This is a genomic window from Pseudomonas sp. MPB03, from assembly GCF_046605385.1.
GTDB lineage: Bacteria > Pseudomonadota > Gammaproteobacteria > Pseudomonadales > Pseudomonadaceae > Aquipseudomonas > Aquipseudomonas zanjanensis.
In genome coordinates this window covers 4,237,887-4,689,001 of record NZ_CP176770.1, presented here as the reverse complement: position 1 = coordinate 4,689,001, position 451,115 = coordinate 4,237,887, and the positions used below count along the sequence as shown (strand labels likewise).

The 451,115-nt window shown below is 61.5% G+C and carries 409 protein-coding genes, 10 tRNA genes, 5 pseudogenes and 2 riboswitches (2 of these 426 cut by a window edge); of the genes and pseudogenes, 241 read left to right on the top strand and 183 right to left on the bottom strand.

Annotated features, from left to right (window positions below; all coding sequences use genetic code 11):
- On the top strand, positions 1–1,506 hold the 3' portion of the coding sequence (locus ACLH0I_RS20175) for a TonB-dependent siderophore receptor (RefSeq protein ID WP_411385208.1). Its footprint begins 768 nt before the window's first position; only the last 1,506 of its 2,274 coding nucleotides appear in the window; its start codon lies beyond the left edge, outside the window; its stop codon occupies positions 1,504–1,506.
- 392 nt (positions 1,507–1,898) lie between these two features.
- Here the strand turns inward: ACLH0I_RS20175 and ACLH0I_RS20170 are convergent, their stop codons facing one another.
- The 3 genes from ACLH0I_RS20170 to pvdM are packed head-to-tail and all read right to left on the bottom strand — an operon-like array spanning position 1,899 to position 5,445.
- Positions 1,899–2,774: a formylglycine-generating enzyme family protein gene (locus ACLH0I_RS20170; RefSeq protein WP_411385207.1), complete on the bottom strand. Its 876-nt coding sequence runs from the start codon at positions 2,772–2,774 to the stop codon at positions 1,899–1,901.
- Between the two features lie 23 nt (positions 2,775–2,797).
- Complete coding sequence (locus ACLH0I_RS20165) at positions 2,798–4,078, bottom strand: aminotransferase class V-fold PLP-dependent enzyme (RefSeq protein WP_411385206.1); 1,281 nt, start codon at positions 4,076–4,078, stop codon at positions 2,798–2,800.
- Positions 4,075–5,445, bottom strand: coding sequence for a pyoverdine-tailoring dipeptidase-like protein PvdM (pvdM, locus tag ACLH0I_RS20160; protein ID WP_411385205.1), 1,371 nt, complete (start codon positions 5,443–5,445; stop codon positions 4,075–4,077). Before pvdM ends, ACLH0I_RS20165 begins: the two co-directional genes overlap by 4 nt.
- A 323-nt stretch (positions 5,446–5,768) precedes the next feature.
- Between pvdM and ACLH0I_RS20155 the strand changes: the two genes are divergently transcribed.
- Positions 5,769–7,385, top strand: a complete 1,617-nt coding sequence (locus tag ACLH0I_RS20155) for a PvdJ/PvdD/PvdP-like protein (RefSeq protein ID WP_411385204.1) — start codon at positions 5,769–5,771, stop codon at positions 7,383–7,385.
- A 215-nt stretch (positions 7,386–7,600) separates the two neighbouring features.
- Here the strand turns inward: ACLH0I_RS20155 and ACLH0I_RS20150 are convergent, their stop codons facing one another.
- The 4 genes from ACLH0I_RS20150 to ACLH0I_RS20135 form a co-directional block, all read right to left on the bottom strand.
- The gene (locus tag ACLH0I_RS20150; protein ID WP_250963142.1) at positions 7,601–7,927 is read right to left on the bottom strand and encodes a DUF6124 family protein; all 327 of its coding nucleotides are present in this window, start codon (positions 7,925–7,927) and stop codon (positions 7,601–7,603) included.
- Between the two features lie 445 nt (positions 7,928–8,372).
- Entirely contained in the window at positions 8,373–9,767 is a 1,395-nt protein-coding gene (locus tag ACLH0I_RS20145) for an efflux transporter outer membrane subunit (RefSeq protein ID WP_411385203.1), read from the bottom strand.
- Positions 9,768–9,777: 10 nt separating this feature from the next.
- The gene (locus ACLH0I_RS20140) at positions 9,778–11,748 is read right to left on the bottom strand and encodes a MacB family efflux pump subunit (protein WP_411385202.1); all 1,971 of its coding nucleotides are present in this window, start codon (positions 11,746–11,748) and stop codon (positions 9,778–9,780) included.
- A complete protein-coding gene (locus ACLH0I_RS20135; protein WP_411385201.1) occupies positions 11,749–12,897 on the bottom strand; it encodes an efflux RND transporter periplasmic adaptor subunit in 1,149 nt (382 codons plus the stop codon). It abuts the gene before it with no gap.
- 460 nt (positions 12,898–13,357) lie between these two features.
- On the opposite strand from ACLH0I_RS20135, the gene ACLH0I_RS20130 reads away from it, so the two are divergent.
- The 7 genes from ACLH0I_RS20130 to ACLH0I_RS20100 all read left to right on the top strand — a co-directional run bounded on the left by ACLH0I_RS20130 (position 13,358) and on the right by ACLH0I_RS20100 (position 22,997).
- On the top strand, positions 13,358–13,840 hold the full coding sequence (locus ACLH0I_RS20130) for a sigma-70 family RNA polymerase sigma factor (protein WP_186708687.1): 483 nt from the start codon (positions 13,358–13,360) through the stop codon (positions 13,838–13,840).
- A gap of 146 nt (positions 13,841–13,986) precedes the next feature.
- On the top strand, positions 13,987–15,321 hold the full coding sequence (locus tag ACLH0I_RS20125; protein ID WP_411385200.1) for a lysine N(6)-hydroxylase/L-ornithine N(5)-oxygenase family protein: 1,335 nt from the start codon (positions 13,987–13,989) through the stop codon (positions 15,319–15,321).
- Between the two features lie 340 nt (positions 15,322–15,661).
- The gene (locus ACLH0I_RS20120; protein ID WP_411385199.1) at positions 15,662–18,883 is read left to right on the top strand and encodes an ATP-binding protein; all 3,222 of its coding nucleotides are present in this window, start codon (positions 15,662–15,664) and stop codon (positions 18,881–18,883) included.
- Positions 18,884–19,162: 279 nt separating this feature from the next.
- Positions 19,163–19,597 (top strand): response regulator, encoded by a 435-nt coding sequence (locus tag ACLH0I_RS20115; protein ID WP_250963148.1) that lies wholly within the window; start codon positions 19,163–19,165, stop codon positions 19,595–19,597.
- A gap of 117 nt (positions 19,598–19,714) precedes the next feature.
- Positions 19,715–20,329: a response regulator gene (locus tag ACLH0I_RS20110; protein ID WP_411385198.1), complete on the top strand. Its 615-nt coding sequence runs from the start codon at positions 19,715–19,717 to the stop codon at positions 20,327–20,329.
- Between the two features lie 230 nt (positions 20,330–20,559).
- The gene (locus tag ACLH0I_RS20105; protein ID WP_250963150.1) at positions 20,560–21,426 is read left to right on the top strand and encodes a pirin family protein; all 867 of its coding nucleotides are present in this window, start codon (positions 20,560–20,562) and stop codon (positions 21,424–21,426) included.
- A 128-nt stretch (positions 21,427–21,554) separates the two neighbouring features.
- Positions 21,555–22,997, top strand: a complete 1,443-nt coding sequence (locus ACLH0I_RS20100; protein WP_411385197.1) for a mechanosensitive ion channel domain-containing protein — start codon at positions 21,555–21,557, stop codon at positions 22,995–22,997.
- A gap of 21 nt (positions 22,998–23,018) precedes the next feature.
- On the opposite strand, the gene ACLH0I_RS20095 is transcribed toward ACLH0I_RS20100, so the two are convergent.
- Positions 23,019–23,744, bottom strand: coding sequence for a glycosyltransferase (locus ACLH0I_RS20095; protein ID WP_250963152.1), 726 nt, complete (start codon positions 23,742–23,744; stop codon positions 23,019–23,021).
- A gap of 709 nt (positions 23,745–24,453) precedes the next feature.
- Between ACLH0I_RS20095 and ACLH0I_RS20090 the strand changes: the two genes are divergently transcribed.
- From ACLH0I_RS20090 to ACLH0I_RS20065, 6 genes are all read left to right on the top strand, one after another.
- On the top strand, positions 24,454–24,894 hold the full coding sequence (locus ACLH0I_RS20090) for a carboxymuconolactone decarboxylase family protein (RefSeq protein ID WP_053123536.1): 441 nt from the start codon (positions 24,454–24,456) through the stop codon (positions 24,892–24,894).
- A 254-nt stretch (positions 24,895–25,148) separates the two neighbouring features.
- Positions 25,149–25,571, top strand: coding sequence for an HPF/RaiA family ribosome-associated protein (locus tag ACLH0I_RS20085; protein ID WP_250963153.1), 423 nt, complete (start codon positions 25,149–25,151; stop codon positions 25,569–25,571).
- A gap of 10 nt (positions 25,572–25,581) precedes the next feature.
- A complete protein-coding gene (locus ACLH0I_RS20080) occupies positions 25,582–26,757 on the top strand; it encodes a hypothetical protein (protein ID WP_411385196.1) in 1,176 nt (391 codons plus the stop codon).
- A gap of 207 nt (positions 26,758–26,964) precedes the next feature.
- The gene (locus tag ACLH0I_RS20075) at positions 26,965–27,465 is read left to right on the top strand and encodes a sigma-70 family RNA polymerase sigma factor (RefSeq protein WP_411385195.1); all 501 of its coding nucleotides are present in this window, start codon (positions 26,965–26,967) and stop codon (positions 27,463–27,465) included.
- A gap of 37 nt (positions 27,466–27,502) precedes the next feature.
- Positions 27,503–28,486, top strand: coding sequence for a FecR family protein (locus ACLH0I_RS20070; protein ID WP_411385194.1), 984 nt, complete (start codon positions 27,503–27,505; stop codon positions 28,484–28,486).
- Between the two features lie 97 nt (positions 28,487–28,583).
- The gene (locus ACLH0I_RS20065; RefSeq protein ID WP_411385193.1) at positions 28,584–31,022 is read left to right on the top strand and encodes a TonB-dependent siderophore receptor; all 2,439 of its coding nucleotides are present in this window, start codon (positions 28,584–28,586) and stop codon (positions 31,020–31,022) included.
- Positions 31,023–31,246: 224 nt separating this feature from the next.
- Here ACLH0I_RS20065 and ACLH0I_RS20060 read toward each other — a convergent pair whose 3' ends face one another.
- Together ACLH0I_RS20060 and ACLH0I_RS20055 are read right to left on the bottom strand one after the other, a co-directional pair.
- Entirely contained in the window at positions 31,247–32,398 is a 1,152-nt protein-coding gene (locus ACLH0I_RS20060) for an MFS transporter (protein WP_411385192.1), read from the bottom strand.
- 124 nt (positions 32,399–32,522) lie between these two features.
- A complete protein-coding gene (locus ACLH0I_RS20055; protein ID WP_411385191.1) occupies positions 32,523–33,176 on the bottom strand; it encodes a carboxymuconolactone decarboxylase family protein in 654 nt (217 codons plus the stop codon).
- 166 nt (positions 33,177–33,342) lie between these two features.
- Between ACLH0I_RS20055 and ACLH0I_RS20050 the strand changes: the two genes are divergently transcribed.
- Together ACLH0I_RS20050 and ACLH0I_RS20045 are read left to right on the top strand one after the other, a co-directional pair.
- Positions 33,343–34,506 carry an aromatic ring-hydroxylating oxygenase subunit alpha gene (locus ACLH0I_RS20050; RefSeq protein WP_411385190.1) on the top strand — a complete coding sequence of 388 codons (1,164 nt, stop codon included), beginning with the start codon at positions 33,343–33,345 and terminating at the stop codon, positions 34,504–34,506.
- 91 nt (positions 34,507–34,597) lie between these two features.
- Complete coding sequence (locus ACLH0I_RS20045; RefSeq protein ID WP_411385189.1) at positions 34,598–35,617, top strand: diaminopimelate epimerase; 1,020 nt, start codon at positions 34,598–34,600, stop codon at positions 35,615–35,617.
- Positions 35,618–35,791: 174 nt separating this feature from the next.
- Here the strand turns inward: ACLH0I_RS20045 and codA are convergent, their stop codons facing one another.
- The 5 genes from codA to ACLH0I_RS20020 form a co-directional block, all read right to left on the bottom strand.
- Positions 35,792–37,039 carry a cytosine deaminase gene (codA, locus tag ACLH0I_RS20040; RefSeq protein WP_411385188.1) on the bottom strand — a complete coding sequence of 416 codons (1,248 nt, stop codon included), beginning with the start codon at positions 37,037–37,039 and terminating at the stop codon, positions 35,792–35,794.
- A gap of 12 nt (positions 37,040–37,051) precedes the next feature.
- Complete coding sequence (gene codB, locus ACLH0I_RS20035) at positions 37,052–38,323, bottom strand: cytosine permease (RefSeq protein ID WP_411385187.1); 1,272 nt, start codon at positions 38,321–38,323, stop codon at positions 37,052–37,054.
- A 277-nt stretch (positions 38,324–38,600) separates the two neighbouring features.
- Entirely contained in the window at positions 38,601–39,428 is an 828-nt protein-coding gene (locus ACLH0I_RS20030; RefSeq protein WP_411385186.1) for an alpha/beta fold hydrolase, read from the bottom strand.
- Positions 39,429–39,700: 272 nt separating this feature from the next.
- A complete protein-coding gene (queD, locus tag ACLH0I_RS20025) occupies positions 39,701–40,057 on the bottom strand; it encodes a 6-carboxytetrahydropterin synthase QueD (protein ID WP_003203918.1) in 357 nt (118 codons plus the stop codon).
- An 82-nt stretch (positions 40,058–40,139) separates the two neighbouring features.
- Positions 40,140–41,219, bottom strand: a complete 1,080-nt coding sequence (locus ACLH0I_RS20020) for a patatin-like phospholipase family protein (protein ID WP_411385185.1) — start codon at positions 41,217–41,219, stop codon at positions 40,140–40,142.
- A 230-nt stretch (positions 41,220–41,449) separates the two neighbouring features.
- Here ACLH0I_RS20020 and ACLH0I_RS20015 point away from each other — a divergent pair, with 230 nt between their 5' ends.
- The 7 genes and pseudogenes from ACLH0I_RS20015 to ACLH0I_RS19985 all read left to right on the top strand — a co-directional run bounded on the left by ACLH0I_RS20015 (position 41,450) and on the right by ACLH0I_RS19985 (position 47,538).
- Positions 41,450–41,758 carry a PepSY domain-containing protein gene (locus tag ACLH0I_RS20015; RefSeq protein WP_411385184.1) on the top strand — a complete coding sequence of 103 codons (309 nt, stop codon included), beginning with the start codon at positions 41,450–41,452 and terminating at the stop codon, positions 41,756–41,758.
- The gene (locus ACLH0I_RS20010) at positions 41,758–42,069 is read left to right on the top strand and encodes a PepSY domain-containing protein (protein WP_411385183.1); all 312 of its coding nucleotides are present in this window, start codon (positions 41,758–41,760) and stop codon (positions 42,067–42,069) included. The genes ACLH0I_RS20015 and ACLH0I_RS20010 overlap by 1 nt, the downstream gene beginning before the upstream one ends.
- Positions 42,069–42,737, top strand: coding sequence for a response regulator transcription factor (locus ACLH0I_RS20005; protein WP_053123507.1), 669 nt, complete (start codon positions 42,069–42,071; stop codon positions 42,735–42,737). Before ACLH0I_RS20010 ends, ACLH0I_RS20005 begins: the two co-directional genes overlap by 1 nt.
- The gene (locus tag ACLH0I_RS20000) at positions 42,734–44,047 is read left to right on the top strand and encodes a sensor histidine kinase (protein WP_411385182.1); all 1,314 of its coding nucleotides are present in this window, start codon (positions 42,734–42,736) and stop codon (positions 44,045–44,047) included. The genes ACLH0I_RS20005 and ACLH0I_RS20000 overlap by 4 nt, the downstream gene beginning before the upstream one ends.
- A gap of 283 nt (positions 44,048–44,330) precedes the next feature.
- Positions 44,331–45,647 (top strand): Na+/H+ antiporter family protein, encoded by a 1,317-nt coding sequence (locus ACLH0I_RS19995; RefSeq protein WP_411387537.1) that lies wholly within the window; start codon positions 44,331–44,333, stop codon positions 45,645–45,647.
- A gap of 211 nt (positions 45,648–45,858) precedes the next feature.
- Positions 45,859–46,680 (top strand): annotated as a pseudogene (locus tag ACLH0I_RS19990) (cache domain-containing protein); the annotation flags it as partial.
- A gap of 36 nt (positions 46,681–46,716) precedes the next feature.
- The gene (locus tag ACLH0I_RS19985) at positions 46,717–47,538 is read left to right on the top strand and encodes a methyl-accepting chemotaxis protein (protein WP_370873826.1); all 822 of its coding nucleotides are present in this window, start codon (positions 46,717–46,719) and stop codon (positions 47,536–47,538) included.
- A 289-nt stretch (positions 47,539–47,827) separates the two neighbouring features.
- Here ACLH0I_RS19985 and yegQ read toward each other — a convergent pair whose 3' ends face one another.
- Entirely contained in the window at positions 47,828–49,159 is a 1,332-nt protein-coding gene (gene yegQ, locus ACLH0I_RS19980) for a tRNA 5-hydroxyuridine modification protein YegQ (RefSeq protein ID WP_411385181.1), read from the bottom strand.
- A 148-nt stretch (positions 49,160–49,307) separates the two neighbouring features.
- Here yegQ and ACLH0I_RS19975 point away from each other — a divergent pair, with 148 nt between their 5' ends.
- A complete protein-coding gene (locus tag ACLH0I_RS19975; protein ID WP_411385180.1) occupies positions 49,308–50,369 on the top strand; it encodes an AI-2E family transporter in 1,062 nt (353 codons plus the stop codon).
- Here the strand turns inward: ACLH0I_RS19975 and ACLH0I_RS19970 are convergent.
- The 3 genes from ACLH0I_RS19970 to ACLH0I_RS19960 form a co-directional block, all read right to left on the bottom strand.
- Positions 50,366–50,548 carry a hypothetical protein gene (locus ACLH0I_RS19970; protein WP_003203898.1) on the bottom strand — a complete coding sequence of 61 codons (183 nt, stop codon included), beginning with the start codon at positions 50,546–50,548 and terminating at the stop codon, positions 50,366–50,368. The genes ACLH0I_RS19975 and ACLH0I_RS19970 overlap by 4 nt on opposite strands.
- An 89-nt stretch (positions 50,549–50,637) precedes the next feature.
- A complete protein-coding gene (locus tag ACLH0I_RS19965; protein ID WP_003203896.1) occupies positions 50,638–50,832 on the bottom strand; it encodes a hypothetical protein in 195 nt (64 codons plus the stop codon).
- 248 nt (positions 50,833–51,080) lie between these two features.
- Positions 51,081–51,156 (bottom strand) — tRNA-Asn (locus ACLH0I_RS19960).
- Positions 51,157–51,391: 235 nt separating this feature from the next.
- On the opposite strand from ACLH0I_RS19960, the gene ACLH0I_RS19955 reads away from it, so the two are divergent.
- Positions 51,392–51,619, top strand: coding sequence for a hypothetical protein (locus ACLH0I_RS19955; protein WP_014337443.1), 228 nt, complete (start codon positions 51,392–51,394; stop codon positions 51,617–51,619).
- 291 nt (positions 51,620–51,910) lie between these two features.
- On the opposite strand, the gene ACLH0I_RS19950 is transcribed toward ACLH0I_RS19955, so the two are convergent.
- On the bottom strand, positions 51,911–53,107 hold the full coding sequence (locus ACLH0I_RS19950) for an amino acid aminotransferase (RefSeq protein WP_186708724.1): 1,197 nt from the start codon (positions 53,105–53,107) through the stop codon (positions 51,911–51,913).
- Positions 53,108–53,439: 332 nt separating this feature from the next.
- Here ACLH0I_RS19950 and uvrB point away from each other — a divergent pair, with 332 nt between their 5' ends.
- From uvrB to ACLH0I_RS19895, 11 genes are all read left to right on the top strand, one after another.
- Positions 53,440–55,455 carry an excinuclease ABC subunit UvrB gene (gene uvrB / locus ACLH0I_RS19945; RefSeq protein ID WP_411385179.1) on the top strand — a complete coding sequence of 672 codons (2,016 nt, stop codon included), beginning with the start codon at positions 53,440–53,442 and terminating at the stop codon, positions 55,453–55,455.
- Between the two features lie 245 nt (positions 55,456–55,700).
- A complete protein-coding gene (gltX, locus tag ACLH0I_RS19940) occupies positions 55,701–57,182 on the top strand; it encodes a glutamate--tRNA ligase (protein ID WP_411385178.1) in 1,482 nt (493 codons plus the stop codon).
- Between the two features lie 146 nt (positions 57,183–57,328).
- Positions 57,329–57,404 (top strand) — tRNA-Ala (locus tag ACLH0I_RS19935).
- A gap of 79 nt (positions 57,405–57,483) precedes the next feature.
- Positions 57,484–57,559 (top strand) — tRNA-Glu (locus ACLH0I_RS19930).
- A 53-nt stretch (positions 57,560–57,612) separates the two neighbouring features.
- A tRNA-Ala gene (locus ACLH0I_RS19925) sits at positions 57,613–57,688 on the top strand.
- Positions 57,689–57,763: 75 nt separating this feature from the next.
- Positions 57,764–57,839: transfer RNA gene (locus ACLH0I_RS19920), tRNA-Glu, on the top strand.
- A 181-nt stretch (positions 57,840–58,020) separates the two neighbouring features.
- Positions 58,021–58,560, top strand: a complete 540-nt coding sequence (locus ACLH0I_RS19915; RefSeq protein ID WP_058546579.1) for a TetR/AcrR family transcriptional regulator — start codon at positions 58,021–58,023, stop codon at positions 58,558–58,560.
- Between the two features lie 28 nt (positions 58,561–58,588).
- Positions 58,589–59,422 (top strand): alpha/beta fold hydrolase, encoded by an 834-nt coding sequence (locus ACLH0I_RS19910; RefSeq protein ID WP_250965487.1) that lies wholly within the window; start codon positions 58,589–58,591, stop codon positions 59,420–59,422.
- A gap of 45 nt (positions 59,423–59,467) precedes the next feature.
- Positions 59,468–59,917, top strand: a complete 450-nt coding sequence (locus ACLH0I_RS19905; RefSeq protein WP_250965486.1) for an acyl-CoA thioesterase — start codon at positions 59,468–59,470, stop codon at positions 59,915–59,917.
- Positions 59,918–60,164: 247 nt separating this feature from the next.
- Positions 60,165–61,124, top strand: coding sequence for a tRNA dihydrouridine synthase (locus ACLH0I_RS19900; protein ID WP_250965485.1), 960 nt, complete (start codon positions 60,165–60,167; stop codon positions 61,122–61,124).
- A gap of 120 nt (positions 61,125–61,244) precedes the next feature.
- A complete protein-coding gene (locus ACLH0I_RS19895; protein WP_053123476.1) occupies positions 61,245–61,697 on the top strand; it encodes an Hsp20 family protein in 453 nt (150 codons plus the stop codon).
- Between the two features lie 233 nt (positions 61,698–61,930).
- On the opposite strand, the gene ACLH0I_RS19890 is transcribed toward ACLH0I_RS19895, so the two are convergent.
- Together ACLH0I_RS19890 and ACLH0I_RS19885 are read right to left on the bottom strand one after the other, a co-directional pair.
- Positions 61,931–65,209, bottom strand: coding sequence for an EAL domain-containing protein (locus tag ACLH0I_RS19890; protein ID WP_411385177.1), 3,279 nt, complete (start codon positions 65,207–65,209; stop codon positions 61,931–61,933).
- A gap of 71 nt (positions 65,210–65,280) precedes the next feature.
- Positions 65,281–66,171, bottom strand: coding sequence for a LysR family transcriptional regulator (locus tag ACLH0I_RS19885; protein ID WP_186707435.1), 891 nt, complete (start codon positions 66,169–66,171; stop codon positions 65,281–65,283).
- A gap of 157 nt (positions 66,172–66,328) precedes the next feature.
- Between ACLH0I_RS19885 and leuC the strand changes: the two genes are divergently transcribed.
- From leuC to ACLH0I_RS19790, 19 genes are all read left to right on the top strand, one after another.
- Entirely contained in the window at positions 66,329–67,747 is a 1,419-nt protein-coding gene (gene leuC, locus ACLH0I_RS19880) for a 3-isopropylmalate dehydratase large subunit (RefSeq protein ID WP_003203866.1), read from the top strand.
- Positions 67,748–67,758: 11 nt separating this feature from the next.
- On the top strand, positions 67,759–68,403 hold the full coding sequence (gene leuD, locus ACLH0I_RS19875; protein ID WP_250965481.1) for a 3-isopropylmalate dehydratase small subunit: 645 nt from the start codon (positions 67,759–67,761) through the stop codon (positions 68,401–68,403).
- Between the two features lie 145 nt (positions 68,404–68,548).
- On the top strand, positions 68,549–69,313 hold the full coding sequence (locus tag ACLH0I_RS19870) for a class I SAM-dependent methyltransferase (protein WP_250965480.1): 765 nt from the start codon (positions 68,549–68,551) through the stop codon (positions 69,311–69,313).
- A gap of 66 nt (positions 69,314–69,379) precedes the next feature.
- Positions 69,380–70,462: a 3-isopropylmalate dehydrogenase gene (gene leuB, locus ACLH0I_RS19865; RefSeq protein WP_207966796.1), complete on the top strand. Its 1,083-nt coding sequence runs from the start codon at positions 69,380–69,382 to the stop codon at positions 70,460–70,462.
- Between the two features lie 54 nt (positions 70,463–70,516).
- Positions 70,517–71,629, top strand: coding sequence for an aspartate-semialdehyde dehydrogenase (asd, locus tag ACLH0I_RS19860; RefSeq protein ID WP_053185893.1), 1,113 nt, complete (start codon positions 70,517–70,519; stop codon positions 71,627–71,629).
- A 264-nt stretch (positions 71,630–71,893) separates the two neighbouring features.
- Positions 71,894–72,904 (top strand): aspartate-semialdehyde dehydrogenase, encoded by a 1,011-nt coding sequence (locus ACLH0I_RS19855; RefSeq protein WP_411385176.1) that lies wholly within the window; start codon positions 71,894–71,896, stop codon positions 72,902–72,904.
- A gap of 209 nt (positions 72,905–73,113) precedes the next feature.
- Positions 73,114–75,711, top strand: coding sequence for a FimV/HubP family polar landmark protein (locus ACLH0I_RS19850; RefSeq protein ID WP_411385175.1), 2,598 nt, complete (start codon positions 73,114–73,116; stop codon positions 75,709–75,711).
- Positions 75,712–76,027: 316 nt separating this feature from the next.
- Entirely contained in the window at positions 76,028–76,852 is an 825-nt protein-coding gene (gene truA, locus ACLH0I_RS19845; RefSeq protein ID WP_003203852.1) for a tRNA pseudouridine(38-40) synthase TruA, read from the top strand.
- 63 nt (positions 76,853–76,915) lie between these two features.
- The gene (locus ACLH0I_RS19840; protein WP_186707441.1) at positions 76,916–77,539 is read left to right on the top strand and encodes a phosphoribosylanthranilate isomerase; all 624 of its coding nucleotides are present in this window, start codon (positions 76,916–76,918) and stop codon (positions 77,537–77,539) included.
- A 265-nt stretch (positions 77,540–77,804) separates the two neighbouring features.
- A complete protein-coding gene (accD, locus tag ACLH0I_RS19835) occupies positions 77,805–78,725 on the top strand; it encodes an acetyl-CoA carboxylase, carboxyltransferase subunit beta (RefSeq protein ID WP_003179765.1) in 921 nt (306 codons plus the stop codon).
- Complete coding sequence (gene folC, locus ACLH0I_RS19830) at positions 78,722–80,029, top strand: bifunctional tetrahydrofolate synthase/dihydrofolate synthase (RefSeq protein WP_411385174.1); 1,308 nt, start codon at positions 78,722–78,724, stop codon at positions 80,027–80,029. Before accD ends, folC begins: the two co-directional genes overlap by 4 nt.
- Positions 80,013–80,684 carry an SPOR domain-containing protein gene (locus tag ACLH0I_RS19825; protein ID WP_411385173.1) on the top strand — a complete coding sequence of 224 codons (672 nt, stop codon included), beginning with the start codon at positions 80,013–80,015 and terminating at the stop codon, positions 80,682–80,684. Before folC ends, ACLH0I_RS19825 begins: the two co-directional genes overlap by 17 nt.
- 89 nt (positions 80,685–80,773) lie before the next feature.
- On the top strand, positions 80,774–81,334 hold the full coding sequence (locus tag ACLH0I_RS19820) for a CvpA family protein (RefSeq protein ID WP_030142022.1): 561 nt from the start codon (positions 80,774–80,776) through the stop codon (positions 81,332–81,334).
- Positions 81,335–81,374: 40 nt separating this feature from the next.
- The gene (purF, locus tag ACLH0I_RS19815) at positions 81,375–82,880 is read left to right on the top strand and encodes an amidophosphoribosyltransferase (RefSeq protein ID WP_186707444.1); all 1,506 of its coding nucleotides are present in this window, start codon (positions 81,375–81,377) and stop codon (positions 82,878–82,880) included.
- Between the two features lie 57 nt (positions 82,881–82,937).
- The gene (locus ACLH0I_RS19810) at positions 82,938–84,149 is read left to right on the top strand and encodes an O-succinylhomoserine sulfhydrylase (protein ID WP_186730747.1); all 1,212 of its coding nucleotides are present in this window, start codon (positions 82,938–82,940) and stop codon (positions 84,147–84,149) included.
- The gene (locus tag ACLH0I_RS19805) at positions 84,146–84,919 is read left to right on the top strand and encodes an SDR family oxidoreductase (RefSeq protein WP_186707446.1); all 774 of its coding nucleotides are present in this window, start codon (positions 84,146–84,148) and stop codon (positions 84,917–84,919) included. The genes ACLH0I_RS19810 and ACLH0I_RS19805 overlap by 4 nt, the downstream gene beginning before the upstream one ends.
- A 103-nt stretch (positions 84,920–85,022) precedes the next feature.
- Positions 85,023–85,098, top strand: a tRNA-Val gene (locus tag ACLH0I_RS19800).
- A gap of 58 nt (positions 85,099–85,156) precedes the next feature.
- A tRNA-Asp gene (locus ACLH0I_RS19795) sits at positions 85,157–85,233 on the top strand.
- An 89-nt stretch (positions 85,234–85,322) separates the two neighbouring features.
- Positions 85,323–85,399 (top strand) — tRNA-Asp (locus tag ACLH0I_RS19790).
- A gap of 193 nt (positions 85,400–85,592) precedes the next feature.
- Here ACLH0I_RS19790 and ACLH0I_RS19785 read toward each other — a convergent pair.
- Positions 85,593–86,876 carry an NAD(P)/FAD-dependent oxidoreductase gene (locus ACLH0I_RS19785; protein ID WP_411385172.1) on the bottom strand — a complete coding sequence of 428 codons (1,284 nt, stop codon included), beginning with the start codon at positions 86,874–86,876 and terminating at the stop codon, positions 85,593–85,595.
- 183 nt (positions 86,877–87,059) lie between these two features.
- On the opposite strand from ACLH0I_RS19785, the gene ACLH0I_RS19780 reads away from it, so the two are divergent.
- The 3 genes from ACLH0I_RS19780 (at position 87,060) to ACLH0I_RS19770 (ending at position 89,535) form a co-directional block, all read left to right on the top strand.
- Positions 87,060–87,136 (top strand) — tRNA-Val (locus ACLH0I_RS19780).
- An 85-nt stretch (positions 87,137–87,221) separates the two neighbouring features.
- The gene (locus ACLH0I_RS19775) at positions 87,222–87,866 is read left to right on the top strand and encodes a hypothetical protein (RefSeq protein WP_250963085.1); all 645 of its coding nucleotides are present in this window, start codon (positions 87,222–87,224) and stop codon (positions 87,864–87,866) included.
- Positions 87,867–88,299: 433 nt separating this feature from the next.
- Positions 88,300–89,535, top strand: a complete 1,236-nt coding sequence (locus ACLH0I_RS19770; RefSeq protein ID WP_250963086.1) for an FYVE zinc finger domain-containing protein — start codon at positions 88,300–88,302, stop codon at positions 89,533–89,535.
- Positions 89,536–89,679: 144 nt separating this feature from the next.
- On the opposite strand, the gene ACLH0I_RS19765 is transcribed toward ACLH0I_RS19770, so the two are convergent.
- Entirely contained in the window at positions 89,680–89,967 is a 288-nt protein-coding gene (locus ACLH0I_RS19765) for a type II toxin-antitoxin system Phd/YefM family antitoxin (protein ID WP_250963087.1), read from the bottom strand.
- 485 nt (positions 89,968–90,452) lie between these two features.
- On the opposite strand from ACLH0I_RS19765, the gene ACLH0I_RS19760 reads away from it, so the two are divergent.
- The 3 genes from ACLH0I_RS19760 (at position 90,453) to ACLH0I_RS19750 (ending at position 91,966) form a co-directional block, all read left to right on the top strand.
- Positions 90,453–90,905, top strand: a complete 453-nt coding sequence (locus tag ACLH0I_RS19760) for a hypothetical protein (protein ID WP_411385171.1) — start codon at positions 90,453–90,455, stop codon at positions 90,903–90,905.
- A complete protein-coding gene (locus ACLH0I_RS19755; protein WP_411385170.1) occupies positions 90,905–91,342 on the top strand; it encodes a type II toxin-antitoxin system YafO family toxin in 438 nt (145 codons plus the stop codon). Before ACLH0I_RS19760 ends, ACLH0I_RS19755 begins: the two co-directional genes overlap by 1 nt.
- 108 nt (positions 91,343–91,450) lie before the next feature.
- Positions 91,451–91,966, top strand: a complete 516-nt coding sequence (locus ACLH0I_RS19750; protein ID WP_411385169.1) for a hypothetical protein — start codon at positions 91,451–91,453, stop codon at positions 91,964–91,966.
- 444 nt (positions 91,967–92,410) lie between these two features.
- On the opposite strand, the gene ACLH0I_RS19745 is transcribed toward ACLH0I_RS19750, so the two are convergent.
- Positions 92,411–92,698, bottom strand: coding sequence for a type II toxin-antitoxin system RelE family toxin (locus ACLH0I_RS19745; protein ID WP_053123438.1), 288 nt, complete (start codon positions 92,696–92,698; stop codon positions 92,411–92,413).
- Positions 92,688–92,975, bottom strand: a complete 288-nt coding sequence (locus tag ACLH0I_RS19740) for a type II toxin-antitoxin system Phd/YefM family antitoxin (RefSeq protein ID WP_411385168.1) — start codon at positions 92,973–92,975, stop codon at positions 92,688–92,690. Before ACLH0I_RS19740 ends, ACLH0I_RS19745 begins: the two co-directional genes overlap by 11 nt.
- Before the next feature lie 374 nt (positions 92,976–93,349).
- On the opposite strand from ACLH0I_RS19740, the gene ACLH0I_RS19735 reads away from it, so the two are divergent.
- A complete protein-coding gene (locus tag ACLH0I_RS19735) occupies positions 93,350–93,622 on the top strand; it encodes a hypothetical protein (RefSeq protein WP_018610855.1) in 273 nt (90 codons plus the stop codon).
- Positions 93,623–93,755: 133 nt separating this feature from the next.
- On the opposite strand, the pseudogene ACLH0I_RS19730 reads toward ACLH0I_RS19735, so the two are convergent.
- The 3 genes and pseudogenes from ACLH0I_RS19730 to ACLH0I_RS19720 all read right to left on the bottom strand — a co-directional run bounded on the left by ACLH0I_RS19730 (position 93,756) and on the right by ACLH0I_RS19720 (position 95,392).
- A pseudogene (locus ACLH0I_RS19730) lies at positions 93,756–94,064 on the bottom strand (addiction module antidote protein).
- Between the two features lie 134 nt (positions 94,065–94,198).
- Positions 94,199–94,723, bottom strand: a complete 525-nt coding sequence (locus tag ACLH0I_RS19725) for a DUF2867 domain-containing protein (RefSeq protein ID WP_186707503.1) — start codon at positions 94,721–94,723, stop codon at positions 94,199–94,201.
- 24 nt (positions 94,724–94,747) lie between these two features.
- Entirely contained in the window at positions 94,748–95,392 is a 645-nt protein-coding gene (locus ACLH0I_RS19720) for a DJ-1/PfpI family protein (protein ID WP_411385167.1), read from the bottom strand.
- A gap of 126 nt (positions 95,393–95,518) precedes the next feature.
- Between ACLH0I_RS19720 and ACLH0I_RS19715 the strand changes: the two genes are divergently transcribed.
- The 6 genes from ACLH0I_RS19715 (at position 95,519) to ACLH0I_RS19690 (ending at position 99,769) form a co-directional block, all read left to right on the top strand.
- Positions 95,519–96,079 carry a TetR/AcrR family transcriptional regulator gene (locus tag ACLH0I_RS19715; RefSeq protein ID WP_411385166.1) on the top strand — a complete coding sequence of 187 codons (561 nt, stop codon included), beginning with the start codon at positions 95,519–95,521 and terminating at the stop codon, positions 96,077–96,079.
- Positions 96,080–96,192: 113 nt separating this feature from the next.
- A complete protein-coding gene (locus ACLH0I_RS19710; RefSeq protein ID WP_250963097.1) occupies positions 96,193–96,954 on the top strand; it encodes a hypothetical protein in 762 nt (253 codons plus the stop codon).
- Positions 96,955–97,434: 480 nt separating this feature from the next.
- Positions 97,435–97,980: a hypothetical protein gene (locus tag ACLH0I_RS19705; protein WP_250963098.1), complete on the top strand. Its 546-nt coding sequence runs from the start codon at positions 97,435–97,437 to the stop codon at positions 97,978–97,980.
- A gap of 400 nt (positions 97,981–98,380) precedes the next feature.
- On the top strand, positions 98,381–98,689 hold the full coding sequence (locus ACLH0I_RS19700) for a hypothetical protein (protein WP_411385165.1): 309 nt from the start codon (positions 98,381–98,383) through the stop codon (positions 98,687–98,689).
- 347 nt (positions 98,690–99,036) lie between these two features.
- Entirely contained in the window at positions 99,037–99,462 is a 426-nt protein-coding gene (locus ACLH0I_RS19695; protein WP_250963101.1) for a hypothetical protein, read from the top strand.
- A gap of 106 nt (positions 99,463–99,568) precedes the next feature.
- Positions 99,569–99,769 carry a hypothetical protein gene (locus ACLH0I_RS19690; RefSeq protein ID WP_250963102.1) on the top strand — a complete coding sequence of 67 codons (201 nt, stop codon included), beginning with the start codon at positions 99,569–99,571 and terminating at the stop codon, positions 99,767–99,769.
- Positions 99,770–99,873: 104 nt separating this feature from the next.
- On the opposite strand, the gene ACLH0I_RS19685 is transcribed toward ACLH0I_RS19690, so the two are convergent.
- Both ACLH0I_RS19685 and ACLH0I_RS19680 read right to left on the bottom strand, forming a co-directional pair.
- On the bottom strand, positions 99,874–100,089 hold the full coding sequence (locus ACLH0I_RS19685) for a DUF6434 domain-containing protein (protein WP_250963103.1): 216 nt from the start codon (positions 100,087–100,089) through the stop codon (positions 99,874–99,876).
- Between the two features lie 29 nt (positions 100,090–100,118).
- Positions 100,119–100,976 (bottom strand): GyrI-like domain-containing protein, encoded by an 858-nt coding sequence (locus tag ACLH0I_RS19680; protein ID WP_411385164.1) that lies wholly within the window; start codon positions 100,974–100,976, stop codon positions 100,119–100,121.
- Positions 100,977–101,116: 140 nt separating this feature from the next.
- Here ACLH0I_RS19680 and ACLH0I_RS19675 point away from each other — a divergent pair, with 140 nt between their 5' ends.
- Both ACLH0I_RS19675 and ACLH0I_RS19670 read left to right on the top strand, forming a co-directional pair.
- Positions 101,117–101,623 (top strand): AAA family ATPase, encoded by a 507-nt coding sequence (locus ACLH0I_RS19675; RefSeq protein ID WP_411387536.1) that lies wholly within the window; start codon positions 101,117–101,119, stop codon positions 101,621–101,623.
- A gap of 140 nt (positions 101,624–101,763) precedes the next feature.
- Positions 101,764–101,976: a hypothetical protein gene (locus ACLH0I_RS19670; RefSeq protein WP_411385163.1), complete on the top strand. Its 213-nt coding sequence runs from the start codon at positions 101,764–101,766 to the stop codon at positions 101,974–101,976.
- A 276-nt stretch (positions 101,977–102,252) separates the two neighbouring features.
- On the opposite strand, the gene ACLH0I_RS19665 is transcribed toward ACLH0I_RS19670, so the two are convergent.
- On the bottom strand, positions 102,253–103,137 hold the full coding sequence (locus ACLH0I_RS19665; RefSeq protein ID WP_411385162.1) for a LysR substrate-binding domain-containing protein: 885 nt from the start codon (positions 103,135–103,137) through the stop codon (positions 102,253–102,255).
- A gap of 104 nt (positions 103,138–103,241) precedes the next feature.
- Between ACLH0I_RS19665 and ACLH0I_RS19660 the strand changes: the two genes are divergently transcribed.
- From ACLH0I_RS19660 to ACLH0I_RS19650, 3 genes are all read left to right on the top strand, one after another.
- Complete coding sequence (locus ACLH0I_RS19660) at positions 103,242–103,691, top strand: PACE efflux transporter (protein WP_411385161.1); 450 nt, start codon at positions 103,242–103,244, stop codon at positions 103,689–103,691.
- Positions 103,692–103,772: 81 nt separating this feature from the next.
- Entirely contained in the window at positions 103,773–104,438 is a 666-nt protein-coding gene (locus ACLH0I_RS19655; RefSeq protein ID WP_250963108.1) for a PDZ domain-containing protein, read from the top strand.
- Between the two features lie 92 nt (positions 104,439–104,530).
- Entirely contained in the window at positions 104,531–104,800 is a 270-nt protein-coding gene (locus ACLH0I_RS19650; RefSeq protein ID WP_250963109.1) for a YceK/YidQ family lipoprotein, read from the top strand.
- A 128-nt stretch (positions 104,801–104,928) separates the two neighbouring features.
- Here the strand turns inward: ACLH0I_RS19650 and ACLH0I_RS19645 are convergent, their stop codons facing one another.
- Entirely contained in the window at positions 104,929–105,357 is a 429-nt protein-coding gene (locus tag ACLH0I_RS19645) for a DUF2628 domain-containing protein (RefSeq protein ID WP_250963110.1), read from the bottom strand.
- Positions 105,358–105,660: 303 nt separating this feature from the next.
- On the opposite strand from ACLH0I_RS19645, the gene ACLH0I_RS19640 reads away from it, so the two are divergent.
- Together ACLH0I_RS19640 and ACLH0I_RS19635 are read left to right on the top strand one after the other, a co-directional pair.
- Positions 105,661–106,371: an AzlC family ABC transporter permease gene (locus ACLH0I_RS19640; RefSeq protein WP_411385160.1), complete on the top strand. Its 711-nt coding sequence runs from the start codon at positions 105,661–105,663 to the stop codon at positions 106,369–106,371.
- Positions 106,368–106,676 (top strand): AzlD family protein, encoded by a 309-nt coding sequence (locus ACLH0I_RS19635; RefSeq protein ID WP_250963113.1) that lies wholly within the window; start codon positions 106,368–106,370, stop codon positions 106,674–106,676. Before ACLH0I_RS19640 ends, ACLH0I_RS19635 begins: the two co-directional genes overlap by 4 nt.
- A gap of 53 nt (positions 106,677–106,729) precedes the next feature.
- Here ACLH0I_RS19635 and ACLH0I_RS19630 read toward each other — a convergent pair whose 3' ends face one another.
- Both ACLH0I_RS19630 and ACLH0I_RS19625 read right to left on the bottom strand, forming a co-directional pair.
- A complete protein-coding gene (locus tag ACLH0I_RS19630) occupies positions 106,730–106,936 on the bottom strand; it encodes a hypothetical protein (protein WP_027912993.1) in 207 nt (68 codons plus the stop codon).
- A 222-nt stretch (positions 106,937–107,158) separates the two neighbouring features.
- Entirely contained in the window at positions 107,159–108,370 is a 1,212-nt protein-coding gene (locus ACLH0I_RS19625; protein WP_411385159.1) for an MFS transporter, read from the bottom strand.
- 129 nt (positions 108,371–108,499) lie between these two features.
- Here ACLH0I_RS19625 and ACLH0I_RS19620 point away from each other — a divergent pair, with 129 nt between their 5' ends.
- Entirely contained in the window at positions 108,500–109,027 is a 528-nt protein-coding gene (locus ACLH0I_RS19620) for an anti-virulence regulator CigR family protein (protein WP_411385158.1), read from the top strand.
- Positions 109,028–109,119: 92 nt separating this feature from the next.
- Here ACLH0I_RS19620 and ACLH0I_RS19615 read toward each other — a convergent pair.
- Positions 109,120–109,225: pseudogene (locus ACLH0I_RS19615) on the bottom strand (metal ABC transporter ATP-binding protein); the annotation flags it as partial.
- Positions 109,226–109,284: 59 nt separating this feature from the next.
- Entirely contained in the window at positions 109,285–111,129 is a 1,845-nt protein-coding gene (locus ACLH0I_RS19610; RefSeq protein WP_411385157.1) for a sigma-54-dependent Fis family transcriptional regulator, read from the bottom strand.
- A 420-nt stretch (positions 111,130–111,549) separates the two neighbouring features.
- Here ACLH0I_RS19610 and ACLH0I_RS19605 point away from each other — a divergent pair, with 420 nt between their 5' ends.
- Genes ACLH0I_RS19605 through ACLH0I_RS19580 form a run of 6 tightly spaced genes read left to right on the top strand, consistent with a single transcriptional unit; the run spans position 111,550 to position 117,503 of the window.
- The gene (locus ACLH0I_RS19605) at positions 111,550–112,644 is read left to right on the top strand and encodes an ABC transporter ATP-binding protein (RefSeq protein ID WP_186730993.1); all 1,095 of its coding nucleotides are present in this window, start codon (positions 111,550–111,552) and stop codon (positions 112,642–112,644) included.
- Entirely contained in the window at positions 112,644–113,753 is a 1,110-nt protein-coding gene (locus ACLH0I_RS19600) for an ABC transporter ATP-binding protein (RefSeq protein ID WP_250964246.1), read from the top strand. Before ACLH0I_RS19605 ends, ACLH0I_RS19600 begins: the two co-directional genes overlap by 1 nt.
- Positions 113,750–114,616: a carbohydrate ABC transporter permease gene (locus tag ACLH0I_RS19595; RefSeq protein WP_030142069.1), complete on the top strand. Its 867-nt coding sequence runs from the start codon at positions 113,750–113,752 to the stop codon at positions 114,614–114,616. Before ACLH0I_RS19600 ends, ACLH0I_RS19595 begins: the two co-directional genes overlap by 4 nt.
- A gap of 10 nt (positions 114,617–114,626) precedes the next feature.
- A complete protein-coding gene (locus ACLH0I_RS19590) occupies positions 114,627–115,427 on the top strand; it encodes a carbohydrate ABC transporter permease (RefSeq protein ID WP_014337490.1) in 801 nt (266 codons plus the stop codon).
- A gap of 10 nt (positions 115,428–115,437) precedes the next feature.
- A complete protein-coding gene (locus ACLH0I_RS19585; protein WP_186707524.1) occupies positions 115,438–115,710 on the top strand; it encodes a DUF2160 domain-containing protein in 273 nt (90 codons plus the stop codon).
- A 50-nt stretch (positions 115,711–115,760) separates the two neighbouring features.
- The gene (locus tag ACLH0I_RS19580; RefSeq protein ID WP_186707525.1) at positions 115,761–117,503 is read left to right on the top strand and encodes an extracellular solute-binding protein; all 1,743 of its coding nucleotides are present in this window, start codon (positions 115,761–115,763) and stop codon (positions 117,501–117,503) included.
- Between the two features lie 568 nt (positions 117,504–118,071).
- Here the strand turns inward: ACLH0I_RS19580 and ACLH0I_RS19575 are convergent.
- From ACLH0I_RS19575 to ACLH0I_RS19565, 3 genes are read right to left on the bottom strand one after another with little or no spacing between them, the layout of a single operon-like run.
- On the bottom strand, positions 118,072–119,253 hold the full coding sequence (locus ACLH0I_RS19575) for an acetyl-CoA C-acetyltransferase (RefSeq protein ID WP_411385156.1): 1,182 nt from the start codon (positions 119,251–119,253) through the stop codon (positions 118,072–118,074).
- 11 nt (positions 119,254–119,264) lie between these two features.
- The gene (locus ACLH0I_RS19570) at positions 119,265–119,930 is read right to left on the bottom strand and encodes a CoA transferase subunit B (RefSeq protein WP_003180355.1); all 666 of its coding nucleotides are present in this window, start codon (positions 119,928–119,930) and stop codon (positions 119,265–119,267) included.
- 33 nt (positions 119,931–119,963) lie between these two features.
- Complete coding sequence (locus ACLH0I_RS19565) at positions 119,964–120,662, bottom strand: CoA transferase subunit A (RefSeq protein ID WP_003200117.1); 699 nt, start codon at positions 120,660–120,662, stop codon at positions 119,964–119,966.
- Between the two features lie 241 nt (positions 120,663–120,903).
- Here ACLH0I_RS19565 and ACLH0I_RS19560 point away from each other — a divergent pair, with 241 nt between their 5' ends.
- Complete coding sequence (locus tag ACLH0I_RS19560) at positions 120,904–121,794, top strand: LysR family transcriptional regulator (RefSeq protein WP_207966690.1); 891 nt, start codon at positions 120,904–120,906, stop codon at positions 121,792–121,794.
- A 31-nt stretch (positions 121,795–121,825) separates the two neighbouring features.
- Here the strand turns inward: ACLH0I_RS19560 and ACLH0I_RS19555 are convergent, their stop codons facing one another.
- Positions 121,826–122,653, bottom strand: a complete 828-nt coding sequence (locus ACLH0I_RS19555; RefSeq protein WP_411385155.1) for an NAD-dependent protein deacetylase — start codon at positions 122,651–122,653, stop codon at positions 121,826–121,828.
- Positions 122,654–122,830: 177 nt separating this feature from the next.
- On the opposite strand from ACLH0I_RS19555, the gene ACLH0I_RS19550 reads away from it, so the two are divergent.
- From ACLH0I_RS19550 to ACLH0I_RS19495, 12 genes are all read left to right on the top strand, one after another.
- A complete protein-coding gene (locus ACLH0I_RS19550) occupies positions 122,831–123,340 on the top strand; it encodes a ferritin-like domain-containing protein (protein WP_186710509.1) in 510 nt (169 codons plus the stop codon).
- 62 nt (positions 123,341–123,402) lie between these two features.
- Complete coding sequence (locus ACLH0I_RS19545) at positions 123,403–123,669, top strand: hypothetical protein (protein WP_411385154.1); 267 nt, start codon at positions 123,403–123,405, stop codon at positions 123,667–123,669.
- A gap of 26 nt (positions 123,670–123,695) precedes the next feature.
- On the top strand, positions 123,696–123,944 hold the full coding sequence (locus ACLH0I_RS19540) for a metallothionein (RefSeq protein ID WP_411385153.1): 249 nt from the start codon (positions 123,696–123,698) through the stop codon (positions 123,942–123,944).
- 527 nt (positions 123,945–124,471) lie between these two features.
- Positions 124,472–124,849, top strand: coding sequence for a general stress protein (locus tag ACLH0I_RS19535; protein ID WP_186710506.1), 378 nt, complete (start codon positions 124,472–124,474; stop codon positions 124,847–124,849).
- A 258-nt stretch (positions 124,850–125,107) separates the two neighbouring features.
- On the top strand, positions 125,108–125,989 hold the full coding sequence (locus tag ACLH0I_RS19530) for a manganese catalase family protein (protein ID WP_411385152.1): 882 nt from the start codon (positions 125,108–125,110) through the stop codon (positions 125,987–125,989).
- A gap of 64 nt (positions 125,990–126,053) precedes the next feature.
- Positions 126,054–126,983 (top strand): ZIP family metal transporter, encoded by a 930-nt coding sequence (locus tag ACLH0I_RS19525; protein ID WP_411385151.1) that lies wholly within the window; start codon positions 126,054–126,056, stop codon positions 126,981–126,983.
- 153 nt (positions 126,984–127,136) lie between these two features.
- Positions 127,137–127,637: a ferritin-like domain-containing protein gene (locus ACLH0I_RS19520; RefSeq protein ID WP_250964258.1), complete on the top strand. Its 501-nt coding sequence runs from the start codon at positions 127,137–127,139 to the stop codon at positions 127,635–127,637.
- 343 nt (positions 127,638–127,980) lie between these two features.
- The gene (locus tag ACLH0I_RS19515) at positions 127,981–128,634 is read left to right on the top strand and encodes a hypothetical protein (RefSeq protein ID WP_186710501.1); all 654 of its coding nucleotides are present in this window, start codon (positions 127,981–127,983) and stop codon (positions 128,632–128,634) included.
- Complete coding sequence (locus ACLH0I_RS19510) at positions 128,634–129,065, top strand: phage holin family protein (RefSeq protein WP_411385150.1); 432 nt, start codon at positions 128,634–128,636, stop codon at positions 129,063–129,065. The genes ACLH0I_RS19515 and ACLH0I_RS19510 overlap by 1 nt, the downstream gene beginning before the upstream one ends.
- Entirely contained in the window at positions 129,062–129,871 is an 810-nt protein-coding gene (locus ACLH0I_RS19505; RefSeq protein WP_411385149.1) for a DUF3618 domain-containing protein, read from the top strand. Before ACLH0I_RS19510 ends, ACLH0I_RS19505 begins: the two co-directional genes overlap by 4 nt.
- Positions 129,872–129,986: 115 nt before the next feature.
- Positions 129,987–131,393, top strand: a complete 1,407-nt coding sequence (locus ACLH0I_RS19500; protein WP_411385148.1) for a saccharopine dehydrogenase C-terminal domain-containing protein — start codon at positions 129,987–129,989, stop codon at positions 131,391–131,393.
- Positions 131,394–131,593: 200 nt separating this feature from the next.
- Positions 131,594–132,613: a hypothetical protein gene (locus ACLH0I_RS19495; protein ID WP_411385147.1), complete on the top strand. Its 1,020-nt coding sequence runs from the start codon at positions 131,594–131,596 to the stop codon at positions 132,611–132,613.
- A 9-nt stretch (positions 132,614–132,622) separates the two neighbouring features.
- Here ACLH0I_RS19495 and ACLH0I_RS19490 read toward each other — a convergent pair whose 3' ends face one another.
- Positions 132,623–132,817 carry a hypothetical protein gene (locus ACLH0I_RS19490; RefSeq protein ID WP_053123348.1) on the bottom strand — a complete coding sequence of 65 codons (195 nt, stop codon included), beginning with the start codon at positions 132,815–132,817 and terminating at the stop codon, positions 132,623–132,625.
- 393 nt (positions 132,818–133,210) lie between these two features.
- Here ACLH0I_RS19490 and glsB point away from each other — a divergent pair, with 393 nt between their 5' ends.
- Positions 133,211–134,119, top strand: coding sequence for a glutaminase B (glsB, locus tag ACLH0I_RS19485; RefSeq protein ID WP_186710491.1), 909 nt, complete (start codon positions 133,211–133,213; stop codon positions 134,117–134,119).
- Positions 134,120–134,336: 217 nt separating this feature from the next.
- Here glsB and ACLH0I_RS19480 read toward each other — a convergent pair whose 3' ends face one another.
- Both ACLH0I_RS19480 and ACLH0I_RS19475 read right to left on the bottom strand, forming a co-directional pair.
- Positions 134,337–134,666, bottom strand: a complete 330-nt coding sequence (locus tag ACLH0I_RS19480) for a hypothetical protein (RefSeq protein WP_186710489.1) — start codon at positions 134,664–134,666, stop codon at positions 134,337–134,339.
- Between the two features lie 634 nt (positions 134,667–135,300).
- Positions 135,301–137,247: a DNA topoisomerase III gene (locus tag ACLH0I_RS19475; RefSeq protein WP_411385146.1), complete on the bottom strand. Its 1,947-nt coding sequence runs from the start codon at positions 137,245–137,247 to the stop codon at positions 135,301–135,303.
- 240 nt (positions 137,248–137,487) lie between these two features.
- Here ACLH0I_RS19475 and ACLH0I_RS19470 point away from each other — a divergent pair, with 240 nt between their 5' ends.
- From ACLH0I_RS19470 to ACLH0I_RS19455, 4 genes are all read left to right on the top strand, one after another.
- Complete coding sequence (locus tag ACLH0I_RS19470) at positions 137,488–137,895, top strand: response regulator (RefSeq protein ID WP_411385145.1); 408 nt, start codon at positions 137,488–137,490, stop codon at positions 137,893–137,895.
- A gap of 102 nt (positions 137,896–137,997) precedes the next feature.
- Positions 137,998–138,519 carry a sigma-70 family RNA polymerase sigma factor gene (locus tag ACLH0I_RS19465; protein WP_053184044.1) on the top strand — a complete coding sequence of 174 codons (522 nt, stop codon included), beginning with the start codon at positions 137,998–138,000 and terminating at the stop codon, positions 138,517–138,519.
- A complete protein-coding gene (locus ACLH0I_RS19460; RefSeq protein ID WP_411385144.1) occupies positions 138,516–139,475 on the top strand; it encodes a FecR domain-containing protein in 960 nt (319 codons plus the stop codon). The genes ACLH0I_RS19465 and ACLH0I_RS19460 overlap by 4 nt, the downstream gene beginning before the upstream one ends.
- Before the next feature lie 96 nt (positions 139,476–139,571).
- Positions 139,572–142,049: a TonB-dependent siderophore receptor gene (locus tag ACLH0I_RS19455; protein ID WP_411385143.1), complete on the top strand. Its 2,478-nt coding sequence runs from the start codon at positions 139,572–139,574 to the stop codon at positions 142,047–142,049.
- Positions 142,050–142,092: 43 nt separating this feature from the next.
- On the opposite strand, the gene ACLH0I_RS19450 is transcribed toward ACLH0I_RS19455, so the two are convergent.
- Positions 142,093–143,715 carry an MFS transporter gene (locus ACLH0I_RS19450; protein WP_186730828.1) on the bottom strand — a complete coding sequence of 541 codons (1,623 nt, stop codon included), beginning with the start codon at positions 143,713–143,715 and terminating at the stop codon, positions 142,093–142,095.
- A gap of 204 nt (positions 143,716–143,919) precedes the next feature.
- Positions 143,920–145,563: a GMC family oxidoreductase gene (locus ACLH0I_RS19445; RefSeq protein ID WP_411385142.1), complete on the bottom strand. Its 1,644-nt coding sequence runs from the start codon at positions 145,561–145,563 to the stop codon at positions 143,920–143,922.
- 130 nt (positions 145,564–145,693) lie between these two features.
- Between ACLH0I_RS19445 and ACLH0I_RS19440 the strand changes: the two genes are divergently transcribed.
- From ACLH0I_RS19440 to ACLH0I_RS19430, 3 genes are all read left to right on the top strand, one after another.
- Positions 145,694–146,578: a LysR family transcriptional regulator gene (locus tag ACLH0I_RS19440; RefSeq protein ID WP_186710588.1), complete on the top strand. Its 885-nt coding sequence runs from the start codon at positions 145,694–145,696 to the stop codon at positions 146,576–146,578.
- 338 nt (positions 146,579–146,916) lie between these two features.
- Complete coding sequence (locus ACLH0I_RS19435; RefSeq protein ID WP_411385141.1) at positions 146,917–147,291, top strand: c-type cytochrome; 375 nt, start codon at positions 146,917–146,919, stop codon at positions 147,289–147,291.
- Positions 147,292–147,404: 113 nt separating this feature from the next.
- Positions 147,405–148,703: a D-arabinono-1,4-lactone oxidase gene (locus ACLH0I_RS19430; RefSeq protein WP_411387535.1), complete on the top strand. Its 1,299-nt coding sequence runs from the start codon at positions 147,405–147,407 to the stop codon at positions 148,701–148,703.
- A gap of 196 nt (positions 148,704–148,899) precedes the next feature.
- Here ACLH0I_RS19430 and ACLH0I_RS19425 read toward each other — a convergent pair whose 3' ends face one another.
- The gene (locus tag ACLH0I_RS19425) at positions 148,900–149,844 is read right to left on the bottom strand and encodes a transporter (protein WP_250964273.1); all 945 of its coding nucleotides are present in this window, start codon (positions 149,842–149,844) and stop codon (positions 148,900–148,902) included.
- 207 nt (positions 149,845–150,051) lie between these two features.
- Here ACLH0I_RS19425 and ACLH0I_RS19420 point away from each other — a divergent pair, with 207 nt between their 5' ends.
- The 11 genes and pseudogenes from ACLH0I_RS19420 (at position 150,052) to ACLH0I_RS19370 (ending at position 159,934) form a co-directional block, all read left to right on the top strand.
- Positions 150,052–151,095 (top strand): AraC family transcriptional regulator, encoded by a 1,044-nt coding sequence (locus tag ACLH0I_RS19420; protein WP_411385140.1) that lies wholly within the window; start codon positions 150,052–150,054, stop codon positions 151,093–151,095.
- A gap of 83 nt (positions 151,096–151,178) precedes the next feature.
- Positions 151,179–151,931, top strand: a complete 753-nt coding sequence (locus tag ACLH0I_RS19415) for a GntR family transcriptional regulator (RefSeq protein WP_411385139.1) — start codon at positions 151,179–151,181, stop codon at positions 151,929–151,931.
- Positions 151,928–153,659, top strand: a pseudogene (locus ACLH0I_RS19410) (fumarate reductase/succinate dehydrogenase flavoprotein subunit). The gene ACLH0I_RS19415 and the pseudogene ACLH0I_RS19410 overlap by 4 nt, the downstream one beginning before the upstream one ends.
- A gap of 24 nt (positions 153,660–153,683) precedes the next feature.
- The gene (locus ACLH0I_RS19405; RefSeq protein WP_003180418.1) at positions 153,684–153,929 is read left to right on the top strand and encodes a ferredoxin family protein; all 246 of its coding nucleotides are present in this window, start codon (positions 153,684–153,686) and stop codon (positions 153,927–153,929) included.
- A gap of 238 nt (positions 153,930–154,167) precedes the next feature.
- Positions 154,168–155,574, top strand: coding sequence for an ABC transporter substrate-binding protein (locus ACLH0I_RS19400; RefSeq protein ID WP_411385138.1), 1,407 nt, complete (start codon positions 154,168–154,170; stop codon positions 155,572–155,574).
- Positions 155,575–155,701: 127 nt separating this feature from the next.
- Complete coding sequence (locus tag ACLH0I_RS19395) at positions 155,702–156,484, top strand: ABC transporter permease (RefSeq protein ID WP_250964279.1); 783 nt, start codon at positions 155,702–155,704, stop codon at positions 156,482–156,484.
- On the top strand, positions 156,484–157,332 hold the full coding sequence (locus ACLH0I_RS19390) for an ABC transporter ATP-binding protein (protein ID WP_411385137.1): 849 nt from the start codon (positions 156,484–156,486) through the stop codon (positions 157,330–157,332). The genes ACLH0I_RS19395 and ACLH0I_RS19390 overlap by 1 nt, the downstream gene beginning before the upstream one ends.
- Positions 157,329–158,291, top strand: coding sequence for a HEAT repeat domain-containing protein (locus ACLH0I_RS19385; RefSeq protein ID WP_411385136.1), 963 nt, complete (start codon positions 157,329–157,331; stop codon positions 158,289–158,291). Before ACLH0I_RS19390 ends, ACLH0I_RS19385 begins: the two co-directional genes overlap by 4 nt.
- Positions 158,288–158,560 carry a DUF971 domain-containing protein gene (locus ACLH0I_RS19380; RefSeq protein WP_250964282.1) on the top strand — a complete coding sequence of 91 codons (273 nt, stop codon included), beginning with the start codon at positions 158,288–158,290 and terminating at the stop codon, positions 158,558–158,560. Before ACLH0I_RS19385 ends, ACLH0I_RS19380 begins: the two co-directional genes overlap by 4 nt.
- A 229-nt stretch (positions 158,561–158,789) precedes the next feature.
- Positions 158,790–159,680, top strand: a complete 891-nt coding sequence (locus tag ACLH0I_RS19375) for a DUF2242 domain-containing protein (RefSeq protein ID WP_411385135.1) — start codon at positions 158,790–158,792, stop codon at positions 159,678–159,680.
- 119 nt (positions 159,681–159,799) lie between these two features.
- A complete protein-coding gene (locus tag ACLH0I_RS19370) occupies positions 159,800–159,934 on the top strand; it encodes a hypothetical protein (RefSeq protein WP_264083855.1) in 135 nt (44 codons plus the stop codon).
- A gap of 48 nt (positions 159,935–159,982) precedes the next feature.
- Here ACLH0I_RS19370 and ACLH0I_RS19365 read toward each other — a convergent pair whose 3' ends face one another.
- The 3 genes from ACLH0I_RS19365 to ACLH0I_RS19355 form a co-directional block, all read right to left on the bottom strand.
- The gene (locus ACLH0I_RS19365; protein WP_250964284.1) at positions 159,983–161,020 is read right to left on the bottom strand and encodes an AraC family transcriptional regulator; all 1,038 of its coding nucleotides are present in this window, start codon (positions 161,018–161,020) and stop codon (positions 159,983–159,985) included.
- Positions 161,021–161,022: 2 nt separating this feature from the next.
- Positions 161,023–162,153, bottom strand: a complete 1,131-nt coding sequence (locus ACLH0I_RS19360) for a carbon-nitrogen hydrolase family protein (protein WP_411385134.1) — start codon at positions 162,151–162,153, stop codon at positions 161,023–161,025.
- 172 nt (positions 162,154–162,325) lie between these two features.
- Complete coding sequence (locus ACLH0I_RS19355) at positions 162,326–163,543, bottom strand: DUF3422 domain-containing protein (protein ID WP_411385133.1); 1,218 nt, start codon at positions 163,541–163,543, stop codon at positions 162,326–162,328.
- 240 nt (positions 163,544–163,783) lie between these two features.
- Here ACLH0I_RS19355 and ACLH0I_RS19350 point away from each other — a divergent pair, with 240 nt between their 5' ends.
- Both ACLH0I_RS19350 and ACLH0I_RS19345 read left to right on the top strand, forming a co-directional pair.
- Positions 163,784–165,823 (top strand): FAD-dependent oxidoreductase, encoded by a 2,040-nt coding sequence (locus ACLH0I_RS19350; protein WP_411385132.1) that lies wholly within the window; start codon positions 163,784–163,786, stop codon positions 165,821–165,823.
- Positions 165,824–166,048: 225 nt separating this feature from the next.
- Positions 166,049–166,957, top strand: a complete 909-nt coding sequence (locus ACLH0I_RS19345) for a 1-aminocyclopropane-1-carboxylate deaminase/D-cysteine desulfhydrase (protein WP_411385131.1) — start codon at positions 166,049–166,051, stop codon at positions 166,955–166,957.
- 6 nt (positions 166,958–166,963) lie between these two features.
- On the opposite strand, the gene ACLH0I_RS19340 is transcribed toward ACLH0I_RS19345, so the two are convergent.
- The gene (locus tag ACLH0I_RS19340; RefSeq protein WP_186710601.1) at positions 166,964–167,512 is read right to left on the bottom strand and encodes a cytochrome b; all 549 of its coding nucleotides are present in this window, start codon (positions 167,510–167,512) and stop codon (positions 166,964–166,966) included.
- 123 nt (positions 167,513–167,635) lie between these two features.
- The gene (locus ACLH0I_RS19335; RefSeq protein ID WP_411385130.1) at positions 167,636–169,042 is read right to left on the bottom strand and encodes a type VI secretion system Vgr family protein; all 1,407 of its coding nucleotides are present in this window, start codon (positions 169,040–169,042) and stop codon (positions 167,636–167,638) included.
- A 218-nt stretch (positions 169,043–169,260) separates the two neighbouring features.
- On the opposite strand from ACLH0I_RS19335, the gene ACLH0I_RS19330 reads away from it, so the two are divergent.
- Positions 169,261–169,965: a YebC/PmpR family DNA-binding transcriptional regulator gene (locus tag ACLH0I_RS19330; RefSeq protein ID WP_058544045.1), complete on the top strand. Its 705-nt coding sequence runs from the start codon at positions 169,261–169,263 to the stop codon at positions 169,963–169,965.
- A gap of 103 nt (positions 169,966–170,068) precedes the next feature.
- Here ACLH0I_RS19330 and ACLH0I_RS19325 read toward each other — a convergent pair whose 3' ends face one another.
- From ACLH0I_RS19325 to ACLH0I_RS19290, 8 genes are all read right to left on the bottom strand, one after another.
- Positions 170,069–171,421, bottom strand: coding sequence for a leucine-rich repeat-containing protein kinase family protein (locus ACLH0I_RS19325; protein ID WP_411385129.1), 1,353 nt, complete (start codon positions 171,419–171,421; stop codon positions 170,069–170,071).
- Between the two features lie 243 nt (positions 171,422–171,664).
- Positions 171,665–172,726 (bottom strand): ABC transporter substrate-binding protein, encoded by a 1,062-nt coding sequence (locus ACLH0I_RS19320; protein ID WP_411385128.1) that lies wholly within the window; start codon positions 172,724–172,726, stop codon positions 171,665–171,667.
- Positions 172,727–172,744: 18 nt separating this feature from the next.
- Positions 172,745–173,860, bottom strand: a complete 1,116-nt coding sequence (locus ACLH0I_RS19315; protein ID WP_411385127.1) for an NAD(P)/FAD-dependent oxidoreductase — start codon at positions 173,858–173,860, stop codon at positions 172,745–172,747.
- Positions 173,857–175,212 (bottom strand): FAD-dependent oxidoreductase, encoded by a 1,356-nt coding sequence (locus tag ACLH0I_RS19310; RefSeq protein ID WP_411385126.1) that lies wholly within the window; start codon positions 175,210–175,212, stop codon positions 173,857–173,859. The genes ACLH0I_RS19315 and ACLH0I_RS19310 overlap by 4 nt, the downstream gene beginning before the upstream one ends.
- A 166-nt stretch (positions 175,213–175,378) precedes the next feature.
- Positions 175,379–175,669 carry a (2Fe-2S)-binding protein gene (locus ACLH0I_RS19305; RefSeq protein WP_003199964.1) on the bottom strand — a complete coding sequence of 97 codons (291 nt, stop codon included), beginning with the start codon at positions 175,667–175,669 and terminating at the stop codon, positions 175,379–175,381.
- 7 nt (positions 175,670–175,676) lie between these two features.
- Positions 175,677–176,471 (bottom strand): ABC transporter permease, encoded by a 795-nt coding sequence (locus ACLH0I_RS19300; protein WP_186710008.1) that lies wholly within the window; start codon positions 176,469–176,471, stop codon positions 175,677–175,679.
- Between the two features lie 6 nt (positions 176,472–176,477).
- A complete protein-coding gene (locus ACLH0I_RS19295; RefSeq protein ID WP_250965202.1) occupies positions 176,478–177,347 on the bottom strand; it encodes an ABC transporter permease in 870 nt (289 codons plus the stop codon).
- Positions 177,344–178,369 carry an ABC transporter ATP-binding protein gene (locus ACLH0I_RS19290; RefSeq protein ID WP_411385125.1) on the bottom strand — a complete coding sequence of 342 codons (1,026 nt, stop codon included), beginning with the start codon at positions 178,367–178,369 and terminating at the stop codon, positions 177,344–177,346. Before ACLH0I_RS19290 ends, ACLH0I_RS19295 begins: the two co-directional genes overlap by 4 nt.
- 246 nt (positions 178,370–178,615) lie before the next feature.
- Between ACLH0I_RS19290 and ACLH0I_RS19285 the strand changes: the two genes are divergently transcribed.
- Positions 178,616–179,452 carry an IclR family transcriptional regulator gene (locus tag ACLH0I_RS19285; protein WP_411385124.1) on the top strand — a complete coding sequence of 279 codons (837 nt, stop codon included), beginning with the start codon at positions 178,616–178,618 and terminating at the stop codon, positions 179,450–179,452.
- A gap of 142 nt (positions 179,453–179,594) precedes the next feature.
- Here the strand turns inward: ACLH0I_RS19285 and ACLH0I_RS19280 are convergent, their stop codons facing one another.
- Positions 179,595–180,347 (bottom strand): anti-sigma factor family protein, encoded by a 753-nt coding sequence (locus ACLH0I_RS19280; RefSeq protein ID WP_250965205.1) that lies wholly within the window; start codon positions 180,345–180,347, stop codon positions 179,595–179,597.
- On the bottom strand, positions 180,344–180,850 hold the full coding sequence (locus tag ACLH0I_RS19275; RefSeq protein WP_250965206.1) for a sigma-70 family RNA polymerase sigma factor: 507 nt from the start codon (positions 180,848–180,850) through the stop codon (positions 180,344–180,346). Before ACLH0I_RS19275 ends, ACLH0I_RS19280 begins: the two co-directional genes overlap by 4 nt.
- Positions 180,851–181,018: 168 nt before the next feature.
- On the opposite strand from ACLH0I_RS19275, the gene ACLH0I_RS19270 reads away from it, so the two are divergent.
- Positions 181,019–182,101, top strand: coding sequence for a catalase family peroxidase (locus tag ACLH0I_RS19270; RefSeq protein WP_250965207.1), 1,083 nt, complete (start codon positions 181,019–181,021; stop codon positions 182,099–182,101).
- Positions 182,098–182,634 carry a cytochrome b gene (locus ACLH0I_RS19265; protein ID WP_250965208.1) on the top strand — a complete coding sequence of 179 codons (537 nt, stop codon included), beginning with the start codon at positions 182,098–182,100 and terminating at the stop codon, positions 182,632–182,634. Before ACLH0I_RS19270 ends, ACLH0I_RS19265 begins: the two co-directional genes overlap by 4 nt.
- Positions 182,635–182,812: 178 nt before the next feature.
- Here the strand turns inward: ACLH0I_RS19265 and ACLH0I_RS19260 are convergent, their stop codons facing one another.
- The gene (locus ACLH0I_RS19260) at positions 182,813–183,964 is read right to left on the bottom strand and encodes a M14-type cytosolic carboxypeptidase (RefSeq protein ID WP_411385123.1); all 1,152 of its coding nucleotides are present in this window, start codon (positions 183,962–183,964) and stop codon (positions 182,813–182,815) included.
- A 493-nt stretch (positions 183,965–184,457) separates the two neighbouring features.
- Positions 184,458–184,799, bottom strand: a complete 342-nt coding sequence (locus tag ACLH0I_RS19255; RefSeq protein ID WP_250965210.1) for a DUF6124 family protein — start codon at positions 184,797–184,799, stop codon at positions 184,458–184,460.
- Between the two features lie 130 nt (positions 184,800–184,929).
- On the opposite strand from ACLH0I_RS19255, the gene ACLH0I_RS19250 reads away from it, so the two are divergent.
- Positions 184,930–185,577, top strand: a complete 648-nt coding sequence (locus ACLH0I_RS19250) for a LexA family protein (protein WP_250965211.1) — start codon at positions 184,930–184,932, stop codon at positions 185,575–185,577.
- 29 nt (positions 185,578–185,606) lie between these two features.
- Here ACLH0I_RS19250 and ACLH0I_RS19245 read toward each other — a convergent pair whose 3' ends face one another.
- From ACLH0I_RS19245 to ACLH0I_RS19230, 4 genes are read right to left on the bottom strand one after another with little or no spacing between them, the layout of a single operon-like run.
- Positions 185,607–187,556, bottom strand: a complete 1,950-nt coding sequence (locus tag ACLH0I_RS19245; RefSeq protein WP_411385122.1) for an acetyl/propionyl/methylcrotonyl-CoA carboxylase subunit alpha — start codon at positions 187,554–187,556, stop codon at positions 185,607–185,609.
- Positions 187,553–188,371, bottom strand: coding sequence for a gamma-carboxygeranoyl-CoA hydratase (locus ACLH0I_RS19240; protein WP_411385121.1), 819 nt, complete (start codon positions 188,369–188,371; stop codon positions 187,553–187,555). Before ACLH0I_RS19240 ends, ACLH0I_RS19245 begins: the two co-directional genes overlap by 4 nt.
- Before the next feature lie 13 nt (positions 188,372–188,384).
- The gene (locus ACLH0I_RS19235) at positions 188,385–189,992 is read right to left on the bottom strand and encodes a carboxyl transferase domain-containing protein (protein ID WP_411385120.1); all 1,608 of its coding nucleotides are present in this window, start codon (positions 189,990–189,992) and stop codon (positions 188,385–188,387) included.
- An 11-nt stretch (positions 189,993–190,003) separates the two neighbouring features.
- The gene (locus ACLH0I_RS19230) at positions 190,004–191,167 is read right to left on the bottom strand and encodes an isovaleryl-CoA dehydrogenase (protein WP_411385119.1); all 1,164 of its coding nucleotides are present in this window, start codon (positions 191,165–191,167) and stop codon (positions 190,004–190,006) included.
- Positions 191,168–191,522: 355 nt separating this feature from the next.
- Between ACLH0I_RS19230 and ACLH0I_RS19225 the strand changes: the two genes are divergently transcribed.
- Positions 191,523–193,220: an AMP-binding protein gene (locus ACLH0I_RS19225; protein ID WP_411385118.1), complete on the top strand. Its 1,698-nt coding sequence runs from the start codon at positions 191,523–191,525 to the stop codon at positions 193,218–193,220.
- Between the two features lie 653 nt (positions 193,221–193,873).
- On the opposite strand, the gene ACLH0I_RS19220 is transcribed toward ACLH0I_RS19225, so the two are convergent.
- The 3 genes from ACLH0I_RS19220 to ACLH0I_RS19210 all read right to left on the bottom strand — a co-directional run bounded on the left by ACLH0I_RS19220 (position 193,874) and on the right by ACLH0I_RS19210 (position 196,448).
- Positions 193,874–194,773 carry a hydroxymethylglutaryl-CoA lyase gene (locus ACLH0I_RS19220; RefSeq protein ID WP_411385117.1) on the bottom strand — a complete coding sequence of 300 codons (900 nt, stop codon included), beginning with the start codon at positions 194,771–194,773 and terminating at the stop codon, positions 193,874–193,876.
- 156 nt (positions 194,774–194,929) lie between these two features.
- Positions 194,930–195,331: a MerR family transcriptional regulator gene (locus tag ACLH0I_RS19215; protein WP_186730703.1), complete on the bottom strand. Its 402-nt coding sequence runs from the start codon at positions 195,329–195,331 to the stop codon at positions 194,930–194,932.
- Positions 195,332–195,518: 187 nt separating this feature from the next.
- Positions 195,519–196,448: a LysR family transcriptional regulator gene (locus ACLH0I_RS19210; protein ID WP_250964607.1), complete on the bottom strand. Its 930-nt coding sequence runs from the start codon at positions 196,446–196,448 to the stop codon at positions 195,519–195,521.
- 177 nt (positions 196,449–196,625) lie between these two features.
- Between ACLH0I_RS19210 and ACLH0I_RS19205 the strand changes: the two genes are divergently transcribed.
- The gene (locus tag ACLH0I_RS19205) at positions 196,626–197,855 is read left to right on the top strand and encodes an acyl-CoA dehydrogenase (RefSeq protein ID WP_053120907.1); all 1,230 of its coding nucleotides are present in this window, start codon (positions 196,626–196,628) and stop codon (positions 197,853–197,855) included.
- Between the two features lie 142 nt (positions 197,856–197,997).
- Here ACLH0I_RS19205 and ACLH0I_RS19200 read toward each other — a convergent pair whose 3' ends face one another.
- The 8 genes from ACLH0I_RS19200 to ACLH0I_RS19165 all read right to left on the bottom strand — a co-directional run bounded on the left by ACLH0I_RS19200 (position 197,998) and on the right by ACLH0I_RS19165 (position 206,265).
- A complete protein-coding gene (locus ACLH0I_RS19200; protein ID WP_250964608.1) occupies positions 197,998–198,867 on the bottom strand; it encodes an oxaloacetate decarboxylase in 870 nt (289 codons plus the stop codon).
- A gap of 173 nt (positions 198,868–199,040) precedes the next feature.
- Positions 199,041–200,075, bottom strand: coding sequence for an arginine N-succinyltransferase (astA, locus tag ACLH0I_RS19195; protein WP_411385116.1), 1,035 nt, complete (start codon positions 200,073–200,075; stop codon positions 199,041–199,043).
- Positions 200,076–200,136: 61 nt separating this feature from the next.
- On the bottom strand, positions 200,137–201,153 hold the full coding sequence (locus ACLH0I_RS19190; protein WP_411385115.1) for an arginine N-succinyltransferase: 1,017 nt from the start codon (positions 201,151–201,153) through the stop codon (positions 200,137–200,139).
- 110 nt (positions 201,154–201,263) lie between these two features.
- Positions 201,264–202,613 (bottom strand): APC family permease, encoded by a 1,350-nt coding sequence (locus ACLH0I_RS19185; protein ID WP_250964611.1) that lies wholly within the window; start codon positions 202,611–202,613, stop codon positions 201,264–201,266.
- Positions 202,614–202,678: 65 nt separating this feature from the next.
- Positions 202,679–203,431 (bottom strand): N-formylglutamate amidohydrolase, encoded by a 753-nt coding sequence (locus ACLH0I_RS19180; protein ID WP_411385114.1) that lies wholly within the window; start codon positions 203,429–203,431, stop codon positions 202,679–202,681.
- Entirely contained in the window at positions 203,415–204,767 is a 1,353-nt protein-coding gene (locus ACLH0I_RS19175; RefSeq protein WP_411385113.1) for a glutamine synthetase, read from the bottom strand. The genes ACLH0I_RS19180 and ACLH0I_RS19175 overlap by 17 nt, the downstream gene beginning before the upstream one ends.
- Positions 204,764–205,408: an isochorismatase family cysteine hydrolase gene (locus ACLH0I_RS19170; RefSeq protein ID WP_250964614.1), complete on the bottom strand. Its 645-nt coding sequence runs from the start codon at positions 205,406–205,408 to the stop codon at positions 204,764–204,766. Before ACLH0I_RS19170 ends, ACLH0I_RS19175 begins: the two co-directional genes overlap by 4 nt.
- 2 nt (positions 205,409–205,410) lie before the next feature.
- Positions 205,411–206,265, bottom strand: a complete 855-nt coding sequence (locus ACLH0I_RS19165) for a MurR/RpiR family transcriptional regulator (protein ID WP_411385112.1) — start codon at positions 206,263–206,265, stop codon at positions 205,411–205,413.
- A 299-nt stretch (positions 206,266–206,564) separates the two neighbouring features.
- On the opposite strand from ACLH0I_RS19165, the gene ACLH0I_RS19160 reads away from it, so the two are divergent.
- Both ACLH0I_RS19160 and cobF read left to right on the top strand, forming a co-directional pair.
- Entirely contained in the window at positions 206,565–207,143 is a 579-nt protein-coding gene (locus ACLH0I_RS19160; protein ID WP_250964616.1) for a histidine phosphatase family protein, read from the top strand.
- Complete coding sequence (gene cobF / locus ACLH0I_RS19155; protein WP_411385111.1) at positions 207,140–207,898, top strand: precorrin-6A synthase (deacetylating); 759 nt, start codon at positions 207,140–207,142, stop codon at positions 207,896–207,898. Before ACLH0I_RS19160 ends, cobF begins: the two co-directional genes overlap by 4 nt.
- Before the next feature lie 210 nt (positions 207,899–208,108).
- Here the strand turns inward: cobF and ftrA are convergent, their stop codons facing one another.
- Entirely contained in the window at positions 208,109–209,068 is a 960-nt protein-coding gene (ftrA, locus tag ACLH0I_RS19150; protein WP_411385110.1) for a transcriptional regulator FtrA, read from the bottom strand.
- Between the two features lie 103 nt (positions 209,069–209,171).
- Here ftrA and ACLH0I_RS19145 point away from each other — a divergent pair, with 103 nt between their 5' ends.
- The 4 genes from ACLH0I_RS19145 (at position 209,172) to ACLH0I_RS19130 (ending at position 212,747) form a co-directional block, all read left to right on the top strand.
- Positions 209,172–209,606, top strand: coding sequence for a rhodanese-like domain-containing protein (locus ACLH0I_RS19145; RefSeq protein WP_411385109.1), 435 nt, complete (start codon positions 209,172–209,174; stop codon positions 209,604–209,606).
- 363 nt (positions 209,607–209,969) lie between these two features.
- The gene (locus ACLH0I_RS19140; RefSeq protein ID WP_411385108.1) at positions 209,970–210,749 is read left to right on the top strand and encodes an ABC transporter substrate-binding protein; all 780 of its coding nucleotides are present in this window, start codon (positions 209,970–209,972) and stop codon (positions 210,747–210,749) included.
- 103 nt (positions 210,750–210,852) lie between these two features.
- Positions 210,853–211,965 (top strand): succinylglutamate desuccinylase/aspartoacylase family protein, encoded by a 1,113-nt coding sequence (locus tag ACLH0I_RS19135; RefSeq protein WP_411385107.1) that lies wholly within the window; start codon positions 210,853–210,855, stop codon positions 211,963–211,965.
- Positions 211,966–212,030: 65 nt separating this feature from the next.
- Complete coding sequence (locus ACLH0I_RS19130) at positions 212,031–212,747, top strand: alpha/beta hydrolase (RefSeq protein ID WP_411385106.1); 717 nt, start codon at positions 212,031–212,033, stop codon at positions 212,745–212,747.
- A 387-nt stretch (positions 212,748–213,134) separates the two neighbouring features.
- On the opposite strand, the gene ACLH0I_RS19125 is transcribed toward ACLH0I_RS19130, so the two are convergent.
- The 3 genes from ACLH0I_RS19125 to ACLH0I_RS19115 all read right to left on the bottom strand — a co-directional run bounded on the left by ACLH0I_RS19125 (position 213,135) and on the right by ACLH0I_RS19115 (position 215,106).
- Positions 213,135–213,722: a hypothetical protein gene (locus ACLH0I_RS19125; protein WP_250964622.1), complete on the bottom strand. Its 588-nt coding sequence runs from the start codon at positions 213,720–213,722 to the stop codon at positions 213,135–213,137.
- A gap of 85 nt (positions 213,723–213,807) precedes the next feature.
- The gene (locus ACLH0I_RS19120) at positions 213,808–214,593 is read right to left on the bottom strand and encodes a hypothetical protein (RefSeq protein WP_250964623.1); all 786 of its coding nucleotides are present in this window, start codon (positions 214,591–214,593) and stop codon (positions 213,808–213,810) included.
- A gap of 228 nt (positions 214,594–214,821) precedes the next feature.
- Positions 214,822–215,106 carry a hypothetical protein gene (locus tag ACLH0I_RS19115; protein ID WP_250964624.1) on the bottom strand — a complete coding sequence of 95 codons (285 nt, stop codon included), beginning with the start codon at positions 215,104–215,106 and terminating at the stop codon, positions 214,822–214,824.
- 184 nt (positions 215,107–215,290) lie between these two features.
- Between ACLH0I_RS19115 and selD the strand changes: the two genes are divergently transcribed.
- Positions 215,291–216,325 (top strand): selenide, water dikinase SelD, encoded by a 1,035-nt coding sequence (selD, locus tag ACLH0I_RS19110; protein ID WP_411385105.1) that lies wholly within the window; start codon positions 215,291–215,293, stop codon positions 216,323–216,325.
- Positions 216,325–217,428 (top strand): tRNA 2-selenouridine(34) synthase MnmH, encoded by a 1,104-nt coding sequence (gene mnmH, locus ACLH0I_RS19105; RefSeq protein WP_411385104.1) that lies wholly within the window; start codon positions 216,325–216,327, stop codon positions 217,426–217,428. Before selD ends, mnmH begins: the two co-directional genes overlap by 1 nt.
- A gap of 182 nt (positions 217,429–217,610) precedes the next feature.
- Here mnmH and ACLH0I_RS19100 read toward each other — a convergent pair whose 3' ends face one another.
- On the bottom strand, positions 217,611–218,285 hold the full coding sequence (locus tag ACLH0I_RS19100) for a histidine phosphatase family protein (protein WP_411387534.1): 675 nt from the start codon (positions 218,283–218,285) through the stop codon (positions 217,611–217,613).
- A gap of 901 nt (positions 218,286–219,186) precedes the next feature.
- On the opposite strand from ACLH0I_RS19100, the gene ACLH0I_RS19095 reads away from it, so the two are divergent.
- From ACLH0I_RS19095 to ACLH0I_RS19060, 8 genes are all read left to right on the top strand, one after another.
- Entirely contained in the window at positions 219,187–219,885 is a 699-nt protein-coding gene (locus ACLH0I_RS19095; RefSeq protein ID WP_411385103.1) for an AMP-binding protein, read from the top strand.
- Complete coding sequence (locus ACLH0I_RS19090) at positions 219,774–220,796, top strand: AMP-binding protein (RefSeq protein ID WP_411385102.1); 1,023 nt, start codon at positions 219,774–219,776, stop codon at positions 220,794–220,796. The genes ACLH0I_RS19095 and ACLH0I_RS19090 overlap by 112 nt, the downstream gene beginning before the upstream one ends.
- The gene (locus ACLH0I_RS19085) at positions 220,793–222,232 is read left to right on the top strand and encodes an FAD/NAD(P)-binding protein (RefSeq protein WP_411385101.1); all 1,440 of its coding nucleotides are present in this window, start codon (positions 220,793–220,795) and stop codon (positions 222,230–222,232) included. The genes ACLH0I_RS19090 and ACLH0I_RS19085 overlap by 4 nt, the downstream gene beginning before the upstream one ends.
- A gap of 10 nt (positions 222,233–222,242) precedes the next feature.
- The gene (locus tag ACLH0I_RS19080) at positions 222,243–223,409 is read left to right on the top strand and encodes an alkaline phosphatase family protein (RefSeq protein WP_250964629.1); all 1,167 of its coding nucleotides are present in this window, start codon (positions 222,243–222,245) and stop codon (positions 223,407–223,409) included.
- 129 nt (positions 223,410–223,538) lie between these two features.
- Positions 223,539–224,237, top strand: coding sequence for a glutathione binding-like protein (locus tag ACLH0I_RS19075; protein ID WP_411385100.1), 699 nt, complete (start codon positions 223,539–223,541; stop codon positions 224,235–224,237).
- Entirely contained in the window at positions 224,234–225,091 is an 858-nt protein-coding gene (locus ACLH0I_RS19070) for a PhzF family phenazine biosynthesis protein (RefSeq protein ID WP_411385099.1), read from the top strand. Before ACLH0I_RS19075 ends, ACLH0I_RS19070 begins: the two co-directional genes overlap by 4 nt.
- Positions 225,092–225,207: 116 nt before the next feature.
- On the top strand, positions 225,208–226,182 hold the full coding sequence (gene hemB / locus ACLH0I_RS19065; protein ID WP_186710862.1) for a porphobilinogen synthase: 975 nt from the start codon (positions 225,208–225,210) through the stop codon (positions 226,180–226,182).
- Positions 226,183–226,442: 260 nt separating this feature from the next.
- The gene (locus ACLH0I_RS19060; RefSeq protein WP_411385098.1) at positions 226,443–227,537 is read left to right on the top strand and encodes a DUF1615 domain-containing protein; all 1,095 of its coding nucleotides are present in this window, start codon (positions 226,443–226,445) and stop codon (positions 227,535–227,537) included.
- Positions 227,538–227,736: 199 nt separating this feature from the next.
- Here ACLH0I_RS19060 and ACLH0I_RS19055 read toward each other — a convergent pair whose 3' ends face one another.
- Complete coding sequence (locus ACLH0I_RS19055; RefSeq protein ID WP_411385097.1) at positions 227,737–228,210, bottom strand: phage infection protein; 474 nt, start codon at positions 228,208–228,210, stop codon at positions 227,737–227,739.
- 221 nt (positions 228,211–228,431) lie between these two features.
- Between ACLH0I_RS19055 and ACLH0I_RS19050 the strand changes: the two genes are divergently transcribed.
- Positions 228,432–229,061 (top strand): glutathione S-transferase family protein, encoded by a 630-nt coding sequence (locus tag ACLH0I_RS19050; RefSeq protein ID WP_250964634.1) that lies wholly within the window; start codon positions 228,432–228,434, stop codon positions 229,059–229,061.
- 103 nt (positions 229,062–229,164) lie between these two features.
- Here ACLH0I_RS19050 and ACLH0I_RS19045 read toward each other — a convergent pair whose 3' ends face one another.
- From ACLH0I_RS19045 to ACLH0I_RS19025, 5 genes are all read right to left on the bottom strand, one after another.
- Positions 229,165–229,701 (bottom strand): membrane integrity-associated transporter subunit PqiC, encoded by a 537-nt coding sequence (locus ACLH0I_RS19045; protein ID WP_411385096.1) that lies wholly within the window; start codon positions 229,699–229,701, stop codon positions 229,165–229,167.
- A gap of 17 nt (positions 229,702–229,718) precedes the next feature.
- Entirely contained in the window at positions 229,719–231,377 is a 1,659-nt protein-coding gene (locus tag ACLH0I_RS19040; protein WP_411385095.1) for an intermembrane transport protein PqiB, read from the bottom strand.
- Positions 231,358–232,017, bottom strand: a complete 660-nt coding sequence (locus tag ACLH0I_RS19035; RefSeq protein ID WP_411385094.1) for a paraquat-inducible protein A — start codon at positions 232,015–232,017, stop codon at positions 231,358–231,360. Before ACLH0I_RS19035 ends, ACLH0I_RS19040 begins: the two co-directional genes overlap by 20 nt.
- The gene (locus ACLH0I_RS19030) at positions 232,014–232,610 is read right to left on the bottom strand and encodes a paraquat-inducible protein A (RefSeq protein WP_186708496.1); all 597 of its coding nucleotides are present in this window, start codon (positions 232,608–232,610) and stop codon (positions 232,014–232,016) included. Before ACLH0I_RS19030 ends, ACLH0I_RS19035 begins: the two co-directional genes overlap by 4 nt.
- A 69-nt stretch (positions 232,611–232,679) precedes the next feature.
- Positions 232,680–233,120, bottom strand: coding sequence for a CBS domain-containing protein (locus ACLH0I_RS19025; RefSeq protein ID WP_030138503.1), 441 nt, complete (start codon positions 233,118–233,120; stop codon positions 232,680–232,682).
- Between the two features lie 375 nt (positions 233,121–233,495).
- Between ACLH0I_RS19025 and ACLH0I_RS19020 the strand changes: the two genes are divergently transcribed.
- Positions 233,496–235,859 (top strand): DNA polymerase II, encoded by a 2,364-nt coding sequence (locus ACLH0I_RS19020; RefSeq protein ID WP_411385093.1) that lies wholly within the window; start codon positions 233,496–233,498, stop codon positions 235,857–235,859.
- Between the two features lie 148 nt (positions 235,860–236,007).
- On the opposite strand, the gene ACLH0I_RS19015 is transcribed toward ACLH0I_RS19020, so the two are convergent.
- Together ACLH0I_RS19015 and ACLH0I_RS19010 are read right to left on the bottom strand one after the other, a co-directional pair.
- Complete coding sequence (locus ACLH0I_RS19015) at positions 236,008–236,829, bottom strand: aldo/keto reductase (protein WP_411385092.1); 822 nt, start codon at positions 236,827–236,829, stop codon at positions 236,008–236,010.
- A gap of 161 nt (positions 236,830–236,990) precedes the next feature.
- Positions 236,991–238,139, bottom strand: coding sequence for an aldose epimerase family protein (locus ACLH0I_RS19010; RefSeq protein WP_186708518.1), 1,149 nt, complete (start codon positions 238,137–238,139; stop codon positions 236,991–236,993).
- Between the two features lie 341 nt (positions 238,140–238,480).
- Here ACLH0I_RS19010 and ACLH0I_RS19005 point away from each other — a divergent pair, with 341 nt between their 5' ends.
- The 4 genes from ACLH0I_RS19005 (at position 238,481) to ACLH0I_RS18990 (ending at position 242,190) form a co-directional block, all read left to right on the top strand.
- Positions 238,481–239,185, top strand: coding sequence for a hypothetical protein (locus ACLH0I_RS19005; protein WP_250964640.1), 705 nt, complete (start codon positions 238,481–238,483; stop codon positions 239,183–239,185).
- Between the two features lie 106 nt (positions 239,186–239,291).
- A complete protein-coding gene (locus ACLH0I_RS19000; protein WP_186708523.1) occupies positions 239,292–240,077 on the top strand; it encodes a sulfite exporter TauE/SafE family protein in 786 nt (261 codons plus the stop codon).
- 69 nt (positions 240,078–240,146) lie between these two features.
- Complete coding sequence (locus ACLH0I_RS18995; protein ID WP_411385091.1) at positions 240,147–241,505, top strand: erythromycin esterase family protein; 1,359 nt, start codon at positions 240,147–240,149, stop codon at positions 241,503–241,505.
- 136 nt (positions 241,506–241,641) lie between these two features.
- Positions 241,642–242,190, top strand: a complete 549-nt coding sequence (locus tag ACLH0I_RS18990) for a DUF4174 domain-containing protein (RefSeq protein WP_250965325.1) — start codon at positions 241,642–241,644, stop codon at positions 242,188–242,190.
- A gap of 176 nt (positions 242,191–242,366) precedes the next feature.
- Here ACLH0I_RS18990 and ampC read toward each other — a convergent pair whose 3' ends face one another.
- Positions 242,367–243,515, bottom strand: coding sequence for a class C beta-lactamase (gene ampC / locus ACLH0I_RS18985; protein ID WP_250965326.1), 1,149 nt, complete (start codon positions 243,513–243,515; stop codon positions 242,367–242,369).
- A 223-nt stretch (positions 243,516–243,738) separates the two neighbouring features.
- Here ampC and ACLH0I_RS18980 point away from each other — a divergent pair, with 223 nt between their 5' ends.
- A complete protein-coding gene (locus ACLH0I_RS18980) occupies positions 243,739–244,617 on the top strand; it encodes a Dyp-type peroxidase (protein ID WP_250965327.1) in 879 nt (292 codons plus the stop codon).
- Between the two features lie 77 nt (positions 244,618–244,694).
- Positions 244,695–245,441: an SDR family oxidoreductase gene (locus ACLH0I_RS18975; RefSeq protein ID WP_186708540.1), complete on the top strand. Its 747-nt coding sequence runs from the start codon at positions 244,695–244,697 to the stop codon at positions 245,439–245,441.
- Positions 245,442–245,583: 142 nt separating this feature from the next.
- On the opposite strand, the gene mapR is transcribed toward ACLH0I_RS18975, so the two are convergent.
- From mapR to ACLH0I_RS18960, 3 genes are all read right to left on the bottom strand, one after another.
- Positions 245,584–246,993: a GntR family transcriptional regulator MpaR gene (gene mapR / locus ACLH0I_RS18970; RefSeq protein WP_250965328.1), complete on the bottom strand. Its 1,410-nt coding sequence runs from the start codon at positions 246,991–246,993 to the stop codon at positions 245,584–245,586.
- A 155-nt stretch (positions 246,994–247,148) separates the two neighbouring features.
- Positions 247,149–248,561, bottom strand: coding sequence for a cytochrome c oxidase accessory protein CcoG (gene ccoG / locus ACLH0I_RS18965; protein ID WP_250965329.1), 1,413 nt, complete (start codon positions 248,559–248,561; stop codon positions 247,149–247,151).
- A gap of 401 nt (positions 248,562–248,962) precedes the next feature.
- Positions 248,963–249,199, bottom strand: a complete 237-nt coding sequence (locus ACLH0I_RS18960) for a DUF3203 family protein (protein WP_411385090.1) — start codon at positions 249,197–249,199, stop codon at positions 248,963–248,965.
- Between the two features lie 135 nt (positions 249,200–249,334).
- Here ACLH0I_RS18960 and ACLH0I_RS18955 point away from each other — a divergent pair, with 135 nt between their 5' ends.
- Positions 249,335–249,835 (top strand): MgtC/SapB family protein, encoded by a 501-nt coding sequence (locus ACLH0I_RS18955; protein WP_186708554.1) that lies wholly within the window; start codon positions 249,335–249,337, stop codon positions 249,833–249,835.
- 136 nt (positions 249,836–249,971) lie between these two features.
- Here the strand turns inward: ACLH0I_RS18955 and ACLH0I_RS18950 are convergent, their stop codons facing one another.
- A complete protein-coding gene (locus ACLH0I_RS18950; protein ID WP_411385089.1) occupies positions 249,972–250,136 on the bottom strand; it encodes a hypothetical protein in 165 nt (54 codons plus the stop codon).
- A 211-nt stretch (positions 250,137–250,347) separates the two neighbouring features.
- Here ACLH0I_RS18950 and ACLH0I_RS18945 point away from each other — a divergent pair, with 211 nt between their 5' ends.
- From ACLH0I_RS18945 to glgB, 3 genes are all read left to right on the top strand, one after another.
- Positions 250,348–252,345 carry an alpha-1,4-glucan--maltose-1-phosphate maltosyltransferase gene (locus tag ACLH0I_RS18945; protein WP_411385088.1) on the top strand — a complete coding sequence of 666 codons (1,998 nt, stop codon included), beginning with the start codon at positions 250,348–250,350 and terminating at the stop codon, positions 252,343–252,345.
- A gap of 210 nt (positions 252,346–252,555) precedes the next feature.
- Complete coding sequence (treS, locus tag ACLH0I_RS18940) at positions 252,556–255,900, top strand: maltose alpha-D-glucosyltransferase (RefSeq protein ID WP_411385087.1); 3,345 nt, start codon at positions 252,556–252,558, stop codon at positions 255,898–255,900.
- Positions 255,901–255,911: 11 nt separating this feature from the next.
- A complete protein-coding gene (gene glgB, locus ACLH0I_RS18935) occupies positions 255,912–258,146 on the top strand; it encodes a 1,4-alpha-glucan branching protein GlgB (RefSeq protein ID WP_411385086.1) in 2,235 nt (744 codons plus the stop codon).
- A gap of 247 nt (positions 258,147–258,393) precedes the next feature.
- Here glgB and gudD read toward each other — a convergent pair whose 3' ends face one another.
- Both gudD and ACLH0I_RS18925 read right to left on the bottom strand, forming a co-directional pair.
- The gene (gene gudD / locus ACLH0I_RS18930) at positions 258,394–259,737 is read right to left on the bottom strand and encodes a glucarate dehydratase (RefSeq protein ID WP_411385085.1); all 1,344 of its coding nucleotides are present in this window, start codon (positions 259,735–259,737) and stop codon (positions 258,394–258,396) included.
- 29 nt (positions 259,738–259,766) lie between these two features.
- Positions 259,767–261,113: an MFS transporter gene (locus tag ACLH0I_RS18925; RefSeq protein ID WP_411385084.1), complete on the bottom strand. Its 1,347-nt coding sequence runs from the start codon at positions 261,111–261,113 to the stop codon at positions 259,767–259,769.
- A 336-nt stretch (positions 261,114–261,449) separates the two neighbouring features.
- Here ACLH0I_RS18925 and ACLH0I_RS18920 point away from each other — a divergent pair, with 336 nt between their 5' ends.
- A complete protein-coding gene (locus tag ACLH0I_RS18920) occupies positions 261,450–262,163 on the top strand; it encodes a FadR/GntR family transcriptional regulator (RefSeq protein ID WP_411385083.1) in 714 nt (237 codons plus the stop codon).
- 326 nt (positions 262,164–262,489) lie between these two features.
- Here the strand turns inward: ACLH0I_RS18920 and ACLH0I_RS18915 are convergent, their stop codons facing one another.
- Positions 262,490–263,428: an alpha/beta hydrolase gene (locus ACLH0I_RS18915; RefSeq protein ID WP_411385082.1), complete on the bottom strand. Its 939-nt coding sequence runs from the start codon at positions 263,426–263,428 to the stop codon at positions 262,490–262,492.
- A 161-nt stretch (positions 263,429–263,589) separates the two neighbouring features.
- Between ACLH0I_RS18915 and ACLH0I_RS18910 the strand changes: the two genes are divergently transcribed.
- A complete protein-coding gene (locus ACLH0I_RS18910; RefSeq protein ID WP_250965340.1) occupies positions 263,590–264,132 on the top strand; it encodes a hypothetical protein in 543 nt (180 codons plus the stop codon).
- A gap of 65 nt (positions 264,133–264,197) precedes the next feature.
- Here ACLH0I_RS18910 and ACLH0I_RS18905 read toward each other — a convergent pair whose 3' ends face one another.
- The 16 genes from ACLH0I_RS18905 to ACLH0I_RS18830 form a co-directional block, all read right to left on the bottom strand.
- Positions 264,198–264,992, bottom strand: a complete 795-nt coding sequence (locus ACLH0I_RS18905; RefSeq protein WP_411385081.1) for a carbohydrate deacetylase — start codon at positions 264,990–264,992, stop codon at positions 264,198–264,200.
- Positions 264,964–266,139: a GNAT family N-acetyltransferase gene (locus ACLH0I_RS18900; protein WP_411385080.1), complete on the bottom strand. Its 1,176-nt coding sequence runs from the start codon at positions 266,137–266,139 to the stop codon at positions 264,964–264,966. The genes ACLH0I_RS18905 and ACLH0I_RS18900 overlap by 29 nt, the downstream gene beginning before the upstream one ends.
- Before the next feature lie 5 nt (positions 266,140–266,144).
- Positions 266,145–266,834: an N-acetyltransferase gene (locus ACLH0I_RS18895; RefSeq protein WP_186708603.1), complete on the bottom strand. Its 690-nt coding sequence runs from the start codon at positions 266,832–266,834 to the stop codon at positions 266,145–266,147.
- Positions 266,831–268,780 (bottom strand): hypothetical protein, encoded by a 1,950-nt coding sequence (locus tag ACLH0I_RS18890; protein ID WP_411387533.1) that lies wholly within the window; start codon positions 268,778–268,780, stop codon positions 266,831–266,833. The genes ACLH0I_RS18895 and ACLH0I_RS18890 overlap by 4 nt, the downstream gene beginning before the upstream one ends.
- A gap of 263 nt (positions 268,781–269,043) precedes the next feature.
- Positions 269,044–270,348 carry an oligosaccharide flippase family protein gene (locus ACLH0I_RS18885; protein ID WP_186708605.1) on the bottom strand — a complete coding sequence of 435 codons (1,305 nt, stop codon included), beginning with the start codon at positions 270,346–270,348 and terminating at the stop codon, positions 269,044–269,046.
- Complete coding sequence (locus ACLH0I_RS18880; RefSeq protein ID WP_411385079.1) at positions 270,345–271,349, bottom strand: polysaccharide deacetylase family protein; 1,005 nt, start codon at positions 271,347–271,349, stop codon at positions 270,345–270,347. Before ACLH0I_RS18880 ends, ACLH0I_RS18885 begins: the two co-directional genes overlap by 4 nt.
- Before the next feature lie 12 nt (positions 271,350–271,361).
- On the bottom strand, positions 271,362–272,498 hold the full coding sequence (locus ACLH0I_RS18875) for a glycosyltransferase family 2 protein (RefSeq protein WP_411385078.1): 1,137 nt from the start codon (positions 272,496–272,498) through the stop codon (positions 271,362–271,364).
- Complete coding sequence (locus ACLH0I_RS18870; protein WP_250965595.1) at positions 272,491–273,450, bottom strand: glycosyltransferase; 960 nt, start codon at positions 273,448–273,450, stop codon at positions 272,491–272,493. The genes ACLH0I_RS18875 and ACLH0I_RS18870 overlap by 8 nt, the downstream gene beginning before the upstream one ends.
- On the bottom strand, positions 273,447–274,817 hold the full coding sequence (locus ACLH0I_RS18865; RefSeq protein WP_411385077.1) for an O-antigen ligase family protein: 1,371 nt from the start codon (positions 274,815–274,817) through the stop codon (positions 273,447–273,449). Before ACLH0I_RS18865 ends, ACLH0I_RS18870 begins: the two co-directional genes overlap by 4 nt.
- Entirely contained in the window at positions 274,814–275,917 is a 1,104-nt protein-coding gene (locus ACLH0I_RS18860; RefSeq protein ID WP_250965597.1) for a glycosyltransferase family 4 protein, read from the bottom strand. Before ACLH0I_RS18860 ends, ACLH0I_RS18865 begins: the two co-directional genes overlap by 4 nt.
- Positions 275,914–277,506: a GumC family protein gene (locus ACLH0I_RS18855; RefSeq protein ID WP_411385076.1), complete on the bottom strand. Its 1,593-nt coding sequence runs from the start codon at positions 277,504–277,506 to the stop codon at positions 275,914–275,916. The genes ACLH0I_RS18860 and ACLH0I_RS18855 overlap by 4 nt, the downstream gene beginning before the upstream one ends.
- Positions 277,507–277,521: 15 nt before the next feature.
- Entirely contained in the window at positions 277,522–278,544 is a 1,023-nt protein-coding gene (locus ACLH0I_RS18850) for a polysaccharide biosynthesis/export family protein (protein WP_186708624.1), read from the bottom strand.
- A gap of 20 nt (positions 278,545–278,564) precedes the next feature.
- A complete protein-coding gene (locus ACLH0I_RS18845; protein WP_411385075.1) occupies positions 278,565–279,209 on the bottom strand; it encodes a CpsD/CapB family tyrosine-protein kinase in 645 nt (214 codons plus the stop codon).
- Entirely contained in the window at positions 279,210–279,956 is a 747-nt protein-coding gene (locus ACLH0I_RS18840) for a sugar transferase (protein ID WP_411385074.1), read from the bottom strand. It abuts the gene before it with no gap.
- Complete coding sequence (locus ACLH0I_RS18835; protein WP_411385073.1) at positions 279,953–281,008, bottom strand: NAD-dependent epimerase; 1,056 nt, start codon at positions 281,006–281,008, stop codon at positions 279,953–279,955. The genes ACLH0I_RS18840 and ACLH0I_RS18835 overlap by 4 nt, the downstream gene beginning before the upstream one ends.
- Positions 281,005–282,369, bottom strand: coding sequence for a UDP-glucose dehydrogenase family protein (locus tag ACLH0I_RS18830; RefSeq protein ID WP_411385072.1), 1,365 nt, complete (start codon positions 282,367–282,369; stop codon positions 281,005–281,007). The genes ACLH0I_RS18835 and ACLH0I_RS18830 overlap by 4 nt, the downstream gene beginning before the upstream one ends.
- Before the next feature lie 375 nt (positions 282,370–282,744).
- Between ACLH0I_RS18830 and ACLH0I_RS18825 the strand changes: the two genes are divergently transcribed.
- The 6 genes from ACLH0I_RS18825 (at position 282,745) to ACLH0I_RS18800 (ending at position 289,499) form a co-directional block, all read left to right on the top strand.
- Positions 282,745–284,442, top strand: a complete 1,698-nt coding sequence (locus tag ACLH0I_RS18825) for a sulfatase-like hydrolase/transferase (RefSeq protein WP_411385071.1) — start codon at positions 282,745–282,747, stop codon at positions 284,440–284,442.
- Positions 284,443–284,794: 352 nt separating this feature from the next.
- Entirely contained in the window at positions 284,795–285,463 is a 669-nt protein-coding gene (locus ACLH0I_RS18820; RefSeq protein ID WP_250962239.1) for an ABC transporter ATP-binding protein, read from the top strand.
- Positions 285,463–287,931 (top strand): FtsX-like permease family protein, encoded by a 2,469-nt coding sequence (locus ACLH0I_RS18815; protein WP_411387532.1) that lies wholly within the window; start codon positions 285,463–285,465, stop codon positions 287,929–287,931. The genes ACLH0I_RS18820 and ACLH0I_RS18815 overlap by 1 nt, the downstream gene beginning before the upstream one ends.
- Positions 287,921–288,991: a lipocalin-like domain-containing protein gene (locus ACLH0I_RS18810; protein WP_411385070.1), complete on the top strand. Its 1,071-nt coding sequence runs from the start codon at positions 287,921–287,923 to the stop codon at positions 288,989–288,991. Before ACLH0I_RS18815 ends, ACLH0I_RS18810 begins: the two co-directional genes overlap by 11 nt.
- Positions 288,992–289,056: 65 nt before the next feature.
- A complete protein-coding gene (locus tag ACLH0I_RS18805) occupies positions 289,057–289,299 on the top strand; it encodes a hypothetical protein (protein ID WP_250962236.1) in 243 nt (80 codons plus the stop codon).
- 26 nt (positions 289,300–289,325) lie between these two features.
- A complete protein-coding gene (locus ACLH0I_RS18800) occupies positions 289,326–289,499 on the top strand; it encodes a hypothetical protein (RefSeq protein WP_186708648.1) in 174 nt (57 codons plus the stop codon).
- Positions 289,500–290,009: 510 nt separating this feature from the next.
- Here the strand turns inward: ACLH0I_RS18800 and ACLH0I_RS18795 are convergent.
- From ACLH0I_RS18795 to ACLH0I_RS18785, 3 genes are all read right to left on the bottom strand, one after another.
- Positions 290,010–290,528 carry an Hcp family type VI secretion system effector gene (locus ACLH0I_RS18795; RefSeq protein WP_411385069.1) on the bottom strand — a complete coding sequence of 173 codons (519 nt, stop codon included), beginning with the start codon at positions 290,526–290,528 and terminating at the stop codon, positions 290,010–290,012.
- A gap of 299 nt (positions 290,529–290,827) precedes the next feature.
- Positions 290,828–292,216, bottom strand: a complete 1,389-nt coding sequence (locus ACLH0I_RS18790) for a VOC family protein (protein WP_411385068.1) — start codon at positions 292,214–292,216, stop codon at positions 290,828–290,830.
- Positions 292,217–292,360: 144 nt separating this feature from the next.
- On the bottom strand, positions 292,361–293,290 hold the full coding sequence (locus ACLH0I_RS18785) for an alpha/beta fold hydrolase (RefSeq protein ID WP_411385067.1): 930 nt from the start codon (positions 293,288–293,290) through the stop codon (positions 292,361–292,363).
- 271 nt (positions 293,291–293,561) lie between these two features.
- On the opposite strand from ACLH0I_RS18785, the gene ACLH0I_RS18780 reads away from it, so the two are divergent.
- A complete protein-coding gene (locus tag ACLH0I_RS18780) occupies positions 293,562–294,647 on the top strand; it encodes a diguanylate cyclase (RefSeq protein WP_411385066.1) in 1,086 nt (361 codons plus the stop codon).
- An 85-nt stretch (positions 294,648–294,732) separates the two neighbouring features.
- Complete coding sequence (locus ACLH0I_RS18775; RefSeq protein ID WP_186708662.1) at positions 294,733–295,971, top strand: M20/M25/M40 family metallo-hydrolase; 1,239 nt, start codon at positions 294,733–294,735, stop codon at positions 295,969–295,971.
- 157 nt (positions 295,972–296,128) lie between these two features.
- Here ACLH0I_RS18775 and ACLH0I_RS18770 read toward each other — a convergent pair whose 3' ends face one another.
- The 3 genes from ACLH0I_RS18770 to xthA all read right to left on the bottom strand — a co-directional run bounded on the left by ACLH0I_RS18770 (position 296,129) and on the right by xthA (position 299,303).
- Positions 296,129–296,476 carry a DUF6124 family protein gene (locus ACLH0I_RS18770; RefSeq protein WP_411385065.1) on the bottom strand — a complete coding sequence of 116 codons (348 nt, stop codon included), beginning with the start codon at positions 296,474–296,476 and terminating at the stop codon, positions 296,129–296,131.
- A gap of 474 nt (positions 296,477–296,950) precedes the next feature.
- Positions 296,951–298,285, bottom strand: coding sequence for a substrate-binding domain-containing protein (locus ACLH0I_RS18765; protein WP_411385064.1), 1,335 nt, complete (start codon positions 298,283–298,285; stop codon positions 296,951–296,953).
- Between the two features lie 205 nt (positions 298,286–298,490).
- On the bottom strand, positions 298,491–299,303 hold the full coding sequence (gene xthA, locus ACLH0I_RS18760) for an exodeoxyribonuclease III (RefSeq protein ID WP_186706614.1): 813 nt from the start codon (positions 299,301–299,303) through the stop codon (positions 298,491–298,493).
- 177 nt (positions 299,304–299,480) lie between these two features.
- Between xthA and ACLH0I_RS18755 the strand changes: the two genes are divergently transcribed.
- From ACLH0I_RS18755 to ACLH0I_RS18725, 7 genes are all read left to right on the top strand, one after another.
- Entirely contained in the window at positions 299,481–300,125 is a 645-nt protein-coding gene (locus ACLH0I_RS18755) for a GNAT family N-acetyltransferase (RefSeq protein WP_411385063.1), read from the top strand.
- 65 nt (positions 300,126–300,190) lie between these two features.
- Entirely contained in the window at positions 300,191–301,918 is a 1,728-nt protein-coding gene (locus tag ACLH0I_RS18750; RefSeq protein ID WP_411385062.1) for an autotransporter assembly complex protein TamA, read from the top strand.
- On the top strand, positions 301,915–305,601 hold the full coding sequence (locus tag ACLH0I_RS18745) for a translocation/assembly module TamB domain-containing protein (protein ID WP_411385061.1): 3,687 nt from the start codon (positions 301,915–301,917) through the stop codon (positions 305,599–305,601). The genes ACLH0I_RS18750 and ACLH0I_RS18745 overlap by 4 nt, the downstream gene beginning before the upstream one ends.
- 240 nt (positions 305,602–305,841) lie before the next feature.
- Positions 305,842–306,315, top strand: a complete 474-nt coding sequence (locus tag ACLH0I_RS18740) for a MarR family winged helix-turn-helix transcriptional regulator (RefSeq protein WP_186706617.1) — start codon at positions 305,842–305,844, stop codon at positions 306,313–306,315.
- Positions 306,312–307,781 carry an efflux transporter outer membrane subunit gene (locus tag ACLH0I_RS18735; protein ID WP_411385060.1) on the top strand — a complete coding sequence of 490 codons (1,470 nt, stop codon included), beginning with the start codon at positions 306,312–306,314 and terminating at the stop codon, positions 307,779–307,781. The genes ACLH0I_RS18740 and ACLH0I_RS18735 overlap by 4 nt, the downstream gene beginning before the upstream one ends.
- 15 nt (positions 307,782–307,796) lie before the next feature.
- Positions 307,797–308,996 (top strand): efflux RND transporter periplasmic adaptor subunit, encoded by a 1,200-nt coding sequence (locus ACLH0I_RS18730; protein WP_186730384.1) that lies wholly within the window; start codon positions 307,797–307,799, stop codon positions 308,994–308,996.
- Between the two features lie 217 nt (positions 308,997–309,213).
- Entirely contained in the window at positions 309,214–310,743 is a 1,530-nt protein-coding gene (locus ACLH0I_RS18725; protein WP_411385059.1) for a DHA2 family efflux MFS transporter permease subunit, read from the top strand.
- Positions 310,744–310,884: 141 nt separating this feature from the next.
- On the opposite strand, the gene ACLH0I_RS18720 is transcribed toward ACLH0I_RS18725, so the two are convergent.
- Complete coding sequence (locus ACLH0I_RS18720) at positions 310,885–311,652, bottom strand: UDP-2,3-diacylglucosamine diphosphatase (RefSeq protein ID WP_411385058.1); 768 nt, start codon at positions 311,650–311,652, stop codon at positions 310,885–310,887.
- Entirely contained in the window at positions 311,649–312,152 is a 504-nt protein-coding gene (locus tag ACLH0I_RS18715; protein WP_411385057.1) for a peptidylprolyl isomerase, read from the bottom strand. The genes ACLH0I_RS18720 and ACLH0I_RS18715 overlap by 4 nt, the downstream gene beginning before the upstream one ends.
- A 248-nt stretch (positions 312,153–312,400) precedes the next feature.
- Between ACLH0I_RS18715 and ACLH0I_RS18710 the strand changes: the two genes are divergently transcribed.
- From ACLH0I_RS18710 to ACLH0I_RS18700, 3 genes are all read left to right on the top strand, one after another.
- Complete coding sequence (locus tag ACLH0I_RS18710; RefSeq protein WP_411385056.1) at positions 312,401–314,098, top strand: glutamine--tRNA ligase/YqeY domain fusion protein; 1,698 nt, start codon at positions 312,401–312,403, stop codon at positions 314,096–314,098.
- A gap of 21 nt (positions 314,099–314,119) precedes the next feature.
- Positions 314,120–315,502: a cysteine--tRNA ligase gene (gene cysS / locus ACLH0I_RS18705; RefSeq protein WP_411385055.1), complete on the top strand. Its 1,383-nt coding sequence runs from the start codon at positions 314,120–314,122 to the stop codon at positions 315,500–315,502.
- 313 nt (positions 315,503–315,815) lie between these two features.
- Positions 315,816–316,271, top strand: a complete 456-nt coding sequence (locus ACLH0I_RS18700; RefSeq protein ID WP_186706624.1) for a DUF2214 family protein — start codon at positions 315,816–315,818, stop codon at positions 316,269–316,271.
- 193 nt (positions 316,272–316,464) lie between these two features.
- Here ACLH0I_RS18700 and csrA read toward each other — a convergent pair whose 3' ends face one another.
- The gene (csrA, locus tag ACLH0I_RS18695) at positions 316,465–316,659 is read right to left on the bottom strand and encodes a carbon storage regulator CsrA (protein WP_003179932.1); all 195 of its coding nucleotides are present in this window, start codon (positions 316,657–316,659) and stop codon (positions 316,465–316,467) included.
- Between the two features lie 247 nt (positions 316,660–316,906).
- Here csrA and ACLH0I_RS18690 point away from each other — a divergent pair, with 247 nt between their 5' ends.
- On the top strand, positions 316,907–317,272 hold the full coding sequence (locus tag ACLH0I_RS18690; protein ID WP_411385054.1) for an SPOR domain-containing protein: 366 nt from the start codon (positions 316,907–316,909) through the stop codon (positions 317,270–317,272).
- A 155-nt stretch (positions 317,273–317,427) separates the two neighbouring features.
- Here ACLH0I_RS18690 and ACLH0I_RS18685 read toward each other — a convergent pair whose 3' ends face one another.
- Both ACLH0I_RS18685 and ACLH0I_RS18680 read right to left on the bottom strand, forming a co-directional pair.
- Positions 317,428–318,117 (bottom strand): endonuclease, encoded by a 690-nt coding sequence (locus ACLH0I_RS18685; protein ID WP_186706626.1) that lies wholly within the window; start codon positions 318,115–318,117, stop codon positions 317,428–317,430.
- A gap of 5 nt (positions 318,118–318,122) precedes the next feature.
- Positions 318,123–318,422 (bottom strand): DUF1654 domain-containing protein, encoded by a 300-nt coding sequence (locus ACLH0I_RS18680; protein WP_411385053.1) that lies wholly within the window; start codon positions 318,420–318,422, stop codon positions 318,123–318,125.
- Positions 318,423–318,626: 204 nt separating this feature from the next.
- Here ACLH0I_RS18680 and ACLH0I_RS18675 point away from each other — a divergent pair, with 204 nt between their 5' ends.
- The 8 genes from ACLH0I_RS18675 to ACLH0I_RS18640 all read left to right on the top strand — a co-directional run bounded on the left by ACLH0I_RS18675 (position 318,627) and on the right by ACLH0I_RS18640 (position 326,189).
- Positions 318,627–319,079 carry a hypothetical protein gene (locus ACLH0I_RS18675; RefSeq protein ID WP_250962216.1) on the top strand — a complete coding sequence of 151 codons (453 nt, stop codon included), beginning with the start codon at positions 318,627–318,629 and terminating at the stop codon, positions 319,077–319,079.
- A 146-nt stretch (positions 319,080–319,225) separates the two neighbouring features.
- Complete coding sequence (locus ACLH0I_RS18670; protein ID WP_411385052.1) at positions 319,226–320,185, top strand: sugar ABC transporter substrate-binding protein; 960 nt, start codon at positions 319,226–319,228, stop codon at positions 320,183–320,185.
- A gap of 55 nt (positions 320,186–320,240) precedes the next feature.
- On the top strand, positions 320,241–321,794 hold the full coding sequence (locus ACLH0I_RS18665; RefSeq protein ID WP_186706630.1) for a sugar ABC transporter ATP-binding protein: 1,554 nt from the start codon (positions 320,241–320,243) through the stop codon (positions 321,792–321,794).
- A complete protein-coding gene (locus ACLH0I_RS18660) occupies positions 321,791–322,768 on the top strand; it encodes an ABC transporter permease (RefSeq protein WP_411385051.1) in 978 nt (325 codons plus the stop codon). The genes ACLH0I_RS18665 and ACLH0I_RS18660 overlap by 4 nt, the downstream gene beginning before the upstream one ends.
- 3 nt (positions 322,769–322,771) lie before the next feature.
- Complete coding sequence (locus ACLH0I_RS18655; protein ID WP_411385050.1) at positions 322,772–323,791, top strand: LacI family DNA-binding transcriptional regulator; 1,020 nt, start codon at positions 322,772–322,774, stop codon at positions 323,789–323,791.
- A gap of 23 nt (positions 323,792–323,814) precedes the next feature.
- Positions 323,815–324,729 (top strand): ribokinase, encoded by a 915-nt coding sequence (gene rbsK / locus ACLH0I_RS18650; protein WP_411385049.1) that lies wholly within the window; start codon positions 323,815–323,817, stop codon positions 324,727–324,729.
- The gene (rbsD, locus tag ACLH0I_RS18645; RefSeq protein ID WP_411385048.1) at positions 324,726–325,130 is read left to right on the top strand and encodes a D-ribose pyranase; all 405 of its coding nucleotides are present in this window, start codon (positions 324,726–324,728) and stop codon (positions 325,128–325,130) included. Before rbsK ends, rbsD begins: the two co-directional genes overlap by 4 nt.
- A 30-nt stretch (positions 325,131–325,160) precedes the next feature.
- Positions 325,161–326,189 carry a nucleoside hydrolase gene (locus ACLH0I_RS18640; RefSeq protein WP_003203636.1) on the top strand — a complete coding sequence of 343 codons (1,029 nt, stop codon included), beginning with the start codon at positions 325,161–325,163 and terminating at the stop codon, positions 326,187–326,189.
- 46 nt (positions 326,190–326,235) lie between these two features.
- Here the strand turns inward: ACLH0I_RS18640 and ACLH0I_RS18635 are convergent, their stop codons facing one another.
- Entirely contained in the window at positions 326,236–326,433 is a 198-nt protein-coding gene (locus tag ACLH0I_RS18635; protein WP_250962209.1) for a hypothetical protein, read from the bottom strand.
- A 127-nt stretch (positions 326,434–326,560) separates the two neighbouring features.
- On the opposite strand from ACLH0I_RS18635, the gene ACLH0I_RS18630 reads away from it, so the two are divergent.
- Both ACLH0I_RS18630 and ACLH0I_RS18625 read left to right on the top strand, forming a co-directional pair.
- Positions 326,561–326,866: a hypothetical protein gene (locus ACLH0I_RS18630; RefSeq protein ID WP_186706636.1), complete on the top strand. Its 306-nt coding sequence runs from the start codon at positions 326,561–326,563 to the stop codon at positions 326,864–326,866.
- Between the two features lie 155 nt (positions 326,867–327,021).
- Positions 327,022–327,336, top strand: coding sequence for an I78 family peptidase inhibitor (locus ACLH0I_RS18625; RefSeq protein WP_250962207.1), 315 nt, complete (start codon positions 327,022–327,024; stop codon positions 327,334–327,336).
- A 68-nt stretch (positions 327,337–327,404) separates the two neighbouring features.
- On the opposite strand, the gene ACLH0I_RS18620 is transcribed toward ACLH0I_RS18625, so the two are convergent.
- Both ACLH0I_RS18620 and ACLH0I_RS18615 read right to left on the bottom strand, forming a co-directional pair.
- Positions 327,405–327,617 carry a cold-shock protein gene (locus ACLH0I_RS18620; protein WP_003179963.1) on the bottom strand — a complete coding sequence of 71 codons (213 nt, stop codon included), beginning with the start codon at positions 327,615–327,617 and terminating at the stop codon, positions 327,405–327,407.
- Between the two features lie 289 nt (positions 327,618–327,906).
- Positions 327,907–328,209, bottom strand: a complete 303-nt coding sequence (locus tag ACLH0I_RS18615; RefSeq protein WP_095962812.1) for a hypothetical protein — start codon at positions 328,207–328,209, stop codon at positions 327,907–327,909.
- A gap of 370 nt (positions 328,210–328,579) precedes the next feature.
- Here ACLH0I_RS18615 and thrS point away from each other — a divergent pair, with 370 nt between their 5' ends.
- The 11 genes from thrS (at position 328,580) to ACLH0I_RS18560 (ending at position 337,589) form a co-directional block, all read left to right on the top strand.
- Positions 328,580–330,502, top strand: coding sequence for a threonine--tRNA ligase (gene thrS, locus ACLH0I_RS18610; RefSeq protein ID WP_014337550.1), 1,923 nt, complete (start codon positions 328,580–328,582; stop codon positions 330,500–330,502).
- Positions 330,502–331,053 carry a translation initiation factor IF-3 gene (gene infC / locus ACLH0I_RS18605; protein WP_169432615.1) on the top strand — a complete coding sequence of 184 codons (552 nt, stop codon included), beginning with the start codon at positions 330,502–330,504 and terminating at the stop codon, positions 331,051–331,053. Before thrS ends, infC begins: the two co-directional genes overlap by 1 nt.
- 60 nt (positions 331,054–331,113) lie before the next feature.
- On the top strand, positions 331,114–331,308 hold the full coding sequence (gene rpmI, locus ACLH0I_RS18600; protein WP_002553160.1) for a 50S ribosomal protein L35: 195 nt from the start codon (positions 331,114–331,116) through the stop codon (positions 331,306–331,308).
- A 30-nt stretch (positions 331,309–331,338) separates the two neighbouring features.
- Positions 331,339–331,695: a 50S ribosomal protein L20 gene (gene rplT / locus ACLH0I_RS18595; RefSeq protein WP_002553161.1), complete on the top strand. Its 357-nt coding sequence runs from the start codon at positions 331,339–331,341 to the stop codon at positions 331,693–331,695.
- 109 nt (positions 331,696–331,804) lie between these two features.
- On the top strand, positions 331,805–332,821 hold the full coding sequence (gene pheS, locus ACLH0I_RS18590; protein WP_186706639.1) for a phenylalanine--tRNA ligase subunit alpha: 1,017 nt from the start codon (positions 331,805–331,807) through the stop codon (positions 332,819–332,821).
- 26 nt (positions 332,822–332,847) lie between these two features.
- Positions 332,848–335,226, top strand: a complete 2,379-nt coding sequence (gene pheT / locus ACLH0I_RS18585) for a phenylalanine--tRNA ligase subunit beta (protein WP_411385047.1) — start codon at positions 332,848–332,850, stop codon at positions 335,224–335,226.
- A 3-nt stretch (positions 335,227–335,229) separates the two neighbouring features.
- A complete protein-coding gene (ihfA, locus tag ACLH0I_RS18580; RefSeq protein WP_002553164.1) occupies positions 335,230–335,532 on the top strand; it encodes an integration host factor subunit alpha in 303 nt (100 codons plus the stop codon).
- Positions 335,513–335,869 carry a MerR family transcriptional regulator gene (locus tag ACLH0I_RS18575; RefSeq protein ID WP_003179985.1) on the top strand — a complete coding sequence of 119 codons (357 nt, stop codon included), beginning with the start codon at positions 335,513–335,515 and terminating at the stop codon, positions 335,867–335,869. Before ihfA ends, ACLH0I_RS18575 begins: the two co-directional genes overlap by 20 nt.
- Before the next feature lie 89 nt (positions 335,870–335,958).
- Positions 335,959–336,035: transfer RNA gene (locus ACLH0I_RS18570), tRNA-Pro, on the top strand.
- Between the two features lie 154 nt (positions 336,036–336,189).
- Positions 336,190–336,429, top strand: coding sequence for a YceK/YidQ family lipoprotein (locus ACLH0I_RS18565; protein WP_186706641.1), 240 nt, complete (start codon positions 336,190–336,192; stop codon positions 336,427–336,429).
- 119 nt (positions 336,430–336,548) lie between these two features.
- Positions 336,549–337,589 carry a zinc-dependent alcohol dehydrogenase family protein gene (locus ACLH0I_RS18560; RefSeq protein ID WP_411385046.1) on the top strand — a complete coding sequence of 347 codons (1,041 nt, stop codon included), beginning with the start codon at positions 336,549–336,551 and terminating at the stop codon, positions 337,587–337,589.
- On the opposite strand, the gene ACLH0I_RS18555 is transcribed toward ACLH0I_RS18560, so the two are convergent.
- Complete coding sequence (locus ACLH0I_RS18555; protein WP_411385045.1) at positions 337,586–339,607, bottom strand: DKNYY domain-containing protein; 2,022 nt, start codon at positions 339,605–339,607, stop codon at positions 337,586–337,588. The genes ACLH0I_RS18560 and ACLH0I_RS18555 overlap by 4 nt on opposite strands.
- 109 nt (positions 339,608–339,716) lie before the next feature.
- Between ACLH0I_RS18555 and ACLH0I_RS18550 the strand changes: the two genes are divergently transcribed.
- A complete protein-coding gene (locus ACLH0I_RS18550) occupies positions 339,717–339,947 on the top strand; it encodes a type II toxin-antitoxin system ParD family antitoxin (protein ID WP_250962202.1) in 231 nt (76 codons plus the stop codon).
- 2 nt (positions 339,948–339,949) lie between these two features.
- Positions 339,950–340,267, top strand: a complete 318-nt coding sequence (locus tag ACLH0I_RS18545) for a type II toxin-antitoxin system RelE/ParE family toxin (RefSeq protein WP_411385044.1) — start codon at positions 339,950–339,952, stop codon at positions 340,265–340,267.
- A 271-nt stretch (positions 340,268–340,538) separates the two neighbouring features.
- Here the strand turns inward: ACLH0I_RS18545 and ACLH0I_RS18540 are convergent, their stop codons facing one another.
- The 11 genes from ACLH0I_RS18540 to ACLH0I_RS18490 all read right to left on the bottom strand — a co-directional run bounded on the left by ACLH0I_RS18540 (position 340,539) and on the right by ACLH0I_RS18490 (position 354,216).
- On the bottom strand, positions 340,539–340,802 hold the full coding sequence (locus tag ACLH0I_RS18540; protein WP_411385043.1) for a hypothetical protein: 264 nt from the start codon (positions 340,800–340,802) through the stop codon (positions 340,539–340,541).
- A 60-nt stretch (positions 340,803–340,862) separates the two neighbouring features.
- Positions 340,863–341,969 carry a glycosyl transferase gene (locus ACLH0I_RS18535; protein ID WP_411385042.1) on the bottom strand — a complete coding sequence of 369 codons (1,107 nt, stop codon included), beginning with the start codon at positions 341,967–341,969 and terminating at the stop codon, positions 340,863–340,865.
- A complete protein-coding gene (gene wecB / locus ACLH0I_RS18530) occupies positions 341,960–343,069 on the bottom strand; it encodes a non-hydrolyzing UDP-N-acetylglucosamine 2-epimerase (protein WP_411385041.1) in 1,110 nt (369 codons plus the stop codon). The genes ACLH0I_RS18535 and wecB overlap by 10 nt, the downstream gene beginning before the upstream one ends.
- Positions 343,066–344,652 carry an FAD-dependent oxidoreductase gene (locus ACLH0I_RS18525; protein ID WP_411385040.1) on the bottom strand — a complete coding sequence of 529 codons (1,587 nt, stop codon included), beginning with the start codon at positions 344,650–344,652 and terminating at the stop codon, positions 343,066–343,068. Before ACLH0I_RS18525 ends, wecB begins: the two co-directional genes overlap by 4 nt.
- Positions 344,642–345,925, bottom strand: coding sequence for an NAD-dependent epimerase/dehydratase family protein (locus tag ACLH0I_RS18520; RefSeq protein WP_411385039.1), 1,284 nt, complete (start codon positions 345,923–345,925; stop codon positions 344,642–344,644). The genes ACLH0I_RS18525 and ACLH0I_RS18520 overlap by 11 nt, the downstream gene beginning before the upstream one ends.
- Positions 345,926–345,927: 2 nt before the next feature.
- Positions 345,928–346,335 carry a GtrA family protein gene (locus ACLH0I_RS18515; RefSeq protein WP_250962195.1) on the bottom strand — a complete coding sequence of 136 codons (408 nt, stop codon included), beginning with the start codon at positions 346,333–346,335 and terminating at the stop codon, positions 345,928–345,930.
- Positions 346,332–347,018, bottom strand: a complete 687-nt coding sequence (locus tag ACLH0I_RS18510) for a class I SAM-dependent methyltransferase (protein ID WP_411385038.1) — start codon at positions 347,016–347,018, stop codon at positions 346,332–346,334. Before ACLH0I_RS18510 ends, ACLH0I_RS18515 begins: the two co-directional genes overlap by 4 nt.
- Before the next feature lie 92 nt (positions 347,019–347,110).
- Complete coding sequence (locus tag ACLH0I_RS18505) at positions 347,111–348,133, bottom strand: glycosyltransferase family 2 protein (protein ID WP_411385037.1); 1,023 nt, start codon at positions 348,131–348,133, stop codon at positions 347,111–347,113.
- Positions 348,134–348,145: 12 nt separating this feature from the next.
- The gene (locus ACLH0I_RS18500; RefSeq protein WP_411385036.1) at positions 348,146–350,422 is read right to left on the bottom strand and encodes a phospholipid carrier-dependent glycosyltransferase; all 2,277 of its coding nucleotides are present in this window, start codon (positions 350,420–350,422) and stop codon (positions 348,146–348,148) included.
- 390 nt (positions 350,423–350,812) lie between these two features.
- Positions 350,813–353,260: a glycosyltransferase gene (locus ACLH0I_RS18495; RefSeq protein ID WP_411385035.1), complete on the bottom strand. Its 2,448-nt coding sequence runs from the start codon at positions 353,258–353,260 to the stop codon at positions 350,813–350,815.
- Positions 353,261–353,397: 137 nt separating this feature from the next.
- The gene (locus ACLH0I_RS18490; RefSeq protein ID WP_411385034.1) at positions 353,398–354,216 is read right to left on the bottom strand and encodes an ABC transporter permease; all 819 of its coding nucleotides are present in this window, start codon (positions 354,214–354,216) and stop codon (positions 353,398–353,400) included.
- Positions 354,217–354,402: 186 nt separating this feature from the next.
- Here ACLH0I_RS18490 and ACLH0I_RS18485 point away from each other — a divergent pair.
- The 4 genes and pseudogenes from ACLH0I_RS18485 to ACLH0I_RS18470 all read left to right on the top strand — a co-directional run.
- Positions 354,403–355,626 (top strand): annotated as a pseudogene (locus tag ACLH0I_RS18485) (ABC transporter ATP-binding protein); the annotation flags it as partial.
- Positions 355,606–357,126: a polysaccharide pyruvyl transferase family protein gene (locus tag ACLH0I_RS18480; RefSeq protein WP_411387531.1), complete on the top strand. Its 1,521-nt coding sequence runs from the start codon at positions 355,606–355,608 to the stop codon at positions 357,124–357,126. The pseudogene ACLH0I_RS18485 and the gene ACLH0I_RS18480, both read left to right, overlap by 21 nt.
- Positions 357,120–357,806 carry a 2OG-Fe(II) oxygenase gene (locus ACLH0I_RS18475; RefSeq protein WP_250962189.1) on the top strand — a complete coding sequence of 229 codons (687 nt, stop codon included), beginning with the start codon at positions 357,120–357,122 and terminating at the stop codon, positions 357,804–357,806. Before ACLH0I_RS18480 ends, ACLH0I_RS18475 begins: the two co-directional genes overlap by 7 nt.
- Entirely contained in the window at positions 357,799–359,952 is a 2,154-nt protein-coding gene (locus ACLH0I_RS18470) for a glycosyltransferase (protein WP_411385033.1), read from the top strand. Before ACLH0I_RS18475 ends, ACLH0I_RS18470 begins: the two co-directional genes overlap by 8 nt.
- 420 nt (positions 359,953–360,372) lie before the next feature.
- On the opposite strand, the gene ACLH0I_RS18465 is transcribed toward ACLH0I_RS18470, so the two are convergent.
- The 3 genes from ACLH0I_RS18465 to ACLH0I_RS18455 all read right to left on the bottom strand — a co-directional run bounded on the left by ACLH0I_RS18465 (position 360,373) and on the right by ACLH0I_RS18455 (position 363,026).
- Positions 360,373–361,224 carry an NAD-dependent epimerase/dehydratase family protein gene (locus ACLH0I_RS18465; protein ID WP_250962187.1) on the bottom strand — a complete coding sequence of 284 codons (852 nt, stop codon included), beginning with the start codon at positions 361,222–361,224 and terminating at the stop codon, positions 360,373–360,375.
- Positions 361,225–362,103, bottom strand: a complete 879-nt coding sequence (locus tag ACLH0I_RS18460) for a glycosyltransferase family 2 protein (protein ID WP_411385032.1) — start codon at positions 362,101–362,103, stop codon at positions 361,225–361,227. It lies immediately after the preceding gene.
- Between the two features lie 290 nt (positions 362,104–362,393).
- The gene (locus ACLH0I_RS18455) at positions 362,394–363,026 is read right to left on the bottom strand and encodes a TetR/AcrR family transcriptional regulator (RefSeq protein WP_250962185.1); all 633 of its coding nucleotides are present in this window, start codon (positions 363,024–363,026) and stop codon (positions 362,394–362,396) included.
- A 163-nt stretch (positions 363,027–363,189) separates the two neighbouring features.
- On the opposite strand from ACLH0I_RS18455, the gene ACLH0I_RS18450 reads away from it, so the two are divergent.
- Complete coding sequence (locus tag ACLH0I_RS18450; RefSeq protein WP_053121459.1) at positions 363,190–363,630, top strand: hotdog fold domain-containing protein; 441 nt, start codon at positions 363,190–363,192, stop codon at positions 363,628–363,630.
- 13 nt (positions 363,631–363,643) lie between these two features.
- On the opposite strand, the gene ACLH0I_RS18445 is transcribed toward ACLH0I_RS18450, so the two are convergent.
- From ACLH0I_RS18445 to choW, 6 genes are all read right to left on the bottom strand, one after another.
- Entirely contained in the window at positions 363,644–364,558 is a 915-nt protein-coding gene (locus ACLH0I_RS18445) for a LysR substrate-binding domain-containing protein (RefSeq protein ID WP_186731011.1), read from the bottom strand.
- 83 nt (positions 364,559–364,641) lie between these two features.
- Positions 364,642–365,778 (bottom strand): FAD-binding oxidoreductase, encoded by a 1,137-nt coding sequence (locus tag ACLH0I_RS18440; RefSeq protein WP_411385031.1) that lies wholly within the window; start codon positions 365,776–365,778, stop codon positions 364,642–364,644.
- A 9-nt stretch (positions 365,779–365,787) separates the two neighbouring features.
- Positions 365,788–367,044, bottom strand: a complete 1,257-nt coding sequence (locus ACLH0I_RS18435) for an aromatic ring-hydroxylating oxygenase subunit alpha (protein WP_411385030.1) — start codon at positions 367,042–367,044, stop codon at positions 365,788–365,790.
- A 139-nt stretch (positions 367,045–367,183) separates the two neighbouring features.
- The gene (locus ACLH0I_RS18430; protein ID WP_411385029.1) at positions 367,184–368,122 is read right to left on the bottom strand and encodes a LysR substrate-binding domain-containing protein; all 939 of its coding nucleotides are present in this window, start codon (positions 368,120–368,122) and stop codon (positions 367,184–367,186) included.
- Positions 368,123–368,149: 27 nt separating this feature from the next.
- Complete coding sequence (gene choV / locus ACLH0I_RS18425; RefSeq protein ID WP_411385028.1) at positions 368,150–369,373, bottom strand: choline ABC transporter ATP-binding protein; 1,224 nt, start codon at positions 369,371–369,373, stop codon at positions 368,150–368,152.
- Entirely contained in the window at positions 369,370–370,218 is an 849-nt protein-coding gene (choW, locus tag ACLH0I_RS18420) for a choline ABC transporter permease subunit (RefSeq protein ID WP_186706665.1), read from the bottom strand. The genes choV and choW overlap by 4 nt, the downstream gene beginning before the upstream one ends.
- Positions 370,219–370,672: 454 nt before the next feature.
- Between choW and ACLH0I_RS18415 the strand changes: the two genes are divergently transcribed.
- Together ACLH0I_RS18415 and ACLH0I_RS18410 are read left to right on the top strand one after the other, a co-directional pair.
- Positions 370,673–371,377: a TetR/AcrR family transcriptional regulator gene (locus tag ACLH0I_RS18415; RefSeq protein WP_250965922.1), complete on the top strand. Its 705-nt coding sequence runs from the start codon at positions 370,673–370,675 to the stop codon at positions 371,375–371,377.
- On the top strand, positions 371,367–372,152 hold the full coding sequence (locus tag ACLH0I_RS18410; protein ID WP_411385027.1) for a pyrroline-5-carboxylate reductase family protein: 786 nt from the start codon (positions 371,367–371,369) through the stop codon (positions 372,150–372,152). The genes ACLH0I_RS18415 and ACLH0I_RS18410 overlap by 11 nt, the downstream gene beginning before the upstream one ends.
- 98 nt (positions 372,153–372,250) lie before the next feature.
- Here the strand turns inward: ACLH0I_RS18410 and ACLH0I_RS18405 are convergent, their stop codons facing one another.
- Positions 372,251–372,772: a DUF4142 domain-containing protein gene (locus tag ACLH0I_RS18405; protein ID WP_250965924.1), complete on the bottom strand. Its 522-nt coding sequence runs from the start codon at positions 372,770–372,772 to the stop codon at positions 372,251–372,253.
- Positions 372,773–372,989: 217 nt separating this feature from the next.
- Here ACLH0I_RS18405 and ACLH0I_RS18400 point away from each other — a divergent pair, with 217 nt between their 5' ends.
- Positions 372,990–373,223 carry a YdcH family protein gene (locus tag ACLH0I_RS18400; RefSeq protein WP_186706669.1) on the top strand — a complete coding sequence of 78 codons (234 nt, stop codon included), beginning with the start codon at positions 372,990–372,992 and terminating at the stop codon, positions 373,221–373,223.
- Positions 373,224–373,461: 238 nt separating this feature from the next.
- Here ACLH0I_RS18400 and ACLH0I_RS18395 read toward each other — a convergent pair whose 3' ends face one another.
- From ACLH0I_RS18395 to ACLH0I_RS18380, 4 genes are all read right to left on the bottom strand, one after another.
- A complete protein-coding gene (locus ACLH0I_RS18395) occupies positions 373,462–374,325 on the bottom strand; it encodes a LysR family transcriptional regulator (RefSeq protein WP_411385026.1) in 864 nt (287 codons plus the stop codon).
- Between the two features lie 153 nt (positions 374,326–374,478).
- Positions 374,479–376,197, bottom strand: a complete 1,719-nt coding sequence (locus tag ACLH0I_RS18390) for a hydrogenase maturation protein (RefSeq protein ID WP_411385025.1) — start codon at positions 376,195–376,197, stop codon at positions 374,479–374,481.
- Between the two features lie 214 nt (positions 376,198–376,411).
- A complete protein-coding gene (locus tag ACLH0I_RS18385) occupies positions 376,412–376,726 on the bottom strand; it encodes an SCP2 sterol-binding domain-containing protein (RefSeq protein WP_207961865.1) in 315 nt (104 codons plus the stop codon).
- A 51-nt stretch (positions 376,727–376,777) separates the two neighbouring features.
- Positions 376,778–377,488, bottom strand: coding sequence for a histidine phosphatase family protein (locus ACLH0I_RS18380; protein ID WP_411385024.1), 711 nt, complete (start codon positions 377,486–377,488; stop codon positions 376,778–376,780).
- Between the two features lie 226 nt (positions 377,489–377,714).
- Between ACLH0I_RS18380 and sohB the strand changes: the two genes are divergently transcribed.
- Positions 377,715–378,758 carry a protease SohB gene (gene sohB, locus ACLH0I_RS18375; protein ID WP_411385023.1) on the top strand — a complete coding sequence of 348 codons (1,044 nt, stop codon included), beginning with the start codon at positions 377,715–377,717 and terminating at the stop codon, positions 378,756–378,758.
- 222 nt (positions 378,759–378,980) lie between these two features.
- Here the strand turns inward: sohB and ACLH0I_RS18370 are convergent, their stop codons facing one another.
- From ACLH0I_RS18370 to metH, 4 genes are all read right to left on the bottom strand, one after another.
- Complete coding sequence (locus ACLH0I_RS18370) at positions 378,981–379,475, bottom strand: DUF934 domain-containing protein (RefSeq protein ID WP_123413203.1); 495 nt, start codon at positions 379,473–379,475, stop codon at positions 378,981–378,983.
- Positions 379,459–381,117: a nitrite/sulfite reductase gene (locus tag ACLH0I_RS18365; RefSeq protein WP_186706674.1), complete on the bottom strand. Its 1,659-nt coding sequence runs from the start codon at positions 381,115–381,117 to the stop codon at positions 379,459–379,461. Before ACLH0I_RS18365 ends, ACLH0I_RS18370 begins: the two co-directional genes overlap by 17 nt.
- Positions 381,118–381,657: 540 nt before the next feature.
- Positions 381,658–381,876 (bottom strand): DUF2970 domain-containing protein, encoded by a 219-nt coding sequence (locus ACLH0I_RS18360; RefSeq protein ID WP_250965358.1) that lies wholly within the window; start codon positions 381,874–381,876, stop codon positions 381,658–381,660.
- Between the two features lie 129 nt (positions 381,877–382,005).
- Positions 382,006–385,716, bottom strand: coding sequence for a methionine synthase (gene metH, locus ACLH0I_RS18355; RefSeq protein WP_411385022.1), 3,711 nt, complete (start codon positions 385,714–385,716; stop codon positions 382,006–382,008).
- Between the two features lie 154 nt (positions 385,717–385,870).
- Between metH and ACLH0I_RS18350 the strand changes: the two genes are divergently transcribed.
- A complete protein-coding gene (locus ACLH0I_RS18350; protein ID WP_411385021.1) occupies positions 385,871–388,159 on the top strand; it encodes a fatty acid cis/trans isomerase in 2,289 nt (762 codons plus the stop codon).
- A 115-nt stretch (positions 388,160–388,274) separates the two neighbouring features.
- A complete protein-coding gene (gene nfuA, locus ACLH0I_RS18345; RefSeq protein ID WP_003182850.1) occupies positions 388,275–388,859 on the top strand; it encodes a Fe-S biogenesis protein NfuA in 585 nt (194 codons plus the stop codon).
- Between the two features lie 319 nt (positions 388,860–389,178).
- On the opposite strand, the gene cobM is transcribed toward nfuA, so the two are convergent.
- The 4 genes from cobM to ACLH0I_RS18325 form a co-directional block, all read right to left on the bottom strand.
- Entirely contained in the window at positions 389,179–389,925 is a 747-nt protein-coding gene (cobM, locus tag ACLH0I_RS18340) for a precorrin-4 C(11)-methyltransferase (protein ID WP_250965354.1), read from the bottom strand.
- A 78-nt stretch (positions 389,926–390,003) separates the two neighbouring features.
- Complete coding sequence (locus tag ACLH0I_RS18335; RefSeq protein WP_250965353.1) at positions 390,004–390,411, bottom strand: cobalamin biosynthesis protein; 408 nt, start codon at positions 390,409–390,411, stop codon at positions 390,004–390,006.
- Positions 390,408–391,103, bottom strand: coding sequence for a CbtA family protein (locus ACLH0I_RS18330; protein WP_411385020.1), 696 nt, complete (start codon positions 391,101–391,103; stop codon positions 390,408–390,410). The genes ACLH0I_RS18335 and ACLH0I_RS18330 overlap by 4 nt, the downstream gene beginning before the upstream one ends.
- A gap of 11 nt (positions 391,104–391,114) precedes the next feature.
- A complete protein-coding gene (locus ACLH0I_RS18325; protein ID WP_053121497.1) occupies positions 391,115–391,303 on the bottom strand; it encodes a CbtB domain-containing protein in 189 nt (62 codons plus the stop codon).
- 100 nt (positions 391,304–391,403) lie between these two features.
- A riboswitch (cobalamin riboswitch) is annotated at positions 391,404–391,628 on the bottom strand.
- Positions 391,629–391,826: 198 nt separating this feature from the next.
- Positions 391,827–392,042, top strand: a riboswitch (cobalamin riboswitch).
- 95 nt (positions 392,043–392,137) lie between these two features.
- Here ACLH0I_RS18325 and cobW point away from each other — a divergent pair.
- From cobW to ACLH0I_RS18255, 14 genes are all read left to right on the top strand, one after another.
- Positions 392,138–393,202, top strand: coding sequence for a cobalamin biosynthesis protein CobW (gene cobW / locus ACLH0I_RS18320; RefSeq protein WP_411385019.1), 1,065 nt, complete (start codon positions 392,138–392,140; stop codon positions 393,200–393,202).
- Positions 393,203–393,205: 3 nt separating this feature from the next.
- The gene (cobN, locus tag ACLH0I_RS18315; RefSeq protein WP_411385018.1) at positions 393,206–396,979 is read left to right on the top strand and encodes a cobaltochelatase subunit CobN; all 3,774 of its coding nucleotides are present in this window, start codon (positions 393,206–393,208) and stop codon (positions 396,977–396,979) included.
- Between the two features lie 173 nt (positions 396,980–397,152).
- Positions 397,153–398,151 carry an ATP-binding protein gene (locus tag ACLH0I_RS18310; protein ID WP_411387530.1) on the top strand — a complete coding sequence of 333 codons (999 nt, stop codon included), beginning with the start codon at positions 397,153–397,155 and terminating at the stop codon, positions 398,149–398,151.
- On the top strand, positions 398,076–398,810 hold the full coding sequence (locus ACLH0I_RS18305; RefSeq protein ID WP_411385017.1) for a vWA domain-containing protein: 735 nt from the start codon (positions 398,076–398,078) through the stop codon (positions 398,808–398,810). Before ACLH0I_RS18310 ends, ACLH0I_RS18305 begins: the two co-directional genes overlap by 76 nt.
- A gap of 199 nt (positions 398,811–399,009) precedes the next feature.
- Positions 399,010–400,656, top strand: a complete 1,647-nt coding sequence (locus ACLH0I_RS18300) for a phospholipase D-like domain-containing protein (protein ID WP_411385016.1) — start codon at positions 399,010–399,012, stop codon at positions 400,654–400,656.
- 55 nt (positions 400,657–400,711) lie between these two features.
- Positions 400,712–401,053 (top strand): hypothetical protein, encoded by a 342-nt coding sequence (locus ACLH0I_RS18295; RefSeq protein WP_250965349.1) that lies wholly within the window; start codon positions 400,712–400,714, stop codon positions 401,051–401,053.
- 397 nt (positions 401,054–401,450) lie between these two features.
- Positions 401,451–402,299 (top strand): transporter substrate-binding domain-containing protein, encoded by an 849-nt coding sequence (locus ACLH0I_RS18290; RefSeq protein ID WP_207961909.1) that lies wholly within the window; start codon positions 401,451–401,453, stop codon positions 402,297–402,299.
- Positions 402,300–402,353: 54 nt separating this feature from the next.
- Entirely contained in the window at positions 402,354–403,016 is a 663-nt protein-coding gene (locus ACLH0I_RS18285; RefSeq protein WP_014338685.1) for an amino acid ABC transporter permease, read from the top strand.
- Positions 403,017–403,025: 9 nt separating this feature from the next.
- Positions 403,026–403,688 carry an amino acid ABC transporter permease gene (locus tag ACLH0I_RS18280; RefSeq protein WP_053121514.1) on the top strand — a complete coding sequence of 221 codons (663 nt, stop codon included), beginning with the start codon at positions 403,026–403,028 and terminating at the stop codon, positions 403,686–403,688.
- A complete protein-coding gene (locus tag ACLH0I_RS18275) occupies positions 403,685–404,491 on the top strand; it encodes an amino acid ABC transporter ATP-binding protein (protein WP_250965345.1) in 807 nt (268 codons plus the stop codon). The genes ACLH0I_RS18280 and ACLH0I_RS18275 overlap by 4 nt, the downstream gene beginning before the upstream one ends.
- Before the next feature lie 38 nt (positions 404,492–404,529).
- Complete coding sequence (locus tag ACLH0I_RS18270; RefSeq protein WP_250965344.1) at positions 404,530–404,919, top strand: RidA family protein; 390 nt, start codon at positions 404,530–404,532, stop codon at positions 404,917–404,919.
- 165 nt (positions 404,920–405,084) lie between these two features.
- The gene (locus ACLH0I_RS18265) at positions 405,085–405,849 is read left to right on the top strand and encodes an IclR family transcriptional regulator (protein WP_058543922.1); all 765 of its coding nucleotides are present in this window, start codon (positions 405,085–405,087) and stop codon (positions 405,847–405,849) included.
- Positions 405,850–405,889: 40 nt separating this feature from the next.
- Positions 405,890–407,107, top strand: a complete 1,218-nt coding sequence (locus tag ACLH0I_RS18260; RefSeq protein ID WP_411385015.1) for an amino acid deaminase — start codon at positions 405,890–405,892, stop codon at positions 407,105–407,107.
- A gap of 154 nt (positions 407,108–407,261) precedes the next feature.
- On the top strand, positions 407,262–408,179 hold the full coding sequence (locus ACLH0I_RS18255) for a sugar kinase (RefSeq protein ID WP_411385014.1): 918 nt from the start codon (positions 407,262–407,264) through the stop codon (positions 408,177–408,179).
- Between the two features lie 147 nt (positions 408,180–408,326).
- On the opposite strand, the gene ACLH0I_RS18250 is transcribed toward ACLH0I_RS18255, so the two are convergent.
- Positions 408,327–408,602, bottom strand: a complete 276-nt coding sequence (locus ACLH0I_RS18250) for a peptidylprolyl isomerase (protein WP_003182808.1) — start codon at positions 408,600–408,602, stop codon at positions 408,327–408,329.
- A gap of 48 nt (positions 408,603–408,650) precedes the next feature.
- On the bottom strand, positions 408,651–411,188 hold the full coding sequence (locus ACLH0I_RS18245) for a PAS domain-containing protein (RefSeq protein WP_411385013.1): 2,538 nt from the start codon (positions 411,186–411,188) through the stop codon (positions 408,651–408,653).
- Between the two features lie 132 nt (positions 411,189–411,320).
- On the opposite strand from ACLH0I_RS18245, the gene ACLH0I_RS18240 reads away from it, so the two are divergent.
- Complete coding sequence (locus ACLH0I_RS18240) at positions 411,321–412,439, top strand: PilT/PilU family type 4a pilus ATPase (RefSeq protein WP_411385012.1); 1,119 nt, start codon at positions 411,321–411,323, stop codon at positions 412,437–412,439.
- A gap of 135 nt (positions 412,440–412,574) precedes the next feature.
- Here the strand turns inward: ACLH0I_RS18240 and ACLH0I_RS18235 are convergent, their stop codons facing one another.
- The 10 genes from ACLH0I_RS18235 to ACLH0I_RS18190 all read right to left on the bottom strand — a co-directional run bounded on the left by ACLH0I_RS18235 (position 412,575) and on the right by ACLH0I_RS18190 (position 425,806).
- Entirely contained in the window at positions 412,575–414,530 is a 1,956-nt protein-coding gene (locus ACLH0I_RS18235) for an acetoacetate--CoA ligase (RefSeq protein ID WP_411385011.1), read from the bottom strand.
- A 227-nt stretch (positions 414,531–414,757) separates the two neighbouring features.
- Positions 414,758–415,534, bottom strand: a complete 777-nt coding sequence (locus ACLH0I_RS18230) for a 3-hydroxybutyrate dehydrogenase (protein WP_250965432.1) — start codon at positions 415,532–415,534, stop codon at positions 414,758–414,760.
- 8 nt (positions 415,535–415,542) lie between these two features.
- Complete coding sequence (locus ACLH0I_RS18225; protein ID WP_186706698.1) at positions 415,543–416,934, bottom strand: GntP family permease; 1,392 nt, start codon at positions 416,932–416,934, stop codon at positions 415,543–415,545.
- Positions 416,935–417,237: 303 nt separating this feature from the next.
- Positions 417,238–418,653 (bottom strand): sigma-54 interaction domain-containing protein, encoded by a 1,416-nt coding sequence (locus tag ACLH0I_RS18220; protein WP_411385010.1) that lies wholly within the window; start codon positions 418,651–418,653, stop codon positions 417,238–417,240.
- A 144-nt stretch (positions 418,654–418,797) separates the two neighbouring features.
- Entirely contained in the window at positions 418,798–420,378 is a 1,581-nt protein-coding gene (locus ACLH0I_RS18215) for an ABC transporter ATP-binding protein (protein WP_411387529.1), read from the bottom strand.
- A 26-nt stretch (positions 420,379–420,404) separates the two neighbouring features.
- Positions 420,405–421,427: an ABC transporter permease gene (locus tag ACLH0I_RS18210; RefSeq protein WP_411385009.1), complete on the bottom strand. Its 1,023-nt coding sequence runs from the start codon at positions 421,425–421,427 to the stop codon at positions 420,405–420,407.
- The gene (locus tag ACLH0I_RS18205) at positions 421,427–422,485 is read right to left on the bottom strand and encodes a microcin C ABC transporter permease YejB (RefSeq protein WP_411385008.1); all 1,059 of its coding nucleotides are present in this window, start codon (positions 422,483–422,485) and stop codon (positions 421,427–421,429) included. The genes ACLH0I_RS18210 and ACLH0I_RS18205 overlap by 1 nt, the downstream gene beginning before the upstream one ends.
- A complete protein-coding gene (locus tag ACLH0I_RS18200) occupies positions 422,485–424,353 on the bottom strand; it encodes an extracellular solute-binding protein (protein WP_411385007.1) in 1,869 nt (622 codons plus the stop codon). Before ACLH0I_RS18200 ends, ACLH0I_RS18205 begins: the two co-directional genes overlap by 1 nt.
- A 204-nt stretch (positions 424,354–424,557) precedes the next feature.
- On the bottom strand, positions 424,558–424,839 hold the full coding sequence (locus ACLH0I_RS18195; RefSeq protein ID WP_090370581.1) for a peptidylprolyl isomerase: 282 nt from the start codon (positions 424,837–424,839) through the stop codon (positions 424,558–424,560).
- Between the two features lie 97 nt (positions 424,840–424,936).
- Positions 424,937–425,806, bottom strand: a complete 870-nt coding sequence (locus ACLH0I_RS18190; protein ID WP_411385006.1) for an esterase/lipase family protein — start codon at positions 425,804–425,806, stop codon at positions 424,937–424,939.
- A 360-nt stretch (positions 425,807–426,166) separates the two neighbouring features.
- Between ACLH0I_RS18190 and ACLH0I_RS18185 the strand changes: the two genes are divergently transcribed.
- Positions 426,167–427,192 carry a hypothetical protein gene (locus tag ACLH0I_RS18185; RefSeq protein ID WP_411385005.1) on the top strand — a complete coding sequence of 342 codons (1,026 nt, stop codon included), beginning with the start codon at positions 426,167–426,169 and terminating at the stop codon, positions 427,190–427,192.
- Between the two features lie 147 nt (positions 427,193–427,339).
- Here the strand turns inward: ACLH0I_RS18185 and ACLH0I_RS18180 are convergent, their stop codons facing one another.
- Entirely contained in the window at positions 427,340–427,951 is a 612-nt protein-coding gene (locus tag ACLH0I_RS18180) for a glutathione S-transferase (RefSeq protein WP_411385004.1), read from the bottom strand.
- Between the two features lie 30 nt (positions 427,952–427,981).
- Positions 427,982–428,905, bottom strand: a complete 924-nt coding sequence (locus ACLH0I_RS18175) for a MurR/RpiR family transcriptional regulator (protein ID WP_411385003.1) — start codon at positions 428,903–428,905, stop codon at positions 427,982–427,984.
- 312 nt (positions 428,906–429,217) lie between these two features.
- Between ACLH0I_RS18175 and ACLH0I_RS18170 the strand changes: the two genes are divergently transcribed.
- The 14 genes from ACLH0I_RS18170 to ACLH0I_RS18105 all read left to right on the top strand — a co-directional run bounded on the left by ACLH0I_RS18170 (position 429,218) and on the right by ACLH0I_RS18105 (position 446,395).
- Positions 429,218–431,155: a bifunctional 5-dehydro-2-deoxygluconokinase/5-dehydro-2-deoxyphosphogluconate aldolase gene (locus tag ACLH0I_RS18170; RefSeq protein ID WP_411385002.1), complete on the top strand. Its 1,938-nt coding sequence runs from the start codon at positions 429,218–429,220 to the stop codon at positions 431,153–431,155.
- Positions 431,156–431,323: 168 nt separating this feature from the next.
- Complete coding sequence (gene iolE, locus ACLH0I_RS18165) at positions 431,324–432,217, top strand: myo-inosose-2 dehydratase (RefSeq protein ID WP_411385001.1); 894 nt, start codon at positions 431,324–431,326, stop codon at positions 432,215–432,217.
- Positions 432,214–433,023, top strand: coding sequence for a 5-deoxy-glucuronate isomerase (gene iolB / locus ACLH0I_RS18160; RefSeq protein ID WP_411385000.1), 810 nt, complete (start codon positions 432,214–432,216; stop codon positions 433,021–433,023). Before iolE ends, iolB begins: the two co-directional genes overlap by 4 nt.
- A gap of 30 nt (positions 433,024–433,053) precedes the next feature.
- A complete protein-coding gene (locus ACLH0I_RS18155; protein WP_411384999.1) occupies positions 433,054–434,556 on the top strand; it encodes a CoA-acylating methylmalonate-semialdehyde dehydrogenase in 1,503 nt (500 codons plus the stop codon).
- 36 nt (positions 434,557–434,592) lie between these two features.
- Positions 434,593–435,414 carry a TIM barrel protein gene (locus ACLH0I_RS18150; protein ID WP_411384998.1) on the top strand — a complete coding sequence of 274 codons (822 nt, stop codon included), beginning with the start codon at positions 434,593–434,595 and terminating at the stop codon, positions 435,412–435,414.
- A 152-nt stretch (positions 435,415–435,566) separates the two neighbouring features.
- A complete protein-coding gene (gene iolD / locus ACLH0I_RS18145; RefSeq protein WP_411384997.1) occupies positions 435,567–437,498 on the top strand; it encodes a 3D-(3,5/4)-trihydroxycyclohexane-1,2-dione acylhydrolase (decyclizing) in 1,932 nt (643 codons plus the stop codon).
- A gap of 29 nt (positions 437,499–437,527) precedes the next feature.
- Positions 437,528–438,538 carry a Gfo/Idh/MocA family protein gene (locus ACLH0I_RS18140; RefSeq protein ID WP_411384996.1) on the top strand — a complete coding sequence of 337 codons (1,011 nt, stop codon included), beginning with the start codon at positions 437,528–437,530 and terminating at the stop codon, positions 438,536–438,538.
- 225 nt (positions 438,539–438,763) lie between these two features.
- Entirely contained in the window at positions 438,764–439,816 is a 1,053-nt protein-coding gene (locus ACLH0I_RS18135; RefSeq protein ID WP_411384995.1) for a Gfo/Idh/MocA family oxidoreductase, read from the top strand.
- A 142-nt stretch (positions 439,817–439,958) separates the two neighbouring features.
- The gene (locus ACLH0I_RS18130; RefSeq protein WP_250965574.1) at positions 439,959–440,111 is read left to right on the top strand and encodes a hypothetical protein; all 153 of its coding nucleotides are present in this window, start codon (positions 439,959–439,961) and stop codon (positions 440,109–440,111) included.
- Between the two features lie 51 nt (positions 440,112–440,162).
- The gene (locus tag ACLH0I_RS18125; protein WP_411384994.1) at positions 440,163–441,086 is read left to right on the top strand and encodes a sugar ABC transporter substrate-binding protein; all 924 of its coding nucleotides are present in this window, start codon (positions 440,163–440,165) and stop codon (positions 441,084–441,086) included.
- A gap of 73 nt (positions 441,087–441,159) precedes the next feature.
- On the top strand, positions 441,160–442,713 hold the full coding sequence (locus ACLH0I_RS18120) for a sugar ABC transporter ATP-binding protein (RefSeq protein ID WP_186729056.1): 1,554 nt from the start codon (positions 441,160–441,162) through the stop codon (positions 442,711–442,713).
- 144 nt (positions 442,714–442,857) lie between these two features.
- Complete coding sequence (locus ACLH0I_RS18115) at positions 442,858–443,880, top strand: ABC transporter permease (RefSeq protein WP_411384993.1); 1,023 nt, start codon at positions 442,858–442,860, stop codon at positions 443,878–443,880.
- 327 nt (positions 443,881–444,207) lie between these two features.
- Positions 444,208–444,612 carry a TraR/DksA family transcriptional regulator gene (locus tag ACLH0I_RS18110; protein WP_003202859.1) on the top strand — a complete coding sequence of 135 codons (405 nt, stop codon included), beginning with the start codon at positions 444,208–444,210 and terminating at the stop codon, positions 444,610–444,612.
- 178 nt (positions 444,613–444,790) lie between these two features.
- Positions 444,791–446,395 carry a methyl-accepting chemotaxis protein gene (locus ACLH0I_RS18105; protein ID WP_411384992.1) on the top strand — a complete coding sequence of 535 codons (1,605 nt, stop codon included), beginning with the start codon at positions 444,791–444,793 and terminating at the stop codon, positions 446,393–446,395.
- Between the two features lie 199 nt (positions 446,396–446,594).
- On the opposite strand, the gene ACLH0I_RS18100 is transcribed toward ACLH0I_RS18105, so the two are convergent.
- A complete protein-coding gene (locus ACLH0I_RS18100) occupies positions 446,595–446,831 on the bottom strand; it encodes a DUF2789 family protein (RefSeq protein ID WP_411384991.1) in 237 nt (78 codons plus the stop codon).
- Between the two features lie 84 nt (positions 446,832–446,915).
- Positions 446,916–447,146 (bottom strand): hypothetical protein, encoded by a 231-nt coding sequence (locus ACLH0I_RS18095; protein ID WP_250965570.1) that lies wholly within the window; start codon positions 447,144–447,146, stop codon positions 446,916–446,918.
- A gap of 169 nt (positions 447,147–447,315) precedes the next feature.
- On the opposite strand from ACLH0I_RS18095, the gene ACLH0I_RS18090 reads away from it, so the two are divergent.
- The 4 genes from ACLH0I_RS18090 to ACLH0I_RS18075 all read left to right on the top strand — a co-directional run bounded on the left by ACLH0I_RS18090 (position 447,316) and on the right by ACLH0I_RS18075 (position 450,121).
- The gene (locus ACLH0I_RS18090) at positions 447,316–447,558 is read left to right on the top strand and encodes a hypothetical protein (RefSeq protein ID WP_411387576.1); all 243 of its coding nucleotides are present in this window, start codon (positions 447,316–447,318) and stop codon (positions 447,556–447,558) included.
- A 376-nt stretch (positions 447,559–447,934) separates the two neighbouring features.
- Positions 447,935–448,384 carry a hypothetical protein gene (locus tag ACLH0I_RS18085; RefSeq protein WP_053122788.1) on the top strand — a complete coding sequence of 150 codons (450 nt, stop codon included), beginning with the start codon at positions 447,935–447,937 and terminating at the stop codon, positions 448,382–448,384.
- Between the two features lie 154 nt (positions 448,385–448,538).
- On the top strand, positions 448,539–449,549 hold the full coding sequence (locus ACLH0I_RS18080) for an ABC transporter substrate-binding protein (protein WP_411384990.1): 1,011 nt from the start codon (positions 448,539–448,541) through the stop codon (positions 449,547–449,549).
- 134 nt (positions 449,550–449,683) lie between these two features.
- The gene (locus tag ACLH0I_RS18075) at positions 449,684–450,121 is read left to right on the top strand and encodes a DUF3995 domain-containing protein (RefSeq protein ID WP_411384989.1); all 438 of its coding nucleotides are present in this window, start codon (positions 449,684–449,686) and stop codon (positions 450,119–450,121) included.
- A gap of 180 nt (positions 450,122–450,301) precedes the next feature.
- Here the strand turns inward: ACLH0I_RS18075 and ACLH0I_RS18070 are convergent, their stop codons facing one another.
- The 3 genes in view from ACLH0I_RS18070 to ACLH0I_RS18060 are tightly spaced (each overlapping or abutting the next) and all read right to left on the bottom strand, a layout consistent with a single transcriptional unit that may run on beyond the window.
- Positions 450,302–450,655 (bottom strand): Na+/H+ antiporter subunit G, encoded by a 354-nt coding sequence (locus ACLH0I_RS18070; protein WP_186707344.1) that lies wholly within the window; start codon positions 450,653–450,655, stop codon positions 450,302–450,304.
- Complete coding sequence (locus ACLH0I_RS18065) at positions 450,652–450,930, bottom strand: K+/H+ antiporter subunit F (RefSeq protein ID WP_018612749.1); 279 nt, start codon at positions 450,928–450,930, stop codon at positions 450,652–450,654. The genes ACLH0I_RS18070 and ACLH0I_RS18065 overlap by 4 nt, the downstream gene beginning before the upstream one ends.
- Positions 450,927–451,115, bottom strand: partial view of a Na+/H+ antiporter subunit E gene (locus ACLH0I_RS18060; protein ID WP_411384988.1) — the final stretch only. Its footprint extends 300 nt past the window's final position; the window shows 189 of its 489 coding nt (coding positions 301–489); its start codon lies beyond the right edge, outside the window — the gene reads right to left on this strand; it ends in the stop codon at positions 450,927–450,929. The genes ACLH0I_RS18065 and ACLH0I_RS18060 overlap by 4 nt, the downstream gene beginning before the upstream one ends.

Here is a 451,115-nt window from a genome sequence, read left to right as displayed (position 1 = left end):
AAGACCCATTCGCTGTACGGTGCGTTGGATGTCGACCTGAGCGAAGACACCACCCTGGGCCTTGCAGTCAGCCAATCCAACGGCGAATCGCGCGGCAACATCCGTGGCCTGCCACGCTACGCCGACGGGTCGATGCCGGACGTGTCGCGTTCGACCTATACGGGGGCGCGGTGGAACCGTTCGGAAATCGATGTCACCACCTACTACACCGACCTGGAGCATCGGTTTAACGATGACTGGGCGTTCAAGGTGGGTGCCGTGTACATGACTGAAGACAACCAGGCGAAAAACCAGCGAGTGCAAAGGGGCGGTGGTCTATTGCCTGATGGCAGTGGCGTGCAATATGCCGATTTCGTGACTGATTTCCAGTCCACGAAGTCTGGTCTGGACATGAACCTGATCGGCAAGTTCGAAGCCTTGTCGATGGAGCAGGAAGTCATGCTCGGCGGCAACTTCTCGCAGTTGGAGACGGATGATCGCTACGCCCGTACATTCAACAGCACCAGCGACTCTATCTTCGACCTGAACAATAACCGTCCGGACATCAGCTATGAGAGTCTGATCAACAGCCCGGGCGGGCGGGGCGTCCTCAGTAAGTACGATATCCGCCAGAAGGGTGTGTATGGCACTTGGCGCGTCAAGCCGATCGATGATCTGACGCTGGTGCTGGGTTCCCGGGTCAGCTGGTATGACTTCAGCTACAAGTCGAGAACCGAAGACTCAGCCGGTATTACCCCCTACACGACAAACACCGGAACTGAAACCGGGGTGGTCACGCCCTACGGCGGTATCATCTATGACCTGAGCCGTGAGTGGGCGGTGTACGCCAGCTACACCGATGTATTCCAGCCCCAGACCGAGGTCGATAGCAGCGGTTCGGTGCTCAAGCCCATCGTTGGCACCAACTACGAAGTCGGCCTCAAGGGTGAACTGATGGACGGTCGGGTCAATACCTCCCTGGCTGTCTTCCGTTACGATCACGAGAACCGCGCCATCCAAGACATCGCCGGCGGGATGGTATGTGAGGGCGGGTATTGCTCGGCAGCCTCGGGGAAAGTGCGCAGCCAGGGTTTCGATGCGGAAATCAGTGGTGAAGTGGTAGACAATCTGCAGTTGTTCGCGGGCTACACCTACAACACCACCAAGTACCTGGAGGAGCCGGGGAAGGACGGTGTTGTCTTCAGTAGCTGGACGCCGAAACACATGCTGCGCGTATGGGGCAACTACCAACTGACCGGCGACTGGAGTCGTGTCAGCACTGGCCTGGGCTTCACCACCCAAAGCCACACACTGGTTTACCAGGAAAAGACCGACGTACCGGGTTATACCGTGTGGAATGCCCGTGTCGGCTACCAGCTGACGCCGGAAATCGCTTTGGCGCTCAATGCCAACAACCTGTTCGACAAGACGTACATAACGCCCGCTTACAACCAGCTTGATGGCAACAACAACTTCGGTGATCCGCGCAACCTGATGTTCAGCGTGAAGTACACCCCGGAGTTCTGATTCTTGCGGGAATGAAATAGACCTGCCTTGTGCGTGATGCTGTTCACTTAGACAAAACGGCGCTTCTTCAGAAATGGGAAGCGTCGTTTTTTTTGTCTTCGTTTTTTTGGGGTTACAGTCGATGAAGAGGGTGGATGTGCCGGCCTCATCGCGAGCAAGCTCGCTCCCACAGAAGGCCTGCCGGGTGCACACGGATAGTGTGGCTGCTGAAGATCCAATGTGGGAGCGAGCTTGCTCGCGAAGGCGGGGTTACAGCCAATGAAGTTGTTGAATGTGCTGGCCTCTTCGCGAGCAAGCTCGCTCCCACAAGGGACTTTTGATGCTCACCGGTCTTGTGTTCACCGCAGGCATATTGTGGGAGCAAGCTTGCTCCCACAGGGGTTGAGCCCGGCCTACATATCCCGCGCCACCCGAAAACCGATCCAGTCGCCGCGGTCGCCTGGCACCAGTGCGTTGCGGTTGCCGGAGCGGGAGAACACCGGCGCCTCGCCCCAGTCGTTGCCGCGGATGCGTTTGAATTCGCATTTGCCGGTCAGCCAGGCGCTGCCGTCGCTCGGGGCGCCCACGTAGTTTTCGTTGTAGCAATCGGCGGTCCATTCGTAGATGTTGCCGTGCATGTCATACACGCCGAAGGCATTGGGTGCGAAGCTGCCGGCCGGGGCGGTGAAGTTGTAGCCGTCGGCCGCGCCGTAGGTGTTGGCATGCTGGGCGATGCTGTAGTCCTTGCCCTCGTCGAACGGGAAGGGGAACGGCCCGGTGCTGCCGCCACGAGCCGCATACTCGCGCAGGGATTCGCTGACCAGCCGGTATTGCTTGCCGGTCTTTTTCGACAACCAGGCCACGTAGGCATTGGCCTCGGCGAAGTCCATGCACACCGCTGGGTGCCGGTCGGTGTACTGCTTGCGCGGGTCGCTGCCCTGGTAGTCCGGGATGCCGGCCTTGCATGCCCGGCCGGGGCGCTCGTCGCCGTCGGGCATCGTGTAGCCGGTGTCGCGCAGGTAGGCGAACCATTCGCCCTTGAGCACCTGGAAGCGACTGATCGCCAGCGGTTTGGCGAACGTCACCGGGTGCATCGGGCCTTCGTCGGGCTCGCGGCCCACTTCGTCTTCCGGGGTGCCCATCTGGAAAGTGCCGGTGGGCAGCACGACCATTTCCGGGCAGTCCTTGCAATCACGAAAGACCTGGCCCGCTTGAGACGCCTGGGCGCCGGAGGGCAGCAGGGACGCGAGGGCCAGTACCGGGAATAACTTCAACGAAAAACTGTTCATCCATCTCTCTCGATAAGTCAGGTTCAGAGTGTCTTGCCCAGCAACCCCATGAAGCGATCGATCTCGACTTCGGTGTTGAGCAGCCCCGGTGCGGTGCGGACCACCGGCCCCGCGTCGCGATGCACGGCGTCGGCGATCACGCGGTTTTTCATCAGGTAGGAGGCGACCTCGTCGCTGTCGCGGCCCTTGACCCGGAAGAAGGTGAAGCCGGCGGACAGCTCCGGGCTCAGCGGGGTGACCAGTTCGATCTGCGGCTGTGCCAGCAGCTGTTTTTTCAGGTAGCTGTTGAGGGAGTGGATGCGCGCCTGCACTTCGGCCTTGCCCAGTTGCAGGTGCAACTTGAACGCTTCGTCGGCCGCCCAGCGATGCTCGAAGGCGTGGTAGCCGCCCGGGGTCATGGTGGTGGAAAACGCCGTGGCTTCAGAGAACGTTGGGATGATCGGCGTGACGTACTTGAGCTCTTCGCTGCGGCTGCACACCAGGCCCGTACCGCGCGGGCCGAACATCCACTTGTGGGTGCCGGCGATGAAAAAGTCGCAATTCATGGCAGGGAAACTGAGGTCTTCGACGCCGAAACCGTGCACGCCGTCCACTACATAAATGATCCGCTGCTCGTCGCTGCGGCCTTGGTTGTGCTTGTCCACCAGGGCGCCGATCTTGTCGATCGGCAGCTTCACGCCGCTGCCCGAGTGCACCCAGGTCATGCCCAATACCCGGGTCTCGGGGCGGATGTTGCGGTCGATGGCCGTGAGAATCTGTTCGTGGCTGGCGTCGCGGGCGTTGTCGAACAGCTTGATCTTGCGCACCTGTGTGCCCGTCCGTTGGGTGCGCAGGTCGAGAATGGTGTGGGTGGCGTAATGCTCATGCGCGGTGGTGAGGATTTCCTGGTCGGCCGCCACCTGGACACCGCCGTAGATGATCGACAGGCCTTCGGTGGTGCTGCCGGTGAGGGCGATCTGCGCAGGATTCGCTTGCAGGTAGCGGCCGGCCCAGGTGCGGACGTTTTCCTCGCGTTCTTCGGTGACGCCCAGGTCCCAATCCATCAACAGCCCAGGGTTGTTATCCAGGGCCGCGCGGTGTTTTTCGATGGCCTCGCGCACGGGGCGCGGGTGGGTGGTGACCAGGAAGTTGGAGAAGTGCAGGTAGTCCGGGTCCTGGTTGAACAGCGAGCGCAACTGCGCCCATTTGTCCTTGGGCAGCGGTGGCAGTGGAGCGGCGCTGGCTGTGGCGGGCAGGCCGGCGGCAAGGGGCAGGCCGGCGGCGAGAATCCCGGCCTGCTTCAGGAAGGTGCGACGCTCGTTCATGGCTGGGCCGCCTTCTGGGTCGAGGCGATGGCGGGGCGGGCGGCTTTCTGGACCTGATCCCAGACCCGCAGGAAATTGCCGCCCCACAGTTTGGCGATGTCGGCTTCCGAGTAACCGCGGGTCAGCAGTTCGGCGGTGACATTGCGAATGTCGCCGACGTTCTCCCAGCCTTCCACACCGCCGCCTTCGTTGAAGTCCGAGCTGATGCCGACGTGGTCTATGCCGATCTTGCGCACGGTGTAGTCGATGGCGTCCCCCAGGTCCTTGAGGCTGGCCTTGGGTTCTTCTTCGAGAATGCCGTAGAGCTGGCCGGCGTATTCGCCGAACTTTTGTTCCGGCCACGCGGCGATGATCGGGTCGCCGGGCATCAGCGCCATCGCCAGGTTGGGCAGTGGCGGCAGGTCGAAGCGTTCGCGCAGGGCGTTGAGTTTGGCCTGGGTCTTTTGCGTCAGCGGCCGCAGGTACTGGGAGAAACCGACGACCTGCACCACGCCGCCGCTGGCCTTGATCAATTGCATTTCCTTGTCGCTGAGGTTGCGTGGGATGTCCACCATCGCCCGCGGCGCCGAATGGGAGGCCACCAGCGGCGTGCGGCTCAGTTGCGCGACTTGCTCCAGGGCCTGGGTCGACATCTGTGACACGTCGATGATCACGCCCAGGTCGTTCAAGCGCGTCACCGCCTGCTTGCCGATGTCCGACAGGCCGCCGAGGGCGTCGGGCGAGTCGTTGAAGAACGGCAGCGGACGGGAGGAGTCGGCCCAGTCGTTGTTGCCGATGTAGCTGAAGCCGAACATGCGCATGCCCCGCGCGGTCCACAGGTCCAGCAGGCTCAGGTCGTGGCCGAGGGGATAGGCGTTGAGCATGCTGATGAAGATCGCGAACTTGCCTTCGCCGTGCAGGCGACGGAAATCATCCGGGGTGTAGGCAATGGCGACCTGGTTGGGGAAGTCGCGGACCAGGCCGGTGATGATCTTGTAGCGCACTTCCTGCTGGTTGCGCGCTTCCTCGACGAAGCCGGCGGTGGGCTTGTGTGGCGCGTTGGGCCCGTTCCACATTTCGGGCCAGCCGAACACCGTCAGGGCCGCACCGGACAGTTGCCCGCGGTTGGCTTTCACCAAGTCGAACTGGCCGCTGCCGTCCTTGTCCGCTTCATTGCCGGCGGTGCCGAAATCCAGCGGCACGGTGATATGGCTGTCGAAGGAAAGCAGGCGTTCGTGTAGCTCCCTGGCCTCTTTCATCACTTTGACCGGATAGCCGGGATTGTCCCGCCACCAATGGTCCCAAGCCGCGACGCCAGCACCGACGGCCAACGCCAGGGCCAGGGGCAGGCCGATGAAAAGAGCCTTTTTCGAACGAGGTGTTGTCATTGCCGATCTCAGTCAGGTTCGCCTTGGAAGGACAGGCGCGGGGGCCTTTGCTATCTGGGGAGAACGAGTGGTCGGGCGGGAAATTTAGGTGTTCTCGGGGCTGCCATCGCGAGCAAGCTCGCTCCCACAGGTGACCGCATTCCAATTTCATTGTGGGAGCAAAGCTTGCCCGCGAGGCGACCTGTTTCTGCTGGATGTACTCAGATCCCCTGTGGGAGCGAGCTTGCTCGCGAAGGCGGCCTCACACCTCCCTATAAATTTGTCAGCCCACCCAACGTTCTAGCTTGGATAAAGCCCACCCCAGGGCGAACACAGGTAAGGCAATGACGATTTCTCGACGATGGTTCATGGCAGGCCTGGCGCTGACCGGTGCCGCCGTGCCTGCGGTGTATTACGGGCATCGCGAACTGACCCGGCCGGACCCGACCATCACCCCCGGCGAGGCCTCGTTCGACGTGGCCGACGTGGCGGGCCAGCGCCGTGCCGATACGTTGCGGGGCATCTGGACGATCCGTTTCACCGGCCGTGACGCCGGCCTCGAAGGCTTGCCCCAGGACGATCTGCAGGTCTTCCTCGACATCGGCCAGAGGGGCCGTGGCCTGGTGGGTTACCTCGACAGCGCCGTTCGCTTGCGTGGCGCCGATGAACCGCGTTACCGGGTGTTGGGCGATTTGGCCGGCGCCGACCCGAAGCAACTGAGCTGGCGGCTGACAGGGGCTCAGCACGACGCGCCGGACTATGAATTCATCATGACCCTGGACGAAGTCTGGGCCGGTTTCGGCAATGCCGGCAGCGCCACCCTCAGCGGCCGCGTGTTGCGCCTGGACCGTCCCCTGGCGCTGCCTGAACAGGACAATCATTTCATCGCCATCAAGCAACGCTTCCCCGAGGCCCGGGAGCGCACGCCGCTGAGCCCGGCGCTGCTGGCCTGGCTGGTGTCGCCCGAGCATCGGCTGTTCCACCAACTCTGGCACGCCTCGCGGGACAAATGGCACACCCTGGACGAGGACAAGCGCAATGCCCTGCGCGGCATCGGCTGGCAGCCCGGCCCACGGGACCAGGAGCGTGATGCCCGTGGCCCGCGCAAGGATCGCAACGGTTCCGGCGTGGATTTCTTTTTCATGCACCGGCACATGCTTGGCACGGCCCGTTCGTTCCAGCCGCTGCCGTCGTGGCCGCGCTTCCCCTTGCCGCAACCGGAGCTTGCGCGCGATCGCCTTGGGTTCGCCCGCTACCTCGACAACCACGATGGCACGGCCTTGCCGCCGACCTGGCTGGCCGATGGCGACGAGCAGTACGCCCAGTGGGTCAGCGACATCAAGACCGCCGAGACCTATCACAGCAATTTCCAGGTCTGGGAATCGCGCTACCGCGACCCGCGCTACTTGTCGAAACTGACCCTCGGCCAGTTTGGCTCGGAAGTGGAGCTGGGCCTGCACGACTGGCTGCACATGCGCTGGGCCTCGGTGCCCCGTGACCCTTCCAACGGCCACCCGGTGCCGTTCGCTCGCGCCCCGGACGACTTCGCCGCGCGCTGGTACGCCCCGGAAAACGACTTTCTCGGGGACCCGTTTTCCTCCCACGTGAGCCCGGTGTTCTGGGCCTTCCACGGCTGGATCGACGACCGCCTCGAAGACTGGTTCCGTGCCCACGAACGTTTTCATCCGGGGGAAGTGAGCCGACTCGACGTCAACGGCGTGCCCTGGTTCGCCCCGGGCCGCTGGGTCGAAATCGCCGACCCCTGGCTCGGCCCGGACACCCACGGTTGCAGCACCACGCCGGGGTTGCAGGTTGGACGTTCGGTGGAGATGGACCCGGAAACCATGAAGCTGGCCCTGCGCATCACCTTCGGCAGCGATGACAAAAAGCTCTCTGAACTGTTCCGCCGCGTGCCGCAGCGGCCTTGGTATGCGCGTAATCTCAAGTCCAAGCCGGTGTGAACCCTGGCCCGAACTGACCGAACACGGCTGTGTGAATGGCTGCTTTTGTGGCGAGGGAGCTTGCTCCCGCTGGGCTGCGAAGCGGCCCCAAAACCAGCCACCTCAAAAACATCTGACCCACCGAGGTGCTTGCCATTGGGGGCTGCTGCGCAGCCCAGCGGGAGCAAGCTCCCTCGCCACAGGTGTCACTTGGCTTGAGATTTGTTGTGAAGGTTTTATCGCGGCGCGGCGATGTCCAGGGCACGGTTCGCCAGCAGCTCACTCAGCTCGACCATCTGCTGGATCGCCAAGGCAAAACTTCGCCGTGCGCCTTCCAGATCAAACGCCAGTTCGTTGGCCATGACGTTGACCGAGGCGAGGGTTTCGCTGAGGTTGGCCAGCAGGCATTCCAGGTCTGCACTCTCTGCAACGGTGAACAATTGGCCCGGTGGTGGCTTGGGTGTTTCAGGTTTGGGGTCGAGGTAGTAGGCGAGGGCGCGGTCGGCGGCTTCGTCGAGTTTTTTGGAATCGTCTGCGGGAGGGTTGGGGGTGGTCTTGAACATGGTGCAGCTCCTGGTTATTTACAAGGCGTTGCCAGACATCACTTGCAGATGATGGGTGGCAGCTATGCGCGGGTCTGCAAGACCGGGAAACCAGGAACCCGGCAGACCCGAAGGTCTCCCGCACACAGCCGCCATTGAGCGACACGGATGTGTCGATTGGCTTGTGGCTATGCGCCTGGTATTTCGTCGGGCTTGCAGACCCGATCACTGATGGGCAGTGACAGGGAACAAGTTATCGATGGGAGGTTAGGCGCACAAGCCGGCGGATTCTGGCGTAGTTGTAGGCAATGACGCAAGGCAGCGTAGCCTCGCTCGGGAGTCCTACATGGCCCGATAAACAGAACCAAAGCCGAACACCGTTTATGAGAAGTGGAGAGTTATCTGTGGCGAGGGAGCAAGCTCCCTCGCCACAGGTGTCACTTGGCTTCGAGGGGAGGCGCAAGGCCTACATCACCCGCCAACCCCCACCCAACGCCCTGTACAACGCCACGCTCGCCTGCACCCGCGCCAATCGCAATTGCACGTTCATGTCCTGGGCGGCGTACAGCGTGCGTTGGGTCTCCAGTACCGTGAGCAAATCTTCGGCGCCGGCCTGGTAGCGGCGTTGGGCGATGTCGAAGGCGGTCTGGGCCTGGTGCAGTTCTTCGCTTTGCCATTGCCGTTGGCGGTCGAGGCCGTTGATGCCGTTCAGGGCTTTTTCGACGTCGGCGAAGCCGTTGATGATGGCGGCGCGATAGAGCTCCAGCAGTTCCTCCTGGCGGGCGCTGGCTTTGTCCCGTTCGGCCTTCAGGCGGCCGTTGTTGAAGATCGGCGCGGCCAGGCCTGCGCTGAGGTTGTAGACGTTGTTGCGCAGCAACTGGTCGGCGATGTCGGCGCCGGTGGCGAAGCTCAGGCCCAGGGTCAGGGTGGGCAGCATGGCGGCGCGGGCGACGGCAATGTCGGCCTGGGCGGCGGCGAGGCGGGCTTCGGCGGCGGCGATGTCGGGGCGGCGGCGCAGCAGTTCGCTGGGCACGCCGGCGTCGATGGCGGGCCAATGCAGGCGGTCGAAACTGTCGTCGTCGAGCCTGACCGACTGCACCGATTGCCCCAGCAGCGTCGCCAGGGTGATCAACGCTTCGCGGGCTTGTTGTTGCACTTGCGGCACGCGGCGTTGTTGGGCCGCTACCAGGCTTTTTTGCTGGGACAGTTCCAGGGCCGTGGCGCTGCCGGCGTCGTAGCGGGTCTGGACCAGATCGAGTACACGCTGGGCGTTGTCCAGGTTCTGTTCGGCGATGCGCTGTTGCTCGCGCAGGGACAACGCCTGGGTGTAGCTGTTGGCGACGCCGCTGAGCAGGGTCAACTCAACGGTCGCGCGGTCGAACTGGCTGGCCGACAACGTCTTTAATGCACTGTCCCGGGCCGCCCGTTTGCCGCCCCAGAAGTCCAGCTCATAGGTGGCGCTGAGATTGGCGTCGTAGTAATCGATGGTCCGGTTGTCTCGATCCACATCCAGTTGGCTATAGCCCTTGCCGCGCATCAATTCCTGGCGATTGCCGTTGAGCCCCGCCGTGACCGCTGGCAGCAATGGCGCGCCGGCGATCACGGCGCTGGCCTCGGCCTGGCGCACCCGGGCCATGGCGGCGGCCAGGTCGTGGCTATCCAGGCGCGCCTGCTCGATCAAGCGATTCAATTGCGGGCTGCCGAAGTGCGTCCACCATTGCAGGTTTACCGCTTGGGCGCTGGGTGTATCGAGGCTCTGCCAAGCCTGGGGCGGTTGAATGCCGCTGTCGGGCGTCGACAATGGAGTGGCGCAGGCCGCCAGCAACAGGCTGGCGGCCAGGAGGGTCAGGTGCGCTTTCATAAAGTGGGGTTCATTCACTGGTGAGGGCCGCCACCGGGTCGAGGCGGGCGGCCTTGCGGGCAGGCATGAAGCCGAAGACGACGCCGGTGACCAGGGCGCAGCCAAAGGCGCCGAACACCGCCAGCCATTCGAAGGCCACGGCGATCTTGCCCAGCAACAGGGCGCCACCCACCAGCAGGGCCAGGCCGATGCCGGCGAGCCCGCCGACCACCGAGAGCATCACCGCTTCGGTGAGGAATTGGCGCAGGATGTCCCGTTGGCGGGCACCGGTGGCCATGCGGATACCGATCTCGCGAGTGCGTTCGCGCACGGTCATGAGCATGATGTTCATCACGCCGATGCCGCCCACCAACAGCGAAATAGCCGCGATAGCGCCGAGCATCAGCGACAGCGTGCCTTGGGTGCGGGCTTCGGCCTGGATCATCGCGGCGTTGTTGGTCAGCTCGAAATCCTGCTTGCCGTCGTGCAGGCGCAACAGCGTTCGGGAGACCGCCTGCTCGGCCTCCTGGACCTTGCCGGCGTCCCGGGCGGCGATCACCACGTATTCGGGATGGCGGGTGCCGAACAGCCGCACGCTGGCGGCGGAGTATGGGATGGCGACGCGATTGTCGGCGTCCGAATCCCCGGAGCTGGCGCCTTTTTCCGCCAGTACGCCGACTACCTGGAATGGCATGTTCTCGATCAGGATGTAACGGCCGATGGGGTCGGCGACGTCCTTGAGCAGTTTCTCCCGGACCTTGTGGCCGATCACCGCCACCGCCGCGGCGCCGCGTTCGTCGGCATCGGTAAAGTAGCTGCCCTCGGCCACTGGCCAATTGAAGATGATCGGGAAGTTGGTGTCGTTGCCGCCGACGTAGCTGGTGTGGTCGAGGTTGCCGAAACGCACGCTGGCTTCGGCGCCGTTGACCGGCATGATGCGCTGCACCTCGGGCAGGGCGGCGAGGGCGGCCAGGTCGTATTCGCTGATGATGCCCTTGGTGGCGCGCGGCGAGGGCGCGCTACCGTTGAGGTAGATGATGTTCGAGCCGAAGGCGCCCATCTGCGCCATGACCTGGCGCTTGCTGCCTTCGCCCACGGCCAGCATCACCACCACCGAGGCCACGCCGATGACAATGCCAAGCAAGGTCAGGGCGGTGCGAAAGCGGTTGATCCACATCACCCGCCACGCCGCTTGCACCGCGTCCACCAATTCGCCTTTCCAGGCGCCGTTGTGTTCGCTGCCGGCACTCAGGCGCTGGCGCAGGTCCACGGCTTGCAATGCCTTTGGGTTGGCGTGCACCTCGTGCGGCAAAGCGGTGGCGCTGTCGCTGATGATCAGCCCATCGCGGATTTCGATGATGCGCTTGGCCCGGGCCGCCACTTCGCGGTCGTGGGTGATCAGGATCACCACGTGGCCCTGGCTCGCCAGTTCGTCGAGCAAGGCCATGACCTCGATGCCGCTCTGGCTGTCGAGGGCGCCGGTGGGCTCGTCGGCGAGGATGATGTGGCCACCGTTCATCAAGGCCCGGGCAATCGACACCCGTTGCTGCTGCCCGCCGGAGAGTTGATGGGGACGGTTGCCGGTGCGGCTGGCCAGGCCGAGGCGGTCAAGCAGGGCGCTGGCCCGGGCGTGGCGCTCGGCGGCGGAAGTGCCGGCATAGATCGCCGGCATCTCGACATTTTCCTGGGCGGTGCCGGAGGGAATCAGGTGATAGCCCTGGAACACGAAACCGAACGCTTCGCGCCGCAGCCAGGCCAGTTCATCGCTGCCCAGATTGGCGACGTCTTCGCCCGCGAAACGGTACTCGCCGCGGGTGGGGCGGTCGAGGCAGCCAAGGATGTTCATCAAGGTGGATTTACCGGAGCCGGACGCCCCGACAATCGCCAGGAACTCCCCGGCGTGAATGGCCAAGTCGATGCCGCGCAGCACCTCCACCCGAGGGCTGTCGCCGCCGCCGTAGGCCTTGCGAATGTCCCGCAGTTCGATCAGGGGCGTGTTCATTCAGCCTCCGCTGCCGCTGGCCGAGCCGATCAGCACCCGGTCGCCTTCGCTCAGGCCGTCGAGTATCTGCGTGCGCAGGCGATCGCTGACGCCCGTGCGAACGGTGCGCGCCTGGACATCGCCATTGTCGGCCAGCACCTGCACCTGATTGGCGTCTTGCAGGGCAGCGATGGGCACGGTCAGCACGTCCTTGGCTTGGGCAGCAACGAAAAATACCTGGGCGGTCATGTCGGTCATCAAGGCGCGGTCGGCGTTGTCCACGTCCAGCAACACGGTGTAGAGCACCACCCGTTCGCTGCCACTGCGGCCACCGGCGGGGCTGCCGCCCTGGCTGGCTTCCAGCGGGCGCGGCGGCACCGGGAGGATCTGGCGAACGGTGCTGCTCCAGCGCCGGTTGCCGCCGGCAAGGGTGGTGAAGTAGGCGGTCATGCCCGGCTTGACGTGGCCGATATCGGCTTCCGACACTTCGGCCCAGACCGTCATCGGCGACAGCCGGGCGATGCGCAGGATCAGCGGGGTTTGCTGCTGGGCGTTGAGGGTCTGGCCTTCCCGGGCGCCGACGGCGACCACGGTGCCGCTCATCGGCGCATAGATGCGTGTGTAGCCCAACTCGGCCTCGTCGCTGCGCAGGCTGGCCTGGGCCTGGCGGATCTGGGCCTGGAACATGTCGATTCGCGCCTGGGTCGCGCGCACTTCGGCCTGGGCGGTCTGCACGTCCTCCTCGCGGGTGGCGCCGCCGGCCTTGAGTTGCTGCTGGCGACGGAATTTCTGCTGCGCCAGGTCGTGCTGGGCGCGTTGCTCCTGAAGCTGGGCCTTGAGGTTTTCGATGGAAAAGCGCCCGGCATCGAGCTTGGCTTTTTGCGTGGACGGGTCGATTTCCACCAGCAACTGGCCTTCACGGACCTCGTCGCCGGCTTCCACGTGAATCTTCTGGATCTGCCCGGACGCCTGGGCGCCGACGTCGACATAACGCCGCGGTTGCAAGGTGCCCAGGGCGGTGACGCTGTTTTCGATATCGCCCCGGGTGACGGGGGCAGTGACCAGGGGCGCACGACTTGGCGCGACCGCTTGCCACGCGGCGAAGGCCACGGCCGGGAGCAGGGCGAAGGTGAGAAGCCAGGCGCGTCGGGTAGGGCGGGGACGTTTCATGCAGGGTTCCGGCCGGTGATATCGGGCCCGTCGCGCGGAGGGCCGGGACGGGAGGCTGTTCTGGTAGACGAGCGTTCCGGGCGGGAATTTACTGGTGTGAAACACTTGGTAGCAGGTTGGAAAAAGTCAATTGCAGCGCCACAGCCCCTGTGGCGAGGGAGCTTGCTCCCGCTGGGGCGCGAAGCGGCCCTAAAACCTGAATCCCGGTTATGTCAGATTCAAGGGTGTTACCTGCCTTGGGCCTGCTGCGCAGGCCAGCGGGAGCAAGCTCCCTCGCCACAAAAGCAATACCTGGCGGCAGTTGAGGTAAACGAATCAGCCTTGATACAAACCAACGCTTTAAATCTATATGAGAATTACTATAAATTACGCGATTGAATCTGCCACTATCGTGCCATGCCCTTTTCAGGCATGCCGGGTGGCCCAGGGATAGCTGTCGCAGTCATTGCGCACGGGAGTCATGTTGGAAAACTACTATCGCGAGCTGGTGTGTTTCCTGAACGCCAGGCTAGGCAACCGCCAGGCGGCCGAGGATGTGGTGCATGACGCTTATGTGCGGGTGCTGGAGCGTGCCAGCGACACGCCCATCGAACAGCCGCGGGCGTTCCTCTACCGCACGGCGTTGAACCTGGTGATCGACGGGCATCGGCGCAATACCCTGCGTCAGGTTGAATCCCTGGATGTGCTGGACAGCGAAGAACGCTTCTTCACCCCATCGCCCCATATCAGCTTCGACCATGGCCAGCGCCTGGACATGCTGCAACGTGCCCTGGCCGAGCTGCCGCCGCTGTGCCGCGAGAGTTTCCTGCTGCGCAAGCTCGAAGGCCTGTCCCACCCGCAGATCGCCGAGCGCCTGGGCATTTCCCGGGCGCTGGTGGAAAAACACATCGTCAACGCCATGAAGCACTGCCGCGTTCGCGTGCGACAGTGGGACGCGCCCTGATTCGATCGTCACCGGTCACCCGGCGGTAAATTTTTTTTCATTGTCCTCGTTCCTCTCAACAGACGACTTGCCGGCGCCTCGAACGCCGGTCAGGTTCCCCAGGCTTTTCGTGCCCTGTTGAGGGGCTTTTCCAGAGGACACTGGACATGACACAGGCAATTGCATCGCCCACCGTTCACGACTTGATCGGCATCGGCTTCGGCCCTTCGAACCTGGCGCTGGCCATCGCGCTGCAGGAGCGGGGGCCGGCCCAGGGTGAACTGGACGTGTTGTTCCTCGACAAGCAGACCGACTACCGCTGGCACGGCAACACCCTGGTGACCCAGAGCGAGTTGCAGATTTCCTTCCTCAAGGACCTGGTGACCCTGCGCAACCCCACCAGCCCGTATTCGTTCGTCAATTACCTCAAGCACCACGGCCGCCTGGTGGATTTCATCAACCTCGGCACGTTCTACCCGTGCCGCATGGAGTTCAATGACTACCTGCGCTGGGTGGCCGGACACTTCACCGAGCAGAGCCGTTATGGCGAGGAAGTGCTGCGCATCGAACCGGTGCTGCATAACCAGCAGGTCGAAGCACTGCGGGTGATTTCCCGCGATGCCCAGGGCGAAGAGTTGATCCGCACCACCCGCTCTTTGGTGGTCAGTGCCGGCGGTACCGCGCGCATCCCCGAGGCGTTCAAGGCGTTCAGGGATGATGCGCGGGTGTTCCACCACTCCCAGTACCTGGAGCGCATGGCGAGCCAGCCGTGCGTGAAGGGCCAGTCGATGAACATCGCCATTATCGGCGGCGGGCAGAGCGCGGCGGAGGCCTTTATCGACCTTAACGACAGCTTCCCTTCGGTACAGGTCGACATGATCCTGCGCGGCTCGGCCCTCAAACCGGCGGATGACAGCCCGTTCGTCAACGAAGTGTTCTCTCCGGAATTCACCGACCTGGTGTTCCAACAACCCCACAGCGAGCGCGAGCGGTTGGTCAACGAGTACCACAACACCAACTATTCGGTGGTGGACATCGACCTGATCGAACGCATCTACGGGATTTTTTACCGCCAGAAAGTCTCCGGCATCGCCCGTCATGCGTTCCGCACCCTCACCACGATTGAGAAAGCCACGGCCACCGACGCGGGCGTGGAACTGGCGGTGCGCAACAACGCCACTGGCGAGCTGACGGTGCGCCGTTATGACGCCGTGGTCTTGGCCACCGGTTACGAGCGGCAGATGCACCGCACCCTGCTGGAGCCGCTGGCGCAGTACCTGGGGGATTTCGAGGTGGATCGCAACTACAAGCTGATCACCGACGAGCGCTGCAAGGCGGCGATCTACATGCAGGGCTTCTGCCAGGCCAGCCATGGCCTGAGCGACACCCTGTTATCGATCCTGCCGGTGCGTGCCGATGAAATTGCCGGCTCGCTGTATGAACATGGGAACAATCGTGGGCAGGCGCGTCCGGTGCGCGATCGATTGCTCGCCGCTGTGTAGGCCCACAGGTATCAAGTCATTGCAGTAAATCTACAGCCAACCCCACCCTTTTGTGGGAGCGAGCTTGCTCGCGATGGCGTCGGTTCAGTCAGTATTGATGTGACTGACACGACGCCATCGCGAGCAAGCTCGCTCCCACAGGTCTGGGTCTTGGTAATTGCCTCAAGGCACTCGCAGGAAATTCTTCAGAAACTTCCTACACTCATGTCATGCGTCTGTTCGACAGGCGCATCGACGGTTCGCTGTTCCCTCGTATTGGCAGTCTGAACCCCCAACCGGTCACCCTGACTGAAGTCGGTGGTTTCCGGGCCGACTACGCCACGCGAAACACCTCGAACAGATGAAGCTCCTTCTACGCACGGGCCTGGTGGCGCTGCTGCTGGGCTCATTGGGTATGGCGCCACAGGTGGGCGCGGCGCCTGAGTCGTTGCAGGTGCTCGGGCGCTCCCATGTGGATGATTATTCGGTGTCCCTCGACGCCGCCGACTGGGGCTGGTTGCGCCAGAAGGGCACGTTGCTGCTGGGCGCCTCGGCGCCGGACTATGCGCCTTTCAGCATCACCGGCAATGGCCTCGACTACGAAGGCCTGACCGCGGACTACGCACAATTGCTGGGGCAGCTCCTGCACATCAAGGTGCAGGTCCAGCGCTACCCGTCCCGTGCCGAATCGCTCCAGGCCCTGCGTGGCGGTGAGATCGACCTGCTCGGCACCGCCAATGGCTTCGAAGCCGCCGATCCGGACCTGGCAATGTCCCAGGCCTATGCCGATGACTTGCCCACCCTCGTGGCCCGCATCGACGACAGCCAGGATTTGCCCACGGACCTGGCCGGCAAGCGCGTGGCGATGCTCTATCACTACTTGCCGCCGGAGACGGTCGAGGCGTTTTATCCCGACGCTGCCTTTCAATTGTTTCCCTCGACCTTGAGCGCCATCGGTGCCGTGGCGTTCGGTCAGGCCGACGTCTACCTGGGAGACTCGATCAGTTCCAACTACCTCATCAGCAAGAATTACCTGAACAACGTCCAACTGGCCGATTTCTCGCGCCTGGAGGTGCAGCCGTTCGCCTTTGCGGTCAGCCGCGACAACGCGCGGATGCTGCGCATCGTCAACGCCGCGCTGCAAGCCATTCCTGCCAGCGAACGCATGATCATCCTGCGGCGCTGGAGCGCCGGCGGGGCGAGCATGCCGGGGCAGCAGGCCTTGCATTTCAGCGTCAAGGAACAGCGTTGGCTGGACGCCCATCCGCGGATCAAGGTGGCGGTCAACGAAAACTTCCTGCCGCTGACGTTCTTCGACGAGCAAGGCCATTTGCGCGGCATCGGCGCTGATGTGCTGGCCCGGATCAGCTTGCGCACCGGTTTGAAATTCGATGTGCAGCGGGGCGATTCGGTTGACGATTTGATCGGCCAGATCAAGAGCGGCAAGGCCGACGTCTTGGCCACCGCCATCCCCAGCGCCGAACTCGAAGACGAGCTGCGTTTTACCCGACCCTACCTGGCGAACCCGTTCGTACTGGTGGTGCCGCTCAGGGCCAAGGTGCTGACCCTGGACCACATGGCCGGCAAGCGCCTGGCGCTGGTGCGTGGCAACGTGCTGCGCGAATTCCTGCTGGAGCAGTTCCCCCGGGTGCAGTTGGTGGCGGCGCAGAACGCGGCCGACGCCATGGCCATGGTCGCCGCCGGCACGGCGGACGCGGCGATCAATCCGCTGATCAGCGCCCGCTACATGATTTCCCGCCAGTACCGCGACACCCTGCAAGTCACCAGCACCGTGGGCACTTTGCCCGCGTACGTTGCCCTGGCGACGAACCCGGACGCCTTGGCGCTTCATTCGATCCTGGACAAGGCGTTGTTGAGCATTTCTCCCGAGGAAATGGACGAGCTGACCAACCGCTGGCGCAGTGAGGTGGTGATCGACAACAGTTATTGGCTGCGCAACCGCACCACGATTCTCCGAGGGTTTACCGTTGCTGCGCTGCTGTTGCTGGTGGCCTTTGGCTGGGGCGTTTATCTGCGGCGGCTGCTGGAACAGTTGCGCGTGGCCAAGGAAAGCGCCGACGAGGCCAATCGGGCCAAGACCACCTTCGTGGCGACCATGAGCCATGAGATCCGCACGCCGATGAATGCGGTGATCGGGCTGCTGGAGCTGGCCCTGAAAAAAGCCGACCAGGGCGTCGTGGACCGCTTCGCCATCGAAGTCGCGTCGGGCGCCGCCCATGGCATGCTGGACTTGATCGGCGACATCCTCGACATCGCCCGCATCGAGTCGGGCAAGCTGTCGCTGGCGCCGCAACGGGCCAATTTACGCGGGTTGATCGAGTCGGTGGCGCGGATCTTCGAGGGCCTGGCCTGGCAGAAACACCTGCGCTTGCATTGGGTACTGGATGCTACGGTCGATTGCGACGTGTTGGTCGATCCGTTGCGTTTCAAGCAGGTCGTCTCGAACCTGCTGAGCAACGCCATCAAGTTCACCGACCAGGGCGAAGTGCGCCTGAGTGTGCGCGGCGAGTTGAACCCTGAGCACAAACACTTGGGCATTTGCCTGCGGGTCGAGGACACCGGTTGCGGTATTTCCCCCGAGGACCAGCGCCGCCTGTTCAGCCCCTTTACCCAGGCCGGCCATCACCCCCAGTCGGCCCGCAGCGGCTCCGGGTTGGGGTTGGTCATCAGCCGCACGTTATGCGAAATGATGGGCGGCACCCTGGCATTACACAGCGTGCCAGGGGAGGGCACGCAGGTCGAAGTCTTGCTGGACTTGCCCATACTCGACACGCTGTCGACGCTGGCGCCCAGCCAGGACGAGGCGCCGCTGCCGGTCCGGGCGCTGAGTATCCTGGTGGTCGACGACTACCCGGCCAACCGCTTGCTGCTGTCTCAGCAACTGGGCTACCTGGGCCATCGTGTCCAGGAGGCACAGAACGGTATCGACGGCCTGCAAGCCTGGCGCAGCGAACATTTCGATGTAGTCATCACCGACTGCAACATGCCCTTGATGAGCGGCTACGAACTGGCCCGGGCCATTCGCGACGAAGAGCGCGAGCGCAACCTGTCGCCGGTGGTGATCCTGGGGTTCACGGCCAACGCCCAGCCTGAGGAAAAGCAGCGCTGCGCCGAAGCCGGGATGGACGATTGCCTGTTCAAGCCCATCGGCCTCAAGGCACTCAATGCGCACCTGGCCTCGGTCACGCCGGATGTGCGGGCGCCCCAGTCCAGCGATGGCATCGACTTGGCCGGCCTGGAACAACTGACCGGCAGCGACGCGGCGGCCATCAAGGCATTGCTGGAAGAACTGGTCAGCAGCAATGCCGAAGATCAAGTCCGACTGCTGCACTTGGCCACCCGACAAGACTTGCCGGGCCTGGCGGACCTGGCGCACCGGATCAAGGGCGGGGCGCGGATCATCCAGGCGCAACGCCTGATTGCTGCCTGCGAGGCGCTGGAAGAGGCTTGCCGAGAAGGCAACGTGTCGCTACTCACCGAAGCCGTGGAAGACCTACGCCAAGCCATCGACCACCTGGCGGAACAACTGAAAACCTGCATGGAAGGGGTAAAAACTGAGTAGGAACTGTAGGAGCCGTAGGAGCCGTAGGAGCTGACGAGTGCAACGAGGCTGCGATCTTCCCCCTGACACCCGAATCCCAAGCGAAAGATCAAAAGATCGCAGGCTTCGCCAGCTCCTACAGAATCCGAGTAAAGGATCGGTTTCCTCACCGCAGGGGCTGTGTCTGGCTTCATTTTAGGAATAGTCCTACATCGCCCTTCAAACACTTCCTCTAGCCTGAGCGCTCTTAATGTTCTTGAGCCGGTGCCTACCTGGCGCGTTGCTATTGGAAAGCTTGCCATGCCGAACAAAGCACTTCGTATCCTGCTTGCCGACACTCAACATACCCATCGAATCGTGCTGGAGCGTCTGTTCAATCAACAAGGCTACTTCCGGATTGTCCCCGTGAGCCATTTGCAAGAGTTGCTGACGCTGGTGGAGTACGGCAGCGAGCCGTTCGACCTGATTGTCGTCAACGCGCAGTTGGCAGGCGAGGCGCTGGATTTGCACGATTTTGTTGTCTATAACCCACAGGTTCGCCACGGGATGCTTTACAACGCGCAACCGGCCAGTCAGTCGCCGGTGCCTGTCGCACGTCGATCGAACCTGCATTTGAGCCCGGCGCCCCTGCCGGACCTCGCTTCGCTGCGGCGTTTGATGGAGCGGGTTGATCCTCAGGTCCCTGAGCCGTTGCAGGCGTGGGCGCGTCCCCTCAGGCAGGGTCATGGACACTGAACCGGACCGTTGGTCCGCACTGTCAGGTCTGACAGGTGGCAAGGCCAGGTACTTGTGCAAAAAGAGTCCTGTGCGGTCATGGCGCCGGTGCCGTTTGTATTGTTTTGGGGAGTTGCCTTGAAAGACGTGTTGATCGTGGATGACCACCCTGTCATACGAGGGGCGCTGCGGCTCATATGCCAGAATGAGGCGTTCACCCACATCCGGGACGCCAGCAGCGCGGCCGATGCCAGGGGCCTCATCAAGGAACGCGCGCCAGACCTGGTGATCCTGGACCTGGTGATGAACGGTTTCGATGGCCTGGACCTACTGGGCTGGATCATGGCCCAGTTTCCTGAATGCAGCGTGTTGGTGTTCACCTCCCAGGATGCACAGCACTTCTGCAACCGCTGCATCTCGGCCGGGGCCCGGGGTTTTGTGACCAAGAAAAGCGACCTGAAGGAGCTGGCCAAGGCCATCCAGGCGCTGAAATCCGGGTATGCCTATTTCCCGCAGATGCCCGTCCGGCTGGATTTCCTGCAACGCAGCGAGCAGCAGGCCTTGGAAAGCCTCTCCACCCGCGAGCTGTCGATCTTGCGCATGCTGTCCATGGGCATGCGTGGCAAGGACATCGCGCAAAGCCTGTTCCTGAGCCCGAAAACCGTCAGCACCTACAAGAGCCGCCTGTTGGAAAAACTCGGCTTGCAATCCCTGGTGGGGCTGTCGGAGTTTGCCAAGCGCAATCACCTCTAAATGGACTGACCCCAAACCTTGTGGGAGCGAGCTTGCTCGCGATAGCGTCCTATCCGTCAATGCATCATTGACTGACAGACCGCTATCGCGAGCAAGCTCGCTCCCACAGGGTTTTTTATTGGTCGTTCTCTAGATGGAACGCTAAAGCCGGTTTTTGCCGTCTAGTGCTTCAAGGGTGTCGGTTTTAAGCTATCTCCATCGAGTTGCAACACCTGATTTGGAGACACGGCATGAAAAACATCATCGGCCTCTACACCAGCCCGCGGCCCCATTGGGTCGGCGATGGCTTCCAGGTGCGCACGCTGTTTTCCTATGACAACCTGGGCAAGCACATCAGCCCGTTCCTGCTGCTGGACCACGCCGCCCCCACCGAATTCATGCCCACCACCGAGCGGCGTGGTGTCGGCCAGCACCCGCATCGTGGATTCGAAACCGTGACCATCGTCTACCAGGGCGAACTGGAGCACCGAGATTCCACCGGCAGCGGTGGCAAGATCGGCCCCGGCGACGTGCAATGGATGACTGCCGCTTCCGGCATCATCCACGAAGAGTTCCACTCCGAAGCCTTTGCGCGGCAGGGCGGCTTCATGGAAATGGTCCAGCTATGGGTCAACCTGCCCGCCAAGGACAAGATGGCCCCCGCCGGCTACCAGACGATCCTCAAGGGCGACATTCCGAACATTGCCCTGAAGGACAACGCCGGCAGCCTGCGCCTGATCGCTGGGCGCTTCGAAGGGCATCACGGCCCGGCGCGGACCTTCACGCCCATCGACGTTTGGGACATTCGCTTGAATGCCGATAAAAACCTCACCCTTGACCTGCACGAAGGGCACAACACCGCCCTGGTGGTGCTGCGGGGCTCGGTCCAGGCCAATGGCCGTGAACGGATCGAGGCCGGGCAGATGGCCCTGTTCGACCGGGCCGGCGACCAATTAAGCCTGCAAGCCAATAACGACGCGGTGGTGCTGCTGCTCAGTGGCGAGCCGATCGACGAGCCCATCGTCGGCCATGGTCCGTTCGTGATGAACAGTGAACAGGAGATTCACCAGGCCTTCGAGGATTTCCATTCCGGACGCTTTGGCCGGATGCAAGACTGAACGCAAAAACCACAGCCACCCTGACTCCATTGTGAGAGCGAGCTCGCTCCCACAGGACTTGAGTGTGATCTCTACAGCGTCTTCAATCTGTGCCAATCTTCGCCAATCGCCCTCCTGGAGCTGTTCCGATGCTGTTTCTGATCTCTGAGCACCCGTTGCTCTGTGCCCTGGCGCTGTTGGTGTTCGACCTGTTGATGTGGCACTTGGTCAGTGCGGATCGGATCTATTGGAAAGTCGGCGCAAGGCTGGTGATTTTTTCGCTGTTCAGCGTGCTGCTGTTCAACGAAGGCCTCAACCCCATGGTACCGGCGCAGTGGGTCGACGATGTGCCTCGGCACCTGGCGGCGACCGGTTTGCAGATCACCTGGTGGCTGTTCGCCGCGCGAACCCTGACGGTGCTGATCGTGGCGGCGTTGATGCAACGGGTCGGCCACACCGGGCGCTTGTTGCAGGATTTGCTCGGCGCGGTGATTTTCCTCATCGCCGTCATCGCGGCACTTGCCTATGTGCTGGATCTGCCGGTCAAGGGCGTGCTGGCGACGTCGGGCGCAATGGCGATCATCGTTGGCCTGGCCTTGCAGAGCACACTCAGCGACGTGTTTTCCGGGATAGTGCTCAATACCACCAAGCCCTACCAAGTCGATGACTGGATTTCCATCGATGGCACCGAAGGCCGGGTCACCGACATCGACTGGCGTGCCACGCGATTGCAGACCTCCCAGGGCAGCATGGCGGTGATCCCCAATTCGCTGGCGGCGAAAGCCAAGATCGTCAATTTCAGCCGACCCAGCGACATGCATGGCTTGGCCATCAGTCTCCAGGTCAGCCCCCATGCGCGTCCGCAAAAGGTGATCGACGCGTTGGAGCGGGCAATGATCGGTTGCCGTGCGCTGCTCGCGACTCCGGCGCCCTGTGTCACGCTCAAAAGCACCGGTAGCGGCGGGGCGGAATACGAGATCAGCGGATTCGTGGCGTCGATGGGGCAGAAGCGGGAGGTGCGCAATCAACTGTTCGACCTGGCGTTCCGGCATTTGCAAGCGTCGGGCGTGAGTCTGTTGTCCTCCAGCGAAAGCACTGCCTCCATCGGCGTGTCGCGCCCTCGGGCGCTGCTGGAAAGCTCGAGCATTTTTTCGACGCTACGCCCGGACGAAAAAGATGTTTTCAGCCAGAACATGACATTACAAAGCTTCCGTGCCGGCGATGTGATCCTGGCGGCGGGAGAGGTCAGCGATCATCTGTTCATCATTGAGTCCGGGGTGGTCAGCGTGACCCTCATGCGCAACGGCCAGCCACTCGAGGGCGGGCGCATGGGGCCGGGGGAAGTGATCGGTGAAGCCGGGATCGTCGCCGAGCAGGCGGCGCTGGCTAATTTTAACGCCAAGACCTTCTGCACCCTTTACCGCATCGAGAACAGCTACCTCAAGCCGTGCCTCGAAGCCCGTCGCGACATCAACGACGCGATGAAAAACCTGCTGGACGTACGCATGCACCTGGCCCAGAACCTGACCCGCGAAGCCCCCAAGCCGATCGCCAAGAAGCGCTTTTTGCAATGGTTGCGCAGCCGGGCCTAGCAATATTCGGAATGCTCATAACTAAGGCAGCAGAAGATTGTATTCTGTTGCTATTGATTTTATCCTTTTCGTGTGTTTTTCCGGTGTTTCGCCTAAAGAAATATTCCCCGGGTGTACCCGGTGAAGATGAGAAATGAAGTTGGCGAATTTTGGCATGGAGTTCTGTAGTAAAAATCTAATATATAAATCCAAGTCTTCAGCCATTCTTAAGTTTTCGTTGAAACCTCCGACTTTTTCGAAAAGCGCTTTCCTAAACAAGACGTTCCCTTGAAGGAAGTGTTTGCCTTTGACGATGGCATCAAGCATTTCATTTGGCGTATTAAAGTTCCATCCGTAGTAGTCTTCACCGCTTCGATATTTTCCATTTTCTTCGATGCGAAGAAAATCCGCAATGAACCAGTCGGTCTGTAAGTGGCTGTTTGTCATTACGAGGAAATTGTATATTGTTCTCTGGAGCGCTATGTCATCACTGTCCAAGATGAATATATATTCGCCTTTTGCTTTGGTGATGGCTTGGTTTTTTGAAAATGACTGCCCTTTGTTTTTTTTGCCGTAGACATAGCTAAGGTTATCCCATTTCGAATTTTCAAATATTGTCTCTGTTTTGTCGGTTGAATGGTCGTCATAAATGATATGTTCGAAGCTTGCGTTGGAGAGGGGCGTTGTAATATTTTTTTGAATGCTTTCTATAGCCTCCTTAAGGTATTCTTTTCGATTATAGGTCGCTGTTATGACGGATATGTTCATCGGTGTGGTCCGTTTCCAGATGTAATTGCATACGTTGCCTTTCTTGCTTTTTACTTTTTTTGGTTGAATGTCCGAGCTTATTTGAGAGTCTGAAACTCGGAAAGCATCATTTCGTCGTGGCCCCTATCAAATCTCGCGTGCTCTCATCGATAATTAAAGATGATACCTTGGGGTGGTAGTCGTGCTGAGTTAAAATTTTTCTGGTTTTGTCGTGTAAGCATTTTTATCGTGGTGTTTCATTTTGAGATGAGGATAGTTTTTGTTGTTCAGTATCGGCTACTGTAATAACTGACAGTTTCGATGAGCGGCAGGGGGGTGGGTTCGCAACGTTGCCTAAGCCTTAAAAACTGCCCCCTCGATCATGGATCGTGTTTGACTGAAGCCTGAAGCGTAATCCACCTCGACCTGTTCGAAAAAAGTCTGGCAAGGTGAAAGCTACGTCACGATGTGTCTCGCTCGCTTGTCTCGTGAGATGGGTGGGCGCAGCTGTCATGAAAAAACACCATCTTCGGCCGAACACTCGTTTGCTGAGCGACAACGCAGCGTCGAAGACGCCGCGGGCACTTCCTCGCCACAAAGGCTTGCGTCCATTTCCAGGTTGAGCCTCGGTCTTCATTGGCCACCCGAACTTCCCAACAATTGGCTATTTGTACCGCGCCCCTGCACCGCTAACGTAGCGCTACACCCAATTGCTGTCCTGGAGTTCACCATGCAACCGCGCATCGATTTCTACACCGCTTCCCCCGACGCTTTCAAAGCCATGCTGGCCCTGGAAAACGCCGCCTCGAACCTGGGCCTGGAGAAGTCCCTGCTGGAGCTGGTCAAGCTGCGTTCCTCACAGATCAACGGCTGCGCCTTCTGCATCGACATGCACACCGCCGATGCCCGCAAGGACGGCGAGACCGAACGTCGCCTGTACGCCGTGACCGCCTGGCGTGAAGCGCCATTCTTCACCGGCCGCGAGCGCGCCGCACTGGCCTGGACCGAAGCCTTGACGCGCCTGAGCGACACCCACGCGCCGGACGCCGACTATGCCTTGCTGAGCGAACATTTCAGCCCCAAGGAAATGGTCGACCTGACCGTGGCGATCAACGCCATCAATGGTTGGAACCGCTTGGCGGTGGGCTTTCGCAAGATGCCTGAGGCCTGAGACGCCTCGATCCAGAAAGAATAAGCTGTGGGAGCCTCTGTGGGAGCGAGCTTGCTCGCGATAGCGGTCTGACAGTTCATGCGCCATTGATTGATACACCGCCATCGCGAGCAAGCTCGCTCCCACAGTTGATCATCGAAACGCTTCCTCCCAGCCGCTCAGGCTCCAGTCATCCCGCGCTGGGAACTTCGCCCGTTTGATCTTCTTCTACCTACAACAGGCGGCGTCAGCCGTCTTTTGCAAAGGAGTCGATCATGCAAGTTCAAGTCAATAGCAACGATATCGAAGGCAGCGCCCGCCTGCAGGAGTGGGTGGGCGGTACGGTGGTGGACACGCTGCAGCGTTTCGAGGGTCAACTGGCCCGGATTGAAGTTCATGTCAGCGATGAGAATGCCCAAAAGGGCGGCGCTGCCGACAAGCGCTGCCAGATCGAGGCACGCTTGCAAGGCCTATCGCCGATGTCGGTCTCCCACAAGGCCGCAAGCCTTGAACTGGCCGTGGAGGGCGCCGCCGAAAAAATGCTGCACGCGCTCGATCATCAGATCGGCAAACTCAACCCCGCCGTCGAACCGATGGGACGCGTGACTGCGCCCACTGATGAAGCGCCACCCGAGGTGGTGGACGCGATGCTGGAGGAAGATTTCCTCGAAAACCAAGAGGCGCGTGGCAAAGAATAAGGAGGCGATCATGACCGCTCATCAACCTTTCAGCCGGCAGGTATTGGCCGAACTCCTGGCGTTCGACGAACAGCCGAGCCTTTCGTTGTACATGCCCACGCACCGTACATTCCCTGAACGCAGCCAGGACCCGATCCGCTACAAGAACCTGGTGCGTGATCTGCAGACGCAACTGGAGCAACAGCACCCGGACCTTGACGGTGCGCCGTTGCTCCAGTCTTTTCACGCGTTGGTGGACGACCAGGACTTCTGGAATTCCAATCGGGACGGCATTGCGGTGTTCGGCGCCCGCGACTACTTCAAAGTCATTGCGGTGAATCAGCGCTTGCCGCAACGCGCCGTCGCCAACAGTCACCCTTATCTCAAGCCGTTGTTGCGGCTGGTCCAATCCACCGACCGTTATCAAGCGCTGTGCCTGACCCGCAACGAAGTCTGGCTGTATGAAGGCTCCTCGGAGCAGTTGGAGAAAATCGAGCTGGCCGAACAGGTGCCGCGCAACCAGAACGAGGCCCTGGGCGACGAGCTGACACCGGGCAACCAACAGGGTTTTCCTAACGGTTTCAGCCGCAGTGGCGAGCGTGGCGATGGGATGATGCATGAGGCCGCTGGCGGCGGTAAGCAGGACGAAATCAACCTCGACCGCGAGCGCTTTTTCCGCGTCGTGGATAAAACGATCCTGCAATACCATTCGCAACCTTCAGGGTTGCCGATGATCCTGGTGGCCCTGCCGGAAAACCAGGCCGTGTTCCGTGCCGTCAGCCACAACTCGCAACTGCTGGCCCAGGGGATCGAGATTGACCCGTCCAGGCTTGGCGTCGAGGCGTTGCGTGTCCACTGCTCGAAGCTCATGGCCCACAACTATGCCGATCACGTTGTCGACAGCTTGAATCGCTACGGCATCGCGGTGGGGCAGGGACGGGCACTGGATAACCTGGCCGACATCGCCAAGGCCGCCTGGGAAGGCCGCGTCGCGCTGCTGCTGGTGGAGGCCGAGCGCCAGGTTCCTGGCCAGCTCGACTTGGACAAGGGGCGGTTGCTGATTGACGAGAGTGGTGACGAACTGGCTCCGGATGTACTGGATGAGCTGATCCTGGCCGTGACCCGGCAGGGGGGCGAAGTGGTGGTGATTCCACCCGAGCATGTGATGCCGACCGACACGGGCGCGGCGGCGGTGTGCCGGTTCTGACCGAGCCCCACTTGTGGGAGCGAGCTTGCTCGCGATAGCGGTGTGTCAGTCAATGCTGCACGAACTGTCGGACCGCCATCGCGAGCAAGCTCGCTCCCACAGGATCTATGTTCGACTTCAAGCTTCGGACGACAGGCACCGGAATAGGTTTGCGTTACTTGAATAGTAACAATTACTATTCACGCCCCGTTTCCACAGCGCGCCGTGATGATCCCCAAGCTGCCCCGCAGACCCGGCTTTTTCGAGCATTACGAAGAGTTGATCGGCACCTGGACCCGTCGCCTGCGCAATCGCCAGCAGGCCGAGGATCTGGCCCACGACACCTTCGTACGGGTGCTTGAGGCCGATTCGAGCGAGGTCGAGCAGCCGCGGGCCTATTTGCATCAGACGGCGCGCAACATTGCAGTGGATGGCTATCGGCGCGAAGATCGACGGGGGGCCATGGAAGAGGCAGTCATCGACCCTGGTCTGTCGTTTTCGGGCGACCCGGAGCATTTCATGCACGCGATCCAACTGGCGGACTCCATCGAGCGGGCGCTTGCCGAGTTGCCTGCCAACTGCCGCACGGTGTTCGTCTGGCAGAAGATCGAAGGCCTGACCCAGGCGGAAATCGCCGAGCGCCTGGGCCTGTCAAAAAACATGGTGGAAAAGTATATGATCCGCACCCTGCGGCATCTGCGCGATCGCCTGGACGGGCCAGGCCAATGATCCGTCGCCCTCTTTCACCTGAGCCACAGGACCTTCCATGATGGATAGCCGTGAATGCCCGTGCGGGCAGGACAGGGTTCGCGACGCGGCGGCGCATTGGTTCGTGCGTTTGCAAGCGCCCGCCATGAGTATCGAGGAGCGCCAGGCTTTCAACGCCTGGCTGGACGAACATCCCAATCACCGCGACGAAATCCAGTTGCTCCAGGGCATCTGGAGCGCCACCGACCTGCTGCCCAAGGAACGCCTGCAAGCGTTGTGCGAACCACCTGCCGAACGTCCCAAGCGTCGGCCGCTGTTGCGCTACGCCGTCGCCGCCGGGGTGTTCGCGGTGGCGCTGGGGTTGGGGCTGTTCAGCGGCCTGAGTTCTTCCACCGACTACAGCGGCGAATACGCCACCGCCTTCGGCGAGCGTCGGCATATTGCCCTGCCGGACGGCTCGGTGATCGACCTCAACAGCCGCAGCCGCGTGCGGATTGAATTCGCACACCGTCAACGCCGGGTGGAACTGGCCGAAGGCGAGGCCTTGTTCACGGTCGAGCATGATGCGGGCCGACCCTTCACCGTCGAGACGGGCAACGGCCAGGTGACGGTGACCGGAACGCGCTTCGATGTGCGCCGTGACGTCGATAAGACTCGGATTGCGGTGGCCCAGGGCCGCGTCAAGGTCCAGGGACGCGCCGCGCCGCCGGCTCAGTTCGTCAGCCTGACGGCGGGTCTCGGCACCCAGATCGATGCCCAGGGCCAAGTCACCGCGCCTTACGCGGTCAACGCCGAGACGCTCACCGCCTGGCGCAGCGGCAAGCTGGTGTTCGACAACGCGCCGCTCAAGGATGTGGTTGAAGAAGTCTCCCGCTATCGCACCCAGCCCCTGCGGGTCGGCAGCGCGATGGTGGGTAACCTGCGCCTGACCAGCGTGTTCCGTGCCGACGATCCCGAGGCACTGCTCAAGGCGCTGCCGAACATCCTGCCGGTGGCCGTGCGCACCCTGGATGACGGCAGCCAGGAAATAATTGCGAAATAGATTCAGGTTTTTTCCGAGTTCATCGTCTTCTTGTCCAACTGCAACTGGTTTGCATTAACAGACGCGTATTCTTGCGATCAACAGGACAAGGTTCGACGTGAACAAAACCGCCAAACACCACAACCGTACCCCGGCACGCTGGCTGCCGCTGGCCCTGACCCTGGCGGTCAGCGCCGCAGTGCCCCAGGCGTTCGCCGACCAGGCCGCCACCGCCATTCACATCCAGGCGCAGCCGTTGGGCCAAGCCTTGAGCCAGCTCGGCCAGCAAACCGCGTTGCAGGTGTTCTTCAACCCCGAGCTGGTAGCGGGCAAGCAAGCGCCGGCGGTGGACGGCAACCTGTCCCCGGAAGCGGCCTTGCGCCAATTGCTCCAGGGCAGCGGCCTGCAATACCAGATCGATAAGGGTTCGGCGACCGTGTTGCCGGCGCCCTCAGCCTCCAGCGCTGGCCCGCTGGAGCTGGGCGCCACTGAGATCCAGGTGGTCGGTGACTGGCTCGGCGACGCCAATGCCGAGGTGGTGCAGAACCACCCCGGTGCGCGTACGGTGATCCGCCGCGAAGCGATGGTGGAGCAGGGCGCCATGAACCTCGGCGATGTGCTGCGGCGCGTACCCGGTGTGCAGGTCCAGGACGCCAACGGCACCGGCGGCAGCGATATTTCCCTGAACGTCGGCGTGCGCGGCCTGACCTCGCGCTTGTCGCCACGCTCCACGGTGTTGATCGACGGCGTACCGGCGGCATTCGCGCCCTACGGCCAGCCGCAACTGTCCATGGCGCCGATTTCCTTGGGCAACCTGGAGAGCATCGACGTGGTGCGCGGTGCCGGGTCCGTGCGCTATGGGCCGCAGAACGTCGGCGGGGTGATCAACTTCGTGACCCGTGCCATTCCGGAAAAAGCCACTGGTGAAATCGGCACCACCCTGGAAACCTCCCAGCGCGGCGGTTGGAAGCACATCGACACGGCCTTCCTCGGTGGCACCGCCGACAACGGCCTGGGCGTGGCGCTGTTGTATTCGGGCGTCAACGGTAACGGCTATCGCCAGAGCAACAACGGCAACGACATCGACGACGTGATCCTCAAGACCCATTGGGCACCGACCGACGTCGACGATTTTTCGCTGAATTTCCACTACTACGACGCCAAGGCCGACATGCCCGGTGGCCTGACCCAGGCCCAATATGACGCCGACCCGTACCAGTCCGACCGCGACTGGGACAACTTCAGCGGCCGGCGCAAGGACGTGTCGTTCAAGTGGATCCGCGAGATCAACGAGCGCACCCAGGCCGAGGTGCTGACCTATTACTCCGACAGCTACCGTGGCAGCACCATTGCCTCCCGGGACCAGCGCAACCTGGTGTCCTACCCGCGCACCTATTACACCTTCGGCATCGAGCCTCGGGTCTCCCACGTGTTCGACATGGGGCCCACCACCCAGGAAGCGAGCGTCGGTTATCGCTACTTGAAGGAAGGCATGCACGAAGAAGCCAGCCGCCTGGCGTTGCGTAATAACGAACCGGTGGTGCGCCCGGGTTCCGACGGCCACGTCTACCAGGACCGTACCGGCGGCACTGAAGCCCACGCGGTGTATATCGATGACAAGATCGATGTCGGCAACTGGACCATCACCCCGGGCATCCGCTTCGAAAGCATCAGCACCGAATGGCACGACCGTCCGGTGCTCGACACCGCCGGCCGTCCCGTGCAGGAAAAACGCCGCAGCATCGACAGCAACGAGCCGCTGCCGGCCCTGAGCGTGATGTATCACTTGTCGGACGCCTGGAAGCTGTTCGCCAACTACGAAACCTCGTTCGGCAGCCTGCAATACTTCCAGCTCGGCCAGGGCGGCGACGGCAACAACACTGCCAACGGCTTGAGCCCGGAAAAGGCCAAGACCTACGAGATCGGAACGCGTTACAACGATGACGTGTGGGGCGGGGAAGTGACGCTGTTCTACATCGATTTCGACGACGAACTGCAATACATCAGCAACGACGTGGGCTGGACCAACATGGGCGCGACCAAGCACCAGGGCCTGGAAGCTTCCGTGCACTACGACATGGCCGCGCTCGACCCGCGCCTTGAAGGCCTCACCGCCACCGCCGGTTTCACCTACACCCGGGCGACGTACGAAGGTGAGATCCCCAGCTTCAAGGGCCGTGACCTGCCGTTCTATTCCCGCCAGGTGGCCAACATGGGCCTGCGGTACGAGGTCAATCGCTGGACCTATAATCTCGACGCCTTCGCCCAGTCCAAGCAACGCTCACCCGGCAACAGCGTGAACGCCGATGGCAGCTTCAGCGGCGACTACATCACCGATGGCACCGCCGATGGGCAATACGGCGACATGCCGGGCTATGTGCTCTGGAACGTGCGCGCCGGCTATGACTTCGGCGAGCAACTGTCGAACCTGAAAGTCGGCGCCGGGGTGAAAAACCTGTTCGACCACCAGTACTACACCCGCTCCAGCGACAACAACTCGGGCATCTACGTCGGCGCACCGCGCACGTTCTTTGTGCAGGCGAGTGTGGGGTTCTGATCGAGGATCAGGCTCCTCTGGACTCAATTTCCAGGGGCTGAAATACAGTTCTTGGGGCTGAGTACCATCCTGTGGCGAGGGAGCTTGCTCCCGCTGGGCCGCGAAGCGGCCCCAAAACCTACTGAACACCGCATCCACAGGTTTACGACTGCTTCGCAGCCGAGCGGGAGCAAGCTCCCTCGCCACAGGGAATGGGATGAGGCCTCGACAAGCGGTGCCAGGCCTCAGACCTTCAACACTTTCCCACTGGCCGCCACCGCCACCAGCGATAGCGCAATCAGCCCGAAGGCAATGCTCAAGCTGCTGCCATGGGCGACGAAGCCGATCAGCGCCGGGCCGGCGAGGATGCCGGCGTAGCCGATGGTGGTGATGGCCGGCACGGCGATCGCTTCCGGCATCAGGGTCTGTTTGCCGACAGCGGTGTACAACACCGGCACGATGTTCGAACAGCCCGCGCCCACCAACGCATACCCCAGCAACGCTGCTTGCCACATGGGTGCGAGGGTTGCCAGCAGGAACCCCGCCGCAGCGATCGACCCGCCATAGATGATCACGCGCTTGGCGCCCAGGCGATGCACCACCGCGTCGCCGGTCAGGCGGCCGACGGTCATGGTCAGGGCGAACGCGGCATAACCCAACCCGGCATAGGCGGTATCCACCGCTCGCTCGGTGGTCAGGAACACCGCGCTCCAGTCCAGCACCGCGCCTTCAGCCAGGAACACGATGAAACACAGGATGCCGATAAACAGCACCACGCCATGGGGAATGGCAAACGCCGGTCCCGAGCTTTCACTGCCATACGGCAACAGGTGCGGCGCCGCCTTGAACAACGCCACCAACAGCACCCCATTGACCACCAACGTCGCCCCCAGCGGCGAAAGTCCCAGGCCGAGCAGGGCGCTCACCCCGGCTGCGCCAATGATCCCGCCCAGGCTGAACATGCCGTGGAAACCCGACATCATGGTCTTGCCGCTGGCTCGCTCGACGATCACCGCTTGCAGGTTCACGGTCGAGTCCACGGTGCCGAGCCCGGCGCCAAACAGGAACAGCGCAGCCACCAGCCAGGGCAGGGAGGTCATCGTCGCCAACAACGGCAACGCCAGGCAGATCAGGATCGTGCCGCCGCTGAGCACCCGACGGCAGCCGAACCGCGTCGCCAGCGCACCGGAAATCGGCATTGCCAGGATCGACCCGACCCCAAGGCAAAGCAGCAGCAAGCCGAGGGTGCCTTCATCCAGGTTCGCCCGGACCTTGGCGTAAGGCACCAGCGGCGCCCAGGCGGCGATGCCGATGCCGGCGATGAGATAGGCGATGCGGGTGGACATCTGTTCCAGGCGTCCGGGAATAAAGGTGGGCGGGGGCGTAATGGCAGTCATGAAACGTCCTTGGCTTTCGTGCGGTGCGGTGATGCAGGCAGGGGGCCTATGCTTGCATATCCACTGACCGCACCGCGACCCCAAGGTGCCGACGGCCTGACGTACTCTCCTTGAACACAGTGGGTCACTGCTCCTTGAACAGCCTGATGCTCACCACGTGTTCCGCCTCCACCTCAAAGTAAATAAGCGCGATGGGGATTGCCTGCTGGTCATCGAAACATTCAACAATTACGTTTCGGGCCGACGTTGCCTGGGCCGACAAGCGTTCGGCCTGGCGCAACAATCGCTTGATCTGGAGGGAGACCCGGATGGGGGGCCGGCCCTTGCGCACGCTTTCGCAAAACGCCAGCGTCACTTCTCGCGGCGTTGGCGGCGGTGGCGAGACAAGACCGGCTTCTTCGAATAACCGATTGAGTTGATCGGCCGTTGCGACCGCCCTGGGGAACCCGGTGAACGCCGAAGCCTGCGTCACCAGTTCGACCATTTCTCCCGAAGCCAGACCCGAGGCCATGCCGGTCTTGAAGTGCACGCTCAAGGGCGGGCCTGTCATGCCGGCCGCGACGATGGCGGCCAGTGTCGCGGCCTCTCGTAGGCGCGGGTCCAGGCCTGGGCGACTCTGCAAGTGACCGTACACAACGCCGACCGCCAACTCGCCGAGCCCCGGCGCGGTATGGAACAACGCGTCGAGTCGTGCGGCGCCGTCCGGCACCCGCTCGATGAAATGTTTTCGGCCTTCGCGGTAGAGCTCGGCCATGGGACGGGAAGGGATGTTGTTCATGGCGCCTCCTTGTACCGGTAGCTTGCGTATCTAAAGTACGGGTTCACCCGGCAGGTCCGCACCTGTCAACCCTGACAGGTTACGACGCGATAGTTTGCGAGTATGAAGAAGGCTTCTGGAACAAAGGCCCGGACGAATTCGGTTCAGGGGCGTGCTGGAGGTGATGATGGATCATCCAACTCAACTCAGACTGGCGAACCAGCTTCTGGACTTGATCGACCGTAACGGCACCAGCCTGGCGGCGTCGTGCTCTGTCAACCCGGTATCGAGTTACACCTGTCCAGAGCATCTCGGCCGTGAGCAGGCCCGGCTCTTTCGTTCCGGCCCACTGATGGTGGGCTTGTCCTGTGAACTGTCCGGTCCGGGTGATTACCTGACCGACGACCTGAGCGGCGTGCCCATTGCCATCATCCGCCTGCCAGATGGGGGGCTCAACGCGTTCATCAATGTCTGCCGTCATCGCGGCGCACGGTTACTGGAAGGTAACGGTACGCTGGCAAGGTCGATGACGTGTCCTTACCACGGTTGGCGCTATGACCTGCACGGTCGGCTGAAGAAGCTGGTGCCCGCCGACGGTTTCCAGGGGGTGGGTTGTGCCGAACGCGACCTGATGCGCCTGGCGGTGTTTGAGCAGCATGGGTTGATCTGGGTCAGCCCAAGCCCCGGTCACGCCATAGAACCACTGGCGTTGGCAGGAGGCTTGAACCAGGAAATAGCCGCCTATCGTTTCGAGACGTTCGTGCTTTATCGACGCCTTCAGCTCCACAAGTCGTTCAACTGGAAGATGGTCATAGAGACCTTTCTGGAGAACTGGCATTTCCCGTTCGTGCACCGCAGGACAGTCCTCCCGATCTTCCTACCCTCCGTCAGCCTGTTCGAAGCCTTCGACCGCCATGGGCGCCTGGTCATGCCACGCCGTTCGATCCTGCAGATGCGCGACCAGCCCATCGAGCAATGGAGCCTGCTCAAACACTCACTGATCATGTATTGGCTGTTTCCCAATACCCTCCTGCTCTGGCAGGCCGACCACCTGGAGACTTGGCAGGTTTACCCCAGCCAGGGGCGTCCCGACCGATGCACGGCCCAGGTGTCGCTCTATACACCGCATGCCGCCACGTCCGTTCGCGAGCGTGAGTACTGGGACAAGAACCTGGCGTTATTGATCGAGACCGTGGACGGGGAGGACTTTGCAATCAGTGAGCGTATCCAGCCAGGCCTGCGTTCCGGCGCCCAAGAATGCCTGACGTTCGGCCGTCACGAACCGGCGTTGCAGCATTTTCATCGACAGATTCAGCTCGCGCTGGAGGAGGCGCCGGTGTCCGTGGATTGAGATGAAGCGTGTGAGCGCTTGTTCCTCTGTGTTATTCGCTGGCCAGGCCTATAAAGTAGCGGCTCTTGCTGGTTGATATTGGGTCTGGTCCATGACTAAGTTTTATGACGCGCGCGGCAATATCTATGGAGTCGCTTCACCGCAGCAGGTCCGAGACCTCGGCATCGAGCTGCCCCAGTCAGCCGCCCACGCCGCGAAAGCTCGCGAAAAATGGGCGGTCGCGGCGGTGCATGCCGTTTGCAGTTGGGCGCCGGGCGAAGCGCCGCCGGATGCCAAGGCCCATCGCAGTGATGGTTTGCTGATTGGCCCGTTCCAGAATGAGCCACCCTTTGATCTGTTGATCGTCAATACCGACGGGACATTGGCCGAGCGCAGTGGCAATGGCTTGACGATTTTCTCCCAGGCCCTGCAAGAACAAGGCTTGATGGCGGCGCCTGGTGATTGCGTGCTGCAGGTTCATCACGATAAACCCGACGGCTTGTCACCGTTGCAAACCTCGGTTCGCGCCGCTGGATTCGAAGGGGTGCAAGGTTTCTGGCTGGACCTGGGCAAACCGCTGTTCGGGCCTCAGGCCGTTGCTGCCCAAGAGGTCGAGGGGGTGATGTTCAACCAGCGTGATGTCAGCCGTGTGGCGGCGCTTGAACGGTTGGACCCGGCGTGGGGCAACAGTCAGTTCGTGAGCATGGGCAATCCGCATTGCGTGACGCTGGTGGAGAAGGGCGAGGCGTTGCCAAGCAATGCGCAGATGCGTGCTGCGGCGCTGTCACGGGGCTTGACCCGCATCGCTTATGCGGCGCCCGGTGGGGCTGGTGTTCCATGCCTCAGGGGGGTGAATCTGCAATGGGCTCGGCTCGAAGCCGAAGGGCAAATCGCCGCCCGGGTGTTTGAGCGGGGCGAAGGCCCTACCGCGTCCTCGGGCACCAGCGCCAGCGCCGTGGCCAGTGCCGCGTGGCGGGTGGGTTGGGTGAAGGCGGGGGCGGTGAGGGTGGTGATGCCCGGCGGTACTGCGCCGATCTTGTTGGAGGAAGAGGCGGGGGAGCTGGTGCGGGTCAGGTTGTTTGGTGCGGCGCGGCCAACGACGTCATCGCGAGCAAGCTCGCTCCCACAGTAGATGTTCGGCGGGCACGAAATGAATGTACGACACAGATCCCCTGTGGGAGCGAGCTTGCTCGCGATAGCGGCAGTACATCGAACATCAATGCAGCTGACCCACCGCCATCGCGAGCAGGCTCGCTCCCACAGTAGATATTCGGCGGGCACAAAATGAATGTATCCCTTGTGGCAGTCAGCCAGGCTGCTGGGCAAACTCCACCACCGGCATTTGCCGCTTCATCAGCACTTCGCCATTGCGAATCGAGTAGAGCGGCAACCCTTGGCTGCGAATCACTTCGTAATCGCTATCCGCTGAAAGGATCAGCAAGTTCGCCGGGCGGCCCGGTTCCAGTCCGTAGCGCTCGCCCAGGTTCATGGCCTTGGCGCTGTTGTCGGTGACCAGGTCGAGGGCGCTTTGCAGGTTGCGATAGCCGAGCATGTGGCAGATATGCAGCCCCGCTTCCAGCACCCGCAGGATGTTGCCGTTGCCCAATGGATACCACGGGTCGACGATGGAGTCCTGGCCGAAACACACATTCATCCCGGCTTCGAGCAGCTCATTGACCCGGGTGACGCCGCGGCGTTTTGGGAAGGTGTCGAAGCGGCCTTGCAGGTGGATGCTTTCGGTCGGGCAAGAGACAAAACTGATGCCCGAGTGCCCGAGCAGGCGGAACAGCTTGGCGCAATAGGCGTTGTCGTAGGAGCCCATCGCCGTGGTATGGCTGGCGGTGACGCGGGCGCCCATGTCGCGGCTGCGGGCTTCTTCGGCGAGCACTTCGAGAAAACGCGAATGCGGGTCGTCGGTTTCGTCGCAATGCACATCCACCAGGCACCCGGTACGTTCGGCCAGGTCCATCAGGAACTTCACCGAGCTGACGCCCTGGTCGCGGGTGTATTCGAAGTGGGGAATGCCGCCCACCACGTCGGCACCCATGCGGATCGCTTCTTCCATCAGCTCGCGGCCGTTGCGGTAGGACTCGATGCCTTCCTGGGGGAACGCGACGATCTGCATGTCGATCAGGTGACGGCTTTGCTCGCGCACCTCCAGCATTGCCTTGAGGGCGGTGAGTTCGGGGTCGGTCACATCGACGTGGGTGCGCACATGCTGGATGCCATGGGCGGCGAGGGCCTGGATGGTTTTCTTGGCGCGGGTGCTGGTGTCTTCCTGGGTGATGGTGGCCTTGCGTTCGCCCCAGCACTCGATGCCTTCGAACAGCGTGCCGCTCATGTTCCAGCGCGGCTCGCCGGCGGTTAGGGTGGCGTCCAGGTGGATGTGCGGTTCGACGAAGGGCGGGACCACCAGGTTGCCGCCGGCATCGAGGTCTTCCGGGCCGAGGCTGGGGGCCTCGGTCTGGCGGGCGATGCTGGCGATCAGGCCGTTTTCCAGGTGCAGTTCATGCAAGCCTTCGCGGTTGCGCAGGCGGGCGTTGATGATGTGCATCGGGCGAATCCTTTATAGGTCTTGTAGGGGCGCGTCAGCGGTGCGGGCACCCATTACGCCGATCAATAGCACATACGTTAGCGCGCCGGTGGCGATTCCTACCAGTGGCGCGACCCACGGCGAATTGAACGCGGCGAGCGTGCCGAGCCCATAGGCCGCCAGCCCCGGCCAGTTGAACGCCGGCAACCGGGCTTCGGCCAGGCGCGGATAACGGCCGCGCCAACGGAAGAAGAAATCGGCCATGATCACCCCGCCAATGGGCGGGATCACGGTGCCCAGCAGAATCAGGTACGGCACCAGCAGGTCATACATGCCCAGCAGCGCCAGCAACGTGCCGATCACCGCGCCGCCGAGGGTCACGGCTCTGCGCCGGCGGGTGCGCAACAGGTTGCAGCCGGCCACGGCGAAGTTGTAGATGGTGTTGTCCTGGGTGCTCCAGATGTTGAGCAGCAGCATCGCCATCGCCGCCATGGCGAAGCCCTGCAGCAGCAACACTTCGACCACGTCCGGTTGTTGATAGACGATGGCCCCGTAGGCGCCGATCAGCACCATCAAACCGTTGCCCAGGAAAAAACCGATCAGGCTCGCCAGCACCGCGACCTTCGCCGAGCGGGAGAACCGCGTCCAGTTGGTGGCCTGGGTCGCGCCGCTGACGAAGGTGCCGAACACCAGGGTGATGGCCGTGGACCAATCGAGGCTGCCGGTGGGCACCACCGCCAACAAGCCCTCGAAGCCACCGACCTTCACCGTGGCGACCCACATCGACAGCATCAGCAGCAACATCATGGCCGGCACGGCGAGGTACGAGAGAATTTCCAGGCCACGATAACCGACATAGGCCGTGGCACAGAACCCCAGGCCGAACAGCACCATCAGCCACAACACCGTGCCCTGGCCCAATTCGAAATACTTGCCCAGCACCACCGCGGCCGTCGCCGTGCCCCAGGCGTACCAGCCGATCTGGGTGAACCCGAGGATCAAGTCACTGAGCTTGCTGCCCACCTCGCCGAAACAGAAACGGCCCATCAATACCGAATTGAGCCCGCTCTTGAAGGCGATGTAACCCAGGCCGGCGGCATAGAGGCCCAGCAGCAGATTACCGATGACGATGACCGTGAGCATCTCGGCAAAACCGAACGCCACGCCGAGCTTGCCACCGGCAAACATCGTGGCGGTGAAAAAGGTGAAACCCAGCAGCACCATGGCCGTGGAGGCTAGGCCCTTGCGCGCGTGCAGCGGTACTTCGCTCAGGGGATAGTCATTGCCCGGATCGTTCTGAGTCATGTGGCGGTCCTTGCGGATGAGGGGATGTCGCAAGCGTGCAGCGGCCGTGCCAAACGGGTGAGCGTGAGATTATTTATAGACAATCCTGGGGATTGGGTGGGCGAAGGGGGCGAAAGCGGTGCGGTGGTGATTCAAGTTGGAACACAATTCGCATTACCCATGAAGACCCCCTGTGGGAGCGAGCTTGCTCGCGATGGCGTCAGGTCAGCCACATAACTATCAACTGACACACCGCCATCGCGAGCAAGCTCGCTCCCACAGTGGAATGCCGGGGGCTTCAGGTTGGGGGCAACGCCAGGAACCGCAACACCGCCGCGACGACGGCTTCCGGCGCGTCTTCCTGGACCAGATGCCCGGCATTCGGCACCGGGTGCAGTTGCGCCCCTGGAATCAGCCGGTGCAGGGCCCGGCCGCGCTCGATGGGGATCCACTGGTCCTCCTCGCCCCAGAGGATCTGGGTCGGGCAGCGCACGGTCGGGTACAGGCCTTCGACCTCGCGGGTATAGCGCTCGTCCATCTGGGCGATCTGCCGGTAGAGCGCCGCCTGGCCCGGTTCGCCAAGCCATGGTTGCACGTAGGGCGCCAGTTCGGCGTCCGGGATGTCCCGTTTGATCGCGCCGCGAATATAGGTCGGCACGATGGCCCGCTGGATGTAGTCGGGCAGGCCGCTGAAGGCCGCTTCGTGCTGGCGGACATGCTGCACGAAGGGCGAACCCCAGGGCGACAACGCCACAGGATCGATCAGGGTCAGGCTGCGATAGTCCTTGCCGTTGAGCAAGTGCGTACGCAGGACTGTGGCGCCGCCGAAGTCATGGGCCACCACGTCGGGGCAATCCAGGCGCCAATGTTCCAGCAATTGTGCGAGCAGATGGTTTTGCACACCGAGGGACACGTCGGCATCGGGCTGTGCGGACTGGCCATACCCCAGCAGGTCGAAGTAATGCACCCGGTGGGTGGCGAAGAACAGCGGGGCGATGCGGTGCCACACGTAGGAAGAGAAGGGCGTGCCGTGGACGAACACCAGCGGCGGGCCGTCGCCGTGGATGGCGTAGCGGATGGGGTGTCCGTTGAAGTCGTAGGTTTGATCCAGCGGCCAGTGGGTCATGCTCGATACTCCCCGGAAAATGGCTCAGGGGGTAGAGCATAGGCCAATGCGATTCAGCAGGGGAGACACCTTTGTGGCGAGGGAGCTTGCTCCCGCTGGGGCGCGAAGCGGCCCTCAAGCCTGAGATTGCGGCGTATCAGGTTGATTGAGGTCGCTGTTTTTGGGACTGCTGCGCAGCCCAGCGGGAGCAAGCTCCCTCGCCACAGAAGCATCCATGCTACAGAAGCTTCTGTGTTCTAGGAGATGTCCAGGCCAGGTAGCTGAGCCGGTTTTTATTCGCCGTGGTAGATGCAACCGCTGGTGCAGGTCTCGTGGATGCGGATGGCGCTGAGTTCCGGCAGCAACGGCTTCAACTCATTCCAGATCCACTTGGCCAAGACTTCGCTGGTGGGGTTTTCCAGGCCAGGAATGTCGTTGAGGTAGTTGTGGTCCAGGCGCTCGTAGAGCGGTTTGAAGATCGCCTTGATCTCCGAGAAGTCGCGAATCCAGCCGGTGTGCGGATCAATATCGCCGCTCAGGTGGATCGCCACCTTGAACGAGTGACCGTGAAGGCGGCCGCACTTGTGGCCGTCCGGCACGTGGGGCAGGCGGTGGGCGGATTCGAAGGTAAACTCTTTGAAGATTTCCACAGGTTCGGGCTCTTTAGATATCGGTCGCGAGGCAGGCGGCGGAGTTTATCAGTTTGATCACGGCGTTGCGCGACCGTGCTGACTAAAGGGTCAGCAAACGCTCGCCCAAGCCACCGTTGGCCGTCAGCTCCAAAAACTCATCACCGAGCCGCCGGCTCTCATCCATCGCCGTGCGCCAATACTTGCGACGGCTCGGGTCATCGCCCATGAAACGCTTGAAATCGTTACGGTCCGGCAGCTTGCCGTAGGGCAGGCGCGCCAGGTATTCCCGGGATGGAGCCAGCAGCAACACGTCCTGCAGGCGCTCGACGTTGCCCCGGCGCCACGGCAGGCCCTTGTCGAACCAGCCGGGAATGACCCGGTCGGTGAAGTGCGGGTACAGTACGATATCCTCGCCGCTGTACGGCAAGTCCAGGTGATAGTCCAGCAAACCGCCGTCGCGGAAGGTGCCGGCACCGGCACCCGGCAGGTCGCGCACGCCTTCCATGACCATCGGGATCGAGCCCGAAGCCAGCAGGGCCTGGCGCAGGTTGCCGGCCGCAAGGGGCACGAAGCGCGACGGAAAGTCATTCAGCGGATGCAGGGGCGGGGCCAGGCGCGGGTCATGGATGATCAACCGTTCGAAATGCCGCGACAACCGCCCACGGCCCCGCAGGTTGTCGGCGATCACCGACGACAATCCCAGGCCCAGCCGGCCGCGATGATCCTGGGCGAGCAGACCGTGGCTCTTGACGACCATGATGTTGAGCCGGTATCGCGGGTTGTCGAGGATCGAAGTGTCGCGGCCGTCGAGCAAGTCATCGAGCATGCGCTGCGAACTCTGGCTGACCCCGGCCATGGTCACGCCTTTGGCGAAGCTTTGTTCGTTGTACAAAGTGCCCAGGCGTCGGATCCCTTCGGCGGCATCCGGCAGGCAGGCGCTGGCGAAGCGCCACGCCCCCACCGAGGCCCCGATCAGCGAGCGCTCCCGGGGCGCGGCGGGCAGCCATTCGCCGAACAGCGCAAGATCGAGCCCCTGGATGCCCAGGGCCTTGGGGCCACCGGCGGCGCCCGGCAGGATGCCGACGTCGACGGCGTTCAAGCCGGCCTGGCGAATCCGTCCGAACGCACGGGGGCCGGCCTTGAGGGTGAGGGCGGGAAACTTGATATGGATAGCGGTCATACCGGTCTCGAATACGGGTAGGCGGCTGATTATAACGACACAAAACCCTGTGGGAGCGAGCTTGCTAGCGAAGGCGATGGGTCAGTCTGTAAAGATGTTGGATGTGCTGCCGCTATCGCGAGCAAGCTCGCTCCCACACTGTTGATGTGGGTTCCATGATGGCCATTCAGTTTCAGTTAAGTTCACCCCGATACAGTCCCCCGGCAAAGATTATAAAAAGGAGACAACCCATGAACCGCCTGACTGCCTTTTTCATCGCGATCCTCATGGCCCTTGGTACGAGCCTGGCTCATGCACGAGACCTGGGCGTGGACGAAGCCCGTGAGCTGCAAGACGCTGGTACCATCCTGTCCGTCGAAGAACTCAACGCCGCCGCCCTGGTCAAGCACCCTGGCGCCACCTTCACCGAGACCGAGTTGGAGGAAGCGTACGGCAAGTACATTTACCAGGTGGACCTGCGCGATACGAAGGGCATCGAGTGGGACCTGGAATTGGACGCCACCAACGGCACGGTACTCAAGAATCATCAGGATCTGTAATGAAGCTTAATTTATGCGCCCGCAGCCGATGGGCGCTGGCGTTGCTGGCGTTTTGTTCGCTGGCCGTGGCCCGTGACCTGGACCAGGACGAGGCCCTGCAACTGCGCCAGCAGGGCGTTATCCTGCCGCTGGAGCATCTGTTGCAACAGGCGCTGGACCGCCACCCGGGCGCCAAACTGCTGGAAGCCGAGTTGGAGGAGAAACACGGCGTCTATATTTACGAAGTCGAGCTGCTGGACACCGACGGCGTCGTGCGCGAACTGGACCTGGAGGCCAAGACCGGCCGTTTACTCAAAGATAAGGAAGACTGATGCGCCTGCTTCTGGTGGAAGATCACGTGCCCCTGGCGGACGAATTGATGGCCGGGCTGGCACGGCAAGGGTACGCCGTCGATTGGCTCGCCGACGGTCGCGACGCGGTGTACCAAGGCAGCAGCGAGCCCTACGACTTGATCATTCTCGACCTCGGCCTGCCGGGTGTGCCGGGGCTCGACGTGTTGGCCCAGTGGCGCGCTGGTGGCCTGGCGACGCCGGTGTTGATCCTCACCGCCCGTGGGTCCTGGGCCGAGCGCATCGAAGGCCTCAAGGCCGGTGCCGACGACTACCTGACCAAGCCGTTTCATCCTGAAGAACTGCACTTGCGGATCCAGGCACTGTTGCGACGCTCCCATGGCCAAGTCAACCAACCGACGCTCAAGGCCGCCGGGTTGCACCTGGATGAGAGTCGCCAGTGCGTGGTCCGCGACGGCACCGACATCCAGCTCACGGCGGCCGAGTTTCGCCTGTTGCGCTATTTCATGCTGCATCCCGAACAGATCCTTTCCAAAAGCCATCTCGCTGAACACCTGTACGACGGTGAGACCGAGCGCGATTCCAACGTGCTGGAAGTTCATGTCAATCACCTGCGGCGCAAGCTGGGACGCAGCGTGATCGAAACCCGTCGCGGCCAGGGTTACCTGTTCGGCGGGCAGGCGCAGTGAGATCCATCCAGCGGCGCCTGAGCCTGGGCCTGATCGGTGTGATGGTGGTGGTCGGCCTGATCCTGGCGCAAACCAGCCTGTGGCTGTTCGAGCTGGGCTTGCAGCGTTACCTGGAAGCCGGACTGCGCAACGACAGTGAAAATCTGCTGGTGGCCCTGGTGCGCGGCCCGCGGGGCTTGCAACTGGATGAACGGCGCCTGTCACCGGCCTATCAGCGACCGTTCTCCGGGCATTATTTCCGCATCGATTTTGCCGATGTGCACTGGCGTTCCCGCTCGCTGTGGGACCAGGAGTTGCCCCGGCTCGACCACCCGGGCTTGCACAGCAATCTGCAACTGGGCCCGGAGGGCCAGAAGCTGCTGGTGCTGCGTACCGACTATCGGCGGCTGGGCCAGGCGATTTCCATCAGCGTGGCCCAGGACTATACGCCGGTGCGTGACAGCTTTCGCCGGATGCAACAGGTCGGCCTCGGGCTCGGGTTGGCGGGGCTGTTGCTGATCCTGTTGCTGCAACGCATCACCGTGCGCCGGGCCTTGCGTCCGCTGGACCGGGCTCGGGAGCAGATCGCCCAATTGCAGCGCGGGCAGCGCACGCAACTGGACGAACAGGTGCCACGGGAGCTTGAACCGTTGGTCGCGCAGATCAACCATCTGCTGGCCCACACCGAAGACAGTCTCAAGCGTTCGCGCAACGCCCTGGGCAACCTCGGCCATGCCTTGAAAACCCCATTGGCGGTGCTGCAAAGCCTGGCATCGAACGAGAAGCTTGACCCCTATCCCGAGCTGCGCAAACTGTTGCTCGACCAATTGGAGCAGGTCCGCCAGCGCCTGAACCGCGAGCTCAACCGTGCCCGGCTGTCCGGCGATGCCTTGCCCGGCGCGCACCTGGACTGCGACGCCGAACTGCCAGGGCTGCTGGCCACGCTGAACATGATCCATGGCGAGCACCTGCACCTGAGCTACGTCGCCCCACCGGGCCTGCACCTGCCCTGGGACCGTGAAGACTTGCTGGAACTGCTGGGCAACCTGCTGGACAACGCCTGCAAATGGGCCGATGCCGAGGTGCGCCTGACCCTGACCGAAACCGCCGAAGGGTTCAGCCTGGCGGTGGAGGACGATGGGCCGGGCATTCCCGCGGACCGCCGCGAGCAGGTGTTCAGCCGCGGCACGCGACTGGACGAACAGACCGATGGCCACGGCCTGGGCCTGGGCATCGTGCGGGACATCGTCGACACCTGGGGCGGGCTGTTGGCGTTGGATGACAGCGAGTGGGGTGGGTTGAAGGTTGTGATCGAGTTGCCTAAGCGTTGAGGTCTGCACAGACCCCCTGTGGCTGCAGGCTCAAGGTATCGGATGAACCCCAATCCCCTGTGGGAGCGAGCTTGCTCGCGATGGCGCCGTGCCAGGCAATGATGCATGGACTGTCAGACCGCCATCGCGAGCAAGCTCGCTCCCACAGAGGGCCGTGGTGGATTCAAACAGGGTAAGTCATTGAAAACCCGCCCCACGGCCCTTGCAGCTTGCCGCTGCTTGCTGCAAAGTCGCGACCTTTTTGTCCGGTGGCTTTCCATCGCTGTGCTTTGAGGTAACGATGATAAATGCAGTAATTGCCGCGGTTGGCGTCATGCTCGTGCTCAGCCTGTCCCGTGTGCATGTGGTGATCGCGCTGATTATCGGCGCGTTGGTGGGCGGCCTGACGGGCGGCCTGGGGATCGAGGCGACGCTCAAGGCGTTCAATGCCGGCCTGGGTGGCGGTGCGACGGTGGCATTGTCCTATGCCTTGCTCGGCGCCTTCGCCGTGGCGATTGCCAAGTCCGGCATGGCTCACGCCCTGGCGGACAAAGCCCTGGCCCTGGTGGATCGCCAGGACGTCGCCGGTGGCTCGGGCGTCAAATGGGTGCTGATCGGTCTGCTGGGCACGGTCGCGGTCGCTTCCCAGAACATCCTGCCGATCCACATCGCTTTCATCCCGCTGCTGGTGCCGCCGCTGCTCTACGTGCTGACCAAGCTGCAGCTGGACCGTCGCTTGATCGCCTGCGTCATGACCTTCGGCCTGATCACCCCCTATATGTTCCTGCCGGTGGGCTTCGGCAACATCTTCCTCAATGAAATCCTGCTGGCCAATGTCGCCCGCAGCGGCGTCGATATCAGTGGCATCAATATCACCCACGCCATGGGCATCCCGGCGCTGGGCATGGTGTTTGGCCTGGCGCTGTCGTTCATCACGTACCGCAAGAAACGCGTCTATGACCTGAAGAAGATCGCCAAGGCCGAGCAAGTGGCCGTGCGCTACAACCCGCTGAGCCTGATCGTGGCCGGGGTTGCGGTGGCGGCGGCGTTCGCGATCCAGCTGCTGGTGGACTCGATGATCATCGGCGCCCTGGCCGGGTTCCTGATTTTCTCGCTGTCGGGGGTGGTGCGTTGGCGTGAGACGGACGACCTGTTCACCGAAGGCATGAAGATGATGGCGATGATCGGCTTCATCATGATCGCCGCCTCAGGGTTCGCCGAAGTGATGAAGGCTACCGGTGAAGTCCAAAGCCTGGTGGAAACCTCGGCGGCCTGGATCGGCCACAACAAGGGCATCGGCGCGCTGATGATGTTGCTGGTGGGGCTGCTGGTGACCATGGGCATCGGCTCGTCGTTTTCCACGGTGCCGATCCTGGCGACGATTTTCGTGCCGCTGTGCCTGCAGCTGGGCTTCAGCCCGCTGGCAATCGTCTGCATCGTCGGCACCGCCGGCGCCCTGGGCGATGCCGGCTCGCCTGCCTCGGACTCGACCCTGGGCCCGACCTCCGGCCTGAACATCGACGGCCAGCACCATCACATCTGGGACACCGTGGTCCCGACCTTCATCCACTACAACCTGCCACTGCTGGCGTTTGGTTGGGTGGCGGCGATGGTCCTGTAACTCGGGACCGAGTCGCCTTCATCGCGAGCAAGCTCGCTCTCACAGTGGATCGGTGTGAACACCACCGGGCCCTGTGGGAGCGAGCTTGCTCGCGATAGGGCCCTTAAATTCAATCCTTCCCTTATGCCCTGTTCACCTTGTCCTACAGTTTTGCCGTGCGCTGCCGTTAATACAGCTAACCACGCCAATAACACCAACAAGAGTGAACAGCATGCGCCTGAGCCTGAAGGCTAAAGTCCTGTCCCTTGCGATACTGCCGGTATTGCTGTCCGCCGTGATCATCAGCCTGACCACGGCTTTCATCTTGAAGGAACAAGCGGGTAAAGAAGTCCAGCAAACCCGCGAGCGCCTGCTCAGCGAGGCCAAGGCCACGCTGCAGAACTACGTGGCGGTGGGCCTGACCGCGATCAAGCCGCTCTACGATGCCGCCGCGCCGGGTGATAACGAGGCGCGAGCCCAGGCTATCAAGCTGCTGTCCAATATCAGCTACGGCAAGGACGGCTATTTCTTCGGCTACGACTCCGAGACCATTCGTCTGTTCAAGGCCAACAGCCCCGATGGCGTGGGCAAGAGCTTCAAGGACAACCGCGACCCGAACGGTGTCTACGTCAACCGTGACCTGGTGAAAGTCGCCAAGGACGGCACGCATTACCTGGAATACAGCTCGCCGCTGCCCGGCAGCAAGGACCTGGTGCCCAAGCTCGGCTACACCGAATACCTGCCCAAGTGGGACCTGGCGGTCGGTAGTTCAGTCAACCTGGACGGTATCGAAGCCCAGGTGGCGCTGGTGGAAGCCAAGGTCCACGATCGCCTGCAAGGCGTGGTACTGAGCATTGTCGGGATCGCCGCCGTGGTGTTGCTGGTGATTGCGGTGGTGGGCCTGGTGCTCGCCAACACGATCCTGCGCCCCCTGCACCTGATGAAAGACAACCTCGATGACATCGCGGCGGGCGAGGGTGACCTGACCCGGCGCCTGGCGATTACCAGCCAGGATGAACTGGGCCAACTGGCCGGTTCGTTCAACCGCTTCGTCGACAAGATCCACGGCCTGGTGCGACAGATCACCGACATGACCTCGCAACTGACCGGCCTGGTGACCCAAGTCTCCGAGCAGGCCCAGCGCTCCGAGCAGGCGATGGAGCGTCAACGCCACGAAACCGATCAGGTTGCCACGGCGATCAACGAGATGTCCTCGGCGGCCCAGGAAGTTGCTCGCAGTGCCCAGGGCGCTGCCGTCGCGGCCCAGCAGACCGACGAAGAAGGCCAATCGGCCAAGCGCGTGGTGGCCGGCAGCATCCAGCAGATTCATGCGCTGGTGAACGATATCCGCAGCAGCGGCGTGTCCTTGGACAGCCTGCAGCAAGACGTGGCCTCGATTGTCAGTGTTCTCGGGGTGATTCGTTCGATCGCCGAGCAGACCAACCTGCTGGCCCTCAACGCCGCCATCGAGGCCGCGCGTGCCGGCGAGGCGGGGCGTGGGTTCGCGGTGGTGGCCGATGAAGTGCGGGCCCTGGCCAGCCGGACCCAGCAAAGTACCCAGGAAATCCAGGGCATGATCGACCGGCTGCAATCGGGCACCCACGCGGCAGTGGAAGCGATGCGTCGTTCCAGCGAGGCCGGCGATGGCACCTCGGAACGGGCCAACGAGGCGGGCGCCTCCCTGGACACCATGGCGCAGCTGATCGGCACCATCAACTCGATGAACGCCCAGATCGCCAGCGCCGCCGAAGAACAGACCGCCGTGGCCGAAGAAATCAACCGCAGCGTGCATCAGATCGCCGTGGCCGTGGACAGCGTCGCCGACGAAACCCAACTCGGCGCCCAGACGTCCCGCAGCCTGGCCGACCTGGGGCAGCGCCTGGGTCAACTGGTGGGGCAGTTCCGGATCTGACCCGGAGCAGCAGGAGCTGCCGAAGGCTGCGATCTTTCGCTCTCGATCCAGATGTTTTCGCCTGGGCTACCAGGCCCTATCGGAAGCGGAGGATCGCAGCCTTCGGCAGTTTCTTCCGGGCAAGTCGTTCCGCTAATTCAAGTCATACACCATTGTGGCGAGGGAGCTTGCTCCCGCTGGGCCGCGCAGCGGCCCCATTCAACAGGCAGCTCAGTGGTCCTGCTTACCTGGGGTTATAGGGGCTGCTGCGCAGCCCAGCGGGAGCAAGCTCCCTCGCCACGAATCGATCTCATGTGGGCACCGATCTGACATCCCGCATCAACAACCCAAACCGCAGATCCACCGCATCCGGGATCGGCACGTACACCACATGCCCGTCCCCCGGTGCCACATCGATGGCCTGGCCCTTGATGTCCTGCAATTGATGCAGGTCGAAGTGGAAGTTGCCCTTGGGGGTCATCAGTTCCATGTGATCACCCAGGCCAAAACGGTTCTTCACCCGCACTTCGGCCAGGCGCTCGCGCCGTTCGCCGGTCAGTTCGCCGACGAACTGCTGGCGCTCCGACACTGAGCTGCCGTTCTGGTAGTTCTGGTATTCGTCGTGCACGTGGCGTCTCAGGAAGCCTTCGGTGTAGCCACGCTGGGCCAGGGACTCCAGGTCGGTCATCAGGCCGCGATCGAATTCCCGGCCGGCCACCGCATCATCGATGGCCCGGCGATACACCTGGGTGGTGCGCGCGCAATAGAAGTGCGACTTGGTGCGGCCTTCGATTTTCAAGGAATGCACGCCCATGCGCGCCAGGCGCTCGACGTGTTGCACGGCCCGCAGGTCCTTGGCGTTCATGATGTAGGTGCCGTGCTCGTCCTCGAAGGCCGGCATGGACTCGTCCGGGCGATTGGCTTCCTGGAGCAGAAACACCTGGTCGGTGGGCGCGCCGAGGCCCAGGGTCGGTTCGGGCTGATAGCTCTGCACAATGTCGCCCACGGCGTTTTCCACCGCCGGCTGCGCCGAATACTTCCAGCGGCAGGCGTTGGTGCAGCTGCCCTGGTTGGCGTCGCGCTTGTTCAAGTAACCGGACAGCAGGCAGCGCCCCGAATAGGCCATGCACAGCGCCCCATGGACGAACACTTCCAGCTCCATGGCCGGGACTTGCTCGCGAATCTCGGCGATTTCCTCCAGGGACAGTTCCCGGGACAGGATGATCCGCCTCAAGCCTTGCTGCTGCCAGAACTCGACGCTCGCCCAGTTCACCGTGTTGGCTTGCACCGACAGGTGAATTGGCATCTGCGGAAAATGCCGGCGAACCAGCATGATCAATCCCGGGTCGGACATGATCAGCGCGTCCGGCGCCATGGCAATCACCGGTTCGAGGTCTTTGAGGAAGGTCCGCAACTTGGCGTTGTGCGGGGCAATGTTCACCACCACGTAGAAACGCTTGCCCATGGCCTGGGCCTCGGCAATGCCCAAGGCCAGGTTCCCGTGGTCGAATTCATTGTTGCGCACCCGCAGGCTGTAGCGCGGCTGGCCGGCGTACACCGCGTCGGCACCGTAGGCGAAGGCATAACGCATGTTTTTCAGGGTGCCGGCGGGTGCCAGCAGTTCGGGGGCGGCGAGGGTCATGGTGGGGTCGGATCGCAAAAAGCGCGGAGGGTACGCCAGGGTCGGCCAGGCCTTATTGACTTGGATCAAGGGCACAGTGCAAGTGTGACGGCACTCCGGCGAGTCCTGGCTGACTAATGTGTATCTCGCCTTTGGACATGGAAAGCTGATGAATCGAAAGATGCTGCAAAACAAAGCCCAGATGTTGCTGCTGGTGCTGGTCACGGTCGCCTTTATCTGGATTCTGCTGCCGTTCTACGGGGCGGTATTCTGGGCGGTGATCCTGGGTATCGTCTTTGCGCCGATGCAGCGCCGCCTGCAGTTCAAGTTCGGTTGGCACCGCAATTTCACGTCGTTGTTCACCTTGAGCATCTGTGTGGTCATCGCGATCCTGCCGGTGATCGTCATCAGCATGTTGCTGGTCCAGGAGGGAGCCGCGCTTTACAAAAGCCTGGAAAGCGGAGAGCTGGACATTGCCGATTACCTGGCCCGCTTCAAGGATGCCTTGCCGCCGTACTTCCAGCACCTGCTGGACCGCTTTGGCCTGGGCAACCTGAACGGCTTGCGTGACAAGATCGTCAAGAGCGCGATGCAGGGCAGCGAATTCTTCGCCACCCAGGCCTTCAGTTTCGGCCAGGGTACCTTTCAGTTCCTGGTCAGCTTCTTCGTGATGCTCTATCTGCTGTTCTTCTTTCTGCGCGACGGTGCGGAGCTGGTGCGCAAGGTGCGCACGGCCATTCCCTTGGCGGAACATCAAAAACGCCGCTTGCAGTTGAAATTCAATCGGGTGGTGCGGGCTACCGTGAAAGGCAACCTGTTGGTCGCCATTACCCAAGGTGCGCTGGGTGGGCTGATCTTCTGGGTCCTGGGGATCCCGACGGTATTGCCCTGGGCGGTGCTGATGGCGTTCCTGTCATTGTTGCCTGCGGTGGGGGCAGGTCTTGTCTGGGCGCCGGTGGCGGTGTATTTCCTGCTCTCGGGAGCGATTTGGCAGGGTGTGGTGCTGACGTTGTTCGGGGTGTTCGTGATTGGCCTGGTGGACAATTTCCTGCGGCCGATCTTGGTGGGCAAGGACACCAAGATGCCCGACTACCTGGTGCTGGTCTCGACACTGGGTGGGCTGGCGGTGTTCGGACTGAACGGCTTCGTGATCGGGCCGCTGATCGCCGCGCTGTTCATGTCGTGCTGGGCCTTGTTTGTCGAAGGCTCGCCGCGGGTGCAACTGCCCTAGGCGCTCAACAAATAGGGCCCGATACGTTGCGACAGCGCCTGTGCGGCGGGCAGTGAAGTCAGCGGGCCGCTGATGGTCACGCCGTCCTGCACCAGATACCAGCAGGCCAGCAACCCGAGCTCCCGGAGTGGGGCGGGGACGGCGCTGCCAATGACAGACATGATTTGAACCTTGGGCATGGGAAACCTCCATCAATCGATGGGGTTACCTTACGGCTCAGGGGGAAGGACGGAAAATCAACTGGCTCAATAGTAGGAATCGATGCCGCTCAATCGACGACCAGATCGAGCATGTGCACCACTTCCTGCTCATTGAGCAGGCCCTTGCGCACCAGGTTTTCCGCCAGCAGGGAAAGGAATTTGGCGCTGCGGTGGCCTTCCAGTTGCTTGAGTTCGGTCAGTACGTTGTACACCTTGCTGGAGGTGCACAGGCCGACAATGCGATGGGGGTTTTGTGTGGGCATACCTTCGTCCTTGTTTTTATGAAGCTGTTGTTGGCGGACAGAGCCAGTTTGCGGCCCTGTCATGACGCTCACGTGACAGCTTGGGTTGTCGGAAAAAGAAAGCAGGATCCGGACCATATTGCCTTTTTGGTGCCGGATTGTTGTTCCGGCAGCGACCTCGGCCAGGCTTATATGGCCATCCACCTGTTTTTTGCCCACAAAAAAGCCCCTGGATCTTTCGATCCAGGGGCTTTTTGTGTGTTGCTGTCTGGCTCCACGACCTGGACTCGAACCAGGGACCCAGTGATTAACAGTCACTTGCTCTACCAACTGAGCTATCGCGGAATGGCGCGTATGTTACTGATTGGAAAAGAGAAGTCAAGCGTCTATTGCCGGGCGGCGCATTCCTGCTGCCCATTGAGGGACAATCAACGATTGGCAGTTACCGCAACGGCGGGAGAGGGCTACCATGGTTGCCCGGAAGTGGCAGGACGCGCTGCCGGCCATTCGCCGACATTGAGGTACGCGCCATGAACCATCTGTTACCCCTTCACACAGCCCGTTGCGCCGAGGTGTGCCTGTGAGTACCGCCCAGATCAGTTTGCCCAAGGGCGTGGGGCCTCATGCCGAGAAACTGTACGACGCCATTACCCAGGCCAGCACCGCCGAGGCGCTGAATCGCGCCGGTGGCAAGGCCGAGGGGTTTGTCCTGGGGCTGGAAAGCACCAAGGCGATCAAGAGCCAAGTGGCTGAGTCGTTGTATGTCATCTATGACGATGCGGCGAGCCAGCGGGCGACGGAGCTGTAGCTTCAGCGAGAGTGCCGTGCCCGGTGCTTTTGTGGCCTTGTTTTTGTGGTTTGCTTTTGTGGCGAGGGAGCTTGCTCCCGCTGGGCTGCGAAGCAGCCCCAAAATGCTTGGTTAAATCAGTCTGAAATACCGAGGTGGTTGGTTTTAGGGCTGCTGCGCAGCCCAGCGGGAGCAAGCTCCCTCGCCACAGAAACAAAACCACAGAAACAGACCACAGAAGCAAGCCACAAAACATCAGGTCAAAAAAAGGGAAGCCAATGGCTTCCCGTTTTTTCATCCAGCGTCGAGGCGTCAGATCACCTGGACGATGGCCTTGGTCACGGCATCGATGTTGTTCTGGTTCAGCGCGGCCACGCAGATGCGGCCGGTGTCCAGGGCATAGATACCAAACTCGTTGCGCAGGCGCGTCACTTGTTCAACGGTCAGGCCGGAGTAGGAGAACATCCCGCTCTGGCGGGCGACGAAGCTGAAGTCGTGGTGCGGCGCGGCCTTGGCCAGCATGTCGACCATCTGGTCGCGCATGCCGCGAATCCGCAGGCGCATTTCGGCCAGTTCGGCTTCCCACTGCGCGCGCAGCTCGGGGCTGTTGAGCACGGCAGCAACGATGCTGGCGCCATGGGTTGGCGGGTTGGAGTAGTTGGTGCGGATCACGCGCTTGACCTGGGACAGCACGCGGGCACTTTCTTCCTTCGATTCGCTGACGATCGACAGGGCGCCAACGCGCTCGCCGTACAACGAGAACGATTTGGAGAACGAGCTGGAGGCAAAGAAGGTCAGCCCCGACTCGGCGAACAGGCGCACGGCCGCCGCGTCTTCGTCGATGCCTTCGCCAAAGCCCTGGTAGGCCATGTCCAGGAACGGTACGTGGTTCTTGGCCTTGACCACGGCCAGCACGTTTTTCCAGTCTTCCGGGCTCAGGTCCACGCCGGTCGGGTTATGGCAGCAAGCGTGCAGCACAACGATCGAACGGTCGGGCAGGGCGTTGAGGTCTTCCAGCAGGCCGCTGCGGTTCACGTCGTGGGTGGCGGCGTCGTAGTAGCGGTAGTTCTGCACCGGGAAGCCGGCGGTTTCGAACAGGGCGCGGTGGTTTTCCCAGCTCGGGTCGCTGATGGCGACGACGGCGTCAGGCAGCAGTTGCTTGAGGAAGTCGGCACCGATCTTCAGTGCGCCGGTGCCGCCGACGGCCTGGGTGGTGATGACGCGGCCGGAAGCGATCAGCGCCGAGTCCTTGCCAAACAGCAAGGTCTGCACGGCCTGGTCGTAGGCGGCAATGCCGTCGATCGGCAGGTAACCACGGGAAACGTGCTGAGCCACGCGAATCGTCTCGGCTTCGACAACGGCGCGCAGCAATGGAATGCGCCCTTCCTCGTTGCAGTAAACACCCACCCCCAGGTTCACCTTATTGGTACGGGTGTCGGCGTTGAAAGCTTCGTTGAGGCCCAGGATGGGGTCGCGGGGTGCCAATTCGACAGCGGAAAACAGGCTCATTAGTGCGCGGCTCTGAATGGAGAGTGAGGGGACGTGTGGCGCTCCAGCCGAATGCACTAGAGCGGTGCACAAACGGGGAGCTAGTATAGAGGCCATCACCCGGCACGGCGACAGGCGATTCGGCTTTTACGGTAAGTTTTTTCGATTTTTTTCGACCGTTAGTCCTCTCGCCGCGTCAAAGTCTTCAAGGCGTGTAGGACGTTCGTCTTGAAAGCGAAGGCATTCACCTCCACATTGTGTGCATCCCAGCTTTTTCCTCGGACGACATCAGTCGTTTCGGTCTTTCTCGTTCCTGTCGGCTGGCCGACAGGGGTGAATCCAGAGGTTATGTCATGTCTGAATTCCAGCTAGTCACCCGCTTCCAGCCCGCCGGCGATCAGCCGGAAGCCATCCGCCTGATGGTCGAGGGTATCGAGGCCGGGCTGGCGCACCAGACGTTGCTCGGTGTGACCGGTTCGGGCAAGACCTTCAGCATCGCCAATGTGATCGCCCAGGTGCAGCGCCCGACCCTGGTGCTGGCGCCGAACAAGACCCTGGCGGCGCAGCTCTATGGAGAGTTCAAGGCGTTTTTCCCGAACAACGCCGTGGAGTACTTCGTTTCCTACTACGACTACTACCAGCCCGAGGCCTACGTGCCGTCCTCGGACACCTTCATCGAGAAGGATGCCTCGATCAACGATCACATCGAACAGATGCGACTGTCGGCGACCAAGGCGTTGCTCGAGCGCAAGGACGCGATCATCGTCACCACGGTGTCGTGCATCTACGGTCTGGGCAGCCCGGAAACCTACCTGAAGATGGTGCTGCACGTGGACCGTGGCGACAAACTCGACCAGCGTGCCTTGCTGCGGCGCCTGGCGGACTTGCAGTACACCCGCAACGACATGGATTTCGCCCGGGCGACGTTCCGGGTGCGCGGCGATGTGATCGACATCTACCCGGCGGAATCGGACCTGGAAGCGATCCGCATCGAGTTGTTCGACGACGAAGTGGAGAGCATCTCGGCGTTCGACCCGCTGACCGGCGAAGTGATCCGCAAGTTGCCCCGCTTCACCTTCTACCCCAAGAGCCACTACGTGACGCCCCGGGAAACCCTGCTGGACGCCATCGAAGGGATCAAGGTCGAGTTGCAGGAGCGCCTGGAGTACCTGCGTTCGAACAACAAGTTGGTAGAAGCCCAGCGCCTGGAGCAACGCACCCGCTTCGACCTGGAGATGATCCTGGAGCTTGGCTACTGCAACGGCATCGAAAACTACTCGCGCTACTTGTCGGGTCGCCCGGCGGGTGCGCCGCCGCCGACGTTGTATGACTACTTGCCCGCCGATGCCTTGCTGGTGATCGACGAGTCCCACGTCAGCGTGCCCCAAGTCGGCGCCATGTACAAAGGCGACCGTTCGCGCAAGGAAACACTGGTGGAGTACGGTTTCCGCCTGCCCTCGGCCCTGGACAACCGCCCGATGCGTTTTGACGAATGGGAGAGCGTGAGCCCGCAGACGATTTTCGTCTCGGCCACCCCCGGCAACTACGAAGCCGAGCATGCCGGCCGCGTCATCGAGCAATTGGTCCGGCCGACCGGGCTGGTCGACCCGCAGATTGAAGTGCGCCCGGCGCTGACCCAGGTCGACGACCTGCTCTCGGAAATTACCAAGCGCGTGGCACTGGAAGAGCGAGTGCTTGTTACTACGCTGACCAAGCGCATGTCCGAGGATCTCACCGACTACCTGGCCGACCATGGCGTGCGGGTGCGTTACCTGCACTCGGACATCGACACCGTGGAACGGGTCGAAATCATCCGCGACCTGCGCCTGGGCACCTTCGATGTACTGGTGGGCATCAACCTGCTGCGCGAAGGCCTGGACATGCCGGAAGTGTCGCTGGTGGCGATTCTCGATGCGGACAAGGAAGGTTTCCTGCGTTCCGAGCGTTCGTTGATCCAGACCATTGGTCGCGCGGCACGTAACCTCAATGGCCGGGCGATCCTGTATGCCGACCGCATCACCGGTTCCATGGAGCGGGCCATCGGCGAGACCGAGCGCCGCCGCGACAAGCAGATCGCCTTCAACCTGGCCAACGGCATCACCCCCAAGGGTGTGTTCAAGGACGTCGCCGACATCATGGAAGGCGCCACCGTGCCCGGCTCGCGCAGCAAGAAGCGCAAGGGCATGGCCAAGGCCGCCGAAGAGAGCGCCCGCTACGAGGCCGAACTGCGCTCGCCGAGCGAAATCACCAAGCGGATCCGGCAGCTGGAAGAGAAAATGTACCAACTGGCCCGGGACCTGGAGTTCGAGGCGGCGGCGCAATTGCGCGATGAGATTGGCAAGTTGCGGGAGCGGTTGCTGACTGTCTGAGGTTTTGTGGCGCACTTAAGGGCCTCATCGTCGGAACGCCGCCCGGAGCAAGCTCGCTCCCACAGGAAACCAAGTCATCTGGACTGGATGCGGTCCAGTGTGGGAGCGAGCTTGCTCGCGATGGGCGCGACTCGGTCTAACGACTGGCCACACAAATCCCGCTCTCACTGGAGCCCGCCCGCCATCGCCTGTTACCATTCGCCCCCTGTTCGATCTTCGCTTTTATCTTCTTTCCGAGACATGCCATGACCACCGTCCGCACCCGCATCGCGCCTTCGCCTACTGGCGATCCCCATGTCGGCACCGCCTATATCGCTTTGTTCAACTATTGCTTTGCCAAGCAGCATGGCGGCGAGTTCATCCTGCGGATCGAGGACACCGACCAGTTGCGTTCGACCCGCGAGTCCGAACAGCAGATCTTCGATGCCCTGCGCTGGTTGGGGATCGACTGGAGCGAAGGCCCGGACGTCGGCGGCCCGCACGGCCCGTATCGCCAGAGCGAGCGCGGCGAGATCTACAAGCAGTACTGCCAGCAGCTGGTGGACATGGGGCATGCGTTCCCTTGCTTCTGCACCGCCGAAGAACTGGACCAAATGCGCGCCGAGCAAATGGCCCGTGGCGAAACCCCGCGCTACGACGGCCGGGCGCTGCTGCTGTCCAAGGAAGAAGTCGCCCGTCGCCTGGCCGCTGGCGAGCCCCATGTGATTCGCATGAAAGTACCGACCGAAGGCGTCTGCGTCGTGCCGGACATGCTGCGTGGCGATGTCGAGATCCCGTGGGATCGCATGGACATGCAAGTGCTGATGAAGACCGATGGCCTGCCGACGTACTTCCTGGCCAACGTAGTCGACGATCACCTGATGGGCATCACTCACGTACTGCGCGGTGAAGAATGGCTGCCGTCCGCGCCGAAACTGATCCTGCTCTACGAATACTTCGGCTGGGAACAGCCGCAGCTGTGCTACATGCCGCTGCTGCGTAACCCGGACAAGAGCAAGCTGTCCAAGCGCAAGAACCCGACCTCGGTGACCTTCTACGAGCGCATGGGCTTCATGCCCGAGGCCATGCTCAACTACCTGGGCCGCATGGGCTGGTCGATGCCGGACGAACGCGAGAAGTTCTCGCTGCAGGAAATGGTCGAGCACTTCGACCTGTCGCGCGTCTCCCTGGGCGGGCCGATCTTCGACGTCGAGAAGCTGTCGTGGCTCAACGGCCAGTGGCTGCGGGACCTGCCGGTGGAAGAGTTTGCCGCTCGCGTGCAGAAGTGGGCATTGAACCCCGAGTACATGATGAAGATCGCTCCCCATGTGCAGGGCAGGGTAGAGACCTTCAGCCAGATCGCCCCGCTGGCCGGCTTCTTCTTCGCCGGTGGCGTGACGCCGGACGCGAAGTTGTTCGAATCCAAGAAGCTCTCCGGCGACCAGGTGCGCCAGTTGATGCAACTGATCCTGTGGAAGCTGGAAAGCCTGCGTCAGTGGGAGAAGGACAGCATCACCGCGACCATCCAGGCCGTGGTTGAGTCGCTGGAGTTGAAATTGCGCGATGCCATGCCGTTGATGTTCGCCGCCATTACCGGCCAGGCCAGCTCGGTGTCGGTGCTCGATGCGATGGAAATTCTCGGGCCGGACCTGACCCGTTTCCGTCTGCGCCAGGCCATCGATCTGCTCGGCGGCGTGTCGAAGAAGGAAAACAAGGAGTGGGAAAAACTGCTGGGCGCGATCGCCTAAGCGCTCCATGAGGCAGGACATACCCCGGTTTTCCGGGGTTTGTCGGTAAGTGATTGTTATCCCGGCAAAAAATTTTCAAATTTGTTGAAAATAAATTTGACAGCCCTCCGATACGCCCTTAAGATTCGCCCCGTCCTCAGCGATGAGGGGCTATAGCTCAGCTGGGAGAGCGCTTGCATGGCATGCAAGAGGTCGACGGTTCGATCCCGTCTAGCTCCACCAATTTACACTTCAAGGCCTGGCCACACCGGCCTTGAAGCGATCAACACTCAGCGTTGATCAGTTGTATAGAAGGGTTTGCGTCCCCTTCGTCTAGTGGCCTAGGACACCGCCCTTTCACGGCGGTAACAGGGGTTCGAGTCCCCTAGGGGACGCCAGTTTTACAGAAGCGATGTTGCAAGATGTCGCTCCGCCGCGAGGCGAAAAATCCGGGGCTATAGCTCAGCTGGGAGAGCGCTTGCATGGCATGCAAGAGGTCGACGGTTCGATCCCGTCTAGCTCCACCAATTTACACTTCGAGGTCTGGCCACATCGGCCTTGAAGCGATCAGTTCTCAGCACTGATCACGTTAGAAGGTTTGTGTCCCCTTCGTCTAGTGGCCTAGGACACCGCCCTTTCACGGCGGTAACAGGGGTTCGAGTCCCCTAGGGGACGCCACGATTACCCGCTCTGCGGGATTTTATAAGGGTCATTCAATTCTTGAATGGCCCTTTTGTTTGTCTGGCGTTTGGCCAATTTCCTATCCTTGAAAAACACTTCTCTGACCGGCGGTCAAAATTTCCGCTTGCGGAAAATTATTACATGGATAATATTTCAATCGTAATATTCGGAGGCGACGATGAGCGATAAAAAGGCACAAACCCGTGAACGCATTCTCAAGGCCGCCAGCGATGCGCTGATCCAGCGTGGGCCGGCAGAGCCGAGCGTGGGCGAGGTGATGGGCGCAGCCGGACTGACGGTGGGCGGTTTTTACGCCCATTTCGAAAGCAAGGATGCCTTGATGCTGGAGGCTTTCAAGCAACTGCTCAATCGCCGCCGCGGCTTGATCGCCGATATGGACGGCGAGCTGACAGGCGAAGAGCGGCGCGCCCTGGTCGCCGCGTTCTATCTGTCACGCAAGCACCGCGATTCCACCGAGCAAGCCTGCCCGATCCCGGCGTCGGTCGGTGAGCTCGGGCGGCTGCCGGATGCGTTTCGTGAGGTGCTCAATGAGCACATCGAGTTGATGGTCGCGCAATTGGCGGCCAGCCCGGAGGACGCCGACAAGGCTTTGGCCGATATCGCGTTGATGGTCGGTGGCCTGGCCCTGGCACGGGCGTTGGGCCCGGGAGAGTTATCGGATCGTTTGCTGCGCGCCGCCAAGTCGGCGGTGCGTTGAACTGAGGCGCAAGCCCTGGAGATGAGCGATGGACAGGTTGAGCTGGATTCGTGGCGTCAATGGCACGCTGGGTTGGGTAGCTCCGGGCTTGGTGGCAAAACAGATGCGCTCGCTGTTCATGCGCCCTCGAAACTTGCCGCCACGGGATTGGGAGCTGCCGTTGCTGGCGACGTCCCAGCGAGTCACCTTGCGCTTCGGTCTCTCGGCCTTGCGCTGGGGCAAAGGTCCGGCAGTCCTGCTGATGCATGGCTGGGAAGGGCGGCCCACCCAGTTCGCGGCGCTGATCACGGCCCTGGTGGATGCCGGTTACACGGTCGTGGCGCTGGACGGTCCGGCCCATGGTCGCTCACCGGGTCGCGAGGCGAATGTCCTGTTGTTCGCCCGGGCCATGCTCGAAGCCGCCGCCGAGCTGCCGCCGTTGCAGGCGGTGATCGGGCATTCCATGGGCGGCGCCAGTGCCATGTTGGCCGTCCAGCTGGGGTTGCGTACCGAGACGCTGGTCAGCATCGCCGCGCCTGCGCGCATTCTTGGGGTGCTGCGCGGTTTCTCCCGGATGATGGGCCTGCCGCCCAAGGCGCGTTCGGCCTTCATTCGCCAGGTGGAAAACGATGTGGGCATGTCGGCCTCGAAGATGGATGTAGCGCATTATCAGCTGGACGTGCCGGGGTTGATCGTCCATGCCGAGGACGACACGTCGGTTTCGGTCAAGGAGTCGCAGTTGATTCATGAGGCCTGGTTCGACAGTCGCTTGCTGCGACTGCCGCAGGGCGGGCATCAGCGGGTGCTGGCCGATCCACGTGTCATTGATGGCGTGTTATCACTGCTGGCCGGTCGCAGCCTGCAAGCGCGGCAATCGGCTTGAGCATCCGGTACACTGCCCCGATCCAAATTCGACCGGGAGAGGGGCATGGGCTGGGATCGGGCAACGCCATTCATCATTGATCTTCAGGTCAATGCCGAAGACATCGACGGGCTGGGCCACGCCAACAACGCGGTGTACGTCACCTGGCTCGAGCGCTGCGCCTGGCGCCATTCCCAGCGCCTGGGCCTGGATCTGGTGGAGTACCGGCGCCTGGATCGGGCCATGGCCGTGGTGCGGCATGAAATCGATTACCTGGCGGCCGCCTATGAGGGCGACGAGCTGCAATTGGCGACCTGGATCGTCGACTGGGACCAGCGCCTGAAAATGACCCGGCATTTCCAACTGGTCCGTCCCAGCGACAACACCACGCTGCTGCGGGCCCAGACCACTTTTGTCTGCATCGAATTGTCCAGCGGCCGGCCCAAGCGCATGCCACCGGAATTCATCGAAGGTTATGGCGTGGCGCTGAATTCAACTGGCCTCTTCATAGACTGACCCACCGCCATCGCGAGCAAGCCCGGCTCCCACAGGGATTGGTGGTGGATTTCGATTTTGTGGGCGTCTTGGAACCGGTGTGGGAGCGAGCTTGCTCGCGATGACGGCGGTACATCCAGCATCTTCGCAAGCTGACCCACCGCCATCGCGAGCAAGCTCGCTCCCACAGGGTTTGGTGGTGAATTCCGATGTCTGGGGCAAAATCCGGTAAACTGCCGCACGTTTTTTCGTTCGAGTATGTGTTTCCATGCAAATTGCCCTGGCGCCCATGGAAGGGTTGGTCGACAACATCCTGCGGGACGTCCTGACCCGTGTTGGCGGTATCGACTGGTGTGTCACCGAGTTCATCCGTGTCAACGACCGTCTGCTCACGCCGGCCTATTTCCATAAGCTTGCTCCTGAGCTGCTGACCGGTGCCCAGACCGCTGCCGGCGTGCCGTTGCGGGTGCAGTTGCTCGGCTCCGATCCGGTATGCCTGGCGGAAAACGCTGCGTTGGCGTGTGAGTTGGGCTCGGAGGTGATCGACCTGAACTTCGGTTGCCCGGCCAAGACCGTGAACAAATCCCGGGGCGGGGCGGTATTGCTCAAGGAACCGGAACTGCTTAACGAAATCGTCGAACATGTGCGCCGCGCCGTGCCGAAACACATCCCGGTGACGGCCAAGATGCGCCTGGGTTTCGATAGTCCGGACGGTGCATTGGTCTGTGCCACGGCGTTGGCTGAAGGCGGCGCTGCGCATATCGTGGTGCATGCGCGAACCAAGGTCGACGGCTACAAGCCCCCGGCCCATTGGGAGTGGATCCCCCGCGTCCAGGAAGTGGTCAAGGTGCCGGTGTTCGCCAATGGCGATATCTGGAGTGTCGAGGATTGGCGCCGTTGCCGCGAAATCAGCGGTGTCGAGGACATCATGCTCGGTCGCGGCCTCGTTTCCCGCCCTGACCTGGCCCGGCAGATCGCCGCCGCCCGGGCTGGCGAAGAGGTGGTCGAGATGTCCTGGGCCGAGCTGCAACCGATGCTTCACGACTTCTGGGGGCAAGTGGTCGAGCAACTGACACCGCGCCAGGCGCCGGGCCGTCTGAAGCAGTGGCTGGCGATGTTGACCCGCAATTACCCCGAAGCGGTGGCGCTGTTTACCGCCCTGCGCCGGGAAACCGACCTCGACGCGGTGGGGCATTTGCTGGGTGTTCAGCGCACCGAAGCGGCCTGAAAAAAATTTCAAAAAAACCTCTTGAAAAGTATTTGGCGGACCCTAGATAGGGGTTACGCGATGCCGAATTCGGGTCGCGGAGACAAAAAACCTTGCTGAATTTTTCAGGAGATTTGAATCATGAGTACTGCATTTTCGCTGGCCCCCCTGTTCCGTTCCTCGGTAGGCTTCGACCGTTTCAACGATTTGTTCGAAACCGCCCTGCGCAACGAACCAGGCAGCAGCTATCCACCCTACAATGTGGAAAAACATGGTGATGACGAGTACCGCATCGTGGTCGCCGCCGCCGGCTTCCAGGAAGAAGACCTGGACCTGCAAGTGGAAAAAGGTGTGCTGACCATCAGTGGCGGCAAGCGTGAAGCCAGCAACGACAGCGTCACTTTCCTGCACCAGGGCATTGCCCAGCGTGCGTTCAAGCTGTCCTTCCGGTTGGCGGACCATATCGAGATCAAGTCCGCTGGCCTGCGCAACGGTCTGTTGAGCATCGACCTGTTGCGAGTGGTTCCGGAAGAGGCGAAAGCCAAGCGCATCCCGATCAACGGGGCGCAGCAGCAACCCGCGCTGCAAAACTGATGCATCGCAACTGAAGAAGGGCGCCATATGGCGCCCTTTTTCATTTATTGGTGGGGGGGGTATGGAAGATCAATTGTGGCGAGGGAGCTTGCTCCCGCTGGGCGCGAAGCGACCCTGAAACCAGTCAACTCGGTGCGTCATGCTGGTCTGAGGCGAATCTTCTATTTTTGGGGCCGCTGCGCAGCCCAGCGGGAGCAAGCTCCCTCGCCACAAAAGCTCCCTATCCCGAACACCTAGGGCAACAACCGCTCAAACGCCTCCAGCGGCAACGGCCGACTGTGCAGGTAACCCTGGTACAAATGGCAATCGAGCCCTTGCAGGAAGTGCAATTGCTCCAGGGTCTCCACGCCTTCGGCAATCATTACCAGGTTGAGGCTGCGGGCCATGGCGACGATGGCGCGGATGATTTCGGCGTCGTTGGGGTCGGTGGTGGCGTCGCGCACGAATGACTGGTCGATTTTCAGCGTGTCCACCGGCAGGCGCTTGAGGTAGGTCAGCGACGAATAACCGGTGCCGAAATCGTCCATGGCGAAGCTCACCCCCAGTTTCTTGAGTCGGCGCATCTTGGCGATGGTGTCGTCGAGGTTCTGGATCACGATGCCTTCGGTGATCTCCAGTTTCAGCAGCGAGCAAGGCAGGCCGTGGTGGGCCAGGCTGTTTTCGATGCGTTCGACGAAGTCACTCTGGCGGAACTGCCGTGGGCTGATGTTCACGCACAGGCTGAATCGCTGCGGGTCGATCTTGCCCTTGGCAATCAGTTGCTTGAAGCCGTCGCAGGCTTCATCGAGGATCCAGGTCCCGACTTCGAGGATCAGGCCGCTGTCTTCCAGCACTTTGATGAATTCATTGGGCGATTGGGCGCCGAGCTCCGGGTGGTGCCAGCGCACCAGGGCTTCGGCGCCGACGATGCGGTTGTCCCGGGCGTCGACCTGAGGCTGGAAATGCAGGCTGAACTCGCCGCGGGCCAGGGCCTGACGCAGATCGGTTTCCATGCGCAGCCGTTCGCTGGCAGCTTTTTGCATGGTGTTGTGGAACATCTGCGAGGTGTTGCGTCCCGAATCCTTGGCGCGGTACAGCGCGATGTCCGCGCGCTTGAGCAAATCGGTGGGCGTGGAACCGTGGTCGGGGATCAGCGCGATACCGATGCTAGGCGTGACCTGCAGGCGTTGGCCATCGAGGAACATTGGTTCCGAGAGCAGTTCACGCAGGGTGTCGGCCAGGGTCTGCACTTGCTTGCTGACCTGGCTGCGCGAGCCTTCCAGGCCGCTGAGCAAAACCACGAACTCGTCGCCGCCCAGTCGTGCAACGGTGTCTTCCAGGCGCACGCTGGCTTCCAGGCGGGCAGTGATGATTTTAAGCACGGTATCGCCCACCGGGTGACCGAGGGAGTCGTTGATGTGCTTGAAGTGGTCCAGGTCGAGAAACAGCAGGGCACCCCGCAAGTTGTGACGCTTGAGCAGGGCGATCTGCTGGCTCAGGCGGTCCAACAGCAAGGCCCGGTTGGGCAGGTTGGTCAGCGAGTCGTGATAGGCCAGGTGGCGGATCTGGGCTTCGGCATTGCGCAGCAGGCTGACGTCCCGGGCGGTCAACAGCAGGCAGGCGGTTTCATTGAGGATGATGGGCTCGACCGAGACCTCTACCGTAAGGATTTCCCCCCGTTTATTGCGCCCGAGCATTTCCTGGTGGACTACACGACCCTTGAGTTGCAGTTCGGCCAGCAGGGCGGCGCGCTGTTTTTCTTCGGCCCAGATGCCCACTTCGTAGACCGTACGCCCGATCACTTCGTCGGCGCGGTAGCCGGTCAGCCGGCAGAAGCCGTCGTTGACTTCCAGGTAGCGACCGCTTTCGAGTTCGGTAATGGTGATGGCGTCGGGGCTGGAATGAAACGCCTTGGCGAATTTCTCCTCGCTGGCCTTGAGAGCGGCTTCGGAGCGTTGCTGCTGCGTGATGTCGCGCAAGGTCGTGACGATGCACGGCTGGTTGCCAACGTTGATTTGCCGGCTGGAAATCACGCAGGTCAGCGGCTGGCCGTTCTTATGGTGAACGACGATGGCGACATTGTTCAGCGATTGTTCGCGGATCACCCGTTCGATGCGTTGCAGGCTGCTGCCCGAGGCATCCCAGAGGCCAATTTGGTCGGCACTGAGGCCGATCACGTCGCGGGTGGTCCAGCCAAAAGTCTGGGTGAAGCTGGAGTTGATCTCGAGGAACCGACCACTGTCTTGGTGAGTGACGCAGATCGGGTCGGGACTGACCTGGAACAGCGTGGCGAATTTCTCTTCCGAAGCGGCCAGGCTCTGTTCGCGTTCCACCTGGTCGGTGATGTCCAGCAAGGTCCCGGCCATGCGCAAGGGGCTGCCGTCGTTGTTGCGGTGGAGCCGGGCGCGGCTTTCCAGGTAGCGCGAGCTGCCGTCCGGCAGTTGTACGCGGTAGGTCAGCTGGTAATTGCCCGCCGGGCCTTCCCGCAGGCTGCGGTAGGCGTTGCGCATGTTGTTGCGTTCCTCGGTGGGGACCCCCTCGAAAAACGCATCGAACGATTCGTGGAACGGCTTGGGTTCCAGGCCATGGAGCTGCGCGGCCCGGGCCGAGCCGTAGAGCATGCCGCTGGGAATGTGCCAGTCCCAGGTGCCCAGTTGCGCCGAGTCGAGGGCCAGGTCCAGGCGTTCCTGGCTGTCCTTGAGCGCCTGCTCGGCGAGTTTGCGCTCAGTGGTGTCGAGGAACGTGCTCAGCAGGTACGGCTGGCCTTCGAGTTCGACTTTCTGCGCACTGAGAATGCCGTTATGGATCTGACCGTTGCTGGCCCGGAATTCCACCTCCATGCTGATCAGTTCGCCCTTGGCCTTGGTCGCCTCCACCAGTTTCGCCCGCTGCTTGGGGTCAACCCACAAGCCCAGCTCCAGCGTGGTGCGGCCGATCACGTCATGCACCGGCCAACCGAACAGGCTTTCGAAATACTGGTTGGCCTCGCTGATCAGGCCGTCTTCCTGGCGGGTCAGCAGGACCATGTTCGGGCACAGATGAAAGAGCGTGGCGAAGCGTTTTTCCGAGCTGCGCAGCGCCTGTTCCCGCTCGCGCTGATGGGTGATTTCGCGAATCACCCCGATCATGCGCGGACGACCGTGTTTGTCGGGCAGCACGCTGCCACTGATCTCCAGCCAGTGCAGGCTGCCGTCGGGCCAGACGATGCGATGGTGCATGGCCTGTTCCAGCGGCGCCCCGGCCACCGCCGCATGAAAGGCGCGCACGGCCCTGGCCCGGTCTTCGGGCAACAGCAGGTCGAGGTAGTCCACGTCGGCTGGCAACGGCTGGCGCGGATCGAAGCCGAACAGCGCCTGGGTGCCGCGGGACCAACTGATCCGTCCGCTCTCGATGTCCCACGACCAGGCGCCCAGCCGCGCGCCGTTCAGGGCGGCCAGCAACTGTGGCGCGCTGTCCCAGCTTTGCTCGGACCGCTTCGGGTCGAGCGCCTGGATGCGCGGCAGGGGCGGGAGATGGTCAGCGGGTTTGGGCATTTTTCTAGCGAGCCTTGAGCGGGTGTGGGTATTAAGCACAGGCATTCAAGGCCCTACAGGCGTGGCACAACCTATGCCTTTTTCCTTGGCAAATCGATTTGTGCGTCCAGTAAGGCCATGAAAGCCCGTGCGGCGTTCGATAGCGTCCGTTCGGTGTGCAAGATATAGCCTAGCTGGCGACTGAGCTGTATGCCCGGTAAAGGAATGCGCGCCACTTGTTCGTCGAGCATGGTGCGCGGCAGAACGCTCCAGGCCAGGCCTATGGAAACCATCATTTTTATGGTTTCCAGATAATTCGTGCTCATGGCGATGTTCGGCGTCAGGCCCTGGGCCTCGAACAGCCGTTGAACGATGTGGTGGGTAAAGGTGTTGCCCCCGGGGAACACCGCCGGATGCAAGGCGATGTCCGCCAGGCTCACCGCGCCCTTCTCCAGCAAGGCATGCTCCGGGGCGACCACGAAATCCAGGGGGTCGTCCCACACCGGCGTAGCCCGTACCAGCGTGTGGGGTTCGGGGGCGAGGGTGATGACGGCCAGTTCCGCCCGGCCATGAAGGATTTCTTCGTAGGCCACTTCCGAATCCAGGAACTGGATATCCAGCGCCACCTGGGGATAGCGCCGGGTGAACTCCCTCAATAAAGGCGGCAGGCGATGCAGGCCGATGTGGTGGCTGGTGGCGAGGGTCAGGCGCCCGGTCACTTCGCCGGTCAGGTTGGTCAGGGCGCGGCGGGTGTCGTCGAGTACGTTGAGGATCTGATAAGCGCGTGGCAACAGGGCTCGGCCGGCCTCGGTCAGGCCCACCTCACGGCCCAGGCGGTCGAACAGGCGCACCTTGAGCTGCTGCTCAAGACCGGCAATGCGCTTGCTGATGGCCGGCTGGGTCAGGTGCAGGCGTTCGCCGGCGCCGGAGAAACTGCCCGTCTCGGCGATGGCAATAAAAGCATTGAGGTTGGCGAGGTCCATGGCGGTTCCGGTCAGATTCCAGTTGGTTATGCAAAGCATGAAAAATATGAATTTGAGTTATTTAATGTAACCCCATAGGATCAGCCTCACAAGCCAAGGGGTTATTGATTCGTTCAAGGCCCGGGGCATAGAAACAAGCTGATGAGGAAACCGTCTGATGGCCGGCAAAACGCTCTACGACAAGCTCTGGGATTCGCATTTGGTCAAGCAGCGCGACGATGGCTCGGCGCTGATCTACATCGATCGCCACATCATTCACGAAGTGACGTCGCCGCAGGCCTTCGAAGGCCTGCGCCTGGCCGGACGCAAGCCGTGGCGCATCGATGCCAACATCGCGACCCCGGACCACAACGTACCGACCACGCCGGAGCGCAAGGGCGGCATCGAAGCGATTGCCGACCAGGTCTCGCGCCTGCAAGTCCAGACCCTCGACGATAACTGTGACGAATACGGCATCGTCGAATTCAAGATGAACGATGTGCGCCAGGGCATCGTCCACGTCATCGGCCCGGAGCAGGGCGCGACCTTGCCCGGCATGACCGTGGTCTGCGGCGACTCGCACACCTCGACCCACGGTGCTTTTGGCGCCCTGGCCCATGGCATCGGCACGTCCGAGGTGGAGCATGTGCTCGCCACCCAGTGCCTGGTCGCCAAGAAAATGAAAAACATGCTGGTGCGCGTCGAAGGCAAGTTGCCGTTCGGGGTGACCGCCAAGGACATCGTCCTGGCCGTGATCGGCAAGATCGGCACCGCCGGCGGTAACGGCCATGCCATCGAGTTCGCTGGCAGCGCGATCCGCGACTTGTCCGTCGAAGGCCGCATGACGATCTGCAACATGTCCATCGAGGCTGGCGCCCGCGTCGGCCTGGTGGCCGCCGATGAAAAAACCGTGGAATACGTCAAGGGCCGTCCGTTCTCGCCAAAAGGCGCGGAATGGGACATGGCGGTCGAGGCCTGGAAAGACCTGGTCTCCGATGCCGATGCCAAGTTCGACACGGTGGTCGAGCTCGACGCGACGCAGATCAAGCCGCAAGTGAGCTGGGGCACTTCGCCGGAGATGGTTTTGGCCGTGGACCAGAACGTACCGGATCCGGCCAAGGAAATGGACCTGGTCAAGCGCGATTCCATTGTCCGCGCCTTGAAATACATGGGCTTGAGCGCCAACCAGGCGATCACCGACATTCAGCTCGATCGCGTGTTCATCGGTTCTTGCACCAACTCGCGGATTGAAGACTTGCGCGCCGCAGCGGTGATCGCCAAGGGCCGCAAGGTGGCCTCGACCATCAAGCAGGCCATCGTGGTGCCGGGCTCGGGCCTGGTGAAAGCCCAGGCCGAAGCGGAAGGGCTGGACAAGATTTTCCTCGAAGCCGGTTTCGAGTGGCGTGAGCCAGGGTGCTCGATGTGCCTGGCGATGAACCCCGATCGCCTGGAGTCGGGCGAGCATTGCGCCTCCACCTCCAACCGTAACTTCGAAGGCCGTCAAGGCGCCGGTGGCCGTACGCACCTGGTGAGCCCGGCCATGGCCGCCGCGGCCGCCGTCAACGGCCGTTTCGTCGACGTCCGCGAATTGATCTGAAGGAGCGCAGCATGAAAGCTTTTACCCAGCACACCGGTCTTGTCGCGCCTTTGGATCGTGCCAACGTCGACACCGACCAGATCATTCCCAAGCAGTTCTTGAAGTCCATCAAGCGCACCGGTTTTGGCCCGAACCTGTTCGACGAATGGCGCTACCTGGACGTCGGCCAGCCGTACCAGGACAACTCCAAGCGGCCGCTGAACAAGGATTTCGTGCTCAACGCCGAGCGTTACCAGAGCGCCAGCGTGTTGCTGGCCCGGGAGAACTTCGGCTGCGGTTCGAGCCGCGAGCACGCGCCATGGGCCCTGGAAGAATACGGTTTCCGCAGCATCATCGCGCCGAGCTACGCCGACATCTTCTTCAATAACAGCTTCAAGAACGGCTTGCTGCCGATCATCCTCAGCGATGCTGACGTGGATGAACTGTTCCAGCAGGTCGAGGCCAACCCCGGCTATCAATTGCAGATCGACTTGGCCGCCCAGACCGTGACCCGTCCCGACGGTAAGGTGCTGGGTTTCGAGATCGATGCGTTCCGCAAGCATTGCCTGCTCAACGGCCTGGATGACATCGGCCTGACCTTGCAGGACGGCGAGGCGATTGCCGCGTTCGAGGCCAAGCATCGGGCGAGCCAGCCTTGGTTGTTTCGCGATGCTTGATTGACCTGAGATTGATGTCGTCAGTGCGGGCCCCTTCGCGAGCAAGCTCGCTCCCACATTGGATTTGCGGTGTTCACAAAACTCCTGTGGGAGCGAGCTTGCTCGCGATGAGGCCATAACAGACATACCCAAAAGGAAGCTACCCATGACCAGCACCGCCCACAGCCAAGTCGTCCAAAAGCAATTCGGTGAACAGGCCTCGGCCTACCTGAGCAGTGCCGTGCACGCCCAGGGTGCTGAATTCGCGCTGCTACAGGCTGCGTTGGCCGGGCGTGGCGATGCCCGTGTGCTGGACCTGGGGTGCGGCGCTGGCCATGTGAGTTTCCATGTGGCGCCACTGGCTGGTGAAGTGGTGGCTTATGATTTGTCCCAGCAGATGCTTGACGTGGTCGCCACGGCGGCTGCCGAGCGTGGCTTGGGCAATATCAGCACGGTTCGTGGCGCCGCCGAGCGCCTGCCGTTCGCCGACGCTGAGTTCGACTTCGTGTTCAGCCGTTATTCGGCGCATCATTGGAGCGACCTCGGCCTGGCGCTGCGGGAAGTCCGGCGGGTGCTCAAGCCGGGCGGGGTGATGGCGTTCATTGACATCCTGTCGCCGGGCATGCCGTTGCTGGACACGTACCTGCAAAGCATCGAAGTGCTGCGCGACACCAGCCATGTGCGCGATTATTCGGCCGACGAATGGTTGCGCCAGGTCAGCGAAGCGGGGCTGCACACCCGCAGCACCTCGCGCCAGCGCCTGCGCCTGGAGTACCGCTCCTGGGTCGAGCGCATGCGCACGCCCGAGGTGATGCGTGCGGCCATTCTCCAGCTGCAGCGTTCGATGGGCGACGAAGTGTGTGAATATTTTGAGATTGAGGCCGATGGTTCGTTCAGTACAGATGTACTGGTGCTGTGGGCCGAGCGATAGCATTTTTCCCGGCCCGGCCTTGGGTACGAAGCCCGGGCCCGTGTCGACAGAGCAAATGAGGAAAGCATGAGCAAGCAGATTCTGATTCTCCCAGGTGATGGCATTGGTCCGGAAATCATGGCCGAGGCGGTCAAGGTCCTGGAACTGGCGAACGACAAGTACGGCCTGGGCTTCGAGCTCAGCCACGACGTGATCGGCGGCGCGGCCATCGACAAGCACGGCGTGCCCCTGGCCGATGAAACCCTGGATCGTGCCCGTGCCGCCGATGCCGTGCTGCTGGGCGCCGTGGGCGGCCCGAAATGGGACAAGATCGAACGCGACATCCGCCCCGAGCGCGGCCTGCTGAAGATTCGCGCGCAACTGGGCCTGTTCGGCAACCTGCGTCCAGCGATCCTTTACCCGCAACTGGCCGATGCCTCCAGCCTGAAGCCGGAAATCGTCTCGGGCCTGGACATCCTCATCGTCCGTGAGCTGACCGGCGGTATCTACTTCGGCGCCCCGCGTGGCACCCGTGAGCTGGAAAACGGCGAGCGCCAGGCCTACGACACCCTGCCGTACAGCGAAAGCGAAATTCGCCGTATCGCCCGGGTCGGCTTCGACATGGCCCGCGTGCGTGGCAAGAAGCTGTGCTCGGTGGACAAGGCCAACGTGCTGGCTTCCAGCCAGCTTTGGCGTGAAGTGGTCGAGCAGGTGGCCCAGGATTACCCGGACATCGAGCTGAGCCACATGTACGTCGACAACGCCGCCATGCAACTGGTGCGTGCGCCGAAGCAATTCGACGTGATCGTCACCGACAATATGTTCGGCGACATCCTGTCCGACGAAGCGTCGATGCTCACCGGTTCCATCGGCATGCTGCCGTCGGCCTCCCTGGATGCCAACAACAAGGGCATGTATGAGCCGTGCCACGGCTCGGCGCCTGACATCGCCGGGCAAGGCATTGCCAACCCATTGGCGACCATCCTGTCGGTGTCGATGATGCTGCGCTACAGCTTCAACTTGAACGACGCCGCCGACGCGATCGAAAAAGCCGTCAGTGTGGTCTTGGACCAAGGCTTGCGCACCGGTGATATCTGGTCGCAAGGTTGTACCAAAGTCGGTACGCAGCAAATGGGCGATGCAGTAGTCGCGGCGCTGCGGAATCTGTAATCTTTCGGGCCCACCGCTTCGACGGTGGCCCACTTTTGTATAGGTGTAGTTGCGATGAAACGTGTAGGTCTGATCGGTTGGCGCGGCATGGTCGGTTCCGTGCTCATGCAGCGAATGCTGGAAGAGCAGGATTTCGATCTCATTGAGCCGGTGTTTTTCACCACGTCCAATGTCGGTGGCCAGGGCCCGTCCGTGGGCAAGGACACCGGTGTGCTCAAGGATGCCTACAGCATCGAAGAGCTCAAGACCCTTGACGTGATCCTGACCTGCCAGGGCGGCGACTACACCAGCGAAGTATTCCCCAAGCTGCGTGAAGCCGGCTGGCAGGGTTACTGGATCGACGCCGCTTCCAGCCTGCGCATGCAGGACGATGCGGTGATCATCCTCGACCCGGTGAACCGCAAGGTCATCGACCAGCAGTTGGACGCGGGCACCAAGAACTACATCGGCGGCAACTGCACCGTCAGCCTGATGCTGATGGGCCTGGGTGGCCTGTTCGAAGCCGGTCTGGTGGAGTGGATGAGCGCCATGACCTACCAGGCGGCGTCCGGTGCCGGCGCGCAGAACATGCGTGAGCTGATCAAGCAGATGGGCGCGACCCACGCCGCCGTCGCCGATGACCTGGCCAATCCGGCCAGCGCCATCCTCGACATCGACCGCAAGGTCGCCGAGGCGATGCGCAGCGATGCCTATCCGACCGAGAACTTCGGCGTGCCGCTGGCCGGCAGCCTGATTCCCTGGATCGACAAGGAACTGCCTAACGGTCAGAGCCGTGAAGAATGGAAGGCCCAGGCCGAAACCAACAAGATCCTGGGTCGCTTCAAGAGCCCGATCCCGGTGGACGGCATCTGCGTGCGCATCGGCGCCATGCGCTGCCACAGCCAGGCGCTGACCATCAAGCTGAACAAAGACGTGCCGATCGCCGACATCGAAGGCCTGATCAGCCAGCACAACCCTTGGGTCAAGCTGGTGCCGAACAATCGCGAGACCAGCATGCAGGAGCTGAGCCCGACCAAGGTCACCGGCACCCTGAATGTACCGGTGGGCCGTCTGCGCAAACTGAACATGGGTTCGCAATTCGTCGGTGCCTTCACCGTCGGCGACCAACTGCTGTGGGGCGCGGCCGAACCGCTGCGCCGCATGCTGCGGATCCTGCTCGAGCGTTGATCGACTGTCGCTGTGAAAGAACCCGTGCCTTGTGAGAGGCGCGGGTTTTTTATTGGAAGAGCCGCTTGAGGCATGTGGTGTCAGGGGCGGCCTCATCGCGAGCAAGCTCGCTCCCACAAATCTTGCGGCCACTGAAGATCCCATGTGGGAGCGAGCTTGCTCGCGATGGGGCCAACCCAGGCACCGCAAATCCCCCTGCCCAATTGCCTGCCCACCCACCACCCGGTAAAGTGCCGCTCCCCACGTTTTACCTGAGGTAGACCCATGAGCCAGTCCTTTGATATTGCCGTGATCGGCGCCACCGGTACTGTCGGCGAAACCCTTGTCCAGATTCTCGAAGAGCGGGACTTCCCGGTCGGCAACCTGCACCTGCTGGCCAGCAGCGAATCGGCAGGCAGCTCGGTGATGTTTCGCAATAAAAACGTGCGGGTACGCGAGGTCGACGAATTCGATTTCAGCAAAGTCCAACTGGTGTTCTTCGCCGCCGGCCCGGCGGTGACCCTGAGTTTCGCCCCGCGAGCCACGGCGGCCGGCTGTGCACTGATCGATTTGTCCGGCGCGTTGCCGCCCGAGCAGGCGCCGCAGATCGTGCCGGAAGCCAACGCCCAGGTCCTGGCTGGCCTGGGCAAGCCGCTGCAGGTCAGCAGCCCCAGCGCATCGGCCACGGCCTTGGCGGTGGTGCTCGCGCCGCTGCGCGAATGCCTGGATCTGCAGCGCATCAGCCTGACCGCCAGCCTCGCGGTATCGGCCCAGGGCCGCGCGGCCGTGAGCGAGCTGGCGCGCCAGACCGCCGAGCTGCTCAACGCCCGTCCGCTGGAGCCAACGTTCTTTGACCGGCAAATGGCGTTCAATCTGTTGGCCCAGGTCGGTGCGCCGGACGAGCAGGGCCATACGTCGCTGGAAAAGCGCCTGGTCCGTGAGCTGCGCCAGGTGCTGAATCAACCTTTGTTAAAGATTTCCGTCACTTGCATTCAAGCCCCGGTGTTTTTTGGCGATAGCTTTAGCGTGACCGTGCAGTCTGCCAATGCCATCGACCTGGCCAAGGTGAACGCGGCCTTGGAGGCGGCGCCCGGTATCGAGCTGGTGGAGGCGGGCGATTACCCGACCGCGGTGGGTGATGCAGTGGGGCAGGATGTGGTCTACGTTGGTCGGGTGCGCGGTGGGATCGACGATCCGGCTGAACTAAATATGTGGCTGACGTCAGATAACGTGCGCAAGGGTGCGGCGCTCAATGCCGTGCAGGTGGCTGAGTTGTTGATAAAAGAGTTGCTGTAAAAGATACTTGGCGTCAATTTGTCGAATGATTCTAGCTGGGCGCTATGCTTGGTCGGAATGCTGAAGGCGAACATCCCTCTGGGGGACTTCCCGGGGCATGAGTGAAATGATCGCGCGCACCGTCGCTTCGGGGCTGCGCGCAATGCCTTACGGCAGCGGCATCAATACCTTCTCGCTGGCCGAGGAATGTTCAAACAAAGGAAGAGGCTATGGTTCAAGTTCGCAAACTGGTGTTAGCAATAGCGGCCGCCTCGGCGCTGTCCTCCGGTATGGCGCAAGCGCTCGGGCTCGGGGAATTGACCCTCAAGTCGCCGCCGAACCAGCCCCTGGTCGCCGAAATCGAACTGCTCGATGTCCAGCAACTGACTGCCGCCGAAGTGGTGCCAAGCCTGGCTCCACCCGAAGAATTCGCCAAGGCGGGCATCGATCGCCAAGCCTTTCTTAGCGACCTGAGCTTCACCCCGGTGATCAACGCCAACGGCAAGAGTGTCCTGCGGGTCACGTCCAGCCGGCCGTTGTCCGAACCGATGGTCAAGTTCCTGGTGCAAGTGATGTGGCCCAACGGCCGCCTCTTGCGCGACTACAGCGTACTGCTCGATCCATCCAAATTCTCGCCACAGGCCGCCGATGCCGCCCGGGCGAAACCGCCCCAGGTCGTGTCCACGCCGGTCACCGGGGCCACCAAGCCTTCCCAGTACACCACCACGCCGCGCGATACCCTGTGGGAAATCGCCGCGAAGGTGCGCAACGGTGGGTCGGTCCAGCAAACCATGCTGGCGATCCAGGCGTTGAACCCGAACGCGTTCATCAACGGCAACATCAACCTGCTCAAGACCGGCCAGGTGTTGCGCCTGCCTGACCCGGTACAAAGCACAGCGTTGCCGCAACCCCAGGCCATCGCCGAAGTGGCGGCGCAGAACGCCGCCTGGCGCTCGGGACGGCGTGGCGTGGCGGGTGCCGGCAAGCAGCAGTTGGACGCCACCAAGCGTGGCCGTGGCGAAGGCGCGCCGGCCCAGGCGGCCGGTCGCGACAACTTGAGCCTGGTGTCGGCCGATGCGGCGAAGGCGGGCGGCAAGGGCGCTGCCGGCGATGCCCAGGCGCTTTCCAACAAGCTGGCGGTTACCCAGGAAAGCCTCGATTCGGCGCGCCGGGATAACGAAGAACTGAAAAGCCGCATGGCGGATCTGCAGAGCCAACTGGACAAGCTGCAGCGCCTGATCGAGCTGAAGAACAATCAACTGGCGAAGATGCAGGCCGAAGGCGCCGCCATTCCTCCGGCTGGCGAGGCACCCGCTGGCGAGGCGCCTCCGGCGATGTCCGCCGAGTTGACCCCTGCGCCAGCGCCACAGACCCCGGCGGCTGCACCCACGCCGGCCCCGGAAGCGACCCCGCCAGCCACGGCGGTCGAGCCGACGCCTGCCGCGTCCAATGAGCAAAAATACAACGACCTCCTGACCAATCCGATCCTGTTGGGTTTGATTGGCGGCGGCGCGTTGCTCCTGCTGTTGCTGCTGTTGTTGCTCGCCCGTCGCCGCAAGGCCCAACAGGAAGCGGAAAAACACTTGCGCATGGCCCGAGCCCTTGAGGAGGAGGCGGACTTCTCCCCGGAGCTCGATCTGCCCCCGAGCAGCTTCGAGGGCATTGATGTTCCACCGCCTAGCGTAAAACTCGAGCCAAAACCCGCGCCGGCTCCTGCACCCGTGCCCAAGCCGGCCCCGGTGGTCGCGCCCGTGGTGGTCACGCCGCCTATCGCCGCGCCTTTGGTGGCGCCGGCCGCCGAGCGCTCCGACGACGTACTGCCCCAGGCCCAGTCCCATATCGACCGCGGCCGCTTGAACCAGGCCGCCGACCTGCTTGAGCAAGGCATCAAGGCCGAGCCCCAGCGCAGCGACCTGCGCCTGAAGTTGATGGAAGTCTACGGTCAGCAGGGCGACCGCGACGCCTTTGTCGCCCAGGAACGCCAGTTGGTGGCCAATGGCGACAACTTCGCCCAGGTCGAACAGCTGAAAAGCCGTTTCCCGGCCATGGTGGTCGCGACCGCCGCTGGCCTGGCCGCTGCGGCCGTTGCGGCAGAACTGGACGCGCAGTACGTCAAGGACTTGCTGGAAGACAAATCGCCGACCGATGAGGAGCTGGACAGCGCCTTCGACCTGAGCCTGGATGACCTGGAGACGGCCCCGATCGCGCCAGCACAGGAGCCTGTCGCCGAACTGGACGCGTTCCCGGAAGACGACGACTTGAGCTTCGAATCGGTGCTCAAGCAGCAGACCGAGGCCAACGAAAGCCTGGACGACTTGTCGGAATTCGACCTGGACCTGGGCGCCGATGCGCCGACCCCGATCCCTGCGCTCGACGATGAAGACTTCCTGCTGGACCTGGACGACGACCTCAAGGGCCTGGATGTGCCTGCGCCTGAAACGCCGGCCTTGGCCGATACGCCGGCCGACGATCTTGAGCTGCCGGCGGATTTCGATCTGTCCCTGTCGGACGAAATGGATGCGCACGATGCGCCCAAGGATGCCTTCGAGTCCGAGCTGGACGATGTCAACGCCGAGCTGGATCGCCTGTCCGACAGCCTGGGCCAGCCGACGTTCACCGCCGAAGATGCCCTGGTTGGCGCTGAAGACGAACCGGACTTCGACTTCCTCAGCGGCACCGATGAGGTGGCGACCAAGCTCGATCTGGCCCAGGCCTACATCGACATGGGCGACAACGACGGCGCCCGCGACATCCTCGGCGAAGTCCTCAGCGAAGGCGACGCCACCCAGAAGAGCGAAGCGCAGGAGATGTTGTCGCGCCTCGCTTGAGTCAGTGGTTATACAAGAACGGCAGCCGGTGAGGCTGCCGTTTTTGTTTGCGGCGGGATTTATAGTGTCTGGGCTGGCCTCATCGCGAGCAAGCTCGCTCCCACAGGGTTCTCGGGTGCCCAGACGTTCAACACTCACCGCAGATCCTTGTGGGAGCGAGCTTGCTCCGGGCGGCGATCCGACGATGGCGTGAGTCCATTCACCACAGGGCTATCTATTGCACTGGCATCCCGCCCAGCCGGCCTTATAATGCCCGCCTTTGCGTACCTCAGCAGGCTGTAATTCCTTGGCAAACATAGACAACCCGGCCGCCGAAATGGCGGCCGACGGCTTTTTCCGGATCGCCTTGGGCGTTGAATACAAAGGCTCGCGCTACCGTGGCTGGCAGCGCCAGGCGTCCGGTGTATTGACGGTGCAGGAAACCCTCGAAAACGCACTGTCCAAAGTCGCCGATTCGCCCGTGTCGCTGCATTGCGCTGGTCGTACCGATGCCGGTGTGCATGCCTGTGGCCAGGTGGTGCATTTCGACACCCAGGTCGAGCGCTCGATGAAGGCCTGGGTCATGGGCGCGAACATCAACTTGCCCCACGACGTCAGCGTCAGTTGGGCCAAGGTGATGCCGGCGCATTTTCACGCGCGCTTCAAGGCCATCGCCCGGCGTTACCGCTACGTGATCTACAACGACCAGATTCGCCCGGCGCACCTGAACGAAGAGATCACCTGGAACCACCGCCCGCTGGATGTCGAGCGCATGGCCGAGGCCGCGCAATACCTGGTCGGCGTCCATGACTTCAGCGCCTTCCGTGCCGGCCAGTGCCAGGCCAAGTCGCCGATCAAGGAGTTGCACCACCTGCGGGTGACCCGTCACGGCAAGATGATCGTGCTCGACATCCGCGCCAGTGCCTTCTTGCATCACATGGTGCGCAACATTGCCGGCGTGCTGATGACCATTGGTGCCGGCGAGCGGCCGGTGGAATGGATCAAGGAAGTGCTCGACAGTCGCATCCGCCGTTCCGGTGGCGTCACGGCGCACCCGTTTGGCTTGTACCTGGTGCAGGTCGAATATCGCGATGAATTCGAGCTGCCAGAGCGTTACATCGGGCCGCATTTCCTCACGGGCTTCTCGGAACTTGACGGCTGACGCCCTCCGCAGCATTTGTTACCATCCGGGACTTTCAAGGATTTGCCCGAGGTTTTACCCACCATGCCGGTCGTTCGCAGCAAGATTTGCGGGATCACTCGCGTCGAGGACGCGTTGGCGGCGGTCGAGGCCGGGGCCGATGCCATCGGGCTGGTGTTCTACGCCAAGAGCCCGCGGGCGGTGACGGTGCAGCAGGCGCGGGCGATCATCCAGGCCCTGCCACCGTTCGTGACCCCGGTAGGGTTGTTCGTCAATGCCAGTCGTTGCGAGCTGGGTGAGATCCTCGATGCGGTGCCGCTGGGCCTGTTGCAGTTCCATGGCGATGAAACCCCGGCCGATTGCGAAGGCTGGCATCGCCCGTACATCAAGGCGTTGCGAGTCAAGGCCGGCGACGACATCGCCGCCGCTTGCGAAGCCTTTGCCAGTGCCAGCGGCATCTTGCTGGACACCTATGTGGAAGGCGTGCCCGGCGGTACCGGCGAAGCATTTGATTGGTCGCTGGTGCCACAAGGGCTGAGCAAGCCGATCATCCTGGCCGGTGGCTTGACGGCGGAAAACGTCGCCTCGGCCATTCGCCAGGTTCGTCCGTATGCGGTGGATGTGAGTGGCGGGGTGGAGCAGGGCAAGGGCATCAAGGATCCGGCAAAGATTCGTGCATTCCTGGCTGCTGTTCGCAACAGCCAGTAGTCAATGTGACGGCTGGCAGACTGCCGCCGTCCATACCTGCACTGTACAAAGCAGGCAGGCACCGCCTTCGGGTGGGCCGATAGCGTAGGGGCAACCGCGGTGCAGCGGTTGCCGGGATGGCAGAGGAGGTTGGGCTGCACGCAGGTCATGTTTCGCGCTGACCGTGGTGGCCGTTCGATCCTCGCCGCACAATGAATTTAGCTCAAGGGCATACGCGGGGCCGCGAACCAGAGCGTTCGGGCCGCCGGTACTGGAGAAAGAAAGCATGAGCAACTGGTTGGTAGACAAACTGATCCCTTCGATCATGCGTTCCGAGGTGAAGAAAAGCTCGGTGCCTGAAGGTCTGTGGCACAAATGTCCATCCTGCGAGGCGGTGCTGTACCGTCCCGAGCTGGAAAAGACCCTGGACGTTTGCCCCAAGTGCAACCACCACATGCGCATCGGCGCGCGTGCCCGTATCGATATCTTCCTGGACGCGGAAGGCCGCGTGGAGCTGGGCGCCGACCTGGAGCCGGTGGATCGCCTGAAATTCCGCGACGGCAAGAAGTACAAGGATCGCCTGACCGCTGCCCAGAAGCAGACCGGTGAAAAAGACGCCCTGGTGTCCATGAGCGGCACCTTGCTGGGCATGCCGGTGGTGGTCTCGGCTTTCGAATTCTCCTTCATGGGCGGTTCCATGGGCGCCATCGTCGGCGAGCGTTTCGTTCGTGCCGCCAACCATGCCCTGGAAAACCGTTGCCCGATGATCTGCTTCGCCGCTTCCGGCGGTGCGCGGATGCAGGAAGCACTGATCTCCCTGATGCAAATGGCCAAGACCTCCGCGGTGCTGGCGCGTCTGCGTGAAGAAGGCATTCCGTTCATCTCGGTGCTGACCGACCCCGTCTACGGTGGTGTTTCCGCCAGTCTGGCGATGCTGGGCGACGTGATCGTCGGCGAGCCGAAAGCCCTGATCGGTTTTGCCGGGCCGCGTGTGATCGAGCAGACCGTGCGTGAAAAACTGCCGGAAGGCTTCCAGCGCAGTGAATTCCTGTTGGAGCACGGCGCCATCGACATGATCATTCATCGTCAGGAGTTGCGTCCGCGCCTGGGCAACCTGCTGGCGCAACTGATGGGGCTGCCGACGCCGAAGTTCGTCGCTGCACCGATCGAGCCGATCGTCGTTCCGCCAGTGCCTGCCGGGCTATGACCCAACGCACCCTGGGCGACTGGCTTGCCTACCTCGAGCAGTTGCATCCAACAGCCATCGACATGGGGCTGGAGCGCTCGCGAACGGTAGCGTCCCGCATGGGACTGGCCAAGCCGGCGCCCCGGGTGATCACCGTCACCGGCACCAATGGCAAAGGTTCGACCTGCGCCTTCGTGGCCTCGCTGCTGCGGGCCCAGGGGCTGAGCGTCGGTGTCTACAGCTCGCCGCATCTGCTGCGCTACAACGAGCGGGTGCAGGTGAATGGCGTCGAAGCCACGGACGCCCAGCTGTGCGAAGCCTTTGCCGCGGTGGAAGCCGGGCGAGGCGATACAACCCTGACCTATTTCGAGATGGGCACCCTGGCGGCGTTCTGGTTGTTTGCCCGTGCCGGTCTCGACGCGGTGGTGCTGGAAGTCGGCCTGGGCGGGCGCCTGGACACGGTCAACCTGGTGGACGCCGACATCGCACTGGTCACCAGCATTGGCGTGGACCATGCCGATTACCTGGGCGATACCCGCGAATCCGTGGCCTTCGAGAAGGCCGGCATCTTTCGCCAGGGGGCGCCTGCACTCTGTGGCGATCTCAATCCTCCCCAGCCATTGTTGGACAAGGTCCGCGAGCTCAGTTGCCCGTTCTTTTTGCGTGGGCGGGATTTCGACCTGGCGATGACCGAGCAGCATTGGCAGTGGCGCGGTACTGACCTGCGTGGCAATCCGGTGGAGTTGCGTGATCTGCCACTGCTGGATTTACCGATGGAAAACGCCGCGCTGGCGCTCCAGGCCTACCTGTTGCTGGGCTTGCCCTGGGAAGCCGGGCAAATTGTCCAGGCGTTGCAGGCGACCCGTGTGGTCGGGCGCCTTGATCGCCGTCAGTTCGATTGGCAAGGCAAGCGCCTGAACCTGTTGCTGGACGTCGGCCATAATCCCCATGCGGCGCAGTACCTGGCCGAGCGCCTCGCACGACGGCCCGTGGCAGGGCGGCGCCTGGCGGTGTTCGGACTGCTGTCCGACAAGGATCTGGATGGCGTTGTCGAGGCGTTGAATGCTAGTGTCCAGCACTGGGCGGTGACGCCGCTGGATTCGCCGCGCACGCGTACGGCCGCTGAGTTGCACGGCGCTTTGCAGCGTCACGGCGCTCCAGTGCAAGCCTACGCCAGCGTGGCCGCCGCCCTGGAAGGGCAGTGTGCCCTGGCGACGGCCGATGATGAAATCCTGCTGTTCGGATCATTTTTTTGTGTTGCCGAGGCCCTTCAATGGTTGGCCCGGCGCTCCACGGAGGAAGCTGCAGATGGCATTGCTGGATAAGGCGTACAAGCAGCGCATGGTCGGGGCCCTGGTGTTGGTGGCCCTGGCGGTGATTTTCCTGCCGATGCTGTTTTCCCGTCAGGACGAGCAGCGCCAGGTCACGGTCGACGCGCCGGCCGCGCCCCAGGCGCCTTCGGTGCCGCCCGTGCAGGTCGAGCCCGTGGTCGTGCCTGAGCCCCAGGCGTTGCCTCAAGAGCCTGTGCCAAGCGACGAGGAACTGGCTGAGCAACCTGTTGTGCCTTCCACGCCGATTGCACCTGCACCTGCCACGCCGGCTCCCGCCGCGCCAAGCAAGCCGGCTGTCGCACCCGTGCCTGTTCCGGCGACGCCGGCGGTCAAGCCGGCCCCGAGCCAGCCGATCACCGCTGCTCCGACCAAGCCGGACACGACCCAGAGCCGTGTGGATGCCAATGGCCTGTCGGTCAGTTGGTCGGTACAACTGGCCAGCCTGACCAGTCGTGAAAGTGCCGAGAACCTGCAGAAAACCTTGCGCAGCCAGGGCTACAACGCCTATATCCGTTCCGCCGATGGCAAGAACCGGGTGTTTGTCGGTCCGCTGATCGAGCGCGCCGAGGCCGACCGCCTGCGTGACCTGCTCAGCCGCCAGCAGAACCTCAAGGGTTTCGTGGTGCGCTTCCAGCCAGAGCGCGGCTGACAGCGTTTTAGCTGATTTGAATCACGCAGCTTACCGACAGCCCTGCGCTCTGCTAAAATGCGCCGCCTTATCCGTCTGTAGGCTGCACCGTGCCATTTACCTGGGTTGACTGGGCGATCGTTGCGATCGTCGCCATCTCCGCATTGATCAGTCTGAGCCGCGGCTTCGTCAAGGAAGCCCTCTCGCTGCTGACCTGGATCATCGCGGGAGTCGTCGCCTGGATGTTTGGTGGTTCGCTGTCCCAGTACCTCGCCGGATACATCGAAACTCCCTCGGCCCGCGTGATCGCGGGCTGTGCCATCTTGTTTATCGCCACCTTGCTGGTGGGCGCAATGATCAATTATCTGATCGGCGAACTGATTCGCGTCACCGGGCTTTCCGGGACGGACCGGTTCCTGGGCATGGCCTTCGGCGCGGCGCGTGGCGCGTTGCTGGTGGTCGTGGCCGTCGGGCTCTTGAGCCTGGGGCCGGTACAGCAGGATACGTGGTGGCAGGAGTCCCGGCTCGTGCCACAATTTCTATTGGTCGCAGACTGGTCCAAAAACCTGATCCTGGGTTGGAGCAGTCAGTGGCTTGCCAGCGGTATCAGCGTACCCGCTGAAATACCGTTCAAGGAACACCTCTTGCCGACGGCCAAAACGCCGCAGTAAGTGTGTTCAGTTCAGATCCATTAAGTAGGGGTTGCGTCGCATGTGTGGCATCGTCGGTATCGTCGGTAAGTCGAACGTCAATCAGGCGCTGTATGACGCGCTAACCGTGCTCCAGCACCGCGGCCAGGACGCTGCCGGTATCGTGACCAGCCATGACGGCCGGTTATTCCTGCGCAAGGACAACGGCCTGGTGCGTGACGTGTTCCACCAGCGTCACATGCAGCGCCTGGTCGGCCACATGGGTATCGGCCACGTGCGCTACCCCACCGCGGGCAGCTCGACGTCGGCTGAAGCCCAGCCGTTCTACGTCAACTCGCCTTACGGCATCACCCTGGCGCATAACGGCAACCTGACCAACGTCGAGCAACTGGCCAAGGAGATCTACGAGTCTGACTTGCGCCACGTCAACACCAGTTCCGACTCGGAAGTGATGCTCAACGTGTTCGCCCATGAGCTGGCCCAGCGCGGCAAGCTGCAGCCGACCGAAGAAGACGTGTTCGCCGCCGTGACCGACGTGCACAACCGTTGCGTGGGCGGCTACGCAGTCGTGGCGATGATCACCGGCTACGGCATCGTCGGTTTCCGCGATCCCCACGGCATCCGTCCGATCGTGTTCGGCCAGCGTCACACCGACGAAGGCGTCGAGTACATGATCGCCTCGGAAAGCGTGTCCCTGGACGTGCTGGGTTTCACCCTGATCCGCGACCTGGCCCCGGGCGAAGCGGTCTACATCACTGAAGATGGCAAGCTGCACACCCGTCAGTGCGCGACCAACCCGTCCCTGACCCCGTGCATCTTCGAACACGTCTACCTGGCGCGTCCGGACTCGATCATCGACGGCATCTCGGTCTACAAGGCGCGCCTGCGCATGGGCGAGAAGCTGGCCGACAAGATCCTGCGCGAGCGTCCGGAACACGACATCGACGTGGTCATCCCGATCCCGGACACCAGCCGCACCGCGGCCCTGGAACTGGCGAACCACCTGGGCGTCAAGTTCCGCGAAGGCTTTGTGAAGAACCGCTATATCGGCCGGACCTTCATCATGCCGGGCCAGGCCGCACGGAAAAAATCCGTACGCCAGAAGCTCAACGCCATCGAACTGGAATTCCGCGGCAAGAACGTGATGCTGGTGGATGACTCCATCGTCCGTGGCACCACCTGCAAGCAGATCATCCAGATGGCCCGTGAAGCCGGCGCCAAGAACGTGTATTTCTGCTCCGCGGCCCCGGCCGTGCGCTACCCGAACGTCTACGGCATCGACATGCCGAGTGCCCACGAGCTGATCGCGCATAACCGCACGACCCAGGACGTGGCCGACCTGATCGGCGCCGACTGGCTGATCTACCAGGACCTGCCGGACCTGATCGAAGCGGTGGGCGGCGGCAAGATCAAGATCGAGCAGTTCGATTGCGCGGTATTCGACGGCAAGTACGTCACCGGCGACATCGACGAGGTCTACCTGAACAGGATCGAGAACGCGCGTAACGACGCGTCCAAGGCCAAGACCCAGGCGGTCAGTGCGATCATCGATCTGTACAACAACTGAGTCACCAACCGGCCCCGAGGGGCCGGTTTGCGTTTAACCGATTACAGGAGTGGCAGCATGAGTCAGGATTGGGATGCCGGTCGGCTGGACAGCGACCTTGAAGGCGTAGCGTTCGATACCCTGGCGGTTCGCGCGGGTCAGCACCGTACACCGGAAGCCGAACATGGCGACCCGATGTTCTTTACCTCCAGCTACGTGTTCCGCACCGCCGCCGACGCCGCGGCGCGGTTTGCTGGCGAGGTACCGGGCAACGTCTACTCGCGCTACACCAACCCGACCGTGCGTGCGTTCGAAGAACGCATCGCCGCCCTGGAAGGCGCCGAGCAAGCCGTGGCGACCGCCACCGGCATGGCTGCGATCATGGCCGTGGTGATGAGCCTGTGCAGTGCCGGCGATCATGTGCTGGTATCGCGCAGCGTCTTCGGTTCGACCATTAGCCTGTTCGAAAAGTACTTCAAGCGTTTCGGTGTGGAAGTCGACTACGTGCCCCTGGCGGACCTGTCTGCTTGGGATGCTGCCATCAAGGCCAATACCAAGCTGCTTTTCGTCGAGTCGCCTTCCAACCCCCTGGCCGAACTGGTGGACATCGCCGCACTGGCGCAAATCGCCCACGCCAAGGGCGCCATGCTGGTGGTCGATAACTGCTTCTGCACCCCGGCGCTGCAGCAACCGCTGAAGCTGGGCGCGGACGTGGTGGTGCATTCGGCAACCAAGTTCATCGACGGCCAGGGCCGTTGCATGGGCGGCGTCGTGGCCGGTCGTGGCGAGCAGATGAAAGAAGTGGTGGGTTTCCTGCGCACCGCTGGGCCGACCCTCAGCCCGTTCAACGCCTGGATTTTCCTCAAGGGCCTGGAAACCCTCGGCCTGCGCATGAAAGCCCATTGCGCCAACGCCCAGGCCCTGGCCGAGTGGCTGGAGCAGCAGGACGGCATCGAGAAAGTGCACTACGCCGGCCTCAAGAGCCATCCGCAACATGACCTGGCCCTGCGTCAGCAGCGCGGTTTCGGTGCGGTGGTGAGCTTCGAGGTCAAGGGCGGCAAGGAAGGCGCCTGGCGCTTCATCGACGCGACCCGGTTGATTTCCATCACCGCCAACCTGGGCGACAGCAAGACCACGATTACCCACCCGAGCACCACTTCCCACGGTCGCCTGTCGCCCCAGGAACGTGAATCGGCGGGTATTCGTGACAGCCTGATCCGCGTTGCGGTCGGCCTGGAAGACGTGGCGGACCTGCAAGTCGACCTGGCCCGCGGGTTGGCGGCCTTGTGATCGAGCTGGCTACGCCGCCGAGCGGCACTCATGGCCGGGTTGCACTGGTTACGGGCGCCGCACGGGGCATTGGCCTGGGCATTGCCGCCTGGCTTATTTGTGAAGGCTGGCAGGTGGTGCTGACCGATCTGGATCGCGAACGCGGGTCCAAGGTGGCGAAGAGCCTGGGTGACAATGCCTGGTTCATCGCCATGGACGTGGCGGATGAGGGGCAGGTTGCCACCGGTATCGCCGAGGTGCTTGGACAGTTCGGACGGCTAGACGCGCTGGTGTGCAACGCGGCCATCGCCGATCCGCACAACATCACCCTCGAAAGCCTGGACCTGGCTTATTGGAATCGGGTCCTGGCGGTGAACCTGGGTGGGCCGATGCTGCTGGCCAAGCACTGCGCGCCGTATCTGCGCGCCCACAACGGCGCCATCGTCAACCTGGCCTCGACCCGCGCTGCGCAGTCAGAACCGGACACAGAAGCCTATGCGGCGAGCAAGGGCGGCCTGCTGGCCCTGACTCATGCCCTGGCAATCAGCCTTGGGCCGGAGATCCGGGTCAACGCTGTCAGCCCCGGCTGGATCGATGCACGGGATCCGTCCCAGCGTCGCGCGCAACCCCTGACCGACGCCGATCACGCCCAGCATCCGGCGGGCAGGGTAGGGACGGTAGAGGACGTGGCGGCCATGGTGGCGTGGCTGTTGTCGCGCAATGCCGGTTTTGTCACGGGGCAGGAGTTCGTGGTGGACGGCGGCATGACCAAGAAAATGATTTATGAGTGAGGATGGTTGCGGGTACCGTTTGAAACTGTTTTGAAAAAACTTCAACCCTGCTATTGACTTAGCTTCGGTACCTGCGTAAATTTCGCGGCCTCAACGAAGCAAAGGGTGATTAGCTCAGCTGGGAGAGCGTCTGCCTTACAAGCAGAATGTCGGCGGTTCGATCCCGTCATCACCCACCATGTTTTACGAGAGTTTTGCGAAAGCAAGACGGAAGCTGTCAGAAGCCTCCACCGACGCGCAGCGGTAGTTCAGTCGGTTAGAATACCGGCCTGTCACGCCGGGGGTCGCGGGTTCGAGTCCCGTCCGCTGCGCCATATTTTCCGAAGCAGGTTCGCCTGGTTCGAGATCCAGACCCAAGGGTTTTGATCAGACGAGTTAACTGGACGCAAGTCCATAGCGATACGCAGCGGTAGTTCAGTCGGTTAGAATACCGGCCTGTCACGCCGGGGGTCGCGGGTTCGAGTCCCGTCCGCTGCGCCATATCTGCTTCGAGGCCCACTGAACGCCTTGAAGCTAGGAAGAAAGCTGCAAAGCTCCTTCTAGTCGATAGCAAAGACCCTGGTCGAAAGACCGGGGTTTTTTGTTTTCGGCGTACTGCGATCTATGGGTTGGATTCTGTGGCGAGGGAGCTTGCTCCCGCTGGGCTGCGAAGCAGCCCTTGGTGTAGGTGGCTTCAGAACCCCAATTTATCCCGCAACCCGTAATACCAAGCCCCCAACGCCGCAAAAGGCGTACGCAACAACTGACCGCCGGGGAAGGGGTAGTGGGGCAGGTCCGCAAACGCATCAAAACGCTCAGCCTGCCCACGCAGCGCCTCGGCCAGCACCTTGCCCGCCAAGTGCGTATACGTCACGCCATGACCGCTGCAGCCCTGGGAATAATAAATGTTATCTCCCAGTCGCCCGACCTGCGGAAGACGCGACAGCGTCAGCAGGAAATTGCCGGTCCAGGCGTAATCGATCTTCACATCCTTGAGTTGCGGGAACGCCTTGAGCATCTTCGGCCGAATGATCGCCTCAATGTTCGCCGGATCCCTCGCGCCATATACCACGCCGCCACCGAAGATCAGACGCTTGTCGCCTGTCAGCCGGTAGTAGTCGAGCAAGTAGTTGCAGTCTTCGACGCAATAATCCTGTGGCAGCAGGCTACGGGCCAGCTCTTCTCCCAGCGGCTCGGTGGCAATCACCTGGGTACCGCAAGGCATCGACTTGGCCGCCAGCTCCGGCACCAGGTTGCCCAGGTAGGCATTGCCGGCGACGATAATGAACTTGGCCCTGACCTTGCCCTGCGGCGTATGCACAACCGGGCTTGCTCCACGCTCGATGCGCACCGCGGGCGATTGCTCGTAAATCACTCCACCCAGCGACTCCACTGCCGCCGCTTCGCCCAGCGCCAGGTTGAGCGGATGAATATGCCCGCCGCTCATATCGAGCATGCCGCCCACGTAAGCGTCGCAAGCCACCACCTCGCGAATGCGTCGCTGGTCCAACAGTTCCAGCTGGGTATGACCGAAACGCTCCCATAAACGCTTCTGCGACTCCAGATGGCCCATTTGTTTAGCGGTGAGGGCGGCGAATACACCGCCGTCCTTCAAATCACACTGGATCTGATACTTCGCCACCCGCTCGCGAATGATCCGTCCACCCTCGAACGCCATGTTGCCCAGCAACTGCGCCTGCTGAGGGCCGACGCTGCGCTCGATCACGTCAATGTCGCGGCTATAACTGTTAACGATCTGCCCACCGTTGCGACCCGAAGCCCCAAAGCCGACCTTGGCCGCCTCAAGCACAGTGACCTTGAAACCGTTCTCCAGCAAAAACAGCGCAGAAGACAACCCCGTATACCCCGCACCGATCACGCATACATCGGTTTCCACATCGTCCTGCAGGGCTGGGCGCGACGGCGCCGGGTTGGCCGATGCGGCGTAATAGGACGCTGGGTAGGTTGTGTTCGTCATTCTGGAACCTCTGTTTTATATTTTTTACGAATGCGACGATCCTACCCGAGATAAAAATCGGCCGCCAGCCACCCCCGATTCTTCGTTGCGGCGGCGAAATTAAATATTTTGCATATTCATAGGGTTAGGTGAAAAAAAGGTGTTGACACCCCTCCGGAATTCCGTAGAATGCCGCCTCACAGCAGGCACGTAGCTCAGTTGGTTAGAGCACCACCTTGACATGGTGGGGGTCGTTGGTTCGAGTCCAATCGCGCCTACCAAACAAAATCCGCTCTGCTGGGCGGTCTAGAAGGGCCCACCGAAAGGTGGGCCCTTTTTTGTTGGCGCACACATAAGGACATGGTCATGCGGGTTGTCACTTCCCTAACTTTTCTTGCTGTAGCACTTGCTGGTTGCTCTGGAATACCTTCAGTTCCATATGAAGAGCCTACTCAATCAGAGGGCGTGGCGCGTGTTCGCGTTATCACGAACTCCGATGTGTACGGAGATAGCGTCGTCGGTAGTTGTGCTCCTGCTACCCGGCATAAAATGGCTGAAGCCGGACGTTTCGGGCGGGACGGGACAGCGAACATCAACTATCCGCAGTATCCCCTGAAATCGGCGAGCGTTGGCGTACCGAAAAGAGTTTGGCCCAGTCTTATCCAGTACATCCCTGCGATTCGGAGGGGGGAAGGGGCTTACCAAGAGGTCGTAACCGAGTATCGCGTCAGAACGGATCTGCCATTCCAGATTGCAACCTGGGGCGCGACCATTGCGGGCAATGGCAACACTTATCGGACCTGTGGTGGCCAGGCGCTCGTCTACAAGCTGGAACCAGGGAAAGATTACGAAGCGGTGGTAGGGGTGGATGGCAGTCTAAACAAAGATGGCGAGCAAGCGCTTATTTGCATGTTGGCGGTTCTCGAACTGAGCGCGGTGCCTGGCACTTCCATTGTGGTCCCACAAAAGCTAACGCCTGCTGCGGCTCCGCAGGTGGTCTGCAAAAACTAGCAAGTACAGCCCGCCATCGAGCGGGGTTTGCGTCTAGCAGAAGCGAGAAAGCCCCGACTTAGGTCGGGGCTTTTGCGTTGCGGCGAATAAAGAGAGGGCGGTTTCAGGTTGCGCGCGAACACGTCCTGACGCAAATCAGGGGCTGTCCTCAGTTTTTACGTCCCCCAGTTTTTACGTCGGTTGGCGAGATTCGAGTTTGTGGGCTATTCCTTGGTGTTCCGACATTGGGTCAGGTCAAGGCGCGAGCCATGAGCAATCAAGCGCAAGTTGATGCCTTGGAGCACTTGCTCTCGATCGTCAAATCGAGCGAAGTAAGCACTGCGGCATACAAGACTTTCGAGAATGCACAGGCCATCACTGATGGCTAGCGCAGCCACGTGTTGCTAAGCGGCCAAGCGATCCACCCGCCAGTTTTTTCTCTCAAGGACGAGCCATGTTAACGGTCAACGAGATCCTTGTTTTCGATTGCGCCGATGAGGGCGTGGAGCAACTGGTGCGGGAGGAAAAGATCCGACGTTTCAGCAGCAAACTGCCCAGGGCGGCATTCTGGAGCACGTACGTGGCGCCACGGCTCGCCGCCGACGAATCGGCGCTGCTTCTGCCAACGTTCAATGATTGGGTAGCAGCACCCATTGCGAGCGGCAGGTCCCGCGGGCAATTCGTCTCCGTGTCTTCGAGCAGTCCGTTCGCGCCTGCCGGGCGCTTGGACGGTGCACCTACCGGTCTGGCATTGCAAAGCACACAGGAAAAAATATTCACCTCGATCGACGCGCTGATCACCGCGCTACGAGGGCATGTCGCAGCCACGGATAACAGGCAAAAAGAAGAGCGCCTGGCGCTCGATGTCCTCGCCAACGTCAAGATGTTCGAACGTTATGTGCTGGACCGATTGATAGGGAATATCCAGCGGGCTATCACCAACAGAGAACGCAACTGCCCTGAGGGCGAGTCGTACTACGGCCGCGGCGCCACACTGGATTGGACTCGGGACATTGTCGTCGCCCTCGCAAACGAGCTGCCGCTGACCCGGCTGTATAAAAAGGTCGCCGCTATCCACGACTTCTGCCGTTGCAACAGATTCAAGACGCCAAATCGAGGCACTACCCAAGGTATGCGCATCGAGAACGAGAAATACAGCCTTGCGGAGGATAACCTCTGGATCGCTAACCAGCGCAGCCTGAACAACTCCATCTGGGCAGGTAAATCCGGCTCGGCGATGGATATGGTTTACGCCGCCAAGCAAATGGGTATCGATGACGATGATAGCCTTGCCGCACTGGCGTTCTGTATTGTCGCCTTCTTTCATTTCATGCCGACCAGCCAGAGTTCGACCCACACGTACCACGAGGTCATGACCGGCGCGACGAGCGTGCATAAAGGAATCGAAACGTTCTACAAGGCTGCGGAAGTTCCCGGTGGGCAGGACGTGTTTCGCCAATTGCAAAGCCGACCCAGTCTTTGGAAACCAGACGACAGCGTCCAGCGCTGCCCCGGCTGCAATACCTCCTTTGGCGTCTTTACCCGTAAGCACCACTGTCGAGCGTGCGGCGGCATTTTTTGTGATAACTGCAGCAAAGAGACGAAGGTGGTACCAATGCCGGCTATCCGGCCGGGGAAAGCGCCCGAGACAGGGAATCTGCGCGTCTGTAAATCCTGTGCTAGCGGCTGATTGCTGCCGGAAAACGGGGCAGACCACGATAGCCCGGCCTGCGCTGGGCTTCTTGTATCTGCCTATCTGCTCTTGGCCGAATCGTAGACGCTGCTTCGTTCCCGCTTGCCGACGGTCAGCACCAGGATGACAATTCGTCCATCCTCAACGGTCATTGGCGATATCTGCCTCGGCCTCGCTGATGAGATCGTCGAGAGATACTCGAACGGGTGTTTCGTTGGCATCGAGCCGTGCCTTGACCAAGTGAACCAGTTCCAGTTCGTCCAGACGCTCAACCATCGCCTCGTACACGTTGGCAGGAACCATGTAACCCATAACGCGGTTGTGATTCAGCACGGCCACGGGCAAGCCGTTGGCGCCGCTCAGGACGGCAGAGGGGTTCTTCTTGAGTTCGGATACGCTGACGGCCACATCGGCCAGAATATTCTGCATAGATAAGACTCCGATTTAGGTCGTTAATCTGGTCTTTTGGTGCTGTGTAGGCAAGCGTTCAGCGTTCCAACCGCTCGTTCAAAGGTTGGATGGAGCTTGGCTGCGCCGGACGTTTTTATTTCGGGGAAAAGGGTGGCGGAAAGGGAAAAGGGGACGGATTTTTTTGCCGCTGCTGTAAAACTGCGACGTAGGAGGTTTCTGAAAATGTTTTCAAGGGCGCTAATCAGGTCCTGAGCCCCTCGCCGGAGGTTTTCCATCGCGTTACGCTCTGGATATTTTCAGGAAAAAGATTTGGTAAAACGGTGGATAGGCGTATCGCTGGCTTGACTACCGGCTGCTCGCTGCCATGCATCGAGCCTTGATTTCACTGTATAGTATTTGAGCAATTCGATAGATTTGGTGACGTTATGACAGTAGCAGCTCAAAGCAAAGGCCCTTGGTCGGGGCCGACCATCGCCATGACTATGGTTGCGGCATGCTTGGTCATGACTGATCAAATGGCGCATGCGGAAGTAGTGCCAGCCAAACAATCAACTGCAGCAGCGAAGCGGACCCAGGCGAATGTGCAGGATCTAGTGAAAAGTGTTGTTGGCGAACTGCGCAGGCTCGAAACCGACATGAGTAAATACACCAGGATTTTGTGCGAGGCAGACGTTCCAGAATGCCATCTGGAAGACCATCCTTTTGGCTTGATCGCAGACAACCTGAGGTTTGTAGAGAAGAGGCTCCGTGAAGCAGGTACTCCGGTCGGGCGCGAAAAAGAATTCAATACGCTGCTTCGAGCTGTAGCGAAGGCGCGCTCGGTCGCGGCGATGAATGATTCCCTGATACGTCAACGCACGATCGTCCCGAATGTCATCGAGAGTGATATCGACTTGGAAGGGCTGAAAACCCTGACGACCCGCAACACGCAGCGTCTGATCGATCAAATCGGATAGTGGTTATTCGAGTCGAAATCCATCCTGAATTGCAGGCTGATATCGAGTTGGCACTCGCAGCCCATCCTTTTGCACTAGACCAGATAATTAAAGATTTTACCGTCTGCATGGTTAGCAAAGGTCAGACACTTCCCAGTTATATGGGGTGTGATCAGCCATATCACGAGCCGGCAGCGGCTCGATCCGGCCAACTTCGCCATATTCATATCGCTCTACCACCCCAAACGTTCAGGGCTTCCGATCGGCAAGCCTACAGAAAATGCGACATAAAGCGGCCGCAGCTGGATGCCGCTTTAGTCTACGTACAGGGCGAGCTTTACGAAGACCGATACATGATCCTGGCATTCTTCGCGCCGTATGCGCACGACAAGGCGAAGGTCAATGCCGTGATGACTAGGCTTGGGATACTGGCAAAAAAATTCCGAAACGAAAACTGAATTATGATGAAAAACTGTTTGAGGACGCTTGGAGCTAGCCTTGCTAACAGTATAGTGATCCCCGTTGCTTGGGTATCGGGGCTTGCGACGATAGGATTCGTGTGGGGCATGATAGAGTTTTCGTCCGGTAAGCTTACCGTCGAAGGACGTCAGCTCTTCCTGGCTTCTATTTCTATTTTTTGCCTCGCTATATGGCACTTGATACGGCGCAAGAGACGAGCAAAAGCACTTGTAGCGTCCATCAACCTAAAAGAAGGCCTGAGCCTTGACGATACTCAGTTGCTCGGCTTTCCAAGCCCCCTATTTTTTGCCTTTGACCCTTCCAACAAAAAACTCACTCAATGCCAAAGCGCCACCGGCGATTATCAAGTTCGAGACTTCACGTGGGTAACAGGCTGGCAGTTTGAGTGGCAACAGATTGACAGCAAGGTATCGGGCGGCGTGCTTCAAATAGTCGATGGGGCGGGCATGGGCGTTCCAGTCGACGAGATTCGGCGTAGATTCATAAGATTCACATTGGTTCTGATGGTTGCCGATACAAGTCATCCTCCGCTCCGTTTTCCAATGAGCCGGAGCGCAGCTGAAGGGTGGTGTGCTCGGTGCAATATGCTTTTCAAGTGCTGAACCCGGGAAAGCGGGGGACAGACCGATTATGAGACTGGTCGATTTTAGACGGACCAAAATTGTGGTCTGTCCCCCTCGGTTCCCCTGAGCCCAAAAGCGTTACCGGCGTTAGCTTCCTTCCGGGAACCTTCAGTTGGTTCCGCATCAACCCGAGGTGGTGTCGAGTCCGATCGTAAGAAGCACAGCAGTGTGAGGAGCAGGATGAAGCGAAAAATGAAGCGGGATAGCTTGGACATTGTCGACACCTGAAGTTGAAGTCGACTCCTATTGTCTATATCCGCTCTCGCAGTTCCACTCAACTCGGTGTAATTACGCTGTGCCAGCTTTTGACGGTCAACAATCGAAGAAACGAGGACAGACCACAACTATGGGGAGGTTGAGTACAGGTGAGCTCTAATCGTGGTCTGCCCCTAATTCACTCAGCGCCGGGCTTCTTTTATCTGCCTACCGATTCTTGGCCGAATCGTAGACGCTGCTTCGTTCCCGCTTGCCGACGGCCAGCACTAGGATGACAATCCGTCCATCCTCAACGCGGTACACGAGTCGGTAGCCGGCGCCGCGCAATTTGATCTTGTAGCAGTCCTTCATGCCGTGAAGCGCATCTCCTGGCACTCGTGGCCCGGCCTGCCGTTCTTGGAGCTTTCGCAAGAACTGGAGGCGGATGGTGCCGTCGAGTTTGCGCAGTTCCTTCAGCGCTTTCGGATCCCACTCGACTCCGTACTCAACGGCCATTGGCGATATCTGCCTCGGCCTCGCTGATGAGATCGTCGAGAGATACTTGAACGGGTGTTTCGTTGGCGTCGAGCCGTGCCTTGACCAAGTGAACCAGTTCCAGTTCGTCCAAGCGCTCAACCATCGCCTCGTACACGTTGGCAGGGACCATGTAACCCATAACGCGGTTGTGATTCAGCACGGCCACGGGCAAGCCGTTGGCGCCGCTCAGGACCGCAGAGGGATTCTTCTTGAGTTCGGATACGCTGACGGCCACATCGGCCAGGATATTCTGCATAGATAAGACTCCGATTTAGGTCGTTATTCTGGTCTTTTGATGCTGTGTAGGCAAGCGTTCAGCGTTCCAATCCCTCGTTCTAAGGTTGGATGGAGCTTGACCGCGCCGGACATTTTTGTTTCGGGAGAAAGGAGGGCGGGAAAAGGGAAAAGGAGAGGGTTTTTTGCCGCTGCGACTTATGAAGGCTCAAACGAGAGCCGCGAAAGGTATTGACGCAAATTCCTACACAAACCTCGGAAACCAGCGCATTGCAGCATCTGGATAGGCAACTTATTGTCTCTATATCGCTCAGATGGCGATCCGGGTTTGGCGACTCGATTGAATGAAGCGCAGAAGCTCCTGCTCCTAAAATCAATTGAATGAAGGTACTGCTCATGACCCGATACATGCCCATCACCGGCATCGACTGCATCCCCGCAACCCTGCTCATCGACACCGAAGCGCCTCTAGACGTCCTTTTCGAAACCGCCGATTACCGCATCCGCACGGTGACCCAAGTCCTGGAAAATATCGCGTTTCGCTCGGACATCAGCTCAGACACCGTGGTGCTCACTGATTTTTGTAAATTGCTGACCACGTCATTGCGCGATGGCTGTGATGTCATGGATGTGATCGGAAGACGATTGCGGGCGCAGGTGGCGGAATAATGAAAACGGGCGACTAATCAGTCGCCCGTTTTCATAAAGCTTGGGAGAAAATTCAAGAGGGCAGGGCATGTGTCCCCATTGACTGCAGGATGGGTAAAGAAGAGGCGAAGCCAAAGAACAAGGAAACCCATACTCAGGCAGGCGAATGTTCAGCTCCATGCCCAGGCTGCGCATGAAGATCAATGCCTAGCGCATGAATGACCTTGAGTACGGTATCGAATCTCGGCTTTGATCCAGGTGCGAACGCCTTCTACAAGCTTTCTCGGCCCCTGCCAGAGTCTTTAGCAATCTGCGCCATGCCTTGGGCCTTGGCGACATAACCGATCGCTCGGAGAAACTCCTCGCTATCACCATCAATCAGCACTTGAGAAAAGTACTCACTGATTGCTTCGTCGCTATCGAGCAGTGCCGCCATGTCAAATGTCGTCAAGTGTTGGCTCATGTTCAAATTTCCTTTGCCAATTTCTTAGCTCAAAACCCTGGTCTGTCCCTAGTCTTTCGCCATCCCTTTTTTGGGGCGGCTTCGCCACCCAGCGGGAGCAAGCTCCCTCGCCACGGGATTTGTGGTGTCGCGCCTCAGGCAGCCAAAGGCCAACCAATACGCGCTGCACGGCGCAGGCTCGCCTTAACAACCAAACGATGGAACGGGGCAATAACGAAAATGTAGGCCCGGCCCAGACGGTTGTGGCACTGCACCACGGTTGAAAAAACCAGCTGGCGACTACCTTCCTGCTCTACCTCTCCAGAACACAGGATCGATATGCGGAAGTCGAGGTGCTTGTCGTCCTCTCCCAACACGATTTCAGTCTGGTCGGTGCTGTAGACCTTGAAGATTTGAATCCGATGGGCAAGTGTCGCCAAATGCCTGGCTGTCTTGAGACCAAAACAGGCAACGACAGTGTCTCGGACTTTCATGAGCCATCCGATCCAGGATGGCTGGTGGGAAAGGATGAATCGAGCGAGCACCTCTGGATCGCTGGATGTGCCCGCAGGGAGTCGAATCGCAAAGGCGTCCGCCAAGTTCGTCGACTTGTAAAGGTGGGTGACGCCGGACCTCGAGGGGACCGGCACAGACATAATGAGCTCAAATTCTCGGGGCATCGGGGATCTCTTCCTGAGTGCTAACTACCAATTAGATGACATGCCATGTCGCGTTTCTTGTTGGGAGGCGGCCACTTCTCCTTGTCGGATACTGAGCCCGATCAGCGCATCATACAGCGCCTGCTGCCCCGCGGGCAGGACAGGGAGCAACGTCGCGCGGCGCTTGTCGGCATCGAACCAGGATTCAACCAACCATCCCACCAGATAGAGCGCCGAAAGGCATCCGCCAGCGGTTGCGACGTTGCCCCGGCATACAAGAGGCTGGTCCACGGGCTCAAGTCCCAGGGCTTGCAAGCCCGATCGTGCATCCGGGTGTGTCGTTGCTCGGCCGCTGAGCAGCCCAAGCCGTTGGAGAATGAAAGCGCCGGCGCAGATGGAGCCGATTCGCTGGCGTTTGGGGTCAAGTTCAAACGACGGCAGGAAATCCGGGGAGGCCAGTGCGGCGGGTATTCCTTCCTTGCCGCTGGCGAACAATACCGCGTCGGCACTATTGGCCTCGGAAAGCGGACCGTGCACCGAAACAGGCAGGCCATGCGCCGATCGTACGACAGGGCTGGAACCCAATATTCGGACGTGCCAGTCCTCGGTGTTGCGGCCTAAGATGTCCCACATCAGGAATAGGTCGATATCGGTGAATTGGTCGAAAGCAACCAGGACGATTTTCTTCAAGGCGAGCTCCATGAAAAGTGCTGGCGTGCAAAACGCAACGGCCATCTTTGCTGGTGTTCGCAGGGTATCGATCGGTTGCGCGCCATACACAGCCTGTATGGCGATAAATAAGGAGCGAAATAACGGATGGAAAAACTAACGCGTCACCATTGGATCGCGGCTGGTTTCGAGGCCCTCGACCAGACAGGGCATATTGGCGTGTCAGCCGAGAGTCTATCGCGCCGATTGAATGTGACCCGCGGATCGTTCTATCACCATTTCCGCAATCGCGAAGACTTTGTCCGCACCTTGCTGGCCGCTTGGGAAGAAGACTACACGGAGCGCATGCTCGCTTTTGCGGACCAGGGTCATAGTGCGGGCGAAATCTTGAAGCGCTACTTGAGTATTGCCGCTGAGAAACAACCTGGGCGAGAAGTTTCCATCCGAGCCTGGTCGCTGCACGATCCGTTGGTAGGCGAGTTTCAGCAGCGGGTTGACACACGACGATTGGACTTCGCGATACGGACGTGTCGTCGCTTGTCCCATAGGCCAGGCGAAGCAGAAGTGATGGGGCAGGTGGCCCACCTGTGCCTGATTGGGGGGCAACAGGCAGGGCTGCGGCGTGATGCCGCTCGTTTCAACCGTTTCGTGCATCGAGCCTTTTCGCTTTTCGAAGGGGTTCTTCCACCGTGGCGGTCCAGGTCGTAAGAAGAAATGAGCAGGGGAGTGCCTGACTTGATAGCGTCGTGGAAAAGGGCCATGAATGGGCCGCGAATGGGCAAACCGTGTGTTCCGATGTCTATTCGGGATGAGGACCGATAATGCCGTACAACTACACGAACGGCCGGTACTTGGTCTTCAAAGGCCGGGGCAGCGATGGGGCGCCCTTGGGTCGGATTCACCAGGACGGAATAGTTCGAAATCTTCAGGGTGAGCCGCTGTATTACGTAAACACGGACGAACATGCGTTCGTTTCGGTCGATTTTATCTTTCAAGGCGGTATACAAAAATGTAGCGGCACGTTTTATGTGCTCGGCGACAAAGTTCTTTTCACATTTTCCGAGATGACGGTCAAGCCACAGGGAAACGAGACCGAGGAGGAGGCGCTTCACAGGGAATTCAAAAAAAGGGCGTTAAGTTTGGCAGGGCAGATCGTCCAGGCGAAAAATGAGATGGTGCAGGCACGCTTGGATATGGCCTGGTCCAATTTAAATCTTTTCCGCCGTTTTCGTACCTTCTTGACGAGCCGAGCCCGTAGGGAGCGCACATCACCAGGGTGGCGTTACAGTGGGTTGGAAAGTGGTCATGAGCTCAAATCGAATGTCTCTTCATCGTCACTCGCGACAATGGTTTTGTGCGCTGCGGACGCAAGGAAAACGCGGGCAGACCACGATTATGAGGCGGTCCGATTACACATAAACTCAAATCGCGGTCTGTCCTCAGCCTTCTGGTGTCCGCCGTTTGAGGTGGGTTCTATAGCTGCACTTGCAGGACGTCCTCGTCGTAACTCGCGCTGGGAAAACATCCAGTCAATCTATACTCCGCGTTTTGTCCGGACACTCGTCAAATTGATTGGGAATTAAATGAAACAGGTAGTGTTGGCACTTTCGCTGGTCACATTGGCAGCCTGTATGCCTTATCAATCAGTGAGCTCGCCAGATCCAAATTGGATGCGTCTGGGTGGATATGAACCTGAAGGCTATCCGAGGACGTTTGTCGAGAACCTAAGCGGCGATTGCTCTTTGGTTACCGAGTCATGGTCTGACAGTAGAATCAACGGTCGTATTCTGTGGAAGAAGCGGCAGTCTCGAGAGCCTGTTGCCTGTCCATAGGCGCCTGTGTAAGGGCCGACTTCGCGTCGGGAAGAGGGACAACCCACGATTTGAGACCGCCAGATTAATGTACGCAATATCGAGGGCTGTCCCAGTTGTTCTGACTCCCGCCCTTGGCTCGTAGCAGCGAAGCAATGGTGCTAAATTCTGCGCATCCAGCGTGTGGGCCCATCTGGCTCGGCGGGGATATTTAACGCCTCTCTCAACCGATTTTGTGGATATGGAAATTCAATGAACACACCTAAGCTTTCGATTGCGCTGTCCTGTGCTGTTGCAGTTTTGATGTTGAGCGGATGCGCTGCCTCTGTAAAAAGCGGCGGAACTGAAACGCTCGTCATTCAGGAGTCAGCCAAGCAGAACCTGGTCGTAAACTTCGAGGGGAATAGCAAGGTTCAACAAAACGAGGACTGGCCTCGCTTGAAGCGGGAGTGGAATGACGCCCTGCAAGTCGAAGCGACTCGCGCCGGCTACAGGCTTACAGGGGCTCAGGCATCAAGCCAGGAGGCCAAGGACGGTGTCGGTATCAAGATCAACGTGACCAATTTCCGTTACCTGACCCCAGGCGCTCGCTACGGAGCAGGGGTCATGGTGGGGAATGCGTGGGTCAATTCCAGTGCAGATTACTCGGACTTGAAATCAGGCCGCCTGATTGGAACTCGGACATACGACACGTCATCGTCTGCTTGGGAAGGTGTCATGTCGGCCATGACTCAAGAGCAGGTTCAGGCTATTTCTCAGAAAATCATAAGTGACATCAAGAGCGCAAAAGCCAAGTAATGCGATCTGGTTAACCGGCGTCATGAGTCGATGAATAAAGCGGGTTTCGGAAGAGCACGGATGAGTCAATGGAAAACACAGGGATTCTGGAGCAGGGCGTGGACCTTTGCGCTGCTGGTATTTCTCGCAGTGTTTACCTTTTACTCCGATGCGACCTGGTTGGGCGACGGCTCATCCAAGCCCAAGCAGGTCTTCAGCCCTGGCTTCATAGCATTCTGTGCGTGGTGGCTGTGTTTGAACTGATCGTGCTAAATCACTTCTATGGTGCGAGTAGATGAGGCATAGCGATTCCTTTGCCGCTATAGCGGTTGAGTTTTAATGAGCGGTAGTGGCCAGTGGCTATTCTTTGATATGAGTTTTTTGTTATCTTTTTGGTTTGTCTAAAATTAAGGGCTTTCAGATGTCTGAAAAATTCATATCGGCTTGGTTCTATGCTTCGATGGAAAGTACAACCAGGCCGACCGGTTTGCCTGGAAGCAAAACCGAAACGGTTTATGACAAAAAAACTGTGGACTTGGATAATTATGCGGATTTGCTTCTGGAGACGTATGAGACATTCGATGAGCAGGGGTATGACGTTGTGAACGTAGTTCCGATTTCCGTGGCTCTATCAGAGGAATGTACTCAGAGAGGCGGGGCCTACGTTGGAGATGTTGCGTTCTCGGTTACGCGAGGAGCTGTGGTAATCGGAAAGAAGAAACTTCCTTAAGCTGCGGATGCTTTATTTTTTGGTCTTTCTGGATTATCCCGGATTAGGGCCATCCTCGGCAGCGCACTGGCCGCTGAGGTAGATGCGCGTCATGTGGCCACTTTCGGGTGTAGGTCAGCGTGCCATCGAGCCCGGGCCGGAGAGGGACCGGGGAAACCACGGTTATCAGAGTCGCGGTCAGTTCCCAGTTTCCCATCTCATGCCCGGCTGCATCCCTCCAGCTTCACACAATCCTGCCTCGGAACTTTTCCTTAAAATGATGTCAATTTGATAGCGTGTCGCGATGCTCAATAAAACAGGATCAACCAGTGCCAGGCTGTTTCCTGGCAGGCCCAGGAACGTATGAAATGAAAGTGATTCTTGCGATGGTATTGATGTTCAGCGGTTACGCCTTTGCCGGTTGTGGCAACATTGATGACCGTGACCAGCGCGCCTACTGCAATGCCAGGGTAAGCGGCAGCAGTTGCGGAAGCATCGATAATCGCGACTTGCGTGCGGCATGTAACGCAGAGCTGGGAGGCAGTTCTTGCGGCAACATCGATGATCGTGACCAGCGTGCCTATTGCAATGCCAAGCAGAGCGGCAGCAGTTGCGGCAGCATCGATAATCGTGACTTGCGTGCGCGATGCAACGCGGAGATGGGTAACAGTTCCTGCGGCAACATTGATGACCGTGACCAGCGCGCCTACTGCAATGCCACGACCGGCGGCAGTAGTTGCGGGAGTATCGACAATCGTGATCTGCGTGCTCAGTGTGAGTCCATGAAGCGCTGATTGGGGGCATCGGCGGCGGAATGGGTATGGAACCCTCCATAGCGTCTGCCGTGCGATGTATTCGCGTCGAAGCTGATGAAGCAAGGCGTCCGAGGACGATTGATCAATGTCCAAGAAACTTCAGGAAAGCAAAACAGCGACAGCTGCTGACATTGAGCGCTCTATCCAGGCACTGAACAAAATGGCTGAACGCCTCTGGGGGGATGGTCGGGAGACTGAGGCGAAAGCTCTGCTTGATGCCTTGGATGCCTTAAACAGGGCGCTCGACAGGATCAGGATTGGGGAGAGCCGCAGGGTTCTTCATTAATGCTTGAGGGAAATGGGGACGCTCACGATATGAGTCGGGCCGATTACACGGGGCCCAAATCGTGGTCTGTCCCTGGCTCCACTGACCTGATGCTTGTTGGTCATTCAATGACCGTCGCGATTGCGCTGCAGCCACTCGTCAACGACCTCTCCAAGCGTCTTAGGCACGCCATCACGTATCCAGGCCATGAAGTCTCGGTCAAATTTAAAGTTGTCGCCGCAGTGCTCCACCATGAATCGGCGGACGTTCTGTGTGTTTCGATAATCCTTGCAAACTGGCGTATCTCTTGTGAGCTGATCACTGTGCCAATTAAAACTCATGGGGCGGGCTCCGTATTGGATGGTCAGACCTATAAATCCATGACATCGGATGCTTGGCGTCTTGCAAGCGGTATCCACACGTCCACGTAACCCCTCCCTCGGGAGGGTTCGAAATCCGCGCTGTACTGCTCGAACTCAGGCGCGTCGGCTATCTCATATTCAGACTCAGGCAACCAGTGATTGAAAATGGTGAAGAACGTCTGATGGATCGTCGAGATATGGCCTTGGTGTCGAAACACGCCATAGTTTTGCTGCGGCACCCTGAAATAACGAAAAGGCGGAGGAAGACTGTCGATGCAGGACACCTCTGTGCCGGCAATGTACTCAAAACTACCGTCCAGTCCAGGGTTACAGCACAGGCCATAGCTCCAGTTGTTCACCTGATCGGGGACCCGTCCCAGGTAGGGGGAGAACGCTTGCCACAAACCGACGATGCCTTCGTTCTTATCGAAGGTATAACGATCCCCCATACCTGCGATGAAAAACGCTGCCCTGGTTTCAAAGCGAGGTTCGGAGAGTGTTATGAGCTTCCTTTCTTTCATACGTAAAGGCTCCACTAGCGAGAGATGTTCATCCTCGTGCCCACGCACTTGCTTCGGTGTGACTCCAAACAGATCGCAGAAGGCGCGAGTAAAGGCTTCATGGGAACCGTAGCCGGCATCCAGCGCTACTTGCAGAATGTCCGGCGCACCTCGACGCAAGGCCAGTGCTGCTTGGCTCAACCGCCGAGCACGGATGTATCGCATCACCGACCAGCCCGTCGACAGTGCAAACAAACGGGCCAAGGCAAAGGGGGACAGGTTGCAATGGCGCGCGACACGTCCCAGGTCGAGTTGGGATCCCAGCTCCAACTCGATGTACCACAGGGCCCTTTCGATATTCAGCATGACGGTCTCCATGAATGCTGAAAGCGACGTTATCAAATGCATGGGGAGAACATTTGATCGTTCTTGCGGTTTTTGCTTTCTACTGCCGTATAACGGGCTGCTGCCTACACTGGATTAACTCACTCATTCAAGGACATGGAATGCTCATTGTTTTCAGCGGCCTGCCCGGCACCGGGAAAACGACTATCGCCCATGATCTCGCCGCTGCGACAGGTGCCGTGTACCTACGGATCGACACGATTGAGCAGGCGATTCGAAACTCGGGGGCGCTTGCGCAAGATGTGGGGCGCAGTGGTTACATGGTTGCCAACGAGCTGGCCCTGAGTAATCTTCGTTTGGGCCATGCGGTCGTCGTTGATTGTGTCAATCCAGTCCTCGACAGCCGAACCGCGTGGAGCGCAGTTGCCTCACGGGCGGGTAGTCGGTTGGTAAATATCCAAGTGATTTGCTCCGATAAACATGAACACCAGCGCCGGGTAGAAACAAGGGAAGGTGACATTCCCGGGCTGACGCCACCCACCTGGCAGTCTGTACTGGATCATGAATATGAGCCATGGGACGAAGCTCCGTTTTGCATAGACACAGCCATGGCCTCTGCGGCGCAAGCGATCTCGATGATCATCAATCGATTTCTGTCCAGGGAGTAGGATTGGGACCGGTAGAAGGTTGGCTTCGAAATGAATTGACCGGCGGTCCGACCGTTTGGAATTACCGCCGCCGGGTGAACTCCATTCATCGAGGAATATGTATTCCTCAATGGCGGTGAACACCGCCCGAGGCAAATGGAATGACGTCGTTCGAAGAATTCAGGGCCACATCCCATGAGCTTCTCAAAGAGCTGGATGCCGCGACGATTAAGATGATGATGTTGGTTTCTGCGAAAGAGGTATCCGGTCCTTTTTGGGAAGATGCCGCCCAGCGGCATCATGACGCTGTAGACGCCTGGCATTCCTTTCTCAATATCCCTACGGATTTCGCGGCGCGTCCACCTCTTCCCTGAGGGCGAGGAAAGAAGGGGCGCGAGTCGCGCTCCGCTGTTCTACTGCGTTGAAGGCGCTACAGTGATCCGTTGTGCTCGGACGGCTACAGATTCAGAAGATGGATTTTCCTTCTTGGCCTGGGGTGGGCTGGCAGGAACATCCGGTTTATCGTCAGGCGTGTGCTGCGCGCTCAAACAAATCTGTCCACATCCTACGATCTGATGCGGCTTCCTATGCAGGGATCCAAAAAGCCGCTCTTTAATCGGACAGCAAACGATCTTTCATGCTGATCCAATTCAACCAATACTCCACCCCAATAACCACTCACTAAAAGCCCTCACCTCCACCTGCCGCTCCCGCCCCGGCACGCACACCACCGTATATCGCGCGCCCGCCAAACGAACCTCAGGCCGGTAATCAATCAACTCCCCCCGCGCAACCGCGTCGGCAACCAGCACATTGCTGGCGAGCACCAGCCCATGCCCGGCGATCGCCGCTTGCAGGGCGTGCTGTTCCTCGTCATAACGCCGAAAACGTGCATTTTCCAGCCAGCCCTGGGTGCCGGCCTTGGCGCACCATGCCGGCCAGTCGACCGCCACCTTGGCGCTGCTCAGCCATGGCACGTCGATCAGTTCAACAGGCGAGCCCGCTGCGGGTGGTTGCCAGCCGGGGCGGCAATACACACCGAAATACTCGTCCAGCAAAGACTGTTCGAACAGTTGTGGATCCGGCGTGAACAGGGCGCGGATCGCCAGGTCGATGCTGGCGTCACGTCGCAGGTCCACTACGTCGTTGCTGCTGTGCAGGCTGACGTCGATCTCCGGGTGCAACCGATGGAAATCCCCGAGCCGAGGGATCAGCCACAGGCTGGCGAACGCCGGCGTAGTGCTCACCACCAGCGACTGGGCGGCACACAAGGGCGACAGTATTTGCAGGCCCTGTTGGATATCGAGCAGGGCGCGGTGCATGTAAGGGTGAAGGCGCTCGCCGTCGGCGCTCAGGCGCACGTTTTGGCTGGAGCGTTCGAACAGGCGCACACCCAGGAAGGCTTCAAGGCTTTTGACTTGATGGGAGATCGCCGCCGGGCTGACGTTCAGTTCCTGGGCCGCGGCCTTGAAGCTGCCCAGCCGTGCGGCGGACTCGAAGCCGCGCAAGGCGGCGAGGGGCAGTTTGGCAAACATGCGGGTGGGTTACTCAGGTTGAGCGTGGCTCAATTTAGCTCAATTGTGCGCGGGGGCTCAACTTGCCAGGCTGTGGTCTTCCAACCCAGCCAAGGAGCCCTGCAATGCAAGGCACACCCCGTAAAATTCTCCAGGCCATCCTCTATGAAGCTGGTGGTGTGCTGTTCGTGGCACCGGCGCTGGCGCTGACGTACAAACAAGGGATGGGCTATTCAACCCTGCTGTCCCTGGTGATTTCCGCCGTTGCGCTGGCTTGGAACATGGTTTTCAACGGCCTTTTCGAAGGGTGGGAGCGTCGCCAACCCAGCCGCCATCGCAACTGGCAGCGGCGGTTGCTGCATTCCCTGGGATTTGAGGGCGGCTTGACGTTGATCCTCACGCCGGTGATTAGCGCATGGTTGGGCATCAGCCTGTGGTTGGCGCTGGTGACCAACCTGGGGTTGTTCGTGTTCTTCTTTTTTTACTCGCTGGTTTTTCAGTGGGTGTTTGATCGAGTGTTTGATGTTCCGCTTTCGGCGCAGGCCGATCAGGGTTCCGTCTCCAACGCCCGTTGAGAGAAGTAGGAGGACGGATTGGACAGATGCATGGCAAAACAGTAGCGTTCAATCCCCAACTCAAAAACTCCAGGGACGGCTATGTCACTCAGACTCGTTTCGTTAATGGCAGTAGCCTCCCCATTGCTCGTGGGCTGTATTTTTCTGCCCATGGGCGCAGAGGAAAAGGCGAAGTACGCCGAGTACCATCGCACTACCGAGTCTCCTGCAACCTATGAGGCCATGGACTGCAATACGTTATTGATTACTCGGGACAGCTATGACCAGTACCCCACGCCTCGGACTGAAAGAATCCGGCAAGCGATTCATCAAGTGGTCGCTCAGCGGGACTGTTCCCGCAGCAGCGCAACCCAGCCAAGTGTCGCCGCCAATCCTGTTCCCACTGCGACGGCCGCGCCAGCCCCGATACCTGCCAACAGCATTGCTGCTCCCATGCCCGTGGCGGCTGGACACCTAGGGGCGCATCTCGGCGTGGTCACGCCTGCTGTTGTAAAGAGCTTCGGTTTGCCTTCCGAGAAAGGGGTGCTGGTGTTTGGTCCGGAGGCAGGCGCCGATTCCGCGAAAATGGGGCTTTTGGCGGGGGACATCATTTTGGAAATCGCCGGGGCGGTGGTGAACAGTCCTTCCGAGGTCACGGCCATCATCGGTCGCATGACGCCGGGTGACAGCGCCTCGATAAAGGTCTGGCGTTATCGGGCGGTGACGGATGTTCGGGTTGTTGTTTCTGACGGAAGTGCGGCACTCTGATGCAAGACACGTAACCTTATGTCGCCCGCGTCACAAGGCTTGGAGTAGAGTGCGGATTGCTCTTCTTCCGGCCCGTATTCTTGAGTAATCGCATGAAATTCTTCCTGGGCATATTCGCCGTTGCTCTGCTGGCAGGTTGTTCGACGCTCTCTGAAACCTTCGATGATCGTCCACGCTGTGGCCCCCATCCGTATTGCGGAACCTCTACCGATGTTGAAGTGATCAAGGCCGCCACGGACGAAAACGCCGGGGTATTTCGCGTCTTGGCACCACTGGCATTGATTGACCTGCCGTTCAGCCTGGTCGCCGATACGTTATTTTTGCCGTATACCCTGTTTGCTAAAGAACCGGCTCGGAATTAGTTGGACCGGCCCCGAAATTCGGGGCTGCGGAGGTCTATAGGCTGGGCCATTCACATTCCCACGACCCGGAAACAAAGAGCCCGCACACTCATGACGAGGTGCGGGCTCTTGATGATTCAAGGGTGCAATCAGAGACGCATGCCTTTGAACGGGTTCCAGCCTTGCTCGCCTTTCACTTCCTTGAGGTAGTACGCGTAGTTGGCCATCAGCGTGTACATCATCGACATGGCAATGCTCAGCCCCGTGCTCAACGGCCGCGGAAACTCCATGCCAATGATGGCGAAAATGACGCTCAAGGCGATGTTGATCGCCAGGAAAATACCCAGCAGGGCCAGGTTCTTCTTCCAGAGCCCCAGGACGAACAGGTAGATAGGGCCAAAGAAAAATGCGATCACGTTTGCATTGATGAGTATTTTTTTCTTGAAGCCAGGCAGCGCCTTGAAGGCTTCCTTGTAGCGCGGGTCGCTTGGCGCACCGTAGGTGTCAAAGAAGTCGAAGCGTTCCTGCCACTTGGCGCTGTATTTACCGGTGCTTTGTACTTGTTCAGTCGTGCTCATTTTCAAGGCTCCTGTTTTCCATAATTAACTTTTTCTTTCTTCCAAGAAATCCTGTGCTCTGGTTCAGAGCATTGGCTGCTTTGGTTTTTGTCGCAGAACGCGCGTGAATCTTCAGGGCGCCCATTTTGCCGCTTTATGGCTGGAGGTGTGGAACATTCCGCACTGGCCGCTTGCACGGTCGCCTGGTCTGTGACGGGCTTCACTCTATTGATTGGCTGGATTGCCCGCTAAAAAGTTTTCGGCATACAGAATCAGCCTCATACTCCCAGTCTTACACCGTGGATAACCAGAAGAGGCGATGTTTTGTCGAGCGATCAACCCCATTTGCGTGAGCTAACACTGAAGCACATTTACGACGGTTTCAAGCAACTGATCCCCATCTCTCTTTTCGTCGTCGTGTTCGGCGTTGCTTTCGGCCTGGCGGCTGCACAAACGGGCTTGAGCGATGCGTCAGCTGTGCTCATGAGCACCCTGGTTTTTGCTGGCGCTTCTCAATTTGCCGCGCTGGATCTGTGGGGGCAGCAAGTGCCGGTGGTTCCGCTGATGATCACCGTTTTCGCAATCAACGCCCGGCACTTATTGATGGGGGCGACACTTTACCCGTGGTTGCGGGAGCTGCCCGTCGCCAAACGCTACGGTGTCATGCTGGTTGTTTCGGACGCCAACTGGGCGATGGCGATGCAGGCGTTCAGTCGGGACAAGCCGGGGCTGGGGATTCTATTCGGCGGCGGCATTGCGCTCTGGGTCACTTGGATCCTGGGCAGTTGGCTGGGGCTTCACTTTGGCAGCGCGATCGAGAACCCGGTCAGTTTCGGGCTCGATATGGTGATGGGTTGTTTCTTGTTGGCGATGGTCGTGGGCGGGAAAAAGAACCTGCGCATGTTCATCATCTGGACGGTGGCGGCCTGCTCATCGCTGTTGGCCTTCTGGTATTTGCCGGCTAACAGCCATGTCGTGGTGGGCGCTTTGGCAGGAGGCGTTCTGGGCGCCGTGTGGATGGAGAAACAACGATGAACATTGAAACGGCGGGTTATGGCACCTTGCTTGTCATCTTGATCATGGCCGTAGTGACCTTGGCCACTCGGTGGGGCGGTGTTTTCGTGATGTCGTTCGTGCCGATCAACTATCGGGTGCAGCAGTTCATCACGGCCATGTCCGGCTCGGTGTTGGTGGCGGTGCTGGCTCCGCTGGCGGTTAAAGGTGACAACGGCGCACGCCTGGCTTTGCTGACCACCGCAATCGTCATGCTGACCCTTAAAAAGCCGCTGCCGGCAATTGCGGCCGGCATACTTGCAGCGGCTTTAGCCAGACAGTTTTGAACGGCCGAGTCGCCCGCTTACTAACGGGCGACGGAGGCTCATCAATGCCCAGGTCAAAAACTCAGCGCAGCCGCTTCCCCGAACGAGTGATCTTGTACACCTGTCATAAAATGCAGCGACATCTCTTGGGGCGCCTCGATGGGGGGAATTTCAAAACTTCCCACCACCTGTCCCTGAAGCGCACTCAACCGCATCGACTCTTCTTCCTTTAACTTTGCCATTCTCGCGTGGTTCGCTGCGATTTCGTTGAGAGTTGACACGGTACATCTCCGTTTGCTGACCAAGCATTGATTAATTTGCCGCCGCGTCAGAATTATGTCGTTCTTGGCTGCTGAGACAGGCCAGTGCAAACCCTGAGCCAGACATGGCCGCCTGTAGATTCCAACATTTAACAGGTGACGAATGGTGGGAAGATGCGCATCGACGCTAGCAACGATGCAACCATGCCTCAAGAATAAGTCACTGATAATACAAACCGAGGGTCAATTTGAATCGGTACGGTAGACCCTTGTCCCCTGTGTTGATTGCCTGTTCATCACGACCACACCGACTCCGATCAGGCTGGTGACCACCGCCAGCAGCAGAATCACCTCCTGCGTCCCAACAGGCGCTGCCAACACCGCGACGAGCAAGCCCGCGAACGGTTGCGACAGGTTGTTGAGCAGCGTGATCACGCCGACGGTCTTGCCAAAGTCCTGTGGGGGAATGACCTGCTGACGGATGCTGCGCATGTACACGTTGAACATCTTGTCGAAGCCGACGATCAGCAGGAAACCGACGACGTAGCCCCAGAGGGTCGGGCTGAGCGCGGTGATGAAAGCGCCGACGGCAATCAGCGTGTAGGAGAGGGCGCCGAGAAGTTTCAAGGGCAAGGTGACCCGGGCCAGGAGAAACAGGATGACGATGGTGGTCACGGCACCGGCCGCCTGCAACCCGGCGTAATCATCTTTTCCGGCGCCGTAGTGGCCGATGACCATGGCCGCCGACGTGGCGAGGGTAACGCCGATGATCAGGTTGACGCCCACCGCCAGGCTGATGACTTTTTTCAGTTCCGCCAGGTTGCGGATGTGGCCCAGGGCAATGCGCAGCGGGTTCAACCAGAGGTCATGGTGTTGCTCGAAGGACTCAAGGGTGACCGAGCTGCTGCGCTGCCAGTACAACATGGCCAGGTCTGCCAGCAGGAACAGCCCGGCGATCGCCAGCACCACCCAGTGCCACGCCCACACCTCGAGCAGCAGCGCAGCGATTAGTGGTCCCAGTACCAAGCCGGTCTGGTCGGCGATTTGCGAATAAGACAGCGTCTTGGTGTAGGTGTAGTGCTTGAAGATGTAAGGCAGGACCACTTCGCGGGCCATGATGCCTTGGGTGGTCAGCACGCCACAGAGGGCCGACAGCGCCACGATCCAATAGACACCGCCGAAGACGCCATAGAGCACGACTGCGACGGCGCAGGCTGCGGCGCGATAGACCTGGCTGATGTGCAGGATGCGAATCGGCGGGAACTTGTCGCACAGCGCGCCGCAGATCGGGAACGCCAGGTAGCGTGGCAGGGATTCGACAAAGAACGCCAGGCCCGCCCAGGAGACGCTGTTGGTGGTCTGGAAAACAATCAGCGGGACGATGAACAGCAAGATCTGATCGGCCAACCGCGAGAGGAACATCGAGACGAAAAAAGCCAGGTAATCCTTGCGCATGGAGCTCCTTGATTGCGGTGTTCAGGTGTTATCCGGTCCAGGCAAACGACGCGAAGCGTGATATGGAACTAATATCACCGTTAGTCTCTATATCTTTACAGGGGATGTCCCCTTTTCGAGAGAACTGCCATGTTCAAATCGCGCTCGTTGATTGCTGCTGTTACCTGTTTCGCCTTGGCGGCGGGCCCTGGCATTGTTGTCGCGGACCCGGGAAACGGCAAGGGAAACGCTCAATTTGATCAAGGTCCCGGTCAAGGGCAAGGAGGCAAGGGCGGGCAGGGCAACAAGGGGGGGCAAGGGAATCCTGGTGACAAGGGTGGCCAGGGCGGCAAAGGCAACCAAGGCGGCAAGGGAAACCAAGGCGGTGGCAGTGATTGGCATAACGGCCCCAGCATCGACCGTGGCGGCATCCTGGGTGTGATTGGCGGTTATCGCGATTATTGGAGCCCCGGCCCGGCATTGCCGCCGGGCATCCAGAAAAACCTGGCCCGAGGCAAGCCGTTGCCACCCGGCATCGCCAAGAAGCTCGATGGCCGGCTGTTGGGACGCTTGCCGCACTATGACGGTTATGAATGGCAGCAGGTCGGCACGGACCTGATCCTGGTGGCGATTGCCACTGGCATCATTTATGAAGTGCTCAACGGTGCGTTCGACTGAGCCGGCACCATTCTCGGTTGAACTGACGCTATCGCGAGCAAGCTCGCTCCCACAGGTTTCGTGGGTGTTCAAGCAATCGGCGTTCACACAAATTCCTTGTGGGAGCGAGCCTGCTCGCGAAAGCGGTGTGTCATTCAGCATTGAGGTTGGCTGACCCGACGCCTTCGCGAGCAGGCTCGCTCCCACATTTTTTTCCAGGTGTTCTCGGGTAGCGCATTTCCCCCTGTGGGAGTGGGCTTGCTCCCACAGGTTTTGTATCAGCTTTCCAGCTGCCGCAGGCGTTTGTACAAGGTATTGCGGCTGACCCCCAGTCGGCGCGCCAGGTGCGAGATATTCCCGCCCACGGCCTGAAGCTGGCGGTTCAGGTCTTCGGCATCGTTGAGGTCCACCGTCAGTGGTTCAGGGGTTTCCACCGGTTCCATTTCCAGGTCGACAAAAAAGTCGTCGGGCAAATGCTCCGGACGGATCGGCTGTTCCTCGGCCATCGCCAGGGCCACTTGCAGCACGCTGCTGACCTGTCGCAGGTTGCCCGGCCAGGGGTGGCGTTCAAACAGGTCCAATACCTCACGGCTCAGGCCGGCCCATTGGGTTGGTTCGCGGTGGTGTTCCCACAGGCGCTTGAACAGGGCCTGCTTGTCGCTGCGTTCGCGCAAGGGCGGCAGTTCCAGGGTCAGGCCGCCGATGCGGTAGTACAAGTCTTCGCGAAACCGCCCCAGTTGCACCTGTTCGCGCAGTGAGCGGTTGGTGGCGGAGATGATGCGGATGTCCACCGGGAACAGCTCGGCGCTGCCCACCGGTTGCACGCAACGTTCCTGCAAGACCCGCAGCAGCCGGGCCTGGGTCGGCAGGGGCATGTCGCCAATCTCGTCGAGAAACAGCGTGCCGCGGTCGGCCTTGCGGATCAGGCCGATGCTGCCTTTCTGGTTGGCGCCGGTGAACGCGCCTTTCTCATAACCGAACAATTCCGACTCCACCAACTCGGCGGGGATCGCGGCGCAGTTCACGGCAATGAATGGCTGCTTGGCGCGCGAACTGGCCTGGTGCAGGGCCTTGACGAACACTTCCTTGCCGACGCCGGTCTCGCCATGGATCAACAGTGGAATGTCCTTCTCCAGCAAGCGCTCGGCCTGGCGCACGGCTTTCTCCACGCGGCTGTCACCGAAGTGCAGGGTGTTGAGGCCGATGGTGTTGCTGGCGGGGGCCGGCGCAGGCGTTGCTTCGGTGAACACGCGTGCCCTGATCGACACCTGACTCGGGCGCCTGAGCAGACATTGGAATCGATTGCTGCCAGACGCTTGCAGGGCGAATGGCAGGCCGTCGGGTTGGTTCAGCAGTTCCAGCAGCGACACCTTGAACAGGCTTTCGATGCTGACCCGCGACAAGCTCAGGCCCAGCAGGTTATCCGCGCGTCGATTCGCCGAGAGCACCTGGCCGCTTTCATCGAAAATCAACAGCCCGGCCCACTGGCTGTCGAGGTTGTTCAAACCGGTGTTGAACGTCAGTTGGAAGTGTTCACCGCGAAACAGGTTGAGGATCAACCGGTTCTCCACGGTCTGGCTCATCATCTTGACCATGCCCAGGGTGTGGGACGGCGGCAGGTAGCTGTCGCTGGAGACGTCCAGCACGGCGATGACCTTGCGCTCGGCATCGAAGATCGGCGCGGCGGAGCCGGTCATGAAGCGGTTGGCCTTGAGGAAGTGTTCATCGTGCTCGATGTGCACCGCCTGTTCGCAGGCCAGCGCGGTGCCGATGGCGTTGGTGCCGGTGCAGCGCTCCATCCAGCTCGCCCCGGCGCTGAAGCCATGGGCCAGTTTCGGCTCGATGAAGCGCTGGGTGCCCCAGGAGGTCAGCACTTGGCCCTGGTTGTCGGCCAGCATGATCAGGCAATTGGAGTTGCTGAGGATGTTCTCGTAATACGGCAAGACCTCCTGATGGGTGGTCTGCACCAGCGAATGCTGGCTTTCCAGCAAGTGGGCGATGCCTTGGGCGGGCAACTGATCGAAGGCCGGCACGCTCTGGTGATTCAGGCCGAAGGCGCGGCAACGGGACCAGGAAGCCTGGATGATGGCCTCGTGGGACAAGGCAGGAGCAGGTGCGGCCATGGGGCACTCTCGCAGGAGCTGTTTTTATTGTTGTGGCAAGTCTCGCACAGACTCCTTGTGCTGGGGCAGGCCTGAATACCACTTCATACATCAACCCTGTGGGAGCGAGCTTGCTCGCGATAGCGGTATGTCAGCCACATCAATGCCGCTGAAACACCGCTATCGCGAGCAAGCTCGCTCCCACAGGGGGCATGGCCAGGCTAGCCGAAAACGTTCTTTCAGTGTTGTTCAAAATTGTTCATTGTCAACCCGTCCATTGTTCAGTTGTTCATTCCTGATTGTTCACTTCTGTTCATCAACGAACGCCTTTTGCCTGCCAATCCAGTAAAAAATCAACCTGATCAAGGGTTTGTGATTTCTGGCACGGCTTTCGCTTTGAAGCTCGGGTCGCTTGACTCCAAATAATAAAAAGGCCGAGCCATGTCATTAAAGCTTGAGCACATCTGTCGCACCGTCGAAGGCCAGACCTGGATCGACGATGCCAATCTGAGTTTCGAACCCGGATCCTTCAACGTCCTGTTGGGCCGCACGCTGTCCGGCAAGACCAGCCTCATGCGCCTGATGGCGGGTCTGGACAAGCCCGACAGCGGCCGCATCCTGATGAACGGCGTCGACGTCACCCACCGTCCGGTGCGGTTGCGCAACGTGTCGATGGTTTACCAGCAGTTCATCAACTACCCGACCATGACCGTTTTCGAAAATATCGCCTCGCCGTTGCGCCAGGCCGGTGTGTCCGAAGAAATCATCCAAAGCAAGGTCCTGGAAACCGCAAAGATGTTGCGGATCGAGAAGTTTCTCAAGCGCCATCCACTGGAATTGTCCGGCGGCCAGCAGCAGCGCACGGCCATGGCCCGGGCCCTGGTCAAGGACGCCGAGCTGATCCTGTTCGACGAGCCTTTGGTGAACCTCGACTACAAGCTGCGCGAAGAGCTGCGCCAGGAAATGCGCGAGCTGTTCCAGGCCCGCCACACCATCGCCGTCTACGCCACCACCGAGCCTAACGAGGCGCTGGCCTTGGGCGGCACCACCACGATCCTCCACGAGGGCCGGGTGATTCAGAGCGGCAAGTCGTCTTCCGTCTACCACCAGCCGCAAACCGTGCTGGCCGCCGAGCTGTTTTCCGAACCACCGATCAACCTCATGCCGGGTCGTATTGCCGGTAATGAAGTCAGCTTCGCCAATTTCGTGCACTTCCCGCTGAACGTCGACCTGCGCCCGGTGGGCGAGGGCGAGTTCCGCTTCGGCGTGCGCCCCAGCCATATTTCCCTGGTGCCAAGCAACGACGATGACCTCGAACTGGCGGTGACCGTCGAGGTGGCCGAGATCAGCGGCTCGGAGACGTTCCTGCATGTGCGCAACGAACATTTCCTGCTGGTGCTGCACTTGCCAGGGGTGCATGAGTACGACGTGGACGCGCCGATCCGCATCTACATTCCGACCCATAAACTGTTTGTCTTCGATGCCCAAGGCAAGCTGGTCCAGGCCCCCGGCCTGCGTATTGCGAGGGTTGCCTGATGGCTGAAATTCGTTTGCAGAACCTTGCCCACAGCTACACCAGCACCCCGGCGGGCCCCGAGGACTACGCGATCCGCGAGATGAACCATATCTGGGAGCAGGGCGGTGCCTATGCGCTGCTCGGCCCTTCGGGCTGCGGCAAGTCCACTTTGCTCAACATCATTTCCGGCTTGCTCAGCCCTTCCGAAGGGCAAGTGATGTTCGACAGCAAAGTTGTCAACGACCTGACCCCGGAACGCCGCAACATCGCCCAGGTGTTCCAGTTCCCGGTGGTCTACGACACCATGACGGTGTTTGACAACCTGGCGTTCCCGCTGCGCAACCAGGGCATGGCCGAGGCGAAGGTCCACACCAAGGTGCAGGAAATCGCCGAGGTCCTGGACCTGCAGAACCTGCTGGACAAAAAGGCCCGCAACCTCACCGCCGATGAGAAACAGAAAGTCTCCATGGGCCGCGGGTTGGTGCGCGACGATGTGTCGGCGATCCTGTTCGACGAACCGCTGACGGTGATCGACCCGCACCTGAAATGGAAGTTGCGGCGCAAGCTCAAGCAGATCCACGAGCAGTTCAACATCACCATGGTCTACGTCACCCACGACCAGTTGGAAGCCTCGACGTTCGCCGACAAGATCGCGGTGATGTACGGCGGCCAGATCGTGCAGTTCGGCACGCCTCGGGATTTGTTCGAGCGCCCCAGCCACACCTTTGTCGGCTACTTCATCGGCAGCCCGGGGATGAACCTGATCGAAGTCACGGCGCAGCCCGGTGGCGTCGGCTTCGCCTCGACCCATTTGCCCCTGTCGGACACCTTGCAACGGCGTATCGCCGAAGCCGAGGGCAAAAGCCTGAAGGTCGGTATCCGCCCCGAGTTCGTGCATGTCTGGGATGGGCCTTACGACGACGCGATGCGGGCCGACGTGGTCCACGTCGAAGACCTGGGCACCTACAAGATCCTGACCCTCAACCTCGATGGCGCACCGCTGAAGGTCCGCCTGGCCGAAGACAAGCCCGTACCGGAAGGTACGGCGTACATCAGTTTCCCGGCCCAATGGCTGATGGTCTATGCCGATGAGTATTTGCTGGAACCGTTGAGCGAGGTGCAGCCATGAACAAGGTGCAGAACAACAAGGCCTGGTGGTTGGTGTTGCCAGTGTTCCTGCTGGTGGCCTTCAGCGCCGTGATCCCGATGATGACCGTGGTCAACTATTCGGTGCAGGACATCTTCGATCAATCCAGCCGCTATTTCGTCGGCGCCGATTGGTACAAGCAGGTGCTGCTCGATCCACGGCTGCACGATTCGCTGCTGCGCCAGTTCATCTACTCGGCGTGCGTGCTGCTGATTGAAATCCCCCTGGGCATCGCTATCGCCCTGACCATGCCGACCAAGGGCAAATGGTCATCCCTGGTACTGATCATCCTGGCGATTCCGCTGCTGATCCCGTGGAACGTGGTGGGCACCATCTGGCAGATTTTCGGCCGCGCCGACATCGGTTTGCTGGGCTCCACCCTTAACGGCCTGGGCATCAACTACAACTATGCGGCCAACACCATGGACGCCTGGGTCACCGTATTGGTGATGGACGTCTGGCACTGGACGTCGTTGGTGGCGCTGCTGTGTTATTCGGGGCTGCGGGCGATTCCCGACGTCTATTATCAAGCGGCGCGGATCGACCGGGCGTCCAACTGGGCGGTGTTCCGGCACATCCAGTTGCCGAAGATGAAGAGTGTGCTGCTGATCGCCGTGATGCTGCGCTTCATGGACAGCTTCATGATCTACACCGAGCCGTTCGTGCTCACCGGCGGCGGGCCGGGCAACGCCACCACGTTCCTCAGTCAGACCCTGACGCAGATGGCCATCGGCCAATTCGACCTGGGCCCGGCGGCGGCGTTTTCCCTGGTGTACTTCCTGATCATTCTGTTGGTGTCCTGGCTGTTCTACACCGCCATGACGCACTCCGACGCCAACCGTTGAGGCCCGCACAATGAGCAAGAGAAAGCTGATTCCGCTGTTGATCTACATCCTGTTCCTGCTGGTGCCCATCTACTGGCTGCTGAACATGTCGTTCAAGAGCAACACCGAGATCCTTGGCGGCCTGACCCTGTGGCCCCACGATTTCACCTTCCACAACTACAAGGTGATCTTCACCGACCCGAGTTGGTACACCGGTTACCTCAACTCGCTGTACTACGTGAGCCTGAACACGGTGATTTCCCTGGGCGTTGCGTTGCCGGCGGCCTATGCGTTTTCCCGTTATCGGTTCCTGGGGGACAAGCATCTGTTCTTCTGGCTGCTGACCAACCGGATGGCGCCACCGGCAGTGTTCCTGTTGCCGTTTTTCCAGCTGTATTCGTCCATCGGCTTGTTCGACACCCATATCGCCGTGGCCCTGGCTCACTGCCTGTTCAACGTGCCGTTGGCGGTGTGGATCCTCGAGGGGTTCATGTCCGGGGTGCCGAAAGAAATTGACGAGACTGCCTACATTGACGGCTACAGTTTCCCCAAGTTCTTCGCCAAGATCTTCATTCCGTTGATCGGCTCCGGCATCGGCGTCACGGCATTTTTCTGCTTCATGTTTTCCTGGGTCGAGCTGTTGCTGGCCCGTACGCTCACCTCGGTGAATGCCAAGCCGATCGCGGCGGTCATGACCCGTACGGTGTCGGCGTCGGGTATCGACTGGGGGGTGCTGGCGGCGGCGGGGGTGTTGACCATCCTGCCGGGCATGCTGGTGATCTGGTTCGTTCGCAACCACGTGGCCAAGGGCTTTGCCCTGGGCCGGGTCTGAGGAGTCGATGATGGAATGGATGAACTGGACCGTCCCGACGGCGGCTTTTTTTGGTGTCATCGCCTTGCTGCTGGTGGGCATGACGACGTGGGAATTGCGTTCGCCGAGTATCCCTCGGCGTGGTTTCCTGCCGATTGCCACGACCCGTGGCGATCGGTTGTTTATCGGTCTTCTCGGTAGCGCCTACCTGCACCTGCTGGTGATTGGCGTGACCGACTGGAGCATCTGGATAGCGTTCGCGTTGTCTTTGGTGTGGCTGTTGGCAGTGATGCGGTGGGGCTAATCGCGACAACGCGACGATCAGGCTCTTAAACCCAAACAGGAGAGGTCTCTATGTTCGATAAAAACAATAAGCTGCGACATAGCGTTTCATTGGCAGCCATGCTGGCACTCAGCGGGCTGAGCGCTACGGCCTGGGCCGACGCCTATGAAGACGCCGCTAAAAAATGGATCGGCAGTGAATTCAAGCCGTCGACCCTGACAGCCGAGCAGCAGCTTGAAGAATTGAAGTGGTTCATCAAGGCCGCCGAACCGTTTCGCGGGATGAAAATCAACGTGGTGTCGGAAACCATCGCCACCCACGAGTATGAATCCAAGGTATTGGCCAAGGCCTTTAACGAAATCACCGGGATCCAGCTGACTCACGACCTGCTGCAGGAAGGCGACGTGGTGGAGAAGCTGCAGACCCAGATGCAGTCGGACAAGAATATCTATGACGGCTGGGTCAACGACTCGGACCTGATCGGTACGCACTTTCGCTACGGCAAGACCGAGTCGATCACCGACCTGATGGCCAACGAAGGCAAGAATTTCACTTCGCCGACCCTGGACCTCAAGGACTTCATCGGTATTTCCTTCACCACCGCGCCGGATGGCAAGGTCTATCAACTGCCCGACCAGCAGTTCGCCAACCTGTACTGGTTCCGCGCCGACTGGTTCGAGCGTGCGGACCTGAAGGCCAAGTTCAAGGAGAAGTACGGCTACGAGTTGGGCGTACCGGTGAACTGGTCGGCCTATGAGGACATCGCCAAGTTCTTCTCCGAAGATGTCAAGGAGATCGACGGCAAGCGTGTCTATGGCCACATGGACTATGGCAAGAAAGACCCATCCCTGGGCTGGCGCTTCACCGATGCCTGGTTCTCCATGGCCGGTGGCGGCGACAAGGGCCTGCCCAACGGTTTGCCCGTGGACGAGTGGGGCATTCGTGTCGAGGACTGCCATCCGGTCGGTTCCAGCGTGACCCGTGGCGGCGACACCAACGGTCCTGCGGCCGTGTTCGCCACCACCAAATACGTGGATTGGATGAAGAAGTACGCGCCACCGGAAGCGGCGGGCATGACCTTCTCCGAATCCGGCCCGGTGCCGTCCCAAGGCAACATCGCCCAGCAGATTTTCTGGTACACCGCTTTCACCGCCGACATGACCAAGCCGGGCCTGCCGGTGGTGAATGCCGACGGCACGCCGAAATGGCGCATGGCGCCGTCGCCACGCGGTCCGTATTGGGAAGAGGGCATGAAGCTGGGGTATCAGGACGTTGGTTCCTGGACGTTCATGAAGTCCACGCCTGAGAAGCAGAAACTCGCGGCCTGGCTCTATGCGCAGTTCGTGACGTCCAAGACGGTATCGTTGAAGAAGACCATCGTCGGCCTGACGCCGATTCGTGAGTCGGACATCAACTCCCAGGCCCTGACCGACCTGGCGCCGAAGCTCGGTGGCCTGGTGGAGTTCTACCGCAGCCCGGCCCGCGTGCAATGGACCCCGACCGGGACCAACGTGCCGGACTACCCACGCCTGGCTCAACTGTGGTGGAGCCACATCGCCGAAGCCGCCAGCGGCGAGAAAACCCCTCAGCAGGCCCTCGACGGGTTGGCCAAGGACCAGGACGCGATCATGACGCGTCTGGAACGCTCCAAGGCCCAAGCCACCTGCGCACCTAAGATGAACCCTGAGCGCGACGCGCAATACTGGTTCGACCAGCCGGGTGCTCCGAAGCCGAAACTGGCGAACGAGAAGCCGAAAGGCGAAACCGTGAGCTACACCGAGCTGCTGAAGTCGTGGGAGGCGGCCCGCAAGTAACTCCCCCTGTGAGCGTGAAAACGGCACCGAAAGGTGCCGTTTTTTTTTGCCTGGGCTTACGGCGACAGACAGGACCACCGCCTTCGCGAGCAGGCTCGCTCCCACAGGGTTTTGTGGTGAACGCAGACATTGCGTACAGCTCAAGTCCACTGTGGGAGCGAGCTTGCTCGCGAAAGCGGTGTACCTGTCACGGTAATGCTGAATGTACCGCCGCCATCGCGAGCAAGCTCGGCTCCCACAGGGTTTTGGGGTGAACGCAGATATGGCTAACACCACAAGTCCACTGTGGGAGCGAGCTTGCTCGCGAAAGCGGTATGCCTGTCACCGGAATGCTGAGTGTACTGCCGCCATCGCGAGCAAGCTCGGCTCCCACAGGGTTTTGTGGTGAACACAGATTGCTGGCACCACACGTCCACTGTGGGAGCGAGCTTGCTCGCGAAAGCGGCGGTAGCCATACAGATTAAAATCAGGCAAAAAAAACCGGCGCAACCGAGGTCGCGCCGGGGGTGGTGCCAGGGGCTGCGCGGATATTCGTGGGTCCGCACAACCCCTGTTGAACCCGTGTCGGTTAAGCCCGTTCCAGCGCCAGGGCCACGCCTTGGCCGCCGCCGATGCACAGGGTCGCGAGGCCTTTCTTGGCGTCGCGCTTGATCATTTCATGCAGCAGCGACACCAGGACCCGGCACCCCGAGGCGCCGATAGGGTGGCCCAAGGCGATGGCGCCGCCGTTGACGTTGACCTTGTCCATGTCCCATTTCAGTTCTCGGGCCACGGCCAGCGATTGAGCGGCAAAGGCTTCGTTGGCTTCGATCAGGTCCAACTGCTCCAGGGACCAGCCGGCCTTGTCCAGGCAGCGACGGGTGGCCGAGACCGGGCCAATGCCCATGATGGCCGGGTCGACGCCGGCATTGGCGTAGGCACTGATTTTCGCCAGCACCGGCAAGCCCAGGGCCTTGGCTTTTTCCGCGCTCATCAGGATCACCGCGGCGGCGCCATCGTTGAGCGAGGACGCATTGCCCGCCGTAACGCTGCCGTCCTTCTTGAAGGCTGGCTTGAGTTTGCCCAGGGACTCGGCGGTGGTACCGGCGCGCGGTTGTTCATCCGCGGCGAACGCCACGGGATCGCCTTTGCGCTGGGGAATCAGGATCGGCGTGATCTCGTCGGCGAATCGCCCACCTTCGATGGCGGCGACGGCCTTCTGCTGGGACGCGGCGGCGAAGGCGTCCTGCTCCTCGCGGCTGATGCCGTACTTGTCCACCAGGTTCTCGGCGGTGATGCCCATGTGGTAATCGTTGAAGGCATCCCACAAACCGTCGGTGATCATGCTGTCGATCATCTTCGCGTGGCCCATGCGCAGGCCGGTGCGAGCGGCCGGCAGGACGTAGGGGGCCAGGCTCATGTTTTCCATGCCGCCGGCGATGATCACCTCGGCGTCGCCACAGCGAATCGCCTGGGCGCCCAGGTGCAACGCCTTGAGGCCCGAACCGCAGACTTTGTTCAGGGTCAGCGCCGGCACCGCATGGGGCAGGCCGGCGAGGATCGACGCCTGGCGCGCCGGGTTCTGTCCGGAACCTGCGGTCAGCACCTGCCCAAGAATCACTTCATCGACCTGTTCGCCGGACAAACCGGTCTGTTCCAGCAGGCGACGAATCACCGCGGCACCGAGTTCCGGTGCGGGAATGGCAGCCAGCGAACCCTGGAAGCTGCCGATGGCGGTACGGGTGGCGGCGACAATCACGACTTCTTGCATCGAATCTCTCCTCACTGGGCAGCGAACTGCATTTCAGGGACGTGGTCCGGCACGATCAATTTGCCGGCGGTCTTGGCGACGATTTCCTCGACGCTGACGCCCGGGGCACGCTCTTTCAGGATGAAGGCGCCGTCCTGGATTTCCAGGTAGGCGAGGTCGGTCAGCACGCGCTTGATGCAACCGGCACCGGTCAACGGCAGGCTGCAACGGGGCAGCAGTTTCGACTCGCCGTCCTTGGACGCATGGGTCATGGTGACGATGATGTTCTCGGCACCGGCCACCAGGTCCATCGCGCCGCCCATGCCCTTGACCAGTTTGCCGGGGATCATCCACGAGGCGATGTTGCCTTCGACATCCACCTCGAACGCACCCAGCACGGTCAGGTCGATGTGGCCGCCACGGATCATGGCAAACGATTCGGCCGAAGAGAAGATCGACGCGCCAATGCGCGCAGTGACCGTCTGCTTGCCGGCGTTGATCATGTCGGCATCGACTTCGGCTTCGGTGGGAAACGCGCCCATGCCGAGCAGGCCGTTTTCCGATTGCAGCATGACTTCCATGCCTTCGGGAATGTAATTGGCGACCAGGGTCGGAATGCCGATGCCCAGGTTCACGTAGTAGCCGTCCTGCATCTCGCGGGCGACGCGTTGAGCCATTTGTTCGCGGGAAAGTGCCATGGTGTTATTCCTTCATTCGGGCCGGGGAGGGGATCACTTACGCACGGTGCGCTGTTCGATGCGCTTTTCGAACGTGCCGCAAATGACCCGGTCGACGTAGATGCCAGGGGTGTGGATCTGCGTCGGGTCCAGCTCGCCGGGTTCGACGATTTCTTCGACTTCCACCACGGTGATCTTGCCCGCCGTCGCGGCCAGCGGGTTGAAGTTCTGTGCGGTGTGGCGATAGATCACATTGCCGAAATGGTCGGCCTTCCAGCCTTTGACGATGGCGAAGTCGCCCGTGATGGATTCTTCCATCAGGTACTGGCGGCCGTGGAATTCACGCACTTCCTTGCCTTCGGCCACGGGCGTGCCGACGCCGGTGGCGGTGAAGAACGCCGGGATGCCTGCGCCACCGGCGCGCATTTTTTCCGCGAGAGTGCCTTGGGGGGTGAGCACGACTTCGATTTCGCCGCTCAGCAGCTGCTTCTCGAACAGGGCGTTTTCGCCGACGTAGGAAGCGACTACTTTGCGAATCTGCCGGTCCTCCAGCAGCACGCCGAGGCCGAAACCGTCGACGCCGCAGTTGTTGGACACCACGGTGAGGTCGCGGATGCCCTTGCGTTTGATCTCGGCGATCAGGTTTTCCGGGATACCGCACAGGCCGAAGCCGCCGGCGATGACAGTCATGCCATCCTTCAAGCCTTCCAGCGCTTCCTCATAAGAGCTCACGCGTTTGTCGAAACCTGCCATAGACACCTCTTTTATTCTTGATGGGGTCGCAATGGGATGCAGTGTTGCGCCAAGTCATATATTTGTTAAGTTGATTTTTAGATTGGATTGATTGATAAAACTCAATAGTGCTTACCCCGTAGGAGCTGCCGAGTGCAACGAGGCTGCGATCTTTCCCCAGACACTTAAGTTTCAAGCGAAAGATAAAGATCAAAAGATCGCAGCCTTCGGCAGCTCCTACGTAACCGGACATAGAACGACCATGACCCTCAAGCAAATCCGCGCCTTCCTCGCCGTGGCCCAGAGCCTGAGCTTCGCCGTGGCCTGCGAGCGGCTGCACCTGTCCCAGTCGGCCCTGAGCCTGACCATCAAGGCCCTGGAAGAAGGCCTCGGTGGCCGCCTGTTCAGCCGCAACACCCGTAACGTGGCGCTGACCCCCGAAGGTGAGTCCTTGCTACCCCTGGCCCGCCGGCTGGTGGCCGACTGGGACAACGCCGAGGATGAAATGCGCCAGCGCTTCACCTTGCAGCGCGGTCGCGTGACGTTGGCGGCGATGCCGTCGTTTGCCGGCAACCTGCTGCCGCCGATCCTCAAGACCTTCCGCGCCCGCTATCCGAATGTCAACGTCACGGTCAACGACGTGATCAACGAACAGGTGCTGGAAATGGTCCGTGATCGTCATGTGGAACTGGGCGTGGCGTTCGAACCGATGCAGGGTTCATCGTTGGCGTTCACGCCCTTGTATCTCGATCGCTTCGTCGCGGTGGTGCCGCTGGACTCGCCGCTTGCCCAGCGCGACGAAGTCCACTGGGAAACCTTGCTGGAGCAGCCATTCATCACCTTGCAGCGACCCTCCACCGTTCGGGTGATGCTGGAGGAACATCTGCAGGCCCGAGGTATGAAACTGCCCGTTGAGTTCGAGAGCCATCAACTGGCAACCGTCGGGCGGATGGTCGCCAGCGGCCTGGGCGTCAGTGCCGTGCCGGCCCTGTGTGTCGGGCAGATGCATGAGCTGGGGGCTCGCTGCATCACGTTGAGCGATCCGGTGATCGAACGGGCCATCGGGGTGCTGACCAAGCCGGGGCATGAGCTGTCGGCGGCGGCGCAGGCGCTGTTCGATACGCTGAGGGATCAGGATTTACCCGTACGTTAACCACCCAATCCCTGTGGGGGCATTGTGATCGTCAAATCAGCAAGGGCAGCAGTTCTTCGCACGGTACTTCAACCTTCAAGTCCAGCAACTCATCAGCCCGGGTCTTGCCTCGGTTAATCGCCAGCAGCGGCTTGCCCTGGTCCTTGATCGCCCGGCACAGGCGGAACGCCGAATACGCCATCAACGATGAGCCCACCACCAACAGCCCATCCGCCTGTTCCACCGCCTGGGTGGCGCGGGTCGCGGTGGCGGCGGCGACATTTTCACCGAAGAAAACCACATCGGGTTTCAAGCGTTCGCCCTCGCAATGGGGGCAATGGGGCACCTGGAAGCGCGCCTCGAACGCCGGGTCGAGCAGGGTGTCGCCATCGGGTGCCTGCACCGCATCGACGCCGGCCAGGTAAGGGTTTTCAGCTTCCATCAAGTGTTGAATCTGCTGTCGCTCGCTGCGCTGGCCGCAGTCCAGGCACAGCACACGGTGCAGGCTGCCGTGCAGTTCGATGACGCCTTGGCTGCCGGCCTGGTCGTGCAAGGCGTCGACATTCTGGGTAATCAGGCCACTGATGCGGGCCTGTCCCTGCAACGCCGCCAAGGCCTCGTGGGCCTGGTTCGGCCGGGCTTGACGCAGGCGTGTCCAGCCCAGCATCGCTCGCGCCCAATAGCGCCGTCGCGCCTCGGGTTTGGCGAGGAACTCCTGGTACATCATAGGTTGCTTGCCCCGCCGCACGCCGTCGCTGTCGCGGTAGTCGGGAATGCCGGACGGGGTACTGATGCCCGCGCCGGTCAGCACCAGGAAACGGCGCCCGGCCATGTAGAGCTGCAGTTGTTCGACGGGGTCACGCTGAAGATCGTCGGGCATGTGGGTTCTCCGCTGGCCTGGAATCGTTGAGGTTAGCAGCGGGCTAGCCGCACGCCTTTCGTCGCCCTGCGCAGGTGTTTCTTCAAACTTTCCCCGGGCGTGGGACATCCACCTTATGTGCGCTATCTCAAAGCTCTCGCACTGCAGTGCGCCAATGACACTGATAAGGAGAACGCAATGGCAACCCCTAAAGAGAACCTGCTGGATTGGCTCAACGATGCCCATGCCATGGAACAGCAAGCGGAGAAAATGCTCAAGGCCCAGGCCGAGCGCCTGGAACATTACCCGGTCCTCAAGGCCCGGATCGAACAGCACATCGAGGAGACGCTCGGGCAGCAGAAGCTGGTGGAACAGTGCATCCAGCGGCTGGGCGGCAGCCCGTCGATGCTCAAGGACATGGCCGGCAAGCTGATGGCGTTCGGTCAAGCCATGGGCGGCATGGCGATGAGTGACGAAGTGGTCAAGGGTGCCATGAGTGGCTACGTCTTCGAGAACCTGGAGATCGCGTCCTACACCGTGTTGATCGAGGCGGCGAAAGTGGCCGGCGATGTGGAAACCCAAAGGGCTTGCGAGCAGATTCTGCCCCAGGAAATCGCCATGGCTGAATGGCTGCGCGATCACCTGCCGCAGATTACCGCAGCGTTTCTGGAGCGTTCGGCCAATCCGCATACCGAAGCCAAGCGCTGAGGTGAAAAGTGTGGCGCGGCCCGACCGCGCCAAACCTGCCGTCAAAAGAAAAGAGGACAGGTATGAAGCAGACCACCGGTGAGGTAAGAGCCATCAATCGACAGAGCGCCAGGGTGGGTGTCTACGTATCGGAAGAGGAGGGCCACACAGTGCTTGAACTGGGGCCCGCCAATGACGTCGACATTGGCGATGTCATGGAATGGGACACAACGGCCCTTGGCACCCAGACGTATCGCAACCGGACCAAAGGTTGGACCGATGAGGTGTATGTAGCGAAGCACGGCGTCGCGGCGGCCAACCTGGAGGTTCAATTACTGGTGGGATCGTGACGACACCCGGTCCCCAGGAGGACGACATGAGCGAACTGCGTTGTGGCTGCCCCGGCTGCCATTGCGAGGTAGATCCCGAGCGGGTGTTCAATCATGACGGCGAGGCCTATTGCAGCCAGGCCTGCGCAGAACAACACCCCAATGGCGAGCCGTGTCCGGCGGCGGATTGTCATTGCGAACGAAGTGGCAAGGTCGGCGAGCGGGACATTACCAACAACCAACTGGATGAAGCACTGGAAGAAACGTTCCCGGCCAGTGACCCGATTTCACCCTGACATTGCTCTATCCGGGCATCGGCGACAGGGTGCCCGGACACCGCAAGCCGGTCAGTGCGGTGGTGCAAGACAACACCGGCAGCCCGCGAGTTTTGGCTTCCTGGAACGGCGCGAGGCTTGGGTGACGAGACCGGTGCAATGGGGTGCCGGCGCCACCGGGCCCTTGGCGGACGGCGTGGAAAGACACGCACTGTTTTTTAATGTTGAAGGCGGGGCAATTGTGGGAGCGAGCTTGCTCGCGATAGCGGTGTGTCAATCAACATCAATGCAGGCTGATCCGACGCCATCGCGAGCAAGCTCGCTCCCACAGGTTTTTTCGCTGGACAAAGTTCGGTATTTAACACTGCCAATCAATCGCCGCTTGTTTAATAGGCTAGCGCAATAAATACCCGGGCAATGGGAAGATAAATAAAGCTGTTGACCGTTCGTCGCCGTTTGCAGCTCTTTTTTAAAACCTTAACGGCGTCAAATTTTCCGAATAGGACGAGCCAACAGGTTCGTTGACATCAACTAACGAGGTGAATGAAATGGCTAACACAGGTAATAACAACCCTGGCAATTTCGCTAACGATCGTGAGAAGGCATCGGAAGCCGGGAAAAAAGGCGGCCAGGCATCGGGCGGCAACTTTGCCAACGATCCGGAACGCGCATCCGAGGCTGGACGCAAGGGTGGCCAGGCGTCGGGCGGTAACTTCGCCAACGATCCGGAACGTGCTGCAGAGGCCGGCCGTAAAGGCGGGCAAGCCTCGGGTGGTAATTTTGCCAACGACCCTGAGCGGGCTTCGGAAGCCGGCCGCAAAGGTGGCCAGGCCTCGGGTGGCAACTTTGCCAACGACCGGGAAAAAGCCTCCGAAGCTGGCAAGAAAGGCGGTGAAAATAGCCACGGTGGCGGTCGTAAATCGTAATGTCCCGTGGTCTCGCAGGTCCCGTGCCGTTGGTATGGGACCTGTTCCGATCTTGATATTAAAAGTCGGGTATTTCATGCCCGGCTTCGCTGCGCTATTGATTGTTCAAGAGATGGGTGAGGGGTTTGAGTTGCAATTAACCATTCGTCTTCCGTCTTGAATAAAAACTAAATTTTATTCATTTAACTTCTTCAGATTTTCATGAGCTTGCCGGTCGGCAGTGTTCTCATGATGTGTGCCTGAGCGAGGAGTTCAATCATGTTTCTACATAACAAACGATTGCAGTATACCGTGCGTGTCGCTGAGCCTAATCCTGGACTCGCCAACCTGCTGCTCGAGCAGTTCGGTGGCGCCCAGGGGGAATTGGCGGCGGCATCGCGTTATTTCACCCAGGCCTTGTCCGAGGACGATCCAGGACGCAAGGATCTGCTGATGGACATTGCCACCGAAGAACTCAGCCATCTGGAAGTGATTGGCTCGATCATCGTGATGTTGAACAAGGGTGCCAAGGGCAAGATGGCTGAAGGGGTGGAGAAGGAGGGCCAACTGTACCGGGACATCAACGGTGCCGGTAACGACTCTCATATCACCAGCCTCCTGTACGGTGCCGGTTCGCCATTGACCAATTCCGCCGGGGTGCCGTGGACTGCCGCTTATGTGGACACGATCGGTGAGCCGACGGCGGACATGCGTTCCAACATCGCCGCTGAAGCCCGGGCAAAAATTGTCTATGAGCGATTGATGAACGTCACTGACGACCCGGGGGTAAAGGAAGCGTTGGGCTTTTTGATGACCCGTGAAATCGCCCATCAGTTGTCGTTCGAAAAAGCCTTGCATGCCATCCAGCCCAACTTCCCACAAGGCAAGCTGCCCGGCATGCCGGAGTTCACTAACGTGTACTTCAACATGTCCCAAGGTGAACCTACCGTACGTGGCCCATGGAACCAGGGCGAGGACTGGGAGTTCGTCGAGAACCCGGTTCCGGCGGTCGACGGTGGCGATGGCCTGGCCAGCGTGCAGTTGAGTGAAAAGGACGAAGCACTGTTGATGGACATGAAGGCGCGGACGATGTCCAACCCTGAAAGCAACCCCACCACGGGCGCCGACTTGGGTTCGGGGATACAAGGTGACAAACTGTAAACGAATGGCGAGGGAGGCGACTCCCTCGCCTGATATTTCGAGCCAAGACCCGTAAGGACATTCGATGGACCAGCCCACTTCCCGGATTCGATCGCCCTGGCGCACTTGGCTGAACCCCGTGCAAGAGAATCTCTTGTTGGGGGTGACGTTCTGGCTCGGGCTGGCATTGGTGGCCGGGTTGTTGCTCTACAGCGGCTACAACGCCTTGGTTGGCGCCAATCGTCAAAACCTCGGCTACGCCGTGCTGGGCGGGACATCGGGTTTTGCCGCCACCGCCCTGGGGGCGATGATGGCGGTGGTGCTGCGGGATATCTCCTCCCGTACCCAGGACATCATGCTGGGGTTTGCCGCCGGCATGATGCTCGCCGCCAGTTCGTTCTCATTGATCCTGCCGGGCATCGAGGCGGCACAGATAATCTGTGGCAATCAGTTGCTCGCCGCGCTTGTCGTCGTGGTGGGCCTGGGGCTGGGCGTCGCCCTGATGATCGGCCTGGACCGTTTCGTGCCGCACGAACATGAACTCAGTGGCCGGCGTGGTCCGCAGGCCGAGCGGATCAATCGTGTCTGGTTGTTTGTACTTGCCATCACCTTGCACAACCTGCCAGAAGGCATGGCCATCGGCGTCAGTTTTGCCGACGGCGATTTCAAGGTCGGCTTACCCCTGACCACCGCTATTGCCATCCAGGACATTCCCGAGGGCCTGGCCATTGCCATGGCGCTGCGCGTCACCGGTATCAGCACCTTGCGTGCCGCGCTCATCGCGGTCGGTTCAGGGCTGATGGAGCCACTGGGGGCGGTGATCGGCCTGGGCATGTCGTCGGGCGTAGCCGTCGCGTACCCCATCAGCCTGGGGCTGGCGGCGGGGGCGATGATCTTCGTGGTCTCCCACGAGGTGATTCCCGAGACCCATCGCAACGGCCATGAAACCCCGGCCACCCTCGGCTTGATGATGGGCTTTGCGGTGATGATGTTTCTCGACACGGCGTTGGGTTGAGCGCGTCACCGATACCCTCTGTCAACGTTTCGGCAAATTTCTGGAACATCCGAAATTTCCCCTGGGTCAGTGTTGATGACAGGTGAAGCCGCCTCTGCCGGCTTCACCCCATCAACCTTTCGAGGCTCGCCTTCTGAACAGAGGAAGATTGAAATGGCCAGAAAAACCGTGACAGACCTGTTCATCCACGAACTGTCCGATGTCTACAGTGCTGAAAAACAGATCACCCGTGCCTTGCCGCGCATGGCTCGGGCCACCACCAACCCTTTGCTCGCACAAGCCTTTCACGATCACCTTGAGGAAACCCAAGGCCAGATTGAGCGCATCGATACCCTCGTCGAAGTGGCGGGGATCAAGCTCAAGCGCATGAAATGCATCGCCATGGAAGGACTGGTGGAAGAGTCCAAGGAGCTGATCGAGGAAATCGAAAAAGGCGCGGTGCTCGACGCGGGGCTGATCGGCGCGGCGCAGAAAGTCGAGCACTACGAAATCGCCAGTTACGGCACCTTGATCGCCATGGCCAAGCATTTGAACCTGGGCGATGAAGTGGTCGGCCTGCTGTTGGCGACCCTCAAGGAAGAAAAAGCCACCGACGAGAAACTCTCGAAGATTGCCGAGCAGGGCGGCAACCAGGCGGCGACGATGGCGTCCTGATGGTTGTATACCTGTGGGAGCGAGCTTGCTCGCGATGGCGGTGTGTCAGTCACTATCAATGCTGGCTGATCCGGCGCCATCGCGAGCAAGCTCGCTCCCACAGGGGCACATGAGCAGCCCTCATCACAGCTCTGCATTGGGCATCCGTGTTCACAACCAATGCCCATTTTTTTTGCCGTAAAAACCCATCAAGCGGCTTCAACGACCACACAGCGTCCAGCCTTGAAACTCGTTGGAACTAGCCCGCATCGCGTCCCGTCATTTGTTCTGAGAGGCACTTATCCAGGCGTCGCTAAGCGACTGCCTGTCGTTGAGTTTTTCATCACGGAGGCGATGGACAGACATGACTATCCCGGACAACAACCCCGAGCGACAAAGCGGCACTTCAAGCCAAGGTCGGCCTGAGGAATCCCTGAACCACATCAAGGAGGACGTGAACGAAGCGATCGGCAGCGCCCGCGAGAAGGCCGATGCGCATTTCGGCCAGTACCGCGATACCGCGGCGGACCAGATCGATGCCTTGGCCCGTGGCGCCAAATCCGCCATGTCGGAACTCGAAGCCAACGACACCCTCGGCTTATCCCATTATCTGGCGGACATGGCCGACTGCATGAGCGGCCTGGCCGGCAAATTGCGCAACAAGAGTGCCGAACAGTTGCTGCATGACGGTTCTCGCCTGGCGCGGGATAACCCCGGTCTGTTCCTCGCCGGCAGCATCGCGGTGGGCTTTGGGCTGTCGCGATTCCTCAAGGCCGGTGCCTCGCCGGTCGCCACCGAGGCCGACGAACCCGCCGCCGGGCATTCAAACCCTCCCGCCGGAGGATTCGGCGCCCAGCGGCCTTTTGAATCGACCCCTGATCCCATCGGCCCCGGTGCCGCTACCCGCAGCGGCCTGGCCACCGGTGTCACCCCGACCTCACCGAGTGTCCAGGACCATCCCAGTGATTCAGCCACCGGCTCGCTGCCGGGTTCGGCCAATACCAGAGGAGAGTTGTGATGAATCGACCAGACCCAGATATGCAGCGTACCGCCAGCGCCTCGACGCCCGAAAGCGATGCCTCGGTCATGGGGTTGCTCAGGCAATTGACCCACGAAGTCCCCTCGCTCTTCACCAAGGAGTTGGCGCTGGCCAAGGCTGAATTCCAGGCGAGCCTCAACACGCTCAAGGCGGGCATTGCTGCGGTGGCCGGTGGCGCCATGGTACTCATGGCCGGCTTCATCATCCTGTTGATGGCGGCGGTGTATGGCCTGAGTACGATGATGGCGCCCTGGCTGGCGGCGCTGATCGTCGGCGTCGTGGTCATGATCATTGGTTTTGTCATGGTCCAGTCGGGCAAGAAACAATTCGAACCGTCCCACTTCAAGCCTGACCGAACGCTCGATGCCTTGAACAAAGACCAGGAAGCCCTGCGGAGGAAAGCCTCATGAAGGATGAATTCAAAACCGAATCCGAAAAGAGCCCAGAGGCCATCGAGCGTGAAATCGACGAGCAGCGCGCCCATATCAGCCATATCGTCGACGCCTTGGGCAGCAAGTTCACGCCAGGGCAAATGCTGGATCAGGCCCTGGGGCTCGTGAAGGGAAATGGCGCCGAGTTTTTCGGCAACCTGGGCACTACGGTGCGCAACAACCCGGTACCCACCGTGTTGACCACGGTTGGCTTGTGCTGGCTGATGCTTGGGCAGAACCATCCGCCGCGGGTCGGTTATCGCGTCGGGCCGGACCAGGATTCCAGCGGTTGGAGCGAAGGGCTTGCCGGTGGCCTGGACAATGCGCGAGAGCACCTGCACAGCGGCAGTGAGTCATTGCGCGAAGGCTTTCACCATATCAAGGACAAAGCTGCGCACCTGGCGGACGACGTGGGCGCCAGCGCCCGGCATGCCCGGCACAGCGCTCATCAGGCGGGCGAGCGCATGGCCCAAGGGTCGCAGCAGCTGGGCGATGAGTTCAGCCGTCTGCTCAAGGAGCAGCCGTTGATGATGGCGGCGGCGGGTATCGCCCTCGGGGCAATGCTGGGCGCAGCGTTACCCAGCACCTCTACCGAACAGCGAACGATGGGCAAGACCAGCGCCGACCTGGCCGACAAGGTCAAGCGCACGGCGCGGGAGGGTTATGAAACGGTGCGTGATACGGTGAGCAAGACCACCGAACACCGTGACGAGCCCGCCGTCACGCCGGCCAACGGGCGGGCCCACTCCGGCACGGATCTGTCTGGCGGGCTGGGCACTTCGTAGGCGCACGCGAGGTGCGGCGCAGGGCGATCTGCGCCGCACCTGTCAACCTTGACAGTAGCCTCGATCACCGTTCGGTTATTTCATGGGCCGTACACCCTTCTCAAGGAGGCAGCACATGAAACGTCAGGTCCCGTTCACCGGCCGTCTGATCTTCATCGGCTTCGGCTCCATCGCCCGGGCCACGTTGCCCTTGCTGCTGGCGCAGGATCACGTCGAGATCAAGCAGATCACCGTCATCGCACCGGTGATCGACCACAACATCTGGTTCAAGGAACGGGGAATCCGATTTATCCCCAAGGCCTTGACCCGAAAAACCTATGCACAAATCCTCGATCGCTTCGTCAAGCGTGGTGATTTCATCGTCAACCTGTCCGTCGAGGTCAGCTCCCTGGACCTCATGGCGTACGCGTTCGAGAAGGGCGCGCTGTACCTCGACACCTGCGTCGAGCCGTGGGCGGGAGGCTACGAGGATCCGCACCTGGACCTTTCCCATCGGACCAACTACGCGTTGCGCTATCAAGTGCTGGGCCTGCGCAAAAAACTGGGCAGAGGCCCGACGGCAGTGGTGGCCCATGGTGCCAATCCCGGTTTGATCACCCATTTGCTCAAGGCCGGGCTGGTTGAACTGGCGACGCAATTGAAGCAGCCGCTACCGCAAGAACCGGACGGTGTGGACTGGGCCAGGCTGAGCATGGCGTTGGGGATCAAGGTCATTCATTTTGCCGAACGCGACAGCCAACGCTCCCAGCGTCCCAAGGCAGACGACGAGTTCGTCAACACCTGGTCGGTGGAGGGGTTCATCAGCGAGGGCCGTCAGCCGGCCGAGTTGGGGTGGGGGTCCCATGAACGGACTTGGCCAACGGCTGCCCGGCGTCATGGTTTCGGGAGCCGCAACGCGATCTATCTGGAACGCCCGAGCGCCAGCGTCTTGATCAAGACCTGGACGCCGGTGGGCGGGCCCTGCCTGGGGCTGATGATCACTCACCACGAAACCGCTTCGACGGCCGATTTGCTGACCGTGAAAGACCAGCGCAAGTTGGTGTATCGACCGACCCTGCATTACGCCTATCACCCCTGCAACGACGCCTGGCTGTCAGTCCATGAGCTGATCGGTCGTGGCTGGGAAACCCAGGCCCGGCAGCGGATCCTCAACGGCGAAATCGACCCCGGTGGGGTGGACGCCCTGGGGGTCTTGTTGATGGGGCATGAAATGAACGCCTACTGGTTCGGTTCGGTGTTGAGCGTTGACGAGGCGAGGGCTCTGGTGCCCTTCAATAACGCCACCAGCCTGCAAGTGGCGGCCGGTGTCATGGCGGGAATCGTCTGGGCCATTGAACATCCGGATCGTGGCATCGTCGAGCCGGAACAAATGGACTATGAGCGCGTGCTGGAAGTCGCCCGGCCTTACCTGGGGACGTTGGTGGGCAAACGCACCGATTGGACGCCGACCGGTGCCCTTCACAAGGCTCGCGGGGATGGTGCGGCCGATGATTGGCAATTCGAGCATTTCACCCGGTTCTGAGAGATACACAATCCCTGTGGGAGCGAGCTTGCTCGCGATAGCGCCAGTTCAGTCGATGATGAAGTGACTGACAGGACGCCATCGCGAGCAAGCTCGCTCCCACAGGGAATCGCGGTGTTTTGGCGTGTTTGGGCCGGATCCCTGTTCATCGCGACCTATACTCACCCCCATGGATGACAGGAATCCGGGGTGGCGCGACTGTGCGGCGTTCGCTGATATTGGCCGTTGTGCTCGTTCTGGCGGGGTGCGCCACGCCACAGCGCGGTCCACCGGTTGCCACGGTGATGATTGCCCAGGACACCTGGCGACAGGTAGACCAGCAAATCATCGCGGCATCGAAGAGGGCCCTCGAACAGGCAGCCGTCTATGCACGCGGGTCGATGGAGCATTGGCGCGTGTTGGTGTATGAACGCACCGAGGCTGAATTCATCCCTTGGTTCAGCAGCTACTGGACCCAGGAATGGCTGGCGGTGAAGGTCAGTTGGTACGCGGCCAGTGCCGAGGGCGAGGCGGATTCTTCGGCCAAGCGCCTGGCGGTTTACCTGCAGGAGCAATATCGCGAGCAGGTGCTGGCGCCGGTGGCGGTGGAAATCGATCCCGAGGCGATCAGGGCCAACGCGACGGGCTACTACATCCGTCAGCTCAATCAACAGGCCCAGGTCATCGCCCAGCGGCATCGAATCCCGAACGAGCTGATGAACCGACGCCTGCATGGCATCCCTGCCATCCGCCTGGGTCCGCCGGCGGCGCGTGATGCTTCGTTGTACGAGATGGTTCACGCCGAGCCGCTGAACACCTTGCCGGCCTATGCGGCCCTGATCGATCACGTCAACAAGGCTGCAAGCACGGGGGCCGGGCCATCGGAGGCGGTGATTGCAACGGTGGCGCAACGCACCAGCGAAAAAATCGAGGCCCAGTTCGCCACGCGTGGGGCGACCGGTGCGGCGGCGGCCGTGGCCGGGAAGGCGGCCGGGGCGTTGATTTCGGTGGGCGTGGCGGGTATTCGCGCGATCATCCACGAGGGTGAGCGGCCGGAAATGGAGACGCAGATCCGCAAGAGCCTGAGCGCGGCGTTCGACGAAGCCTGGTTCAAGTCACTCAAGCATCCCCTCAGCGGGGTGATGGCACCGGTGTATTACCTGGACGAGGAAATCAAAGGCAACCTGGTGGAGGCGGACCTGGCCAATCGAGCGGTGGTCTTGCCGGACCTCAAGCCATGACAGGCCGACTCATTCCGAGCCGAGGGTGACGCGACAACCCTTGCGATGGCGGATCTGTTCGTCCGATGGACGCTCCTTGATGAACTCGAAGCGCGGTTCGCCTTCGCTGTAGATCACCAGCCAGCCCCATTCCAGTTCGCTTTCATCCTGCCCGGGCTGGGGCGGCGAGGCCCACCAGGGTTCTTTTTGCATGATCTGACGCATCGTCTACCCCTGCCGATTGATCCTTTGAACTATAGACCGCTCGATTCGACCACCAGCGCCACTGAAAATGCTTGCATTCATTGCGGCGAACACGGCTGTTGTGGCGAGGGAGCTTGCTCCCGCTGGGGCGCGTTGTAGGAGCTGTGTAGAAGCTGTGTAGGAGCTGACGAGTGCAACGAGGCTGCGATCTTTTTCCGGACACTTGAATCTCAAGCGAAAGATCAAGATCAAGATCAAAAGATCGCAGCCTTCGGCAGCTCCTACCATAGCCCAGCGGGAGCAAGCTCCCTCGCCACGTTTTTTCCTCGCAACTCAGTGTGCTCTGACCCCGCCCACCAGCGTCTAGCGTCTGTATCCCCGCACTCGAACGGGGAATGACTGGACCCCGCGCATATGCAAGCACTGTTGAACGAGATCCTCGATGCGGTTCGCCCCCTGATCGGTCAGGGCAAGGTAGCCGACTACATTCCTGCCCTGGGCACCGTGGTGCCCAATCAGTTGGGCATTGCCGTGTACGGCAATGATGGCGAGTTGTATTACGCCGGCGACGCTGAAACAGCGTTTTCAGTGCAGAGTATTTCCAAGGTGTTCAGCCTGGTGCAGGCCATCGGGCATTCCGGCGAAGCGATCTGGGAGCGCCTGGGCCATGAGCCCTCCGGCCAGCCTTTCAACTCCCTGGTGCAATTGGAATTCGAGCGCGGCCGCCCGCGTAACCCGTTCATCAATGCCGGTGCGTTGGTGATCTGCGATATCAACCAGTCCCGTTTCGCCGCGCCAGCGCTGTCGATGCGCGATTTCGTGCGCCGCCTGTCGGGTAACCCCCAGGTGATGGTGGACGGCAAGGTCGCCGAGTCGGAGTACCAGCACCGCGCCCGCAACGCGGCGATGGCGTACCTGATGCAATCATTCGGCAACTTCCACAATGACGTGGAAGCGGTGCTGCGCAGTTATTTCAGCCACTGCGCCCTGCGGATGAGCTGCATCGACCTGGCGCGGGCGTTCTGCTTCCTGGCCAACGACGGGTTCTGCAAACACAGCGGCGAACAGATCCTCAGCGCCCGGCAGACCCAGCAGGTCAATTCCATCATGGCCACCAGCGGTCTGTACGATGAGGCCGGCAATTTCGCTTATCGCGTCGGCCTGCCGGGCAAGAGTGGTGTCGGTGGCGGGATTGTCGCCGTGGTGCCGGGCCGGTTCACCGTCTGCGTCTGGTCGCCGGAACTCAACGCCGCCGGCAACTCCCTGGCCGGCATGGCGGCGCTGGAGATGATGAGCCAGCGCATTGGCTGGTCGGTGTTCTAGTGGCCTGTGTGGCTAATTCGTGCACTCAACTTCGGCGCCAGAACTTGCCAGCCTGCGTTGCCATTCCTCGCCGTAGCGGGCTACGACTCGTCATGGCGCCTTGCCTGGCAAGCCCTGGCACTCGAATTTGAGTACTCGAATTAACCGTACAGGCCACTAGTCTCACAAAAAAAGGGCCCGCTCCTGGTTCAGGCGCGGGCCCTTTTGTTAGGGGATTTCAGCAGAGGCGGTCGATAACCCGGACCTCGGACGTGTTCTGCATCGACTGCCAGGCCTGGGTCAGCGTTTGCAGCACGCGGCCCATGAAGTCTTTGTCAGCCGCGGCCTTCTTGCCCACGTAGCCCTGGCCACGGCGGTACATCTTCAGCCGGGCGCACAGCTCTTGCGTGTTCTTTTCGAACTCGTCTTCTTGGGTGTAGGGCGACAGGCAGTCCATACGCACCTGGCCAGTCTTGCTGATCCACAGGATATGGCTGTCGAGTGTGTCCTTGTGTGCGGCGAACATGCGAGCCAGTTCATCAATAGATGGTTGATTGTTCAGATTCATGTGTAAGCCCCTTGACCATTTGGTTGATCTGTCTGGTGGTTCGCAAAAAACTTCGCTACTCGGTAAGTGCCTGCCTGCTACCGAAACCAGGCCGTCAGCGTTCGTCCGTCTGACTTCGACGGTGTCGTGCATCGGTTGTGTAGTGTTATCGAAGGGCTGCTACGCAAATGCGCTACAACGAAGAGAAACAGCGAAGAATCTCAGGCAGTGTCAACTTTCGAGGGTCGACCACGCGCGTCATGAGGATCTTCGCTGGCGTTTCTCGTCCTCGTTACCGGACGGTCATGCCAGGTCAGCACCTTCAATCTGCCTTGTGGGCAGTCCCTTATCCAAAAAACAGCTCGGCGGTCAGACGAGCTTGCTCAAACAGTTGCCTGTACTCCCGATCGGGGAGACGTCTGCATCATGCAAGGGCAAATCGGAGGCGTCAACGGTTTTGTAGTGATTATTTTTGGTCACTACATATTGTCGGACAAAACGGTTTGGGTATGAGAATTTCCAGCCATCCCCCATTTAATGTGGGAGCGAGCTTGCTCGCGATGGCGGTGTTGCAATCAATTATCTGGAGGTTGATGCGCCGCTATCGCGAGCAAGCTCGCTCCCACAAGGGGATTCGGTGTGGGCCTGATTTTGTTCAAGTGGCCTTGGCCTTGCTCGCCTTGCGCGGTGCACCGCTAGCCTTGCGCTTGGCCGGCTTGCGCTTGTTTTTCCACGGTGTTGCGCCACGCCCGGCGGGGCTGGCCGGGCCGCTGATGGTCAGGCTCATGCCCTGGCAGCGGGCGACGTGCTTGCTCATCCAGGCGGCTTGCCGGGTGACGAATTCTTCCAGGCTCATTTCTCCGCTTTGCACCATGTCCAGGGCTTGTTCCCAGATAGCGGTGGTGCCTGGGTCGGCGATGGCCCGGGGCACGGCGTCGATGAGGCTGAAGGCCGCCGGGGTGGCGGACAGGGCCTTGCCGTTTTTCACCAGGTAACCGCGGTCGAGCAGCCCTTGGATGATCGAGGCCCGGGTCGCTTCGGTGCCGATGCCGGTGGTGTCCTTGAGCTTCTGCTTGAGCAACGGGTCCTCCACCAGCTTGGCGACGTTCTTCATCGCCTTGATCAGGTCGCCTTCGGTGAAGGGCTTGGGTGGCTGGGTCCAGAGGTCCTTGGGTTTCACTTCGTCCACCGCGCAATCGCGACCTTCGGCCAATGCCGGCAGGACCTGCGGCGCCGGTGCTTCACGTCCCCTGGCCGGCGCCAGTGCTTCGGGCAGGGCGCGTTTCCAGCCGGGCTCGACGATCTGCTTGCCCACGGCACGCAGCGCCTGGCCGGCACAGTCGAAGTCGGCCTGGGTCCGGTCGTACTCGTGGTTGGGCAGGAACTGCGCCAGGTAGCGCGCGCGAATCAGCGTATAGACCGCGCGCTGCTTGCCGGCGAGTTTGTCCAGGTTCCTGGCGGCGGCGGTGGGAATGATGCCGTGGTGGGCGCTGACCTTGGCGTCGTTCCAGGCCCGGGACTTACGCTGCGCCTGCAAATGCTCGCGCAGTGGCGCGAGGCTGGGGTCGGCCGTGGCGAGGGCGGCCAGGATGGCTGGTGCTTCGCTGTGCTGGCTCAAGGGCAGGAAACCGCAATCGCTGCGCGGATAGGTGATGAGCTTGTAGGTCTCGTAGAGCGACTGGGCGATGTCCAGGGTTTCCTGGGCGCCGAGGCCGAGCTTCTTCGAGCAGACTTCCTGCAGGGTGCCCAGGTCGAAGGGCAACGGCGCCGCTTCGCGCAGGCGCTCGGTACGCACTTTCAGCGTCCGGGCGGTGGTGGCGTTGCCCATGGCCTGGGCGGCGTCCCGGGCCAGGGCCTGGTTCAGGCAGCGCTCCTGGTCGTCGCAGGCATCCGGGTCGGCGCGCCACTGGGCGGTAAACGCCGTGCCGTCGTGGCTGAGCTGCACGTCGATGGCCCAATAGGCGACGGGCACGAAGTGGGCGATGCTGCGGTCGCGGTCCACCACCAGTCGCAGCGTCGGTGTCTGCACGCGACCGACCGGCAACACGCCCTGGTAGCCGGACTGGCGCCCCAGCAACGTGAACAGGCGACTCATGTTCATGCCGATCAACCAGTCGGCCCGGGAGCGACCCAGGGCCGAGTGATACAGGTTGAAGGTTTCGACCCCCGGTTTGAGGGCGGCCAGGGCCTTGCGGATCGACGCTTCGTCCAGGGCCGACAACCATAACCGCTGGATCGGCCCGCGATAACGGCAATGTTCTACCAGCTCCCGGGCGATCATTTCGCCCTCACGGTCGGCGTCGGTGGCGATCACCAGTTCTTTCGCTTCTCCCAACAGGCGCTTGACCGCCTTGTACTGGCTGGCGGTTTTCGGCTTGACGGTCATTTTCCATTGCGCCGGCACGATGGGCAGGTCGGCCAGGACCCAGCGCTTGTAGCGCGCGTCGTAGGCATCGGGTGGAGCGGTTTCCAGCAGGTGGCCGATGCACCAGGTGACCGTGATGCCCGGGCCCAGCCAGCAACCGTCGCCACGGCGCGTGGCACCGAGTACGGCGGCGATGTCCTTGGCCTGGGACGGTTTTTCACACAGGTACAGCTGCATAGCGCCCTTTTCCTGAAGCAGATTTCATGGGCTTGTAGCATGGTCACGGATGCGCGCCAGAGCAAGTTTTATCTGTATGGATATACAGATATAAGCGTTGCGCTGCGTTGCCAAGGTGGCTGGCGTGACATTCGGCGGTCGGTTGGCACGCAGAATGAATTTCTCTAAAGGGTATCGCTCATAACTTCAAGGCGGTTGAAACCGCAAAGAAGGTTTATGAGGTCAAGGAGAGTCACTTTCATGAATTCGATGCCAAATGGCGACGGCCAGGCGACTACACGTTTGATTCTCGTTGTGGAAGATGATCCAACCATTCTGGAGTTCCTCTGTGAAATCCTCGAGGAAGAAGGGTTCGTCGTGGAGCCTCGGGAAAGCGCCGATGCGGCGTTGACGTTCCTCGAAGAAAGCGCCCACTACGTCGACCTGCTGCTCACGGATATCACCATGCCCGGCAAGATCGACGGTGCGGACCTGGCCAACCTCACGGGGGATCGCTGGCCGCAGATCCCGCTGCTGATCATGTCCGGTTTCGAGACGCCGGAAAGCGCCGGAATCAAGCACCACGCCTCGTTCATTGCCAAGCCTTGGGCGTTGGGACAGATGTTGGACCTGGTGGAGAGCACGGTGAAAAATCACTCGATCAACTGAGTGATTCCAGCGAGGGGGAGTGTCCGTGCACGTTTGGGTTGCAAGCGACGATGGTGTCTATGACAATGCGAGTCATTATCAGTCGCGAATTATTCCATTGCCATGCCCGCCAACGATCTGTCCCTACGCAGTGCTGTCGACGTTCTGTACAGTGATCATCACAGTTGGCTCCAGGGCTGGCTGCGCAAGCGCTTGGGCAATGCCTTCGATGCGGCTGACCTGACCCAGGATACGTTTGTGCGGGTCATCAAGGCGCGCACGGCGCTGGATATCCGCGAGCCGCGCCCGTACCTGTCGATGATCGCCAAAGGGCTGTTGATCGACCTGTTTCGCCGCCGCTCGCTGGAACAATCCTACCTCGAAGCATTGGCCGCCATGCCGCAAGAGCAGCACCCCTCGCTGGAAGAGCAGGCGATCCTGCTCCAGGCCCTGATGGAGATCGATCGTCTGCTCCTGGGATTGGGGCCGCGTGTCAGGCAGGCGTTCATCCTGTCGCAGTTCGATGGGCTGACCTATCCGCAAATTGCCGAGCGCCTGGGCGTCAGCGTCCGCACGGTCAACAATCACATGGCCAAGGCCATGGAGCATTGCTGCCTCATGCAAATTCAATTGCAGCTTTCATGAACCTGCCGCCCGAAGAATTGCAAGCCATCCGTGTGGCGGCACGGTGGTACGCCCGGCTGAATTCCGGGATTGCCACCGACGCGGACCGGGCCGATTGGCGCGCCTGGCTGGCTGCCGATCCGTTGCACGGCCAGGCCTGGCAGCGCATGGCCGTGGTGGCCGAGCAAATGGCGAGTGTGCCGGGCGCCCTGGCGGCACCGACCTTGAGCGACACCCACCAGCGCTCCCGCCGCCAAGTGTTGCGCAGCGCCTTGCTGCTGACATCCGCTGGCGGCCTGGGTTGGTTGAGCTGGCGCAGCCAGGCCACGCAGAACCTGCTTTGCGATTACCGCACGGCGGTGAGCGAGCGTCGCGAGGTCCAGTTGGCCGATGGCAGCACGCTCATGCTCAACACCGACACCTCGATCAATGTTCGTTTCGATGGACAGCAGCGGCGCCTGGAACTGTTGCGGGGTGAGGTGCTCGTGACGACGGCGGTCGATCCCCAGCGCCGTCCGTTCAAGGTGGTCACGGGGCCGGCCGAGGTGCTGGCCCTGGGCACGCGTTTCATTGTCCGTAGCCAGGCGCGGGGCGGTGAAGTGGCGGTGTTGGAGAAAGCGGTCGAGGTGAGCCTGCCAGCACGTGGAGCCAGGATGCGCGTCGAGGCAGGCCAGCGCCTGGATTTCAATGAGCATTCGTTAGGGACGCTGCGCGGCAACGATGTGTCGGTGGGGGCCTGGCAGAAGGGAAGCATTATCGCCATTGACCGTCCCCTGGCGGCGCTGTTGGATGAACTGTCGCGTTACCGTCCCGGCGTGCTGCGTTGGGATCCGGCGATTGGCGACTTGAAAGTGTCCGGTGTATTTCCCGTGGATAACACTGATCTCGCCCTGGCCGCGCTGGAAAGTGGCTTTTCGTTGCGGGTGACCCGCTACAGCCGATTCTGGGTCCAGGTCGCCGGTGGCGATCGGCGCTGATGCTGCGTAATAAAAAAACCAACCCTTGCACTTTTCATCCTCATCGTTCGGCTCTTCCTCAGTGAGTTTTTATTGACCGTTTGGGGGAGGGGAAATATGACGTGGGTGAGTGCGCCAGGCCGTCTGGTGTTTGCAGTGAAAATCGGCTTGCTGGCGGTCACGACCGCTGGCGCCACGGCCATGAATGCCAGCCCGGTTGCAGCGGCTGCGGCGCAGCAGAGTGCGGTGCAGGCCTACGATATCGGCGCCGGCCGCCTGGTGGATGTGCTGACCCGTTTTTCCAGCGCCGCCGGTATTGCCCTTTCGTTTGATGCTCGGCAACTCGAAGGTTTGCAATCGCCCGGCCTGAAAGGTTCTTTCGGCGTGGGCGAGGGCTTTGCCCGCATTCTTGGCGGTAGTGGCCTGCAAGCCGAGCCCCAGGCCAACGGCACGTACGTGCTGCGCCGGCTGCCTGCCAACGGTTCGGCCATGGAACTGGGCGCCACCCGCATCGAGGCGCAGCGGCTCGGGGCGACCACCGAGCAGAGCAATTCCTACACGACGGGGGCGGTCACCATCAGCAAGGGCGAGCACTCCCTGCGCGAAACGCCGCAGTCGGTGACGGTGATCACCCGCAAGATGCTCGATGACCAGAACCTCAATACCATCGAACAAGTCATGGAGAAGACGCCTGGCATCACCGTCTACGACTCGACCATGGGCGGCAAGTATTTCTACTCCCGCGGGTTCCGCATGTCTGGCCAGTATCAATACGACGGCGTTCCGCTGGACATGGGCAACAGCTATGTCCAGGCCGACAGTTTCAGCAGCGACATGGCTTATTACGACCGTGTCGAAGTCCTGCGTGGCGCCGCCGGGATGATGAAGGGGGCAGGCGGCACGTCCGGCGGCGTCAACTTCGTGCGTAAACGCGGCCAGACCACGGCGCAGACCGAACTCAGCCTGTCCGGTGGCACCTGGGACAACTACCGTGGGCAAGTCGATACCGGTGGCCCGTTGAATGATTCCGGCACCGTGCGGGGCAGGGCGGTGATCGCCGAGCAGAGCCGGCATTATTTCTACGACGATGCCCGGCGCAAGGACCAGATCTACTACGGCGCCCTGGACTTCGACCTGTCGCCCGACACGACGCTCGGCCTGGGTGTTGCCTATGAAGACGTCGATGCAAGCCCCTGCTGGGGCGGGCTGCCGCGCTACCGGGACGGCAGCGACCTGAAACTCAGCCGCTCCACCTGCCTGGACCCGTCGTGGAACACCTGGCGTAGCCAGCGGACCACGGTGTTCGGTGATATCGCCCATCACCTCAATGACGATTGGGCCGTGAAGGTCGCCGGGGTCTATACCAAAAATACCCAGGACATCAAATACGCCTTTGCATCGGGCTCGGTGGCGCCCGGTACCTCGACCACCAACATGCTGGGCAGCATGTACGACTATGACCAGGTCGATTACGGCCTCGACGCCTACCTGGACGGCAAGTTCGACGCCCTGGGGCAACAACATGAGTTGATCGTCGGTTTCAACGCCAGCCGCTCGGACAAGGATGACTTCTTCTCGGTGGCACTGCTGCCCCAGAAGCAGAATGTGTTCGAGCCAGATCGGCATATTCCCGAACCGGACGACAGTTACTTCATCGAAAACTCGACGCGCGGTGGACCGGTCAAGACCCTGACCGAGCAGCACGGCATGTATTCGACCCTGCGGCTGAAACTGGCGGACCCGTTGACGTTTGTCGTCGGCAGCCGGGTGAGCTGGTACAGCTCCAAGACCGATTCGGAGTTCCTCACCGGCGGTTCGGAGCACGCCAAGAGCACGGAGACGGGCCAAGTCACGCCGTTTACCGCCGTGTTGCTGGACCTCAACGAGCACCTGACGGCCTATGCCAGCTATTCGGATATCTTCACGCCCCAGGGCAACTACCGCTCCGAAAGCGGCTCGGCACTCAAGCCCCTGGTGGGCGAGAGTTATGAGCTGGGGATCAAGGGCGAGTGGTTCGAGGGACGCCTGAACAGTGCCTTCAACCTGTTCCGCACAGTGCAGAAAGACCAGGCCCAGACGGACTACGCCTCCAGCTGTGCGTCCTCGGACGGTTACTGCTATGAGAACGCCGGCAAGGTGCGCGCCCAGGGTTTCGAAGCCGAGATCAGCGGTGAAGTCATCGAGCGCCTGCAATTGCTGGCCGGCTACACCTACACCCAGACCAAGACCCTCGACGACATTGATACCAGCCTCAACGGCGGCTCGTTCAACAGCTACGTGCCGCGCCATGTGCTGCGCCTGTGGGGCGATTATGCCCTCGGCGGGGCATTGGAACGGTTCAGTGTCGGCGCCGGGGTCAATGCCCAAAGCGACAACTTCCGTGTATCGCCGGTCAGCGGCGAGAAGATCACCCAGGCCGGTTATGCGGTGTGGAACGGTCGCGTTGGCTACCGCATCGATGACACCTGGTCGGTGGCCCTCAATGGCAACAACCTGTTCGACAAGCGCTACTACACCACCATCGGCACCGAGGGTTTCGGCAACTATTACGGTGAGCCGCGCAACTTCACCATGACGATGAAGGCGCGCTTCTGAGGCGGTGGCGAGGGCGCCAGTGCCCTCGCCACGGTTCTGCCCCTCAGTTGGTATCCAGGTCCACGTTCTTGGTTTCCCGCAGGCAGATCATGCCCACCACCAGGCTCACCCCGGTGATCACCACCGGGTACCACAGCCCATAGAAGATATCCCCGGTGTAGACCACCAGGGCAAACGACACGGTGGGCAGGAAACCGCCGAACCAGCCGTTGCCGATGTGGTAGGGCAGGGACATGGAGGTGTAGCGAATGCGGGTCGGGAACAGTTCGACCATCAACGCCGCCAGCGGTCCGTAGCACATCGCCGAGATGATGATCAGCGCCACGATCAAGGCCACGATCATCGGGCGGTTGATCTGCTGCGCATCGGCCTGTTGCGGGTAGCCGGCCAGGGTCACCGCACCGCGCAGGGCCGCCTCGTCGTAGCCTTCGAGTTTCACGTCACCGACGCTGATCTGCACCGTGCTGCCGACCGGGGCCGCGACGCTGCTGTAGGGCAGGCCTTGCTTGACCAGGAAGGTCTTGACCTTGTCGCAAGGGCTGTCGAAACGCGCCTTGCCCACCGGGTCGAACTGGAAGGTGCAGGTGGCCGGATCGGCGATCACGGTGATGGGTGCCTGGCGGCTCGCCAGGTCGATGGCCGGGTTGGCATAGTGGGCCAAGGTCTTGAAGATCGGGAAGTACAGGGCAGTCGCCAGCAGCAGGCCGATCATCAGCACCGGTTTGCGCCCGACCTTGTCCGACAGCCAGCCGAAAAAGATGAAGAACGGTGCGCCGATCACCACGCTGACAATCAGCAGGCTATTGGCGAGGGCCGGGTCCATCTTGAGGAATTGGGTGAGGAAAAACAGCACATAGAATTGCGCGGCGTAGAAGGTCACCGCTTGCCCGGCGTTGATGCTGAACAGGGCGATCAGCACCACTTTGAGGTTTTCCCATTTGCCGAAGGATTCGCGAATCGGCGCCTTGCAGCACTTGCCTTCCTCTTTCATTTTCAGGAAGGCCGGCGACTCATGCAGGCTCAGGCGAATCCAGGTGGAAATGCCCAGCAGGAGGATCGACAGCAGGAAAGGAATGCGCCAGCCCCAGACTTCGAACTGATCGCCGGTGAAGTAGCGGCAGCCCAAAACCACCAGCAGCGACAGCAGCAGCCCGAGGGTGGCCGTGGACTGAATCCAACTGGTATGAAAACCGCGCTTGCCCATTGGCGCGTGCTCGGCGACATAAGTCGCCGCGCCACCGTACTCACCGCCCAGGGCCAGGCCCTGGAGCATGCGCAACACCACCAGGATGATCGGCGCGGCGATGCCGATGCTGGCGTAGTTGGGCAGCAGGCCGACGCAGAACGTCGCCAGGCCCATGAGCACGATGGTGGCCAGGAACGTGTACTTGCGCCCGATCATGTCCCCCAACCGACCGAACACCAGGGCCCCGAACGGCCGCACGATGAAACCGGCGGCGAAGGCCATCAGGGCGAAGATGAACGCGGTGGTGTCGTTGACCCCGGCAAAGAACTGCTTGCTGATCACCGCCGCCAGGGCGCCGTAGAGGAAAAAGTCGTACCACTCGAACACCGTCCCCAGGGACGAGGCGAAGATGACTTTCTGGGTTTCCTGGCTGGTGCCAGCGCTGCGCGTGGCTTCCAGGGGCTGAACATGCTCGGACATAGCGGTATCCCTCACAGTGATTGTTTTTGTTGTTCCACTGCGACGCCGGGGTGGCGTCTCCTGATTTGACACACTTTCCTTGAATCGACTCATCCCCCTGTGGGAGCGAGCTTGCTCGCGATAGCGGTCTGTCTGGCACCTAGGTGTTGAATGTGACGCCGTCATCGCGAGCAAGCTCGCTCCCACAGGGGGCTTACTTGTTTTTCAGACCGTGGCAGGCTCCTTTTGCGGCGTGCTGATTCGGGTGTCTGCCTCGAGCATCATCTGCGCCGCCTTCTCGGCAATCATCAGCGTCGGCGAGCAGGTATTGCCCGAGGTGATGCGCGGCATGATCGAGGCATCGGCGATGCGCAAGCCCTTGATGCCATGCACGCGCAGTTGCGCATCCACCACGGCGTGGCCGTCCTGGCCCATGCGGCATGTGCCGACCGGGTGGAAGATCGTCGTGCCGATGCGGGCGGCGGCCTGGTGCAGTTCCTCTTCGGTCTGCAGGCTGGGGCCCGGCAGGTATTCCACCGGTTTGAACGCGCTCAGGGCCGGTGCCGCGACGATGCGTCGGGTCAGGCGGATGGCGTCGGCGGCGATTCGCAAGTCTTCGGGGTGACCCAGGTAATTGGGCTGGATCAGCGGCGCCTCGTGTGGGTCGGCCGAACGAATGTCCACCCGGCCACGGCTTTGCGGGCGCAGGTCGCAGACCGACGCGGTGAACGCCGGGAAGCTGTGCAGCGGTTCGCCGAAGCGTTCCAGGGACAACGGCTGTACGTGGTATTCGAGGTTGGCCGAGGCCTGCTCCGGGCCCGAGCGGGCGAATGCGCCGAGTTGGCTGGGGGCCATGGACAGCGGGCCGCTGCGGTCGTACAGGTAGCGCAGGCCCATGCCCATCTTGCCCCACAGGCTGCCGGCGATCTGGTTCAGGGTGCGGGCATTTTCCAACTGATAGATCAGCCGCAGTTGCAGGTGGTCCTGCAAGTTGCCGCCGACACCGGGCAACTCATGGGTCACGCCGATGCCCAGGCGTTGCAGCAAGCTGCGCGGGCCGATCCCGGAGCGTTGCAGGATCCCCGGCGAACCCACGGCGCCGGCGCACAGGACGATTTCCTTGCGGGCCTTGAAGGTCATGCCCTTGCCTTGCCAGCGAGCGCTGACGGCATGGGCGCGGTCGTCACGCAGCAACACCCGGTCGACCTCGACGTCGGTCAATACGGTGAGGTTGGCGCGCTGGCGAATCGGCTTGAGAAACGCCTTGGCCGCGTTCCAGCGCACCCCGGCTTTCTGATTGACCTGGAAATAGCCGCAGCCTTCATTGTCGCCGCTGTTGAAATCGTCGACGTTGGGGATGCCGCTCTGCTCGGCGGCGCTGCGGAAGGCATCGAGAATCGGCCATGACAGGCGCTGGCGTTCGACCCGCCACTCGCCGCCGGCACCGTGGAATTCAGACGCGCCGGCGAAGTGGTTTTCGCTCTGGCGGAACAGCGGCAGGACGTCTTTCCAGGCCCAGCCGGGATTGCCTTCGGCGGCCCAGTCGTCGTAATCGGCAGCCTGGCCGCGCATGTAGATCATGCCGTTGATGGAGGAACAACCGCCCAGGACCTTGCCGCGCGGGTAGCTCAGGGCGCGGCCTTGCAGGCCCGGTTGCGCTTCGGTCTTGAAGCACCAGTCGGTGCGCGGGTTGCCGATGCAGAACAGGTAGCCGACCGGAATGTGAATCCACGGATAATTGTCGCGCCCACCGGCTTCGAGCAGCAGGACCCGGTGTTGCGGGTTGGCCGAAAGCCGATTGGCCAGCAAGCACCCGGCAGGGCCGGCGCCCACGATCACGTAATCGTATTCATCGACGACAGGTTGCATTCGCGACCTCATTCTTGTTGTTGTGGGAGCCATCCTAGTTGTTAGTTTTCGTCAAAAGAATGTTAGTTTTTGCGCAGCCGCTGTGCGTTTATAAACAGCCCTGCCTTCAGGCGCGTTCAAGGATCGCCCCATGTTCGACTGGAATGACCTGCGCTATTTCCTGGAACTGCAACGCAGCGGGCGTTTGTTGACGGCTGCCCGACGGCTGAACACCACCCACGCCACGGTGGCCCGGCACATCGAGGCCATCGAGAAAAGCCTCGGCACCGCGCTGTTCGTCCAGCATGCCCAGGGCTATGAACTGACCCCGGCCGGCGAGACCTTGCTCAAACACGCCGAAGCCATGGAGAACGTGGCGTTGCTGGCCCAGGAGGACATCACCCAGTCCAGCGCACCCCTGGGCAAGATCCGCCTGGGAGTGACCGAAGGTCTGGGCATCATGTTCCTGGCTAGCCGCATGGACGGGCTGTTCCAGCGCTACCCGGGGCTGGAGGTGGAACTGGTGGCGGTGCCGCGCTTTGTCAGCATCCTCAACCGTGAGGCGGAAATCAGCATCCACCTCGAACGCCCTGCGGCCGACCTGTTGGTGACCCGCAAACTCACCGACTACAGCCTGGCGCTGTACGCCAGCCAGGCCTACCTGGATCGCTCGCCAGCACTGCGCAGCCGCGAGGACCTGGGCCGCCATGCCTGGATCGGTTATGTCGACGACCTGTTGTTCAGCCAGGAACTGATGTTTCTCAACAGCTTTTGCCGCAACCCTCGAGTGGTGTTTCACAGCACCAGCGTCATCGCCCAGCAACAGGCCGCGCGCTCGGGCCTGGGGATCGCGGTGCTGCCGTGCTACATGGCCAGCGGCGACCCGACGCTGGTGCCGCTGCTGCCGGACGAAACCATCCGCCGCAGCTACTGGATCAGCACCCGTCGCGAACTGCACAAGTCCGTCCGCCTGCGGGTGTTGTGGGATTACGTGGTGCAGTTGTGCGAGCGGGAGCAGGGGTTGTTGTTGCCCTGAGCTTTATGCGACAGCCCCAAAACAAAAACTGTGGGAGCGAGCTTGCTCGCGATGATGTCGGCGCATTCAACACATAGGGTGACAGACAGACCGCTATCGCGAGCAAGCTCGCTCCCACAGAGGGCAGTGCTGGTTGCTCAATCTCGACCCGCCGTTTTCCGAGGCGACAGGCTCAGGGCTGCTTCGCACCCCAGCGGGAGCAATCTCTGGCCACAGGGGGCTCAGTGAATGCCCTGGCCGCCCAAGCCCCCTTTTCTGGCCCCCAATGACCTCAGCCGACGCGCTGGCGTGCCTTAGTGTTGAGCCACAACAAGAAAAGCGCAGCCAAGAGGGGCCCTATGTTGGCAATCTCGCCTTCAACCTTGCTTCACTCCGCCGTCATCGTGCTGCTCGGCAGCCTGCTCGCCGGCTGCGGCGAAGAGCCCAAGCCCCCCGCGCCCACGGTGTTCACAGCCATGCCCAGCGATGCGGCGCTGGCCCAGGTCTACGACAGCAGTTGCAAACTCTGCCACGCCAACCCCGGCGCCGGGGCGCCGTTGACCGGCGATACGAACGCCTGGGCCCCGCGGGTCGCCCAGGGCGCCGAGACCCTGCTGGACCACGCGATCAACGGCTACAACGGCATGCCGCCGATGGGCCTGTGCATGCACTGTTCCGAAGAGCAGTTCCTGGCCCTGATCGCCTTCATGTCCGGCCAACACTTCCAACAATAAATACGGGTACTTTCGGCATGACGATGGACTACTCACGGCGTCGGTTGCTGCAACAGGCCGGCGTTGTCGCCGCCTTTACCGCACTGGGCAGCCAGGGCGCCCTGGCCGAGCTGATGCGCGCGCCTCGCTTGATCCCGTGGCGCAACTGGTCCGGTGCGCAGAGTTGCCTGCCGGCGGCGCGCCTGGCCCCCAAGGACCTCGACGAACTGGTGCAGGTGATGCGCCGCGCCGAAGGACGGATTCGGCCGGTGGGTTCCGGGCACTCCTTCAGCGCCCTGGTGCCCACCGACGGCACCTTGTTGTCACTGAGTTTTTTCAGTGGCCTGTTGGACCACGACGGCGCCAGCCTGCAAGCCGAGTTCGGCGGCGGCACGCCCATGTCCCGCATGGGCCCGGCGCTCAAGGCCATCGGCCAGGCACTGCCGAACATGGCCGACGTCGATTACCAGACCTTGGCCGGTGCCATCGCCACCTCGACCCATGGCACTGGCAAGGCCTTTGGCTCATACGCCTCCCAAGTGGTCGGCCTGCAACTGGTGACGGCCAATGGCGAGGTCCTCGATTGCGATGCCCAGCGTCATCCCGAGGTGTTCCAGGCCGGCCGGGTGTCCCTTGGTGCGCTGGGGCTTGTGACCCGCGTGCGTTTACAAAACCGCGCGGCCTATCGCTTGCGCGAGCACCAGTGGGTGGCGAAAACCGAGGAGTTGCTTGAGGACGTGCACACCAACACTCGGGACAACCAGCACTGGGAAATGCAAGTCGTCACCCATTCCGACTATGCGCTGTCGATCACCCTGAACGAGACCACCGATCCGGCCACGCCGCCGATCAGTCCCGAGGAGGAGGGCGGCAACGAGTTCGTCTCCCTGATCGAAAACCTCGACAAGTACGGCAGCGATTTTCCAGCGATCCGGCGCGCGCTGCTCAACAGCCTGCGGCTGGTGGCCGAGTTCGATGACCGCGTCGGTGATTCCCATGACATCTACGCCAACGCCCGCACCGTGCGTTTCAACGAGATGGAATATTCAGTCCCGGCCGAACACGGCCCGGCGTGCCTGCGGGAAATCCTCGCGCTGATCCGCGACAAGGACCTGCGCACCTGGTTTCCCATCGAATACCGCTACGTGAAGGCCGACGACATCGCCTTGAGCATGTTCGAAGGCCGGGACAGTTGCTCAATTTCCGTGCACCAGCATTACCAGATGGACCACCACAATTTCTTCGCCGCCATCGAGCCGATCTTCTGGAAATACCAGGGCCGTCCGCATTGGGGAAAGCTGCATTCGCTGAACGCCAAGGCACTCCAGGCGTTGTACCCGCGCTGGACCGAATTCACCCAGGTGCGCCAGGCATTGGACCCTGGCGGCAAGTTTCTCAATGGGCACCTTGCATCGATTCTGGGGGTGAGCTGAGGTTTCAAATGGCTGGTTGGCTGATTCTGTCCTGCCAGGTACAACCCTTGTGGCGAGGGAGCTTGCTCCCGCTGGGCTGCGCAGCAGCCCCAAATCGGATAACGCAGTTTTCCAGACAGATCACCTCAGCCGGCTTACGACGGCTACGCCGCCGAGCGGGAGCAAGCTCCCTCGCCACAAAAGCCACAAAGGCCCTCTAGAACGCAAACGGAATACTGATCTTGGCCCAGAGCATTTCGCCTTCGGTGCGGTTCTCCACTTCGAACTCCTTGGCCCAGCGGATCTCGGCGCTGGCGTACTTGAGGAAGGTCAGGTGCAGCGCCGGGCCGATGGCGAAGACCTGGCCGCGGACCCCGTCGTCCACATCCTGCCCGGCGAATTGCACGGTGCGGCCGTACTGTTTGTCGTCGGTGGTCTGCTTGAGGTAGTAGCCGTTGAGCCCCAGCCTCAGGTTGTCGGTCACGCGGTAGCTGGCGGAATAGTCGAAGTGGAAAATCTGCCCGGAACGGTAGTCGGTGTCCTTGTTCTTGCGGTTGAAGCTGTAGGTGGTCTTCATCGACACCTCGGTGTCTTCCGTGGGCAACCAGGTGAAGGAAAACAGCGGCTTGTAGGTGTAGAAATTGTTGCTGGTGTTGGCCAGTCGATCGGTGCTGTATTCGCCGGTGGGTACAGTGATTTCCACCGCCGCGGCCAGGGTCAGGTGCTTGCCCATGTCCCAGAGCACAATGGGTGAAATGGTCGTGTCGCCCATGCCTTCACGGGTGTCATGCAGGCCGAACACCGAGACTTCCTGCTTGAGCCAGGGTTGGGCGATGTAGATCCCTGCGCGTCCACCGGCCACTCGCAACGGACTCAGGTAATCGATACGCGGGACCACTGCCGTGGATTCGATTTCGACATCCGGCACTTCGCCGCCCAACGAACTGATGTTGAATTTCCGGGCCTTGTAATGGTTGTAGTAGAGGTTGAACGCGACCATGTGGTCGGGAAGGCTGTCGACTTCCAGCGGCAGCACGAAAAAGCCATCGGTGCCTGGGCCGATGTTGTCGACCCCCGATTCGGTGGCCAAGGCGGGCAGGGCTGCGCCGCAGGCCAGGCCGAGGGTCAATTGCAAGGCGAATGTCGTGCGGATCGGGTTCATGTGGGGGGCTCATTATTATTGTTGGAAATGCACCGGAGGTCCGAGTCATACAAATAAGCCGTTCGCCGCCGACAGGGCAGGGTATTGGCGGCCAGACAGGGGACTTGGGCGGCCAGATTTTTCTACCCCTCTATCCAGCGGCTCATGCTAACTTTATGAAATAACCGGTTACAAAAACGCCACCTAACGTGCTCCGGAACCCGCCCCATGCAGATGAAAGTCATCGACCCCACCTATGAATTGGCGCTGGTATCGCCATTTTTGCTGCAAACGTTGGCCGAGGTGGTGGCGGACAAAGGCTTCGATGCCGCCAGCCTGTGTCGCGGCCTGGGGTTCGACCTCGATGACCTGCAAGATCCCGCCCAGCGTATTTCCTATCGCCAGGCCGTGGTCATGATCCAACGTGCACTGAAGCTGTTGCCTGACCAGGGGCTGGGGTTATGGGTGGGCGATCGCAACGTGCTCGGCACCCTCGGCCTGCTGGGTCACGTCTTGTCGCTGTGCGAAACCCTGCGCGATGCCTTCGCCCTCGGGGTTCGTTACCAGCACACCACCGGCGGCATCGCCGTGACCCGTGTCGAAGAGGCCACTGACCTGATCATGGTCGAGGCCACATGTCGCCTGCCTTTCGCCGAGATCCAGGTGTTTTCCGTGGAAGAGTTCTTCGCCAGCCTGATGGTCTACGGCCGGGCGCTGGCGGGGCCCGATTTCAAGCCCCAGGCCGTGGAATTCATGCACGCCGCGCCGTCCTATGCCCAGGCGTACCAGCGGATCCTGGGGCCGGAGGTGCGTTTCGGTTGCCGGCACAACCGCATGCTGATCGACGTGCGCTGGCTGGATGTGCGTTTGCCCAATCATCACCCGCTGGCGCTGCGCCAGGCATTGGCCTTGCTCGAGCAGGAGGCCTGCGAGGTCTATCAGAAGATCGACCTGATCCAGACCGTGGAACGGGCGATTGCCCGGGACCTGGCCCGGGGCAGCCACATCGAGAAAATCGCCAGCGACCTCAACATGAGCAGCCGCACCCTGCGTCGGCGCCTGACCGAACACAGCCTGACCTTCGAGGCCTTGCTCGAACAAGTGCGCCGCGGCCGCACCTTGAACCTGCTGGCTAACCCCGAGCTGTCCATCGAGCGCATTACCGAAGAGGTCGGCTACAGCGATGTGCGCAGCTTCCGCCGGGCGTTCCGGCGCTGGACCGGCATGAGCCCCAGCGCGTTTCGCAATGAGAGTACTGACGCTCGGCTCTAAGGATATGTCCAAACAATATTTCTCAAGCCGTGTGAGCTTTCCTAAGATCACGTCATAACTCGTTATGACAAGTGATGAAGGCCATGTCCGACAACGTTCTTTCCCTCAATAGCGTACCGCTGCACACGCAACTGCGAGACGTGCTGCGTGCGCGGATTCTCGACGGTGAATACCCCCAAGGCAGCCAGATGCCCTCGGAAAGCGAGCTTGGCGCGTTGTTCAGGGTCAGTCGCATCACCGTGCGCCAGGCCTTGGGCGATCTGCAAAAGGAAGGCCTGATTTTCAAGATCCACGGCAAAGGCACATTCGTGGCCAAGCCCAAGACCTTCCAGAACGTCAGCACCCTCCAAGGCTTGGCCGAGTCCATGACCGGGCGTGGGTTCGAGGTGATCAACCGCTTGATCAGTTTCAAGTTCATCGCGGCCGACAAACTCGTGGCCGAGCGCCTGAAGTTGGTCGAAGGGGAAGTGGTGGCGCAGATCAAACGGGTGCGCTTGATCAACCGCGAGCCGGTTTCCCTGGAGATCACCTACCTGCCGAAGGTCCTCGGTGAACGACTGGAAAAGGCTGACCTGGTCACCCGGGACATTTTCCTGATCCTGGAAAACGACTGCGCCTTGACCTTGGGACATGCCGATCTGGCCATCGATGCGGTACTGGCCGACAGCGACCTGACCCAGGCGCTGGAGGTCGAACCAGGCTCGCCGATCATGCGCATCGAGCGCCTGACCCATGACGCCCACGGCCAGCCGTTGGACTTCGAACACCTCTACTACCGTGGCGATGCCTTCCAGTACCGCTTGCGGATCGACCGGCAAAAAGGAACGCAGGCATGACTCGGAACACCCTGGAACAGGAATACGACATCGTCGTCATCGGCGGTGGTACGGCTGGTCCCATGGCGGCGATCAAGGCCAAGGAGCGCAACCGTGATCTGCGCGTGCTGCTGGTGGACAAGGCCAACGTCAAGCGCAGCGGCGCCATCAGCATGGGCATGGACGGCTTGAACAACGCGATCATCCCCGGTCATTCCACCCCTGAGCAGTACACCAAGGAAATCACCATCGCCAACGACGGCATCGTCAATCAGGCGGCGGTTTACGCCTACGCGACCCACAGTTTCGAAACGATCGAGCAACTGGACCGCTGGGGGGTGAAGTTCGAGAAGGACGAAACCGGCGACTATGCGGTGAAAAAAGGTTCATCACATGGGCGCCTACGTGCTGCCGATGCCGGAAGGGCACGACATCAAGAAGGTGCTTTATCGCCAACTGAAACGGGCGCGGGTGAGTATTACCAATCGGCTGGTCTGCACGCGGCTGCTGACCGACGAGGAGGGTGCGGTGAACGGTGTGATGGGCTTCGATTGCCGCACCGCCGACTTTCATGTGATCAAGGCCAAGGCGGTCATTCTCTGCTGCGGCGCGGCGGGGCGCCTGGGATTGCCGGCCTCGGGCTATCTGATGGGCACTTATGAGAATCCGACCAATGCTGGTGATGGTTATGCGATGGCTTATCACGCCGGTGCCGAACTGGCGAACCTGGAGTGCTTCCAGATCAACCCGCTGATCAAGGATTACAACGGCCCGGCGTGCGCCTATGTCACCGGCCCCCTGGGCGGCTACACCGCCAACAACAAGGGCGAGCGCTTCATCGAGTGTGACTACTGGAGCGGGCAGATGATGTGGGAGTTCCACCAGGAACTCGAAGGCGGCAATGGTCCGGTGTTCCTCAAGCTCGATCACCTCGCCGAGGAAACCATCCAGAACATCGAAGAGATCCTGCACAGCAACGAACGACCCAGTCGCGGTCAATTCCATGCCAACCGTGGCACTGACTACCGCACGCAGATGGTGGAGATGCACATCTCCGAGATTGGTTTTTGCAGCGGTCATTCGGCGTCGGGGGTATGGGTCAACGAACGGGCCGAGACCTCGGTCAAGGGCCTGTACTCGGCCGGCGACATGGCGGCGGTGCCGCACAACTACATGCTCGGTGCGTTCACCTACGGCTGGTTTGCCGGCAACAATGCCGCGGACTTTGTGGCAGGCAAGGAATTCTCGACGTTGGATGCCGGGCAGATCGAACGGGAGAGAACACGTGTCTACGCGCCGCTGGAGCGCGAGCATGGCCTGCCGCCGGCCCAGGTGGAATACAAGCTGCGCCGCTTCGTCAACGATTACCTGCAACCGCCCAAAGTCACCAAGAAAATGCAGATCGGCCTGCAACGCTTCAGCGATATCCAGCGTGACCTGGATCAGATCAAGGCCCACAACGCCCATGAACTGATGCGGGCCATGGAAGTCAGCATGATCCGCGACTGCGCCGAAATGGCCGCCCGCGCCTCGCTGTTTCGCGCCGAAAGTCGTTGGGGCTTGTACCACTATCGGGTTGATCATCCGCAACGCAACGACAGCGACTGGTTTTGCCATTGCCATTTGAAGAAGGGTGATGACGGCGCGATGACCTCATTCAAGAAAGCTGTCGAACCCTACATCATCGCCCTCGATGCCGACGAACTGCAGGCCTACGACCGGCTGCGGGTCGGTGCCGACGCGGCGTGACCCCTTCACCCAGAGAAAACGCCCATGGCCTATCAACCCCAGGAAATCTTTTTTCGCTCCAATGCCCCCGTCACCGTGGACGAGGACAAATGCATCGCCCACAAGGGCTGTACCGTCTGCGTGGATGTCTGCCCCATGGACCTGCTGGCGATCAACCCGGCGACCCAGAAGGCCTACATGGCGTTCGACGAATGCTGGTACTGCATGCCCTGTGAAAAGGACTGCCCGACCGGGGCGGTGAAAGTGGAAATTCCGTATCTGTTGCGCTGACTGACAGGACGCTATCGCGAGCAAGCTCGCTCCCACAGGGGATCGAAGCCAGCCGCGATTGTTCTGCACGCCTATAAACCTGTGGGAGCCGAGCTTGCTCGCGATGAGGCCACCACAGACACCACAAAAGGCCATCCGGCCACCCCCGGACGCCAAACCCAGAACACCCCTCGTTTCCCACCGCGCCCTGATCGCGGCGGAGACGAAAAACCAATAAATGATTCGAGGGGACATACCCATGCTATTGCGTGCAGCACTCGCCGGTCTGGTACTGGCTTCATTGACCTTGCCTGCCCAGGCAGAAACCATCCGTATCGCCATCGGCACCCAGGACACCACCATCAACTGCGCCGCCGGCGGGTTGCTGATCCGGGAACTGGGCCTGCTGGATAAATACCTGCCCCATGAGGGCGCCTACAAGGACGCCCAATACGATATCCAGTGGAAGAATTTCACCAGCGGTGCGCCACTGACCAACGAGATGGTCGCCGGCAAACTCGACTTCGGCGCCATGGCCGATTTCCCCGGTGCGTTCAACGGCGTGGCGTTCGAAACCGCCGGCAAGCACAGCCTGTTCATCAGCGTGCTGTCGGGCAGCACCCAGGGCAGCGGCAACGGCATCGTCGTGCCCAGCGCGTCTGGCGTGCAGTCACTGGCCGAGCTCAAGGGCAAGACCATTTCCGTGCCGTTCGCCTCCACCGCCCACGGCATGTTGTTGCGCGCCGTCGCGGCCCAAGGCTGGGACCCGCTCAAGGACGTCAACATCATTGCCCAGCCGCCGGAGGTGGCCGGTTCCGCGCTGCAAGCCGGCAAGATCGACGCCCACGCCGACTTCGTGCCATTCGCCGAACTGTTCCCCAGCCGGGGTTTCGCCCGCAAGATCTACGACGGTGCCCAGGCTAACACCCCGACGTTCCATGGCGCGTTGGTGGACCAGGCCTATGCCAGGAAATACCCGGAAATCGTCGTCGCCTATCTGCGCGCGACCATCGAAGCCAATCAACTGCTGGCCGCCGAGCCGGAGAAGTACAGCGAGCTGATCGCCAAGGTCACCGGGGTGGATGCCGAGGTCAATTACCTGTTCCACGGACCCCTGGGCGTGCAGACCCGCGACCTGACCTGGAAACCGGAATACCGCCAGGCCGTCGGCACGGCCATCGATACCCTCAAGCTGCTGAAAAAGGCTGATCGCGGCCTGGACCTCAACACCTTCATCGATGACCAGTACATCCGCGCCGCCTTCAAGGCGTCGAACCTCGATTACACCGCGCAACTGGCCAACTACGCCCAGACGCCGCTGGGCAACGGCGATGCGTCGACCGGCCAGGCGATCGCCGATGCCCGCCATGTGGCCGAGATATGGGTGCGCGGCGAGGCGAAAGTGCGCCATTACGCCTCGGCACAATCGGCCTTCGCCGCGCTGGCGAGCCTCAAGCAGGAAGGCAAGGGCATTCGCGCCGTCTATGCCCAGGCCAGCGACAGCGGGATCAAGCTGCTGGCCGAGCAAGCGTGGTTCGCCAGTGATGCCAAGGGCCAACTCAGCGCGTTCCTGCTCAAGGGCCAGGCCCAGCAATTTGCCACGGCCCAGGGCGGCAAGGTGTTCGACTTCAGCGAGGCCACCACCCAGGCGGTCGCTGCCCGCTGACTTGCAAATAACTTGTGGGAGCGAGCTTGCTCGCGATGGCGGTGTGTCAGTCACATCAACTTCAACTGATCTGACGCCATCGCGAGCAAGCTCGCTCCCACAAGGATTCCACTCCGGAGGAAGATTTGTGTACCCACCATCCAAACGCTGGCTCCTGCGAGCCGCTTCACTGCTGCTCTGCCTGTTGTTCTGGCAGCTCGCCGCCAACGGCCACTGGGACCTCGGCCTGGTGACCTTCGCCAACGTCCCGACCCCGTTGGCGGTGGTCCAGGCGGCGCTCGGCCTGGGTGAATCGGGCAATCTCGCCCGGCACCTGGGCAGCAGCCTGGGCCGGGTCTTTGCCGGTTATGGCGCGGCGCTGTTGATCGGCGTGGCGCTGGGCCTGGCCATCGGCCGTTCGAAATGGGCCGAAGACCTGTTGCTGCCGCCATTGGAAGTGCTGCGGCCGATCCCGGCGGTGGCCTGGATTCCCCTGGCAATCCTGATGTTTCCCTCGTCGGAATTGTCGATGGTGTTCATCACCTTCACTGGCGCGCTGTTCCCGATCCTGCTCAACACTGTTCACGGCGTCGAAGGCGTGGACCGCCGGCTGATCGCCTCGGCGAAAAGCCTCGGGGCCGGACGCCGGGCGATCCTGCTGGAAGTGATTCTGCCGGGCGCCGCGCCGAGCATCATCACCGGCTTGGCCATCGGCATGGGTACGTCCTGGTTCTGCCTGGTGACCGCGGAAATGATCGCCGGCCAATACGGCATCGGCTACTACACCTGGGCCTCCTACACCGTGCAGAACTACGCCGACATCGTGGTCGGCATGTTACTGATCGGTGTGTTGGGCATGGGCAGCAGCCTGTTGATCAAACGCCTGGGCGGGTTGTTCACGCCTTGGCATCGACCACGAGGGAAAGCCTGATGAGCGTGATGCAAACACCCGAAGGGCGGATCGATATCCGTCAACTGTCCATTGTCCTTGGCCAGGGGAACCAGGCGTTCGAAGCGGTCCAGGGCCTCGATTGCCGGATCGAGGCGGGCCAGTTCGTCTGTGTCCTTGGCCCGTCCGGTTGCGGCAAGTCCACCTTGCTCGGGGCCTTGGCCGGGCATCTGCAACCGCATTCCGGCAGTTTGAATGTCGACGGCTTGAGCGTTTCCGGCCCGTCGCCACAACGCGGCATGGTATTCCAGCAACACACGTTGTTCCCCTGGCGCAGCGTGCGTGACAACGTCGCGTTCGGCTTGAAGATGCGCGGCTTGGGCAGGGTCGAACGGCACCGGGCCGCCGATGAAATCCTCGCGCTGGTGGGCCTGGAAGGCTTCGCCGGGCACTGGCCGGACCAGCTCTCCGGGGGCATGCAGCAGCGGGTGGAGATCGCCCGGGTGCTGGTCAACCGTCCACGGTTGCTGCTGATGGACGAACCCTTCGGTGCGCTGGATGCCCTGACCCGCTTGAACATGCAGGCGCTGCTGCTGGACATCTGGACCCGCATCCGTACCACGGTGGTGTTCGTGACCCACGACATCGACGAGGCGTTGTTCCTGGCCGATCGCTTGCTGGTGATGAGCCCGCGTCCGGGACGGATCATCGAAGACCTGCGCCTGGACTTTCCACGGCCACGCACGACTGAACTGGTGACCCGTCCTGAATTTTCCCGTTTGAAGCGCCACTGCCTCGACCTGCTGCGTCATGAAGACGGCCGGCAGTTGCCGCGCCTCAATCCCCTCGGGCTTCCCCCTGAAACCTCCTTGCCGCGATTTGCCCTATGACCTCTCTATTCGAAAACACCGACAACGACGACATCCTCGCCCTGCAACCACGCCTGACCGACGAAGACCCGGGCGTGCGCCGTATCGCCCTGATCGAACTGGCCGACCTTGAGGAACCTGAAGGCCTGCTGTGGCTGGTGGACCGCCTCGCCGGGGACCCCAGTGCCGACGTGCGTGCCGAAGCCGCGCGCTTGCTCGAAGCCTGGGAGGACGCGCCGGTGGTGGCGGCCCTGTGCGAGGCCCTGACCGATCCATCGCCGAGCGTTCAGGTCGCTGCCGCCCAGAGCCTGAGCCTGCTCAAGAGCGAGGCGGCGGGAAGGGTGATCCTGCCCTGGACGGCACATGCCGAGGCCGGTGTGCGCGTCGCGGCCTTCAGGGCCTTGCGTGAATTGCGCCTGGCCGACGCTGCGCCGGCGGCCCTCGCCGCTTTGGTCGACAGCGAGGCCAGCGTGCGCCGCGAAGCGGTCGGCGTGCTGGGCTGGCTCAAGCACCTCGACGCCTTGCCGGCCCTGGCCCGGCTGGCCAGTGATGACCCAGACACCGATGTGCGCCGTGCCGCCACCGGGGCCCTTGGCCTGGCTTCGGATGCGCAAGTCTTGCCGGCGCTGCGCCAGGCCCTTCGGGATCCGGCCTGGGCGGTGCGCGAAGAGGCCGCCACGACCCTGGGCAAGGTCGGTCACGCCGATGCCGGCCCGGCCCTGGTCGAGGCGCTGGCCGATGATTACTGGCAAGTGCGCTTGCGGGCGACCCGCAGCCTGGGGCGTTTGCGCTATGTCCCGGCGTTGGCGGCCTTGATCGAAACCCTGGGCCATCGCATCAGCAACCTGCGCAAGGAGGCGGCCCTGGCCTTGGGAGAACTGAACGATCGCAGCGCTATTGCTGCCTTGCAAGCGGCACGGGACGATGGTGACCCGGAAGTGCGCAAAGCCGTGCGCATTGCCTTGGGTCAGTTGCAATGAGCCCGCTGGCGATGGGCAATTCCCGGGACAAAGGGCAACTGAAGCTCAACTGGCCTGACGGCCGTGAACAATACCTGGACCATGCCCTTCTGCGCCGGCAATGTCCCTGTTCCCAGTGCCGGGCGTTTCGTTTGCAGGGGCTGACGGTTCAGGTTGATCCGCGGGTCCGGGTGGTTGGAATCAATGCCCAGGGCTATGGGGTTCAGTTGGTGTTCAGTGACGGGCATGAGCGGGGGATTTTCCCCTGGGTTTATCTGGCGGGTTTGTGACAATCAAAGTCCCCGCTAACCGTTCAAGTGAACAGCACTGGGCCAAAACACCGGTTTTTTGTGTCTGTTTGTTGCCTGAAGCGGGTGTTCGTCGATCTACCGGATTGACATCTTTTTCCTGCAAACAACCCCCAGTAAACTCGCACCCCCCATGAAACAAGATTAGCCACGCTGCCTGGTCGCGTTCTGTTGCACAATACGCCCCGGACCGTTTCTCTCAGGATGTTCAATGTTCAAATCATTTCCCATGCGCACCGTAGGGCTTGCATTGGTGCTGGCCGCCGCAGCCGGTTGCTCGTCGAAGAAAACCGCCATCTATGAGCACGAGAACTTCGATGATTCCGGCACGTTCTCGCGCACGTATCCGGTGAGTGACGCGGCCACCTGCGAAGCCGGGCGCCGGGCGTTGCTCAGCCAGGGCTATATCATCACCAGCAGCGATCCGAAGCTGGTCAGCGGTCACAAGAGTTTCCAGCAGACCGGCGAAACCCATATGGAGATCAGTTTCAACCTGGTCTGTGCCGAAGATGGCGGTACCGGACACCGGGCGACCATGTTCGCCAACGCCTTGCAGGACCGTTATGCCCTGAAGAAAACCAACAACTCCGCCAGCCTGGGCGTGGGCGTGCTGGGTTCGGTGTCGATGCCGATCGGCTCCTCGGATGATTCGATGGTCAAGGTCGCCAGCGAAACCGTGTCGGCGGCCAAGTTCTATGAGCGTTTCTTTGCCTTGGTAGAGCTGTTCCTGCCTCCCGAAGCGAAGAAAGCCGCCGAGAATGCCGACAAACCGAAGGCTGAGCTGGGTGTACCGGAAACCAAGGCCGAGTCGGCTGCCTTGATGCCTGCACCGACTCCAGATCCGGCTCCAGCTCCAGCTCCAGCGGCCGAGCCTGTTGCGCCTGCGCCTGCAGCGGCCACACCCGTCGAGGAGGCTGCGCCGGCCCCTGTCGAAACCGCTCCTGCGGTGTCGGAGCCTGTCGCACCGCCGAGCGAGCCCGCGCCGATTGCGCCTGAATCGTTCGAGTCTGCGCCGACGACAGAAACCGTGACACCGCCACCACCACCGTCCAGCTCGTTGCCGGCCCCGACCGAGCCGATCCAGCCGCTTCCGGCCTCCTGAGATCCAGCGGCAGGGAGTGACTTCCTGCCACACTTCACGCAGTAATTTCCCGACCCTGTGCTACGTTTAATTCATGAAGCCTTTGCTTCATGTTTTGTTCATAAAGCAGCTTTATGCTGATGCCAGCGCCATCAGGCATTGGTTCAACGACAGGGGAAGGACGCGTAATGGATGATTATCAGGAAGAGCTGCTGGAATACCAGGCCTACGAACTGGACCCGCTGGAACCCGCCGAAGATGCAACGGAGTTGTAAGCGAGTTGCAAGCAGCAAGGTTTGAGCAACAAGCCCAACGCTTGAAATTCAACGCCCTCTGTGGCTACGGCGAAACTCCCCAGGCGTCTGGTCATTCCAACGCTTGAAGGCCCGTTGAAAGGCTTCGGCTGAGGCAAACCCCAACAGGTAGGCGATTTCGCCGAACGCCAGTTCGGTATCGCGTATGTAGGTCATGGCCAAGTCGCGACGGGTGTCGTTGAGGATGGCGCGAAACTGCGTGCCTTCCTCGGCCAGCTTGCGACGCAGGGTCCAGGTCGGCAGCTTCAGGCGAGCCGCCACTTCTTCCAGGTCGGGTTCCCGGCCGCCGCTGAGCAACGGCCCCAGCAGTTGGATGATGCGCTCGCGCAGGCTGCGGGTGCGGGTCAGCTGTTCCAGTTCCCGTTCACATAACTGAACCAGGTGATGCCAGGTACTGGGGCAATGCTGCGGGTTGCGCTGGGCGAGGCTGTCCAGGCCCAGGCGCAGTTGATTCTGTTCGGCGCCAAACTGGATCGGGCAGTCACCGAGTGTGCGGTAGGCCTCCAGATACGCCGGTTCCTCGAATTCGATGTCTATGCGTTCGGGCCGCAGCGCGACGCCGCTGACGCTGGATAATTGCGCCAGCCAGCCGGCAATGATCGAGTCCACGACGAAGCGGTTGTAGGCGTTATACGGGCTGATGGAATAGAACCGCAGCCAGGCGCCGCGGGCATCCTCATGGAAACTCGATTGGCCGCGATAGTTGGAGCCGTACAGCGGCTCGAAGCGGATCATGCAGCGGGCCGCCTCGCGTACCGTCGGCGCCTGGGCAGCGGTGACGCCGGCCAGCCCGGCCTGGCTCAAACGGCCGAGCTGACCCATGCGCAGGCCCAGGGCCGGGTCCTGGGTCTGCTGAATCGCGGCGTGGCCCAGGCGCATGTACCGTGGAATCGACAGGCGTGCCCCGGGCTCGGCCAGGCGCGCGGCGTCGAGGCCGTACTGTTCAAGCAGGGGCTTGGGGTCCTGCCCATGGCTGGCGACCGCGTCAGCCAGGCTATGGACGAAGCCTACCGACAGGTCCCCCAGGCGCATCGGCTGCGGTTTCATGTTTACAACCACAAGTTCAACAGGCGGGCGCCACGGGCTTCGCTGTCGGGGAAGTGCTGGCCGTTGTGGCTGATAAAGCTCTGGCCGGCACTGCCGCTGTCCCAGAACTGCCCGCGCAGGAACACGCTGACGCCGCCCCGGGCCTGGCTGATAGGCAACTGGCTGGTCAGTGTCAGGCGATGCCAGGCTTGCCCCTCACTCACTTCGCCAGGCCTGAGGCTCACTTCGCTCGGCGTGGACAGGCCTTTATAACCGCTCCAGGGCTTGTCCCAGGCGCCGCGACCGATGACAAAGGCGGGTACCGCGATCAGTTGCGCACCCTGTTCATTGAGCTGGCGGTAGTGGAGCGGGTACCAACTGTCGCTGCCGATGAGCACGCCCAGGCGCCCGGCAGGCGTGTCGATGACCAGGGGGGCGGCCGGATGTTCGGCGCCCAGCACATCCTGTTGCTCGAACACCGGATGTCGTTGGCGTTGCGGCTGGCCGATCGGCCGGCCATCGCTGCCGAACACCAGGCTGCTGTTGTACAACGCGCCACGGCCAATCTTCAGCTCGCCTTCGTTGACGCTGGGTTCGGGCAGCACGATGGAGCCAGCCACCAGGGTGATGCCGAACTCCTTGGCGAGCCCGCCGAACAGTGTTTGATAATCACGGGCCATGCGCTCGGCTTTCATGCGCAGGTAGGCATCGTCCAACCGGTTACTGCCCTCGGCGCTGACCAGCGCCTGGACGAACGCCAGCGGATTGCTCACCGCCAGCCAGTTCATGGCTTCCTTCAAGGAGGTGGCCTGGTACAACTCGTCTTTTTCGCCACCGACCATCAGCCAGGTGCCGATGTGCTCGGGCAGGACCACGACGGTCTTGGCACTGAGAAAACCCTGGTCGCGGGCCGCCTGCAGATAGGCCGCCAGTTTGCGATGCAGGCGCTCGGGGCTCTGGTAGTCGGTGGGGAACAGTTCGGGTTGGATGCCCAGCAGATTGCCACGGTCGGCCGGCGTGCCCTGGTCGACCGCCAGGGTGATACGCAGGTCTGACAGGTAATGGCCGGCCGGCCGATCCGTCGTCCACAGTGCGTAGGTGACCAGGGCGGCAATCAAGGCCAGTGAAAACAGCAAGTACAGAAATTTGCGCATGGGGGAACAGTCAGCGGCCGTGTTCAGGTTCGTGATTTTTCATCAAGAGTCACGGGGCAGGGTACGGTAAAACAAGGGATTAGCGAAGGGCGGGTGAGGATTTGTACGCACGGCAAGCGTACGCAAAGGCGTCCATGGAACCCGTGGACGCCCTTGGCGCTGGGCAGGGCGGCTAGTGACTCTTGGCCTTCCTGATCCGGATCAGAATCAGCAACATGATCAACAGCACCGGTGGCGTCATGCCCAGCAGCGCGTCACGGGCCGAGAGGTGTGCGCCCAAGGTGTGCAACCCGCTGTAGACCAACTTGAACAGGTTGATCAGGTAGTAAGTGATGGCGATGATCGACAGGCCTTCCACGGCGCGCTGGATCTTGATCTGGGCATCGGCGCGGGCATTGAGGCTGCGCAGGATCTCGGCGTTCTGGTCTTCCATCTCGACTTGCACGCGGGCTTGCAGCAGGTCGCCCAGGTTGGCGACGCTCATGGCCAGTTGTTCGAGGCGCTGTTCAGTGGCGGCGCAATAACGCACCGTGGGCTTGAAACGGCGTTCGATGAACACGCCCAAACGCTGGCAATCTCCCAAATGGCTTTCGCGCAACTCCCCCAGGCGCTCGAACACCAGTTGCGCGTAGGCGCGGGTCGCGCTGAAGCGGTGGCGAGTCCTGACCGAGCTGCTGACGACCTGGCGCGACAGCAGGGCGATATCCTCCAACAGGGCCTTGGCATGCACGCCACTGGCGTTGGCGTTGCGCTCGGAGAGGCTCACCAGGGTGCGATCGAATTCGTTCAGTTGCGGGTCCAGTGCCTTGGCGATACTGAGGGACAAGGACGCCATCATGCGATAGGTTTCGATTTCCAACAGGCGCCGGATCATGCGCCCCTGGCGATAGGCGTTGAGCCGTCGGTTGATGAACAAGAGGCGATTGGTGCCGTCCTCGGTCAGGCGAAAATCGCTCCAGACCACCGCATCGCCACCGCCCACGCATGAGCCGCAAGGGTCCTTGAACCCGTAGCTGGGCAGGTCGAGGCCGGCTTCGGCACGCACCACCACCTGAACGGCATTGATGAGGTGCTGGGTGTGGCCTTCGATGCCCCGGGCAAGGCTTTCGGGCAGTGTCGTCCATTGCAGCTCGTTGCTGCTGGCAGGCACGACCAGGGTCAGGGTAAAGAATTCGGCGTGGCGCTCCCACTTCAGCGGATGGCCTTCCAGGCGGGTGATGCCTTGTGCGGCGTCTGCTGCGACGGTATCGGGGCACAGTCTCTCGAGCAGTGCGTTGCACTGGGCGTTGTCGCCCAGGAATGCCAAGTGGAAGACGTGGGCCGGTTCGTCGAAATACAACGACGGGCGGGCGTGCAACTCGTTGTGCAGCATTTTTCGTTGGGGATGCATGCGAGGGCGACCGTGTAATTGGCGTTATTTTGGAGGTGAGCACCTGAGCCAGCGTTCATAGGACTGGCCCATCCCGTCGAGAGTCACGCACAGCTGATCGGCGTCCTGCACATTTGGATCATTAAGTTGTCAGTTACGGTCATTGAGCAGCCGCAGCCGGACTCTTACGCTGTGGGCCATGACAGACGCAAGCCGCAGAACTTGCGCTTTATTCCGTGATCGCCCGTTGTGGAGTTACCGATGACCGCCTCTCATTACCCGCACCTGCTGGCCCCGCTGGACTTGGGCTTCACCACGTTGCGCAACCGCACCCTGATGGGTTCGATGCACACCGGCCTGGAAGAGAAACCCGGCGGCTTCGAACGCATGGCGGCGTATTTCGCCGAGCGCGCCCGGGGCGGCGTGGGCCTGATGGTCACCGGTGGGATCGGGCCGAACGACGAAGGCGGTGTCTACTCCGGCGCGGCCAAGCTGACCACCGAAGAAGAGGCGCTCAAGCACCAGATCGTAACCCGGGCCGTGCATGAGGCCGGCGGCAAGATCTGCATGCAGATTCTGCACGCCGGGCGCTACGCCTACAGCCCCAAGCAAGTGGCACCGAGTGCGATCCAGGCGCCGATCAACCCGTTCAAGCCCAAGGAGCTGGATGAGGAAGGCATCGAGAAGCAGATCAGCGATTTCGTCACGTGCTCGGTCCTGGCCCGGAAGGCCGAATACGACGGCGTCGAAATCATGGGCTCGGAAGGTTATTTCATTAACCAGTTCCTGGCGGCCCATACCAACCACCGTACCGACCGTTGGGGCGGCAGCTATGAAAACCGCATGCGCCTGCCGGTGGAAATCGTCCGTCGGGTGCGCGAGGCGGTAGGCCCGAACTTCATCATCATCTTTCGCCTGTCGATGCTCGACCTGGTGGAAGGCGGCAGCACCTGGGACGAAATCGTCCAGTTGGCCAAGGCCATCGAGCAGGCGGGCGCGACGATCATCAACACCGGTATCGGCTGGCACGAAGCACGGATTCCCACCATCGCCACCAAGGTTCCACGGGCGGCGTTCAGCAAAGTCACGGCCAAGCTGCGCGGTTCGGTGAACATCCCTTTGATCACCACCAACCGCATCAACACCCCGGAAGTGGCCGAGCAGATCCTGGCCGAAGGCGATGCCGACATGGTTTCCATGGCGCGGCCGTTCCTGGCCGATCCGGAGTTCGTCAACAAGGCTGCCGCCGGTCGCAGCGATGAAATCAACACCTGCATCGGCTGCAACCAGGCGTGCCTGGACCACACCTTTGGCGGCAAGCTCACCAGTTGCCTGGTCAACCCGCGGGCCTGCCACGAAACCGAGCTGAACTACCTGCCGGTGACCCAGGTGAAGAAAATCGCCGTGGTTGGCGCTGGTCCGGCCGGGTTGTCCGCGGCCACGGTGGCGGCCGAGCGCGGGCACCAGGTGACGCTGTTCGATTCGGCCAGCGAAATCGGTGGCCAGTTCAACGTCGCCAAGCGCGTGCCGGGCAAGGAAGAGTTCTTCGAAACCCTGCGCTACTTCAAGCGCAAATTGCAGACCAGTCATGTCGAGCTGTGCCTCGACACCCGGGTGGATGTGGCGCAATTGGTGGCCGGCGGTTACGACGAGATCATCCTCGCCACCGGCATCGCCCCCCGGGTGCCGGCGATTCCCGGGGTGGAGCATGCCAAGGTCTTGAGCTACCTGGACGTGATCCTCGAACGCAAGCCGGTGGGGCGCAGTGTCGCGGTGATCGGTGCCGGCGGTATTGGCTTCGACGTGTCGGAATTCCTGGTTCACCAGGGCGTCGCCACCAGCCAGGACCGTGAGGCGTTCTGGAAGGAGTGGGGGATCGACACCCATCTCCAAGCGCGCGGCGGCGTCGCCGGGATCAAGGCCGAACCCCATGCACCGGCGCGCCAGGTGTTCCTGCTGCAACGCAAGGCGTCCAAGGTCGGTGACGGCCTGGGCAAGACCACCGGCTGGATTCACCGCACGGGCCTGAAGAACAAGCAGGTGCAGATGCTCAACAGCGTCGAATACTTGAAGATCGACGACGACGGCCTGCACATTCGCATCGGCGAAACCGGCGAGCCGCAAGTGCTGGCGGTGGACAACATCGTGATCTGCGCCGGCCAGGATCCGTTGCGTGAGTTGCAGGAAGGCCTGGAAGCGGCAGGGCAGACCGTTCACCTCATCGGCGGTGCCGATGTGGCGGCTGAGCTGGATGCCAAGCGGGCGATCAACCAGGGCTCGCGGTTGGCGGCGCAGTTGTAAGGCACAACAACTGTGGACGCGACCTTGCTTCGCAAATATGGAAGTCAAGGTCGCCGCTGATTCCAGGTGGGAGCGGGCTTGCTCGCGAAGGCGGTGTGTCAGTCAATGAAAATATTGGATGTGCCTGCCTCTTCGCGAGCAAGCCCGCTCCCACAGGTTTTGGTGGTGTCGGATCGTCCGTGACCAACTGGTAAGATGCCAGCCTATTTCCTCCGACCTGCCGCCATGCTGCTTCCCGCCCTCGACTGGCATCCCCAACCCCGACTCGAACCCCTTCACCTGGACTGGCTCGCCCATGCAGGTGTTGAAGTGGCGGTGTTGCGCCTGGACCGGATCGATCCACTGATCAGCGGCAACAAATGGTTCAAACTGGTCCACCCTCTGCGCGCCGCCCATGAAGCCGGTGCCGAGGGGATCATCAGCCTGGGCGGGGCCTATTCCAATCATTTGCATGCGCTGGCGGCGGCCGGCAAGCGCTTCGGGTTTCCCACGGCCGGGCTGCTGCGCGGTCACCCCCAGGACACGCCGACGGTGCGCGACCTGACAGCATTCGGCATGGAATTGCATTGGTTGGGTTATGGCGGGTACCGAGAGCGACATGCCCCAGGTTTCTGGGGGCCGTGGCAGGCCCGCTATCCACATTTGCACCCGGTGCCCGAGGGCGGTTCGGGATTGCCTGGGGCACAAGGCTGCATGGCCTGGGCGGCCAGTGTCGATCAACAATTGGGGGCGTTGGGGTGGGCGGATTATCACGGCTGGTGGCTGGCCTGCGGCACGGGAACATCATTGGCCGGGCTGGTGCTGGCCGAAGCGGGCAAGCGTGCGGTCTACGGTGTGCTGGCGGTGCCCCCGGACCATGGCGTGGCCCAGCAGGTCGAGCGCATCGTGGGGGAGGCGGGGCTTTGTGATCCGCGTTATGAATTGCTCGACGGCAGCCGTGGTGGTTTCGCCCGGGTCGATGCCGAGCTGACTGCCTTCATCGAAACCACGGCGGCCATCGAACTGGAACCGTTGTACACCGGCAAGGCCTTGATGGCGCTCAAGACGCACGTCGAGGCCGGAAGGTTTGCCCCTGGCACCCGTTTGATCTTTGTCCACACCGGCGGTCTGCAAGGCCGCCGAGGGTTTGACTGATGGCGATCAGCCGCGTTTGGGCATCATCCGCAACAGCGTGTTGTCGCGTACCACGTAGTGGTGATACAGCCCCGCCAAGGCATGCAGGCCAATCAACCAATAGCCGATGGTGCCGCCGAGCACATGCCAGCCTTCCAATTGCTTGGCAAAATCCTTGTCTTGATCGATGAGCAACGGCAAGTCGAAACCGTAGAACATCACCTGGTGTCCTTCGGCGCTGGTGATCAGCCAGCCCAGCAGCGGCATGGCGATCATGAATACATACAGCGCCCAGTGCATCAGGCGGGCGAGGAGGGTTTGCCAGGCGGGGGAGGCCGGGAAAATTGCCGGTGCCTTGCCCCTGGTGCGGGCGAACAGGCGCAGCCAGGCCAGCAGGAACACGGTCAGGCCAAGCATGAAATGCGCTTCCTTGATCAGGGTCCGGCCACCACTGCCCTTGGGGAAAATTCCCCGCAACTCAATGCAGGCATAAACCACGGCCAGCAGCACCAGCATTAGCCAATGCAAGGTTACCGTGACGGTACTGTAGCGGTTTTCCGAATTTTTCCAGGGCATCGCGGTATCTCCAACAATCAGGGCAAAGCGCCGTCTAGAGCGGCGTTGTGCATTAACTGTATGCCCGTTTCGCTGGGTTTGCATGAGCCAGATCAGGTTTGCGGCAAGAAGCCACGTTCAGGCTCAGGGCGTGAAGTCTGGCGGGTTCAGCAGCCAGTCCAACAGCAGTCCGGCATCAGGGTTGCCACGGGACGGTTTCGGTGGGGCGGCGGCGTGTCCTGCGCCGGTATCGACAGCCCCTGGGCACAGCACCGGCCGATCGGGGTCGCCATCGAGAAAACTGACCAGCACTTCGCTGCCGGCCACCAGCGAGGGGCTGTTGTTCAGCGTCAGTCGTGACACGGGCAGCGTGATGCCCTCCTGGTCCGGCGCCCATAGGCTGACGCTGACTTGCCCGCGCTCATCGGACTGGGCCGGTTGGCCGGGATGGCCGAGTACATGGGCCAGGTGATACCCGGGGATGCAGGGCTTAGGGTGCTTGAGGGCCGGCCTGAACACGGTGGCCCAGGGAATGGCGGTGAAGCGATTGTGGTAGTCACGGGCCGACGATGTGGCGGGCAGGTCCGGTTCAAGGATCGAAAACTGCCGTCCGCGGTGCTGGACCTCGGTGATCAGCCATTGATCGTTGAACGTGGAAACCGGGTGCTCGCAGATCTGCACGATGTCGCCGCCGTGCAGGGCGGGTTGGTCACTGTGGCCATGGATTTCCCGCTGCCGACAGCGCAACCGTTCCAGGTGGCGGCGACCGGCCTGGTACCGGTGAGTCAAGGCCGGATCGCCGTGCATGACCTCATGGTCGATCTGCTCAATGGGTTGATTCGCCGCCCAGGCCTCGGTGTCAGTCGTGGCCCGATCGCTGAACCCGACGGGCAAGCCAGGCAGCACCCCGTGGTGACGCAAATACAAGCGCTTGATGGCCGGTATCGAGTTGTCGTTCGGGCGCAGGGACAGTTCGACGGGCCGTGTGGGAAAACTCTTCGGGTCTTCGGCAAACACCAGGACGTGGCCCTGAGGGGTGTGTTCGAAGTGGTAATGAATGCCTTCTTCCTCGCACAGCCGTTGCAGGAGGGTCAGGTCGCTTTCGTCGTACTGGATGCAGAACGGGCGGCATGGATACTGCCCGTGGGGCAGCTCGAAACGGTAGCTGTCGGCGGGCAGGCCGTTGTCTTCCAGCAGGCGTCGCAGCACCTGCACCACGCTGAGCCGATGGAAAACCCGGCGCCGTGGGCCTTGTTCCAATTGCTGCAGGTAGGGAACCAAGGTCAAGCGATAACCGATGCGCCGCGGTGCCGGGGCGCTCAGGCAAACGCTGTGGATAATCCCATGGATACCCGAGTCGCGGTCCAGGCGCAGGAAGGCCGGGTGCCCCAATAGCAGGTCGGGGTCTATCGGTGGGGCCAGGCCGATCAATTCGAGGTCGAAACGGTACGGCTGGTTGAGGGCTTCGCGGCCATTGAAGCGCAAGACTTGCAGCTGCAAGTCGCTTTGCGTGAGCGTCAGGCTGAAGGGACTTTCCGTGTCGTTGCGCATCGCGCCTCCTACTGGCGGGGAGAGAGGCACAGAGGGTACGAAACCACGGGAGGAAATGGTGCTTGTGAGCCGCTATTTCAGAAACGCCCTACAACACACTGTGAAAATGTCGATCCGGCACGGTGATTTTTTGGTCGATCAGCCGGTTTAGGCCGTATAAACTTGCGCCACAGCGCCGGCCGACAGATGTCTCGGCGCGTCAGACAAGAGAGTGAGTAATGGGCGCACAGTGGAAGGTTAAACACAAAGAAGCGGCTGCCAACGCCAAGGGCAAGATCTTCGGCAAGCTGGTGAAGGAAATCACCATTGCCGCGCGCAACGGCGCTGATACCGCGACCAACGCGCACCTGCGGCTGGTGGTCGAGCAGGCGAAAAAGGCCTCGATGCCCCGCGAGACCCTGGAGCGCGCGATCAAGAAAGGTTCTGGCCAGCTCGGTGAAACCGTGCAATACCACCGTGTCACCTACGAAGGGTTCGCGCCGCACCAGGTGCCGCTGATCGTTGAATGCGTGACCGATAACATCAACCGTACCGTAGCCGAAATTCGCGTCGCCTTCCGCAAGGGCCAACTGGGTGCCTCGGGTTCGGTGGCGTGGGACTTCAATCATGTCGGCATGATCGAAGCCGCGCCGGACAGCCCGGATGCCGATCCGGAAATGGCCGCCATCGAGGCCGGTGCCCAGGATTTCGAGCCGGGTGAAGAAGGCGCGACGTTGTTTATCACCGACCCTGCCGACCTCGATGCGGTACAGAAGGCCTTGCCGGAGCAGGGCTTCACCGTGTTGTCGGCCAAGCTGGGCTACCAGCCGAAGAACCCGGTCAGCGGCTTGACCGATGAGCAGATGGCCGAAGTCGAAGCCTTCCTCGAAGGCCTCGACAATCACGATGACGTGCAGGACATGTTTGTCGGGTTGGCGGGGTAAGCGAATACGCGCAACCCCTGTGGCGAGGGAGCTTGCTCCCGCTCGGCGGCGAAGCCGTCGCAAATGGGCCGACGCGGTCTTACTGACAGACCGCGGTGCCGGATCAGGGCTGCTTCGCAGCCCAGCGGGAGCAAGCTCCCTCGCCACGGTCACGGAGCAAACCTTCAATCTCATCGAACCCCGGCCGCGCCAGCACCTCCGGCTGACAGCAGCGCGCCTGCAAATCCTGCAGCCATGCAAGATCCTGTGCCGCGAGCGCCGGTTCGATCCGCGCCAGCAATTCCCCCAGCAGAATCCCGAAGGCCCGCACCTCGATGCGTTGCAGTGCGCGGGTTTGCAGGTTATCCGTGATGGCGTGGAACGACGCCGCGCCAAAATCGCCCAGCAGGCAATCACCCTGGTCATTGCACAGGATGTTGTGCCCGTAGAGATCGCCGTGGGTGATGCCTTGGCGGTGCAGGTGCGCCGCCGCCGAGGCGATGCCGTAAGCGATGCGCAAGGCCGCCGGGGCGTTCAGGCGCAGATCATCGGCATACACGTCGCGGCTGCATGACGCCAGGCTCGGCAGCCCGGCGAGGTTGCGGTAGCTGGGGTCGATCAGCGCCATCACCAGCCCGGCCTGTTGCTCGGGGTGCCCGGTGACTTGGCCCAACACGTCGATCAGGTTCGGGTGTCGACCGGCCGTGATGCAGGCATGCATTTCATGCAGGGGCGAGCCGTCGCTGGTCATCTGGCCTTTGTACAGCTTCACGGCGACGTTTCGCGCCACCTGGCCGGGGGCTTGCCAGAGCGCCTGGTGAATCACCCCGGATGCCCCTTCACCCAGTGGTTGTTGCAGCGCCAGTTGCGACCAGTCGATAGGCACAGTGGTATTCAGTGCCGCCGCTTCTGCCTTGGCTTCCAGCGGGTTGCCGGCGTAGGCCAGCCAACTGAGGCTCGGTAGCTCCAACAACCATTGCGGCAGTTCGGTCAGTTGATTGGCGGCGATGCGCAGCAGCTCCAGGCGATGACACTGGCCCAGGCTCGCCGGCAACTGCTGCAAACGGTTACCGGCCAGCATCAGTTTTTGCAGGTGTGGGCGTTGGCCCAGCTCGTCGGGCAACTCTTCGACGTCGTTATCGGTCAGGATCAACCAGCGCAGCCTTGGCGGCAGCGCGGCGCCCGTGACACGGGCGATGCGGTTGGCCTTGAAACCAACCATGGTCAACGCGCTGCAACGGCCCAGGCATTCGGGCAGTTCGGTGAAGCGGTTATCCGAGCAGAACAGCACACGCAGGTGGGGCAGCCGATGCAGGTCGTCGGGCAGCGTGTCCAGCTGATTGCCGCTGAGGTTGAGGATCTCGAGGGAATCGGCCAGCTCGAAGATTTCCCGGGGAAACTCCGTCAAGCCGCAGGCCAAGTCCAGCCGGGTAATCCCCGAGAGCTGGCCGGCGCGTAGTTGGGCGAGGGTGTGCATGGGAGGGTTCGCTGTTGATCAAGGGACGGGCACAAATACTGAAACCAGCACAGAACCTGTGGCGAGGGAGCTTGCTCCCGCTGGGCTGCATGGCAGCCCCAAAAGCGGCCCTGCAATCAGTCTGACACACCTTGGTGTCTGGTTTGGGGGCTGCTTTGCAGCCCAGCGGGAGCAAGCTCCCTCGCCACAGGTTATCTGTTCAATTCGGTGTGAATTGGCCGCATGATAACTGCAAAGCGCGTTCTAGCGCTCGATGCTGCGGTTCCAGCGGGCGTTCCAGGCCGGGCGTTGTTCGTTGACCTGGTCCCAATCCACGGCAATCGCTGTCTCCAGGTATTGCTTCATCGCCTCTACCTGGCCACGGGTCTTGTCGGTGGTCGGGGTGTTGGGGTTGGACGGAATCTGGTCGCCTTCTTCCAGGGCGATGGCCTGGGCTTGCGGGGTCAGCAGGAACTCTGCAAGTTTTTGCGCCAGTTCCGGTTGGGTGTTCTGCGCAATGGCGCATTCGGCGACGTTGAGGACCACGGCGCCTTCCTTCGGCTGGGCATATTCCACCGGCATGCCCTTGAGTTTCAACGCGGTTACCTGGGTCGGCGTCAGCGGAAACAGCGCGGCTTCGTCGGTCTGCAGCATTTCGGATATCTTCGCCGAGCTCGGGATGTACTCCAGTACGTTGCGGCCCACCGTGTTCGGCCACGCCTTGAAGCCGGGCTCGACGTCGGTTTCGCTGCCGCCCTGGATCCGGTTGAACATCAAGAAGCCGTGCAGGCCGAAGGTAGACGAGGCCATCGACTGGAACACCACTTTGTCCTTGAAGCGCGGATCGGCCAGGTCCATCCAGGAGGTGGGCGTATTCCAGCCTTTTTCCTTGAACAGCCGGGTGTTGTAGGCCAGCCCCGTCACGCCGAGGCTGACCGCCACGGCCTGATCCTTGATGCGTCCCTTGGCCGGGATCTGCGCCAGGGTCGGGCTGTCCTCGAGTTTGTCGCACAGCCCCATCGCGATGGCGCGGTACATGATGCCGTCATCGAGGAACATCACGTGCATCTGCGGGTTGCCCTTGCTGGCCTGGACTTTCGCCAGGATGTCGGCGGAGGTGCCGGGCACGATGACCACTTTGACGTTGTTGGCTTTCTCGAAAGCCGGCAAGACCTTGTCGGCGTAGAGCCGCTCCATGGTGCCGCCGTTCATGCCCAGGTAAAGCGTCGGCTCGGCCAACGCCTGGGTGACCGGGAGCAGGGCGCCCAGGCAAGCGGAACCCAGCGAGCAGAAACCGAACAGTGCACTGCGTTTGACGTTATTCATTGGCGCGACCTTCCTCTATCAAGCAACGGAGATGGAGTGAAACCGGGTGATGGAAAACGCATCCAGCGGCGTGGACGAAGCCCCGCTGCAGATGATCTCGGTGAGCGCCTGGCCCACCGCCGGGCCGATCTGGAAGCCCGCGCCGGCAAAGCCGAACGCGTGCAACAGACCGGGCTGGGTGCTGCTGTGGCCGATCACCGGTTGGCGATCGGGCAGGTAGCCTTCGGTGCCGCTCCAGGTACGAATCGCCTGGGCGCCTTGCAAAAACGGGTAGAGCTCGACGGCCTGGCGCAGGATGTCCAGCACGGCGTTCTGGCCGGGCCGGGCGCGAGCGGCATCCAGCGCAAAACCTTGGCCGCCTCCCAGCACGCAATTTCCGCGCGAGACCTGGCGGGCGTAGATGCCACCGCCCTCGACGCCCGTGCTGGCATCCATGACCAAGGGCAAGGGTTCGGTGACCAGCATCGCCGGGTGCCCGGCGTGCATCGGCACCGCTTCGCCAAATTGCGCGGCGAACTGGCTGGCCCAGGCACCGGCGCAGTTCAGCAGCCAGGGCGCGTGGAACGTCAGGCCCGTTGCGGTGGGTACGACAAAGCGCCGGCCGTCGTGCTCAACATGGCTGACGGCGCATTGTTCGTGGATTTGCGCACCCTGTCGGCGCGCGGCTTGGGCGAAGGCTGGCGACACCAGGCGCGGATTGGCATGGCCGTCTTCCGGGCACAGCGACGCCCCGACCGCGACGGTGCCGACCCACGGAAAGCGCGCGCGCAGGGCCGTGCGATCAAGCAGTTGCAGATCCAGGCCAAAGCCTTGGCTGGCGGCCGCATAGTCGTGCAGCGCTTGCAGGTCTGCGGCACTGCGAGCCAGCTTCAAGTGGCCGCTACGCTGGTACTCGCCGTCGATGCCGATCAACTGGGGCAACTGGTGCCAGATTTCATGGGCCCGTTGCGACAAGGGCAATTGCGACAGCGGTCGACCCTGGCGACGTACGCCACCGTAGTTCACGCCGCTGGAGTGCGAGCCGCAGAAGTCGCGTTCCAGCAGCGCCACCCGGCGTCCGGCCTGGCTCAGGAACAGCGCCGCCGAGGCGCCGACGATGCCGCCGCCAATGATCACCACATCCACTTCGATCATGGCTCGACCTCCAGGCCGAACGGCACGGGTTTGATCGGCGCCTGGGCCCGCAAGCGGCCGATGGTGGCGATGGCGCGGCCACTTTCGCAGGCAATGATTTCCGCAGCCGCGCTGCCGCACATCCGTCCCTGGCAACGGCCCATGCCGACCCGGCAATGGGCCTTGACCCGATTGATTTCCCAATGGCCTTCGTTCACCACGCGGCGGATGTCGCCAACGCTGACTTCTTCGCAGCGGCAGATCATCAGTTGATCGGCGGCGTCGGCAGCCCACTGTTCAGGAAAGGCAAATGCGCGCTCCAGCCCTTCGCGAAACCGGCCGATGCGTTCAAGGGCTTGTTCCAGCTGCGTGCAACGCTGCGGGTCGGTGGCGTAGCCGAGGTCTTCAAGCAAGGCCAGGGCCGCCCGTTCACCGGCCAGCTCTGCCGCGTCGGCGCCCATGATGCCGGCACCGTCACCGGCCAGATAAACCCCCGGCACGCTGCTGCGTCCGGCGCGGTCCCGTTGGGGCAGCCACGCGCGGTTGAGGATATTCCAGGCAAACTCGCAGCCCAACAGGTCGGCCAGTTGGGTTTCGCTGCGCAAGCCGTGGGCGAAGGCCACCGCGTCACAATCGAGCGTGTGTTCGCCGCTTGCGTTGCGCCATGCCAGCGACTGCACCCGGCGTTCTCCTTCGACTCGCGCCAGGCTCGCCCCTTGATGCACGGCGATGCCATGGGAGGTCAGCCAGGCACGGTAATACAGGCCTTTGGCGAGGGTGGTCGGTTGTACCAGCAGGTCGGGCAGGGCGCGGACCTGGGCGCTAAAAGGTGAGCTGTCGAGGACTGCGACCACGTTGGCGCCGGCTCGGGCGTATTGATAGGCCACCAGGTACAACAAGGGGCCGCTGCCGGCGAACACCACCCGTTCGCCGATGGCGCACCCCTGGAACTTCAGGGCGATCTGCGCCGCGCCCAGACTGTACACCCCGGGCAGGGTCCATCCTGGCACGGGCAGGACCCGGTCGGTGGCACCGGTTGCGACAATCACGCTGGAGTATTCGAGGCGATCGGCGCGGCCTTCATGCAAGGTATCGAGCAGGCCGGCCTCGGCATTCCACACCAGCGTATCGGGACGGTAATCGAGCTGTCCGCGCAATTGGTCGAGGGTCTGGTGGATGGCGTTGGCCTTGTGTGCTTCGAAGCCATAGAGCTTGTTCGACGGGCGCTTGAAATTGGCCGGTTGGCGTCGATAGATCTGCCCGCCACCGCGGGCGGCTTCGTCCAGCAGCACGGGGTACAGGCCATGGGCGACCAGGGCCTGCGCGGCACGGATACCCGCCGGGCCGGCGCCGATGATGGTTATCGGTTTCATCGCCACCTCACGGGCAGGGCCGGGGGATTTGTGTTGTTGTCGAAGCCGTCATCGCGAGCAAGCTCGCTCCCACATTGAATCGGTTGTGGATGCTGGTTTTGTGAGCGCCGCAGTTCCCCTGCGGGAGCGAGCTTGCTCGCGATGAGGCCGTGCCAGTCGATACTTTTCATACCTGGCGCCCCGGTTCGCGGCTGATGTGTTGTCCGGCTTCGAGCAAGGTCGAGCAGGCGCGTACGCGACGGCCGTCGCCCAGGCGCACCCAGCAATCCTGGCAGGCACCCATCAGGCAGAAGCCGGCGCGGGGTTCGGCACTGAAGTCACTGCCGCGCAAGTGTTCGCTGCAGGTCAGCACGGCGGTCAGCAGGGTATCGCCCAGCAGGCCGGTGGCAGGTTGGCCGTCGAGGGTAAAGTCCAGGGCCGGGCGGTCGCCTTCGGCCAGTCGTTTCAGCAGTGCCATGACACCCTCATTGTTTGCCTACCAGGACTCGATCCAGGCCATAGACCCGATCGAGCAGAATCATGGTCAGCGCGGTGAGCCCGATGACCAGCGCCGACACTGCCGCCATCATCGGATCGATGGATTCGGTGGCGTACACGTACATGCGCACCGGCAAGGTTTGCGTGGCCGGCGAGGTGACGAAGATCGACAGCGTGACCTCATCGAAACTGTTGATGAACGCCAGCAGCCAGCCTCCGGCCACCCCCGGCAGGATCATCGGCAAGGTGATTTGCCGGAACAGCGTGAAGCGTCCGGCGCCCAGCGATTGCGCGGCCTGCTCGGCGCTGCGGTCCAGGCCGATGGCCGAGGCCAGCACCAGGCGCAGCACATACGGCGTGATCACCAGCACATGGGCGAAGATCAGCCAGGCGAAGCTGCCGTTCACGCCCATCAATGCAAACAGGCGCAGCAACGCCACCCCGAGCACCAGGTGCGGAATGATGATCGGCGACAGGAACAGGCCGTTGAAGAAGTCCCGGCCCGGGAACTCGAGCCGGGTGATCGCCAGGGCCGCCGGCACCGCGATCAAGGTCGCCAGCGAGGCCGCGCAGAACGCCAGGACCAGGCTGTTGTAGAACGCGTCGACAAAATCCGCCCGCTCGAACACCGCGCGGAACCAGCGCAGGGAAAACTCGGTGGTCGGCAGGCTCAGGGTGTTTTCCGGGGTGAAGGCGACGAGGCAGACCACCACCAGCGGCGCGAGCATGAAGATCACCACCAAGGCGTGGAACAACAGCGCGAAAGGACCGTTTCTAGACATGACCCATTACCCCAATGACTTCTTGTAGCGGCCTTCGATCATCCGGTTCCACGACAGCATGATCAGCAGGTTGAGCAGCAGCAGCGCGACGGCAATGGCCGCGCCCATCGGCCAGTTCAGCTCCGACAGGTACTGGTCGTAGATCAACGTGGCGACCATCTTCAAGCGCCGTCCGCCGAGCAGGCCGGGAATCGCGAAGGAGCTGGCGGCGAGACCGAACACAATCAGCGTGCCGGACAGAACGCCGGGCATGATCTGCGGCAGTACCACCTTGCGGATCACCGTGAACTGGCTCGCCCCAAGGGATAGCGCGGCCTGCTCGGCGGCCGGGTCGAGTTTCTGCAGCGAGGTCCAGACCGGAATGATCATGAACGGCAACATCACGTGGACCAGGGCGATGACCACGGCGAACGGCGTATAGAGCAGCTTCACCGGCGCGCCGCCGAGGGCTTGCAGGGCCTGGTTGACCAAGCCGTCGGCACCGAGCAAGAGGCTCCAGCCGAACGCCCGCACCACCACCGAAATCAGCAGCGGCGTGAGGATCAGGATCAGGAAAATCGAGCGCCACGGTGCGCCCATGCGGCTGAGAATGTACGCCTCGGGCACGCCGATCAGCACGCACAGGAGGGTGGTCAGGGCGCTGATCCAGAACGTGCGCAAAAAGATCTCGTAGAAGTACGGATCGCCCAACAGGCTGGTGTAGTGCTCGAAGGTGTAGGCATCGCCGTTGATGCCCGAGCTGTAGTCGAATACGTTGAATGACAAGACCAAGGTCAAGCCCAAGGGAATGACCAGCAAGCCCAGGTACAGGGCCAGGGCCGGCGCGGACATCAGGTAGCCTTGCCGGCCGCGGCGCATCGCATCGATCAGCTTCATGCCGGTACCTCGTCCGCGCTCAATACCCGCAGCAGGGCCGGATCCCAATCCAGGCCCACCGCCGTGCCTTCGGCCAGGGGCGCCGAGCCATCGTTGCGGCGCACCACGCAGAGTTCACCCAGGCGGGTGGAGACGCCGTACAGCCATTGGCTGCCGAGAAAGAAGCGGCTGGTGAGGGTGCCTTGCAGTCGCCCTGAACCGACCTCGCACAGGTCGATCTTTTCCGGACGCAAACTCAGTGTCAGCTCACCCTCGGCCGGGCTACAGGCTTGAACCATACCCGCGCTGTCGCGTCTGCCGGCCAGCAGGTTGGCTTTGCCGACGAAACCTGAAATGAACTCGGTGCGCGGGTGCTCGTAAAGGGTGTACGGCGCGTCGATCTGGGTGATGCGCCCGGCCTGCATCACCACGACCCGGTCGCTGATCGACAGGGCTTCGGATTGGTCATGGGTCACCATCAGCGTGGTGATGCCGACTTCGCGCTGGATGCGGCGTATTTCGAACTGCATCTCTTCGCGCAAATTGGCGTCGAGGTTGGACAGCGGCTCGTCGAGCAACAGCACCGGCGGTTCGATCACCAGCGCCCGGGCCAGTGCCACGCGTTGGCGCTGGCCACCCGAGAGTTCGCGTGGATAACGGTCGGCGTGACGGTCCAGGCGGACCAGTTTCAACACCCGGTCCACCCGTTGTTGCAACTCGGCGTTGGCCACTTTGCGCATGCGCAGGCCGAAGGCGACGTTGTCCTTGACGGTCATGTGGGGGAACAGCGCGTAGCTCTGGAACACCACCCCCAGGCCGCGGCTTGCGGGCTTGGCGTGGGTGATGTCGCGGCCGTCCAGCAGGATGCGCCCGCTGCTGACGTCGACGAAGCCGGCGATCATCTGCAAGGTCGTGGTCTTGCCGCAGCCGGAAGGCCCCAGTAGCGAGACGAACTCGCCTTTTTCCACCGACAGATAGGTGGCGACCACGGCGTCGATATCGCCGTAACGTTTGCCAAGCCCTTCAAGTTGCAAAAAAGCCATCGCTGCGCTCCACCTGGGATTGTTATGCGTCGCCGCAAGGCGCGCTTTTTTGTATGGGCAGATACGAAAGGGTGCTGCTGGGGTGCGTTGGCGCTCGACCTCAAGTCGGCTGCCGCTGTTGTTCGAATCGCCCCTGTATGGACGAAGAGTAGGACGAAGAATAGGATGGGCTCAATGGACTATTTCACTGAAGCGAAGACTATTTTCAGTTTCATTCAGTGGGTAAATTGATCAATGAGAAACCAGATGAATAATTCCACTGATCGGAATAATGAGAGAGGCGAAGTCGGTGTCGGCGCAGTCTCCAGGCTGTTTGCCGTGTTGCGCAGCTTGGGCGACACGGTGGAGGGCGGTGAACGGGTGACGCAACTGGCCCAGCGCATCGGCCTGTCCCAGCCCACCACGCATCGCCTGCTGCGCAGCCTGATGGACGAGGGCATGGTCGAGCAGGACGCGCGCAGCAAACGCTATCGCCTGAGCTTGGATTTTTTCGCCCTGGCGGCCCGGGCCGGGAACACCGGCAACCTGCGCGAGCTGGTGCGCCCGGCCATGCTGCGGTTGTCGGCGTCCTTGGGGGACTCGCTGTTTTTGCTCGCCCGCAGTGGTTTCGATGCCATCTGCCTGGACCGCAGCGAGGGGCCGTTTCCGATCCGCACATTCACCGGCGACATCGGTGGCCGCGTGGCGTTGGGCGTGGGGCAGGGCAGCCTGGCGATCCTGGCGTTCCTTCCGGAAGAAGAGCGCGACACGGTGATTCAATACAACCTGCCGCGGCTCAAGGATTTCCATCTCTACGATGAAGTCTTCCTGCGCACGGAAGTGGAGAACGTGCGCGCGCTGGGCTACGCCGGACGCAACACCGGCGTATTGCAGGGCATGGCCGGGGTGGCCGTGCCGATTCTCGATCGCGAAGGTCGGGCTGTGGCGGCCTTGAGCGTGGCCACCGTGAGCGACCGGTTGGGCCCCGATCGCCTGCCGACGGTGGTGGATATGCTAAAGCGCGAAGCGGCGCTGATCGGGCCGCGGATCAACCCGTTCGATCCGTTGCTGCGAAGGCCTTCGCAGGTGTTTGGGCAGGGGTGAATACACTCTCAAGAGCAGCCTGTATCCCCTGTGGGAGCGAGCTTGCTCGCGATGGCGGTGGTTCAGTTAGAAATGATGTCGACTGATACACCGCTATCGCGAGCAAGCTCGCTCCCACAGAGATTCCCACAGGGCAGGGGGTTCAGAAGTTCAGGGTCTGCTTGAGCCGCTGCGTCGTCGGCGTATCACTCGGTATGACCATCGCATAGTTGTAGCCCGGCCCGGACCAGTACTCGGCCTGCAGCTCGCCATCGCGGCGACTGCCCCGGGGCAGCAGGAAATTCTTCGGGCCGGGAGGGCGCACGTAGAAGCTGATCTTCTGGCCGCTCGGATCCTGATAGACCACCATCGCCGCCGCGCCTTGCTCGGTGCTGAGCAAGCGCCCGCTGACCGGCTTGAACCCGGCGCTGGACAGGTCGGGCAACCGGTCGGCCTGGGTGAAGTAACGGTCGAGCCAATCTTGCATGTGTTGTTCGTCGCCGCTCTGGTAGTCGGCTGGGAGGATGCCCTGTTGAGCAATCAACCGGTACGCCTGCAGGGCATCGGCCATGGGAGCGGCGGCGCTGAGCAGGGTCATCTGCCGCGCCTGCCAGCCACTGAAGCCACCCACGCTGACGGCCAGCAGCAACACCGCGGCGTTGGCCAGGTGGCGGCGGGAGCGATGTTTCAGGCGCTGGCGAATCATGGCCGGGTCGAGGTCCGGGTTGGGTGGCTGTTGCAAGGCGCCGCTTAGGGCCGTGCGCAAGTGCTGCGCGTCCTGTTGCCAGGCGCGCACCTGGGCGGCGACGTCAGGCTGGTTGGCCAGGTAGGTCTCGACCAGGCGCTGGTCGGCTTCGCTCAGTTGACGATCGACGTAGGCGTGCAGGTCGCTGTCGCTGGGGGGCATGCTGATCATTTGAGTATCCGCAGGGTGGGGCGGGTGATTTCGCCATCGCTGAGTTGGCGCAGGGCCTGGCGGGCGCGGGACAGGCGCGACATCACCGTGCCGGTCGGTACGCCGAGGATGTCGGCGACTTGCTGGTAACTCAAGCCTTCCACCGACACCCAGAGCAACAGCGCGCGCTGTTCCGTCGTGAGCTGATCGAAGGCTTGCAGGGACGATTGCGCGATCACGCTGCGCTCGGCCGAAGGGTGGGCGTCGTCGCGGCCGGTGAAGAACGCCAGCATGCGCGCATAGCGCCGGGAGCGGCGATGGCCGTCGAGAAACTGTCGATACAGGATCGAAAACAGCCAGGCCCGCAGATCGCCGTCCGGGCGCTTGTCGTTCCATTTGGACAACGCCCGTTCCAGGCACATCTGCACCAGGTCGTCGGCGTTGCTCGGGTTGCGCGTCAGCGACACGGCAAAACGCCGTAGCCTGGGGATGAGTTCGCGCAACTGTTCGTCAAGTGCGTTCATGAAAGTGTGGTTTCTGTAGGCAGTCACTGCGCCGGGACTGGAAAGACGCCCCGCGAACGAGATTATTCCAGTGCAGGAAAAATAAATACGAGGCGTGGGAATAAACCTGGCGGGCCTTCGTCTGACGGGTCCTTTCCAACGAACGACCTCACGCCCTGGAGCTTTCTCATGGTTGATCCTTCACCCTCATCGAGCCGGCCGCCCTTGAGTGCCGCCGCCCTGACCCTGCGTCTGAGCGGTATCGCGGTGATTGTTGCCGCGCTGGCCGGGGCGTTTGCCTACGTCAATGGCAGCCTCGACCCGCAGCGCTTGACGCCGGACGCGCTGGTCAATGTCCTGGAAAAAAACAATGGCACGCATCCGGGCTTTCGACGCAACCACTCCAAAGGTGTCTGTGTCGCGGGCTATTTCCAAAGCACGGGCGAGGCCAGCGCCTATTCCAGTGCCCAGGTGTTCACGCAGCCGCAGACGCCGGTAATCGGGCGTTTTGCCTTGCCCAGTGGCAACCCCTATGCACCGGACGGCAGTGTGCCGATTCGCAGCCTGGCGCTGCGTTTTACCCAGGCCAACGGCCAACAATGGCGCACCGGCATGAACAGCATGCCGGTGTTTCCGGTGGGCACGGTCGAAGCGTTCTACCAATTCCAGCAAGCCCAGTCGCCGGACCCTGCCACTGGAAAACCGAACCCTGCGGCCGTGCCGGCGTTTTTTGCCGCGCACCCCGAAGCGGTGCCGTTCCTGCAATGGATCAAGACCGCCAAGCCGTCGGCCAGCTATGCCACCGAAACCTACAACGGCATTAACGCGTTCTATCTGGTCAACTCCGCCGGCCAGCGCCAGGCCGTGCGCTGGGGCGTGGTGCCGCTGAGCCAGGACGCAGCGGATGCGACGCCGCCCCAGGGTGCTGATTTCCTCGAACAAGACTTGGCGAAGCGTCTTGCCGCCGGGCCGTTGCGTTGGCAGTTGAACATCACCCTGGCCAACCCGGGGGATCCGGTGAACGACGCCAGCAAGGCCTGGCCCGCTGACCGCAAGGTGGTCAATGCCGGCACGCTGGTGCTGGAGCGCACCCAGGCCCAGGACAACGGCGAATGCCGCGACATCAACTATGACCCGCTGATCCTGCCCCAAGGGATCGAAGGTTCTGACGATCCGCTGCTGGTCGCGCGCTCCGCCGCCTATGCCAGTTCCTATCTGCGCCGTACCAGCGAAGTGAGCCAATTGCCCGCCACCCAGGAGTCCCGCCCATGAGCGCCCCTCGTCACTTTGTTCCGCTGGCCCGACTGCTCCACTGGTTGATGGCTCTGATGATCATCGCCATGCTGTTTATCGGCGCGGGCATGGTCGCCTCGGTGTCCGAACGCCATGAATGGCTGCTGCAATTGCACAAGCCATTGGGGATCGCGATTTTGCTGCTGGTGATCGTCCGTCTGCTGGTGCGCTTTACCACTCGTCAACCGCCGCTGCCGGCGGATCTGCCGGGCTGGCAAGTGCTGGCGGCAAACGCCTCCCATGTGTTGTTGTACGCCTTGATGCTGATCCTGCCGCTGTTGGGCTGGGGCATGATTTCGGCGGCGGGGGACCCGGTGATGCTCAGCGACTCGTTGCAACTGCCTTCAATCCTGCCTGCCCACGCCCAGACGTTCGCGCTGCTGCGCAAGGCCCATGGGTACCTGGCTTATTTGTTGTTCGTGACCGTGGTGGTGCATCTGGCGGCGGCGCTGTTTCACGCGTGGGTGCGCCGGGATGAGGTGTTGGACAGTATGTTGCGCGGCAAGGGTTGATGAACCCTGTGGCGAGGGAGCTTGCTCCCGCTGGGTGGCGCAGCCGCCCCAAATGGGCTGACGCAATCTTTCAGGCAGATTGCGTCAGCCGGTTTACGACGGCTGCGCCGCCGAGCGGGAGCAAGCTCCCTCGCCACAGGTGTTCACCTTAGACTAGGGAGATGATCAGGTCGTTGGCTCAGCGCAATTCGTCCACCATGGCCTCGATGGTGCTCAACACATCCTTGCCCAGTTGCATCGAGCGTTTGCCGGACCAACCGGTGATCGGGTTCGGGTGATCGTTGTGGTCCTTGAATGGCATTTCCAGGGTCAGGGACAGGCAGTCATATTTTTGCCCGATTGCGTTGCAGGCCAGGGTCATGTTGGCCTGGCCCGGTTCGTCGCGGGTGTAGCCGTGAGCGGTCTGGAAGTCTTTGGTCTGGTGCTTGAGTTGGCTGCGAAAGCGCTCTTCGAGCTCAGCGATGCGTGGCGTGTAGCCCGGGTTACCTTCACAACCGGCGGTGAAGACGTGGGGAATTTCCTCATCGCCGTGCGCATCGAGAAACAGATCGACGCCATACTTTTCCATTTGCTGCTGGACGAAAAAGACCTCAGGGCTGATTTCCGGACTGGCGTTCTGCCAGGCACGGTTGAGGTCCTGGCCCATTGCGTTGGTCCGCAGATGACCATGGAAGGCGCCGTCCGGATTCATGTTCGGCACCAGGTACAAATCGGCCTTGGCGAGCAACCGGTTCAGTTGCGCATCGTCATGCTGTTGGAGGCGTTCGATCACGCCTTCCATGAACCATTCGGCCATGTGCTCGCCGGGGTGCTGCTGGGCGATGATCCAGACTTTGCGCCGGCCTTCGGCGCCGCTGCCCTTGCGCAGCAGTTGAATGTCCCGGCCTTCCACGCTTTTACCGACGGCCAACAGCTCGGTGCCGGACTTGTGCTGCGCCTGCTCGATCAGCCAGTCATGGCGGCCACGGCTGTAGGGTTCGAAGTAGGCGAACCAGGCGTGGGGTTGTTCGGCCTCCAGGTGAAAGCGCAGGGCGTCGCCTTCAAACTGGGTCGGAATGCGGAACCAATTGACGTGATCGTAGGAGGCAACGGTCTGGTAGCCCGTCCAGGCCTTGTTATAGGACGATTGACTGGCGTTGAGCAGGCGGAAGGAATATTCCTGGCCGACGTGCAAGCCGCTGGCCTTGAAATGGAACCACTGGAAATGGGCGCTGCGGGTGTCGGGCCTGATCTTGAGCAACGACTGCAACGGGTTGCTGATGTCGACGACCTCGATGTTGCCGCTGTCGAAATTGGCACTGATATCAAAGGAAGATTTAGCCACGGTCACGGTTCCTGGAAAGGATTTACATGTCCGTTACTTTACACGCAAGAAAGGCGAAACCGGGACGATTTGCATCAGGTAAAGGAGGGGGCGTCCTCCCTGGACGCGAGGCCAGCTTAGAGAGTCTGCAATTGATTCTCAAGTGCTGGTTGTCGATAGTTTTCGCCGGTGTAACGAGGGGACTCTTGTAAACAGATATTCATTTGTTATGATCGCCGCCATCGAATTGGCAGCACCCTGAAAGACTTCATTAGCCTGAAGACATAAGCCGAAAAATCGGCAAAAAAAGACCCGGCAAAAAGCCGGGTCAAAAACCGTGATTAGCCTGATGAGGAGATATTCCAGAAGTCCGACCTAAGGTCTTCTGGTCTATCGACTGATCTCGCGACCAGCTGATGCAATAATAATCATTATCATTTGGAAGTCAAATGATTTGATCGCATCGATTGGAAATTTTTCTCTTCGTCCGCATTCGCGACGACATTCCAAAGGGTTACCGCTAGCGAGTAGGGTAGCCATCCAGGGATCGGTCAAGCATCACCTTGACCAGATCGATCATGTGCACCACCGAAAACGCCAGGTCACGACTCGAACCCTCCAACTGGCTGGCCGACTCATGGGCGGTCGCCGCTGCGCAGCGCAACAGGTCGCAGGCGTGGACAAGGGCTTCTTCCGCGCTGACGCTGCGGCTGACCTCGAAGAAGCGATGTTCTGTCTGGGCTGGTGAAACACCTGGTTTCAAGTAGTAGTCGAGGGCGCGTTTGGCCGCCGGGCAATCCTGCAGCGAAGGGAATGTACCGTCGAAAGGGCTGCTGGGCTGGTCTGTATTGGGTGTGTCCATGGTGATGAAAATTTCCGTGTGTGGGGCTGAACTCCTGAATCCAGAATAGTACTTACCGTAATTGTGACGACAATTTAAATACTACAATTTGTGTTTTGAGGGTCGGGGTCACCCACGTATCGTGCCGCACATGGATAAATGGATAGAGTTGGTCAAGGCCAAGATGAAGGAGCTGCACATCACGCAAGTGGTGCTCGCAGAGCGGTTGGGCATGTCCCAGGGCGGCGTCGGCCATTGGCTGACCAAGCGCCGGCAGCCCAGTGTCGCAGACATGAACCGGGTCCTGCGGGAGCTGGGGCTGGAGTTTCTGGAAGTGGCGATGGTGATCCGCGAGCCGGACACCTCCACCGAAGAAGGCATGGCCCTGGCGCAGAAGTACAACCCGTACTTCCGCTACCCGGTCAGTGAGTGGCACGAGGTGGGCGAAGTTCGTGAAGGTGATCCTGGCGCTTACAGCCAGGCGCGCTACGAACTGACGGACTACCACGCCCTGGGCGATGCATTCTGGCTGGTGGTGATGGGCGATGCGATGACCGCACCCAGCGGGTTGAGCATTCCCGAGGGCATGTCGATCCTGGTGGATCCGGCCATCGAGGCGGTGCCCGGCAAATTGGTGGTCGCCTGCCTACCCGGCAGCAGTGACGCGACCTTTCGCAAATTGATCGAAGAGAGCGGGCAGCGTTACCTGGTTCCACTCAATCCGACTTACCCGAAAAACCTGTACACCGAGCAATGCCGCATCATCGGTGTGGTGGTACAGGCCACCATCAGGTTCTGACTGGATCGGCCCGGGGAGCGGGCCGATGCCTATTCTTCGAACGCCACCAAGGCACTGCCCTCGTTGACCATTTCGCCTTCCTGGCAGTACAGCGCCTTGATCACGCCAGCCTGGGGCGCACGAATGCTGTGCTCCATTTTCATGGCTTCCAGCACCACCAGTTGAGCCCCGGCCTCCACAGCCTGGCCGACATTCACCAATACCCGCACGATACTGCCGTTCATGGGCGCCACCAGGCCGCCTTGATGGCTGTGGCTGGCTTCGGCGACGGCCAGCGGGTCGTACAGGTCGATCCGGTGCAGGTCACCTTCCCATTGCAGGTACAAGCTGTCGCCCTGGCGAATGGCCCGATGGTTGCGGCGCAGGCCGTGGTGCTCGACCGTCAGTTGCTCACCCTTGAGTTCCGCGCAACAGACGGTGCTGTCCAGCGTCAGTGCGCGATCCTGGCCTTCGCAGTTCAGGTGCAAGCTGGTTTCCCTGGGCAGCCCCAGACGCAACCCGGTGGTGCTGGCCCAGGGTGAGCCGGCATCATCGCCGCGTACACGTGGGGTCAGGCTCAAGGCGAACCCTTGGGCGGCGGCGAACCAGAACGCGTCATCCAATTCGCCGGGCTCTGGCAGTAATTGCGTCTGGTAACGTGGGATAAATCCGGTGTCCAGTTCCGCCGTTGCGAAGGCGGGGTGGGCGATGATCCGTCGCAGGAAGCCGATGTTGGTCTTCAGCCCGCCAATGGCAAATTCGTCGAGCATGCTCAACAGCCGCAAGCGCGCCTGCTCGCGGTCTTCACCCCAGGCGATCAGCTTGCCGAGCATCGGGTCGTAGAACGGCGAGATTTCATCGCCTTCTTCAACCCCGCCGTCGACTCGCCGCCCCGGCCCCTCGGCCGACTCGCGATACAACGCCAGCCGCCCGGTGGCGGGCAGGAAATCGTTGGCCGGGTCTTCGGCATACAACCGCACTTCGATGGCGTGGCCGCGCAGCGGTACTTGCGCCTGAGTGAGCGGCAATGGCTCGCCTTGGGCGACGCGAATCTGCCAGGCCACCAGGTCCAGCCCAGTGATCGCTTCGGTGACCGGGTGCTCGACCTGCAACCGGGTGTTCATCTCCATGAAGAAAAATTCGCCCCGGGCATCCAGCAGGAACTCCACCGTACCGGCCCCGACATAACCGATCGCCTGGGCCGCGCGCACCGCGGCTTCACCCATGGCCCGGCGCAGTTGCGGGGTCAGGCCGGGCGCGGGGGCTTCTTCCACGACTTTCTGGTGGCGGCGCTGGATCGAGCAATCGCGCTCGTTGAGGTACAGGCAGTTGTCGTGTTGGTCGGCAAATACCTGGATTTCCACATGGCGCGGCTTGAGCAGGTATTTTTCCACCAGCATCCGTGAATCGCCGAACGAGGACAGCGCTTCACGCTGGGCCGAGGCCAGGGCTTCGGCCAGTTGGCTGACGTCTTCGACGACTTTCATACCCTTGCCGCCACCGCCGGCGGTGGCCTTGAGCAATACGGGGTAGCCGATGCGCTCGGCGGCGTCGCGAAAGGTCTCCAGGTCCTGGGCTTCGCCGTGATAGCCAGGCACCAGCGGCACGCCGGCGGTCTCCATCAAGGCCTTGGCCGCCGATTTGCTGCCCATGGCGTCGATGGCCGAGGCCGGTGGGCCGAGGAAAATCAGCCCGGCGTTTTCAATCGCCCGGGCGAATCCGGCGTTCTCGGACAGAAAGCCATAACCGGGATGGATGGCTTGGGCACCGCTGGCTTTCGCTGCAGCGATCAATTTGTCGATTTGCAGGTAACTGTCGGCAGCCTTGCTGCCGCCCAGGTCCACGCGAATGTCGGCTTCACGGCTGTGGCGGGCATCACGGTCGGTGGCGCTGTGGACGGCAACGGTGGCCAGGCCCATGGCCTTGGCGGTGCGCATCACGCGGCAGGCGATTTCGCCGCGATTGGCCACCAGCAACGTGGTGAGGGCAGGGGCGCTCATCGACGCGACTCCTTGTTATTCGATTCGGCTTGCCAGTTCGGCGCACGCTTTTGCAAAAAGGCCCGCAGGCCTTCCTGGCCCTCCGGGCTGACGCGGATGCGGGCGATGGCGTTTTCGGTATAGCGTCGCAGCGCCGGGGTCAGGGCGCCGCTGCCGACTTCACGCAGCAGTTCCTTGCTGGCGCGCATGGCCGCCGGGCTATTGAGCAACAGGTTGTCGATCCACTGTTCGACCTGCTGGTCCAGGGTCTCGGCAGGGTAACTGTCCGACAGCAAACCGATCTCTTTCGCACGTTGCCCGTCGAAGCGTTCTGCTGTCAGGGCATACCGACGCGCCGCCCGCTCGCCGATGGCTTGCACCACGAACGGGCTGATTACCGCCGGCGCCAGGCCAATGCGCACTTCCGACAGGCAAAACTGTGCTTCATTGGCGCCAATGGCCATGTCACAGGCACTGATAAGCCCCAGCGCGCCACCGAACGCCGCACCCTGGACGACGGCCAGCGTTGGGATCTTCAGCTTGGCCAGGTTGTACATGAGCTCAGCCAGTTCCCGGGCGTCGTCGAGATTGGTGTGGTAGTCGAGCTCGGCCGATTGCTGCATCCAGGCCAGGTCGGCGCCAGCGCTGAAATGCTTGCCGCGACCGCGGATCAGCAGGAAACGCAGGTTTGGATCGCTGCCGACGTGATCGAGGGCGAGGATCAGTTCGCGGATCATTTCCGCGTTGAACGCGTTGTTCTTCGACTCGCGACTGAGCCACAGGGTGGCGACGCCCCGTGGGTCGGTGTGCAGTTCGAGGGTGTTGAAGTTTTCCATGGTCATTCCCCGTTTACATCCGGAACACGCCGAAGCGGCTCGGTTCGATAGGCGCGTTCAGTGACGCGGACAAGGCCAGGCCCAGTACATCGCGGGTCTGGGCCGGGTCGATGACGCCGTCGTCCCACAGCCGTGCGCTGGAGTAATAGGGGTGACCCTGTTCTTCGTACTGATCGAGGATCGGTTGCTTGATCTCCGCTTCCTGCTCGGCGCTGAAGGGCTGGCCACTGCGTTCGGCTTGTTCACGCTTGACTTGCACCAGCACGCCGGCCGCCTGCTCGGCCCCCATCACGCCAATTCGCGCGTTCGGCCACATCCACAGGAACCGTGGATCATAGGCGCGGCCGCACATGCCGTAGTTGCCCGCGCCGAAACTGCCGCCGATGATCACGGTGAATTTCGGCACCTTGGCGCAGGCCACCGCGGTCACCAGTTTTGCGCCGTGCTTGGCGATGCCACCGGCTTCGTATTTCTGCCCGACCATGAAACCGGTGATGTTCTGCAAGAACAGCAGCGGGATCCCGCGCTGACAGGCCAGTTCGATGAAGTGCGCGCCTTTCTGCGCGGCCTCGGCGAAGAGGATGCCATTGTTGGCCAGGATTGCGATCGGGTAGCCGTGCAAATGAGCGAAACCGCACACCAGGGTCGTGCCGAACAGCGCCTTGAACTCATCGAACACCGAACCGTCCACCAGGCGCGCGATCACTTCCCGCACATCGAACGGCTGCTTGGCATCGGCCGACACCACGCCGTACAGCTCATCGCTGCAATACAGCGGGGCGATGGGCTGGCGACGCTGCAACTCACCGAGTTTGCGCCAATTGAGGTTGGCCACGCTGCGCCGGGCCAGGGCCAGGGCATGTTCGTCGCTGTCGGCATAGTGATCCGCCACGCCGGAAATCTTGCAGTGCACATCGGCGCCGCCCAAGTCTTCGGCGCTGACCACTTCACCGGTGGCGGCTTTTACCAGTGGCGGGCCGGCAAGAAAAATCGTCGCTTGCTGGCGGACCATGATCGCCTCGTCCGCCATGGCCGGCACATAAGCGCCGCCAGCGGTGCAGGAACCCATGACCACGGCAATCTGCGGAATACCCAGGGCGCTCATGTTGGCCTGGTTGAAGAAGATCCGGCCAAAGTGCTCGCGGTCCGGGAACACTTCATCCTGGCGCGGCAGGTTGGCGCCGCCTGAATCCACCAGGTAAATGCACGGCAGGCGATTCTGCTGGGCGATGGTCTGGGCGCGCAGATGTTTTTTCACCGTCAACGGATAGTAGGAGCCACCTTTGACCGTCGCGTCATTGGCGACAATCATGCATTCGACGCCTTCCACTCGGCCAATGCCGGCAATCACGCCGGCCGCCGGCACGTCTTCGCCATAGACTTCATGGGCCGCCAATGGACTGATCTCCAGGAACGGCGAGCCCGGATCCAGCAATCGGTTGATGCGCTCACGGGGCAGCAATTTGCCTCGCGAAGCATGCCGTTCCTGAGCCTTGGGTCCGCCGCCCTGGCGAATGTGCGCGAGCAGGGTGCGCAGGGCTTCGACGTGTCCGAGCATCGCATCGCGGTTGGCGATGAACTCCGGGGAACGTGGGTTGAGCTGAGTGTGCAGCGTGGCCATGGTCAGCTCCGTTAGCGGGTTTCGTTGAACAGTTCGCGGCCGATCAACATCCGACGAATCTCACTGGTACCAGCGCCAATTTCATACAGCTTGGCGTCCCGCAGCAGGCGACCGGCGGGGAATTCATTGATGTAGCCATTGCCCCCCAGGATCTGGATCGCGTCGAGGGCCATTTGCGTGGCGCGCTCGGCGCTGTAGAGGATCACCCCGGCGGCGTCCTTGCGGGTGGTTTCGCCGCGCTCGCAAGCCTGGGCCACCGCATACAGGTAGGCGCGGCTGGCGTTGAGCTGGGTGTACATGTCGGCGACCTTGCCTTGGATCAGCTGGAATTCGCCGATGCTTTGGCCGAACTGTTTGCGGTCGTGGATGTAGGGCACGATCAGGTCCATGCAGGCTTGCATGATCCCGGTCGGTCCGCCGGACAGCACCACGCGCTCGTAGTCGAGGCCGCTCATCAGGACTTTCACGCCACCGTTGAGGGCGCCGAGGATGTTTTCTTCCGGCACTTCGACGTCATCGAAAAATAGCTCGCACGTATTGGAGCCGCGCATGCCGAGCTTGTCGAACTTGTTGCTGCGGCTGAAGCCTTTCCAGTCGCGCTCGACGATGAAAGCAGTGATGCCGTGGGCGCTTTTTTCCAGGTCGGTCTTGGCGTAGATCACGTAGGTGTTGGCATCGGGACCATTGGTGATCCAGGTCTTGCTGCCGTTGAGGACGTATTTGTCACCGCGCTTGTCGGCCCGCAGTTTCATGGAGACCACGTCGGAGCCGGCGTTCGGTTCGCTCATCGCCAGGGCGCCGATGTGTTCGCCGCTGATCAGCTTGGGCAGGTACTTGGTTTTCTGTTCGTGAGTGCCGTTGCGGTTGATCTGGTTCACGCAGAGGTTGGAATGGGCGCCATAGGAGAGGGCGACCGAGGCCGAGCCGCGGCTGATTTCTTCCATCGCCACCACGTGGGCCAGGTAGCCCAGGCCGGCGCCGCCATATTCTTCCGGTACGGTGATGCCCAGCAGGCCCATGTCACCGAATTTGCGCCACATGTCAGCGGGAAACAGATTGTCGATATCGATCTGCGCTGCGCGAGGCGCCAGTTCGGCCTTGACGAAGGCCTGCACCTGGTCGCGCAACATGTCGATGGTTTCGCCGAGGGCAAAATTCAGGGATGGGTAGCTCATGGGACACCTTTGGCTTTTTTATCGGGTGCGGAGAGCGGAAAATGCTCTACCTTTACGTTAACGTAAGCCTGCGACGAGAGGCTGTCAATCGCCCTTTACGTTAACGTCAACTTAAGCCAGAGTACGGGTGTTTTGGATCAGCTTTTGTGGCGAGGGAGCTTGCTCCCGCTCGAGCGCGTGTAGGAGCTGCCGAAGGCTGCGATCTTTTGATCTTTCGCTTGGGATTCAAGTGTCTTTGGAAAAGATCGCAGCCTCGTTGCACTCGACAGCTCCTACACAGCTCCTACCAGCCACAACGGCATTTGTGCATGAGGTTCCACCGCTACACCCACTAATAAAGACAAGAGGGGGCGTCATGGATCAACCCGGTTCGCATTCGCAGCTCAGCTACACCCGCGGCTCGCAGGACAAGGCCTTGCTGGCACAAACCATTGGCGAGGTTTTCGACCAGACCGTGGCCCGTTATCCAGAGGGCGAGGCGTTGGTGGTTCGTCATCAATCGTTGCGTTACACCTGGCGGCAACTGGCTGAGGCCGTCGATCTGCACGCCCGGGCCTTGTTGGCGCTGGGCTTGAAAACCGGCGACCGTCTCGGCGTGTGGGCGCCCAATTGCGCCCAGTGGTGCATCAGCCAGTTCGCCAGTGCGAAGATCGGCGTCATTCTGGTCAATATCAATCCGGCCTATCGAGTCTCCGAACTCGAATACGTGCTCAAACAGTCCGGGTGCCAATGGCTGGTGTGTGCCGGGGCGTTCAAGACCTCGGATTACCACGCCATGTTGCAAGCGCTGGCACCGGAGCTGGCGGAACAATCCATCGGCCAGTTGCAGAGCGAACGCCTGCCGGATTTACGCGGTGTAGTCAGCCTCGATCCCCAACCCCCGTCAGGCTTTCTGCCTTGGTCACAACTGGCCGCCCTGGGGGCGGCGGTGGCGCCTGGACAACTGGCCGAGCGCCAATCCAGCCTGCACTTCGATCAGCCAGTGAATATCCAATACACCTCCGGCACCACCGGCTTTCCCAAGGGCGCGACCCTCAGCCACCACAACATTCTCAACAACGGTTACATGGTCGGCGAAAGCCTGGGCCTGACGGCTGGCGACCGGCTGGTGATCCCGGTGCCGCTTTACCATTGCTTCGGCATGGTCATGGGCAACCTGGGCTGCATGACCCATGGCAGCACCATGATCTACCCCAACGATGCCTTCGACCCGTTGCTGACGCTAAAGGCCGTGGCCGAGGAGAAAGCCACCGCGCTGTATGGCGTGCCGACCATGTTCATCGCCCTGCTGGACCAGCCGCAGCGGGGCGACTTCGACCTGTCCAGCCTACGCACGGGCATCATGGCTGGGGCTACATGTCCGATCGAAGTGATGCGGCGGGTCATCAACGAGATGCACATGGCTGAGGTGCAGATTGCCTACGGCATGACGGAAACCAGTCCGGTGTCGTTGCAGACCGGTCCTTCAGACGAACTGGAGCTGCGGGTGACCACCGTCGGCCGCACCCAGCCACACCTGGAAAGCAAGATTATCGATGAGGCAGGCCAGGTCGTCCCGCATGGCGCGGTCGGCGAATTGTGTACCCGTGGCTACAGTGTGATGCTCGGCTACTGGAACAACCCCAAGGGCACCGCCGATGCCATCGACGCCCAGGGCTGGATGCACACCGGCGACCTGGCGACCATGGACGAGCAGGGTTACGTCTGCATCGTCGGGCGCAACAAGGACATGATCATTCGTGGCGGGGAGAATATTTACCCGCGCGAGCTGGAGGAGTTCTTCTTCACCCATCCGGCGGTGGCGGATGTGCAAGTGATCGGCATTCCGTGTTCGCGCTATGGCGAAGAAATCGTGGCGTGGATCAAGTTCCACCCCGGCCACAGCGCCTCCGAGCAAGCGCTGCAAGCCTGGTGCAAGGAACGCATCGCCCATTTCAAGACGCCGCGTCATTTCAAGTTCGTCGAAGAATTCCCGATGACGGTCACCGGCAAGATCCAGAAATTCCGCATGCGCGAAATCAGCATCGAAGAACTGCGTGATAGAGAAGGCTGAGCAAAATCTCCTGTGGGAGCGAGCTTGCTCGCGAAAGCGGTGTGTCAGTCGACATTGATATTGACTGTCCGGGCCCCTTCGCGAGCAAGCTCGCTCCCACACGAAAAACCCAAACGCCAGACAGCACAAAGGGGAGCCGAAGCTCCCCTTTAATTTTGTCGTCGCGTGCTCTTTTTTATTATTGAGGGGCGGCCTGTTGTTGTTATTGGCAGCCGTGGCCCTTTACTGCTGTTTTTGGCGATCCCCATCCGGGATCAAGAGCAAACGTATTTTTTTGAGCGCTGATTTGCTTTTTCGCTTTGCGATCCAACCGATTCGGGAGCTACCTGAAGGTAGTTTTATTGTTCTCTGCCCGGTTGCGGGTTGCTCCTGAAAGCACCCTGAAAAGCCCATCTTCTCCAAAAAAATCTGTTAGCTGCGTCTCTGCCGTGTTGTTTTTGTTATGTCAGAGTCGTTTCGTCTTGTTTTTATTGGGTTTGCTGCGTTTTTTTATTCTTGTTATGCCAGAGATATAGCAGGTGGCGTGCCAACTTTTAAAACTCTATATAAATCAATATGTTGTGATTTTCAGCTGAAAAACCTGTCGGACCAAACCTGACAAATTGTTTCCGTGTTACTCGTTTCGCCGCTGTTACAAAGCCAGCGGTAACACCTCAGTGTGCGCTGCGGGCCTTGGCCACGCGCGAACCGCTGGGGCGGCCGAGCACGTCACAGATTTGCCGCCCCGCGGCGATCAATGCGTCCAGGTCGACACCGGTTTCGATACCCAACCCATTGAGCAGGTACAGCACGTCTTCGGTGGCGACGTTACCGCTGGCACCCTTGGCGTACGGGCAACCGCCCAGGCCGGCGATGGAACTGTCGAACACCGCGATGCCTTCCTGCAGGCTGGCGTACACATTGGCCATGGCTTGGCCGTAGGTGTCGTGGAAATGTCCGGCGAGTTTGTCCCGCGGCACTTCGGCGCCCACCACCTCGAACATCCTGCGGGTGGCGCCAGCGGTGCCCGTGCCGATGGTGTCACCCAGGGAGACTTCGTAGCAGCCCATCGCATACAACTCCCGAGCGACCCACGCGACCTGCTCAGGCTTGACCGCCCCTTCATAAGGGCAGCCCAGCACGCAAGAAACGTAGCCGCGCACACTGACGCCGTGCTGTCTGGCGGCGTCCATGATCGGCGCGAAGCGCTCCAGGCTTTCCTTGATGGAGCAATTGATGTTGCGCTGGGAAAACGCTTCGGACGCGGCGGCGAACACCGCCACTTCTTTTACGCCGGCCGCCAGTGCATCCTCAAAACCCCGCAGGTTCGGCGCCAGGGCGCCATAGGTCACACCGGGCTTGCGCTGGATCTGCGCGAATACCTCGGCGGACCCGGCCATTTGCGGCACCCACTTGGGCGAGACGAAACTGCCGACTTCGATGTAACCCAGGCCGGCTGCACTCAGGGCATCCACCAGGCGCACCTTGTCGGCGACGCTGATGGGCTGGGCTTCATTCTGCAGCCCGTCGCGGGGGCCGACTTCGATCAAGCGTACAAAGGAGGGGAGGGGCATGGGGAGTGACCTGTAATGAATTGCCAAAATATCGAGAGCGATGATGTCCCCCTGTGGGAGCGAGCTTGCTCGCGATAGCGTCGGATCAGTCGCCATTGATATTGGCCGGTCTACCGCTATCGCGAGCAAGCTCGCTCCCACAAGGGGCATGAAGTGTTACTGGGCGATTTCCTCGCCCTTGAGCGTCTGCTCCAGCGCCTGGATACAGCGTTCTTCGGCGGTGTCGAGTTCCAGCTTCATCTGTTCGATGTCCAGCAATTGCTGTTCGAGCTGTTCCCGGCGCTCGGCGATTTTTGCCAGCATGCTGTGCAGTTGTTTCTGGTTGCCGCTGGTGGGGTCGTAGAGTTCGATCAGCTCGCGGCACTCAGCGAGGGAAAAACCAATGCGCTTGCCACGCAGGATCAGCTTCAGGCTGACCTTGTCCCGCGGCGAGTAAATGCGCTCCTGACCCCGTCGCTCCGGGCTCAACAGGCCTTGTTCTTCGTAGAAACGGATGGCCCGTGTCGTGATATCCAATTCGCGGGCGAGGTCGGAGATGCTGTAGGTCTGGCTGCTCATGGAAGCGCTCGAAACGAAAGGGTTGGCGCTAAGCTAAAGGCAGGTTGACGTGCGCGTCAAGCAGTGCGGTTCTTGCACATAAAACCTGTGGGAGCGAGCTTGCTCGCGATAGCGGTAGACCAGTCAATATCAATGGCGACTGATCTGACGCTATCGCGAGCAAGCTCGCTCCCACAATGGGATCAGGCTAAACCTGATCGAGCTTCTTCTCATGGGCTGTCACCTGCTGGCACAGCTCGATCATCTGCTCGCGCATCCAGCGGTTGGCCGGGTCCTGGTCGGTGCTTTCGTGCCAGTAGAGATGGGTTTCCACCGGTGGCACGTCATTCACCGGGAGCAGGAAGGCGTGCAAATCGTGACGCCGGGCAAAGCGCTCGGGGACGGTCATGACCATGTCGGTCTGCTGCAGCACTTGGGAGGCCATCAAGTAATGCTGGGAGCGCAAGGCGATCTTGCGTTGGATGCCCATCTTGCCGAGGGCCAGGTCAACGTAACCCAGGCCGTTACGGCGGCTGGAAATGTGCACGTGGGTCTGGGCCAGGTAATCGTCGAGGCTGATCTTTTCCTTGCCCGCCAGGGGATGGCCCTTGCGCATGGCGCATACGTAGCGATCTTCCATTAACTTGACGTGGCGCACCTGCGGGTCGGTGTTGAGCGGTGCGTCCACGGCGAAATCGAGGCGGCCGGCGGCCAGTTCCTTGGTGGTTTCACGGCGCTTGGACAGGAAACTCTCGATCGCCACGGTCGGCGCCAGGCGGCGAAGGCGCTGGAACAGTAGCGGCAGGATCACGCCTTCGGTGAGGTCGGTCATGCTGATGCGATAGGTCTTGACGGCCTGCAGCGGGTTGAAGATCCGGCTTTCCTGCACTGACACCCGCAGCAATGACAAGGCGTTGCGCACCGGGCCGATGATGTTCTGGGCCATGGGCGTCGGCACCATGCCTTGGGCGGTGCGCACGAAGAGAGGGTCGTTGAAGGTCTCGCGCAGACGGGCCAGGGCATTGGACACGGCTGGCTGAGTGATGCCGACGATCTGCCCGGCGCGGGTCAGGTTGGCTTCGGTGTAGATCGCATCGAAGACAATGAAAAGGTTGAGGTCGACCTTGCTCAGATTCATGGCGCTGCACTCTTGTTCTTGGGCTTGTTGTGAGGTGCCGGGTGGCGATGAGAATCAGTGAAACATATATCGGTGATGAATGTTAATACACGCTGAGAATAGGTTAGGTAAATTTTCGTAGCTGAACTAGCATCGATTTCATGACCTAAAACAACCTCTGCCAAGAAGGTGCTGCCCATGGATTTTGCCTATTCCCCCAAGGTTCAGGAACTGCGTGAACGCGTCACAGCGTTCATGGACGCCTACGTCTACCCGGCCGAAGCGGTGTTCGAACGACAAGTGGCCGAAGGCGACCGCTGGCAACCCACGGCCATCATGGAAGAGCTCAAGGCCAAGGCCAAGGCAGAAGGCCTGTGGAACCTGTTCCTGCCAGAGTCCGAGCTGGGCGCCGGCCTGACCAACCTGGAATACGCGCCGCTGGCAGAGATCATGGGGCGCTCGTTGTTGGGGCCGGAGCCGTTCAACTGTTCGGCACCGGACACCGGCAACATGGAAGTGCTGGTGCGCTACGCCAATGAAGAACAAAAGCAGCGCTGGCTCGAACCCCTGCTGCGCGGCGAGATTCGTTCGGCCTTTGCCATGACCGAGCCGGACGTGGCTTCTTCGGACGCCACCAATATGGCGGCCCGCGCCGAGCGTGACGGCGACCAGTGGGTGATCAATGGCAAGAAATGGTGGACCTCAGGCGCCTGCGATCCGCGCTGCAAGATCTTGATCTTCATGGGCTTGAGCAACCCCGATGCACCACGGCATGCCCAGCATTCGATGATTCTGGTTCCGGTGGACACCCCCGGGGTCAAGATCGTCCGGCCGCTGCCGGTGTTCGGCTACGACGATGCGCCTCACGGCCATGCCGAGGTGCTGTTCGATAACGTGCGGGTGCCGTACGAAAACGTCCTGCTGGGTGAAGGCCGTGGCTTCGAGATTGCCCAGGGCCGCCTCGGCCCGGGCCGGATCCACCACTGCATGCGCTCCATCGGCATGGCCGAGCGCGCCTTGGAGTTGATGTGCAAGCGGGCCGTCAGCCGCACCGCTTTCGGCCAGCCGTTGGCGCGCCTGGGCGGTAACATCGACAAGATCGCCGACTCGCGGATGGAAATCGACATGGCGCGCCTGCTGACGTTGAAGGCGGCGTACATGATGGACACCGTGGGCAATAAAGTGGCGAAAAGCGAAATCGCCCAGATCAAGGTCGTCGCGCCGAACGTGGCTTTGAAGGTCATCGACCGGGCGATCCAGATCCACGGTGGCGCTGGGGTTTCCAACGATTTCCCGCTGGCCTACATGTACGCCATGCAACGCACCCTGCGCCTGGCCGACGGCCCGGATGAAGTCCACCGCGCCGCGATTGGCAAGTTCGAGATCGGCAAGTACGTGCCCAAGGAAATGCTGCGCAGCGGGCGCTGAAGGTTCGTCATGCTTGCACCGCTATCGCGAGCAAGCTCGCTCCCACACAGTTTGTTGGACGAACGCAGCATTGGCGTTCACCGCAAGCTTCTGTGGGAGCGAGCTTGCTCGCGATGACGGCCTCCAGGACAGCTGAATCAGCTTACTCCTTGACGCTCATGTACTCCTCGGCCCAGCGGATGTAGTCCTCGGGCTGGGTGTAGGTGTGCGTCAGCTCGGTGGCGCTGAGGTCCGAGGCCTGGGTGAAGATCTGCCGTTGTTCGCGAAGGCTGTCGTAAGTCGCCTTGATCGCGGCGAAGTAGGCGCCGTGGCCGTCGATGGTCACGCGCACGCCCAGTTCGGCCAGGCGCTTGTCGTCGCGCAGCAATGGGTTGCCATAGGTGACGAGCATCAGCGGCACCGTCAGGTTTTCGCTGATTTTCTCCAGATGATCGAAGTCTTGCACGCCCACCATGCAAATCCCGTCCGCCCCGGCACGTTCATATTGCTGGGTCCGGCTGATGATTTCCTGCACCGGCAGGATCCCCGCATTAGTCCGGGCGATGATCGCCATTTCCGGGTCGACTCGCGCTTCCAGCGCCGCCCGAATCTTGCCGACGCCCTCGGCCACGCCGATCAAGTCGGTGGATTTACGCCCGAACTGGGCCGGCAGCAAGGTGTCCTCGATGGTCAACGCCGCAACGCCGGCCCGCTCCAGTTCGATGATGGTGCGCATCACGTTCAGGGCATTGCCATAGCCATGATCGGCGTCGGCAATGAATGGCAGTTGGGCCACGCGACCGATACGGGTGGCCTGTTCGGCGAATTCGCTGAGGGTGATCAGGGCGAAGTCCGGCGCGCCCAATACTTGCAACGACGCCACCGAGCCTCCGAGGATGCCGACTTCAAAACCCAGGTCAGCGGCAATGCGCGCCGACATCGGGTCAAACACCGAGGCGGTGTGGTAGCAGGTCTTGGAAGCCAGTAGTTGACGAAAGTTACGACGCAAATCTTGATGGGAAAGCCTGGACATATGAGTTCCACCAATGGAATGGAAAGGCTTGAGCAAAAGTGTCAACGCCGAAAGATCCAAAGGCTATCACGTGGCAAGCGCAAAGATGATGACGAATGCGTATGGACGATGCCGTTATGGCATCAGCGCAACGGTCCCAAGTCCCGAAGGCCGGTAGCCGACGGATACGCGGGCTATGCGGCCACCGCCTGTTGTCCCTGCCTGGGCAATGCCACGGCGCGCACGGTGTCACCCGGTTGCACTTGCAGGCGTTTGGCGATGAGGCGATCGACCACCAAGGTGTGGCCATGCAAGTGCGCGCGGGCGCTGGTCACACGGCAGTTTTCCAGGCGCCGGTTGTGAATCAGCCAGACCGGTGCGCGTTCATCCGGGGTGCCAATGGCCAGGGTCAGCGCCTGGCTGTCGCGTACACTGCGAATCTTCGACACCGGCGCCTCGATCACCGGGCCACCGTCAAAAATGTCGATGTAGCCCTTATGGCTGAAACCCTCGGCACTGAGGATCTTCAGGGCCGGCTCGGTGTTCGGATGAGCCTTGCCGATCACCGCCTGGGCCTGTTCGGTGAGCAGGCAGGTGTACAGCGGCTGGCGTGGCATCAGCTCGGCGATGAACGACTTGTTGCCCATGCCGGACAACTGGTCGGCGTAGCTGAAGTCCTTCTTGAAAAAGTGCCGTCCCAGGCTGTCCCAGAACGGCGAACAGCCCTGTTCGTCGGCGTGGCCCCGCAGTTCGGCGATCAGTTTTTCGCCGAACAGATGGGGAAACTCGGCCACGAACAGCAGGCGTGCCAGGGACAGCAAGCGGCCGTTGTGGCCGTGGCGTTGCTCGGGGTGCAGGAACAATGAGCAGATTTCCGATTGCCCGGACATCTCGTTGTTGAGAAACAGCGTCGGGAGCTGTCGTTGGATGCCCAGCTCCGGCGCCGAGCTGACCGTGACCCCGACCCGATAGTTGTACCAGGGCTCACGCAGTCCCACCGCCCCGGTCAAGGCGCTGATGCCCACCACCTGCCGGTCGTCGTCTTCGAGCACGAACAGGTAGTCGGCGTCGGCGCGTTCGACTTGCCCGGCAAAGGTCCGCTGGGCCCAGCGAACACGATGGGCGAGGCGCTCTTCGTTGGCCGGCAGGCTGGTGAACCCGGGCCCCGCGCAACGGGCCAGGTCCAGCAAGGCAGGCAGATCGGTGATGGCCACCGGACGAACAATCATGCTGCAGCTCCTTTGTCGTGTCGGTCCAAACGTCGGTGCAAGCCATGGGTTCGAATGAGGCTCATAGGGCAACCACCCGGATCCGTGCGCCGTCCTGGATGTCCAGGGCGGTCAGCATGGCGGGTGACAGGGCCACCGGGCCGTCGGCGTTGACGTCCAGCTCGGCAATAATGGCCCGGTAGCTGCCCAAGTGCTCGTTGCTCACCAGGTACAAGCCGCGGGCGTCAATCTGCAGGCTCTGCCTGGCGGTGGTGAGGCGACTTTGCGTGATGGAACGGATATGGGCGATACGGGCATGCAAGGTCGGCCCGCCGTCGAAGATATCGACGTAGCTGTTGGTTTCGAAACCCTCGCGTTCGAGGATATCGAAGGCTTCCTGGCCGTCGGGATGCACCCGGCCGATGCAGGCCTGGGCCGCTGGCGGGAGCATGGGCACGTAGATCGGGTACTGCGGCATCAGTTCGGCGAGAAAGGTCCGGCTCTGCAAGCCACACAATCGTTCGGCTTCGACATAGGGCAGGTCGAAGAAGTGCTGGCCAATGGCGTCCCAGAAGGGCGACTGGCCGTCTTCGCTGCTGAAACCGACGATTTCAGTGATGACCGATTCGGCAAAGCGCAGGGGGTGGGCGGCGATGAACATCAGCCGGGCTCGGGACAGCAGCTCCGATGCCGGCGTGCGCACCCGCTCGGCGTCAATGTGGAAGCCACGCAGCAGCGTCTGCCCGTTGAGGTCCTGGCACAACGACAGCGCGGGCACGCCATGCTGGATGTTCAGCTCCCGGGACTCGCTGGAAAACGGCCGGTTGCGCAGGCTGTAGAACGGCTCGTTGCAACCGGTGCTGGAGAGGATCTCCGAACAACCCACCAGGCGCCCGGATTCCAAGTCCTGCAGGACGAAAAAATAATTCTCCGCCCCCGGCCCCTGCACATCGGCTGCGAACGAAGCACACGAGTCGAGGATTTTTTCCTCAAGACGCCCGGTATCGTCCGGCAGCGACGTGACGCCCACCAGGCTGTCACGGGCCAATTGTTGCAGCTGCGGCAGATCGGCTAATTGAACTGGACGTAAGGCCAGCATGGATTGCACTCCTGTTCCAGGGAGCCCGTGACTGGCACCGGGCTTGACGATCACTGTCGATGTCCACGCGTTTTAACCACGGCTGGCCGAACCCTTTCGACCGCCGCTCCTCATTGACCTGCCGGATCGGGCAGGGCGGTACGACTGCCGAATTTGTTGAGCAGGCACAGATAGACCACACCCGCGGCAATCCAGATCAGGCCGAGCTTCTGCGCAGCCACGCCCATGTTGTACATGATGGCCGCGACGATCACGAAGCCGACCAGCGGGCAGATCACGTGGCGAATCAGTTGGCCGGACTGTTGGCGGCGCCAGTAATGGTTGATGACCGTGATGTGCAGCAACATGAAGCCGCTCAGGGCGCCGAAATTGACCAGGGAGGTGAGGGTGTCCACGGCGTTGATGAACAGGTAGCAGATCAGCAACGACAGCACCGCCACCAGGTAGATGCTCATGTAGGGGGTGTTGTGTTTCGGATGGACCTTGGCCAACACCTTGGGTAACTGGCCGTCCCGGGCCATGCCGAACAACAGTCTCGACACCGCTGCCTGGGAGGTGATCGCCACCGCCACGCCCCAGGCCAGGGCCGTGGCCACCGCGGTCAACGTGGCCAGCCAACTGCCGGCCGCCAGCTCGGCGATTTCATAGAACGCGGTGTCGGCGGATTTGAAGCCCATGCCGGCCGCCAGGTCGGTGGCGATCCAGGTCTGCACCACGAAAATCGCCCCCATCACCAGCAAGGTCACCAGTGCCGCCTTGCCGACGCTGCGCCCCGGGTCACCCTTGACCTCTTCAGCCAGGGTGGAAATGGCGTCGAAACCCAGGAACGACAGCACCGCGATGGACACGGCTTGCATCAGCAGGGCGAAGTTGAAGTGTTCCGGGCTGTACAGCGGCGCCAGGGTCAGTTGGCCGTGACCGGCCCCACCCTGCAGGGCGTTCCAGGCGTAGAACAGGAAAATCCCCAGCACCACCAGCTGTGCCAGCAGGAAGATGATATTCATCCGCGCGGTGAAGGTGATGCCCCGCAGGTTGACGAAGGTCGCGCTCACCAGGAAGGCCAGGATGAAACCGACCTTGGGAATGTCCGGGTACAAATGGTTCAGCGCCATGGCGGCGTAGACATAGAGCAGTGGCGGGATCAGCAGGTAGTCCAGCAGCATCAGCCAGCCGGCAATGAACCCAACGTGTGGGTTAAGGCCCCGTTGTGCGTAGGAATAGACCGAACCTGCCACCGGAAAGGCCCGGGCCATGCTGCCGTAGCTCAACGCGGTAAACAGCATCGCCACCATGCCGATGATGTAGGCCAGCGGCACCATCCCCGGTGCTTCGGCGTTGACGTAGCCATACACGCCGAACGGTGCGATGGGGATCATGAAGATCATCCCGTAGACCACCAGGTCTGTCAGTGACAGGCCGCGTTTCAATTCCTGTTTGTAGCCAAATGCCTCGATGCTCATGAGCCGTTTTCCTTTTCAGCTGTGTGGATTGCGCTTGCTTGCTGTCTGTCGCTGGAAGCCTGCCGCTACAGCAGGGGCGCCAGGTAGGCGCTCCAGGTCCGTACCGATTCTGGGCTGCGCAGTTGGTCGTTGCGCACTTCGATCAGCACCGAATCCAGGCCACGGCCATCGCCGTGCACCGGGACTGTCATGTCGGTCAGGGGGTTGATCTTGTAGGGCTGGTTGCCCGCTGCCCGCAGCGAATGCCGGCTCAGCCCGTCGACGATGTGCTGGGCGTATTCCTTGGCTTCGCCGAACAGCACGCCGGCTTCCAGTGCGCGTGGCTGGCCATAGAACACCGGGGTGAAACTGTGGATGCCTACCACGCGCACCGGCCGGTTGGCCGTCAGGCGCTGGTCGATCAACGCTCGCAACCGATCATGGAAGGGATGGAACAGGCACTGCTGGCGATATTCGCGGGTGGCCTCGTCCAGATCGTGGTTGCCCGGGACCTGGTAGATCTCGCTCTGGGCCGGAATGCTGTCGGGCACGTGCAGCGGGCGGTTGAGGTCGATCAACAGCCGTGAGTAATTGGCCGACAGCAAGGTCGCGCCCAGGGTTTCGGACAGGCGTTCGGCCAGCAGCAGGGCGCCGATGTCCCAGGCGATGTGTTCCTGGGACGCGGTTTCATCCAGGCCCAGGTCGTTCAGCGCCACGGGAATGAAACGGCTGGCGTGTTCGCACACCAGCAGCACCGGGTGGTCGGAGTCTTCCCGGGTCAATCGATAGGCTGGCCTGGTGTAGAGGCCCGTTTCAGCACATTCAATAGATTCGTGCATAGTGCTCGCAACGCTCGACAGGTGAGAGCGCCTGGGTCAAGGCCAATTCCTGGGCCTTCAAGGCGAAATAGGTTTCGACCAGCGGGCCGGGCAGGGTCTCGAGCAATGCCCCGCTGTGGCGCAGGCAGTCCAGTGCCTGTGCCAGGGTTGTCGGCAGGGCGATAATGCCACGGGCGCGGCGTTGTGTTTCATCCAGCTCATCGGGTATTTCATCGGTGACCGCCTGCAATGGCAGCCGTTGCTGGATGCCCAGCCGTCCGGCAATCAACAGCGCGGCCATCGCCAGGTGCGGCGAGGCGGTGGCGTCCATGGCGCGGAACTCCAGGTTGTACTGGTTCGCCAGTGGTTTCCCGCCCAGGCTCACGGTGGGGCAGATGCGCAGCGCCGCTTCGCGGTTGCGCTGTCCCAGGCACGCATAAGAGGCGCTCCAGTGATGAGGTTGCAGGCGCTCGTAGGACAGCGGCGTCGGCGCGGTCAGCGCACACAGCGCCGGCAGATAATGCAACATACCCGCGGCCCAATGCTGGCCGAGGCTGGACAAGCCATTGCTGCTGGCGGCGTCATGCAGCACCGGATCCGCGCTCAGGTTCTGCAGGCTCAGGTGCAGATGCACGCCGTTGCACACGGCATGTTCCGAGGTCTTGGGGGCGAAACTCACGTCCAGGCCCATCTGCCGGGCGATCTCGCGGGTGATTTCCCGGACGTTCACCGCCCGGTCGGCAGCGGCCACGCCCAGGGTCGGGCGGCAGGTGATTTCGTATTGTTGCTTGCCGTATTCGGGCAGGAACATTTCCGGCTCGACGCCGCCGGCCCGCAGGGCGCTGAGCAACCACCCGGCGAACCCGGCTTGCTGGCGCTGGGCCTGGAGGCTGAAGGCCAGGCGATCAGGCTGCGCAGGGGTGGCAGCCAGGTTGAACTCATGCTCGAAGGCGGCGAAAACTTGCAGGCCCAGTTCGCTGCGATAACGCTCCACTTCATCCTGCAGCAGCGTGCGCGGACAGGCGCTCCAGGGCCGGCCGTCGGTCTCTCGAATGTCGCAATGGATGAAGTCCAGGGCCGGTGCCTGGGCGTCTGGGCCATTATTGACAGTCACCCGGCTGGACAGGTCCGGTACCAGCCGCAGGTCGCCATAGGCGCCCCAGGGGTTGGTCGAGGCGATGATGTCCTGGGGCGTCAACGCGCTGTTGGCCGGCACCCAGCCACAGCCGGCAGCGACGTAGTGGGGCAATTCATCGCTGGGAAACGAGCGCCCACGGGTCACGCCGATCAGGTCGGTGGTCACCAGGGTCGTGACCGGCAGCGGCGCGAGGAGGGCGGCGGCGTCGGGGCGGCTCATGGCTGCATCTCCTGCAGGCGAGCGAGTACCGTGTCGGTATCGGTGATCCAGCAGTAGCCCTTGATCGCGTTCAGGCACGCCAGGTGCCGTTGTTCGGTGTAAGTGGCGCAGGCATCTTCCACCAGCGTGACCAGGTAGCCGCGGTCGGCGGCGTCGCGCACGGCCATGTCGACGCACTGGTCGGTGACGATTCCGGCGACGATCAAGTGCCGGGTCTCCAGGTTGCGCAGCACGTAGTCGATGTTGGTGGAATTGAACACCCCGGAGGAGGTCTTGGGCAGCACGATGTCGTTTTCCTGCGGCGTCAGCTCGGCAATGATCTGCGCTTCAGGGCTGCCCTTGGGCAGGTGCATGTCCGACAGCTTGTGATCCAGGGAGCGGTCGCGGCCATCGGCGGTGAGGCTTTCGATGTGGGTGTGCAATACGTTTTGCCGCGCCTCTCGCATAGCGTTGAGCAAGCGCTGCTGGTTGGGAATGACCTGCTGGCGGGCCCGCTGGAGGAAGTACGCGGCCTCGGGGCTGTTCAGGTGGGCATCGAATTGCGGTTCCAGCCAGGCGCGCTGCATGTCCACCAACAGCAATGCCGTGTGTTGGCGGGTGAATGGCAGATCCCGAGGCGAGCGGTGGGGGAGCGAGAACATCCTTATTTTTCCTCCAACAGGTGCGTGTTGAATTCCGTGCGCAAGGCGTCGATGCCTTCCAGGCGTTCGGCCAGCTCTGGGCATTGCAGGGTCAGGCAGGCGATCAGGGCCTCGACCTGGGCCAGCGCCGGCACCAGGCTGTCAAAGGCCGAGACCGATTCCACCGGGGCGCTGATGATCAGGTCCGCCAGCTCGCGCAACGGCGAAGCATAGACGTCGCTGAACAGCACGACCCGGGCGTGCCGCGCCTTGGCCGCGCTGGCCACGCGCAGGGCCTGGGCCTGGTAGCGACGGTAATCGAAAATCAGCACCACGTCCTGGCGCTGCACGTCGAACAGCCGGTCAGGCAGTTGGGCGTTGTCTTCCAGGGCAAAACAGCCGGCACGCAGCAGCCGCAAATGGTTGAGCAAGTAATGGGCTAGAAAGCTGCTGAAGCGGCCGCCGAAACAATGCACCTGATGGCGGCTGTCGAGCAACCACTGCACGAGAATGCGCACGTCTTCGGGTTGGGTCAGCGCCTGGGTGTCGTTGAGGTTGCGTTGGCTGGCGGCCAGGTATTGGCTCCAGGTATCGCCTTGCTGCAATTTGGCCCGTGGTTGCAACAGGGTGCGGGGGGAGCGCAGGCGATGGTCCATGTCGCTGAGCAGCGCATCTTGGAATTCGGCATAACCGCCAAACCCGAGTTTTTTCACCAGCCGCACGATGGTCGGGTCGCTGACACCGGCATGGTCTGCCAGGCGTGACATCGGACCGAGGCCGTTGCGTGGGTAATGATCGAGCAGGGCACGTACGACCTTGCGTTCCGACGGCGTCAATACCAGGCCGGGATCGGTGATCAGGTCTCTGAGGGGCGGCATCCGTGCTCCTTGCCTGGATGAATGTTGGTTTTCTTTCATAACTCCTGAAAACAGTATTTATGTAGCTAGTGCTACATGTCCAGTGGTTTTTACGTTCCGTTTAAAATGCTCCAAAGTTGTGCGAAAGCCCTGTAGGAATTGGTCTTGGTCAGCTGGGCCTGGTATGTCAGTCGTTGCTCATGGAGTCGTCGGAAATAACGCCTTTTTGTCTCAGTTATTTGATTTCGTATAAGGTGCTGTACAACTAAACCCGTGAATATTCAGCCCATGGGCCCCGTCCGATTACCTGAGAATCTAGTGTGCAAACCACTCGCCTGACGTTGATCTGCCACGCCCGCACCGTTGCCCAGAAGCAGGCGCGCTTCGGTCTGGACGAAGCACTGGACGCCGGCTGGCTGGGGCGCCGTGGGCAGATCGAGCATGGCTATGGAAACGTCAGGCAACTGCTCTGCGGGCCGGAGCTGCGCACTCGCCAGACCGCCGCGCTGTTCGGCGACGAGCCTCAGGTGGACCCGGCCCTGGCCGATTGTGACCTTGGACGCTGGCGCGGATTGTCCATCGATGAATTGCTCAAGGTTGAACCGCAGGCCCTGCAAACCTGGCTCGACGATGCCGAGGCGGCTCCCCATGGCGGTGAATCCGTCGCCCGGTTGTGTCGCCGTGTCGCAGACTGGCTGGCCAGCCTGGAAGCCCGACCGGGGCATCTGCTGGCCGTCACCCACCCCTTCGTGATTCGTGCCGCGCTGATGACCGTCTTGGGTTGCCCGGCCGCCACGTTCAACCGGATCGACATCGAACCGTTGTCCACCCTGGAGTTGCGTTTCAACGGCGTATGGCGATTGCGCGCCCAGGAACCTGGCCAGGAGTCGCCGCGATGAAGCAGTTATCCGTCATTGGTATCGGGGCCGGCGATCCGGACCACTTGACGATGCAGGCAGTGAAAGCCTTGAACCGCTTGGACGTGGTCTTCCTCATGGACAAGGGCCCGGCCAAGGACAAACTGTTGGACCTGCGGCGTGAAATCTGTCGACGCTACATCGTTGATCGCCCCTACCGTTTCGTCGAAGCCTACAGCCCGGAACGCCAACGCGGCGACGTGGACTACAAGGACAGCGTCGAAGCGCTGAATCGCGCCAAACAGGCCACCTTCGAACGGCTGATCAATGAAGAACTGTCCTGCGGCCAGCAGGGCGGTTTTCTGGTGTGGGGCGATCCGGCGTTATACGACAGTACCGTGCGCATCCTGCAGGCGATTCTCGAGGCGGGCCGCTGCGCCTTCGAATTCGAGGTGATCCCCGGCATCACCAGTGCCCAGGCCTTGGCCGCCCGGCACAAAGTGCCGTTGAACACTATTGGCGGTTCGCTGGAAATCACCACCGGACGCCGTTTGGTGGCGGGGCAGGTGGGCGACGCGGCCAGTGTGGTGGTGATGCTCGATGCCGAGGATGGCTATCGCCACGTCAGCGATCCCGATACGCAGATTTATTGGGGCGCCTATGTGGGAATGCCGGACGAAATCCTGATCGCCGGCCGGCTGGGAGACGTGGCCGATGATATCGAACGCACCCGCAAGGCCGCGCGAGAGGCCAATGGGTGGATCATGGATACGTATTTGTTGCGTAAGCCACGATGACGCTTGCACCTCACCCTGTGGCGAGGGAGCTTGCTCCCGCTGGGCCTGTAGGAGCTGTCGAGTGCAACGAGGCTGCGATCTTTCCCTAGGCACTTGAGTCCCAAGGGAAAGATAAAAGATCGCAGCCTTCGGCAGCTCCTACAGCGCCTGCTGCGCAGTCGAGCGGGAGCAAGCTCCCTCGCCACGGAGGGGCATGATTTCCCGGCATCTTTATCCCCGCCCAAACCGTTCCCGATACACCGACGGCGCCAACCCCACCACGCTGCGAAACGCCACGCGAAAGCTTTCCACCGAGCGATAACCACACAGTTGCGCAATGTTGTCGGTGTTGTCGCCGGTGCTTTCCAGCAGCTCCCGGGCCCGGGCCAGGCGCTCGTGTTGCAGCCAGGCCTTGGGCGACACACCGCAGGCCTGGGTGAAGTGACGCAGGAAAGTGCGTTCGCTCATGGCCGCCTGGCTGGCCAGCTCGCGCACGCCGAGGGGTTCGTGCAGGCGCTCGCGGGCCCATTGCATGACGCTCGACAGGTCGCTGCGTGGCGTACGGCTGACCGGCGAGGGGATGAACTGCGCCTGGCCGCCCGTCCGTTGCGGTGTCATCACCAACCGGCGCGCCACGGTGTTGGCGACCTGAAGGCCATAGTCCCGTGCCACCAGGTGCAGGCAGGCATCGATGCCGGCGGCGCTGCCCGCCGAGGTAATGACCTGCCCCGAGTCGACGTACAACACATCCGGGTCGACCCGCACGGCGGGAAAGCTCTTGGCCAGTTCGTCGGTGTAGCGCCAGTGAGTCGTGGCGCCGAGGCCATCGAGCAGGCCGGCGGCGGCCAGCACGAAGGCACCGGAGCAGATCGACAACAGACGCGCCCCACGGGCATGGGCCCTGCGCAATGCGTCGAGCAGCGCCTGGGACGGTGGCTCGCTGCGGCTGCGCCAGCCTGGTATGACAATGGTCCGGGCGGTTTCGAGCAGTTCCATGCCGCCATCGGCCAATACCTGGAAGCCGCCCATGGCGCGCATCGGGCCATCATCGATCGCGACGATCCGATGCTCGTACCAAGGGAAATTGAATTCCGGCCGTTCCAATCCGAAAATCTCGACGGCGACACCGAATTCGAAGGTGCACAGGCCGTCGTAGGCGAGGATCGCGACCAAACCCGGAATAGGCTGCATTTGTCGGAAAGTTCCCACAGAGTGTCTTGTACGCCACTGTAGCGGCAAGCATCGGGGGGATAAAGTCTCTCCACGCCTTTATCTACCCTTGGAGTACACACCCATGACCAGCCTGGTTCGCGAAGTGCCTGCCGCCCCTTCCGATATTGCCCTGGAGCATTTCAGCCGTCGCTTGTCGTTCGAAACGGATTGTTCCGACGTTCACGCCAGTCAACAGGCCGGTCATATCGATTTTGTGCTGGTGGATGTTCGCGGACCGCTGGCCTATGAGCGCGGCCATGTCCCCGGGGCGATCAACCTGCCGACCCGCACGCTCACCGCCCAGGCACTGGCGGCCTATGCCAGGACCACCTTGTTCGTGGTGTATTGCGCCGGCCCCCATTGCAATGGCGCGAACAAGGCGGCGGTGCGCCTGGCAACCTTGGGCTACCCGGTCAAGGAAATGATCGGCGGCATCATGGGCTGGCTCGACGAAGGCTTTCGCCTGACCGGCTCGGTGGAGCGCGTGGCGGACGAGGCGATCAGCTGCGATTGCTGATGCCTCCTGCAACCAGGCTTTTGTGGCGAGGGAGCTTGCTCCCGCTGGGCTGCGCAGCAGCCCCTTGGTGCCTCGCCTTTATTGGGGCCGCTGCGCGCCCCAGCGGGAGCAAGCTCCCTCGCCACAGGGGGTATCTGCCACAGGGTGTTTACCTGCCTTTGGAGTGTTTCCCTGTCAGGCTTTTCGCAAATCCCTTGACCGCCAGCCGCACCTGGCTGTTTTTATAACTATTTGTCGCCTCAACATAATTCCCCTCCTGAGTGCCCCTCTAGACTCCCGGCCACTTCGGTTTTTGCTGACCGAATGCTGCTATGAATCTGCCTATAACGATCCAATAAAATACCTGCGCACTCAGGAGCGAAAATGAAGAAGCTAGCCATGTTCGGTGCTTTGGCACTGTCCGTATTGTCCCTGTCGGCCGTGGCCGAAGACGCCAAGCCGATCCGCCTCGGGATCGAAGCCGGTTACCCACCTTTTTCGATGAAAACCCCCGACGGCAAGCTGGCCGGCTTCGACGTCGATATCGGCGATGCCTTGTGTGAACAGATGAAGGTCAAGTGCGTCTGGGTCGAGCAGGAGTTCGATGGCCTGATCCCCGCGCTGAAAGTGAAGAAAATCGACGCGGTCCTGTCGTCCATGACCATCACCGACGATCGCAAGAAAAACGTTGATTTCACCATCAAGTACTACCACACCCCGGCCCGCTTCGTGATGAAGGAGGGCACCGCGGTCAAGGATCCGCTGACCGAACTCAAGGGCAAGAAAGTCGGTGTGCTGCGCGCCAGCACCCACGACCGTTTCGCTACCGAAGTGCTGGTACCCGCCGGGATCGACCTGGTGCGCTACGGCTCCCAGCAGGAAGCCAACCTGGACATGGTCTCCGGTCGCCTCGACGCCATGCTGGCCGACTCGGTCAACCTCGACGAAGGCTTCCTGAAAACCGACGCCGGCAAAGGCTTCGCCTTCGTCGGCCCGACCTATGAAGACGCGAAATACTTCGGCGGCGGCGCCGGCATAGCGGTGCGCAAGGGCGATAAGGCCCTGGCCGACAAATTCAACACCGCCATCAGCGAGATCCGCGCCAACGGCACGTACAAGAAGGTGCAGGACAAATACTTCGCCTTTGACGTCTACGGGCATTAATCGCTGAACCCCAAGGTGGCCCGCCGTTGACCCGGCCGGCCACCTTTTTCATGGGCGATTGTTTACCCTGCGCCTATCGTCATGCCGCCATTCGGAGTTCCTCATGCAACGCATCGACCATACCCTGCCATGGAGTCACCTGGGCACCGAACGCCGGCTCAGTGTGTTTCGTTACGGCCATGGCCCGCGCAAGGCCTACATCCAGGCCAGCCTGCACGCCGATGAACTGCCGGGCATGCGCACCGCCTGGGAGCTGAAGCAGCGGCTCAACGACCTGGAGGCCCAGGGCATGCTCAAGGGCGTGATCGAACTGGTGCCGGTGGCCAACCCCATCGGTCTGGATCAGCATCTGCAAAGTGCCCACATGGGGCGTTTCGAACTGGGCAGCGGCAAGAATTTCAACCGTTCCTTCGTGGAGCTCAGCGCACCGGTGGCGAAGCGTATCGGTGAGCGCCTGGGCGACGATCCGGCTGCCAATATCACCTTGATCCGCCAGGCCATGACCGAGGTCCTCGACGACCTGGCGCCACCTCCTTCGCAACTCGAAGCGCTGCATCGCCTGCTGCTGCGCCACGCCTGCGACGCCGACATTACCTTGGATCTGCATTGCGATTTCGAGGCCGCTATCCACTTGTACGCCTTGCCGCAACAGTGGCCGCAATGGCGTTCCCTGGCCGCACGCTTGAAAGCGGGTGTGGCGTTGCTGTGCGAGGATTCGGGCGGCAGTTCGTTCGATGAATCCTGCTCCTCGCCCTGGTTGCGCCTGGCCAAGGCCTTTCCCGCGGCGGCAATCCCACCGGCGAACCTGGCGACAACGCTGGAGCTGGGCAGCATGGGTGATACCCGGGTGGAGCAGGCCCAGGCCAATTGTGAAGCCATCCTCGGGTTCCTGGCCGAGCAAGGTTTCATCGCCGGGGAATGGCCGCCCGCGCCAGAGCAGTGCTGTGAAGGCTTTCCGTTCGAAGGCACGCAATACCTGTTCGCGCCGCACCATGGCGTGGTGAGTTTTCTGCGGGAGGCCGGTGAATGGGTGGAGCGGGGCGATCCGCTGTTTGAAGTGGTCGACCCTTTGGGCGATCTGGTCACCACCGTGCGGGCCGGCACCAGCGGTGTGTTGTTCGCCCTGGACCGTGGACGTTATACGCAGCCGGGTATCTGGCAGGCGAAAGTCGCCGGGCGTGAACCGATTCGTACGGGGAAATTGATCAACGACTGATAACTGCTGTCTATCTCACCGCACGCGCCTTGCCGTGCGGCTGTCGAAACGATGGAGGAAGATCGATGTTCAAAGCGCTCGCCCTGTTTCTGTTGCTGGTCTCATCCGGGTTGCAGGCCCAACCCTCGTTGCACACGGACTTGCCGCTCAACTACCTGGCCCAAGTCGATGAGCACGCCCGGAACCGACCGCTGGTGATCTTCCTGCACGGTTCCGGCAGTAACGAGCAGGACCTGTTCGAACTCAAGGATGAGCTACCCCGGGACTACAACTACCTCTCGGTGCGGGCGCCGAAGAGCATGGAGCAGGACCGTTACCAGTGGTTCGCGAAAAAGGGCGACGGCGCTTATGACGGTGACACTTCGGACCTGAAGGCCAGCGGCCAGATGCTGCTGGACTTCATCGACAAGGCCCGGGCCAAATATTCGACCGATGCAAGCAAGGTCTACCTGGTGGGGTTCAGCCAGGGGGCGATGATGAGCTATGAAGTGGCCTTGCGACACCCTGAAGCCGTCGGCGGCATTGCCGCGATGGGCGGGCGGGTCCTGTCGGTGCTGCGGGCGGAGCTGACCCCCGACGAGTCACGCCGGACGCTGGCGGTGTTCATCGGTCATGGCACGGCAGACCCGATCATCCCGTATCACGATGGCACCGAGGCCAACAGTTTCCTGAAAACGCTGGCGCTGGAACCGGAATTCCATGCCTACCCGGGCGTCGGCCACAGCATCACTGCCTTGGAGGTCCAAGACCTGCGGGCCTGGCTGGAACGGCTCAATCCCTGACTGCAAGAAGGTCCACTGTGGGAGCTGAGCTTGCTCGCGATAGCGGTGGGTCAGCTTGTATCGATGCCATGTGGGCCGACGCCATCGCGAGCAAGCTCGGCTCCCACCGGGTTCAGCGACGGACTTAGATATTGCGTACACCCAAGTCCACTGTGGGAGCGAGCTTGCTCGCGATAGCGGTGTGTCTGTCACTAAGATGCTGACTGTTGAGGCCCATCGCGGGCAAGTCCGGCTCCCACAAGGTTCAGCGACCGACTTAGATGTTGCGTACACCCAAGTCCACTGTGGGAGCGAGCCTGCTCGCGATAGTGGTGTGTCACCTTGCATCGATGCCATGTGGGCCGCCGCCATCGCGAGCAAGCCCGGCTCCCACAGGTTCCGGGGCGCTTATTGACCGCTGGCGATCTGTTTCACCAACGCTTCATGACCTGCCTTGTCGCTGGCCCGGGAGATGATTTGCACCGCCGCCATGCGAGTGCCGGAGGCAGCCAGCAAGGTGCTGTCGAGGGTCGGCCCACCGCCCTGGGTCGCCTGGGTGTCGAGCTGTCGCAGGCCCAGGCCGGTGCCTTTTTGCTTCAGGCTTTTTTCGCTGAGGATCTTGGCGTCCGGCAGGGACTTGAGGCGCTGAACGGCGAAGTCGGCCATGGTGGTGTCGAGGAACGCACCATCGTCATCCTTCACATTCGCGCCGTTGATGATGACGTTTTCCGCTGCGATCACCACGGTCCTGCTGGTGGCATTGCTGTACATCGTCCCCGTCGCCCCGGCGGTGCCCTGGGCAGCCTCGCCGGCGGGCAATGGCATTGCCGTGAAGCCCTTGGGCAAGGTGAAGATGAACTTGCCGCCGAGCATCGATACCTTCTGCGCCGGCGCATCACTGGCAGGTTTGGCCGGGGCCGCCTGGGCGGATGCCACGACCAGGCTGGCGATGGCCCCCAGCAACAGGGCGGCGGCTTGTTTACTCAGCAATGACATTGAAACTCTCCACGGATGGTCGCGCTTGAAGGCCGATCATCCCATGGGCGTCGCACCGGACTCCAGCGCCAGCGCCGAAGAGGCGTCATTTCGGCGAAAGGAGTGTGGTAACGCCGGAGGGTGCCCGCGCCAGCAGGCGTCGGGTCACCAGCAACATGGCCACCGACACCGCGACGCCCAAGGCAAAAGCCGGCATGCCCATCACAGGCAGGGCGAGGGCCAGGGTCAGGCAGAAGGCGGCGAAGCAATACATGCCGGTGGCCGTCGCTCGCAGCAGCGTGACGGTGAAGGCCGGCCCGCGGGTGTGTTGGGAGAACACCGCCATGACGCTGCCCAGCACCGGGAACACCGCGAGCAGCCCGCTCCAGCGTTCGCCCACGGTGCTGGCCAGCAGCGTCACCGCCAGGGTCAACAGTGCGCCGGCGATCATGCGCAGCAGCAACTTGTCGGATTTTACCGCCGGCCCGTTCATCGCCGGTCGGACCGTCGGAAACAGATACGGCGCCGCCAACAGCGCGACCAAGGCGATCAGGCTCGACAACGGCAGTGAAGCCGGTAGCCAGGACAGGATCAACGCCACCACGGCCCAGACGCCCAACGCGGTGCCCAGCGCCCACGGCCAGTTACGGCGCTGGGCGACTTGGGCGTACACCACGCAGAAGGCAATCATCGCAAACATGGCCGCCAATGCCGCGGTCGCCGACTGCGCGGCAAACAGCTCGCCCTGTTCCACGGCCAGGAACAACAGAATCGGCCCCACTACCACTGGCAACCCCGACAGCCAGCCGGCCACGCTCGGCCCCCAGCGCCTGCCAGCCCGGGAAATCAGCAGCAGGAACATGGGAATCACCAGCAATTTGAGCAGCAGCACGCGGTCCTCCTTGTCTGTGGTAGAAGCGCCACGTTAGCACCGTCTGGCTCAATGCCCTATACAGCGCACTCCCACAGGATTGGGGCGTCTGGGCTAACGTCATCGCGAGCAAGCTCGCTCCCACAGTGAGGCGGTGTGGATCTCGCCATTGCCCCTGTGGGAGCGAGCTTGCTCGCGATAGCGGCGGGACGGCCATGACGCTTATCAGGCCGCGGTGCCTGGGAAACCTCAGTCGGGTTCCACGTCCAGTAGCAGGCTGTCATCAGCCAGGCGTTCGGCTCGCCGGACAATGCCGCTGATGCGTTTGCCTTCGGCGCTGAATACCACGATCTGGGCCTTTTCCAGATCCGTCGGCAATGGCGGGCGCAGGTGCAGCGCGAACCAGGGCGGTTCGCCGTCGTCGAGGCGTTTGACATCGAACTGGCAGTGGACGCTTTTGGTTTCGCGACCAAATAGCGTGTCGAGGCCGTAATCGATATGAGTGCTGTCGGCAGCAGCGGGTGCGAGGCGCATCGGCAGTCTCCTGGGTGGATAAGCGGGGGTGATGTTCAAGTGATCCCTTCAGAAATGGAAAATTCCATCTGATGGGCTGAGGGGGGAATCGCCCCAACCTGTTGTATGGGTGAATGCTCGGCGCGGCACTGAGTCGGTGGCGTTGCTGCTAGAATCGGCCAATTGACTGAATAGAGGGATGCCCATGAGCGAGCCGATTCGCCTGACCCAGTACAGCCACGGCGCCGGTTGCGGCTGCAAGATTTCGCCCCAAGTGCTGGAAGTGATCCTCGCCGGCAGTGGTGCGCAGAACCTCGATCCGAAGCTGTGGGTCGGCAATGCTTCTCGCGACGACGCGGCGGTGTACGCCATCGACGAGGAGCGTGGAGTGGTTTCGACCACCGATTTTTTCATGCCGATTGTCGATGATCCCTTCGATTTCGGCCGCATCGCTGCCACCAATGCCATCAGCGACATCTATGCCATGGGCGGTGACCCGCTGATGGCCATCGCGATTCTCGGCTGGCCAGTCAACGTGTTGGCCCCGGAAATCGCCCGGGAAGTGATTCGCGGCGGTCGTTCCGTGTGCGACGAGGCCGGTATCCCCCTGGCGGGCGGGCACTCGATCGATGCGCCTGAGCCGATGTTCGGCCTGGCGGTGACAGGCCTGGTGCAAAAGCGCCACATGAAGCGCAACGACACAGCCACCGCTGGTTGCCGCTTGTACCTGACCAAGCCCCTGGGCATCGGTATCCTCACCACGGCGGAAAAGAAGGGCAAGCTGCGCGCCGCCGATGTTGGCCTGGCCCGTGACTGGATGTGCACCCTCAACAAGCCTGGCAGCCGCTTCGGCAAGCTCGACGGCGTGACCGCGATGACCGATGTCACCGGTTTCGGCCTGCTCGGGCACTTAGTGGAAATGGCCGACGGCAGCCAACTGACCGCGCGCATCCGCTACGACGCGGTGCCGCGTTTGCCAGGCGTCGAGTACTACCTCGACCTGGGCTGCGTGCCGGGCGGAACGCTGCGCAACTACGACAGCTACGCCAGCAAGGTCGGTCGGGTCCAGGAACTGCACAAGCGCGTGCTGTGCGACCCGCAGACCAGCGGTGGTTTGTTGGTTGCCGTCACCCCCGAAGGCGAGGGCGAGTTCCTGCGGGTGGCCGCTGAACTCGGTCTGGCGCTGGAACCCATCGGCGAGTTGGTCGAGCGACAGAGTCACGCGGTCGAGGTGTCTTGATGAGCCATGACATCACCGATTACCGCGACATCTTCCTCAACGATTTACCGATGATGGACACGCGCGCCCCGGTGGAATTCATCAAGGGTGCCTTTCCCGGCGTGGTCAATTTGCCGTTGATGACCGACAACGAGCGGCAACGCGTCGGTACCTGTTACAAGCAGCAGGGGCAGCAGGCCGCCATCGTCCTGGGCCATCAACTGGTGTCCGGCGAGACCAAGGCCCAGCGCATCCAGGCTTGGGCCGCGTTCGCCAAGGCCCATCCCGAAGGCTTGCTGTATTGCTTTCGCGGCGGCTTGCGTTCGCAGATCGTCAAACAGTGGCTCAAGGACGAAGCGGGCATCGATTACCCTCGGGTTGGCGGTGGCTACAAGGCGATGCGCACGTTCTTGCTGGACACCATCGAGCAGGCAGTCGCCCAGTGCGACCTGGTGCTGTTGGGCGGCATGACCGGTACCGGCAAGACCCAAGTGCTGGGCCAACTGGGCAACAGCCTGGACCTGGAAGGGTATGCCAACCATCGCGGTTCGAGCTTTGGCAAACGCGCCACGGGCCAGCCGTCCAACATCGATTTCGAGAATCGCCTGGCCGTGGACGTGCTGAAAAAGCGCGCCGCCGGTATCGGGCAATTTGTGCTGGAAGATGAGAGCCGTGCGGTCGGCAGTTGCGCCTTGCCGCTGTCCTTGTATCAGCGCATGCAACAGGTTCCGATGGTCTGGCTGGAGGACAGCGTGGAGCGTCGGGTCGAACGGATCCTGCAGGATTACGTCATCGACCTTTGCGCGGAATTTGTCGCGGTGCACGGCGACGAAGGCTTCTCGCTGTTTGCCGAGCGACTGCTGGCAAGCCTGGACAACATCCACAAACGCCTGGGCGGCGACCGCCACCGACGCCTGAAGGACATCCTGGAAGCCGCCTTGGCCGAGCAGGCCAACAGCGGCGCCGTCGATTTGCATCGCGGGTGGATCGAAGGTCTTTTGCGTGAGTATTACGACCCGATGTACGTGTTCCAGCGGGAAAAGAAAGGGCTGCGGATCGAGTTCTCGGGGGAGCAGGCGGCGGTGCTGGCGTACTTGCGCGAGCGGGCGCTGAGGGGCGGGTGACCACCGAAAATCCCCTGTGGGAGCGAGCTTGCTCCGGGCGGCGATCCGACGATAGCGGTGGATCAGTGGCGGTGATGTTGGCTGATACACCGCTATCGCGAGCAAGCTCGCTCCCACACTGTTCTGTGGTGCTGCCAGATATTGATGCCTTGCCCAATTCCCCTGTGGGAGAGGCTCGCTGATCAGGTCGGGCAGGTCTCCTGGCCATTATCCAACCCCTGCTTATAGCTCTGGCTGGTGAGGCTGGCCTTGCCGTTGTGCCAGGTCAGGGTCAGCACATACAGCGAATCGAAGTCTCCCGAGGCCCAGTCATCGGTAATGGTCTGCTTCTTGCCCAAGGCCTCCCCGGCGACTTCGTTGATCAGCTCCGGCAGGTAACCATGGGACCAGGCGGTGTAGATGGTGGCGTTGTGGTACTTGTCGTCCAGCAGTTCATCAGCCAGGTCGCTGGTGTCGTTGGCCGAATAATTGATGTTCACCGGCAACCCGAGCTTGATGGCGCTGGGGCTGATGGTCATCAGCGGGCGAATGTAGCTGTAGGAGTTGTCCAGCTCGCCCTCCTCGACATTGCGGGTAGGGTTGGCCGCGAACACGTAATCGGCCTTGCCGAATTTTTCCGGCAACAGGGTGGCCAGGTCGATGGCGCGGTTGAGGCCCTGGCAGTTGAGCTGGCCCAGGCCGCCGGCGGGTTTCTCCGCGTGGCGCAGGAACACCAGGGTCTGTACACCGTCGGCTGGCTGGGCACGACTGACGCTGGACTCCAGCGACAACACCAGGCCACAGACCACAAGCAGCGTCGGCAGCATCAGCCACGAACGGTGTTTGAAACGTCTGGCGAAATTCAGTGGGTTCATCATCGAATAAATAGTCTTCGGCACGCGTGAGTCAGGCTGACAAACCCTGGCACCGCGAGGCGCCTGGCTTCGGGTGTTTTCCCTGTCGTTACGCCTCGTCGAATTCTCGGGGGCATTGCTCAGAGTCCCTTTGAGCGCTTTGGTTCGATTTTGGCTGCACTGTAAGGCCTCCTGCGAGGAGGTAGGGCGAATGTTAGCGACAGGATGTTGCGGATTTAAGAAGGGGTGGTGTGAATTCTGTGACGGGGCCATGGAAATTTGAATTTAGCGAATCGTCTGCGTTCACCGCTTCTTTCCCTGACTCATCTCCTCAGCCTCGACAGAAGTCTCATGTTCGTCCGGCACTGCAAGGTTCTGCATCTCAGCTACTGACTGCTCTTTTGTTTAATTAGGTGTCGTACTTATCTGACAGGTGTCTTACCTAGGCCTGCAAAATATTGGTGCTGTATTTTTTTGATGATGCTTACTTTCGATATATCTTTTGCATGGAGTGTGGCGACTCCTAAGTAGTTTGCGAAGGTGCTGTTACATTTTGTGGCTTTTGCGAATAACTTTGAAACGCCCACTGCGTATGGTTAGTTCGCCTAAACAAACAGTTGAGGGTTGACAGGGGGATCAACAGTCGCTAAACATTGAGTTCAGATGACAGCCAAGGAAGGCGGAAAATGATTAGGATAACGCCTGGGTTTCGTCTCGCGTATGTTTGTTGTCTTAACAAACTCTCTCCCTGATTATTTACATCGATGTGTGTCTACGGAACACCACTCTCAGTGGTGGATAATTTGCTGCGGCCTTCGGAATCTTATGTTTTTCACGAAATATATGATTCAGATATGCCTTTAGTAAAATCAAGCCTGGCATTGGTGCGCCTTGTTTCCAATTTCTAGATCATGGTGTTCTTTGGTTGACGGCGTCACGCTTAAAGCTTGATGCGCCAAATTATAAATATAAGGGTTTATTTATGTCTCAGGCAGTTCCTCATGATTCGATACTTGATCTTGTACTGGATCACTGCTACTCCTCACCTGGTGCGACAGCTATTGTGGTAGGTGATGATGTTGTCACATATCAAGAGCTCAGAAATAAAATATATAAGGTGTCGGCTTATATTCAAGGCAGAGGTGTAGCGATCGGTAGTGTCATTGCGATTATACAAAATAATATTGGTGATGCGCTTGCCTCTATGTTGGGGTGTCTCCACGCGGGATGCATTTACTGCCCAATAGACCCCTTTATGCCTTCTGCAAAAATACAACGTACCTTGGCCGTAGCCAATGTCGAGTTCGTTCTATCCGAACAAGGCCTTCCTTATATTTGGAAAATCAATGATCCTGAGTTTGTCCACTATAAGGAACTGCCTACACCTGCATCCTGTGCTGCCCTCACGCAACGCTACCATCCCTTGGCCTACATTATGTTCACCTCTGGATCAACTGGAGACCCCAAGGGAGTAGCTATTGGGCATGCCAATCTGATTGAGATATTCAAGGGGTGGGACGCGGTCTATCAATTAAAAAAACTCAAAAGGCATCTTCAATCGCCAGCCTCTCCTTTGACGTGTTTGCTGGTGACTGGCTTCGTGGGCTTTGTTCCGGAGCCATAATCTACGTGCCTTCTTCAACCGAGAAACATGTTGTTGAAAGTCTAGCTGACTTTATTGTTGCCCACCAAATAGAGTGCGCCGAGTTTACTCCAATAATTCTTAGGGAGCTCTGCGGTTATGCATTGAGAAATGACGTAAAACTGAGTAGTTTCAAACTGCTGATTGCTGGGTCTGATGTTATGCGTGTTAGGGAGTTTAAGGATGTTCGTAAAATAATTTCTGATGACTGTCGCTTGGTGTTTTCATATGGGACGACCGAAACAACTATAGATAGCACCTATTTTGAGGCTACCCATGAAGCGCTGAGTAAGCTCCAAAATGATGCTCCTCTTCCTATTGGTGTGCCCTTTCCGTGTACTTTAATTACGATTCTAAAAGATGACGGTACGCATACTGATCTCCATGAGGTGGGAGAACTCTATATTGGCGGAGGTGGTGTTGGTCAGGGGTATTTGCACAATGACGTCAGAACATCAGGTCGATATCTGCGTCGTCTACCGCTTGGTCGCCATGCTCGATGGTACCGGACGGGCGACCTGGCTTCATATGATGGGCAAAATTTCAATCTTCATGGCCGCGCCGATGCTCGGATTAAAGTACACGGAAAACTCATAGACCTCACAGAGTTAGAGGCGCACTTGCGCGCCCATGAAGATATTTTGGAGTGCGTTGCTACCACAACACCACACGATTTAAATAAAAAAATACTTTTGCTGGTAAAACTAAAGCCGACGAGTGCCAAACTAAAGCGCGAAGCAATCGCCCAGCATGTTTCCAGTCTTGAGGATTATCCTGTCAGCAGTAATGATATTTACTTTGCTAAGGATTTGCCGGTGACCATGAGTGGCAAGATAGATCGAGTTGAAGCGAATAGGATAGCTATCACGTTGCAAGCAGGAGCGGCCAAATGAGAATTCTTCAAGTGGGTGCGGGGCCTACCGGAGTTAGTCTGTTTATTCAGCTATGCTCTCACCTCGAAACACAATATTCTGTACTTGAGTACGTTATAGCCGATGGGCGAAAACCGGGCTCGGGTCTGGCTTTTGGTACCGGCTATAGCAGTCATCTGATCAATCTGCCTGCTTCAGTCATGAGCATTAATCCTGATAATTCTTTAGAGTTTGTCGAGTGGCGCGCAAAAAATCAATCGTTATGGCAAGAAGCGTTCTCGGATAAAGAACAGGCATGGTCAGAGTTTCCATCGCGGCGTTTATTTGGATTGTATGTAGGTCACCAGTTACAAAGCGCGCTGAACGGCGCCTCTTTTGCGGAACTTATTAATACGTCGGTTTCCTGTGTAACACCTATTCAGTCTGTTGGAAAGTTTTCCGTGGAGTTTAGCAACGGCACCAAAGAAATTTTTGACAAGGTTATTATTTGTATCGGGCATGCGCCTAGGTTTCCGTTGCTACCCAATGCCCCCCAAAAGCTATTCTGCTCTCCCTACCAAACTATGGATATACCGACCCACGCCACGGTGGGGATTATTGGTTCTCGGTTAACGGCGATTGATGCAGCGCTGGCACTACAAGAAAAAGGTCATACTGGAAAAATAACCATGGTATCCAGAACCGGCAAACTACCCAAGGTTATTGCTGAGCACTCTGGCTATGATCCAAGCACGTTTATCACAGCTCTGCTGAATGAAAAAGACCAAACACTTGAGTCCATTCTTGCGCACCATAAAAAAGAACTCGATAGGGTCACAAATGGTCTCATTGACTGGGATACCCTAGCAAAACCCGGAGCGACACGGATGGAGGAGCTTGAGCGAGAAATAAGCAGTTGCTCGCAGGGTAATCATCTGTGGCAAAGCGTTTTGTTGGCCTCTTATTCGATCATAGATAAGTTGTGGGCGAAGCTAAGTGATCCAGAGAAAGCTGCGTTCATGGAAAAATACTATGGACCTTGGATGACGTATTTAGCGGCGTTTCCTGCCTCTAGTGCTGTACGTATACTGCAATTGATGCAGAGTGCGCAGTTAGAGAATCACGCTGACTTACAGGGAATCGAAACAACTGAGCAGGGTTTTGATATCTATCATGGTCGAAACGAATGCTTGAATGTTCAGTACTTGATCGATGGGCGTGGTGTTGGTTATGGAGATAAGGACTTAAAAGAGGTGCCCTTGTTGAGGAGTATGTTAGCCAATGGCTCGATCACGATCAACCCATTGGGTGGTCTCTCCATCAATCCACTAACTTATCAAGCACTTTCCAATCGTAATAATGAGGTTCCAGGGCTCTTTGTCGTGGGTGATTTGACGAAGGGAGAGTTTCTGGCAACCACCGATGTAGTACGCAACGTCATGCACAGCGTCGCTGCCAGTTCCGCTATTCTTTCTTGAGACCGCTGACATGAAGATATCGACTCAAAACGCGTGTCACGCTCAAAAGTCCGGATTGTCTCAACTGTCACATGCCATTTTGGCGAGTCTGGGTGTTTCCTCATTTGATTCTGGATTCGGTCTCCAACCTACAAATGGACTGGTCATTTTTATCGTTGACGGTTTGGGTCAGCTATTGCTCGACGAGTATCAGTCCCATGCACCATTCCTGAAAACACTGCTTCGCACAGGTCAGTCTTTTGGAGTCGGATTCCCTGCCACTACCGCGGCCAGTTTGGCTTCTTTTGCTCTCGGTCAAGGAAGCGGTCAGCATGGCATAGTTGGGAGTCGCTTTGCGTTGGATAATCAGACCGCATTTTCCCCGTTGTCATGGCAAACGGGCAGCATTTGTCGTAGTCAGACAAACGGTGCTCATTCCGTTGACCTTCCAATTTTTACAGTCGAAAAGACAGCTTGGGAAAGTGCCAGTGAGCTGGGGCTGAAAATAGAATGCATACTCCCGTTAAAAATTGCTAACTCCTATTACAGTAAAGCCATTTATAAAGGGGCCACAATCACTCCCTATATGGACTATTGGCATTGTGGTTTTAAAATTAGAGGGGCGTTAAAAAAATCATCGCGACGGTTGATTTACGTTTATTTGGGTGAGTTGGATTACGTGGGTCATGTCTATGGTACGAACTCAGAAGCTTGGCTCGACAGCCTGCGACAGGTGGATACTCTGATCTCCTCAACGGCCAGCGCGCTTGTTCGAGGAACAAAGCTACTTGTCGCTGCCGACCACGGCATGACAACTCTTTCTTCTGAAGCCATTTTCGACTTCGATACCGACCCCGGTCTTCAAGAGGACGTGTCGTGGATTGCGGGTGATATTCGTGCCCGGCACATTTACGCGGAGGCTGGAAAAACGTCGGCCGTATTAGAGCGCTGGAAGAACAAGCTCGGCGACGATTTCATGGTGCTTTCTCGCAGCCAAGCGGTTGATGAGGGTTTGTTCGGAGGGCCTGTGAGAGCCTCCTTCGAACAGCGCTTGGGAGATCTGATTGTATATCCGACAGGACGCGGTGGCATCGTACAGAGCCTTACGGAGAAAAAACAAACGTCATGGAAAGGGCATCACGGGGCCTTGACTGAGGAGGATCAGCTTTCTCCGCTTCTGATTTACTCCAAAGGATAACTCCATAGGCCCGTGGCTCGGCTCAGAGCCACGGGCCTACCAATTCATCCAACGAAAAATTCCGGATCCAAAAGCTGAGCCTTCTGATTTAAGCTCCAGTTCTTTAGATAAACACCTGGAGCCGACCCCATGCCCGACTTGACCCCGTTCCCCATCACCGAAAAATGGCCCGCCCAATACCCGGAGTGGCTCCAGCTCTACTCGCTGCCTACCCCCAACGGCCTGAAGGTCTCGATCATGCTGGAGGAGATCGGCCTGCCGTACGAGCCTCACAAAGTGGACTTCGCCAGCAACGACCAGTTGTCGCCTGAGTTCCTTTCCCTGAATCCCAACAACAAGATCCCGGCGATTCTCGATCCCCATGGGCCGGGAGACCAGCCGTTGGCGCTGTTCGAGTCGGGGGCGATCCTGATTTATCTGGCGGACAAGAGCGGGCAGTTGCTGGCCCAGGAATCGGCGGCGCGCTACGAGACGATCCAGTGGCTGATGTTCCAGATGGGTGGGGTCGGGCCGATGTTCGGGCAGTTGGGGTTCTTCAACAAGTTCGCCGGCAAGGACTACGAGGACAAGCGGCCGCGGGATCGGTATGTCGAGGAGAGCAAGCGCCTGCTCAAGGTCCTCGATGGCCGTCTGCAAGGCCGGGACTGGATCATGGGCGAGCGCTACACCATCGCCGATATCGCCACGTTTCCCTGGGTGCGCAACTTGATCGGTTTTTATGAGGCCGGTGATCTGGTAGGTATCCAGAACTTCCCCAATGTGACGCGGGTATTGGAGCGCTTCCTGGCGCGACCGGCTGTGGCGCGCGGGTTGAAAATTCCGGAATGAGTGGCCCGACGTCCCGCCGTTTCGATTACAAGCAACTGGATGTGTTCAGCGACGTGCCGCTCAAAGGCAATCCACTGGCGGTGGTGCTGGGGGCCGATGGGCTCGGTGACGGGCACATGGCGGCTTTTGCCAATTGGACCAACCTCAGCGAAACCACGTTCCTGTTGGCGCCGCGGCACCCGGAAGCCGATTACCGGGTGCGTATCTTCACCACCTCGACCGAGTTGCCGTTTGCCGGGCATCCGACCTTGGGCAGTTGTCACGCCTGGCTGGAAGCCGGCGGCGTGCCAAAAGGGCAGGAGATCGTGCAGGAGTGCGGCGTCGGCCTGGTCAGGATTCGCCGCAGCGATCATGGGTTGGCGTTCCTCGCGCCGCCCTTGCTCAAGTCCGGTCCGCTGGACGCCGAGCTGCTGGAGCGGGTGCGCAAGGGGCTGGGGCTTGCCGCGGAGGCGATTGTCGAGGCGCAATGGGTCGACAACGGTGCCGGCTGGCTGGCGGTGATGCTCAAGGATCGCCAGCAGGTGCTGACGCTTGAGCCTGATTATCAACGGTTGTTGGATCTGGCCGTGGGCGTGATTGCCCCCTGGGATCGGGCCGTGGACGGCGCTGAGGCCCACTTTGAAGTGCGCGGCTTCATCGCCGGTGATGGCATGCCCGAGGATCCGGCCACCGGAAGCCTGAACGCCGGGCTCGCGCAATGGATGCTGGACAAAGGCCTGGCGCCGGCGTCCTACGTGGTCAGTCAGGGACTGACGATGGGCCGGGCCGGGCGCATTCATGTCGAGCAGGTGGGGGAGGAGGTCTGGATTGGCGGCGCAGTCGTGACGTGCATCAATGGCTCGTTGACCTTGTGAGGCGATTATTGCTCGGCTGGTAACACTCTGTTTTCCAGCAGGCGTTTGTGCCCTGGCTGGCCAGGGCATAAGCTTTGCGCTTTGTGATCGAGCACCCTTTTTTGCCCAGGAGTCCCATGTCCAGCCAGTTCCCCGAAGCACGTCCACGCCGCCTGCGTCGCAATGCAAGCTTGCGCAGCCTGTTCCAGGAAACCGAGTTCACCTTGAACGACCTGGTGCTGCCGATTTTCGTCGAAGAAGAAATCGATGATTTTGTGCCGATCAAGAGCATGCCCGGCGTGGTGCGCATCCCTGAGTCGAAGCTGGCCAGTGAGATCGAGCGCTATGCCCGTGCCGGCATCAGGTCGGTAATGACTTTTGGTGTGTCCCATCACTTGGACAACGACGGCAGCGACACTTGGAGCGAGCGCGGCCTGGTGTCGCGCATGGCCGGGATCTGCAAGGACGCGGTGCCGGAAATGATCGTGATGTCCGACACCTGCTTCTGTGAATACACCGATCATGGTCATTGCGGTGTCCTCCACGGCGATGAAGTGGACAACGACCGGACCTTGGTCAACCTGGGTAAGCAAGCCGTGGCGGCGGCCCGCGCCGGTGCCGATGTGATCGCGCCGTCGGCAGCCATGGACGGGCAGGTGCAGGCGATTCGCAAGGCCCTGGATGACGCCGGTTTCAGCCAGACGGCAATCATGGCCTATTCCACCAAATTCGCTTCGGCGCTCTATGGCCCGTTCCGCGAGGCCGGCGGTAGCGCGCTCAAAGGCGACCGCAAGAGCTATCAGATGAACCCGATGAACCGCCGCGAAGCCTTGCGCGAATCCCTGCTCGACGAGCAGGAAGGTGCCGATGCGCTGATGGTCAAGCCGGCCGGTGCCTACCTCGATATCATCCGCGACATTCGCCAGGCGTCGAACCTGCCGCTGTCGGCGTATCAGGTCAGTGGCGAATACGCGATGATCAAATTCGCCGCCCAGGCCGGCGCCATCGACGAAGCCCGCGTGGTCCGCGAGAGCCTTGGCGCAATCAAGCGGGCAGGGGCGGATCTGATCTTCACTTACTTCGCCATGGACCTGGCGCTGAGCGGGATCTGATCCGCCTGCATCAATGTTGCCAATGCCGCCGCCTTCGCGAGCAAGCTCGCTCCCACAGTGGTTTTGGGCTGGATGGGAAATCCAGGTCCACCGCCATTCCCCTGTGGGAGCGAGCTTGCTCGCGATAGCGGTGGGTCAGCTTGTATCAATGTTGCCAGTGCCGCCGCCTTCGCGAGCAGGCTCGCTCCCACAGTGGGCTGTAGCTCGCATTCACTTTTGATCGTATGGTTGCTCCGGAATAACAAACCCGATGGAGCCCCATGCAATTCAACCGATTGATGATCAGCCTCGCGGCGTTGCTGGCCCTGGCCGGTTGTGGCAGTCGTCAGGCCCAGGAGCCCGAGCGCCAGCCTGCTGAGGTCAAGAAGCAGATCGTGCAATTGTTGCCGGCCAAGACGACGGATCGCCAAGGTTGGGCGACTGACATCTACGTGGCCTTTGCGGCCCAGCAGATTCCGTCCACGACGCAGAATATCTGTGCGGTCCTGGCGGTGACCGAACAGGAGTCGACGTTCCAGGCCGACCCGCCAGTGCCAGGGCTGGGCAAGATCGCTCGTCAAGAGATCAACCGCCGTGCGGCGAAGGTGCACATTCCGGAGCTGTTGGTCAGCGGCGCGCTCCAGGTGCGTTCGCCCAACGGCAAAAGCTACAGCGATCGACTCAATGCGGCGCGTAGCGAGAAAGAGCTGAGCGGGATTTTCGATGATTTCATCGGCATGGTGCCGCTGGGCAAGACGCTGTTCGGCGGTTTCAATCCGGTGCACACCGGTGGCCCGATGCAGGTCAGCATCGCGTTTGCCCAAGCCAATGCGCGGGATTACCCCTATACGGTGGATGGTTCGATTCGTCGCGAAGTGTTCAGTCGCCGTGGCGGGATGTACTTCGGTATCGCGCATCTGCTGGGTTATGCGGTGAGCTATACCGAGCCGTTGTATCGTTTCGCCGATTTCAATGCTGGGTGGTACGCCAGTCGCAATGCGGCTTTCCAGCATGCGGTGAGTGTGGCGTCGGGCATTCCCCTGGCGCTGGATGGCGATCTGGTTGCCCATGACTCGATCATGCCGGGCAGCACGGAGCTGGCGGTTCGCACGCTGGGCAAGTCGTTGGGGATGCGCAACCCGACCATTCGTGATCAGTTGGAGCAGGGCGACAGCCTGGCGTTCGAGGACAGCAAGCTCTACAAGCGGGTGTTCGAACTGGCTGAGCGCGCCGAGGGCAAGCCGTTGCCGCGGGCGATATTGCCGGGGATCGTGCTCAAGAGCCCGAAGATAACGCGCAAGCTGACCACGGCGTGGTTTGCCAAGCGGGTGGATGAGCGTTATCAGCGCTGCATGGCGCGGGCGGCGGGGCGTTAGCAGATGTCGGGGCAAAAAAAAGCCCGGTGGATGAGGCCGGGCTTTTAGGGGGGAGTCGTCTTGATTGGTGTGTCGGGCGGGCTACGCAGCGGCTTGTCGATCGTTGCGGCCGCTGCGCGCCCGAGCGGGAGCAAGCTCCCTCGCCACGGGGTGTGTTGCCTATGACTTGCGTTGTTTTCAGGCATTACGGTCAAGCAACTCATGCGTGGTTTTCGATCAGGCGATCAGAGCCACCCTCGGCAACGCGGCGTTCCAGCAGGCGATCAGAACCACCTTCAGCTACGCGGTTTTCGATCAGGCGGTCGGAACCACCTTCAGCTACGCGGTTTTCGATCAGGCGGTCGGAACCACCTTCAGCTACGCGGTTTTCGATCAGGCGGTCGGAACCACCTTCGGCAACGCGGTTTTCGATCAGGCGATCAGAGCCACCTTCAGCGACGCGGCGATCCAGCAGACGATCAGCGCCACCTTCAGCTACGCGGTTTTCGATCAGGCGGTCGGAGCCACCTTCGGCAACGCGGCGATCCAGCAGGCGATCAGCGCCACCTTCAGCGACGCGGTTTTCGATCAGGCGATCAGAACCGCCTTCGGCGACGACGGGTTGCGAGGAGGCGGCGAATACGTTGGCGGCCAGTACGGAGAAAGCGAGGCTGAGGATGACTTGGCGTTTCATGATGGTGTGCTCCGGGGGTGCAGTGGTTTGTGTGGGGCCATTGTTGTCCCGGGCGATCATCAAGAGAACTTCATTGGCATGATGGTGAACATCGACGGCAGTGATAGCTCGATGTCGGTTGATCCAGTGAGGGTGTTCCCTGGCGTGCGCGTCGTCCTTCGGGTGGAACACTGCCAGGTTTGTAGGCTCTACCGGGTAACCCACAGGCAGGAGGCAAGCTCATGTATCAGTTATTCGGTCACAGGCAATCCGGCTCGTCGGCAGTGGAGGTGGCCCTGGACCTTTGTGATGTGGCTTATCGGCGGGTCGATGCCTATTCGACGGAAGAAAGTGAAGCAGCGAAAGAGCTCGAGGCCCTCAACCCCCTGAAGCAGGTTCCGACGCTGCAACTGCCGGATGGCTCGGTGCTGACCGAGGCATCGGCGATTCTGATTCACCTCGGGCTGACCTTTCCCGCCTCGAAGCTGCTCCCTGACGACGCAGCCCAACGTGCGCAAGCCATACGAGGCCTGGTTTACATCGCGGCCAACTGCTACACCCCCATCGGCATCATCGATTTTCCGGAGCGCTGGCTGGACGATGCAGACGAAGAGACTCGGCAGCGCTTGGTATCAGGTACCCAGCAACGGCTCTACCGCAACTGGGCGCTGTTTGCCGACCAATTCCCGGCCCAGCCGTTTCTCGGCGGTGCCGAGCCGGGGGCGTTGGATATCCTGGCGGCTGTGATCACCAAGTGGAGAAATACGCGAGAGGCGATGCTCAACGCCCGCCCGCAATTCCACGGATTGTTGGAGCGCATCGACCGCCATCCACGCGTGGCGCCGATACTGTCGCTGCATTGGCCGTTGTAGGAGCTGCCGAGCGAAGCGAGGCTGCGATCTTTCCCCTGACGCTTGAATCTCAAGCGAAAGATCAAAAGATCGCAGCCTCGCTTCGCTCGACAGCTCCTACAGGTCAAGGACAGACCTTGCGCGCAGCCGCCTGCTCGACAAGGTCGACAAATTGCCGGACGTTCCGCTGATGGGCTGTCACCAGGTCGTCGATACTGGCGCCCGACGGTGTCTGCAGGCTGCTGCGACAAACGAGGGGGCGGGTATCGCCGCCCAGGCTTCGCAGCCGCCATTGCACGTCCATGCGGACGTAGCGGCCCGGGATCGAGTCAAAGCGCTGCACATCCACCCGCAGCGATGATTTCGGCGCGCCAGGGTTGCTCAGTTGTTCGTCCAGGCTGCTGTGCAGCTCATCCGCCAGGCTGGCGCCCCACCATTCGGTTTCGAGGATCGCCAACCCGCTGCTGCCTTGGCGAATGACCATCTGGGTGCGATCCACCTGGGGAGGAACGCTCACCTGTTCGATCTGGATGTCCATGCCAGAGCGTGACTGGCCTTCCGGCTGGACCGGGCTCAGGGTGTGGTAATGGATCGGATCGCTGCGACAGGCACCGAGCAGCAGGGCCACGGCAACCAGGGAGAGTTTCAGCGTCAGTGGCATGGGGCGGGCTCCTGTGATCATTCTTTCACCGGCAAGGTCAGGTTCTGTGCCGGTGCGTCCTTGGGACGACCGCGAAGCAGCGATTCGGGATGGCGACTCAGGTAGTCCGACAGCTCGCGCAACGAGCGCGACATGCGGCCCAGGTCGTCCAAGGTCTGGGTCAGTTGTTCACGCTGCGGCGAGTCTTCGGCCAGGGTCGAGTTGGCCGATTGCAGGGTCTTGCTGACGTCCTGCAAGGTGCTTTGCACGCCGGGCAGGGTCTTGCTGTTGAACTGGGCCAGGCCTTTGCGCAACTCCACCAGGTTGCCATCCAGGTTGCCGGCGATGCTCTCCAATGGCAGCTTGTTGATCCGCTCGACCATCGTCTGCAGTTGTTCCTGCAATTGCTGCAGGCTGCCCGGGAGGGTTGGAATCCGCACGGGGCGGGCGCTGGGGTCGAAGGCCACTTTTTCCGCCTTGGGGTAAAAGTCCAGCGAGATGTACAACTGCCCGGTCAGCAGGTTGCCGCTGCGGGCTTGGGCCCGCAGGCCGCGCTCGACAAAGCTGCCGATCAGGCGGGCACCGGCGGCTTCGTCTTCCGGATCGTGGTTGAGCGACTTGAGCAGTTTTTCATGAGCCTTGCCCAGGCGCTGAGGGTAGATCACCACGCCGACGTTGACCGGAAAGCTGCGTTGTTTCTCATCGAAATCCAGGTTGATGGCCACCACCCGGCCGACTTCAACGCCTAGGAACTCCACCGGTGCCCCGACTCGCAACCCGCGCAGTGCCTGGTCAAAACGCAGGGCCAGGTATTGTCCCTTGCCGTCGGGTGGAGCGAGGGCGCTCTGCTGGTCGGCAAACAATTCGAAGGTCTTGTCTTCGCTGGCAATGGTGTCGTTTGGACTGTATTCCGGTGCCCTGAACGCGATGCCGCCTAGCAGCAAGGCCGAGAGCGACTCGGTCTTGACGGCGAACCCGTTGGCGCCGACGTTCACGTCCACGCCGCTGACGTTCCAGAACCGGGTGTTTTCGGTGACGTACCGGTCGTTGGGCGCGTTGACGAACACGTCGATGTTGACGCCTTTGCCCTCGGCGTCCAGCGCATAGGACACGACCTGGCCCACAGGGATCTTGCGCAGGTACACCGGTGAGCCAATGTCCAGCGAACCGAGGTCCTGGGAGTGCAGGGTGAAGCGTTTGCCCGGTTCGCCATAGGTGATCGGCGGCGGGGCTTCCAGGCCGGTGAAGGATTTGGCGCGCACTTTCGACTGGCCAGCGTCGGCACCGATGAAATCGCCGGACAGCAGCGTGTCGATTCCCGAGATCCCACCGGCCCCGATACGTGGCCGCACGACCCAGAACACCGAGTCTTCGTGGGTGAAGGTGTCGGCGGTCTTGGCGAGCTTGACCGTGGCGGTGACGTTCTTCTGGTCTTCACTCAATTGCACGTCGGTGACCTGGCCGATGACCACGTTGCGGTATTTCACCTGGGTCTTGTTGGCGGTCAGGCCCTGGCCGGTCTTGAAGGTGATGGTGATGGTCGGGCCTTCCTGCAGCCAGTTGTTGACCACCAGGGAAATGCCCACCAGCACCGCGATGATCGGCACGATCCACACCAGCGACACCGTCCAGCGACGGGTGCTGACGTGAGCCCGACCGGGTGCGGGTTGTTGCCCGTCAGTGACTTGCGACTTCATCCATGGTCTCCTCGGAAGGTTGGGTGTCCCAGATCAGCCGGGGGTCGAAACTCATGGCCGACAGCATGGTGAACAACACCACGAGGCCGAAAAACAGGATACCCGGTCGCGGTTCGATATCGCTCAGTGCCTGGAACTTGACCAGGGCCGCCACCAGGGCCACCACCAGCACGTCGAGCATCGACCAGTAGCCGATGACTTCCACCAGTCGGTACAGCTTCGCCCGTTGGACCTGGGCCCAGGTGCTGCGCCGCTGTGCGGTCACCAGCAGCAGGGTCAGCACGACGAACTTGATGCCGGGCACCGCGATGCTGGCGATGAAAATGATCAGGGCGATATCCCAGGCGCCGCCTTGCCAGAACTCGATGACGCCGCTGATGATCGTGCTGTCGGCGCCTTCGCCGAGCATCTGGGTGTTCATGACCGGAAGCAGGTTGGCTGGGATGTAGAACACCAGCGCGGCGAGCATGTAGGCCCAGGTGCGGGTGATGGCATTGGGTTTGCGTCGGTGCAGGGCGGCGTCGCAACGGGGGCAGGTATCGGGTTCGTCGGTCATGTCGCAGGCCAGGCCGCAACTGTGGCACAGGCACAGGTTCAGGTCGCGGGCCTCGGGCGGGGTGTCCAGCGGCTGGCCGCTCATAGGCTGTCCCACAGGTCGCGGACATCACGTCCGGCAATGCGGATCATCAACAGGCTCAAGGCCGCGAGGGCGAACAGGCCGATGCCTGGGAGTACATCCAGCAGGCCGGCGAGCTTGATCACCGCCACCAGTGCGCCCAGCAGGCACACCTCCAGCATGCTCCAGGGCCGCAGGGTTTCCAGGCTGCGCATGCACAGGGCGAACCCCGGTGCCCGCCGCTGGAGGTAGGCATGGCCCAGGACCCAGAGCAGCAGCGCCAGTTGGAAGGCCGGTGCAATGATGATTGCCACCGCTGTCACCAGGGCGATGAAAGTGATGGGGCCCTGGCTCAGCGCCACGATGGAGTCCCACAACGTCGCGCTGTTGCTCAGGCCCTGGAGGCGGATGCTCATCACCGGATAAATGTTGGCGAAAGCCCACAACACCGCGGCCGTCACGCTCAAGGCCAGGCGCTGTTCGATGGTCAGGCCGTTGTAGCGCTGGATCACCGCGTGACAGCGCACGCACGCGGCTTTCTGGTGCGGAGCGAGCACAACCGGCTCGTACACCGCATCGCAATGTTCACAAATGATCAGTCGGTCGGTGGCGGCCATCGGGATGCTCGCAGGAACAACCCCTTCAATATAGAAGTGCGTTGAGAATGAGCAACCCGTTGGACAAGATCATTCGCCGCGAATGTATTGCTCCAGTTGTCGGATCAGGTCGGCCTGTTCGGCGATGGCTTCCTTGACCAGGTCACCGATGGACAGCAGCCCGACGAGTTTGCCGTCTTCTACCACCGGCAAATGGCGCAAGTGCTTCTCGGTCATGATGCTCAGGCAGGTCTCGACATTCTGGTGCGGGTCGATGGTGATCACCGGGGAGACCATGATGTCACTGACCTTCGTGCCCACCGACGAGCGCCCGTGCAGGACCATTTTGCGCGCATAGTCGCGCTCGCTGATGATCCCCAGCACCTCATCGTTCTTCACCACCAGCAAGGCACCGACGTTCTTCTCGGCCATGCGCATCAGGGCCTGCAATACCATGTCGTCCGGTGAGATGGTGTGCACTTGCTGGTTCTTCTCGTCTTTTATCCGGAGCAACTGCGCGACGGTTTTCATGGGGAGCCTCGGGTGTTGTTTTTGCAGGTGGTTAAAGCATCGTAGACCCAACGGCGCAGAGCAAGCGGTAAAGCGGCGGCCAATCGTCCAAAAACGTCATTGCCGGTGAATTCACCACCGAAGTGACGCCATGCACCCTGTGGCGAGGGAGCTTGCTCCCGCTGGGCTGCGCAGCAGCCCCTGGTTGTTGGCATTCGCCCGATATACCGAGGTGGTCGGTTTTGGGGCTGCTGCGCACCCCAGCGGGAGCAAGCTCCCTCGCCACAAAAAGCAGGTGGGTGTCAGTTAAGCAGGTGGGTGGTGTGTCAGTTGGGCAGGTGAAGTTCCCCCGCCACAGGTAGAATCATCGCCTACGCAAAATTCGAGGTTGCAGCGGTGGATCTACAGCAGGGCTTCGTCCTGACCCGGCATTGGCGCGACACCCCGGCCGGCACCGAAGTCGAGTTCTGGCTGGCGACCGACGCCGGTCCCCGGCGCGTGCGCCTGCCCGTGCAAACGTCGGTGGCCTTTGTGCCGCAGGTCCAGCGCGGCCAGCTCGAAGCCTTGCTGCAAGGGGAGAAGGACATAGAACTGCGCCCCCTTGACCTGCTGGATTTCGAGCATCGCCCGGTGCTGGGCCTGTATTGCCAGCAACATGCCCAGCTGATGCGCCTGGACACCACCTTGCGCCGCGCCGGTGTGGAGGTGTTCGAAGCGGACATCCGGCCGCCGGAGCGCTACCTGATGGAGCGTTTCATCACCGCCCCGGTCTGGTTCGGCGGTACCCCGGCCGCGGATGGCCTGCTGGCAGATGCCCAGATGAAACCGGCGCCCGATTACCGTCCACCGTTGCGCCTGGTGTCCCTGGACATCGAAACCACCGCCCAGGGCGAGTTGTATTCCATTGCCCTGGAAGGCTGCGGCGAGCGCCAGGTCTACATGCTCGGGCCACCTAACGGCGACGAGACCGGCGTGGATTTCCAGCTGGAATATTGCGAATCGCGAACGCTGCTGCTGAAGAAACTCAACGACTGGTTCGCCCGTTTCGACCCCGACGCGATCATTGGCTGGAACCTGGTGCAGTTCGACCTGCGGGTGTTGCATGAACATGCCCGGCGGCTGGCGGTACCGTTGCGCCTGGGGCGTGGTGGCGAAGAAATGCAATGGCGTGAGCACGGTGCGCGCAACAACCACTTCTTCGCCTCGGCGGCCGGTCGGCTGATCATCGACGGCATCGAGTCCCTGCGCTCGGCCACCTGGAGTTTTCCGTCGTTCAGCCTTGAAAACGTCGCCCAGACGCTACTGGGGGAGGGCAAGTCCATCGACAACCCGTACCAGCGCATGGACGAGATCAATCGCATGTTCGCCGAGGACAAGCCGGCCCTGGCCCGCTACAACCTCAAGGACTGCGAGCTGGTAACGCGGATCTTCGCCAAGACCGAACTGCTCAAGTTCCTCTTGGAGCGGGCCAGCGTCACCGGCCTGCCAGCGGACCGCAGCGGTGGTTCGGTGGCAGCCTTCACGCACCTGTACATGCCGCTGATGCACCGCCAGGGCTTCGTTGCCCCCAATCTTGGCCAGCGCCCGCCCGAGGCCAGCCCGGGCGGGTTTGTCATGGACTCTCAACCGGGGCTCTACGAGTCGGTGCTGGTGCTGGACTACAAAAGCCTGTATCCGTCGATCATCCGCACTTTCCTGATCGACCCGGTGGGCTTGATCGAAGGGCTGCGCCACCCGGATGACGACGAGTCGGTACCCGGCTTTCGCGGGGCGCGCTTCTCCCGTACTCGACACTGCCTGCCGGCCATCGTCGCGCGGGTCGCCGAAGGCCGGGAAACCGCCAAGCGTGAACACAATGCACCGCTGTCCCAGGCGTTGAAAATCATCATGAACGCATTCTATGGCGTGCTCGGTTCCAGTGGCTGTCGCTTCTTCGACACACGCCTGGCTTCGTCCATCACCCTGCGTGGCCACCAGATCATGCAGCACACCCGCCAGTTGATCGAAGCCCAGGGGCATTCGGTGATCTACGGCGATACCGATTCCACTTTCGTCTGGCTGCGCCGCGCCCACGGCCAGGAGGAGGCGGCCAAGATTGGTCGCGAGCTGGTGGCGCACGTCAACCAATGGTGGCGTGAACAGGTGCGTGCCGAGTTCGGGCTGGAAAGCGCGCTGGAGCTGCAGTTCGAAACGCATTTCAAGCGCTTCCTGATGCCGACCATCCGAGGTGCCGAGGAGGGCAGCAAGAAACGCTACGCCGGGCTGGTGACCCGCGCCGACGGCAGCGATGAAATCGTCTACAAGGGTTTGGAAACCGTGCGGACCGATTGGTCGCCGCTGGCCCGGCAGTTCCAGCAGGAGTTGTACGGGCGGATCTTCCACCGCAAACCCTACCAGGACTATGTGCGCGATTATGTGCAGCAGACCCTGTCCGGTGCCTTCGATGAGCGGCTGGTCTACCGCAAGCGCCTGCGTCGACCGCTGGACGACTATGAACGCAACGTCCCGCCCCATGTACGGGCCGCGCGGTTGGCCGATGAGTTCAACCAGCGCCAGGGCCGTCCGCGGCAATACCAGAATGGCGGCTGGATCAGCTATGTCATCACTGTCGCCGGTCCCGAACCGCTGGAAACCCGCAGCGCACCAATCGATTACGACCACTACGTGACCAAACAGCTGCAGCCGGTGGCGGACGCGATCCTGCCGTTTGTGGACGATGACTTTTCGACGTTGGTGGGGGGGCAGATGGGGTTGTTCTAACGGCTGTCGTTTGCGAGGCGCTGGACTGCTTTTGTGGCGAGGGAGCTTGCTCCCGCTCGATTGCGCAGCGATCGCAAGGATAATGGGGCCGCTACGCGACCCAGCGGGAGCAAGCTCCCTCGCCACAAAAAGCTTCTGATCGCGAGGGTCAGACCATCGCCAACCGCTGCTTGCCCTGGGGCTGGGGAAAGATCAGGTCGAGGGCGGCCAGGTCCTGGGGATCGAGCCTGAGGTTGGCCGCTTCGGCATTCAGGCGCACATGCTCAGGCTTCACAGCCTTGGGAATGGCAATCACGTTGTCCTGGCGCAGCAACCAGGCCAGTGCTATCTGGGCCGACGTTGCGCGATGGCGCTCGGCAATTTGCCCCAGGGTGTGATCCTTGAGCAAGTGCCCGCCCTGGCCGACCGGGCAATAAGCCATGATCGGCATGCGTCGTTGCTGGCACCAAGGCAGCAGGTCGAATTCGATGCCGCGTTCCTGCAGGTTGTACAGCACTTGATTGGTGGCGCAGGCCGGAGACGCCAGCTCCTCAAGGTCATCGACGTCAAGGTTCGACACCCCCCAACGGCCGATCTTGCCTTCTTCGCGCAGACGCTCGAACGCTTCGACGGTTTCTTCCAAGGGGTACTGGCCGCGCCAGTGCAGCAGGTAAAGATCAATGTAATCGGTGTCGAGCCGGCGCAAGCTGCGTTCGCAGGCGAGGGGAATGCCTTTACGGCTGGCGTTGTGGGGATAGACCTTGCTCACCAGGAACACCTGCTCGCGCAGGCCGGTGATCGCTTCGCCGACGACGGTCTCGGCGCCGCCTTCGGCATACATCTCTGCAGTGTCGATCAGGGTCATGCCCAGTTCGATCCCTAACCGCAGGGCGGCCACTTCTTTTTTGTGATGGGACGGTTCTTCACCCATGCGCCAGGTGCCCTGGCCAATGACCGGTACGGACACACCCGCCAATTCCAGCGTCCTCATGGCTCTCTCCTGTTGTGCTGATCCATCATCCAATGGACAGCAGGATAGTAGGAGCTGGCGAAGCCTGCGATCTTTTGATGTTTCGCTCCAGACTCAATTGTCTGGGGAAAGATCGCAGCCTCGCTTCGCTCGACAGCTCCTACGGGTGTTGCGCAGCTTTTCTATTTCGTGGAGAACTTCAATACCATCGTCTGGGTGTAGGTCTGGCCCGGATCAAGCCGCGTCGAAGGGAAGTCCGGCTGGTTTGGCGAGTCGGGGTAATGCTGGGTTTCCAGGGTGAACGCGCCCCAATGCGGATACACCTTGCCTTGCTTGCCCTTGACGGTGCCGTCGAGGAAGTTGCTGGTGTAGAACTGCACGCCAGGTTCGCTGGTGTAGAGCTGCAGGAGTCGTCCGGACTGTGGGTCATGCACCTCGGCGGCCAGTTTGTCCACATCGCCCTTGGCATCCAGCACCCAGTTGAAATCGAAGCCGCCCTGTTTCGGTTCGGCGAACTTGAGTTGTGGGTGATCAGCCTTGATGTGCGTGCCGATGGCGGTGGGCTTGGTGAAATCCATCGGTGTGCCGGCCACGGGGGCTAGCTCGCCGGTGGGAATGAGTTTGCCGGTGACCGGGGTGTAACGGGCCGCGTGCAGGGTCGCGACTTGTTTGAGGATGTCACCGTTGCCTGCACCCGCCAGGTTGAAATAGCTGTGGTTGGTCAGGTTCAACACGGTCGGCTTGTCGGTGGTGGCCTTGTAGTCGATGCGCAGCTCGTTCTTGTCGTTGAGGCTGTAGGTGACATCCGTCTTCAGGTTGCCGGGAAAGCCCATTTCGCCATCCGCCGACAGGTACGTCAGGGTCACGCCCACCGAATCCTTGTCATTGCTCGGTTCGGCTTTCCAAACACGTTTGTCGAACCCTTGTGGCCCACCGTGCAAGGAATTGTCCTTGTCGTTCTGCGGCACCTGGTAACGCTTGCCATCCAGCTCGAACGCCCCACCGGCCAGGCGATTGCCAAAGCGGCCGATGGTCGCGCCGAAATACACGCTGCCGTTCTTCTGGTAGCCCTGCACATCGTCGAAGCCGAGCACGACATCAGCGGTCATGCCGTTTTTGTCCGGCACGATCAGCGACTGGAGGATCCCGCCATAGGTGATGACGGTCGCCTCGATGCCGTGGCTGTTGCGCAGGACGAATTTCTCAACCGCGGTGCCGTCGTCGGTCTTGCCGAAGGCAACGCGTTCATTGGTCAGGCCGGCGGCCTGGGAGGAGGTGGCAATCATCAGAGAGACTCCGAGGGCCGTGAGCAGATGTCTGGATTCAAGCATGGTGTGACCTTCCTTCCTGTTGTTTTGTTGTTGTTTTAACGCGGTCGAGTCCGTTACTTGGTCGGACAGCGATGAAGGTTTTTCTGTTCAGTAGTCTTTCTATTTGAGGGCTGGAAAGGGATTTATAGCTATAAATCGGGATTTATCAATTAAAAAGTAAGACTAATTGAGCGAGGCGAGGCTTGCCCAAGCGAACGCTTTCACCTCGGGCGTCGCACTTTTGCGGTTTTTACAGCTCTATCCTTGGCCTGGAAGCGGCGACCCCCATCGCTTCCCCATGCCTAGATTGAGACTCGATGGCCGGTGTTTTTTCTTCTGTGACGAGGTTGCGCCAGGCCTGCATGGCCGGATTGGTTGGTGTGTCGATGCTGTTCAGCGGCGGCTGCAGCCATCAACAGGGGCAGGACATGGTCACGCAGTTCAGCGAAGCCAGGCCCCAGGAGTTCTTGCAGACCAGCGTCGACCGCATGGCGACGTTGTCGATGCACGACAATTTGCAAAGCCTTTACCTGCTGATGAGCAAGCTGTACCTGCGCAACCCCGAGGAACTGCGCAAGTCCGGCTTTCTCGACGCCCGCACCGCGGAAAAACAGGTGCGCATGGCCATCGAGCAGCAACAACCCTTGCCGACGTTGGGGGGCAAGAAGGACTTGGCCGCCCTCAGCTATGCCATGAGCCCGGAATTTCTCGGTGATCGGGTCGGGGCGTTCATCTATGCCATCGGCAGCATGTTGGTCACGGCTCACGGCAATCGCCTCGAGTTCTACATGACCGATACCATCGACCCGCGTTTTGTCAGCAATGCGGCGCGCAACATCGAAAAAGCCACTTGGCTGCTCAGTCAGCGGCAGAACAAGGACGGCACGCCGTTGCTGTTTTCCAACGAGATTTCGGAGGAGGGCAGCAACCTGAGTTTCGCCGTGGAGTTCGGCAAAATCGTCGCCCGATTGGACCTGCTGACCCAGATGCTCGATGAGCGTTACCGGCGCATCGGCTTGAATTACGCCCAGAGCCTGCTGTTCCTCAACTTCCTGCCTGTCCAGTGAGCTGAGAAAAAGGAATAAAGATAGATCACATCGATATAGGGGGTTATAAGAAAAATCGCTATGCTCGCGGCCAGATTTTTCACGCGGTCGTGTCGAGACGGGTTCAATGGATTTCGGTAATGTCGGTTTAGTCGTTGCGGGCCTGGTGGTCGGCTTCATCGTTGGAATGACCGGCGTTGGCGGTGGTTCACTGATGACCCCGATCCTGTTGTGGTTTGGTATCAACCCCGCGACAGCGGTGGGCACCGACCTGCTGTACGCGGCCATTACCAAGTCTGGCGGTGTCCTGGTTCACGCAAAAAACCGCAATATCGATTGGGCAATCACCGGCTGGTTGACCCTGGGCAGCGTGCCGGCGGTCGGCTTGACGCTGTGGTTTCTCAGCAGCCTGCACAGCTCGCCCGACGCTATGAACGCGGTGATCAAACAAGCCTTGGGCTTTGTGTTGTTCGCCACCGCCCTGGCGATCCTGTTCAAGAAGCGCCTGCTGCAATTCGCCCATGATCGTGCCGGCGGTCATTACAACCCCTCCGGTTCACGACTCAATGTGCTGACGGTCATCACCGGCCTCGTGCTGGGCACGATGGTCGCGTTGACCTCCATCGGTGCTGGTGCCCTGGGCACTGTGGCGCTGTTCATTCTTTATCCGTTCCTGGTCACCAAGCGCCTGGTGGGCACCGAGATCGCCCACGCCGTGCCGCTGACCCTGGTGGCTGGCCTGGGCCATGCGAGCATGGGCAACATGGATTGGCATATCCTGGGTTTCCTGCTGATCGGTTCGTTGCCGGGGATCTACCTGGGCAGCCATTTGTCGGGACGCATCTCCGATGAGGTCCTACGGCCTTGCCTGGCGGTGATGCTGGCGATGATCGGCTTCAAACTCGCGTTCTGATTTGATCGGAGTCATGGGTCCATAGCCACAGTCATACCTGTAAACCAGGTACTGATGAGGCCAAGACCCATGAGCAGCCCAGCCAGAGATCTGCTGCAACGACTACGCCGGCGTGGCGCCGAGCCTCGCACCGACATTGCCGATATCCTGCGTCACCACGCCGAGCCATTGCCTGCCGAGGACAGCCCGGCCTTTGGTGAGATGTTCGATCGCTTCGCTGATGCCAAGGTCGTGTTGATTGGCGAGGCCAGCCACGGCACCCATGAATTCTATCGGACCCGTGCCGCCATTACCCGACACCTGATAGAGCGTCACGGCTTCAATATCGTTGCCGTCGAAGCGGACTGGCCCGATGCCGGGCAAATCGACCGCTGTGTACGCGACTTGGGGCCGTCGGCGTGGAAGCAGCAGGCATTCGCCCGATTCCCAACCTGGATGTGGCGCAATTGCGAAGTCCAAGGCTTCGTCCGTTGGTTGCGAGATTACAATCTGGAGCAGCCCATGGGGCAGAGGGTGGAGTTTCGCGGCTTGGACGTCTACAGCCTGCGTCACTCCATCGATGAGGTGCTGAACTACCTGGATACCAGCCATCCGGACATGGCCCGTGATGCCCGTCACCGTTATGGCTGCCTCACGCCCTGGCACGACGACCCGGCGCTGTATGGTCATTTCACCGAGCGCGGCAACCTGGCGACGTGTGAAGACGCCGTGGTCGAGCAGCTCAACAGCTTGTTGGCCAAACGCCTGGATCCGATGATCAGTGATGATGAGGCCTTCTTCAGCGCCACCCAGAACGCCCGGGTCGTGCGCTCCGCCGAACAGTACTACCGGGCCATGTACCGCGGCGGCAAGTCATCGTGGAACCTGCGGGACCGGCACATGTTCGACACCCTTCAAACCTTGTTGGAGCATCGGGGCACTGATGCGAAGGCGTTGGTCTGGGCGCATAACTCCCACATCGGCAATGCCGCCGCGACACGCATGGGCTGGGAAGGGGAGTTTAATATTGGTCAGCTATGCCGCATGGCTTATGGCCGCAGTGCGGTGTTGCTGGGCATGGGCACCGACCGTGGCAGTGTCGCGGCGGCGGACGATTGGGATGCGCCGATGAAGATCAAACAGGTTCGGCCAGCGCTGCCCGGCAGTTGGGAGCACCAATTCCTCCAGGCCGGAGTTCATGCCTCGTTGACGCAATGGCGCACCCATCCTGACGAGGCACTCCTGGACGCGCTGTCCGAACCCCTGCTCGAACGCGCGATTGGTGTGATCTACCGCCCTGAAACCGAGCGTCAGAGCCATTATTTCGAAGCGGTGCTGGCGGAACAGTTCGACGCCTGGCTCTGGTTCGAACAGAGCGAAGCCGTTACGCCATTGCCGGCGCCGCAGGTCCTGGAGCACGAGGAGGATACGTTCCCGTTTGGCCTCTGAACGCTGTGCAGGGCGGTTGCGCAATGAACGTGCTCGCCTAAGCTTCAAGGCAGGCAGGCGCAGTATCGGGCGACGCTCGCGGAACAATCGCCGCCCTGTGCAATCAGTACAGCGTAACTATCAAAAGGAGAGGCGCATGCTCATTCGGTCGTTGACCTTCGCTACCTTGCTGGCCATCGCCGGCCCCCTGTTCGCTGCCGATGGCGACTCCCCTCTGGTGGCGGAAGTCGGCAAGTCACGTTCCCTGATCGTCATTGCGCCCAGCACGGTCGATCCGGCCTGGATCAACCTGAAAAAGGCCTTGGATGAACCGGCGGGCAAGCAGGGTTTTTCCGAGCGCAACATGGTGCTCTACACCGTGCTCAATACCATCGGCCAGCGCGATGGCAAGGACCTGGACCCGCAAAGCACCATGGCACTGATTCGCTCCCTCAAGCTGGGCGCCGGTGCCCAGACCAAGATCATCCTGGTCGGCAAGGACGGGGAAAAGAAACTCGAGCATTCCGGCGCGATTGAATTGGAGGACCTCTTCGCCACTGTCGATAAACTCCCCGTCGCGGAAAAAGAAGCAACGCCACCAGCGCCCCCTCCCACGCCCGAGCCTGCACCGGCCAAGGATGCGAAAGGCACCAAGCCTGGCAAGGCCGCCAAGCCGGCGGCGGCGCCGAAGCCATTGGAGGATTGACTCCCGCTAGCGCCGAGGCCGCTTTGTGGCAAGGGAGCTTGCTCCCGCTGGGCTGCGCAGCAGCCCTTTGCTTTTTTTCAATGGATTATCGAATGACTGGTTTGGGGCCGCTGCGCGACCCAGCGGGAGCAAGCTCCCTCGCCACAGAGAAACTCATCACCCCGAGGCGTCATGAGTTATTGGTGTTCCAACGCCATCAGGATCCGATGCGCCGCCTTCACCCGTTCCTCGATCGGGTAGTTCTTGTTGGCAAGCATGACGATCCCCATGTCCTTTCCAGGCACGAACGCCGCGTACGCGCCAAAACCGTTGGTGGAGCCGGTCTTGTTGATCCAGGCGCCGTCTGGCGCTGGGAGGGGCGGGGCCAGGGGTTCGACTTTTTGAGGCGTCAGGGCCATCTGCGGTGTGTTGCCGGCGAGCAGGTCATCCAAGCTGAACGGCGCGGGGTAGAACTCCCAGCCCAGTCCCTGGTTCATCCCGCCAACGCTGTAGAAACCGGTATGGGTCGTGGCGATGGCCTGCTTCAAATCCGCGTCCAGTTTTTCAGGTCGCAGGTTGGCCTCGATGAAACGAAGCAGGTCCGACGAGCTGGTTTTCACCCCGTAAGCCTCGGCGTCCAGGGCGCCAGGGCCGACCCGCACGGGCTTGCCGTCTTTTGCATAGCCTTGGGCGTATCGGTCCATCTGATCCTGCGGTACCCGGACATAGCTGTGCTTGAGGCCCAACCCTGGCATCAGCGTGCGCTCCATCACTTCGTCAAAAGGTTGCCCCAGGCTGCGGGCCGCCAGATAACCGAACAGGCCGATGCTCGGGTTTGAATAAAGTCGCTGGGTGCCGGCCGGGTAGAGCGGCTTCCAGGTCTTGAAATAACTGAACATCCGGTCCGGATGATCCGCCTCGTCGGGAAACTGCAAGGGCAGGCCGCCAGCGGTGTAGGTAACGAGATCGAGCAGGCGGCTGCCCTCCAAGGCGCTGCCGCGCAGCTCGGGCGCAAAGCGACTGGCCGGATCCGTCAGGGACAGTTTGCCCCGGGCCTGGGCATAGGCACCGAGGGTGGCGGTGAAGGTCTTGCTGACCGAGCCGATTTCGAAAAGGGTCTGGTCGGTGACCGGCTTTTTCGTGTCCTTGGCGGCCACGCCGTAGTTGAAATAATGCCGTTGGCCGTTGTAGGTGATCGCCACGGCCATGCCGGCGATGTCCTGTTGTTTCATCAGTGGCTGGATGACGGCATTGACCGTGTCTTCAATGGGCTCCTGGGCAAAGCCTGTGGACGTCCCGCAGGCCAGGAGAAGAGTCCCGGCGAGTATCGATCTGGCAATGTGCATGGTGCAGCGCTCTCGTTGGTCTTCCTGAAGGAGGGCAATCTAGGGCGTTTTGGGCTGTCCGGCAATCCGAGGCTATCGGGCTGCGGCATGTTTCTGAGCAATCTGACGGAGCCGCGGGAACCTTCCCACAAACGGCCCGGTTGCCCCCGTGACCGGACCTCAAGCCAAACCACACAAAGCGGCGGCTGCCGGGTAAACTTGCGCTCTTTCTAAAGGAGTTCACATGAGTTACTACCAGCCCGGCATTCTCGCCACCCCTGTTCCGCCTCAGGCCCGTCATTTGTTTTTTGCCTTGGAATCGGTCGAGGCACTGCCGGCTGCGCTAGACAAGCTCCTGTTGCTGCTCGATGGCCGGGCCGTGGTTGGCTTCGGCGAATCGCTGGTCCAGGCGCTAGGCGCCGAGGTCGATGGCCTGCGGGCTTTTCCTGCGTTGGCCGGCGTCGGCGTGGACAACCCCTCGACCCAGCATGCCCTGTGGTGCTGGTTGCACGGTGAAGACCGCGGCGAGCTGATGCACCGCAGTCGCGCCATCGAAGCGGTGCTGGCCCCGGCACTGCGCCTGGTGCAGATGAACGAAACCTTCCGCCACATGACCGGCCACGACTTGACCGGCTATGAAGACGGCACCGAAAACCCCCACGACGAAGCGGCCGTCGCCGCCGCCCTGGCCCCGGGTGCCGATGGGCTGCGCGGAGGCAGTTTCGCCGCGATCCAGCAGTGGCAGCACGACCTGGACGGTTTCGCGGCGATGCAGCCCCATGAGCGCGACAACATCATGGGCCGGCGCCTGAGCGACAACGAAGAACTCGACGACGCGCCGGAATCGGCCCACGTCAAGCGCACCGCCCAGGAGAGCTTCGCCCCGGAGGCCTTCGTGGTCCGGCGTTCCATGCCTTGGATCGAAGGCGACCGTGCCGGGCTGATGTTCCTGGCGTTCGGTTTCTCCCTTGACGCCTTCGAGGCGCAATTGCGGCGCATGAGTGGCCTGGAAGATGGCATTACCGACGGTCTGTATCGCATGAGCCGCCCGATCACCGGCGGCTATTACTGGTGCCCGCCGCTGTTGGAAGGACGCCTGGATCTGCGCGCCCTGGCCCGGTAGACGCAGCGGTATGTGCAAAGCGTGACGCGAACGCTATTCTTGGGCCGCACGTCTATCCGTGGAAGGGAGAAGCAAGCGTGGATAAAGTCATCGTCATCACCGGTGGCGGCCGCGGAATTGGGGCGGCCACGGCGCTGTTGGCTGCCGAAGCGGGCTATCGGATCTGCATCAATTACCAGTCTGATGAAAGTGCCGCGCAAGAGGTGCTCGAACAGGTTCGGGCCAAGGGCGCACAGGCAATTGCCGTGCGGGCCGACGTGAGCATTGAAGATGAAGTCATCGGCCTGTTCAATCGGGTGGATGCCGAACTGGGACGTGTCACCGCCCTGGTGAATAACGCCGGTACGGTTGCCCATAAGTCCCGACTCGATGAAATGTCCGAATTCCGCATCCTCAAGATACTGAAGACCAACGTGCTGGGGCCGATCCTGTGCGCCAAGCACGCGGTGCTGCGCATGTCGCCCAAACATGGCGGGCAGGGCGGCAGCATCGTCAACGTCTCGTCGGTGGCCGCCCGCCTGGGCTCGCCGGGAGAATACGTCGACTATGCGGCCTCCAAGGGCGCGCTGGACACCTTCACCGTCGGCCTGTCCAAGGAAGTGGCCGGAGAAGGCATTCGCGTCAACGCGGTGCGTCCCGGCTATATCTATACCGATTTCCACGCCCTGAGCGGCGACCCGGATCGGGTCAGCAAGCTGGAGTCGGCGATTCCCATGGCCCGTGGCGGGCGTCCGGATGAAGTGGCCGAGGCGATTATCTGGCTGCTGTCGGACAAGGCTTCGTATGCGACCGGGACGTTTGTGGATCTGGGGGGCGGGCGCTGAGTCCTGGGGTGTCTGTTCCGGCCTCATCGCGAGCAAGCTCGCTCCCACAGTTTGATAGGTGGTGAGCCAGATATCTTGGACACAGCAGAACCAATGTGGGAGCGAGCTTGCTCGCGATGGCGGCCTGACAGGCACCCCAATCTCAAAACGACCGAATAATCCGCCCCAACGTCTCCATGGCCTTTTCCGAGGCTTCGGTCCACGGGCTGCCGTAGTTCAAGCGGATGCAATTCCTGAAGCGCCGGGTCGGTGAAAAGATCGGGCCCGGTGCGATGCTGATGCCTTGGGCCAGGGCCATCTGGAACAGCTTCAGCGAATCCATCTGCTCGGGCAGCTCCAGCCACAGGAAGTAGCCGCCCGCGGGCTGGCTGACCCGGGTCTGGGCCGGGAAATAGCGGGCGATGGCGGCAAGCATCGCGTTTTGCTGTTCTTCCAGGGCGTAGCGCAGTTTGCGCAGGTGACGGTCGTAGCCACCGTGTTGCAGGTAGTCGGCAATGGCGGCCTGGGCCGGCATCGAGGCGCACAGCGAGGTCATGAGCTTGAGCCGTTCGATCTTCTGCGCGTAGCGCCCGGCGGCGACCCAGCCGATGCGATAACCCGGGGCCAGGCTCTTGGCGAACGAACCGCAATGCATCACCCATCCTTCAGTGTCGAACGCCTTGGCGGGCTTGGGCGCCTGCTGGCCGTAATAAAGTTCGGCGTAGACGTCGTCCTCGATCAGCGGCACCTGATGGCGACGCAGCAACGCCACCAGCGCCTGTTTCCGTTCCTCGGGCATGGTCGCGCCCATGGGGTTCTGAAAACTGGTCATGCACCAGCAGGCCTTGATCGGGTGACGCTCCAGCGTCTGCTCCAGCACGTCCAGGTCGATGCCGTCGCGCGGGTGGACCGGAATCTCCACCGCCTTGAGCTTGAGCCGTTCCAGTACCTGCAGGCTGGCATAAAATGCCGGCGCCTCGATCGCCACCAGGTCGCCGGGCTCGGTCACGGCTTGGAGGCACAGGTTCAAGGCTTCCAGGGCACCGTTGGTGACCAGCAGTTCTTCCATGGGCAGCATCAGCCCGCCAACCATGTAGCGCAGGGCGATCTGGCGACGCAGTTGCGGATTGCCCGGTGACATGTCCGTGACCACCACCCGCGGGTCCATGTCCCGTGTTGCACTGGACAGCGAGCGGGACAGCCGTTGCAACGGGAACAGCGTCGGGCTGGGGAATGCCGAGCCGAACGGTACGGTGTTCGGGTCCTTGATCGAATCCAGGACTGAAAACACCAGCTCGCTGACGTCGACTTCGGTGGACTCGTGCACTTGGCTGCTGATCGCCGGCTCGGAAAACGGGCTCGGTGCATGGGTGTTGACGAAGTAGCCGGAGCGCGGCCGGGCCCGGATCATGCCGCGTCGCTCCAACAGGTAATAGGCCTGGAACACCGTGGACGGGCTGACGCCGTAGGTCTGGCTGGCGTAGCGCACCGACGGCACGCGCTGGCCCGGCCCCAGCATGCCCGAGCGGATCAGTTCAGCGATGTCGTCGGCGAATTTCTCGTAGCGTTTCATGGTGGGCCCAGTGACATTTGTGAACTTGACTGTGGGAGCGAGCTTGCTCGCGATCGCGGTGGCATATCCAACATTGATGCAAACTGACCCACTGCTATCGTCGGAACGCCGCCCGGAGCAAGCTCGCTCCCACAGTTACCCTGCATCTTAAAGCTTCACCGATTCATCGGTGCGACAAAACGGCTCTTGGCCACGCTGTAGTTGTCGGGCTCGTCACTGTCGGCGACCTTGAAGGTCATTTCCAGGGAACCTTTGCCGGGCCGTTCGCTGAGCATCGCCACCGACACCGGGACATCGACGATTTCCCCCGGGGCCAGGCTCAACCGGGTCTTGCCCTGCAGGACGAAGCCGTCGCCGTCCACCAGGGACAGCTGATAGGCCTGGCGCTGCTGGGTCTTGTTGATGATTTTCAGGCTGTAGATATTCTCGATCTGGCCGGCGCTGTTTTCGCGGAACAGGCCGCGGTCCTTGCTGACGTCCAGCGACACCATGGGCCGTTGCACCAGCGCCACGGCCAGCGCGCCGATCATCACCAGGAGCACGGCGGTATAGCCGATCAGTCGCGGGCGCAGCAGGTGAGTCTTGCCCCCCTGCAATTGATGTTCGGAGGTGTATTTGATCAGGCCACGGGCGTAACCCATCTTGTCCATGATCGAGTCGCAGGCATCGATGCAGGCCGCGCAGCCAATGCATTCCATCTGCAAGCCGTCGCGGATGTCGATGCCGGTGGGGCAGACCTGCACGCACATCTGGCAGTCGATGCAATCGCCCAGGCCAATATTGGCCGGATTCACCTCGCGTTTGCGCGGGCCGCGGATTTCGCCGCGGGCCGTGTCGTAGGAAATGGTCAAGGTGTCCTTGTCGAACATCACGCTCTGAAAGCGTGCATAAGGGCACATGTGCATGCACACCGCCTCACGCAGCCAACCGGCGTTGAGGTAGGTGGCGGCAGTAAAGAACAGCACCCAGAACAAGCTCACGCCCGCCATTTGCAGGGTCAGCAGTTCCTCGGCCAAGGGGCGGATCGGCGTGAAGTAGCCCACGAACGTCAGGCCGGTGAGCAGGCTGATGGCCAGCCACAAGGTGTGCTTGGCGCTACGGCGCAACAGTTTGTTCAGGCCCCACGGCGCCGCTTGCAGTTTGATCCGCTGGTTGCGTTCGCCTTCGGTGATTTTCTCGCACCACATGAACAGCCAGGTCCAGGAGCTCTGTGGGCAGGTGTAGCCGCACCACACGCGACCGGCAAACACGGTGATCGCGAACAGGCCGAAGGCAGCGATGATCAACAGCGCCGACAGCAGGATGAAATCCTGGGGCCAGAAGGTCGCGCCGAAGATATGGAATTTGCTTTCGGAAAGGTCCCAGAGCACTGCCTGGCGGCCGCCCCAGTTCAACCACACCGTGCCGAAGAACAGCAGGAACAGAATCCCCGCACCGCTGATGCGCAAGGTGCGGAACAAGCCGGTGAAGCTGCGGGTGTGGATCAGGGCGTCGGTGGTCCTGGCCTTGATCTTGGTTGGCGCAGGTTCGAACGTCTGTATCAACTGGACGGGGATTCTATCGCTCATGGTCGGTCGCTCATCAGCCTCTATCTGGCCGGCGCACTATGACCATGGAACTGTTTGCATAACAGACTCAGGTGTTTCGATAAAAACCGGATCAGATGCCGCGAAACCCAGGCGCTGCGACACTTTGATGCACCCATGGATGGACAAACAACGCCTTTTGGCTGACGCACCGACGGTTGGGCGTTCAACACTTTGTGGCAAGGGAGCTTGCTCCCGCTGGGTTGTAGGTGCTGTCGAGTGCAACGAGGCTGCGATCTTTCCACTGACAATTGAGTCGAGAGCGAAAGATCAAAAGATCGCAGGCTTCGCCAGCTCCTACAGAGCCCAGCGGGAGCAAGCTCCCTCGCCACAAGGGATACATTGCTCTGAGCACTGGGATTTTATTGCTCTGGCAGGTGGGCTCAGATCGCCGAGCCGCTGTCCGTGGCCTTGAGGTGCTTGCGCTCATCGACCGCACCGGCCACGGTCAGGGCATCGGCTTCAGCCTCGGTGATGTAGACCCGGTCGCCATTGAGTTCCACGACCGACATGGCTTTGTCCGGGTCGGTGATGATGGTCAGCTCGCTGGCGGGGCGCTGTTCGGTGCCGTTGGGGGTTTCGAAATGGCAGGTCTGGTTGTCGTCGATACGGACAGTCATGGCGTTGCTCCTTCTGGGATCATGAATGTTAGGTCCCTCGGCCAAGCCAGGGTTCGTCGCGGCTGATCAGCGGTCGGGTGCACCTCTGGCTTCGCTTGCGGTCCATCGTTTATCCAACGCAAAAGAGGACTGTCAATGAACGCCTGGTGGCATGAAGTCTGGATAACCCTGCAGGCGGAATTCGCCGACATCACCGATGCCCAGCAGATGACCCGGGTCACGGTGCGGCTGGTCATGGCCGCGCTGCTGGGCGGCATCCTGGGTTTCGAGCGCGAACACAAGGGCAAGGCGGCCGGTGTGCGGACCCACATGCTCGTGGCTCTGGGGGCGGCGTTGTTCGTCCTGGTGCCGCAGATGTCCGGGTCCCAGGCCGATGCCATGAGCCGGGTGATTCAGGGTGTGGTCGCCGGCATCGGTTTTCTCGGTGCTGGCACCATCCTGAAAAACAACGACGGCGACGAAAGTCACGTCAAGGGCCTGACCACGGCGGCCGGCCTCTGGATGACAGCCGCCATCGGCGTTGCGGCTGGGCTGGGGCGGGAAGCCACGGCAGTCCTCAGCACAGTGCTGGCCCTGGCGATCTTCAGTGTGATGCCGATGATCGTCCGGGCGCTGGAGAAGGACGACAAGCTGTGACACGAGGATCAGCCTGAACACGCAACCCTGTGGGAGCGAGCTCGCTCGCGATGGCGGAGCCTCAGCCAGCCACTATGCTGATTGACACTCCGCCATCGCGAGCAAGCTCGCTCCCACAGGGTACTGCCGCCATGAATCAAACCCGCTCCGGCGGCTTCTCGCTGGGCGGGTCACCCTTGGGCGGCTGCGGGTCCAGCGGCGGGTCTTTCTCGGGAATCGGCTCGGGATCAGGGCTGGGCGGGGGCAAGTTGGGGTCGTCGATGTTCGGATCGGGTGTTTCGGCCGGGATGGGAATATTCATCGGGACGGGTCTCCGTAACGCACATGGCTTGAGTCGTGCTTATGGTTGTTGACCATCCAGCGCCGGGTTTGATCCCGGATGCATCCCGGGGCAAATCCCGCTGAACTTTTAACCGTCGTTCCGGTTCGGAGTTTAAGTGAGTTTTTTCAGGGACCCGTTGGGCCTTTACCGCCACAAGCGCGTCCATGGGGCGTAAAAGGAGCGATGCTCGATGACTGCCGAACACCCGTCTGACCTGGCCTACAACCCGCATTTGCCGTTGTCTCAGGCCTTGTTGTTGCCGCGTATCGCGATTGAAAACACCATGCCGGTGATCGACGGCGGGCAATTCGCCGCCAAGGCCGTGGCTGGGCAGGACGTGACGGTGACCAGCAAAGTGTTCGCCGACGGTCACGACAAGCTGGCGGTGCGCATTCGCTGGCGCTCGCTTCAGGATGACGTATGGAACAGCGAGGTCATGAGCGACCTGGGCAATAACGGCTGGCGCGGCCAGTTCACCGTGCCTGAGCAAGGCCGCTATGTGTTCTGCATCGAGGCCTGGATCGACCAGTTCGCCAGTTTTCGCTACGAGCTGGAGAAGAAGTTCGCTGCCGGGGTGCCCATCAGCCTGGAATTGCAGGAGGGGCGCAATCACGTGCACATGGCGGCCGAGCGCAGCAGCGGTGAACTGAGCGAGCAACTGGCGGCCTTGCACCACGAACTCTCCGGCCTGTTGCCGAACGAACAGGTGGCGCTGTTCCTGGCTCCACGCAGTGCCGACCTGATGTCCCTGGCCGATCATCGACCCTACTTGAGCATCAGCCCCGAATACCCGTTGGATGTGGAGCGAAAACTGGCCGAGTTTGCCAGTTGGTATGAACTGTTTCCCCGCTCGATCACCGACGATCCCCAGCGCCACGGCACCTTCAACGACGTGCATTCACGCTTGGCGGTGATCCAGGACATGGGCTTCGATGTGCTGTATTTCCCGCCAATCCACCCCATCGGCCGCAGTTTCCGCAAAGGCCCGAACAATTCCCTCACCGCCGGCCCCGACGATCCAGGCAGCCCCTATGCCATCGGCAGCGAGGAGGGCGGGCACGAGGCCATCCACCCGCAATTGGGCAGCCGCGAGGACTTCCGGCGCCTGGTGGCGGCGGCCGCTGAGCACGGCCTTGAGATCGCCCTCGACTTCGCCATCCAGTGTTCCCAGGACCACCCCTGGCTCAAGCAGCATCCCGGCTGGTTCAGCTGGCGGCCGGACGGCACGATCAAATATGCGGAAAACCCGCCGAAGAAATACCAGGACATCGTCAACGTCGATTTCTACGCGGCCGATGCGATCCCCAGCCTGTGGGAAGAACTGCGGGACATTGTGGTGGGCTGGGTCGAGGAAGGCGTGAAGATTTTCCGGGTCGACAACCCGCACACCAAGCCTCTGCCGTTCTGGCAATGGCTGATCGCCGATGTCCGGGCCCAATACCCTGAAGTGATCTTCCTGGCTGAAGCGTTCACCACGCCGGCGATGATGGCGCGGCTGGGCAAGGTCGGGTATTCCCAGAGCTACACCTATTTCACCTGGCGCAATACCAAGGCCGAACTGGCGACCTATTTGAGCGAGCTCAACGAGTCGCCGTTACGCGAGTGCTACCGACCGAATTTCTTCGTGAATACGCCAGACATCAACCCGGCCTTTCTCCATGAGTCGGGGCGCCCGGGTTTCTTGATCCGCGCGGCGCTGGCGACCATGGGCTCAGGCCTGTGGGGCATGTATTCGGGCTTCGAACTGTGCGAGTCGGCCCCGGTACCGGGCAAGGAGGAATACCTCGACTCGGAGAAGTATGAGATCCGTCCCCGGGACTTCACCGCCCCGGGCAACATCATTGCGGAGATCGCCCAGCTCAACCGCATTCGTCGGCAGAACCCGGCGCTGCATACCCATCTGGGCCTGAGGATCTACAACGCCTGGAACGACAACATTCTCTATTTCGGCAAGCGCACGGCCGATGGCAGCAATTTCATCCTGGTGGCGGTGAGCCTCGACCCGCACAACCCGCAGGAAGCCAATTTCGAATTGCCGCTGTGGGAAATGGGCCTGCCCGACGACGCCCAGACCCAGGGCGAGGACCTGATGAACGGACACCGCTGGACCTGGTACGGCAAGTACCAGTTCATGCGGATCGACCCGGCGTACCAGCCGTTCGGGATTTGGCGGATCAGCGTGGCGTGATGCCGCGCGATGTCGAGTGAGGGCTGTTGTGGCGAGGGAGCTTGCTCCCGCTCGGCTGCGAAGCAGTCGTGATTTCAAGGGGGCCGCTTCGCGCCCAGCGGGAGCAAGCTCCCTCGCCACATAGACCTCATCACAGAACAAGGCCTCGCCGCATAACAAGACCCCACAAGCCTGTATCCCGCGGCTTTAATGAATTATCAGGAGTTGCACATGGCGAAGAAACCCCGGTCTGCCACCTTTATCAAGGATCCGCTCTGGTACAAGGATGCGGTGATTTATCAGGTTCACGTTAAATCCTATTACGACTCCAATAACGACGGGATCGGCGACTTTCCCGGCCTGATCGAAAAACTCGACTACATCGCCGACTTGGGCGTCAACACCATCTGGCTGCTGCCGTTCTATCCTTCCCCCCGGCGCGACGACGGTTATGACATCGCCGAATACCGCGGCGTCAGCCCCGACTACGGCACAATGGCCGATGCCCGGCGGTTCATTGCCGAAGCCCACAAGCGCAACCTGCGGGTGATCACCGAGTTGGTCATCAACCACACCTCCGACCAACACCCCTGGTTCCAGCGCGCGCGCAAAGCCAAGAAAGGTTCGAAGGCGCGGGACTTCTACGTCTGGTCCGATGACGACCATAAGTACGACGGCACGCGCATCATCTTCCTCGACACCGAGAAGTCCAACTGGACCTGGGACCCGGTGGCGGGCCAGTACTTCTGGCACCGTTTCTACTCCCACCAACCCGACCTCAATTTCGACAACCCGCAGGTCATCAAGGCCGTGTTGTCGGTGATGCGCTACTGGCTGGACATGGGCATCGACGGCCTGCGCCTGGATGCCATCCCGTACCTGATCGAGCGCGACGGCACCAATAACGAAAACCTGCCCGAGACCCATGACGTCCTGAAGCTGATCCGCGCCGAGATCGACGCCAACTACCCCGACCGCATGTTGCTGGCCGAGGCCAACCAATGGCCGGAAGACACCCAGTTGTACTTCGGCGATGTCGACGCCCAAGGGCTGAACGGTGACGAATGCCACATGGCCTTCCACTTCCCGCTGATGCCACGCATGTACATGGCCCTGGCCCAGGAAGATCGTTTCCCCATCACCGACATTTTGCGCCAGACCCCGGAGATTCCCGCCAATTGCCAGTGGGCAATTTTCCTGCGCAACCACGATGAGCTGACCCTGGAGATGGTCACCGACAAGGAGCGCGACTACCTGTGGAATTACTATGCGGCCGACCGTCGGGCGCGTATCAACCTGGGCATTCGCCGGCGCCTGGCGCCGCTGCTGGAGCGCGATCGTCGTCGCGTCGAGCTGCTCAACAGCTTGCTGCTGTCGATGCCCGGTACGCCGACGTTGTACTACGGCGATGAAATCGGCATGGGCGACAACATCTACCTGGGCGACCGCGATGGGGTGCGTACGCCGATGCAGTGGTCCATCGACCGCAACGGTGGTTTCTCCCGCGCCGACCCGGCCAGCCTGGTGCTGCCGCCGATCATGGACCCGCTGTACGGCTACCAGTCGGTCAACGTCGAGACCCAGGCCGGCGACCCGCACTCGCTGCTCAACTGGAACCGGCGCATGCTGGCGGTGCGCAAGCAGTCCAAGGCCTTCGGCCGTGGCACGTTGAAGATGCTCTCGCCGAGCAACCGCCGGATCCTGGCCTATACCCGCGAATACACCGGGCCCGACGGCAAGCACGAAATCATCCTGTGCGTGGCCAACGTGTCCCGCAGCGCCCAGGCCGCCGAGCTGGACCTGTCGGCCTACGCCGGCATGGTCCCGGTGGAGATGCTCGGCGGTAATGCCTTCCCGCCCATCGGCCAGTTGAACTTTCTGTTGACCCTGGCGCCGTACGGCTTCTATTGGTTCGCCCTGGCGGCGGAAAACCAGATGCCGAGCTGGCACGTGGAGCCGGCCCAGAGCCTGCCGGACTTCACCACGTTGGTGCTGAAAAAACGCCTGGAAGAATTGCTCGAAGCGCCATCGCGCACCACGTTGGAGCAAACCATCCTGCCGACCTGGTTGCAGAACCGGCGCTGGTTCGCCGGCAAGGACAGCGCGATCGAGAAGGTCGATATTGTCTATGGGGTGCGCTTCGGCGATCCACAGCATCCGGTGTTGCTCAGTGAAATCGATGTCACCAGTGGCGGCCAGACCCTGCGTTACCAATTGCCGTTCGGCTTGCTTGCCGAGGACCAAGTCGGCGCCGCGTTGCCGCAGCAACTGGCCTTGTCCCGGGTACGCCGGGTGCGCCAGGTGGGCTTGATCACCGATGCCTTCAGCCTGGAAAGCTTCGTGCGCGCGGTGCTGCACAGCATGCAGGCCGCCACGGTGCTGCCGTTCGCCGAAGGTGAGTTGCGTTTCGAGCCGACCGAAGGCCTGGCCGCGTTGAACCTGGGAGACGAGCCGGAGGTGCGCTACCTGTCCGCCGAACAATCCAACAGTTCGGTGGTGGTAGGGGGCAGCCTCGTCCTCAAGCTGATCCGCAAGGTCGCCTCGGGTGTGCACCCGGAACTGGAAATGAGTGCCTACCTGACCGCTGCCGGCTTCAGCAATATTTCACCGCTGCTGGGCTCGGTGATTCGCCGCGACGCCCAAGGCCAAGATGCGTTGCTGATGATCGCCCAAGGCTACCTGAGCAACCAGGGCGACGCCTGGGAATGGACTCAGAACAACCTCGAACGCGCCTTGCGCGATGAGCTGGCGGACGCTGTGTCCGAGCAGGAGCAGCATTACAACGCCTTGGGCGAGCTGAAGGATTTCGCCGGCATGCTCGGCCAACGCCTGGGGGAAATGCACCAGGTATTGGCCCAGGCCACCGACGACCCGGACTTCGCACCGCAAACCACCAACGTCAAGGAAGCCCAGGCCATCGGCAAGGACGTGGCCGCCCAGGTGGAAAACGCCTTGCGCCTGCTCAAGCAGAACCAAGGCCAATTGAACCCCGCCGACCAGGCCATGGTCGCACGCTTGCTGGAGCACAAGAAAACCGTCCTGGCCCATGTCCAGGAACTGGCCGGCAAGGCCGCGGGTGGCTTGCGCATTCGCGTCCATGGCGACCTGCACCTGGGCCAAGTCCTGGTGATCAAGGGCGATGCTTACCTGATCGACTTCGAAGGTGAGCCGGCGCGGCCATTGCATGAGCGACGGGGCAAGCACAGCCCGTACAAGGATGTCAGTGGCGTGTTGCGTTCCTTCGATTATGCGGCGGCCATGGCGATTCATTTGCACACCGTCGACAGCACGGCCGATGCCGATGCGGCGCGGCAACGGGTCGCCGATCGTTATTTGAAAGAGGCTCGCCAGGCATTTGTCGAGGCATATCGGCTGGCGGCAGCTAGTCTTGCCCATGAGTGGAAGGATGCTGAAGGCGAAGACGCCGCGCTGGCGTTGTTCGGCCTGGAGAAGGCGGCCTATGAAGTGGCCTATGAAGCCGAGAATCGCCCCACCTGGCTGCCCGTGCCGCTGCACGGCCTGGTCGGGTTGTTGAAGGGGCTGCAACCCTTTTCCGACGTAGCCGGACCGATTTAGTGGAGAGAATCATGAGTGTCTCGAATAAAGAACCCCAGGGGCAGGCCAAGGAGTCCTTGTTGCCGGCGCCCCATGACATCGACGCGCTGGTGCGTGCCGAACATCACGACCCGTTTTCCATCCTTGGGCCCCATGGCGACGGCGCCGGCGGCCAGTTCATCCGTGCCTACCTGCCCGGTGCCCTGAGCGTACATGTGTTGGCCCGGGACAGCGGCGAAGAACTGGGTGAGCTGCAAGTCACCGAAACCCCGGGGCTGTTCGTCGGCCATTTCCCTCGCGCCCAGGCGTACTTGCTGCGCACCCGTTGGGCTGGCGGCGAGCAGGTTGCCGAAGACCCCTACAGCTTCGGCCCGTTGCTGGGGGAGATGGACCTTTACCTGTTCGCCGAGGGTAACCATCGTGATCTCAGCGCCTGCCTGGGGGCGCAGTTGAAGACCGTCGATGGCGTCGACGGCGTGCGCTTCGCGGTCTGGGCACCGAACGCGCGACGGGTGTCGGTGGTGGGGGACTTCAACGTCTGGGACGGACGGCGGCATCCGATGCGCATCCGTTATCCATCCGGCGTGTGGGAGATCTTCATCCCGAGGCTCGGTGCTGGCGAAGGCTACAAGTATGAAATCCTCGGCGCCCACGGCATCCTGCCCCTCAAGGCCGACCCGGTGGCGCTGGCCACGCAGATGCCGCCGGACACCGCTTCCAAGGTCGCCTCGCCGCTGAACATCGAATGGCACGACGATGAGTGGATGCAAAGCCGGCGCGAACGCCAGCTACCGGGCGCGCCGTTGTCGATCTATGAATTGCACGCCGGCTCCTGGCAGTGCGAAATCGACGAGGCGGGGGAGGTGGCCCGGCAATACAACTGGCATGAAATGGCCGAGCGGTTGATTCCGTATGTCAAGGACCTGGGCTTCACCCACATCGAGCTGATGCCGATCATGGAGCACCCGTTCGGCGGTTCCTGGGGCTATCAGCCGCTGTCACAGTTCGCGCCGACGGCTCGCTTCGGCTCGCCGGACGATTTCGCCGCGTTCATCAACGCCTGCCACCAGGCCAATATCGGGGTCATCCTCGACTGGGTACCGGCGCATTTCCCCACCGATACCCACGGCCTGGCCCAGTTCGACGGCACCGCTCTGTACGAATACGGCAACCCGCTGGAAGGCTTCCACCAGGATTGGGACACGCTGATCTACAACCTGGGCCGCACCGAAGTGCACGGCTTCATGCTGGCGTCGGCGTTGCACTGGCTCAAGCATTTCCACGTCGACGGCCTGCGGGTGGATGCCGTGGCCTCGATGTTGTACCGCGACTATTCGCGCAAGGCCGGTGAGTGGGTGCCCAACCGTCACGGCGGGCGGGAAAATCTCGAAGCCATCGATTTCCTGCGGCACCTCAACGATGTGGTGGCGCTGGAAACCCCCGGTGCCTTGGTCATCGCCGAAGAGTCCACCGCGTGGCCGGGCGTCAGCCAGAGCACCCAGCAGGGCGGCCTGGGTTTCGCCTACAAGTGGAACATGGGCTGGATGCACGACTCACTGCACTACATCCAGCAAGACCCGGTATACCGCGCCCATCACCACAACGAACTGAGCTTTGGCCTGGTGTATGCCTGGTCCGAGCGTTTCGTGCTACCGATTTCCCACGACGAAGTGGTCCATGGCAAACGCTCGCTGATCGACAAGATGCCCGGTGACCGCTGGCAGAAGTTCGCCAACCTCAGGGCCTACCTGAGTTTCATGTGGGGCCATCCCGGCAAGAAATTGTTGTTCATGGGCTGTGAGTTCGGCCAATGGCGCGAGTGGAACCACGACCAGCAGTTGGATTGGTACCTGCTGCAATACCCGGAGCACCGGGGCGTGCAGAAGTTGGTGAGCGATCTGAACCGGCTGTACCGCGAAGAACCGGCGCTGCATGACCAGGATGACGCGCCCCAGGGTTTCCAATGGCTGATCGGTGACGATGCCCTCAACAGCGTCTACGCCTGGCTGCGCTGGAGCAAGGATGGCCGGCCGGTGTTGGTGGTCGCCAACTTCACCCCGGTGCCACGCGAGGCCTACCGGGTCGGCGTGCCGTTCGGCGGGCGTTGGGTCGAATTGCTCAATAGCGATGCCGACACCTACGCCGGTTCCAACTACGGCAACGGCGGCGGTGCCTCCACCGAAGAAGTGCCCAGCCATGGCCAGGCCTTGTCGCTGGAGCTCAACCTGCCGCCGTTGGCGGTGTTGATCCTGCGGCCGGAGGGTTGATCACACAATCTCCTGTGGGAGCGAGCCTGCTCGCGATGCGGTCCGCCTGAGAGGGCGATATTGGATGTGCCGCCGTCATCGCGAGCAGGCTCGCTCCCACAAGGTGTCATGGGTGACTCCAGGCTCATGAGCTCCTGAACCAATGTGGGAGCGAGCTTGCTCGCGATGGCGGTGGATCAGTCAACTTGATAGAGGCTGACACTGCGCAATCGCGAGCAAGCTCGCTCCCACAGGGGAGTTGATCGACTCAGCGCACCAGGCACGGTTGCTTGTTGTTGAACGTCCAGCCCGGGATCAGGAACTGCATCGCCACCGCATCGTCCCGCGCACCCAGCCCCATGCCTTTGTACAGCTCATGGGCCTTGGCCAGTTGGTCGGTGTCCAACTCGATCCCCAACCCCGGTTTTTTCGGCACTTGCACGCAACCGCCCTGGATCTGCAGCGGCGCCTTGGTCAACCGCTGGCCGTCCTGCCAGATCCAGTGGGTGTCGATGGCCGTGATGTCGCCCGGTGCCGCGGCGGCTACATGCGTGAACATCGCCAGGGAAATATCGAAGTGGTTGTTGGAATGGGAACCCCAGGTCAGGCCCCACTCGTTGCACATCTGCGCCACGCGCACGGAGCCCTGCATCGTCCAGAAATGCGGGTCGGCCAGGGGAATGTCCACGGACTGCAAGGTGATGGCGTGACCCATTTCGCGCCAATCGGTGGCGATCATGTTGGTGGCGGTCTTCAGGCCCGTGGCGCGGCGGAATTCGGCCATGACCTCGCGCCCGGAATAGCCGTTCTCGGCACCGCAAGGGTCTTCGGCATAGGCCAGCACTTTGTGCTGGTCGCGGCACAAACGGATCGCCTCCTTGAGTGACCAGGCGCCGTTCGGATCCAGGGTGATGCGCGCCTGTGGAAAGCGCTCGGCCAGGGCCGTGACCGCTTCGATTTCTGCGTCGCCTTGGAGCACGCCGCCCTTGAGCTTGAAGTCCTGGAAGCCATAACGAGCCTGGGCCGCTTCGGCCAGGCGCACCACGGCGTCGGCGTCCAGGGCTTTTTCGTGGCGCACGCGGAACCAGTCGTTGTCGGCGTCCGGTTCGTTGCGATAGGGCAGGTCGGTCTGCTGGCGATCGCCGACGTAAAACAGATAGCCGAGCATCTTCACTTCATCACGCTGCTGGCCTTCGCCGAGCAGCGCGGCGACCGGTACGTCCAGGTGTTGGCCGAGCAGGTCCAGCAAGGCCGCTTCCAGGCCAGTGACCGCATGGATAGTGATGCGCAGGTCGAAGGTCTGCAGGCCACGGCCGCCGGCATCGCGGTCGGCAAAGGCTTGGCGCACGGTGTTGAGGATCTTCTGGTACGTCCCGATAGGGCTGCCGACCACCAGCGAACGGGCGTCTTCGAGGGTCTGGCGAATGCGCTCGCCGCCGGGTACTTCGCCCACGCCGGTGTGACCGGCGTTGTCCTTGAGAATGACGATGTTGCGGGTGAAGAACGGACCGTGGGCGCCGCTGAGGTTCAGCAGCATGCCGTCGTGGCCGGCCACGGGTACGACCTGCATGCTGGTGATGATCGGGGCTTTGCTGGTTTCTGGAAGGCTCATTTGTACTTAATCCTTGGACAATCGAATGATCAGACGTGGCTGGTGGCCGGGTCGACCGGCGTTGTCACCGCTTTGGGCTTGGGCGTGTTGCGTGCGGCAAACACGATGATCGCGGCAATGATCGAGGTGGCCGCCAAGCCGTAGAGGCCACCCTGGATCGAGCCGGTGTGCTCTTCCAGCAGGCCGAACGTGGTTGGGGCGACGAACCCGCCGAGGTTGCCCACCGAGTTGATCAGGGCAATCACCCCGGCGGCGATGCGGGCGTCCAGGTAGGCCTGGGGAATCGGCCAGAACAGCGACGACGCCGACTTGAAGCCCAGGGCCGCGAAGCAGATGGCGACGAAGGCAAAGATCGGGCCGCCGGTGGTGGACATGAACATCCCCGCCGCGGCGATCAACAGGGCCGTGGCGACCCAAGCCTGCTGGAACTTCCATTTGGCCGACAGCGAGGCGAAGGCGTACATGCCGACGATCGACAGCAGCCACGGGATCGAGTTGAACAGCCCGACCTGAATGTCGCTCAGTTCGCCCATTTTCTTGATGATGCTCGGCAGCCAGAACGTGGCGGCATAGATCGTCAATTGGATGAAGAAGTAGATCAGGCAAAACAGGATGATCTGGCGGTCCTTGAGCAACTGGCCGATGGACAGTTTGATCGGCGAGGCGGCTTCCCGTGCGCGCTGTTCATCGTCGATGGTCTTGACCAGCACGTCTTGTTCTTCACGGCTCAGCCATTTGGCGTCGTGGGGCTTGGAGTCCAGCCAGAACCAGACGAACACGCAGAGGCAGACGGAAAACATCCCTTCGATGAAGTACATCCACTGCCAGCCGTGCATGCCCAGGCCATTGATTTGCAGCAGCAGGCCCGACAGCGGGCCGGAGATCAGCGAGGCAATGGCCGAACCGCTGAGGAAGATGGCGATGGCTTTGCCGCGCTCGACGCCGGGCAGCCAGCGAGTGAAGTAGTAGATGACCCCGGGGAAGAATCCGGCTTCGGCCACGCCCAGCAAGAAGCGCAGGATGTAGAAATGGGTTTCGTTCTGGATGAAGGCCATACCCGCAGCCACCAGGCCCCAGGTGAGCATGATGCGGGTCAGCCAGATGCGTGCACCGATGCGTTGCAAGAGGATGTTGGACGGCACTTCGAACAGCGCATAGCCGATGAAGAACAGGCCGGCGCCAAAACCATAGGCCGCCGCACCGATGCCCAGGTCGTGCTCCATGTGGGCACGCACGAAGCCGATGTTCACGCGGTCGATGTAGTTGACGATAAACATGATGACGAACAGCGGCAGGATATGGCGCTTGACCTTGGCGATGGCCGACAGCAGCACCGGATCCGCTCCGGCATTCGCCTTGGGGCTGGATGTGTTCACTGGTTTCTCTCCCACTCGTTATTTTTATGCGGGGCATCGTCTATGTGTCGATGTTGATAGACATCATACAACTTGATTTTTTTGGATGACAAGCAGTTTTTCAGCATGATTGGATTGGGTGGGAAAGGTTTTTATTGCGTGTTTGTTGGCTTTTGCCGAAGTCGTCGATTTTATTCAGGGTTTTTGAAGGTATCGGTAGCACTATCTAATGAGTGCGGATTTCAATGAAAATCGATTGATCTTGAGTGTTGTCATACAAGTTGAGGGTTCGCCGAGGAGATTTCCCGCGCCCGCTGGTGATACGATCAGCCAGCCTGTTTTCAAGGAACCCCGGCGATGCCGCAAGATACCGAAGCGCCCCTGCGCAAGCGCACCCACAACCTGGCCCATGACCTGGTGGCGAAGCTGAGCCAGAGCATCCTGCTGGGGCAGTTGAAACCGGGCGAGAAGTTGCCGTCGGAAGGTGCCATCGTGCAGGCCCATGGCGTCAGTCGTACGGTGGTCCGTGAGGCGATTTCCAAATTGCAGGCCTCGGGGCTGGTGGAGACTCGCCACGGCATCGGCACCTTTGTGCTGGCGCAAACTGGCGAGCAGGGGCTGCGGCTGAATGTCGACACCGCTGCGGGGGTGCGGGCGATGCTGGAACTGCGTCTGGGCCTGGAAACCCAGGCCGTCGCCTTGGCGGCCCAGCGTCGCAGCGAACACCAACTGCAGCAGATGCGCCAGGCGTTGGAGGATTACCAGCGGTTGTCCAGCAACAACGACAGCTGTGTCGAAGCTGACCGGCGTTTCCATCTGCTCATCGCCGAAGCCACGGACAACGCCTGTTTTGTCGAGATCATGCAGCACCTGGGCAGCGCGATGATTCCCAGGACCCGTGTGAACGTGGCCGAGCGCGGCCAGGCGGATCTGAGCAAGCTGGCGCAGTTTGCCAGCCTTGAGCACGAGGCGATCTTCAACGCCATCAAGCGCCAGGACCCGGACGCCGCCCGCGCCGCCATGTGGCTGCACCTGACCAACAGCCGTGACCGGTTTGGCGCCGGATCCTGACAGCTCATCGTCGCCTGGCCCACCGCCATCTCGAGCAAGCTCGCTCCCACAAGGGAATCAGCGGTGCAGCGATACCTGAAACCCCTCATAACCACTGTGGGAGCGAGCTTGCTCGCGAAGGCTGCGGCACAGCCCGACATCTCCATCAACTGACCCACCGCCTTCGCAAGCAAGCTCGCTCCCACAAGGGAATCAGCGGTGCAGCGATACCTGAGAACCCCTCAAAACCACTGTGGGAGCGAGCTTGCTCGCGATGGCGCCGGCACAGCCAACATCGCTACTAACTGACCCACCGTTTCCCACAGGAGGCATGGGGATTCAGTGGCTCAACCCGCTTTGGCCGGAGCAGTGGGGGTGTTTCCGGCCACAGGCGATGGTGAGCTTTTCATCAGTGCATCCAAGGCCTGCCGGTAGTTTTTGCCCGCCAGGCTCATGCTGTTGTTATGCGTCGCCCCAGGCACCAGCAGCAGGCGCTTGGGTTCCCGGGCGGCATTGAACAGTTGTTCACTGAACCGTGGCGGCACGTAGCGGTCAGCGGCGCCATGGACAACCAGCAGCGGCATGTTGATCTCGCCGATCTTGTCGATAGAGTCGAACTTCTGCGACAGCAGCCAACGCACCGGCAGGGAGGTATTCGCCATCGCGGTGGCGACATCGCCCAGGGAGGTAAAGGTGGATTCGATGACCAAGCCCCGGACCCGGGCTTTGCCATCCTTCTCCACCTGCTGGCCGAGTTGCGCAGCGAGGTCCACCGCGACGGCGCCCCCCAGGGAATGGCCATAGATCAGCCGCAGGCTTGGGTCCGGTTGCAAGACTTCGAGACGCTCCCAGGCAATGCGTGCATCTTCATAGACGCTGGCCTCCGACGGCAGCTCCCCATGGCTTTTCCCAAAGCCACGGTAGTCGATGGCCAGTACCGAATAGCCCAACGCCCTCAATTGCTGGATACGAAACAATTGGCCAGTCAAATTCCAGCGTACGCCGTGCAAATACAAAATGGCCGGCGCGTTCTTGCGTTCGGCCGGCCACCACCAGCCGTGGATATTTTCCCCGGCCTTGAAGCTTTTGGGCTTGAGGTCAAATTCCTGCACACCACTGGGCAACCCACTGAACCAGCTCGCCGTTCCCGGCTCGATGCGAAAGACCAGTTCTCGTTCCTTGTGCTGCAACACCCCGCAGCCCACCGGCAGGCCGATCACCAATGCGCTCATGCACAGCCAAGCCAACCAGCGGCGTTTCAGGCCAGAAAGTAAGAGTGAAGACATCGATGCCATTCGCTACTCGAAACCGAAGATGCCTTGTAGCAGATTCTTCGAAATCGACGCAGGGATTTCGGGCTGTCATTCGTCTGAAGCGCGCTTGTCGGCGCTGGAAAATCCCCCAACCCTGTGTCTTACTCCCTGTTCCTTAGGGGGAGGGCAACGCGATGCGACGTAGAAGCGCACAGTATTGGCTTTGGGTGAACAGCCGGTTGCCGGCGCGTAACCACGAAGAGACCCTGGAAGACGGTACCCAGGTCGAGGTTCAAGCAAGAATCAATCAGCAGGGCATGACGCAAGTCTTCGTCTGTGTTTATCGTCCGAATGGATCCGTTTGGGTCGAAGAGTTCTACGACCGCACCTTGCATGAACCACTGGCCCAGGCGTTGGAATGGGGCCTGGACCGGGCGCGGGATATCGTCGCCGGTACGGCGTGTTTCAAGGCACCCCACAAGATCCAGGCGACCCTCGGCCCGTTGATTCAGGACGAGTGTGCCCTGGCCCTGCGGCGCATGGACATGAGCGAGGAAGAGCGGCGCAGTCTCAAGGCGCGGGATGCGTGGGCCGAATACCTCAACGCCAAGGAAGCGATGTTGGCGCTGATGCGTTCACCCCGGGTGGATGCCAATGTCTGGGAGGCGCAGAAGCGCCGGTTGCGTGAGGCCATCGATCGCCGTGCCTCGCTGGCGCGGCTGAGCCTCGGTGCTTGAACACGGTAGTTGAAACAACGAATGAGCTGTAGCGAGGGCCCTCGCCACAGGTATACGCGTCCCTGTCAGTGCCTATCCCCATGCTCAACCAGCTTCAACACCCGCGTGGTCCGGCCATGCGCGACCTTGGGCACGCCCGCCAGGCGCTTGTGCAGTACGTGGGTCAACGAGTCTCCTGGCATCAGGCTGGCATCGCCAAAATCTCCGTCCAATTGCAGCGGATGAACAATGACCTCGAGCGAGCCGTGTTCCGGCGGCGCGGCGTGGTCCAGGTCGGCTGGCGTGCAGACGTAATCCGCTGTCGCCCCGCACAGGCTGCGCAAGCGCCGGTTGAGCAGGGTCTTGAAAATGCGCTTGGGCAGGTTCAAGTTCACCCCCAGGTTGCGCGCCAGGCGCATGGGCACGCCTTGCCGGGCGGCGAAGCGGGCCACCAGTTCGCCGATGGGCCAGATATTGTGCACGTGCTGATGAGAGTCGAGGTGGCTGGGGCTCAGGCCATGATCCAGACAACGTTGCCATTGCGCATGGAGCTCATCTTCTACCGCCGCCAGGTCCTTTGTACCCAGGCGCAGGCAATACCGCGACAGGTTCAGGTCGAACTGGCCATTGGCGTCGCAAAAAAGCCGGCGCGATGCGATTGCCTGGCCCAGCGACGGGCCGTAGCTGAGATTGAAGTGCAGGCCGACGTGGCCGTTGAGCAGCGGTTGCCGGGCCCATTCACAGGCTTGCTCGAAACCCGGCATGTTGGCCATGGCCGAGGCGGAACTGATCACGCCGGTCTCGAAGGCCCGCAGGATCAATGCGTTTGCGCTGAGGCTGAGCCCGAAGTCGTCAGCGTTGATGATCGCTCGGCGAGGCATGGGTGTGCTCCTGGGGCTTGGTGGAAGACGATGACGTCGCCGCGGTTGGTTTAGTCTTGCGCTTGCCAAGCCATGGTTTCAGGCTCTTCCAAAGCCGCAAGGCGAAACCCAGGAGCAAACCATCAGGCTGCCAGGAATAAAAACTCCAACGCCAGTGTTCCAGCAGGCCGGTCATGCGCTCGTGCAATTGATGGTTGGAGTTATTGAGACTGACCCGCGACGCATCGATCCAGCGCCAGTTTTCGTCCAGCCCCCAGCGAATCCACTCTTCAAGCAATACCCGGCCGCTGCCCAGGTCGGCATGCTGCGGCAGGAACGCCAGGTTGTAATCGTACAGCCGGCCCTGGTCCAGCAGGCCGAGGCGATAGCTGATGCACTCGCCGTTCAGCTCCAGCAGCACCACCCGCACCAGGCCTTGGGCGGCGAGGGCGGTGAAGGCGTGGTTCATCCATTGCTGGCGCCTGGGGTCGGCGAAAATGCCGACACCTTCCTCGCCTTTCCAGCTGACCGCCTCGACGTCGGCGAGGGTTCGCAGCAATTGCCCCATGCTGATGGCATCCGGTGTCACCCGGCGGATCTCGGCGCCACAGGCGGCGATCCGCTTGCGCGCCCGGCGCAATTTGTAGCGTGGATCGCCGGATATCTCTTGACGGTCACTGTCATTGATCAAATGCACCGGAACCCGGCAACTGAGCCGCCGTTCTCCGGTTGAACTCAGCGCCATCCAGGCGCTGAGGACGCTTTGCTCACCGATCGGCTCGATCACTTCATTCAATTGCAGCAACGCGTGAGGCAAGTGCTGACGGATCTGCATCAGCGCCTGCCCCATGTCTTCGGCGTCCAGGCGCGCCAGCAGGGCGATGCGGTCGGTCATTGGAAAACCCAAGTGATGCAACACTCGGAACCGCAACCCGCCGATACGTTCACGTCCTGATATCAAGGGCAGGCAAAGGCACAAGGCCTGGTCTTGCCAGCCCAGCAGGACATGCAACTGCTGCTCGGGCAACAGGGCGAATTCCGCCGCTTGCAGCCAGGCCAGGCTATTGAACGGTGTTGCGTCGGCCACCTGGGTCAGCAGCTGTTCATAAGCTGATACAGGAAAATCCGCTGCGCCCAGGGAGCGACACCATTGGAACCGGATCGCCATGGGGATCAGGCCGCCGACGTCGAGGCAGCCGGCTGCGCCGGTTTACGGAACGCGTCCAGTGCCGTGCCGGCGTAAGACGTATTGCGCAGGAACCGCCAAAGACCGAACAAACGGTAGAGGTGGGTGATCTGCCCGCGCTCCTGGAAGCCCATGCGGATGTGCATCTTGATCGCCTGGATGTTTTGCAGATCGCAGACATCGACCATCGTGCTGCAACCCTGGTCCGCCATGACTTTCCACACCTCCAACTGCATGTCCGCCGAGATACTGGTCCCCCAGTATTGACGAATCGCCTCGCCACCGAACTGAAAGTATTCGCCAGGCTTGATCGGAAAGTTGCAGCGGTAGAAATGGCGGTCGAAATAGTCCCGTGTACTGGCCCAGGCGAAGCCCACGCTGTCGCCCTGATCATCCAGGTACATCAAGCCGGTGTAGCCTTCGGCCGCCAACTCGCGCATGGTTTCGACGCGGTCGCCGAAGTGTCGGGCAAACGCATCGGCGTTGCTGACCGTGATGAACTCCAGGCGCATCGGTGGGTAGGGCTTGAGGTTATGGGGGGGGAGCGGGGTCCGTATGTCATGCTCCAGCCATACCAGTCGGGTGTGGGCAAATACGTAGCGTCTGCACAGCTGCTTTAGAACGGCGCGCAGACCTTTTTTCTGGATGCGATCACGCAATGTTTGCAGAGCGTTCATGGTGCCTCCTGACGGGTGGCAGGGTTGGGGGGAAGGGGAGCTGTCCAACTGAGGGCGAACACGGTTTCCCCTGGCAGGAGGAACCCGACCTGGCCGGCCTTGCACTCAAGCGCAGCGCTGTGGCTGCGGTTGTCCGGGCCGAAATACATCAAGGTCATGCCTGGCTGAGGGCAGGCCGTGCCGTCGAGGCTGACCTGATGGGCTCGCGTGCTTTTGTTCACGCCCAGCAGATTGCGTTGTTTTCCGGTGGCCATGGCCAGTACGTCGACTTCAAACGCGTCGTTGTCCAGGCGCAGCACCTGGTCGAGCCAGTGCTGTTGGATGAACTGCTGGGCCAGGCCCACGGGCTTGAGCTCGAAGCGCTGGTCGTCCAGCACCCGCACCATGCCTTTGGGGTATTCGGGTTCGTCGGCGAGCATGAACCAGTTGAGCATGTCGAGCCAACCATCCGCGGAGGCGTTGATTGCCACCGATGTCCACCACAAGGCGGCGTAGTGGGTTTCCTGGTCGTAAGGGCTGAGGCTCGAGCCGCTGGACATATTGGTCTGGTCCAACAGCAACGCCTTGCGGGGCCGGCCCTGGCTGTCCAGCCCCACCAGGTTGGCGGCCTGACGGACGCTGTCGCGGTAGACCCGGGTCGCCAGCAGGTCGCGGATCATCCATTCGTGCCAGGCCAAGGCGTCGATCTGGTCGTCGGACGTCGCGAGCAGGCGCCGTGCCCAGTCGATCCCGCGCTTGTCAGCCGCATTATCGGTGAAGGGGCCGTTGGTGAACCGGGAGCTGGCGGGTATGGCGATGCGGACACCGGCGCGTGCGTTGGCAGGGTTGGCGCGGACCTGGGCCGCCATGCTCTGGAACAGTTGCTGGAAACTGGCGAAGTCTGGGTAGTTCAGGTTTGGCTCATCGGCAAAACTGAGGTAATGGATACCGTTGCCGCCCGAAGCCCGGGTCGACATGAGCCAGGCTTGCAAACCGCTGAGACTGGTCCGGTCGGCCTGCAGATCCGCCCGGCGCTGGGTAGCGGCCAGCAGGGTGATGTCCTGGCTGATGCCGAAGCGGCCCTGATACAAACGTCGGAAGGCGTCTTCATGATTGACCTTGGCCGCCATGACATCGACAAAACTGTAGAGGCTTGCCGCCTGGGGTTTGAGCGCATCGAGCATCGCGTAGCTGGAGGGCGGCAGTAATTCGTAGGGCAGGTATATGCCCAGCTTGGGGGTCGTGCCGAGCGTCTCGTCGTGTAGCGTCAGGTGGGTCTGCCCCGGATCCTGGCGCACCGGTTGCAAGTGCGCCGGGTCCTGGGCGAACAGGTTGGCCGTGCCGTCCAGCCAGAACGCCAGCTTGCCATTGCCCTGTACATGCAGGCGCCAGACTTGTTCAACATCCGTCACCGGCAGGGCCACTTGGTCGAACTGCCAATAGGCGCGGTACGGCTTGAGGTTCAGTTGCAGCTGTTTGCCATCGGCGACGCGCCGGGCTTGCAATGCCCGCGCGCCGCCGTGGAACTTGCCTGCCAGCACCGCCTGTTCGCCGGCTGCCACTTTGAAATACAGTTCGTCGCCATCGTGGGCTTCAGCACTGAAATGCACCTTGGCCGGAGCAAACAGTGCGCGGGTGCGGGCGTCGTGTTCGACGCTATAGCGCCGGAAACTGTAGCCGGGAATCTCCAACCGATAACTGGCGGCGCCGGGCAGCAAGGGCCATTGTTGCTCTCCGCGCACCTGGTCGGCCTTGACCAGGCGTTCGCCCGCCAACCGCCCGTGGCCGTCGAGCAGATACACGTGTTCGGCATTGGCCTCGGCCTGCCAGGCGGGCACCCAGCGTACGGTGACAGCATCCGGACGGTCGGTTTGCAGGTACAGGCTGCCGTCACGGATACCGGTCCACTGCATGGACGCGGCTTGGGCCGAGGTGGCCAAAAGCAGGAAACACAGGCAACCGCTCATTTTGAGCATGCGCTGCACGGGCCTCATCGCGAGCAAGCTCGCTCCCACAGTTGATTTGTGGTGGTCATGAAAATTGTGCTCGGCGCCAGGCTTTTGTGGGAGCGAGCCTGCTCGCGATGGCGCCGTCACACGCAACATCAGCGCCAACTGATCCACCGATTTCGCGAGCAGGCTCGCTCCCACAAGGGATTTGTGGTGCTTACACATACCGGACCCTGTGGGAGCGAGCTTGCTCGCGATGGCGGTTTTGCTGGCAACGGTGTTCACGCGGATTTCCCCAACAGCATCTGGCGCATCGGCAGCAAATCGCTGGGCAGGATAATCAGTGTCTGCCACGGCGCCACGCCGCTCAGGCGGCAATACATCACCAGCATGGCAACGGTCACGCCCAAGTAAGCGATGGACGAAGCGGCGGCGGCGCCGACGATGCCGTAGCTCGGAATCAGGATCAGGTTCAGCGCCAGGTTCAATAGCGCCCCCACGCCCATCAGCAACGAAACGCTGCCGGGGCGGCCCTTGCCCAGCAGGTCCAGGCGCAGGATGCTCGCGTAGCACAACCCGAACACCCCAGGCAGCAGCGCCAGCAGGGCCGGGTACGCCGGTTGATAGGCGATGCCGAACATGGTGACGATCAGCCATTCGCCGACCAGTACCATGCCCAGGCAGGCAGCGAGCATGGCCGTGGCGGTCAGGCGCAAGGCCAGCGGGGTCAGGCGCTTCATGTCTGTGTCTTGCTGCAGCAGGCGTTTCATCAGTGGCGTGGTGACCGCTTCCGGCACGATATGCAGCAGTTCAGCCGCGGCGCTGGCCATGGCGTAGTGCCCCAGCGCCGTGCTGCCCAGCAGTGCACCGATGAACAGGTAATCCGAGCGCATCATCAGTTGCTGGAACAAAAGGTCCGGATGACTGCGGACACCGTAACGCAGCAGTTCGTTCTGGCCGGTGCGATCCCAGCGCAGCGTGAACGCATGATCTCGGCGCAACCACATCCAGCCTGCCAGTACGACCAGGCTCAGGCCCGCCAGCCAGCTGATCAGCGCCGCTTCCAGCGCCGTGTCTTTCCACATCCAGAACAGCGCCACGAACAGCAACAGCGGGACCAGGGATTCCATCAGCCGCAAGGCATTGAACACACCGACGCCACCGGAGGCGTTGTGCAGTGTCAGCAGGCCGCTCTTGAGTACCGCCAGCGGCACGGCCAGCAACAGCAGCCAGGCCAGCAGCCCCAGTTGCAGGGTGATGTCCAGTTCGGCGCCGAACCCGCGCACCAGCGCCACCACCAGCAGCGTCAGCAACCCCGCCAGCAGGCAGCCGAAGACCAGCACGTGGCTGAGCAACAGGCTCATCGAGCGATGCTGCGCCGCCTGATAACCCACGGCAGAATTCAGGCCTCCACTGGTGGTGGCGCTGATCAGGTCCGGCAGGGTGCTCAGCAGTGCCAACAGCCCGCGTTCACTGGGCCCCAGGATCCGTGCCAGCAACACGTTGCGCAGCAGGCGCAGGCCGATCATTGCCAGGCTCGTGCCCATGCTCAACACCAAAAGCCTGATGTAATGTGCGCGATTCATGAACGGGCTCCTTGGCGAATGCGCCAGGCCAACAATTCAGGGTGGCAGGCGTTGCGCTGGCTGACGCCGAAACGCGGCAGGTTCAAAGGGTCGCCATCGTTGCGATACAGCCCGGCCTCGGTGCCCAGGGCGAAGGCAAAACCGTGGGCCGCCACCTGTTGGCGCACGCGAGCGTCGTTATCGCCGTTGGGGTAGCAATACACCGGCAAAGGTTGGGCGCAGCCGTTTTCCAGGGCTGTCCAACTGCGGGTCAGTTCTTCATGCAGGCGCTGGTCGTCCAGCCCGGTCAGGATCGCGTGGCTGGCGCCATGGGGGCCGAAGCGGACCAGGCCGGAATCTTCGAGCAGGCGCACCTGGGGCCAATCCAGCGCTTGGGGTTGCGAGCCGTGCGGGCAGGCCTGCGTGAGGTCGCTCAAGGTGCGCGGGTCGAGACTCTTGAGGCTTTGCAGATAATGCAGCAGCGCCAGGCTGCGGCGCTCATCGTCGATATCATCGAGCAGCACCGGCAACGGCCGCCCGACGTGTTGCAGCTGCTCGATCAGCGAATGCCGTGCCACCTGTCCGTGGCTGCCCCACAGGGTTTCGCCGATGCTTTCCCACCAGAAGTGCTGGCGACTGCCGACGAAGTCGGTGGACAGGAAAATACTCGCCGGCACCTGGTATTGGCGCAGCAACGGAAAGGCATTCATGGCGTTGTCGCGCCAGCCATCGTCGAAGGTCAGGGCCACTCGCGGCCGGTTGGGGACGCTTTCAGGGTCGGCGAGCAAGAGGGTCATCAGCGGCACACATTCGAAATGCCGTTGCAGCCAGATCAGCAAATGTTCAAACGCATCGGGCCCCACGCACAGCTCGTTGCGATGGGGCAATTCGGCGGCGCGGTCGTTGTTCAACACGCGATGCAACATCAGGATCACGCCGGCGCCACGCAGGGGGTGGCGGCCCAGGGACGTGTTCAGGTACAACCAGCCGCCGGTGCGCTTGAAGACGTGTTTGATCGACATCGGCCCTTCTCCTTAGCGATTCTGCTCGGGGTTCCATTGGCTGTAGCGCTGGCCCCGCAGGAACTGCCAGAGCCCGATACTCATGCCCGCCAGTGTCACCAGTACGAACGCTGCCAGGCGAAAGGGCCGGGGCAACCGGTGGCCGGCGTCCATCAAGCCGACCAGTGCCATGGCGTAGCCGAGCAACTGCGCCACCAGGCTCAGGCGATAGAACGGATGGTCGTCCCACAGCCAGGCGTTGCTCAGCAACAGCGGCAAGAGCAACACCGGCGCCAGGCGGCGGATCAATTTGTGGCTGATCAACCCGATGGCGTAAAGGCCGTGACGCAGCGGGTTAAGTAGCTCCCGGCGCTGGGCCAGGCTCTGCAACCCACCGACGGTGACTCGCTGGCGGCGGCGAAACTGCTTGTCGGCTTCGTCCACGCCCTGGTCGGTCACCCGGGCTTGGGGTACGTAGACGATGGATTTGCCGGCGGCCGGCGCGCAGGTGCTGAGGAAAAAGTCATCGTTGACCTGGGCTGGGATCGGCTGGAACAGAACCCTGCGTAAAGCCAACAGGGCACCGTCGGCCGAGACCATGCAGTCGGTGCGACTCTCCACCCGCCGCAACCAGCCTTCGTAGTGCCGATACAGGCTATCGCCCAGGCTCAGGCCCTTGCCCGGCACGGGAATCTCCATATGGCCGGCACAGGCGCCAACCTCAGGATCCCCTAGCGGTACCAGCAGATGGCCGAGGGTGTCGGGAAACCATTGATTGTCGGCATCGGTGAACACCAGGATGTCGCCGCTGCTGTGGGCCACGCCGGTATTGAGGGCGGCCGCCTTGCCCTGGCGTGGCAGGTCGAGCACGGTAATCCGCGGGTCGATGACGTTGCGCGCGCAGGCCACCGTGTCGTCCGTGGAACCGTCGCTGGCAAGGATGATTTGCAGCGAGCGCGCCGGGTAATCCTGGGCCAGCAGCGTGCGCAATTTCGCTTCGATGTGCCGCGCCTCGTTATGGGCAGCAATGATGATGCTGACGTCCATGGGCACTGCCGTGATGTAGCGGCGTACCGGAAACAGCGGGGCGAGCAAGGTCAACAGCACGGGGTAGCCGAGGTAGGCGTATACCGGCAGCAACAGGCAAGACCAATACAGATATTCAGCCACGGGCAGGTCTCCTGACGTTCCGTTGGAAAAGATTGAGCAGCAGCGCGGCACCGGTCAGGTGCAGGCGCACCCCGTGCAAGGTCCACAGTTGCAAGGCCAGGCGCGGGTCGCGTTGGCTCTGGCGCAGGCTCAGCACCAAGGCCGGCAATGTGCTGATGAACAACAGCATCAGCCCCAGGCGCGCCTGGCCTTGAAGCAAGGCGATCAGTGCCAGCAAATCCATGCCCCAGGTGCCAATGGACAGCGCGGGAAACCGCAGCAGGCGCAGGCTCGGCCCGTGGCTGCGCAACAACTGCCAGTGACTGCCCTGGCGCCACAGCTCCTTGCTCATCCATTCGCGCCAGCTGCCTTCATAGCCCCAGTGCAGGGCCACGCTTTCGTTGACCAGCAACAACTGCGCACCGGCTTGGCGCAGGCGCAGGGAGAAATCCTTGTCTTCACCCGTGCGCAGGGTCTCGTCGAAACCGTCGACCCGTTCGAACCAGGCGCGACGCATCAACAGATTGGCGCTGGGTAACCATTGCACGCGATGCAAGGGGCGGGAGCCCGGACGCTGACTGCGGCGCTGCCAAGCCTGTGCAAACCACGGCGCTTGGCCGGGCGTATCCAGGTCAAGCGCCAGCACATCGCCCTGGCGGCCTTCCATTTCGAGCAGTGACTTGAGCCAGTCGGCCGGCATTTCCATGTCGGCGTCGATGAACGCCAGCCATTCCCCACTGGCGACCGCCGCGCCACGGTTGCGCAGGGCACCGATGTGCACGCCAGGTACGATCAACACCCGCGCGCCCAGCTCATTGGCGATGCGCGGACCGTGGTCGTCGGAGCCGTTGTCCACCACGATCAACTCGCAATCCAGCCGCGCCTGGCGAGCCGCTTCCAGCGCCGCCAGCAGTGTACGGCCGATGTGCCGGGCCTCGTTGTACATCGGGATAATGATGCTTACGCGGCTCATGAACGGGCCTCCTGCGGCTCGGCCTGTTCGGCGTCGTAGCGCAAAATGCTGGTCAAGGCGAGCATGATCCACAGCAACTTGTGGTTCGGCGCGCTGAGGAACATCAGGAACAACGCCAGCGACAGGAAACTCATGCCCAAGTGCGTCAGCAGGTCCGCCTGGGCCCAGTCCCGGCGCTGGAGCCAGAGTTGGCGCGCGCGCATCAGGTTATAGAGGCCCAGCCCAATCGTAGCGACAAACATCAAGCCGCCTGGTACGCCGATTTCGCTGAAGATTTCCAGGTAGGTGTTATGGGCCTGGCGGTACAGATCGCCCATTTTGCGATTGGCCGAGAATGCCTTCGCGTAGCCGGTGGGGGCGTAGTGCTGCGGAAACGTCCCGGGGCCGGAACCGAGAATCGGATTTTCTCGGATCATCTGGCTGCCCACCACAATGTAGGAGGCGCGACGACCCAAGGAACCGTCCTTGTGGGCATTGGTGCCGGAACTGAGGATGCTCAACGACTGGATGCGTGCCACGTAGCCAGCCGGCATCACGGCGACTGTCACCGGAACCATGAGTGCCAGGCCGAGCATCGCGAACCCCAGGTGCCGAGGACGTATGCGAGGTAGCTGCGCCCGATAGTGATACAAGCCGATCATCAGACTGAGCAACAGCACAACCAGCCCTGAACGCGATTCGGTCTTGGTCATCCCGCCCAACAACAGGATGAAAGCGCCACCCCAGAACAACCGGTGCAACAGGTTCTGGCTGCGTAGGGTCAGCAGCAATGCCAGCGGTACGGTAAAGGCAATCAACAGTGCAAAGGCGTTCGGGTCTTCCAGCAACCCCGAGGCGCGGCCCTGATCCTGGTACCGGGCTGAAAACATCGCGAGCACGCAGGCCGTGGCGACGCTCACCGTCATCAGCCGGGCGAACATATCCAGGTTCAGCTCGCGGCCGATCAGCAGCGCGATCACAAACAGAATCAGCCCTACGGCGAGTTCACGCAGATGCGTCAGGGACACGCCGATGTTTTCCGAGATCAACAGGCTCAGGCCATACAACGCCATGAAGCCGAGTAACGGCTTCCAGATATTGCTGCGCAAGCGCGTCCCTGGGATCTGGTGCAAGGCCAACTGCAGCATCAGGATCAGGATCAGCGCTATGCCGAGGAATTTGCTGCCGGAAAACGCGTTGTCCTTGAACAGGCCTTCGAACGGCAGCAGCGCGGCAATGCCTAGCAAACCCCAGCTGGGCTTGCGGTACAGCATGGCGACGCCCACCAGGCCGAACACTGCGCCTGGTGCCAGGAACGGATAAGGACTGGCCAGCAATGCCAGGCAGACCAGCCCCAGCAGACTGACGATCGAGAGCGGGACGATCATGGTCGAGCCTCCCGTGCCGTGCGGATATAGAGTTGTGACCAGCGTTCGGCCAGCGTGCGCAGGTCGTAGCGGTCGCGTTGGGTGCACCGCGCGTTGTCGGCGAGGATCCGCGCCAGGGGCGGTTCGCTGAACAGCGTTTCGATCTGGCGGGCCAGCGCCTCGCTGTCGGCCGGTGTAGCGAGCAGGCCGTTGTGCCGGTCTTGCAGGATATCGGGAATGCCGCCGACGCCGAACGCCACCACCGGCACGCCGGCCTGCATGGCTTCGAGCAGGATCATCGGCGTGCCTTCGGTGCGTGAACTGATCACCAGCGCATCGAGGCGGCTCCACCAGCCGTCCATGTCTGTCTGATAACCAGGCAGTTCGATGCGTGTGGGCAGCCCGGCATCGGTGATGCGTTTGAGCAAGGACTGGCGTTCCGGGCCGTCGCCAAGCATCACCGCGTGCAGCGACGCATGGCGCTGGCACAGCGGGATCATCGCGTCGAGGAACAGGTCCGGGCCCTTCTCGCTGCTCAACCGACCGACGTAGCCGACCCGCCAGCGCTGCCTGTCGGCGTGGTGGGGCAGCGGCGTCGTGACGGCGGGCAGGCCGTTGGGGATCACATCGAGTTTTTCCGCTTTCACGCTGGCCTGGCGGTGCAGCGCCGCGATGCTTTCGGCCACGCAAACCACCCGCTTGACCGGTGCGGTACGGCACAGTTGCAGGCTCAGCCACGTATAGAACCGCTGCTTTGGACTGCGCGGCGTGAAGCCGTGCTGGGTAATCACCAGCGGCAGGCGCAGCATCGTGGCCGCCGACCAGCCGAACAACAGACCCTTGAAGTTGTGGGTATTGATCAGTGGTCGCTCGGCGCGCCGTTGCCGCAAATGTTGCAACAACTCGGCCCAACTGGCGCAGTGGTGGCAATCGACTCCGGCCTGGCGGAACCGCGTGATCAAGGTTGGCGGCGCCGCCAGAAACACCACCTGATGTTGGCCGGGTGTCGCCAGGCAATGATCGAGCAGCATCCGCTCGGCCCCATAGAAGCCGCCGCTGTCGAGCAAATGAATGATCGACAAGGGGCTGTCATGGCGGGACGGGCCGAACGGCGCGTTCAATTTCTCACCCAATGGACAAGGCTGGGCAGGCTCCAGTTGCGGTGTGGATTGATCTGCTCGGGTGACTGCTCGTTGATCACCAGCAAGACCGGCAGATCCAGTTGCTGGCTGATTTGCGCTGGGTGCTTGAAGCGATGGTCGAAGAACTCACGCACATAGACCAGGGCGATCGCCAGCAGCAGGCCACTGAACATGCCGAAGACAATGATCAGCATCGGCTTGGGAAAGGCCGCGGCGGTGGGTTCGAACGGCGGGCTCAGGACCCGGGCGTTGGACAGGTCGTTGTCCAGCGAACGCGCGGTGCTGGCCTCGGCAAAGCGTTGGGCATAAGTCGAGAAGGCCGCATGCAGGGCGTTGATCTCGGTGTCCATCTGCCGCAGCTTGCTCTGGGTTTCCTGCAACTGGTGGATGCGTTCCTTGAAGGCTGCGATGCGTTCGACTTTCTGATTGATCACCGAGCTGACCACCGCCAGGTCGGTGGTGCGTTCCTGGATGCGGTTGTTCACCACTTTGAGGAACTGCTGGCGCGTGCGCACGATCTGCTCCCGGGCCAGCAGCATGGGTTCGCTGCTGGGCTGGAAGATCGCCAGGTCGTTCATGTAGCGGCTCACCTGGCTGGTCAATTGCTCGCCCATTTGCCGGATTTCCCGGTCTTCGAAGGCGATGTTGTCCACGGTGGTGGTGAAGGTGAACGGGAAGGTGTAGTCGTTGAACCGCGAGCTGTTCGCCGCCGCCAGGCTGGTCTTGAGGTAATCGAGCCAGCGTTGGCTTTGCAGCAGGCGATCCCGGTACAGGTTCAGGGCCTGCTCCTCGGTGTTGATCGCATTCAAGCGGAACGTGATTTCTTCCTTGGGATCGGAAGAGCCGACGCCTTCAAGCAGCGTCAGGCGGTTGCCTTCCAAGCCGTCAAGGCGCGTCTGGTATTGGGCTTTCTTCTGCTCGTAGAAGGTCTGCGGCAGTTCGATCGACTGCAGGTCCTGGCGGTTGCTGAGGTAGTTCTGCAGCAGTTGCGCCACGAACCGGGTGCCTTGGGCCGGGTCGCCGAAACTGTAGACAATGGAGATAACGTTCGAGCCGGGCAGCGTCTCGATCTTCAGGTTTTCGATGGCCTCGTCGGTCAGGGTATCGAGCACGGTGTCGCGCACCGGATCGACCTCAAGCCCCAGGCCATCGCGCAGCGGATTGACGACGTACTCGCGCAGGGGCTGGGTGATGTAGCGCTTGAGCGGTTCGCTCACCCATTTGTTGAGAATGCCGGGGCTTGGGGTGTATTCACCCTGTTCGCGCAGGACACTGATGGTCTGCCGGATCAGCGCCGGCGAGCGCAGGATATTGCTCTCGGTTTCCATGTCCGCCAGGGACGGCGGGATGAAGGTGGCGTTTTCCTGGTTCAGCGACGTGGTGGCGTCGCCCTGGGAGAGCTTTTTCGACTGGACGATCACCTGGGCGGTGATGTCGAAGCTCTGCTTGAGCATCAACGGCAGCACCAGGGCGATCATGGCGAAAATCAGGAAGACGCGCTTCACCCACTGCTTGTTGGCAAAGAAGATCCTGAAGAACTCGTGCAGATAGTTTTCCTTGGGGTTCATGATCATTCACCTGGGTCAGTTGCCGCTGCTGTCGTTGTCGAGGTCGTAGCCGAAGCTGACGCCAACGCCCTGGAACAGCACCACATCGGCCAGTTGCCTGGCCATTTCACCGGCTTTGGCCAAGCCGGTCTTGGGCACATACAGCATGTCTTCCGGTTGCAGGTAGGCGATCTGCGAGGCGTCACCGCTCAGGGCCTTCTCCACGTCGTAGTGGCGGGCTTCAACCTGATTGCCGTTGCGACGCATGATCACCACCGAGTCGAGCCTGGCCTTGACGTTGGTGCCACGAGCCAGGGTCAGGGCCTCGAGGACCGAGATCGGCCGGCGGATCGGGTAGGAACCGGGTTGCGCCACTTCGCCGAGGACATAGATCTCGTTGCCGGCGGTGGACTTGAGCAGCACATCCACCGTCATGTGGCCGGGCAGTTGCGCGTAGCGCTCGTTGAGGAAGGTTTCCAGTTGGGTGACGGTCATGCCTTGCAACGGCACCGAGCCGATTTCCGGGAAGCTGGCGTAGCCATCCCGGCCCACGATGATTTCCCGGCTCATGCCCGTGGCCGGGTGGGTCAGGGTGTTGCGCAAGTTCGTCTCGCCGGACAGCGGGCTCGTCACCAGAACGGTCAATTGGTTGCGGTTGGGTTGGAACAGCATCTTCTGGTTGTAGGCACGCTGCACCGCCAGGCGGGCTTCGTCGGTGGTCAGGCCGGCGACTTTCACCGAGGTGTTGGCGCCCGGCAGTTCGATGCTGCCGTCGGGCATCACCTGTTGCGTGCCGTTGAGCTGGCTGGCGGCGGTGAAGTTCAAGGCAACCTGATCGCCAGGTTGCACTCGATAAGCCTGGGACGAGGTCGTGTCGATGTGAAAAATCACATCCAGCACATCCTGGGGCCTCAGGGTTTGTTCGACCCTGGGCATGTCCGTGGCCTGGGCGTTGGCCGGCGCGGCCGTGAGGATCTGCACCGGCATCGAGCGGGTATCGGTGGTGCTGGAGCAACCGGCAAGCGGCAGCAACAGCAGGACAAGCATCTTGGCGTTCATCTCGTCATCCTTTTGCAGGCTTACAGGTTGTTGTAGAGCCACTTGGGCATGTAGTACTTGCGGCGGTTGAACACGCTGCCGACCACTTTCGCGCCGGCTTGGGAAAGGCGCTGACGGGCGGCCTGGGCCACTTCCCAGCGGGTGTCTTCACCGCGCACCACCAGCACCACGCCATCCACCTGGGTGCTGAGCACCAGGGTGTCGCTGGCCGAATACACCGCGTCGCCGTCGATCACCACAAAGCGGTATTGCGCCGCCAGTTGCCTGAACAACGGGCGCAGGCGCTCGGGGCTCAGGTGGTCAGCATTACGGCCGAGGCGACCGTGGGGCAGCACGTCGAAGGGCAGGCTGGACGCCTGCACCACGCAATCCTGCAACAGGGGCGGGGCAAGGCTGTTGAACAGCAGGTCGGTGAAGCCGCGCTCCTTGTGCAACGACAGCTGTTGGCTGAGGTTGCGCGGTGACTGGCTGGCATCCACCAGCAGGACGCGACCGTTGCTCATCTGAGCCAGTTGCGCGGCCAGCGCCATGGCGCTGGTGCTGGTGCCGGTACCGGTGTTGGCGGACGTCAAGAGCAGGATCCGCAGGGAAGGGTCGAGCACGGTCGAGGTCAGGTTGGTCTCGCTCGGGCTGGCTATGGTCAGGATATTCGTTGAACCGTCCATTTAACTCGCTCCGTGGCCGCTGAAAACTTTGAAGGGGGTTAGCATCAGGATCTTCAAATCCAGCCACAGGCTTTGTTCAGCGATATAGCTGAGGTCCAATTCCACGCGCTGGTCGAAGTCGATATTGCTGCGCCCGGAGATCTGCCACAGGCCGGTCATGCCGGGGTAGATGCTCAGGCGCACAAGATGGTTGTCCTTGTAGCGATAGGCGTTGAACGAGGTCGGCCGCGGGCCCACCAGGCGCATGTCGCCGGTCACTACGTTGATCAGGTTCGGCAGTTCGTCGAGGCTGCTGCGCCGCAGGAACCGGCCGATGGGCGTGATGCGCGGGTCGTTGTCGATCTTGAAATCGATGGCATCGGCGCCGTGTTTGTTGAGGTGGCGCAGCGACTCCTTGAGGGCCTCGGCGTCGGCGACCATGGTGCGGAACTTGTACATGCCGAACACCCGCCCGCGATAACCGGTGCGCTTCTGTATGAACAGCACCGGGCCCGGGCTGGAAAACTTGACCAGCAGTGCCAGGCCCAGCAACAGCGGGCAGAACACCACCAGGATCGCCAGTGCGCCGAGGCAGGCCACGACACGGTTGGTGCGCGAGACCGTCCAGGGCCGGCCGCCGTCGCGACCGGTCAACCATCCACGGCCCTGGCGGTGGATGGCCGCGTCCAGGCGCCTGCGGTGGTCGGGATCGACACGTTTGTCGCGCCCGGGGGCGTTGATCTCGATGGCTTGTTCATGTCGGGTCATAGACTCCTCCGCTGAGGTTGGGCCGCGAGCGGCGCGTGGGCAGGCAGTGGGTAGTAATCGAGGAACCACTGGATGAAACGACCCAGGCCGTCGTCCAGTGCGATGCACGGCCGGAAGCCGGTGGCCCGTGCCAGGTCGCTGGCATCGGCGCAGGTGTTGAGCACATCGCCGGCTTGCAGGGGCAGCAGCTCGATGCGGGCGGTTCGTCCCAGGTGTTTTTCCAGCAGCGCGACATAGGTGCGCAGCGCCACCGGGTGCTGGCCGCCGATGTTGTAGATCCGCCAGGGCGCGCGGCTGGTGGCCGGGTCTGGTTGTTCGTGGTCCAGCAAAGGCGTGACCTGGGGCGCACGGTCGATCAGGCGGGCGATGCTTTCGACGATGTCGTCGATGTAGGTGAAATCCCGCTGGTGCTCGCCGTGGTTGAACAGTTGCAGCACCCGGTCTTCGGCGATGGCGCGGGCAAACTGGATCGGCGACATGTCCGGCCGGCCCCAAGGGCCGTACACCGTAAAGAAGCGCAGGCCGGTGCAGGGAATGCCAAACAGGTGGCTATAGCTGTGGGCCATCAGTTCGTTGGCTTTTTTACTCGCCGCATACAGCGATAACGGGTGGTCGACGTTGTCCTGGACTGAATAAGGAATGCGCGTGTTGGCGCCGTACACCGAGCTCGAGGAGGCGTAGATCAAGTGCTTGACCGGGTACCGACGGCAGTTTTCCAGGATGTTCAGGAACCCGGTGATGTTGCTGTCGACATAGGCCTGGGGGTTTTCCAGGGAGTAGCGCACGCCGGCCTGGGCCGCGAGGTGAATCACCACGTCCGGGCGTCGGGTTTGGAACAGTTCATCAATGGCCGGCGCGTCGGCCAGGTCGAGCCGCGCCAAGGGGAAGCTGCCGACCTGGCCGTTCACCCAGGCCACGCGGTCGTGCTTGAGCTGCGGGTCGTAGTAGTCGTTGAAGTTATCCAGCCCGCACACCCGATGGCCGTCGCGCAGCAGCCGCAGCACGACGTGGGCCCCGATGAAACCGGCTGCGCCGGTGACCAGGATGTTCATGCTTGTGGCCCTGGCGCCGGGGTGCCGGGCACGGTGTGCCGCAGCCCGATACCGCGATACAACAGCCCGGCGGCGGCCAGGTGTTCGGGGTTGTACAGGTTGCGGCCATCGATGATCACCCGGGCGCGCAACTTGCTGGCCAGCAGGTCGAAATCCACCACGCGAAAGTTCTTCCACTCAGTGCAAATCACCAGGGCATCGGCGTCTTCCAGGGTGTCATCACGGGTCGCGCAGAGGTTGAGGTCTTTGCGATAGCCGTAGAGGCGACGGCATTCGGACATGGCTTCCGGATCGTAGGCCTGGACCCGTGCGCCTTCGCGCCACAAGGCTTCCATCAGGTAGCGGCTGGGGGCTTCGCGCATGTCATCGGTGTTGGGCTTGAACGCCAGGCCCCAGATGGCAATCGACTTGCCGGCCAGGCCATCCTGGAACTGCTTGGCCAGTTTTTCGAAGAGGATGTGCCGCTGGCTGTCGTTGACGTCGGTGACGCTGCGCAGCAGGCGCAGTGGCATGCCGCTTTGTTCGGCGGTGTGCAGCAGGGCCCGCAGGTCCTTGGGAAAGCACGAACCGCCGAAACCGCAGCCGGGGTAGATGAAGTGATAACCGATGCGCGGGTCCGAGCCGATGCCTTTGCGCACCGCTTCGATGTCGGCGCCCAACCGTTCGGTGAGGTTGGCCAGTTCGTTCATGAAACTGATGCGGGTGGCGAGCATGGCGTTGGCGGCGTACTTGGTCAGTTCGGCGCTGCGGTTGTCCATGAACATCAGTTTTTCGTGGTTGCGGCAGAAGGGCGCGTAGAGCTCGGTCATCTGGTCGCGGGCCACTGGATCGGCGGTGCCGACAATGATCCGGTCCGGACGCATGCAATCGGCCAGGGCGCTGCCTTCCTTGAGAAACTCGGGATTGGACACGACGCGTACGTTCAGCTGTTTCAGGCCGCGCCGGGCCAATGCCTGGCGGGCGCATTCGGCCACCTTGTCGGCGGTGCCCACCGGCACCGTGGACTTGATGACCAGGGTGCGGTCGCTGTCCATGAAATCGGCGATCTGCCGGGTGACCGCCAGCACATGGCTCAGGTCGGCCGAGCCGTCTTCATCGGCGGGCGTGCCGACGGCGATGAAGATCAGCTCGCCATGATTGACCGCGTCGCTGGCCTGGGAGCTGAACGACAAGCGTCCGGCCTTGATGTTGTCTTCGAGCAGATTGGACAGTCCCGGCTCGCTGATGGTTGGCACAGCCTGTTGCAGTTGCCGGATCTTGTTCGGGTCGATATCGATGCATAAAACGCGGTGTCCGACGTCGGCCATTGCAGCCGCCTGGATCAGCCCGACATACCCCGTACCAAATACGCTCACGTCCATTTTTGGCGCGCCTCGCAAACCGAATGATGTAACTCGGATGAAACTGTTTAGAGGGGTATAGCGCAGCTTCAGAAAAGCGTGTCAGCAAAATGACAGTTGTCAGTGTTGGCAATTCATGTGAAATCGGGCCTTTTGATATCAAGTCATTGACTGTTCTAGCAAAGTGGCTGTTTTACTGGGGATGTCCGGCATTTAACAAAGCGATAAACGGTCGTTATCCATAGATTTTTATATTTTGTTACCTATTTTCGTGTCGTTTTTGGGGTAACTTTTTTTTGACGCGTGTTGTGGGTGGACGTTTCTTGCGCTTTGAAAACCGGCTGCTAACGTGCAGGAACGAAGTGCTTTTGACACCGCGATCCGGTCGAGGAAAACATGGCCCGCTACCTCAAGGAATTGCTCCTGCTTTTGTACCTGCTCAAGGGGTACGACGCTTACCTCGACCGTCTCGACGCGTTGGGCCTGGGCTTGGCGACCGTGCTGTTCGGCGCCATGTTCGTGGTGCTGGTGCTGGCGCTGTGGTTGAGCGCCTACATCCGCCAGACGTTAGTGAGGCATGTGTTTGCCTTGGCGTTGTTTGTTTCGGCGGTGTTTTTCGAGGTGTACACCCAGGTCACGGACAGCTACCTGACCTACAGCCAGTTCGTTTCGCTGGTGTACTCGGGAGGTTTTATCCAGGAGGCTGCCTATCAATACCGCGAGGTGATCATCAACGCGGTGATCGGTGGCTTGTTGCTGTTGTTCGGCATCGCTCTCAAGCCTCGACGAACGCTGCGAGTGCCCGGTTATCTGCCTGTGGTCGCGCCCGTGCTGGGGGTGATGTTGCTCAGTGGCGTGTTGTTCGTGCGGGCGGGCGAAGGTGCGCGCGGCCTGCCGGTGATGTACACGCCGTTGGCCTATTTGAATCTCTTGGCCTACGAGTCCTTGCACAGCACGATCGGTCCCCGGGAGCCGGTCACCCTAACGCGGCGATCATCCTTGATCGAGCAGGACATAGTGCTGATCATCGACGAAAGCGTCGGCGGCAATTACCTGGATATCAACACCCCGTTTGGCGTGCGCAGCGGCCTGAAGACACCGCCCGAGGGCGTGGATATGTTCAATTTCGGCTACGCGGCGTCCATTGCCAATTGCAGCGCCGACACCAATGTCACCTTGCGCTACGGGGGGACGCGGACCGACTACATACGCATCAACAGCACTCGGCCGTCGATCTGGCAGTACGCCAAAAAGGCCGGCTTGCGTACCGTCTACATCGACGCCCAGCGCACCGGTGGCAACTTGCAGAACCTGATGACCGAGTTGGAAAAGCAGGACATCGATGAATTCGTCCAATTCGACCAGACCCGCGTGCGCGACCGCGACATGGCGGCGGCGGCGAAGTTGATCGAACTGCTGGACGATCACCAGGCTGAACTGGTGGTGATCAACAAGGTGGGGGCGCATTTCCCGGTACACGACAAATACCCCGACGACTTCATGAATTACCGCCCGGCCTTGCCGCGCGGGCAGTACCAGGAAGTGGCCGATACCGGCAGCCGCGACGGCTTCGATGGGCAGAAAGATGACTGGTTGCTGTACCGCAACGCGTACCAGAACACCTTGCTGTGGAACGTTGGCGAGTTCTTCAAGCGAGTCTTCCAGCAGGCCGATTTGAGCCGAGCGGTGCTGATCTACACCTCCGACCATGGCCAGGATCTGCACGAGCGTGGCAATCCTGGGCTCAACACTCATTGCGGTGGCGACCCGATGCCTGAAGAGGGGTTGGTGCCGTTGGTGGTGATCCAGGGTCGCCAATTCAATAGTCTTGATTGGCGTGGCGCCTGGGCGCGGAACAAGGATCGTTCGAGCCACTACAACATCTTTCCGACGCTGTTGCAGTTGATGGGGTATGACCCGGTTGGGGTTGAATCGGTTTATGGCAGGTCGTTGAGCCAGCCGACGGAGGATGAGTTTACGTTCAACTATCGTTTCAATGCGCGGTTGGGGGCGAAACCGGAGTGGAAGCATATTGACCTGGACCATATCGTGACGCCGCCTGCCGGCCAGGCCGAAATGGCGGCGGGGCATTGATTGAAGGCCCCTATGCGCTGGGCTCTTTGTGGGAGCGAGCTTGCTCGCGATGTCGGAGGGTCAGTTTGCGATGATGTTGGATACCCACAAGGTCTTGCACGACCCTGTGGCGAGGGAGCTTGCTCCCGCTGGGTCGCGCAGCGGCCCCAAAAAAAGCGATGAGCGCTGCGCACTCAAGCGGGAGCAAGCTCCCTCGCCACAAAAGCTACCCAGCCATCACGCCACGGATTGATCAACGGTAAACCCTGTGGGAGCGAGCCTGCTCGCGATGGCGGTGGGTGAGTGGGTGGAGGTGTTGAGTGTGCCCAACCTCCGCTATCCTGAGCCTCACGCCCACCCGTCGAGGCTGTCCATGCTTGAAGTCCGCGATGTCTTTAAAAGCTACCCCACGCCCCAAGGCCCGTTGCCGGTGCTGCAGGGCGTCGACCTGACCCTGATGCCCGGCAGCAGCCTGGCGCTGATGGGGGAGTCTGGCAGCGGCAAGAGTACCTTGCTGCATTTGGTTGCCGGGCTGGACAAGGTCGATCGCGGGAGCATTCGCAGTGGCGAATATCGACTCGACGGCATGAGTGAAAGCCAGCTGGCGAATTGGCGGCGCACGGAAATTGGCTTGGTTTTCCAGCAGTTCAACCTCATCAGCAGCTTGTCGGTGGAGGACAACCTGGCGTTCCAGGCCCGCTTGTGCGGTCGCTATGACGCGGCCTGGCAAGCCCATCTGGTGCAGCGGCTCGGGCTTTCAGGGTTGCTGCGGCGTTACCCCGAGCAGCTTTCCGGCGGCCAGCAGCAACGGGTGGCGCTGGGGCGGGCGCTGGCTTCTCGACCGCCCTTGTTGCTGGCTGACGAACCCACCGGCAGCCTCGACGAAGCCACCAGTGACGAAGTGCTGCAACTGTTGCTGGAACTGCTGGAGGGCAGCCCCACCAGCCTGTTGATGGTGACCCACAGTCCCCGGGTAGCGGCTCGCCTGGCCCAACGCGTGGTATTGCATGGCGGACGGTTGGCGCAGGTGGCCCAGGGGTGATGATTTTTCGCCAGGCCCTCAAGGCCCTGCTCAGCCATTGGCGCCAGCACCCGGTGCAGTTCTTCAGCGTGTTGACTGGCCTCTGGCTCGCCACCAGTCTGCTCACCGGCGTGCAAGCGCTGAACAGTCAGGCCCGGGACAGCTACGCCCGGGCCAGCCAACTGATCGGCGGCGAACCCCAGTCCAGCCTCACTGCACCCGGCGGCGGCACCTTCCCTCAGCAATGGTTTGTCGATTTGCGGCGCCAGGGCTGGCCGGTGTCGCCGGTGTTGCAGGCCCGGGTGGTGCTCAAGGGTCACGAGGACCAGCGTCTGCAACTGATGGGCATCGACCCGGTGTCGCTGCCGCCCGGTGCGGCGTTGGCGGGACAGGCGCGGGAGATGAGCGAGGTGGTGGAGTTCTTTACCAGTCCCGGTCGTACCTGGATCGCCCCGCAGACTTTGCAGGCCCTGGGGCTGGGTGAGGGCGACCAGCCCCAAACCGTCGATGGACGACCCCTGCCGCCGCTGCATGTCCAAGTGGACATGGCGCCGGGCGTGCTGTTGATGGACATCGGGTTTGCCCAAGCGGTGCTCGGAATGCCGGACCAGCTGTCGCGGCTGCTGTTGCCCGCGACGTTCAGCGCCGCGCTGCCGGAGGCGTTCGGCGATCGACTGCAATTCAAGCGCGCCGATGAAGAAAACAACCTCTCGCGCCTGACCGAAAGTTTCCACCTGAACCTCGACGCCCTGGGCTTTTTATCCTTTGTGGTGGGGCTGTTCATCGTTCACGCGGCCATCGGCCTGGCTCTGGAACAGCGCCGCAGCCTGTTGCGAACCCTGCGGGCCTGTGGCGTCAGTGCGCGGGTACTGGTCACCAGCCTGGCGATGGAACTGGGCGGGTTGGCCTTGCTCGGTGGAATCGCCGGGGTGCTCAGCGGCTATTGGCTGGCGAGCCTGTTATTGCCCGATGTCGCGGCGAGCCTGCGGGGCTTGTACGGTGCTGAAGTGGCCGGGCACTTGAACCTCAGCCCGGCGTGGTGGCTCAGCGGGGTCGGCCTGAGCTTGCTTGGCGCGCTGCTGGCCGGCGCCGACAGCCTGTTGCGGGCGGCGCGCCTGCCCTTGCTGGCGCTGGCCAATCCCCAAGCCTGGCATCAAGCCCATGGGCGCTGGCTGCGACGCCAGGGTTGGGTGGCGACGGTGGCGGCGTTGATTGCCGCATCGGCGTTGGTCTGGGGCGACAGCCTGGCCAGCGGTTTTGTCCTGATGACCGCCTTGTTGCTGGGCGCGGCACTGGCCTTGCCGGTGTTGCTCAGCGGCGTGCTGACGTGGTTGTTGCGCCGCAGCCGCTCGGTGCTCGGGCAATGGTTTCTCGCCGATTGCCGCCAACAATTGCCGACCCTGAGCCTGGCGCTGATGGCCCTGCTGTTGGCATTGGCGGCGAACATCGGCGCCGGCAGCATGACCGCCGGCTTTCGCCAGACGTTCAGCAACTGGCTCGAACAACGGCTGAGCGCCGAGTTGTACATCAACCCGCAAACCCCGGCCCAGGCCGAAGAGCTGCATACCTGGCTCAAGCAGCAACCGGCGATTATTGCCGTTGTGCCCCTCTGGCAAGTCTCGCTCCCGTTGCAGGGCTGGCCGACGGATATCCATGGCATCCTCGACCACCCTCACTATCGCCAGCATTGGCCGCTGCTGGAATCGTCCGGCGACAAGCCGTGGGAGCAGTTGGCCGCCGCCGACACCCTCATGCTCAGCGAACAACTGGCCCGACGCCTCAAGGTGAGGATCGGCGATCAGTTGGCCTTGCCGACGCCGCAGGGACCTTGGGCACTGCGCATCGTCGGTGTCTACGCCGATTACGGCAATCCCAAGGGCCATGTGCTTGTCAACGTCGAGCACTTGCTGGCGCACTGGCCGAACCTGACGCCGAACCGTTTCAACCTGCGCATCGAGCCGTCCGCGATCCCGGCGCTAGTGACGGCATTGCAGGGCCGGTTCGGCCTGGATGACAGCCGCATCGTCGACCAGGCCCGGCTCAAGGGCTGGTCGACCCAGGTGTTCGAACGCACCTTCGCCGCCACCGCCGCCCTCAACAGCCTGACCCTGGCGGTAGCCGGGGTGGCGTTGTTCATCAGCCTGCTGACCCAGAGCCAGAGTCGTCTCGGCCAGTTGGCGCCGCTGTGGGCGCTGGGGGTGACGCGTCGGCAATTGATGTTGCTCAACCTCGGCCAGACCTGGCTACTGGCGCTGTTGACCCTGGTCCTGGCCTTGCCGCTGGGCATTGCCCTGGCCTGGTGCCTGGACGCGGTGATCAATGTGCAGGCTTTCGGCTGGCGCCTGCCGTTGCGGGTGTTTCCATTGCAGTTGGCGCAGTTGCTGGCCCTGGCGATGCTCGCCACGCTCCTGGCATCGGCCTGGCCGCTGTATGCGTTGTACCGCACGCAGCCGGCGGATTTGCTGAGGACCTTTGCCCATGAAAATTAAAGCCGGCCTGTTGCTGCTGGCGTTGCTCAGCGGTTGTGAGGACTCGGCGCCGGCGCAAAAGGGCTTCGCCGGCCTCGGTGACCAGGCTGTCGCGTTCACGCCGGTCGTGCCTGGGCGGGTGTTCAGTTTCCCGGCCGACCACGGTATTCATGAAGGTTTTCGCATCGAGTGGTGGTACGTCACCGCCAACCTCAAGGATGCCCAAGGCCGGGAATTCGGCGTGCAATGGACGCTGTTTCGCAGCGCGTTGAATGCCGCACCCCAAGCCAGCGGCTGGCGCAACCAGACGATCTGGCTCGGTCATGCGGCGGTCACTTCCGACAGCGTGCACCATGCCGCCGAGCGTTATGCGCGAGGTGGGGTGGGGCAGGCCGGGGTAAAGGTGGCCCCCTTCGAGGCCTGGATCGACGACTGGCAATTCGGCACCCAGGCTTCAGCGGCCGAGCCGTTGGCAGACATGCAATTGAAGGCTCGGGACCGACGCTTCAGCTATGCCTTGCGGCTGACGTCGAACCGTCCGTTGGTGTTGCAGGGCGATCAAGGTTTCAGCCAGAAATCCGAACAGGGCCAGGCGTCGTACTACTACAGCCAGCCGTTTTTCCAGGCCAATGGTGAACTGGAAATCGACGGCCAGCGCTACACGGTCAGCGGCCCGGCCTGGCTCGATCGCGAATGGAGCAGCCAGCCCCTGACCGCCAACCAGACCGGCTGGGACTGGTTCTCCCTGCACCTGGACAATGGCGAGCACCTGATGCTCTATCGCATGCGCCACAAGCACGGCGCGCCTTACCTCACGGGCACCTGGATCGATGCCCAGGGCCGGGCGCAAACCCTGCGCGCCGAGGAGATCAGTCTCGTGCCATTGGACACGGCCAAGGTCTCCGGGCGCTCGATGCCGGTACGCTGGGCCATCAAGATCCCCGGCAAACAACTCGACATCATCACCCAGGCACTCAATCCCAAGGCCTGGATGGACTTGCGCATTCCCTATTGGGAAGGCCCGGTACGGCTGAGTGGCAACCAGGGCGGCACGGGTTACCTGGAAATGACCGGCTACTGAAAATCACTGGAACTCCCCGCGAACACCGACCCTCATAACCTATGAATGTCTCGCAGGAGTCCGTCATGGGCGATGACCTCAAGCTTCCGTCGCTGGCCGATTGGCAGCGACTGTTCGACGACCAGGCCTACCGGCAGCAGTCCCCCGATGCTCATTTCACTGAGTTGAGGCAGGTGGCCGATGACCTGTTCGGCCGCGGCGCCATCGATCTGGCACGCTGGCAGGATTTGCAGACCCAGGCCAAGCAACTGCACCTTCGCTCTCCGGATGCCAATGTCGCCGAAGAAGTCGCCGACCCCGATGCCTGAATCCCGAACGACCCCAGGAGTTCACCATGAACCACAGCCCCGATCAAACCCGGCCCAACCCGGACGCGCCAGCATTGCCCGGCGAAGTGGAACGCGATAACGATGCCTTGCGGCCCAATGACCCGGCCAAGCGCAAACAGCAACACGGTGACCCTGATGCGGGGGACACTGATGCGCAAAAAACCGGACGGCGTGGATGAAGTGCGTCATGCCGGCGGGTATTAAAAAAGAGTTTTTAATGGCTGTTTAAATTTTTGCCGATAACTTTTTTGTACTTGTCCATGTTTTGTATAACTGTTTGTGCAGCCAGCGCATAAGCCGCCTCTAAACACCGTGGCGAGGGAGCTTGCTCCCGCCGGGATACGCAGAAGCTTTGCGTACACTGTGTAGGAGCTGTCGAGTGCAACGAGGCTGCGATCTTTCCCCAGACACTTGAGTCTTGAGCGAAAGGTCAAAAGATCGCAGGCTTCGCCAGCTCCTACAGAAATATGCAAGCTTCAACATTAAAGAATTATTTAAACAGTCTCCCGGACATAGTCTGAAAGTTCCATTATTATTGTCCCCGTTCGCCCAGTGTCAGGCTCTTTACCAGTGCATGGATTGCCGAGGCCGTCGCACTGGGCGAACACCGTCCTGAATTAATGACTTTCAATTATTTGTTTGCCAACTGGCCAACAGCGTTGGCCGATGCGTGAGCGGCTATCTCTGATTCAACCGACGGTGGGTGCACGCCAGTCATCCGACCCCGAGGTACCGCTGACTTCATGGGTCCAGGTGATCTTGCGATACGTGAAGTGCACGTCTTCCAGATGGGTGAAATGTGCGTTCTCTGGGGCCTGGCAGTTGAGCATGTAGTCCTTGATATCGACGATGATCGCGTCCTCCAACTTAGTGGTGTAGTAATGCTCCTGAGTGCCGGCGGCCGAAGTGCGGTACCACTGGATCGTGACGTCGGTCAGGCGTTCGCCGCTCGTCAGGGCTGCCAGCAGCAGTGGTGATGCTTTGTCGAAGACCTTGGTGATGATCAGCGGTTTGTGTATGCGCTGACCGGTTGGCTGACCGGACTGAGGGTCGCGAGGAATTGTCACTTGGTGCTCGAAAGCCTGCACCATGACCTGGTCTTCATGGCCCTCTTGATAGGTGTTGCCCACTGAGTCGGCGGTAAACGCACCGGCAGTGATCAGACCTTGTTTGGTGCCTGTAACGGACATGTACGCGGGGGTAGCCAAGGGATGCTCTCCTTCCTGGATAACGATAGAGCCTGGGACGGAAATCGCCCCGAGGTGGCCTGACGGTTATCAAGAGCTGTGCCATCTTCAAAAAAACCATAGATATCAATAGGTTGATTTGGATCTTGGTGCTTGTTTCCTCCCGGACGGCCACAAAGCGCACAAACCCTTGCCCGGCGCATGACAGATCCTCGCGGCCCACCCGGACACCGCGCCACTCGGGCAGAACCACCCAGGATGGCGCGCCACGCTGCACGCCCCCCAGGCAACTTTTTGCCGTTTTATCCTTCGGCGTATTCCTACACGCCCAATGCAGCCCTGCACTCATCGATAGAGCGCTGTTGCGTCTGGGCATACAGCCCCAACTCGTCGATGGTCCCTCGCCCCAGCGCCGCCTCGAAGGCCTGGCGGTTGGATTGCCCGGCGTAATGGCTCTGGGCGGCGTCGCCGAGGTTCGACTGGAAGATGCCGGCGGCGCTGACGGGCAGGAAGTCTTCGTACACCAAGGGCTCGGCCCGCAGGTATTGCTGTTCGAGCAAGTGTTCCAGGGAGGTCGCTGCCTCGAGGGTGCCCTTGGCGGCGAGGCCCTTGGGCGTCAAGACATAACGGAAATACGCCAATGCCTGTCGGCGCAGCTCATCGTGGTTGTCCGGGAATGCGACGAAATGTTCGGCCATCAGCACGTTGTAGCGTTCGGCGTTGGCTTCGTTGGGAAACGCCCCTAGCGCATCGCGTGCGGCGTTGAGCAATTGGTCATAGAGCGCACGGCCCTTGGGTGTGAGCGCGGCGCCCCGTTGTTCGATTTCGCCGAAGCGGGCGCTATGACTGCCTTGGGGCTGGGTCCGGGTCTGGGGCTGGTCGGTGAAGGCAACGGGCTCATCGAGCGCCTTGAAACTGGTCTGGCGCAGCAGGATCGGGCATTGGCGACGGGGCGGGCCTTCGATCACGGCCTTGGGGGTGATGCCATGCACGGGCATCCGCGCCTGGACGATGTCGATGTCCAGGGTGCGCGGCGTCAGGTGATTGATGTGCGGGCCCTTGAACGCCACCACGTCGGCGATCAGGCGATGCTGGGCGCTCAGTTGCCGATATTGTTCGGCAGTGACGGTGGCGCTGTGGTGCCAGCGAAAGGTTTCCAGGGCCTGTAGGACAAAGTCCTCGGCTTGGGTTTCGCTCAGGCCGCCCTGGCGTTCGGCCAGGTCAATGAGCTCAAGAGCGCCAGCGGTGAAGATTTGCCGTTTGGCCAACACCGATTCGGCAAAGGCCCGAAGCTCGGCGTTCTCGATCAGTTCCAGGCGCAGCAGCGAGGTAAACACCCGGAACGGGCTGACCTGCAAGGCGCTTTCATGCACGGCGCGAAACGCGGTGGAATGCACCGGTACACCGGCTGGCGTGAGGTCGTAGTAGCCCACCGGCTGCATGCCCATGACCGCGAACAGTCGCCCCAGGGTCGCCAGCTCGGCGGCGGTGCCGACGCGGATCGCGCCGTGGCGTTCCAGGTCCAGGCGCTCGAGTTCGCCAGTGTTGCGCAGGTGGGCGGCCAGTTCCGGCTGTTCGGTCAGGACCTGGGCGTTGGTGTCTTCCACCAGCTCCATCAGTGCGCCATACAACGGCACCTCGTCGCGGTACATGTCGGACATCGCTCTGGAGAAGCGTTGACGGATCAGGTCGGGGCTGACGAAGCTCATCGTGAGAATTCCTGGCGAGGGCTGTGGGAAAGTTGGACGAAAGATCGCAGTCTTCGCCGGTCCCGGCAAACGAAGAATCTTCAGGACTTCATTCTGCCAGGGACTGACCCACCGGTTCACCACGGGGCGTTGCTTGCATCATGATCACTGCCCCAATCCCTTGAGAAAGTCACGGTACAGCGCCGCGGTTTTCCCCGGTTGTTCGATCATGGGCAGGTGGCCGATCCCGTCCCAGATTTCCACACGCAAGTCCGCGATGCCCTTGCTCCATACGGGCACGCTGCTGACGTCGATCACCCGGTCCTGGCGACCCCAGAGCAGCAGCGAAGGGGCACGAATGGCGGCCAAGTGGGGCTCCATTGGCGGGCTGGCGCGAAAGTCGGTGTAGATCTCCGCCAGTTCTTCGCGCTGCTGTACATAACGCTCGGCCACGGCCGCCATGACCATGCCGGGCACCCAGGGCGGCGAGGCCATGGTCATTGCGTAGAACGGCATGAATTCCTCCCGCGAATGCACGAGGGACGGGTTACGACCGGCGGCCAGTTGGCGGTCCATGTCACTGGGTTGGGGGGAGGTGACGCCGGCCGGATTGAGCAGCGCCAGGGTCAGCACGCGGTCAGGCGAAGTGGCCGCCAGCCACGCGGCGAGATGCCCACCCATGGAACTGCCGATCACGTGGACCTTGTCCAGGCCGCAGGCGTCGAGCAACTCGATCACTCGCCGGGCCTGGGTCGGGATGTCGTAACCGCCGCCGGCCTTGAAGCCGGTTTCGCCATGGCCGGGGAGGTCGGGGATCACCACTCGGTAATCACCGACAAACTGTCGGGCAACCCGCAGCCAGAGGTTCTTGTCGCCGCTGTAGCCGTGCAGCATCAGGATGCTCGCCGATGCTTCATAAGGCCCGCCCTGCCAGGTCGACACGGTCATTTCACTGATGGGCACGGTGATTTTGCGCAACCGGTAAAGGCGTGCTTCCAAGGCCATGCTCATGTCGTAGATCACATGGCCGATGCCGGGATAGGTCAACCAACTCCAGGCGATAAGTACAGCAATAACCACGAACAACACCAGCATGTTTTGCCCTCCATGGGCTGCGACAGAATGTAATCAAACGGATCAGGCGGTGTTCAGTGAAGCTTAACCCAGGAACATCGTTGCCCAGGAACCCTGCTTTGCGAGGCGTCACGGATTTCCTTGTCATATATAGCCAAAATCCGAGCAGAGCCCCCGCATTTTGCCGAAGAAAAATACCCCTGCATTCAGTGGTGGCTATTTGATGCCGCCCTGATAGACTCCAGGCAAGCCCATCCCGATGATTCGGGAAACCCGCGGTGCAGAGGCGTCTATGCAAAAGACGGGAAAAAAGGGACTGTCGTTGGCCAGGAGGCTCTACGTATCGCGCATCCTGGGCCTGACGCTGGGGTTGCTGCTGGTCAGCGCCGCGCTCTATCCCCTCGATCCGCCGCCCTGGGTCTGGGGCTTCATGCTGTTCAACGGCCTGCTCTGGCCGCACCTGTCCTATGGGTGGGCTCGCCGATGCGCGGTGCCGTACCACGCCGAACACCGCAACTTGTTGATCGATGCCTTTCTCGGCGGCTTCTGGGTCGTGGCGATGCAATTCAACCCGCTGCCCACGGCCGTCACGCTGGCGATGATGGCGATGAACAACGTCGCCATCGGTGGTCTGCGTTTCCTGCTCGTCGGGGTTGTGGCCCAAGTGGCGGGCATCGCCGTGGGCACGGTGATCTTCCCGCTGACCGGCGTGCCCATGACCAGTCCGGCACAGATCTACGCTTGTCTGCCGCTGCTGTGCCTGTATCCGATGGCACTGGGCTGGATCTGTTTTCGCCAGGCCTACACCCTGGGGCGACAGAAGCGTGAATTGCTGGCCCTGAGCCGTACCGACAGCCTGACCGGGTTGCTCAACCATGGCGCCTGGAAAGACCGCCTCAACGAGGAGTTCCAGCGTTGCGGGCGCCATCCAGCGGACGGGACCACCCATGGCGCGATTGCGCTGATCGACATCGACCATTTCAAAGCCATCAATGACACCTACGGCCACGGCGCCGGCGACGTCGTGCTGCGCCGGCTCGGCAAGCTGCTCAGGCAGAACCTGCGCGCCGCCGACATTGTCGGGCGTTATGGTGGCGACGAGTTTTGCGTGGTCTTGCCGGACCTGACCCTGCATAACGCTGTGCAGGCGATGGATGGTTTGCGTGAGCGCTTCGCGACCCTCAGCTACGAGCAGGATCCGACGCTTAAAGTGAGCCTGAGTATCGGCCTGGCGGTGTTCAACCCGGCGTATGGCGACGCAACGCTTTGGCTCAACGATGCAGACCAGGCGTTGTACGAAGCCAAGACCAGCGGGCGCAACCGGGTCACTTGCCACCGACATCGGCAGGTGCTGGAAGCATCGGTTGTTTCCCTTTGAGATGGCCACCTGCTGTCTAGAGCCTTGCCCCGTTGTCAGGTAGGGTGCCCATGGCACTCTCTCGATACGGAACAAGGATGAAATCATGACGATGACCGCTGTTCGCTCCCGTCTGGCCGTCAGCCTCGGCCTGAGCCTGGCCCTTGGCGCCTTCACCCCCATGGCCTTCGCGCAACCCCATCAACAAATCCTGACCGATGCGCAGCAGTACCAGGGCGAGGCCCTGAAGCTGCTGGAGCGGCTGGTGAATATCGACTCCGGCTCCGGCTATGTGCCGGGGCTGACCCAGGTCGGTGACATTGCCATCGACGAACTGGAAAAGTTGGGCGCCACCATCGAGAAGGTGCCGAATTCGGACGGTAGCCAGCACATCCTGGCGACCCTCAAGGGCACCGGTAAAGCAAAAATCCTGCTGATGGCCCATATGGACACGGTGTTCAAGGAGGGCTCGGCCGCCGAACGCCCGTTCCACATCAAGGATGGCCGCGCCTACGGGCCGGGGGTGATGGATGACAAGGGCGGCATCGTCGCCGGGATCTACGCCTTGAAAGTGCTCAAGAACCTCGATTTCAAGAATTACGCGCAAATCACCTTCCTGCTCGACGCCAGCGAGGAGACCGGCTCGGACGTGGCCACCGACCTGATCAAGAAAACCGCCAAGGCCCACGACGTGACCCTCAACCTCGAGCCGGGTCGCCCGGCCGACGGCCTGGTGGTGTGGCGCAAGGGCAGTGCCACGGCGCTGGTGGAGGTCAAGGGCAAGGCATCCCACGCCGGTGTCGCGCCGGAACTGGGGCGCAATGCGGCGATGGAAGCTGCGCACCAGATTCTGCAACTGGGCAAGCTCGGCGACGCGGAAAAGAAAACCACCATCAACTTCACGGTGCTCAAGGCCGGTGACCGGACCAACGTGATCCCCGACCAGGCGAGCGCCAAGGCCGATGTGCGGGCGGCGGTGCCGGAAGAATTCGACCGTATCGAAAAAGACCTGGCCCGTGTTTCACAGGACAAGTTGATCGCCGATACCGAAGTCACCACCAGCCTCAAGCGCGGCCTGCCACCGATGCCGCAGACGGCGGAGTCGGACCGATTGATGGCCATGGCCCAGGGCATCTATGGCGAACTGGGGCGCAAACTGACCGAAGAAGGCAGCGGCGGCGCGGCGGACGCCAGTCTGTCAGCCGGGGTCGGTACGCCGACGCTGGATGGGTTCGGCATCGTGGGTGGCAATATCCACACGCCGGAGGAATACGCCGAAGTCGAGAGCGTGGTGCCAAGGATTTATCTGTTGTCGCGGATGATCATGGAGTTGGCGGGGCGGTAACAGGCCGCTCGTTCAGTCATGACACACATGCCCTTGTGGCGAGGGAGCTTGCTCCCGCTGGACTGCGCAGCAGGCCCAAGCTTTTGGTTAGACACAAAATGCTTGGGGCCGCTTCGCGACCCAGCGGGAGCAAGCTCCCTCGCCACGGGGTGATGCGCTATGTCGACGGGCGCGCTTCGACGTTGTCCAGCGCTCGGTTTGCCAGCTGTCCACTCAATTCGATCAATTGCTGGATGCCCAGGGCAATGTGGCGCCTTGAGCCTTCCAGGTCGAAGGCCAGGTCGCTGAGCATGGCGTTGGCCGAGGCCAGGTTTTCGCTGAGGTTGGCGAGCAGGGTTTCGGTGTCGATGCCGTTGATAAGGGTGAAGAGCTGGCTTGGGTCGGTTTGCGGTTTGCTGGATTTGGGTTTGAGGTAGTAATCGAGGGCGCGGTCTGCCGCCGCTTTGTCGAGTGCTTCCGAGTCGGCTGGATGTTTGTCCGGCGGGTTTGGGGTTGCTTTGAACATGGATGAAACTCCTTGGTAATGGGAGCCGCAACCTTTTGCTACCAAACATTGGGTGGCGGCTATACGCAGGTTGGTAGACCGGGTACCAAGGCAAACCCAGCGCGCCACAAGGGCGCCCCGCGCACAGCCGCCATAATGAATATGCCGGAGCTGTGCGCCTTAGTTTTACCCGGGCTACCAAACCCGATCGCTGATTTTCAGCGACCCGGAAACAGTAAAGCCCGCCCTCAAGGCGCACAAGCCGGCGGATTCTGGCGTAGTTGTAGGCAATGGCGCAAGGTGAGGTCGTTCGGTCTTACGCCGAGATTAATGCGATAAACATAAAGCTTTTGTGGCGAGGGAGCTTGCTCCCGCTGGACTGCGTAGCAGGCCCAAGTTTTTTGGTTTGATACAAAATGCTTGGGGCCGCTTCGCGACCCAGCGGGAGCAAGCTCCCTCGCCACAAGAGCGGGTAGGCGTTTGATGGCGTCGTTGCTAGTAAACCCAAACCTCCACCCGCCGATTCCTGACCCGTCCTTCATCCTCGCTGTTGGCGGCCACCGGCATCAACGCCCCGAACCCTCGCACTTCCCGTAGCGCCACGCCGTATTTGACCAATTCCCGTCGCACCGCCATGGCGCGCAGTTTGGACAACAGATCGGCCCGCGCCGGGTCGTCCTTGGCGTCGCCAAAGCCCACCAGGGTCACGCGTCGGTCGGCTTTGCCATGCTGCTTTATATAGTCGAGCACGCGCCCCAGGTCCTGGTGGGCCTTGTTGTCCAGGCTGGCGCTGCCTTCTTCGAAGCGAAAATTCACGGTCAAGCGTTGGGCATGGCGGCTCAGGGCCTGGTAACCCTCGGGCATCAGTGCATTCGGTGCGACGGCCATGGCTTGGACGGTCTGGGCGATGAAACCGTTGGCCGCGACGATGGCCTGGCCTTTGTCGCTTTGGGTAAACGCCACCAATGCTTCGGCCCAGGGGTTGGTGCCCCAGGGTGGCAGATAGAAGAACAGGCGCCGGGAAAGCGGGTAGTCCTCGGTGGCGATCAGGTGGTTGAGCGGCAGCATGGGCTGGGATGCGCCGTCGACAATGGCCAGCGCCTTGGCCTGGCGCACGTAGGGCAAACCGATGAAACCGATGCCTTGCGGGTCCTGGCTGACCGCGTCGGACAGCTGTTCGCTGGACTCGAAGCGTCGCGCTGTAGGATCCAGCCGTTTTCCCTGTCGGCTAAGGACCAGTTCCTTGAAGGTGTCGTAGGTGCCGGACTGCTCATCCCGGGCGTACAGATGAATCGGCCCGCCCGTGCCGCCGACGGCGTCCCAGGTTTTTGCCTCGCCGCTGAATATTCGTGCCAGCTGTACGGTATCGAGTTGGCGCAGTGGGTTGTGGGGATGAAGGATGATCGCCAGGCCATCGATGGCGATGACTTGTTCGGCGGCAGGACTTTTCAGGTCGCCCAGGGACGACAAGTCCTTCAGTTCACTGTCCTTGATCGGCCGGGAGGATGCCGCCAGGTCGGTGCTGGCCTGTTTGATGGCAGCAAAGCCGGTGCTGGAGCCGTGGGCTGCGATATCTACCTGCACCCGTCGGCCATCGGCGGTCTGGCCGACGATGCGCTGCTCATTGTCGCGCCCCGTGATTTCGCCGCTGACCCTGAGCAGCCCCTGGTCTTCCATCAATCCCCTGACCAGCGCCGGTCCCAGCGCCGCGCCGATGGTATTGGAACCCTGCAGGCGCAAGGCTGGGCCGTGTTCGGGAATGGGCAAATTGCCGGCCCATGCCACGAACGGCAGCCAGAGGCCCATGAAAAAGACAACACACAGCCGCATGCCGGCACCTGCTGAACCCGAGGAAGTGCCGGAAGATTAAGTCGGTCAGGTTACTGAAAGGTGACAGGGGTGCGACGGGGCACCGAAGTCCAATGTGGGAGCGAGCTTGCTCGCGATGACGGCGGCACATTCAGGATCTATGTGACAGTTAGACCGCTATCGCGAGCAAGCTCGCTCCCACAGGGGGTATTTGGATGCTTCGGACTTAGCCCAACTGCAACCAGATCGGCGCATGGTCCGACGGTTTTTCCATGCCCCGCAACTCATAGTCCACGCCGGCATCCTTGACCCGTGGCAGCAGGCCGTGGGAGGTGAGGATCAGGTCGATGCGCAGGCCACGCTTGGGTTCGTCCTCGAAACCGCGGCTGCGGTAGTCGAACCAGCTGAAGCGGTCGGTGACGTCCGGGTTCAGGTGGCGGAAGCTGTCCACCAGGCCCCAGTTCTTCAGGCGGGCCATCCATTCGCGCTCTTCCGGCAGGAAGCTGCATTTGCCGGTCTTCAGCCAGCGCTTCATGTTGTCCGGGCCGATGCCGATGTCGCAGTCTTCCGGGGAAATGTTCACGTCACCCATTACCACCACCGGCTGGTCGTTGCTGAAGCGGCTTTCCAGCAGATGCTGCAGATCGCTGTAGAAACGTTCCTTGGCCGGGAATTTGGTCGGGTGGTCGCGGCTTTCACCCTGTGGGAAATAACCGTTCATGATGGTCACCGGCACGCCGTTGGCATCGGCGAAGGTGCCCCAGATGAAGCGCCGTTGGGCGTCTTCGTCGTCACCTTCGAAGCCTTTGTACAGGCTCAGCGGTGCCTGGCGGGAGAGCAGGGCGACGCCGTAGTGGCCTTTTTGCCCGTGGTAATGCACGTGGTAGCCCAGGGCCTGCACTTCGGCCAGGGGGAACTGTTCGTCGTGGACCTTGGTTTCCTGCAGCCCGATCACATCCGGCTGGTGCTTCTCGATCAGCGCCGCCAGCTGATGGGGGCGGGCGCGCAGCCCGTTGATGTTGAAGGAGACGATCTTCATGGTCGGCTGTCCTGGCAAAACTGCGATGCTAGCTGACATGTGGGAAGGGAGCCAGCGTGGCAGTAGGACAAATGCGCTGCTAATGTCCTTTGCATGTAGGAACGATCACGACCCTATCGAGTTCGTACTCAATAAGAGCAGGGCCTTACCGAGCCTCGCCCCAGGAGATCCAACGCCATGCCTGAAACCGCCATCGCCGACGTCCATATGCTCGACAGTGGTTATTCCCGTGAAGCCCGTTCGTTGCTGTACCAGGCCTATCGCCATGAGCCGACCTTCAGCTACCTGTTCGAATCCGAGCGTCCCGGTTATGAACAGCGGGTACGGGCCACGGTGCGTGAGCTGGTCAAGCAGCATTTTCTCCAGGACCTGCCGGCCGTCGGCCTGCTGGTCAACGACCGCCTGATCGGCATTGCCCTGATCGCCCCGCCGCAGCGGCGCCTGGGCATCACTGAAAGCTGGGCCTGGCGCCTGCGCATGGTCTTGAGCACTGGTTTTCGTTGCACAAGGCGCTACTTGGACTATCACGCAGCGGTGCTGGCCTGCCTGCCGTCCGATGCGGTCCATGTACTGCCGCTGCTGGGGGTGCACCCACAGTTCCAGGGCAAGCATTTCGGCGAACAATTGCTCACGGCGGTGCATAACTGGTGTGCGGTGGACGAACATTCCCGGGGCGTGGTGCTGGACACCGGCAACCCGCGTTACCTGGAGTTTTATAAACGCCAAGGTTACGAGGAAATCGGGGAAGTGGCGGTAGGACCGATCCGCGAGCATGTGTTCTTCCACGCCAACCCGCAGGTTCTGCAAAGCGCAACGGCATAGTCGGGCGAACTTTTAGGAAATGTCCGGCTCTATCAGGCACCTACGCTCGTGATAGCATCCGCGCCATGAACCGCTCAGGAAGAATGATCAGTGGCGCGCTCTTGCTGTCCCTCAGCTGCGCGGCCCTGGCAAAAAGTGAATTGGAAGTACGCGTCCAGCCGTCCAACGACGAACTCAAGGCCAACGTAGAAGGTTACATCGGTGGCTTGGGTGATCGTGACGAGGAGGCCTTGCTGCGCTTCAGTCGCGGCGCCGAGGAACAGGCGCGCAAGGCCGCCCAGGCGCTGGGCTACTACCAGCCGCAGATCGACAGTGAGGTCAAGGGCGGTAAGGATCCGCGCCTGGTGCTGACCATCGACCCCGGCGAGCCGGTGCACTTGCGCAATGTCACTGTGCGCATCGATGGCCCGGCGGCTTCGCTCAAGGCTTTTCGCGTACCCGGCAACGCCGGCCTGAAACCCGGCGCGGTGCTCAATCATGGTCGTTACGAAGACGCCAAGCGGGTCATCCAGAACCAGGCCTCGCGCTATGGCTATTTCAATGGGCGCTTTACCCAGCAGAAACTCCTGGTAGACCCTCAGGCAGGCCTCGCCGATATCGAGCTGGTCTATGACAGCGGCCCGCGTTATGCCTTGGGTCCGGTCAGCTTCAAGGGCGACACGCCGTTCGACGAAGACTTGCTGCAACGCATGGTGCCGTTCAAGGCCGGCACGGCGTACGATTCCGAACTCATCGCAGAACTCAACCAGGCCCTGCAATCGAGCGGTTATTTCGAAGGCGTGCGCGTCGATGCCGCGCCCACCGCTGCCACCGATAACGTGATTCCGGTGGCGGTCAAGCTCGACACGCGCAAGCCGCGCACCATGGGCCTGGGCCTGGGCTTTTCCACCGACGTCGGTCCCCGGGCCAAAGCCAACTGGACGCGTCACTGGGTCAACCCCCAGGGCCACAGTTATGGCTGGGAAGCGGAAGTGTCGGCGCCCCGGCAGAACGTCGGCCTGTGGTACGACGTGCCGCTGGACCCGCCGCTGACCGACAAGATGCGCTACGCCGGCGGTTATCAATATGAAGAACTGGCCGGCACCGACAGCCTCAGCAAACTGCTCACCGTGGGCCCCGAATGGCACAGCAAGTTGCCCAGCGGCTGGCAGCGGGTGGTGTCGCTCAAGTGGCAGCGCGAGGAGTACCGCCTCGGCGACGATGCGGGCCTGAGCACGTTGCTGATGCCCGGCGTGAGTTATTCCTACCTGCGCAGCGACAACCGCATCGACCCGCACAACGGCTACCGTTTGCAGTTCGACACCAAGGTCGCCAAGGAAGGCCTGGGTTCGGACAACAACCTGTTGTACGGCACCGCCATGGTCAAGGGCCTGACCACCGTGTTCGACAAGCATCGGCTGCTGGCTCGGGCGCAGATCGGCGGGAGCGCCACCAATGGCTATAAATCCATTCCGCCATCCCTGCGCTTCTTCGCCGGTGGCGACCAGAGCGTGCGTGGTTACGACTACCAGAGCCTGTCTCCGGAGAACTCCGAGGGCGACCGTATCGGTGGTCGCTACATGGTCGCCGGCAGCCTGGAGTATCAATATTCCATCGCGGAAAAATGGCGGGTGGCGACGTTCATCGACCAGGGCAACTCTTTCAACAGCCTGGAGCTGCCGAGCCTGAAGACCGGCGTGGGTGTTGGCGTGCGTTGGGTGTCGCCGGTGGGGCCGATCCGCCTCGACCTGGCCCATGCGATGGACGACGAGGGCGGCATTCGATTGCACTTTTCCATGGGGCCTGAGCTGTGACGCGTGGTTTGAAGACAACGCTGCTGGCGCTCGCCGGGGTATTGCTGGCGGTCGTGCTGGCCTTGAGCGTGGCGCTGGGCACGGCCTTTGGCAGCCGCTGGGCCCTTGGCCTGGTGCCTGGGCTGAGTGTGGAAAATTTCCAGGGCCGGCTGGGCGGGCAGTGGAGCGCCGATCGGCTGCTGTGGCAGCAGGGCGACAGTCGGGTGGAGGTGGATCGGCTGATATTCGCCTGGTCGCCGCTGTGCCTGGCGCGCATGACCCTGTGCATCGAACAGCTCAAGGCCGACCAGATCGCGTTGCAATTGCCAGCCTCGGCCGATGAGCCAAGCAGCGGCCCGATCAGCTTGCCGGACCTGGACTTGCCGCTCGCGATCGAACTGGGCGATGTGCAAGTCGGCAGCCTGTCGTTCAACGGGAGCGAGCAGCTCAAGGGCTTGCAATTGGTTGCCCATTGGACCGCCGAGGGCCTGCAGATCGATTCGGTGCAATTACAGCGCGACGCGCTGGGTCTGCAGCTGTCCGGCTTGTTGAAGCCGGGCGGCGACTGGCCATTGAACGCCGAAGGCCGATTGACCTTGCCGGCGCCAGGTGCGGCGCCCTGGGCACTGGACCTGAAAGTCGAGGGCAACCTGCTCAAGACCCTCAACCTCAAGGCCGACAGCAGCGGCTACCTGCAAGGCCAGTTGACCGGTGAGCTGCAACCGTTGGCGGACAACCTGCCGGCCAAGGTGCGCATCACCGCCGACGGCTTCAAGGCCAGCGCCGACCTGCCCGACACCTTGTTGCTCAACCAGCTGGAATTGACCGGCGCAGGCGATCTGAAAAACGGCTACCAACTGCTCGGCAAGGCGACCCTGCCGGCCGAGAAAGGACCGGTGGCGTTGCTGCTACAAGGCACCGTGGACGCCAATGGCGCACACATCGCCGGTTTGGACCTGGACGCCGGCGATCAGCAAAGCCTGAAACTCAACGGGCGGCTGGACTGGCGCGAAGGCCTGGACGCCGAGGCGAAAGTCGCCTGGCTGGATTTCCCCTGGCATCGCCTTTATCCGCTGATCGACGAGCCGCAGGTGACCTTGCGCAGCTTCAACGGCGAAGTCTCATACACCGATGGTCAATACCTGGGCAACTTCCAAGCCGCCCTGGACGGACCGGCTGGAGCCTTCAGCCTGGACAGCCCCTTCAGCGGCGACCTGACGCAAATTCATCTGCCACAGCTCAAGCTCGCCGCGGGGCAGGGCAAGGCCGAAGGGCACCTGAGCCTGCAGTTTGCCGACGGCATTGCCTGGGACACGGCGCTGCAACTGTCGGCCATCAACCCGGCGTACTGGCTGGGCGAACTGCCCGGGACCCTGGCCGGGCCGTTGCGCAGCAAAGGGGCGATGAAGAACGACCGCCTCGACCTCGACGCGGACCTGGACCTCAAGGGCAAGCTGCGCGGCCAACCGGCGCAATTCCAGGCCAAGGCCAGCGGTGCCGGCGAGCAGTGGAACCTCAGCGCGCTGGATATCCGCCTGGGGGACAACCGCATCAACGGCAGCGCGAGCCTGCAACAGAAAATCACCGGCCAGATCGACATCAAGCTCTCGCGCCTGGCCCAGCTCTGGCCGCAACTGCGCGGCCAAGTGGTCGGCCGGGTCGACATGGCCGGCACGCTCAAGGCGCCCCAGGGCAAGCTCGGCCTGCAAGGCTCGCAGTTGGCGTTGCAGGACAATCGCCTGCAAAGCCTGAACCTGGATGCGACCCTCGACAGCGCCCAGCGCGGCAAGCTCGACCTCAAGGCCAGTGGCATCCGCGCCGGCGAAACGTCGTTAGGCGTGCTGACCGTCAGCGGGCAGGGCGACATCAAGCGGCAATCACTGAGCTTGGATTTGCAGGGGCCGCAGCTCGACACGGCCCTGGCACTCGACGGCGCCCTCGACCAGGGGAGTTGGCGCGGGCGCCTGGCCAGCGGCGAGGTGCAGGCCGGCGGTCAAGCCTGGCGCCTGCAAGCCCCGGCGAAACTCGAGCGCCTGGCCGATGGCACGCTCAACGTCGGCGCCCATTGCTGGCGTTCCGGTGAGGCCAGCCTGTGCGGTGAAGACCAACGGCTGATGCCGGAGCCAAAGCTGCGTTATCACCTCAAGCAATTCCCCATCGAAAGCCTGGCCCAGTGGATGCCCAAGGATTTTGCCTGGCAGGGCCGGCTCAACGCGGACCTGCAATTGGACCTGCCGGCCAGCGGCCCGAATGGCCGTATCCTGGTGGATGCCAGTGGCGGCACCTTGCGGATTCGGGATAAGGCGAGTGATAAGCCGCGATGGCTGGACTTCCCGTACCAGACCCTGACGCTCAACAGCCGCCTGACCCCCAAGCGCATCGACACCGACCTGAATTTCGTCGGTGCCAGGCTCGGCGAACTGATGCTCCAGGCGCAAATCAACCCGCTGCCGGCGAGCAAGCCCTTGAGCGGCTCATTCCGCCTGACCGGCCTGGACTTGTCCGTGGCCCGGCCGTTCGTGCCGATGGTGGAAACCCTCACCGGTCACCTGAACGGCAGCGGGACGTTGTCCGGTGGTTTGCTCGCGCCTCAGGTCAACGGCAGCCTGGTGCTCAGCGACGGCGAAGTCTCCGGGCCGGAGCTGCCGGTCAGCCTCGAAGCCTTGCAAGTGCGGGCGATGATCGCCGGCGAAACGGTACGGCTCGACGGCGACTGGAAAAGTGGCAAGCGTGGGCAGGGCAGCCTGACCGGGAACATCGGCTGGGGCGATGCCCTGTCCATGAACCTGGCCCTCAAGGGCTCGCAACTGCCGGTCACCGTTGAGCCTTATGCGGTGCTCGACGTGGCACCGGACCTGAACATCACAATGCAGGGCGAGCAGCTTTCCATTGCCGGCAAGGTCCTGGTGCCCAAAGGCGAGATCACTGTTCGCGAACTGCCACCGTCCACCGTCAAGGTCTCGGATGATACGGTGATCGTCGGCCACCAGACCGAAGAGGGCAAGGCGCCGCTGGCCATGGCGATGAACATCGACGTGATCGTCGGCCAGGACAAACTCGCATTCTCGGGTTTCGGCCTGACGGCCAACGTCCAGGGCCAGGTGCACATCGGCGACAACATGGACACTCGCGGTGAACTGTGGCTCAACGACGGCCGCTATCGTGCCTACGGGCAACGGCTGACGGTGCGCCGGGCACGGCTGCTGTTCGCCGGCCCCATCGACCAGCCCTACCTGGACATCGAAGCGATCCGCCAGACCGACGATGTGGTCGCCGGCATCCGCTTGAGCGGCAGCGCCGAGCAACCGACCACGCAAATCTTTTCCGAACCGGCCATGAGCCAGGAGCAGGCATTGTCCTACCTGGTGCTGGGCCGACCGCTGAGCACCACGGGCGAGGACAACAACATGCTCGCCCAGGCCGCCTTGGGCCTGGGGTTGATGGGCAGTTCGGGGGTGACCAGCAGCCTGGCCAATAACCTGGGCATCGATGATTTCCAGCTCGACACCCAGGGCAGCGGCAACACCACCAGCGTGGTCGCCAGCGGCAACCTCTCGGAAAAGCTCAGCCTGCGCTACGGCGTCGGTGTGTTCGAACCGGCCAACACCATCGCCCTGCGCTACAAGCTCAGCAAGAAGGTCTACCTCGAAGCCGCCAGCGGCGTCGCCAGCTCGCTGGATATCTTCTACAAGCGCGATTTCTAACTTCATCCCCAAGTCCCCCTGTGGGAGCGAGCTTGCTCGCGATAGCGGCATGACATTCAACCTCGTCGTTGATTGACACACCGCTATCGCGAGCGAGCTCGCTCCCACATTTGTTCGCCTACAGGTTTGTCTGCGTTTCGTCTGTTGGTGAATAGCACGCTAACGATTTGTTTGACATTTGCTGCCTAAGCAGTAATATTTCGACATACATTCACTGCCTAGGCAGCAAACGGTGCCCGGATGAAGCATTTCACCCCTGACGAATTTCACAATTGCCACCTCGGCATGCTGCTCGGCCGCGCCGCGCTGCTCAAGGATCGGATCATCGACACCCACATGGAACCCGTCGGCATCACCGCCGCGCAGTTCAAGGTGTTGATCATCATGGCCCAGCACGGCATCGACACGCCGGTCGAGCTGTGTCGCTACCTGTCCCTGGACAGCGGCTCGATGACGCGCATGCTCGATCGCCTGGAGCAGAAAGGTTTCCTGGTCCGCCAGCGCTCGGCAGAGGATCGGCGCCAGGTGCAATTGGTGTTGACCGAAGCTGGCCAGGCCCTCGCCGATCGCCTGCCGTTCATTGGTGCCGACGCCATGAATCAGTTGGCCGGAGCCATTAGCCGCGAGGAGCTGCAAACCCTCGAAGACATCCTCAAGAAAATACTGCTCGCCGCCGGTGATCCCATCACCGTGTTGCGATTGGGGGAGAAATGAAACGTCAAACCTTGCGTACCCGCTTGAGCCTGGTGCTGTTGGCCATGAGCCTCGCCGGTTGTGCCAGCTACAGTGGCTTGAAGACCGAAGGCGTCAGCCTCGAGGCCAAGAGTCTCCAGGCTGGTCAATCGTTGAATGGGGTCGCGCTGTCGCCGGCCGCGTGGCCGAAAAACGACTGGTGGAAAAGCCTCGGCGACCCGCAACTCGACGGCCTGATCCGTGAAGCCTTGCGCGACAGCCCGGACATGCAGGTCGCCAGCGCCCGGGTCCACCAGGCCAGTGCCGCGGCCTATGCCGCCAACGCGGCACGCCTGCCGACCCTGGATGCCAGCGGCAGCGTCAGCCGTTCGCGACTGGCCCGTGACCAGGACCCGCAAGGGCAGGGCGGGGCCTACAGCACCCTGCGTTCGCTGAGTGTGGACTTCAACTACAATTTCGACCTCTGGGGTGGCCAGCGTGCCGCCTGGGAAGCCGCCCTGGGCCAGGCCCGCGCCGCCGAGATCGATCGCCAGGCCGCGCAACTGACCCTGGCTGCCGACGTGGCCCGGGCCTACAGCGACCTGGGCCAGGCCCACATCATTCATGACCTGGCCGCCGAGGACCTCAAGCGCACCCGGCAAATGCTCGATCTGGGCAAGCGCCGTCTCAGCGCCGGGATCGACAGCGAATATCAGTTCCAGCAGACCGAAAGCCTGGAAGCCAGCGCCGATGCGACCCTGATCGACGCCGAGAAACGCCTGCAGAGCGCCAGGATCGCCCTGGCCGTGCTGCTGGGCAAGGGGCCGGATCGCGGCAACGAAATCGCCCGGCCGAACGTGCTGCAAGCCAGCGCGGTCGCCTTGCCGTCGAACCTGCCGGCCGAGCTGCTGGGCCGCCGTCCCGACCTGGTCGCGGCGCGCTGGCGGGTGGAGGCGGCGAGCAAGAACATCGAGGCTGGCAAGACCCAGTTCTATCCCAACCTCAACCTGAGCGCGGCGGCGGGAGTGCAGTCGTTGCTGGGCGATGCGATGTTCGGTTCGCCCAGCCGTTTCTTCAACGTGGCGCCCACCGTGTCGCTGCCGATCTTCGACGGCGGCCGTTTGCGGGCGGACCTGGATGCCCGGGACGCCGATTACGACCTGGCGGTGGCGCAGTACAACAAGAGCCTGGTCACGGCCCTTGGCGATGTCAGCGACACCATCAACCAGTTGCGTGACATCGCTCGCCAGATCGGTGCCCAGCAACATGCCACCGACATCGCGCAGAACTCCTACGACACCGTGGTCCAGCGCTACGGCTCGGGCATCGGCAATTACCTGGACGTGCTGAGCATCGAGCAGCAATTGCTTCAGGCCCAGCGCCAACTGGCGAACCTGAATGCCGAGCAGATCGATTTGTCGATCCAACTGATGCAGGCCCTGGGCGGTGGTTTCGAAGCCCAGACCCTGGCGGCGGCCACGCCGACCCCTGCCACGCCGACCCACTGATTCGAGGTACTTGTCATGGCGACTGCCGAAACGACTCAATCCGCACAAACCCAAGACAGCGGCAACCCACGCAAGCGCAAGGTCATGCTGTTGGCACTCACGCTGATCGTCATCCTCGCGGGCCTGGGGGTGTGGGGCTGGCATGAACTGTATGGTCGCTGGAGCGAAAGCACCGACGACGCCTATGTGAATGGCAACGTGGTGGAAATCACTCCGCAAGTCACCGGGACCGTGGTGAGCATCGGTGCCGATGACGGCGACCTGGTGCGTGAAGGCCAGGTGCTGGTGCAATTCGATCCGAACGATGCCGAAGTCGGGCTGCAAAGTGCCCAGGCCAACCTGGCCCGGACCGTGCGCCAGGTCCGTGGCTTGTACAGCAACGTCGACGGCATGCGGGCGCAGGTCAATGCCCAAGAGGCCGAAGTGCAGAAGGCCCAGGAAAACTACAGCCGACGCAAGAACCTGGCGGCCGGCGGGGCGATTTCCCAGGAAGAACTGTCCCACGCCCGGGATGACCTGACCTCGGCGCAGAACGCCCTGGCCAATGCCCGGCAACAGCTCAAGACGACCAGCGCGTTGGTGGACGATACCGTGGTGTCATCCCATCCCGATGTGCAAGCCGCGGCCGCGCAACTGCGCCAGGCCTTCCTGACCAATGCCCGCAGCACCTTGATCGCGCCAGTCACCGGCTATGTCGCCAAGCGCACCGTGCAGTTGGGGCAACGGGTGCAGCCGGGCACGGCGCTGATGGCGGTGATCCCGCTGGATCAACTGTGGATCGATGCCAACTTCAAGGAAACCCAACTGCGTGACATGCGCATCGGCCAGCCAGTGGACATCGAAACCGACTTGTACGGCAGCGATGTGAAGTACAGCGGCACCATCGACAGCCTGGGCGCCGGGACCGGCAGCGCGTTTGCCTTGCTACCGGCGCAAAACGCCACCGGTAACTGGATCAAGATCGTCCAGCGGGTGCCGGTGCGTATTCACATCAATGCCCAGGAGCTGGCCAAGCATCCGCTGCGGGTCGGCCTGTCGACCCAGGTCAGCGTCAACCTGCACGACCAGAGCGGCCCGGTGCTGGCCCAGCAGCCACCGCAGAAAGCTTCGTTCAGCACCCAGGTCTATGACCGACAACTGGCCGATGCCGACGCGATGATCACCCGCCTGATCCACGACAACAGTGCCGCGGCGAGCAAGACCGCGCAGCGCTGAACTAGCTTCGTCGAACGCCTGTGGCGAGGGAGCTTGCTCCCGCTCGGCTGCGAAGCAGTCGTAAAGCCGGCGGGTGCGGTGTGACTGATGCTCCGCATTCGGCGGGTTTTGGGGCCGCTTCGCGGCCCAGCGGGAGCAAGCTCCCTCGCCACAGGGCGTAATTCCATTTCATCGGGGCGCCAGTAATTCGCCACCTTCGCTTCATAGGATTCTCGCAATGAGCAATAACGCGTCCTTCACGCCGCCCAGCCTGTTGCTCAGCACCATCGGGCTGTCGCTGGCGACGTTCATGCAAGTGCTCGACACCACCATCGCCAACGTCGCCTTGCCGACCATTTCCGGCAACTTGGGCGTCAGCTCGGAGCAGGGCACCTGGGTGATCACCTCGTTCGCGGTGAGCAACGCCATCGCCCTGCCGCTCACCGGCTGGCTGAGCCGACGCTTTGGCGAGGTGAAGCTGTTTTTGTGGGCAACGATGCTGTTCGTGCTCGCTTCGTTCCTGTGTGGCATTTCCACTTCGATGCCGGAGCTGATTGGCTTTCGTGTGGTCCAGGGGCTGGTGGCCGGGCCGTTGTACCCGATGACCCAGACGCTGCTGATTGCCGTATACCCGCCGGCCAGGCGGGGCATGGCCCTGGCGCTGCTGGCGATGGTCACGGTGGTGGCGCCGATTGCCGGGCCGATCCTCGGTGGCTGGATCACCGACAGCTACAGTTGGCCGTGGATCTTCTTCATCAACGTGCCGATTGGGATCTTTGCGGTGATGGTGGTGCGCCAGCAGCTCAAGGCCCGGCCTGTGGTCACCAGTCATCAACCGATGGACTACGTCGGGTTGATCACGTTGATCATCGGCGTCGGTGCACTCCAGGTGATCCTCGACAAGGGCAACGACCTGGACTGGTTCGAGTCGAACTTCATCGTCATCGGAGCCTTGATTTCAGTCATTGCCCTGGCGGTGTTCGTGATCTGGGAAATGACCGATCGTCATCCGGTGGTCAACCTGCGGCTGTTCGCTTATCGCAACTTCCGCATCGGCACCATTGTGCTAGTGGGCGGCTATGCCGGGTTCTTCGGCATCAACCTGATCCTGCCGCAATGGTTGCAGACGCAGATGGGCTACACCGCGACGTGGGCCGGGCTGGCGGTGGCGCCCATCGGCATCCTGCCGGTGCTGATGTCGCCTTTCGTCGGCAAGTACGCCCACAAGTTCGACCTGCGCTTGCTGGCCGGGCTGGCGTTCCTGGCCATCGGCCTGAGCTGCTTCATGCGCGCCGGCTTCAGCAATGAAGTGGATTTCCAGCACATTGCGCTGGTGCAGTTGTTCATGGGGATTGGCGTGGCGCTGTTCTTCATGCCGACCTTGAGCATCCTGATGTCGGACCTGCCGCCGCACCAGATTGCCGACGGCGCGGGGCTGGCGACGTTCCTGCGGACCCTGGGCGGCAGCTTTGCCGCGTCGTTGACCACCTGGATCTGGATCCGCCGGGCCGACCAGCATCACGCCTACCTGAGCGAAAGCATCAGCACCTTCGAGCCCACCACCCGCGAAGCCCTCAACCAGCTCGGCGGCGCGGGTGCGCCGGCCTATGCCCAGCTCGACCAGATCCTCAACAGCCAGGCGTACATGCTCTCCACCGTGGATTACTTCACGTTGCTGGGGTGGGCGTTCATGGGGTTGATCGTGCTGGTGTGGCTGGCCAAACCGCCGTTCGCGGCGAAGGCGGGGCCTGCTGCCAGCGGTCATTGATTCAAGCACAATCGCTGTGGGAGCAAGCTTTTGTGGGAGCCGAGCTTGCTCGCGATAGCGGCGTGACAGACAGCAGAGATATTGACTGGACGGGCCCCATCGCGAGCAAGCTCGGCTCCCACAAGCTCGCCTCCACAAGGGTCATGGGTGGCTGGGGATTGCCTCGGGTGCCGGCAGTTGTGGCGGCGGCGCAAACCCGAACGGCGCCAACGCAAACCCCTGTTCATCCACCTGCAACGCCCAGCCTTGCTTGTCCCAATCCCCCAGCACGATGCGTCGGGCGGCGTGTTCGCCCAGTTGCAACTTGTGGATGGCGGGGCGGTGGGTGTGGCCGTGGACCAGGGTCTTCACGCCGTATTGCTGCATGATCCGCGGGATCTCTTCGGGCGTGACGTCGACAATGTCATTGGCTTTCATGCGTGTCTGCGCGCGGCTTTCGCTGCGCAGCTTGCGCGCCAGTTTCTGGCGGCTGCCCAGCGGCAGGTGACGCAGGATGAACAGCGTGACCGGGTTGCGCAGCCAGCGCCGCAGCTTCATGTAGCCTTCGTCGCGGGTGCAGAGGCTATCACCGTGCATCAGCAGCACCGGCTCACCATTGAACTGCACGACGCTCGGGTCCTTGAGCAGGGTGCAGCCGGCCGCTTTGCAGAAGGCCTGCCCCAGCATGAAATCGCGATTGCCGTGCATCAGGAAAATGGCCGTGCCGCTGTCGCTCAATTCGCGCAGGGCCTGGCAGATGGAACGCTGGAACGGCGTCATGGCATCGTCGCCGATCCAGGCTTCGAAAAAGTCGCCCAGAATGTACAACGCTTGCGCCGAACGGGCGCGTGTGGCCAGTAAATCCAGAAACGCCCGGGTGATGTCCGGGCGCTCCTCTTCCAGATGCAAGTCTGAAATCAGCAGTATCACTCAATGATCTCGGCTTTCTCGATGATCACGTCTTCTGCCGGGACGTCCTGGTGGCCAGCCTTGGAAGTGGTGGCGACGCCTTTGATCTTGTCGACCACGTCGGTGCCGGCGGTGACTTTACCGAATACCGCGTAGCCCCAGCCCTGGACGTTCTTGCCACTGTGGTTCAGGAACGCGTTGTCGGCGACGTTGATGAAGAATTGCGCGGAGGCCGAATGCGGTTCCATGGTGCGGGCCATGGCGACGGTGTACTTGTCGTTGGAGAGACCGTTGTCGGCTTCGTTCTGGATGCTTGGGCGCTTGTCTTTCTTTTCCTTCATGCCCGGCTCGAAACCACCGCCTTGAATCATGAAGTTACCGATCACGCGGTGGAAAACGGTGTTCTCGTAATGGCCTGCCTTGACGTATTCAACGAAGTTGGCAACGGTAATCGGAGCCTTCTCGGCGTTCAGTTCCAGGACGATGTCGCCATGGTTGGTGGTCAGTTTGACTTGGGTCATGATTACTACTCTTTCAAGAAATTCGTGGGTTTCGGGGCGCGAACGCCCGCAACCGGTCCGGCTGCAATCGCCAGGTTGGGCAGTTTAGCGCGCCAGGCACGAAATTCGAGGCTGTTTTTCATCTGGCCGTCGATTAAATTCAATCGTTTGCCGGCCTGGCCTGTCAGGTGCTTGACAGCATCGGCTATGATACGGGCTTTGATTTATCAGGCCGCACCCGGCCGCGCACTTGTCTGTTCAAGGATCCTATGAGCAAGCCCACTGTCGACCCTACCTCGAATTCCAAGACCGGCCCGGCCGTGCCGGTCAATTTCCTGCGCCCGATCATCCAGGCGGACCTGGACTCGGGTAAGCACACACAGATCGTCACGCGTTTTCCTCCGGAGCCCAACGGCTACCTGCACATCGGCCACGCCAAGTCGATCTGCGTGAATTTCGGCCTGGCCCAGGAGTTCGGCGGCGTCACGCACCTGCGTTTCGACGACACCAACCCGGCCAAGGAAGACCAGGAATACATCGACGCAATCGAAAGCGACGTCAAGTGGCTGGGTTTCGAATGGTCCGGTGAGGTGCGCTACGCCTCGCAATATTTCGACCAGTTGCACGACTGGGCAGTGGAGCTGATCAAGTCCGGCAACGCCTACGTGTGCGACCTGACCCCCGAGCAAGCCAAGGAATACCGTGGCAGCCTGACCGAGCCGGGCAAGAACAGCCCTTTCCGTGAACGCAGCGTGGAAGAGAACCTGGACCTGTTCGCTCGCATGCGCGCCGGTGAGTTCCCGGACGGTGCCCGGGTGTTGCGCGCCAAGATCGACATGGCCTCGCCGAACATGAACCTGCGCGACCCGATCATGTACCGCATCCGTCACGCCCATCACCACCAGACCGGCGACAAATGGTGCATCTACCCCAACTATGACTTCACCCATGGCCAGTCGGATGCCATCGAAGGCATTACTCACTCGATCTGCACCCTGGAATTCGAAAGCCACCGTCCGTTGTACGAGTGGTTCCTCGAGCACCTGCCGGTGCCGGCCACCCCGCGCCAGTACGAATTCAGTCGCCTGAACCTGAACTACACCATCACCAGCAAGCGCAAGCTCAAGCAACTGGTGGACGAGAAGCACGTCATTGGCTGGGACGACCCGCGCATGTCGACGCTGTCGGGCTTCCGTCGTCGCGGCTACACACCCAAATCGATCCGCAATTTCTGCGAGATGGTCGGCACCAACCGTTCCGACGGCGTGGTGGACTTCGGCATGCTGGAATTCAGCATCCGTGACGACCTGGACCACAGCGCCCCCCGCGCCATGTGCGTGCTGCGTCCGCTGAAAGTCGTCATTACCAACTACCCGGAAGGCCAGGTCGAGAACCTCGAGCTGCCGCGCCACCCGAAAGAAGACATGGGCGTGCGCGTCCTGCCATTTGCCCGGGAAATCTACATCGACCGTGACGATTTCATGGAAGAGCCGCCAAAAGGCTACAAGCGCCTGGAGCCTGCCGGTGAAGTGCGCCTGCGTGGCAGCTACGTGATCCGCGCCGACGAAGCCATCAAGGACGCCGACGGCAACATCGTCGAACTGCGTTGCTCCTACGATCCCGACACCCTGGGCAAGAACCCGGAAGGTCGCAAGGTCAAGGGCGTGATCCACTGGGTGCCGGCCACCGCCAGCGTCGAGTGCGAAGTGCGCCTGTACGATCGCCTGTTCCGTTCGCCGAACCCGGAGAAGGCCGAAGACAGCGCCAGCTTCCTGGACAACATCAACCCTGACTCCCTGCAAGTACTTACGGGTTGTCGTGCCGAGCCTTCGCTGGGCAACGCACAGCCGGAAGACCGTTTCCAGTTCGAGCGCGAAGGCTACTTCTGCGCGGATATCAAGGACTCGAAACCCGGTGCTCCGGTATTCAACCGTACCGTGACCTTGCGCGATTCCTGGGGTCAGTGATCAAGTCTTAAGGGAAACCCTGTGCTTACGATCTACAACACGCTCACCAAGAGCAAAGAAGTCTTCAAGCCGCTGGATGGCAACAAGGTCCGCATGTATGTCTGCGGCATGACCGTGTACGACTACTGCCACATCGGCCATGGTCGCAGCATGGTCGCCTTCGACCTGGTGACCCGCTGGTTGCGTTTCAGTGGCTACGACCTGACTTACGTGCGCAACATCACCGACATCGAAGACAAGATCATCAACCGTGCCCGTGAAAACGGCGAGCCGTACGATGCGCTGACCGAGCGCATGATCAAGGCCATGCACGAGGACGAGGCGCGCCTCAATATCCTCAAGCCGGACCTGGAGCCCCGTGCCACGGACCACATCCCGGGCATGCTGGCGATGATCCAGACCTTGATCGACAAAGGTTATGCCTACGCCCCGGGCAATGGCGACGTGTACTACCGTGTCGCCAAGTTCATGGGCTACGGCAAGCTGTCGCGCAAGAAGATCGAAGACCTGCGCATCGGCGCACGCATCGAAGTCGACGAGTCGAAGCAAGACCCGCTGGACTTCGTGCTGTGGAAGGCTGCCAAGCCGGGCGAGCCGAGCTGGGAGTCGCCATGGGGCGCCGGGCGTCCGGGCTGGCACATCGAGTGCTCGGTGATGTCCACCTGCTGCCTGGGCGAGACCTTCGACATTCATGGTGGCGGCAGCGACCTGGAATTCCCGCATCACGAAAACGAAATCGCCCAGAGCGAAGCGGCCACCGGCAAGACCTACGCCAACGCGTGGATGCATTGCGGCATGATTCGCATCAATGGCGAGAAGATGTCCAAGTCCTTGAACAACTTCTTCACCATCCGCGACGTGCTCGACAAGTACCACCCGGAAGTCGTGCGTTACCTGCTGGTGTCCAGCCACTATCGCAGCGCCATCAACTACTCGGAAGACAACCTCAAGGACGCCAAGGGTGCCCTGGAGCGTTTCTACCATGCGTTGAAGGGCCTGCCTGCCGTGGCGCCCGCTGGTGGCGAAGGGTTCGTGGCGCGTTTTACCGAAGTGATGAACGACGACTTCGGCACGCCGGAAGCCTGCGCGGTGCTGTTCGAGATGGTGCGCGAAATCAACCGTCTGCGTGAGAGCGATCTCAATGCCGCGGCCGGTCTCGCGGCCCGCCTGAAAGAACTGGCCAGCGTGCTGGGTGTGTTGCAGCTCGAAGCCGATGACTTCCTGCAGGCCGGCGCCGAAGGCCGGGTGGACGCCGCCGAGGTCGAAGCCTTGATCCAGGCGCGCCTGACCGCCCGGACCAACAAGGACTGGGCCGAATCCGACCGCATCCGCGACCAGCTCACCTCCATGGGCGTGGTGCTGGAAGACGGGAAGGGCGGGACGACCTGGCGACTGGCGGACTAATATCTTCAAAGCCTGCAATACCCCCTGTGGGAGCGAGCTTGCTCGCGATAGCGTCAGATCAGTCCGCAATGATGTTGACTGAAAGACCGCCATCGCGAGCAAGCTCGCTCCCACAGTTTTTTGCGGAGTTCACAGGCATCCCATCCCTCACAAATCCCCTGTGGGAGCGAGCCTGCTCGCGAATGCGGTGTGTCAGGCAGCACTTTTGTCACTGATACCCCCCGCAGTTTTTTGCATGCCAACCCTGGCAATCATTGCTTTATGAGCTAGTACTGTCAGGTCGATTCGACGTTCTCTCTGTCAGGAGTCTTCCATGTTGGCTCATTGGTCGCTTGCGGCAATCCATCTGCTGGCGTTCGCCCTCGGGTTCTGGGCGGTGCTGACGCGCGGCACGGCGCTACGACGCCTGGCGGGCGGCGTGGATGCGGTGCGGGGTGTCTTGGTCGCCGACAACGTGTGGGGCTTGTCGGCGCTGGTGCTGTTGGTGACCGGTGGGATGCGAGCGTTCGGCGGGTTCGAAAAAGGCACGGACTATTACCTGCACCAACCGCTGTTTCATCTGAAGATGACGTTGCTGCTGCTGATCCTGCTGCTGGAGATCGTGCCGATGATCGCCCTGATCAAATGGCGGATGGCGCTGGGCAAAGGGACGGCGATCGATCCTTCGAAAGCAGGCCGACTTGCGCGGATCAGCCACATCGAAGCCTTGTTGCTGATCTTGATGGTGGTCGCCGCCACAGGCATGGCGCGCGGCGTGGGCCTGGGCTGACCGGCCGCGAACGCCTGCTTCGTCATCATTAAAACGAAACGTCTGACAGCCATGCTAGAGGTCATGCCATTAGTATCGGTTCACGGGCGGGACGAAAGAAGGCGAGGAGGGCAGGGTACGGCGCGGTCGACCAGAATCTTTAGCCAGCCATTGCGACGATGCAAACGGGCTGGCTGCGGACTGCTTGCAAGGCTCAGGGAGTTTGCGGCTTGTCGGGCGCGGTGAGGCCGGCCTGAATACGCTGATAAATCTCTTCGCGATGCACCGCAACGTTCTTCGGGGCGTTGATGCCGATCCGGACCTGTTGGCCGCTAACGCCCAGAATGGTGATCGTGATGTCGTCACCAATGTTTATGCTTTCACCGACTTTGCGGGTGAGTATCAGCATGGTGTTCTCCTTGATTGCTTTATAGGGCACCTGATTCAGACAGTGCAGATGTCGGTACTGCTTATAGATTAGTGCTAAGTGTCACAATGTGGGTGCCTCTTTCTGACGTGCAGATGCTGCATTAATTCCCAGGGTGCGACTATACAGAGACGCCGGGCAGGATTCTCGTGTTTTGAGCATTGTTTGCGGCGATCTTGATGGGCTCGGGTGCTAAAATCCGTGCCTCATGTCTTCCAGGGGAAACGTTGTGCGCAAATTGGCTTGGGTAATTGCGGTATTGGCACTGGCAGGATGCGGGGAAGGGCGTGACGTCGAAGCACCGAAACCGAAACCCGCCGTGACCTCCGCACCGGCCGCCGCTGCCGCACCGCAGTGGGCCGTCGAGGTTCGCGGGCAGACACCGCAGGCTGTCAGCGACCTGACCGGTTGGCTCATCGAGCACAGCTTCATGTCGACCGTGGTGCGGGAAAACGGCAAGGAGCGCGTCCTGGTCGGCCCTTTGAGCTCCGAGGCTGAAGCCAAAGCCAAGCAGGAACAGGTCACGGCCGCGTTGGTCCGGGCGAAGAAACGCAACATCGAGGCGTTGGTGGTGGATTACCCGACGGCTCAATAACCGGGCAGCCCAAAAACTCAGTTACGCCACAAAACCTGTGGGAGCGAGCTTGCTCGCGATAGCGATGGATCAGCCAATATAGATGTTGACTGACATGCCCCTATCGCGAGCAAGCTCGCTCCCACAGTGGGTTTGTGGTGTTTACAAAGGGCAGGTCAACCGCAGGCCTTCATGTCCACCGGCCCCACGAACTCGTTCCCACGCCCCATGACGCACGCCACGCTCTGGTTGCGCTGGCGTTCCCAGCTTTCGACCGGGTAGGTCTTGTCCCAGGCTTCATACAGGCGCCGGTCCTGTTTCGACAGGCGCAGGCCATATTGCTTGCTCATGTAGAAATAGGTCCGGGCGATCATCCCTCGAATGGAAGGGCGGGGCATGACCTTCTTGGCCTTGAAATCCACTTGGGTCAGGCATGAGCCGTATTGGCCCTTTTGCTCCGGCAGCCAGCCGAAACTGAAATTGCTGCGGTCGCCATTCACTTCCCCGATGCTCGGCACCAGGTTGTGCAGGTCGGCCTCGGCCCGTTGATAGACCGGATCATAGCGGGTGCAGTTCTTGCGACCGCCTGCTTGCCAGCATTGACGCTGATGGCCGATCTGCCACGCCGGAACGATATGCTCCCACTCGATACGAGCGGCGCGGCTGGCATTCTTGCGCGGTACATAACCGCAGGCGGCCAGGTTCACGCGGTTGCCGGTGTATTTGCAGCCACAATAGAACTCCGTGGATTGCGGGGCGTAGAGTTTCCAGGCGATTTTCTTGGCTTCGTTGAAGGTGCGCGGGGCACCGGCCTGCGCCCCCGTGGCGATAAACACAAGCAGTAAAGCTAAGCAGCGAACACTCATCACGCTCAATCTTCCTTCGGCACAACCCAGAAAACCTGCACGCCACCGTCGTCGCGATAGGCGAGGGTCACGTTGTCGTTCTCGTCGATTTCTTCCAGGAGGCGCTCCCACTCATCCACAGGCTCGTCGGGAAGGCGGAAGATCAGTGCGGCCTTGGCTTTTTGTGCGGTGGGGGCATTGATGATTTTCGAGACCCGCAGGCCGAGTCGCGTATAGGAATCTAAGGGGGTGGTTGCAGCGGAGGGAGTGGCCACAGGATTATCCTTATTAAGCTGTACGTGCATACAGTATTTAACCGTAGGCATTTACGCAACTACTTAAAATTCAAGAGGATCGTCTGACAGCACTTTTTTCGTTTTGGTGTAGGAGAAAGGATTTTTTTCTCCGTTAAATAAACAGGTGTCACTCGTTCAGGGTGGCGAAGCGATCGGCTGATCTCAGCGAGCGCTAAAGAAAGTGCTTCGGCGGACGATGTCCTTCGTAGGAATCCCCCTTCATGGAGTTTTGACATGGCCTTTTCCATCGGCTTTCCCAGTGCGGCAGCCGTGACCATCGGCGGCAAATCCGCAGCCACCCTGAAGGCGCTGAGCGAGGCAGAAGCCCAGGCCGCCGATGAGGCCTTGGGTACGACGCAAACCTCGGGCAAGGTCCGCACGGGCCTGGGTGCCAGCGCCGAAGCAACCGACCAGGCGCAGGAGGGTGGCAGCACCCAGAGCGTGGCCGTCCAGGTGCTGCTCAAGCGGATGCAAGAGCTGCAGCAACAGCTCCGTGAGCAGCAACAGCAACTGGCCGCCGCCGAGGCACGCAACTATTCGACGGAGGAAGCCAAGACCTCGGCGGTCATGGCGGTTCAGGGCCAGATCGCCGATACCAGTGGCGCGTTGCTGGAAGTCACCGGCCGCCTGGTCACGGAGCTGGCCAAGGGCGCCGGTTCGGGTACGGTGGTCAACACGACGGCCTGAGCTTCTCCGTTCAACTGCAACGTTGCGGATCAAATCGCAACGTTGACAAATTCCCGAAGCCTTACCATAGTTCACTTCACGCAAACGTTTGCGCGGCGTTCCGTGCACTGATTTGCTCACAATAATCATAAGATCGGAGTGAACCCATGAAGTTGCCATTCGCTGGACGCCTTCTCGCTGTTGCCATGCTCGCGGCTGCCTCCGCTGCGCTGCCTCTCTCCTCGGCACTCGCCCAGACCGCAGAAAAACCCAAGGTCGCCCTGGTCATGAAATCCCTGGCCAACGAATTCTTCCTGACCATGGAAGACGGCGCCAAGGCTTATCAGAAGGAACACTCCGCCGATTTCGACCTGATCTCCAACGGGATCAAGGATGAAACCGACACCGCCAACCAGATTCGCATCGTCGAGCAGATGATCGTGTCCAAGGTCGATGCCCTGATCATCGCGCCCGCGGATTCCAAGGCGATGGTGCCGGTGATCAAGAAAGCCGTGGATGCCGGTATCACGGTCATCAACATCGATAACCAGCTCGATCCGGCCGTGGTCAAGAGCAAGAACATCACCGTGCCGTTCGTAGGCCCTGACAACCGCAAGGGCGCGCGTCTGGTGGGCGAATACCTGGCCAAGCAACTCAAGGCCGGTGACGAAGTCGGCATCATCGAAGGCGTGTCCACCACCACTAACGCCCAGGCCCGCACCGCGGGCTTCAAGGATGCGATGGAAGCGGCGCAGGTCAAGGTCGTGTCCCTGCAATCCGGCGATTGGGAAATCAACAAGGGCAATCAGGTGGCCGCGTCGATGCTCAGCGAATACCCGAACATCAAGGCACTGCTGGCCGGTAACGACAGCATGGCGGTCGGTGCCGTATCGGCCGTGCGCGCGGCGGGCAAGGCCGGCAAGGTGCAGGTGGTGGGCTACGACAACATCAACGCCATCAAGCCGATGCTCAAGGACGGACGTGTCCTGGCGACTGCCGACCAGTTCGCTGCCAAGCAGGCGGTGTTCGGCATCGAAACAGCGCTGAAGATGCTCAAGGGCGAAAAAGTCGACAGCGGCACCAACGGCGTTATCGAAACTCCGGTCGAACTGGTGACCAAGCCGTAATCCTGGCGACACAACGGTGCTCGCCCATCCGGGCGAGCGCATTGGAGAGTTTGTTATGTCCGTTCGCGACCCGAACGCTGTCCTGTGCGTCAGCGGTATCGGCAAGACCTATGCCCAGCCGGTACTGACCGATATCACGTTGACGTTGATGCGCGGTGAAGTGCTGGCGCTGACCGGCGAAAATGGCGCCGGCAAAAGCACCTTGTCCAAGATCATCGGTGGGCTGGTGACGCCGACGACCGGGCAGATGCAATTTCAGGGGCAGGATTATCGTCCTGGCAGCCGGACCCAGGCTGAAGAGCTGGGCGTGCGCATGGTGATGCAGGAACTCAACCTGCTGCCGACCCTGTCCGTGGCTGAAAACCTGTTTCTCGACAACCTGCCCAGCCACGGTGGCTGGATCAGCCGCAAGCAGTTGCGCAAGGCGGCGATCGAGGCCATGGCCCAGGTGGGCCTCGATGCCATCGATCCCGACACGCTGGTCGGCGAGTTGGGGATCGGTCACCAGCAGATGGTCGAGATCGCCCGCAACCTGATCGGCGACTGCCATGTGCTGATTCTCGATGAGCCGACCGCCATGCTCACGGCCCGCGAGGTCGAGATGCTGTTTGAGCAGATCACGCGCCTGCAGGCGCGCGGCGTGTCGATCATCTACATTTCCCATCGCCTCGAAGAACTGGCGCGAGTTGCCCAGCGCATTGCCGTGCTGCGCGATGGCAACCTGGTCTGCGTCGAGCCGATGGCCAACTACGACAGCGAGCAACTGGTAACCCTGATGGTCGGTCGGGAGCTGGGCGAGCATATCGACCTTGGCCCACGCCAGATCGGTGCGCCGGCGTTGACGGTTAAAGGCCTGACCCGTTCCGACAAGGTCCGCGACGTGTCCTTCGAAGTGCGCAGTGGCGAAATATTCGGCATCTCCGGCCTGATCGGGGCAGGGCGCACCGAGCTGTTGCGGCTGATCTTCGGTGCCGACCCGGCCGACAGTGGTACGGTGGCGCTGGGTTCGCCGGCTCAGGTCGTGAGCATTCGCTCGCCGGCCGATGCGGTGGCCCATGGCATTGCGTTGATCACCGAAGACCGCAAGGGCGAAGGCCTGCTGCTGACCCAATCGATCGCCGCCAACATTGCCCTGGGCAACATGCCGGAGATTTCCAGCGCCGGCCTGGTCAATGGCGATGCCGAATTGGCCTTGGCCCAGCGGCAGGTCGATGCCATGCGCATCCGCAGTTCAAGCCCGACCCAATTGGTGTCCGAATTGTCGGGCGGCAACCAGCAGAAAGTCGTGATCGGTCGTTGGCTCGAACGCGACTGTGCGGTCATGCTCTTCGACGAGCCGACCCGTGGCATCGACGTCGGTGCCAAATTCGACATTTATGCACTGCTCGGCGAGCTGACTCGCCAGGGCAAGGCGCTGGTGGTGGTGTCCAGTGACCTGCGGGAGTTGATGTTGATCTGTGACCGGATCGGCGTGCTGTCCGCCGGACGCTTGATCGACACCTTCGAGCGCGACAGCTGGACCCAGGATGACTTGCTTGCCGCCGCATTCGCCGGCTACCAGAAACGTGATGCGTTGCTCAACGAAGCAGCGCCTAGGGATTTTTCATGAAAACCGCATCTGCCGTCGGCAAATCGAGTGGCAACTTCTATGGCCTCGGAACCTACCTGGGCCTGGCTGGCGCGCTGCTGGCCATGGTCGCGCTGTTCTCGGTCCTGAGCAGCCATTTCCTGTCCTATGACACGTTCAGCACCTTGGCCAACCAGATTCCCGACCTCATGGTACTGGCGGTCGGCATGACCTTCATCCTGATCATCGGCGGCATCGACCTGTCGGTGGGCTCGGTGCTCGCACTGGCAGCCTCGACGGTCAGCGTGGCCGTGCTCGGCTGGGGCTGGAGCGTCTGGCCATCGGCCTTGCTCGGCATGGCCGTGGCGGCGCTGGCGGGCACGGTCACCGGTTCGATCACCGTGGCATGGCGGATTCCATCGTTCATCGTCTCCCTCGGCGTGCTGGAAATGGCCCGGGGCCTGGCGTACCAGATGACCGGTTCCCGGACTGCCTACATCGGCGACTCGTTCGCCTGGCTGTCCAACCCCATCGCCTTTGGCATCTCGCCTTCGTTCATCATCGCCTTGCTGGTGATCTTCGTTGCCCAAGCGGTGCTGACCCGCACGGTGTTCGGTCGCTACCTGATCGGCATCGGCACCAATGAAGAAGCCGTGCGCCTGGCCGGCATCAACCCAAAGCCTTACAAGATCCTGGTGTTCAGCCTGATGGGGCTGCTGGCCGGTGTGGCGGCGCTGTTCCAGATTTCTCGCCTGGAGGCCGCGGATCCGAACGCCGGTTCTGGGCTCGAACTGCAGGTGATCGCTGCAGTCGTCATTGGCGGCACCAGCCTGATGGGTGGGCGCGGCTCGGTCATCAGCACCTTCTTTGGCGTGCTGATCATCTCCGTGCTCGCGGCGGGCCTGGCGCAGATTGGCGCCACCGAGCCGACCAAACGCATCATTACCGGCGCGGTGATCGTGGTGGCGGTCGTGCTCGATACCTACCGCAGCCAGCGCGCCAGTCGGCGGGCTTGAACCATGGCGACGATCAAGGATGTAGCGGCGCTCGCGGGTATTTCCTACACCACCGTGTCCCACGTGGTGAACAAGACGCGACCGGTCAGCGAGGAGGTACGGCTCAAGGTCGAGGCGGCCATCGAGCGCCTGGACTACGTGCCCAGCGCCGTGGCCCGGTCGCTCAAGGCCAAGACCACGGCGACCATCGGCCTGCTGGTGCCCAACAGCCTCAACCCTTACTTTGCCGAACTGGCCCGGGGCATCGAGGATTACTGTGAGCGCAACGGCTATTGCGTGATCCTGTGCAACTCCGACGACAACCCGGACAAGCAGCGCAGCTACCTGCGGGTATTGCTGGAAAAACGTATCGATGGGCTGATCTTCGCGTCCACCGGCGGTGATGTCGGCCTGGCCGAGGGGCTGGCCAACGTGCGCACGCCCATGGTGATCGTCGACCGCGGGCTTGATGGTGTCGATGCGGACCTGGTGCGCATCGATCATGAATACGGTGCCTACCTGGCGACCCGGCATCTGCTGGAGCTGGGGCACCGCGATATTGCCTTCATCGGCGGCCCGGCCAATACCAGCGTGGCGCAAATGCGCTTGGCCGGTTACTGCCGGGCGCTGAAAGAGGCGGGGATCGAGTTGCCCGTCGAGCGCATGCTCGAGAGCGATTTCACCAGTACCGGTGGCTACCGCGCCGCTGCGCAACTGCTTGAGCGGCAACCGCCCAGTGCGATCTTTGCGGCCAACGACATGATCGGCATCGGTGTGCTGCGTGCCGCTGCCGAACGCAACGTGCGCGTGCCCAGCGAACTGTCGGTCATCGGTTTCGACGACATCCAGATGAGCCGTTATGTCTATCCGGCGTTGACCACGGTGGGGCAGTCGATCCTGCAGCTTGGCGAGATGGCGGCCGAAGTGCTGCTGCTGCGTATCGCGACGCCGAGCCTTGCCACCGACCAGCGTATCGTGACGCCGAGTATTGTCCTGCGAGAGTCGACTGCACCGCTGTCCGGTACATTCGCCCAATACCGCTGAACCGAATTGATGAGTAGTGATGTATGCCAGCAAAAGTAGTGGTAATAGGCAGCCTGAACATGGACCTGGTGACCCGGGCGCCGCGCCTGCCCCGTGGCGGTGAAACGCTGATCGGTCAATCGTTCGCTACCATCCCGGGCGGCAAGGGCGCCAACCAGGCGGTCGCTGCCGCGCGCCTGGGGGCGCAGGTGTCGATGGTGGGTTGCGTGGGCAGCGATGCCTACGGCGAGCAATTGCGCGGCGCGCTGCTGGTCGAGGGTATCGACTGCCAGGCGGTGCGCGTGGTGGAGGACTCAAGTGGCGTGGCGCTGATTGTCGTCGATGACAACAGCCAGAATGCCATCGTCATCGTCGCCGGGGCCAATGGAGCACTTACCGCCGAGGTCTTGGACAGTGTCGATGCAGTGCTGCAAAGCGCCGATGTCATTGTCTGCCAGCTCGAAGTGCCGGACGCCACCGTCGGCCATGCCCTCAAGCGCGGCCGTGAGTTGGGCAAAATCATCATTCTCAACCCCGCGCCGGCTTCCCATGCGTTGCCGGCCGACTGGTATGCCTGCGTCGATTATCTGATTCCCAATGAAAGCGAAGCCGCGGTGCTGAGCGGGCTGGCGGTGGAATCGTTGGAAACCGCCGAAGCCGCCGCAGCGCATCTGATAGCCGCCGGTGCCGGCAAGGTGATCGTGACCCTGGGGGCCCAGGGCTTGATGTTCGCCAACGGTACCAGCTTCGAACATTTCCCGGCCCCGCGGGTCAAGGCAGTGGACACCACGGCGGCCGGAGACACCTTTGTCGGCGGCTTCGCGGCAGCCCTGGCCGGCGGCAAGAACGAAGTCGAAGCGATTCGTTTCGGTCAGGCCGCCGCCGCGCTGTCGGTCACCCGATCCGGCGCGCAACCTTCAATTCCCACATTGCTGGACGTAAAGGCTTTCAAATCATGAAAAAGACGCCGTTGTTGAATGTGGCACTGTCCCGACTGATCGCTTCCCTCGGCCATGGCGACAAGGTGGTCATCGGCGATGCCGGCCTGCCTGTGCCGCCCCAGGTCGAGTTGATCGACCTGGCCCTGACCCATGGCATTCCTGACTTTGTCAGCACCTTGAAGGTGGTGCTCAGCGAAATGCAGGTGGAAAGCCATGTTTTGGCCGAGGAAATCCTCGACAAGCAACCGTCGGCCCTGACGACCCTGCAAGCGCTGAATGCAGAGGGTGCGCTGGGTGAGCGGGCGTTGGTCAGTCATGAGCAATTCAAGGTCATCAGCCGACAGGCGCGGGCGATCATTCGCACCGGCGAGTGTTCGCCGTACTGCAATATCGTGCTGGTCGCGGGTGTGACGTTCTAATCCTGTTCAACCCTGCACAAGGAGTGCGCCATGCACCGCTATGCTCAGAAAATGCATCAACTGATCCGGAGTCTGCTGCTTTTGTCACTGATCACCGCAACGAGCGCCCAGGCGGCGGAAAAAATTGACTTGATCATCGACACCGATCCGGGCGCTGACGACGTGGTGGCGCTGCTGTTCGCCCTGGCATCGCCCGAGGAACTGCATATCCGTGCGCTGACCACCGTTGCCGGCAATGTGCGCCTGGACAAGACCTCGCGCAACGCTCGCCTGGCCCGTGAATGGGCGGGGCGCGAAGACGTGCCGGTCTACGCCGGTGCGCCGAAACCGTTGATGCGCACGCCCATCTACGCCGAAAACATCCATGGCAAGGAAGGCCTGTCGGGTGTCACGGTACATGAGCCGAAGAAGGGGTTGGCCGAGGGCAATGCCGTCAACTACCTGATCGACACGCTAAAGGCTGCCAAGCCCCACAGCATCACCATTGCGATGCTGGGTCCGCAGACCAACCTGGCGCTGGCCTTGGTCCAGGAGCCCGATATCGTCCAGGGCATCAAGGAAGTGGTGATCATGGGCGGCGCGCACTTCAACGGCGGCAATATCACGCCGGTGGCCGAGTTCAATCTGTTCGCCGACCCGCAGGCGGCCGAGGTGGTGGCCAAGAGCGGCGTGAAGCTGACCTACCTGCCATTGGACGTGACCCACAAGATCCTCACCAGCGAAGCGCGCCTGAAGCAGATCGCGGCGTTGAACAATAACGCCAGCAAGCTGGTGGGCGATATCCTCAACGAATACGTCAAGGGCGACATGGAGCACTACGGCATGACGGGCGGGCCGGTGCATGACGCGACGGTGATTGCCTACCTGCTCAAGCCGCAATTGTTCACCGGCCGTTCGGTCAATGTCGTCGTGGACAGCCGCGAGGGGCCGACGTTCGGGCAGACCATCGTCGACTGGTACGACGGCTTGAAGGCACCGAAGAACGCGTTCTGGGTGGAAAACGGCGATGCCCAAGGCTTCTTCGACCTGCTGACCGAGCGCCTGGCGCGCCTGAAGTAACTAGCTTGTCATGTGCCCGCAGGCCGGAGCTGCGGGTGCATGAGCCTCAATCCACGGCGTCGACGATGCTCGGGTAACGCTCGAAGGCCTGCTGGATGAAATCGCGGGCGACTTCCGTTCCCAGCGCCTTCACCAACAATTCTATACCGATGAGCGCCAGTTCCTCCGGGCTGCCCGGGCTATAGGAGCTGTGGCCCTGCGACCATTTGGCATTGATGGTGGCTTCGATGCTGACGGTGCTCATGGTCGGGCTCGCGAGTTGGAGGTCTGTAGGCTGAGTTAACCATTTTTGCCGAGAATTTGGCACTGCGACTTAGGCATTGGGGGAGGGCTGTGCGACACTTGGTCTTTTATTTTTAAGGAGCCCCACCGTGCAGATCGACTTGAACGCTCCTGATGGCCTGACCGTCGAGGCGGTTCGTCAGTTGCTGGCCTCGGCCAGTGATGACGAGCATACCCAGCTGCGCGTGACCAAAGGCGGCATCGCCTATTTGTCCTCGGGGGTGGTCGGCGGCACCGACATTGACGGTTTACGGTTTCGCCTCGAGACCTGGGCCAAGGGTTCGGGCTACGTCGGGCGCGTCGCTGCCAGTGACGAGGTTTGGGTCATGCAGATCTACAACGCGCTGAAGGACAACTGGCCCAATCCACCCTTCGATTACATCGACGTTTATTGAGTCGCGTTCATATCCAGTCACGATTCAAGCCTGAACAGCGGGAACAGGCTCAGGCAAACTGCCAGCTTTCCCAGTCTGATGGCTGCGGTGTTGCAACCAAGCGCTGTTTAGGTTGTCGCACGCTCACTGTTTATTCATCGAAAAAAGGAGGCTTCATGCCTTGGAAGCTCGCGTCATTGAGTACTTTGCTGGCCGCCATGATCTTGAGCGGTTGCAGCAACACCTCTGGATCGACCCCTGAACCTGTGGCGGCCGAGACCGGTCACAGCCGCTGCGAAGCAAAGGCCGCTGAGTTCGCCATTGGAAAGAAAGCTTCGCCAGAGCTGCTGGAGCAGGCCCGTACCCGTGCCGGCGCGCAGAATGCGCGGATCCTCAAGCCCAACGACATGGTGACGCTTGAATATCGCTCCGATCGCCTGAACCTCAATACCGATGCCAGCCTGGTGATCAATCGAGTGAACTGCGGCTGATCGACGCTTTTCAATCGCCCATAAAAAACCCCGTCACATGGACGGGGTTTTTTTAGTGCGCCGAGAAATTACTCTGGGCGAACCTGTGCAGCTTGCATACCCTTTTGGCCTTTCTCAGCCACGAAGGAAACGGTCTGGCCTTCTTTCAGGCTTTTGAAACCGTCGCTTTCGATAGCTTTGAAGTGTACGAACAGGTCGTCACCGCCACCTTGAGGAGTGATGAAGCCGAAGCCTTTTTCATCGTTGAACCATTTAACGGTGCCGGTTTGGCGATTAGACATGGTGTATCTCCAAGAAACATATATTTTCAGTGTACTGTGCTGCTCAGGCCAACTGGGCACACCCGGGTATCATAGTCGAAATGTTCGATTTGGGAGCCCCCCGCAGGCGCTGTTTGCCAATCAGTCGTGTTTACTTTATCGCCTTTACCCGCTGAAAGGCCCGGTTTTAAAGGCTTTCAGCCGAAAGTAAAGACAATAAAAAAAGCTGTAAAACCTGAATAAATCGTTCAAAAAAGCCTGAAATCAGGGTTTTTCCACCCTGCCAAGCCTGTTCGGGAAGCCTGTTTTCTTACTTTTTCGGCTTGTTGTCGGCCTTGCATTTTGCGATCTGCCCCAGTGCCTTTTGCTGCAGCTCCGGGGTGGCCTTGTTGTCCATCAAGGCCTGGATGTCCGAGGCAGGGTAGGACTTGATCGCATCGGCGCCACAGGCACAATGGGACTTGGCCGCGGCCGCGCCGATCTGGGGTGTTGCCGCCTCCGTGCATTGGGCCATGTATTTTTCGCGCTCGCCCTTTGGCCAGTCGGCATGGGCGGTCAGTGGAAGCAGCAGGGCGAGGGGGGCGACTACTGCGAACAATGTATTCAGACGCATGCGAAGATGCTCCTTTCGGGTCGATGTCTTGTTATCTGAGGCGTTGCGCTCGCTTCAGTTCAGCACTCTGGCATAAAAACCCTGGATTTACGTCTGCTTCAATTCCCACGCGGCGATGACCGTTCATCTGTGCTAGCATGCCGGGCTCGGCTATTTCCAGGCTGCGGATGATCGTTCGTCCCGGTGGCAAAGAACCCGAATAACCCTGATTTGAATCCCAGTCACTCTGGTTCGGTTTCCCGGTTGGCCGCAAGGCTCCTGCCGCTGTAAGGCAGGCGTTCGTCATTGAATGGCCTGGACTGGATCTTGTACTGGCTCATCCCAACCCACGTGACCTTTGGTAGGGGTCACCACTAGGAGAGGAGGCGCCATGCCAACTATTACTCTTCCCGACGGCAGTCAACGTTCGTTCGATCACCCGGTTTCCGTAGCCGAGGTCGCCGCATCCATCGGTGCTGGCCTGGCCAAGGCCACCCTGGCCGGCAAGGTCAACGGCAAGCTGGTCGACGCCAGTGACGTCATCGACAGCGACGCCACGCTGCAAATCATCACGCCCAAGGATGAAGAGGGGCTGGAGATCATTCGCCACTCTTGCGCGCACCTGGTCGGCCATGCGGTCAAGCAGCTGTACCCGAGCGCGAAGATGGTCATCGGGCCGGTCATCGATGAAGGCTTCTATTACGACATCGCCTTCGAACGTCCTTTCACCCCGGACGACATGGCCGCCATCGAACAGCGCATGCAACAGCTGATCGAGAAAGACTACGACGTCATCAAGAAAGTCACCCCGCGCGCCGAAGTCATCGAAGTCTTCAAGGCCCGTGGCGAGGACTACAAGCTGCGTCTGGTGGAAGACATGCCGGACGAGCAGGCAATGGGCCTGTATTACCACGAAGAATATGTCGACATGTGCCGTGGCCCGCACGTGCCGAACACGCGCTTCCTGAAATCCTTCAAGCTGACCAAGCTGTCCGGCGCCTACTGGCGTGGCGACGCGAAGAACGAGCAGTTGCAGCGCGTCTACGGCACCGCCTGGGCGGACAAGAAGCAACTGGCGGCCTACATCCAGCGCATCGAAGAAGCCGAGAAGCGCGATCACCGCAAGATCGGCAAGCGCCTGGGCCTGTTCCATACCCAGGAAGAATCCCCGGGCATGGTGTTCTGGCACCCGAACGGCTGGACCCTGTACCAGGTGCTTGAGCAGTACATGCGCCAGGTCCAGCGTGAGAACGGCTACCTGGAGATCAAGACGCCGCAAGTGGTCGACCGCAGCCTGTGGGAAAAATCCGGGCATTGGGCCAACTACGCCGACAACATGTTCACCACCCAGTCGGAAAACCGCGACTACGCCATCAAGCCGATGAACTGCCCGTGCCACGTGCAGGTGTTCAACCAGGGCTTGAAGAGCTACCGCGAACTGCCAATGCGCCTGGCCGAGTTCGGTGCTTGCCACCGCAACGAGCCATCGGGTGCGCTGCACGGCATCATGCGCGTGCGGGCGTTCACCCAGGACGATGCGCACATTTTCTGCACCGAAGAGCAGATGCAGGCCGAATCCGCCGCGTTCATCAAGCTGACCATGGACGTCTATCGCGACTTCGGGTTCACCGAGGTCGAGATGAAGCTGTCCACTCGTCCGGAAAAACGCGTCGGCTCCGACGAGCTGTGGGATCGCGCCGAAGCGGCCCTGGCCGCCGCCCTTGATAGCGCGGGGCTTGCGTACGACCTGCAGCCGGGTGAGGGCGCCTTCTACGGTCCGAAGATCGAATTTTCGCTCAAAGATTGCCTCGGTCGCGTGTGGCAGTGTGGTACCTTGCAGCTCGATTTCAACCTGCCGATCCGTCTGGGCGCTGAATATGTGTCCGAAGACAACAGCCGCAAGCACCCGGTCATGCTTCACCGCGCGATCCTCGGTTCGTTCGAGCGTTTCGTCGGGATTCTGATCGAACACTACGAGGGCGCGTTCCCTGCGTGGCTGGCGCCGACCCAGGCAGTGATCATGAATATCACTGATAAACAGGCAGATTTTGCCGCTGAAGTCGAAAAAACTCTCAATCAAAGCGGATTTCGTGCCAAGTCCGACTTGAGAAATGAAAAGATCGGCTTTAAAATCCGCGAGCATACTTTGCTCAAGGTTCCCTTTCTCTTGGTTATTGGAGATCGGGAGGTCGAGATGCAGACTGTCGCTGTGCGTACTCGTGAAGGTGCTGACCTGGGCTCGATGCCCGTCGCCGAATTCGCTGAGTTCCTCGCGCAAGCGGTTTCCCGGCGTGGTCGCCCAGATTTGGAGTAATTATTATTAAGCGTGAAATGAGACAAGATAAACGAGCTGCACCGAAAGCCCCGATCAACGAGAATATCTCGGCACGCGAGGTTCGGTTAATTGGCGCTGACGGCGAGCAGATTGGCATCGTCTCGATTGATGAAGCGCTTCGTATTGCTGAAGAAGCCAAGCTTGATCTGGTAGAAATCTCCGCGGACGCAGTCCCACCGGTTTGCCGGGTGATGGACTACGGCAAGTCGATCTTCGAAAAGAAGAAGCAGATTGCCGCGGCGAAGAAAAACCAGAAGCAGATTCAGGTAAAAGAAATCAAGTTTCGTCCAGGGACGGAGGAAGGGGATTACCAGGTAAAACTGCGCAACCTGGTACGTTTCCTGAGTGATGGGGACAGGGCCAAGGTATCCTTGCGATTCCGCGGCCGTGAGATGGCCCACCAGGAGCTGGGGATGGAACTCCTCAAGCGGGTTGAACAAGACCTGCTCGAGTACGGTTCGGTCGAACAGCATCCTAAGATGGAAGGACGCCAGCTGATCATGGTCATCGCCCCGAAAAAGAAGAAGTAATCACCAGGGCACGGCAGGCCTTGCGATTATGTTTATCAACTGAATGCGGAGTATCCGAACATGCCAAAGATGAAGACCAAAAGTGGTGCTGCTAAGCGGTTTCTGAAAACTGCTAACGGTATCAAGCACAAGCACGCTTTCAAGAGCCACATCCTGACCAAAATGTCGACCAAGCGTAAGCGTCAACTGCGCGGTAGCAGCTTGCTGCATCCGTCTGACGTGGCAAAAGTCGAGCGCATGCTGCGCCTTCGTTAATTTTTGGATCAAGAATAGAGGAAGTAACTCATGGCTCGTGTAAAGCGTGGCGTCATTGCCCGTAAACGTCACAAAAAAATTCTGAAACTTGCTAAAGGCTACTACGGCGCGCGTTCCCGCGTATTCCGTGTTGCCAAGCAAGCGGTAATCAAGGCAGGCCAATACGCCTACCGTGACCGTCGTCAGAAAAAACGTCAGTTCCGCGCTCTGTGGATCGCTCGTATCAACGCTGGTGCTCGTGTTAACGGTCTGTCCTACAGCCGTTTCATCGCTGGCCTGAAAAAAGCGTCCATCGAGATCGACCGTAAGGTTCTGGCTGATCTGGCAGTGAACGAAAAAGCGGCGTTTGCTGCGATTGTCGAGAAAGCTAAAGCCACCTTGGCTTAAGTACCCCCGGCAGTCACCGGGGTCCACCTCTGTGGGCCCAGGTGTCAAACGTCATAAATAGGGGAAGAGCCTTAAAGCTCTTCCCCTATTTTGTATCTGGAGTCTGTACATGGAAAACCTGGACGCGCTGGTCGCTCAAGCACTAGAGGCTGTGCAAAGCGCTGAAGATATCAATGCCCTGGAGCAAATCCGGGTTCACTACCTTGGCAAGAAGGGCGAGTTGACTCAGGTGATGAAGACCCTGGGGAACCTGCCAGCCGAAGAGCGTCCGCAGGTCGGTGCGCTGATCAACGTTGCCAAGGAGCGTGTCACAGAGGTCCTCAATGCGCGCAAGGCGTTGTTCGAGGAGGCGGACCTGGCCGCCAAGCTCGCCGCCGAGTCCATCGACGTGACCCTGCCTGGCCGTGGCCAGACTTCTGGTGGCCTGCATCCGGTCACCCGGACCCTGGAACGCATCGAGCAGTTCTTCACCCACATCGGCTACGGCATTGCCGAAGGCCCCGAGGTCGAAGACGACTATCACAACTTCGAGGCGCTCAACATCCCAGGCCATCACCCGGCCCGGTCGATGCACGACACCTTCTATTTCAACGCGAACATGCTGTTGCGCACCCATACCTCGCCGGTACAGGTCCGCACCATGGAATCGCAGCGGCCGCCGATCCGCATCGTCTGCCCAGGCCGTGTGTATCGCAGCGACTCCGATATCACCCACTCGCCGATGTTCCATCAGGTCGAAGGCTTGCTGGTTGATCGCGACATCAATTTCGCCGACCTCAAAGGCACCATCGAAGAATTCCTGCGGGTGTTCTTCGAAAAAGAGCTGGCCGTGCGTTTCCGCCCTTCGTACTTCCCATTCACCGAGCCCTCGGCGGAAGTCGACATGGAATGCGTGATGTGCAGCGGCAAAGGCTGCCGCGTCTGTAAGCAGACGGGCTGGCTGGAAGTCATGGGCTGCGGCATGGTTCACCCGAACGTGCTGCGCATGTCCGGAATCGATCCGGAAGAATTCTCGGGCTTTGCCTTCGGCATGGGCGTGGAACGCCTGGCCATGCTGCGTTACGGCGTGAACGACTTGCGTCTGTTCTTCGACAACGACTTGCGGTTCCTCGCGCAATTTCGCTAGTCGTAACGAACCTTTAGGAGAGCAGGATGAAATTCAGTGAACAATGGCTGCGCGGCTGGGTAAGCCCGCAGGTAAGCCAGGACGAGCTGGTTGCTCGCCTGTCGATGGCCGGCCTCGAGGTCGATAGCGTGACACCGGCCGCCGGTGCATTCAGTGGTGTGGTGGTGGGCGAGGTGCTGGGCACCGAGCAGCACCCTGACGCTGACAAGCTGCGGATTTGCCAGGTCAGCAATGGCGCGGAAACCTTCCAGGTCGTCTGCGGCGCGCCCAACGTGCGCCCGGGCCTGAAGATCCCATTCGCCATGATCGGCGCCGAACTGCCGGGCGACTTCAAGATCAAGAAAGCCAAGCTGCGCGGCGTCGAGTCCAACGGCATGTTGTGCTCCCAGGCCGAACTGCAGATTGGCGAAGGCAACGATGGCCTGATGGAACTCCCGGCCGATGCGCCGGTGGGCCAGGACATTCGTGAATACCTGGGCCTGGACGACGCGAGCATCGAGGTCGACCTGACGCCGAACCGTGGCGACTGCCTGTCCCTGGCGGGTCTGGCCCGTGAAGTCGGCGCGCTGTATGCCGCTCCTGTGACGCGTCCGACGGTCGCGACCGTGCCGGCCGTGCATGACGAAGTGCGTTCGATTGAAGTCCTGGCGCCGGCGGCGTGCCCGCGGTACCTGGGCCGGGTGATCCGTAACGTCGACCTGTCCAAGCCAACGCCGCTGTGGATGGTCGAGCGCCTGCGTCGCGCCGACGTGCGCAGCATCGACGCCGCCGTCGACATCACCAACTATGTCATGCTGGAGCTGGGCCAGCCGCTGCATGCGTTCGATCTCGCCGAAATCAACGGTGGCATCCGCGTACGCATGGCCGAAGAGGGCGAGAAGCTGGTGCTGCTCGACGGCCAGGAAGTGACTCTGCGCAGCGACACCCTGGTGATTGCCGACCACGCCCGCGCCCTGGCGATTGCCGGCGTGATGGGTGGCGAGCACAGCGGCGTATCCGCCACCACCCGCGATGTATTCCTGGAAAGCGCGTTCTTCGACCAGATCGCCGTCGCTGGCAAGGCTCGTTCCTATGGCCTGCACACCGACGCCTCGCACCGCTACGAGCGAGGCGTGGATTGGCAGCTGGCCCGTGAAGCCATGGAGCGCGCCACCGGCCTGCTGCTGGATATCACCGGTGGCGAAGCCGGGCCGGTCATCGAGACTGTCAGCGAACAGCACCTGCCCAAGATTGCACCGATCACCCTGCGTGCCCAGCGCATCACCCAGATGCTGGGCATGGAAATGGATTCGGCCGAAGTCGAACGCCTGCTCAGCGCCCTGGGCCTGAACATCAGCGCCGCTGGGGCAGGGCAGTGGCGCGTCGAAGTGCCAAGCCATCGCTTCGATATCAGCTTGGAAGTTGACCTGATCGAAGAATTGGCCCGCCTGTACGGCTACAACCGCCTGCCGGTTCGCTACCCGCAAGCCCGCCTGGCCCCACAAGCCAAGGCTGAAGCCCGCAGCGACCTGCCGGAACTGCGCCGCCTGCTGGTGGCCCGTGGGTATCAGGAAGCGATCACCTACAGTTTCATCGATCCACGCCAGTTCGAGCTGTTCAGCCCGGGCGTCGAGCCGCTGTTGCTGGCCAACCCGATCTCCAACGACATGGCCGCCATGCGTTCGTCCCTGTGGCCGGGCCTGGTCAAGTCGCTCCAGCACAACCTGAACCGCCAGCAGGATCGCGTGCGCCTGTTCGAAAGCGGCCTGCGTTTTGTCGGTCAATTGGAAGGCTTGAAGCAAGAGCCGATGTTGGCCGGTGTCGTCTGTGGCAGTCGCTTGCCGGAAGGCTGGGCGCAAGGTCGCGATGTCGTCGACTTCTTCGACGTCAAGGCTGACGTGGAAGCGGTGCTGGGCTTCGCCGGCGCGCTCGACGCATTCACTTTCGTACCGGGCAAGCACCCGGCGCTGCATCCGGGGCAGACTGCACGGATCGAGCGAGACGGGCGTGAAGTCGGCTATGTCGGTGCCATTCACCCAGAGCTGTCGAAAACCCTGGGCCTCGATCGTCCCGTCTTCGTTTTCGAGCTGGTCCTGGCCGAAGTGGCACAGGGGAAAATGCCGAAATTCCAGGAGTTATCGCGCTTTCCTGAAGTGCGTCGTGACCTGGCGTTGCTGGCCGACCGTGAGGTCGCTTCCAGTGCTGTACTGGAGGTAATTCGTGAAAATGCAGGCGAATGGCTAACGGACCTCAGGCTATTTGACGTGTATCAGGGTAAAGGTATTGATCCGCATAGAAAAAGCCTTGCAGTCGGCTTGACCTGGCAGCATCCATCGCGCACTCTTAATGACGATGAGGTGAATACCGCAACGCAAAATATCCTCACCTCGCTCGAAACCAGGTTGAACGCCACGTTAAGGAAGTGACGTATGGGGGCTCTGACGAAAGCTGAGATGGCGGAACGTCTGTATGAGGAGCTGGGCCTGAATAAACGGGAGGCCAAAGAATTGGTCGAACTGTTTTTCGAAGAAATCAGGCACGCTCTGGAAGACAACGAACAGGTCAAGTTGTCCGGTTTCGGCAATTTCGACCTTCGGGACAAACGCCAGCGGCCTGGCCGCAATCCGAAAACGGGAGAAGAAATCCCGATCACGGCTCGCCGTGTGGTCACCTTTCGTCCAGGGCAGAAGTTGAAGGCCCGAGTTGAGGCTTATGCTGGAACCAAGTCATAACGACGAACTACCCGTCATCCCGGGCAAACGCTACTTCACCATTGGTGAAGTCAGCGAGCTGTGTGCGGTAAAACCACACGTGCTGCGCTATTGGGAGCAGGAGTTTCCTCAACTCAACCCGGTCAAGCGCCGCGGAAACCGCCGGTATTATCAGCGACAAGACGTGCTGATGATCCGGCAGATCCGCGCGCTGCTGTACGACCAGGGGTTCACCATCGGCGGCGCACGCCTGCGCCTCTCCGGTGATGAGGCCAAGGACGATACAACCCAGTACAAACAGATGATCCGCCAGATGATCGCCGAGCTTGAAGATGTGCTGGTGGTGCTCAAGAAATAATTTCTGCTTTTAAATACTTCCAGTTTTCAAAAGCTTGCGTTATATTCCTGAGCGTTCCGCTGAGAAGCGGAACAAGATTCACGCCTAGTCGGGGCGTAGCGCAGTCCGGTAGCGCACTAGCATGGGGTGCTAGGGGTCGAGTGTTCGAATCACTCCGTCCCGACCATATTTACTGAGTAAAATCAGGCAGTTAAGCCGATCAGATAGATCGGCTTTTTTGTGCCTGCGCAAAATTTGTGGCCATGTTCCTTCGCATCCGGCGCTGAAGATCCGACTAAGCCTACCTGCGCAGCCGGGCAAAAGCATAATAAGGACACTACGTGCTACGGAAAGCGGTTCTACTGGTGCTGATCACCAGCCTAAGCGGCTGTATGGCCACCGCGATGCGAATGGACTACGACAAACACCGATGCCCCTACATCGGCCTTCGCTTTGACTGGTGGCTGGTGGGCACGTCCAAAGGAAAGCTGATTCCTTTCCTGCTGATCGACGCACCGTTCTCCTTGGTGGTCGATACCGTATTCTTCCCCTTCGAATATCAATACAGCTGCAATCTCTAAGCGACAGAGGCTCTTACGTGCAGGGGCGTTTGTGGCTACTGTTGACGTTTGTTTGTGCCCAGGCCAGTCCGCGAGCCAGGGTTCAGGCATAGCGCTTTTCCAAAGTAGAGGGATCCTGCATGAAAGCCGTCGTTTACGAAGCCTTTTCCCAACCCCCACGTGTGATGACCGTCGAAGATCCAACCCCCGAGCGTCACGGTGTGGTTGTCCAGGTCCTCGGCACGGGCGTATGCCGAAGCGACTGGCATGGCTGGAAAGGTCATGATCCTGATATTCAGCTGCCCCATGTGCCCGGCCACGAATTGGCAGGGATCGTGGCGGAGGTGGGCAAGGACGTCACCCGATGGAAGGTGGGCGATCGCATTACCGTGCCTTTTGTCGGTGGCTGTGGCGCGTGCCCGGAATGCAATAGCGGCAACCAGCAGGTGTGCCACAGCCAGTTTCAGCCGGGTTTCACCCATTGGGGCTCTTTCGCCGAGTATGTTGGGATTCACCAGGCGGATTTGAACCTGGTTGCGCTGCCGGACAACATGGACTTCGCCACGGCGGCGAGCCTGGGTTGTCGGTTCGTCACGTCGTTCCGTGCGGTGGTCGATCAAGGCAAGGTCACGGCGGGCCAGTGGGTGGCGGTTCATGGTTGTGGTGGTGTGGGGCTGTCAGCGGTGATGATCGCCCACGCTGTCGGGGCGAACGTTATCGCGATTGATATCTCCGACGATAAGCTCAAGCTTGCCCAGTCGCTTGGTGCCGTTGCGACGGTCAATGCAAGCCGTGTGGCGGATGTGACCGAGGCGGTGCTTGAGATGACGAAGGGCGGCGCTCATGTTTCGTTGGATGCGCTCGGTCATCCAACGACCTGCTTCAACTCCATCAACAATCTGAGACGGCGTGGCCGGCATGTCCAGGTCGGTTTGATGCTGGCCGATCACAGCACGCCGGCGATCCCGATGAGCAAAGTCATTGCCTATGAGCTGGAGATCTGCGGCAGCCATGGCATGCAGGCACACCGTTACGGCGCAATGATGGACATGATCACCTCCGGCAAGCTGGCACCTGAAAAACTGGTGGGCAAGACCATCAGCCTCGAACAATCCATTGATGCGCTTATGAACATGGACCGGTTCGACACGGCAGGGGTGACGGTGGTGACGCAGTTCTAGACGCTTGCCACCGGCTGGCCGAGGGATTCCTGATACTGTGCTTCATCGACCTCGGTCAGGGTTGCATAACCGTCGTAGTAGTACATTCGGTTCCTGTCTCGGGCATAGCGCTCACTCAGGAATTCCAGGGTGGCCAGGTCGATACGCTTGGCGCTGACGGGCCGTCGGTGACAGAACAACTTGCGCGTGCCCAGTTGCAGGAAATCAGGGTGGGGCACGCGGACTTCGTCGGGGTCGAACGGTACATCCAGCGGTTTGCCTTCCGAGAGGATCAGGGTAGGGCTGACGGCATAGGTGCCGAGAATGCGGGTATCCGAGGGATGTAGGCGTTTTTTCGCCTCGCCGTAGTAATACACCGCATTTTGATCCTGGGCCCAGCCATGATCGCAGGACTCGAAGGTAGCCACATGGGCCTTACGAATCGGTTCGGGAGAATGGTAGAAAATCCGGTGGCAGAACACGATTTTTCCGTCGGTCAGGTAGGGCCCACCGAGCGCGCGGAAGTGCTCCGCGGGTTCTTGGGAAAACCGTTCAGGCACTTGCGTTTCGGCGTTATGAAACGGGATCAGATACAAGCCCTGGGCATCGCCGCACAGGTGCGTGTCGAGCAATTTGAAACTCGCTGCGTCCAACCCGCTGATCGCGCGGCCATGGAAATACACTTGGTTGCCTAGTTCGAATCCGAGACCTATGGCCTGTAGCGGCTGCGTTTGCGCGTGTGTTTGGGCGGCCTCGGTTGTTGCCCGCAAACGGTGCCACCAGTAACCCTCCAACTGCGGATGGGCCTCGAAATAAGGTGCCCAGGCCTCTTGCATGGCCGCATCGATGATCCCGTCTGAGCCCAGCGGGCCGTGCTTGTCGCCTGCCAGCACGGGAGAGTAATCCTGGTCATTGCGACAGAGCTGGGTCACGACGAAGCTTTGCGCGTCGACATCGAGGCGTTTCTGGCGCCTGTAGACGTGCAGGTGATCACGGTAATAGTCGAACCCCAAATGGCGAAAGCTTGGGCCATGGGCGTCACGCATGCGGGTCCCGGCGGCATAGACGAAACTGTCGTCCACGGCAAAATAATCATCCTCGTATTCGCTGGCGCTGGCCACGCGCCCGCATTCATCGAACGTCGGCTGCCAGCACTTGAGCAGGTGGAAATCGCCAACGTAGCGGATGTTCTTTCCGGTCAGGTAATAGGCGCGTTGCTTGTCCTTGGCGTAGCGTTCATTCAGCATGGTGAAGGTTGCCAGGTCGGCATTGTCGATGCGGTAGAAGTATTCGTAGGAAATGCTTGAACCTTGCTGCGCCTGCACGATGATCGACTGTCCGTCGGTGCCCCAGCGTTGGGCGAGCATCTGGAAGTCGTCCGGGTTTGCCACCGGCAGCGGCGTGCCGTCCTTTTGGTGCAGGGGCTTGAAGCCCTTGTAGACCTGATCGTCGATCACTCGATAGGACGGGTGATTGCAATACCGCACCCGCGCCGTGGCGCTGGCGAGACGTTGCCCCTGCAAAAAGATATTCATCCCGTCGCTGAACAGGGCGGACGCTGAAGTCACTGAGGCGGGCGACTCTGGCAACAGGGCCAGGCTGTCGGGTCGGGCCTCGGGAATCTGGCTGATCGCGTACTCGCCGAACCAATAGGCGCCGGCTGCGTCATGCCAGTACTGGTGGCCGAGGCTTTCCAGGCCACTGTCGAACCGAAACGGCAAGGCTTGGAGCGCGTGGTAGCCGTGGCGCGCCCGGTAGGCTGGAAGCAGGTAGTAATCGCGCCGGACGTCGCGCAAGACCCAAGGGCTGCGTCGATGCCGCCAAACCGGCTGACCGGCCAGCAAGGGCGAGGGCGGATAGTGCCCGGCGTTGGCAGCTTGTGCCAACTCGCCGGGGCGTGCGCCTTCAGGGCTGAGCATGATGTACACATCAGGCACTTGCCCGTCGCCCAGCAGCACGCCGTCCATGAACGCGAAGCCTTGATGCCATTCAAGGTTAAGCGGCTCCCAGTCAGCAATAGCCGTGTCTATGTCTGTCATGTCGATGCGACCTGAACGTCTGATGGTTGGCCCCCCGCGAGCTCGCCCCTGGCGAGGCAGGCCCAAGGGTGTATACTTTGGCAAATTTTGTCAAAAAACAGGCAAAGTCATGAGTACCATGAACATCTCGCTGCCAGACGCTCTTAAATCTTTTATAGATGATCAGGTTAGTCAGAGAGGCTACAGCACCAGTAGCGAATATGTGCGGGAACTGATTCGCAAGGATCAGGATCGGCAGCACCTTCGTGGCCTGGTACTGGCCGGGGCTGAGTCGGATCCCACTGCTCCTGTGAATGGCGACTACTTCGAATCTCTACGGGCTAAGGTGCGCAAAGGGTGAGGATGAAGGCGAAACCCGTCATTCCGCGAGCTCTTGCCAGCCAGGATGTAGAGGACGCCATCAACTATTACCTAGGTGAGCAGGCCGAGCAGGCGGCACTCAATTTCATCGACGCCCTGGAAAATGCCTATACGCATATCAGCCGCCATCCGGCATCGGGTATGTCCAGGTACGCCCATGAGCTGGATATTTCCGGATTACTCTGCTGGCCGCTGAAGCGTTATCCCTATCTGGTGTTCTACGTAGAGCGCGATGAGCACATTGACGTATGGCGAGTTTTACACGCCATGCGGGATATCCCTGAATGGATGTCGTCATGAAGCAAGCGAAACGTTTGGCGGCAATGACGTAGCCCAATCTGCAAAGATTGGGCTTTTTCACGTCTGAAAAAAATGAACACCAAACCAAAGACCGCCGCCACGCTCAAAAAATGAACTTGAACAGCGCAATCACCACGATCAGGCCAATCAGGAAAATGATGCCTACGGTGCCGCCAAGGAATTTCAACATAAGAACGCTCTCATCGGATGGGCTTAATCGTCTAGACCGCCACCGATCACGCGCGTTTCGTCGAATATTCAGTCGTGATGATCAATGGACCGCAAAAGATCTCGGCACTGGCACATGCTCGAATTTCGAGATGGTCTTGATCCAGTAGCGACGATAGTCCGTCTGGTCCGGTGCCAGCGGTGTGTGGCTAGACCACGGGTGTTTCTCCTTCAGGCTGGCGCGGTACGCTTCCCATTCTTTCTGTTCGGCCACTTCCCGGGCTTTGCTCCGGTCGTCGAACCAGCCCAGCACGTAAGCTTCGCCCTGATCCGTGCCGTGCGCTATCAGCAAATAAATTTCTGTCATGACTGACCTACCGTTCCGTCCTGCGCCCCAGTGGTGGGGTCTTATCCGGGGTATCGGCCGTTATGGCGCGTGTTTGAGGTTGATCGCAGAAAAACGCTGGGCCCAACGATGGGCGTCACGAAACTGCTGAACAGCCGAACAATCGCTTTGACTGGCGAGCGCTTCGACGACGGTTTTGCGCAAATCGGTGCCTTCCTCCACGATCCAGACGCTCGGCTCCCGGTCGCGCAGGGCCATTTCACCGAAGCGAGTGGCAATGACAGGCAGGCCGAGGGCGCGGTACTCGTAGTATTTGATCGGGTCGACCGAGGCCGTCAGGCGGTTGCGCTTGAACGGGATCAGACCCACCGAAAACCTTGCCATGGCCGCGATTGCACTGGCATGGGAGCATTCCGGAAGCAGTTCGATGTTGGCCGGCAATGCGCAAGGCGGGGGGTTGAAGACAGGGCCAATCAGCCGGACGAGATTGCCAGGATTGGCCCGTGCCAGCGCGATGACCAGGTCCCAGTCGAACCAACGACCCAGCGTGCCGACATAACCCAGCACCTGCTGCTTGGCACCCAGGTCCAGGCGCTCGACCGGCATCAGTCCATGCAGGTCACAAGCGTTAAGGGCCAGAGCTACCTGATCGGTCATGCCCAGGAGTTTGTCGCGAAGCGGGTTGGACGACGCCAGTACCGTGCCCACCCCTCGAATGAGCTGCGCCTGGCGACGTTCCATGGACCTGCGTGACAGGCCCTCATAAAAGGCTGGGAAATCGTCCATGGCATCGTAGACGGCGGGGCTTTGCGGGATCAGCGCCAGCAACTGCAGGGCCAGTTCGGAAGGTTTCCCCACACAGATCATGCAGGGCCCTTGGGCGGCAAATGCCACGGCCTCGTTGAACAGGTCACGCCACAGTCGCTTGAGCAGCATGGCTGAGCCTGGCAGGGGCTCGATGGGTAAGCTACGGGGTTTGCGGACCTGCAACCAGGGTGGAACGCTGGCGCTTTGCTGATCGGTCACGGGCGGCTTGCCCCTGAAGTCGTTCAGCGTGGGTAACCGTGTCGGGTACGGATCGATCCAGAGCACCGGCGCCCCGGTCTGGTGGTGATACCAATCGACGAAGTGATGGGGGCGCTGGCTGAAGCTGGCCCATGGCAGCGGCGACAGGTAAATCATGCGCATGGCTGGAAGTACTGCCTTAACACGTTGACGATGCGTGCCGCGGCCTTGCCGTCGCCATAGGGGGAAACCCCACGTGCCATGCCCTGGTAAGCCTCGGGGTCATCGAGCAGGCGCTGTGCCTGTTCGACGATGAGGTCCCGGTTGGCGCCCACCAGCTTGACCACGCCGAGGTCGACCGCCTCCGGGCGTTCGGTTTCCTCCCGCAGCACCAGCACGGGTTTGCCCAGGGCCGGGGCTTCTTCCTGCACCCCCCCGGAGTCACTGATGATCAGGTACGAGCGCTTCATTGCCGCGATAAACGGCGCGTAATCCAGTGGTGCGCAGAGGAAGATGTTCGGGGTCTGGCCGAGCAGTTGGTGTGCGACCTCCTTGACGTTCGGGTTGGGATGGACGGGATAGAGGATCTGGATGCCCGGGTTCCGTTCGGCCAGGTGCTTGAGGGCCTGGCAGATATTCTGGAACGGTTCACCGAAATTCTCCCGCCGATGGGAGGTGACCAGCACCAGGCGTTTGCTCGCGTCCAATGGGACAGTCAAGGCGCAGTCCTGTGCCGCGGTCATCAGCAGGGCATCGATCACGGTATTGCCGGTCAGGGTGATATCGCTGGCGCTGACGCCTTCGCGCAGCAGGTTGTCCACGGCGCCCTGGGTGGGCGCGAAATGCCAGCGAGTGAGCTTGCCGGCGATGACCCGGTTGGCTTCCTCGGGGAACGGATTGCAGAGGTCCCCGGTACGCAGGCCCGCTTCGACATGGCCGAAGGGAATCTGCCGGTAGAAACACGCCAGGGCGGCACTCATGACCGTGGTCGTGTCGCCTTGAGCCAGGACGACATCGGGTTGCTCGGCTTGCAAGACGTTGTCGAGTTCGAGCAGCAGGCGAGAGGTCAGGGCCGCCAATGACTGGTTGGGACGCATGATGTCCAGGTCCAGGTCGGCCGTGATTGCGAAGCCGTCCAGGATCTGGTCCAGCAGGCCTCGGTGCTGGGCGGTGGCGAGCACCCGGCAAGCGATATTCCTTTCGGCCTGGAGCGCCTTGATCACGGGCGCCATCTTGATGGCTTCCGGACGCGTACCAACGATGCAAAGTACCTTGTGGGTCATGCCTTTTGATGTCCTATCGTGGTGGCAAGTGAGCGGGCTATCCGGTCCGCATTGGCCATGAGGGTCAGCGTGTGGGACTTTTCGGTGAGTCTGGGCAAACAGGCACCGTCGACAACATGCACACCGGGCAAGCCGGCGACTTCGCCAAGGCGATCGGTCTGCCCGATCCGGGGCGTCGCGTGCATGGGCAGCGTGCCGGCATAGTGGATATCTGCCCCCGGCCTGCCGACGGTGAAGCTCATGGGCATCAACAGCGCGCCCATTTTCCAATAGATCCGGCGAAGCTTTGTCTCGGCAGTCTTCATGAGTCCGGGGAGTTCGGGATGCACGTGGCCGTTGATGCTCAACGAGCCATCGGGGCGCAACGCCGCCGTGTTGTGGGACAGGTGCCCGGGCAGGAAGAGGTTCCCGACGACGCAGGCACTGAGCAGGTTTTTCAGCAACTCGATGCTGTAGCGTTTGCTCAGGGGGATCCGGTTGACAAACTCGGTCATGGGCAAGCCTGTGGTGTTGAATGTCGAGCCGAAAGCCGTCGCACCGGCCGTCAGCGCCAGGGTGAAGGATAGCTGGCCCAAGCCAAATGCCGGTGCCCTCGGGGTGCCGAGCATTTTTGGCAGCCACAACAGGAAGGCCGCTGTCGGCGATGACAGCAGCGGTATCGGGGCCGAATGATTCAGGCCCTTGAGGGCGAGTCGGGTCGAGGCCAGGGTGCCCGCCGCCAGCAGCAGGCGTGTACCGCAGAAGCGCCGGGAGGAGCGATGATGGGTGACCGCCCATGAACCGTCCTGTTTCTGCAGATCCTCCACGAGGAAATCCTGGACGTGCTGGAATCCCGGGTACTGCTTGAGTTTTTGCAGCTCTTGCGACGCGCTGTACAAGGCTTGGTTGTGACAGCCCCACAAGCAGTTTCCCGACAGGTCGCAGGCCTTGCGCGCGTCCAGGGGCTGGCTCAAGACGGCGACCCTGGAGCGGCCAAGGCGAAACCCCTGCTCGGGATACGCCGAACGACGCCGGGCGTACTGATCGAGCAGACGTTGGTGCAGGGCATCCAGCGGCAGCGGCGGTTGCGACCACTCATCGAGGCCGAAATAGCTTGAAAGATCATCGTCGATCCGGCCACTGATGCCGATCCGGCGGGCGACGGTTTCGTAGGACGCTTGCATCTCGGCATGATCGATGGGCAGCCCGGCTAAGTCGCTGGCACCCAGCGTTGCCACGCCGCAGCCCCAGGCATTGGACAAGCCGCCGGTGGCCAGGGAGCCGACGCCGATAAAGTTGTCGGTCTCGATGCGATTGCCGGCGCTGAATCCTTCGAAGACATGGGCGTGGGTCGGTGTCTTCAGCTTGGGCGATACCGCGTCCAGTTGGTTCAAGGCGTGGAAGTTATCGCCAATCATCCATTTCCACTGATGCGCGTCGTTGGCCCTGGCGCTGAGGAACGGGCGGGTTGGCAGCACCGATGAACCGATGCTGGCCTGGGCATCGATCATGAGGACTTTCAGGCCCGCCTTGACCAACGGATAGGCCGCCGACGTCCCGGCCGGGCCACTGCCGACGATGATCACATCGAAGTCAGGCTTCACGGTGGGTTTCACTTTCACGTAACAGCTGGCGAGCAAAGGGCCGGCCTGACAACGCCGCTAGCTTCCACGTCAACGCCTTGGTCGCGGTGAGCCCCAGCGCAACCAGCGTGGCGACAGGGCTGCGCGATTGTTGGATACCGAGAAACACCTGGGCGCCCTGGGGGCTGGCTTCGGCGATAGCGAGTGCAACCTGCAGGCGCCAGGCCAGCGCCTGGCCGTCGGGCTTGCCCAGGACGCCGGGGGTGTCCAGCAGCGTCAGGAGTATCGGCCAGCTCATCAGCAAGCGTGAGCTAATGACGGGGCGGGTTTTCCCCCCACGCTCCAGTGCCCTGACATAGCGACTGACCAGGCTTCTTTGCGGCGGGCGCTTGAGCAGATAGTTCAAGAGAACCGTGGCTTCCTGGAGAAGCCCGCGACGTTGCCCCCGGCCGGAGCGATGCATGCCGTGGGCGAGCGGGCGCAGTTGAACGCCGAGTTTTTGCAGGGAACGCTCACTGTCCATGGGCGGCAGGTGGATGAGGGAAAAAATCCGCTCCAGGCCCAGCTTCGCGCCCAAGGAGTGCCCCAGCAACCGACGCAACAGCCTGAGCAGTACCACCGGCAGGGGAATTGGCAGGCGAACGGCACGGACCCGGTGCGCTGCAATCGCCGCCAGGAAGCGGTCGAAGGCAATCGGCTGCACGGCGCCCAGGTTGAGGATTTCGGCACGAATGTCGTCCCGCTCGACGACGGCCAATATCGAGGCCGCGAGGTCATCGACATGGATGGGTTGTATGCAAGGCGCTGGCCAGAGAATCGGAATGAACGGATTTCGGCGAACCAGCCCCGACAATAGGCCAAAGAGGCCGCGTTCGGGACCACCGTAGACTTGCCCGGGGCGGATCACGGTGCCCCCGGCGGCCAGCACATGCTGTTCGATGCGCCACTTGGTCCGGCCATAAACGCTCGGGGCCGTGGGCTCGGCGGTTTGGCTGGAGATGAAGATGAACCTGGCCGAGCCTTGTTGGGCGCATCGGATCAGCGCCAGGGCCGCGTTGACTTCATCGTCCGCGTCGTTGTCGGCACCGGTCGAGGTGTCGGCCGCCAAATGGATCAGCGCCTGAGTGCCGGCCGGGCATTCGGGCGCCGGGCCCCGCAGGTCATAAGGAAGCCAGGCATAGGGGGCAGGGCCCGGCTGGCGGGTGGCGCAAATGACCTCGTATCCCCTTGCCGTCGCGAGGGCGGACAAACGTTGCCCGATGTAGCCTGTCGCGCCGGTTATCAATAGCTTCATGGTCATGCGCCTTCGGCTCGGTCAGTGGGGACCGGCGGGGGCGTAGTGGAATGAAACACGAACAGTTTGCTGATCCAGTAGGTCAGGGCCACGCAGATCACGTCGCAGACAAATTTCACCGGGGCAGGGCTGTCGACGACATACAGCCCCACGCTGAACAGCGCCGAAGCGACCGGGATATTGATGGCGAGCAACGAGAAATAACGCAGCGCTTGCGCCTTGCTGCTGCCATGGGTCGACTGGAACGTGAAGTGTCGATGCAAAAAGAACGCGAACACCCCGGCCACGCCTTTGCCGGCAATGTTGGCCAGGATGGGGTGACCCCCGAATAGCGCGATCAACAGCAAAAAGGCACCCATGTCCAATGCATAGGCCATGACCTGGATGGCGCCATAGCGGATAAAGGTCAAGACGTCCTCCGGATCACCACGATGTGATGCAGTGCCAACAGTCGCCTCATCGGATGCAGCAGTTTTTCCACGACCTTGAGCACGGGGATCAGCGCGTCAGGCAACAACTGGCGAAAGTTCAGGCCGCCGGAAACCAGGTAGCGCAGATAGTTGCCGCAGATTTCCTGGTGGACGATTTCCAGGCTTGGGTGCTTGCGCTCGAACGCCTGTCTGTCGCGCACGAAGACGATGTAGCTGAGGGCCTGGTTGGCGCCGTTCATGGGGCCGGTCGAGGGTGTCTCCCAAGACGGGAAGTGCATGTCGAAGCCTTCGGACTTGAACAGGCGTTTATAGAGAAAAGCGGCAAAGGGTCCGTGAAAGGGCTCGATCAAAATGGCGCCGCCGCCGACCTTGAGCGTTCTTTCCAGCTCCGTGAAAAATTGCTCGGGGTGAGGAAAGTGATGAAAACAGTTCTGGCCATAAAAGGCCCTGACCGAATGATCGTCCAGGCTCATTGCTTCGGCATTGAGCGCCATGTCCAGTTGCTCGGTGGCGACAATGTCCGTGGCCAATACTTCTGGGTACGAATCGCGCATGGGCGCGATGCCCGCCCCCAACTCCACCTCAAGGCCTTCGACCTTGAAGTAGCGGTCTGCCAGGCGATGAAACCCGTGGTGAAACTCCACGAAGACTTCCCGCAGCATTCGCTTGCGTTCAAGCACTTTGCCGTGAAGTGCGAGGCGTTCAAGGCCATCGACATCCAATGCCTTGAGCGACGGGTCCGATAAAAAATCCCTTAGCGCTTTGATGAGTTTTCTTCCCGCAATGACGTTGCTTTACCGCGCCTGGATTGCCGTGGCCTGCTGGGTACCGAGGCGATGTCGTAACCGAGGAACGCCATGATCAACTGCAACCCCATGAGCATGGGCAGGGCGCTGAGCATCACGGTACCGGCGGGCGTCGCGACGCTATTCTGCGCCGACTCATACCAGTGATAGCTGCCGAAGAAGACGCCGAACAACAACATCAGAATGCCGATCGGCAGCTCGATCGACGCCAGGGACATGTCGCGTAAATAGTAGTTGTAGAGCACGCGCTTGGTGAAATTGCGCAGGTGCTTGAAAAGGAATTCGCCCACGATCTTCGAAATCTTGAGGTGGCTGACTTCGTCGCCGTAGCGGGCCTCCATGGGAATGTCCACCACGACGGCGCGCACCGTGTTCAGGCGGAACAGAATGTCGGTCTCGAAAAAATAGCGCTGGCTGACCTTGTCCAGGGGTAGCAGCCGGGCGACGTCACGGTGGATCGCCGTGTAGCCATTGGTAGGGTCGAACAGATCCCAGTAACCCGTCGACAGTTTGGCCATCAGCGATAACACGGCGTTGCCGAACAGGCGCAGCCGCGGCATCGATTGCACTTCTTCCAGATTGAAAAATCGATTGCCCTTGGTGTAGTCGGCTTCACCCGCCAGGATCGGCTCGATGAACAGCGGGATCAGCGTCGGATCCATCTGACCATCCCCGTCGACTTTGACGATGATACTGGCCCCGTCGGCGAGGGCTGCCCGATAGCCGGTCATGACCGCACCACCGACGCCTTTGTTGACGTCATGGGGCAGCACTTTGACCCGGGAGTCGTTACAGGAGGCCTGGACGTGCCCGCCTGATCCGTCCGGGCAGGCATCGTCGATGACATAGATGCGCCAGACCTCCGGCCCTATGGCGTCGATGACGCCGACAATGTGCGCGGTGACCCGATAGCTGGGGATGACGACGGCGACTCGCTGTTCATCCGTGAAAAGCTCGGTTTTTGAGTTCATCGATATCGCCCACTATTGCCTGAATGAAAGTGACCTGAATGCCACGGGAGTGTCGGTATGCCCGGACGCATAGATGATCGCGGACGTGGCATTTGCAGGGGCAACGACGCTCATTTCATGGGTCTCCCATTGCGTGGTGCAGTCAAATGTCTCGATGCTGGCGGTGATGAAATCGCCTTGGTCGTCCATCCAATTGGCCTGGATTCTGCCGGTGGTGGCCGTTGTTGCGCAGCGTGCGGACACGCTGTTGATGTACGTCAGTCCCGGTGTCACTTCGACCCGCTGCGTGGCCGGTGTGTTGACGTTGACGGTCAGGATCTTGCGCTCCGCGTCATACGCCGAGGGTGACGTCAGGCTCCAGCCTTCGAGGCTGGACAGCTCCGGGTTGAGCAGGCGTTCATCGTGCGTGACGTTGAGTTTGCGCAGGTCCAGGTCACCCAATCTGGCATACGACGTGGACACAGCGAGCAGCCGATCGAGAGGCGCCTGGGGAAGGGATTTGAGGTCGATCACCAGCCAGCTCACCTGACGCTGGCGCAAGCGCTGGGTGAGCGCCGAGGGTGAGGCCGCCGCATCGAATTCGTTTTTCCACTTCAGGTTGTACCAGGATGCGTAAAGGGCATCGCCGTGCAAACCGGCCATCAGCGGCGACGCAAAGACCGCCACGGGCTGATCACCGCTATTCAAGGCGTTGGCAGTGTCGACCATTTTCCGGATAGGCAGGCGTTGCAATAGATAGGCCTCCCGACCTGCCTGGCTCAACAGTGCCGAGGGGCTGATGTCGCCGTAATAAGTCGCGGCCTGAATGAAACGGGTATTGGCCAGGACCAGCAGGGCACCGGCGACGATGGCGAGGCTGCGGGGGAAAACCCTGGCGTCGGAGAAGGGCAGGGCCAGGATCACCGAAAACAGCGCGAAGGACGGGAACACATAACGCAGGTAGGCCGTTGAGTGGAACGTCGTGAACATCGCGCCGGCGCCAACCAGGAGAATGCACAGGGCTTTTTTGTTGCCGCTCAACAGCACGGCGACGGCGGCCGTGGGCAGCAACAGCCACTGGAAGCCGGCCGCACCGACGCGCCCTTCGATGAACTGGGGCGACTTGAAGACCATTCGATAGAGGGTATCCCAGGTCATCCCGGTACCGAACGAGGCCGGCGGTTCGAAATTGATGTCGGGCCAGAGCGGCGAATGGAAGATGGCGTTGAAAAACGGGAACACCGGGTTGCCGGTCAAGAACCCGGCGCAGAGGTAGGGAGTGGCACCGGCCAGTATCAGGCCGGCACTGCCCAGCAGGAGCGTCTTGACGATGCCTGGCACAACCCAGGCCTTGAATTGCACCAGCAGGATCACCAGCAGGACCGGCAGGACGCTCAGCGTCACGGCCTTGGTCGCCAGGGCGAAGCCCAGCAGGACGCCGGCCAGGAGCAGTTGCGACAGGCGTTCCCTGGGATCCGGCGTGAAGCTTGCGACCTTCAGGATCGCCAGGGTGCCGGCCAGCATGAAGGCGGTCCACGCCGACTCGATATGCAGGCTGCTGCTTTCGGCGAAGGCGAGGGGTGTCGACAAAAAGATCAGGCTTGCCCAGCGGGCACTGGTGGCAGAGCCTCCGGCCCAGAGGGTCATGTTGCGGATCTGCCACGCCAGCAGCAAGGTGAAGGCGCTGTTGCTCAGGCGCGCGGCCGTTTCGCCAGCCAGCATATAGACAATGCTGTAGATCCAGTCGGCCAGCATGGGCATGACAGCCCACACATAGGTGCTGGCATCGAACGACCATTGATGTCGCTGGGCCAGGTGTGAGGGGACGAACAGGTGCATGGCCAACGCGTCATGCCCGACCTCCGGCATGAAGGCGACCAGCACGTAAAGGCAGGCAAAGCCTCCGATCAGGACGTCAAGCCCGGTCTGGAGGGGTGTTTGTGCTGAGCGGGTGGCCTGGATGTGCCGCGGCAGTTCACGCCATAACCCGGTGACGTGCTTGTGCCCCAGTAGCAGCGGCAGCGACAGCATCGCGCCATATAGCCAGGGGTAGTTGATCGGCCAATACGCGGCCAGGCCCGTTAGCGTACCGAACGTACCGGCACCTACCAGCAGATGGACACTCCAATCGGCAGAGGCTGCTTGCCCGAGCATCCACCTGCCGAGCACCGTGGCAGACAGGGCGAAGACTACGACCACTATCACCGGCCAAGCTTGCGCGCAGGCAACGGCCAGGCACGCCAGTAAACCCAGGCAAAGCATGAGCGGTGGCTTGCGAGTGAAGACGGTGAGGACGGCGAGAACTGCCACTGACAGCAATATCGTCCGGCTACTGCTGTTCATGGACGCCAGTTCAAGCGTCGAAAAACCGTATACACCGACCACCGCACTTACCAGCAGAACCAACAGCACTACTGCATATTTGAGGCTGAATCTGGGCAAAATATCGTCTCGGCTAAAGGGACAACACTGTCCATTAAGGCAAACCAAAGATTCGTGGCGAGGGAGCTTGCTCCCGCTGGGCTCTGTAGGAGCTGGCGAAGCCTGCGATCTTTTGATCTTTCACTTGGGATTCAAGTGTCCGGGGAAAGATCGCAGCCTCGCTTCGCTCGACAGCTCCTACAGGCCCAGCGGGAGCAAGCTCCCTCGCCACACATTCATCTGTTCCCTTGAGTAAATAGCGTTGCATGCGAAGGACGTTCAGGCGTCTCGGTACGTGTGCGGGACCCAGGATCCCCACTTGCTTTCGTAGATCGCCCGGTTCTTTTCGAAAAGTGCCTGTTTTTTCCTGGCGCCCAAGGTGTTGAACGAGGCGGACAGGTGGTGATGAACGAAAACATCTTCGGCACAGGCCGCGCGCATGCCACGACGCTGTATGCGGCGGCAATAGTCGTCATCCTCGAAAAACCCGAGGCCGTACTCTTCGCACAGGCCACCGATCTGCTCGTAGGTCGAGCGCGGGAACATCACGCAGAAAAACGCCAGGGTGTTGATCTCGAACCATTCGCCCATGCGGGCGCGGGTCATTTGCGCGGCTTCGGCGGGCATGTCTTCTATCCGTTCATAGCGGGTGCTGACTTTGGCCTCATTGCCGATGTTGTTGGTGATCGGGCCAATGATGCCGATCTCCTTGTGGTCTTGCAGGTGGCGGATCAAGCCTTTGATCCAGCCGGCGGTGACGACCGTGTCGTTGTTCAGGATAACCAGGTAGTCGCCGCTGGCCGCGGCGAGGCCCAGGTTGTTGCCGGCGGCGAATCCTTTGTTGTCCTGGTTGAGGATCACGATCCGGTCTGGATGGCCGTCGGCCCAGGCAGTGAGGAACGCCGGGGTCTGGTCGCTGGAGTGGTTATCGACGACGATGATTTCAAGGTTCGGGTACTGGCTCTGGGTCAACAGGCTGTCGAGGCAGGCCTTGGTCAGTTCGAGGTTGTTGTAGGTCAACACCACGACGCTGACTTTGGGCACGGGCAAGGTTGCAATGGCCTCGCGCAGGCTGGCGGCCCGATGCTGCCAGGTCTGGCCCCGGGCGAACGATTGACGGGCCGCCAGCGTGGCGCTGTCCTCCGGCAGTGCGCCCAGGACGCTGCGCAGGGTCGAGATGAACTCAGTCGGCTCTTCAACCGCCCAGACCAGTTTGCCAAACTGGCTCAACTCCGGCAGTTTCACCGACACCACCGGTTTCCCCGCGCTCAGGTATTCATAGACCTTGACCGGGTTGGTGGCGAGGGTCAACGGCATGACCTTGAACGGAAGCAGGCAAACGTCCATGGCGTGAAGGTAGTAAGGCAGGGAGGCATACGGGACTTCACCCTCCAGGACCACATTCGGGAAGGCCTTGAAGTGTCTTTTTGCCTGGACGATATCACTGCCGATCAACAGGATCAGGTGCTGCGGGAAGGACTGGGCGACCCGCTTGACCAAGTCCAGGTCGAACCATTCGGCAATGACGCCGTAGTAACCGATGATCTTTCTGTTGCCGGGGGCCCGGTAGACCTTGTCGGGACGTCGGCTGAAGAAACTGAACTCGCAGGCGTTGCGGATCACCTCAACGTTGCGGTTTTCCCGCTTGCCGTGTTGTTCGATCCAGTCGGATGTCGCCACCAGCAGATCAGCCCGGCGCATCAGGGCGATTTCCAGGTCGAGCAGTTCCTGGGCCACGTTGCCGAAGCCTTCGTGGTGATCCATGCAGTCATAGACCAGCGTGGCGTTTGGCACTCGCCTGGCCAGCGGGAACCAGTAGGCGTGCTGGACAATGCAATCCGCCGCGTTGACGTTCGCCGATTGCAGGAGCATGGCCAGGCCTTCGCACAACTGGCGGATCGCGGCCGCTGACGGCGGGGCATGATAAATGGCCGGTGCACCGAGCACCTTGAAACGGATCTGGAACAGCCGGTTGGAGCCTTCCAAGGGCTCTGCTTCGAAGCCGGGGGCCTCGTCGTCGATGAAATTGTTCGAGATATAAAAAGTCGTTTGTCCGGCCCGGGCCAGTTCCTTTGCCAGGTTTTGTGGGCGTTGGATGCGAAAGTGCCAATCGATCACGCCGAACATCAGGATCGTGGGCTGCCCGAGGCTGGACGGTACTGCAAGGTTTACCGGCGGTGGCAGAGATTGCAGCGCAGAACTGGCGTCTGCCGATGATTCGCCCGGTGTTGCCTTGCCGGGTTTCAACCAACTTCGAAGCCGACGCGCCAGCTTGCTTTTCTGCTGTGCGGTGAGTGGCAACCAGGCGTAGACCTGGCGCGATAATTTATACAACTGCTTGCGTATCGAATAACGCAGCGGTGCACGTTCGATGGCGTTGCCCCAGTCGGAAAGCTTGAACAGCTCGGCTTGCTTGGCCGCCAGTTGGGCACGCAGATCCACCGCCCAATCGGAAAGCACGACAGCCTCTTTTTCCTTGGCCTGGATTAATGCCTCGGCGTCCTTGAGGCGCTGTTCGGCCACCCGCAGTTGCTCGCGCAGTCGCCCGGTCTTGCCTTCTTGGAGCGACAGACGGGTGCGAAGCGCTTTCGAACCAAGGTTCAATTGTTCGATAAGCCGATCTCGATTCTCGATTTCCTTGACCAACTGCAAGGTTTCAATGGTTCTGGATTGTGTTGAGCGAGTCAGTTGGTCAATGCAATCAACAAGACGGTTGATCTGGTCCATGCAGTTTTCTGGTCCTTTGGTCAATACGGCAACGCACACTCGGTCTTTCAGGATCTGTGTGCGTCAGTCACCAGCCAGGCTCCAGCCGTGGCATGAATCAGCATAGCGGGTGCTGAGCGGGGCGCCACGCAACAATGTCATATAACGTCGGCAAAGCCTTTGCGGGTCCTCTGGAACCAGGCAAACCCGGCGCAGGCAATCAGCACGGAAATGGCCGAATAAGCCGCCAGATAGGCCCATTGCGGCGGCCGGCCCCAGAACAGCACATCGCGAACCATTTCCACCGGCAGCGTCAGCGGGTTTGCCTGCAACGCGGCCTGATAGCTCTGCGGAAGCGTCGAGAGCGGATAGAAAATCGGCGAGAGAAACAGCATCGCCGTGATGATGATACCGATGAACTGGCCGATATCACGCAGGTAGACGCTGATCGAGGCGAGAAACCAGGAGAGACCCAGCGTCATCAGCACCAAGGGGAAAAGCACCAATGGCAATAGAAGGGCCGTTACCGGTGGCGTTCCGAACAGGACGATATAAAAGATCAGCCAGGCGAGGACGCTGACCGCCATGTGGAACAGCGCTGCGCCGAGCGACACCAGGGGCAGGGTTTCCAGTGGGAACACGATCTTCTTGACGTAGTTGGTATTGGCCAGCACCAGGCCCGGCGCACGGCTCACGCATTCGGAAAACAGGTTGAAGACCAACAGGCCCGCGAACAGCACCAGGGCGAATTCGCTCTTGGATTCACCGCCGCCCGACCAGCGGGCCTTGAAGACGACACTGAACACGAATGTGTAGACCACCAGCATGAAAACCGGAGTGAAGAACGACCACAAGACGCCGAGCATCGAACCCTTGTAGCGCCCGATGACTTCTCTGCGGATCAATACGTAGATCAGGATTCGATTGACCAGGACACTCTTGATCATGGCGGTGGGGGACGTGCTGAACGACTGCATTGGTGCTTGATCCTTAAGGCAATATTCGGATGCTCCCTGTGTCGCGTCCTCATTGGAGGGTAGACCACGTGCAGGTTCATTCGAAGTTTTTTTCCCCATCTGTGCTTAACTCATCCGCAGTTCCCAGCGAAGGACTGATTGAGTAGCGCCGCAATAATGGCCGTGATTCATGGAAGGGTTTTGTCGATGTCGTTTGAAGTGGCCATTCGTGCCGAAAACCTGAGCAAGTGTTACCAGATTTATGATGCGCCCAAGGACCGTCTATTGCAGATGCTGGTGCGCGGCAGGAAGCGTTTCTATCGCGAGTTCTGGGCCTTGGACGATGTTTCGCTGACCATCGCAAGGGGGGAGACCGTCGGTATCATCGGCCGTAACGGCAGCGGCAAATCCACCTTGTTGCAACTGATCTGCGGGACGTTGATGCCGACCCGGGGCAGCGTCCAGGGCAATGGTCGGATTGCGGCGTTGCTCGAGCTGGGGTCCGGTTTCAACCCGGAGTTCACCGGTCGCGAAAACGTCTATGTGAATGCGGCGGTGCTGGGCTTGGATCGCTCGGAAATCGACGCTCGTTTCGATGACATCATCGCCTTCGCCAATATCGGCGACTTCATCGACCAGCCCACCAAGATCTATTCCAGCGGGATGCTGGTACGGTTGGCCTTCGCCGTTTCGGTCTGTGTCGAGCCGGAGATCCTGATCGTCGACGAGGCCCTATCCGTTGGCGATGCCTCTTTTCAATTCAAATGCCTGAACCGGCTGGAAGAACTGGCTGCCAAAGGCACGACGCTGCTGTTCGTCTCCCATGACATGAGCATGGTCAAGCGCTTCTGCCACCGGGTCATCTACCTGCGCGCAGGCCGGGTCGTGGCCAGCGGCTCGCCCGATGAAATGGCCGAGCTGCACTTGCTCGACATGCGGGACGAGCAACGTCGCTGGGCCAGTGGTGGCGTGATACCGGTGACGCGCAAGTCATTCATGGGCGGGCAGGAGGGTATGGCCTTCGGGACCGAAGAGGGGCACATCAGTGCTGCCTGCTTCACCAATACCCAGCAACTTTCGTCCAGCTACCTGTATGGCGACGATATCGAGATTCGCGTCGAGGCGTTGCTGCATGAATCGATCACGCAACCGAACATCAGCTTCACTATCCAGGAGGCCAGGCTGCTGGTGATCGGCGGGGGCAACTTCACACTGCAACCCAGCCCGCCCGAAAACGGCTGGCGGCGTGCGGCGATCACGGTGCGCTTCCCGGCCAACCTCGCCGAGGGGCGCTATCATGTCACCCTCAAGCTGTTGCACGGCGCGACGGAAGACACCTCGCAACTGATCGAAAAGCAGGTCGCGCCCTTGGCGTTCGACATGTTGCCGAACCACAAGAACTTCTTGGGCATGGTTGACCTGGGGTTGCAGCGGATCGACCCTCGACCGGTTGAACCGCCTCCCAAGGTCTGCGCCGCTCAAGGAGAACAGGTTTTGACGGAGCACCCGGACACGCGCACGTGGCAGGTCGCCATATTCGGCACCTTTGACGTGGAGAACTACGGTGATCTGCTGTTTCCGATCATCGCCGAGGCGGAGCTGACCCGGCGCTTGGGTTCTGTCAACCTGCATCGGTTTTCCTACCACGGGAAAACCCCACCGCAATGGCCTTATGCGGTGACATCGCTGACGGAGTTGCCCCATGTCGCGGCGAGCCTGGATGGGGTCTTGATTGGCGGTGGTTTCCTGATCCGCTTCGATAAAGTCGTTGCCCACGGCTATGGTCCGACAACCGCCGATATCCACCACCCCACCGGTTATTGGCTGACCCCTGCGCTCATCGCGCTGCAACACGCGGTCCCGGTCATGTGGAATGCCCCCGGGATGCATTGCAACGATATTCCCGACTGGGCCAGGCCGCTATTGAAAATGACCCTTGAGCAGAGCCAGTACGTGCGCGTGCGAGATGCACTGTCGCGCGATACCCTCGCCGCGCTGGCTCAACAGGCCGAGATCGAAGTGCTGCCCGATACCGCGTTTGGCTTGCCCCGCCTGATCGATGAGCAGCAACCCTCGGCCGAGTTCATTGGCCTGCGCGAACAGGCCGGGCTGACCGGGCCCTACATCGTGATCCACGCCATTCACGTGGTGGAATCCTTTATAAAACTGTTCGAAGACCACGCCGAGGCATTCCAGGGCTATCAGTTCCTGGTGGTGCCGATTGGCCCCGTCCTTGGGGACGATCCGTCGGTCATTGCCGGGCGCCTGCCGGGGGCCGTTACCTTGTCGTTCTGGCCAGAGCCATTGCTGATGGCGGAAATTCTCAGCCAGGCCCAAGCGGTCATCGGCCATAGCTACCACCTGGCGATCACCGCTTTGGCGTTTGGCGTCCCGGTGTTTTGCTCGGCGGACCTGACCACGGGCAAATACACGGCGCTGGCGGGGTTCGACTCGCTCCACGCCTTGCCGGACGTGGCGACGATCGATCCGCAATGGTTGCTCGCCCGCGTGGGCAAGACCTGTCCATCGCCCGCGGCGCGTGCGGCGGCGGATCAGTTGGTCGAACATTGGGACCGGGTCGCGGCGATCATTCGCCAGGGTAAAACAGCGTCCCAGCCGGTGTTGGGAGCGTTTCTACAGCATCTGCCCAATCTGCTTGAAGCCGCAGCCGAGGGCCGTGACCCCGTGTCGACTGAACGGCCGGCAAGCCCTGTCGTGCCAGAGCCGGCCAGCATCGAACCGGCACAAAGCCTTGCGGCGCAGGAGCTCGTCCAGCAGCAACGGATTGTCCAGCTCAGCCAGCAACTGGCCCTCAGTGACGCCAGGATGCTTGAGTTGCAGAACTCCAATTCATTCCGAATGACCGCACCACTGCGTTCCATCGCCCGTGGTATCCGAAACCTGACAGCGAACAAGAACCGACAATGCTAGATCTCTCTCGTCTCACGCCAGCGGCGCTAAAGGCCCATCCGTTCTCATGGGCTGAAATCGGCAATCTGTATTCGACCGAGGATGCCGCCGCGTTGGCGGCAACCTTTCCTCACGATCACTTCAAGACGGTGAGTGGTTACGGTGGCGAGAAAAACTATGACTATGAGGCGCGGGCCCTGGTAAGCATGGGCACCCCTACCATCGCGTTTCCCGAAGAACTGAGCGAGGCGTGGTTGCGACTGGCACAGGACCTCGGCTCGGCCGCCTATCGAGAGGCCATGTCGGAGCTGAGCGGGATCGATCTGCGCAGTGTGCCGATGGAGGTCAACGTCTTTCATTACGGCCCCGGTGCGAGCCTGGGAGCCCATCCGGACCTGCCCGACAAACTGGTCACCCATATCCTGTATTTCAATGAGTCCTGGGACCGCAACGACGGCGGCTGCCTGACCATCCTGCACCGCAACGATCCCACCGCCGTGGCGGCCGAGATCGAGCCGTTGGTGGGCAATTCGGCGATCCTGGTGCGCTCGGACCATTCCTGGCATGCCGTCACTCCCGTGGTGAGTGGCTGCCAATCTTCCCGCCGCAGCCTGACGGCGACGTTCTACCGGCCGGGCTCCGTTAGTTCCCTGTGGCCGCCGGGTGACAGCACGCCGCTGCATGGGTACCCACGTGCTTAAACTCGACAGCGCCTTGATCGACCGCGATGCCGCCTTGGCTCAACGGGATGCGGCCATCAACGAGCGCGATATCGCCCTGGCGAAAGTCGACTTCCTGCAAAACACCCGTTCGTGGCGTTTCACCCGTCCCCTGCGTTCACTGTTCCGGGTGATGCGTTATGGTTTTGCCGCCACCCGGGAATTTCCCGAAACGGCTGCGGCAATCGTCTACCCGGCAGCACCGGAGCCGTTGCCAAACGTTACGGTGGAGCCTGATTTTGCGACGAAAGGACGCCTGGATATTCTCTGCTTCGCCAACATCGAGTGGGCCGCGCGCTTTCAGCGACCGCAGCAGTTGATGAGCCAGTTTGCGAACAATGGTTATCGGGTGTTTTACATCGTCCCCTCCGTTGTGCCGGAGCAGGGGCAGCTTTATCGATTGGCGTCGGTGGCGCCCAATGTCTTTGAAGTGGCCTTGCAGCGCGACGCGCAAGAGGCGTATTACGAAAAGACCGTGACGCCTCAGAATCATCAAGCCTTGCTGCGAGCCTTGGCTGCGTTGGTTGCCGACATGCAGATCAGGACCGCCCTCTCGGTGGTGCATATCGCCTACTGGAGCCCGGTGGCACTCAGCCTGCGCGCCATGCACGGCTGGCGCATTCACTACGACTGCATGGATGACTGGGATGGCTTTCCGAACATCGGCGAACAGTTGCTGAGCGAGGAAAAGACCCTGATTGCCCAGGCCGACCTGGTGACCGTTTCCGCCGCGTTGCTTTACGAAAAATGGTGTGCCTACAACCCACGCTGTGTGTTGGTCCGAAACGCGGTGGATTTCGCTTTTTTCCGGCAGCACTGTTTTACCAATGATGTGTTGAGCGGGCTTGTCGGGCCTGTCATTGGTTACTACGGTGCCCTGGCCCAGTGGCTTGATTATCCCTTGCTGGCGGCGCTGGCGGACCGGCGGCCAGCGTGGAACTTCGTCCTGGTGGGGGACATTTTCGTCGAGGATCTGACGGGTCTCGAGCACAAGCCCAATGTGCAGCTGTTGGGCCACAAGCCGTACTCGCAAATGCCGCTTTACCTGGATCATTTCGATGCCTGCCTGATTCCCTTCAGGCTCTACAACGTGACGCATGCGGTTGATCCGGTGAAGTTCTACGAGTACATCAGCGCAGGCAAGCCGGTGATCTCTACGCCACTGACGGAGATGAGCATCTATAAAGACCTGCTGTACTTCGCCACCGGGGTCGATGAGTTCCTCGAGCAGATCGAGCGTGCCTTGGCCGAACGCGACCTGGTCCTGTACAAACGGCGCGTGGAGCTGGCCCGGGCCAATGATTGGAAGGATCGCTTCAATAGCATGCACCTGGCTATCGTCGGCCTGTACGAAAAAGTCTCCATCGTGCTCGTGACGTACAACAACCTCAACCTGACCATTCAATGCGTCAACAGCATTCTGCGTAACACCACCTGGCCCCATTACGAGCTCATTGTTGTCGACAATGGCTCGGACGATGGGACAGGTGATTATCTTGAACGCCTGCGCCAAGCGGTGCCGAGCGCGAAGATCATCCTGAACCCGGACAACCGGGGCTTTGCCGCGGCGAACAACCAGGGTTTGCGCGAAGCCGATGGTGACGTCCTGCTGCTGCTCAACAACGACACGGTCGTGCCTGGCGGCTGGCTGGACCCGCTGGTCAGGCATGTGCGGGATCCGAGTATCGGCTTGGTCGGGCCGGTCACGAATGCGGTCGGCAACGAAGCGAAAATCGAGGTTTCCTATACCGACATTCAACAGATGCAAGACTTTGCAGACCGCTACACCGAAACCCGCAAGGGACGCTCATTCGATATCTCGATGCTGGCGATGTTTTGTGTTGCCTTTCGCCGCAGCGTCCTCGAAGAGGTGGGGTATCTGGATGAGGCATTCGGGATCGGGATGTTCGAGGACGACGACTACAGCCGTCGCGTGCAGGCGGCCGGATATCGGACGGTCTGCGCCGAAGATGCGTTTATCCATCACTACGGGCAGGCCTCGTTCAGGAAGCTGATCGCCAGTGGCGAGTACCAGGCCCTCTGGGACAAGAACCAGGCGTACTTCGAAAGCAAATGGGGCGCTTGGCAAGCCCATGTTCACCGCAGCGAGCTGGGGGAGAAGGGTTAGGCCGCCACAGGGCCATCACCTTCAACATCCTCGTCGACGGTCACGCCGCCATCGCGAGCAAGCTCGCTCCCACAGGGTTTACCGTTGATCAATCTGTGGCGTGATGGCTGGATAGTTTTTATGGCGAGGGAGCTTGCTCCCGCTTGAGTGCGCAGCGCTCATCGTTTTTTTGGGGCCGCTACGCGACCCAGCGGGAGCAAGCTCCCTCGCCACAGGGTCGTGCAGTACCCAAAAAACCTTGTGGGTATTCAATATCACCGCAAACTGACCCTCCGCCATCGCGAGCAAGCTCGCTCCCACCGTTTTTTGAGGTGTTCCAGGTATTGCATGCACCACAGATACCCTTGTGGGAGCGAGCTTGCTCGCGATGGGGCCCGTCAACTCAACATCCCTGCAGCTGACCCACCGCCGTCAGCAGCCTCAGCGCCCAGGCAAGTCCTCTTCCATCAGTTGAAACGCCCTGGGCGCAAAGCCAAGTCGATCACTGGCGTGGGAATGATCGAACACCAGATCCTCATTCATCCGCGCCACCAGCGCGCTGGAAAGATGTCGGTAGCGTGGCAGGCAGCGCATGATCGAAACGGCCCGGCTCAATACCGGGGCAGGGAGGGGCAGTGTTCGCTCCGGGCGTCCCATGGCCTGGAAAATACGCCTGACCATGGTGTGATAAGACAGGACCTCTCCCCCCGAGAGGTTGTAGGCGCCACTGGGCAGGTCAGGCGTGCTCACGGCGGAAAGGCACGCCCGGATGACGTCATCCCCATGCACCGGCTGGCGCAACCCGGTGCCGCCTCCGATCAGTGGGAAAAATCCGAAGCGTTGAATGAACCGCGCGATTTCCGAAATATTCTTGTCGCGGCCAAAACCATAGATCAGGGTCGGTCGCAGGATTACCCATTCGATTTGCCGTTCGACCGCCCACTGCTCAAGCTGTTCTTCTGCACGTATCAAGCGTTGCGCCACGTCCCGTTCCCGAGCGTCGGGCGATGCGTGCTTTCCGAAACGGCTGGTGGATGAGAGGGCGACAACACGTTTGACCTGGGTGCCGGCAAGGCGCTCCAGGTAGTCGGGTAGCACCCAGAGGGGCGCGAATGACAGGAAGGTGTCCAGCGCCAGTCCGTGCCAGTCGTCAGCCTTTCGCCAGGTGACCCCGGGGCAGGACACGCTGGGCAGGCTTCGGGCAAAGGCGCTCGTCGAGTGACCGGCATGGGCCAGCAATGGCAGGGCGCGCTCGCCCAGGAGGCTGGTGCCGCCCAATACGCCTAGCCGCAATTATCGAAGGTTCCATGCATGCTTAAGCCGGGTGGTGGCGTGGCGAAGGACCACCAGGCTGAATCGAAACCAGACCCCGATCACCACGCTGATCCACAGGACGGCAGGGTATTTACGACGGAAAAACTTGCGATAGAAACGCAGGAACCCCAAGTGTTTGTGCCATTCGACGAAATAAGGTCGATCACGACTGCAACCGCCGAACACATGCATCACCCGGGCATCCGGCACGAACAGTACGCGCCAGCCGGCCTGATGGAAGCGCATGCACCAGTCCAGGTCCTCGCAATGAAGGAAATAGTCTTCGTCCCACAGCCCGACGCTCTCGATCGCTTCACGCTTGACCAGCATGCAAGCTCCGGAGATGGCTTCAACGACAGTGGGGGCGCTGGGTAGCGGTTCCTTATGCAATAAAAAATCGGATAACAGCGATGGGAAAAGCGTCGAGAGTCGCGAAAGCCCGAAAGCTCGCATGAAGGCGCGTCTGGGCGTTGGAAACACCCGGCGTCCACCGGCTTGCTCGCTGCCGTCCGGATTGCACAGGAAACCTCCGACCATGCCGATTTCGGGCGAGCTGCGCAGTGCCTGCAGCATGCGGTCCATGGCATTGGCGGCCAGTTCGGTGTCCGGGTTCAAGAAAAAAACGTTGGGGGCCGCAGACAGGCGAGCACCTTGATTGCACGCCACGGCAAAGCCGAGGTTGGCGGTATTGCGGACGATCTGAAGCGAGTCGCCGGCAGGGTGGATTCGCTCCAACTGCACCAGGCTGTCATCGTGGGAGTTGTTATCCACCACGATCACGCGGGAGGCCCCGGCGGCAAACGCCGACCCTACACTCGCCAGCAAAAGCTCACCGGCGTTGTAGTTGACGATGATCACATCACAATCGCCACGTAGACATGATGGTGCCCATTCATCAACAGCGAGCAGTTCCACTGCTTCCAAACTTCGTTACTCCCTGTACAAACCTGGATACGTATGGGATCGCAACTACTCAGGTTTGTTTCAAAGATAGCAGGTTCGCGGCCATCGACCAGTTTCGGCCATCGCGCCATGCCGACGGCGCGCAACTAGTGGCCTGTACGGTTAATTCGAGTGCACGAATTAGCCACACAGGCCACTAGGGCTGGGCCGCTATGCAATGAATCTGTTCGGGGGGCTCAGAACCTTCAGGACGAGGTGCCGGCGTGCATGCCAACGGCACGCCAAGCGGCCTCGGCCAACTGCTGCCGGTAGCCTTCAGGGCTGCGTTTGACGCGGCCAGAGAGCCAGGCGCGACAGTAGCTTTCCGCCGAGCCGATGATCAGTGACGGGATCAGCTCGAAAGGCAGGTCCTGCAGATCCTGCCGGTGGGCCGGGTCACTGAACCATTTCTTCAGTTCGGCGTTCCTGGCCAGATTCGCCTCGGCGAGCCGCTCGTTGAAGCTGCTGCGCGCGACCGCAAAGCGCGCCTGGTACTGGAACCGTGCCCAATCGGGTTGGCTGACCACCCAATCCACGTAGCTGAACACCAGGGCATGCACCCACTCCCGGGTCGACGCGACAGCACCAAGGTAGCTGTCCCTGAGCCGTGCCTGATCGTCCAGGGCGGTCATGTACAACGCCGCGACCAAACCTTCCTTGTTCTCGAAATGGTGATAAATGGCCCCCACGCTCATCTCGCTTTCGCCACGGATGATATCGATGGTGGTCGCTTCTATGCCCTGTTGATTGAACAGTGCCAAGGCACATCGAAGGATATGCCGCTTGGACTCGGCACGACGCCCTGGGTAACAGCGCTCGAGGAGATCGACAGGTTCCATTTTTCGGCCCGGGCAAAAAGGGGCCATGTTAATTGAAACGAAGGCTTGGCACGAGCGATTGACAGCGTGGCAGATTACAGAATATTGTTCTGTAACAGAGCATAATTCTGTAATCGAGTAATGTTCTGTTCATGACTCCAGCCCACCTGACCAGAGATACCCCATGAGCCAGACTCTCAGCATGTACCAAAGCGTCGGTCCGTCCGCGTTCAGCAATATGGCCTGCCAGATGGCCCCGTACTTCGGCACCATCAACCCGGAAATTTCGGTGTTGGCCCCCGGTCGCGGCGAAGTGAAGGTGCCGTTTCGCAAGGAAATCACCAATCACCTGGCGTCCGTTCACGCCATCGCACTGTGTAACGCGGCAGAGCTGGCCGGCGGCATGATGACCGAGGTGTCCATCCCCAGCGGCGCTCGCTGGATTCCCAAAGGCATGACTGTCGAATACCTGGCCAAGGCCAAGACCTCCATCCACGCGATTGCCGACGGCAGCGACATCGACTGGCAGACTTCGGGCGACAAGATTGTCCCGGTCGAGATCTTCGACGAGGCGGGGGTAAAGGTCTTCACGGCGCGCATCACCATGAACGTGAAAATCGGCTAGATCGCCCGGCCCATCAAGCGTCGACCGTTTCTGCCAGATGGGCCATCAGCCACTGGCGGAAGCGGTTGACGCTTTGTCTGTTCGGGGCCCGGCCTTGGGGTTCCAGCAGGCAGAACTGCGCGTCGGTGCGCAGGATGGCGTGCGTTGGCCGCACCAGGTTGCCGGTTTGCAGGTGATTGCTGAGCAGGCCCGACCACGCCAGGGCGATCCCTTGCCCGGCCAGGGCTGATTGGATCAGCATGGCGTAGCTGTTGATATTGATGCGCCGTCGAGGTTCTGGCGCTGGGTAGCCAAGACGCTGGAACCATTCTTTCCAGCCAATCCAGTCGCTGTGCTGGTCTTCCAGCCACAACCAGGTGCATCCACCCAATTGCTCCAGTGTCTCGATTTCCGGGTGTTGCGCCAGATAAGCGGGGCTGCACACCGGGAAAATCTCCTCGTTGAACAGCGGCGTGACTTTCATGTTTTTTGGCGGCGTGCTGCAGTAATACAGCGCCAGGTCACAGTCGAGCCGGGAAAAATCACTGACTTGATCCGTCGCGATGATGCGCAGGTCAATCTCCTCGTTCTGGCGCTGGAACTGCGACACCAGCGGCAGCAGCCATAGCGACGCCATCGCCGTGCTGGTGACCACCGTGACTTGCTGCGCACCTTGCCAATGGCGTATGCCCGCGGTGGCCTGGGCGATGTGCTGCAGCGTGTCGCGCACGCTTTCATAATACTGGCTGCCGGTGGCGGTGAGGTTGATTTCCCGGGTCGTGCGGGTGAACAGTGCCGTGCCCAGATAATCTTCGAGCAAGCGTACCTGGCGGCTGATGGCGCCTTGGGTGACGTTCAGTTCCCGTGCCGCCATGGTGAAGCTCAAGTGGCGGGCGGCGGCCTCGAACGCCACCAGGCTGTTGAGTGGCGGCAAGGGTTGCAGTTTCATCAGGCTTCAGTCTTATTAATGTTAGGCGCACAGAGATTGTGCAGAAGCCGGCGTGCAGTGACTACCTAATTAGCGAGGAACGGCTAAAGATCAAGCACCAGGTCGGAAGTGGGCTTGCTGCAGCACAGCAAACGCAGGCCCTTGTCGATTTCCCGCTGCCGGATGCCGCCGTTGTGATTCATGTCCACCGTGCCTTGGAGCAGGGCGGTCTTGCAGGTACCACACACGCCCTGGCTGCAGGAGGAGGGCACGATGGCGCCGGCTTTCTTGGCGGCGGACAGCACGGTCTGATTGGCCGCCATGCTGAATGTCTTGCCGGAGCGCGACAGGGTCACGGTGAACTCGGCTGGCCGATCGAGCGAAGCGGCCTGCTCGATCAACGGTTGCTCATTCAGTGCGGCAATGTCGAAGCTTTCCTGATGGTAGTGGGCGAAATCGAACGCTGCTTCCCTGAGCAGCGACTTGACCGCTTCCATGTACCCCTGGGGACCGCAGGTGAAGATCTCCCGCTCCTTGTAGTCCGGCACTTGCTGGCTCAGCAACGACAAGTCGAGCCGGCCTATCGGTTGCTGCCATTGAGGGGCGTCGCCAAGCCCTTCGCAAATACTGATGACCCGCAGCCCCGTCATGGCCGCCTGCATGCGCGTCAATTCCCCGTGGAAGATGATGTCGGTGGGCGTGCGGGCGCTGTGCACGAATACGATGTCGAGGTTGCCAGCCATGTCGCATGCGGCCCGGGTCATCGACATCAACGGCGTCACGCCGGAGCCGGCGGACAGGTACAACAACTTGTTGGCCGGATGGCCGACCGGCGTAAAGCTGCCTGCTGGGCCGGACGCCTTCAGGCTATCGCCGGCCTTGAGGTGGTCATGCAGCCAGTTCGAAACCACGCCCCCCGGTACGCGCTTGACGGTGATGGAAAATGCAAAGGGCCGGGTCGGGGAAGACGACAGGGTGTAGCAGCGGGCAATGGTTTGCCCGCCAATGACCGGCGAGATCGTGATGAATTGACCGGGCTCGAAACTAAGGGCGCTGAAGTCCGCACAGCGAAAAATGAACGTCCTGACATCGTGGGTCTCCTGGCGTACGGCGCAGCATTGCAGGATTTTCTGCTCGCCGCTGTGCCACTGCGCACCGAACGTGCCCCAGGTGGTCGGGTCGGTGAAACGCTGGACCGCGCTGGCGTTTCCAGGGCGCGTCAGGTGTTCGTAAGTCGTCATGTTCATTCCTCACACGCCGTGGGCGGCGAGGCGCGCCGCGTACCAGCGCGAGAACTGGTCGACATAGGTTTCGGTAAAGGCCGAGAACGGCCCGGGGGTGTAGGCCGGATCCTGGGTGCCGCTGTGGGTGATGCCGACGAGGCTGGCGTCCTGCAGGTTGGTCGCGACCCAGACTTCGGTCAGCTTATCCAGGTGGTAATCGACGCCTTCGACGGCATCGGCATGGACCAGCCATTTGCTGCGCACCAGAGTCTTGTCGGGCGCCAACGGAATGATGTAGGAAACCACGGCGTGGTCGCTCATGACATGGGTCCACGAGTTGTGGGTCCATAAATGCATGTCGCCCAAGTCGCGGCGGGTGAGGTCGCCGAACAGCCGGGTGCACGCCACACGGGTGTCCAGGGTCTGGGATTCGCCGTTGCCGGCAATGGCCAGCCGCTGCGAGCGGAACTGGGTCACGACGTCTTCACCTAGATGTTCGACGGCGTCGCAGATATAACCTTCGCGCTCCCAGTTGGCCTTGGTCTCGGCATTGCGGCGGTGATACTCCGCCAGCGCCTGGAGTGAGTCCTCCCCCAGGCCATCGGTGCAGAAACCGAAATCTTCGGGCAGGAACGAGGCGGTCAATTCCGGGTGGGTGGCTGCGCAGTGATAACACTCGCGGTTATTCTCGATCACCAGTTTCCAATTGCCGTTCTCGATGATTTCCGATTCGAAGGCGATTTTTGAACGGGCGATGTCATATTGAGCGAAACGCGGTGTCATGACCTGATCAAGGTACTGGATGTCTTCTGGTGGTTCGTCGCCCAGGCAAACGAAGACATGGGTGCCGACAACCCGAGTGTGCACGGGAATCAGGCTTTTGCATTTAGGGTCGAAGGCCTGCCCCATGTGCGCTGCATGTTTCAGGCTGCCGTCGAGGTCATACGTCCACTGGTGGTAGGGGCAGACCAGCATGCCCACCGTCGACTTGCCGGCCTGCTTCAAGCGAGCCCCGCGGTGCCGGCAGACATTGCGAAAGGCCTGCACCTGCTCGTCATCGTCGCGCACCAGGAGGATGGATGACTTGCCGATATCGAGGGTGGAGACATCACCGGGTTCGGGGACGTCGCTGGTGACCCCCACCAGAATCCAATGCTGGGTGAAAAAGATCTCGACGTCGGTTTCAAAAACATCCTGGCGACCAAACAAACCACCCGGCATGCCATGGCCGGGAGTGCGGTCGGTCAGCAGTGCACGATGGGTTTTCACGGCATTGATAGTCATTATGGGTCTCGCTCAAACTCAAGGTTGATCAGGCGGCAAGTACAGTTTGGGAAGGTGCAATAAGACCGTCAACGCGCTTTATTTTCACGTTCGCATAACTTTGCGTTATGCCTGGAAGTGGTCTTTAACGTCTTGATAATCAGTGGTTTAGGTAGCTGTCATCGCTCAGCCAGTCGATCAGTGCCTGGGTGATGGACTCACGTTTTCGACCGCTTGGAATGACCAGGTAATAAGCGTCTTTTGGCTTGACCCCATAGGGCGTGATTCTGATCAGCTCACCGCTGTTGAGTCGGTGCGCGATCAGCCGGCTCCAGCCCAGTGCAATGCCGTGGCCCTGCATGGCCGCCTGGATCGCATCGTTGTAGGAACTGCAGCGAAATGAATAACTGAGCTTGGGGCGCATATCCCCGAGTTCCCGGCACCAACGGTTCCAGGTCATCCAGCCTTCCAGGGTGGAATCGGAGTCAATCAGCGCCGTGTCCAGGAAATCGGCAATGGAGGAAGGGGCCGGATTGGCGGCCAGCCAGGCCGGCGAACACACGGGAAAGACTTCTTCATCAAAGAGGAAAATCGAGCTTCCGTCCTCCCATTTTCCATTGCCGAAACGGATGGCCAGGTCGACGTCATCGCGATATGAACTGGGCGAGACCTGCTGCGTCAGCAAGCGCAATTTCAGCTTGGGTTGCAGGGTGCGTAGCGCGGTCAACCTGGGGAGTATTCGCAAGTGCGAAAACGCCTCGGTGCAGGCGATGGTGATCTCCTGCTCACCAATACCCTCGGCAATCTTGTCGAAGACACTGGCCATGCGGTGTATGGACTCCGCGACGACCAGGTGCAGGACATAACCTTCATGAGTCAGCTTGATCGCTCGATGAAGCCGATGGAACAGCTTGGTCTCCAGGGTCTCTTCCAACAAACGGATCTGTTTGCTGACGGCCGCCTGGGTCACGCCCAGTTCCTGGGCCGCCAGGGTGAAGCTCGCCAGCCGCGCCACCGCCTCGAACTCCAGCAGCGCCGTCATCGACGGTATCAGCCGCCGATAGCCCTTGACCTTTTTATCGATATCGCTGGGTTGCATAGAAGTGTTCCAACGCCGTGCCGTGACTTACGCCACCGAAGATTCTGCTGCGGGTTCAGCAAGCACCGGGTGTGACAGGTTATGCCCCAGCAGTGCCCGATACAGTTCACCGTCGCCCACGATGCCCAGGACGGCACCGGCCTCGTCCTGCACGATGAGGGGGTGGCCGGTTTCGTAGCGAATCTGCAGGGCGTCGCGCATGGTCGTGGTCGGCGGCACGCACGTCGGTTGCCGAGCCAAGGTCCCGATGGCCTGGGTCGGATTCCAGGATTGGACGTGTGCGGTCGTGGCGCCTTTTCGCACGCTGCTCAAATGACGCTGCGCAGTGACCACCATCCACAGGTTTTGAGCCATATCCAGGCAATATTCGTCGCGGGCGAAAACGCACTGGCCCAGCGGGGTCATCAAGCTTTTCGCGCACAGCACATTCAACGGGTTGGTGTGGGCGACGAAGTTGCGCACGTAGTCGTCGGCCGGGTTCAGTACGATCTCTTCAGGCTTGCTGTACTGGATGATCTTGCCGTCTTTCATGATGGCGATGCGCGTGCCCAGCTTCAGGGCTTCGTCCAGGTCATGGCTGACGAACACGATAGTCTTGTGCAGCTTGCGCTGCAGGTCGAGCAACTCATCCTGCAAGCCTTGGCGGATCAGTGGGTCGAGGGCGGAGAAGGGTTCGTCCATCAGCAGGATGTCGGCGTCCATCGCCAGGGCGCGGGCCAAGCCCACCCGTTGCTGCATGCCGCCGGACAGCTCATGGGGTTTTTTATTGCGCCATTGGGTCAGGCCCACCAGCTCGAGTTTTTCATCCACCAGCTTGCGCCGTTCCTTTTCCGGGCGGCCCTGCATTTCCAGGCCGAAGCTGATGTTCTCGCGCACTGTCAGCCAGGGCATCAGGGCGAACTTCTGGAACACCATGGCGATGCGTTGGGTGCGCATCATTTTCAGCTCGGCGGGGGTGCAAGCGGCGATGTCGATCTGCCGGCCTTCGTGTTCGACGAACAGTTTGCCGCGACTGACGGTGTTCAGCCCGTTGATGCAGCGCAGCAGGCTGGACTTGCCGGAGCCGGACAGGCCCATCAACACGCAGATCTCACCTTTGTTGATCTCCAGGTTGGCTTTCTCCACGCCGACGATCAAACCGGTTTTCTGAAGAATCTCCGGACGGGAAAAGCCTTGGTCGAGCAGATCCAGGGCAGGCTTCGGGCGGGCGGCGAAGATGACGTCGACGTCTTCAAAACGAATGATGCTCATACGTCACCTCTTTTCAGGGTTTCACGTTGCTTGCAGATGCGGTCGAGCGTGATCGCCAGCAGCACGATGGCAAGGCCCGCTTCGAAACCCATCGAGATATCGGCGGTGTTCAGCGCGTTGACCACCGGCTTGCCAAGCCCGTCGGCGCCCACGAGGGCGGCAATCACCACCATGGACAGTGACAGCATGATGCATTGGGTGATGCCGGCGGCGATGCTGGGCATGGCGTGGGGCAGTTCGATGCGCGCCAATAATTGGCGGCGCGAACAGCCGAAGGCCTTGCCGGCATCCATCAGTTCTTCCGGGACATCACGGATGCCCAGGTAGGTAAGGCGAATGGGGGCGGCGATGGCGAATACCACGGTTGAGATCAGGCCCGGGACCACACCCAGACCGAAGAGTGTCAGCGTAGGAATGAGGTAAACGAAGGTCGGTACGGTCTGCATCAGATCGAGTACCGGGCGCATCAGTGTGTAGAACATCGGTTTGTGCGCGGCAACAATGCCCAGCGGTACACCGATGACCACGCAAACGAGTGTGGCGAAGGTCACTTGGGCAAGGGTTTCCATGGTCTCTTGCCAGTAACCGAGGTTGAAGATCAGCAGGAAGGCGAAGGTGACGAAGAGGGTGAGGCTCACCTTGCGTTGGATGTAGTAGGCGAGCAGGGCGAAAACAGCGATCAACGCCAAGGGGTTGAACCACAGGAGTGCGGTGGTAAACGCGGTGATCACACCCGACAGCGACAGCGAGATGGCGTCGAAAATACCGGCGCCATGTTGAGTCAACCATTCGACATACCGAGCGATGTGTTCGCCCAGGGGAAGCTTCTCTTGTGTCATCCACATATCACTGATCCGGCTGATGGAAAGAAACCGCATGCCAGCAACCGCCCGGGCGCCGCTTCGCGTGCCAGGTTCGCAGGCAACGCAAAACGACTGTGCGAGGCGTCGCGTCAGCAGTTATCGAAGTTTGGGCAGGGAATGGGTAACAGAAGAAGCGTGTGACAACGCCAGTCGCCCCGGCTTTCTTTGGCCGGATGTCGAGGGTTTTCCAGAAGAGTGCACTGCAAGATTCATAATGGCGGCTCGTTGTTGTTTTGGTTTGGAGTCCGTTGCCTGTGGGAGATAGTTATCCAGGTGCCTTTGGCTGACAAACCATTTTAAGTCAGTGCCTCATGAGTTTTTATCATCAATGATTCGCCACTTCTGGGTCAAAAAAGTCGATTAAATGTACTTGGGTGTACATTCAGCGGTCATCCAAGTACATTCGCGCTACGCATGATTGAAGAAGGTAAGCAGGATGCCCCAGGTAGGAAAGGCACGTGGCAAGGCCCAGGACGCAGGCTGGCGGGGCTCGCCGGAGGGTTGGCTGGAAGCGGCCTATGAGGCCCTGAAGGAGTCGGGCATCGATGCGGTTCGGGTCATGCCGCTGGCCAAGCGCCTGGGCTTGTCACGCACCAGCTTCTACTGGTTTTTCGAGGATCGCGAGCAACTGCTGGCGGCATTGCTGTCGCGTTGGCGGGAGACCAATACAGGGGGGCTCATACGGCAAAGTGAAAGCTATGCCGAAAGCATTTCCGAGGCGATCCTGAATGTGTTCGAGTGCTGGCTCAATCCGCAATTGTTCGACTCGCAATTTGAATTCGCCGTGCGCAGTTGGGCGCTTCAGTCCGCTGAAGTGGCCCAGGAGGTGGCGGTCGTGGATGAGCAGCGCATGAATGCCCTGGCGAGCATGTTCAAGCGCTTCGGCTACGACACCCAAGGCGCTGATGCACGGGCCCGAACGATCTACCTGACGCAGATCGGCTACATCACCATGAACACCACAGAGTTGATCACCGTGCGCTTCCAGCGCATTCCGCAGTACGTGAGCATCTTCACCGGCAAAGTCCCCAAGCCACGTGAGCTGGATCGTTTCTACGGGAAGTTCGGCTATGCCGAAAAAGAGCCCGGGGTCTTCGTTCCGTTGACGGACACTTTCGAAGGCAATGCCGATGATCAATAAAACCTTGGGGATCATTGGCGGCACCGGGTGGTTGGGCGGCGCGATTGCCAGAGCGGTCCTGGCCAAGGGACTGGTGCCGGCGGGGAACCTGATCATTTCCAATCGCTCGGGCAACCATCCGTTGGCTGAACAAGGCGCTCGCCTGGTCACGGACAACCAAGGGTTGGTGGATCGCAGCGACGTAGTGATCATCGCGGTGCGCCCCGAGCATTTCGCCAGCCTGGGCATCGATGCGACGGGCAAAACCGTGATTTCATTGATGGCCGGGATTACGGCCCAGATGATTGCCGCGCAGACGTCAGCTTCAGCGATCGTGCGGGCGATGCCCAACGCGGCGGTGGAAATCGGGCAGTCCTTTACGCCTTGGCATTGTTCGGCTGGGGTAGGAGCGGCAACGAAAAACCTGGTGCAGCGTGTGTTCGAATGCGTAGGCGCCGCGGCAGAAGTCCAGCAAGAAGACTTCATCGATTACCTCTCTGCGCTCTCGGGCACCGGCCCGGCCTTTGCGGCCTTGCTGATGACGGCCCTGGCCCGTCAAGCGATGCTGGCCGGCATACCCGACGACATCGCGCAGATGGCCGCAAAAAATGTCGTGGTCAACAGCAGTCAACTGTTGGCCAATCGCGACCCCCAGCAGATGATCGACGCCTTGGTGGCTTATCGGGGCGTCACGGCCGCAGCCTTGCAGGTGATGAGCCAGGGGGATTTCGAAGAGCAGGTGGGCAGGGCGTTGCAGGCCGGTGCCGCAGTGGCTCGCAAGGGGCTTCAGGCCTGATAAGCATTCGAGATACAAAAACGGCGCCTTCCTCTATCGGAAGAAGCGCCGTTTTTTCTTGAGCGAGCCCTATGGCGGCTCAAGGGACGGGCTTGCCGTTACTTGCTTGGGTGAGCAGCCTGAAGTTTCTTGGCTTCATCCAGGTGATGTTGCAGGTCCGGCAGCATCTTCTGGGCGAACGCCTTGAGTTCGGTGTTGCCAGCCTTCTTGTCGTCGGTAACGGTGTTGGCTTCTTTCTTGAACAGCTCGATGGTTTCTTCGTGGGCCTTGACCTGATTGTTGGCGTAGGCCGCATCAAAGGACTCATCGCGCACCTCAAGGATTTTCCCCTTGGCTTTTTTCATCAGCGTGGTGTCGTCGGGCACTTCGATGTCATGTTTTTTCGCCAGCGCCTTCAGCTCTTCGTTGGCCTTGGTGTGGTCGGTGATCATCTTGTTGGCGAAGGTCTTGATGTCCGCCGATTGGCTTTTTTCCAGGGCCAGTTTGCTGGTTTCGATTTCCGCAATGCCACCGACCGCCGCGTTGTCGACAAAGTCATTTGAAGTCGCGGCCCATGCCATGCCCATGCTGGTACTCAGGGCAACTGCCAGGCCGAGTTGACGCAGGGTAAATCTGTCCATAGGTAAGTCTCCACACAGGTTGAACGAGCGATTCTTGTCGTCTCTGATCAATGGAGGGTTGTGCCCGGGCAAAGGTTTGATCGCCAAGCGATCCGGTACGACGAACGGTCGCCGCTGGTCGGATTGGCGGTCGACAGAACCCGACCGGCAAGGCCATGCTGGTGACAGGCAGTGCCATGAAAAACACTTGCCACCGAACCAACAAAGGAGGTGCTCCATGCCGGTGTCCCATGATCTTTGTCAGGATCTGAAGTGCACAGAAGAAGACATCCTGAAAAAACGCCGCGAGGATGAAAGTCTCGATGCGTTGATCAAGCAATATTCCAAACTTGATGCCAAGGTCGTGAAGGCCGAGAGCCCCCCGGCCGTAATGCCCGACGATGCACTGGAGACACTCAAGAAGGAACGGCTTCAGATCAAGGACCAGATCGCCGCGCGGATGCAGAGGTAGCCCAGACAGCAATGTGCCGAGGGCTTTCTTGTGGCGAGGAAGCTTGCTCCCGCTGGGCTGCGACTGTAGGCGCTGTGCAGGAGCTGTGTAGGAGCTGTCGAGTGCAACGAGGCTGCGATCTTTCTCCTGACATTTGAGTTTCTAGTGAAGGATCAAAATCAAGATCAAAAGATCGCAGGCTTCGCCAGCTCCTACAAAGCGGGACCACGCCAGATCCCAGGCCTTGCCTCATAACCGGTCAGGTCAACGGATCCCAGCGCTGGGACCAGTCGCTACCGGTCCTGACGATCTCCCGCAGCACTTCGAACGCCTGCTGCAACGCCGCCGAGTCCCGGTCCCTGGAATACACCAGGTAGGTCGGGTAGTTGAACTCCGGCGCCTTGGGCACCCGCTCCAGGATGCCGCTGTCCAGGTAACTCTGCACGACCCGTGTGCGGAAGTAGCCGCTGCCACCATTCTCGAGGATATATTGCAGGGCCAGGGGACCGAGGTTGAAGGTCACCGCGGCCTTGGCCTTTTCCGGTAGCGCGGTGTCGTGTTGGCGCCGGAAATCCGCGCTCCAATCGATGTACACGTAGGGCTCGGGACGGGCGGCCAGGCGCACCAGGATGAGTTTTTCTTCCAGCAATTGTTCCACTTGCAGGCGCGGCCAGTATTCGGGCTGATAGACCACCGCTGCATCCAGCAGGCCCAGTTCCAATTGCTGCAGCAGCTTTTCGCCGTCGCGGATGTCCATGCGCAAGGCATGGCCGGGAATTTTCTCGCGCAGTGCTCCGGCCCAGGCCAGCATCAACGGGTTGCACAGGCTGACCTCGCCACCCAGGTGCAAGACGTTGCGATAGCCCTCGGGCAATGGCAGGTCCCGGCGGGCCGCTTCCCAGGTTTGCACGAGCTGGTTGGCGTAGACCACGAAGGCCTCGCCGTCGGTGGTCAAGCGCGCGCCGGCACGGTTGCGCACGAACAGCGCGCAGCCGAGCTGGCTTTCGAGCTTCTGGACCCGGGCGGTGATCGCCGTCTGGGTCACGTGCAGCTTCTCGGCCGCTGCGGCGAGACTGCCGTGGCGGACGATTTCCAGGAAGGTGCGGGCGAGGTCGATGTCCATGGTCAGGCCGATGCGGGGGAAGCGGGCATTGTAAGAGCTGCTGCGCCTCTCTGATACCGTCGTGGGGCCGCTTCGCGGCCCAGCGGGAGCAAGCTCCCTCGCCACGGGGGCATCGTTGTTCTTGAGTGAGCAGTATGGTCTCGATGCTGGCTGTTATTCGACGGCTTGGGGCTGTGCCGCCCGTGCCCAAGGCGCAACCAGGCGATCGGGTGTACGGCAGGCCTTGTGCTTGAAGACGAAGCGACGGCACTTGTCGGCGAAGCCGTGGCGATCGTCCACCATGTCGCGGCGCATCTGTGTGAGTTCGTCATTGCGACAGGCCTGGATCGCCGCCAGGCTTCGTTCGGCCTTGCGCACCCGGATGCTTTCGTAGGCCGGATCGAGCAGTGCGCGGTTGGCCCGTTGCAGCAGCCACAGGCCGAACTCGTCGGGGCAACGCGGGCCGATCTCCTGGATCATGCCGCAGCGCAATGCTTCCAGGGCGCTGATGGGCAGGCAGTCCTGGGTGAGTTTCCAGGCCATGTCCGGACCCACCGCGCGGGGCAGGCTGTAGGTCCAGTATTCGGAGCCGTACAAGCCCATGGTCGCGTAGTGGGGATTGAGCACGATGTCGTGGCGCGCCAGCACGATATCGGCAGCCAGGGCCAGCATCACGCCACCGGCCCCGGCGTTCCCCGTCAGGCCGCTGACCACCAATTGCCGGGCGCTGAACAACTCCAGGCAGACGTCGTCGATGGCCTGGATGTTGGCCCAGGCTTCCAGGCCGGGTTCGGCGGCGGCCTGGATCACGTTCAGGTGCACGCCGTTGGAAAAGCTGCCGCGTCCACCCCGGATTAACAGCACCTGGGTGTCCCGGGATTTTGCCCAGCGCAGTGCCGCCACCAGGCGCTGGCATTGCTCCGTGCTCATCGCCCCGTTATAGAACTCGAACGTCAGCTCCCCGACATGGCCGCATTCGCGGTAGCGAATAGGTTGATAAGGCTCGTCGCTGAACGGCTGCCGGGCCAGGGAACGGTCGAGCACCGGGACGCCTTCGAGGCGGTTCGACAGGACATGGCGCGCCGGGCGTTTGAAAGTCTGTTCGCCGGGTTGCGGTTTGCGGCGCAGGGCGCCGATCCACAGGCTTGCATCCCCTGTTGCCACCAGCACCGCATCGTCACGCACGGCCAACAGTTCGCCGGGCAGGCCATGGCGAACATCCGGATGGGCGTCGTACAGGTAGAATTGTTCGCCGGCCAGGCTGGCGAGCACACCGGGTTGACCGTCTGCGGCGTCGATGCAGCGCTGGATGAAAACGCTGCTGTCGTGCCAGCTGAAGCTGCGATCGTCCTGGGTCATGTTCGGTTGCAAGCGCCCGACCACGTCAGGGCGGCCATAGTCCAGCGGCACCGGGACGAAACCGTCGCGGTGTTTTTCCACCACCTCGCGGATGCAATGAATGGCCGCGTCGCTGACCGGGCCGTTATACAGCTCGGATTTGCGCAGGCCCTTGGGCAGGTCGAATTCGCAGGTGGCCCAGATGGGGCCTGCGTCCATTTCCTCCACCGCCTGCAAGGCGGTGACGCCCCAGCGATCAGGCTGCCGGGTGATCGCCCAGTCCAGGGCACTGGCACCGCGATCACCAACAATGCCCGGATGGATGATCACCACCGGGCGCCGTGGGTTGCGCCACAATTGCTTGGGTACACGATCCTTGAGAAACGGGCAGATCACCAGGTCGGCGCCGCTTTCTTCGATTTGCCGGCAGACCGAGGCCGCATCGGTAAACAGCACCACGCTGGGGCGATAGCCAGCCTCGCGCAGGTCCAGCCAGGCGCGTTGGGTCAGGCCGTTGAAGGCGCTGGACAGCAGAACGATCTTCAGTGGGGGCATGAATCTCTCTTCCTTGAGATGCGCAGGCGCAGGCTCCCGATGAGCCGTCCCTGGCCTTGATGGAAGCGTTACGTTAGCGGTTGCAGGTGAAGCGGGAACTGACAGGGATCAAGGTTGTGTGCGGTGGGAATCAGGGAGGGCAGAAACACGAATCCCGCCACGGGGGCGGGATTCGTTTGCAATCGAAAGGTTCGTGAAGAGGGCGAACTCAATCTCAGGCCGGGAACAGCTCGGACAGTTTCATGGCCAGCATCATATCGCCTTCGGTGCGCAGCTTGCCGCCCATGAACGCTTGCATGCCGTCGGTGCTGCCGTCGACGATGCCTTCCAGGGTTTCGGCGTCCATCACCAGGGTCACCTGGGCGTCCGGGTTTTCACCTTCCAACAGTTCGCAGGTGCTGTCCTTGACGACCAGCGAGAAATGCTTGGATTCATCGATGCGGAAACCGAATACCAGGTCCAGGCCGGCAGCGGCGGCTGGGTTGAACTTGGCTTTCATGGCTTGTACGGCGTCGGCTACGGAGGTCATGGTTTCGATCCTTATTTGGGTGGTACAGCAAGGGTCTACAGTAATCCGGACTCAGCGAAAGGTGATGAGGTCCGGGGCCTTCAACAGTTGCAGGTGGGCATGGCTGTTGAAGGAAGCCAGGGCCACCTCGCGGCCCCTGAATTTCAGGTGGCTGAGCGAGGTGTTGACGATTTGCCAATTCAGTTCGAAGGCCTGTCGGGCCGGTATCCGGGTGATCAGGTGGAGCAGGGCGGTGATGGTGCCGCCGGAGGTGAACACGGCGATCTTGTGGGTGTTGTCGGCTTGTTCCAGGATGCGCTGCAGGCCCGCCTGGACCCGTTCGACGAAACCCAGCCAGCTTTCCAGGCCTGGCGGGTCATACCGGCCGCTGAGCCAGCGCTCGACGATCAGCACGAAGATGCGCTGGAACTCGGCGCGGTTCTGCGCAGCGTTGCGCAGGATATGCAGCGCCTCGGGCTCCTCGGGGAGCATGTCGGGCAGCAGGGCACGAATGACCGCGTCGGCATCGAACTCGTTGAACGCGGCGTCGATTTCCAGCTCGGGGACTGGCATGCCGGCGGCAGACATCTGGCCCAGCGCGCCGACGGCGGTATCCTGTTGGCGACGCAGGTCACCCGAGAGGCAGCGATCGAATACGACACCAAGCTCGGCGAGGTGGCCGCCGAGCACTTGCGCCTGGCGTACGCCATTGGGCGAGAGGACATCGTAGTCGTCCGCACCAAAGGAGGCCTGGCCATGTCGAATCAGATAGATACTGCCCACGTCCGCGTCATCCCGGTACGTTGAAGGTTTGGCGAGGTTATGGGGATGGCGGTGAGCTGTCAATGAAAAAACATACGCTTGTTTGAAATGCCCGTTGCAGCCTTGCCCTGTCGCGCTCGCGTCAAGGTAACCATAGGTTTCTTGGCTGGCCGCGACGCAGGCGCATGGGTATGCTGGGGCCGTTACGCGCCTGCGTTCAGTGGCGCATTGCATTTAAGGAGTTGCTGTGGAGTTTTTCATCGAATACGCCGGTTTCCTGGCCAAGACCGTGACGCTGGTGATCGCCATCCTGGTGGTGCTGGCCAGTTTTGCTGCGCTGCGCAGCAAGGGGCGGCGCAAGTCGGCCGGCCAGTTGCAGGTGAGCAAACTCAACGATTTCTACAAGGGGCTGCGCGAGCGCCTGGAACAGACGCTGCTGGACAAGGATCAGCTCAAGACGCTGCGCAAGGCCGAAGGCAAGGCCGAAGGCAAGGCTGAAAAGGCCGGGAAGAAAAACAAGGACAAGCCGGCGACCAAGCCCCGGGTGTTCGTGCTGGACTTCGACGGTGACATCAAGGCCTCGGCCACCGAGAGCCTGCGTCATGAAATCACCGCGCTGCTGACCCTGGCGACGCCGAAGGATGAAGTGGTGCTGCGCCTGGAAAGCGGCGGCGGCATGGTCCACAGCTACGGCCTGGCTTCGTCGCAACTGGCGCGGATCCGTCAGGCCGGCGTGCCGCTGACCGTCTGCATCGACAAGGTCGCGGCCAGCGGCGGCTACATGATGGCGTGCATCGGCGAGAAGATCATCAGCGCGCCCTTCGCGATCCTGGGTTCCATCGGCGTCGTCGCGCAATTGCCCAACGTCAATCGTCTGCTGAAGAAACACGACATCGATTTCGAAGTGTTGACGGCCGGCGAATACAAACGCACGTTGACGGTGTTTGGCGAAAATACCGAGAAGGGCCGGGAGAAGTTCCAGGAAGACCTGGACATCACCCACGAGCTGTTCAAGAACTTCGTGTCCAACTATCGTCCGCAATTGGCCATCGATGAAGTGGCGACAGGTGAAGTCTGGCTGGGTGTCGCGGCGCTGGACAAGCGCTTGGTGGACGAGCTGAAAACCAGCGACGAATACCTGGCCGAACGGGCCAAGGGTGCCGAGGTGTACCACCTGCACTACGCCGAACGCAAAAGCCTGCAGGAACGCATCGGCATGGCCGCCAGCGGTTCGGTGGATCGGATGCTGCTCAATTGGTGGAGCCGCCTGACCCAGCAGCGGTTCTGGTAATCCGGGAGAAGATGCTCACACTAAACTCTGTGGGAGCGAGCTTGCTCGCGATGACGGCGGCACATTCAACATCACCTGCCCAGGCAAACCGCTATCGCGAGCAAGCTCGCTCCCACAGGGGGCCCTTGGTGGGCTGTAGATCAGGTTCTGCTCCCCATCATCCATCGACAAAAAAGCCCTGAACCGGCACACCCGGATCAGGGCTTTTTTGTGTATCAGGTTTCAGCGCCGACGGAACAGCGGCAGCGGCTCGTCAGTGGCGGCCTGGTAGGTCACCGAGAAGTCCTTGAGGCTTTCGAGGGCTTCATAGGGGTCTTTGTCGGCGCGCAAGGCGAAGGCGTCGAAACCGCAACGGCGCATGTAGAACAACTGGTCGCGCAGTACGTCGCCAATGGCTCGCAATTCACCCTTGAAACCATAGCGGTCACGCAACAGGCGTGCGTTGGAGTAGCTGCGCCCGTCGGTGAAGGCCGGGAAGTTCAGGGCGATGACCTGCAACTGGTTGGCATCATCACCGATTTCCTCGGCTTCCTCGTCGGCGTCCAGCCACACACCCAGGCCGCCGTCGCGGGCCTTGAGGGCGTGGGCATGATCGCGCCACAGGGCCAGGGGCACGATCAGGTCGTCACAGTTGGAGATGCCATCGAAACTCGCGTCCTTGGGCAGCAGGTGCCAGGTTTCGTCGATGACCTCGTTGTTCTTAATGATTCGCTGCATAGACGCGTTCCTTGAAGAGGTCGATGCCAATACGTTGGTAAGTGTCGATGAAGCGCTCGTCCGGGGTACGTTGTTCGATGTACACGTCGATCAGCTTCTCGATCACGTCAGGCATGTCGTCCTGGGCAAACGACGGGCCGAGGATCTTGCCCAGGCTGGCGTCGCGGCTACCGCTGCCGCCCAGGGAGACCTGGTAGAACTCTTCGCCTTTCTTGTCCACGCCCAGGATGCCGATGTGGCCCACGTGGTGGTGACCACAGGCGTTCATGCAACCGGAAATGTTCAGGTCCAGCTCGCCGATGTCGAACAGGTAGTCCAGGTCGTCGAAACGGCGCTGGATCGATTCGGCGATAGGGATCGACTTGGCGTTGGCCAGGGAGCAGAAATCGCCGCCCGGGCAGCAGATCATGTCGGTCAGCAGGCCGATGTTCGGCGTGGCGAAACCTTGCTCGCGCAGCTCGCCCCACAAGGTGAACAACTGGCTCTGTTCAACGTCCGCCAGGATGATGTTCTGCTCGTGGGACGTGCGCAGTTGGCCGAAGCTGTAGCGCTCGGCCAGGTCGGCGACGGCGTCCAGTTGCTTGTCGGTGATGTCGCCCGGCGCGACGCCGGTCGGTTTCAGGGACAGGGTCACCGCGACATAACCCGGCTTCTTGTGGGCCAGGGTGTTGCGGGTGCGCCAGCGGGCGAAACCCGGGTGTTCCTTGTCGAGGGCAGCCAGTTCGGCGTCCTGATTGGCCAGCGCCTTGTACTGCGGGTCGACGAAGTGCTTGGCGACGCGATGCACTTCGGCTTCGGTCAGGGTGGTCTGGCCGCCACGCAGGTGAGCCATCTCGGCTTCGACCTTCTCGGCGAACACTTCCGGCGTCAGGGCCTTGACCAGGATCTTGATCCGCGCCTTGTACTTGTTGTCGCGACGGCCATAGCGGTTGTACACCCGCAGGATGGCGTCGAGGTAGCTCAGCAGGTCCTGCCACGGCAGGAACTCGTTGATGAACGCGCCGACCACCGGGGTACGCCCCAGGCCGCCGCCCACCAGCACACGGAAGCCCAGCTCGCCGGCGGCGTTGTAGACCGTCTCCAGGCCGATGTCATGGACTTCGATGGCCGCACGGTCCGAGGTCGAGCCGTTGATTGCGATCTTGAACTTGCGCGGCAGGTAGGCGAATTCCGGGTGGAACGTCGTCCACTGGCGAACGATTTCGCACCACGGCCGCGGGTCGATCAACTCGTCGGCCGCGACACCGGCGAACTGGTCGGTGGTGACGTTGCGCAGGCAGTTGCCGCTGGTCTGGATCGCGTGCATCTGCACGGTGGCCAGTTCGGCCAGGATCTCAGGCACGTCTTCCAGGGCCGGCCAGTTGTACTGGACGTTCTGCCGGGTACTGATGTGTGCATAGCCCTTGTCATAGTCGCGGGCAATCTGCGCCAGCTTGCGCACCTGGCGCGAGGTCAACTGGCCATAAGGCACGGCCACGCGCAGCATCGGGGCGAAGCGCTGGATATACAGGCCATTCTGCAGGCGCAGAGGGCGGAATTCTTCTTCGCTCAGCTCGCCTGCCAGATAGCGTCGGGTCTGATCACGGAACTGCTTGACGCGGTCCTCGATGATTCGCTGATCGTACTCGTCATATACGTACATATAAGTCTCGGTCTCAGGCTTGGGCCGATCAGAAACAGCTGCATGTTGGCTCGCTGGAATCGGGTTCTGCCTCGGCAATTCTGCGCGCACGGCCGCGCACTCCTAGAGGAGCCGGTGCAAGATACCTGTTTTGAGTTATGCGCAAAAGTGATGTTTGAGTATATGTAAAGAACCAAATCGACTAATGAGACTGATTATTGCCTAACCCACATTTGTCGTACGGGCAATCATCGTCTTAACTGTGGTCGAGTCCCTATGCAATCACCTACAAAACCGACAAGAGGCGATGCAATGAGCAATCCGACCAAAGCAAGGAAAAGCGACAGTACTGTTGATGCCTGGGCCATTTTGTTCCTGATTATCCTGGTGGTGGGTACCGCAGTGTTCTGGGTCAGTCACCAATAATTTGTCGTCAACGCCGTAGCCAATGTGGGAGCGAGCTTGCTCGCGATAGCGGTGTATCAGTCGCATCATGCCTGACTGAACAATCGCTATCGCGAGCAAGCTCGCTCCCACAGGATTTTGTGTGGCGTTGAAGAGCTACAACCCCGCCAGATGCACCACCAGCTTGACGATGCCAAACAACGTCAAGGCGAAGATCGCCGTGAAAGCGATCCCCAATATCACGAAGTGACTCGGTTTGCCGTGGGTGAAATCCCGGGCGCGGTTCTTGCCGCTCTGCACGCCGAAAGCGGCGGCCAGCACGCTGTGCATCATCTGCAACAGCGTTGGCGGCTTGTTGTCGACTGGATCGTCCATAAATCCCTCGTCTGCCATGGGTTTGGAACAAGCATAGACAAAAGATCGCAGCCTGCGGCAGCACCTACAGGAATCCACAAACCCTGTAGGAGCTGCCGCAGGCTGCGATCTTTGTGAAGCGAAGGGGTCCTAGTTGTCGTAACCCAGATTCGGCGCCAACCAACGTTCAGTCACGCTCAAATCCTGGCCCTTGCGCGCCGTATAGCTCTGCACCTGGTCCTTATCGATCTTGCCCACGGCAAAGTACTGCGCCTGGGGATGGGCGAAGTACCAGCCGCTGACCGCCGCCGCCGGGAACATGGCGTAGTGTTCGGTGAGGAACACGCCGCTGCGTCCGGCTTTCATTTCACTGGCCTCAGGATCGAGCAGGCGGAACAGCGTGGCCTTCTCGGTGTGATCCGGGCAGGCCGGGTAGCCGGGGGCAGGGCGGATGCCGGTGTATTGCTCCTTGATCAGCGCCTCGTTGTCCAGGCTTTCGTCCTTGGCGTAACCCCAGTGTTCCTTGCGCACCTGCTGGTGCAGCCATTCGGCGCAGGCTTCGGCCAGACGGTCGGCCAGGGCCTTGACCATGATCGAGTTGTAGTCGTCGCCGGCCTCTTGATAAGCCTTGGCGACTTCTTCGGCGCCGATGCCGGCGGTGGTGATGAAGCCGCCGACGTAATCGGTGACGCCGCTGTCCTTCGGCGCGACGAAGTCGGCCAGGGAGAAGTTCGGCTTGCCGTCGGTCTTGATGATCTGCTGGCGCAGGTGATGCAGGCGCGCCAGTGGCTTGCCGTCGTCGCCATAGACTTCCAGGTCATCGTCGTGCACCTGGTTGGCGGGCCAGAAGCCGAACACGGCGCGGGCGCTGATGAGTTTCTCGTCGATCAGCTTGCGCAGCATCGCCCGGGCATCGGCGTACAACGCCGTGGCCGCTTCGCCGACCACTTCGTCGGTGAGGATGCGTGGGTACTTGCCGGCCAGGTCCCAGGAGATGAAGAACGGTGTCCAGTCGATGTATTCGGCCAAGACGTTCAGGTCGATATTGTCCAGCACCTTGGCACCGGTGAAGGTCGGCTTGACCGGCTGGTAGCTGCTCCAGTCGAACTGCGGCTTCTTCGCCACGGCCGCCGGGTAGCTCAGGCGTTCGGTGCGGGCGCTGCGGTTCGAGGTGCGCTCGCGCACGTCGATGTAGTCCTGGCGGGTTTTCTCGACGAACGCCGGCTTGAGTTCCTTGGACAGCAACTGGGTCGCCACGCCCACGGCGCGGGAAGCGTCGGTGACATAGATCACCGCATCGTTGCTGTACTTGGGCTCGATCTTCACCGCCGTGTGAGCCTTGGAGGTCGTAGCACCGCCAATCATCAACGGCAGATGGAAATCCTGGCGCTGCATCTCCCGCGCCACGTGCACCATCTCATCCAGGGACGGGGTGATCAGGCCGGACAGGCCGATGATGTCGCACTTCTGTTCCTTGGCCACCTGCAGGATCTTCTCCGCCGGCACCATCACGCCCAGGTCGACGATGTCATAGCCGTTGCAACCCAACACGACGCCGACGATGTTCTTGCCGATGTCGTGGACGTCGCCCTTGACCGTCGCCATGAGGATCTTGCCCTTCGCCTCCGGCTTGTCGCCTTTTTCCGCCTCGATGAACGGGATCAGGTGCGCCACGGCCTGCTTCATGACACGGGCAGACTTGACCACTTGGGGCAGGAACATTTTGCCAGCGCCAAACAGGTCGCCGACGATGTTCATGCCGGCCATCAGCGGGCCTTCGATCACCTCGATCGGCCGGGCGAACGACAGCCGCGATTCCTCGGTGTCTTCGACGATGTGGGTGGTGATGCCCTTGACCAGCGCGTGCTTCAGGCGCTTGTTCACTTCCCAGCCGCGCCATTCTTCGGTTTCCGCTTCCTTGACGCTGCCGTCACCCTTGTACTTGTCGGCGATGGCGAGCAGGGCGTCGGTGCCCTCGGGTGTACGGTTGAGGATCACGTCTTCCACGGCGTCGCGCAGCTCCACCGGGATCTGGTCGTAGATCTCCAGTTGGCCGGCGTTGACGATGCCCATGGTCAGGCCCGCACGGATCGCATACAGCAAGAATACCGAGTGAATCGCCTCGCGCACCGGGTTGTTGCCGCGGAACGAGAACGACACGTTGGACACGCCGCCGGAGGTCAGTGCGTAGGGCAGTTCGTCGCGGATGTAGGCGCAGGCGTTGATGAAGTCCACGGCATAGTTGTTGTGCTCTTCGATACCGGTGGCAACGGCGAAGATGTTCGGGTCGAAGATGATGTCTTCCGGCGGGAAGCCGACTTCATTGACCAGGATGTCGTAGGAGCGCTTGCAGATTTCCTTCTTGCGCGCCTCGGTATCGGCCTGGCCGGCTTCGTCGAAGGCCATCACCACCACCGCGGCGCCGTAGCGCTTGCACAGCTTGGCGTGGTGGATGAACTGCTCGACGCCTTCCTTCATGCTGATGGAATTGACGATGCCCTTGCCCTGGATGCACTTGAGGCCCGCTTCGATCACTTCCCACTTGGAGGAGTCGATCATGATCGGCACCCGGGAAATGTCCGGTTCGCCGGCAATCAGATTGAGGAAGGTCACCATGGCCTTCTTCGAATCGAGCATGCCCTCGTCCATGTTGATGTCGATCACCTGGGCGCCGGCCTCGACCTGTTGCAGGGCCACTTCCAGGGCTTCGGTGTAGTTGTCCTCGCGGATCAGCCGGGCGAACTTGGCGGAACCGGTGATGTTGGTCCGCTCGCCGACGTTGACGAATAGCGAGCTGCGGTCGATGGTGAACGGCTCCAGGCCCGACAGGCGGCAGGCCCGGGGAATCTCCGGAATCTGTCGCGGCGCATAGCCGGCCACGGCCTTGGCGATGGCTTCGATGTGCGCCGGGGTGGTGCCGCAGCAGCCGCCGACGATGTTCAGGAAACCGCTCTGGGCAAACTCTTCGATGACCTTGGCCGTCTCGGCTGGCAGTTCGTCGTATTCCCCGAATTCGTTGGGCAGGCCTGCGTTGGGGTGGGCCGATACGTGGGTGCTGGCCTTGTTCGACAGCTCTTCCAGGTACGGGCGCAGTTCGCTGGCGCCGAGGGCGCAGTTCAGGCCGACGGAAATGGGCTTGGCGTGGGCCACCGAGTTCCAGAAGGCTTCGGTGGTCTGGCCGGAGAGGGTGCGGCCGGAGGCGTCGGTGATGGTGCCGGAGATCATGATCGGCAGTTCGACGTCCAGTTCTTCGTAGACGCCTTGCACGGCAAAGATCGCCGCTTTCGCGTTCAGCGTGTCGAAGATGGTTTCGATGAGGATCAGGTCGGCGCCGCCTTCGATCAGGCCCTTGGTGGCCTCGGTGTAGTTTTCCACCAGTTCATCGAAGGTCACGTTGCGGTAGCCAGGGTTGTTCACGTCTGGCGACAGCGAGCAGGTGCGGCTGGTCGGGCCGAGCACGCCGGCGACGAAGCGCGGCTTGTCCGGGGTTTCCAGGGTCTTGGCGTCGGCCACCTTACGGGCCAGGCGCGCGCCTTCCAGGTTCAGCTCGTAGGCCAGGCCCTGCATGCCGTAGTCGGCCTGGGACACCTGGGTGGCGTTGAAGGTGTTGGTTTCGAGGATGTCGGCGCCGGCATCCAGGTAGGCTTTTTCAATGGCGCCGATCACGTCGGGGCGGCTGAGCACGAGCAAATCGTTGTTGCCCTTGACGTCGCTCGGCCAGTCGGCAAAACGCTTGCCGCGGTAGTCCTGTTCTTCCAGCTTGTAGCTCTGGATCATCGTGCCCATGCCGCCGTCGAGGATCAGGATGCGTTCCTTGAGGGCTTGCTGGAGAAGATAAAGGCGAGCGCTGCGATCAGACATAGGACTACCTGGAAAAAAGACCATTACGAAGGCCGGGATGATAGCAAACCTGTGCAGGATTTGATCATGACGGCTTTTGCATGAATATCGCTCATGTTTGCAAGGCGATGCTGGCCCGGTAGAATCGCCGGATTATCTCTTAGGGACCCGAGACATGCCGTACCGCGTCTTATTCGGCAGTCTGCTGCTGTTGTCTTTTACCGCAGCCGCCGGGAATCCCGCTTCCGCGATCTCCTACACTCGTGATATCCAGCCGATCTTCACGGAAAAATGCGTGGCCTGCCATGCCTGCTACGACTCCGCCTGCCAGTTGAACCTGGGCAGCGGCGAGGGCGCGGCGCGGGGGGCGAGCAAGCTGTCGGTGTATGACGGCGAGCGGCGCCAGGCGGCCGACCCGACCCGCTTGTTCTATGACGCCTCCGGCCCGCGCGCCTGGCAACGCAAGGGTTTCTATTCAGTGCTCGACGCCCAGGGCAGCCAGGCTGCGTTGATGGCGCGCATGCTGGAGTTGGGCCATCGCACGCCGTTGCAGCCTAACGCCAAGCTGCCGGAAGAGATCATCCTGGGCCTCAACCGCGACAACAGTTGCGCGATGCCGGGTCAATTCGACGAATACGCCGGTGCCCATCCCAAGGAAGGCATGCCCCTGGCCGTCACCGGCCTGACTGACCAGCAATACCAGACCCTGCAGCGCTGGTTGGCCGCAGGCGCGCCCATCGATCAGCAGGCCCTGGCCCCAAGCGCCGCCGAAGCCTTGCAAGTGGTGCAATGGGAAAACCTGCTCAATGCCCCGGGCGCCCGGGAAAGCCTGGTGGGCCGCTGGTTGTTCGAACACTGGTTCCTGGCGCACATCTATTTCAAGGGCGGCGAGCCGGGGCATTTCTTCCAGTGGGTGCGTTCGCGCACGCCCACGGGCCAGCCGATCGACCTGATCAACACCCGCCGTCCCAACGACGACCCTGGTACCCGCATTTATTACCGGCTCTGGCCGGTACAGGGGGTGATCGTGCACAAGACCCACATCACCTACGGCTTGAGCGCGGCGAAAATGGCGCGCATCAAGAGCCTGTTCTACAGCGGCAACTGGCAGGTCAGCGCGCTGCCGGGTTATGGGCCGGAGCGCCGGGCCAATCCGTTTTCCACCTTCGAAGCGATCCCGGCCCAGGCCCGCTACCAGTTCATGCTCGATAACGCCGAGTACTTCGTGCGCACGTTCATTCGCGGGCCGGTGTGCCGTGGCCAGATCGCCACGGATGTGATCCGCGACAATTTCTGGGCGCTGTTCCAGGCCCCCGAGCACGACCTGTACATCACCGACCCGAACTATCGCGGCCAGGCCACGCCGCTATTGGCGATGCCGGGGCAGAACGATGACGTGGGCAGTGTCGTCAGCCTGTGGCTCGACTATCGGGACAAACGTAACGAATACGAAGCCTTGCGCCGCGACAACTATGCCGAGCTGCCGGCACCGAGCTGGTCGACGCTGTGGGCCGGCAACGACAACGCGCTGCTGAGCATTTTCCGGCATTTCGACAGTGCTTCGGTCACCAAGGGGCTGATCGGCGAGGTACCGCAGACAATGTGGCTGTTCGACTTCCCGTTGCTGGAGCGTACCTACTATCAGTTGGCGGTGAATTTCGACGTGTTCGGCAACGTGTCCCACCAGGCCCAGACCCGGTTGTATTTCGACTTGATCCGCAATGGCGCGGAACAGAACTTCCTGCGCCTGATGCCCGCTGACTCCCGCGAAGAGTACTTGGACGACTGGTACCAGGACGGTGGCAAAGTCAAGATGTGGCTCGATTACGAGGCCATCGACAATGACAAGCCGACGGCCCTCAAGCTTGACGAGCACGACCCCAAGCGCGATTTCGCCCAGCAATTGCTAGCCCGCTATGGCGAGCTGAACGCGCGCCCCGATCCGCTCAACCGCTGCGACGGGGCCTACTGCTCGCGCCCGAACATCGACCCGACGCTGCAAAACGCCGAGCAGGCCCTCAGTCGGCTGGTGTCGCGCCCGGCGGCGGGGCTCAAGGTGATCGACCAACTGCCGGAAGCGACGATGCTGCGCGTCGAAACCGTTGGCGGTCGGCGTGAGGTCTACAGCCTGCTGCGCAACCGCGCCCACAGCAACGTGGCGTTCCTGCTGGGGGAGGAACGGCGCTACCAACCGGGGCTGGACACGCTGACGGTCTACCCGGGCGTGCTCAGCAGCTATCCGAACTTCCTGTTCAACATTCCGGCCGGGCAAGTGCCGGCGTTCGTCGAAGCCATGCAAGGCGTCCAAGACGCGCCGGCGTTCGAGCGGATTGTCGAGCGCTGGGGGATTCGCCGCAGCCACCCGCAGTTCTGGTACTACTTCCATGACCTGAGCCAGTCCATCCAGGAGACGGAGCCCGTGGAAAGCGGTGTGCTGGACATGAATCGCTACCAGAACCTCTGATCGACAGGTCCGGTGGCAAACCCCGTGCCGCCGGATGCTTTCCTGACAAAAATACTAGGACTTTGTCCGGCGCGATGATTGGCGTAAACTGCCGGCAAGCCTGCGAGGAGTTTCCATGACCGCCATAACCATTACCGATGCCGCCCACGATTACCTGGCCGACCTGCTGTCCAAGCAGAACACGCCGGGTATCGGGATCCGCATCTTCATCACCCAGCCCGGCACCCAGTACGCAGAGACGTGCATCGCCTACTGCAAGCCGGGGGAAGAAAAACCCGAAGACACCGCGTTGGGGCTCAAGAGCTTCACCGCGTACATCGACTCGTTCAGCGAAGCTTTCCTGGACGATGCGGTCGTCGACTACGCCACCGACCGCATGGGCGGCCAGCTGACCATCAAGGCGCCGAACGCCAAGGTGCCGATGGTCAATGCCGACAGCCCGGTCAACGAGCGCATCAATTATTACCTGCAAACCGAAATCAACCCGGGGCTGGCCAGCCACGGCGGCCAGGTGTCGCTGATCGACGTGGTGGAGGACGGCATCGCCGTGCTCCAGTTCGGCGGCGGCTGCCAGGGCTGCGGCCAGGCCGACGTGACCTTGAAGGAAGGCATCGAGCGCACCTTGCTCGAGCGCATCCCGGAGCTCAAGGGCGTACGCGACGTGACCGACCATACGCAGAAAGAAAACGCCTACTACTGATAGGTGTTCGCTGCGCGCAAAACGCTGTGGCGAGGGAGCTTGCTCCCGCTCGATTGCGAAGCAATCGCCAGGCAATCGATGCATTCTCGTGATGATGCAGGGGTTGCCAGGGGACCGCTTCGCGGTCCAGCGGGAGCAAGCTCCCTCGCCACAAAAGCTTCGGTGATCGGCGCGTAACCTGTGGGTGTTCGGCGAACCCTGTGGGAGCGAGCTTGCTCGCGAAGGCATTGGTACATTCAACACCACTGCTGGCTGACCCGCCGCTATCGCGAGCAAGCTCGCTCCCACAGGGAATCTGGGTTAGCTCTTGCTGAGGGAGTCAGGGCCGGTAGAGATGCGCATGCCCGGCGCGGTACAGCGAAGATTCGCTGAACACATCGTTGCCCAACACCCGTCCCACCAGAATCAGCGCCGTGCGGCGAAAGCCCTTGGCTTGTACCTTTGTCGCGATATCGTCCAACGTCCCCATCACCCAGTCCTGATCTGGCCAGGTCGCCCGGTGGATCACCGCGATCGGGCAATCGGCGCCGTAGTGGGGCCGCAGTTCGTCGACGATTTTTTCCAGATGATTGACCCCCAGGTGAATCGCCATGGTTGCCCCGTGCTGGGCCAGGCTGCCCAGTTCCTCCCCGGCGGGCATCGGGGACTTGTCGGCGTAACGGGTGAGGATCAGGCTCTGGGAGATGTCCGGCAAGGTCAATTCGGCGCCCAGCAGGGCGGCGCAGGCTGAGGTCGCGGTTACTCCCGGGATGATTTCGAACGGGATGCCCAGTTCCCGCAAGCAGCGAATCTGCTCGCCGATGGCGCCGTACAAGCTCGGATCGCCGGAGTGTACCCGGGCCACGTCCTGGCCCTTGAGATGGGCGCTCTTGATCAATTCGATGATTTGTTCCAGATGCAGCTCGGCGCTGTTGATCACCTGTTCGGCACAATGGCCTTCGAGGACGGCGGTCGGCACCAGCGAGCCGGCGTAGATGATCACCGCACACTGGCGGATCAGTCGTTGGCCTTTGACCGTGATGAGGTCCGGGTCGCCGGGGCCGGCGCCGATGAAGTACACGGTCATTGACCGGCTCCTGAGAAAGGTGGGTGAGCGTCGCCCAGATGAATATCGCTCATGATCCTGGACGCCGATTATCGGGTTTTACCCCACGACCGCCAATGCCAACGTGCATTGGGGGCCTTTCTGTCGGGGAATCTGCAGTGTTGACGACGTCGTGGTGCCCAACTGGTCGGCCAAGGCCAGGGCAGCGCTTTCGGCGATACCGTGGCAACCGGTTCGCTCGAAAGCGATCTCGGAACGGTGACTGAGCCGCGGCTCGTAGTCGGCCAGTTGTTCGGCACTGAAGCAGGTCAGCGGCAAGCCCAATTGCCCGGCCAGTTCCAACAACCCGGGCTCGTCACGCTTGAGGTCGATACTGGCCAGGGCCCGCACCTGGTGAAGCTCGATGCCGTGGGCCATCAATGTCTGTTCGAGCAAGGCCCGCAGTGTGCTGGCCGGGCAACCGCGCTGGCAGCCCAGGCCGATCACCAGGATCGGCGCGGCGTTCATGCGTCGTGGTGGGCCTGGTCGCCGCGGCGAAACAGCCAGGCGCTGATCAGGCCCAGGGCCAGCCAGAACGCGACGTTGGTCACCTGCGAGGCGATCTTGAACTGGCTCTCAAGCGCTTCGGGCGCCAGCATCGAGTGGACTTCCGGTTGCGGTGCGCCGATGACGTGGGGCACCAGCAACGTCGCCGCGCCCAGTATCTTGAGCAGCCAATGCTGGCCGAAGGCGATCAAGGCAATGCCCACCGCCGTGGACGCCGCGGTGCCAATCCACCACATTTGCCGCTGGGCCAGGTCGGCCGCCGCGGTGCCGGGCAGCTCCGGGGGCAGGCCGAGGGTCGGTGCCAGGACGAAGGTGGCATAACCGGCCAAGCCCCAGAGCAGGCCTTGGGAGGTGCGAGTCGGTGCGCGCAAGGTGTACAGGCCCGCCAGCATCAGGGCAAAACCCACGGCGACCACCAGGTTACCGCCGGTGGTGGACAGTACCCGCTGCCAACCGTCTTCCGGCTCCCAGGCTTCGGCGTCATGGGTATGGGTGGCCCCGTCGGCGTGTTCGTGAACCTCGGTCGTCGGAGCCTTCTCGAAGGTTTCCGCCTGGAGAATCAGCGGCGATACCCAGAAACTCTGCAACAGGGTCAACAGCAGGGCGGCCAGCAAACCGCTGAAACCGGCGGTCTGGGCGATACGCTTGATCATGTCGTCGGTTCTCAATGGCAGGGGAAGGCGGCGCTGTGGCGGGTATCGTGGGCGGCGTTGTGTACCGCTTCGATGTGGGAGAAACCGGCGAAATAGACCAACCCCGCCCCCAGGATCGAAGCCAGGATCGCGGCGCTCAGGCGTTGGCTCAGGGTGGTGGTGCTGCTGGCGGAGCGGGCGGTGCTGCTGATGGTCGACATGGCGCTTCCCTCTGTTTTTGTTCCGTGGGGGATGCGAGCGCGATGAGACCCCGGGCGAAAACCCGCCAAGGTTCGAACAGCGCCCGCCCACCGCGGGTTTGTTGATGCTTGAGTCATGGGCCGGTCTCCGGGCTCACGAGGGGCTGGGCTTGTGCCTGGCCTGCAAGCGTCACCCTTCCCATGTCCGTGGACACAGTGGTTCAGACGCTTCGCTCGCTTACCGTTGCGGGGGCAGCACCGGACTGACGTGGCTTTGGAGTAAAGCACACGATTCACCGGTTTCCCGTTTCACCCTGTGAAGGGCACCCGTAACTAGGCGCACAGGAGAGCATGGGTGGGGTCCAGGCGTCAATTCTCGCAGCGAGTCGCACCCATCGCGAGCAAGCTCGCTCCCACACAGGATCGTCGCCGGGCCCTAAATTTGAGGGCGATGCAGAACCAATGTGGGAGCGAGCTTGCTCGCGATGGCGGTAGCCTGTTCACCGCAGAACACTCTGGAGATTGACCCGCCCCCACACCCTGCGTAGCCTTGCGCCTTCGAGGTTCTTCGGCATGCGCCGGAGCTAAGAAGGGAACGCGGTCCAAGCCGCGGCTGCCCCCGCAACTGTGAACGGTGAGGTTTCTGCAAGGCCACTGTGCATGCCTTTTTACCAAAGGCGCACGGGAAGGCGCAGCAATTGCCAGTCGAAAGACCGGCCCGCCGTCAGCCAGGAGACCTGCCTCGAAACAGATTCTCACTACAACCGGGCGGGGTGATCCGGTGGCGAAATCTTCCGCACGCCTGTGCCAGCGGTTGTCGTCCCGTTTGCCCGCCACCTTGCCAAAGGGCATCCGATGAAAACACTGGCCAAACTCCCCGTCACCATCGTCACCGGCTTCCTCGGCTCGGGTAAGACCACCTTGCTGCGGCACATGCTCGACAACGCCCAGGGCCGGCGCATCGCCGTGATCGTCAACGAGTTCGGCGAGCTGGGCATCGACGGCGAGATCCTCAAGCAGTGCACCATCGGTTGCACCGAAGAAGAAGCCAACGGCCGCGTCTACGAACTGGCCAACGGTTGCCTGTGCTGCACGGTGCAGGAAGAATTTTTCCCGGTGATGCGTGAGCTGGTGGCCCGGCGTGGCGACCTCGACCACATCCTCATCGAAACCTCTGGCTTGGCCCTGCCCAAGCCGCTGGTCCAGGCCTTCCAGTGGCCGGAAATCCGCAGCGCCTGCACCGTCGATGCGGTGATCACCGTCGTGGACAGCCCGGCCGTGGCCGCGGGTACCTTCGCCGCCTTCCCCGACCAGGTCGACGCCATGCGCAAACTCGACCCGAACCTGGATCACGAATCGCCGCTGCACGAATTGTTCGCCGACCAACTGGCCAGCGCCGACCTGGTGATCCTCAACAAGGCCGACCTGATCAGCCCTGAAGACCTGGCCAGGGTGCGCCTGGAAGTCGCCGAAGAACTGCCGCCAGCGGTCAAGGTCATCGAAGCCAGCAGCGGTCGGCTGCCACTGGACGTGCTGATCGGCCTGGGCGCCGGTTCCGAAGAACACATCGACGGTCGCCACAGCCATCACGACCATCACCATGACGGCGACGATGACGACCACGATCATGACGCCTTCGATTCCATTTCCATCGAACTGCCCCAGGCCGACGAAAGCCTGCTGCTGGATGCACTGACGCAACTGGTGGTCCAGCACGGCGTACTGCGGATCAAGGGTTTTGCGGCGATCCCGAACAAGCCGATGCGCCTGTTGATCCAGGGCGTCGGTACGCGCTTCGACAAGCATTTCGACCGTCAGTGGGGCGCCGAGGAAGCGCGGGTCACCCGTCTGGTGCTGATCGGCCAGGCGCTGGATGCCGCGCTGCTCGAAGCGCAATTGCGCGCCGCCCTCAGCGCCTAAGCCATGCACCTGCTCAGGACTCAGCCCGGCGGTTTCGTGTCGGATGACAACATTGCCGACCTGGGGCAAACCCCCGCCGAACTGGTGATCCTGTGCAGCGGCGACTCCAGCCTGGCGCTATTGGCCGAAGCGGCGCGGCAGTTGCCGGACGACTACCCGCAGTTTCGCCTCGCCAACCCGATGCAGGTGCAGAACCACGCCTCGGTGGACCTGTATTTCGAAGACGTGCTGCAACACGCCAAGGTGATCCTGCTGTCGCTGCACGGCGGCATCGGCTATTGGCGCTACGGCATCGAGCGCCTGATGGAACTGGCCGGGCGCGGGGTGAAGCTGATCCTGGTGCCGGGGGATGACCGTCCGGACCCGGAGCTCAGTGACCTGAGCAACGTGGCCGTCGAGGACCGCGACCGGCTCTGGCAGTTCTTGCGCCAGGGCGGGTTGGGCAATGCCCTGGACCTGTTTCACAACCTCGGCAGCCAATGGTTCGGCCGCGATTACCCCTGGGCCGAGCCGCAGGCCCTGCCACGCACGGCGATCTATCACCCGCTAAAAACCAGCGCCAGCCTCGGCGATTGGCAAGCCGACTGGCAGGCCGGGCAACCGGTGGCGGCGGTGCTGTTTTATCGCTCCCACCTGCAAGCGGCGAACACCGCGTTCATCGACGTGTTCTGCCAGCGCCTGCAAGCGGCGGGGCTCAATCCGCTGCCGATTGCCGTGGCCAGCCTCAAGGAGCCGGCTTGCCTTGCGCGGGTCGAGGACTGGCTGGACGAGGTGGAAGCGGGGGTGATCCTCAACACCACCGGCTTCGCTCAATCCAGCCCCGAAGCGCCGCATTTGCGACCGTTTCGCCGCAATATCCCGGTGATCCAGGCCATTTGCGCCCAGGACAACGAACCCGGCTGGCGTGCCAACGAGCAGGGCTTGGGACCACGGGACCTGGCGATGCACATTGCCTTGCCGGAACTGGACGGACGAATCATCAGCCGTCCCATCAGTTTCAAGGACTTGGCCTGGCGCAGCGAACGCAGCCAGAGCGACGTGGTCTGCTACCGCGCCGTGCCCGAGCGCATGGATTTTGTCGCCGCACTGGCCCAGCGCTGGACCACCCTGGCGTGCCTGCCCAACGGGCAAAAGCGAGTGGCGCTGATCCTCGCCAACTACCCGACCCGGGATGGGCGCATCGGCAACGGTGTCGGCCTGGACACCCCGGCGGCGGCCTTGAACATCCTGCGGGCCTTGCAGGCCGAGGGCTATCCACTGCCGGCCGAACTGCCGGCGAGCGGCACTGCGTTGATCCAGCAATTGCTCGGCGGGGTCAGTAACGACCTGGACAGCCTCGACTTGCGTCCCTGTCACCAGAGCCTGGCCCTCGATGCCTACCAATCCCTGTTCGACGCGCTGCCCGAGGCCAATCGCCAAGCGGTGTTGGCACGCTGGGGCTCGCCCGACCAGGACCCGATGTTCCGCGACGGGCGCCTGATGGTCGCCGGCCTGCGCCTGGGCCTGACGTTTGTCGGCATCCAGCCGGCGCGGGGTTATCAGGTCGATCCGAGCGCGGTGTACCACGACCCGGACCTGGTGCCGCCCCACGGGTACCTGGCGTTTTATTTCTGGTTGCGCCACACCTACGGCGTCCACGCAACGATCCACGTCGGCAAGCACGGCAACCTCGAATGGCTGCCGGGCAAGGGCGTCGGGCTCTCGGAAAACTGCTGGCCGGACGTGCTGCTGGGGCCGCTGCCGAATATCTATCCATTCATCGTCAACGACCCGGGCGAGGGCGCCCAGGCCAAGCGACGGACCCAGGCGGTGATCATCGACCACTTGATGCCGCCGCTGACCCGGGCCGAAACCTATGGGCCGCTGCGTAACCTCGAGTTGTTGGCGGACGAGTACTACGAGGCGCAATTGCTCGATCCGCGCCGCGCCCGGGAACTGCAACGGGACATCCTCAACCTGGTGCGCGAGACGCACATCGACCGTGAGCTGCAACTGGATGCCGCCCTGGACAGCGATGCCGATGCGGCGATCTGGCTGCCCCGCCTGGACACGTACCTGTGCGACTTGAAGGAGTCGCAGATCCGCGACGGCCTGCACGTTTTTGGCGAGTCGCCCAGCGGGCGGCTGCGCATCGATACGTTGCTGGCGTTGCTGCGCATTCCCCGGGGCGATGGCAAAGGCGCCCAGTCGAGTCTGTTGCGGGCGCTGGCCAAGGCGTTCGGGCTGGGTTTCGATCCGCTGGATTGTGCCTTGGCCGAGCCCTGGACGGGGGAGCGCCCCGAGGCGTTGCGTCAGGTCAGTACCGAGCCTTGGCGCACCGCCGGTGATACCCGCGAGCGCCTGGAGCTGTTCGCGGCGCAGTTGATCGAGCGGGCGCTGGACGGTGTCGTCGAGCCACTGGAGGGGGTGGGCTGGGAGACGGTTTTCGACATTATTGAAAACCTGCGGTCCGTCGTAGCCCCGCGCCTGGCTGCCTGCGGCCCGGCGGAAATGCGTGGCCTGCTCGATGCCCTGGGCGGGCGCTTCGTGCCGGCCGGCCCCAGCGGCGCGCCGAGCCGCGGGCGTCTGGACGTATTGCCCACCGGGCGAAACTTTTTCTCAGTGGACGTGCGCAACCTGCCCACCACCACGGCGTGGCGCATCGGTTTCCAGTCGGCGAACCTGATCCTTGAACGGCACTTGCAGGACCACGGCGATCACCTGCGCCAGCTCGGCCTGTCGGTGTGGGGCACCGCCACGATGCGCACCGGCGGTGACGACATCGCCCAGGCCATGGCGTTGATGGGCGTGCGTCCGGTGTGGGCCACCGGCAGCCAGCGGGTCGATGACTTCGAGATCCTGCCGTTGAGCCTGCTGGACCGGCCCCGGGTCGATGTCACGTTGCGGGTGTCCGGGTTCTTCCGGGATGCCTTTGCCAACCTGATCCGCTTGTTCGACGCCGCCGTGCAGGCCGTCGCCGCCCTCGATGAGCCGGACGACATGAACCCCTTGGCGGCCAAGGTGCGCAGCGAGCGCGAAGCCTTGCAGGCGTCGGGTCTTGAGCCGGAAGCCGCGGCGCGCCAGGCCGGCTGGCGGATTTTCGGGGCCAAGCCCGGTGCCTATGGCGCGGGCGTGCAGGGTGCGATTGACGGTCGTTTGTGGCAGAGCCGCGAGGACCTGGCCGAGGTGTACCTGAACTGGGGCGGCTACGCCTACGGTGCCAGCGATGAAGGCACCGCCGCCCGGGAGCAGTTCTCCCGGCGCTTGAGCCAGGTGCAGGCGGTGTTGCAGAACCAGGACAACCGCGAGCACGACCTGCTCGATTCCAACGATTACTACCAGTTCCAGGGCGGCATGCTGGCGGCGGTCGAGACCCTCAGTGGCGATGCGGCGGCCAGTTACCATGGCGATCACAGCCAGCCGGACTTGCCCAGGATTCGTACCCTCAAGGAAGAGCTCAACCGGGTCATCCGCTCCCGCGCGGCCAATCCGAAGTGGATCGACGGCGTGAAGCGGCACGGCTACAAAGGCGCGTTCGAACTGGCGGCGACGGTGGACAACCTGTTTGCCTTCGATGCCACCACCCAATTGATCGACGATCACCAGTACGCCTTGCTGGCCGATGCCTACCTGCTCGATCCGGACACCCGAGAGTTCGTCCGCCGGCACAACCCCGACGCCCTGCGGGACATGACCGAGCGGATGCTCGAAGCGCAGCAGCGAGGGATGTGGCAGGCGCCGGGGGAGTATCGCGAGGCGCTGGAGAACTTGTTGTTGGACATAGAAGAAGATGGCTGAAATGAGGACCACAGACCAGCCCTTGTGGCGAGGGAGCTTGCTCCCGCTGGGCTGCGCAGCAGCCCCCGGAACCTGAGGTCCCAGTGCCCTTTCAGAATGACGACTGCTGCGCAGCCGAGCGGGAGCAAGCTCCCTCGCCACAGGGACTCTCTCACATGCATGAGACTTTCAACATGACCCACACCCCCCATTTTCCACTCTCCGCCGTGGTCGGCGCCGATGACCTGAAACTGGCCCTGTGCCTGGCCGCCATCGACCCGAAAATCGGCGGTGTGCTGATCGAAGGTCCGCGGGGCATGGCCAAGTCCACATTGGCCCGGGGCCTGGCGGACCTGCTGGCCAGCGGTCAGTTCGTCACCTTGCCCCTCGGTGCGACCGAAGAGCGGCTGGTGGGCACCCTGGACCTGGACGCGGCGTTGGGGGAAGGGCGCGCGCAGTTTTCTCCCGGCGTGCTGGCCAAGGCCGACGGTGGCGTGCTGTACGTCGATGAGGTGAACCTGCTGCCCGATCACCTGGTGGATCTGCTGCTTGACGTGGCCGCCAGCGGCACCAACCTGATCGAGCGTGACGGCATTTCCCATCGGCACTCGGCGCGCTTTGTCCTGATCGGCACCATGAACCCGGAAGAGGGCGAGCTGCGTCCGCAGTTGCTCGACCGTTTCGGCCTGAACGTCGCCCTCGATGGTCACACCGCACCGGCCGAGCGCGGCCAGATCATCCGGCGGCGGTTGGATTTCGACAGCGATCCGTTGGCGTTCTGCGCAGAGTGGGAGACGGCTCAACAGCAGTTGCGCGAACGCTGCCAACAGGCCCGCGAGCGCTTGGCCGGGATCGCCCTCGATGATGCGGCGCTGGCGCAGATCACCGAGCGTTGTTTTGCCGCTGGGGTCGATGGCTTGCGCGCCGACCTGGTCTGGCTGCGGGCGGCCCGGGCCCATGCCGCCTGGCGCGGCGCCGCGGCGATTGCCGGCGAAGACATCGATGCGGTCGCCGAGTTTGCCTTGCGGCACCGGCGGCGCGGGCATTCGGCACCGGTGCCGTCCCAGGCACCGACGGGGGCGGAAAAAGCCACTGAACCCAACGAAGGCCAGGGCCAGTGGGGCGACCTGCCAGCTCGGGCATTGCCGACCGGGGCCCGGCGCGATGTGCCGAGCTGGCCAAAAAAGCCCTAGGCATTCGCCCCCGTTCGCCGGCGGGGGCGAATGCCAGACCCCGCGCCGGACGCCTCGACCAGGGCCGTCAGGGCCGGAGCAAAGCGGCGGCCAGCGGCGCGGTGAACTGGCCGGGGACGTTGCTCAACGGCCGACCACGCCGACATGAAGATTTGCGTTGGCACGATCGCCATCGGTCTCCCCATGAGCTGTGGCTGGTCATCGTCGATGCGTCGGCCTCGACCCGGCGTCATCGCGCCTTGAGTGACGGCAAAGGCCTGTTGGCGCAATTGTTCGACGACGCCTACCGACAACGCGCCCGCTTGGCGCTGCTGACAGCCTGCGGCACGCAACCGAACTGGCAAGTGCAGGGGCTAAAGGCCTCGGCCGGTCTGCGGGACTGGCTCGATGGCTTGGGTGCAGGGGGCGGAACGCCGTTGCTGGCGGCGTTGAACGAGGCCGGTCGCTGGTTGGTGGCGCGGCGCAAGCGCTACCCGGCGGAGCAGCAACGGGTGCTGGTAATGACCGATGGACGCGTCAAGGAAGGGCTTTTACCGCCGGTCCTCGATTGCCCGTGCCTGTTGATCGACATCGAAAGAGGCCCGATTCGCCTGGGCCGGGCCCGGCAGTTGGCGGGGCTGTTGGGAGCTGAGTATCGGCATATCGATGAGGCTGATTGAAATGTGCTGTGACTGTCAGGGCCCTATCGCGAGCAAGCTCGCTCCCACAGGGGGCCGAGGTGTTCATCATTCATGTGTTCATGGCGAAACCCATGTGGGAGCGAGCTTGCTCGCGATGGCATCCCCTTGGTTCCAATGACCTGCCCAGCGAACCCGCATCACTGCACTATGCTCAGCCAGCCCCTCACAGGAGTGAACCATGCGCGTACTCGTCACCAATCCCCAAGACGATTTTCGGGTCAAGGCCTATGCCGGCACCAACGGCGTGCTGCTTGCCATGGACCTGGCTGAACATCGGCGCCAGGGCTTGCTGGGCTTTGCCATCGAGAAGCAGCAGGGCGACAAGCCCTGGCTGTTCCTGTTCAACAGCCTGACCTTCCCCGACAAGGCCCATACTTTTCCCCAGTTCCATGCCACCCCCAGCGACAAGGCGCCCCTGCAGAAATTTCGCTGGGCCGACTACGCCGTCAACCCCGGTGTGACGATCCACTACCGTGTGCACCTGGCCTATGGCAGCCCCGAGGCACCGCAGTTGGGCGAATCCCTGGAAGTCACCGTCACCAGCGACGACGGGCAACCGACCAACCAGCGCGTGATCTTCAACCGTGCCGTGGCCGCCAGCCAGGCGTTCCAGCGCAAGTTTCCCGAGCTGGACGCGCTGATCGACGCCAACAAGCACCTGTCCATCGACGACTGGCCCGACGCCCCGCGTCGCTGGCTGGAAAACGGTTTGCTGGGGCGCTTGATCGGTTTCATCGACCGGGCGCTGGATGCCAGCTGGGCCTTGGACGTCGCTATCTATGAATACGAACTGCCAGTGATCGTCGACGCGGTGACCGCCGCTCACGCTCGCGGCGCCCGGGTGCGAGTGCTGTACCACGCCGAGCCGGAAGACGACACCACGGCACGCAACGAAGCCAGTCTCGAGAGCATGCCGGCTGCCAACAAACGTGGGCGGGTCACCCACAACATTTTCCACAACAAGTTCATTGTGCTGAGCAAGGTGCAGGGCAGCGGTTCATTGCAACCCGAGGCCGTGCTGTGCGGCAGCACCAATTTCACCGCCAACGGTGTCTACCGCCAGGCCAACGTCGTGCATGTGCTGGACGATCCCCGGATCAGCAGCAGCTACCTCAAGGTGTTCGAGCAAATCTGGGCGACCCCCAAAGATGTCGATGCCACTCGCCAATGGTTGAACCTGAACAACGCCATGGCGCCGCAAGAGGCGTTGTTCGCCGGGTTCTCGCCGCGCACCGGGGAGGGCGACCTGGATCGTTTCGTCGACATCATCAAGGGGGCGCGAAAGGACCTGTTGTTCGTCACCGCCTTCGTGTTGCCCGACCGCATCCTCGACGCCTTGCTCGGCGCACCCAATGACGATGTGCTGCGCTACGGCCTGCAAAACACCCGGAGCCGCATCACCGGCTTCCATGCCGACCGCACCGCCGAGTTCGCCGCCACCGCGTTGCTCAACACCGGCCTGGAAGGCTGGCTGCGGGAGAATATGAAAGGCCAGAAGGGCAACCTGCTGGTGCACACCAAAGCCATCGTCACCGACTTCACCAGCGACACGCCGACCATTCTCAGCGGCAGCCACAACCTGAGCGCCGCGGCCAGCAGCGGCAACGACGAGAATTACCTGATCATCCAAGGCGACACCGACCTGGCCGACCGCTATGGCCTGGAACTGCTGCGTTTCTATGAGCATTACCGCTTTCGCTACTTTGCGAAAAAACTCGCCCTCAAGCAGGTCAAGCCGCTGGCGGTGAATGACAGCTGGAGCGATGACTATTACCGCGAGGGGGATTTGCGGATGTTGTCCCGGGTGAGGTTTTGCGGACGTTAGGTGTAGTAGTTGATCAGGTGATAGCATAGGGCCATCTATCGGCCTGGAAGCTGCCATGAAACCCTGTCACGGAACGTCCACTCTACTTCGTACCAGTGTAGCGATCCTGTTGTTGGCCCTGGGGGCTTCGGCCCTTGCCGCCAATCAGCCGTGTTCCGGGCGCAAGGGCGGTATTGCCGGGTGTGACGGCGATACCTTCTTGTGCAACGACGGTTCCATCAGCGCTTCGAAGAAGTCCTGTTCCGCGGTGCTGGGGCTTCGCAACGACGCCCGGCCGCAATCGTTGCTCAAATCAACCGACGGTTGCCAGTGCGGCAGTGGCAATTACTGCGTCGGGCCCCGGGGCGGGGTCTATTGCCTTACGCCTGGCGGCAGCAAGAGCTACAAGCGCAAATAAACCAGGCACACCACCGAACCCCTGTGGGAGCGAGCTTGCTCGCGATGGCGTCAGGTCAGTTGGCATCAACTTTGGCTGATCCACCGCTATCGCGAGCAAGCTCGCTCCCACAGGGTAATCATTCACACATTCCAGAGTGGTTCCGTTTCGGTGCGCCGGGGGCGCCGAGGACCCGGCTTGGGGCCTTGTTACCCGTGCGTCGTGGCTAACGGTAGCAACAGTATTCGCACGCAGACATCACCGTCCGGTCTCCCGTTTTCCCATCTCCCTGATTTCCCTCAATTTCTATTTTTCTCTCCCGGGGCCGTCGGGCCTGTGGCACACTTTCTGCTGTCTATTCCGTTGTTACATACCATGTTCCGGTATAGCGGAATAAACTCACTCTGGAGTGCTTGCCATGCAACGCCGACCTTCCTTGTTCAAAGCGTGTGTTTTTCTCTTCGTGGCCACGACGGCTGCCATGGGGGTCGCTCAGGCGGCCGACAGCAAGCTGGACAGCGTGCTGCAACGGGGGAAATTGATCGTGGGCACGGGCAGTACCAATGCGCCGTGGCACTTCCAGGGAGCGGATGGCAAGTTGCAGGGTTTTGATATCGACATCGCGCGGATGGTCGCCAAGGGCCTGTTCAATGACCCGGAGAAAGTCGAGTTCGTGGTGCAGTCGTCCGATGCGCGTATTCCCAACCTGCTGACCGACAAGGTCGACATGAGCTGCCAGTTCATCACCGTCACCGCCAGTCGCGCCCAGCAAGTGGCGTTCACCCTGCCGTACTACCGCGAAGGCGTGGGCCTGCTGCTGCCGGCCAACAGCAAGTACAAGGAAATCGAAGACCTCAAGGCGGCGGATGACGACGTTACCGTGGCGGTGCTGCAGAACGTCTACGCCGAAGAGCTGGTGCACCAGGCATTGCCCAAGGCCAAGGTCGACCAGTACGACAGCGTCGACCTGATGTACCAGGCCGTGAACTCCGGCCGCGCCGATGCCGCCGCCACCGACCAGTCCTCGGTCAAATACCTGATGGTGCAGAACCCAGGGCGCTATCGCAGCCCGGCCTACGCCTGGAGCCCACAAACCTACGCCTGCGCGGTCAAGCGCGGCGACCAGGACTGGCTGAACTTCGTCAACACCACCTTGCATGAGGCCATGACCGGTGTGGAATTCCCCACCTACGCGGCGTCGTTCAAGCAGTGGTTCGGCGTCGAGCTGCCGTCGCCGGCGATCGGTTTCCCCGTTGAATTCAAATGACCCTGTGAGCCCGGGGCGCCCTTTGTGGGCGCACCGTCGAAGGTACTGCCGACCATGAATTATCAGTTGAACTTTGCCGCCGTCTGGCGCGATTTCGACACCTTGCTGGCGGGGCTCGGCCTGGGGCTTTCCCTGGCGCTGGTGTCGATCGCCATCGGCTGCGTGATCGGCCTGGCGATGGCGTTCGCGCTGCTCAGCAAGCATCGCGTGTTGCGGGTGCTGGCGTCGGTGTATGTCACGGTGATCCGCAATACGCCGATCCTGGTGCTGATCCTGTTGATCTACTTCGCCTTGCCGAGCCTGGGCATTCGCCTGGACAAGCTGCCGTCGTTCGTCATCACCCTCTCGTTGTACGCCGGGGCCTACCTGACCGAAGTGTTTCGCGGCGGGCTGTTGAGCATTCACAAGGGACAGCGTGAAGCGGGATTGGCCATCGGCCTGGGCGAGTGGCAGGTGAAGGCCTACGTCACCGTGCCGGTGATGCTGCGCAACGTATTGCCGGCCTTGTCGAACAACTTCATTTCGCTGTTCAAGGACACCTCCCTGGCGGCGGCGATTGCCGTGCCAGAGCTGACTTACTACGCCCGCAAGATCAACGTGGAGAGCTACCGGGTGATCGAAACCTGGCTGGTGACCACGGCCTTGTATGTCGCGGCCTGTTACCTGATTGCCATGCTGCTGCGGTATTTCGAGCAGCGCCTGGCGATCCGCCGTTAGGAGTCTCCCATGTACGAATCCCCCAGTTGGTTGCATGAGTTGTGGGTCGCCCGGGACACCCTGTGGGCCGGTTTCCTGACCAGCGTGCAGTGTTCGCTGCTGGCGATTGTGTTGGGCACCTTGATCGGTGTCGTCGCCGGATTGGCGTTGACGTACGGCCGTGTCTGGATGCGTGCGCCGTTTCGTTTCTACGTCGACCTGATTCGCGGCACGCCAGTCTTCGTGCTGGTGCTGGCCTGCTTCTACATGGCCCCGGCCCTGGGCTGGCAGATCGGCGCGTTCCAGGCCGGCGTGCTGGGCTTGACGCTGTTCTGCGGCTCCCACGTGGCCGAGATCGTGCGCGGCGCCTTGCAGGCATTGCCCCGTGGGCAGATGGAAGCGAGCCAGGCCATCGGCCTGACGTTCTACCAGGCGCTGGGTTACGTGCTGTTGCCCCAGGCGTTGCGGCAGATCCTGCCAACCTGGGTCAATTCCTCCACGGAGATCGTCAAGGCCTCGACCTTGCTGTCGGTGATCGGCGTCGCCGAATTGCTGCTCAGCACCCAGCAGATCATCGCCCGGACCTTCATGACGTTGGAATTTTACCTGTTCGCCGGGTTTCTCTTTTTCATCATCAACTACGCCATCGAATTGCTCGGACGGCACATTGAAAAGCGGGTGGCGTTGCCATGACTGACGTTTCGAAACTCTCCAGTACAAAGCTCTCAAACGCCCAGCCGCTGCTGGACATTCGCGGCCTGCGCAAACAATACGGCCCGCTGGAAGTGCTCAAGGGCGTGGACCTGAGCATGCAGCGCGGCAATGTGGTCACGCTGATCGGCTCCAGCGGTTCGGGCAAGACCACATTGCTGCGTTGCGTGAACATGCTGGAAGAATTCCAGGGCGGCCGGATCGTGCTCGACGGCGAGTCCATCGGCTATGACGAGGTGGCTGGCAAGCGCGTGCGCCACGCCGAGAAAGTCATCGCCCGCCATCGAGCCATGACCGGCATGGCCTTCCAGCAGTTCAACCTGTTCCCGCATCTGACCGCGTTGCAGAACGTCACCCTGGGCCTGCTCAAGGTGAAAAAACTGCACAAGGACGAAGCGGTGGCCCTGGCCGAAAAATGGCTGGAGCGGGTCGGCCTGTTGGAGCGGCGCGACCACTTTCCCGGCCAGTTGTCCGGCGGCCAGCAGCAACGCGTGGCGATTGCCCGGGCGATTGCGATGAACCCCAGCCTGATGCTGTTCGACGAAGTCACCTCGGCCCTGGACCCGGAGCTGGTCGGTGAGGTGCTGAACGTGATCAAGGGCCTGGCCGAAGACGGCATGACCATGCTGCTGGTGACCCACGAAATGCGCTTCGCCTTCGAGGTCTCCGACAAGATCGTGTTCATGAACCAGGGCCGCATCGAAGAACAAGGGCCACCCAAGGAGCTGTTCGAGCGGCCGCAATCGCCGCGTCTGGCGGAATTCCTCAAGAACACCCGTTTTTAATCCATTCAGCTATCAATCAGTTCAACAAGGAGATACCCATGAGCATTACGCGTTACGGCACCGGCAGCACCGCAGGCGGCGGCCAGCCACGGCCCTTCGCCCGCGCCGTGGAGGCCGATGGCTGGCTGCACGTGTCTGGCCAGGTGCCGGCGGTGAACGGCGAGATCATTGTCGGCGGGATCGTCGAGCAGACCCACCAGACCATGAAGAACCTGGTGGCCATTCTCGAAGAGGCCGGCTACGGCCTGGAAGATGTGGTGCGCTGCGGCGTATGGCTGGAGGACCCGCGGGACTTCTGGAGTTTCAACAAAGTGTTCGGCGAATACTTCAACCCGGAACACGCCCCGGCCAGGGCCTGCGTGCAGGCGAGCATGATGGTCGATTGCAAGGTCGAGATCGATTGCATTGCCTACAAGAAAAAAAGCTGAACACGGTACTCTGGAAAATTAGCTTCTGTGGCGAGGGAGCTTGCTCCCGCTCGGCTGCGCAGCAGTCGCAAGAAATTGGGCCTGCTGCGCAGGCCAGCGGGAGCAAGCTCCCTCGCCACAGTAAAGATACATGCGACTATGGGTGAAATTTCAGGAACCGAAAACATGACCGAAGACACCATCAAACGCCGGGCCCGGGGATTGGATCGGGCGTTCGATATCCTCGATTTTCTCAAGGAAATCGGCCAACCGCTGCGCCCGAACGATATTGCCAGCGGCATCGGCAGTCCCAAGTCCACGGTCTATGAACTGGTGGCGTCGCTGTTGGAGCGACGCATCCTCGAGCCGGTGGGCAAGGACGGTCACGTCTACCTGGGCCGCCAGTTGTATTTCCTCGGCCAGGCGCACTTGCGGCATTTCGATTTGAGTCGCGAGGCCGACCAGGCCTTGCAGGAGATCGTGCGCCAGACCCGGGAAACGGCGCAGATGTGCCTGCTCAACGGGCGTAAATACACCGTCGCGCTGATGAAAGAAGGCGAGCGGCATTTCCGCATCTCCTCGGACATCGGTGAAAACGCGCCGATCCCATGGACCGCGTCCGGGCGCCTGCTACTGGCGCATCTGAGTGACCAGCAGATCGTCGACCTGATCGACCCCGACGATTTCATCCTGCCGGACGGCGAGCGCCTGCCCCTGGAGCAATTTCTCAAGGAAATCCGCCAGGCTGGCCTCGATGGTTTTTTCTCCTTCGACAGCGTCGCCGACACCTTCACCCATTGCTTCGCCGCACCGGTCAAAGACCCTGGCGGCGTGGCCATCGCCACCCTGTGCATCGTCGCCCCACGGGCCGACGCCAAGAACAATTACGCCGACTACCGCCGGGTGCTGATCGAAAGCGCCAACAACCTGGCCCGTCGCATCAATGAATAGACAGCAACGGCACTAGCGGCCGTGCGCGAGGAGTTCGAACATGTCATCTGCCATCCTTAATGCCGGCGTCGAGAAGGGCGCTGCCACCGTCGGCGCCCACCTGCTGCGGGACGTCAGCCTGCCAGCGCTGGTGCTGCACCGCACGGCCCTGGAGCACAACATCCGCTGGATGCAGGATTTTGTCACCCGCAGCGGTGCCGAACTGGCGCCCCACGGCAAGACCAGCATGACCCCCGCGTTGTTTCGCCGTCAGTTGGAGGCCGGCGCCTGGGGCCTGACCCTTGCCACCGCCGTACAGACCCGTGCCGCCTACGCCCATGGCGTGCGCCGAGTGTTGATGGCCAACCAATTGGTGGGCACGCCCAACATGGCGCTGATTGCCGATCTGCTCGCCGACCCGGCGTTCGAATTCCATTGCCTGGTGGATCATCCGGACAACGTCGCTGACCTGGGCGCTTACTTCGCTTCTCGCGGCGTGCGGCTCAATGTGATGATCGAGTACGGCGTGGTCGGTGGTCGGTGTGGCTGCCGGACCGAAGCCGAGGTGCTGGCCCTGGCCGAGGCGATTCGCAGTCAACCGGCGCTGGCGTTGACCGGTATCGAAGGCTACGAAGGGGTGATCCACGGCGACCATGCCATCAGCGGCATCCGCGCGTTCGCAGCCTCCTTGGTACGGCTGGCGGTGCAGTTGCAGGACGGCGGTGCCTTCGCCATCGACAAACCGATCATCACCGCCTCGGGTTCGGCCTGGTACGACCTGATCGCCGAATCCTTCGAAGCCCAGAATGCCCACGGGCGTTTCCTCAGCGTGCTGCGGCCCGGCAGCTACGTGGCCCATGACCATGGCATCTACAAAGAGGCCCAGTGCTGTGTACTGGAGCGCCGCAGCGACCTGCACGAAGGCCTGCACCCGGCCCTGGAGGTCTGGGCCCATGTGCAATCGCTGCCGGAGCCGGGCTTCGCGGTGATCGCGCTGGGCAAGCGCGACGTCGCCTACGACGCCGGATTACCGGTGCCGCTCAAGCGCTACACGCCCGGATCGGACGCGGTGGTGGCGGATGATGTCAGCGCTTGCAAGGTGACGGCGGTGATGGACCAGCATGCGTTCATGAGCGTGGCGGCGGGGGTTGAGCTGCGTGTGGGCGACATCATTTCGTTTGGGACTTCCCACCCGTGCCTGACGTTCGACAAGTGGCGAGTGGGGTGCCTGGTGGATGAGCAACTGAGGGTGGTCGAGTCTATGGAGACTTGTTTCTGAGACTTGAGACCGAGTCGCGCCCTTCGCGAGCAAGCCCGCTCCCACAGTTGGGCCGCTGTGAACGCATGATTTGCGTTCACCAAAGACCCCCTGTGGGAGCGGGCTTGCTCGCGAAGACGGCCTGTAGAACACCACCGAACCATCAGGAACATCCATGAGCAACCCCACACCCCGCATCGCCCTGATCGGCGAATGCATGATCGAACTGCAACAACGCGCCGACGGCAGCTTGCTGCAAAGCTTCGGCGGCGACACCCTGAACACCGCCGTGTACCTGTCCCGCGCCTTGGGCGACAGGGGCTCGGTGGATTACGTCACCGCCCTGGGCGACGACAGTTTCAGCGATGCCATGTGTGAGCGCTGGGCCGAAGAAAACATCGGGTTGCAAAGGGTCCAACGCTTGCCTGGACGCCTGCCGGGTCTGTATTGCATCCAGACCGATGCGGCGGGCGAGCGGCGATTCCTCTACTGGCGCAACGAAGCGGCGGTGCGCGAGTGTTTTACCACCCCGGCCGCCGCACCGATCCTGGCCGCATTGCCGGATTACGATGTGCTGTATTTCAGCGGCGTCACCCTGGCGGTACTCGGCGAGCAGGGGCGGCGCAAACTCATTGAGGCCCTGATCGAGGCACGGCGCCGCGGCGCCCAGGTGGTGTTCGATAACAACTACCGACCACGGCTCTGGGCCTCGGTCGAGGCGGCGCGCCTGGCGTATCGCAGCGTACTGCCTTACGTGGAGCTGGCGCTGTTGACCGTGGATGACGAACAGGCGCTGTTCGGCCATGTCGATGACGAGGCGGTATTCGCTGCGTATGCGCAGTTGGGCACGCCGGAAGTGGTGCTCAAGCGCGGTGCCGAGGCCTGTTTGATTCGTTGCGATGGGCAGTCTTATGAAGTGCCTGCCGTGCGGGTAGAGCGTGTAGTCGACACCACGGCGGCGGGAGATTCCTTCAGCGCCGCGTACCTGGCGAGCCGCTTGCTGGGCGGCAGCCCGGTGGAAGCGGCCGAGGCGGGACACCGGTTGGCGAGCCGGGTGATCCAGGTGCCGGGGGCGTTGATTCCCAAGGACTGACATCTCCATGGAAATCAGGCTATGCCTTTGTGGCGAGGGAGCTTGCTCCCGCTCGGCTGCGCAGCAGCCGCAAAAATGGGCCTGCTGCGCAGGCCAGCGGGAGCAAGCTCCCTCGCCACAGGGTCGGGTCGTCAGGGCAATGTCACTTCAATCCCGGTAGAACACCTGCACCAGGTGATAGCCAAACTTGCTCTTGATCGGCCCATGTACCACCCGCAGTGGCTTCTTGAAAATCACCGCATCGATCACCCCGACCATCTGCCCCGGCCGTACTTCGCCCAGGTCACCGCCGCGCTTGCCCGAGGGACAGGTGGAGTATTTCTTGGCCAGCACATCGAACGCTTCGCCCTTGGCGATGCGTTGCTTGAGCTGTTCGGCTTCTTCGGCGGTTTTCACCAGGATATGGCGGGCTTGGGCTTTCATTGCAGCGGTGACCTGAAGGGTGCGACGGGGCGGCGATTATGCCTCAAGTCAGCCGCCATGGTTGATCATCGTCCGAATCTTGTTGGCCAACAGATCGAGGGTGAAAGGCTTGGCGACCATGTCCATGCCCTGTTCGAGGAATCCTTGGCGTTCGGCGGCTTTCTGCGCGTAGCCCGTCATGAACAGCACTTTGAGCCCCGGGCGGTGCTGGCGGGCGATTTCCGCCAGTTGCCGGCCATTCATGCCCGGCAGCCCGACGTCGGTCACCAACAGGTCGATGCGTTGCTCCGATTCCAGCAGGGGCAATGCCATCATGGCGTCCTGGGCCTCGAGTGCGGTGTAGCCCAAGGTCTTCAACAGGTCGAGCACCAGCATGCGCACGGCGGGTTCGTCTTCCACCAGCAGTACGGTTTCCCCGGCGATGGCCGGTGGTGCCTCGACCGTCTCCGGCGTGGCGGGTTGCTGGGCCGGCGCAACGTGCAAGCGCGGCAGGTACAGTTGCACACGCGTGCCCTGGCCCGGCACGCTGTCCAGGTTGAGGTGACCACCGGACTGTTGGGCAAACCCGTAGATCATCGACAAGCCCAGGCCGGTGCCCTGGCCGATGGGCTTGGTGGTGAAGAACGGGTCGAAGGCCTTGGCCAGCACGGCGGGGGTCATGCCGCTACCGTTGTCGCTGACGGCGATCATCACGTAGTCGCCGGCCTTGACCGGCTCCAGGGTATTGATGTCCGTGCCGTCGAGGTAGACGTTGGCGGTTTCGACGATCAATTCGCCGCCCTCGGGCATCGCATCTCGGGCGTTGATCACCAGGTTGAGCAGGGCGTTTTCCAGCTGGCTGGCATCGGTGCTGACTGGCCACAGCTCATTGGCCAGTTGCAGGCGCAGCACGATGTGATCGCCGGTGGTCCGGCTCAGCAGGTCTTCGAGCGAGCGAACCAGCTCGTTGGCGTCCAGCGGCTTGCGGTCCAGGGATTGGCGACGGGAAAACGCCAGTAACCGATGGGTCAGGGCCGCGGCGCGGTTGGCCGAGGACACCGCCGCTTCGGTGAAGCGGCCGATCTCGGCGGCACGACCAGCGGCGATGTAGCGTTGCATCAGGTCGAGGCTGCCGAGAATGCCGGTCAGCATGTTGTTGAAGTCATGGGCAATGCCGCCGGTGAGCTGGCCCACGGCTTCCATTTTCTGCGCATGGCGCAGGGCTTCTTCGGCGCGCTCGCGCTCGAACATCTCGCTTTGCAGCCGATGGTTGGCCTCGGCCAGTTGCTGGGTTCGAGCGATGACCCGTTCCTCCAGCGTTTCGTTGAGGTTGCGCAGGGCTTCCTCGGTTTTCCGGCTCTCGGTTTCGTCGATCACAAAGATGTAGAAGCCGTTCACCGCACCGTCCGCGCCGTGGCGCGGCAGGTAGTTGATCAAGGAATGGCGCGGGCGACCGTCGCGATGGTCCGACTGCACGGCAAAGCTGCACGGCTTGCCGGCCAGGGCGTCGGCGATCTGCTGGGCGCGGGCGGCATAGGCCTCATCGCCGAGCACTTCGCGGATGGTCTTGCCGTAGAGCTCCTGCGGAGTCATGCCGTACCAGTCCAGGTAGGCGCTGTTGTTCAGCCGGAAACGCTCCTCGCGGTCCACGTAGCTGATGAGGATCGGCATGGCGTTGATGATCAGTTGCAACTCGGTCTGGCTCTGGCGCAGGGCCTGCTCGGTGCGCTTGCGTTCGGTCAGGTCCAGGGCCGCGCCCAGGAAACGCTTGGGCCGGCCGTGGCGGTCCTTGTAGCAGCGGCCGCGCACATATACCCAGCGCAACTCATTATCGGGCTGCAGCAGCCGGTACTCCTCGGCGTATTCGGTGCCGTGGGTGATGCAGTGCTTGATGCTGCGGGCAACCATCGCCCGGTCTTCGGGATGCACGCCTTCAAGATAGGCGCTGATGGGCAATTGTCGCGACAGCTCCGGATCGACGCCATGCAGCAGGGCGAAATGCGCGTCGGCAATAAAGCGGTCCTCGCTGATGTCCCAATCCCAGGTGCCCAGCGCGTCGGCGGCGGCCAAGGCCAGTTGCAGGCGTTCTTCGCTTTCGTGCTGGGCCTTGAGGCTGGCCTCGGAACGCCGCTCGAACTCCATGGCCAGGCGGCGTCGCTCGCTGGTCTCGATGGCGGTGACCAGAATGCCGGCGACGCTGCCGCTTTCGTCACGCACCGGGCTGTAGGTCAGGTCCAGCCAGACATCGCAGAGACGGCCGGCGAAGGGCACGCGCCATCGCTGATCGCGGCAAGTGTGGGTCTGGCCTTGTAACACCCGCTGATAAATCCCTTCGGTCGTGCCTTTGAGTTCGGGCCATGCTGCATGGGTCGGCTGGCCAAACGCTCGAGGGTGCTTGTCACCAGCCAGTCGGCCGAAGGCGTCGTTGTAGAGGTGGGACAGCTGCGCGCCCCACAGCAAGGCCATGGGCATGGGCGAATGGAGCACGATGTCCACGGCGGTGCGCAGGCTCTGGGGCCAGTCCCGGGCGGTGCCCAACGGGGTCTGGGCCCAGTCCACCTGGCTGACCAGGCGTTGTGTATCGCTGCCGGCGGGTGTCGCGTTCATCACGCACTCCCTGCCTGTCGTGTCTGTACCACGGCGTCTACTATCCTTTGAGGAAGGTAAGTGCGAGTGGGGCTGAAAGATTTCATGTTCGGCTCAGCTTGTTTCATTGATGTCTCGCGGAAGTTTCAGTCCATGGAAATCGATCCGTTGTTGCGAATCCTGGCGAGCCAGAATGGTTCCGACCTTTACATGTCCACGGGCGCGCCGCCATGCGCGCGTTTCGAAGGGGTGATCAAGCCCTTGGCTAACGAGGCCTTCAAGGTCGGCGACATTGCCCGTCTCGCCGAGTCTTTGATGGACGCCGAACAGCGCCTTGAGTTCGATCGGGAATTGGAAATGAACCTGGCGATTTCCCTGGCGGGCGTCGGGCGGTTCCGGGTCAATATCTTCAAGCAGCGCAACGACGTGTCCATGGTGATTCGCAACGTCAAGCTGGATATCCCGCGCTTCGAAGACCTGAAACTGCCCCGGGTGTTGTTGGACACCATCATGCAGAAACAGGGCTTGATGCTGTTCGTCGGTGCGACAGGCTCGGGCAAGTCGACCTCCCTGGCGGCGCTGATCGATTACCGCAATCGCAACAGCAGCGGTCACATCATCACCATCGAGGATCCGGTGGAGTACATCCATCGGCATAAGAAATCCATCATCAACCAACGGGAAGTCGGTGTCGACACCCGCAGTTTTCATGCCGCCCTGAAGAACACGTTGCGCCAGGCACCGGATGTGGTGCTGATCGGCGAGATCCGCGATCGGGAAACCATGGAGCATGCCCTGGCTTTTGCCGACACCGGGCACCTGGTGATTTCCACCTTGCATGCCCATAACGCCAACCAGGCCTTGGACCGGGTGATCAATTTCTTCCCGGAGGAACGCCGGCCGCAGTTATTGAACGACCTGGGCAACAACCTCAAGGCGTTCGTCTCCCAGCGTCTGGTACGCACCCGCACTGGCCAGCGGCGGGCTGCGGTGGAAGTGATGCTGGGTTCACCGACGGTGGCCGACCTGATCCGGCGCAACGAACTTGGCGAGCTCAAGTCCATCATGGAAAAGTCGGAGGAACTGGGCATGCAGACTTTTGACCAGGCGCTGTTCAACCTGGTAGTCGAAGGGGCCATCGACGAGGAAGAAGCGCTGAAAAATGCCGACTCGGCGAACAACCTGCGGTTGCGTTTGAAGCTGCATACCGAGTCGGGCGCGGCGGCGCCACCGGCTGATCCAGCGGCGGGTGAGTGGGGGTTGATGGATTGATTGTTTTAAAGGGAGACCGCGTTATCGTTCATCGCGAGCAAGCTCGCTCCCACGGTGGATTGCTGTGAATACAAAACTTTTGATCACCGCGATCCCCCTGTGGGAGCGAGCTTGCTCGCGATGAGGCCCTGACGGTCAGCTCGCCAGCTCAGGCCGATCGCGAAACTGCTCCAGCGCCCCGGGATTGGCCAGGGCATCGGTATTCTTCACCGCTTCGCCATGCACAACGTTGCGCACCGCCAACTCCACCACCTTGCCACTGATGGTCCGCGGGATATCAGTGACGGCGAGGATCTTCGCCGGCACATGCCGTGGTGTGGTGTTGGCCCGGATGACCTGGCGAATCCGTTGTTCCAAGGCCTCATCCAGCATCACGCCATCACGCAGGCGCACGAACAGCACCACCCGGACATCACCCTGCCATTGCTGGCCGATGGCGACGCTGTCCAGCACCTGCTCGACCTTTTCCACCTGCCGGTAGATTTCCGCGGTGCCAATGCGCACACCGCCCGGGTTGAGCACGGCATCGGAGCGTCCATGGATCAACAGGCCGCCGTGGGGCAGTTCCTCGGCGTAGTCACCCTGGGCCCATACCCCGGGGAATTGGGCGAAGTAGGACGCGCGAAGTTTTTCCTGCCGAGGGTCGTTCCACAAACCAATGGGCATCGCCGGGAAATGCCGGGTGCACACTAGCTCACCCTTTTCGCCGATGACCGGCGTGCCAGCCTCGTTCCAGACTTGCACGGCCATGCCCAGGCTCTTGCCCTGCATTTCGCCCCGGTGGACCGCTGACAGCGGGTTACCGTTGACGAAGCACGACACAATGTCGGTGCCGCCGGACATCGAGGCCAGGCAGACGTCGGGCTTGAAATCCCGGTACACGTAGTCGTAGCTATGGGGCGCCAGTGCCGAGCCGGTGGACAGGAGGGTTTTCAGGCTGTCCAAGCGATGCGTTTGCCGTGGCTTGAGGCCCTCGCTTTCCAGGGCCGCGAGGAATTTGGGGCTGGTGCCGAACACGCTGATGCGCTGCTGATCGATCAGGTCCAGCAAGCGCGCGGGACCGGGGTGGAACGGCGAGCCATCGTAGAGCACCACCGCGCTGCCCACGGCGAGGGCCGACACCAGCCAGTTCCACATCATCCAGCCGCAGGTCGTGTAGTAGAACAACCGATCCTCGGGACCGAGGTCGACGTGCAGGCCATGTTCCTTGACGTGTTGCAGCAGCACGCCGCCAGTGCCATGGACGATGCACTTCGGCACGCCGGTGGTGCCACTGGAGTACAGGATGTACAGCGGGTGGTCGAACGGGACGCTGACGAATTCCGGTTCGCCACCGCTTCGGTAAAAGTCGTTCCACAACGCGACGGCGGCCGAGGTCTTGAAGTCCTCGACGCGGGCCTCAGGCTGGGCATAAGGCAGCACGATCAATTGCTGCAATGATGGCAACCGTTCAAGGATCTCGTTGATCTTGGGCCGCTGGTCGATGGTTTTCCCGGCATAGCGATAACCCGCGCACGTGATCAACACCTTGGGCTCGATCTGGCCGAAGCGGTCGATGACGCCCTGGGTACCAAAATCCGGCGATGAGCACGACCAGATGGCGCCCAGGCTGGTGCTGGCGAGCATTCCCACCAACGTCTGCCAGGTGTTGGGCATGCAGGCGGCGACCCTGTCGCCCCGGGTCACGCCGGCCGCTTGCAGGCTTTTTTGCAGGCCGGCGACCTGGGCGGCGAGTTCGGCCCAGGTCAGGTGTTCCTCGTCGCCGTTTTCGGCCAGCGCTACCACGGCGAGGGCGTCATCGCGGCGGCGCAGCAGGTGTTCGGCGAAGTTCAGCGTGGCGCCCGGGAACCACTGGGCGCTGGGCATTTGCGCACCCTCCAGCAGTACCGCGTCGGGGGCTTGGTGAAAGCGAATCTCGAAGAAATCGACGATGGCCTGCCAGAAGGCCTCGCGCTGGTCGATGCTCCAGGCGTGCAGGGCAGGGTAGTCGTTCAGTTGCAACTGATGCCGCGCGTTGGCGAACCGGCGAAAGGCGTCCATGCGTGACTGGGCGATGCGTTCGGGGCTGGGTTGCCAGAGGATGTCGGACATGGGGTGCCTCTTGTTTTTTCGGGCTTATAAACATTGCAGCACAAGGCGCACTTTGTGGCGAGGGAGCAAGCGGTGAAACGGTGCTTCCTGTAGCCAGGTCGCTTCTGTGGCGAGGGAGCTTGCTCCCGCTGGGCTGCGAAGCAGACCCAATAGGCGGCCGCTACGCAGCCGAGCGGGAGCAAGCTCCCTCGCCACAAAGAGCGCTTTCACCACACAAGGTTGCGTATCTATTGAGCCAACCACCCCCCATCGATATTCCACGCCGCGCCCCGCACCTGGCTCCCGGCCTCACTGCACAGGAACAGCACCAGTTCCCCCAGTTGCGGCGGGGTGACGAATTCCAGGGACGGCTGTTTCTCGGCCAACAGGTCGTGCTGTGCCTGTTGCGGGTCGACGCCCGTGGCAATGCGATCATCGATCTGTTTTTGCACCAGCGGCGTCAGCACCCAGCCCGGGCAAATGGCGTTGCAGGTCACATTGCTGGTGGCGGTTTCCAGGCCGACCACCTTGGTCAAGCCGATCACCCCATGCTTGGCCGCGACATACGCCGCCTTGCCCACCGAACCGACTTGGCCATGCACCGAAGCGATATTGACGATCCGTCCCCAGCCCTTGGCCCGCATGGCCGGCAGGCTCAGGCGGGTGGCGTGGAACACCGATGACAGGTTGATGGCGATGATCGAATCCCAGCGCTCCACCGGGAAATCCTCCACGGCGGCCACGTGCTGGATCCCGGCGTTGTTCACCAGGATGTCCACGCCACCGAACTCACGCTCGGCGTAGGCGAGCATGTCGGCGATCTGTGCCGGGTCACTGACGTCGGCCGGGTGATGGCCGACCTTGCCGCCGAACTGTTTCACCTCGGCGATCACCGTCGAGGCATCGCCGAAGCCGTTGAGGATCAGGTTGGCGCCGGCCTTGGCCAGGCTCAGGGCGATGCCCAGGCCGATGCCGCTGGTGGAGCCGGTGACCAGGGCGGTCTTGCCCGAAAGAGGGGTTGTCATGGGGAACCTCACACAATGCCAGTGGCGTAGAACACACCGATCACGAAGAACACCGCGAGGGTCTTGATCAGCGTAATGCAGAAAATGTCTTTATAGGCTTCGCGATGGGTCAGCCCGGTCACCGCCAGCAAGGTAATCACCGCGCCGTTGTGGGGCAGGGTGTCCATGCCGCCGCTGGCCATGGCGGCCACCCGGTGCAGCACTTCCAAAGGGATGTTGGCGGCATGTGCGGCGCTGATGAAGGTTTCCGACATCGCCGCCAAGGCGATGCTCATGCCGCCCGAGGCGGAGCCGGTGATGCCCGCCAGCAGCGTGACGGTCACCGCTTCGTTGACCAGCGGGTTGGGAATGCTCTTGAGCCAGTCGGCCAGGACCAGGAAGCCCGGCAAGGACGCGATGACGGCGCCGAAGCCGTATTCCGACGCGGTGTTCATCGCCGCCAGCAACGCACCGCCCACCGCGCTCTTGCTGCCTTCGGCCAGTTTGCTGCGAATGGCCCGGAAGCCGAACAGCAGGACCATGATGATGCCCACCAGCAAGGCCGCCTGCACCGCCCAGATCGCGGTGAGCTTGGCGATGTCGCTGGTGACCGGGGCGCTCATGCCCGGCAGCGCCAGGCTGTGGGTCTTGCCATACCATTGGGGAATCCATTGGGTGAACAGCAGGTTCATGACCCCCACCGCCAGCAGCGGTGAAACGGCAATCCACGGGTTCGGCAGCTGGATGTCTTCGGCGGTTTCCGGCTCGTTGCGCAGCTCGGTGCCGTAGCCTTCGCCCTCGCGTTGGGCCTTGTTGCGCTGGCGTTGCAAGAACAGCATGCCAAGGCTGAACACGAAGATCGTACCGATCACCCCCAGCCACGGTGCGGCCCAGGCGGTGGTGTTGAAGAACGTGCTGGGGATGATGTTCTGGATCTGCGGCGTGCCGGGCAGGGCGTCCATGGTGAACGAGAACGCGCCGAGGGCGATGGTGGCCGGGATGAGCCGCTTGGGAATGTTGCTCTGGCGGAACATCTCGGCGGCGAACGGGTACACCGCGAACACCACGACGAACAGCGACACGCCGCCATACGTCAGCACGGCGCAGACCAGCACGATCACCAGCATGGCTTGGCGCGTCCCCAGCAAGCGAATCGCCGCGGCGACGATGGAACGGGAGAACCCCGACAACTCAATCAGCTTGCCGAACACCGCACCGAGCAGAAACACCGGGAAGTAGAGCTTGATGAAGCCGACCATTTTCTCCATGAACACCCCGGTGAAGGCAGGGGCGACGGCGGACGGGTCGGTGAGCAGGACAGCACCGAGGGCGGCGATGGGGGCGAAGAGGATAACGCTGTAGCCACGGTAGGCGGCGACCATCAGCAGCGTGAGAGCTGCCAAGGCAATGATCACACTCATGGTGTGTCTCCTGGATTGTTATTGTTGTGGTGAAGCGGTGGCGGGGCTATAGCGAGTTTTGTGCCAGGTGTGTAACTGGCTGAAATATAAGGGTTTTATTTGTGTTTATAGGAGTGGGTTGAAAGATTTGTCTCTAATCGGAGATTTTTAGGGGCTGGGCTGGCCTCATCGCGAGCAAGCTCGCTCCCACAGGTTGACCGGGTATTCCAGGAAAACCCCGGCCCCCTGTGGGAGCGAGCTTGCTCGCGATGAGCGCAAAGCGCTCCCCCATCAGCAGTCTACCAATAGAGAAATAAAGTCTCTTTATTGAGACTCTGCAATCCCCAACGCCACCATCTTCTTGTACAGCGTCGACCTCCCCAGCCCCAACCGCTCGGCCGCTTCGACCACCTTGCCCCCGCATTGCGCGAGGGTGGTTTCGATCAATTGCCGGTCGAAGCGCGCCCGGGCCTGGCTGAAGGTTTCGTGGGGCAGGGGATCGACGCTCACGTCCGCTGGCCGCGCTACCGGCGTGAACGTCCCGATGGCCGCGCGGATGTCCGTTGCCGTGAGTACCAGGTCATCGCTGAGCAGCGCGGCCCGTTCCAGCACATTGCGCAGCTCGCGGATGTTGCCCGGCCAGGCGTGTTGTCGCAGCAGGTCGAGGGCGGCGGGGTTCAGTTCGTGCTGGCTGCGCAGCTCTTCCAGGATCGCTTCGCTCAAGGCCGGCAAGTCATCCAGGCGCTCGCGTAACGGCGGCACCTGGATCGGCAGCACGTTGAGGCGGTAATACAGGTCGGCGCGGAACTCTCCACGCTTGATCGCCGCTTCCAGGTCCATCGAGGTGGCGGCGATCACCCGCACGTCGCTTTGCAGCATCTCGTTGGAGCCCACGGGTTCGTATTCCTTTTCCTGGAGCACGCGCAGCAGTTTGCTTTGCAGCGGCAACGGCATGTCGCCGATTTCGTCGAGGAACAGCGTGCCGCCTTGGGCAATCTGCAGCTTGCCGGCGCGGCCCTTGCGGTCGGCCCCGGTAAAGGCCCCCGGCGCGGTGCCGAAGAACTCGGCTTCCAGCAGCGATTCAGGAATCGCTGCACTGTTGATGCTGACGAACGGCTTGTGTGCCCGCGGCGAAGCGCTGTGGATGGCCTGGGCCAGCAGCTCCTTGCCGGTGCCGGTTTCGCCGAGCAGCAGCACTGGCGAATCAGCACTGGCGCTGCGCCGGGCTCGACGTTTGACCTCAAGGCCGGCGCTGCTGGTGCCAATGAAATGGGCAAAGTTGTACTTGGTTTGCCGCGCCCGCAGCAGCGAACGGGTGGAGGCCAGCTCTTCCTGCATGCTCAGGTAGCGCTTGAGCATCGGCGACAGGCTGTGCAATTCATCGAACAAGGCAAAACCGATGGCACCGATCACCGCACCCGCGCTGTCGTGGATCGGCAGGCGCATCACCACCAGCGGCTCCTTGGGCGTGTCCTGCATGTCCAGCAGGATCGGCCGCCCGGTGCGCACCACTTCCCGCAACAGGCTGCTGGGGATCACGCTCTCGCACGCCCGGCCAATCGCCTCCTGCGCCGAGTTCAGGCCGAAACGGCGGGCGTAGCGCTCGTTCATCCAGACGATATTCGCGTCACGGTCGACAATCACCGTGCCTTCGCTGGACTGCTCGATGATCTCGAACAACGAGCGGATCGCCAGCGTGCGCACGCGCTTGTAATCCTTGAGGCTTTCGGTGGGGTTCATGATCGGATCCGGGTTGTGTGTTGCCTGTCAAGCCGCCATCGCGAGCAAGCTCGCTCCCACATTTGATCTTCAGTGCGACGCAGACCAGTGTGGGAGCGAGCTTGCTCGCGATGGGCGCGACACGAAGCTATGCCATGCGCCGCATTATGCCCACCCCGGATGCGCCGCCGCCAACAACTCCTTGGTATAGGGATGCTGGGGTGAGTCGAACACGTCATGGCTGGCGCCTTGCTCGACCACCTTGCCGTCCTTGATCACGATCATGTCGTGGGCCAGGGCGCGGACCACCGCCAGGTCATGGCTGATGAACAGGTAGGTCAGGCCGTGCTTTTCCTGGAGCTGGCGCAGCAGGGCGACCACTTGTTTCTGCACGGTGCGGTCCAGGGCCGAGGTCGGTTCGTCCAGCAGGATCAGGGCCGGCTTGAGCACCAGGGCCCGGGCGATGGCGATGCGTTGGCGCTGGCCACCGGAAAACTCATGGGGGTAGCGGTGGCGGCTCTGCGGGTCGAGTCCTACTTCCTTGAGGGCCTGGATCACCTGCGCCTCACACACCTCGGCGGTGGACGGGCTGTGGACTTCGAGGCCTTCGCTGATGATCTGTTGCACCGACATGCGCGGGCTGAGGCTGCCGAACGGGTCCTGGAACACCACCTGCATCTTTTTGCGCCACGGCCGCAGGGCCTTGTGGGATAACTGTTCGAGGGCATGGCCCTGGAAGTGGATGCTGCCTTCGGATTCGATCAGCCGCAGGATTGCCTGGCCCAGGGTGGACTTGCCGGAACCGGATTCGCCGACGATGCCCAGGGTCTTGCCGCGCTGGATGCTCAGGCTGATGCCGTCCACGGCGCGCAAGTATTCCTTGCGTCGGAACAGCCCGCCGCCCAAGGCAAAACTCACCCGCAGGTCCCGCACCTGCAACACGTCTTCGCGTTCGTCCCGAGGCAGGGCCTCCCCTTCCGGTTCGGCGTGCAGCAGCTCGCAGCTGTAGGGATGCTTCGGTGCGCTGAACAGGGTTTCGCAGGGTGCCTGCTCGACAATTTCCCCGGCCTGCATCACGCACACCCGCTGGGCGATGCTGCGCACCAGGTTGAGGTCGTGGCTGATCAGCAGCAAGGACATGCCGAGCCGTTGCTGCAAGGACTTGAGCAGCAGCAGGATCTTGCGCTGCACGGTCACGTCCAGCGCCGTGGTCGGTTCGTCGGCAATCAACAGCTCCGGCTCGCAGGCCAGGGCCATGGCGATCATCACCCGTTGCCGCTGGCCGCCGGACAGTTGATGAGGGTAGGCCTTGAGCCGCTCGGCGGGCTTCTGGATGCCCACCAGGGCCAGTAGTTCGAGGATGCGCTGGCGCGCCGCTTTGCCGCCCAGGCCCCGGTGCAGCATCAGGGTTTCACCGATCTGCTTTTCGACGCTGTGCAGTGGGTTGAGCGAGGTCATCGGTTCCTGGAAGATCATGGCGATGCGGTTGCCGCGCAACTCCCGCAGGGTCTTGGCCTCGGCCCCCAGCAGTTCCTGGCCACGGTAGCGAATGCTGCCGGTGGTGCGAGTGCCGGTCTCGGGCAGCAATTGCAGGATCGAATGGGCCGTCACCGACTTGCCGGAGCCTGATTCGCCCACCAGGGCCAGGCATTCGCCGGGGCGGATGTCCAGGCACAGGTTGCGCACCACCGTCTGGTCGTTGAAGGCCACGCTCAGGTCGCGGATTTCGATCAGGTTGTCGCTCATCTCAAGGTTCCGCTTCATGGCTGTTTTCAAGACCGTGGATCAAAGGCGTCGCGCAACGCCTCGCCGATGAATACCAGCAGGGAAAGAATCAGCGCCAGGGTGAAAAATGCCGTCAACCCCAGCCACGGCGCTTGCAGGTTCTGTTTGCCTTGGGCGATCAACTCGCCCAGCGATGCGCTGCCGGCCGGCATGCCGAAACCGAGGAAGTCCAGGGCGGTCAGGGTGGAGATCGCCCCAGTGAGGATGAAGGGCAGGTAGCTCAGGGTGGCGTTCATCGCGTTGGGCAGGATATGCCGCACGATCACCTTGCGGTCGGACAGCCCCAGGGCCCTGGCGGCCTTGACGTACTCCAGGTTGCGTCCGCGCAGGAACTCGGCGCGGACCACGTCCACCAGGGCCAGCCAGGAAAACAGTGCCATGATCCCCAGCAGCCACCAGAAATTCGGCTCGACGAAGCCGGACAGGATGATCAACAAGTAGAGCACCGGCAGCCCGGACCAGACTTCCAGCAAGCGCTGTCCGAGCAGATCCACCCAGCCGCCGTAATAGCCCTGCAACGCACCGGCGGCGATGCCGATCAGCGCGCTGATGGCGGTCAGGGCCAGGGCGAACAGGATCGACACCCGCGCGCCGAAGATCACCCGGGCCAGCACGTCCCGGGACTGGTCATCGGTGCCCAGCCAGTTCACCGCCGAGGGCGGGCTCGGGGCCGGCTGGTTGAGGTCGTAATTGGGCGTGTCGTCGCTGAACGGGATCGGTGGAAACCACAGCCAGCCGCCGTCCTTGTGGATCAGGTTCTGCACATAGCTGCTGCGGTAGTCGGCCTGGAACGGCAACTGCCCGCCGAATGCCTGTTCGGTGTAGCGCTTGAACACCGGGAAATACAGCGAGCCTTGGTAGCTGACCACCAGCGGTTTGTCATTGGCGATCAACTCGCCGCCCAGGCTCAGGATGAACAGGCCGATGAACAGCCACAATGACCACCAGCCCCGACGGTTTTTCTTGAAACGTTCGAAACGTCGGCGGCCCAAGGGGGAAAGCTTGAACATCAGGCGTTCCTCGCGGCGAAGTCGATGCGCGGATCCACCAGGGTGTAGCAGAGGTCGCCGATGAGTTTGATCAGCAGGCCGAACAGCGTAAAGATGAACAGCGAGCCGAACACCACCGGATAATCCCGCGACACGGCGGCCTCGTAGCTCATGCGTCCCAGGCCATCGAGGGAAAAGATCACTTCGATCAGCAAGGAACCGGCGAAGAACACGCTGATAAACGCTTGGGGAATGCCCGAGACCACCAACAGCATCGCATTGCGGAACACGTGGCCGTAGAGCACCCGGCGTTCGCTCATGCCCTTGGCCCGCGCGGTGACCACGTACTGGCGGGTGATTTCATTGAGGAACGAGTTCTTGGTCAGGATCGTCAGGGTGGCGAAGCCGCCGATCACCAGCGACGTGACCGGCAGCACCAGGTGCCAGAAGTAATCGGCGATCTTGCCCAGGGTCGACAGTGACTCGAAGTTGTCCGACACCAACCCGCGCACCGGAAACCAGTTCAGCGAGGTGCCGCCGGCAAACATCACGATCAGGAACATCGCGAAAAGAAACGCCGGCATGGCGTAGCCGATGATGATCGCCGTGCTGCTCCACACATCGAATGCCGAGCCGTGGCGCACGGCCTTGCGAATGCCCAGGGGGATCGACACCAGGTAGGTGATCAAGGTCGCCCAGAGCCCAAGGGAGATGGTTACCGGCATTTTTTCCAGGATCAGGTCGGTAACCGTGGCGCCGCGGAAGAAACTCTTGCCGAAGTCGAGGCGGGCGTAGCTGCTGAGCATCAGCCACAGGCGCTCATGGGCCGGCTTATCGAAGCCGTATTGTTTTTCGATGTCCTTGATCAACTGCGGGTCGAGGCCGCGACTGGCTCGGGAGCTGCCGGTCATCTCACCGCCCGAGCCGCCGACGCTGCCGCCGCCGATGCCTTGCAGGTGGGCGATGGCCTGTTCCACCGGGCCGCCGGGTGCGGCCTGCACGATGACGAAGTTCACCAGCAGGATGATCACCAGGGTGGGAATGATCAGCAGCAGGCGCCGCGCGATATAAGCCCACATCAATGCGGCCCTCCGGGTGTGCCGCGCCTGAGGCGTTCGGCGCGCATCTGCTCGTTGGTCAGCGGCGTGGTGCTCACTTCCCACCAGCTTTCGATGGCTTCGTCATTGCTGGCCTGGACCTTTGGCATGCCGAAGCGGTTCCACCACACGGTCGAGCTGCCCGGCGGGTAATAGTTGGGGATCCAGTAGTAATTCCATTGCAGCACCCGGTCCAGGGCGTGGGCATGGTGCAGCATGTCGGCCTGGGTGCTGGCCTTGACCAGCCCGTCGATCAGGGCGTCCACCGCCGGGTTCTTCAAGGCCATGTAGTTGTTGGCCCCTGGATCGTTGGCGGCCGCCGAGCCGAAGTAATTGTAGAGTTCCATGCCCGGTGAGGTGCTGACGGGATAGCCGGTGATGATCATGTCGTAGTCGCGACTCATCAGGCGATTGACGTACTGGGAGGCATCGATGCGGCGAATGCTCATGTCGATGCCGATCTGCGCCAGGGTTCGCTTGTAGGGCAGCAGCAGGCGGTCGATACCGTTCTGGCTGTTCAGGAAGGTGAAGCTCAGCGGTTCGCCCTCGGCGTTCACCAGGCGGTCGCCCTCGGGTTTCCAGCCGGCCTGTTCCAACAAGGCCAGGGCTTGCAGTTGTTTGTCGCGGATCACGCCGCTGCCATCGGTTTTCGGGGCCTGGAAGACCTGGGTGAAGACTTCGTCGGGAATCTGCCCGCGCAACGGCTCGAGAATCGCCAGCTCGCCGGCGTCCGGCAGTTTGCGGGCGGCGAGGTCGGTGTTGGAAAAAAAACTCTGCTGACGCACATAAAGGTTGCGCATCATCTGGCGGTTGCTCCACTCGAAATCCCAGAGCATCGCCAGGGCTTGGCGCACGCGACGGTCCCGGAATTGCGGTTTTTGCAGGTTGAAGACAAAACCCTGGGCGGTCTGGGGCGCCTCTTTGGCCAGGTGGGCCTTTTGCAGGCGCCCGTCCTGCAGGGCCGGGCCGTCATAGCCGATGGAATAGCCGGTGGCGGAAAATTCGCGGTTGTAGTCATAGGCACCGCCGCGCAGCACTTGGCGGGCGACGTCGGTGTCGCCGAAATATTCGATGCTGAAATGGTCGAAATTGTAGAGCCCGCGACTGACCGGCAAGTCCTTGCCCCACCAATCGGCATTGCGTTCGAAGGTGATGCTGCGCCCGGAATCGACCTTGCTCACCCGGTAAGGGCCACTGCCCAGTGGGGCCTCGTAGCCGCCGCCGTTGGCGAAATCGCGGGTCTTCCACCAATGTTCGGGAAAGACCGGCAGGGTGGCGACGTCCAGGGGCAGCGTGCGGCTTTCGTTGTTCTTGAAGTTGAAGCGCACGGTGCGCTCGTCCTCGACCACGACGTCCTTGACCGCCGCGAACTGGGTGCGATAGCGCAGGCTGCCTTGGGTCATCAGCAGCTCGAAGCTGTAGCGCACATCCTCGGCGGTGATGGGCTTGCCATCGGCGAAGCGGGCCTTGGGGTTCAGGTAGAAGCGCAGGGACAGGCCATCGTCGGCACGCTCCATCTTCTGCGCCACCAGGCCATAAACGGTATAGGGCTCGTCCAGCGAGCGCTGGGCCAGCGGCGAATACAGCATCCCGTCGATCTGGCTGACGCCGATGCCTTTGTCGATGTAGGGCAGGATGTGGTCGAAGTGGCCGATCTCGATGGCCGAGCGGCGCATGGTCCCACCTTTGGGGGCCTGGGGATTGGCGTAGGCGAAGTGGCCGAAGCCTTCGGCATATTTGGCGGGTTCGCCATAGACGGTCAGGGCATGTTGCGGTGCTGCATCGACGCCTGGGGCGCCTGTGAGCAGGACCGCGGCAGTCAATAGCAGTGAAGGGAACGCCAGTCGCATTGTCAGCCTTAAAGCCGGGTGAACGTTGACATGATTTGTACGCGAGCGGCGGATGAATCGCCAGCCCTTGTGGCGAGGGAGCTTGCTCCCGCTCGGGTGCGCAGCAGCCGCCAATGGTTGGGCCCGCTTCGCAGTCCAGCGGGAGCAAGCTCCCTCGCCACAATGAATCACATCACCCTTGAGTGAAGGGTCTCTGTACCGGAATCAGTCCTGACGGCTGGTGACTTCCAGCAGGTGGTAGCCGAACTGGGTCTTGACCGGGCCCTGGACCGTATTGATCGGCGCGCTGAACACCACAGTGTCGAATTCCTTGACCATCTGGCCCGGGCCGAACGAACCCAGGTCGCCGCCCTGACGGCTGGATGGGCAGGAAGAGTTGGCCTTGGCGATTTCGGCGAAATCGGCGCCGCCTTCGATCTGGGCCTTGAGTTCGTTGCACTTGTCTTCGGTGGAAACCAGGATGTGGCGGGCAGTGGCTTTGGCCATGGGGCAAAATTCCTTTCAATGTATTCAAAGGTGTTGAGCCTACCGGATTCATCGACGGGGTGTTGTCAAAATTGCGTCAAAACCTTGGACCCGGCGATCAAAGGCCGGCCTTGCGCAGGCGCTCGGCGTGGCGCAGGTAAAGCTCTGCGGGGTCTGTTCCCAAGCATGCCTTGCCGGTTCCAGGGTTGATGGCCTCCACGTGGTCCATGGGGTAGTCGGAGCGAATGACCCTGCCCAAGTGCGAACTGAAACGCCCGACCAGGCCGTCGTTCTGCCCGGCTTCGGTGATGAAGTATTCGGAAAAGGCGCGGCAGAAAGCCTGCAAAGGCGCCTGTTCTTTATCCACCGATTCTTGCAACGTGCCGCTCCATGAGTAGTAGCGCACGCCGTTGACCCGGTCCGGTCCGTTCCCGCCCCAGTGCTTCGGCAGGCCCTGGGGGTATTTGTCATTGAAGGCGCCAACGCCTTCTGTGGTCATAGCCGCCAGCGCGGCGACGGCGGCCGGCGATAGCTGCGCCTGGCCGTCCAGCAACGAGATGAAGTCAGCGAACAGCGTGGCGACACCCCGTGCCACATGCCCCGGCAATCGTCCAGGGGTAAGGGCCTTGCGCAGGAAGTCGGCCAGTTCGGAGCCATGGTTGGGGCCGCTGACCGAGGTGACCGAGGCCACTATGTCAGGTGCCAGCGCGGCGGCATACCGGGCGGCCAGCGCGCCCTGGCTGTGGCCGATCAGGTTGACCCGAGTAGTACCGGCGCCGGCCAGGACCCGATCGATCTGCGCCAGCAGTTGTTCGCCTCTGGCCTCGTTGGAGTGGGTGGCCGACAAGTACGGGATGAACACCCGGGCACCGCCTGCGCGTAGGGCCTGTTTGATGCCATGGAAAAGTTCGAAGCCGCCGATCTTGTCAAACCCGAACAACCCATGGACCAGCAGGATGGGAAATTGAGTGGTTGCATTCCGTTGCATGTTCGTACCTTTTTCGAAGAGGTTCACCTTGAATTTGCGACTTCACTCTAATGCAGGCTCATCCTGTGCGGTGTAGGAAGGAACCGCCCTGATCCAGGGAAACCGGAATAAAAACAGTGGGAATAATGGGAAGTAACCCGGTGGCGCTCAAAGGTGTAGGAGACCTCCGATAACCGTTGTCGTTTGCAGCTACAGGTTCGAGCGCCAAGGGCTCACTCCCGCTGTCGCCTTGTCTGGCTGTGGGTTTGCCGCGGGCGGGTTTTAATGGCTCCATCAGGCGCCGTTATCGGAACGGTGCCTTCATCCAAGGACTGGAGCTTGCACATGATCACCTATCCATCGCTTCAACGACCCCGTTCAATGTCCGAAACCAGGTTGCCACCACCGGTCCTGGCGGCGGCCAGGGACGGGGTGATCAACCCCGCTTGGCGCAAGGCTGTGGTTACCGTCAAGCCGTATCCCATGATGACGTGCGGGGATGAGGTGCTGCTGCGTTGGCACGGCGTCAACAACGATGGCGAACCCTACCGGCATGAAGTGGCCGGGTTCGTCACCGAACGGCAAGTGGGGCGAGACGTCGTGTTCGTCGTGCGCGAACCACACATCGCCGAGTTGGACGGTGGCTCGCTGGAGATCTCCTACCAAGTGACGGGCAAACGGTTGCCGGGCACGCTGGCTTCGGAACCCCTGCAACTGGGGATCGGCGATGCCGCGCCGCAACTGCTGCCTGTCATTGCCAACGATGCGGTGGGTGGCAGTCTCGATCCGAACCGGGTGCCTGAAGGAACCTGGGTGAGCATCCGGCCCTACGCCAGGATGGCGGTCGGCGATCGCTTGATCCTGACGGCCAGCAAGGATTCCAACGCGCTGTGGCGCGATGTGCTGGACATAGAAGCCTACGCGGTGGGGCGTAAGGTATCGCTCTGGATCGATCATTCGTTGATCGCTCCCCATGAAGGGCACGACCTGGCCTTGGTCTATGGGGTCCGGCACGGGCATTCGGTGCGTCGTGCCGAGCCTTTGTCGCTGCACATCGGTCCGCTGCGGCGTCCTGCGCTGAAGGCGCTCCAGATCCTGGAAATGAACGCCGGGTGGCTGGAGGTCGACGACCTGCAAGAAGGGGTGACGATTGTCATCGATGACCCCGGGCTTGAGGCGGGAGAGTGGGTTTGGTTGCAGTGCGATGGCAACTCCACTCATGTGCTTGAGCGCGAAATCACCGAGGCCACGGCAGGCAAATCGCTCAAGTTTGTGATTCCTGCCAGTTATTGGCAGGAACAGCGCGACAGGTCGGTGAGCGTGTTTTATCAGGTCGAGCGCCTGGATGATGTCAGCCAGCGGTCCGAGTGGGTGACGGTCCAGGTCCGCTCCCGCGCGCCAGGCTGATTCAAGGCGTGCGCCGCCTTTGTGGGAGCGAGCCTGCTCGCGATGACAGTGTGCCAGGCAACATCAATGCTGCTGAACTGCCGCCATCGCGAGCAAGCTCGCTTCCACAAGGACTCTGGTAGCCTCCAGGATTTCCTGTTTACAGCGCTATTCCATCGGCGTGCTGACAAACGCCTCCAGCCCTTCGGCATAGGCGGTGAACGCGCTGATCGACGGGAATGACTTGCCCTGCACCTGGTCCGGCACCACCAGATTGGTGAAGCTCCAGGCCACCGCCACGGTAATACCGGCCTGATCGAGTGTGCCATCGGTGACCAGTGGCTGTTTCCCCAGTTCCTGCTCTAGCAAGTCATAGGCTGCCGCCAGTTGGCCTTCCACGCGTTCAACCCAGGGGGCGTGTTGGATTTCCGTCGGGCGCAGGTTGCGTTCGTAGTAGATCTGCACCGATTTCTCGCACGCCGCCAGGGCCAGGCCAATCAGGCGCAGGGAGCGCAGCCGCTGCCCACTGTCGACCGGCATCAGGCTTTTACCCGGCGCGCCCAAGGCCTCGAGATAGTCGATGATCAACGTCGAGTCCATCAGCACGTTGCCATCGTCCAGCACCAGGGTCGGCGCCTTGACCACCGGGTTGATGCGCTGGAACTGGTCGAAATGCCTGAACACCGAAACGGATTCGTGTTCCAGGGCAACCCCCAGGCACTTGGCGGAAATGGCGACGCGTCGCACATAGGGCGAGTCCAGCATGCCGATCAGTTTCATGACATCTCCTTCAGAAAAGTCTTGTGGGTGTTAATCCTCGAACCCGACCTGTTCATGGATTTCATCGACCTTGAGTTCCAACCGGTAAGCCACGGCGATGAACAACGCCTGGCACAGGCACAACGTGGCGCTCAGCGAACGGAAGGCGAACGAGCTGCCTTCGTTCACCAGCAACACCGCATTGGCCCGTTTGGCCAGGGGGGAAAGGTTGCTGTCGGTGATGATCAGGGTCTTGGCCTGGTGATGCTGGGCGATGCGCAAGCAGTGCTGGGTTTCCTTGCCGTAGGGCGTGAAGCTGATGGCGATGACCAGGTCGTTGGCCCGCACGCTACGCATCTGCTCGCGGTAACTGCCCCCCAGGCCGGACACCAGGTGAATGCGCTTGTTGGTGTGCTGCAGGTTGTAGACCAGGTAGTCGGCAACCGCGAACGAACGGCGTACACCCACCACATAGATGTTGTCGGCGTTGACCACCAGGTCCACGGCCTTTTCGAACGCCTGGTCGTCCAGCTCCAACCCCAGGCGCTCGATGCCCGACAAGGTTGCGTTGACGCATTCGCGGGCCAGGTCGCCACCGCTGGCTTTCTGCGACTTGTTGGCGATCATGCTGCGGATGCGCTGCTGGTAGTTCTGCACCGGGGTGGTCTTGTGGGTGTAGGCCTCGCGAAACAACGCCTGCATTTCGCTGAACCCGCTGAAGCCGAAGCGCTGGGAAAACCGGACGATGGCCGAGGGGTGCACTTCGCATTCCCGGGCGATGTCGCTGATGCGATCCACCATGATCCGGTTACTCTGCTGGCTCATGTAGCTGGCGATGCGCTTGAGCTGGCGCGGCAGGCTTTCGTATTCGTCGGTGATCAGTTGCAACAGGCGCTCGGCATTGATCGGTGGGCTCGGGAGGGCGGGTTCGGACGCACTCTCGGACGGCGCCGGCAGATCATCGGGGCGGGTCATAGAAAATCCTTCTGGCTTGTTCTTATAGGGCGGCCCGAAAAAAGGCTGGCCCTCGACAATAGGTTGGCTGGTCGCAGTCTACAGCGTAGGCGCAGGGAAAATCATGGGTGGACTAATGTTGCAGCAGTGCTGAAACGATGCACTGTGTCTGCTTCGCTTGGGTCATAGCGTATTGGAAAAAATATTCCACGTAAAAAATTTATAGAATAATTATTGATTCTTGCCTGCGGCTCGTTTTAGTCTGCATTCACCAACAGCGTTGGCGCCGGTGTCGGCGACAAGCGCAGGCTGATAAAAATAACAGGAGCCAGCATGGGCCAGACTCGTTTTGCCAGTGGGCGTCAATTGGATGTGATCTGCCTGGGACGCCTGGGCGTCGACCTCTATGCGCAGCAAGTCGGCGCGCGCCTGGAAGATGTCTCGAGCTTCGCCAAGTACCTGGGCGGTTCCTCTGCCAACATCGCGTTCGGCACGGCGCGCCTGGGGCTCCGGTCGGCGATGCTGAGCCGGGTCGGGGACGACCACATGGGGCGTTTCCTGGTGGAGTCCCTGGCCCGCGAAGGCTGCGATGTCAGTGGCATCAAGGTCGATCCCGAGCGGCTGACGGCCATGGTCCTGCTGGGGATCAAGGACCGCGAAACCTTCCCCCTGGTGTTCTACCGGGAAAATTGCGCGGACATGGCGCTGCGCGCCGAAGACATCGACGAAGCGTTCATTGCCTCCAGCAAGGCCCTGCTGATCACCGGCACGCATTTCTCCACCGATGGCGTCTACCAGGCCAGTATCCAGGCGCTGGACTACGCGCAAAAGCACCAGGTCAAGCGCGTCCTCGACATCGACTATCGGCCGGTGCTCTGGGGCCTGGCGGCCAAGGCTGACGGAGAAACCCGGTTTGTCGCCGACCAGAAGGTCAGCCAGCACGTGCAAGGCATCCTGCCGCGTTTCGACCTGATCGTCGGCACCGAAGAAGAATTTCTCATCGCCGGCGGCAGCGAAGACCTGCTGACCGCGCTGCGCACCGTACGCTCGCTGACGGCGGCGACGCTGGTGGTCAAGCTCGGCCCCCAGGGCTGCACGGTGATCCATGGCGCCATCCCGGCCCGGCTCGAAGACGGTGCGATTTACCCGGGCGTACGGGTCGAAGTCTTGAACGTACTGGGCGCCGGCGATGCGTTCATGTCGGGCTTTCTTGCCGGCTGGCTGGAAGATGCCAGCGATGAGCGCTGCTGTCAGTTGGCCAATGCCTGCGGCGGCCTGGTGGTGTCGCGCCATGCCTGCGCCCCGGCGATGCCGACCCGGGCCGAGCTCGACTATTTATTCCAAAGCCCGGTGCCGATCACCCGGCCCGACCAGGATGCCGTGCTGCAACGGCTGCACCAGGTCAGCGTACCCCGCAAGGCTTGGAAACAGTTGTTCATCTTTGCTTTCGACCATCGCGGACAATTGGTGGAACTGGCCCAGAAGGGCGGTCGCGAGTTGAGCAGCATCGGTGAACTCAAGCAACTATTCATCCAGGCGGTGGCGCGGGTCGAAGCCGACCTGCGGCACCAGGGCATCGAGGCTGACGTCGGTCTGCTGGCCGACCAGCGCTTCGGCCAGGATTCGCTGAACGCTGCCACCGGGCGCGGCTGGTGGGTGGCGCGGCCGGTGGAGGTGCAAGGTTCGCGGCCGCTGGCCTTCGAGCATGGGCGTTCCATTGGCAGCAACCTGATCGCCTGGCCACAGGAGCAGATCATCAAGTGCCTGGTGCAATTTCACCCTGACGACGAACCGCTGCTGCGCCTGGAGCAAGAGGCGCAGTTGATGGGGCTGTACAAGGCCTCCCAGGCCAGCGGCCACGAGTTGCTGCTGGAAATCATACCGCCCAAGGATCACCCATCACCGCACCCGGACGTGCTCTATCGTGCCCTCAAACGCCTCTACAACCTGGGTATCTTCCCGGCGTGGTGGAAGATCGAGGCCCAGGGCGCGCAGGAGTGGCAGCAGCTCGACGAGCTGATCCAACAGCGCGACCCGTATTGCCGTGGCGTGGTCCTGCTGGGCCTCAACGCCCCGGCCGCCGCGTTGGCCGAAGGCTTTCGCCAGGCCCGTCGGAGCACCACCTGCCGTGGGTTCGCCGTGGGCCGCACGATCTTCCAGGAACCGAGCCGGGCCTGGCTGGCCGGGGAAATCGACGACGAAACGCTGATCCGGGATGTGCAGGGCAGGTTTGTGGAATTGATCGAGGCGTGGCGTGCTGCGCGCAGTTAAAGGAATTCAAAGATTGTAAACACTGAACCTGTGGGAGCGAGCTTGCTCGCGATGGCGTCAGGCCAGTCAGCATCACTTTGACGGATACACCGCTATCGCGAGCAAGCTCGCTCCCACAGGGATTCAGCGTCGTTCTTACTGATTGTGAAAACAATAAAAGGTGCAGCCATGCCCGCTATTCGAATTGGCATCAACCCGATTTCCTGGAGCAACGATGACTTGCCGTCGTTGGGCGGCGAGACGCCGTTGAGTACGGCGCTGAGTGAAGGCAAGGCCATCGGCTACGAAGGTTTTGAGCTCAACGGCAAATTCCCCAAGGACGCCAAGGGCGTCGGCGATGTGCTGCGGCCTTACGACCTGGCGCTGGTGTCCGGCTGGTATTCCAGTCGCCTGGCCCGGCGTTCGGCGGCGGAAGAAATCGACGCCATCGCCAGCCACGTCGAGCTGCTGGCGCAGAACGGCGCGACGGTGCTGGTCTACGGCGAAGTGGCCGATTCCATCCAGGGCCAGCGGATTCCATTGGTCGAGCGGCCGCGCTTCCATACGGATGACGCTTGGCAAGCCTACGCCGACAAACTCACCGAACTGGCGCGCTTCACCCTGTCCCAAGGCGTGCGCCTGGCCTATCACCACCACATGGGCGCCTACGTCGAATCGCCCACGGACATCGACAAACTGATGGCCCTGACCGGCAGTGAAGTGGGCCTGCTGTTCGACTCGGGTCACTGCTACATGGGCGGTGGCGAGCCGTTGCAGGTGCTGCGCAAACACATCGAGCGGGTCTGCCACGTGCACTTCAAGGATGTGCGCAAACCGGTGGTGCAACTGGCGCGCAACAACCTCTGGAGCTTCCCCGACTGCATCATCAACGGCACCTTCACCGTGCCGGGGGATGGCGACATCGACTTCGCCGCGTTGCTCGACGTGCTGCTGGCCGCCGACTACGAAGGGTGGCTGGTGGTGGAAGCCGAGCAGGACCCTGCCGTAGCCCCGAGTTATGCCTACGCCAAGAAGGGCTACGACACCTTGCGCGCCTTGCTGAACGAAAGGAGCCCGTCATGAGCCTGTTGATCAAGAGCCAATCCAGCGGCCGAACCATGGTCCAGTTGCCGGCGGGGGAGTTGGAATACGTCGGCTTCGCTGCCTACCGCCTGCGTCTCGGTGAAACCCTGCCAGTGGCCGCCGGGGACAAGGAATTGTGCCTGGTGTTGCTCAGTGGTCGCGTCAGCCTCAAGGGCGAAGCGCCGGGGCAGGGCGCCTTCGATTGGGACAACCTCGGTGATCGCCAGTCGGTGTTCGAGGACAAATCACCTTATGCCGCTTACCTGCCGCCCGGCAGTCAGGCCCAGGTCACCGCCCTGAGCGATGTGCAGATTGCCGTGTGCGCCGCACCGGGTTCGGCGCAAAACAGTCATGGCCCACGGCTGATCCGCCCGGACAGCATGAAGCGCAGCGTGCGCGGCAAGGGCGCCAATACCCGCTATGTCTGCGACATCCTGCCGGACAGCGAACCGGCCCACTCGCTGCTGGTGGTGGAGGTGCGCACGCCGTCGGGGCATTCCTCGAGCTACCCGCCCCACAAGCACGACACCGACGACCTGCCGCACCAGAGCTTCCTCGAAGAGACCTATTACCACCAGGTCAATCCGTCCCAAGGCTTCGTGTTCCAGCGGGTCTACACCGACGACCGCAGCATCGACCAGGCCATGGCCGTGGAGAACAACGACCTGGTGGTCGTCCCCAAAGGCTATCACCCGGTCAGCGTGCCCTACGGGTACGAGTCGTATTACCTGAACGTCATGGCCGGCCCGAAGCGGGTCTGGCAATTCCACAACGATCCGCAGCACAGCTGGCTGCTGGATCTCTGACCCCACACATACGCAGGGAGAACAAGCACGATGAGCGACGCCCCGGTAGTAGGCCATTACATCAACGGTCAGGTGCAGGACAGCGACAGTCCGCGGTCCAGCAACGTCTTCAATCCGGCCACCGGTGCGGTGCAGGCGCGAGTGGCCCTGGCCGAACCGAGTACCGTCGACGCGGCGGTGGCCTCGGCGCTGGCGGCGTTCCCGGCCTGGTCCGAGCAGTCGTCATTGCGTCGTTCGCGGGTGATGTTCAAGTTCAAGGAGCTGCTCGATCGTCACCACGACGAACTGGCCCGGATCATCAGCCGTGAACACGGCAAGGTGCTGTCCGACGCCCACGGCGAAGTCACCCGCGGCATCGAGATCGTCGAGTACGCCTGCGGTGCGCCAAACCTGCTCAAGACCGATTTCAGCGACAACATCGGTGGCGGCATCGACAACTGGAACCTGCGCCAGCCCCTGGGCGTTTGCGCCGGGGTCACACCGTTCAATTTCCCGGTGATGGTGCCGCTGTGGATGATTCCCCTGGCGCTGGTTGCCGGCAACTGCTTCATCCTCAAGCCTTCGGAACGCGATCCGTCCGCCAGTTTGCTGATGGCCCGCTTGCTGACCGAAGCCGGACTGCCGGACGGCGTGTTCAATGTGGTCCAGGGTGACAAAGTCGCGGTGGATGCGCTGTTGCAGCACCCGGACATCGAAGCGATTTCCTTTGTCGGCTCCACGCCCATCGCCGAGTACATCCACCAGCAGGGCACGGCCCACGGCAAGCGCGTCCAGGCCCTGGGCGGGGCCAAGAACCACATGATTGTCATGCCCGATGCCGACCTCGACCAGGCGGCGGACGCCTTGATCGGTGCCGCCTACGGCTCGGCCGGTGAACGCTGCATGGCCATTTCCATCGCCGTGGCAGTGGGCGACGTCGGCGACGAACTGATCGCTCGCCTGCTGCCGCGTATCGACCAGTTGAAAGTCGGCAACGGCCAGCAACCCGGCACCGACATGGGGCCCCTGGTCACTGCCGAGCACAAGGCCAAGGTCGAAGGTTTCATCGATGCCGGCGTGGCCGAGGGTGCCCGGCTGATTGTCGACGGCCGAGGCTTCAAAGTGCCGGGGGCGGAGCAGGGGTTCTTTGTCGGGGCGACGCTGTTCGATCAGGTCACTGCCGAGATGAGCATCTACCAGCAAGAAATTTTCGGCCCGGTGCTGGGGATCGTCCGTGTGCCGGACTTCGCCACGGCGGTGGCGTTGATCAACGCCCATGAGTTCGGCAACGGCGTGTCGTGCTTTACCCGCGACGGCGGCATCGCCCGGGCGTTCGCCCGCAGCATCAAGGTCGGCATGGTGGGCATCAATGTGCCGATTCCGGTGCCCATGGCCTGGCATTCCTTTGGCGGCTGGAAGCGCTCGTTGTTCGGCGACCACCATGCCTACGGCGAGGAAGGCCTGCGCTTCTATAGCCGCTACAAGAGTGTGATGCAGCGTTGGCCCGACAGCATCGCCAAGGGCCCTGAATTCAGCATGCCGACTGCCCAATAACGCATTTTTCGTATGACTGCCGGAGGGAGAACAACAATGAACAAGCCCCTGCGTTTTGCCTTGAACCGAATGGTTGCCCCGCACCTGTCACTGCCCGCGTTCATCGACTTGGCCCTGGCGTTGAAAACCGATGCCATCGAGATTCGCAACGACCTCAAGGGTGTCGAGATCGAAGACGGCATGCCGCCGGCTCGCGTCCGTGAGTTGTGCGAGGCCCGCGGCATCAAGGTGCTGTCGATCAACGCCCTGTACCCCTTCGATGTGTGGAACGAAGAGCGCCGCGCCCAGGCCGTGCGGCTGGCCGACTACGCCCGCGAGTGCGGCGCCGAGGGGCTGGTGATGTGCCCACTCAATGACCGCGCCGACCCGCGCAGCGAAGCCGAGCGTGCGGCTGGGCTGCGTACCGCCCTCAGTGAACTGGCGCCGATCCTGCGCGCCTTCGGCATCTACGGTTTCGTCGAACCCCTGGGTTTCGAAGAGTGCTCGTTGCGCCGCAAGCGCACGGCGGTGGAGGCGATCAAGAGCATTGGCGGGCTGGATGTGTTCCGCCTGGTGCACGACACTTTCCACCATCATCTGGCCGGCGAGCAGGAGTTCTTCCCCGAACTGACCGGGCTGGTGCACATCTCCGGCGTCGAGGATGCCCAGGCACCATTGGCGACGATTCGAGACGGCCACCGGGTGCTGGTGGGCGAGGCTGACATCCTCGGCAATGCCAAGCAGATCGAGGCGTTGCTCAGCGGCGGTTATAACGGTTACCTGTCTTTCGAGCCATTTGCCGAGAGCGTCCATGAGCTGGCCGACATCCGCCAGGCGTTGGGGGCGAGCATGAACCACCTGCAAAGCTCGCAGGTATGACCCGGCGCCCCGAACGATGGGGAACCCTCCTGTGGGAGCGAGCTTGCTCGCGATAGCGGTGTGTCAGTCAACATTGATGCTGGCTGACCTGACGCCATCGCGAGCAAGCTCGCTCCCACACTTGACCGAGTTGCGTTTGAAAAGGTGCAAGCATGACCACAACACGACTGACCATGGCCCAGGCCCTGGTGAAATTCCTCGATAACCAGTACATCGAAGTCGATGGCGTCCAGAGCAAGTTCGTCGCCGGGGTCTTTACCATTTTCGGCCACGGCAACGTGCTGGGCCTGGGCCAGGCGCTGGAGCAGGACAGCGGCGACCTGGTGGTCCACCAGGGCCGCAACGAGCAGGGCATGGCCCATGCCGCCATCGGGTTTGCCAAGCAGCATTTGCGGCGCAAGATCTACGCCTGCAGTTCGTCGGTCGGCCCCGGTGCGGCGAACATGCTGACCGCCGCGGCCACCGCCACGGCCAACCGCATTCCACTGCTGCTGTTGCCCGGCGATGTCTACGCCAGTCGCCAGCCGGACCCGGTGCTGCAACAGATCGAGCAGTTCCACGACCTGAGCATCAGCACCAACGATGCCTTCAAGGCCGTGAGCAAATACTGGGACCGCATCAACCGCCCCGAGCAATTGATGACCGCCGCGATTCACGCGATGCGGGTGCTGACCGACCCGGCCGAAACCGGCGCGGTGACCCTGGCGCTGCCCCAGGACGTGCAAGCCGAAGCCTACGATTACCCGGATTACTTCCTGCAAAAACGCGTGCACCGCATCGACCGCCGGCCGGCCACCGAAGCGATGCTCGGCGATGCCCTGGCGTTGCTCAAGGGCAAGCGCAAGCCGTTGATCATCTGCGGTGGCGGCGTACGCTACTCCGGCGCCAACGCCGCGCTACAGGCGTTTGCCGAGCGCTTCGAGATTCCCTTTGCCGAGACCCAGGCCGGCAAGAGCGCGGTTGTGTCGAGCCATCCGCTGAACGTCGGCGGTGTCGGCGAAACCGGTTGCCTGGCGGCGAACCTGCTGGCCAAGGAAGCCGACCTGATCATCGGCATCGGCACCCGCTACAGCGATTTCACCACCGCGTCGAAATGGCTGTTCCAGCACCCCGAGGTGCAATTTCTCAACCTCAACATCAGCCCGTGCGATGCCTTGAAACTCGACGGCGTGCAACTGTTGGCCGACGCCCGTTCGGGCCTGGAGGCCTTGTCGGCCGCGATGGGGGATTATCGTGCCGAATGGGGCGGGCAGGTTGCCGATGCGAAGGCCCAGCTCGACGCCGAAGTGGACCGTATCTACCAGGCGGATTACCAGGCCGAGGATTTCGTCCCGGAAATCAACGACCACATGGACCCGGCGGTGTTTCGCGAATTCATCGAGCTCACCGGTTCCTGCCTGACCCAGAGCCGCGTGCTCGGTACGCTCAACCAAGCCTTGGCGGATGACGCCATCATCGTCGCCGCCGCCGGCAGCCTGCCCGGCGATTTGCAGCGCAGCTGGCGCAGCAAGGGCGTCGACACTTATCACGTCGAGTACGGTTATTCGTGCATGGGATACGAGGTCAATGCCGCCCTGGGCGTGAAGCTCGCCGAGCCGGACAAAGAGGTCTATGCGTTGGTGGGCGATGGCTCCTACATGATGCTGCATTCGGAACTGGCGACCTCGATCCAGGAGCGCCGCAAGATCAACGTGGTGCTGTTGGACAACATGACGTTCGGTTGCATCAACAACCTGCAAATGGAACACGGCATGGACAGCTTCGGCACCGAGTTCCGCTTCCGCAACCCCGAGACCGGTAGGCTCAACGGCGCCTTCGTGCCAGTGGACTTCGCCATGAGCGCGGCGGCCTACGGTTGCAAGACCTACAAGGTCAAGACCCTTGATGAGTTGCACGCGGCCCTGGCCGATGCCCGGCGCCAGACGGTCTCGACGCTGATCGACATCAAGGTTCTGCCCAAGACCATGATCCACAAATACCTGTCGTGGTGGCGGGTTGGCGTGGCGCAAGTGTCCACCAGCGCCCGCACCGATGCCGTCGCCAAGACCCTCAACGAACGACTGGCCAAGGCCCGTCAATACTGATTGCCCCAACCCTACGAAAGGAGTTCCAAATGTCTTTGAAGCTGGGCGTCATCGGCACCGGGGCCATCGGCCAGGACCATATCCGTCGTTGCAGCCAGACCTTGCTCAACAGCCAGGTGGTGGCGGTGACCGACATCAACCTCGCCCAGGCGGCGAAGGTGGTGGCCGACTTGAAATTGACTGCCGAGGTCTACCCCGACGGTCATGCATTGATCAAGGCGCCGGACGTGGAGGCGATTCTCGTCACCTCCTGGGGCCCGAGCCATGAAGAGTTCGTGCTGGCGGCCATTGCGGCGGGCAAGCCGGTGTTCTGTGAAAAGCCCCTGGCGGTCACGGCCGAAGGCTGCCGCAAGATCGTCGACGCCGAAGTGGCCCATGGCAAGCGCCTGGTGCAGGTCGGTTTCATGCGTCCGTACGATGAAGGCTATCGCGCGCTCAAGGCGGTGATCGACAGTGGCCAGATCGGTGAACCGCTGATGCTGCACTGCGCCCACCGCAACCCGAGCGTGGGCGAGAACTACAAGACCGACATGGCGATCACCGACACCTTGATTCATGAACTGGACGTGTTGCGCTGGCTATTGGCCGATGACTACGTCTCGGTGCAAGTGGTGTTCCCCCGCAAGACCAGCAAGGCCCTGGCCCACCTGCGGGACCCGCAGATCGTCCTTCTGGAAACCGCCCGGGGCACCCGCATCGACGTCGAAGTGTTCGTCAACTGCCAGTACGGCTACGACATCCAGTGCGAAGTGGTGGGGGAGACCGGCATCGCCAAGCTGCCGGAACCGTCCCAGGTGCAACTCCGCAGCGGCGCCAAGCTGTCCAATGCGATCCTGATGGATTGGAAGGACCGCTTCATCGCTGCCTACGACATCGAGTTGCAGGCCTTCATCGATGGCGTGCGCGCCGGGCAAGTGGGCGGACCATCGGCCTGGGATGGGTTTGCCGCGGCGGTGGCGGCGGATGCTTGTGTCGAGGCGCAACAGAGTGGGCAGATCGTCAAGGTCGACTTGCCCGAGCGCCCCCGTTTCTACGGCTAACCACATTCCCCTTCTGGGTATGCAGTTCAAATGTAGGAGCAAGCTCAGCTCCCACAAGGGATTTGTGGTGAGCAGAGTTCCCGCAGTCACCAGGAAACAAACTGTGGGAGCGAGCTTGCTCGCGATGGCGGTGGGTCAGCTTGCATTGATGTCGACAGGTACACCGTCATCGCGAGCAAGCTCGCTCCCACAGGGCCCGGCGTTATTTCCAGATAAGGAGCTTTCATGCGAATCGGACTAGTCGGCTACGGCAAGGGTGGGCGGTTCTTTCATGCGCCGCTGATCAGCAGCCTGCCAGGGGCTACGTTTGTCGGCGTGGTGACGCGGTCCGCCGAGCGCCGTCAACAATTGGCCAGCGATCACCCGGATGCCCAGGCCTTCGACACCCTCGAACAATTGGTGGCGGCCGGCGTCGATGCGGTGGTGGTCTCCACCCCTTTGGACGGTCGCCCGGCCATTGTGATGCAAGCCATCGAACTCGGCGTGGCGGTGGTCAGCGACAAACCATTCGCCCCTGACGCCGCCCAGGCCGAGGCCATGGTGTTGGCCGCCGAACAACGCGGCGTGCCGCTGAGCGTGTACCAGAACCGTCGCTGGGATTCGGATTTCCTGACCCTGCGCAAACTGCTGGCCTCTGGTGCCCTCGGGCAAATCATCCGTTTTGAATCCAGCGTCGAGCGTTATTCGCCAACGTCGGTGGGCAAAGGCAGCGGCGGCGGGTTTCTGCGCGACCTCGGCAGCCATCTGGTGGACCAGGCGCTGCAATTGTTCGGCCCGGTGGTGCGGGTCTACGCCGAGCTGGATTATCGGCAGCCGGACCAGGTGTTCGACAACGGCTTCTTCATGTCCCTGACCCATGCCAGCGGCGTGATTTCCCACTTGAGCGGCAATTGCGTGCAAAACGCAGCGCGCCCGCGTTTTCGGGTCAACGGCACCCAGGGCTGCTACACCGTCGAAGGCCTGGACGGGCAGGAGGCCCAGGCGCTGGCCGGCTTGAGTCCGGCGACCGAGGGCGAGCGCTGGGGGGCGGAAGAACATCGACGCTGGGGTTGGTTCGAACATGGCACCGAGCGCGAGCGGGTGACCTCCGAACGTGGCTGCTGGCTGGCGTTCTACCAACAACTGCAAAGCGCGTTGCAGGACGCTGGCCCGCTGCCGGTAGAGGCCCGTGATGCCTTGGCCACCACGCGTATCCTCGACGCGGCCAGGCGGAGTGCCGAGCAGGGCGAAGTGGTGGGTTTATCCGCGCCTGTGGGACATGGAATAAAAAACGAATAAAATTCTAAAATCAGTTGATATGGAAAATATTTTCCAATAAAGTCGATTCCAGGTTACCGACAACCCTGTCTGCCTCCTGCCAAGCCAGCCTTGAATGGACGACAGACGAAACAAAAACAAGAAACACAGCTAGGTACCGTCGATGAAAACCTTCAGCCGCTCTGCGTTTCACCTGCCATATCTGCTGCGCCTGTCTGCAGTCCTTCCCCTGTTCGAATCCCTGTGTATCCAGCGCAAGGGCGCCATGGTCTGTTGCATGCCCGGTGCGCCTATCGTGCGCTTGCCCCGTTCCTGATTCGTCACGCCTTATCCATAAAACCAACAAAAAAGTGGAGAAAGACCGTTCATGAAGACCAAGACCCGTATCGCCTCGCTGGCCCTGTCGTTGATGCTCACCAGCGGCGCTGCCCTGGCGGACCTGAAGATCGGCGTCAGCATGTCCCAGTTCGATGACACCTGGTTGACCTACCTGCGCGAATCCATGGACAAGAAAGCCAAGTCCTTGCCCGACGGCGTCACCCTGCAGTTCGAAGATGCGCGCAGTGACGTGGTCAAGCAACTGAGCCAGGTGGAAAGCTTCATCAGCCAGAAGGTCGATGCGCTCATCGTCAACCCGGTGGACACCGCCGCGACCCAGCGCATCACCAAGGCCGCGGTGGCTGCCGGTATCCCACTGGTGTACGTCAACCGTCGCCCGGACGATCCGAAACTGCCGGAAGGGGTGGTCACCGTGACCTCCGATGACCTCGAGGCCGGGCGCATGCAGATGCAATACCTGGCCGACAAGATGGGCGGCAAGGGCGACATCGTGATCCTGCTGGGTGACCTGGCCAACAACTCGACCACCAACCGCACCAAGGGCGTCAAGGAAGTCCTCAAGAAGTACCCGGACATCAAAATCGAGCAGGAGCAGACCGGCACTTGGTCGCGGGATAAGGGCATGACCCTGGTCAACGACTGGCTGACCCAAGGCCGCGAGTTCAACGCGGTGGTGTCCAACAACGACGAAATGGCCATCGGCGCGGCCATGGCCCTCAAGCAAGCGGGCACCCAGAAAGGCAGCGTATTGATAGCCGGGGTCGATGGCACGCCGGACGGTTTGAACGCCATCAAGAAAGGCGACATGGCGGTCTCGGTGTTCCAGGACGCCAAGGGCCAGGCCGATGGCTCCATCGACACGGCGGTCAAAATGGCCAAGGGCGAGAAAATGGCGTCCGTCGTGGTGCCGTACCGCCTGATCACGCCGGAAAACGTCGATCAGTTCAAGTGACGTTCAACCCGGTCCCACCACAACAATAAGCAGGCAAGGTTGCAACGCCACCTTGCCGAGGGAGTACCTGATCATGTTCGCTTCAGCGACTGCTTCGAGCGCCCCGGCCATGACTTTCCAGCCGGACGTATTACTTGATGAGCCGTACCTGCTGGAAGTCGTCAATGTCAGCAAGGGCTTTCCCGGTGTGGTGGCCTTGTCCGATGTTCAACTGCGGGTGCGCCCCGGCTCCGTGCTGGCCTTGATGGGTGAAAACGGTGCGGGCAAATCCACCTTGATGAAAATTATCGCCGGCATCTACCAGCCGGACGCCGGCGAACTGCGCCTGCGCGGCAAACCGGTGACGTTCGACACGCCGCTGGCGGCGTTGCAGGCCGGCATCGCGATGATCCATCAGGAACTGAACCTGATGCCCCACATGAGCATCGCCGAAAACATCTGGATCGGCCGCGAGCAGCTCAACGGCCTGCACATGGTCGACCATGGCGAAATGCACCGCTGCACCGCCCGGCTGCTGGAGCGCCTGCGCATCAAGCTCGACCCCGAGGAGCAGGTGGGCAACCTGAGCATTGCCGAGCGGCAGATGGTCGAGATTGCCAAGGCCGTCTCGTATGACTCCGACATCCTGATCATGGACGAGCCGACTTCGGCCATTACCGAGACCGAAGTCGCCCACCTGTTCTCGATCATTGCCGACCTCAAGTCCCAGGGGAAAGGCATCATCTACATCACCCATAAGATGAACGAAGTGTTTGCCATCGCCGATGAAGTGGCGGTGTTTCGCGACGGCGCCTATATCGGTCTGCAACGGGCCGACAGCATGGACGGCGACAGCCTGATCTCGATGATGGTCGGGCGCGAGCTGAGCCAGTTGTTCCCAGTGCGCGAGCAACCCATCGGTGAGTTGGTGCTGTCGGTGCGCGACCTGAGCCTGGACGGCATCTTCAAAGGCGTGTCCTTCGACCTGCATGCCGGGGAGATCCTGGGGATCGCCGGATTGATGGGCTCGGGCCGGACCAACGTGGCCGAAGCGATTTTCGGCGTGACCCCGAGCACCGGCGGCGAAATCCTCCTGGACGGCCAACCGGTGCGCATCACCGACCCGCACATGGCCATCGAAAAAGGCTTCGCGCTGTTGACCGAGGACCGCAAGCTCAGTGGCCTGTTCCCGTGCCTGTCGGTGCTGGAAAACATGGAGATGGCCGTGCTGCCCCATTACGTCGGCAACGGCTTCATCCAACAGAAAGCCCTGCGCGCCTTGTGCGAGGACATGTGCAAGAAACTGCGGGTCAAGACCCCGTCGCTGGAACAGTGCATCGACACCTTGTCCGGCGGCAACCAGCAGAAAGCCTTGCTGGCGCGCTGGTTGATGACCAATCCACGCATCCTGATCCTCGACGAGCCGACCCGCGGCATCGATGTCGGCGCCAAGGCCGAGATCTACCGGCTCATCGCCTATCTCGCCAGCGAAGGCATGGCGGTGATCATGATTTCCTCGGAACTGCCGGAAGTATTGGGCATGAGCGACCGGGTCATGGTGATGCACGAAGGCGACCTGATGGGCACCCTCGACCGCAGCGAAGCGACCCAGGAACGCGTGATGCAACTGGCCTCGGGCCTGTCCTGATGCCTTTCGGCTCAGGTAAATAAAGTCGAGCGAATGTGGCGAGGGAGCTTGCTCCCGCTGGGGCGCGAAGCGGCCCTGTGTCGGCTCGCTATGCGGCCCAGCGGAGCACGCTCCCTGGCCACGGATCAAAAAAGGTGATTGGCTATGAACGCGATACTGGAAAACAAACCCGCAGCAGCATCGAACAGGACCCGGCGGCGGTTGCCGACGGAACTGAGCATCTTCCTGGTGCTGATCGGCATCGGCCTGGTGTTCGAAATGTTCGGCTGGATCATGCGTGACCAGAGCTTCCTGATGAACTCCCAGCGCCTGGTGCTGATGATCCTGCAAGTGTCGATCATCGGCCTGCTGGCCATCGGCGTGACCCAGGTGATCATCACCACCGGCATCGACCTGTCGTCCGGCTCGGTGCTGGCGCTGTCGGCGATGATCGCCGCCAGCCTGGCCCAGACCTCGGACTTCGCCCGGGCGGTGTTTCCCTCGCTGACGGACTTGCCGGTGTGGATACCCGTGGTGGCGGGGCTTGGGGTCGGGCTGCTGGCCGGGGCGATCAATGGCAGCATCATCGCCATCACCGGCATCCCGCCGTTCATCGCCACCCTCGGCATGATGGTCTCGGCCCGAGGCCTGGCACGCTACTATACCGAAGGCCAGCCGGTGAGCATGCTGTCCGATTCCTATACTGCCATTGGCCATGGCGCGATGCCGGTGATCATCTTCCTGGTGGTGGCGGTGATCTTCCACATTGCCCTGCGCTACACCAAGTACGGCAAGTACACCTACGCCATTGGCGGCAACATGCAGGCGGCGCGCACATCGGGCATCAACGTCAAGCGCCACTTGGTGATCGTCTACAGCATTGCCGGGTTGCTCGCGGGGTTGGCCGGCGTGGTGGCCTCGGCGCGGGCGGCGACCGGGCAGGCGGGCATGGGCATGTCCTATGAGCTGGACGCGATTGCGGCGGCGGTGATCGGCGGCACCAGCCTGGCGGGTGGGGTGGGGCGCATCACCGGGACGGTGATCGGGGCGCTGATCCTCGGCGTGATGGCCAGCGGCTTTACCTTCGTCGGGGTCGATGCCTACATTCAGGACATCATCAAGGGCTTGATCATCGTGGTGGCGGTGGTCATCGACCAGTACCGCAACAAGCGCAAACTCAAGCGCTGATAGCCGAAAGTTGCGACAAAGCGCCACGCCTGACCCGCGTGGCGTAGCCATTTGTCTTCTTAATACAGCAATTGCACCGAATTTCTTGTTATAAACGCACTCCGATGACTGCCAAAAGCCTGTCAGAGAACATTTGAGGGGGTTGTCGGACATTTTCCCTATGTTTTCAGTTGCTGAGGCCTCGACTCGGCCTTAGACTGCCGCCCCTCGTAAATTGAGTGCCGGGTGGCGCTTGGAATAGACGGCGCCTTTCCCGATGAGCGTGGCAGCTGCGCTGCGGGACGCTCCATAATTCGCCTTAATGCACGTTTTTTTATAGAGAAATCAATGACAAAGGAAAAGTTGCTGGCCATGCCGGCGGATGACTACATGAATGCCGAGCAGCTGGCTTTCTTCACCAAGCTGTTGCAGAACATGAAAGTCGAAACCCACGAGCGCATCGAACAGAACCGAATCGCCATTGAGAGCCTGGACACCCCGGCCGACCCGGCGGACGCTGCTTCCGTAGAAGAAGAGCGTACCTGGCTGGTCAACGCCATCGATCGCGACCAGCGCATGCTGCCTCAACTGGAGCAGGCCCTGGACCGCATCAACGACGACAGCTTCGGCTGGTGCGACGACAGCGGCGAGCCGATCGGCCTCAAGCGCCTGCTGATCAGCCCGACCACCAAGTACTGCATCGAAGCCCAGGAACGTCACGAACAGATCGACAAGCACCAGCGTCAGGCCTGATTCGCGTTGTTCAAAAAGATCGCGACCTTTTGACGAAGGCCGCGATCTTTTGCTTTCGCCTGTACCTGTTCGTCTACTCCCCGTTGACCTGCTGCAAGAACACGACTAATGGACCATGGATAATGGCTCGGTAGTGGCGTTTAATGCGGTCATAACAACGAGAATGTGGGTGACGAACATGGCGACAGACGGAACGCTGGCGGGTGCGGTGCCGGCCTCGGTAGCCGAAACAAACGGCGCGGCGCGCTGGCTGACGCCGACCTTGCAGAGTCTGGCCCTGGCCTTGCTGCTGTGCGGCATGGCCTTGGGCGGCTGGTCGCTTTACCTGGGCCTGCCGCTGGAGATGCTGATCGTCTGGTTGCCGCGCCTGCGTTCACGCGTGGCCGCGGCAGCCGCACCCAGCACCGACACCCTGGCCGAGTTGACCCGCGACTTGTCCTACACCACCAGCCATAACGCCCTGTCGGCCGCCGGTGTTGCCTATTCGGTCAAGCAACTGGCCGGCAAGGTCCAGTCCCAACTCGATGCGGCGGCGCAGATCGTCAGCAATGCCGAATCGATGATCGCCACTGAACAGGCCACTTCACAACTCAGCCAGCAAGCCCTGGGCGCCGCCAGCGAGGCCCATCGCAGCAGCGTGGCTGGGCGCAGCGAACTGGTGGAGTCCATCAGCCGCATGCACCAGCTCAGCCAGCGGGCGAATGACAGCCGGGAATTGATCGAAGCCCTGAGCGTACGCAGCGATGAAATCCAGCGGGTCAGCCTGGTGATCCAATCGATCGCCAGCCAGACCAACCTGCTGGCGCTGAACGCGGCCATCGAGGCGGCCCGGGCCGGTGAGCATGGCCGTGGGTTCGCGGTGGTGGCCGATGAAGTTCGCGGCCTGGCCGGGCGTACCGCCGCGGCAACCGGCGAAGTCGGGGTGATGGTGGCCGACATCCAGCAGCGCACCGCCCAGGTAGTGGAGCAGATCCGCCAACTGGCTGCCGACCTGGACAGTGGCGTGCAGCAGGTCGAGCACACCGGTCAGCACTTGGAAAACATCGCCCGGCTTGCAGAAGGCGTTGAAACCCAGGTCGGTGCCATTGCCCAAGGCACTGACACCAATCGCGAACAACTCGACAGCCTGTTCCACGCCATCGAGCAGATGCGCAGCGACCTGTCCATCAGCGACCAGCAGACCCAGCGCCTGGCCGAGGCGGCGGTGCAGATGGAAGGCCAGGCCGAAACCATCAGCGAACGCCTGGCCGAGGTGGGCCTCGACGATTATCACCAACGGGTCTACGACCTCGCGCGGGAAGGGGCGAGCCGGATCGCCGCGCAGTTCGAGGCCGATATCGACCAGGGCCGTGTCAGCCTCGAGGACTTGTTCGACCGTAACTATCAACCGATCCCCAATACCCAGCCGGCCAAATACCAGACCCGCTTCGACCGCTACACCGACCAGGTCCTGCCCGCCATCCAGGAACCTCTGCTGGCCCGTCACGAGGGCCTGGTGTTTGCGATTGCCTGCACCCAGCAGGGTTATGTGCCGACCCACAACAAGGTCTTCAGCCAGCCGCTGACCGGCGATCCCCAGGTGGACACGCTGAATAACCGCACCAAGCGCAAGTTCTCCGATCGCACCGGGATCCGCTGCGGCAGCCACCAGCAACCGGTGCTGTTGCAGACCTACACCCGGGACACGGGGGAGTTGATGCATGACCTGTCCGTGCCGATCATGCTCAAGGGGCGTCATTGGGGCGGCTTGCGCTTGGGCTACAAACCCGAGAAGCCGCGCTAGACCTCAGCACCACGGATGTGACAAGGAAGCTTTTGTGGCGAGGGAGCTTGCTCCCGCTGGGCTGCGCAGCAGCCCCAAAGGCTGACCCCCCTCAACCTGACCCACCGAGGCGGCAGGTCCAAGGGCTGCTGCGCACCCCAGCGGGAGCAAGCTCCCTCGCCACAAGAGCGGTGGTGAATGCTACTAATGGGCTTTGCCGCTACTTGCCGTCGTGCAGGCGCACGTTCAGTTGGTCCACCAGCACGGCTTCTTCGCCATCGGCGAGCAGCCATTCCTGGAGCAGCTCTTTCTGCTGGTCCGACCAGAAATCAGCCTCCACCAGCTTGATTTCCGGGGGCAGTGGGTGAGCCACGATAAAATCGTCAATGGCCTTGCCATCGGAGGGCAGGCCGAGTTGGTCGAACAGGGTCTTGAGGTCGTGGGAAGGCTGTTCCATGGAAGTCTCCTCTGGTCGGCGCCGTCATGGCGCGTCTGTGCTTCCTTTATCTGAGGCAAGCGCTTATCAGGAGTTCGATTGGAATCAGGCTTTCAAGGCGCCTTCGTCCACGGCGGCCTTCAGCGCCCTGGCCGCTTCCCTGGCAGCCTCGGCAGCGATTTGCGAAGTCTTGAACCAGCGATCCTTTTCCACCTGGTGGCAAGTGACGGTGGTCAACGGCGGCTTGGCACGCATTACGATGACCGCTTGGAACTCGCCTTCGACTTCCCTGGCCTCGCCCCGGATAAAAAATTCGCCAATATCAAATTCCGTCACGTCGCGCCTGCTCCTCAAAATCATTATGGGTGCGCGATCCGCCATTGGACGACGATCTTCGCTGGACGGGCAGTATGGCAGCAGTTGCCCGTCGGCGGCTGAGTTAAGTCATTGACCGAGGCATTCAGGCGCTCTGTTCGAGACGCCTGGCCAGGTGACAGGCCTCGTTATGATCGGTTCGGAATCCTCTTACACGTCCAGTCGATGTTTCTTCTATATGAAAAAAACACTTGCCGGCCAAGACCACCCGGTAACGCGGTTGAATCAACGAAATTGGCAGGCGATCGACGCCGTCAAAGCTGTTGGCTGCTTCAGCGATGCAAGGGGCGAAGGGGTGGGGCAGGGGAGGGAAAGCGATCATTATGAATTCCTTTTCATGATTTACCGACGAATTGCCGGCGACTTCGAGTAGTCTCCACGCCTTGGGCTGCTCTAGAATCAGCAGTGCCGTGTGGACGGTTGCGCCTATCTAAAGCAATTTTTTTTGGGCTCGATGTCAGAAAAATGCTTTTTTAAGTGAGAAATTTCCCTAAAGTTAGTAGTCCCATCTTTTCCGAAGCTCAGAGTGGCGTTTTCCTTCAGCCTCTGGCGACTCCCCGGGAAAGACGGCGAGAGCGGCAACCTTTAGTCTGCTCTCGGCCCGGGACAGGGCGCGCCGTTCATTTCGAATTTCAGTGACAGGTCCATTACGACATTACAGTCGGTACGGGTTCTCGTGGTCCGTCCTTTGCGCGGGGCGGGTTTTTTTCAAAGATGGGGATGTTTCCTTGGCAGTAAGTAATCTCGACATGCATGCGTTATTTGTACTTGGTGACCTGCGGGCAAAACTGGTCAAACAATTCCAGTCACGTTTCGTCTACATCACCGAGCAGACCGCCGAAGGTATTTATGTTGCCGAAATCGACACCGAATCGGCCCTGGTAGTCGATGACAAACCCAGGCTGGAGCTCAAGGTCGGTGATCATTTTCGCGCGGCGGTATTGCCCAGCCGCGAAGGCGGCAAGTTTGAAATCCGCTTTCGCGAAATCAAGCTGACGGTCTATGGCCTTGGCGATTACGCCTTCGTCACGACTCCCGGTGGCCAGGCCATCCTGTTCAAGGAAGGCCACAGCGTAGTGACCGTGTTCGCGGCCAACGAACAGCTGCAGGAAGGCTTGACCAAGACCTTGAAAGCGGTAACCGCCAAGGCCGCCAAGTGGCGCAAGGGCGAACTGGTCACTTTCAAGGCCAGTGAGTGACCGTTTCGGCGCCTGTGCACCCAAACCGCTGACAGTTTTGCAAGATCTCGCTGGAACCTCGTCTACAGTCAATTGACTGAACTATTCAGGGGCTTGCGTTTCGTTACGCAGGGCCGTTCAGGGATTGCTGTTTATCTGGCACGAGGTGCAAAGCATGAGACGAGTTCGACAGTGGCTGGCTGCCTGGGCCACCTTCGCTGTGTTGGTTTCACCCGTTCCGGTGTCGGCCGCCACAGCGCCGATCCACTTTGCCGACTTGAACTGGGAAAGCGGCAGCCTGATCACCGATATCCTGCGGGTCATCGTCGAAAAGGGCTATGGATTGCAGACCGACACCTTGCCCGGCACCACCATCACCCTGGAAACCGCCCTGGCCAATAACGATATCCAGGTGATCGGCGAGGAATGGGCCGGCCGCAGCCCGGTATGGGTCAAGGCCGAGGCCGAAGGCAAGGTGGTCGCCTTGGGCGATACGGTCAAAGGCGCGACCGAAGGCTGGTGGGTGCCCGAGTATGTCATCAAGGGCGACCCGGCCAAGGGTATCAAGCCCCTGGCGCCGGACCTGCGCAGCGTCGAAGACCTGGCGCGCTACAAACATGTGTTCAAGGACCCGGAAAGCCCCGACAAGGGCCGCTTTCTCAACAGCCCCATCGGTTGGACCTCCGAGGTGGTCAACAAGCAGAAGCTCAAGGCCTATGGCCTGTCCGACAGCTACGTGAATTTTCGCAGCGGCTCGGGGGCGGCGCTGGATGCGGAAATCAGCTCGACGATCCGCCGGGGCAAGCCGATCCTGTTTTATTACTGGTCGCCCACGCCGCTGCTCGGGCGCTTCAAGCTGGTGCAGTTGCAAGAGCCGCCTTTCGATGCCGAGGCCTGGAAAACCCTGACCGACGCCGACAACCCCAACCCGAAGCCGACCCGCTCGCTGGCCTCGAAATTGTCGATTGGCGTCTCCGCACCGTTCCAGAAGCAATACCCGGACATTGCCGAGTTCTTCAGCAAGGTCGACTTACCCATCGAGCCGTTGAACAAGGCCCTGGCCGACATGAGCGAGAAACGCACGCCACCCCGTGAAGCGGCCGAGGCGTTCCTCAAGGCCCATCCTGAGGTCTGGCAGGCCTGGTTGCCCAAGGACGTCGCCGACAAGGTGTCTGCCGGTCTGTAGCGAGTGCGTCAGTCAATTGAACAGTTGATCCTGGGCAAGTCGTCATTCGCTGAAACCTGGCAACCTGCGCCCGTCCAGCGAAATGCCAAATTCGAGCTAGGATGATTGTTCAACCTTTTTCAGGAGGCTGGCGAATGACGCTTTTATTGGCTCGGTCGCTGGTCGCAGTGTTTGCGACCATCAGCTTGATTCATTTGTATTGGGCCCTGGGTGGGCGGTGGGCGGCCCTGGCGGTGGTGCCCCAGGTGCCGGTGAAGCAGGGGGACGCGTTACGACCGGCGTTCGACCCCTCGGGCTGGCTGACATTGCTGGTGGCCCTGGCGCTGCTGATGATTGCGCTGTTGGTGTGCCTGCGGGTCGGCCTGCTGGCCCAGCCGGTCACCCATCGGGCGTTGCAGTGGCTGATCAGCGCGATTGCCTTGATGATGTTCGCCCGAGCCATTGGCGAGTCGAACCTGGTGGGTTTCTTCAAGGAGGTCAAGGGCTCGACCTTCGCCAGGCTCGACACCTGGATCTATTCGCCGTTGTGCGTGGTGCTTGGGGCCGGGTTGTTGACGGTGGCGTGGGCCTGAGCCTCTAACGGCGAACGCCGTTGTGGCGAGGGAGCTTGCTCCCGCTGGAGGGCGCAGCCCTCCTAAAAAGCTGAACACAAGTCAGCCTGACACACCGAGGTGACAGGTCTTGGGGCTGCTGCGCACCCCAGCGGGAGCAAGCTCCCTCGCCACAAAAGCTGTAACGGCTCGAGATGTCTGTCAGTCGGTACGGCGGCTGCTCACTTCGGCCGGCACATCATCCCCCGCCATGCGCTTGCGGAACAGTGCCGCCCGGGCCAGCAGCAGGGTGGTCACCGGTACCGTGATCGACAGCAGGATCGGGATCAGCCAGGCGTGCAACACCGGCCCGGACTTGAGTGCCGAAAAGTAGATGATCGAGGCCAATGCCACGCACCAGGCGCCCAATGTGGAGGCCAGGGCTGGTGGATGCATGCGCTGGAAATAATCCTTCAAGCGCACCAGGCCGATCGCCCCGGCCAGGGCGAAGAAGCTGCTGAGCACCAGCAGGATCGCCACCGGGATTTCCACCCACATCGACAGTTCGCCGGTCATTCGATCACCTCGCCACGCAACAGGAACTTGGCCAGGGCAAACGAGCCGACAAAGCCGAACAGGGCGATCAGCAGCGCCGCCTCGAAATAGGTGTCACTGGCATATCGGATGCCCAGCACCAGCATCATCAGCATTGCCACGATGTACAGGTAATCCAGGGCCAGTACCCGATCCTGGGCCGAGGGGCCCTTGAACAGTCGCCACAGGGTCAACACCATCGCCAGGGAGAGCAGGAACAGGCTCAACAGGATCGCATTGGACAGCAACGGGCTCATTCGAAAATCTCCATCAAGGGGCGCTCGTAGGTGGCCTTGAAGTGCGCGATGAATGACGCCTCGTCCGGCAGGTCGAACACGTGCAGCAACAGGATGCTGCGATCCAGGGCCAGTTCCGACCAGACGGTCCCGGGAACCACCGTGGTGATCATCGACAGCGCGGCCAGGCCGTTGGCATCGCGCAG

Excerpts from the sequence above, each read along its gene's own strand:
- ACLH0I_RS20170 (WP_411385207.1), bottom strand. The coding sequence starts at position 2,774 with ATGAACAGTTTTTCGTTGAAGTTATTCCCGGTACTGGCCCTCGCGTCC.
- ACLH0I_RS20165 (WP_411385206.1), bottom strand. The coding sequence starts at position 4,078 with ATGAACGAGCGTCGCACCTTCCTGAAGCAGGCCGGGATTCTCGCCGCC.
- pvdM (WP_411385205.1), bottom strand. The coding sequence starts at position 5,445 with ATGACAACACCTCGTTCGAAAAAGGCTCTTTTCATCGGCCTGCCCCTG.
- ACLH0I_RS20155 (WP_411385204.1), top strand. The coding sequence starts at position 5,769 with ATGACGATTTCTCGACGATGGTTCATGGCAGGCCTGGCGCTGACCGGT.
- ACLH0I_RS20150 (WP_250963142.1), bottom strand. The coding sequence starts at position 7,927 with ATGTTCAAGACCACCCCCAACCCTCCCGCAGACGATTCCAAAAAACTC.
- ACLH0I_RS20145 (WP_411385203.1), bottom strand. The coding sequence starts at position 9,767 with ATGAAAGCGCACCTGACCCTCCTGGCCGCCAGCCTGTTGCTGGCGGCC.
- ACLH0I_RS20140 (WP_411385202.1), bottom strand. The coding sequence starts at position 11,748 with ATGAACACGCCCCTGATCGAACTGCGGGACATTCGCAAGGCCTACGGC.
- ACLH0I_RS20135 (WP_411385201.1), bottom strand. The coding sequence starts at position 12,897 with ATGAAACGTCCCCGCCCTACCCGACGCGCCTGGCTTCTCACCTTCGCC.
- ACLH0I_RS20130 (WP_186708687.1), top strand. The coding sequence starts at position 13,358 with ATGTTGGAAAACTACTATCGCGAGCTGGTGTGTTTCCTGAACGCCAGG.
- ACLH0I_RS20125 (WP_411385200.1), top strand. The coding sequence starts at position 13,987 with ATGACACAGGCAATTGCATCGCCCACCGTTCACGACTTGATCGGCATC.
- ACLH0I_RS20120 (WP_411385199.1), top strand. The coding sequence starts at position 15,662 with ATGAAGCTCCTTCTACGCACGGGCCTGGTGGCGCTGCTGCTGGGCTCA.
- ACLH0I_RS20115 (WP_250963148.1), top strand. The coding sequence starts at position 19,163 with ATGCCGAACAAAGCACTTCGTATCCTGCTTGCCGACACTCAACATACC.
- ACLH0I_RS20105 (WP_250963150.1), top strand. The coding sequence starts at position 20,560 with ATGAAAAACATCATCGGCCTCTACACCAGCCCGCGGCCCCATTGGGTC.
- ACLH0I_RS20100 (WP_411385197.1), top strand. The coding sequence starts at position 21,555 with ATGCTGTTTCTGATCTCTGAGCACCCGTTGCTCTGTGCCCTGGCGCTG.
- ACLH0I_RS20095 (WP_250963152.1), bottom strand. The coding sequence starts at position 23,744 with ATGAACATATCCGTCATAACAGCGACCTATAATCGAAAAGAATACCTT.
- ACLH0I_RS20090 (WP_053123536.1), top strand. The coding sequence starts at position 24,454 with ATGCAACCGCGCATCGATTTCTACACCGCTTCCCCCGACGCTTTCAAA.
- ACLH0I_RS20085 (WP_250963153.1), top strand. The coding sequence starts at position 25,149 with ATGCAAGTTCAAGTCAATAGCAACGATATCGAAGGCAGCGCCCGCCTG.
- ACLH0I_RS20080 (WP_411385196.1), top strand. The coding sequence starts at position 25,582 with ATGACCGCTCATCAACCTTTCAGCCGGCAGGTATTGGCCGAACTCCTG.
- ACLH0I_RS20075 (WP_411385195.1), top strand. The coding sequence starts at position 26,965 with ATGATCCCCAAGCTGCCCCGCAGACCCGGCTTTTTCGAGCATTACGAA.
- ACLH0I_RS20070 (WP_411385194.1), top strand. The coding sequence starts at position 27,503 with ATGATGGATAGCCGTGAATGCCCGTGCGGGCAGGACAGGGTTCGCGAC.
- ACLH0I_RS20060 (WP_411385192.1), bottom strand. The coding sequence starts at position 32,398 with ATGACTGCCATTACGCCCCCGCCCACCTTTATTCCCGGACGCCTGGAA.
- ACLH0I_RS20055 (WP_411385191.1), bottom strand. The coding sequence starts at position 33,176 with ATGAACAACATCCCTTCCCGTCCCATGGCCGAGCTCTACCGCGAAGGC.
- ACLH0I_RS20050 (WP_411385190.1), top strand. The coding sequence starts at position 33,343 with ATGGATCATCCAACTCAACTCAGACTGGCGAACCAGCTTCTGGACTTG.
- ACLH0I_RS20045 (WP_411385189.1), top strand. The coding sequence starts at position 34,598 with ATGACTAAGTTTTATGACGCGCGCGGCAATATCTATGGAGTCGCTTCA.
- codA (WP_411385188.1), bottom strand. The coding sequence starts at position 37,039 with ATGCACATCATCAACGCCCGCCTGCGCAACCGCGAAGGCTTGCATGAA.
- codB (WP_411385187.1), bottom strand. The coding sequence starts at position 38,323 with ATGACTCAGAACGATCCGGGCAATGACTATCCCCTGAGCGAAGTACCG.
- ACLH0I_RS20030 (WP_411385186.1), bottom strand. The coding sequence starts at position 39,428 with ATGACCCACTGGCCGCTGGATCAAACCTACGACTTCAACGGACACCCC.
- ACLH0I_RS20020 (WP_411385185.1), bottom strand. The coding sequence starts at position 41,219 with ATGACCGCTATCCATATCAAGTTTCCCGCCCTCACCCTCAAGGCCGGC.
- ACLH0I_RS20015 (WP_411385184.1), top strand. The coding sequence starts at position 41,450 with ATGAACCGCCTGACTGCCTTTTTCATCGCGATCCTCATGGCCCTTGGT.
- ACLH0I_RS20010 (WP_411385183.1), top strand. The coding sequence starts at position 41,758 with ATGAAGCTTAATTTATGCGCCCGCAGCCGATGGGCGCTGGCGTTGCTG.
- ACLH0I_RS20005 (WP_053123507.1), top strand. The coding sequence starts at position 42,069 with ATGCGCCTGCTTCTGGTGGAAGATCACGTGCCCCTGGCGGACGAATTG.
- ACLH0I_RS19985 (WP_370873826.1), top strand. The coding sequence starts at position 46,717 with ATGACCTCGCAACTGACCGGCCTGGTGACCCAAGTCTCCGAGCAGGCC.
- yegQ (WP_411385181.1), bottom strand. The coding sequence starts at position 49,159 with ATGACCCTCGCCGCCCCCGAACTGCTGGCACCCGCCGGCACCCTGAAA.
- ACLH0I_RS19975 (WP_411385180.1), top strand. The coding sequence starts at position 49,308 with ATGAATCGAAAGATGCTGCAAAACAAAGCCCAGATGTTGCTGCTGGTG.
- ACLH0I_RS19970 (WP_003203898.1), bottom strand. The coding sequence starts at position 50,548 with ATGCCCAAGGTTCAAATCATGTCTGTCATTGGCAGCGCCGTCCCCGCC.
- ACLH0I_RS19965 (WP_003203896.1), bottom strand. The coding sequence starts at position 50,832 with ATGCCCACACAAAACCCCCATCGCATTGTCGGCCTGTGCACCTCCAGC.
- ACLH0I_RS19950 (WP_186708724.1), bottom strand. The coding sequence starts at position 53,107 with ATGAGCCTGTTTTCCGCTGTCGAATTGGCACCCCGCGACCCCATCCTG.
- uvrB (WP_411385179.1), top strand. The coding sequence starts at position 53,440 with ATGTCTGAATTCCAGCTAGTCACCCGCTTCCAGCCCGCCGGCGATCAG.
- gltX (WP_411385178.1), top strand. The coding sequence starts at position 55,701 with ATGACCACCGTCCGCACCCGCATCGCGCCTTCGCCTACTGGCGATCCC.
- ACLH0I_RS19915 (WP_058546579.1), top strand. The coding sequence starts at position 58,021 with ATGAGCGATAAAAAGGCACAAACCCGTGAACGCATTCTCAAGGCCGCC.
- ACLH0I_RS19910 (WP_250965487.1), top strand. The coding sequence starts at position 58,589 with ATGGACAGGTTGAGCTGGATTCGTGGCGTCAATGGCACGCTGGGTTGG.
- ACLH0I_RS19905 (WP_250965486.1), top strand. The coding sequence starts at position 59,468 with ATGGGCTGGGATCGGGCAACGCCATTCATCATTGATCTTCAGGTCAAT.
- ACLH0I_RS19900 (WP_250965485.1), top strand. The coding sequence starts at position 60,165 with ATGCAAATTGCCCTGGCGCCCATGGAAGGGTTGGTCGACAACATCCTG.
- ACLH0I_RS19895 (WP_053123476.1), top strand. The coding sequence starts at position 61,245 with ATGAGTACTGCATTTTCGCTGGCCCCCCTGTTCCGTTCCTCGGTAGGC.
- ACLH0I_RS19890 (WP_411385177.1), bottom strand. The coding sequence starts at position 65,209 with ATGCCCAAACCCGCTGACCATCTCCCGCCCCTGCCGCGCATCCAGGCG.
- ACLH0I_RS19885 (WP_186707435.1), bottom strand. The coding sequence starts at position 66,171 with ATGGACCTCGCCAACCTCAATGCTTTTATTGCCATCGCCGAGACGGGC.
- leuC (WP_003203866.1), top strand. The coding sequence starts at position 66,329 with ATGGCCGGCAAAACGCTCTACGACAAGCTCTGGGATTCGCATTTGGTC.
- leuD (WP_250965481.1), top strand. The coding sequence starts at position 67,759 with ATGAAAGCTTTTACCCAGCACACCGGTCTTGTCGCGCCTTTGGATCGT.
- ACLH0I_RS19870 (WP_250965480.1), top strand. The coding sequence starts at position 68,549 with ATGACCAGCACCGCCCACAGCCAAGTCGTCCAAAAGCAATTCGGTGAA.
- leuB (WP_207966796.1), top strand. The coding sequence starts at position 69,380 with ATGAGCAAGCAGATTCTGATTCTCCCAGGTGATGGCATTGGTCCGGAA.
- asd (WP_053185893.1), top strand. The coding sequence starts at position 70,517 with ATGAAACGTGTAGGTCTGATCGGTTGGCGCGGCATGGTCGGTTCCGTG.
- ACLH0I_RS19855 (WP_411385176.1), top strand. The coding sequence starts at position 71,894 with ATGAGCCAGTCCTTTGATATTGCCGTGATCGGCGCCACCGGTACTGTC.
- ACLH0I_RS19850 (WP_411385175.1), top strand. The coding sequence starts at position 73,114 with ATGGTTCAAGTTCGCAAACTGGTGTTAGCAATAGCGGCCGCCTCGGCG.
- truA (WP_003203852.1), top strand. The coding sequence starts at position 76,028 with ATGGCGGCCGACGGCTTTTTCCGGATCGCCTTGGGCGTTGAATACAAA.
- ACLH0I_RS19840 (WP_186707441.1), top strand. The coding sequence starts at position 76,916 with ATGCCGGTCGTTCGCAGCAAGATTTGCGGGATCACTCGCGTCGAGGAC.
- accD (WP_003179765.1), top strand. The coding sequence starts at position 77,805 with ATGAGCAACTGGTTGGTAGACAAACTGATCCCTTCGATCATGCGTTCC.
- folC (WP_411385174.1), top strand. The coding sequence starts at position 78,722 with ATGACCCAACGCACCCTGGGCGACTGGCTTGCCTACCTCGAGCAGTTG.
- ACLH0I_RS19825 (WP_411385173.1), top strand. The coding sequence starts at position 80,013 with ATGGCATTGCTGGATAAGGCGTACAAGCAGCGCATGGTCGGGGCCCTG.
- purF (WP_186707444.1), top strand. The coding sequence starts at position 81,375 with ATGTGTGGCATCGTCGGTATCGTCGGTAAGTCGAACGTCAATCAGGCG.
- ACLH0I_RS19810 (WP_186730747.1), top strand. The coding sequence starts at position 82,938 with ATGAGTCAGGATTGGGATGCCGGTCGGCTGGACAGCGACCTTGAAGGC.
- ACLH0I_RS19785 (WP_411385172.1), bottom strand. The coding sequence starts at position 86,876 with ATGACGAACACAACCTACCCAGCGTCCTATTACGCCGCATCGGCCAAC.
- ACLH0I_RS19775 (WP_250963085.1), top strand. The coding sequence starts at position 87,222 with ATGCGGGTTGTCACTTCCCTAACTTTTCTTGCTGTAGCACTTGCTGGT.
- ACLH0I_RS19770 (WP_250963086.1), top strand. The coding sequence starts at position 88,300 with ATGTTAACGGTCAACGAGATCCTTGTTTTCGATTGCGCCGATGAGGGC.
- ACLH0I_RS19765 (WP_250963087.1), bottom strand. The coding sequence starts at position 89,967 with ATGCAGAATATTCTGGCCGATGTGGCCGTCAGCGTATCCGAACTCAAG.
- ACLH0I_RS19760 (WP_411385171.1), top strand. The coding sequence starts at position 90,453 with ATGACTGATCAAATGGCGCATGCGGAAGTAGTGCCAGCCAAACAATCA.
- ACLH0I_RS19750 (WP_411385169.1), top strand. The coding sequence starts at position 91,451 with ATGATAGAGTTTTCGTCCGGTAAGCTTACCGTCGAAGGACGTCAGCTC.
- ACLH0I_RS19745 (WP_053123438.1), bottom strand. The coding sequence starts at position 92,698 with ATGGCCGTTGAGTACGGAGTCGAGTGGGATCCGAAAGCGCTGAAGGAA.
- ACLH0I_RS19740 (WP_411385168.1), bottom strand. The coding sequence starts at position 92,975 with ATGCAGAATATCCTGGCCGATGTGGCCGTCAGCGTATCCGAACTCAAG.
- ACLH0I_RS19735 (WP_018610855.1), top strand. The coding sequence starts at position 93,350 with ATGACCCGATACATGCCCATCACCGGCATCGACTGCATCCCCGCAACC.
- ACLH0I_RS19725 (WP_186707503.1), bottom strand. The coding sequence starts at position 94,723 with ATGCCCCGAGAATTTGAGCTCATTATGTCTGTGCCGGTCCCCTCGAGG.
- ACLH0I_RS19715 (WP_411385166.1), top strand. The coding sequence starts at position 95,519 with ATGGAAAAACTAACGCGTCACCATTGGATCGCGGCTGGTTTCGAGGCC.
- ACLH0I_RS19710 (WP_250963097.1), top strand. The coding sequence starts at position 96,193 with ATGCCGTACAACTACACGAACGGCCGGTACTTGGTCTTCAAAGGCCGG.
- ACLH0I_RS19705 (WP_250963098.1), top strand. The coding sequence starts at position 97,435 with ATGAACACACCTAAGCTTTCGATTGCGCTGTCCTGTGCTGTTGCAGTT.
- ACLH0I_RS19700 (WP_411385165.1), top strand. The coding sequence starts at position 98,381 with ATGTCTGAAAAATTCATATCGGCTTGGTTCTATGCTTCGATGGAAAGT.
- ACLH0I_RS19695 (WP_250963101.1), top strand. The coding sequence starts at position 99,037 with ATGAAAGTGATTCTTGCGATGGTATTGATGTTCAGCGGTTACGCCTTT.
- ACLH0I_RS19690 (WP_250963102.1), top strand. The coding sequence starts at position 99,569 with ATGTCCAAGAAACTTCAGGAAAGCAAAACAGCGACAGCTGCTGACATT.
- ACLH0I_RS19685 (WP_250963103.1), bottom strand. The coding sequence starts at position 100,089 with ATGAGTTTTAATTGGCACAGTGATCAGCTCACAAGAGATACGCCAGTT.
- ACLH0I_RS19680 (WP_411385164.1), bottom strand. The coding sequence starts at position 100,976 with ATGCTGAATATCGAAAGGGCCCTGTGGTACATCGAGTTGGAGCTGGGA.
- ACLH0I_RS19675 (WP_411387536.1), top strand. The coding sequence starts at position 101,117 with ATGCTCATTGTTTTCAGCGGCCTGCCCGGCACCGGGAAAACGACTATC.
- ACLH0I_RS19670 (WP_411385163.1), top strand. The coding sequence starts at position 101,764 with ATGACGTCGTTCGAAGAATTCAGGGCCACATCCCATGAGCTTCTCAAA.
- ACLH0I_RS19665 (WP_411385162.1), bottom strand. The coding sequence starts at position 103,137 with ATGTTTGCCAAACTGCCCCTCGCCGCCTTGCGCGGCTTCGAGTCCGCC.
- ACLH0I_RS19660 (WP_411385161.1), top strand. The coding sequence starts at position 103,242 with ATGCAAGGCACACCCCGTAAAATTCTCCAGGCCATCCTCTATGAAGCT.
- ACLH0I_RS19655 (WP_250963108.1), top strand. The coding sequence starts at position 103,773 with ATGTCACTCAGACTCGTTTCGTTAATGGCAGTAGCCTCCCCATTGCTC.
- ACLH0I_RS19650 (WP_250963109.1), top strand. The coding sequence starts at position 104,531 with ATGAAATTCTTCCTGGGCATATTCGCCGTTGCTCTGCTGGCAGGTTGT.
- ACLH0I_RS19645 (WP_250963110.1), bottom strand. The coding sequence starts at position 105,357 with ATGAGCACGACTGAACAAGTACAAAGCACCGGTAAATACAGCGCCAAG.
- ACLH0I_RS19635 (WP_250963113.1), top strand. The coding sequence starts at position 106,368 with ATGAACATTGAAACGGCGGGTTATGGCACCTTGCTTGTCATCTTGATC.
- ACLH0I_RS19625 (WP_411385159.1), bottom strand. The coding sequence starts at position 108,370 with ATGCGCAAGGATTACCTGGCTTTTTTCGTCTCGATGTTCCTCTCGCGG.
- ACLH0I_RS19620 (WP_411385158.1), top strand. The coding sequence starts at position 108,500 with ATGTTCAAATCGCGCTCGTTGATTGCTGCTGTTACCTGTTTCGCCTTG.
- ACLH0I_RS19610 (WP_411385157.1), bottom strand. The coding sequence starts at position 111,129 with ATGGCCGCACCTGCTCCTGCCTTGTCCCACGAGGCCATCATCCAGGCT.
- ACLH0I_RS19605 (WP_186730993.1), top strand. The coding sequence starts at position 111,550 with ATGTCATTAAAGCTTGAGCACATCTGTCGCACCGTCGAAGGCCAGACC.
- ACLH0I_RS19600 (WP_250964246.1), top strand. The coding sequence starts at position 112,644 with ATGGCTGAAATTCGTTTGCAGAACCTTGCCCACAGCTACACCAGCACC.
- ACLH0I_RS19595 (WP_030142069.1), top strand. The coding sequence starts at position 113,750 with ATGAACAAGGTGCAGAACAACAAGGCCTGGTGGTTGGTGTTGCCAGTG.
- ACLH0I_RS19590 (WP_014337490.1), top strand. The coding sequence starts at position 114,627 with ATGAGCAAGAGAAAGCTGATTCCGCTGTTGATCTACATCCTGTTCCTG.
- ACLH0I_RS19585 (WP_186707524.1), top strand. The coding sequence starts at position 115,438 with ATGGAATGGATGAACTGGACCGTCCCGACGGCGGCTTTTTTTGGTGTC.
- ACLH0I_RS19580 (WP_186707525.1), top strand. The coding sequence starts at position 115,761 with ATGTTCGATAAAAACAATAAGCTGCGACATAGCGTTTCATTGGCAGCC.
- ACLH0I_RS19575 (WP_411385156.1), bottom strand. The coding sequence starts at position 119,253 with ATGCAAGAAGTCGTGATTGTCGCCGCCACCCGTACCGCCATCGGCAGC.
- ACLH0I_RS19570 (WP_003180355.1), bottom strand. The coding sequence starts at position 119,930 with ATGGCACTTTCCCGCGAACAAATGGCTCAACGCGTCGCCCGCGAGATG.
- ACLH0I_RS19565 (WP_003200117.1), bottom strand. The coding sequence starts at position 120,662 with ATGGCAGGTTTCGACAAACGCGTGAGCTCTTATGAGGAAGCGCTGGAA.
- ACLH0I_RS19560 (WP_207966690.1), top strand. The coding sequence starts at position 120,904 with ATGACCCTCAAGCAAATCCGCGCCTTCCTCGCCGTGGCCCAGAGCCTG.
- ACLH0I_RS19555 (WP_411385155.1), bottom strand. The coding sequence starts at position 122,653 with ATGCCCGACGATCTTCAGCGTGACCCCGTCGAACAACTGCAGCTCTAC.
- ACLH0I_RS19550 (WP_186710509.1), top strand. The coding sequence starts at position 122,831 with ATGGCAACCCCTAAAGAGAACCTGCTGGATTGGCTCAACGATGCCCAT.
- ACLH0I_RS19545 (WP_411385154.1), top strand. The coding sequence starts at position 123,403 with ATGAAGCAGACCACCGGTGAGGTAAGAGCCATCAATCGACAGAGCGCC.
- ACLH0I_RS19540 (WP_411385153.1), top strand. The coding sequence starts at position 123,696 with ATGAGCGAACTGCGTTGTGGCTGCCCCGGCTGCCATTGCGAGGTAGAT.
- ACLH0I_RS19535 (WP_186710506.1), top strand. The coding sequence starts at position 124,472 with ATGGCTAACACAGGTAATAACAACCCTGGCAATTTCGCTAACGATCGT.
- ACLH0I_RS19530 (WP_411385152.1), top strand. The coding sequence starts at position 125,108 with ATGTTTCTACATAACAAACGATTGCAGTATACCGTGCGTGTCGCTGAG.
- ACLH0I_RS19525 (WP_411385151.1), top strand. The coding sequence starts at position 126,054 with ATGGACCAGCCCACTTCCCGGATTCGATCGCCCTGGCGCACTTGGCTG.
- ACLH0I_RS19520 (WP_250964258.1), top strand. The coding sequence starts at position 127,137 with ATGGCCAGAAAAACCGTGACAGACCTGTTCATCCACGAACTGTCCGAT.
- ACLH0I_RS19515 (WP_186710501.1), top strand. The coding sequence starts at position 127,981 with ATGACTATCCCGGACAACAACCCCGAGCGACAAAGCGGCACTTCAAGC.
- ACLH0I_RS19510 (WP_411385150.1), top strand. The coding sequence starts at position 128,634 with ATGAATCGACCAGACCCAGATATGCAGCGTACCGCCAGCGCCTCGACG.
- ACLH0I_RS19505 (WP_411385149.1), top strand. The coding sequence starts at position 129,062 with ATGAAGGATGAATTCAAAACCGAATCCGAAAAGAGCCCAGAGGCCATC.
- ACLH0I_RS19500 (WP_411385148.1), top strand. The coding sequence starts at position 129,987 with ATGAAACGTCAGGTCCCGTTCACCGGCCGTCTGATCTTCATCGGCTTC.
- ACLH0I_RS19490 (WP_053123348.1), bottom strand. The coding sequence starts at position 132,817 with ATGCGTCAGATCATGCAAAAAGAACCCTGGTGGGCCTCGCCGCCCCAG.
- glsB (WP_186710491.1), top strand. The coding sequence starts at position 133,211 with ATGCAAGCACTGTTGAACGAGATCCTCGATGCGGTTCGCCCCCTGATC.
- ACLH0I_RS19480 (WP_186710489.1), bottom strand. The coding sequence starts at position 134,666 with ATGAATCTGAACAATCAACCATCTATTGATGAACTGGCTCGCATGTTC.
- ACLH0I_RS19475 (WP_411385146.1), bottom strand. The coding sequence starts at position 137,247 with ATGCAGCTGTACCTGTGTGAAAAACCGTCCCAGGCCAAGGACATCGCC.
- ACLH0I_RS19470 (WP_411385145.1), top strand. The coding sequence starts at position 137,488 with ATGAATTCGATGCCAAATGGCGACGGCCAGGCGACTACACGTTTGATT.
- ACLH0I_RS19465 (WP_053184044.1), top strand. The coding sequence starts at position 137,998 with ATGCCCGCCAACGATCTGTCCCTACGCAGTGCTGTCGACGTTCTGTAC.
- ACLH0I_RS19460 (WP_411385144.1), top strand. The coding sequence starts at position 138,516 with ATGAACCTGCCGCCCGAAGAATTGCAAGCCATCCGTGTGGCGGCACGG.
- ACLH0I_RS19455 (WP_411385143.1), top strand. The coding sequence starts at position 139,572 with ATGACGTGGGTGAGTGCGCCAGGCCGTCTGGTGTTTGCAGTGAAAATC.
- ACLH0I_RS19450 (WP_186730828.1), bottom strand. The coding sequence starts at position 143,715 with ATGTCCGAGCATGTTCAGCCCCTGGAAGCCACGCGCAGCGCTGGCACC.
- ACLH0I_RS19445 (WP_411385142.1), bottom strand. The coding sequence starts at position 145,563 with ATGCAACCTGTCGTCGATGAATACGATTACGTGATCGTGGGCGCCGGC.
- ACLH0I_RS19440 (WP_186710588.1), top strand. The coding sequence starts at position 145,694 with ATGTTCGACTGGAATGACCTGCGCTATTTCCTGGAACTGCAACGCAGC.
- ACLH0I_RS19435 (WP_411385141.1), top strand. The coding sequence starts at position 146,917 with ATGTTGGCAATCTCGCCTTCAACCTTGCTTCACTCCGCCGTCATCGTG.
- ACLH0I_RS19430 (WP_411387535.1), top strand. The coding sequence starts at position 147,405 with ATGCGCGCGCCTCGCTTGATCCCGTGGCGCAACTGGTCCGGTGCGCAG.
- ACLH0I_RS19425 (WP_250964273.1), bottom strand. The coding sequence starts at position 149,844 with ATGAACCCGATCCGCACGACATTCGCCTTGCAATTGACCCTCGGCCTG.
- ACLH0I_RS19420 (WP_411385140.1), top strand. The coding sequence starts at position 150,052 with ATGCAGATGAAAGTCATCGACCCCACCTATGAATTGGCGCTGGTATCG.
- ACLH0I_RS19415 (WP_411385139.1), top strand. The coding sequence starts at position 151,179 with ATGTCCGACAACGTTCTTTCCCTCAATAGCGTACCGCTGCACACGCAA.
- ACLH0I_RS19405 (WP_003180418.1), top strand. The coding sequence starts at position 153,684 with ATGGCCTATCAACCCCAGGAAATCTTTTTTCGCTCCAATGCCCCCGTC.
- ACLH0I_RS19400 (WP_411385138.1), top strand. The coding sequence starts at position 154,168 with ATGCTATTGCGTGCAGCACTCGCCGGTCTGGTACTGGCTTCATTGACC.
- ACLH0I_RS19390 (WP_411385137.1), top strand. The coding sequence starts at position 156,484 with ATGAGCGTGATGCAAACACCCGAAGGGCGGATCGATATCCGTCAACTG.
- ACLH0I_RS19385 (WP_411385136.1), top strand. The coding sequence starts at position 157,329 with ATGACCTCTCTATTCGAAAACACCGACAACGACGACATCCTCGCCCTG.
- ACLH0I_RS19380 (WP_250964282.1), top strand. The coding sequence starts at position 158,288 with ATGAGCCCGCTGGCGATGGGCAATTCCCGGGACAAAGGGCAACTGAAG.
- ACLH0I_RS19375 (WP_411385135.1), top strand. The coding sequence starts at position 158,790 with ATGTTCAAATCATTTCCCATGCGCACCGTAGGGCTTGCATTGGTGCTG.
- ACLH0I_RS19370 (WP_264083855.1), top strand. The coding sequence starts at position 159,800 with ATGCCAGCGCCATCAGGCATTGGTTCAACGACAGGGGAAGGACGCGTA.
- ACLH0I_RS19365 (WP_250964284.1), bottom strand. The coding sequence starts at position 161,020 with ATGAAACCGCAGCCGATGCGCCTGGGGGACCTGTCGGTAGGCTTCGTC.
- ACLH0I_RS19360 (WP_411385134.1), bottom strand. The coding sequence starts at position 162,153 with ATGCGCAAATTTCTGTACTTGCTGTTTTCACTGGCCTTGATTGCCGCC.
- ACLH0I_RS19355 (WP_411385133.1), bottom strand. The coding sequence starts at position 163,543 with ATGCATCCCCAACGAAAAATGCTGCACAACGAGTTGCACGCCCGCCCG.
- ACLH0I_RS19350 (WP_411385132.1), top strand. The coding sequence starts at position 163,784 with ATGACCGCCTCTCATTACCCGCACCTGCTGGCCCCGCTGGACTTGGGC.
- ACLH0I_RS19345 (WP_411385131.1), top strand. The coding sequence starts at position 166,049 with ATGCTGCTTCCCGCCCTCGACTGGCATCCCCAACCCCGACTCGAACCC.
- ACLH0I_RS19340 (WP_186710601.1), bottom strand. The coding sequence starts at position 167,512 with ATGCCCTGGAAAAATTCGGAAAACCGCTACAGTACCGTCACGGTAACC.
- ACLH0I_RS19335 (WP_411385130.1), bottom strand. The coding sequence starts at position 169,042 with ATGCGCAACGACACGGAAAGTCCCTTCAGCCTGACGCTCACGCAAAGC.
- ACLH0I_RS19330 (WP_058544045.1), top strand. The coding sequence starts at position 169,261 with ATGGGCGCACAGTGGAAGGTTAAACACAAAGAAGCGGCTGCCAACGCC.
- ACLH0I_RS19325 (WP_411385129.1), bottom strand. The coding sequence starts at position 171,421 with ATGCACACCCTCGCCCAACTACGCGCCGGCCAGCTCTCGGGGATTACC.
- ACLH0I_RS19320 (WP_411385128.1), bottom strand. The coding sequence starts at position 172,726 with ATGAATAACGTCAAACGCAGTGCACTGTTCGGTTTCTGCTCGCTGGGT.
- ACLH0I_RS19315 (WP_411385127.1), bottom strand. The coding sequence starts at position 173,860 with ATGATCGAAGTGGATGTGGTGATCATTGGCGGCGGCATCGTCGGCGCC.
- ACLH0I_RS19310 (WP_411385126.1), bottom strand. The coding sequence starts at position 175,212 with ATGAAACCGATAACCATCATCGGCGCCGGCCCGGCGGGTATCCGTGCC.
- ACLH0I_RS19305 (WP_003199964.1), bottom strand. The coding sequence starts at position 175,669 with ATGGCACTGCTGAAACGACTGGCCGAAGGCGACCGCCCGGCCCTGGAC.
- ACLH0I_RS19300 (WP_186710008.1), bottom strand. The coding sequence starts at position 176,471 with ATGTCTAGAAACGGTCCTTTCGCGCTGTTGTTCCACGCCTTGGTGGTG.
- ACLH0I_RS19295 (WP_250965202.1), bottom strand. The coding sequence starts at position 177,347 with ATGAAGCTGATCGATGCGATGCGCCGCGGCCGGCAAGGCTACCTGATG.
- ACLH0I_RS19290 (WP_411385125.1), bottom strand. The coding sequence starts at position 178,369 with ATGGCTTTTTTGCAACTTGAAGGGCTTGGCAAACGTTACGGCGATATC.
- ACLH0I_RS19285 (WP_411385124.1), top strand. The coding sequence starts at position 178,616 with ATGAATAATTCCACTGATCGGAATAATGAGAGAGGCGAAGTCGGTGTC.
- ACLH0I_RS19280 (WP_250965205.1), bottom strand. The coding sequence starts at position 180,347 with ATGATCAGCATGCCCCCCAGCGACAGCGACCTGCACGCCTACGTCGAT.
- ACLH0I_RS19275 (WP_250965206.1), bottom strand. The coding sequence starts at position 180,850 with ATGAACGCACTTGACGAACAGTTGCGCGAACTCATCCCCAGGCTACGG.
- ACLH0I_RS19270 (WP_250965207.1), top strand. The coding sequence starts at position 181,019 with ATGGTTGATCCTTCACCCTCATCGAGCCGGCCGCCCTTGAGTGCCGCC.
- ACLH0I_RS19265 (WP_250965208.1), top strand. The coding sequence starts at position 182,098 with ATGAGCGCCCCTCGTCACTTTGTTCCGCTGGCCCGACTGCTCCACTGG.
- ACLH0I_RS19255 (WP_250965210.1), bottom strand. The coding sequence starts at position 184,799 with ATGGACACACCCAATACAGACCAGCCCAGCAGCCCTTTCGACGGTACA.
- ACLH0I_RS19250 (WP_250965211.1), top strand. The coding sequence starts at position 184,930 with ATGGATAAATGGATAGAGTTGGTCAAGGCCAAGATGAAGGAGCTGCAC.
- ACLH0I_RS19245 (WP_411385122.1), bottom strand. The coding sequence starts at position 187,556 with ATGAGCGCCCCTGCCCTCACCACGTTGCTGGTGGCCAATCGCGGCGAA.
- ACLH0I_RS19240 (WP_411385121.1), bottom strand. The coding sequence starts at position 188,371 with ATGGAAAACTTCAACACCCTCGAACTGCACACCGACCCACGGGGCGTC.
- ACLH0I_RS19235 (WP_411385120.1), bottom strand. The coding sequence starts at position 189,992 with ATGGCCACGCTGCACACTCAGCTCAACCCACGTTCCCCGGAGTTCATC.
- ACLH0I_RS19230 (WP_411385119.1), bottom strand. The coding sequence starts at position 191,167 with ATGAGCTACCCATCCCTGAATTTTGCCCTCGGCGAAACCATCGACATG.
- ACLH0I_RS19225 (WP_411385118.1), top strand. The coding sequence starts at position 191,523 with ATGGATCAACCCGGTTCGCATTCGCAGCTCAGCTACACCCGCGGCTCG.
- ACLH0I_RS19220 (WP_411385117.1), bottom strand. The coding sequence starts at position 194,773 with ATGCCCCTCCCCTCCTTTGTACGCTTGATCGAAGTCGGCCCCCGCGAC.
- ACLH0I_RS19215 (WP_186730703.1), bottom strand. The coding sequence starts at position 195,331 with ATGAGCAGCCAGACCTACAGCATCTCCGACCTCGCCCGCGAATTGGAT.
- ACLH0I_RS19210 (WP_250964607.1), bottom strand. The coding sequence starts at position 196,448 with ATGAATCTGAGCAAGGTCGACCTCAACCTTTTCATTGTCTTCGATGCG.
- ACLH0I_RS19205 (WP_053120907.1), top strand. The coding sequence starts at position 196,626 with ATGGATTTTGCCTATTCCCCCAAGGTTCAGGAACTGCGTGAACGCGTC.
- ACLH0I_RS19200 (WP_250964608.1), bottom strand. The coding sequence starts at position 198,867 with ATGTCCAGGCTTTCCCATCAAGATTTGCGTCGTAACTTTCGTCAACTA.
- astA (WP_411385116.1), bottom strand. The coding sequence starts at position 200,075 with ATGATTGTTCGTCCGGTGGCCATCACCGATCTGCCTGCCTTGCTGGAC.
- ACLH0I_RS19190 (WP_411385115.1), bottom strand. The coding sequence starts at position 201,153 with ATGCTGGCCTTACGTCCAGTTCAATTAGCCGATCTGCCGCAGCTGCAA.
- ACLH0I_RS19185 (WP_250964611.1), bottom strand. The coding sequence starts at position 202,613 with ATGAGCATCGAGGCATTTGGCTACAAACAGGAATTGAAACGCGGCCTG.
- ACLH0I_RS19180 (WP_411385114.1), bottom strand. The coding sequence starts at position 203,431 with ATGCACGAATCTATTGAATGTGCTGAAACGGGCCTCTACACCAGGCCA.
- ACLH0I_RS19175 (WP_411385113.1), bottom strand. The coding sequence starts at position 204,767 with ATGAGCCGCCCCGACGCCGCCGCCCTCCTCGCGCCGCTGCCGGTCACG.
- ACLH0I_RS19170 (WP_250964614.1), bottom strand. The coding sequence starts at position 205,408 with ATGTTCTCGCTCCCCCACCGCTCGCCTCGGGATCTGCCATTCACCCGC.
- ACLH0I_RS19165 (WP_411385112.1), bottom strand. The coding sequence starts at position 206,265 with ATGCCGCCCCTCAGAGACCTGATCACCGATCCCGGCCTGGTATTGACG.
- cobF (WP_411385111.1), top strand. The coding sequence starts at position 207,140 with ATGAAGCAGTTATCCGTCATTGGTATCGGGGCCGGCGATCCGGACCAC.
- ftrA (WP_411385110.1), bottom strand. The coding sequence starts at position 209,068 with ATGCAGCCTATTCCGGGTTTGGTCGCGATCCTCGCCTACGACGGCCTG.
- ACLH0I_RS19145 (WP_411385109.1), top strand. The coding sequence starts at position 209,172 with ATGACCAGCCTGGTTCGCGAAGTGCCTGCCGCCCCTTCCGATATTGCC.
- ACLH0I_RS19140 (WP_411385108.1), top strand. The coding sequence starts at position 209,970 with ATGAAGAAGCTAGCCATGTTCGGTGCTTTGGCACTGTCCGTATTGTCC.
- ACLH0I_RS19135 (WP_411385107.1), top strand. The coding sequence starts at position 210,853 with ATGCAACGCATCGACCATACCCTGCCATGGAGTCACCTGGGCACCGAA.
- ACLH0I_RS19130 (WP_411385106.1), top strand. The coding sequence starts at position 212,031 with ATGTTCAAAGCGCTCGCCCTGTTTCTGTTGCTGGTCTCATCCGGGTTG.
- ACLH0I_RS19125 (WP_250964622.1), bottom strand. The coding sequence starts at position 213,722 with ATGTCATTGCTGAGTAAACAAGCCGCCGCCCTGTTGCTGGGGGCCATC.
- ACLH0I_RS19115 (WP_250964624.1), bottom strand. The coding sequence starts at position 215,106 with ATGCGCCTCGCACCCGCTGCTGCCGACAGCACTCATATCGATTACGGC.
- selD (WP_411385105.1), top strand. The coding sequence starts at position 215,291 with ATGAGCGAGCCGATTCGCCTGACCCAGTACAGCCACGGCGCCGGTTGC.
- mnmH (WP_411385104.1), top strand. The coding sequence starts at position 216,325 with ATGAGCCATGACATCACCGATTACCGCGACATCTTCCTCAACGATTTA.
- ACLH0I_RS19100 (WP_411387534.1), bottom strand. The coding sequence starts at position 218,285 with ATGATGAACCCACTGAATTTCGCCAGACGTTTCAAACACCGTTCGTGG.
- ACLH0I_RS19085 (WP_411385101.1), top strand. The coding sequence starts at position 220,793 with ATGAGAATTCTTCAAGTGGGTGCGGGGCCTACCGGAGTTAGTCTGTTT.
- ACLH0I_RS19080 (WP_250964629.1), top strand. The coding sequence starts at position 222,243 with ATGAAGATATCGACTCAAAACGCGTGTCACGCTCAAAAGTCCGGATTG.
- ACLH0I_RS19075 (WP_411385100.1), top strand. The coding sequence starts at position 223,539 with ATGCCCGACTTGACCCCGTTCCCCATCACCGAAAAATGGCCCGCCCAA.
- ACLH0I_RS19070 (WP_411385099.1), top strand. The coding sequence starts at position 224,234 with ATGAGTGGCCCGACGTCCCGCCGTTTCGATTACAAGCAACTGGATGTG.
- hemB (WP_186710862.1), top strand. The coding sequence starts at position 225,208 with ATGTCCAGCCAGTTCCCCGAAGCACGTCCACGCCGCCTGCGTCGCAAT.
- ACLH0I_RS19060 (WP_411385098.1), top strand. The coding sequence starts at position 226,443 with ATGCAATTCAACCGATTGATGATCAGCCTCGCGGCGTTGCTGGCCCTG.
- ACLH0I_RS19055 (WP_411385097.1), bottom strand. The coding sequence starts at position 228,210 with ATGAAACGCCAAGTCATCCTCAGCCTCGCTTTCTCCGTACTGGCCGCC.
- ACLH0I_RS19050 (WP_250964634.1), top strand. The coding sequence starts at position 228,432 with ATGTATCAGTTATTCGGTCACAGGCAATCCGGCTCGTCGGCAGTGGAG.
- ACLH0I_RS19045 (WP_411385096.1), bottom strand. The coding sequence starts at position 229,701 with ATGCCACTGACGCTGAAACTCTCCCTGGTTGCCGTGGCCCTGCTGCTC.
- ACLH0I_RS19040 (WP_411385095.1), bottom strand. The coding sequence starts at position 231,377 with ATGAAGTCGCAAGTCACTGACGGGCAACAACCCGCACCCGGTCGGGCT.
- ACLH0I_RS19035 (WP_411385094.1), bottom strand. The coding sequence starts at position 232,017 with ATGAGCGGCCAGCCGCTGGACACCCCGCCCGAGGCCCGCGACCTGAAC.
- ACLH0I_RS19030 (WP_186708496.1), bottom strand. The coding sequence starts at position 232,610 with ATGGCCGCCACCGACCGACTGATCATTTGTGAACATTGCGATGCGGTG.
- ACLH0I_RS19025 (WP_030138503.1), bottom strand. The coding sequence starts at position 233,120 with ATGAAAACCGTCGCGCAGTTGCTCCGGATAAAAGACGAGAAGAACCAG.
- ACLH0I_RS19015 (WP_411385092.1), bottom strand. The coding sequence starts at position 236,829 with ATGAGGACGCTGGAATTGGCGGGTGTGTCCGTACCGGTCATTGGCCAG.
- ACLH0I_RS19010 (WP_186708518.1), bottom strand. The coding sequence starts at position 238,139 with ATGCTTGAATCCAGACATCTGCTCACGGCCCTCGGAGTCTCTCTGATG.
- ACLH0I_RS19005 (WP_250964640.1), top strand. The coding sequence starts at position 238,481 with ATGGCCGGATTGGTTGGTGTGTCGATGCTGTTCAGCGGCGGCTGCAGC.
- ACLH0I_RS19000 (WP_186708523.1), top strand. The coding sequence starts at position 239,292 with ATGGATTTCGGTAATGTCGGTTTAGTCGTTGCGGGCCTGGTGGTCGGC.
- ACLH0I_RS18995 (WP_411385091.1), top strand. The coding sequence starts at position 240,147 with ATGAGCAGCCCAGCCAGAGATCTGCTGCAACGACTACGCCGGCGTGGC.
- ACLH0I_RS18990 (WP_250965325.1), top strand. The coding sequence starts at position 241,642 with ATGCTCATTCGGTCGTTGACCTTCGCTACCTTGCTGGCCATCGCCGGC.
- ampC (WP_250965326.1), bottom strand. The coding sequence starts at position 243,515 with ATGCACATTGCCAGATCGATACTCGCCGGGACTCTTCTCCTGGCCTGC.
- ACLH0I_RS18980 (WP_250965327.1), top strand. The coding sequence starts at position 243,739 with ATGAGTTACTACCAGCCCGGCATTCTCGCCACCCCTGTTCCGCCTCAG.
- mapR (WP_250965328.1), bottom strand. The coding sequence starts at position 246,993 with ATGAAACGCTACGAGAAATTCGCCGACGACATCGCTGAACTGATCCGC.
- ccoG (WP_250965329.1), bottom strand. The coding sequence starts at position 248,561 with ATGAGCGATAGAATCCCCGTCCAGTTGATACAGACGTTCGAACCTGCG.
- ACLH0I_RS18960 (WP_411385090.1), bottom strand. The coding sequence starts at position 249,199 with ATGACTGTCCGTATCGACGACAACCAGACCTGCCATTTCGAAACCCCC.
- ACLH0I_RS18955 (WP_186708554.1), top strand. The coding sequence starts at position 249,335 with ATGAACGCCTGGTGGCATGAAGTCTGGATAACCCTGCAGGCGGAATTC.
- ACLH0I_RS18950 (WP_411385089.1), bottom strand. The coding sequence starts at position 250,136 with ATGAATATTCCCATCCCGGCCGAAACACCCGATCCGAACATCGACGAC.
- ACLH0I_RS18945 (WP_411385088.1), top strand. The coding sequence starts at position 250,348 with ATGACTGCCGAACACCCGTCTGACCTGGCCTACAACCCGCATTTGCCG.
- treS (WP_411385087.1), top strand. The coding sequence starts at position 252,556 with ATGGCGAAGAAACCCCGGTCTGCCACCTTTATCAAGGATCCGCTCTGG.
- glgB (WP_411385086.1), top strand. The coding sequence starts at position 255,912 with ATGAGTGTCTCGAATAAAGAACCCCAGGGGCAGGCCAAGGAGTCCTTG.
- gudD (WP_411385085.1), bottom strand. The coding sequence starts at position 259,737 with ATGAGCCTTCCAGAAACCAGCAAAGCCCCGATCATCACCAGCATGCAG.
- ACLH0I_RS18920 (WP_411385083.1), top strand. The coding sequence starts at position 261,450 with ATGCCGCAAGATACCGAAGCGCCCCTGCGCAAGCGCACCCACAACCTG.
- ACLH0I_RS18915 (WP_411385082.1), bottom strand. The coding sequence starts at position 263,428 with ATGTCTTCACTCTTACTTTCTGGCCTGAAACGCCGCTGGTTGGCTTGG.
- ACLH0I_RS18910 (WP_250965340.1), top strand. The coding sequence starts at position 263,590 with ATGCGACGTAGAAGCGCACAGTATTGGCTTTGGGTGAACAGCCGGTTG.
- ACLH0I_RS18905 (WP_411385081.1), bottom strand. The coding sequence starts at position 264,992 with ATGCCTCGCCGAGCGATCATCAACGCTGACGACTTCGGGCTCAGCCTC.
- ACLH0I_RS18900 (WP_411385080.1), bottom strand. The coding sequence starts at position 266,139 with ATGGCGATCCGGTTCCAATGGTGTCGCTCCCTGGGCGCAGCGGATTTT.
- ACLH0I_RS18895 (WP_186708603.1), bottom strand. The coding sequence starts at position 266,834 with ATGAACGCTCTGCAAACATTGCGTGATCGCATCCAGAAAAAAGGTCTG.
- ACLH0I_RS18890 (WP_411387533.1), bottom strand. The coding sequence starts at position 268,780 with ATGAGCGGTTGCCTGTGTTTCCTGCTTTTGGCCACCTCGGCCCAAGCC.
- ACLH0I_RS18885 (WP_186708605.1), bottom strand. The coding sequence starts at position 270,348 with ATGAATCGCGCACATTACATCAGGCTTTTGGTGTTGAGCATGGGCACG.
- ACLH0I_RS18880 (WP_411385079.1), bottom strand. The coding sequence starts at position 271,349 with ATGTCGATCAAACACGTCTTCAAGCGCACCGGCGGCTGGTTGTACCTG.
- ACLH0I_RS18870 (WP_250965595.1), bottom strand. The coding sequence starts at position 273,450 with ATGAGCCGCGTAAGCATCATTATCCCGATGTACAACGAGGCCCGGCAC.
- ACLH0I_RS18865 (WP_411385077.1), bottom strand. The coding sequence starts at position 274,817 with ATGATCGTCCCGCTCTCGATCGTCAGTCTGCTGGGGCTGGTCTGCCTG.
- ACLH0I_RS18855 (WP_411385076.1), bottom strand. The coding sequence starts at position 277,506 with ATGAACCCCAAGGAAAACTATCTGCACGAGTTCTTCAGGATCTTCTTT.
- ACLH0I_RS18850 (WP_186708624.1), bottom strand. The coding sequence starts at position 278,544 with ATGAACGCCAAGATGCTTGTCCTGCTGTTGCTGCCGCTTGCCGGTTGC.
- ACLH0I_RS18845 (WP_411385075.1), bottom strand. The coding sequence starts at position 279,209 with ATGGACGGTTCAACGAATATCCTGACCATAGCCAGCCCGAGCGAGACC.
- ACLH0I_RS18840 (WP_411385074.1), bottom strand. The coding sequence starts at position 279,956 with ATGACCCGACATGAACAAGCCATCGAGATCAACGCCCCCGGGCGCGAC.
- ACLH0I_RS18835 (WP_411385073.1), bottom strand. The coding sequence starts at position 281,008 with ATGAACATCCTGGTCACCGGCGCAGCCGGTTTCATCGGGGCCCACGTC.
- ACLH0I_RS18830 (WP_411385072.1), bottom strand. The coding sequence starts at position 282,369 with ATGGACGTGAGCGTATTTGGTACGGGGTATGTCGGGCTGATCCAGGCG.
- ACLH0I_RS18825 (WP_411385071.1), top strand. The coding sequence starts at position 282,745 with ATGGCCCGCTACCTCAAGGAATTGCTCCTGCTTTTGTACCTGCTCAAG.
- ACLH0I_RS18820 (WP_250962239.1), top strand. The coding sequence starts at position 284,795 with ATGCTTGAAGTCCGCGATGTCTTTAAAAGCTACCCCACGCCCCAAGGC.
- ACLH0I_RS18815 (WP_411387532.1), top strand. The coding sequence starts at position 285,463 with ATGATTTTTCGCCAGGCCCTCAAGGCCCTGCTCAGCCATTGGCGCCAG.
- ACLH0I_RS18810 (WP_411385070.1), top strand. The coding sequence starts at position 287,921 with ATGAAAATTAAAGCCGGCCTGTTGCTGCTGGCGTTGCTCAGCGGTTGT.
- ACLH0I_RS18805 (WP_250962236.1), top strand. The coding sequence starts at position 289,057 with ATGGGCGATGACCTCAAGCTTCCGTCGCTGGCCGATTGGCAGCGACTG.
- ACLH0I_RS18800 (WP_186708648.1), top strand. The coding sequence starts at position 289,326 with ATGAACCACAGCCCCGATCAAACCCGGCCCAACCCGGACGCGCCAGCA.
- ACLH0I_RS18790 (WP_411385068.1), bottom strand. The coding sequence starts at position 292,216 with ATGAGCTTCGTCAGCCCCGACCTGATCCGTCAACGCTTCTCCAGAGCG.
- ACLH0I_RS18785 (WP_411385067.1), bottom strand. The coding sequence starts at position 293,290 with ATGCTGGTGTTGTTCGTGGTTATTGCTGTACTTATCGCCTGGAGTTGG.
- ACLH0I_RS18780 (WP_411385066.1), top strand. The coding sequence starts at position 293,562 with ATGCAAAAGACGGGAAAAAAGGGACTGTCGTTGGCCAGGAGGCTCTAC.
- ACLH0I_RS18775 (WP_186708662.1), top strand. The coding sequence starts at position 294,733 with ATGACGATGACCGCTGTTCGCTCCCGTCTGGCCGTCAGCCTCGGCCTG.
- ACLH0I_RS18770 (WP_411385065.1), bottom strand. The coding sequence starts at position 296,476 with ATGTTCAAAGCAACCCCAAACCCGCCGGACAAACATCCAGCCGACTCG.
- ACLH0I_RS18765 (WP_411385064.1), bottom strand. The coding sequence starts at position 298,285 with ATGCGGCTGTGTGTTGTCTTTTTCATGGGCCTCTGGCTGCCGTTCGTG.
- xthA (WP_186706614.1), bottom strand. The coding sequence starts at position 299,303 with ATGAAGATCGTCTCCTTCAACATCAACGGGCTGCGCGCCCGCCCCCAT.
- ACLH0I_RS18755 (WP_411385063.1), top strand. The coding sequence starts at position 299,481 with ATGCCTGAAACCGCCATCGCCGACGTCCATATGCTCGACAGTGGTTAT.
- ACLH0I_RS18750 (WP_411385062.1), top strand. The coding sequence starts at position 300,191 with ATGAACCGCTCAGGAAGAATGATCAGTGGCGCGCTCTTGCTGTCCCTC.
- ACLH0I_RS18740 (WP_186706617.1), top strand. The coding sequence starts at position 305,842 with ATGAAGCATTTCACCCCTGACGAATTTCACAATTGCCACCTCGGCATG.
- ACLH0I_RS18735 (WP_411385060.1), top strand. The coding sequence starts at position 306,312 with ATGAAACGTCAAACCTTGCGTACCCGCTTGAGCCTGGTGCTGTTGGCC.
- ACLH0I_RS18730 (WP_186730384.1), top strand. The coding sequence starts at position 307,797 with ATGGCGACTGCCGAAACGACTCAATCCGCACAAACCCAAGACAGCGGC.
- ACLH0I_RS18725 (WP_411385059.1), top strand. The coding sequence starts at position 309,214 with ATGAGCAATAACGCGTCCTTCACGCCGCCCAGCCTGTTGCTCAGCACC.
- ACLH0I_RS18715 (WP_411385057.1), bottom strand. The coding sequence starts at position 312,152 with ATGACCCAAGTCAAACTGACCACCAACCATGGCGACATCGTCCTGGAA.
- ACLH0I_RS18710 (WP_411385056.1), top strand. The coding sequence starts at position 312,401 with ATGAGCAAGCCCACTGTCGACCCTACCTCGAATTCCAAGACCGGCCCG.
- ACLH0I_RS18700 (WP_186706624.1), top strand. The coding sequence starts at position 315,816 with ATGTTGGCTCATTGGTCGCTTGCGGCAATCCATCTGCTGGCGTTCGCC.
- csrA (WP_003179932.1), bottom strand. The coding sequence starts at position 316,659 with ATGCTGATACTCACCCGCAAAGTCGGTGAAAGCATAAACATTGGTGAC.
- ACLH0I_RS18685 (WP_186706626.1), bottom strand. The coding sequence starts at position 318,117 with ATGAGTGTTCGCTGCTTAGCTTTACTGCTTGTGTTTATCGCCACGGGG.
- ACLH0I_RS18680 (WP_411385053.1), bottom strand. The coding sequence starts at position 318,422 with ATGCCTACGGTTAAATACTGTATGCACGTACAGCTTAATAAGGATAAT.
- ACLH0I_RS18675 (WP_250962216.1), top strand. The coding sequence starts at position 318,627 with ATGGCCTTTTCCATCGGCTTTCCCAGTGCGGCAGCCGTGACCATCGGC.
- ACLH0I_RS18670 (WP_411385052.1), top strand. The coding sequence starts at position 319,226 with ATGAAGTTGCCATTCGCTGGACGCCTTCTCGCTGTTGCCATGCTCGCG.
- ACLH0I_RS18665 (WP_186706630.1), top strand. The coding sequence starts at position 320,241 with ATGTCCGTTCGCGACCCGAACGCTGTCCTGTGCGTCAGCGGTATCGGC.
- ACLH0I_RS18660 (WP_411385051.1), top strand. The coding sequence starts at position 321,791 with ATGAAAACCGCATCTGCCGTCGGCAAATCGAGTGGCAACTTCTATGGC.
- ACLH0I_RS18655 (WP_411385050.1), top strand. The coding sequence starts at position 322,772 with ATGGCGACGATCAAGGATGTAGCGGCGCTCGCGGGTATTTCCTACACC.
- rbsK (WP_411385049.1), top strand. The coding sequence starts at position 323,815 with ATGCCAGCAAAAGTAGTGGTAATAGGCAGCCTGAACATGGACCTGGTG.
- rbsD (WP_411385048.1), top strand. The coding sequence starts at position 324,726 with ATGAAAAAGACGCCGTTGTTGAATGTGGCACTGTCCCGACTGATCGCT.
- ACLH0I_RS18640 (WP_003203636.1), top strand. The coding sequence starts at position 325,161 with ATGCACCGCTATGCTCAGAAAATGCATCAACTGATCCGGAGTCTGCTG.
- ACLH0I_RS18635 (WP_250962209.1), bottom strand. The coding sequence starts at position 326,433 with ATGAGCACCGTCAGCATCGAAGCCACCATCAATGCCAAATGGTCGCAG.
- ACLH0I_RS18625 (WP_250962207.1), top strand. The coding sequence starts at position 327,022 with ATGCCTTGGAAGCTCGCGTCATTGAGTACTTTGCTGGCCGCCATGATC.
- ACLH0I_RS18620 (WP_003179963.1), bottom strand. The coding sequence starts at position 327,617 with ATGTCTAATCGCCAAACCGGCACCGTTAAATGGTTCAACGATGAAAAA.
- ACLH0I_RS18615 (WP_095962812.1), bottom strand. The coding sequence starts at position 328,209 with ATGCGTCTGAATACATTGTTCGCAGTAGTCGCCCCCCTCGCCCTGCTG.
- thrS (WP_014337550.1), top strand. The coding sequence starts at position 328,580 with ATGCCAACTATTACTCTTCCCGACGGCAGTCAACGTTCGTTCGATCAC.
- rpmI (WP_002553160.1), top strand. The coding sequence starts at position 331,114 with ATGCCAAAGATGAAGACCAAAAGTGGTGCTGCTAAGCGGTTTCTGAAA.
- rplT (WP_002553161.1), top strand. The coding sequence starts at position 331,339 with ATGGCTCGTGTAAAGCGTGGCGTCATTGCCCGTAAACGTCACAAAAAA.
- pheS (WP_186706639.1), top strand. The coding sequence starts at position 331,805 with ATGGAAAACCTGGACGCGCTGGTCGCTCAAGCACTAGAGGCTGTGCAA.
- pheT (WP_411385047.1), top strand. The coding sequence starts at position 332,848 with ATGAAATTCAGTGAACAATGGCTGCGCGGCTGGGTAAGCCCGCAGGTA.
- ihfA (WP_002553164.1), top strand. The coding sequence starts at position 335,230 with ATGGGGGCTCTGACGAAAGCTGAGATGGCGGAACGTCTGTATGAGGAG.
- ACLH0I_RS18575 (WP_003179985.1), top strand. The coding sequence starts at position 335,513 with ATGCTGGAACCAAGTCATAACGACGAACTACCCGTCATCCCGGGCAAA.
- ACLH0I_RS18560 (WP_411385046.1), top strand. The coding sequence starts at position 336,549 with ATGAAAGCCGTCGTTTACGAAGCCTTTTCCCAACCCCCACGTGTGATG.
- ACLH0I_RS18555 (WP_411385045.1), bottom strand. The coding sequence starts at position 339,607 with ATGACAGACATAGACACGGCTATTGCTGACTGGGAGCCGCTTAACCTT.
- ACLH0I_RS18550 (WP_250962202.1), top strand. The coding sequence starts at position 339,717 with ATGAGTACCATGAACATCTCGCTGCCAGACGCTCTTAAATCTTTTATA.
- ACLH0I_RS18545 (WP_411385044.1), top strand. The coding sequence starts at position 339,950 with ATGAAGGCGAAACCCGTCATTCCGCGAGCTCTTGCCAGCCAGGATGTA.
- ACLH0I_RS18540 (WP_411385043.1), bottom strand. The coding sequence starts at position 340,802 with ATGACAGAAATTTATTTGCTGATAGCGCACGGCACGGATCAGGGCGAA.
- ACLH0I_RS18535 (WP_411385042.1), bottom strand. The coding sequence starts at position 341,969 with ATGCGCATGATTTACCTGTCGCCGCTGCCATGGGCCAGCTTCAGCCAG.
- wecB (WP_411385041.1), bottom strand. The coding sequence starts at position 343,069 with ATGACCCACAAGGTACTTTGCATCGTTGGTACGCGTCCGGAAGCCATC.
- ACLH0I_RS18520 (WP_411385039.1), bottom strand. The coding sequence starts at position 345,925 with ATGAAGCTATTGATAACCGGCGCGACAGGCTACATCGGGCAACGTTTG.
- ACLH0I_RS18510 (WP_411385038.1), bottom strand. The coding sequence starts at position 347,018 with ATGCTGCGGGAAGTCTTCGTGGAGTTTCACCACGGGTTTCATCGCCTG.
- ACLH0I_RS18505 (WP_411385037.1), bottom strand. The coding sequence starts at position 348,133 with ATGAACTCAAAAACCGAGCTTTTCACGGATGAACAGCGAGTCGCCGTC.
- ACLH0I_RS18495 (WP_411385035.1), bottom strand. The coding sequence starts at position 353,260 with ATGGACCAGATCAACCGTCTTGTTGATTGCATTGACCAACTGACTCGC.
- ACLH0I_RS18490 (WP_411385034.1), bottom strand. The coding sequence starts at position 354,216 with ATGCAGTCGTTCAGCACGTCCCCCACCGCCATGATCAAGAGTGTCCTG.
- ACLH0I_RS18480 (WP_411387531.1), top strand. The coding sequence starts at position 355,606 with ATGGTTGACCTGGGGTTGCAGCGGATCGACCCTCGACCGGTTGAACCG.
- ACLH0I_RS18475 (WP_250962189.1), top strand. The coding sequence starts at position 357,120 with ATGCTAGATCTCTCTCGTCTCACGCCAGCGGCGCTAAAGGCCCATCCG.
- ACLH0I_RS18455 (WP_250962185.1), bottom strand. The coding sequence starts at position 363,026 with ATGGAACCTGTCGATCTCCTCGAGCGCTGTTACCCAGGGCGTCGTGCC.
- ACLH0I_RS18450 (WP_053121459.1), top strand. The coding sequence starts at position 363,190 with ATGAGCCAGACTCTCAGCATGTACCAAAGCGTCGGTCCGTCCGCGTTC.
- ACLH0I_RS18445 (WP_186731011.1), bottom strand. The coding sequence starts at position 364,558 with ATGAAACTGCAACCCTTGCCGCCACTCAACAGCCTGGTGGCGTTCGAG.
- ACLH0I_RS18440 (WP_411385031.1), bottom strand. The coding sequence starts at position 365,778 with ATGACGACTTACGAACACCTGACGCGCCCTGGAAACGCCAGCGCGGTC.
- ACLH0I_RS18435 (WP_411385030.1), bottom strand. The coding sequence starts at position 367,044 with ATGACTATCAATGCCGTGAAAACCCATCGTGCACTGCTGACCGACCGC.
- ACLH0I_RS18430 (WP_411385029.1), bottom strand. The coding sequence starts at position 368,122 with ATGCAACCCAGCGATATCGATAAAAAGGTCAAGGGCTATCGGCGGCTG.
- choV (WP_411385028.1), bottom strand. The coding sequence starts at position 369,373 with ATGAGCATCATTCGTTTTGAAGACGTCGACGTCATCTTCGCCGCCCGC.
- choW (WP_186706665.1), bottom strand. The coding sequence starts at position 370,218 with ATGTGGATGACACAAGAGAAGCTTCCCCTGGGCGAACACATCGCTCGG.
- ACLH0I_RS18415 (WP_250965922.1), top strand. The coding sequence starts at position 370,673 with ATGCCCCAGGTAGGAAAGGCACGTGGCAAGGCCCAGGACGCAGGCTGG.
- ACLH0I_RS18410 (WP_411385027.1), top strand. The coding sequence starts at position 371,367 with ATGATCAATAAAACCTTGGGGATCATTGGCGGCACCGGGTGGTTGGGC.
- ACLH0I_RS18405 (WP_250965924.1), bottom strand. The coding sequence starts at position 372,772 with ATGGACAGATTTACCCTGCGTCAACTCGGCCTGGCAGTTGCCCTGAGT.
- ACLH0I_RS18400 (WP_186706669.1), top strand. The coding sequence starts at position 372,990 with ATGCCGGTGTCCCATGATCTTTGTCAGGATCTGAAGTGCACAGAAGAA.
- ACLH0I_RS18395 (WP_411385026.1), bottom strand. The coding sequence starts at position 374,325 with ATGGACATCGACCTCGCCCGCACCTTCCTGGAAATCGTCCGCCACGGC.
- ACLH0I_RS18390 (WP_411385025.1), bottom strand. The coding sequence starts at position 376,197 with ATGCCCCCACTGAAGATCGTTCTGCTGTCCAGCGCCTTCAACGGCCTG.
- ACLH0I_RS18385 (WP_207961865.1), bottom strand. The coding sequence starts at position 376,726 with ATGACCTCCGTAGCCGACGCCGTACAAGCCATGAAAGCCAAGTTCAAC.
- ACLH0I_RS18370 (WP_123413203.1), bottom strand. The coding sequence starts at position 379,475 with ATGCAGCGAATCATTAAGAACAACGAGGTCATCGACGAAACCTGGCAC.
- ACLH0I_RS18365 (WP_186706674.1), bottom strand. The coding sequence starts at position 381,117 with ATGTACGTATATGACGAGTACGATCAGCGAATCATCGAGGACCGCGTC.
- ACLH0I_RS18360 (WP_250965358.1), bottom strand. The coding sequence starts at position 381,876 with ATGGACGATCCAGTCGACAACAAGCCGCCAACGCTGTTGCAGATGATG.
- metH (WP_411385022.1), bottom strand. The coding sequence starts at position 385,716 with ATGTCTGATCGCAGCGCTCGCCTTTATCTTCTCCAGCAAGCCCTCAAG.
- ACLH0I_RS18350 (WP_411385021.1), top strand. The coding sequence starts at position 385,871 with ATGCCGTACCGCGTCTTATTCGGCAGTCTGCTGCTGTTGTCTTTTACC.
- nfuA (WP_003182850.1), top strand. The coding sequence starts at position 388,275 with ATGACCGCCATAACCATTACCGATGCCGCCCACGATTACCTGGCCGAC.
- cobM (WP_250965354.1), bottom strand. The coding sequence starts at position 389,925 with ATGACCGTGTACTTCATCGGCGCCGGCCCCGGCGACCCGGACCTCATC.
- ACLH0I_RS18335 (WP_250965353.1), bottom strand. The coding sequence starts at position 390,411 with ATGAACGCCGCGCCGATCCTGGTGATCGGCCTGGGCTGCCAGCGCGGT.
- ACLH0I_RS18330 (WP_411385020.1), bottom strand. The coding sequence starts at position 391,103 with ATGATCAAGCGTATCGCCCAGACCGCCGGTTTCAGCGGTTTGCTGGCC.
- ACLH0I_RS18325 (WP_053121497.1), bottom strand. The coding sequence starts at position 391,303 with ATGTCGACCATCAGCAGCACCGCCCGCTCCGCCAGCAGCACCACCACC.
- cobW (WP_411385019.1), top strand. The coding sequence starts at position 392,138 with ATGAAAACACTGGCCAAACTCCCCGTCACCATCGTCACCGGCTTCCTC.
- cobN (WP_411385018.1), top strand. The coding sequence starts at position 393,206 with ATGCACCTGCTCAGGACTCAGCCCGGCGGTTTCGTGTCGGATGACAAC.
- ACLH0I_RS18310 (WP_411387530.1), top strand. The coding sequence starts at position 397,153 with ATGACCCACACCCCCCATTTTCCACTCTCCGCCGTGGTCGGCGCCGAT.
- ACLH0I_RS18300 (WP_411385016.1), top strand. The coding sequence starts at position 399,010 with ATGCGCGTACTCGTCACCAATCCCCAAGACGATTTTCGGGTCAAGGCC.
- ACLH0I_RS18295 (WP_250965349.1), top strand. The coding sequence starts at position 400,712 with ATGAAACCCTGTCACGGAACGTCCACTCTACTTCGTACCAGTGTAGCG.
- ACLH0I_RS18290 (WP_207961909.1), top strand. The coding sequence starts at position 401,451 with ATGCAACGCCGACCTTCCTTGTTCAAAGCGTGTGTTTTTCTCTTCGTG.
- ACLH0I_RS18285 (WP_014338685.1), top strand. The coding sequence starts at position 402,354 with ATGAATTATCAGTTGAACTTTGCCGCCGTCTGGCGCGATTTCGACACC.
- ACLH0I_RS18280 (WP_053121514.1), top strand. The coding sequence starts at position 403,026 with ATGTACGAATCCCCCAGTTGGTTGCATGAGTTGTGGGTCGCCCGGGAC.
- ACLH0I_RS18275 (WP_250965345.1), top strand. The coding sequence starts at position 403,685 with ATGACTGACGTTTCGAAACTCTCCAGTACAAAGCTCTCAAACGCCCAG.
- ACLH0I_RS18270 (WP_250965344.1), top strand. The coding sequence starts at position 404,530 with ATGAGCATTACGCGTTACGGCACCGGCAGCACCGCAGGCGGCGGCCAG.
- ACLH0I_RS18265 (WP_058543922.1), top strand. The coding sequence starts at position 405,085 with ATGACCGAAGACACCATCAAACGCCGGGCCCGGGGATTGGATCGGGCG.
- ACLH0I_RS18260 (WP_411385015.1), top strand. The coding sequence starts at position 405,890 with ATGTCATCTGCCATCCTTAATGCCGGCGTCGAGAAGGGCGCTGCCACC.
- ACLH0I_RS18255 (WP_411385014.1), top strand. The coding sequence starts at position 407,262 with ATGAGCAACCCCACACCCCGCATCGCCCTGATCGGCGAATGCATGATC.
- ACLH0I_RS18250 (WP_003182808.1), bottom strand. The coding sequence starts at position 408,602 with ATGAAAGCCCAAGCCCGCCATATCCTGGTGAAAACCGCCGAAGAAGCC.
- ACLH0I_RS18245 (WP_411385013.1), bottom strand. The coding sequence starts at position 411,188 with ATGAACGCGACACCCGCCGGCAGCGATACACAACGCCTGGTCAGCCAG.
- ACLH0I_RS18240 (WP_411385012.1), top strand. The coding sequence starts at position 411,321 with ATGGAAATCGATCCGTTGTTGCGAATCCTGGCGAGCCAGAATGGTTCC.
- ACLH0I_RS18235 (WP_411385011.1), bottom strand. The coding sequence starts at position 414,530 with ATGTCCGACATCCTCTGGCAACCCAGCCCCGAACGCATCGCCCAGTCA.
- ACLH0I_RS18230 (WP_250965432.1), bottom strand. The coding sequence starts at position 415,534 with ATGACAACCCCTCTTTCGGGCAAGACCGCCCTGGTCACCGGCTCCACC.
- ACLH0I_RS18225 (WP_186706698.1), bottom strand. The coding sequence starts at position 416,934 with ATGAGTGTGATCATTGCCTTGGCAGCTCTCACGCTGCTGATGGTCGCC.
- ACLH0I_RS18220 (WP_411385010.1), bottom strand. The coding sequence starts at position 418,653 with ATGAACCCCACCGAAAGCCTCAAGGATTACAAGCGCGTGCGCACGCTG.
- ACLH0I_RS18215 (WP_411387529.1), bottom strand. The coding sequence starts at position 420,378 with ATGAGCGACAACCTGATCGAAATCCGCGACCTGAGCGTGGCCTTCAAC.
- ACLH0I_RS18210 (WP_411385009.1), bottom strand. The coding sequence starts at position 421,427 with ATGTTCAAGCTTTCCCCCTTGGGCCGCCGACGTTTCGAACGTTTCAAG.
- ACLH0I_RS18205 (WP_411385008.1), bottom strand. The coding sequence starts at position 422,485 with ATGTGGGCTTATATCGCGCGGCGCCTGCTGCTGATCATTCCCACCCTG.
- ACLH0I_RS18200 (WP_411385007.1), bottom strand. The coding sequence starts at position 424,353 with ATGCGACTGGCGTTCCCTTCACTGCTATTGACTGCCGCGGTCCTGCTC.
- ACLH0I_RS18195 (WP_090370581.1), bottom strand. The coding sequence starts at position 424,839 with ATGGCCAAAGCCACTGCCCGCCACATCCTGGTTTCCACCGAAGACAAG.
- ACLH0I_RS18190 (WP_411385006.1), bottom strand. The coding sequence starts at position 425,806 with ATGCAACGGAATGCAACCACTCAATTTCCCATCCTGCTGGTCCATGGG.
- ACLH0I_RS18185 (WP_411385005.1), top strand. The coding sequence starts at position 426,167 with ATGTCCGAAACCAGGTTGCCACCACCGGTCCTGGCGGCGGCCAGGGAC.
- ACLH0I_RS18180 (WP_411385004.1), bottom strand. The coding sequence starts at position 427,951 with ATGAAACTGATCGGCATGCTGGACTCGCCCTATGTGCGACGCGTCGCC.
- ACLH0I_RS18175 (WP_411385003.1), bottom strand. The coding sequence starts at position 428,905 with ATGACCCGCCCCGATGATCTGCCGGCGCCGTCCGAGAGTGCGTCCGAA.
- ACLH0I_RS18170 (WP_411385002.1), top strand. The coding sequence starts at position 429,218 with ATGGGCCAGACTCGTTTTGCCAGTGGGCGTCAATTGGATGTGATCTGC.
- iolE (WP_411385001.1), top strand. The coding sequence starts at position 431,324 with ATGCCCGCTATTCGAATTGGCATCAACCCGATTTCCTGGAGCAACGAT.
- iolB (WP_411385000.1), top strand. The coding sequence starts at position 432,214 with ATGAGCCTGTTGATCAAGAGCCAATCCAGCGGCCGAACCATGGTCCAG.
- ACLH0I_RS18155 (WP_411384999.1), top strand. The coding sequence starts at position 433,054 with ATGAGCGACGCCCCGGTAGTAGGCCATTACATCAACGGTCAGGTGCAG.
- ACLH0I_RS18150 (WP_411384998.1), top strand. The coding sequence starts at position 434,593 with ATGAACAAGCCCCTGCGTTTTGCCTTGAACCGAATGGTTGCCCCGCAC.
- iolD (WP_411384997.1), top strand. The coding sequence starts at position 435,567 with ATGACCACAACACGACTGACCATGGCCCAGGCCCTGGTGAAATTCCTC.
- ACLH0I_RS18140 (WP_411384996.1), top strand. The coding sequence starts at position 437,528 with ATGTCTTTGAAGCTGGGCGTCATCGGCACCGGGGCCATCGGCCAGGAC.
- ACLH0I_RS18135 (WP_411384995.1), top strand. The coding sequence starts at position 438,764 with ATGCGAATCGGACTAGTCGGCTACGGCAAGGGTGGGCGGTTCTTTCAT.
- ACLH0I_RS18130 (WP_250965574.1), top strand. The coding sequence starts at position 439,959 with ATGAAAACCTTCAGCCGCTCTGCGTTTCACCTGCCATATCTGCTGCGC.
- ACLH0I_RS18125 (WP_411384994.1), top strand. The coding sequence starts at position 440,163 with ATGAAGACCAAGACCCGTATCGCCTCGCTGGCCCTGTCGTTGATGCTC.
- ACLH0I_RS18120 (WP_186729056.1), top strand. The coding sequence starts at position 441,160 with ATGTTCGCTTCAGCGACTGCTTCGAGCGCCCCGGCCATGACTTTCCAG.
- ACLH0I_RS18115 (WP_411384993.1), top strand. The coding sequence starts at position 442,858 with ATGAACGCGATACTGGAAAACAAACCCGCAGCAGCATCGAACAGGACC.
- ACLH0I_RS18110 (WP_003202859.1), top strand. The coding sequence starts at position 444,208 with ATGACAAAGGAAAAGTTGCTGGCCATGCCGGCGGATGACTACATGAAT.
- ACLH0I_RS18105 (WP_411384992.1), top strand. The coding sequence starts at position 444,791 with ATGGCGACAGACGGAACGCTGGCGGGTGCGGTGCCGGCCTCGGTAGCC.
- ACLH0I_RS18100 (WP_411384991.1), bottom strand. The coding sequence starts at position 446,831 with ATGGAACAGCCTTCCCACGACCTCAAGACCCTGTTCGACCAACTCGGC.
- ACLH0I_RS18090 (WP_411387576.1), top strand. The coding sequence starts at position 447,316 with ATGATCGGTTCGGAATCCTCTTACACGTCCAGTCGATGTTTCTTCTAT.
- ACLH0I_RS18085 (WP_053122788.1), top strand. The coding sequence starts at position 447,935 with ATGCATGCGTTATTTGTACTTGGTGACCTGCGGGCAAAACTGGTCAAA.
- ACLH0I_RS18080 (WP_411384990.1), top strand. The coding sequence starts at position 448,539 with ATGAGACGAGTTCGACAGTGGCTGGCTGCCTGGGCCACCTTCGCTGTG.
- ACLH0I_RS18075 (WP_411384989.1), top strand. The coding sequence starts at position 449,684 with ATGACGCTTTTATTGGCTCGGTCGCTGGTCGCAGTGTTTGCGACCATC.
- ACLH0I_RS18070 (WP_186707344.1), bottom strand. The coding sequence starts at position 450,655 with ATGACCGGCGAACTGTCGATGTGGGTGGAAATCCCGGTGGCGATCCTG.
- ACLH0I_RS18065 (WP_018612749.1), bottom strand. The coding sequence starts at position 450,930 with ATGAGCCCGTTGCTGTCCAATGCGATCCTGTTGAGCCTGTTCCTGCTC.